Here is a 461373-nt window from a genome sequence, read left to right on the forward strand (position 1 = left end):
ATATGGACGTGACGATCAACACAGGTAGCTACGACGGCACTTGCCGCCCGTTCCGCGTCAAGATGCGCAATCTGGGCAATGTCTGGAACCAGGTGACTCTCACCGTCTACGATCTCGACTGATCAGGATACTGCGGCAGGGGGCGATGATTGCGCCCCCTCGCCTGCCTACCGAGGGCCGCGCATCACTGCCGTAGACGCTCAGCGGTATCCTGCATGACTGCAGCGGCCTCCCGATAGGAATCAGCAGTGTTTGCCGAAGGCCCTTCACTATCAGTTTCAGCATTCATAGCGGCAGCTGTTTCGCGGAACCTCTCGTTCAGCGCATCCGCCAGTTTTTCTTGGGCCACCGTATAGGCTGCAAGATCGTCAGACGATATTGAGTTGGCGACAGCAGTGGTTTGGCTCGGCACAGCCCGGTCATCGGACCTGCCTCGCGCTTCCGAATCTTTGGCATCGTCGCCGACGGCACCGTTGACCGCAAAGCTGACAGGCCCCGCCCAAGTCCGGTCAATACCGATCGACACATTAAAGCGCCCGGCAACGCCCAATCCGGCAATGGCTACCACCCCGCATGCAGCACATGCAAGGACCGCAAACCTGCGCTTGACCAGGATCTTCCTGTCGACGCCGCTGTTCGCTTCTTCTGACATGGGGTAAAGGGTGACGTCTAAGGTTTAGGATCAGATTAATGGCCAGAGGCTAATGGCGTCAGCCTTTTTTGGTTCGACACCCCGCCTTTGAAACGGTAAATGCCCCCCATGACAGACCGTCCTTTGACGCCGTTGCTCGACACGGTGGAATCCCCGGCCGACCTGAGGCACTTGAAGCCTGAACAGCTCCGCCAACTTGCTGACGAACTCCGCGCCGAAACAATTTCGGCGGTGGGAACCACCGGGGGCCATCTCGGTTCCGGCCTTGGCGTGGTCGAATTGACCACCGCCATCCATTATGTGTTCGATACGCCGCGTGACCGGCTCGTGTGGGATGTCGGCCACCAGTGCTATCCGCACAAGATCCTGACCGGACGACGCGATCGCATTCGCACTTTACGCCAAGGGGGGGGGCTGTCTGGCTTCACCAAGCGCAGCGAAAGCGATTATGACCCGTTCGGCGCTGCGCATAGTTCAACGTCGATCAGCGCGGCTCTCGGATTCGCCATGGCAAACAAGCTCGCCGGCACGCCCGGAAAGGGCATCGCCGTCATCGGCGACGGCAGCATGTCGGCCGGAATGGCCTATGAGGCGATGAACAATGCGGCGCAGGCCGGCAACCGCCTTGTTGTAATCCTCAACGACAATGACATGTCGATCGCTCCGCCGGTCGGCGGTCTCAGCGCCTATCTCGCCAAACTCGTCTCATCGCGCCCCTTCCTTGGCCTGCGGGACCTTGCCAAGCGGATCTCGCGCAAGTTTCCTGAACCGATTCACAAGGGCCTCAAAAAGACCGACGAGTTCGCCCGCGGCATGGCGATGGGCGGCACCTTGTTTGAAGAATTGGGCTTCTATTATGTCGGGCCGATCGATGGCCACAATCTCGACCACCTGATCCCTGTCCTTGAAAATGTCCGTGACGCTGCAGAGGGTCCCTGCCTGATCCACGTGGTGACCAAGAAAGGTCATGGTTACGCACCGGCCGAAGCTTCAGCCGACAAATATCATGGCGTCCAGAAATTTGACGTCATCACCGGCGAACAGGTCAAGGCCCCACCCGGACCGCCCGCCTATCAAAATGTCTTTGGCGAAACCCTTGCCAAGATCGCCAACGATGATCCGCGCATTGTCGCAATCACCGCTGCCATGCCCAGCGGTACAGGCGTTGACAAATTTGCCAAGGCGCACCCGGATCGGGCCTTTGACGTCGGGATCGCCGAACAGCATGCCGTCACCTTTGCCGCTGGACTGGCAGCGCAGGGGATGCGTCCTTTCTGTGCCATTTATTCGACCTTCCTCCAGCGCGCTTATGACCAGGTTGTGCATGATGTGGCGATCCAGAACCTCCCGGTCCGCTTCGCAATTGACCGCGCCGGACTGGTGGGCGCCGACGGTGCCACCCATGCCGGCAGCTTCGACGTCACCTATCTCGCCAGCCTACCCAATTTTGTCGTCATGGCGGCGGCGGACGAGGCAGAACTGGTCCATATGACCTACACGGCGGCCCTGCACGACAGCGGCCCGATCGCTTTCCGTTATCCGCGCGGCGGCGGTGTCGGGATACCACTCCCCGAAGTCCCTCAGCGTCTTGAAATCGGCAAGGGCCGCATTGTCCGTGAAGGCAGCAAGGTCGCCATTCTCTCGCTCGGCACCCGTCTCGCCGAGGCGCTCAAGGCCGCAGACGTGCTTGATGCCAAGGGTCTGTCGACAACGGTCGCAGACCTGCGCTTTGCCAAGCCGCTCGACGAAGAACTGATCCGCAAGCTACTCGCAACGCATGAAGTGTGCGTGACCATCGAGGAGAATGCGATCGGCGGTCTTGGGGCACATGTTCTGACCATGGCCAGCGACGCCGGCCTGATTGATGCCGGACTCAAACTGCGCACCATGCGCCTGCCGGACATGTTCCAAGACCAGAACAGTCCCGACAAGCAATATGACGAGGCAGGCCTCAACGCCCCGCACATCGTCGAAACCGTGCTGAAGGCGCTGCGCTGGAATGATGCGGGAGTCGACGAGGCCGGGGTGGCGTGACCCTTACGGCGCTAGGCTATATGCTTGCCATCGCGGCGGCCGGCCTTGGCTGGTGGCGCTGGCGGAGGGAACTGAAAGAGCGACGGCTGGCGGCGCTGGACAGTGCTCGCCGAGGGTTGAGCCTGAATGAATTTGTTCGCCAACTGGCTGTCGACAATGTGGACGCAACGGTGGCTTCAGCCACATATCTGACCATCCGCCACCGCGCGAAGGTGGATGATCATCGCTTGCATCCCAATGACGCGCTGGACGCTTATTTCGACGACCGCGCCGATGTGACCGAGCTTGCTCGTGAGTTGATGCTGGTTTTTGACCGTGCCCAGGTTGCCATCGATCCGGCCGACGTCGCTGCTGGCTGGCGGACCGTGGGCGATGTGGCGCAGCATTTTTCGGGCGGGTCGCGCCCTTATCTGAGGACGGTGCAATGACTCCGACGGCCACAATATTGCTCCTCGGTTCGGGAGAACTGGGACGCGAATTTGTCATTTCGGCCAAGCGACTGGGGGCGCGGGTGATTGCGTGTGACAGCTATGCGGGCGCACCGGCGATGCAGGTGGCGGATGATTGCGACGTCTTTTCGATGCTTGATGGCGATGCACTGAGGGCGGCGATTGCGCGGCACAAGCCAGATCTGATCGTCCCGGAAATCGAGGCGATCCGCACCGAAGTGTTGGGTGAGGTAGAGGCACTGGGACAGGTGGTGGTACCCTCTGCCAGGGCGACCATGCTGACCATGAACCGGGATGCCATTCGCGATGTCGCGGCACAGGAATTGGGCGTCAGAACAAGCCGTTACACCTATGCCGAGAGCCTGGACAAGGCCCAGGCGGCGGGTGCTGACATCGGCTATCCCTGCGTCATCAAACCGGTCATGTCGTCATCCGGAAAAGGCCAAAGCGTTGTCAAAACTGCCGCCGGCATGGCGGCTGCCTGGGACTATGCCGTCAGCGCCATGCGCGGTGACAGGCGGCGGGTGATTGTCGAGGAATTCATCGCCTTTGACTATGAAATCACCCTGCTGACCATCCGCGCCCGTGATGGGGTGCATTTCTGTCCGCCGATCGGCCACCGGCAGGAGCGCGGCGACTATCAGGAAAGCTGGCAGCCGACGCCAATGCGCCCGGAACATATCGCCGCAGCGCAGGAGATGGCGCGCAAGGTGGTCGACAATCTCGGCGGCTATGGCCTGTTCGGCGTCGAATTTTTCGTCACCGCTGACGAAGTGATCTTTTCCGAACTCAGCCCCCGACCGCACGACACCGGCATGGTGACGCTGATCGGCCAGCAGCTGTCCGAATTTGACCTGCACGCCCGGGCCATCCTCGGCCTGCCGATCCCGCCGATTGCGCTGTCAGCGCCCGCCTCCGCCTCCGCCGTGGTATTGGCTGACCGGGATGCCGAGCATTTCACCATCACCGGTTTGGCCGAGGCGCTGGCGCTGGGTGACGATGTGAACCGGGTGGACGTCCGCGTGTTCGGCAAGCCGGTGACGCGGCCTTACAGGCGGATGGCGGTCGCGCTGGCGACGGCGGCTACGACCGATGAAGCCCGTGCGCTGGCGAAGCGCGCCGCGGATGCGGTGCGGATTGACTATCGGTAAAGCTTGGTCCCCTCTCCCGCTTGCGGGAGGAGACGCAAGGCTGTCAGCCGCCGGTGCGGTTGCCGGCAACCGCCTGGGCGAACTGTCCGGCCCCTGACGGAGCGGCAAGGATGTCGCGGGTCACCGTGCCCTTGTCGACGACATTGGTCTGCGGATCGCCCACCGATGAACGGATGCCGACTTCGGCGCGAGCCGCGCCAGCGCGCTGCAACAGGCTGGTTTCGGTCGGGCTCCGCGGGGCAGCGCCGCCGAACAGGGCGCGCAGCGTCTGTTCCGACGCACTGTCAGAGGTGGTGGCGGGCGTGCCCGGTGCCGGCGGGGTCAGCGCAAAGTCAGGCGGAATCACCAACGGTGCGGAACGCGTGACAGCATATTCGTCCGGCCGGTCGCGGCTCAACAGGCCCGTCGAGCCACAGGCCGACAGCAGCATGGCCGAAGCGGAAACGGCGAGGATGAGGCTCTTGCGCATAATCGTATCAAATCCCTTGCGGCCAGCGGCCAAACAGTCGGTTCGCCCTTAATCCGCCTTTTCGCGCACAAGCAGCGCGCGTGCAACCAAAAGCAGCACGCCGATGGTGATGCAGGCATCGGCCACGTTGAAAATCAGGAAGGGCCGGAAATCACCGAAGTGAAGATCAGCAAAATCAACAACATAGCCAACGCGGATCCGGTCGATGATGTTGCCGAGCGCGCCACCGAGCACCAGCGCCAGCGCCAGTACATCCGCCTTGGCCTTTTCCCGCATCATCCAGACGCCGACTCCGATGGCTACGAGCAGGGTGAAGCCCACCAGCATCCAGCGCTGCGCATCGCTGTCAGCAGAGAACATGCCAAAGCTGACGCCGCGATTTTCCATCCAGGTCAGGTTGAAAAAGGGCAGCAGTTCAATCTGGTAGCGTGCTTCCAGGCCCAGCGGCCAGGTGACGATCCACTTGGTCAGCTGGTCAAAGGCCAGCACCAGTGCGGCGATGATGATGCCAAAGCGGCGGTGCGGTGACGGGGTGGCAGGTGCGCTGGTCATGCGTCCCCCAATACCGTTTCACAGCGTCCGCACAAAGCGGCTTCTTCAGCCACGTCGGGCAGATGGCGCCAGCAGCGGCCACATTTGTGGTGGGTGCTGGGGGAGACCGAAACATCCGCCCCGGCATAGTCAACCGACGCGACAATGGCGATTTCAGTGAGTTCTTCTGCGCTTACGCCCGCCACTTCAGCCATGGTGACGGCAGCGGCGAGGCTCGAACCAACGACCTTGTCCCGACGCAGCGGTTCGATCGCTTCGGTGATCGCGGCACGGGCTTCGCGAGTGGCCGCCCATTTGACCGCCAGCGCACTGTCCAGCCACGCCGGATTGGCGGTCGGCCATTCGAGCAGGTGGACGCTGCCCGCATCCGGGTAACGCGTGCCCCACACTTCCTCCGCGGTGAACACGAGCACCGGCGCGGCATAGCGCACGAGCGCGTGGAACAGCGTGTCGAGCACGCTCCGGTACGCGCGGCGCTTCATCGTGCCGAGCGGTTCGGCGGGGCCGATGTCGCAATAGAGGCAATCCTTGCGGATATCGAAGAAGAAGGCGCTGAGATCATCCTGCGCAAATTCGGTCAGCGCGCGGACATAGGCGTTGAAGTCAAAGTCGTTGACCGCCGTCTTCAGCTGCGCGTCGAGCTCGGCAAGCCGGTGGAGGATGTACAGCTCCAGTTCGGGCATGTCGCCCTCACCCACACGCTCTTCCTCACCGAACCCGTCGAGCGCGCCCAACAGGTAGCGGAAGGTGTTGCGCAGCTTGCGATACTGGTCGGCGACCCCTTTCAGGATTTCATCGCCGATGCGGTGATCCTCGGTGAAATCGACACTGAGCGCCCACAGGCGGATGATGTCGGCACCGTTGGTTTCCATGACCTTGAGCGGATCGACGGTGTTGCCGACCGATTTGGACATTTTCATGCCCTTTTGATCCATGGTGAAGCCATGGGTCAGCACCGCGTCATAGGGCGCGCGGCCCCGCGTGCCACAGCTTTGCAGCAGCGACGACTGGAACCAGCCGCGATGCTGGTCGCTGCCTTCGAGATAGAGGTCGGCCGGCCAGCTCAGTTCGGGCCAGCGGCCGCTTTCGAGCGTGAAGACATGGGTGCAGCCGGAATCGAACCAGACGTCGAGGATGTCGAACACCTGCTCATAGTCTTCGGCGCGGTAGTCACTGCCGAGATACTCCTGCGCCCGTGCGGCTTCCCAGGCGTCAACGCCTTCAGCCTTGACCGCGGCAACGATGCGGGCGTTGACCGCCGGGTCATTGAGATACTGACCGGTCTTGCGATTGACGAACAGGGTGATCGGCACGCCCCATGCGCGTTGGCGGCTCAGCACCCAGTCCGGCCGCCCCTCGACCATCGAGCCGATGCGGTTGCGGCCCTTGTCAGGGACAAAGCGCGTGTCGGCAATGGCCGCCATGGCCGCTTCGCGCAGCGTCGGGGAGGCACAACGCCCTTCATCCGCGGGATCAATCGCCCCGCCCTCATTCTCCCAACCCTTTTCAGCCGGGGTCTTGGCGGGGAGGTGGGTCAGCGCGCGATCCATCGGCACGAACCATTGCGGCGTGCAGCGATAGATGACCTTGGCCTTGGAGCGCCAGCTATGCGGGTAGCTGTGCTTGTAGTCGGCGCTGGCGGCGAGCAGCGCGCCGGCTTCGCGCAGAGCGGTGCAGATCGGGCCGTCAGGTGCATTGAACTTGGGGTTGATGACGCTGCCTTCGCCGCCGAGCCAGGCCCAGTCGGCGCGATAGCGGCCATCGCCCTCAACCGCGAATTGCGGTTCGAGCCCATGCGCCTTGCACAGGTCAAAGTCATCCTCGCCATGGTCGGGCGCCATATGGACAAGGCCGGTGCCGCTGTCGGTGGTGACGAAATCACCCGGCAGGAAGGGACGGGGGCGGGCAAAAAAGCCGCCGAGATGGTGCATAGGGTGACGCGCGACAGTTCCGGCGAGAGCCTCGGTCGAAATCAGCATTTCTTCCTTGAGCTCTAGACCGGAGCGGGCTGAAAATGCCGACACAAGAGCCCTAGAAAGCAAATATCGCCGTCCGTCGTTCGCAGTGCTGACACAATAACTTGCTTCAAAATGCTCTGCGTCGATTTTGGGATTAAATGCCAAAGCCTGATTGACCGGGATCGTCCAGGGGGTCGTCGTCCAGATCACCGCATGGGCGCCGACCAGTTCGGGGATCGGGCTTTCGACTATCTCGAACGCCACATCGATCTGCGTCGAGGTGATGTCCTCATACTCAACCTCAGCCTCGGCCAGCGCGGTCTTTTCGACCGGGGACCACATCACCGGCTTGGCGCCGCGATAGAGCTGGCCGCTCTCGGCGAACTTCAGCAGCTCGGCAACGATGGTGCCCTCGGCTTCAGGGTCCATCGTCAGATAGGGCTTGTCCCAATTGCCGAGCACGCCCAGCCGCTTGACCTGCTCACGCTGCACATCGACCCAATGCTGGGCGTAGGCGCGGCATTCGGCCCGGAACTCCTTGACCGGCACCTCATCCTTGTTGAGCTTTTTCTTGCGATACTGTTCCTCAACCTTCCACTCGATCGGCAGGCCGTGGCAATCCCAGCCGGGGACATAGGGCGCGTCCTTGCCCAGCAGCGTCTGGGTGCGGCACACCATGTCCTTGAGGATATGGTTGAGCGCATGGCCGATGTGCATGTCGCCATTGGCGTAGGGCGGGCCATCATGAAGAATGAACTTTTCGCGCCCTGCCCGGGCTTCGCGAAGGCGGGCATAAAGGTCCGCCGCCTGCCATTTGGCAAGGATGGCGGGTTCCTTTTGCGGCAGGCCGGCCTTCATCGGAAAGTCGGTCTTGGGCAGGAAGACAGTGTCTTTGAGGTCGCGCGTATCAGTCATGACGCGGCCTTAGGCGAGCGGTAGTGAAAATGGAACAATTGTGTGTGGGGGGCAGGCTCAGCCCAGCACCACCCGCGCTGCTTCGCAATCGGCCTGCATCTGCGCCATCAGCGCGTCCATGCTGTCGAACCTCGCTTCACCGCGCAAAAATGCGTGAAAGGCGACGCTGATCGTCTGGCCGTAGAGATCCTCGGCAAAATCAAAGAAATGCGGTTCGAGCAATTCCTTGGGCGGATCGAATGTCGGGCGGATGCCGATGTTCGCCGCGCCTTTCAGCATGCGGCCATCGGACAGCGTGCCGGTCACCGCATAGATGCCATAGCGCGGGCGCAGATAGCTGCCCATGTCGATGTTCGCGGTGGGAAAGCCGAGCGTGCGGCCAACCTTGTCGCCATGCTGCACCACCCCCTCGATGGCGAAGGGCCGGGTGAGCAGGCGTGTGGCGGTGGGGCAATCCCCGGCTTTCAGCGCCTCACGAATGCGGCTTGAGGAAACGGTTTCGCCAGCTTCGGCCACCGGAACGATACGCGTGTATGTAAAGCCCTGTGCAGCGCCAGCGGCGGCAAGCACATCGCCATTGCCGCTGCGGCCCTTGCCGAAGACGAAATCCTCTCCGGTCACCACGCCGCTGATGCCGAGCTGGGCGAGCAGCAGATCGCCGATGAACTGGTCGGCGGTCATGCCGGCCAGAGCCGGGCCGAATTCGAGCACCAGCATCGCGTCGGCGCCAGCTTCGCCAAACAGGCGCTGCCGCTGGTCGAGCGTCGTCAGGCGGAATGGCGGGGCGTCAGGGCGGAAATGGCGGACGGGGTGGGGATCAAAGGTGGCGACAATCGCCGGGCAGCCACGCGCACGGGCCTGCTCCACCGCTGCGCCGACCACGGCCTGATGGCCCAGATGAAACCCATCAAAATTGCCGAGCGCTATGACCGCGCCGCGCAGGGAGTCGGGAATGGGCTGACTGGAGTGAAGACGCTGCATCGTCGGGGCTGTTAGTCCGCCCTCAACGCGCGGGCAAGGTCTGTCCCAGCACACGCAGCACATTGTCGCCCATCGCCTTGGCAATCTCCTCATCGGTAAAGCCCTGGTCGATCAGCGCCTGGGTGATGAGCGCCATGCGGCTGACATCATAGCCCGCCGTCACCGCGCCGTCGAAATCCGTGCCAAGACCGACATGATCGATGCCGACAAGATCGCGGATGTGGCGCATGGCGCGGGCGGTGTCCGCCGGCTCGGTGCCGCAGACCGCCGCATCCCACACGCCGACGCCGATAACGCCGCCGGTGCGGGCAACGCCGCGGATTTCCTCATCAGACAGGTTGCGGTTTTCGCGGCAGGTGGCCTGGACGCCGCCATGGCTGGAGACGACCGGGCGGGTCGCCATCGCCAGCACTTCGGCGACACAGGCGTGGCTGCAATGGGCGATGTCAATCACCATGCCGCGCCGTTCCATCTCCCGCACGACACGGCGACCGAGCGGGGTCAGCCCACCCTTGCGCTCGCCGTGCATCGAGCCGGCGATCTGGTTGTCAAAGAAATGGGTGAGCCCCGCCATGCGCACACCGGCGCGGTAGAGGCGGTCGAGATTGGCGAAATCGCCTTCGAGATTGTGCAACCCCTCGACCGAGAAGAGCGCGCCGGTGGTCCGTTGCCCCCGTGCGCGGGCAGCGACAAGCCGGGCCACATCGGCGCGGGTGCGGATGGCGATGATGTCGCCATTGCTCGCCGCCACCGCTGCATCCAGCTTTTGCCCGTGAAACAGGGTGCGCTCCAGCGGTGAGAACCAGGTGCGGACCGGCTGCTGCTGCGCCATGACGAGCAGCCACAGCTGGTCATTGTCGGGGTTTGACTGATAGTTTTGTCCTCGCGGTGTCTGGCTGACCGAAGAGAAAACCTGCAGCGCGACATTGCCGGCCTGAAGGCGCAGCAGGTCGATATGACCGCGCGTGCTCGCCTCGAGCATATCGCGTTGCCACAGCAAGGTGTCACCATGCAGGTCAGCGATGGTAAGGCTGCGGTGCAACGCCTCGGCGCGGGGGGAGACGGTGGCCTTGGTGCCGACCACCTTGTTCATGCTGTTTTCGGCGATGCCGGGACCAAGGATCAGGAAGGCCGCAAGCGCGATGGCGACCAGCGCTCCTGTCCATGCTGCGATCCTTTTCATTCCGGCCCTCCCCTGCCCAGATTGATGGCTATTGCCTGCCCCGTTTCAGCGTGACGAAATCAAACGCCGGCCGCCCATCCACCGCCGGGTGAGCGATGCGGGCAACCTCTTCCCAGTCAGCCGGATCAGGGGCGTCGACAAAGGTGTCGCCATCCGGTTCGGCATGGACTTCAGTCAGTTCGATACGGTCGGCCAGCGGCAGAAACTGCGCCCAGATTTCCGCGCCGCCGATCACGCAGACGTGAGGCGCGTTGGCCAGCGCCAGTGCCTGCTCAACACTGGTGGCGGGCTCCGCCCCTTCGGCTGACCAGTCGGCATCGCGGGTCAGGACGATATGGCGCCGTCCCTCCAAAAGGCCGGGAAGCGAATCAAACGTCTTGCGACCCATCACCATCGGTCGGCCCATGGTAATTTGCTTGAAGTGCCGCAAATCATCCGGCAACCGCCAGGGCAAGCGCCCATCCCGGCCGATCACGCCATTGTCCGCGCGGGCAAGGACAAGGATGATCTCGGGATGGTTCATGCCGCCCCCGAGCCTTGGCTGACCCATGTGGCGTGGCCCATCTTTCGCCCTGCCCGGCCATGCCCCTTGCCATAAAGGTGCAGGCGACAGGTCTTGTCAGACAGGAAATGCTGCCACCGGTCGACATCAGCACCGATGATATTGTGCATTTCGACACTGGCGCCAGTCAGAGTGGTAGCGCCCAGCGGCAGGCCGCATATCGCGCGGATATGATTTTCGAACTGGCTGGTGACCGCCCCTTCGATGGTCCAGTGGCCGCTGTTGTGGACGCGCGGCGCCATTTCGTTGAACAGCGGGCCGTCGGCCGTGGCAAAAAATTCACAGGCCAAGACCCCGACATAATCCAGCGCATCGGCGATGCGCAGGGCATGACCCACCGCTGCCTCGGCATGACGGGCGATCTCCGGCCGGGCCGGCACAAGGCTGCGCGACAGGATTCCGTCGGCGTGGATATTCTCCGGGCAGTTCCAGAAAACCGTCTCGCCATGGGTTGAACGCGCCAGAATGACCGAAAACTCGCCGTCGAACCTGACCATGCGTTCGAGCACGGCACGACCATGGCCGATGCTTTCCCACGCCGCCATGCCCAGCGTCGGGTCGGTGATCCGCGCCTGACCCTTGCCGTCATAGCCTTCGGTCGCGGTCTTGAGGATGGCGGGCGAACCGATGCTGGCGAGGGCGGCATTGAGGTCCGCCTCGCTGCGGACTTCGGCGAAATCGGCGACCGGCACGCCGAGATCGCGGGCAAAGCTTTTTTCGGCCACCCGGTCCTGCGCCACCGACAGCGCCTTGGCCGACGGGAAGCAGGCCCGATGCGGCTGCAAAAAGCGCACAGCATCCACCGGGACATTCTCAAACTCATAGGTGATGACCGAACAGCCATTGGCAAATCCTGCCAGAGCCATTTCGTCGTCATAGGCGGCTATGGTGCTGGCGCTTGCCACCTCATGCGCCACGCCGTCAGCCTCTGGAGCAAATATGTGGGTGCGATAGCCGATTTGCGCAGCAGCGACAGCCAGCATCCGGCCCAACTGGCCGCCACCCATGATGCCGACAACCGAACCCGGCGGCAAAGGCCCCTTGCTGTCAGGCATCAACCTTCCGCTCCCTCAGGCCGTTCGGTCACTGCTGCGGTGCGGATTGCCCGCCAGCCGTCGAGCCGTGCCGCCAGCGCAGCATCCTGATTGGCAAGGATCGCTGCCGCCATCAGGCCGGCGTTGGTCGCCCCTGCCTTGCCAATCGCCAGCGTGCCGACCGGGATGCCCGCCGGCATCTGGACAATCGACAGCAGCGAATCCATGCCGGAAAGGGCAGCGGACTGCACTGGCACGCCCAAAACTGGCAGGCGGGTCATCGAAGCGATCATCCCTGGCAAATGCGCCGCGCCACCGGCCCCGGCGATAATCACGCTGAAACCCGCGTCGACCGCGCCATGGGCAAAATCATAGAGCCGCTGTGGTGTTCGGTGCGCCGAAACGATGCGCACGTCGGTGCCAACCTCCAGCTCCGCCAGAACATCCACAGCATGGCGCATAGTGTCCCAATCGGTCTGGCTGCCCATCACAATGGCGACTGGCCGGCTACTCATGCAAAATGCGCCCCTGATTGACGGCCCCACTAATGAACCGCTGTCCGGTCGATAGCCGGATGCACGGCGATGGGCAATGATTGGCTCAAATCCCATCGTCATGACCGCTTTATCCACGGAATTTTAAGGTCCTGAGGGCTAAAAGTCCGGCTCATTCCATGGGGATCAGCCCAGTTCATGCGTCATGACATTCCGGCAAATGGCGAGCCATTGACATCGACCGCCCTGGGCGACGCGGATGAACAGGTGCTGCGCGCGGAAATTGCCCGTTTGCAAAGGGAAAACAGGGCATTGACCATCGCGTTGGCCGAAATGGAGCGGGTGGCGGAACGCGATATGCTGACCCCGCTGTTCAACCGGCGCTATTTCCTGTCAGCCCTGCACCAGCGCATTGCCCGAACCGAACGCTTTGGCGACCGCATTGCCTTGGTGTACGTGGATGTCGACAATCTCAAGCAGATCAACGACACGCACGGTCACGGCGCCGGGGACTTTGCCCTGATCGAAATTGCCGCACGGCTGGCCGCCGCCATGCGCCCCTGCGACGTGCTGGCCCGGATCGGTGGAGACGAATTCGGCATATTGCTGGATCATGTGAGCCAAATTGAAGCGGCCGGAAAAATGCGCCGCCTCAAAGCTATAATCGAAGATGAGCCCTGCCATTACGAAGGGCAGGCCATGCAGCTGGGGGCTGCCTTTGGTCTGGCCATGATCACTCCCGGCCAATCGGCCGAGGATCTGGTCGGCCGTGCTGACGCGGCCATGTATCGCAACAAGCGTGGCTGAAACCGGGCGCCCTGCATGATCAGGCCAGCGGAGCTGCCCGATTGTACCGGACGGCCCCGCCAACCTGACCGGATGATCAGCGCTGGATGGTCACGGTTACAGCGCGACGATTCTGAGCCCAGCTGGATTCGTCTGATCCCAACGCAATCGGCCGTTCCTTGCCATAGGACACCACCATGATCCGCGACGGATCAACACCCAGTGAAGCGAGATAGTTGCGGGCAGCATTGGCCCGACGCTCACCCAGAGCGAGGTTGTAATCGCGCGTGCCGCGTTCGTCGGCATGGCCTTCGATGGTCACGCGGACCGAGGGATATTGCGCCAGCCAGCGCGCCTGGCTGGCCAGCACGGCCTGATCAGCGGCATCGATGTTGAACCGGTCCGTATCAAAATAGACGGTATTGCTCTCGATCGAGCGGACAAAGTCAGCCTCGCTGCCCGGGATGATGGCGTTGCCGACATTGCTGTCGGCGTTGCCGCTATTGTAGGTCGCCCCATCCGGTGCGTCGGGCAACACTTCCGGAGCACGGTTGCTGGTGCATCCCGCTACTGCGACGGCCATGGTGGCGGAGAGCGCCAGATACTTCATAGTCCGCATGTTCATTCTCCTTCTGGTCATTGTCTCGGTCAGTGCAGGTGCCACAGCTCACCTTGATGCTGATGGTGGCATTGAAACAGACTTACGGCAACACAGGCCCCCAGGCCGGGTCTGAACCGTCAACCGGCGTCGGCACGCGACGAAGATTCACTCCGGTCAGATCAACCTGGAAAATCTGGCTGGTACCGCTGCGCCCTTGGGTCGTACGGAAAAACTGGATGACGCGGCCATTGGGTGCCCATGTCGGCGCCTCATCCTGCCAACTGTCGGTCAACAAGCGTTCGCCGCCGCCCGATGGCGACATGATGCCGATGCGGAAATTCCCGGATATGCGGGTAAAGGCGATCAGGTCACCGCGCGGGCTCCATTCGGGCGTCGCATACCGTCCGCCGCCAAAGCTTATGCGCCGCTGGTCCGACCCGTCAGCATTCATCACATAGATTTGCTGGGCACCCGACCGGTCGCTTTCAAAAACGATGCGAGTACCATCTGGCGAATAGCTTCCGCCCACGTCAATGCCGGGGCTATCGGTCAAACGGCGCGGTGTGCCCCCCTCGGCCGGGATGCGGTAAATGTCGGTATTGCCGGCAACCGCCATCGAAAACAGCAGGAAGCGTCCGTCAGGCGACCAGCGGGGGGCAAAGGTGGCATTGGGACTTTCAAACACTGTCCGCTGCTGTCCGCTGGCCACGTCATAGACCTGCACGCGCACCCGGTTGCCCAAATAGGATACATAGGCGATGCGGTTGTAATCCGGAGAAAAACGCGGGGTCAGCGCGATCGCTTGGCCGTTGGTGATGAAACGGTGGTTGGCACCATCCGAATCCATGATCGCCAACCGCTTGACGCGGGCATCCTTGGGACCGGTCTCGGCTATATAGGCAATGCGGCTGTCAAAGAAGGGCGCTTCACCCGACAGGCGCGAATAAATGGCGTCGGCACAACGGTGCGCCGCCCGGCGCCAATCGCGCGGCTGGACAACAAAGCCATTGCGCGCCAGCTCACTGCCGAGGGCCATGTCATAGAGGTAACAGCCAACCGTCAGGTTTCCCGCAGCGTCGGCCCGGACAAAACCATGCACCAGATTGTCAGCACCTGTGCCGCGCCAGCTGGCAAATTGCGGCGCAGTCACTTCGCTCATCGCAATGGCCCGCAGTCCACCGGGGCCGCGCGGCGCGTAGAGGCCGGACCGTTCAAGGTCAGCGGCAATGACTTCGGCAATCTGCTGGCCCAGAGCGGCGGTGCTTCCCGCGGCGGTGTTGACGCTTTCAGGTGTGGCCAGCGCCGTGATGACGACGGATGTGCGTTCCTGCACGAGATCACCGGTCACCGTTTCTCGCGGCGGCGCTTGCGGAGCGGCGGTCACCGGTGCGGCGGGTGCTCCGGCCGGTGGCGCTGCCGCCGGCTGGGCCTGCGCTGTCCCGCTGGCCGCGATCAGCGCCAATATCGCCATGGTCCTGAACCGCATCATCGCAATCACCTCTTTTCAAATTCCAGCGTATATTCCTGCCAATAGCTATAATGTTCGCGTGGCAGGTTGAAGGGGGCGGCGACTTCGATCGCGCGCCGGGCGCATTCCTCGAACCGGGGGACTTGCAACCGGTTGCTGTCATTGACGCCGTTCGTCGACAGGCGGACGATCCGGTCCAATCCGCCCGATTCCGTCAGGCGGAACACGATGGTGGTCCGCAACTGGTCAACGTCCAGACCGGACACCCTGCAACTGTTCCATGGCGCGCGCACCTCGCCATTGATGCTGACCCGAATGTCGGCGCGAACCTGTGCAGCGCTTGCAGTCGCTGGAGCGGCTGTGCCTCTGGCATTGCGGTCCGCGTCACGGGCCAGACCGGCCATCACACCATCCAGCGCACCTGTCGGTCGTGGATCATTGGCCGGGCGCGTGGCCCTGCCCTGGCCCTGTGCCGTGGTCGGTCGCGGTTGGGGCCGCGTGTTGCTGGCACTTTGAGTGGGCCGCTGCTCCGGGGTCTGTCGTGGCCGGTCAGGTGCCGGCTGCGCGCGCTCCGGTCGCGGCCGGTCGGCACGATCTGGCGTTGGCCTTGGCCGTTCGCGCACCGGCTCAGGGCGGGGACGCTGGCGCTCGACACGCGGGGTAGGCTCGGCGCGCGGCGGCGTCACAACCTTGGGCGGGTCAGGCCGTCGAACCGGGACAGGATCGGCAACCGGAGGCGGTGTGTCGATGGTCCGGCTGTCAGGCTCACCCAGTCGCGCTGCCGGTGCCTCGCTCGCCGGCGCGGGCGATGTGCTGACCGGCGCGGTTTCGGCTATGATTTCCACCTGCATCGGCGGATTGGCGAAGCGCGGGTCCTTCCAATGCAGAAAACTGAACGACAGAAGGATGAACAGGGCGAGGTGCGCGACGATGGCCACGCCCAGTCCCCATGCCTCTGCCCTGTTGATCACCATAGTTATGGCCTAGTTTTCATTAGCTGAACCGGTGGTGACCAAGGACACACGGTTAAGACCGGCGGCATTGAGTTCGCCCATCACCCGCATGACAAAGCCATAATCAACCGAGCGGTCGCCGCGCACCATGATGGCCTGTGGATTGCGGGCATCCTGCACCGCGGCAATCGCCGTCAGCTTAGCGGGCAACTCGGCCATGGTCACCGGTTTGTCATCGATGAACAATTCATCGGCGCTTCGGATGCTGATCTGGACCGGCGGCTTTTGCGGCTGGTCGAGCGGCTTCGCATTGGTTTCGGGCAAATCAAGCGGCACACCGCTGGTCAGCAGCGGCGCTGTCACCATGAAGATAATCAACAGAACCAGCATCACATCGACAAAGGGTGTGACGTTAATTTCCGACATGGGCGTGCCACGACTGCGCCCCCGCATACCGCGCCCGCGCTTGCCAGGCGAGTTGAGACCCATGGCCATTACATCTGCTCCCGCTTGCGGGAGGGGAAAGGACAAAGACTGTCCCGCTTGCGGGAGGGGATGGCCGGAAACCTCACGCGTCACGCTCCAGTTCGCGGCTCAGCATGGCGTGGAACCCGTCGGAAAAGCGAAGCAGGCGGGATTCGATCTTGCCGAGCATATAGGTGAAGCGGTTGTAGGCGATGACCGCCGGGATGGCGGCGAACAGGCCGATAGCGGTGGCGAACAGTGCTTCGGCAATACCCGGCGCCACCACGGCCAAGCTGGAATTGCCCGCGCTGGCGATGCCGGAAAAGCTGCGCATGATGCCCCAGACTGTGCCAAAAAGGCCGACAAAGGGGGCAACCGAACCGATGGTCGCCAGCGTGTTGAGCCTCTCCCCCAGCCGATCCATTTCCATGCCGATAGCGCTGTCGAGCGCTGCGGCAATCCGTTCGCGCACACCGGCCCGGTCAACCACTGGCCGCGCGGTCGAGCGCCGCCATTCACCAAGGCCAGCATTGAGGATACGGGCGCTGGGACTGTCAGTGCGCGCGGCATCGGCGCTGAACCGGTCGACATCGCTGGCACGCCAGAAATCGCGTTCAAATGCTTCGGCATCCTTGCGGATGCGCGACAGGCGCCGGCCGTTGCCGATGATGATCATCCAGGTCCAGATGCTGGCCAACAACAGCCCGATCATCACTGATTTGACGATAAAGTCCGCCTGAAGAAATAGCGCCAGCGGCGACATGCTGGCTGGATCAAGCGAAATGCTCGGAAAATTCATAGGGTCTCGTCCATTCCGGGTCGGCTGGCATTCATGATGGCACGGAAACGCTCTGCCCAGCCTTCTGGCTGGCGGCGCGCGCGCCCTTCGGGTGAAACAAATGCGGCGGTGACCTGACCCTCGGTCAGCACATCGTCACCACGCCTTATACTCTGGCCAATCTGAACACTGGCCCCTCGTACCGCAATCATATGGCTTTCAACCAGCAATTCATCGTCGAGCCGGGCCGGCAGGCGATATTTGATGGCAAGGTCGGTAACCGCCCAAGCCCCCTCGCCCGCCTCGTTCGCGCTGCGCTGGTCAATCTCCGCCAGACGCAGCATGTCCGAACGGGCCCTTTCCATGTAGCGCAGGTAATTGGCGTGATAGACGACACCCGACAGGTCGGTGTCCTCAAAATAGATGCGCACCGGGAAAAGGTGCAAAGGCCCGTGAAACAGGCCGGATGGTGCAGGCGGTATGCGTGGGGCGGAGGTCACCGCACCTGCATAGACGAGCCCGGAGTCGCGCGCAAAGGTTGGTTGGCGGAAAATGGAGACGAGTTGAGGCTGTTGCGCGACCGAACCGACCGACGGCCTATTCGAACAGTCCGTCCTGCGTGCCCGCCGGTGGGGTCAGGCCCAGATGCTTCCAGGCAAGGCCGTTGAGGCAGCGCCCCCGCGCCGTCCGGGCCACCAACCCCAGCTGGATGAGGTAGGGCTCAATCACCTCCTCGATCGTGTCGCGCGGTTCGGAGAGGCCGGCAGCCAGCGTTTCGACACCGACCGGCCCGCCGCGATAAATGTCGGCGATCATGCTCAGGTAACGCCGGTCCATCGCATCAAGGCCGAGACTGTCGACCTCAAGCCGGTTGAGCGCGCTGTCCGCCGCCCCGGCGTCAACCACATCATGACCCGCCGCATGGGCAAAATCGCGGACCCGGCGCAGCAAACGCCCGGCGATGCGCGGCGTCCCGCGTGAGCGCCGCGCGACTTCACGCGCACCATCAGGCGCCAACGGCAGGCCGAGCAGACCAGCCGCCCGCGTCACCACCTGCTCCAGCTCCTCGACGGTATAGAAATTGAGCCGCACCGGAATGCCGAACCGGTCGCGCAGCGGTGTCGTCAACAGCCCTTGCCGCGTCGTCGCGCCGACCAGCGTAAAGCGCGGCAGGTCGATCCGGATCGAACGGGCCGACGGCCCCTCGCCGATCATGATGTCGAGTGCCCGGTCCTCCATCGCCGGATAGAGCACTTCCTCGACCGCTGGTGCGAGCCGGTGGATTTCGTCGATGAAGAGGACGTCGCCATCCTCCAGATTGGTCAGCAGCGCGGCGAGATCGCCCGATTTGGCGATCACCGGGCCCGATGTGGCGCGGAACCCCACACCCATCTCCCGCGCCATAATCTGTGCCAGCGTCGTCTTGCCAAGACCGGGCGGGCCAAAGAACAACACATGGTCGAGCGCCTCACCCCGCGCTTTGGCCGCGGCAATGAACACGCGCAAATTCTCCCGCGCTGCCGCCTGCCCGACAAATTCGTCAAGCGTCTTGGGCCGCAGCGCGGCATCGGCGTCCTCTGGGGTGCGTTGCGCGGTCAGAAGGGGGTTTTCGGTCACTTCGCGGCCTTCCTAAGCGCCAGCCGCACGAGCGCGTCAAGGCTGGCACCCGGCCCCAATTCGGCGTCTGCCGCACCCACCGCCGCGCTCGCCTCCGCCGGTTTGAAGCCAAGGCTCGACAGCGCTGCCAGAGCGTCAGCGAGAATGCCGCCCGCCGGCTCGTTGAGATTGACCCCGCCGATGCCCAGCGCGCCGGTCGCCACGCTACCCGCCTTGTCTTTCAGCTCATTGCAGATCCGTTGGGCCAGCTTCGGCCCGACGCCATTGGCACGGGCGATGCTGGCGGAGTCCGCCGAGGCAATGGCCCGCTGTATCTCTGCCGGATCGAGCGCCGAGAGGATCGCCAGCGCCACCTTGCCGCCGACACCCTGCACGCTGGTGAGCAGGCGGAACCAGTCGCGCTCCTCCGCCGAGGCAAAGCCGATCAGCCGCAGGAAATCCTCCCCAACCAGCATTTCGGTATGCACCGTGACATGGTCGCCGACGATGCCGATAGCCGAGAGGGTCCGGGCCGACGCCTCGACCAGATAGCCGACGCCATTGACGTCGATCACGGCGTGCCCCGCGCCCCAGCTGTCGAGCTTTCCGGTAAGTTTCGCAATCATGCCGCCAGATGTAGCGACGGCGGAATGAAAAGGGAACAACTATCCGTGGTGGGCGTGGGTGATCGCGACGGCGAGCGCGTCTCCCGCGTCAGGCCCCGCAAGCTTCAACCCCGGCAGCAGCGTTCGCAGCATCGCCTGCACCTGTTCCTTTGACGCGCGACCAGTGCCAACCGTGCTCTTTTTGACCAGCGTCGCCGCATATTCGGTGATCGGCACGCCGGCAGCCGCCGCCGCGACAAGCGCCGCCCCACGCGCCTGCCCCAGCTTCAGGGTCGATTGCGCATTCTTATTGACGAACACTTCCTCGATGGCGACCGCGCCGGGCTTGATCGTGTCGATCACCCGGCGCAGGCCATCGGCAATGATCAGCAGGCGGGCTGCCAGCGGAGCAGCCGGGTCGGTATCGATCTGGCCATTGTCGATGTGGCTGAGCCGGTTGCCTTCACGAACGATGGCACCCCAGCCCGTGCTGCCCAGCCCCGGATCAAGGCCGAGGATGACGATCGGCGCCCGGCGCGCCAGCATGGCCGCCTCGCGCTCCGCGCGGGAAAGCTGTCCCTTGCCGAACAGCCCCAGCAAGCTCATCCCAGCTTTTCCATAATCGCGTCGGGGATTTCATAATTGCCCCAGACGGTCTGCACATCATCATCATCGTCGAGCGTGTCGATCAGCTTGAACAATGTTTGTGCGGTCGATTCATCGCCCACCTCGCTTTTCAGCGTCGGACGCCAGGCCAGCTTGACGCCATCAGCCTCACCCAGCTTGGCTTCGAGCGCCTTGGCCACCGGGTGGAGATTGTCGACGCTGGTCCAGATGTCGTGACCGTCCTCGGTCGACTCGACATCGTCCGCGCCGGCATCCAGTGCCGCCTCGAACACCGTGTCGGCATCACCCGCCGTGGCTGGATAGCTGATCAGGCCCAGCCGGTCGAAACCATGGCTGACGCTGCCCGATGTGCCGAGGTTGCCGCCATTCTTTGCAAAGGCGGTACGGACGTTGGTTGCGGTGCGGTTGCGGTTGTCGGTCAGCGCCTCGACGATCAAAGAAACGCCACCGGGGCCATAACCCTCATAGCGGATTTCCTCATAATTATCGCCTTCGCCGCCGGCCGCCTTGTCAATGGCGCGCTGGATATTGTCCTTGGGCATCGACTGAGCCTTGGCCGCGTTGACCGCGGCGCGCAGACGGGCGTTGGCGTCCGGATCAGGCAGGCCCATCTTGGCCGCAACGGTGATTTCGCGGCTCAGCTTGGAAAACAGCGCGCTGCGCTTTTTGTCCTGCGCACCCTTGCGGTGCATGATGTTCTTGAATTTGGAATGGCCTGCCATGGGTCGACTTCACATCATCGCTGTCAAAGGGATTGAGGCCGCGCCCTAGCCGAGCACGGCCCCATCGGGCAAGTTTTGTTGCGCTCCGCGCCGCTGGTCAGACGAGGCCGATCGCCGTCTTGTAGGTGTCGATCAGCATTTCCATTTCCTGACGCTCGTTCGGCGCCATCTTCCTCAACTTGAGCACCTGGCGCATGATCTTGGCGTCATAACCCTGCGCCTTGGCTTCGGCGAACGTATCCCGGATGTCATCCGCAATGCCCTTCTTTTCCTCTTCCAGGCGCTCAATGCGCTCGAAGAACAAGCGCAGCTGGTTGTCGGTGGCCTGGACGTCCTGGTCCTGTTCGGGGGCGGTGGTCGCCATGAGTGACTATCCTTGATGAAACAGTGAAGTGAATCGCGAAGCGGCGCCCTTAGCCTGTTGGGGCCATGATCGCCAAGCACAGAAGGGACCGCTGACCGGTGCAAGGAATAGCTATGCCATGACGCACAGCGGCTTGCCATGATTCGCTGTCTGCGCCATGCGCTGGTTACGCACGAAACCAGATAAGTGAGCATCGCCTTGGCGAACAAGATTGTTGCACCGCGAGACCGCAAGGTCCGCATTCTCGCCACCCTTGGCCCCGCCAGCAGCGGTGTGGAGATGATCCGCGCGCTGATGATCGCCGGTGCCGACGCCTTCCGCCTCAACATGAGCCATGGCGACCATGCCGTCCACGCCGCAAACATAGCCGCCATCCGTGGTCTCGAGAAAGAGCTGGGACGGCCAACGACCATCCTTGCCGACTTGCAGGGGCCAAAACTGCGTGTAGGCCAATTCGCCAACCCGCCAGTGATGCTGGAAAAGGGCCAGACCTTCATCCTCGACAGCAATCCGGAGCCGGGCGATTCCACCCGCGTCCACCTGCCTCACCCGGAAATTCTGGCAGGCATGGAACGCGGCGCGCGGCTCCTGATAGATGATGGCAAGCTCGTGCTGCGGGCCATAGCCTGCCACACCGGCCATGTCGTTACCGTGGTCGAGGTCGGAGGCGCGATTTCGGACCGCAAGGGCGTCAACCTGCCGGACGTCGTCATTCCGCTCGCCGCGCTGACCGACAAGGACCGGCGAGACCTCGCTTTTGCCCTCGACCATCATGTCGACTGGATTGCGCTGTCCTTTGTCCAGCGGCCGGAGGATGTCGCGGAAGCCCGCACCCTGATCAAGGGAAGGGCTGGCGTGCTGGCCAAGCTGGAAAAGCCACAGGCGCTGGCCCGGCTGGAGGAAGTGCTGGAAATCGCGGACGCCTGCATGGTGGCCCGCGGTGATCTGGGTGTCGAGTTGCCGCCCGAGGCCGTGCCGCCTGCACAAAAGCGCATCGTTGCCACTGCCCGCGCCATGGGCAAGCCGGTGATTGTCGCAACCCAGATGCTCGAATCGATGATCACCTCACCCTCACCCACTCGCGCCGAGGTGTCCGATGTGGCGACCGCCGTCTATGACGGTGCCGATGCCGTGATGCTTTCAGCCGAAACCGCCGCTGGTGCCTGGCCGGTCGAGGCGGTCGAAATCATGGACCGTATTGCCCAGTCGGTCGAAAGCGATCCCACCTATCATGCCCGCGTCCAATTCACCGAGACAAAGGCCGACGCGACGACCGCCGACGCACTGGCGGAAGCCGCCGGTGATGTGACCCGAACAGTGGGTGCGGATGCGATTATCTGCTTTACCGGAACAGGTTCGACTGCCCGGCGAGTCTCTCGCGAGCGGCCGACCGTTCCCATTCTCGTGCTGACGCCAAAGCTGGACGCAGCCCGCCGAATGGGCCTGTTGTGGGGCTCCCATGCCGTGCATACCCGCGACATCGGCAGCTTTGAAGAGATGATCGCGAAGGGCAAACGCATGGCGCTGCGCCATGGCATGGGCAAGGCGGGATCAAAGCTGTTGATGATGGCCGGCGTCCCTTTTGGCACCCCTGGATCAACCAATGTGCTGCATGTCGCCACACTGACTGGCGAGGAGCTAAAGGGGTATAGGGGTTCATCGGACAGTTGATGCCATGATCGCCATTCCGCCCCACGCCTTCACCCTCCCGTTTACCGCACGGCGAGAGCACATTGACGAGCTGGGCCATGTCAACAATGCGGTTTGGGTGCAATGGATCCAGACGGCAGCAACCAGCCATTGGGAGGCCCGGGCGAGCGAAACGGACAAGGACAGCTTGATCTGGGTCGTGGTGCGGCATGAAATTGACTACCACCGTCCCCTGCTCGAGGCGCAGACTGCCACGGCCCACACATGGGTGGCAGACAGTGCCAAGGGCGCGAAGTTCGACCGCAATGTCGCCTTTGTTGACGCGGACGGCAACCGGCTGGTGACCGCGCTGACCACCTGGGCCCTGATTGACAAGGCGAACGGGCGGCCGATGCGGGTGCCGGCCGATCTGGTTGCCCGCTTCAACGGGTAGGGACGGCTGCCTCGGCCTCGACCAGACAATCAATCACCGCATCGATGCTTTCCTGCGCATAGGCAAAGCCCATATGGCCACAGGCCAGTTCGACCGCGCGGTCGCTCTCATGCGGCTGACCATGGGCACAGGCGGGTGCGACAACCCCGTCCCGCGCTGACCACAAGGCAAAGGTCGGCACCTGCGGTCGCGGTTTGTCGCTGAAGGTTATCGGCGGATTGTCGACCGAATGGCCAGCGATGATGCGGTAGAGCCGCCAGGCATGGTTGGCACGCCGCGATCCGGAAAAGGGCGATCCCATCGTCACCACGCTGGCTACGGTATCGGGATGGTGCTTGGCATATTCCCGAGCCATCACGCCGCCCAGGCTCCAGCCGACCAGATGCACAGCCCTGCCTTCGCGCTCGGCGATGTCGCTCACCCGGGCATGGATACGCTCCAGCGTGTCCGCCTTTGCCCCGGTGTTCGCGCCCATGCCCCAACCCCGCGCCCGGAAACCGGCGGCCCTGAGATTGCGCCGCATCTGCGCCATCGACAGGTCACCGGCGCAAAATCCGGGGAGCGTCATCACTGGCGCATTGCCGCCGACCAACTCGCGCTCCATCACGCTTGGCCGTGTCCTTGCGCGCAGCCAGTCAGACAGGACACGGCCCTCGGCCAGCAACAGACGCAGGGGAGGTGGTCGGTCAGTCATTGCGGATATATGGGTCAAGCCGACCGGCTGGACAAGCCAACCGCTAGAGCTGGTGCCCTGTCCGGTCGCGCTTGGTGGCGAGGTAGCGTTCGTTGTGGACATTGGTCGGCAGGGCCAGCGGCAGGCGCTCGATCACCCGCACCCCCTCCTTCTCCAGCCGCGCCACCTTTTCGGGATTGTTGGTCATCAACCGCACCGCATCAACGCCGAGCAGGCTCAGCATCCGCGCTGCGATGCCGAAATCACGGGCTTCAACCGGAAAGCCGAGCCGCGTGTTGGCGTCGACCGTATCAAACCCCTGATCCTGCAACTGATAGGCGCGCAACTTGTTGATCAGGCCAATGCCCCGCCCTTCCTGCCTGAGGTAGAGAAGGATGCCCCATGGAGCGCCAGCAATGTCGTGCAGCGCGGCGTGCAGTTGCGGGCCGCAATCGCATTTGAGGCTGCCCAGCACATCGCCGGTCAGGCATTCGCTGTGAAGCCGCACCACTGGCGGGCTGCTGTCACGCTGGCCGAGAATCAGCGCGACATGTTCGCGCGGGTCCTCGCGGCTGCGATAGGCGACCAATTCGCCGCTCTCGCTTGCTTCCACGGGCAGGCGGGCGCGCGCCGCGATCGTCAGTCGTAAAGGGTCGGCATAGTCGGCAATCGCCGTCACACTCGTTTCCGCCTCAACCGGCGCAGCGTTGTCATCACTGACAAACCAGGCCGGCAACACACCGGCATGGCGCGCCAATACTATTGCAGCGGCGGCGGCATCCTCAACACCCAGAGGATCGGTGCGGAACGGTCCCTTCATCGGGTTGGCGAGGTCCAGCGCGGGATCGGCAATCGCCATGCCTCGGGCTGCGGTCCGGTCGCTGCCCAGCGCAATGCGCACAGGGCCGGGCGAGGCCGCCGCCAGTTGGTTGGTCAGTTTGAGCGTCGCCGCCCGCTCCCCGGAAATCAGCAGAGCATCAGGCGAAAACCCCGCCAGCACCGCATCGGTCGCGCTTTCCACCGGCAACAGCCGCAGCGCGCCCGCCGCGCCCGCCACGCGCACCGGCCAGCCACGCCGCAGCGCGTCAATCGCCCGCGCCGCACTGCGCGTATCATGGGCGCCGTCACCGCTCAAAAATGAAACTCCGTCACCAGCGGGATGTGGTCCGAGGGCTTGCCCCAGTCGCGGCACTGTTCATGTACCCGGTGCCCCTTGGCAGCCGGGGCCACATCGGGGGTGGCCCACATATGGTCCAGCCGCCTTCCCCTGTCGGACTTGCGCCAATCCTGCGCGCGGTAGCTCCACCAGGTGTACAGCCGCTCCGGCGCCTTGATGAAGGTCCGGCCCAAATCGGTCCAGTTGGCTGCCGCCTGCAACCGGCCCAGCGTTTCCACCTCGATCGGCGTATGGCTGACAACATCGAGCAGCGCCTTGTGGCTCCACACGTCGCATTCCAGCGGGGCGATGTTGAAGTCACCGACGAGGATGGTGGGATGCTCCAGCGTACCCGACCAGTCGATCATGCGACCGAGGAAGTCGAGCTTTTGCCCGAACTTGGGGTTCTTGTCCCGGTCGGGTATATCGCCGCCCGCCGGGATATAGACATTTTCGAGCCGCACCCCGTTGGGCAGGGCGACGCCCAGATGCCGCGCCTCGCCATTGGCCTGCCAGTCAAAGCGGTTGTCACGGGCCATCGGCACCTTGCTGACGATGGCGACGCCATGGTGCATCTTTTGCCCGTTGACGATGATATGGTCATAGCCCCGGCTGGCGAAGAGTTCGTGCGGGAACAGTTCGTCAACCACCTTGGTCTCTTGCAGGCACAGGATGTCGGGCGCTTCCTCATCGAGGAACTGACCGACAATATCGGCACGGGCACGGACGCTGTTGATGTTCCAGGAGGCAATGCGCAGGGGCGAGGTCATTGGCGTCGCTTAACCACGCAAACCTCCCAACGCAAACCAAAGTCTTTGCGCGATACCCGGCCGCTTCGGCTTGCCGACGGGAAAGGCTACCCGCTGATGGCGAAAAAAAGGCCACAAAAAACCCCCGCTCCAGGGGCGGCGGAGCGGGGGTTCAAAATGTCGCTCGTCACGCATTTTGACGCGAGGCAGCGAGCACTGGCCTGATCAACAGGGGGGAACATCAAGCCAAGCTGTCAGTGCCGCCTCATTCGCCCTGATACTGTCCAAATCTGTCGCGCAGATGAACGAAGCTGAACGAATCGGCCACCTGTGCGACGAACCGTTGCGGCCAAGCGATCATGCGACCAGGCGCAACAAACGGCACGGATACTGGCAATTTCCAGCCGAATCGCCCGCCCGCCGTGGACCCGGTCCATCAGCGACCCCGCGTGGTCTGCCTCGGGTCACGCCATCGGAACATATTGTCGGCCACAGGGACATTGTACCGCTGGTTGCTGAGGCGGATCGACGTCCGCTGGTTCTGCGCGTCGAGGGCCACCCAGCCATAAAGCTTGAGCCCCGCCGGACTGGCGGCGTCGCGGATGAACACCATGGTGATCATGCCATATTCGGGCCGCGACGGGTCGCGAACCTCGACGCTGATGGTGTTGCGGTCGCCCGTATCGATCAACCGGCCATAACGGACCAGATTGGCCTCCGGGTCTATCAGCACAGACAGCGGCGAATTGCGGATCGGCCAACGTTGCACCTGCCGCACTTCATAATCGATCAGCGTCAGCGACCGGCCATCGGCGACAATCAGCAGCGGATTGCCCGGCGCATATTGGAAACGGATGCGGCCCGGCTGGCGCAAGGTCAGGCGTCCGTTCTGCACCTGCCCCGACCGGTCCGACTGGCTGAAATCAGCCACCAGACTGGTCATCGCACTCAAATGCTGTTGCACCCGCAACAGGTCCCCGGTCAGGGCTGGCGTGGCCCGCGGTGCCGTGCGCGTCTGGGCGGCGAGCGGCTGTGCCAGCGGCAAGGTGGCAAAGGCGCCCAAACCCAGCGCGCCGGTAAGCAACAATGCGACAGTCTTGGTCAGTCGGGACATCGGATCAATCGGCTTTCATCTGAAACAGGGGGCGGACATTGCACCGCCGGATGCCGGTCTGCGCCATGCGGCTTGAATGCGCGCTGAACCCGGCTGGCTGGTCGCTCGGTCAATCATCCTCGCCGCCGCGCCGCCTCGGTTTGCCGCTGCGATCGACCAGAACATCGCGGCGACCCAGATGGTTGGCGGAACTGATAATGCCGTCAGCTTCCATCCGGTCTATATGTCGTGCCGCTGTATTGTAGCCGATACGCAAGGCACGCTGGACGCTGGAGATGGAAGCACGCTGGCTGTCGATCACCACCTGACAGGCCTGGGCATATTGGCGGTCCTCGGCACTGTCGCTGATCGACTCACCTTCATAGATATAGTCGCCGCCTTCCGCCGGTTCCTCGGTCACCGCCTCGACATAGGTGGGTTGGCCCTGTGCGCGCCAATGGTCGGCGACCATCCGCACCTCGTCATCGGAAACGAAGGGTCCGTGGATGCGGATCGGTTGCTTGCCGCCTGCCATGTACAGCATGTCGCCCTTGCCGAGCAGTTGCTCTGCCCCCTGCTCGCCCAAAATGGTCCGGCTGTCGATCTTGCTGGTGACGTGAAAGGAAATGCGCGTCGGCAGATTGGCCTTGATCACACCTGTGATGACATCGACCGACGGCCGCTGTGTCGCGAGGATCAGGTGAATGCCCGCAGCACGCGCCTTTTGCGCGATGCGCTGGATCAGCACCTCGACTTCCTTGCCAGCCGTGATCATCAGGTCGGCCAGTTCGTCGACCACCACGACAATCTGCGGCATCGGCTCGAAGTCGAGATTTTCCTCCTCATAGATCGGCCGCCCGGTTTCGGGGTCAAAGCCGGTTTGCACCTGCCGCCGCAGCGACTTGCCCGCCGCTTTGGCAGCGCGAACCTTTTCATTGAAGCTGGCGAGGTTGCGCACCGACAGATTGGCCATCATGCGATAGCGGTCTTCCATCTGCTCCACCGCCCATTTCAGTGCACGGATCGCCTTGGCTGGTTCGGTGACCACCGGCGCGAGCAGATGCGGTATCCCGTCATAGACGCTGAGTTCCAGCATCTTGGGATCGATCAGGATCATCCGGCACTGGTCGGGGGTCAACCGATAGAGCAGCGACAGGATCATGCCATTGAGACCGACCGACTTGCCCGAACCTGTCGTGCCCGCAATCAGCAGGTGCGGCATAGGCGCCAGATCAGCGATCACCGGATCGCCAAAGATGTTCTTGCCCAGCACGATGGGCAATTGCCCCTGTTGCGACTGGAATGCGTCGCTGGCGATCAGCTGGTGCAACACCACCGGTTCGGTCTTGGCATTCGGCAATTCGATGCCGATCACCGTGCGGCCAGGGATGGGGGCGATGCGCGCAGAAAGGGCGGACATGTTCCGGGCAATGTCATCGGCCAGATTGCTGACCCGGCTGGCCTTGGTGCCCGGTGCGGGTTCCAGTTCATACATGGTGACGACTGGTCCCTGGCGCACTGCCTTGACCGATCCCTTGACCTGGAAGTCCTCCAGCACCGATTCCAGCAACCGGGCGTTGCGTTCCAGCGCACCCTTGTCGATCGCGGTGCCACTGCGTTCAGGCGCCGGGCTCAAAAGGTCGAGCGGCGGCAGCGAACTGTCCGCGAACATGTCGGCCTGTTGCGGGGAAATGCGCCGGGTACCAGCGACCGGTGCCGGAGCCGCATCGACAATTTCCGGCGCCGGGCGATTATCGGGCACGACCGGGCGACGCGGGCCGCCAGCGGTTGTCGCGGTTTGCGGGCGAAAGACGTCGTCTTCCTCGTCAAATGTGTCGGGCTCGACTCCCCCACCCTTTGCCGATTGCAACCGTTCTGCGCCGCGGCGCAGCAACAGCCCGGTCAGCGCCGCCAGCGGCCCCGCCAGCGACAGGCTGCGCAGCCACAGCGACAATCCGCCCAAACCCAGTATCAGGAATAGCGACCAGCGCACCAGCCGGGCGACAGACTCTGTGCTGTTTGCAAGCAGGGAGTCGAGCGGTTGCTCAACCAGCAGGCCGATCAGGCCGCCCATTCCAGCCGTCAGGTCCCGGCCTGGCGTATTTTCATAAGCTGCCAAAGCAATTGCCACCAACAGCATGCCGATCAGGCCGACACTCAGCCGGCGTGGCTTTTCATGATGGTCAACCCCGGCAATCAGCCGCCAGCCCAGGCGCGCCACCATTGGCACCAGCATCCAAGCCGCCCACCCGGCCGTCAGCAACAACAGGCTAGCCATCCATGCACCGGGACGGCCGATCCAGTTGGCAGCAGGTCCGCCCGCTGCGGTGGTCAGGCTGGGGTCGCTCGAACTGTAACTGGCCAGCGCCAACAACATGATCAGCGCCATCAGGCACAGCGCGCCGCCAATGATCACATGGCTCGACCGCACCAATGTGGAGCGAAAGAATCCGTCCCATTCATGGGCCGGCCGGGTCGGGCTGCGGGTTGCCATTCAAAGCTGCCTTGTCACTGTCCGGAACTGTCGGCGACCTCGTGCCGCCCATTCCCTGCACTATGCCCGCGCGCTGGACTCGCCGTCAAGCAATGGCGTGTTTCGCATTGGCAGCAGACGACCCGACGCGTAGAGGAGGCGGCATAACAGGAGTCGTCCGATGCCGGTTGAACCCGCTCTCCCTTTGACCCAGTCCGCGCCACGCCACGCTCACGCCGACGTGCTGATTTCAGGCGGCGGCCTTGTGGGCCACAGCCTTGCCCTCGCCCTGGCGGCACATGGCCTGACCAGCATTGTCGTTGATCCGGCAGACCCGGCCAAAACCCTGGCCGCCGAATTTGATGGTCGCGCGTCGGCTATTGCCAGCGGGGCATGGAAAATGATGGAGGCTATCGGCCTCGCTCCCCGGCTTGAGGGACATGGCTGTCCGATTGAGCGCATCTGGGTTTCCGACGGGCTCAAGCCCGGTGAGCTGGATTTCGCTGTTCCCGAAGGCGACGGTTTTCTTGGCATCATGTTCGAAAACCGACGGATGCGGACGGCGTTGGCCGAAGCAGCGTCGGACCATGCGCTGATAGACAATCGCGCCCCTGTCACCACCGCCAGCATCAACCGGGACGACCATGGGGCCACCCTGACGCTGACCGACGGCAGCATTCTGACCGCACCCTTGCTCGCGGTGTGTGAAGGCCGCCGCTCCTCGACACGCGATGCGGAACGGATGATGATGGCGCAATGGTCCTATCATCATGGCGCCATGGTCGGCGCCATTGCCCATGAACACAGCCATGAGAACGTCGCCTACGAGATCTTCTATCCGGAGGGACCCTTTGCACTGCTGCCGCTCAACGACCTGCCGGATGGCCGTCATCGCTGCGCTTTTGTCTGGAGCGTCGGGGAAAAGGAGGCGCCCGCTTTCATGAAGCTTGGTCCGCGCGGGTACAAGGCGGAGATGATGAAGCGCATGGGCGGCATATTGGGCGACATAGAGGAAATCGCGCCCCGCAGCGTCTATCCGCTTGGTTTCCAGCATAGCGCAAAGATGGTGGCCCAGCGCATGGCCTTGGTCGGGGACAGCGCGCATGGCATTCACCCCATCGCCGGCCAGGGCTTCAACCTGGGCCTGCGCGACGTTGCCACCCTCGCCGAAGTGCTGGTCGATGCGGCCCGGTTGGGCCTTGATCTCGGCGATGCTCAGGTGCTCGAACGCTATGAACGCTGGCGCAGCCTCGACAATCTGGCGGTTGCAGCGGCTACCGATGGCCTGACACGCCTGTTCGGCATTCCGGGCAAGGCCGCCAGTGCCGTCCGCCGCTTCGGCCTCGCCGGGGTCCAGCGCAGCAATCTCGCCAAACAATTCTTCATGGCCGAAGCGCGCGGGGAGACCGGCGACCTGCCCAAATTGCTCGCCGGCATGACCGTTTGACCAAAACCTGCCGGCCCATGCCGGTAAATGCTGAAAATCATTTTGGAACAATGATTTATTCGATATTTCCGGGACCATTGCACAGCCTTGCAAAGCCCGCTTATCCGCTCTAGCTGGCCCTCTACCCGGCGCGAGGCACTTGCTCGCGGCGCAGCGCAATACCCATGATGAGCAGCGCCGGCCAAGTCAGATAGGTCAGCACCTCCATATTCTCTCCGAAACTATAGAGAGCATAAACCAGGATCATCGACAGGCCGACCCGGCCAATGTCGCGCGTTACCGCCACGCGAAAGGTCACGAACAAAGTGACAGCCATGGGTATGGCAAAGGCCAACAAGCCGGCCAGTCCCTTGACGAAAAGCAGGCCATACCAGCTGTGGTGGCTGCCGATCGGCATATATTCGACCAGATGCGGTCCGCGTTCGACAACCCCATGGCCGAACCAATAGGCTTCATTCTCCCACCGTTCGATGGCAATCCGGCCCAAAGTCTCTCGCACCCGCGTTGAATCCGCACGGGCCCCGGCGAAATCCGCCTGAACCTGATTGGCAAGGTCAATCAGCGCAGGGGCGAACCACGCAGCCAGCAATATCGCTGGTGCGGCGACGAACCACACCCAGGCCTTTGACAATTTGGAAACAGCCCAAGACATCGGCCATACCAGCAACAACGCGACCAAGGCCAATCGCGACTGTGACAACAGCCCGACAAGCAGTCCGGCAGAGACGCCCCAAGCCTTCCACCTGGGGTCCTTTTCCTCAAGCGCGCACAACAGATATATAACAGCCATCATCCCGGCTGCGGGCGACCATGGGGCAAAAAACTGCCAGCGCGGCGTCCCGACACCCGGTTCAAGGGTATAGAGTATCACGGCGAAATATTCGTCGCCCGATCCCCCAACCACCTTCAGCGGCGAAACCCAAAGTTTGGAAGGCAAACCGGCAAAGGGGGCGACAAGAAAGATCGGCAGGATCAAGATCGTCTGTTTGCCCAACCGACAGATAGCCCGGTAAATCACTTCAGCCCGTATGCACAGGCACGCGCCTGCCAGCGGATACAACGCAATCAGCGCCCAGCCTTTGGCCCAGCCAACACTGGATTTGATGGTCGGCCCGGTGCCAAGAGAGAAATTTCGGTGCCCGATCCACAAGATGATCAGCATCGCCACCATACCGATCAGCCATACCAGGATCGGCCAGCTGATCGGCACCGGCCGTTCCCGGACAGGCAGAACATCTCCGAAGAAATAGGCCCGGGCCACCAGCGCAGCCAAGATCCAGCCGAGAACCGGGCCAAGAATGTATAGCCCCCCGACAAGATACAGCCACCAGGTCGACGTGATCGCAAAGACGATCAGGCGTTCGGGAAGAATTTCCGGATCAGCGGCTGACGCAGCCATGTCAGAAGGAATCCCATGATGATGAGGATGGTGGCCGCTGTGGCTCCAGCGATCGCAATCACCGTGGACGGGCTGGATGGGCCGCGCGGTAGCGATGGTTCTTCCAGCGTCTGGACCAGCGGATAGGACGCGAACGGATCCTGCTTGTTGGTGTCGACGCGCGCCAGCGCCGAGGAAAACACGGCTTCGGCGATTCGATGGTCGCGGGTCAAGTCAGCCAGCTCGGCTGCTTGGGTAACCAGCAAACCTGCCCTGCCCTGTTGCTGGGCAAGGTCTCCCCGAATTTCCCGAAGGGCCGCCGAAGTCCCTGCCCGCCGAATGTCTGCGGCAATCATGCCTTCGATGAGCGATGATCGTCCGTCCGAGACCGAAAGGTCCACCATGCGCAGCAATTGCTCGTCGCCAAGCCCCGTCAGCTCACGGCCTCGGCGGGCTAGCGCGGTGCGAAGCGTGTCGCGCTCGGCTTGCACCTGCGCCAGGTCGCCATGCCCCTCGCCCAGCGTAGCGGACTTCTGCTCCGCATCGGCGTCCAAAGCGGCATAGCGTTCCACCAGCCGTTGGAACATCGGGTCTGAACGCAACCGCAATGTGTTGTTACCCAGCGCAGTCCCGGCATTCAAAGCCGAGGAAAATCTAGAACTCTCGGCACTTTGTTGCCGCAAGGTCGTTCGCACTTCCCGTTCGCGATCGCGCAGGGAGTCTATCGCTGAGATGCGATTGTTGAACTGCTCCACAGACACCATGCCATGCTGCGCCTGAAAGGCGAGCAATGCCCGTTCGGTCTCCCGCACCTTGGCTTCCAGTTCCTGCAAATGCCGCGTATCGGCCTGTTCGCGCTTGGCGGCTTCATCCGCGCGAAGCCTGTCCAACTGCGTGAGAAAGGCTTGGCGCAGCGCGGTTGCTCGGCGTTGCGCCTGTTGGGGAGAGGCTCCAGCAATATCGATCTGGATCAGGTTGGTCTGATCGGTCAGCTCGACCTTTGGCCCAGGAAAAGCGTCCTCATTTTCCTTGAGTATCCGAGCGCTTTGACGAAGCGTGATGTCTGCCATCAGCAACCGCTTGTAATTCTCGGTCGGGCTTAGTGTCGTCGAGGAAAAGGCAGAAGCTGCCGAAGACTGGGCTTGGCCAATGCTCTCGACGTTCAACGTGCTGCCGGCGCCCGACCCAGGCAGGATCAGCGTAAAATGGCTGGTGTAACTTCGCGGAGCGAGCACAAGATAGGCCCCTGTAGCGGTCCACACCGCGATCAGCGCCGGTGCCATGGCAACTACATAGCGCTTGTAACGGCCCGGAGAAGGCAGACCATCGCGAATGTACGTCCAGATGCGCAGCAGCCGCCGAGGCTTGGCGATCACTTCATGCCTCATGGCTCTCAGTCCTTTACGCTGTTGAAAAGGACATACGGCGTGACAGAGGCGCTAACGGTGCTGATAACCTCACGCAGGTTCATTGCCATGCTGTCATAGCAGACGATGGAATCGCCAGGCATCAGATACGGGTCGTAGGCATCCCTGTCCGACCCGCGAACCAATCGTTCGACCGACCGGGAAATCACCACTGACTGACCGGTAACCGGATTGCGCGAGATCAGGACTGCCGAACGCCCCGCGTTCATCGCTGACCCGCCAACACAGTTTGCCGAGACCAGTCCCTGCAAAAACCGGGTTCCATATGGCAGGCTGGTCGATTCCGAGCCGATGGCGGAAGCACCATTACCCTGAGCCGGCCCCGAAAGATTGGACATGAATACACGGATCCCGGGAATGGTGATTGAAGAAGGCCGCACAAGTTCCGGCTGAAGGCATCCGACACTGCCGACGATGATCCTGTCGCCGGTCGCAAGAGCAACATCACTGACAGTGGTGCCATCAAGCGCACCGCGCATGTCCACACGCGCCCATTGACCGCCACGGATCAGCACAACGTCACTGATCGAAGCGTCCGGTCTGACACCGCCCGCTGCGCGCAATGCCGTGGAGAGCGTCCGGTTGACATTCAGATCACCCGAGGCAGGGTTGGCCACCATCATGGATCTGGTGTCGGCCTGCCGTTCCCCAACACGGGCAATGCCACTGCCAAAGACAGCGCCGGTTACAGGAATAGGCAATCCAGCTTGTTCGACATGCTGCAGACGAATATTGCCAGTCACCGCCCTGACAATGCCACGGTTCAGCAGCTCAGCCCGCAAGTCCCGCTCCAAAGCATCAACGGTCTTCCCGGCAGCCCTGACACGAATGCCTCCTGCCAACTCCATCATGCCGTTGCCCGAAACAATGTAACTGCCAGTGTATCGGGCAGTGTCGCCGGCGATAGTCAGTTGCAGCCTGTCCCCCTCCGCAACACTGTTCACCGCATTTGTCAGCGAATGCACTGGCACTTCCTGCAAACCGGCAACCTCCGCCGGAACGGGAGCGACCTGGCATTGAGGTGTCTCTGGCCTAAAACGCGCCTGCTGTTCCCGAGCATAGAGGCTACCCGGTGCATTGCGGGGTGTCTCCATCGTTGCACAGCCCGAGAGGAGCATAGCTGGTATCAGTATTGCCACCAACGCGGCTTTCGGCATGAATGCGGTCATCATCGGTCCTCTGGCAACAGCAATGACTGTCGCGTTCCGGCATCAGGTCAGCAATCGCCGTGCCAGATGCGGACAAATGCCGGGACAACGTTGTTTTTTCGCAAAATGCACCACCATTCCGGACCGTCCGTTTGCGTTTTGCAAAGGAATTGAATGGCAGAATGCAAACGCTCAGCGTTGCAATTCGCAAATGGGGCATGACCGAAGTGGCCTGAAAGGGCGTTTTCGCATTTTGGCATGACGATTGCGTGGAGGGTTGAGACAGGGAGTCGAGCCAGATCCGATCTCCAGAGTCATGTCGGGCGATGGCCACTAAGAGGTAACAGGAATGAAGGGTATCATATTTGCCGAGCTGGTCCGCTTCATGGAAGAGACCCAATCGGCAGCTTTTGCAGACTCTGTCATTCGCGCTGCGGACATCCCCTCCGACGGGGCATACGGTGCGGCGAACAACTATCCCTCGAGTGAGGCGCTCAAACTGGTCGCCACTGCCTCGGAACACTCCGGCGTTCCCCAAGACGAACTATGTGTCTTATTTGGCCACTATCTCTTTCGTCGCTTCACTCTTCTCTATTCCTATCTCATTGAGGCCTATGAGACAGCCGAAGACTTGCTGATGCACATTGGCTCGCACATCCATGCCGACGTCTGCGTGCTGTATCCTGATGCCCGTCCGCCACAAGTGAGCCTGGTCAAGCTTTCAGACCAGACAATCGTGACCTATAGTTCCTATCGCCCGATGGCGATGATCGCACTCGGTTTGGTTCAGCAGTGCATGGTGCACTTCGGTGATCCCAGACAGGTGACGTGCGAAGTCACCAATAAAGGTCGTCAGGCAACCTTCGTGCTGGTGGAACCCGACCAGGAGGCAGCAGCGTGACCCACGGCACTATTCTGGTTGTCGAGGATATAGCCTCTCTTGCCATGGCCTACGCAGCGCAGCTTGAGAGCGCCGGCTATGCTTGTGTGATAGCCGATTCAGGCGCAGCCGCAATCGCCGAACTGGACCGTCATGGCGACCGGATCAAAGGCATATTGCTCGACCTGCAACTCCCCGACACCGACGGCCTGGAATTGTTGCAGACCAATGGCGGCATTACATCGCGATGGCCGGTTGTCGTTGCAACAGCCGACGGTTCGATCAACCGCGCAATTGAAGCCATGCGTCTGGGTGCCTTTGATTTTCTGGTAAAGCCACTCGCTCCACAACGGCTGATAACTATCATGCGCAGCGCTGTGCAGCCGTTGGAGGCGCTCGCAACCCCTGCCCGAACACCGGTTCGCGCCGCTACCACCAACGGATTCATGGGCTTTGTCGGGATGTCGCCGCCAATGCTCGGCGTTTATCGCCAGATCGAAAATGTGGCACGAAGTCGCGCCACCGTCTTCATCACGGGCGAAAGCGGCACCGGCAAGGAAGTGTGCGCCGAGGCCATCCACAAGGCGAGCCCCCGGGGCGGAAAACCGTTCATTGCCATCAATTGCGGCGCCATCCCCGAAGACTTGCTGGAATCCGAATTGTTTGGCCATCTGAAAGGCAGTTTCACCGGCGCTGTCAGTGACCGGATCGGCGCCGTCCAAGCGGCTCAGGGCGGAACCCTGTTCCTCGACGAGATTTGCGAAATGGAGTTGAGATTGCAGGTCAAGCTGCTCCGTTTCCTGCAAACCGGGACCGTGCAAAGGGTCGGCTCCAACCGGACGGAGGATGTCGACGTGCGCATCATATGCGCCACCAACCGCGACCCGGAAGCGGAAGTCGCTGCGGGCCGGTTCCGCGAAGATCTGTATTACCGGCTCGCTGTTGTGCCGATCGAACTGCCGCCACTGCGTGCAAGGGGACATGACATTGAACTGATTGCCAACACCTTCCTGCAACGCTTTGGCAAGGAAGAGGGCAAGAATTTCGACCGAATTACGCCGGAGTTCGCTCGGGGCCTCGCCAGTCACAAATGGCCGGGAAATGTCCGTGAACTGCAGAATCTGATCAGGCGGGCAGCCGTCATGTTTGAGGGCCCCGCTTTGCCCGAGGAAGCGCTGCCACGTATGGCGAGGCTGCCCCGTGAAAGCGCCGCCTTGTCGGCGGAGCCGGTTACCGGCCAAAGCCCCGCCTGCAAGGACCCAGCCGCTCCGGTTGCACCTTTGGCGACGGATGATTTGGCCGGGTTGCTGCGCGGTATGACCCTTGATGACATCGAGCGATTGGTCGTTGAAACAGCGATCACAGACGCTGGAGGCAGCCTGCCGGCGGCGGCCCGCGCGCTGGGTGTCAGCCCGTCGACGCTGTACCGCAAGCGCGAACGTTGGATCGAACAAGGGCTCGCCAGCTGACCGATACCCTCCCATCCTCCGCAGCTTGCCTGTCGCCCGGTCACGGCCCAAGAGATAAGCAGAAACAGATGTGACGAGGAGAATGGGATGCGGGCGCTGGTCGTCTCCGAACTGGCTGCCGATTATGGCGGCACATGGGTGCAGGACATCCCTACCCCCAGGCCCGGCCTGGGCGAGGCTCTCGTCAGGGTAAGGGCCGCAGCGGTCAATTTCCCCGACCTGCTGATGACCCGGGGCGAATATCAGCTCAAGCCGCCGCTTCCCTTTGTTGCGGGTATGGAGTTTTCCGGGGAAGTTGCCGAAGTCGGCGAAGGATGCGACCGGTCGCTGATCGGCGAGGCGGTGCTGGGCGCCAACCGCATCGGCGCCATGGCAGAGTTTGCCCTGGTGCCCGCAGCCACCCTCAGGCCCAAGCCCGAACGCCTGAGCTGGGCGGAAGCCGCCGGATATCGAGCCGCCTATCTGACCGCATGGGTCAGTCTAGTGCGACGGGCGCAGGTGCAACCGGGCGAATGGGTGCTGGTGCACGGATCGGCGGGCGGGGTAGGCTTGGCCACCGTTGACCTTGCCAACCAGCTGGGCGCGCGGGTTATCGCGGCGGGCAGTTCGCCCGAAAAGCTGGCGAAAGTGCAGCAACTCTATGCTCCCGATGCAATTGTTGATGTGCGGCAGGGCTTTCGCGAACAGGTCAAGGCCATCACCGGCGGGGCGGGGGCAGATGTGATTTTTGACCCCGTGGGAGGGGATATTTTTGACGAGAGCACCCGCTGTATCGCCTTTGACGGGCGGTTGCTGGTCATCGGATTCACCAGCGGGCGGATTCCTTCGGTCAATGCCAACATCCCGCTGATCAAGGGCTTTTCGGTCATGGGCGTCAGGGCCGGGGAATATGGGCGGCAATTCCCCGAAAAGGGCGCGGAAAATCTGGCCATGGTCGATGCCATGGCGGCGGACGGGCGCATCCGGCCGCATGTCTCCGCCGCGCTGCCGCTGGACCAGTGGCGCGAGGGCTTTGACCTGCTGGCCAACCGTCAGGTGGTCGGCAAGGCGGTGCTGATCCCCTGAGGGGCCCGCACCGCCCGGCAAAATAGCGTCAGCCCGACAAGCCTTTGGATGTATCCATGCGGCTGGCGTCACCCAATTGCGAGCCACCGTCGACATCGAGGATGGTGCCGGTGACATAGCGGGCGGATTCGCTTGACAGGAACACTGCGGCCTCTGCGATTTCGTCAATTTCTCCCCAGCGTTTCAAGGGAATGCGCTCAAAATGCTTGGCCCGGTCCGCCCCCTCGGGCGAGAGGCGAGCCATGCCCTCGGTCCCGGCGATCGGGCCAGGGGAAATGCCATTGACCCGCACATTGGGCCCCCATTCCATCGCCAGAACACGGACAAGCTGGTTGATGCCGGCCTTGGCCGCACAGGCATGGGCCTGCATCGCCATCGGATTGACTGCCTGTCCGGCGGTGATGGCGATCAGTGAGGCATTGTCGTTGAGCAGGTCATGACATCCGCGGAAAACATTGAAGGTGCCGTTGAGGTCGATATCGACCACGGTGCGAAAGGCGTTGGCCGACATGCCGAGCGCGGGCGCGAGAAAATTGCCGGCGGCGCCGGATACGACCACGTCCATTTTGCCAAAAGTCTCGACAATATGTTCCATCGACGCGCGGATCGCGCCGTAATCCCGCACGTCCGAGGACAGGCCAATGGCGCCATGACCGATCTCGGCAGCGGCATTGGCGGCCTTTTCAGGATTGCGGCCAACGACGGCGACCTTGGCACCCAGCTCGGCGAAACGCTTGGCGATGCCGAGATTGATCCCGCTGGTGCCGCCCGCGACAAACACCACCTTGCCGTCGAACAGGCCGTCCCTGAATGCACTCATCAATCTTCTCCCTGTAGCTCGTTCGGGCAGAGGGCTGTCACCGCAAAGCGGGAAAAGCAAGCTGACAGTTGCTGCGGGGCAAGCGACGAGTCGCACGGTCGCACAACAAGCCCCTGCGCGGCGGGAGACAAAAGGCCAGTCAGCATGGAAAAACGGTTGACACTGGTTGACACTCCAGAGGGGGGATTCAACGGCCGCCTGCGGGTTTCAGGGCGGTTTTTCGAGTGTGGTGTAAACTTAATACAGCAATACAATGAAGGCTGCTTTGTTGCCTTGGCCGTGTCGCCGGTCGTCGCCCCGGACCTGATCCGGGGCAGCCATCGTGTGGACGCAGCGTTGGTGTGTTGACGGCAGCGGGCCCGGATCAGGTCCGGGCCGACGGCTGCTGGAGGGCTGGATACCCCCAACCAGTCATTGCGAGGAGCGGAGCGACGCGGCAATCTAGACTGGGCGTCCACCGTCCTGGATTGCTTCGCCCGGCCAGAGGCCAGACTCGCAATGACGGGGGAGTATGAGCCGTCGTCTCCCCTCGCCCGCTTCAGGGGGAGAGGGAGGGAGGGTCTCACACTTGAGCCCGTGTAGGAAAGCTGAATTTGATCCATCTTTTCCCGATGGCCGGCAATGGCGCAATTGAGACCGAAAGGTCTCCAACAACGCCCCCGAAAGCTGATGATTGAAGAGTTGCCGAGATCCATGTTTCCCATGGGAACGGACATGGAAGACGCGGCCCACCGCTGCTCCACCAAGCTGATCACAGAATATACTGATCCCCTGCCGCCCTGATGGTGATGTCGCCGATGCTGACGCCGAGCGGCTGGTTGATCGCGTAGAGTATGGCGTCGGCGATATGCTCTGGCGCGAGGGCGGCGTAGGTGATGTTGGCGGGGTCGAGCTTTTCGGGCGGGTAGGCGCCCTGTGGCAGCTTTTCGGCGAGTTCGGCGAATTCGGGCATGTTTTGCGCCATGATGCCGACGATGGCGGCGGGGTTGATGACGCCGCTGCCGAGGTTGGTGCCGGGGACGCCGGTCGGCTTGATGATCGTCACCTTGATCTTGCCGCGCGTGTCGACGCGGAAGCTTTCGGAGAAATAGTTCACCGCCGCCTTGGTCGCGCCATAGACTGCCGAGCCGAGGACGGGGTGGTTGCCGTAGATGGACGAGAGGTTGATGACATGGCCGTGGCCCTGCGCGATCATCTGGTCATGCACGGCGACGCAGCCGTTGACCACGCCCTTGAAATTGATGTCGATGCACTGGTGCCATTTGTCGAGGGCGATGGCGTGATCAGCCATCAGTGCGAGCGGCATGGTGCCGGCATTGTTGACCATCACATCAATCGCACCATAGGCGGCGACCGCTGCGGCGGCGAGGGCGCGCATCCGGTCGATCTGTGTGACGTCGACGGCGATGGCCTGGGCGGTGCCTCCACTCGCACGGATGGCGGCGGCGACGGCTTCGGCGGCGTCGAGGTTGATGTCGCCCAGCGTGACCTTGGCGCCCGCCGCCGCGGCTTTCTCAGCGACCAACTTGCCAAAGCCGCTGCCCGCACCGGTGATGATGATGCTCTTGCCATAGATATGATCGGTCATGCGCGCTCTCCCCTGTTTGGCGGGAGTGGAGCGGAAGGGCCGGGATTTTGCAACTGGCGGGAATGGGGGTGGCAGCCAGGACCAATGGAGGCGGCTTGAGTTCCTCCGCCACTGTCCCGATAGGGGAAGAGCGACAGAGGATGGAAGGCAACGAGAGAATGCGTGGCGCACCTGCACAGGGCTGGCCCATGGGTCCGGACGGTCCGGTCATTCCTCCGGAAACCTTGTTACTGGCCTATGCCAATGGCCTGTTCCCGATGGCCGACAGCGCGACCGACGAGGAGATTTACTGGGTCGAGCCGCGCATCCGGGCGATCTTGCCGCTGGATGGTTTTCACCTGTCCCGCTCGCTGGCCAAGACAGTAAGGCGCGACCGGTTCCGGGTGACCCGCGACACCGCCTTTGAGCGGGTGATGGCGCTGTGCGCCGAAGCGGCGGAAGGGCGCGAGGACACGTGGATCAACCCGCTGATCAAGCGCAGCTATGCCGGCCTGTTCCGCATCGGCCACGCCCACAGCATCGAGTGCTGGGAGGGCGAGGCGCTGGTCGGTGGTCTCTATGGTGTGTCGCTGGGCCGCGCCTTTTTCGGGGAATCCATGTTCTCCCGCCGGACCGACGCATCAAAGGTGGCGCTGGCACATCTGGTGGCGCGGCTCAGGGTGGGCGGGTTTGACCTGCTCGATTGCCAGTTCATGACCAGCCACCTCGCAAGTCTCGGCGCGGTGGAGATTCCGCAAGCCGACTATCTTGACCTGCTTTACCGGTCGGCAGCGGGGGCGGTCTCCGCCGGAGCACTCTCGTCAGCCGGTGAGTCGGCAGCGGGCTCTGGCGCGGCGGCAGGAACATCGGCAGCGGGCGACTGGGCCTCGCTCGATGGCCTGGGCGCGGCCGGACGATCCGACGGAGCTGGCTCGTCCCGAATCTCCACCTCGCCCGGCCAACTCATCGTGCAGCTTCTGACGAAAACGTCATAGATCGGGTGCTGGACGATATTGCGGTCGGGCCGTTCCTTGAACAGCCAGCCGGAAAAGACGCGGCGCCATTCATCCTGGCCATAATCAAGCACGATCAGCTGGACGAAGGCACCGGTTTCCGGCGGGGATTCCCACTGGGCCGTCCGTTCGCAGGCGCGCAGGCGAATAACGGCGCGGCCTACGCGGATGCTTTCGCCGGGCTTGAGCGTGATGTCACGAACCAGCCCGTTGCGCTTGTTGAGGAGACCGAGGACGGCGACCCGTTCGGCCATGGGCGTGACGCCGGCGAGCGGATCTGACCCGTCAGCGGCAACACGCTGTTTCGGCAGCGGGCGGGCGTCAGCCGGCGGCGGGGGCGGTTCGTCCGCCTGGCGGTTGCAGGCAGCGAGCGTCAGACACAAGAGGGCTGTGGCCGATGCAGCGGCGAGCCGTAAGCCCAATTGCGGGACGCGGCGCCTGATCACGCGGCGTCGGGCGTCCAAGCCTGATAATCGCCCGAAGCGGGCGCACGCTTGCCGCCGCGCTCCAGCGAGCCGGCCGGACGATAGGCGGCCACGGTACCGGTAAGATTGGGCGTCGGCTCTGCCTGCCAGTCCCGCACCGGGGGCAGCGAGTCAGGCAGGTCTTCATGCGTGTGGTGCAACCAGCCATGCCATTCCGGCGGAACCCGGCTGGCATCGTTTGAGCCCTGGTATATCACCCAGCGGCGCGAGCCGTCGCGCGACGCGAAATAGCGGTTGCCGAGCGAATCCTCGCCGACCTTTGTGCCCTTGCGCGCGCTAAAGAGCAAAGTGCCAATGGTGGCACCGTCCCACCAGGTGAAGATTTTCGACAAGATACCCATGGCGAGCCGCTTACCCCCGAGCGCGCGCCGGGGCAAGGCGCAACCGCAGCATTGATGGAACCGGCGTCACGGCTTTTCCCAACGGACAATGGCGCTTTCATCCAGGCCGAGGCGGGCAGCCGACCCACCGGCCAGTTCGAGCACCGCAGCGACTTCACCGCCGCTCACAATCGGTTCCAGCGATTCGGGCGGAGTGTTTTCCGCAATACGGTCAATGCTGCCGTCGGCGCGGATGAACAGCAGATCGAGCGGGATCAACGTATCCTTCATCCAGAAGGAGGCGGCTTTGGGCGGATCAAAGGGGAAAATCATGCCCCTGTCCGGCGCGAGCGAGGTGCGCATCATCAGGCCGCGCTGCTGTTCAGCCGTTGTCGCCGCCACCTCAACCGTGAAGCGATGGGTCTGGCTGCCTTGCTGGATCGTCAATGGAACGAGACGCAGGCCGGATTCGGCCACCGGACCATCCGCACCCGCTCCGGAACAGCCACCAAGGCCGAGCGCGGCACCGGCCAGGAGCAAGGCGAAAAAGCGGGAAGCTGAAGTCATGCGTGGCGGTCCTGTACCCGGCCGGAAACGGTCACCACCGTCATAGGCCAGAGTGGCAGGCGAAGTGAAGGGGGCGCTCACCCCTCGTCGAGCAGCGACACATCTGCTCCTGGTGCCATATCGAGGACGCGGCGGGAGAGACGGTGATCATGACCGGCACGCAGGAAAGCAGCCAGCATCTTTTGCCTTTTGGCGGGGTCCTGCTCAATCTCGGACGCATAGGGACCCCATCGGCGGCGTTCAGCGAGGCGCAGGGCGGCCATGATTCGGTTGGCGTCGACCAGTTCATCGGCAGCGATCCGATCAGGTTCCGCGATACCAGCCTGGTAAATGGCGGCATCCACCCGCCGCTTTCCATACCCCCGTCGGGTCAGTGAACGCGCCTTGATCTCGGCAAAGGCGGCGTCGTTGACATAGCCGTAGCCGACCATGCTGGTGACCAGGCGTTCGACATCGGGCGGCCCCTCCCCTTCCCAGCCGCGCTCGGCAAGCTTGCGAGTGAGGTAGCGAGTCAGCTTGGCGCGGCTGGTGGCAAAACGGCTGACATAAGCCAGCGCCAGTTCGCTGAGCGATTCAGCCGTCAAAGGGCGGGCTTTGCGTTCGGTCCGCGACATCGCCCCACTAATGCCACAGTCAGGCCGGAATTTGAACGCCACTGGCGCGCAAGGCAGGCTCACGCTATTGAGGCCTCGATCAGGCCAAAGCCAGGGAACGCAGCGCGTGGATCCGACCAGCCCCAACAAGGCAAGGGCGGCAGTCTGCGACAGAAGATTCGAAGGAGCGCACGGGTGGCCAATCCGTCCGACGAGATGACAATCAACACGCCGGCAACGACGGAGTTGCAACCAACAGCAACCGATGACGCGCTGCCACGCCGTTTTGCTGACTTTACCACCATGGGCGAGGCGCTGGATTATGCGGCACAGGGAGAGCGCGGCCTGAACTTCCACGATCCCCGCGGCAAGCTGGCTCGTCCCTATCCCTATCGCGAGATGCGCGAGGACGCGCTCGCCATGGCCTATCGCCTGATCGCCCATGGCATCAAGCCCGGCGACCGGATCGCGCTGGTGGCGGAAACGAGCCCGGAGTTCGCCGCACTATTTTTTGGCACCATCTATGCCGGGGCCTGGCCCGTCCCCTTGCCTTTGCCGACCAGCTTTGGCGGACGCGGCGCTTATGTCGACCAATTAGCAGTGCAGCTCTCCAGCTGCGCGCCGAACATCCTTTTCTACCCGCCGGAAATTGCCGAGATGGGCGCCGACGCCGCTTCGGCCCAATCGGTCGAAGGCATTGCCTGGGATGACTTCATCGCCCGCCCGGCGACACCGGTCGCCCTGCCAAAGGCGAAAAGCGATGACATTGCCTATTTGCAGTATAGCAGTGGATCTACCCGCTTTCCGCACGGTGTGGCCGTGACCCACCATGCGCTGTTGAACAATCTGGCAGCGCATTCGCACGGCATGCATGTGCAGCCGGGTGATCGCTGTGTTTCTTGGCTGCCCTGGTATCATGACATGGGCCTTGTCGGCTGCCTCCTCTCGCCGGTCGCCAACCAGGTGTCTGCCGACTATCTCAAGACAGAGGATTTCGCCCGTCGCCCGCTGGCCTGGCTGGACCTGATCAGTCGCAACAAGGGGACCACCCTCTCCTATTCGCCGACCTTTGGCTATGAAATCTGCGCGCGCCGCGTGTCCAGCCAGACCCATGCGTCCGAACGGTTCGATCTGTCACGCTGGCGCGTGGCGGGCAATGGCGCGGACATGATTCGCCCCGATGTGATGCAGCGTTTTGTCGACACCTTCAGTGAAGCCGGTTTCAGCGCCAAGGCGTTCCTGCCGAGCTACGGCCTTGCCGAAGCGACGCTGGCGGTTTCGATAATGCCGCCGGGTGAGGGCATCGTTGTCGAACTGGTCGAAGAAACCGAATTGTCGGGTGGCGACAGTCAGGGTGATCGGCCACAGCGGTTCCGCGCCATTGTCAATTGCGGCAAGGCCGCCCGCGACATGACCATCGAAATCCGCGACGAAGACGGCAATATCCTGCCCGATCGGCAAATCGGCAAGGTTTGGTGCACGGGTCCCAGCCTGATGGTCGGCTATTTCCGCGATGAAGAGGCTACCAAGGCATGTATGGCCGATGGCTGGCTCGACACGGGCGACATGGGATATCTGTCCGACGGCTATATTTACATCGTCGGTCGCGCCAAGGACATGATCATCATCAATGGCAAGAACCATTGGCCGCAAGACATTGAATGGGCGGTGGAACAACTGCCGGGTTTCAAGTCGGGAGACATTGCCGCCTTTGCGATAACCACAAGTGGTGGCGAAGAAACCCCTGCCGTTCTGGTCCAGTGCCGCACCAGCGACACCAGCGAGCGGCAGCGTTTGCACAATGAAATCCGCGAACGGGTGCGATCGATCACAGGGATGAACTGCATTGTCGAACTGGTCCCGCCACGGACATTGCCGCGCACCAGTTCAGGCAAGCTCAGCCGATCCAAGGCGCGCAGCCTGTATCTTTCAGGTGAAATCCAGCCCTATGAGCTGGCGGCCTGACGAGGGAACCGCCACCAACCCTGTTTCGATGCCGCCAAGGACAGATGGACAATGTGGCGGAATGCGCCGGAAATTTTTGGCAGGGGCCATCCGATAATAACCAAACAATAACCGGATGACCGCTAAGGCTCGTCGCATGACCGGGCCGCAAAGCGACATTCACGACAGTGCAACAGTACCGTTGAAAACGGTGTTGCTGGGCGGCGATCTGCCCGGATTGGAAATGTCGGCCCTTCGCGCCCAGCAGATTGATGCGGTGCGCGGGCGTACCATCATCCAACTGCTTTCGATATTGGTTGGGGGCGTCGCGATTGGCTTGGACAATCTCAACCGCCAGCCCTTGTGGATGGTCGGAGGCTATGTAGCCGCTGTTGCTCTGGTTTGCGGATTGCGCTTCTTCATGCGTGAATCCCGTCGCAATGCCTGGATCTATGGCGCCCAAGGCGGGACCAAGCGGGAAATAGCTCTGGGTCTGGTGACTGCGCTGGTTTTGACCGCCCCATTGCTCTTCTTTGCTTGGAGTGGCGACCGCGATGCCACAGAGAATGCGTGGATCATCCTCGCCGGCATGATGGCAGTCTATGGCTTTGCGACATTGGAAGTGCCCATCCTGTATGCAGCAGTGATGCCGGCAGTAGGTGTCATTTCAGCTCTTGCGCTGACACTTGTTGGCAACCCCACGGGGGCAATAGCCGTCCTTGCCTTTACCTTCATTGGCCTCGGTGCCATCATCAAACATGGTCATGATTTCATCCGTTACGAGCTTGTCGGCCGACGAGCCGAGGAACAGACCGAAACGGTCAGCCTTTTGCTGCGCGAATTTGAGGACGCAGGTTCCGACTGGCTTTGGCAGGTCGATGCCAATCGCCGGATAACCAAGGCTTCGCCGCGCTTTGCCCATGCAGTCGGTCGTGACCCGAGCGAGCTGGAAGGTCTCAGCATTCTCCAGTTGCTCGCAGGCGAGCACTGGAGCACCGGCAAATTTCCGCCGGCACTGCATGATCTGGCCAATCGCCTGAACCGCAAGGAGAGCTTTGCCAGTCTGCTGGTGCCGGTGGCGCTCGACGAGCGCACCCGCTGGTGGGAACTGTCGGCATCTCCGAGCTATGATTCATCGGGCGTGTTCATTGGCTTCCGCGGGGTCGGTTCAGACGTCACCGAACAGCGCGCCTCGGCAGATCGCATCGCCCATCTGGCCCGCTTTGACGCTTTGACCGGTTTGCCCAACCGCCTGTATCTGAACGAAACGCTCGCTGGCGCCCTGGAACAGGCTGCGGCATGGCGCCGGCGTTGCGCTTTCATCATGATCGACCTCGACCGCTTCAAGGCGGTGAATGATACGCTGGGCCATCCTATTGGTGACAGGCTGCTGGCTCAGGTGGCAGCGCGGATGAAACAATTCGGCACCGAATCGGTCATTGCCGGCCGACTGGGCGGTGACGAATTTGGTGTGGTCCTGCGCGAGATTGACGGCGTCGATACGGTAGAACGCCTTGGTCAACGCATCATCGACGTAGTGTCGCGCCCATATGAAATCGACCAGCATACACTCTATGTGGGGGCCAGCCTGGGTTATGCGGTGGGGCCGCGTGATGGAGCCACCGTCGAAGCTCTGACGCGCAATGCTGACTTGGCCCTGTACCGGTCCAAGGATCAGGGCGGCGGCGTGATCAACAGTTACGAGCCGACACTCCATGACCAGGCCCGTGAACGCCGCGAAATCGAAATCGAACTGCGTTCTGCCTTGGGCCGCGACGAATTCATGGTGCATTATCAACCGGTGGTCCATTCGGACGGACGGGTTGACGGGTTCGAGGCACTGTTGCGCTGGAACAGCAAGAAGCTGGGCCCTGTCTCGCCGGTGAAATTCATCCCGGTCGCGGAAGATACGCGTTTGATTGGGCCCATTGGCGAATGGGTTTTACAGACAGCCTGCCACGAGGCGGCGCGTTGGCCATCAAATACCAAGGTTGCAGTCAATGTATCCGCCGAGCAGCTTAGCTCTCCGGGATTTGTCGCCAGCGTGATGAAAGCCCTGGCCCACAGCGGCATTGCGCCAAACCGGCTGGAACTGGAAGTTACCGAAAGTGTGTTCCTGCGCGAAGTTTCCGGCGCAATGGCAACACTAGATCAGGTGCGGGCGCTGGGCGTGAAGCTGGTGCTCGACGATTTTGGCACTGGATATTCATCGCTGGGTTACCTGCGAATGGGCCAGTTTTCGACGATCAAGGTCGACCGCAGTTTCGTTCAGGGTGCCCTCAAGGGCGCGCGGGAATCCATCGCCATCGTCCGCGCGGTGGTTGCGTTGGCAGACAGCCTGGAAATGTCGACGACTGCAGAAGGCGTCGAAAATCAGGAAGAGGCAGATGCCATCGTCGCCTTGGGCTGCAAGAAATTGCAGGGCTATCACTTCGGGCGGCCCATGTCAGCCGAAGATGCCTTTGCCATCTTTGATGGCGGCGCACGACGCATTGCCGTTGGCGGCTGATCAACGGGAGAGCGGTCGGACAGCACCGCGATTCGCGGCTGTTCACTGAGGCTCTCACGGTTCATCGACGCCAAGGCTCGGCTCATCCTGAGGCTGCAAATAGCAGCAGTGGACTTCACTCAACTCAACCCCTGACTCCCACCGTCTGCCGAATGTGTCGGCAACGAAACTTGTCGCGACCGATCCGTTCAGGCACGCATCCTGCCACCAAGCTTCTCTATTTCTGACCGGGGGGGTCGCGCACAATGATGGCTCAGATTCGCATCGCAATCGCGGCGCTTGTCCTTGCTGCAACGCTGATCACTAGCGCCCCGGCGGTTGCCTCTGCCTATCTGCAATGTGCGCCTTTTGCCCGTATGGAATCGGGCATCCAGCTTTTCGGTAACGCCCGCGACTGGTGGGGTCAGGCCGCTGGCCGTTATGAGCGCGGCAATGCTCCGCGTGTCGGTGCCGTGATGGCCTTTGCCCCTACCCGCGCTATGCCGATTGGCCATGTCGCTGTGGTCAGCCAGATCGTCTCTGACCGGGAACTGCGGATCGCCCACGCCAATTGGTCGCCGATCAACGGTCGTCGTGGTCAGATCGAGCGGAATGTCCGGGTCGTTGATGTTTCGGCCAACAATGACTGGTCGCAGGTCCGCGTCTGGTACGCGCCGATTGGTGATTTGGGGTTGCGTGCCAATCCGGTCACCGGGTTCATCTATCCGGGTGCGGGCACCCAGGACAGCTTTGGCGGCGACACCAGCATTGCCGCGATCACGCCTGACAGCGATGGCACTCTGGCCCGGATCGTTGCCAGCGTCGGCAACTGATCTGCCTCTGACTCGCTAAGGGCAATCATGTCAGGTGAATAAAAAACCCGCCGGCCTGAAATGGGCAGCGGGTTTTTTGTTGACCGGCGTCATGGGCGAAGCGGATCAGTCCTTGGCAGATGCCGTCTCTTCACTTGCTTCAGGCGCCGGATCGCCATCGGAGGCGGCAGCGCCGGGTTCGCCGACATCTTCGAACCAGGCTTCAAGCGGGCCGGTCATCTTGATGGTCATTGGCTGACCGAAACGGTCGCGCGACTTGCCGGCAGCAACGCGGATCCATCCTTCCGACAGGCAATATTCCTCGACGTCATGACGGATCTTGCCCTTGAACCGGATGCCGATACCACGATTGAGCAGTTCTCCACCAAAATGCGGGCTGCGCGGATTGACCGAAAGCCGGTCGGGAGGTGTGTCGCTCATTGGGTGTCTCCTTGTTGCGGCAAGCCCTTGCCCGGGGCGCCGGCAAAATCAAGCATCGAAATGGCCGGTCCGGCCAACACGATCAGGCGAACACCTCTCCCAGCCCCCGCCCCTTGGGATCAGGGCCATATTGATTGGGGCCCGGGGTGCCGTCGATACACATCAAGACGATCCGGGCCACCCAGCCCAGACCAATGAACAAATCACCCAGCACGAACGCGAAAAAAAGCCAGCCAGTCAAATTCTGATCATGCAGGCGCCGCACCACCACCGCAATGTTGGGGATGAAACTGACCACCACCCATATCGCCAAAAGGGCCAATCCCACCCAGAGACCCGCAGACGGGGTGGCTCCCGGAACATCATTGATCCATGCACTCCACGGCATGGCGACAAGGATCAATGCTGCACAGATGATCCAGACAATCCAGTTGAGCAGATAGAACATCCAATATTCCTGCCGCCGGGAACGACCGGAGAAATCGGCATAACGTTTGAACGGCAGGAGCATCCATTGGAAGGTAGAGAGGTTGGCCGGTCGCGCCTGCTGATCGGCGGCACCATAGGGTTGACCATAGGCGATATTGGCTGTGGCTGGAGCAACCGGCGAGGGTGCCGTGGATGCCGCCGACTGCTGTCCAAATGCCCCCGCCTTTGGCAATGCCTTGCCGCAGGATGGGCAAAAGGTGTCGGACGAGGCCGTCGGCGAGCCACATTGGCTGCAATAGGTTGCCATTCAGATGCTCCCCCGAAATCCCTGTTCGCGACCAAGTTTAGCCGCATTGCATAGTGTGACAATCCTGATGAACCGGATGAACCGTGCAACGCGGTTCATCCGGTCACAGCTCCCTAGGGAGCAGGCCTCTCCGCCGGGCGCCAATCCCGGACGAATCGGTCAAGCAGTCGCACCGAATAAGCGGTGGAGCCGCCGGGACGAGTATCAGACGCCCCTGCCCAAGCGACATTCGCAATGTCGAGATGCGCCCAAGGCGTCTCGCGGCGAATGAACTCGCCAATAAAGTGCGCACCTGCGCCGGCACCCGGAGACCCATCCCCTCCGCCGTTGCGGATATCCGCATAGTTGGAACTGGTATCGCCCGCATAGCTGGCGTGCAGCGGCAGGCGCCACAATGGTTCGCCTACGGCCATGCCGGCGGCAAGCAACTGATCAGCAAGCGCATCCTGTCGGCTGAACAGACCGGCGAAATCATCACCCAGAGCGGTACGGATGGCGCCGGTCAGCGTAGCGACATCGACGATGGCGGATGGTCGCATGGTCGCATCGGCATAGGATACGGCATCAGCCAGGACCAGACGCCCCTCAGCATCAGTGCTGTCAATCTCGATGGTCATGCCATTATAGGCAGTGAGCACATCACCGGGACGGATCGAGCGACCATCCGGCATGTTTTCGGCCAATGCGGCGATCGCGATGACATCAACCGGCGCACGGCTGCCCGCGAGGCTCAGAACGGCGCCAACGACACTGGCTGCACCAGACATGTCCATGCGCATGTTGCCCATGCCGGAAGATGGTTTGATCGAAATACCGCCGGTATCAAAGGTGATCCCCTTGCCGGCCAGCACAAGGGGGCCACCTTCAGGAGCACCCTGCCCACGATAGCGGACAATCATCATGCGTGGCGGGCGTTCCGAACCGCGGCCGACGCCGAGGATGGCGCCCATGCCCAGCCGCTCCATGGCTGGCACGTCGAGAACCTCGATCGAGACGCCCGGAAGCCCTTCGAACGCGGCACGCGCGCGCGCAACGAAGCTTTCGGGGTAAACGGCATTGGCGGGTTCATTGGAGATGGTGCGGGTCCAAGCCATCGCGCGGACCAACGCCTGCCCGCGTGCCTGCCAAAGCCCATTGGCGGCCGCAGGATCATCAGCGACGATGCTAATTGGTCCGGCGCCGGATTCTGAACGGTTGCGGGTCTGGAACAGGTCGGAGCGATACTGGCCAAGGCCAAAACCGATGGCCATTTCTCCAACAAGGTCGGCCGCCATGCCCGGAACGGCCAAGGTAATCGGACCATTTTCCGACTGAAGTGCACGGGCGATCACAATGCCAAGCTGTTGCGCGTCGGCCGCCGTTGGCTCGGCGGAGCGGCCGACCAACAATATCTGTTCCCAAGCGCCGATGCCGCGCAGCGACAGGCGGCCATTCGCCGGGAAGGTGAAGCGTGCGGCGCTGACGGCGCGGGTAACCGCGGCGCGATCCGCGTCAGCAAGGCCGGGCGCGGTGGCTATGCCGGCAGCATCAGCCAGCGGCAATACAAGCGTTCCCGCCGGTGCCGACGGTACTGAAGCGACAAAACCGAGATCGCGCTGAACCTGATCGTGCGCAACGGTGCGATTGACCTGTTGCGCGGCGACGGGCGCCGCCGTGACAACAAGCGCCGACGACGCGAGTGCGATGGCGAGATGTGAGCAAAGGCGGTGACGGATCATGGATACCCCTAAACAACAAGAACCAGCAGAGCCCCCACCCTGCGGCACTTGTTGCCAAGGCATCGCTGATGGTCAAGCCACCATCTGCGGCTGTCAGGCTTCGACCTTGCGCTTGTGGCGCTTGCGCTCATGCGGATCGAGGTGGATCTTGCGGATGCGGATGCTCTTTGGCGTCACTTCTACCATCTCGTCATCGTCGATATAGGCAATCGCCTGTTCGAGCGTGGCGCGGCGTGGCGGCGTCAGACGGATGGCGTCATCCTTCCCCGAGGCGCGAAAATTGGTCAGCTGCTTCGACTTGAGCGGATTGACCTCAAGGTCGTCGGGCTTGGCATTCTCACCGATGACCATGCCTTCATAGAGCGGCTCGCCGGGCTGAACGAACAGGATGCCCCGCTCTTCAAGCGCGTTGAGCGCATAGGCGACAGCTTCGCCGGTGCCCATCGAGATCAGCACGCCATTCTGCCGCCCTTCGATCGGACCCTTATAGGGGCCGTACTTTTCGAACAGGCGGTTCATGATGCCGGTGCCGCGCGTGTCCGAGAGGAATTCGCCATGGTAACCGATCAGGCCGCGTGACGGAGCGGAGAAGCTGATGCGCGTCTTGCCGCCGCCCGAGGGACGCATATCGGTCATCTCGGCCTTGCGCAGGTTCATCTTTTCGATGACCGTTCCCGAGAATTCATCATCAACGTCGATGACGACGGTTTCATAAGGCTCTGTGCGGCCGCCATTTTCATCCTGGTTGAACAGGACGCGCGGGCGGCTGATGCCGAGCTCAAAGCCTTCGCGACGCATCGTTTCGATGAGGACGCCAAGCTGAAGCTCACCACGACCGGCGACCTCGAAGCTATCCTTGTCGGCACTTTCGGTGACGCGGATGGCGACATTGGTTTCCGCTTCGCGCATCAGGCGGTCACGGATCATGCGGCTGGTCACCTTGTCGCCTTCGCGGCCGGCGAAGGGCGAGTCATTGACGGCAAAGCGCATAGCAAGCGTCGGCGGATCGATCGGCTGGGCGGCAATAGCTTCGGTCACGCCGGGTTCAGCGATAGTGTTGGCCACAGTAGCCGTTGTCAGGCCGGCGAGACAGATGATGTCACCCGCCTTGGCTTCTTCAACCGGTACGCGATCAAGTCCGTTGAACGAGAAGAGTTTCGAGGCGCGACCCTGTTCGATGACCTTGCCGTCCATGTCGAGCGCGGTGATCGGCTGGTTTATTTTGACCCGGCCCGAGGCAACGCGACCGGTGAGGATGCGACCAAGGAAATTGTCGCGGTCAAGCAGCGTGACCAGCATCGAGAAGGGGGCTTCCACCTCGACATTGGGTTCGGGGACGTGGCGGACGATGGTTTCGAACAGCGGCGTTAGATTCCCGTCGCGCGCCTCAATATCCTCTGACGCGTAGCCATTGCGGCCCGACGCGTAGAGGATCGGAAAATCGAGCTGTTCGTCATTGGCGCCGAGGTTGAGGAAGAGTTCGAAACATTCGTCGAGCACTTCGGCGGCGCGGGCGTCGCTGCGGTCGATCTTGTTGACGACGACGATGGGGCGCAGGCCCAGCGCCAGGGCCTTGCCGGTAACGAACTTGGTCTGCGGCATTGGCCCTTCGGCAGCGTCGACCAGCAGGATGACGCCATCGACCATCGACAGGATGCGTTCGACTTCGCCACCGAAGTCGGCGTGGCCCGGCGTGTCGACGATGTTGATGCGCGTGCCCTGCCATTCGACCGAGGTACATTTGGCGAGGATGGTGATCCCGCGTTCCTTTTCGAGGTCGTTCGAGTCCATTGCCCGTTCTTCGACGCGCTGATTGTCGCGGAAGGTGCCGGACTGGCGGAAAAGCTGGTCAACGAGGGTCGTCTTGCCATGATCGACGTGCGCGATGATGGCGATGTTGCGCAGGGACATGCGGGGCCGTTTCAATTGTTCGGGAATAAGGAAGCCGCGCCCCTAGCGGCTTTTGTGCATCGCGGCAAGGACAGGGTTGCGGGCGCGGATAGAAGGCCAGCCAGAGTGGGTAAAAGGGGGTATGCAACTGCCCCCTTGGCGCGGGCGTTATGCTGTATTATACAAACAAAACACCTAGGCATTGAATGGGAGCAAACCCGCCCCATCTGTGCTAACACAAGGTGCTTTGAACAGGATGGTGACCAGCCAATGAGTGTCGAACCCGCCCAGACCCCCTCTGCAACCGCGACCGCGACCGATTTTGCCGAACCGGCAATCACGCTGGAGCCGCCCAAGCCAGTGCCGAGTGTTGCGCCGGAAAAGGCGGCAGGCCTGGTCAGCATATCGGATGAACAGCGCAGCAAACTGGAGGAGAAGGTCGACGGCTACATCGACGAGTTGCTCGCTGCCGACGCCAACAGCCCCGAGTTCGGCAAGAAGATCGACGAGATCACCAACATGGGCCGGGCCGAGATTGCCGCGGCTGCATCCCAAGCGAACCGCTTTCTAGACCGCCCTGCCCGCGCGCTGAACCGTGACACGACGGTCGGCGCCGATCTGGTGGCGTTGCGCCAGCAGGTCGAAGACCTTGACCCTTCCCGCCAGGGGATGCTGAGCCAGAAAAAACTGTTCGGCCTGATCCCCTATGGCGGGTCAATCCGCACCTATTTCGACAAATATGAGAGCGCACAAGGCCATATATCGGCGATCCTGAGCCGTATGGCCAATGGCAAGACCGAGCTGCTGAAGGACAATGGCGACATTGACATCGAGCGGCAGAATCTGTGGGCAGCGATGGGCCGGCTCGAACAGATGGTGCATATCGCCAAGACGCTCGACGAACGGCTGGAAGCCAAAGCCAATGAAATCGAGGCCACCGACCCGGACAAGGCCAAGGCCATCCGCGAGAGCGCGCTCTTCTATGTGCGGCAGAGATCACAGGACATTCTCACCCAGCTCGCGGTCAGTGTTCAGGGCTATCTGGCGCTTGATCTGGTCAAGAAGAACAATGTCGAGCTGATAAAGGGCGTCGATCGGGCCAGCACGACGACGGTGGGCGCGCTGCGCACGGCAGTGACCGTAGCCCAGGCGATGGCCAATCAGCGACTGGTGCTGGACCAGATCAGCGCGCTCAACACAACGACCGCCAAGATCATCGATGCCACTGGCCAGATGTTGAAGGACAATACGGCACGGATCCATGAACAGGCCGCACAGTCGACCATCCCGATGGAAACGTTGCAGCGCGCGTTCCAGAATATCTATGACACGATGGATGCGGTCGACACGTTCAAGCTGAAGGCGCTCGACAGCATGAAGGTGACCATCACCACCCTGACCGCCGAGGTCGAGAAATCGCGCGGCTATATCGCCCGTGCCGAGGGCCAGGCCCAGGCGCAGGCGCAACTGACCGGCAAGGGCAGTCCGCTGGCCGCACTGGACGACTGACACGCCGAACGCTGAACCAAGGAGCGCCATCCCCCCATGGCAAGCGAAGTAGACATCACGCTGGAAAAGGCCAATGCCACTCTCGACAGGGTGCGGGCCAGCCAGATGCGGCATGGCAATGGCTACGCCAGACGCCATGTCCGCCGGATGCAGCGCTTTGCGCTGATGCTGGTCGCTGGCATATTCGCCCTGTTCATCGGTGCGGGTGTGTTCAGTGCGATCGTGGCGCCGCTCGGCTTTTATGGAGTTATGCTGGTAGCATTGGGCGCGCTGGCCGTGGTGGTTCTGGCGGGCCTGTTCAGCCGCGACACACCGCTGAGGCCAGAGGCCATGGCGCAGGCGCCGTTGCCTGAACTGGCCGACCGGGCCAACCGATGGCTGGAGCAGCAACGTCCCGCCTTGCCCGCCCCGGCCAAAAGCCTGGCCGATTCATTGGGCGAGCGCATTGCCGCACTGCAACCAACGATAGAGCGGCTGGGGGAAAATACACCGGAAGCGGCCGAAGTGCGACGGCTGGTTTCGCAGGAGCTTCCCGAACTGATCTCGAGTTACCAGCGCGTGCCCAAGGCAATGCGAACGATCAACCGCAATGGGCGGGTGGCAGAAATCGAACTGGTTGAGGGCATGCGTCTGCTCGACCGCGAGATTGACAGCATCGGCCGCACATTGGCCGAGACCGATATAGACAGGCTGGCCAGCCACAAACGCTATCTCGAATTGCGCTATGACAGCGGGCAGTCCGGGGAACGGGACGGCTGACACGCCGGCGACAAGGGCAGCTATGCCTCTCCGTGGCAGGCTTCGCACAGGGCGTTGATAATGCGCTGCATCTTGCGATCGGTCAGGCTGTAGAAGCGGGTCTGCGCCTCCCCCCGGCAGCTGACGATACCCTGTTCGCGAAAGCGCGCGAGATGTTGTGAGACAGCCGATTGCGAGAGGCCGGACAGATCGGTGAGTTCCCCCACCGACACTTCGCGTTCATCCATCTGGCACAGCATCAGCAGCCGCTCGGGATGCGCCAACAGCTTGAGATAATCAGCCATTTCGCGCGAATCGCGCTTGAGAACAGAAAGGTCGGTCGGCTTGTTCATGGAATGAGCTTACTTTCGCGGCCATCGTCCCGCAGGACGATATAGATTGCCGGGATAACCAGCACGGTGAGGATTGTCGAGGAGGCAAGTCCGAATAGCAGCGAGATAGCGAGCCCCTGGAAGATCGGATCTGTAAGGATTGTTGCGGCTCCGATCATCGCAGCGGCGGCAGTCAGCACAATGGGCTTGAAGCGGATCATGCCGGCTTCGAGCAATGTATCCCGCAGCGGTTTGTCGGCGGCCTTGGCATGATTGATGAAATCGACAAGCAGGATTGAATTCCGCACGATGATACCGGCCAGAGCGATGAAACCGATCATCGAGGTCGCGGTGAATGGCGCGCCAAACAGCATGTGCCCGGCAACAATGCCGACCAGCGTGAGCGGGATCGGCGTCAATATGACCAGCGGTATGGTGAAATTGCGGAACTGACCGACAACGAGCACATAAATGGCCAGCAGGGCAACTATGAAGGCGGCCCCCATATCGCGGAATGTGACCCAAGTGATTTCCCATTCGCCATCCCACAACAGGGTCGGCACCTGTTCATCCGAGGGCTGCCCGTTGAAGCGGACGACCGGCTTTGCCATTCCCTGCCCGGCCCAGTCGAATGACTCTATCGCATCATTGACGGCAAATATCCCGTAGACGGGGGCTTCATAATCCCCGGCCAATTCTGCCGTGACCATGTCGGCGGCACGGCCATTGCGGCGGAACAGGACAGGGGAGCCCTGCTCCGTCGTAGCGGTTACCACCTCTCCCAACTGAACCAGCCGTCCGCCCGGTCCCATGCTGGCAACCGGTGTTGCCGCCAGATCGGCGCTCCACGTCCGCTGGGACTGATCAAGTGCAATGCGGATCGGCAGCGGATCACGTCCATCGCCGCGGGGAGCATAGCCAATGGTCTGACCGCCCAACAGGACCCCGATACTGTCAAACAACTGCCTTTCGGACAGGCCATAGGCATCCATGCGCGGTCTGTCCGGCACCAGCCGCAAGCGCGGGCGGCTGACGCCGAAGCTGTTGTCGACATCAACGATATAGGGCACCGACCGGAACAGTTTCTCGACCTGTTCCGCCGTTCGGCGACGCGTGGTTTCATCCGGACCATAGATTTCAGCCAACATGGTTGCGAGCACCGGTGGCCCCGGTGGCGTTTCGACCACCTTGATCGAGCCCCCCGGCGGCATCGGCACCGACCGGGCCAGCCGCTGGCGCAGGTCGAGGGCGATGGCGTGGCTTGACCGGTCGCGTTCATCCTTGGGCGCGAGAGTGATCATCAGATCGCCCATCTCAGGCCGGTTGCGAAGGAAGTAATGGCGGACCAGCCCGTTGAAGTTGAACGGAGCGGCCGTCCCGACATACACCTCCATCGCGCGGGCTTCGGGCAGTTGCCTGGCAACGGCTGCGGCGGCTTCCAGAGTGCGGCCGGTGGTTTCGAGTGCGGTGCCTTCGGGCATGTCGAGCACCAGTTGCACTTCCGACTTATTGTCGAATGGCAACAGTTTGACCGTCACGGCCTTGAAATAGAACATGGAGCAGGCGACCAGGGTGGCGACGCCGACGGCGATCAGGAAATTGCGCGCCGATTTACGGTCCCGGATGATGCGGTATGCCACCCGGCCATAGAGCGCCCCGAGCTTGCCGCCATTCGCGTCTTCCCCATGCGCCGACAGCACAGTGCGGGCAAAGCGGATCATCAGCCAGGGTGCGATTATGACCGCGACGAAAAAGGAAAAGAGCATCGCCGCCGAAGCATTGATCGGAATGGGCGCCATATACGGTCCCATCAGGCCGGATACGAACAGCATCGGCAACAGCGCGGCGACAACGGTCAATGTGGCAATGATGGTCGGGTTACCGACTTCGGCAACGGCATCGACCGCGGCGTCGATGCGACTGCGCTGGCCATTGACCGTATCCGGCATAGCCCAGTGCCGGGCGATATTCTCAATCATGACGATGGCGTCATCGACAAGGATGCCAATGGAAAAGATCAGGGCGAACAGGCTGACCCTGTTGATGGTGAAGCCCATGATGTTCGATGCGAACATGGTCAGCAGGATCGTCGTCGGAATGACGATGGCGGTCACACCAGCTTCCCGCCAGCCAATGGCAAAGCCGATCAATATGACGATCGACACGGTCGCCAGGGCGAGGTGGAAGATCAGTTCATTGGCTTTTTCATTGGCGGATTCGCCGTAATTGCGGGTGACGCTGACAGTCACGCCGCGCGGGATGAGTGCGCCTTTGAGCTGCTCGACACGCTCAACCACCGCTTCGGATACATTGACCGCATTGGCGCCGGGGCGCTTGGCTATGGCGATGCTGACGGCCGGTGCGTGATCCCAGCGGCCATTTGCGTCAAGAGCCCAACGCCACGCGCGCGACTGATCATCGGCTGGACCCTGTTCGATCGTGGCGACATCCCGCAGGTAAACAGGCTGGCCGCTGGTACTGGGGACCGTGACGGCGCCAAGGTCGGCAGCGCCACGCACAGTCTGGCCGGCGACAACCGATGTCGCCGTTCCGCCTTCGCGAATGGTGCCGAGCGGGAAGCTGCGGTTGGCCTGACCGGCGGCCTCGATCAAGGCACCGAGAGATACGCCGTGCAGGCTGAGTCGGGCCGTGTCGGGGATGATACGCAATTGTTCCTGTTGCCCACCGACCAGAAAGGTCAGCCCGACATCCTCAACCTTGGCGACTTCGGTCCGCAGGCGGGTGGCAAGCGCATGCAATGTCTGTTCATTCCACTGCCCCGGCGCACCGGCATCGGGCGTCAGGGTCAGGACGACAATCGGCACATCGCTGATGCCGCGCACGGTCAGCTGTGGCGGGGCGATTCCGACCGGCAGTTTGTCCATATTGGCCGACAGGCGTTCGTTGATGCGGATGGCGGCATCTTCGGGATCTGACCCGACGAGGAAACGGGCGGTGACCATGACGCCATCATCTTCCGCCTGGGTATAGACATGCTCCACGCCGTCGACGCTCTTGACGATGGTTTCCAGCGGTTTGCCGACCAGTTCGACAGCGTCCGCAGCCGACAGGCCGGGCACGCCAACCATCAGGTCAACCATCGGTACGCTGATCTGTGGCTCTTCCTCACGCGGGATGGTCATGATGGCCAGCAATCCGACAAGGATCGCGGCGAGCAGCATCAACGGGGTGAGTGGCGACTGGATGGTCGCGCGGGTCAGCCTACCGGAAATACCCAGCTTGGCGCCGCTGTTGGCCGGTGCGCTTTCGTTCATGACGCGGTCCGGACGGGACGGGTCGCCGCCAGCCTGTCTCCAGCCTTTACCCCCGCCAAAATTTCGACCTGATCCGCGCTGTCCCCCGGGGCGATCTGAACCGGGACTGAGGCGAGGCTGCGGTCGCGGCCGATGATCGAGACATAATCGATGCCATAGCGCGTTTCGATGAAGCGGCGCGGCACGATGATTGCGGTCCGCTCGCCAGTGGCCACCCTCGCGGTGACACGGCGACCGACCATGGTGCTGCCAAGGCCGGGCATTTCGACATCCGCCGTCATCTGCCCGCCGGTTACGGCCGGATAGACACGGCTAACGGTGGAGCGGGGGGCCGGACTGCCTGCGACAGCAAGACCGGACGCGACGACGGGCGTGCCCACGCGGACCCGGCCCATCAAGGTTTCCGGGAGTTCAAGCCGCAGCACCATGGCGCCCGATGTGATCGTCGCCACCGATGTGCCCGGCCCAACGGCCGAACCCGGCGGGATGGGGGCCATCAACACACGGCCACTGGACGGCGCGATAATCGCGCCCTGCCCGGCAAGCGCATTGACCGCTGATTGCTGCGCCCGCGCCGCCGCCACGCCGGCCCTGGCGGCACGGGCGACGGCTTCGGCCTGATCAAGCCGCGCCTGCGCATAGACGCCGTTGTCACGCAGGAAACGGATGCGGGCCAGTTCAGCCTCTGCCTGGGCGACCTGTGCCTGCGCGGCCGCGGCCTGTGCGCCATAGGCCGCCCCTTCGTAGCCGAGCCGGCTGTCGACCACCCGGCCGATCACCTGCCCGCGCTGGACCATATCCCCCTCTCTCACCGAGAGAGATTGGAGGATGCCGGGTATCCGCGCCCGCGCGTCAGCCATGTCGACACTGGTGACGAGCGCACCGACATCGGTCCAGTCCACTACCGTGCGGGGCTGAACCACAAACTGTTCGGCATTGGCGGGAAGCCGGGCCTCGCTGACCGGAGCCGCATCATCCGAACAGGCGGACAGAGCCAGCGGGAGGGTCAGCAACAGGCCGGACAGAATGAGGGAGCGCGGTGCCGGCATCGGATCAACCCCTGACAATCGGCAGACCGGCGGAGCACCATGCCCCCATGCCACCGGCCAGATGGGTCGACACATCCGGCCGCGCATGCACCGCCTTGTCGAGTGCCATCGCCGACCGGCGCCCGGCAGCGCAGGTCAGAATGACCATCTTGCTCGCGGGCCGGGGCAAATGTGTTGGCTGAAAGGTGGACAGGGGCATCGACACCGCACCGGCAATGTGGCCAGCGGCAAATTCATCCGCTTCGCGCACGTCAACCAGCACAGCCTTGCCTGCCTGCAACAGCGCATTGAGCTCGCCCGGCCCCACCTCTGCGTGGCTGGATTTGCGGAACAGGTTGAACATCGGTCGGACCTTCCTAGGAACGATATGTGAGACACATCTAAATCAACTATTGCTAATATGCCAATGATCTAATATTAAGTCAATGCCATTCGTTCTCCGGGATGCCGCTTCGGGTCGCAAACGAAGCGGAGCCGCTCCGGCACCAAAAGCCGCCATCAGCGTTGTTTTGGTGCCGGGGCGCAGGGGCACGGGCGGGTCGGTTCGACTCGCCAGATTGTGAGGGAGCAGGAACAGTGACAAAGCCGAAAATCATCGTGCTGGGCGCCGGGCTGGGCGGAACGATTGCCGCATATGAAATCCGTGACGCGGTCAAGGATCGTGCCGAGGTCATGGTTGTCTGCGACCAGGAAGATTATTGGTTTGTCCCATCAAACCCATGGGTTGCGGTGCGCTGGCGCGAGCCGGACGCCATCCGCGTCCATTTGCCCCCGGTAATGAAGAAAAAGGGCATCGGCTTTACCGCTGTCGGAGCCAAGCGGGTCCATCCGGCCGACAACCGCATTGAGTTGAATGATGGCACAAGCATCGCCTATGACTGGCTGGTCATCGCCACCGGACCCCATCTGGCCTTTGATGAAATCCCGGGCTTTGGACCGGAAGCCAACACGGTATCGGTCTGTTCAACCCATCATGCCGCCCAAGCCGCCGAAGCATTTGACCGATTTTGTCAAAATCCCGGTCCGATCGTCGTCGGCGCCGCGCAGGGCGCATCCTGTTACGGACCGGCCTATGAATTTGCCCTGATCCTCGACACGGAGCTGAAGCGCCGCAAGATCCGCGACAGGGTGCCAATGACCTTTGTCACCGCCGAACCCTATATCGGGCACCTTGGCCTCGACGGGGTGGGCGACACCAAGACCCTGCTCGAAAGCGAATTGCGCAACCGCCACATCAAATGGATCACCAATGCCCGCGTGAGCAGTTTCGAGCCGGGTCTGGCCCATGTCGAGGAAATTGCCGATGACGGCAGCGTTAAAGCCAGACATGATCTGCCCTTTGGCTATTCCATGTTGCTGCCGGCGTTTCGCGGTGTCGACGCGGTGGCCGGCATAGACGGACTGACCAACCCGCGCGGATTCATTCTCGCCGACAAGCACCAGCGCAATCCGACCTTTACCAACGTCTATTCCCTGGGGGTCTGTGTCGCCATTCCTCCGGTGGGTCCGACCCCGGTACCTGTCGGTGTTCCCAAGACCGGTTTCATGATCGAATCGATGGTCACCGCCATTGCCCACAATCTGGCCCTGGAAGTGGCTGGCCAACCGCCCGTGCATGAAGCGACCTGGAACGCCGTTTGTCTGGCAGATTTTGGCGACGGCGGCGTGGCCTTTGTTGCCCAGCCGCAAATTCCGCCGCGCAATGTCAATTGGTCGTCGAGCGGCAAATGGGTGCATCTGGCCAAGATCGGCTTTGAAAAATATTTCCTCCGCAAGGTGCGCAAGGGGGAGAGCGAACCCTTTTACGAAAAGCTGGCCATGCATGCGCTCGGCATCCGCAAACTGCGTTTCTGATCCATTATCAAAGGAGTGACACCCATGACACTAGATCGTGCCGTGCTGATGTTCGCCGGCTGCGTGGTCTTGTTGAGCATCCTGCTGTCGGTCACCGTGCATCCGTATTGGATCGGACTGGCGATATTCGCCGGACTCAACATGATTCAGGCATCCTTCACCGGATTTTGCCCCGCCGCGATGCTCTTCAAGCGGATGGGAATCCGCGAAGGCGTTGCGTTCAAGTGAAACGCCTGTCCACCCTGCTTGCCGCACCGGTGCTGAGCCTGGCGGCACCGGTGGCCGCGCAGGACCTGCCAACCGCGCTGGCTGATGCCTATGCGCGATCGCCAGCGATGGATGCCGCGCGGGCGGATGCCGAGGCCGCGGAAGCCCGTGTGGCACAGGCGCGATCGTCAGCCCTGCCCAGCGCCAGAGTCGATGCGATGATCGGCGCGGGACGGATCGACCCCGGTGGTTTTTTTGGTCTGACGGCCGACGATGTAACGCCCCGGATTGCCCAGGTTACGGTCGAATATCCGCTGTTTACCGGAGGACGGACCACCGCGGCGGTCGCCCAGGCCCGCAGCGGCGCCGATGCGGCGCGTGCCGGTCTGGACGGGACACGACGGCAACTAACGGTTGCGGTAGTTGCCGCCTATGCCGATGTGCTGACGGCCAGACAGTTGGTCGACAGCTATACCAGAATGGAAGGGGCCGTCGCCGAGATTGTGCGCGGGGCCCGGCTTCGCTTTCGTGTCGGTGACGCCGCCAGTACCGAACTGGCGCAAGCCGAAGCGCGGCTGGCGGAAGCCAGAGCCGGCCTGATCGCCGCTCAGGGACGCAAGGCCAGTGCCGAAGCACAGCTGAACCGGTTGGTCGGCCATGAGGTCAGCGCCCTTGCCCCGTTGGGTGAGTTGCCTGCGGTTCCGGAAAGTCTGGTGGAGGCGATGGATAGCGCCCGTGCGCACAACGCCATGCGGGCCCAGGCGCAAAGCGGCATTGGCGCAGCCCGCGCCGGCGTACGGGGCGCCGAGGCCGCATCACGACCCAGCATCGGCACCTTTGTCGAGGCCGGCCATGTACGTGACCAGTTTTTCCCCAATTATCGGGCCGACAGTATCACGATAGGCGCCCGCGCCCGCTGGACCTTTCTGGATCCCGGCGCATCCGCGAGGGTGCGTGAAGCGCGCGCGTCGTTGGCAGCCAGTGAAGCCCGCGCCCGAATGGCAGACGATGCCATCGAACAGGCGGTCATCGAGGCATGGCACGCGCTCGCCTCTGCCCGCGGCATGGTGGCTGCGAGTCGTGACGGGGTGACCGCGGCCAATGAAGCGTTGCGTGCTACCAGTCTAGAGGTCCGGGTCGGCATCAAGCCCCAGCTCGCCCAACTGGATGCCGAACGAGAGGCCATCGCCGCCGCAGCACGTCTGGCCGAGGCCGAAGGGCAGCTGCATGTGGCCGCAAGGCAGTTGCGCGCGCTGACAGGATTGGAATGAGCCAGGCGCGACAAGCCTATGGACATTCACGGACCGATCATTATATTAGCGTTATCTGATATTGATAGGTGTCTCACATGACTGACCCGATCCTATTGCGAGCCATTGCCCAGATTGCCGAAGCCCGATCAACGGGCCGGGTACCCGTTGTGCGGAGCTTTTTTGACGAAGCGACCTTTACCGCCAGCCATGTCGTCCATGATCCGGTGAGCAAAAAGGCCGCGATCATCGACAGCGTGCTGGATTTTGACCAGGCATCCGGGCGGACGAGCCATGCGTCAGCCGATGCCATCATCGCCCATGTGCGTGAGGCCGGCCTGGATGTCGAATGGCAGATCGAAACCCATGCCCATGCCGATCATCTTTCCGCTGCACCCTATCTGATCGAGGTTTTGGGCGGCAAGCTGGTGATCGGCCGGGACATTACCACCGTTCAAACCGTGTTCGGCGGCATATTCAACGAGGATGCCCGCTTTGCGCGGGATGGTTCCCAATTTGACCAGCTGGTCGCTGATGGTGATCGGTTCACGCTCGGCAACATTGCCATCACCGTTCTGCACACACCCGGCCATACCCCAGCCTGCATGAGCTGGCTGATCGGCGACGCGCTGTTTGTCGGCGACACATTGTTCATGCCTGATTATGGCACCGCGCGCGCCGACTTTCCCGGTGGCGATGCGCGCACATTATTCCGTTCCATCCGCCGGCTGCTGGCCCTGCCCCCGGAAACGCGCCTGTTCCTGTGCCATGATTACAAGGCGCCGGGTCGCGACACATTCGCGTGGGAAAGCAGCATCGGCGCCCAGCGTGAACAGAATATCCATGTCCATGACACGGTCGAAGAGGATGCTTTTGTCGCCATGCGCGAAGCCCGTGATGCGACATTGGGCATGCCTCGGCTGATCCTGCCATCCATCCAGGTCAACATGCGCGGTGGCCATTTTCCCGAACCGGAAGCCAATGGCACGCGCTATCTGAAGCTGCCGCTCGACATCCTTTGAACCCCGAAAGGCAGCAGCATGGATATCAGCCAGATAGAGATGGTGCCGCTGATGCTGGGTGCGCTTAGCGGCATGATGGTAGGCTTCACCCTCGGGCTGGTAGGCGGCGGAGGATCGATCCTGGCCGTACCTCTGCTCGTCTATCTCGTAGGTGTGCCGCAGCCCCACATCGCCATTGGAACTGCGGCATTGGCGGTCGCCGCCAATGCTGCCATCGGGCTGGCCAACCATGCGCGGGCTGGCAATGTCCGCTGGCCCTGTGGTTTGACCTTTGCCGCAGCCGGCATCCTGGGCGCCTTTGGCGGGTCTATGGCGGGCAAGGCGATGAACGGTCATGCGCTGTTGCTGTTGTTCGCCCTGTTGATGCTGGTCATCGCAACGCTGATGCTGCGCAAGCGCGGTAATGCGGGTGATCCGACAGTCCACATCAGCCGCGAGAATGCGCCAAGGCTGGTTGCCTATGGCGCCGGCAGCGGGGCGCTGAGCGGATTTTTCGGTATCGGTGGCGGGTTCCTGATCGTTCCCGGCCTGATCGCCGCAACCGGCATGCCGATGATCAATGCGGTTGGCACATCGCTGGTGGCGGTCACGGCATTCGGCCTGACCACCGCCATCAGCTATGCGGCGTCAGGTCTGGTGGACTGGCCATTGGCGATCATCTTCATCATCGGTGGTGCCGCCGGCAGTGGCATGGGCATCGCAGCGGCACGCCGGCTGTCGGCGACCACTGGACGGCTGAACACCGTCTTTGCCCTGATGGTCATCGGCATAGCGCTGTTCATGCTGTGGACGTCGGCGCGGGCGTTGCTGTGACCGGTCAATCCAGCGACAGCCGCTGATCACCCGCCAATGCCAGCATCGCAGGCCTGTGGCTGACCAGGACAAGCCCGGTCGCCGTGTCCGCCAGCCAGCGTTCAAGCTGGGTCACCAGCATGGCTTCAGTCGCGGCATCAAGGCCTTCGCTGGGTTCATCAAGCAACAGCCATGGCCTCCCGGCCAGCAAGGCACGAGCAAGGCCCAGCCTTTTGCGTTCTCCCCCTGACAAGCGGGCCCCATCTTCCCCCAGCCATGTGTCGAGCCCGTCGGGCAGCCTTTGCACAAGTTGGTCCAGACAGGCGGTGGCAAGTGCGGCTTCCATCTCTGTCCGATCGATACCGCTCCGCGCGAGCGCCAGATTGTCAGCAAGTGTGCCGGCAAGCATTGGCGCGTCCTGTGCCGCATAGGCGAAGGCCATCCGCCGCTGTGCGGGGGGCAGCAGCGACAGGGGGATGTCACCGATGCTGACGTCTATCATGCCAGCAGCTTCCAGTCCGACGAGGGAGCGGAGCAACCGGGTTTTGCCTGCCCCTGACCGGCCCGTGATTGCCAGCCGCCCCCCCTGCGGCACAAGCACTGACCGGGCGCCTTGCCGGAATGCAAGGCCGGCTGAGTCCGGTACGACCGGGCCCGTGCCAGCAATTGCGCATGTGGTCAGCCGATCGAGGCGGGCCTGGGCTGCGGCGGTGCGCAGCCGCCCAACATCGAGCCTGACCAGTGTGCCCATCGCCTCCATCGCCGCGATCTGAGCCAAAAGGCCAAGCGCCAGCAGCGGCAAGGGTGCCGAGGCCAGAACGGCCATGAGCGCCACCGACACGGCAGACAGCGCGGCATGGATGACCATAAGCCAGCCTTCGGCCCTGGCTTCCGCGCGCCGGGCGGCATCGAGCGCGGTAGCGGCGTCGCTCACAGCGACATCAACCTGACCCACCAACCCATAGACGTGCATGTCGATTGTGCCGGCCATCAATTCGTCAACCGTCCGCCGAAAATCAGCCCGGGCATCGGCCACGGCGCGCGCGTGTGCCGGCAGCCATCGCGATGCCAGATGCCGCCCGATCAAGAAACTCGCTGCCAGAGACAGAAGGGAAAGACAGGCGGCAAGCGGTCCAGCAAGCGCCGCCATAGCGACCGCCACGGAGACAATCGCAAAGGCCGACGGTAAAATGGCCTTGCGCAAAATGGCTGTATCCAGCGCATCCACATCTCCGGTCAGGCCGGCCAGCAAATCCCCGCTGTCGCTGCGAAGCAAAAGCGCGGGCGGCGCGGCCAGCCAGCTGGCAAACAGGCCCGACCTGATGTCCGCAAGGCTGCGCACCACAGCCTGATGGCTGACATAACGTTCCCCATAACGCGCCAGCGTGCGGATGATCGCCAGCGCTCGGATCGCCGCACTGGGCAACAGATAGTTGAACGACGCGACCGCCGCGACACCCCCAAGACCGGCCAGAGCGGCACCGGTGAGGAACCAGCCTGAAATCGCAAGCAAAAGGATGGCGCTGGCGCTGGCCGCCATCGCCATGATCGCGGCCCGGCGGATCGTCCAGCGATGACGCCTTGCGGCCTGTTCGACCAGACCAGTCACGGAAGCACCAGTTGCGAACGGCAGCGCGCCTTCAATGCCGGATCATGGGTTGCGGCGATGATCATGCGGGTGCGGGCATGGTGGTGGATCTCGTCAAGCACGGCGGCAGCAGCATTGGCATCCAAATCCGCCGTAGGCTCATCAAGCAACAAAAGGGGCCGATCGCTGAGCAGCGCCCTGGCAAGGCCGATGCGACGCCGTTCGCCTCCAGAAAGGCCGCTGCCGCGGGCATCGATCAGCATGTCGAGGCCGCCGCGCCGGGCGAGCAGGGGCGACAGGCCCAAACGTTCAAGCAGGCCGTTGACCCGATCATCCAGGTCCCTGCCGGGCCCGACCAGCAATGTGTCGCGCAAGCTGCCGGGAAGCAGCAATGTCCGTTGCCCGGCCCAGCCACAGGAAAGAGCAGCATCAGCGCAGGGCATGCCGTCCACGTTGATCGCACCCTGCGCGACTGGCGCCATGCCGACCAGCGCCGCGAGCAATGAGGATTTGCCTGAGCCGGACGGGCCGGTGATGAGATGCAGGCCCGTCCCGTCAAACCGGTGACTAACCGGACCGATCCCGGTTCCGTCCGCATAGACGACCCGCAGCCTGTCAAGTTCCACCCAGCCCGGCAAGAAACCGCTGTCAGCCACGACAGGGGCAGCCATCGCAGCGGCCGCGGTCCGTTCACGGTCGATATGATCCAGCGCGGCTTCCCCCTGCTGCTTGTCATGATAGGCGATGGCCAGCCGTCGCATCGACAGATAGACCTCTGGCGCCAGCGCCAGGGCAAACATGGCCTCCGTCAGGGTCAGCGTCTCAGGCGCGGCAAAGGGCAGCAGACCGAGCAGCGAGAAACCGCAATATACTGCCACCAGAGCCACCGCCAGCGCGGCGAAGAATTCAAGCACGGCACTGGACAGAAAGGCAAGCCGCAGGACCTGCAAGGTCCGTTCAGCCACTTCGCTGGCCGCGGCGTGCAGGTGGCGAACCAAACGGTCGTCCCGGGCATAAGCATAAATCAGCGGCAGATTGCGGACCCTGTCGCCAAAAAGGCTACCCATCCGTTCAAGGGCCAGTTGCTGCCTCCGGGTTTCCTCCGCTGCGGCCATACCCGCCAACGCCATCCCCACCGCAAAGGGGAGCAGCGTCGCCAGCATGATGGCCGCCGCAACCCAGCTGGCAAAGGCGACAGCCGCAATAACGATGAACGGCGCGACGGCCGCTACCGCGCGCAGCGGACGATAGGATGCCATGTACCCATCCAATGATTCGACGGCATCCAGCAGGATATAGCCGTCTTCACCCCGCAATCCGCCGCGACGCGGTGCCGAGGCGACAAGAAGTGGAAGGAGACGCGAACGCAGTCCGTGCTTGATGCGTGCGGCACCTTTGAGACCAGACTGAACGGCCTGCATCACAAGGGCGCCACGGCCGATGGCCGCCATGACCATCATTGCCAGCGGGACAAGGCCGGCCGGCCCGTCCTGCCAACCGCCGATAAGAAGGGCGAGGCCGCAGGCGAAAATGACGGCAGCCATAGCGTCGAGCAACCAGTACAAAACTGCAACGTGGATTGCTTGATTTGAAAGACGAGGAGGCGCCTTCATACTTGACTAAATCCTAATATATTGTCATGCGATTAATCTCTATCCGGCATCGGCGCAATGCTCTGTTGACCATTTGCGTCCTGCCCTCCGGTCTGGGGAGTCCGAGCCATGGATATGGCTGTTGTCGAACTGTCGCGCCTGCAATTTGCGTTGACGGCCATGTACCACTTCCTTTTTGTCCCGCTGACGCTCGGCCTTTCCTTCATGCTGGTGATCATGGAGAGCATCTATGTCATCACCGACCGTGAAATATGGCGGACGATCACGCGTTTCTGGGCAAAACTGTTCGGCATCAATTTTGTGCTGGGGGTCGCGACCGGCCTTACCATGGAATTCCAGTTCGGCACCAACTGGGCCTATTATTCGCATTATGTTGGCGACATTTTCGGAGCGCCCCTGGCAATCGAGGGCCTCATGGCCTTTTTTCTTGAAGCCACATTTGTCGGGTTGATGTTCTTTGGCTGGGACAAATTGTCAAAGCGCGCCCACCTGCTCGTCACCTTCATGGTTGCGCTGGGTTCAAACCTGTCAGCGCTGTGGATTCTGATCGCCAATGGCTGGATGCAAAACCCGGTCGGCGCCACATTCAATACCGACACGATGCGCATGGAAGTCACCGACTTTTACGCCGTCCTGTTCAATCCTGTGGCCCAGGCGAAATTCGTGCACACGGTCAGCGCGGGTTATGTGACAGCGTCGGTTTTTGTTCTGGGTGTTTCAGCCTGGTATCTGTTGCGCGGTCGCTTTACCGCGTTGGCCAAACGATCGATGACGGTGGCCGCTGCGTTCGGCCTGGCATCGTCCCTGTCGGTCGTCGTGCTGGGTGACGAATCCGGTTACGCCCTGACGGATCATCAGAAGATGAAACTGGCCGCGATTGAGGCAATGTGGGAGACCGAACCTGCCCCCGCCGGACTGACCCTGTTCGGCATCCCGTCAATGAAGGACCGGGAAACCAGCTATGAAGTAAAGCTGCCCTATGCTCTGGGCCTCATCTCGACCCGCAGTCTGTCGGGCGAGGTGACGGGTATCCATGAACTGGTGCTGCACGCCGAGGAACGCATTCGGCGCGGTATCATAGCCTATGACGCGTTGGAACGGCTCAAGGTGGATCACAATGACCTGACCGCCCGTGCCACCTTCGAACAGCATCGGGCCGATTTGGGCCACGCCCTGCTGCTCAAGCGGCAGGTTGCCGACCCCCGCACCGCAACAGACCAGCAGATACTGACAGCCGCATGGGACAATGTGCCCAACGTCCCGGTGACATTCTGGCTGTTCCGCTTCATGGCTGGCCTCGGCTTTTTCTTCATCGGATTTTTTGCGCTGGCCTTTGTCTTTGCAACCCAGCGGCGATTCAATGTCCGCTGGTTCCTGCGGACCGCCGTGCTGATCATTCCCCTGCCCTGGATTGCGGCGGAAATGGGCTGGGTGCTGGCCGAATATGGCCGGCAACCTTGGGCGATTGAAGGCGTGTTGCCGACCTTCCTCGGCACGTCCAGCCTTACCGTTGGTCAATTGTGGACAACGATCATCGGTTTCACACTGCTCTATGGCGGACTGGCCATCATCGAAATCCGGCTGATGCTGGCCAGCATCCGCAAGGGCCCTGAAATTCCGTCGACCGGATCAGGCGCGGGCACCCCTTCACCTTCTGGCAGCGGCTATGCGCCGATCCCGGCTGAATAAGGAGCACCATGATGGAACTCCCGCTCGACTATGAAACCCTGCGCCTCATCTGGTGGTTGCTGCTCGGTGTCCTGCTGATCGGCTTTGCCCTGACTGACGGTTATGATCTGGGTGTGGCGACGGTCATGCCTTTCATCGGCCGCACCGACGAGGAACGGCGGATGCTGATCAACAGTATCGCGCCGCACTGGGAAGGACATCAGGTCTGGTTCATCCTGGGTGGCGGGGCGATATTTGCCGCTTGGCCGTTCGTCTATGCCATCAGTTTTTCAGGCTTCTATCTCGCCATGTTCCTGGTGCTGGCAGCATTGATCCTGCGCCCGGTGGCTTTCAAATATCGTTCCAAGCATGATGAGGCAGGCTGGCGAAGCCGGTGGGACTGGGCCCTGTTCATCGGCGGCATGGTGCCCGCGCTGGTCTTCGGCGTCGCTGTCGGCAACGTGTTGCAGGGCGCGCCGTTCCGCCTCGATAGTGATCTGCGTTCCTATTATGAAGGCGGTCTGATCGGTCTGTTCACGCCCTTTGCCTTGCTGACCGGCGCACTGTCGGTGGCGATGCTCGTCCTGCATGGCGCGGGCTGGCTGTCGCTGCGGATCGAGCGGGGCGCGGTGCTGGATCGCGCGCGGCGTTGGGCAATGATCTCCGCCGTTACTGCCATCCTGTTGTTCGCCATGGGCGGGCTGATGGTTGCATTTGGTACCATGGGCTTTCGCAGCGAAGGCCTGATCGACACTGGCGGCCCGTCCAACCCGCTGCGCAGCATGAGCGTTGCCGCGCCGGGTGCATGGCTGGACAATTATGGTCGCTATCCGTGGATGCTTCTGGCACCGGCGCTGGGCTTCATCGGCCCGGTGCTCGCCATCATCGCGCTCAAGTCGCGCAACGAGAAGCTGTTGTTCACCGGCTCTTCGCTGGCGGTGATCGGGATGATTGCAACGGTTGGCCTGTCGATGTTCCCGTTCATCCTGCCAAGTTCGATCGACTCGCGATCAAGCCTGACGGTTTGGAACGCTTCGTCAAGCCACCTGACGCTGTTCATCATGCTGGTCGTCACCGCCGTGCTGCTGCCGCTCGTGCTGGCCTATACCGCCTGGGCGATGAAGGTGATGTTCGGGCGGATCACTTTGGCCGATGTTCGCAGCAATCCAGACTTTTACTGATCCGGAGATTCAGCCATGTGGTATTTCACCTGGGTACTCGGCCTTGGCCTCGCGGTCGCCTTCGGCATCCTCAATGGCGTATGGCACGAATTTCATTCGCCGGCCGATGATGACATCTCGCAATAAGATCTGCATTGGGCCCACCCTGTCGCCTCAGGCGCGGGCTGACACCAGCCAGACCTTTGCGCCCAGCTGGACACCGCCCTCTGGACTATGATGCCGGGCAAACAACTCCTCCAGATCGGCGCGGGCAGCGGCGTGCACGTCAGTTCCCGCCTGTTCCAGCGCCCGGCCGATAGCCAGTGACGCCAGGGCGAAATCGGCGGCTTCGGCAACGCTCAGCCCCTTGCCTCCAATCGCCTGCAGTCCCTCCCATGGGGTGATTTCGATCCCGGCAAAGCCGCCGCCGGTCAAAACCTCCCCAAGATAGTCGACATCCTCGAACGCAAAGGGTCCCGGTGTGCGGGGAACCGCCGGCGGAATGTCGATATGGCGGCGGGCCACACCCATCATTGCCATCATCCAGGCATTGTCCCGCGGCGGTCCCCAGACCGCCAGATCAACGCGGCCGCCGGGCACCAACTGGGCCCGCAGGTTAGCGAAGGCCTGATGAGGTTCGGCAAAGAACATCGAACCAAAGCGGGAAAAAAGGCGACCAAAAGGTGCATCGGTCAATGTTGCTGTTGCCGCGTCGGCGCAGACAAAGCGCGCATTAGCCAGTCCGGCGGCATCGGCACGCTCGCGCGCATGGTTGATCAGGTCCGGCGAGATGTCGAGCCCGAGAGCGACGCCATCGTTGGCAACAGCACGGGCGATCGCCAGCGTGGTCGCCCCGCCGCCACAGCCAAGGTCGATCACCCGCTCACCCGGACGATAGGCGGCCTGGGCGAGCAATGCCTCACCCACAGGTGCAATCATCGCCTCGAACCGTTGCACATTGGCAAGCCAGCGCCGCCCCATTTCGCCTGACCAATCCTCCGCCGCCAGATGTTCGGCCTTGTTGGTCTGGTCTTCCGTCATCGGGGCATCCTTTCCGGTCACCGGGCAAGCGCGCGGCAGTCGCCCGACCCTGATGTCCCTTGCCCGACCTGTCAACGCCACACCAGGTGTTCGGAGCGCATGTGCCAGCGCCCGCCCTTCAGCGCCCCGATTGACCCGTGGGCGGCTATCGCCTTGCTTCAGAAGCGGAGCCGCACGCCCACCGTGCTGTCCCGCGGCGTGCCAGGTTGCAGGAACAAGGTGGCAAAGCTGTTCGCGTACCAAGTCTCGTTGAACAGATTGTTGATCGTCACAAAGGCCTCGACATTCTCTGAAACCGTCCATTCGGCAAAGACGCGCACCAGCGTGTGCGATGGCAGGAAAAAGGTGGTTGCCGTTTCACCCAGGCGGCGGCCACTGTGCTGGACACCCGCGCCAAAACGCAGGGATGTGCCGCCTGCTTCCACCGTCTTGGCAATCTGGGCAGCCAACGTATGCCGGGGAATGTTGAGCAGCGGGTCGCCTGTCCTGATTTGCAGCCCGAAATTGGGATCAAGCACATTGGCCCGCGATTCCGCATCCATGTAGGCATAGGAAAGGATGACGTCGACATTGCCCGGCAACTGGCCTGTCAGGTCAAATTCCAGCCCCTGGCTGCGGGCAGCGCCGATAGTGGTGGAAAAACCGGGATTGATGGGATCAGCCGCCAGGACATTGCGCTTGTTCATCGAAAACAGCGCGACCGTGCCCTGAATGGCATCGTCCAGCAGGCCGAATTTCGCCCCCAGTTCATAGGAACGGCTAGTTTCGGGATCAAACAGATTGCCGGCCGCGTCAGCCGCGAGATTGGGCCGGAAGCCTTCACCATAGGCCGCATAGAGGGAGAGGTGCGGCGTCGCAGTGAAAACGATGCCAAATTGCGGGCTGAACCGTTGATAGTCGCGTTCATCAGCATCGGCATTCAGCCGGTTGAGCGAACGCAGATTGTAGCTGTCGTAGCGGCCGCCAAAGCGAACCGCAAAACGATCGCTGAGGGTAATCTGATCCTGAAGGTAGAAACCCACTGCGCGCTGTTCATCGAGCCGATCGGTCAGGGGGCCGGGCGTCGGCAGGGGGAAACGACCGTAAACCGGGTTCAACAGATCGAGGACGTAGCCGGCCTGTGCCGTCGGATTGCCGCTGACTGCGGGCGGACGAAAGCGCCTGAAAACCTGATCATTCTGGTAATCGTCAAAATCAATGCCTAGCAGGACGCGGTGCCGCATGCCGCCCAGCTCGACGTCACCCGCAAGTTCTCCGCGCAGCACCAGATGTTCAGCATCATAATCCCGCGACCGGCGTTGGCGGGACAGCGACCTGCCATCCTGATACAAGCGCTGGCGGGACCGCACCAATTCCGGATCAGACGAAAAGCCTTCGAGACTGGTCTCACGATAGCTGCCACCGATCAGCAGGCTCCATGCGCCGGAAAGGCGGTGCTCAAGTTGCAACTGGTGTCCCACCACATCAGCGACGTGGCGACCATCCCCCGGCTCGCCAAGGAAAAGCCTGCGTGAGACAAAGTCGAACTGGCCATCGGGCGCGATTGTGCCGCGATCAAAGGGCGCGCGGGTTTGCGTCCATTCCAGATCGTAGCGCGCGGTCGTGTCCGGCCCCAGACGCACTGTCACCGACGGCAGGAAACCGCGCCGGTCACTGTCCGGGCGGTTGCGGAAACTGCCCGCTTCCTCGGCATAGCCTATCAGACGAACGGCCACCGATTCACCCAGTGGCAGGTTGGCGTCGAGATCTCCACGGTAGCGGTCAAAGCTGCCGATCTGCAAGGTTGCCGCACCGAACAGGCGCCCCAGCTCCGCCTGTTTGGTGACCAAATTGACGGTCCCGCCGGGTTCGCCGCGGCCGTACAATGCCGCTGTGGGCCCCCGCAGCACTTCTATCCGTTCAATCCCTGCGGTGTCACGTACCCCGCCAAAACCGCGCCCGCCGTTGAACCCGTTGACCAGATAGTTGCTGGGAAAATTTTCGTCCCCGGCAAAACCGCGCACTGCAAAAGCATCAAAGAAACCGCCCAGATTATTCTGGCGCGACACCGAAGCCACCAGATCGAGCGCCTCCGGAAGGCGCAAGGCACCGGCATCTTCGATCGCTGCGGAGTCAATCTCCCCGATGGATTGCGGTGCTTCACGCGGAGCAAACTCACCTCGATACGCTTGCCGCACGCCGGTAACCACCAGCTCGGAAGATGCATCACCGGCGCTTGGCCGATCGGACGCCCCCTCCTCTGCAATGGCGGGCGCCGCCAGCAAAGCGGCAGCCAGGGCGATAAGCGAAGTGCGCATTGTGTTGAGATCCTCTGGAGTGGGTCGATCGGCCTGACGGCACCTCGGGAATGATATATTGTTACGCAACTAGATCGGCAGCAGCCTTGGGTCAATAGGATATGATATACCATTGACAGCATCGGTCCAAATATCGGAAACAAACGTAATGACATCAGCCCGCCCTGCCCCACCCAGCATCCTCAGCATGGCGTCCGCGTCGATTGACCGCGGCGACAGGACAATTGTGCACGCTCTGTCGCTGGAGGTCGCCGCAGGTGAGATTTTCGCGCTTTTGGGCGGCAATGGCGCGGGCAAATCAACAACATTGGCGGGCATCATGGGCTTCCTTTCGCCCAGCAGCGGCACGATCACGATTGACGGGATCAATCCGGCGGTTGAACCTGAAAAGGCCCGTCGGAAAATCGCCTATCTCCCGGAAAATGTGGCGCTGTACGAACATTTGAGCGCGGTCGAGAATATCGCTTACTTCATGGCTCTGGCAGGAGCGGAACCGCCCCGCGAGGAGATTGGCGCGGCCCTGCAGGAAGCGGGGCTGGCGACCGACGCGCATGATCGGCGGGTCGCTGCCTTTTCCAAGGGAATGCGCCAGAAGGTGGCGATTGCCCTGGCGCTGTTACGCGAGACCCCCTTGCTGTTGCTTGATGAACCGACCAGCGGCCTCGACCCGCGCGCCACCGCCGACTTCACCGCACTGCTGGAGCAGATGCGCGGCAAGGGCCGGGCGATATTGATGGTCACCCATGACCTGCTGGGTGCTGCGGATTGTGCCGACCGGATCGGCTTTCTTGATGCAGGGCGACTGGTTGAAATCGTTACCGTCGCCGATGGCGTCGATGTGATGGCTTTGCACCGCCGCTATGGCGAGAGCCAAGCCGCATGAGCCCCGTAGCGCGCGTTTGCGCCAATGATCTGACCGGCATGGCGCGCAACCGGGTGGCGATCATTGCAATCGGCCTGACCATCCTGTTGTCGATTGCCGCCGCCCTGACCAGCGTCGCCCATCGCGATGCGAACGCCGAGATGCGCGCACGTTTTCAGACAGAGGCGGATGCACGGTTTGATGGCCAGCCTGAGCGCCATCCCCACCGGGTTGTGCATTATGGCCATTTCGTCTTTCGCGTCCCGCCAGCACTGGCAGCCTTTGATCCGGGGGTCGACGCCTTTACCGGCAACAGCATCTATCTGGAGGGCCATCGCCAGAACAGCGCCAATTTTGGCGATGTTCGCCAATCATCCCTGCTGGCGCGTTTCGGAACGCTGACTCCGGCCTTTGTGCTCCAAATCCTCGCGCCTCTGGTGCTCATCTTCATCGGCTTTGGCATCGTCGTGCGCGAGCGGGAAGCAGGCACATTGCGCCAGTCACTGGCCCAGGGATTGCGGGCACACCAGTTGGTTGCAGGCAAGCTGCTGGCCCTGCTCGCGGCATCGGCACTGCTTGGCGCACCGGGGGCATTGGCACTGGCGTGGCTGGTCGCGACCGAATCCGCACCGCTTTGGCCGGCGTTGGCGCTGGCCCTCGCTTATGCGCTCTATCTGTTGATCTGGGCCGTGCTTATTCTGACCGTTTCGGCGCGCGCCACTACCAGCCGGGGCGCCTTGTTGCTGTTGCTGTCGATATGGGCTGCGTTCGTTGTCCTGATCCCCCGAGTAGCCCCCGACTTGGCAGCGGCTGCGCACGCAGCGCCGACGCGTCTGGAAACCGACATCGCCATACAAAGGGATCTGCGACAGATGGGTGACAGCCATGATCCCGACGATCCCCATTTCGCCGCGTTCAAGCAATCGGTGCTCGACCGCTATGGCGTGGACCGGGTCGAGGATCTGCCGGTCAATTATCGCGGGCTGCTGGCGCTGGAAGGTGAACGAATGAGTTCACTGCTGTTCGAACGCTATGCCCGCCAGTTGTCAGCGACACAACGCCAGCAGAGCAAATTTGCCCTGATGGCGGCCGCGTTCAGCCCGACCATAGCGATACGTGATTTTTCAATGCGGGCCGCGGGCACCGACCTGGAAGCACATCGCCGGTTTCTCGATCAGGCCGAAGCCTATCGCTATGCCATCGTCCAGCAACTCAACCGCTTGCAAGCCGAAGCGCTGACCTTTCACGATGACAGCAACCGCAACAGCGACCCCGATGCCGCGCGGCGCGTGCGCATTGACACAAGCAATTGGCAAGCGCTGCCTGATTTCCAATATCAGGCCGCGGACCCCAAGGCACAATTACAGTCCGCCATGCCGGCCGGTTTCTGGCTAATGTTCTGGTTGCTGGCCAGCGGCCTGTTGCTTTGGTTGACCAGCCGGATGCTGAGGCGGGTGACGATATGACGCTGTGGCAGCATGAATGGCGCCTGTTGACGCGCCAGAGGCTGGCGGTGGTCAGCATCATCCTGCTGGCCGTGCTGAGCGCCGCAGCGGTTTTTGCCGGCCTCGCCGAAGTTCAGCGACAGCAGCATGTGATCGAGCGCATCCAGCCGCAGCAGCGGGCCGATGAAGCCGCCATTGCGCGCTGGGTCTCGGTCGACGGTGATCCCGGAAACGCGGCCTATTATACCGCTCATGCGACCTGGGATTCCCCGACGGCCATGGCCTTTGCCGCCCTGGGGCAGCGAGATGTCGCGCCCTATGTATTGCGGGTTCGCGCGCTGGGTCTGGAAGGCCAGTTGCAAGAGAGTGAGAGTTACAATGCGGAACTGGCCCTGCCTGGCCGTTTCGACTGGGCCTTTGTCCTGACCTATCTGCTTCCCATCTTTTTGATCGGCCTGTTGCATGACAGCAAATCCAGCGAACGGGAAGCTGGCCGGGCACAGATGCTGGCGCTGATGGCCCGATCGCCGATCTTGCTGTGGGGTCGGCGCATCGCGTTGCGGGCCGGGCTGTCTTGGCTGGCGCTGACCTTGCCACTGGCTATCGGTGCGACATTGGCCGGGGCGTCAGTGGCACAGGCCCTGCCTTTTGCGCTGACCGGCCTCGCCTATACACTAATCTGGACCCTGCTGATCCTGTTGATCACCAGGGCGGCCAGAGCCTCGGTCGCCAATGCGGCAATTCTCTCCGCCCTATGGCTGCTCGTCACGCTCATCCTTCCGACGCTGGCCCTTTTGGCAATCAACGACCGCCACCCTGTCCGGCAAGGCGTGGAATTGACCCTCGCCCAGCGCGAAAAGGTTCATGCCGGCTGGGACCGGCCAAAGGATGAAACCATGGCCAGCTTTGTCAGCCTTTACCCGGAATGGGCAGATCTGGCTAAGGTCGAAGGCGGCTTTCACTGGAAATGGTATTATGCCTTTCAGCATCTGGGGGATCAGGCGGTTGCGCCCCAGGCCTCAGCCTATCGTCAGGCATTGTTGGCCCGCGATGCCGAGACCCGTGCACTGGGCTGGGTCTTGCCGGCAGTGGGCGTTCAATATCGCCTGCATCGCTTTGCCGAAACCGACCTAAGCGCCCAGCTCGCCTATCAGGACCGGATCAGGCGGTTTCATGAGCAATTGAGGCGTTTCTATTATCCCTATATCTTCAACGAACGCCCGTTCCGCGAAGCCGATTTTTCCCGCGCGCCGCGATGGCCGACAGTTTCAGGGGAATAGGCCGCAGCGCAAACCACGCTGACTCATGCCGCCGACGGCCGCCAATGAACTGTGCACAGGCGCGCATCGCTTAAGGACACGCTTTGCCGAATTGACGGTGAACTCAGTTCCAAACCGACCCCTCAGGGGACGGCGTTCAGGAATGTAAAGAGGAAATGGTGCCCAGAAGAGGACTCGAACCTCCACGCCCTTGCGAGCGCCAGCACCTGAAGCTGGTGCGTCTACCAATTCCGCCATCTGGGCACGGGGTAGGCCGCGGCGGATAGCGGCGGGGTGGGCGGCTTGTCAACAGCGGTCGGTGCGAATATTCGGCTTTTTGCGGTCTGTCGAGCATTTCTGCGGATTTGCCGGGGCTGGAATGAGGGTTGATCGGACCAGCCGCGCAGAGCACGGCGCAACAATGGATGAAATTGCCGCGAATCCGCTGCGTCTCCCCTCTTGCGCGGGAGCCACCGTCGGGGCAATGCGGGCTCATGGGATGGCGCGGGTCCGCTGCCTCCTCCCAAATTTTCTGTGACCTGTTTCGTGGAGACATCATGGCTGTCGCACCCCATGCCCTCGCCGGCAAGCTGATCACCCTGTTTGGCGGCGGCGGATTTCTTGGCAAGCATATGGCCCAGGCGCTGATGGCGGCGGGTGCACGCGTCCGTATCGCCCAACGCCACCCCTCACGCGCCCATGCCATCAAGGCGCTCGGCAATCTGGGGCAGGTGCAACTTGTGGCCGTCGACGCGACCCGGCCTGACCTTGTCGCCAAGGCGATGATCGGCAGCGATGCCGTGATCAACCTGATAGGCATATTGAAGGGCGATTTCGAAACCGCCCATGTCACCACTGCCCGCAATATCGCGAATGCCGCGGCCACCATCGGCGCCCGGATGATCCAGGTGTCGGCAATTGGCGCCGATAGCGATAGTCCATCTGCCTATGGCCGCAGCAAGGCGGCAGCGGAAGCGGCAGTGCGGGCCGCGCTACCCGGCGCAATCATCCTTCGCCCATCGATCGTGTTTGGCCGTGAGGACCAGTTCATCAACCGCTTTGCCGGGATGATCCGTGCCGCATCGGTCCTGCCGCTGTCGCCGGTTCCCGTGGTTTCGGGCGACACCAGATTCCAGCCCGTCTTTGTTGGCGATGTTGCCGATGCAGCAGTGGCGGCGCTGGCTGATCCCGCCGCCGCAGGACGGACCTTTGAACTGGGCGGACCGCAGCAGATCAGCATGCGCGACCTGCTCGACTGGATCGGCCGGACGAGTGGTCACGAGCCGCTGTTGCTCGACATGCCCGGCTTTGCCGCCAGCGCCCTCGCGACGCTGACCGGCTGGTTGCCGGGAGCGCCGATCACCCGCGATCAACTCGCCATGCTGGCCAAAGACAATGTTGTGGCAGAAGGGACGGATGGGCTAGCGGCTTTGGGCATACCGGCAACCCCGCTGGATGCCGTGGCGCGTGAGTGGCTGGACATTTATCGCCCGCATGGCCGCTTTACCAAGACCAGCCCCGCCTGACGGCCACCGCCGCCCCCCTCCCCTGACCAAGGATTGAACGGCCCATGTCCAGCGACATCATCACAGCCATATTGCTGGGCATCATTGAAGGGCTCACGGAATTCCTGCCCGTATCATCGACAGGGCATCTTATCCTTGCCGGGGAGTTGCTAGGATTTACCGGCGAAGGCTCGGTCACGTTCAAGATCGCTATCCAGCTGGGCGCGATCCTCGCAGTGCTGGTGGTCTATTGGCGGCGATTCTGGAACGTCGGAACGGGCTTGTTGCGCCGCGACGCTGAAGCCATAGCCTTCACCCGCAACATCATGATCGGTTTCTTTCCGGCGATGATCATCGGTGCTGTCGCCTATGACGCGATCCGCGCGGTGCTGCAAACGCCAGAGATTGTGGCGATTGCGCTGGTAGTAGGTGGTGTGCTGATCCTGCTGCTTGAACGATTGGTCAGAACGGTGACGGTCAACAGCGTCGAGAGCATGCCGTTGCGCACCGCCATCGTCATCGGTTGCGTGCAGTGCATCGCGATGATTCCCGGGGTCAGCCGCTCTGGAGCCACCATCCTTGGCGCGCTGGCGATGGGCGTGGAACGCAAGACAGCTGCTGAGTTCAGCTTTTTCCTTGCGGTGCCGACAATGGCCGGAGCCACCGTCTATTCGCTCTATCGCGACCGGGCGCTGTTATCGGCTGATGATATGGAGATGATTGCCATAGGTTTTGGCGTCGCCTTTCTCGTGGCACTGGCTGTGGTGAAGGCTTTTGTGGCGATTGTCGCCCGGCACGGTTTTGCACCTTTTGCTTGGTATCGTATTGTGGTCGGGTCCGCCGCACTGGTTTGGCTGATCATGCGTTAATTCGCAATAGGGACTAAATGGACCAAATTGGGCGTTCTGATTCGACTGATCAGCCGTAAAACGTTCCTTATATTGCCATAAATGCCGTGTCTCTGCTGACAAGTGGCTGTCAATCTGCCAGACGTTGAGGGTCGGCACAATGCCTGGCGAAGATCCTCTGGTGGCGCACGATGGCAGGTCAGGACATGCAACAGTTCGCCGCGACGGACCAGCTCTATCCGGCCAAACGTGATGCTGCATCGAGGGCGCGGGACTTTCAGGAAATCGCCGCGCGCTATACAACCGTCGAGGCTGAGGCGCAGTCAGCGCGATGCGCCCAATGCGGCGTGCCCTATTGCACCGTCCATTGCCCGCTGGGCAACCATATCCCCGACTGGCTGAGACTGGCGGCGGAAGGGCGGCTGCAGGAAGCCTATGCGCTGTCCAATGCGACATCGACCATGCCGGAAATCTGTGGTCGCATCTGCCCGCAGGACCGCTTGTGCGAGGGCAATTGCGTGGCGGAATTTTCCGGTCATGGCGCGGTGACGATTGGATCGGTGGAAAAGTTCATCACCGACACCGCATGGGACAATGGCTGGGTCGAGCCGCTTGTCCCCGGCAAGCCGACGGGGCGCAGCATAGGCATTATCGGCGCCGGCCCCGCGGGACTGACGGCGGCGGAATATCTCCGCGTCACCGGGCATGAGGTGACGGTGTATGACCGGCATGACCGGATCGGCGGGCTGCTGGTCTATGGCATCCCCGGGTTCAAGCTGGAGAAGGACATTGTCGCACGGCGGGTGCAGCGTCTGGTGGTCGGGGGCATTACCTTTGTGCCGGGGTTCGAGGTCGGACGAGACGCGTCACTTGCCGAATTACGGCAGCGTCACGATGCGCTGCTGATTGCAACGGGGGTGTATCGCGCACGGCGTCTGGATGTGCCCGGCACAGGGCTGAACGGCGTGGTCGAAGCGCTGGACTATCTCATCGCGTCGAACCGGACAGGATTGGGCGACGATGTGCCCGAATTTGCCGATGGCACGCTCAATGCCGCAGGCAAGCATGTCGTTGTGGTTGGTGGCGGCGACACGGCGATGGATTGCGTTCGCACGGCGATACGGCAGGGCGCCGCATCAGTGCGGTGCCTCTATCGCCGGGACCGAGCCAATATGCCGGGCAGCCAACGCGAGGTCGGCCATGCCGAGGAGGAGGGCGTGCGGTTTGACTGGCTGTCGGCGCCCGAAGCATTTGAAGGGCATGGCAGGATCGAGCGGGTGGCGGTGCGCGGCATGCGGCTGGGCGCGCCCGACGCGAGCGGACGGCGCAGCCCTGAGCCTGACCCCGAGAGAGGCGAGAGCATAACAGCTGATCTGGTGATCAAGGCGCTGGGCTTTGACGCCGAAGACCTGCCCACCCTGTTCGGCGAGCCGGGGCTGGCGGTGACCCGATGGGGCACGATCAGGGTCGATGCGGCGATGATGACGACCGTCCCCGGCGTGTTTGGCGCGGGCGATATTGTGCGCGGCGCAAGCCTGGTGGTGTGGGGCATCAAGGACGGGCGCGATGTGGCGGAACGGATCAACAGCTGGCTGGCGGGCCACCGCTGATGGGGAGAAGTGCGATGAGGACTGTGATGTTGATGCTGGGCGCCAGCGCCACGCTGGCAATGGCGACACCACTGCAGGCGCAAGAAGGGACAGCGACGGCAGATGTTTCCGCAGGTGAGGCGGAAACGAATTACGCAGGCCCTGATCCCGAACGGCTGGCCGCAGCGGGGCGTTTGATTGATCGAATCTGGCCCGTCGGCACCTATCGCCGGATCATGGAATCAACCATGTCAGTCGGCGCGGAAGCCGCCGAAGCCAGCATTGAAACCATGACATGGGCGACATCGGAAAATGGCAAGCTAGCCCGCCGCGCACAACATGAGGCGCGCACAGGCAGACCGTTGCGCCGTGCCCCCGACGAAGAGCAGGCCATCGCATCAGTAGCGGAAGGCATGGCGAACATCACCGCCACCCTGTTGACCGCGATTGATCAGGCAGAGCCGGCCGTGCGGGCAGCTCTGACGCGGATTTACGCTCGCCGGTACAACCTGAACGAACTGAACGAGCTCGATGCCTTTTTCGCAACGCCGACTGGCCGCCGTTATGCGGAGGATTCGATCACGCTGATGAACGATCCGGAGATGGTCGCCGCCACGACATCCATGGTGGAAGGAACGCTGGCTGATGTTTTGCCCGGGCAGGCGGAGGCTGCGAGTGAAGCCGCAGCGGCGGCAACCAATCACGCTGCGAGCAAATTCTAGCATTGCGTGGGCCGGAATATCCGACATGGTCATGACCCAATACCCCACCCCCGAACATGCCCGACTGGCGCGGGAAGGCATGTATCGCCCTGACTTTGAGGGCGATGCCTGTGGCGTCGGGCTGGTGGCGGCGACAGATGGGCAGCCGTCGCGGCGGGTGGTCCAGGCGGCGATCGACGCGCTGAAGGCGGTGTGGCACCGCGGCGCGGTCGATGCCGATGGCAAGACAGGCGATGGCGCGGGCATCCATGTCGACCTGCCGGTGCGCTTCTTTGACGATCATATCGCCAATTCGGGGCATAAGGTGCGGCCCAACCGACTGGCGGTCGGCATGATATTCCTGCCGCGTACCGACCTTGGCGCACAGGAAAGCTGTCGCACCATCGTCGAAAGCGCGATCATCGAGGCGGGTTACACCATCTATGGCTGGCGGCGAGTGCCTGTCGATGTGACGGTGATCGGCGAAAAGGCGCAGCGGACCCGGCCGGAGATTGAGCAGATCATGATCGCCGGACCTATGCCGGACGAGCAAAGCGCCGAAGAGTTTGAAAAGACGCTCTATCTCGTGCGTCGTCGCATCGAAAAGGCGGTGGTGGCGGCGCAGATCGCTGATTTCTACATCTGCTCGCTGTCGTGCCGGTCGATCATCTACAAGGGGCTGTTCCTCGCGGCCAGCCTGTCGACCTTTTACCCCGACCTCAATGACGAGGCGTTCGAAAGCCGGGTGGCGATTTTCCACCAGCGCTATTCAACCAATACCTTCCCGCAATGGTGGCTGGCGCAACCGTTCCGCTGCCTCGCCCACAATGGCGAGATCAACACGATCCGCGGCAACAAGAACTGGATGAAAAGCCACGAGATCAAGATGGCCAGCCTCGCCTTTGGCGAGCAGTCGGAAGAGATCAAGCCGGTCATTCCGGCCGGGGCGTCAGACACGGCTGCGCTTGACGCAGTGTTCGAGACGATTGTCCGTTCTGGCCGCGACGCGCCGACCGCCAAGCTGATGCTGGTGCCCGAGGCATGGGGCGGCGACCCGGAAATCTCCCCGGACCATTCGGCGATGTACCAATATTTCGCCAGCGTCATGGAGCCCTGGGACGGCCCGGCGGCACTGGCGATGACCGATGGCCGCTGGGTGGTGGCCGGCCTCGACCGCAATGCGCTGCGCCCGCTGCGCTATGCATTGACCGAGGACGGTTTGCTGGTCGTCGGGTCGGAGAGCGGCATGGTGGTGCTCACCGAATCCGACATTGCCAGCAAGGGCCGGCTGGGTCCGGGGCAGATGCTTGCGGTCGATCTGGCAGAAGGGCAGTTCTACTCCGATGCGGCGATCAAGGACAGGATTGCGGCGGAGCAGCCCTATGCCGAGTTGGTCGCCGGATTCCGCTCGATGGCCGACCTGCCCGACCCCGATAATGGGACGACCGCCCTGCCCTCTGGCGAGCGGCTGACCCGCCTGCAGATCGCGGCGGGCCAGACGATGGAGGATATGGAGCTGATCCTCGCGCCGATGATGGAATCGGCGAAGGAAGCCATCGGTTCAATGGGAGACGACACGCCACTGGCCGTTATTTCCGACAAGCCGCGACTGGTGCATCAATTCTTCCGCCAGAATTTCAGCCAGGTCACCAACCCGCCGATCGATTCTCTGCGCGAGCGGCATGTGATGTCGCTCAAGACGCGCTTTTCGAACCTTGCCAACATCCTCGACACTACCGGACAGAACAGCAGCGTGCTGGTGATCGACAGCCCTGTGCTGTCCTCAACTGACTGGGCCCGGCTGAAAGCCGGGTTTGGCGCGGCGGTGGCCGAAATCGACTGCACCTTTGCCCATGGCAGCGGCGCCAATGGTCTTCGCGAGGCGATCGCCCGGGTCCGCGCCGATGCCGAAGCGGCAGTGCGGGCCGGGCGGTCCGAACTGTTCCTGACCGACGAGGCCATCAGCGAGACACGCATCGGCGTGCCGATGGTGCTGGCGGCCGCTGCGGTGCACACCCACCTCGTCCGCAAGGGGTTGCGCAGCTATGCCTCGATCAATGTGCGTTCGGCTGAATGCCTCGATACCCATGGTTATGCCGTGCTGGTCGGGGTCGGCGCGACAACGGTCAATGCCTGGCTGGCCGAAGCGGCGATCCTTGACCGGCAGTCGCGCGGGCTTTCCGGGGGTCTGACCGCAGAGCAATGCGTCGCCAATTATCGCAAGGCGATTGACGACGGCCTGCTCAAGATCATGGCCAAGATGGGCATTGCGGTTATCTCCAGCTATCGCGGCGGCTATAATTTCGAGGCGGTTGGCCTGTCCCGCGCACTGGTCAACGAATTGTTCCCCGGCATGCCGGCGAAGATTTCCGGCGAAGGCTATACCTCGCTCTATGTGAATGCGGCTGAGCGGCATGAGCAGGCCTTTGCCCCGGCCGTTGCACGGATGGAGATTGGCGGCTTCTATCGCTTCCGCAGCGGCGGCGAGACCCACGCCTGGTCGGCGCAACTGATGCATCTGCTCCAGACAGCGGTGGCGACCGACAGCTATTCGACCTACCTCGCTTTCTCGCGCGGTGTGCGGGAGCTGCCGCCGGTCTATCTGCGCGATCTGCTCGAATTCACCGACGCTCAGGCGCCAATCCCGGTCGACGAGGTTGAGGCCATCACCGAAATCCGCAAGCGGTTCATCACGCCCGGCATGAGCCTTGGCGCCCTGTCGCCAGAGGCGCACGAGACGCTGGCCATTGCCATGAACCGCATCGGCGCCAAGGCCGTGTCCGGCGAAGGCGGCGAGGACAGCCGCCGGTTCAAACCCTATGACAATGGCGACAATGCCAACAGCGTGATCAAACAGATCGCCTCCGGTCGCTTTGGCGTGACGGCCGAATATCTCGGCGCCTGCGACGAGATCGAGATCAAGGTGGCCCAGGGCGCCAAGCCCGGTGAAGGCGGGCAGTTGCCGGGGTTCAAGGTGACCGACATGATCGCCAGACTCCGGCACTCGACGCCCGGCGTGACACTGATCTCCCCGCCGCCGCACCATGACATTTACTCGATCGAGGATCTGGCGCAGCTTATCTATGACCTGAAGCAGATCAATCCGCGCGCCCGGGTCTGTGTGAAACTGGTCAGCTCCGCCGGGATCGGCACAGTGGCCGCTGGCGTTGCCAAGGCGCATGCCGACGCCATTTTGGTGTCTGGCCATGTCGGCGGCACGGGCGCCAGCCCGCAAACCAGCATCAAATATGCCGGAACGCCATGGGAAATGGGCCTGACCGAGGTCAATCAGGTACTGACGCTCAATGGCTTGAGACATCGGGTCAAGCTGCGCACCGATGGCGGACTCAAGACCGGGCGCGATGTGGTCATCGCCGCCATCCTCGGCGCGGAGGAATATGGCATCGGCACGCTGAGCCTGGTTGCCATGGGCTGCATCATGGTGCGGCAGTGCCACAGCAATACCTGCCCGGTCGGCGTCTGCACCCAGGATGAGAAACTGCGAGCCAAGTTCAGCGGCAGTCCGGAAAAGGTCATCAACCTGATGAGCTTCATCGCCGAGGAAGTGCGCGAGATATTGGCGAAACTCGGCTTCCGCAGTCTTGATGAGATCATCGGGCGGACCGAATTGCTGCGACAGGTCAGTCGCGGGGCGGAGCATCTCGACGACCTCGACCTCAACCCGATCCTCGCCAAGGTCGATGCGCCGGAGAGCGGGCGGCGGTTCAATATCCCGACCCACCGCAACGAGGTACCCGACAGCCTCGACGCCCAGATACTGGCCGATGCGCAGCCGGTGTTCGAGCGTGGCGAGAAGATGCAGCTGACCTATACGGTGCGCAACACCCACCGCGCCGTCGGCACGCGCCTGTCGGCGGAAGTGACGCAGCGTTTCGGCATGGCGACCCTGGCGCCTGATCATGTGCAGATACGCCTGCGCGGCTCGGCGGGGCAGTCGCTGGGTGCTTTCCTTTGCCAGGGGGTCACGCTGGAAGTGTTTGGCGATGCCAATGATTATGTTGGCAAGGGGCTTTCCGGCGGCCGGATCATTGTCCGGCCGACTGTCTCCTCGCGCCTGTTCAGCCGGGACAACAGCATCATCGGCAACACTGTGCTCTATGGTGCGACAGCGGGGCAGTTGTTTGCTGCCGGGCAGGCGGGCGAACGCTTTGCCGTGCGCAACAGTGGCGCTGATGTCGTCATCGAAGGCTGCGGGGCCAATGGCTGCGAATATATGACCGGCGGTACGGCCGTCATCCTGGGCCTGACAGGTCCGAACTTTGGTGCGGGGATGACCGGGGGCATGGCCTTTGTCCTCGACATCGACGGACGGTTCGAGCGGCGCGCCAACCCGGAGAGCATCTTCTGGCAACGCCTCGCTTCAACCCATTGGGAGCGACAGGTCCTGGGCTTGATTGAAGCGCATGTGAAGGCAACTGAAAGCGGTTGGGCCAAGGAAGTGCTGGCCGATTGGGACCGGTGGCGACAGCGGATGTGGCAAGTGTGTCCAAGGGAGATGATTGGCCGACTGCCCCATCCCCTCGCCGACGGGGAAAAGCAGCCCGTCGCGGCCGAGTGAGTGGCCATCAGCCGTTCAGCCTGTGGAAAGCGTTCCCCGCCTAGAGAGCCGTCATTGGCGGCATGACCGCCCCTTTGCCCTTTGTACAGGAGCACAGGCTGATGGTGCGTATGCTTGCCTTTGCCGCCCTCGCCAGCGTGGCCGCAGTTTCCCCGTCTTCTGCACAGGACCGCACCCTGCCGAGCAGCGAAGCGTTGGAGCGGATGGCGACCGAATGGGACAATCCGGAACGGATCCACGCCGTCGGTGATGCCATGGAGGCTTTGACCCGGGCGTTGATGGCGATGCCGATTGGCCCGTTGGCTGAAGCAGCAGCGCGAATCGACCCGGATTCGGATCTGGCCGATGTGCCGGCGGACGCGACATTAGGAGACCTGACCGGGCATGATGACGACATGCCGTCGCGGCTCGGTGAAGATGCTCGCCATGCCGGCAGGGCCATGGCCAGCATGACAAATGAAATGGCACGGATGCTGCCCATGTTCGAGGCAATGGCCCGCGATATGGCGGCACAGTGGCAAGACCGGATGGAACGGGCACGCGAAGAGCGCTGATCCGCTGGGCAGCGCGAACTGGGCCGCCCATCGTCACATATTTGTCACCAAAGGCAAGGCTGCGCCATTGGCGATGCGGGTGGCCTGCGCTAATGCCGGGGCATGTGGCAACTCTATCAATTCCCGCTCTGCCCCTTTTCGCGCAAGGTTCGCCTGCTGATGGGCGAAAAGGGCATTGCCTATGACCTGGTCAACGAACATCCGTGGGAACATCGACCGGGCTTTCGGGACATCAACCCGGCCGGCCGGACGCCGGCGATGCTCAACAGCGAGCGTGACCTGACGCTTTCGGATTCGGTCGCCATCTGCGAATATTTCGAGGAGACCGAGCCCGCCAAACCACTGTTTGCCGGCAGTGCGACGGTTCGCGCCGAAATCCGCAGGTTGGTCGCCTGGTTCGACAGCAAATTCTATGCCGAAGTCGGCGCACCGCTGCTCCAGGAAAAGATGATCAAGCGGCTGTTCTACCGGCAGACGCCCGACGCGACGATGCTGCGCCACGCGATGCGGGCAGCCAACGAGCATATGGAGATGATCGGCTCACTGCTCGACCATCACCGGTGGCTGACCGGTACCACCATCACCATGGCCGACCTGGCCGCTGCGGCTCATATTTCCGTGGCGGATTATCTGGGCGGCATCGACTGGGCGGGGCATGACGGGGTGCACGACTGGTATGCAGCAATGAAGAGCCGCCCGAGCTTCCGCCCCCTGCTTGATGAACGGATGGGACCGCTGCTGCCACCGCCTCATTATGGCGATGTCAACTTCTGAGATCGGGCAGGCAGGACAACCGGCTCAGGCGCGGATCAGGGTCACCAGATAGTTGAGCGCGGTTGACCCGCCGGCCTTGAAACCACGGGTCGCAAGGTCGACGCTCAGGCCGGTGATGTCCACGACGCGCAAGCCACAGTCTTCCGCAAGAGCGGTCAATTCCTCGGGCGTCAGAAAACGCGACCAGTCGTGCGTCCCCTTTGGTACCGCGCCCAATGCCTCAGCACCCTCAACCAGCAAAAGCTTGCTGGCGGCGGTGCGATTGGGGGTCGACAGGATCAACAGCCCGCCGTCAGCCATCCGCGCGACGAGGGCGGCGAGAAAGGTGCGCGGATCGGCAACATGCTCGATTACCTCCATCGAGGTGACAAGATCAAAAAGGCCAATCGGTTCGGCAAAGGCCGTGTCCGCTATGTCTCCATGGCGATAGTCAATGACGAGCCGTTGACCGGCAGCGTGGGCAGCAGCAACGGCGACATTCTCTGCGGCTGCGTCAACGCCGGTGACCGCTGCGCCCAGTCGCGCCAGCGGTTCGGCGAGCAGGCCGGCCCCGCAGCCGACATCCAGTGCGCGCTTGCCCGAAAGTGGACGCAAGCTGGCACCATCAGTCGACCAATGCTTGTCAATGGCTGAGCGCACATAACCGAGCCTGGCCGGGTTCAATCGATGCAGCATCGCCGATGAACCGTTCGGGTCCCACCAGTCAGCGGCCAGTTGGCCGAAATGGGCGGCTTCGTCCGGGCGGATGGTGGCGGTCGTGCTCATTGTGGCTGATTCCATGGCATAGCTATGCGCGGAGAAATAGCACCACCCCTCTCCCCTTGCCATAGCGCCCCCCCTTGCCTAACAGGCCGCAGCGCGGAAAACCGCGAAAAGTTTCAGGGGAAACCGGACCGCATGGCACGGATCGTAATGAAATTCGGCGGCACATCGATGGCGGGCACAGAGCGTATCCGCCGCGTCGCTCGCATCGTCCAGGGGCAACAGGCCGCGGGGCATGAAGTGGCCGTCGTCGTCTCCGCCATGGCAGGCGAAACCGACCGGCTGGTCAATTTTTGCCGCGAGGCTGATCCGCTGCATGATCCGGCGGAATATGATGTCGTCGTTGCCGCCGGCGAGCAGGTGACGTCCGGCCTGCTCGCCATGCATTTGCAGGCGCTGGGCAGCAAAGCGCGCAGCTGGCTGGGCTGGCAGCTGCCGGTCCGCACGGACGATGCCCATGCCAAGGCGCGAATCGATTCGATCGACAGCGACGCGCTGATCGCCTCGATGCAGGCTGGCGAAATTGCCGTGATCCCGGGATTTCAGGGGCTGACCGAGGATAATCGCGTCACCACCTTGGGTCGCGGCGGTTCGGACACGAGCGCGGTTGCGGTCGCTGCTGCAATCGGGGCTGATCGTTGTGACATCTACACCGATGTCGACGGTGTCTATACGACCGACCCGCGCATCGTTTCGAAGGCGCAAAAGCTCAAGGCCGTCACCTATGAGGAAATGCTGGAGCTGGCTTCGGTTGGTTCCAAGGTATTGCAAACGCGATCGGTCAGCCTGGCCATGAAAGAAAATGTCCGGGTGCAGGTGTTGTCATCCTTCATTGACGACGATGCGCCGGCAGCCGACACCATCCCCGGCACGATGATTGTTTCCGACGAGGAACTTGAAGGACTTGATATGGAACGCCAGCTGATCACCGGCATTGCCGCCGACAAGAATGAAGCGAAGGTGACGCTGACCCGCATCGCCGACCGGCCGGGTGCAGTGGCGACCATTTTTGGTCCGCTCGCCGATGCCAACATCAACGTTGACATGATCATCCAGAATATCGCCAAGGACAAGGGTGAGACCGACGTCACCTTTACCGTCCCCGCCGCCGATTTGGCGCGCACGCAGGCCCTGCTGGAGGAACGCAAGGAGCAGATCGGCTATTACCGGCTGATCTGTGACAGTAAGGTTGCCAAGATTTCCGTGGTCGGCGTCGGCATGAAAAGCCACGCCGGGGTGGCCGCGACCATGTTCAAGGCACTGGCCGACCGGGGCATCAACATCCAGGCGATTTCGACCAGCGAGATCAAGGTCAGCGTACTGATCGAGGATGACTATACGGAACTCGCTGTCCGCGTACTGCACAGCGCTTATGGGCTGGACGCGAAAGACGCGGCGTGACCGAGATTAGGGGGGATGACATGATGGCTTATCCGCACCTGTCCGCCGCAATGGCGCGCGGTACCGAATTGCTGGGCAGCGACCTTGCCATTCTCGGCGGGGCGATGAGCTGGGTTTCCGAACGCAATCTCGTCTCGGCTATCAGCAACGCCGGGGGATTTGGCGTGATTGCGGCAGGTGCGATGCCGGTCGATCTGCTCGACGCGGAAATTGCGGCGACCAAAGCGATGACCGCCAGGCCGTTTGGCGTCAACCTGATCACCATGCACCCCGACTTGTTTGAACTGATTGCTGTGTGCGGCAAGCATGGCGTTAGCCATGTCGTGCTGGCGGGCGGCCTTCCGCCCAAGGGCAGCATCGAAGCAATCAAGGATATAGGCGCCAAGGTCATCTGTTTCGCGCCAACGCTGGCCATGGGCAAGAAGCTGGTCCGTTCGGGCGTTGATGCTTTGGTGATCGAAGGGATGGAGGCTGGCGGCCACATTGGCCCGGTATCGACCAGTGTGCTGGCGCAGGAAATATTGCCGCACCTCGCCGCCGACGTGCCGATTTTCGTCGCTGGCGGGATTGGCCGGGGCGAAGCGATCGCCGCATGGCTGGACATGGGCGCTGCAGGCGTCCAGCTCGGCACCCGTTTTGTCTGTGCGACCGAGTGCATTGCCCACCCCGCCTTCAAGAAGGCCTTTCTCCGCGCGTCTGCTCGCGATGCCGTGGCCAGCGTGCAGATTGACCCGCGTCTGCCCGTTATCCCGGTACGCGCGCTCAAAAATGCCGGGACAGAAGCCTTTACCGCCAAGCAGCGAGAAGTGGCACAGATGCTCGACGACGGTCAGTTGGACATGGCCGAGGCACAGATTGAGATCGAGAAGTTCTGGGCCGGGGCGCTGCGACGGGCGGTGATTGACGGTGATGTGGACAATGGATCGGTCATGGCTGGCCAATCAGTCGGCATGGTGTCTAGGGAAGAGCCAGTCGCAGACATCATCGCTGAACTGGCGAGCGAGGCGGAGGCAGCTCTCGCCGGCTGATCAGCTTGCTCTGAAGGCCATGTCCCCTTCGGCAATATTGACCAGAGCAATCCATGCGGCGCAAAGCGCGTGCGCTTTGACGTCATGACGTGCAAACGCGTTGCAAGCGCCAAACCAAATTGGCATGGAAGCGCCCGGACCATGAACGGCAAAGTCCTGACCGGACAGGAATGATGATGGGGAGTGATCGAATGCGTGGGCTTGGCTTCAAACGGACGACAGGCGTTGCGTTGTTGCTGGCACTAGCAGCCTGTGCTGCACCGCCGCCGCCCCCACCGCCGCCGCCGCCGCCTGCACCTGCGCCGGCGCCTGCCCCCGCTCCGATGCCGATGCCCGTGCCGCCGAACAGCGCGGCTCCCAATCTGATCATCCCGATCACCGATGTGAACGGCAGACGGATGACACCCAATGTCGATCTCAGCCCCGAACAGGCGCTGTGGCAATTCCGCATCGCGCTCAATGTTGCCGCTCTCAACTGTCGCGGCCCGGACGAAGCGATACTGGTGGCAAATTACTCGCGATTCCTGACCACCAATCGGACGGCCATCAGTCGGGCCGAACGGTGGGTTATCGCTGACTTGGGTCGTCGCAATGGGACCAATGGCATTGCCCTTCGGGACAGCCTTTCTACACGACTGTACAATTATTTCGCTCAGCCGCCGGTCCTGCGCAGTTTTTGCGAGCGGGCCTTTGCCATTGCCGGGCTGGCCGCCAATGAACCCACAGCGGGAATCCTGCCCTTTGCCCAGACTCAGCTGGCAGCGGTTGATCAGCCATTTGTTGATTTCTATGCCGCTTATGACCGCTATCGGGCCGATTATGCCATCTGGCGGTCGATGAATCCGCAAACGCCCTCAACGATTGCACCGGCCGCCGTCGCTCCGTCTGCGGTTGCCCCCATGCCGTCAACCAGTGTGGCGCCTGGCGGCAGTTGAGTCCCCGACGGCGCGCGCCGGACCGCCAGCCAGGATCGATAAGCCGTGTGGCGGTCCCGCAGATGTTCTGCTAGCGTCGAGGGAACATGACAGCCCCCCTGCCTCCTTCCTCAGCCGCACAGGCCGCAAGAGAAATACTGCGCCGCCTGCACGATGTGATTGCCGCTGACACGGGAGCACAAGCGAAGCTCAACCGCACCGTTCAACTGATCGGTGAGGCGCTGGATAGTGAGGTGTGCTCCATCTATCTGCTTAGGCAGGGGGTCCTTGAACTTTATGCTACCCGCGGCCTCAACCAGTCGGCCGTGCACGTCACCAAATTGGCAATGGGCGAAGGTCTCGTCGGCACCATCGCCGCCCATATCGAAACGCTGAATCTGGCCGAAGCGGCAGCGCATCCTGACTATGCCTACAAGCCGGAAACCGGCGAAGAGCAGTTTCGCAGCTTTGCGGGAGTGCCGATCATCCGGCGCGAACGGGCGGTAGGCGTGCTCTGCGTTCAGCATGCAGCGTCGCGCGGATATGAAGAGATTGAGATTGAGGCACTCCAGACTGTCGCTCTGGTGCTTTCCGAACTGATCGCCAACGCCAATCTGATCGACGAGCATAGCAGCAGTGGCACCGCCACCGATGTGTCCGCACAGAGCCTGACTGGCCTGAAACTGGTGGATGGCATGGCCAAGGGCGTGGCGGTATTCCACCAGCCGCGCGTGGTCATCGAACATACGGTGGCCGACGACATCGAGGTCGAGCGGGCTCGTGTCTATTCCGCCTTCACCAAGATGCGCGAACAGATTGACCGCATGGCCAGCCAGGCCGAGTTCGGTGGCGGCGGTGAGCATGACGAGGTGCTCGAAACCTACAAGATGTTCGCATATGACGAAGGCTGGTCTCGGCGGATCAACGAAGCCATTGACAGCGGCCTGACTGCCGAAGCAGCGATCGAGCGGGTGCAGCAACGCACGCGGATGCGCATGCGGCAGATTGACGATCCTCTGCTGCGTGACCGGATGCATGACCTTGAGGATCTGTCGAACCGGCTGATCCGCATCGTCTCCGGCCAGATGGGCACGGCCGCCCAGATGGGCCTGCGCCAAGATTCAATCCTGATTGCCCGCAATCTCGGTCCGGCCGAACTGCTGGAATATGACCGTCGGCGGCTCAAGGGCGTGATCCTTGAGGAAGGATCGCTGACTGCGCATGTCATTATTGTTGCGCGGGCGATGGGTATTCCTGTGCTTGGCCGGGTGCGCGATATTCGGCAACTCGCCAGCGAGGGCGACGCACTGTTGCTCGATGTCGGGCGCGGGCTGGTCCACATCCGTCCGAACGCAGCGACACAGGAAGCGTTCACCACCCAACTCACCCTGACCCAAAAGCGGCGCGAACGCTTTGCCAGCCTGCGCGACATGGATGCAGTGACCAAGGACGGCGTGCGCATCGAGTTGATGATCAATGCCGGCCTGAGGGAAGATGTGCAGGCGCTCGACCTCACCGGGGCCGATGGCATCGGTCTGTTCCGCACCGAATTCCAGTTCCTGGTGTCGGCGACCATGCCGCAGCGCGAACGGCAGCAGCGCCTCTATCGCGACGTATTGGACGCCGCTGGCAACCGGCCGGTGGTCTTTCGTACCGTCGATATCGGTGGCGACAAATCATTGCCTTACATGCGCGCGCATGCCGAGCAAGAGGAAAATCCGGCGATGGGCTGGCGCGCCTTGCGCCTGGCACTCGACCGTGACGGCCTGATGAAGGCTCAGGCTCGGGCCCTGCTCGAAGCTGCCGCTGGACGCACCCTCAACGTCATGTTCCCGCTGGTCGCGGAGCCCTGGGAATATGAGGCCGCACGAAACATTTTCGTGCAACAGCGCAAATGGCTGGCCGACCGGGGGAAAAAGCTGCCCAACGCCATTCGCTACGGCGTCATGCTGGAGGTGCCGGCTCTCGCCGAGATGCTGGACATATTGTTGCCACATCTGGATTTCCTGTCGATTGGTACCAATGACCTGACGCAATTCCTGTTTGCCGCCGATCGAGCTGATCCCCGGCTCGCCGAACGCTATGACTGGCTCTCGCCAGCGGTGCTGCGGTTCCTGTCGCGGATCATCGCCCAGTGCGACGGCACGAAGGTGTCGGTTGGTGTTTGTGGTGAAATGGGCGGACGACCACTTGAGGCCATGGCGCTGATTGGCATGGGATTGCGCCGCCTTTCGATCACCCCCGCAGGCGTGGGACCAGTCAAGGCGATGATCCGCAGCATCGACACGCGGGATCTGACCCCGGTGGTAGCTGACCTGATCAGGATGGGCGCACAGGACGCGCGCGGCCAATTGACCGGTTGGGGCGAGGCCAATGGCGTTGATCTGGGCATTTGACCGGTCGAAATGCCAGTCTCGAACGGTTTTCAGTCACGTCCAGTGACGCTATGACGTCGAACAAGACACTGGGTTATAACCGGGGATATGGGGTCCATGAATAACCAAGACGAGGTCGCGCAGGCTATGAATTCCGAGCAGGAAGATGTTGGCACCAGACTGAGGGCTGCGCGAGAGGCATCCGGCAAATCGCTGGCTGACATTTCCGCAAGCACCAGGGTGCCATCGCGCCTGCTCGATGCTCTCGAACGCAATGCGGTGGATGAACTGCCACGTGGTCCCTATGCCATCGGATTTGCGAGGACATTTGCCCGCGCCGTCGGCCTGGATGAAGCCGAAGTCGCCGATGCTGTTCGGGCCCAGCAACAGCAAAACAGCGTTGGTTTGGTGGCCGCCACGGACACCTATGAACCAGCCGATTCCAGCCGCATACCGCCGTCTCGTCTCGCCTGGGCGGCAGGCGGTATCGCTGTGCTGCTCGCGGCAGGCTATATTGGCTGGCGCAGCATGGTCATGACGCCGGACATGCCCACCGGCAACGGTGGCGAACAGGCGACAAACGCAACCGTGACAGAATCGGCCACTCGGCCCGAGCAGCCTGCCAACGCGGCACCGGCGGCCTTTGCCGACACCGAAATCGTCCGCATCGTCGCTAGCGGGCCGGTCTGGTTCAGCCTTGAGAATGCCGAAGGACGCAGCCAGTTTGACCTGACCCTGGACGCTGGCGAATTTTACACTGTCAAACCGGAACAGCGCAGCCTGTTCCTTCGGACCGGGCGGCCCCAATCACTGAGGATCCGGGTCGGCGAACGCACACTGCCGCAACTGGCCGCTGATGACGAGATCGTCAGCGAGGTTGGACTGGATGGTGCATCACTGGCACGCATTGCCGCTTCCCCGCCGGTCGCAGCGAGCAGCGGGATGCAGCCGCCCGCGACTCCGCAGCCGACTGCGGCGGCACGACAACCGTAAAGCGACAAGACATGTTGGCCCGGCCAAGGTGACTATATGTGTGATCGGATGGAAGACATGGGGGACCAAAAGATGATGAAACGCCTTGTGCTGCTGGCCAGCGCGGCCGCCATGGTCGCCATACCGATGCAACCTGCCGTCGCACAGGATGGCACAACCTCGCCCGATATTTCCCGACGGGTTGAACGGATCGAGCGTGAATTGCGGGCGGTCCAGCGTCGCGTTTTCCCCGGCGCACAGGACGGTCTGTTCCAGCCTGAAGTGCAGCCTGCCGATAGCGCGGCTGCGCCAACCGGGATCAATGGCGCCACTCCGGTTGCTGAACTGACGGCTCGGGTTGATGCCATTGAAGGGCAATTGGCCAGATTGACCGAACAGGTCGAACAAACCGGTTTTCGCCAACGCGAAATGGAAGCAGCCATTGCCCGCCTTCGGACCGAATTGTCTGGCAGGATCGACCGGGTCGAAGCGGGCGCTGCTGGCGGTACGGCCGGCACAAGCAACAATGCGACAGTGGCAGCAGTCGTTGCCCCGACCCCATCCGTAGGCGCCACCAATTCAGTGGCTGCACCGACCCCAACCGCTCCACGCCCCGCTACACCGCCTGCCTCCACCCCAGCGCGACCTGCGGCGGCACCTGCTGCGAACCCCGCGGCAACGCGCTCGACCAACAGTGCGACGACAACCGCCACCGCGGCAGCCAATACCGCTGAACGGCGTGCACGCGTCGCCGCGATAGAAGTACCGTCGACCGGCAACGCAGCCGAAGACGCCTATATCTATGGCTATCGGCTTTGGGAGGCACGCCTTTACCCGGAAGCGCAGGCACAGTTGCAAAAGGTAGTTGACGATCATGGCACGCACAGGCGGGCCAGCTATGCCGGCAATCTCCTGGGCCGGGCGTTCCTTGACAATAATCAGCCAACACAGGCCGTCCGCGCCTTTTACGACAATTATCGGACGCGCCCGCGTGGCGAACGGGCGCCCGACAGTGTCTATTTCATGGGCATGGCGCTGATTCAGCTCAATCGGCGCAGCGATGCCTGCCAGACCTTCAACGAATTCAACCGCGTGTACGGATCGACGGCTTCGGCTGATCTGCGCGCCCGGGTTGCAACCGCACGAGGCACGGCTGGCTGCGACAGCTGATCTGGAGAAAGGCGCCGCTCGCCTGCAGCAGGCAGTGGCTGCACTGGCCGGCCAAGAAGCCGCGGATAGCGGCCGCTTTGGTATTGCCGTGTCCGGCGGAGCAGACAGCCTGGCCCTGTTGTTGCTGAGCCAGGCTGCATTTCCGGGCCGGGTAGCCGCTGCCACCGTTGATCATCGTCTCAGGCAAGCCAGCGCTGCCGAAGCCCGTTTTGTCTCGCACCTTTGCCGCGAGCGGTCCATTCCCCATGCAACGCTGGAACCATCAATGCCGATCACCGGCAATCTTCAGTCTGCAGCACGATCGGCGCGCTACGCATTGCTCGACCTCTGGCGGACAGAGCAGAAGCTCGATTGGGTCATGACCGCGCATCATGGCGATGACCAGCTCGAAACCCTGGTCATGCGGGTCAACCGGTCGAGCGGGGTAGGCGGCATGGCCGGCATCCGCGGACGACAGGACCATCTGCTGCGACCGCTGCTGAACTGGCGGCGGGCTGATCTGGAGGCACTACTCAAGGAGCAGGCCATCACCCCTGTTGACGACCCGTCCAACCGTGATGCGCGCTTTGACCGGGCCAGAATCAGGCCACTGGTGCAATCCTGTACCCTGATTGATCCCGTCGCAGCCAATGCCATGGCCAACAATATGGCGGCAGCAGACAGGGCGCTCGACTGGGCGACAGACCAACTGGCCAGACAACGCCTTGAGCGGCATGGCAACCAGTGGCTGCTGGATAGCAGCGACATCCCGGAAGAGCTTTTGCGCCGGCTTTTGTTGCGGGCACTGCGACAGGCCGCTGGCCAAAATTTCGCGCCCCGGGGTCGGCAAATCACCGCCACTATTCAGGCTTTGGCAAGAGGTGAGCAGGCAATGCTGGGAACGTTGCTGATCAAGGCCGACAGGCACAATGGCGATCTGTGGCTGATCCAGCCAGCACCGCCTGTACGCCAGCAGTCAGTTGAGTGATCGAAGACGCATCGGGCCTTGTTGCCAGTGCCCTGCCATCCTATCTTGCAGGCAGAAGTTTAGCGGAGTGACATAAAGTGGGTGACGACAAGCAACCGCCGCAGGGCAACCCGTGGATGAAGAGCCTGCTGATCTGGTCAGCCATCATCCTCGCCATGCTGCTTGTCGCCCAGGTCATCGGCGGCGGTTCGGCCACAGGCAAGTCCATGGCCTATTCGGAGTTCAAGAGCGCGGTTGCAGAAGGCAAGGTCAAGAGTGTCCAGATCAGCGACACCGCGATTTCAGGGACGCTGAACAATGGCGAGCCTTTCTCCACCAACCCGATCCGCGACCCCGAACTGACCAAGCTGCTCACCGAAAAGAATGTCGAATTTGATGGGCGCCCGATCGATCAGGGGAATTTGTGGATTGTTCTGCTGATGAACATCCTGCCCTTCCTGCTGCTGATCGGTCTCGGCTTTTTCATCTTTCGTCAGGTGCAAAAGAACAATGGCGGCGGAGCCATGGGTTTCGGCAAGTCCAAGGCCAAGCTGCTGACGGAGCGTCAGGGCCGCGTGACCTTTGACGATGTCGCCGGCATCGAGGAAGCGCGCGAGGAACTGCAGGAAATCGTCGAGTTCCTCAAGGACCCGACCAAGTTCAGCCGTTTGGGCGGTGCCATTCCCAAGGGCGCACTGCTGGTCGGTTCACCGGGCACTGGCAAAACCCTGCTCGCCCGTGCCATCGCAGGTGAGGCGGGCGTGCCCTTCTTTACCATCTCCGGCTCGGATTTTGTTGAAATGTTCGTCGGCGTCGGCGCCAGCCGCGTCCGCGACATGTTTGAACAGGCGAAAAAGAGCGCGCCCTGCATCGTCTTCATCGACGAAATCGACGCTGTCGGTCGCCATCGCGGAGCAGGCCTCGGCAACGGGAATGACGAGCGCGAACAAACGCTCAACCAGCTGCTGGTCGAAATGGATGGCTTTGAGGCCAACGAAGGCATCATCATCATCGCCGCGACCAACCGCCCCGATGTGCTTGATCCCGCGTTGCTCCGCCCGGGCCGTTTCGACCGCCAGGTCGTTGTTCCCCGTCCGGACATCGAAGGCCGCATCAAGATCCTTGGCGTGCACACACGCAACAAGCCGCTGGCACCCGACGTGGACCTGCGCGTTATCGCGCGCGGCACCCCGGGCTTCTCGGGCGCCGACCTCGCCAACCTGACCAACGAGGCGGCGCTGCTCGCGGCCCGTCGCGGCAAGCGATTGGTGGCGATGAAGGAGTTTGAGGATGCCAAGGACAAGGTGATGATGGGCACCGAGCGCCGCTCAATGGTCATGACCGAGGACGAAAAGCGCATGACCGCTTATCATGAGGCTGGCCATGCCGTTGTCGCTATCCATGAAGCCGCGTCCGATCCGATCCACAAGGCAACCATCATCCCGCGCGGTCGCGCATTGGGAATGGTCATGCGCCTGCCGGAACGCGACAGCTACAGCTATCACCGCGACAAGATGCACGCCAACCTCGCTGTGTCCATGGGCGGCCGCGTCGCCGAGGAACTGATCTTCGGCTATGACAAAGTCTCTTCTGGCGCCAGCGGCGACATCCAATATGCCACCCATCTCGCCCGCGACATGGTGACCCAGTGGGGCATGTCCGACGAACTCGGCCCACTGCAATATGAGGAGCCGCAGGGTGAAACCTTCCTGGGCTATTCGCAGTCGCAACGCGTTCACATGTCCGACGAAACGGCCAAAAAGATCGACAAGGAAATACGCCGTATCGTCGATGGCGGCTATGACCGGGCCAAGCATGTGCTGAGCCAGCATATCGACCAGCTGCACGCCGTCGCAGGCGCCTTGCTGGAATTCGAGACATTGTCCGGTGAAGAAGTGAAGCGGATTGCGGCGGGTGAAGGCATTGACCGGGACGCCGATGGCATTCCGACCGATGTTCGTCCGGTTGACGGCCATGCCGGTTCGGTGCCCAAGGTCCGCCGCCGCTCCAAGCCCTTTGGCGATGCCCACCCGCAAGGTGCCTGACGGCGTCGTGCGGGGCGGGGGCTGCACTTGACCATTTACTGCGATGAATCAGGCGGTGTGGGGGCCGGCGTCATCGTGGTGGCGGCCATATCTCTGCCTGGAACAATGGCGGATGAACTGCTGACACGCATCCGCGACGTGATCGGGCTGAGGGGCGAGCTGAAAGGCAGTCGCATCACCATGGCCGAACGCGCCTTTGTCATCGAATTGCTGGCCCGGACCGGTGCGCGCACTATCGTGGTTCAGGCGCTCACTCGCGACCTCGCCGCTGCTGCCGCTTCCGGCAAGCCACCGAGTGATCTTGCCATCTACGCCCATCTTTTGGAGCATGTCGTCGATGCATGGTTGCCGGAAACAGGCGGGTGCGTCGAACTGGTGATAGACGATGGTCGCTACGATGCCCGATTGAACAGCATGGTGCGCGATGATGTGCAGCGGGCACTCGGGCAATGGGGCAAGGCCAGCCTGGCCGACAGCCGCCGATCAGCGGGTGTGCAATTCGCCGATGTGCTAGCCAACAGCTTTTTTCAGATGGCCACAGGTTCGGACCGCGCGCCACGGCTTGAAACACTGATGGCGCCGTTTCTGGAAAACGGCGCCATCCGGCATCTCACGATCAAAGCAATCAACTGATCCGGCGTCAGCCGTCATAATCGCCCATGCCGGCAGTGGGCCGCGGCGGCGCGGCGGCGGTAAGCCGCAGCGCCTCGGCAGAACGCATGATCGAGCCGATTTCGTCAGGCGTCTCATCTTCGTCAACCTGAACCTTCTGGTTGCCGCCGATCAACGCCGCTTCGATATCTGCCGGACGGATGGTCTCATCAGCAATTTCGCGCAGGGCAACAACCGGATTCTTGTCGCGGTCACGATCGACGGTCAGTTCCGCGCCACCCGAAATTTCCCGCGCGCGCTGGGCAGCGAGCAGGACAAGGTCAAAACGGTTGGGAATCTTGTCAACGCAATCTTCGACGGTGACGCGCGCCATGCGGACGGCTCCTTGAAACTGATGAAAACCGACAATGCGGGAAAGCCGGGCACATAAGGCGGATGATCCCCTGAGTCAATGAAAAGGCTTGGCGACGGCCATGCCGCTTGGCCAGTTGGCGACAAGCGCCTATCGATCCATCTGATGACCGACCACCCCAAGGACCCCAGCCAGACCACGGATCGCCCGGCATCGGACCTGCTGCGGGATGGGTTCGACACATTGGTGGATGGTCATCCGATCAGCGTCATCCCGGACGGCCCGGCCAGACTGATCAGGCTGCTGTCCATGATTGCGGCGGCACAGTCCACTATCCGCATGATCTTTTACATTTTCGACGCCGATGACAGCGGCAAGGCGGTGCGCGATGCAATGACGGCAGCGGCCCGGCGTGGTGTCAGCATCGACATGCTGCTGGACAGCTTTGGTTCAGCACGACTCAGTGACGATTTCTTTGAAGATCTGCGTTCAGCAGGCGGACGTGTCCGCTGGTTCGGCACGCGCTGGACTCCGCGCTATCTGATCCGCAACCACCAGAAATTGGTGATCATTGACGGTTCCAGCGTGATGACCGGGGGGTTCAACATTGCCGACAGCTATTTTGCTCCGGCGGGCGACCCGAATGGTTGGCAGGACCTCGGCTTGGTGATTTCCGGGCCGCAGGTCCCGGCCATCACCAAATGGTTTGATTCCCTGTCCCAATGGATGGATCGGGATCGACCGCGTTTCGCCGCGCTGCGCCGACTGGTCAGGACAGGTGTGCCCGGCGAGGGCAAGCTGCGCTGGTTGGTGGGCGGGCCAACGCCTCTGCCCTCCCCCTGGACAAGCGAACTGCGCCGCCTGCTGGCTTCCGCCCGCTTGCTGACTATGAGCATGGCCTATTTCTCTCCCAATGCAGGCATGTTGCGACGGCTGGCGCGCATAGTCCGCCGGGGCGGCCGCGCCGAACTGATGCTTGCCGCGCACAGCGACAATGCCGCCACTGTCGGTGCAGCGCGGCTGTCCTACCGCTATCTGCTCAAACGGGGCGTGCGCATTCACGAATTTGAACGCAATCGCCTGCACAACAAATTGCTTGTGATTGACGATGTCGTGCTGATCGGATCCGCAAATCTCGATATGCGCAGCCTGTTCGTCAACATGGAGCTGATGCTTCGGGTGGAGGATTCTGCTTTCGCCGACCGCTGCCGTGCCCTGATCGAGGCCCAGACCCACCATGGCAGCCTCATTACCTATCAGGCCCATCGTCGCCGCGAGGGCTGGCTCAACTGGTTGCGCTGGTCCCTCGCCTGGCTGATCGTCGGAGTGATCGACTATAGTGTGACCCGCCGCCTGAACTTTGGTCTGGACGAAGACCCGAGCCTGGACAGCGGCGAGGAGGATCAGGCCTGATCCTCTGAGTCACTCCCCGTACGCGTCGCCCAGAACAGGTAACAGGGCGGTGCATTCCACCATTCAAAGCCATCATCGATCTGGCCGAAATGGGGTTCGAGGAAATCACGCGCACGTTTGCGGAACTGATAGACAAGGAAGGTGCCACCTGGCCGCAGAGCCCGGTGCGTTGCCGCGGCAATGGCAGGGCCCACCCCCGGAGGGAGAGTGGAAAAGGGCAGGCCGGACAGTATCTGATCGGCATGGTCAAACCCATGCGCCCGGATGATGGCTTCGACATCCGCGGCGGAGCCGAGCACCGGATGGAAGCGGCTGTCGGCAATATCGCGCTTGAGATAGTCGATGAAATCGGGGTTGGTATCGATGGCGATCAGCGCGGCGTCGCCCCTCAGCCGTTCGAGCACCGGCCGGCAGAAGGTGCCGACTCCCGGGCCATATTCAACGAACAGGTCAACCTTGTCCCAATCCACCTTCGAGAGCATGTGGTTGATCAGCGTGTCGGACGAGGGGATGATCGACCCCACCATCACCGGATGTTTCACAAAGCCTTTCAGGAACATGCCCCAAGGCCCAAGTGTATGGACAATGCGGTCGACGAGACGGGCCGGTCGGCGTGTTTCGGCCTTGGAGGGAGACATCAGCAAGCCTTGATTGTTGGGTCAGACCATCGTTTGCAGAATCCGTCCAGCGGCGCAACCGAAGTTGTCACCCGCCTTGGTCAAAACAACCGGCGCCTGACGACTCTCAAAGCCCTGTCAATTGACTAAGCTTTTGCCTTCACGGCTTTTTCTTCGTTACGAACCGCAAGCAAATACATCACTGGCGTAATCACCCGGCTCAGCACGGTAGAGCTGACCAGACCACCGATGATAACCCAAGCCAAAGGCGCGTAGAGTGAAGAGCCCGAAAGGGCCAATGGCAGCAAGCCGCCAACCGCTGTAACGGATGTCAGCAGGACAGGCAGAAAACGCAATTGCCCTGCCCGTTCAATCGCTTCACGCAACCCCATGCCACGGGATCGCAACTGGGTGGTGAAATCGACCAGCAGAATCGAATTTTTGATCTCGATGCCAATCAGGGCGATGAAGCCGATGATCGCAAAGAAGCTGAGCGAATAGCCGGTCAGCAAGAGAGCAACCAGGCCGCCAAATGTCCCTAAGGGGATGACCCCGGCCACGACAATGGTTTCCTTGAAACGGCCGAACTCAAGCACCAGCACCGCAAAGATGCCAAGCAGCGCGACAAGGATCACCGGACCCAGGCCGGCATTGTTGCGCGCCGCGGCCTCGGCCTCGCCGCCCAGCGAGTAGCGATACCCCGCAGGCATGCTGAGCGCCTCGATCCGTTGCACAACCGCTTCGGTCGCCCGGGACGGCAGGACACCGGGCTCTGTAAAGGCGGTCAGCGTGACGGTACGTTGCAACTTGTAGCGCGTGATCTGGGGCGGCACGCTGATCAATTGCGGAGAGGCAATTTGTGCCAGTGGCACCGCGCCGCCTTGCAACGTAGGCACATAAACACGTTCAAGGGCCGAAACAGGCTGGTTGGTGGTCATCGGCAGACGCACGGTCACCGGCCAGCTGTCGCCTTCATTGTCACGCAGCTGGCTGGCCTGCTCACCCGATATGGCCAGCCTCAGCGACCGCCGCGCCTCGCCCGGCGCCACGCCCAACAGGCTGGCCTTGGCATCATCAATACCCAGATTGAGGTCCATGCGGTCAAAGGCGACAGGGTTTTCAATGTCCCGCAGGCCCTCGACCTTGTGCATTTCCCCTTCAATCTCGCGCGCCAGACGCTGCAAAGTCGCAAAATCCGGGCCCGACAAACGAATGGCGACACTGGCCTCAAGCGGGGGGCCGTTCTGGAATTCGGCGATGGTCACCCGCGCATCCGCCAGCGTGGCAAAGCGTTCACGCAGACGGGCAATCATCTGTGGGCTGGACCGCGGGTCCCATTCGTCCAACGTGACAAACACGTCGCCATAGCGCGCGCGCTCCTCCCGCGGGAGAATGTTGTAATAGATTTGCGGATTGCCACGGCCAACATTCTCCATGATGTTGATGGCCTGTTCTTCCTGGCGGATGATGGCGGCGACCTGTCGCACCGCGGCATCAGTCTGGGCGATACTGCTGCCTTCGGGTGTCTCTACCCGCGCAAGGAAATAAGGCGTGTCCGCCTTGGGGAAAAGGCTGAAACCCACCACCGGGACAATGGCAAAAGCCCCAAAGCACAGGATCATCGCACCCCAAAACCAGCGGCGCGGCGCATCCAGGGCGCGGTGCAGGATCGGGGCATAAAACCGCTCTATCCCGTTGGTCAGCGCCTGCAACAAGCGGTTGCCGCCATGCTTTTCCGGTTTGAGCAGGCGCGAAGCGGCGAAAGGAATAACCGTCAGCGAAACGATCAGTGAACTGGCAACCGTGACCAGCACCGCCATCGGCAGGCTGCGGGTAAAATCACCGCCTGCTTCGGGCAAGAATGCCAGTGGCAGAAAGGCGAACAGCAACACACCGGTCGAGCCCAGCACCGCCGCCATGATTTCCTGGGTGCCGCTGATCGCCGCAGTGGCAGGTGGCTCCCCGTCACGGATATGCCGCTCGATATTCTCCGTCACGACGATGCTGTCATCGACAAGCAACCCCAGAGAGAGGATGAAGCCGGAAATGCTGATCTGGTTGAGCGTGAAACCGAACAGGCCGAGCAGGGTGATACCCATAGCCAGCGACAGCGGGATCGAAACCATGACGATGATCGATGGCCTGAAACCGAGTGGCAGGATGGTGATCAACACAAGCGCCAGCGCGATCACAAAGTCCCGGGCCAGCAATGCCAGTTTGCGGGAAATGTCATTGCTTTGATCAAAAGCCACTTCCAGCTTCATGTCTGGCGGCAATTCGGCCCTATAATCGTCCACCGCGGCCACCAGTGCCCGTTTCAGCGTTCCCGCATCGACATTGTCCTTTTGCCGGACCATGACCCACAGGGCGCGTTGGCCGTTGTAACGCGCGATGTGCAACTGCTCGGATTCGGACCAGGAGACGGTTGCCACATCACCCACAGTCAGCAAGCGGCCATCGCCAGCCCGGACCGGTACAGCGCGTATCGCGTCCAGCGATCGGAAGGCACCACCTGCGTCGATGTTGAGGCGACGCCCGCCGGCCTGCACCGCGCCAGCAGGTAGTTCTATGCCACCCGCACGAATGGCAGCCGCCACCGCAGAGGCAGGGATCCGGGCCTGAGCCAACCGTTCAGCATCAATGGCGACCCGCACTTCAGGCCGGGCGGCGCCTTCAATGACTGACTGGCGAACGCCCGGGACCGTATTGAACTGGTCGCGCATGTCCTCAGCATATTTGACCATGCGCCGCCAACTTGCGCCGTCGCTGACAAGTGCCAGCTGCAATACCGCCGCTTCGGTAGTGCGGGGGCGGCGATAGGCAATGCGGGTTATGCCTTGCGGCAAACGGTCCCGAATGCCGGACACCTCTCGCACCACCCGGTCAAGTGTCGCCTCGGGATCAGTGCCATGTTCAAATTCAATGCTGAGGACCGCCGCGCCGTCACTGGAGGTTGAACGTATCTCGCGGACATGGTCCAACCCCTGCAGCACATCCTCAATCGGCTTTGCGACCGTCTCTTCCATCGCCAGCGCATCCGCACCGGGCAGGATGACGGTCACGACGTTGACCGCGATCGGGAAATGCGGATCAACCGATCGCGGGATCGACAGGAAGGAGGAGATGCCGAGCATCACCACCATCAACACGGCCACCAGCGTGATTTGCCACCGCTTAACGGCGAGCGAGACGATGCTGCCCACGCCCGGTTATCGCGCAGTCGCGGCAACGGGCGCGGCAGGCGCACTGTTGCCAGTCCGGACAACACGCACTGCTTGCCCGTCGCTCAGTCGGTCAATGCCCGTCACTGCGACCATTTCCCCGGGCTCCAGCCCTCCGGTCAGGCGAATGCTGTTGTCTGTGGTTTCGGCCAACGTCACCCGTCTCAGCGTTACCCTGTTGCGCGCACTGTCGACAACATAGACAAAGGCCTCCCCCGCCCGGGCAGCGAAAACCGCTTGCGGCGGGACGGACAAATTGCGTTCACCAGCCGTGTCGGCGATGATCCGGGCGGTGCCAATCTGGCCGGACCGCAGGCGCTCATCGGCTGGCAAGGCCACTTCGACAAGGAAAGTGCCGGTGGCAGCATCCGCGCGACCGGCGATTTCCAGAACACGCCCGGTCAGGCGTTCATCACCCAATGCGCCAATGCTGACTTCCGCCGGCTGGCCGACGCGCAGCCGAACCGCCTGCCGGTCGGGCACCGCCAGTCGCAGCACATGGCCGCTCGACGCATCGCCGAGGATCAGGACCGGCGTGCCAGCGGCGACAACCTGCCCGGGCTCGGCCAGCCGGGCAATGATGATACCGCTGCCCGGTGCCACGATACGGCTGTTACTGAGTTGAAACTGGGCGGATCGAACATTGGCTTCTGCAACCCGCACGGCGGCTTCGGCGCTGTCGACGCGCGGACGGGCAACCCAGCCCTTTTCGAACAATTCGCTAGACCGGGCATATTCGCGCGCAGCACGCGCACGTTCGGCCTCTGCCGAAGCCAGCGTTGCTGCGGTTGTTGTGGGGTCGAGCGCCGCCAGCAATTGCCCTGACCGGACCGTATCGCCCTCATTGGCCGACAGCAGTGTTATCCGCCCTGCACTGGTGAAGCCCAACGGACTTTCCCGGCGCAATGCAACTGTGCCGGCGGCATCAATCCGCTCAGGTTGGGACTGGGCGCCCACTTCAGCGACCCTCACATCAATCGGCGGCGGGGCGGCCACTGGTGCCCCGTCACTGTCACCACAAGCAGCAAGGCATAATGCCAAAGGGACAGCGGCCCAGGCCAAAGGCTTACCGCTGAAGCGCATGCGAATCCCCTTGCTCAACACACAATGTTTACACTGTTACCTCTGGCCCATTAGCAAAGGCCAGTTGCGCTGTGAAACTGATAATTGAGCTAGAGTTGTTTTTTCCTTTCAGGCCATGACCTTGGTGAGGGCAAGACGCCACGCGGCCAGTCGGACATCTCGCGCTGCGTCAGCCATGGCGGGAGCAAATCCGTCTGTTTCCGGCCGCATGCATGCTGACGCCTCGGCCAGCGAGGGGTAAAGTCCGACACCGACGGCCGCGCACATCGCCGCACCCAAGGCGGTGGTTTCGACATCTGTCGGCCGTTCCACCGGCAGCTTGAGCACATCGGCAAGATCCTGAGCCATCCAGTTGTTGGCGCTCATGCCCCCGTCAATCCTCAGCCGGTCCCAACCGGCCCCATCGGCAGCGAAAGCCTGCATCAGATCGTGGCACTGGTGCGCCATCGATTCGAGTGCAGCGCGGACGATATGCGCCTTGCCCGCGCCCAGCGTCAGGCCGCTAATGCTGCCGCGTGCGTCGGGGCGCCAATGCGGAGCTCCAAGCCCGGTCAGGGCCGGAACCAGCGTGACACCGCCATTGTCGGCCACCGATCGGGCCAGTTGCTCACTTTCAGCAGAACTTTGGAGCAGTCCGAGCCCGTCGCGCAACCACTGGATCAGGCTGCCGGCCACAAACACCGATCCTTCCAGCGCAAAATGCCGCTCACCACCCGATTGATGCAGGATGGTCCCGAGGAGACGATTGGAAGAGGCCGGAACATTCTGCCCCATATTCGTGAGGATGAAGGCGCCAGTGCCGAACGTCGCCTTGGTCTCACCCGGGGACAGGCATCCCTGGCCAATGGTTGCCGACTGCTGGTCGCCGACCAGACCACAAATCGGGATAGCCGCTCCGAACAGGTCAGGATGCGTATAACCAAATTGGCCGTGCGTATCCGTGACCTCGGGCAAGGCTGAGAGCGGCACGCCGATCAGGTCTGCTAGGCCGGCATCCCAGCCGTTGCCGACCAGCGGGAACAGCAAGGTGCGGCTGGCATTGCTGGCGTCGGAGATATGCAGGCCACCCCCCTGCCCCTCACCGCCGCTGGTCAGATTCCACACCAGCCAACTCTCGATAGTGCCCAGCGCCAGATTGTCGCCCAAAGCCCTGGCCTCTGGCACATTGTCGAGCAGCCAGCGCATCTTGGTGCCCGAAAAATAGGGGTCGAGCAGGAGGCCGGTGCGCCGCTGCACCTCGGTCTCATGCCCCGCGCCACGCAACGTCTCGCAAAAGTCGGCGGTCCGCCGGTCCTGCCAGACGATGGCACGGTGGATGGGCTGGCCGGTGCGCCTGTCCCACGCCACCACGGTTTCACGCTGGTTGGTGATGCCAATGGCGGCAATGCGATCCGCACCGCCTGCGCGTTCGATCACCGCACGGGCACAGGCGAGCGTGCGCTGCCATATCTGTACCGCATCATGCTCGACCCGCCCTGGCTCGGGATAATGCTGGTCAAGCTCACGCCCCTTGGTGGCGATGACCGTGCCATCCGGCGCGTAAAGGATTGCCCGGGTCGATGTGGTCCCTTCGTCGAGCACCACAATGTAGCGATCGGTCATCTGTCCTCTCCCGGTTTGCGGCCTGCCGTTCAGGTCAGTGCCTTGAGCCTCGCGGCGATATGGCTTTCGAGCGCAGCAAACCCAGCACTGTCAAGCTTGAGCCCCAGCTTCGTTCGCCGCCACAGCACATCCTCGGCACTGCGCGCCCATTCATGGTCGATCAGCCAATCGACTTCCGCCCCGGTCAGGCCAGCACCGAAATGCGGGCCAAGCGCGTTGAGGCTGCTGGCATCGCCCAGCCAACGCCGGGCGAGTGTACCATAGGCGCGAGCAATGCGGTCTGCACTGGCTGCTTCAAGGAACGGATAATCGCGGGCCAGACCCGCGATCTGATCGGCAAGGCCAGTGACGGCAAAATCCCCGCCGGGCAGCGCCGCCGTCGCCGTCCAGTCCCGGCCGGCCAGTGCCGCCACGTGCGGAGCCAGCAGATCAACTGCATCTTTTGCGAGATGGCGATAGGTGGTGATCTTGCCGCCAAACACCGAAAGCATGACGGGTGTGCCATCATGCCCGCCATCCACCTCGAACGTATACCCCCGCGTTGCGGCTTCGGGCTTGCCCGAACCGTCATCGACCAGCGGTCGGACACCTGAGTAGGTCCAGACAACGTCGGCGCGGGTCAGCTGGGTCCGGAAATAGCCGTTGGTCCCGTCGAGCAGATAGGCGATCTCCTCTTCGCTCGCTTGCGGTAGCACGCTGGCGTCGGGGTGGTCGCGGTCGGTCGTGCCGATCAGCGTATAATCACGCTCATAGGGAATGGCGAAGAAGATGCGGCCATCGGGCAACTGGAAGAAATAGGCGTAAGGGTGGTCGAACAGCTTGGGCACGACGATGTGCGAACCACGCACCAGCCGCAGCGCGTGGTTGGATTCCACCCGCCCGCGGTCAAACAATTGCAGCACCGATGGGCCGGCGGCGTTGACGATCGCCCGCGCACTGAAATCGCCCGCGCTGGTCGAAATCTGCCAAAGCCCGTCCTGCTGGCGCATCGCCAAGACCTCGGTCCGGGTCAGAACCGCGGCGCCCCTGTCTGCCGCGTCGCGGGCATTGAGCACGACCAGCCGCGCATCATCGACCCAGCCGTCCGAATATTCAAAGCCGGTGGCAAACCCCTCTTGCAGCGGCGCGCCGGCCGGATGCCGGCTGAGGTCCACCGTGCGTGTCGTCGGCAGCAGCTTGCGACCGCCAATATGATCATAGAGGAACAGGCCGAGGCGCAGCAGCCAGCGTGGCCGCAAGCCCTTGCGATAGGGCAGGACGAAACGCAGCGGATGGATGATGTGCGGCGCGATCGCCCACAGCCGCTCACGCTCGGTCAGCGCCTCACGCACCAGACCGAACTCATAATGCTCCAGATAGCGCAGCCCGCCATGGATCAGCTTGGTAGAGTTGGACGAGGTCCCTTGCGCGAGATCGCCGCGTTCGAGGAGCAATACCTTGGCCCCACGCCCCTGCGCATCGCGGGCAATCCCGGCACCGTTGATCCCGCCGCCAATGACGCAAATGTCAAAGACTTCACTCAACGGACTGCTCCCTGTCGCAACAATTTGGGCACCAAGGTGACGGCCGCCAGCAGGGGGTGCCGCCGTTGCCAGTCAGTAATCACAATCTGCGTACCGGCATGGCGGTTGATCTTCCAGGCGAGATAATCAATCCCTCCGGAAAAGGTGAAGGCCGCCTTTGCGAGGCGGGCGACGGTCAAAAGCTTGCCTTCGATACGGCGGCGCGGCCATTGGCCACCCTTTGAGTTTCTCGGGATGGCAGCGATGGCTGGCTCACTGAAACGTTCATATCGATCAGGCTGGGCATCGACCACCGAGGCGGCGCGACCTCCCCGTTCGGCGCGCAGTTCCACTGAATAGGTCAGCGAAAAGGCCCGACGCCACCAATCGAGCACGGTTTCCCCTTGAACCGCTTCGGCTGCCGCCAACAGGGTAGGCGCAGCGCGTGCTACGGCGGCTATCGCACGATCTGCGGCCGCCGCATCGCTGCTCCAGACAAGGCGCGATGGCTGCGCAAAGCGCGCCCACACCGAAACGTTGCGGGCTTCAGGCCCATTGAGGCGAAACCAGTCCTCCTCACTCAGCACAGCATATTTCGCCGCCATACCCTTGTAGGCAAAGGGAAAGACATTGGGCGGGATCAGCCGGTTGGCCCAGGCTAGCCAGCGCCTGGGATAGGCCGTGCGATAGTCGTCAACGATCAGGTAGAAATCGAGCATCAGCCCGTCGAGTTGTTGCTCCCTGAGGCACGAGCCATAGAAAAGCACGGAGCGGGCACCCGGATGCTGCGCGGCAATCGCCGCCGCCATTTCCGCCACGATCGGCTGGACCGGTTCGGTCAGTTCAGCGCGGACGAGCGCCAGCAAACGGGATTCGGGGGGCGAAACAACCATCGACTTTCTATGCCTCAGGCGGCCAGCTTGAGGAAGGGGACGGGATTGGTCGATCGCAAGGTTATCGGGTGACCGGTGGTCGCCTCGAAGATCTCGCCATCGAGGATGACGCTCGACCGCTCACCCTCGATGCAGATGGTGTCGCCCTGTTCGAAATGCAGGCCGTTGACCTTGTCCTTGCCGAGCACACCAAACAGCGCCACCCGCGCCATGCGAACCAGCGCGCCCAGATCATTGTTGACCGCCAGCAGTTTCATCCGCCCCGGCCCGGCGCCGTCACCCGTGCGCGCATTGAACAACAATTTGTCGAGCGTGGTCACAATCAGCACGGCAAAGCGGCCACGGATCGCATCATGGCGGCGGACCGTTACCGTGACCGGGCTGGATCGTTGCGGAACAAGGCGGCGCAGGCCCGGCACCAGCGACGCGAACGTGGCAATCGCCGCGACAAAATGGGCAAGGCCATTGGGGAGACCGAGCGGATAAAGGCTGTGCCGGCAGTAGAGGATGGTATCAGCGAGGCCGGCACCTCCAAGGAACATGCCCAGCACAGGCTTGTCGCTGCTGCCGTTCGACAGCGAAATAAGCTCCCGTTCGACGATATGCCCCGAAAATTGACCATGGGCGGCAAGTCCGACAACATGGTCCAGAGCTTCAAGCGGGTCGCCGGTGGCACCCAGATCGAGCGCGATCAAATTGGTCTTGCCATTGGGCAGCACCGCCACCGGCGGCACCTCGCCTTCCGGAAAATGCTTGCCATTATAGAGCTCAGTCAACGCTGCCTGCACCGTACCGTCGCCACCATTGACGGCGATGACACGGGGCTTCACCAGCGCAATCGATGCCAGTGCAGCACCAATCTGGTCGACATGCTCCACCTCATAATGGAAAATGTCGGGCCGGCTGGCACAATAGGCGCGGATGCGGGGCAACTGGGCGCGATTGCCCGTCGAACGGGGATTCGACAAGAGGGCAACCGATACCATCTCAGCTCCTGTTGACCGGCTCGAAGCGCGTTCCGTTGACATAATTGAGCACGACATTGACCCGCACCGGGGCATTATCGACGTTGAACGAGATGCGATTGAGGTTCGGCTTCCGACGGAAAACCATGTCGAGCACGCTGACATTGGGGTTGCCGGAAAAGCCGCCGCCATCCGACCGGTCGGAATCACCATTGCCATTTACATCATGGCGGACCGAGACGAGATAGCGCCCGGCTGAAGTCACCGGTACACAGATCGGCATGTCGCCAGCGCGGCTGACGGGCAAATCAACCCGGACCAGCCATTGTCGCCGCTCCAGATAAGTCCGCTGATTGGAAGCATAAAGCTGTACCCGGATGGTACCGGTGCGCGCCCGGAATCCTGATACATTGACGATGACTGACGCCTCGCCATTCTCGCAACGCGCGGCATGAGGGCCGATGGCAGTCGCCGACGCTGGCACGACCAAAGCCGCGGAAAGCGCCGCGACGAGGGCTAGGCTGGCAACAGACTTCATCTTCATGGTCTCTCCGTGTTGACGGCGTCCGCCTTCCGCCGGTTGGCGGGCAAGCGCACGAGGGACCCCCTTGTTATCCCCTCCCCTATCGCGGGACTTTGCGGCCAAATGGGGGCGATGCCGCGGTGGCTTGGTGGCGACCTCCAAAAAGTAGAGTCCGGGCCGGCCTTTGCATCGGCCCTTTCTCCGCGCCGCGCTTTGGGCTAGGCGATCTGCTCGGAGATATTGACCCTGTTGCGCTTCTTTTCCTGGACAGCGACTGATCGCTACATCGCCCGGCTGATCGCCGTGCCGCTTGCCGGCACAATGGTTCTGTCGGCGATGCTGCTCGTGCTCGAAAAGATGTTGCGCCTGTTCGACTTCGTGACCACCGAAGGCGGACCGGTCAGCGTGGTTTTCCGGATGCTGGCAAACCTCATTCCGGAATATCTTTCGCTCGGCATCCCGATTGGCCTGACTCTCGGCATCCTGCTGGCCTTTCGCAAGCTGGCAACATCGTCCGAGCTGGATGTGCTCAAGGCAGTCGGTCTTGGCTATGGGCAGCTGCTCAAGGCACCTTATGCCTATGCCATCGCCTTGGCAGCCCTCAATCTTGCCATTGTCGGCTTCATCCAGCCCTATGCCCGTTATGCCTATGAAGGGCTCCAGTTCGAATTGCGATCAGGCGCGCTTGGCGCCTCGATCAAGGTCGGCGAATTCACATCGCTGGGTCAACGCCTGACGTTGCGGATTGAATCGAGCAGTGACGAAGGGCGCCGATTGGGCGGCATCTTTGCCCATGCCGTCGCACCCAATGGCCAGACAATTTCGGCCAGCGCGCGCGAAGGCCGCTTTCTCGCGACCGGCGATCCCGACACCATTGTTCTCAGGCTCACTGACGGGATGCTGGTGCATGATGCGCCGGGCTTTCCGGCACCGCGTGTCCTCACCTTTTCCTCACATGATTTGCCGATTGATCTGCCCAAGATTGAGGCGTTCCGGCGCCGCGGCGGTGCAGACCGTGAACTGACCATCCCCGAACTGGCGCAGGTCGGCTCGAGTGAGGCGACCCCCCTTGCCACCAGGCTCGAAACCAGGGCCAATTTTCATTTCCGCCTTGTTGAAGTGGCGGCGATGCTGGTTCTGCCACTGCTCGCCATCGCCCTGGCTGTGCCGCCTAAACGCTCGACATCGGCGCTCGGCGTGATGCTGTCGATTGTCATTCTGGTGACCCAGCACAAGCTCAACCAATATGCTGAAAGCTATGGCGCATTGGGCGGCATTGATCCCATTATTGCCCTGTGGGTGCCCTTTTTCCTGTTCACCGGGATGACATTGTGGATGTTCCACACCTTGGCCTATGTTCCCGGCGGCCAACCAATCGGGGCACTCGAACGCAGCTTTGCCAAACTCGCCGCCTTCGTGAGCCGGCTGTGGAAACGACGGCCGGGAAGCGGTGAACCATCATGAAACTGACCGGATTTTTTCCTTCGCGAACACTCGGTTGGTATGTCGCACGTCTGTTTTTGGTGCGCAGCTTCGTCATCCTTGCCATGCTGGTCGTTGTGCTACAGACGCTCGATCTGTTGGGTGAAAGCGGCAAGATATTGGCAATTCCCGGCAATACCGACGCCGATGTCTGGCGCTATGCCGGATTGCGCCTGCCCCAGATCATTGCCCGTTTTCTGCCCTTTTCGGTGCTGCTTGGCACACTCGTGACTCTCGTCACACTTAACCAGAACAGCGAGATCATCTCGATGAAGGCTGGTGGCATGTCGGCGCACCAGATTCTCGCTCCCCTGATCGTCGCCAGCCTGTTTGTCGCGGGGATCAGTTTCATCTTCAACGAGCGGGTCGTCACCCGCTCAAATGCGGTGCTCAGCGCCTGGCAAAAGGTCGAATATGCCCGTGTCCCGCCTGATCGTGGGACGCGGGCCAACGTCTGGGTCCGGCTCGACGGCGATTTGATTCACGCCGGGATGGTGAGCGGTCGCGGAGCAGCGACAGTTCTGCGTGATGTCGAGATTTTCCGCCGACAGGACAATGGCCTGGTTGGCATCATCCGGGCACCCCGCGCCACCTGGGTGAGCGATGGAAGCACCGGAAGCTGGCGGCTGGAGCAAGCCCGGCAATTTGATGTCGCCAACGGTCAGCTACGCGAAGCCGGCACTGTCATGGCCGCGCAGGGGGTGACACCGGACCGCTTCACCCTCGCCAATGTCAAAGGCGACGATCTCGACTTCGCGTCACTGCGCGGTGCCATTGCCGAACTGCAAGAGGCTGGCAAACCCACCGGCCCTCTGGAAGCGGCCTTGTGGCACAAGATCAGCGGGCCGCTCTCTGCCGTGCTGATGCCCCTGCTCGGCGCGGTCGCCGGCTTTGGCCTGGCCCGTTCCGGTCAGTTGTTCGTTCGTGCCGTCATCGGCATGGCGCTCGGCTTCCTGTTTTTCGTTGCTGACAATTTCGGCCTCGCCATGGGCAATCTCGGCGCCTACCCGCCACTGCTCGCGGCATGGGGCCCGTTCCTGCTCTTCCTGATGATCGGCGAAATGGTGTTGGTCAGGAGCGAGGAATAGGACAGTTCAACGACCCTGTTTGAGCGTGCTGGCGAACAGCTGAGCCAACAGGCCCGGCAGTCCGGCGTAGCTTGCCTTGTGATAGCTGCTCTCGGCTCCAAGCGCCTTGCTCAACCGCCGGTGCGCTTCACCCAGCGAATGATAGGGCAGCCCCGGCAACAGATGGTGCAAGGCATGATAACGCAGGCCAACCGGCGCCCACAGCGCCGGCAAAATCCCCGGCTCCGGCACATTGACGCTGTCGAGATACTGCTGCGTCACACTCATCTCTTCGCCACCATTTTCCCACAAATGGGCAACAAGCGTCCTGATCTGGTTAAGCACCACCGATCCGGAAACAATCGCCAGCATGATGGCAAAATCGCGCAGCGGCAGCGTGCCCGTTGCCACCATCGCGATGAGCGTTATCGCCCACACGCTGGCCGCCACTTCGGTGATCAGCCACTTCCGCCGTGCTTCGCCTTCGGGCATCTTGCGGCGCCAGGCAGGATTGATGACCAGCCCTGAATAACGCTCGACCAAAAGACGACGCAACGGCGGGATAAACAGGGATAGCGGTCCCAACAAACCGTAGCGCAACAGCAAAGCCAAGGGACCGAGCACCGCCACCAGCGTGAACAGCGGCAACGTCCATGGCTTCATCAGGGCCAGCGGCAGATATTCGGGGTCCTCGATGGTGCCATAGCGTTTGCGCATGTGGTGGATGTTGTGGATGCCTTCATACATGAACGATGGCATCAACAGCGGCACGCCGACGACAATATGCCAAGCAGTCCAGAAACCCGGCACGGCTGACAGCCGCATATGCGTGATTTCGTGGATGAACAGGCCCGCCCGGTAGAGGGCGAGAACCGAAATGATCGCAGCGGCAATCATCAGCGGAACCGACGATGTCATTACCGCTACAGCCATCGCGCCATAGCCGACTGTCGCAGATCCAAGCATGTCTGGCCAATAGATGGAGGCTCTGGGCGTATTGAGATCTCGCGTCAGCTCGGCGGCGGCGCGGATCATCGCCATATCCTCGCCGCGGGCGGCAGAGGCTGCTCCCGGAACAGACGCCTGTGCAGGCACCTCGGCGGACGGGGCAATGGAACGGGCAAAGGCAGGCGACTGGTTCATCGTGGGTCCTTGTCGAAACTCCCCCGGACGAAATCAACCATTTATGGCTGTTTGTCGGGGATCGCTAAGCCCGGTTCATGGCAGCATCAAGGCAAGCGATGGGCACTCCAGCGGCGACTTGCCGCACGGCTACCCTTGCTCTAGGCCTTCGCTGCATTCACCTTTTGCCGACTGCGTCGGCGGCATAGCATGGGACAGAGATGGGATGGCAGCGTCGGAAATCCAGATCGTCAAGGTCTCCAGCAAGACCGATCGCCGCGAATTTGTTGAGCTGACTTATCGCCTGAACCGAGGCAATCCCAACTGGGTTCCGCCATTGAAGATGGAGGTTTACGGCCTCCTCGACTCAAAGAAAAACCCCTGGTTCGGCCATGGCCAGGCACAGCTTTTCCTCGCCCGGAGGGACGAACGCACAGTCGGCCGGATTTGCGCCCACATTGATTTCCTGGCCCATGAACAACCTGTTGAACAGGGGTTCGGTCCAGGCACCGGCTTCTGGGGCCTGTTCGAGGCAGAGGATGACACGGTCGCCGCTGCCCTTCTCGATACCGCCGAACAGTGGCTCCGTGCCGAAGGCATGAACAAGATGATCGGACCGGTCAGCCTGTCGATGTGGGATGAACCCGGGCTGCTGGTTGGCGGATTCGACAATCCGCCGACGATCATGATGGGCTATAATATCGATGCCTATCAGGACTGGGTCGAAGCGCACGGCCATGCAGGCGTACAGGACCTGTACACCTATGGCATCAGCATCGACGACGGCCTGCCCGAACTTGCCAATCGCATTGTCGCCATGGGCGAAAAGGCCGGCAAGATCACCATCCGCAAGGCTGACAAGAGCCGCTTTGATGAGGAAGCCAAGCTGCTGCTCGGAATTCTCAACAATGCGTGGAGCGACAATTGGGGGTTCGTGCCGCTGACCGACGCTGAAATTGCCTATGCGGGCAAAAAGCTGAAGGATGTCGTCTATGAGGATCTTGTCCGCTTCGCGATGATCGATGGGGAAACGGTGGCCTTCATGATGACCCTGCCCGACCTCAACGAAAAGCTGCGCGATTTTGACGGCTCACTGTTTCCGTTCAACTGGGCCCGGCTGTTGTGGTGGATGCGAGCGCCCAAGGTCAGGACGATGCGCGTGCCGCTGATGGGCGTTGTCAAACATCTGCAGGGCAGCCGCACCGCCAGCCAGCTCGCTCTGATGCTTGTCGAATATATCCGCCGCGACGCGGTCGGCAATTTCGGCGCCACCCATGGCGATTTCGGCTGGGTCCTCGCCAGCAACCGCGGCATGACCAGCGTCGGCGAAGCGGTTGGCGGGACGATCGACAAGACCTATCGCATCTACCAGAAGATGATCTGACACCCCGCTCGTCAGGGAACGATCGTCAGGAAAAGGAAGACCGCGAACAGGATAAGATGTGTCACACCTTGCAGAACGGTGGTCTTTCCTGTGGCCAGCGAAAGCGAGGAAACCAGCAGCGTCAGCACCAGCAGCACGATCGACTTGGCGGAAAGGCCAAGGGCGACGGGCAAGGCAAAGATGATCGAAATTGCCGCCACAGCCGGGATGGTCAGGCCAATGGTCGCCATGGCCGAGCCGAGCGCCAGATTGAGGCTCGTCTGCAAGCGATTGGCCCGTGCGGCCCGCACGGCGGCGATGCTTTCGGGCGCCAGCACAACCGCAGCAATGACCACGCCGACAATGGCATGGGGCCACCGGGCCGCAGCGACAGCGGCCTCTATTTCCGGGGCAATACCCTTGGCCAGCACCACCACGCTGATCAAAGCCAGCACCAGCATCGCCAATGACGCGGCGGCCCGACGGCCCGACGGTGTTGGCGCATGGGCATCGGCATCATCCAATGCGTCGCCCTCCGGCAGGAAATAGTCACGGTGGCGCACCGTCTGGACAAGCACAAAAGTGCCATAGAGCAACAGCGAGACCACGCCGACAAAGGCCAGCTGGGCCGAGGAATAGACGGGTCCTGGCTCGCTGGTGGTATAGTTTGGCAATACCAGCGCCAGCACGGTCAGGGCGCTGAGGGCCGCCAGTGTGGCGCTGACTCCCGATTGCTGGAAGCTCTGCTCGCGGTGGCTCAGTCCGCCAAACAGCAGGCAAAGGCCCAGCAGCCCGTTGAGAATGATCATCACCGCAGCAAACACTGTGTCGCGAGCCAACGCCGACGCCCCACCATCAGGTGCACTCAGCATCAGCGAAAGAATAAGGCCCACTTCGATGACCGTGACAGCCACCGCCAGAATCAGTGTGCCAAAGGGCTCACCGACGCGGTGGGCGATCAATTCGGCGTGATGCACCGCCGCCGCCACGGCACCGGCCAGTACCAGTGCCGCCAAAAGGGTTGGTGGCGTCCAGACGAACAAAAGGATGGCAAGCAGCGATCCGGCAACAGGAAAAATGTTCGCCCAGTGCCGCGTGAGTTTGCCCATTTACCGCAAATGGGTTGAACGGCCTCATTTTCAACCATGGTCATTGCAACCCCGGCAGACAGCCAGTGACGGCAAATGCCGGTGACAAGTCCTACCGGGCCCGTTGACTTGTTCCCCTTGGCTGGTTTCAACTGCTCAAAATGCCATATCGAAGCGTTGACAACGGGGACCGATCAAATGACTGCTTTTGTGCTGGGCGCTGCTACAATTGTGGGCGCGATTGCCACTTTCTTCCTGTTTTTTCAGGTCGACGAAATGGGCTGGCCACCCTTCTTCGCCTGCCTGATCGCCACTGCCATCAGCAGCGCCCTCTACAAGATTCTCGAAAAGATCGAGAGTATCGAGCGGATGGTCATCGACATCTACAACAGACGCTGAGCGGCGGTTCCAGATCAGGCCGATACTAGTCGCGGTGATCATGCAACCTTATCCAGGTGGCTGCATGGTCACTCGCCTTTTCCCGGCCGCGATGATCCTTGTCGACACCGGCGTCGGTCAGCCGGTCCGCCAGAGCGGGGCTCAGCAACAAATGGTCGATGCGGAAACCCGCATCGCGCTGCCAAGCCCCTGCTTGATAGTCCCAATAGGTCCACACGCCACCCGCCGGGTAACGGCGGCGCAGGGCGTCTGTCCAGCCATCTCCCAGCAGGCGTCGATAGGCAGCCCGGCTTTCGGGCTGCATCAACGCGTCATCGGCCATCGCTGTTGGCTTGTATATATCGTCATCATTGGGGATGACATTGAAATCGCCAGCAATTAGCGCCGGGACTTCTTCAGCCAGCAACGCTTGCGCCCGCTTGCGCAGCCGCTCCATCCACGCCAGTTTGTAATCGAACTTCGGACCCGGCTGCGGATTGCCGTTGGGCAGATAAATGCCCGCCACCCGGATGCCGAACACATCAGCCTCTATATAGCGGCTCTGCACATCCTCGGGATCGCCCTCCAACCCGCGCTGCACCTCAACCGGCGCGGCCCCGCGCGCCAAAATGGCGACACCGTTGAAGCCCTTTTGCCCATGCCAGACACCGCCATAGCCGGCCGCCTCGACATCCTTGATCGGCAACGTCTCGTCTGAACTTTTCAGTTCCTGCAGGCACACGACATCGGGCTGTGTTTCGGTCAGCCATTCGATCAGGCGCGGCAATCGCGCCTTGATACCATTCACATTGTAGGTGGCGATTTTCATGCCGGCCGTTGTAGCGGCTTTGCGTCAGCGTGCCAGTGGCAGTCGCTGTGATTTAGATCGAAAAACTCGAACCACAGCCACAACCGGCTGTTGCATTGGGGTTGGTGACCTGAAAGCTGGAACCGCCGAGCGAGTCGACGAAATCCACCTGGCTGCCCTTGAGCAGGTCGAGGCTCACCATGTCGATAACCAGGTCCGCGCCATCTGTGCTGGTCACGACATCATCGCTGTCAACCGTTTCGGCCAAGCCGAACTTGTAGGAAAAGCCAGAGCAGCCGCCGCCTTCAACTGACAGCCGCAATCGGGCCGGCTTGCCCAGCTTGTCGCCAATCGCACGGACGCGCGCGGCGGCCGCAGCGGTCAACAGGACAATGTCTTCGCGGTTCAAAGTCTCGGTCATGGCTGCAAGATAGGTGCAACGGCGTGAACCGACAAGCATGTCGCGCAAATGCAAACGCCCCGGCTTTCGACCGGGGCGCAGAGAATGATAAAATCCTGAACGATTACTCGCGCGGACCGCCCAAGGCCGTGGCGCCATGGCCAGCAGCGGCGACGATCACACTATCTTCCTCGATGAAGCGCAGCGGGTTCTGCGGCGCACCGGCAATACGCACTTCATAATGGAGGTGCGAGCCGGTCGACCGGCCGGTGGAACCCATGTAACCGATGATGTCACCCCGGCGCACCTTCTGGCCAGACGTCACGGCAATCGCGGACAGGTGGCCGTAGCGGGTCTGAAGCGAATAACCATGCTCGATCTCGACATAGTTGCCATAGCCGCCCAGACGCTGGGCGCGACCGACAGTGCCGTCGGCGGTGGCATAGATCGGCGTACCAACCGGACCGGGAATATCGATGCCGTTGTGGCGGGCGCGGCGACCACTGAAAGGATCGTTGCGTGTGCCAAACGACGACGTCAGAGTCATCGAATCGACCGGACGGCGCGACGGAATTGAAATCGGCTGAGACGCGGTGCCTTCCATTTCACGGATGGCGGTGAACAGCGACCGGAACTGGCTGTCGCCAGTTTGCTGACCCTGCAACCGCTGGGCTAGGCCCGGGGTCACGCGGGCAAAGGCCGCTGCGGCAGCATCGGCGGCGTCCACGGCGGCCTGAGCTTCAACTGTGTCGACAATGGTTTCGGGCGAGTCGAGATCGACCGGCACTTCATCGTTCGATGCCAAGGCCGGAGCCGATAGGGAAAGGCCGATAGCGGCGATGGCACAAGCGACCATGCGTCGGAAATTCAAGCCAGTCTGGACAGTCATGCGACCCCGAAATGTTGCCCGGCACATGCTGGTCCTGTCGCCAACCTGAAACCGAAAGTGTCTTCCCGAAGGGTCGGTTTTTTCCGATCCCCGCTTGGGGAACCTTCCTGATGTTCAAAGATTAATCACGCAACTGTCGCATAATAGTTGTGCGTCAAACCGGCAGCAGAGCGCGCCGAGTCGTTGAATGGCGGCTTCAGCGCGCCTCGAAAGCCCGCATTTATCAGTTTTTTCCAATGCTGCGCCGAATCGTGACCGGCCCGTTCGCAGCCATATTCGAACCACCGCGTGCCAGCCGCAACATGGCGAATCTCATCATGATAGATGCGGGTCAGCACCCGCGCCGTCGCCGCATCGCCCTGACTGGCGAATCGTTCGATTGTCGCGGGCGTCACATCCAGCCCGCGCGCCTCGAGCACCATCGGCACCACCGCCAACCGCGCAAGGGCATCACCCGCCGTCGCCTCGGCTGATTGCCACAATCCGTCATGCGCCGGCAGGTCTCCATAGGCATGGCCCAGCGCCCGCAACCGCCGGTCGAGCAGGGCGAAATGCATCGCCTCGTCGGCCGCCACGCCGAGCCAGTCATCAACGAATTGGCGCGGGAATTCCCCACCGAACCGGCCAGCCATGTCGAGTGCCAGTGCAATCGCCACATATTCGATATGCGCCAGCGCATGGATCATCGCGATGCGTGACCGCAGCGACCCCACCTTGCCCCGCTTTGGCATGGCATTGGGCGGCAACAATTCGGGCCGCACAGGTCGCTCTGGCGCATTGGGCAATGCACCATCAAAGCGCCAAGCCACGCGCCCCTTGCGCCAGTCCCGCACCAGCGCCCGGGTCGCCATGACATGCGCCTGCGGTTCGCCGATCAGCAGCACCGCGCGAATGCGGCTCCTCACATCTTCCATCTCGCTCATGACAGGAACAGGACCGCCGCCTTGTAAAGGTAAAGCACGCCGATAGCCGTCACCACCCAGGCTGTCACCCGCTTGAAATTGACGTCGCTGATCCGGTCGAGGATCTTGCCGCCGCACCATGTCCCCAGCGCCGACAGCGGAATGGCGATCGCGAACAGCCACAACGGTGGCAAAGCCCCGGACCCTGCCGCCCCGATCAATGGCAGCCCATACACCACTATCTTCGCCAGATGCGCAAACACCTGCGTCGCCGCCTTGGTCGCAACAATCTGGTGGCGGCTGAGATCTGTGCGGACAAAGAATATGTCGAGTAACGGCCCGGCCACGCCTGCACTGAGATTGAGCGCGGTTACCATGAATCCCGACGCCCGCGCCTGCCACGGTCGCGCCGCGTCAAGCTGCAGCCGCTCCTTGGGCAGCCACACCAGCATCGGCACCAGCCCGAGCAACAGGAACAGCCAGGGCTTCGACGGCACCCACGCGATCAGCGCCACAACCCCGGCCGCTACCGCCGACGCCAGCGCATAATTACCGACAATCGGCCAGCTGACATGCCGCCGGTGAAGCATGGCCCGCCAGCCATTGGCAGCGAATTGCAGGATGCCGTGCGTCACAAAGGCCGCCGACACCGGCAGCACCAGCGCCAGCGCGCCCATCAGCACCAGCCCACCGGCCATGCCGAGCACGCCGGAAAGCAATGCCGTGAAAAAGGCGGTAACGAGCAGAAAGGCCGCTATCGCGCTATTCATGCTCGCCCCACCCAAGCGTCACTTCATATCGCTCTGGCCGCCGCCAGCACCTCGTCGGCGTGCCCCTTGACCTTCACCTTGCGCCATTGCCGGACCAGCGTCCCGTCGCCATTGAACAGGAAGGTGCAGCGTTCGATGCCCATATAGGTCTTGCCGTACATCGACTTTTCAACCCAGGCGCCGAAATCCTCGGTCACATGGCCGTGCTCGTCGGACCCCAGCAGCAGGTTGAGGCTGTACTTGTCGGCAAATTTCGCGAGCTTCTTGGGGCTGTCCTTGCTGACGCCGATCACCCGCACGCCAATCGCGTCAAAGTCGCTGGCCAGCGCAGAGAAGTCCTTGGCCTCATTGGTGCAACCAGGCGTGTCTGCCTTGGGATAGAAATAGAGGACCAGCGCGCGGCCTTCGAGCCCGGCCAGATTGACCGTGCTGCCATCGCTCATCATCAGTGTCGCCGCCGGCATGCGGTCGCCTTCATTCAGCATTGTCGCCTGCTCCTTCATCGTCGCGAATCGAATCCCACCACCCGCCGACCGTCTGCCGCGCTTCGTCATAGGCAGCAAGCAGGGCAGGCCAGTCGCCGGAGCTGCCTTCACGTTCGCCAAGAACAAAGCCGCAGACGTGGGCAATCCGCGCCTGGGTTTCCTTATCCTCGGCCAAGGTGCCATCGGGTGCCATCAGCCGCAGGCTGACCAGCATCCGGCCCATCAGGTCCATCGCCGGCCGCACCTCTTTCGGACAAAGGCCCGCATCGGTCAGCTTCTGAACCGCGACGTTGAGCCGCGGGTCAAAGCCGGTGCAGTGGTCAAGCTGTGTCGCATGGATGGCAAACTCGCAATCGACCAGACCGCCGGGGATAAGCTTTACGTCAAGTGGCCCCTTGGGCGGCTTGTGCCGGGCCATGTCGCGACGCATCTTGGAGATGTCGGCAATCAACCGCCCGTGCTCCCGTGGCGTCGTCAGCACCTCGTCAATAATCCGCTGCAGGGCAGCCTGTGCCTCGGGTGAGCCATAGACCGGGCGGGCACGGGTCAGTGCCATATGCTCCCATGTCCAGGCATCTTCGCGCTGATAACGTTCAAAGGCGTCAATCGCGGCAACCAGCGGGCCCTGATTGCCCTGCGGCCGCAATCGGACATCCACTTCATACAATCGTCCGGCCGCCGTCGGCACCGACAGGGCCGCAACGACCCTCTGTCCCAGTCGGTTGAAATAGGTGGATGCATTGAGCGGTCGCCGGCCATCCGATTCCGCCATCTGATTGCCGGTGAACAACAGGATGAGGTCAAGATCGGACGCATGGGTGAGCGCGCGTCCGCCATAGCGGCCCAGGGCCAGGATCAACAATTCACTGCCAGGCACCTGGCCATGCTGCCGTTCAAACTCGGCGACTGTCGCTGCGGTCAACCTGTCGACGGCAGCATCCGCAATGTCCGCGTAGCCGCGCGACACGGTCAGCGGGTCACAGGTTCCTTCGACCAGTTGCACGCCCAGGGCAAAGCGGTGTTCGCCCACCACCCGGCGCACATGATCGAGCGTCTGTTCATAATCATCGGCCGGTGCCGCCGCCATCCGGGATGCCAGCACCGTCCGCGACGCGGCCTCGTTGAACACGCTGGCGTCGATCAGGCCCTCGATCAGTTCGGCCCGGTTGGCGAGGTCGTTGGCAAGCGCGGGCGCCAGGGTCAGCACGGCGACAAGCGTCGCCAACAACTGGGGCCGCGCTGCCAGCAGGTTGAAGAAATTGATCGCACTCGGCAATCCGGCCACCAATCCGTCAAATCGGGAGAGCGCCTCGTCGGGACGGCTTGCCTTCCCGAGCGCGGCGATCAGCGCTGGCAGGGCGTCTTCCAACGCCTCGCGTGCCGCCGCACTGCGCAACACGCGCAATCCGCCGCCACGCCATTCCTCGATGCGCCGGGAAACAGCCTCCCCATCCGCAAAACCCGCCGTCCGCGCCCTCTCGGCAGACAGCATGCTGTCGCTCGGCCACCGGTCCTTGTCGGTTGCCACACCAAAACCGACCAGCGTGTCAAATTGCGCACCGACATCATCGACGCAGGGGCGCAACAGCGTCAACAAGGCGTCACCATCCGGCAAACCGTGCAACCCGGCGACATTGGCCAGCCCCTCAGCGGTGGCAGGCAGTTCATGGGTTTGCTGGTCCGCGACCATCTGCAACCGATGCTCGATCGCCCGCAGGGTTTCGAGATGACGGCTCAGCATCGCCGCAACCTGCCGCTCGACATGACCGGCATCGGCCAGGGCAGCCAGCGCCTCACGCGTGTCGGTCAACCGCAGGGCGGGGTTGCGCCCGCCATGGATCAGTTGCTGGACCTGCGCGAAAAACTCGACCTCACGGATGCCGCCCCGCCCGCGCTTCAGGTCGAAACCGGGACCGAATGTCTGTCCATCGGCATAATGGCCGCGAATGCGGTTGGTGATGTCGGCAATGCGACGCAACTGGCCAAAGTCCATGCTTCGCCGCCAGATGAACGGCTGGATAGCCTGCAGGAAATAGCCGCCCAATGCGCGATCACCTGCGCTCGCGCGGGACCGGATGAAGGCGGCCTGCTCCCATGCCAAAGCCTGCGATTCATAATAGGAAATGCAGGCCTCGACCGGCAGGATGATCGGTGTGACCTCCGGCGAAGGCCGCAGCCGCAGGTCAACACGCAGGACATGCCCGTCACCGGTGCGCGCCGACAATATTTCCATCCAGCGGCGGGCCATCCTTACCGCCGCCTCGCCCGGTTCGTCGCGCGCACGGCGTGGCAATGTTGCGGGGTCGAACAACAAGATGGGGTCAATGTCCGACGAATAGTTGAGTTCACGACTGCCCAGCTTGCCCAACGCCACAACAGCAAATCCACCAACCGCTTCGCCCGGTGCCCGTTCGGCAAAGGCTGCGGCAAGGGCCGCATCACAGGCTTCATCGGCAAAGTCCGACAGGGCATGCACGGTCTGGGTCAGGTCATGCTCACCCGCGAGGTCAGCCAGCGCCAATACCAGCGCCAGGTCAGCGCGGCGGTACCGGAGCATGGCCATCATCGCGGCGCCATCGCAAGTGCCGACATCCTCGATCCGCCTGCATCGAGCAAGTGCGGCTGGTGTTCCGGCGTCAACAAAGCATGTGGCCAGATCAGCTTGTTGTTTAGCCAGCATCGACAGGAACGGGGCGTGGGCCAGGACGCGGTCCAGCGCGTCGGCGCGGGCGGCACGGCCATTATCAGCCGGCGGGCGGACAATCGGGTCAACCATGTCGTGGCAACTGGCCTTTTGCCGGTCAGCTGGCAAGCAAAATGGCGCATGCCCGGCGGCCTGCTGCGGGGCCCGGGTCATTCCCCGGAAATCTGGTCAACCTGTTGCAACAACTCGCGCATGGTTTCACTTCCACCAAGATCATCAGCGCTGCGGCGCATCAGGGTCCCTTCATTGATGATCTTGTCCAGCGCACTGCGTGCCCGGGCAACCCGGCTTTTGATCGTCCCGACCGCAACCCCGCAAATGGCGGCCGCCTCCTCATAGGCAAAGCCGCCAGCGCCGATCAGGATCAGCGCTTCGCGTTGCGCTGGCGGCAGCATCTGCATGGCCCTGTGCAAATCCGCCAGTTCAACCTGCTTGTCCTGCTCGGCGGGAGCGGCCAACACCCGCTCTGCCGCAATATCGTCCCATTCCCCACGAAAGCGATTGCGCCGCATCTGCGACAAAAAGACGTTACGCAGGATGATGAACGTCCAGGCACGCATGTTGGTACCTGCCTGGAAGCGCTGCCGGGCACTCCACGCCTTGAGCAATGTTTCCTGAACCAGGTCATCGGCCAGATCGCGTGACCCCGACAAGGATCGGCCAAAGGCGCGCAGGTGCGGGATAACCGCGGCCAGTTCGCTACGAAACGCCTCATCGCTGAGTGGTTGCATGGGTGAGTCGACTGATGAGCCTGCCGTTGCGTCAGCGATGGTTGCGCCGACATCGTCTGCCGGAGCGGCTTCGCAGCCCGCCGCAACATGCTTCGATGGCAACAATCAACATCCCCTCTTGCGGCCCTGTCTGGATCGCCCCGTCGAGACGGGGTGAACCTCCGACCATCGGATAAAAAGCACCAAGCGGGGAGAGGTTCCACAGGCGGGATGAACTGGGCCGGTCATAGCGGTTGAGCCCTTTGGGCAACCGCCGTCCGCGCGCAGGACGGTTCAAGCCGCCGGAACGGTTGCCCTGTCAAAAAACAGTGCCTGGGCGATAGCTGCCTTCAGCGTATGTTCCTGAAATGGCTTGGTGATCAGGAATGTCGGCTCGGTTCGCTGGCCAGTCAACAGCCGTTCTGGAAAGGCAGTGATAAAGATTACCGGCACTTCCATGTCGGCCAATATGTCCGCAACCGCATCGATGCCCGAGCTGTCATCAGCCAGTTGAATGTCCGCCAGCACCAGACCCGGCCTTTTGCTTTGCGCCAAGGCAACCGCCTCGTTGCGGGTCACGGCTATGCCGGCCACGTCATGGCCCATGTCGCGGGTGATGGACTCGATATCCATCGCGATGATTGGTTCATCCTCGATAATCAGCACGCGCGAACGGGTCTGCCGGTCAATCTCGACCAGTGCATCGGCCAACAGTTGGTCGACCTCGCGCACATCAACATCGATCAGACTGGCGATGTCGGCATTGGAAAATCCCTCAAGCGCACTGAGAAGCAGGGCCTGACGCGACAGCGGCGTCACGGCCGCCAAACGGGCACGGGCCACTTCGGCCGCATCGCTCAACTCCGCACCATAAGCGTCACCGGCTGGTTCACGATCGTGTGACGCAGACCAGATCTGCTGGAATATCCGATACAACCCCATGCGGACATCACCGGCGGGGAAACTGTCGGGCGTTTCTATGATCAACTGGAGCGTCGCACGCACATAGGCATCGCCGCTCGCCTGCGATCCCGTAAGCGCGCGCGCATAGCGCCGCAACAAGGACAGATGGGGGGCGAGCTTCTGGCCTAGGGACATCACATGCTTCCTGCTGTCTGATGGTTGTCTGCGGCCGTGCGGCGCACAGCTGCCCGGCCACGACAACATGGCTAAGACCATGCCTCACGACAAGCGCTTCGACACCGAAGGCTTGCAAATTCTCCCTAAATTCCTCTATTTTTCCACTATTGCTGAAAACAGGGAACAATCCTCAACAACGCTCGTTTAGTGCCTCCAGTGGGAATATGGCGACCGGCCCGCAGCCCGGTTTCCTTCCTGCCGGCACAGCGTTGGCGACCAGTGGGCCGGGGCGATTGACGTCCTGATGGACCGGCTGTCCCGGACGGATTGCCAGGATCAGTTTGCCCGCACATGACAACATGTTAGGGAAGGTACAGAAGCGGCGGCAAAGGATTGCGGAATTTGTCGAACTCGTCCGGGTCACATAGAGTGCCGCCCACAATCGGGACGGAGTCGCAGGTCGTTTCCACTGTCGGATCGGACGAAGTGGTGAAGCAATCATCCCGCCCCGGAACGACCCCGGCACGGGTTGTGGCGACTGTCCGGCACAAGGGCGGTGCCGCCTCCGGCAACGGCCCGACCATCGATCATATCGGCACCTCTCTGCGTCGCGCTTATGAATCGACGCTTGAGGAAGATGTGCCGGAATCGATCCTGGACCTGTTGCGCCAGCTGGATTGACCGGCGTCCATCAGCCTTGGCGGTAATAATCAGCGCGGAACTGACTGGCAAAGGCGGTAAACCGCCCCTCACTGATCGCACTGCGCATCGCCGCCATCAACGCCTGATAGAAATGCAGATTGTGCTGGGTCATCAACATCGCGCCCAGCATTTCGCCGGCCTTGACCAGATGGTGCAGATAGGCCCGACTTGCCGCTGGCGACTCTTCGCTGCCAGCACACACCGGACAGGTGCAGCGCGGATCGAGCGGGGCGAGATCTTCGGCGAACTTGGCATTGCGGATATTGATCGGTCCGCTCCAGGTGAAGGCCTGTCCGTTGCGGCCCGAACGGGTCGGCAGCACACAATCGAACATGTCGACCCCCCGCTCAACCGCTCCGACCAGATCATCGGGTTTGCCCACGCCCATCAGATAGCGCGGCTTGTCCGCAGGCAGCTGGCCCGGCGCATAGTCGAGGACGCCAAACATCGCTTCCTGCCCCTCACCCACCGCCAGACCGCCGATGGCATAACCGTCAAAACCGATGTCGATCAGCGCCTCGGCTGACTCACGCCGCAATGTCTCATCCAGGCTGCCCTGCTGGATGCCGAACAGCGCCGACCGCTCAGCATGCTCGCCGCCAGCATCAAATCCGTCACGGGAGCGTTTGGCCCAGCGCATGGATCGCCGCATCGACGCCAGCGCCCGTTCGGCATCGACGCCATTGGGAGGGCATTCGTCAAATGCCATGACAATGTCTGACCCCAGCAGTCGCTGAATCTCCATCGACCGCTCCGGCGTCAACATGTGCCGGGATCCATCTATATGGGACGCAAAGCGCACGCCGTCCTCGCTTTGCTTGGTCAGCGCGGAAAGGCTCATCACCTGATAGCCACCGCTGTCGGTCAGGATTGGCCGGTTCCATCCCATGAAGCGATGCAATCCGCCCAACCGCGCCACCCGCTCTGCCGACGGTCGCAGCATCAGGTGATAGGTATTGCCCAGGATGATGTCCGCACCGGTCGCCCGCACCTCTGCCGGGCGCATGGCTTTGACCGTCGCCGCTGTTCCCACCGGCATGAACGCCGGCGTTCGGATATCTCCGCGCAGCATTGAAATCGTACCGGTCCGGGCGCGGCCGTCGGTGGCATGGACAGAAAAGGCAAAACGCTGGGGCATGGCCGGCGCAAATAGGCGTCGGGAATGCGCAAGTCGAGCGCCGTTTAGCCCGGCTCACCAGATCCGGTCGGCTGCATGGAGGATGCGGAATCCTCTTCCGTCACTGCGGCGCCAGGCCAATTCTGGGCTTTCAGCCAATGCCAGCCGGTCCGGCCGGTTTCGAGCGGCCAGTTGAAATGGATACGGTCCATTGCGCCATGCCAGGCATCAGCCGCATCAATTATTCGGCCACTATAGGCGTTGACAGGGAGCGACCTCGCCCATTTGTCCACCGCAAAGCTGTTGAGCAGCACCAACAGGACCGACGTCAGCACCAGCACTTGCGCCATCCAGCCGAGGCCGGGCTGCTCACCCGTTTCCGGTAGAGGCAGATCAGCAGGCGACTCACCCCAGGGCAGGTCATCAACATGGGCATCGGTGGCAGGCGCCTTGATCGCCGCCTTGGCTGACACCGGTTCGACACCAGCCTGTGCGATGGCTGTTCGCTCTGCAGTCTCCGCCAGCGGGGCTGTCAAAGCAGTTGTCACGGGTGCCGGCACAGCGGGGGAAACGGGCGATCCGGCAACAGGCTTTTTGGCACGCGCCTGGCGCACTGCCGGGGAGGGTTTGCGCACGGCCTTCGGCGATTTGACAACAGCCTCGGATTTCACCTTTTCTTTTGTCTTTACAGTATTTTGTTTTGTTTTCTTGGGCGGCGTCGATAGCTGGGACTCAGGGGCATTTTCCCGCTCTACCTGGCCCTCTGCCTGCCGCCTCTTCCGCGTCCGCTGAATCCTCTCTCCACCGGCCGCGCCACCGCCAAGCCGTCCTTTCGTCCCTCCGGAAGCCGCCTTCGCCATCCCCTCAACCCCGCTCAGAACTGATAATAGATAAACGGTGCCACCCCGTCAGGCCGCATCGCTTCAAGCAACACCAGTGCCGCCACACAAATGATGGCCGCCCGCCAAGCCGGCACGGCCCGCAGCCACACCGCCGCCCGCTGCACACCATCACGCGGGAAAAAGTGGAAGGACAAGCCAATGAGCATCAAAAGCACCATCAACGGCGTCGCTGTCACCGCACCTCCGCGCAAGGCCGCCATGCCTTCCAGATACGCCATGGCATCGCCAAATTCGGCAGAGCGGAAGAATATCCAGGCCAGTGTGACGACATGAAAAGTGAAGAAGATGCTCAGCCAATGTGGCGCCTTGGGCCAACCATCCCTGCGCACGCTCCACCACACGCGCTCTGCCACCAGCACACCACCATGGATCGCGCCCCAGATCACAAAGTTCCAACTTGCACCATGCCAGAGGCCACCGAGCAACATGGTCATCGACAGGGCAAAGTAGAGCCGCGCTGTTCCATGCCGCGAGCCACCCAGGCTGATGTACAGATAATCCCGCAGCCATTGCGAAAGGCTGATGTGCCAACGCCTCCAAAAGTCCTGAAGCGTAGCGGCACGATAAGGCTGATTGAAGTTCCATGGGAAGCGATAACCCAGCAAGGCTGCCAGCCCGACCGCCATGTCTGAATAGGCCGAAAAGTCGCAATAGATCTGGACCGCATAGCCGTAGGCGCCAAGCAACAGGTCAAGACTGCCATGGGCTGATGGATCAAAGAACACCGGATCGACAAAATTGGTTGCCAATTCGGAAGCGATCACTGTCTTCTTGAACAACCCCCAAAGGATTAGGGTGAGGCCAGCGGCAGCCATCGACACAGTCAGTTTTGGAATGGCGCGGAACTGGGGAACGAGATGGCTGGCGCGAACAATCGGGCCTGCGACCAGATGCGGAAAAAAGCTCATCAGGAGGGTGATGTCGAGCAACGAGGCACGCTCGGTTTTGTCCCGATAAATATCGATCTGATAGCTCATGCCCTGAAAGGTGAAGAAAGATACGCCTACTGGCAAAATCACTTGCATGATCGGCACATCGCGCTCCCAGCCGGCGCTGTGGAGCAGAGCAATCAGCTGTTCCAGAAAGAAGCCATAATATTTGAAAAAGCCGAGAATGGTCAGGTTGGCTACCACGCCCGTGACCAACCAGAACCTCGCTGCACCTGGCCAGCCCTCACCATTCCTGGCACGTTGCTTGGCGGCCAAGATCAACTCGGCGACTGCCCAGTTGAGCAGGCCAGATGCGATGAGCAGTGCGACAAAGCGCCAATCCCACGCGCCGTAGAATATCCAGGAGCCAACCAGAAGGAGGATTTTCCGCCATTCATTGTCGCGACACAGCCAGATAAGGGCAAATGTCACCACAAAGAAGATGTGGAATGTCAGTGTCGGAAACAGCATCCTCTATCGCCCCCCGGCCCCTGTAATATGCTATTGTGGCGGCGAAACTGGCAAGACGGAACGAACTGCGGACCCAAAATCGTCGGCCAACAGTCCGCCAAGTCGTGTGCCACCCGACCGATTGAAGTGAATGGCGTCACGAACAACAAAGCCCTCTGACCGCCACTGATACATAGCGCATTCGCTGCCCATCGCGCGCGCCCAGTCCCAGAAAGCCAAGCCAAGTTCTGCGGCGATTCCCCGCTGAATATCCCGCACAGCGGCGATGTGGCCCGGCACCATCAGCCCGGTTTCGCACCCAATGGGTGTTGAGCCACCCGCTGTGGCAATGCTGGCATTGCGGGTCAAAGCGTTGGGAGGGCCAAGCAGCATGATAGGTATGGAATCACCCGCCAAGCGGCGGATCCGGCGCACCTGACTGCGCAAACCCTCAGCATAGGCATCCAGATCGAGGTCGGCCGCAAAACCTTCATTGGTACCAAAGGCAATGACAATAAGGTCCGGCCGATAGGCCGTCAGCTCGGCACGCAACAAGGCATCATCAGTCCTGGCAAAATGCTTGAGCTGGGCACCCGGCACACCAAGGTTGGAGAGGCTGACACCTCCCGCCGCACGAAATGTCGCCATGGAGGTTACCGTGACAGGTCGCTCATCCCGGGTCGTGACCTCGACATGGCCCACCGCGAACTGGGACTGGAACTCCCGGCAAAGCGGTGCAGATTGAGGTGCCGCAAAATTCACGTCCTGCGTTGTACCGGCAAAGTTGACAGCTAACGTCCCCGCATCAGGCCCCGCCATGCCGCATATGATGAAGCGGTCGAACAAGAATTCGAGCCCTTCAGCTGTCAAAGACAGATGCTCTCCAGCAGCCCGCGCGGTTTTGGAATAACCCGAAATGCCCACCACCGGGCCGTCGGGTTGCCAGACACGACCGAAAATGCCGTTCACCGACCAACCGGGACTCCACAAAGCGTTGATGCCCCATGTGAGGTAACCAGGAAATGGTCTTCCGCCCGGCACCACTCCTCGTCCGGCGCTGCCATAGCTGGCGTTGAGGCGTGTCCGCCAACCATCAGCGATCATGTCGCCCGCAGTATGACTGTCGCCAATTTGCAGAATGTGCACAGGCCGGGAGTTTGACTGTGCCAACAGTTCGGCCACCGGACGCAGTGCAGCACCATTGCAGAGCGCCTGTCCGCAATCTGCAGCGGCGGCCGGTGTTGGAACGGCGGCAGCTGCGGCCAATAAAAGGGAGGGCAGCAGGGGCATCTGGGTCTCGATCAGTGATTGAGATGCCGCATCAACGCGACGGTGTTGTGGATGGCGTGGTTCTCGGCGCAAGGTCCCTGATGCTATCTGTCAAATCGCTGATCAACAACCGGTAGCCAGTCATACTCATGTGAATCCCATCGTCCGCCCGTGCCTTTATGGGTTCACGTCCATCGGACCGGGGCAGATATTCAGTATAGGCTCCCTGTCCATCGACTGACTTTGGAAGCGTGTCGATGAACGGGATATTGAGGTCGCACATGAGGTCAGCATAAAAGCCATTCATCTGCTGAACCTGTGCATCGAATTTGGCCTCTCGCATGCGCGGCAGCCCCACCCAGACAACCGATGCACCGCCCTGGCGAAGTTCAGCTATATAGTCCCGCACCTTGGTGCCGATGTGCTGACGCCAATCGTCGCCCATATAGGCCATCAGTTTGCCGTCTTCGTAGATGTCCTGCGTGTCATTCGCGCCAAAGGACACCACGGCAAGGTCAACGGGCTGGCCAGCGAGCTTTTCCCTTGCATCCTCGAGCAGGTTGATCGACCGGTAGCGCGTGAAACCTGTGGCCTGTTTGGCGAAGCGATGAACGGTGAACAGTTTTTGTGGCCGCAGTTCATTGTAGAGACCGGCCCACAGTCCATCACCAAAACTGTCACCGAACACGCCGATGTGGATTTCCCGGTCTTCGCGGATCGCGGCGATCAATCGCGGCGAAAGACCCATTTGCGTCGGGCAGGTGCGGACGGCGGTGGCCGGTGCGGCATTTGCTGCAGCAACGGGTAGAGCATCAGGCAGAGTGGCTTCACTGTTGTTCGAGGCAAAGGCCTGTCCGATGGAGGCGCCTACGGCGATGCCGATGAACAGAACCGCTGTCCGGTCTAGCAATTTGCCGATTCCCACACTTTCCCCCAACATATTCAGGTCGATGATTCGACCAGCCACAGCAGTGGATGGGCGATACGATAAGGTGAATCCACTGTCCATGTGACGCAAGCAGGAAATTGCCGGTTTCCAGTTACCCAGGCTCCATCAACTCGTTGATTTTCAGGCCTTAAAATCTGTGATCCCAGCGACATTCATGCTGCATTTGCGAAACAACCCGTCCCGTGACAGCCACCGTTCGTCCCAGATGGTTTGATTTTTGCCGCACTGCACCGTAACAGCCGCCCAACACTTCACGATCGGGTTGGCTCCGCCAAGAAAAATGCGGCCCCCGACACAATCGCAGGACGAACTCTCCCCGAATTTGTGAGAGACGCGGCGATACGGAGAATTCCATGTCTTCCAAAATCGGTGTTCATTGGCAGGCCCTGCCGGCTGTCGCCGTCGCCACCGCCTTTCTGTTTGCCGTGTCTGACAAGGGCTACAGCGCGGAAACTGATAGCAATGCCATGGTGGTCGCTGCGGCGCCGGTGACGCTGCCAACTGGCAACGAAGCGCCAATGGCGTCAACCATCGCGCCCGACGCTGTCGAAACCGTGCCTGCTCGCGGTGATGATACCCCCATTGCCCCGGGTGGCGTTGTTTTTGAAGAAACACTGGCCGAAGCACCGGCTGCCAATCGCTTGTCATTGTCTGATGAGGACATGACCTGTCTCGCCAAGATCATCCACCATGAATCGGCCAACCAGCCTGAGGCCGGCCAGCTTGCTGTGGCGCATGTGGTGCTCAACAGGCTCGCCAGCCCGCGCTTCCCGAAGACGGTTTGCGCCATTGCCCTGCAACCGAGGCAGTTCTTCAATGTCCACGCCTATGACCCGAGTGGCGACCGCCGCTGGACCAATTCGCAGCGCATCGCGCGGATGGCTGTCGAAGGGCACGGTGACGACCATGCGCCGGGAGCCCTCTTCTTCCATACCGCCGGGCACAACTCGGCCTTTTTCCGTTCACGCCCGCGGGTTGTCCAGATCGCCGGCCACGTTTTCTATCGCTGATCTGCAATACTGACAGCAAAGGCACGCCCTGCCACGATCACCGGTTGCATTAGCCCGGTCTCGGTCCGATCATCCTGCCTGACGTGTCGCACTTGCGGCCAGATCAGGGGGATTTCAGATGGTAACTCGGCACATGGCCCGTCGCATGGCGTTGGCGTCAACCGCGCTCGGCATGCTGATGGGCGCAGGAATGGCGACAGCGCAGGTCAGCGATCCGCGCGCCGGGGAAAGCGAATTCCGATCCATCTATCGCGAGTTGGTGGAGACCAACACCACCTTGTCGGCAGGCAATTGCACACTCGCGTCGGAGCGGATGGCAGCACGGCTGCGGGCAGCTGGCTTTCCCGAATCGGCACTGCACATCGTTGTCGAACCCAATCATCCCCGCGAGGGCAATCTGGTTGCCGAACTGACCGGCAGCAATCCGTCGCTAAGGCCAATGCTGTTGCTGGCGCATATCGATGTTGTTGAAGCCAACCGTGCCGACTGGGAACGTGATCCGTTTGTCCTCACCGAAGAAAATGGCATGTTTTACGCCCGCGGCGCAGCGGACGACAAGGCTCAGGCCGCCATCTGGGTCGATATGCTCGCCCGCTTCCGGCGCGAAGGCTATGTCCCTGCACGCACCATCCGCATGGCGCTGACCTGTGGCGAAGAGACGTCTGGCGCGTTCAACGGGGCGGAGTATCTGGTTAACCAGCGACGCGAACTGATCGATGCTGAATTCGCGCTCAACGAAGGGGCCAATGGCTTGCTGGATGCCGAAGGCCGCCATGTCATGTTGAACATCCAGGCCGGCGAAAAATTTCCGCAGAATTACCGGCTTGAAGTGACCAACCCCGGTGGACACAGCAGCCGCCCGGTCAAGGACAATGCCATAACCCGGCTGTCGCAGGCCCTGATCCGGGTTGGCGCTCACGATTTCGCTTATGAAACCACCGATGCGACCCGCGGCTATTTTGCCGCCATGGCGAATTTGACACCGGCACCCATCGGCCCGGCCATGGCACGTTTCGCCGCCAATCCGGCCGACACCGCCGCCGCCGACATGATCGCCGCGGCCAACCCGTCATGGAACGGCGTCATGCGGACCACTTGCGTCGCAACCATGATTGAAGGGGGACATGCGACCAATGCCTTGCCCCAGCGTGTCCGGGCCAACGTCAATTGCCGCATATTCCCCGGCACCACTGTCGAACAGATCAGGCAGGCGCTGATCGCGGTCGTCAATGACCCTCAAGTGACCGTTACTACGCTGGAAACCCGCAGCCCGACCAGTCCGCCGCCACCATTGACCGAAGCCATCATGGGCCCCGCCCGGCGTGCGGCTGAGACCGTCTTTCCCGGCGTGCCGCTGGTTCCCCTGATGGCCGCAGGCGGCACTGATGGTGCCTTTCTGAACCCGGCAGGCATTCCCACCTATGGTTTTTCAGGCATTTTTGGCAGCGCGGACGGCAATGGTGCCCATGGCTTGAACGAACGCATCGGCGTCCGTGCCCTGATGGACGGCCGGGCCATGCTGACCATCCTGGTGCGGGACATGTCCTCCCACTGAACCTTGCTTGCCTATGGCCACGCCAGCCGGCAGGACAGCAATCGGGTGGCTGGCGAAATGGGGACCGGCCATGCACGGGGGCCAGATGATCGAGCGGCGATCCTTTCTTTCGCTCATGCTTGCAGCATCGCTGATGCCGACGACTGCCTGTCGGGCATCCGGCAGTCAGCGGGTCATCATCATCGGGGCCGGCATGGCGGGGCTGGCCGCAGCCGTTGACCTGAAGGTCGCCGGGCATCAGGTCGTGGTTCTGGAGGCAAGGAACCGGACCGGCGGGCGCATCCATAGCAGCCATCAATGGTCCGGCCTTCCGATGGACATGGGCGCCTCTTGGATCCACCGCATTGACGGCAATCCGCTGACCGATCTGGCGCGGGCCGCCGGTGCGGATTTCGTGACCACCAGCTATGACAGCAGCCTGCTCCACATTGATCCGGCTCTGGCGCGGCTGGGCGTCCGCGACAGCGATGAACGAATGGCCGAGGCGCTGGTCAACCGGGCATTGGCATGGGCAGCGGCGCAAGACCGGGATGTGCCGTTGCAGGCCGCAATTGATGCGGTGGCCCCACCCCAAAGCCTGAGTCCCGCACGGCAGGCCCAGATCAACTTTCACCTTGCCGGCACCTATGAACAGGAATTTGCGGCCGGAACCGGGCAACTGTCCACCCGGTCACTCGACGACGGAGAGGAGTTTGAGGGAGAGGATGCGCTGTTTCCCGGCGGCTATGGGCAGATCATCGACCATTTGGCACGCGGCATCGACGTCCGGCTCAATCATGTTGTGAGTGGAGTGACCGTGCGCGGGAATGGTGTGAGCGTGACACTGGCGGACGGACGCCGCATCGATGCCGATCATGTGCTGGTTACCGTACCGCTCGGCGTGCTGAAAGCCGGCGACATCACCTTTGACCCGCCCCTGCCGGCGGACAAGCGCGGCGCGATTGATCGGCTGGGCATGGGCCTGCTCAACAAGCATTGGCTGCGCTTTGACCAACCCTATTGGGACCCCACGGTGGACTGGCACGGATTCCTGTCAGATCGGAAAGGCGAATGGTCCGAATGGGTCAGTCTGACCAAGGCCGGTGGCGCCCCGGTTTTGCTGGTTTTCAGCGCGGCGGACCATGCCGAGCGGGTGGAACGGATGGCCGACGGCGCGATCGTCAACTCCATCATGGCGGCAGCGCGCACCATGTTTGGCCGCAGCCTGCCCGATCCGCAGGCCGTGCAGATCAGCCGCTGGCGGGCAGACCGCCTTGCCCGGGGGTCCTATTCCTATCATGCCGTCGGAAGCGGGCCGGAAGAGCGCCGCCTGCTGGCGCGCAGCGAGGCGGGACGGCTGCATTTTGCCGGAGAAGCACAGAATGACCTTTACCCCAGCACGGTGCATGGCGCGCTGCTGAGTGGCCGTCGGGTCGCGGCAATGATCAACGGGGAGGAAGCAGACCATGGCTGAGGCGGACCAGGCAGGGACAGAGAAGGCGCGCGACATAGGGCCGATGCGGCAACCGATGGTGACATCACTGGGCATAATCCTGGGTTTCATCCTCAACTTCCTGGCCAATTGGGCGACCGAGGATGAGGCGGGCGAAACGGTGATGACCGCCGCCGATCATGCGGTGGCGCTGACCCTGCTCGCTGCAATCGGCATCATGTGCCTGGTCCTGTTCCGCTTGCTTGACATGGGGCCACCGGAAGAGCGCGATAACGCCCGTTATGCGGTGACATTCAAGCTCTATTGCACCGGGATAGTGTTGGCCTTTGTTGGCGTTGGTGCGGCGCTGTTCCTCTAGCCGTTCAGGGCAGGAGCAGGGAGGAATCCCCATAGCTGTAAAAGCGATACTCCCGCGCAATGGCATGGGCATAGGCGCGCTGCATGACATCGAGGCCCATGATCGCGCTGACCAGCATGAACAGGGTCGATTTGGGCAGGTGAAAGTTTGTCATCAGCCCGTCGATGAAGCGGAAGCGATAACCGGGGGTAATGAAAATGTCGGTATCCCCGGCAAAGGGCGCCAGACGGCCATCGTCTCCTGCTGCGCTTTCGAGCAGGCGCAGCACCGTCGTGCCGACCGCAATGATCCGCCCGCCCGCTCCCTTGATGGCGTTGAGACGGTCAGCCGTTTCCGCGGTGATCTGACCCCATTCGCTGTGCATGACATGATCTTCGGTGTCGTCCGCCTTCATCGGCAGGAAGGTGCCTGCACCGACATGGAGGGTCAGCGTTTCGGAGGCGATGCCTGCTGACACGCACGCGTCGAGCAGCGCGGGCGTAAAATGCAATGAGGCGGTCGGCGCGGCCACCGCGCCATCCCTTTGCGCGAACATCGTCTGATAATCTTCGCGGTCGCGTTCATCAACAGCCCGCTTGCCGGCAATATAGGGTGGCAAAGGCATCTGCCCTGCCCGGTCGAGCAACACTTCGACAGGTTCCTCGCCGACAAAGGCGAGTGTCATACTGCCATCAGCGTGGCGTTCCTCTGCTACGGCCAGCACGTTCGATCCGAAATCCACCGTGTCGCCGATGCGCAGCCTTTTGGCATTGCGAATAAAGGCCTGCCAGCGGCGGAGATCGAGCCGCTTGTGCAACGTCGCGCCGATGCGGGCATCGCCGCGCTTCCCCTCCAACTGGGCGGGAATGACGCGGGTGTCGTTGAACACCAGACAATCGCCCGGACGCAGGATCTCCGGCAGATCGCGAACGCTGCGATCAGTCAGGGTGCCGGTTTCGCGCCCTTCAACCAGCAGCATGCGCGCGCTGTCGCGGGGCTCGACCGGACGCAACGCGATGCGCTCCGGCGGGAGGGTGAAGTCGAACAGGTCAACACGCATGGCGGCGCTTTACCGTAACCGCCAAGTGGCACAAGCCCGTCTGTCAGATGCCTGGTGGCGGCGGGGGACTATTGTCGGCCACAATCGAAGCCTGCACAATGCGACTGGGATTGGCTGGCGGTTCACCGACTTCCATCCGGTCAACAAATTCCATGCCGGAGACGACCCGCCCGAACACTGTATAATTGCGGTCCAGCGACAGGCGCGGGAGCAGCATGATAAAGAACTGGCTGTTGGCGCTGTTGGGGGACTCGGCGCGGGCCATCGATACGGCGCCGCGGACGTGCGGCAGATCATTGAATTCAGAATTGAGGTCGGGCAGCGTGCTACCACCCGAACCATTGCCGCGCGGATCCCCGCCCTGCGCCATGAAGCCTTCGATCACCCGGTGGAAGGTGAGACCATTGTAGAAACCCTGGCGGGCCAGCGTCTTGATGCGCTCGACATGGGCCGGAGCAGCGTCAGGACGCAGTTGGATGACCACCCGGCCACCGGTCGACAGGTCAAGCGCCAGCTGCCATTCGGGGTTGCCCTGAATGCCTTCGGGCGCAAGCGCGGCCAGCGGAGCGCGGGGGGCAGGCGTGGCAGCCGCATCCTGAGCAGCAGCTGGACTGGCCAGCATCAAAGCCGGGGCAAGGCCGCTCAAAATGGCGGTGAACAGGGCGGAACGACGCGAAATCTTCATGCTTTGAAAGGTCCTTCGGGGGGAACAGCCAGTCCCCGGCTGATGGCCGTGACGGGATTAACCGTTCATGACCCCTTGCGTCCAATGCTTTCGACCCGGGCCGCAACTTCCGACGCGACGGTGGGCGTGACGAATTTGTCGATCGGCCCACCATAGAGAGCGATTTCCTTAACCAGCCGGCTGGCGATTGGCTGCAACGCAACATCAGCCATCAGGAAAACCGTTTCCACGCGATGGTTGAGCTGGCGATTCATGCCGGTGAGCTGATATTCATATTCAAAGTCGGTCACACCGCGAATACCGCGGATGACGACACCTGCCCCTTGCGCTTCGGCAAAATCCATCAGCAGGGAATTGAAGCCGACAACACGGACGTGGGAGAGGCCAATGGCGGCCACCTCACGCTCGACCATGGCGATGCGCTCTTCATCATTGAACATCGGCGATTTGGCGATGTTGGTGGTGACACCAATAATCAGCTCGTCGACCAGCTTCGCGCCGCGCGCGATAATGTCCGTGTGGCCCAGCGTGATGGGATCAAAAGTCCCCGGATAAACGCCAATCCTCTTGCTCACCGATCCCTCTCCACCACATAGCGGGCAATGGCGCGAAGCAGGTCACCCTCGCTGCCAAAACCCGACAGTTGCGCCACGGCCTGGTCGACCAGTGCATGCGCCTGTTCTCGCGCCCGGGCAACGCCCATCAGCGACACAAAGGTCTCCTTGCCGGCATCGGCATCCTTGCCCACCGCTTTGCCGGCGACAGCAGCATCGCCCTCGACATCGATAAGGTCGTCGGCGATCTGGAAGGCGAGACCGATGTCACGGGCATAACCTCGCAAGGCGGCGCGTCCTTCATGCGGGATACGGCCGAGGATCGCGCCGGCTTCGAGGCACCAACCAATCAGCGCCCCGGTCTTGAGCTGCTGAAGACGGGTGACGGTAGCAAGATCAAAGCCCTGTCCGTCAGCGGCAAGGTCCATCATCTGTCCCCCCGCCATGCCGGCCGGGCCCGATGCCCTGGACAATTCCGCGATCAATTCCAAACGGACGAACGGGTCGCTGTGCGTAGCCTCGTCGGCCAGAATATCAAATGCAAGCGCGTGCAACGAATCCCCGGCGAGGATCGCTGTCGCTTCGTCAAACGCCTTGTGCACCGTGGGCTTGCCGCGGCGCAGATCATCATCGTCCATCGCCGGCAGGTCATCGTGAATCAGTGAATACACATGAATAGCTTCTACCGCCGCGCCGGCACGCAGGGCGCATTCGCTGTCAACAGCAAACAGGTTGGCGCTGGCGCGCACGAGCAGAGGGCGCAACCGCTTGCCCCCGCCAATCGCGGCATGGCGCATCGCCTCATAGAGGCGCGCGCGCGGATCAGCGGGAACCGCCAGCAGCGCATCGAAATAGCGGTCGATATCGGCCGCGGTATCGGCCAGCGCCTGTTCGAGGAGCGGAGAGGCAGAGCGCGCCAAGTTCGTCTCAGTCGGCGTCAAATGGCGATATGCCGGTGGGCTGTCCATCAGTGCCTATCCGGATTCGTTCGATGCGCGCCTCCGCATCACGCAGGCGGGCATCACAATGCGCCTTGAGCGCTGTGGCGCGCTCGTACAGCGCAATGGCATTGTCGAGCGGAACCTGACCGGCTTCGAGCTGGCGGACAATGGCGGCCAGTTGCTCCAAGGCATCCTCAAAGCTCAACCCGGCAAGATTTTGGGACATCGGATCAGTCATGGCGGGCACTTGTGGCTGCGCGCGGTGCACGGGTCAAGCATGTCAGGAGAGGCCAAGACGGAAAATACCGACAGCTTGCCCTGCGCCCCCAAGCCGCTAAGCTGCCCGACTGGCACGGAACAAGGAAATGGTCTTCATGCAATATGCCATCGCGACGCTCGTCACTGCCCTTGCCTTTGGTGCGCTCGATGCGGTTTGGCTCAACACCATGTTCACCCGCCTCTACAAGCCCGAGATCGGGGAGTTGCTGGGCGATTTGCGCTGGGCACCGGCGCTGATCTTCTATGGGCTCTACATCGTCGGCATCCAGATTTTCGCCATCGCTCCTGCACTGGCAAGTGGCAAATGGACCACCGCCCTCCTCTATGGCGCGTTGTTCGGGTTCTTCTGCTACGCCACCTATGACCTGACCAACCATGCGACGATGAAGGTGTGGAGCATCAAGGTCACCGTCATCGACATCATCTGGGGCAGCTTTGCCACCGGCACGGCAGCGGCCATTGCTGCGGCAGCAACGCTGGCCGCGCTGCCAGCCCGGACCTGAACCGGCAAAGGGGGGAAGTATCCATGTTCATCGGCCACTGGGCCCCGGCTCTGGTAGCGGCAGCGCATCCCAAGGCGCCAGGGCTGGGCACATTGTTCATCGCCGGACAGCTGGTCGACTGGGGGTTCTTCAGCCTGATGCTGCTGGGCGTCGAAGACATGCGCGTTTCGCCCGGCATATCGGTGATGAACCCGATGGATCTATATCATATGCCCTGGACGCACAGTCTGGTCGGCAGCGTCGTCTGGGCGGCAGGCTTTGCGTTCGTCCTCTGGCTATGGCGGCAGGACAGGATAGCTGCGATGATGGGCGGCGCAGTCGTTCTGAGTCATTGGTTCCTTGACCTCATCGTCCATGTGCCGGATCTGACATTGTGGGGTAGCCCGCCAAAGCTTGGTTTGGGCCTGTGGAATCATCCGGACATCGCCATGCCTCTGGAATTGGGCATCACACTGGCGGCCCTGCTTTACTACAGCTGGAAAACCCGGGCGATTGGCGTGATTGGTCGCATCGGCCCGGCCTTGCTGGGCCTGTTGCTGCTGAGCGTACAGATGATCAATTGGTTCGGAGAAGAGGCCACCGAGGTGTCCGCGGCCATTCCGCTGACTGCATTGGCTGCCTACGGCGTTGTGACTTTGGTGGCTTGGGCTATCGACCAGCAGCGGAGACGAACCGCCGCCTGAACGCTTCAATTCATGAACGCGATGAGCACCAAATCAAGCAGATACCAGATGCCGAGAAGGACAATCAGCCCGATGCCCAAAAGGGGTATCCAGGCCAGCGCCGTGACAGCGCCAATCAGCAGGCTGGTTTGCAGCATGCCGCTGCCAATACGGCCCATATAATAGCGGTGTGCGCCGAGCATTCCGAAAAAGAACCACAGGATGTACGCCACCCAGATCGATTTTTCGTCGTCCCGTTCGGCCTTGATGTGCCCGAACGCGAACAAATCCCCATGATACACCGGCGCGGCCATAGCTCCGCTCCCTGACTGGTCCACATTGCTGATCCTTTTGCCTCAGCCACGCTAAGATCGCGTTAATCGCCTCCACCGAGTGGTGTGCCTATCGGGGACTAGGCGGAATCGCCTGTTGCCGCTAAGGCGCGGCGCATGACTCAGATCACACCCCAGATCGTAGCCGACCACGGCCTGTCCCCGGAAGAATATGAGCGGGTTCTCCATGCGCTCGGCCGGGAACCCAACCTCGTCGAACTCGGTATTTTTTCGGTCATGTGGTCAGAGCATTGCAGCTACAAGTCGAGCCGCATCCACCTGAAAAAGCTGCCGACCGAGGCGCCCTGGGTCATCTGCGGCCCTGGTGAGAACGCAGGCGTCATCGACATTGGTGACGGTCAGGCGGCGATCTTCAAGATGGAGTCGCACAACCACCCCTCCTACATAGAGCCCTATCAGGGCGCGGCGACTGGCGTTGGTGGCATCTTGCGCGACGTCTTCACCATGGGTGCGCGGCCCGTCGCCAACATGAATGCCCTTCGTTTCGGGGACCCCGAGCATCCCAAGATGCGTCACCTGATTTCGGGCGTCGTCCATGGCATTGGCGGCTATGGCAATTGCGTCGGCGTACCGACCGTCGGCGGCGAGGTGAACTTCCACCCCGCCTATAATGGCAACATCCTCGTCAACGCGATGACGGTGGGCGTCGCAGATACCGACAAGATTTTCTACAGCGCCGCCTCGGGCGTCGGCAATCCGATCGTCTATGTCGGCTCCAAGACCGGCCGCGACGGCATCCACGGCGCGACCATGGCCTCCGCCGATTTCGAGGAAGGCGATGACGACAAGCGCCCGACGGTGCAGGTGGGTGACCCCTTCACCGAAAAGCTGCTGATCGAGGCGTGTCTTGAACTGATGGCGTCGGACGCCATCGTCGCCATTCAGGACATGGGCGCCGCCGGCCTCACCTCGTCGAGCGTCGAAATGGCCTCCAAGGGCGGCGTCGGCATCCACCTCAAGATGGATGACGTGCCGCAGCGCGAAACCGGCATGACCGCCTATGAAATGATGCTGTCGGAAAGCCAGGAGCGGATGCTCATGGTGCTGAAGCCCGGCCGCGAAGCCTTTGCCGAAGCCATTTTCAAGAAGTGGGAACTCGACTTCGCCGTCATCGGCCATGTCACTGATACCGGCCGCATGGTGCTGGAGCATCATGGCGAGATCGTCTGCGACATCCCGCTCGCGCCGCTGGCTGACGATGCGCCGCTCTATGACCGGCCCTATGTCAGCCGCGAAGAGTATAGGGTGTGGGCGGGCGTCAAGCCGCTCGGCGACATTCCCGAAAGCACTGACATTGCCGCCGATCTGCTCAAGCTGATGGCGTCGCCCGACATCGCCAGCCGTCGCTGGATCTGGGAGCAATATGACCATAAGGTCGGCGGTGACACCATCCAGCCGCCGGGCGGCGACGCGGCGCTGGTCCGCGTTCATGGCACCAACAAGGCACTGGCGATCACCACCGATTGCAACCCGCGCTATTGCTATGCCGACCCCTATGAGGGCGGCAAGCAGGCGGTGGCCGAATGCTACCGGAACATCAGCGCGGTCGGCGCAACGCCGCTCGCCATCACCAACTGCCTCAATTTCGCCAACCCGCAGCGCCCCGAAATCATGGCGCAGATCGTCGGCTGCCTCGAAGGCATGAGCGACGCCTGCCGCGCGCTCGACTTCCCGATCGTCTCGGGCAATGTCAGCCTCTATAATGAGAGCAAGGCGACCGGCGGTGGCTCAGCGATTCTGCCGACCCCGGCGATTGGTGCCGTGGGGTTGATGCAGGACTGGACCAAGGCGGTGGGCGTTGGATTCAAGGCTGAGGGGGAGAGCATCCTCATCATCGGCTACACCGCTGGGCATGTGGGGCAGTCAACTTGGCTGCGGATCATCCATGACCGGCAAGATGGCGACGCGCCGCCGGTTGATCTCGCGGTCGAGCGTCGCGCATGCGAATTGGTCCGCGCATTGATCGGCGAAGGCTTGATCACAGCGGCTCACGATTGCTCGGATGGCGGCGCAGCAGTCGCTCTCGCTGAAATGGCTCTCGCCAGTGACATGGGTGCAACCATTTCCGTGGTACCTCAAATCGCCAATCCCGCAGCGATACTGTTCGGCGAGGATCAGGGCCGCTTCATCGTCACGACTGCTAATCCTGAACTGGTGCGTGCTCGCGCCAATGAAGCCAATTTGTTCGTCGCTGATCTGGGTGTCACAGGTGGCGAGACCTTGGCATTCGACATGATCGAACGCGGCGGCCTGCATCCCATCCCCCTCGCCGACCTGCGCGCCGCGCATGAGGGCTTTTTCCCCAAGCTGATGGGCGAAGACGCCGCTTTGGCATAAGGTCCTTGGCCGCCCTGAACGTGTTTCAGGGTCCAAGGAAACTGTGTGCCAACTCTGGATGCTGAAACAGGTTCAGCATGACGAGCGTCGGAGGCGGCGTTGCAATGCCGAGGCGTGCTTACGCCGCGGCGGGCGCAGCGAGGAAGTTGTAGGGGTCGATGCCGCGGCTGGTATAGGCGCGATGGCACGCGTGATATTGCGCCGGATCACCAATGCCGAGACGCTGACGGGCGGCGCTGAGCGGTTCCTTGAGCAGATCAAGGATCGACTGGTGGTGGATTTTCAGCGCAGCGCGGCCATTCAGACGCCCTTCCTTGAGCGCGGCAAAGATCGGCGCGTCGGCCTTGACCGAACGCTTCAACTCAAGTCCACCGGCATAAGCGATGAAGATGTTGCCGAGGTTGCGGTTCTGGCCCCAGGTGAAGGCCAGCACGCACTGCTCGCCCAAAGCATCGCGACCATAGCCGGTCAGCACATGCAGCATGTCATGCGTGTCGCGCAGGCGGTTTGCATACCATTGCAGCTGGTCGTCAAACACCGGCCGGCCCATCTTGGCGCTCTCGGCGACCAGCCCTGCGGCACTGAGTCCTTCCTGTTCCATGAAGTCGCAGTAAGCGTGCGCCACGCTGCCCAGCGGAGTGCGGCGCAACGTTTCATGATCGTCGAGCACGTCGGGCAGGTAGAATTCCTCGCGCATCAGGCGCTGGCCCTGCTCGCTTTCGCAGAAGGCCTGCGCTTCGGGCAGGAAGCTTTTGCGCGGCAGCGATTCAAAAATGTGGAACACCTGTTCGGTGTCTTCCTTGTCCTTGATCAGCTCACGGAAGTGACCCAGCGCCTTGAACGGACGGAATTTCAAAGGTTTGCGCGAAGGGTCGGCAAAAATGGCGGGGACGGCGGGGGGAGTCGTCACGATGGTCACTCTCTCTGTTGCAACAATGACCCGAATCAGGGGCATCCAGATCGATGAGCCTAGACATAGATTAGTTAACATCCATGTCAATAGCGATGGTCGCGATTTCGCTTGCGATTCACTCGCAATAGCATAGTCTGGGGACATGATCATCTGTAGCTGCAATGCGATTCGCGAAGAAGAGATCAGGGGAATGGCCCGCTGTGGCCACGCCTGTCCGGTCGCCGCCTATGCAGCCTTGGGATGCAATCCGCAGTGCGGTTGCTGCCTCGATTATGCGCAGGAGATCATCGACGAGGAGCATGAGGCGCTGAACCCGGTCGCCCGCGCTGCCTGACGAACCATGGCTACCGCTGACCCATTGTCAGCGGTTGGTCTCATTGTGCTTGCACGCTGTTTCTGGCGGGCTAGAATCGTGCTCCCAACATAGGAGTGTCTGGTCATGAAGGGCGACGCGCGCGTCATTGAATTGCTCAACGAATGCCTTCGCAACGAGCTGACGGCGATCAACCAATATTGGCTGCACTATCGGCTGCTCGACAATTGGGGCGTCACCCGGCTGGCGGACTATGAGCGGCACGAATCCATCGACGAGATGAAGCATGCCGACCAGTTGGCCGAGCGTATCCTGTTCCTTGAAGGGCTGCCCAATTTCCAGGCGCTTGGCCGTCTGAGGATTGGCGAATCGGTCGAGGAAATCCTCAAGGCCGACCTGGCCATCGAGATGGAGGCTTTGGAACAGCTCAAGGGTGCCATTGCCCATTGCGAGGCGGTGCGCGATTTTCCCAGCCGTGACCTGTTCGCCAGCATCCTCCGCAGCGAGGAAGAGCATGTCGACCATATCGAACAGCAGCTCGAAATGATCGCGCGGATGGGGATCGAAAATTACATTCAGCTGCAATCGCGACCGATCAGCGAGTGACCTGTCGAGCGGCGCTGCCGGTCAGCGTCGCTCGAATGCTGTAAGGCCGGGGCCCAGCACATTGCGGCCAATAGCGAGCCGTTCGCCGGACCAGTCAGCGACGAACACCGTCTCACGCTCAACGCCCGGCGCGAGCCGTGCGGTATTGCCGCTGATCACGAGGCCCGCCGAGGAATGATCCTGCGCTTCTGGCGCAACGGCGATGAAGGCGGAATAATTCTGCTTGTTCTCACCCTGGATGAACAGGTTGTCGGCGATGGTCCCGGAGGAACCGGCCGACAGATCAATCATGTAATTGGATTCATTACCCAGCGTGTCGTCGAACGTGTTGTCGCGAATGTCGGCCATTGGCGCGCGGGTCTTTATGTAATGACCGCCCGTGCCGCGCTCAAAGCGGGAGCGCGTTACTGTTAGCGAGCGATAGCCGCCGATATAGATGCTGTGCGAAGGGCCGCCGTCATTGCGGCCAAGCCGCGAAAAGGTGGAGCGGTCAATTGTGACATCGGCACCTTCATCGGGCGCGGTCAATATGCCCTGGTCGCTGTTGCGGAAATAGCTGTTGGTGATGGAGAGATTGCTGCGTTCCAGCCGGATGCCAGCACCGTTGCGGTCAGCGACCCGCATGTTCTGGAAAACGATGCCATCAACACTGGCACCTTCGCCACGCAGAACAAGGGCAGCCTTGCCTTCGCATTCCACGCCATCGAACACCGCCTGCCCCGGCTGGGTCGAGCGGAAATGCACCACACCCTGCGTCTGAACAGCGCATTGCCGATAGCTGCCCGGCGCGAGCAGGATGGTGCCCTCCCCATCGCCGATTGCATCCACTGCGTCCTGCACCGAGGAGAAAGTCTCCCGCAGTTCGGGAACGGTGATACCCGGCGCTTCATCCTGTGCCAGCACGGGGATGGCGGCGATGGACAGGGCCACCGCAGTCGCCGGGGCGAGTGTGAAAAGAAGGCGCTTCATGCCACGCTCCCTACCAGAATCTCGCTACCGGAGAATTAACGCGGACCCCCCCGCCTGAGACAGCCTCAATCAAGGTTGGGCCGCAACCAGCGCCGGGCCGTCCCGACATCAACGCCGCGCCGGGCTGCATAGTCCTCAAGCTGCTCTTCACCGACGCGTGCAACGCCGAAATACTCGCTTTGCGGGTGACCGAAGTAAAAGCCCGAGACGGCGGCGGTTGGCAGCATGGCGAAATTCTCTGTCAGGCTGAGGCCCGCACTGTTCCCCGCATCGAGCAGGTCAAACAGGATGGGCTTGAGGCTGTGTTCCGGACAGGCGGGATAGCCCGGTGCCGGGCGAATGCCGCGATATTGCTCACGGATCAGCGCCTCATTGGTCAATTGCTCACCCGGCGCATAGCCCCACAGGGTCGTGCGCACATGTTGATGCAGACGCTCGGCAAAAGCTTCGGCAAAACGGTCGGCCAGCGCCTTGGCGAGGATGTCCGAATAGTCATCCTTGTCGGCGCGGAAACGCTCAAGGTGCGGTTCCAGCCCGTGTATGCCAACAGCAAAACCACCGATCCAGTCACCGTCATGATCGATGAAATCGGCAAGGCACATGTTCGCCCTGCCCTCGCGCTTGGTGATCTGTTGCCGCAGGAAAGGCAGGCGGACATGGTGGAAATCACCATCAAGCCCGAAATGATCGCCAGGGAGCGAGGCGGTGATGCCATGGGTCCGCGCGGTCCATTCCTCTCCGGCAAAGGCCGGCATCTGGTCAGGATGCAGCGGCACGTGGACGATCACGTCATCGCCATCGCGGCGGCACGGCCACAGGCCGACGACACCGCGCGCGGTGAACCATTTCTCGTCAATGATACGCTTGAGCATCGCCTGCGCGTCAGCCCACAGCGCGGTCGCGCTCTCGCCCACCACCTCGTCGGTGAGGATCGCCGGGAAATTGCCTGCCAGTTCCCATGCGCGAAAGAAAGGCGTCCAGTCGATGGCCTCAGCCAGGTCGGCCAGATCCCAATCGTCGAACACATGCAGCCCCGGATGTTCAGGCGGCGGCGGCTTGTCGCTCATGTCGGCGACAAAGGCATTGGCCCGCGCATCGGCTAGGCTGAGCAATGCACTCTGTCCCTTGCCCTCGCGCACATCACGAACATGTTGATACTCCGCAGCGATCGCCCCGACATAATCCTCGACGCCGGTATCGCTGACGAGCGCCGTCGCCACTCCGACCGCGCGACTGGCGTCCAGAACGTGGATAACCGGACCGTCATAGGCCGGATCGATCCGCAGAGCGGTATGCACCTTTGACGTGGTCGCGCCGCCGATCAGCAGCGGAATGCTCATGCCCGCGCGCTGCATTTCCTCAGCGACCGTCACCATCTCGTCGAGGCTGGGGGTGATCAAACCCGACAGGCCGATGATGTCGGCATCATGCTCTTGCGCTGCCTTGATGATGTCTTGCCAGGGCACCATCACGCCCAGGTCGATGACCTCATAGCCATTGCACTGCAACACCACGCCGACGATGTTCTTGCCGATGTCATGCACATCGCCCTTGACCGTAGCCATGATGATCCGGCCCTTTGCGCGGGCACCCTCTTCCTTCTCCGCCTCGATGAAGGGGATCAGGTGGGCGACTGCCTTTTTCATGACGCGGGCCGATTTCACCACCTGCGGCAGGAACATCTTGCCTGAGCCGAACAGGTCACCGACGACATTCATGCCGTCCATCAGCGGGCCTTCGATCACCTCGATCGGACGGCCGCCACGCTCCTTGACCGCTAGGCGGGCTTCCTCGGTATCGTCCACCACATAGGCGTCGATGCCCTTGACCAGTGCATGTTCGAGCCGCTTGGTCACCTCCCAGCCGCGCCATTCCTCGGCCTGCTTTTCGGCGACCGCATCCTTACCCTTGAAGCTTTCGGCCAAGGCGATCAGCCGGTCGGTCGCGCCCTCGTCGCGGTTGAGGATGACATCCTCGCAGGCGGTGCGCAGCGCTGGGTCAATCTGGTCGTAAATGTCGAGCTGCCCCGCATTGACGATCGCCATGTCCATCCCCGCCGGAATGGCATGATAGAGGAAGACGGAGTGCATCGCCCGGCGCACCGGTTCATTGCCGCGAAAGCTGAATGACAGGTTGGAGAGGCCGCCCGAGACGTGGACATGCGGGCATCGCGCCTTGATCTCTCGCGTCGCCTCGATGAAATCTACACCGTAATTGTTATGCTCCTCGATGCCCGTCGCCACGGCGAAGACATTCGGGTCAAAGATGATGTCCTCGGGCGGGAAACCGATGCCGGTCAGCAGCTCATAGGCGCGGCAGCAGATTTCGACCTTGCGGTCCTTGGTATCGGCCTGCCCCTTTTCATCGAACGCCATGACAACGACGGCGGCGCCATAGGCCATGCACAGACGTGCATGATGAAGGAAGGCATCCTCCCCTTCCTTCATGCTGATGGAATTGACGATCGGCTTGCCGGGGACGCACTTCAGCCCCGCCTCGATCACGTCCCACTTGGAGCTGTCGATCATCACCGGCACCCGGGCGATGTCGGGTTCGGCAGCGATCAGCTTCAAAAAGGTCGTCATGGCCTGGTGCGCGTCGAGCAGCCCTTCGTCCATGTTGACGTCAATCACCTGCGCGCCATTTTCGACCTGCTGCCGGGCGACCTCGACCGCCTTGGCATAATCGCCGGCCATGATCAGCTTCTTGAACGCGGCGCTGCCAGTGACGTTGGTGCGTTCACCGACGTTGACGAAAGAGGTGGAGGATTGGGCCGTTGCATTCATTGTTCGTCATCCCCGCGAAGGCGGGGATCCATCTCCCCGCGCCGCGTCAAATTCAAAGGGCAAGAGATGGATTCCCGCCTTCGCGGGAATGACAATCTCAACTCATCAAAATCAGGCCGCCATGGTGAAAGGTTCGAGTCCCGCCAGACGCGTGCGCACCTCAGGCGTCGGGATCGCGCGGCCCGGCAGGCCTGCCACTGCCCGCGCCATCGCGGCGATATGCGCCGGGGTGGAGCCGCAACAGCCGCCGAGCACATTGACCTGCCCGGCATCGGCCCATTCCTTGACCAGCGCCGCCGTTTCCTCGGGCAGTTCATCATAGGCGCCCAGTTCGTTGGGCAGACCGGCGTTGGGATAAACCATGATCAGCGTGTCGCACAGGCCCGCCAGCGTGCGGACATGAGGGCGCAATTGCTGCGCGCCGAACGAGCAATTGAGACCGATCGTCACCGGCTTGGCATGGCGGACGGCGTGCCAGAACGCCTCAACCGTATGGCCTGACAGGTTGCGGCCCGACAGGTCGGTCAGCGTCATCGACAGCATGATCGGCACCTCGCGGCCAATCTCGGCCTCCAGTTGCTTGACCGCCATGATGCCGGCCTTGGCATTGAGCGTGTCGAACACCGTCTCGATCAGTATGAAATCGGCTCCGCCCTCGACCAGCGCCGCCGCCTGTTCCTTGTAGACGTCGACCAGATGGTCCCACTCGATCTCGCGATAGCCCGGATCATTGACGTCGGGGGACAGCGAAAGCGTCTTGTTGGTCGGGCCGATGGCACCGGCGACGAAGCGCGGGCGGCCATCCTTTGCCTGATATTCATCCGCCAAGCGCCGGGCGAGCTTGGCGCTCTCGACATTGATCTCCCGCACAAGATGCTCGGCACCATAATCGGCCTGGCTGATGCGGTTGGCCGAGAAGGTGTTGGTCTCGGCGATGTCCGCCCCGGCTTCCAAATAGGCGCGGTGGATCGCCTCGGGCACGTGCGGCGCGGTCAGTGCGAGAATGTCATTGTTGCCTTTCTGATCCTTGGCGAGACCGAGCGTGCCGGCATAGTCCGCCTCGGTCAGCTTCCAGTTCTGGATCTCTGTCCCGAATGCGCCGTCGGTGATCAGGATGCGCTCACGCGCGGCAGCAAAAAAAGTCTCTCGGGCGCTCATGCTGCAATGTCCTCAGGCTTGGCCACCGTCGGCCGCAGGCCCAGCATGTGGCAAATGGCATAGGCGAGTTCCGCCCGGTTCAATGTGTAGAAGTGGAAATTGCGCACGCCGCCGGCATAAAGGCGTCGACACAGTTCGGCGGCCACCGTCGCTGCGACCAATTGGCGAGCGGCAGGCAGGTCGTCGAGCCCGTCGAACAGGCGGGCGAGCCATGCCGGCACATCGGTTCCGCACATCACAGACATGCGCTGAATCGCCGCAAAATTGCTGACCGGCATGATCCCAGGCACGATCTCTGCATCTATTCCCGCCGCCGCTGCCGCGTCACGGAAACGGAAGAAGGTGTCGGGTTCATGAAAGAATTGCGTGATTGCGCGGCTCGCCCCTGCGTCGAGTTTGCGCTTGAGATTGTCGAGGTCGGACTGGGGGCTCAGCGCTTCGGGATGGGTTTCAGGATAGGCTGCAGCGGAAATCTCGAACGGCGCAATCTGCCTGAGACCGCCGATAAGGTCAGCCGCGGAGGCATAGCCTTCAGGATGCGGCTGGAATTTAGATCCTGCCGTCGGCGGGTCGCCGCGCAGCGCGACGATGTGACGCACGCCAGCATCCCAATAGGCCTGAGCCACTTCGGCAATCTCGGCCCTCGACGCGTCGACACAGGTCAGGTGCGCTGCTGCCGGAATTCCGGTTTCGCTCGCAATGCGCGCGACCGTCGCATGGGTGCGCTCGCGCGTCGTGCCACCGGCACCATAAGTGACCGAGACAAAGCGCGGTCCCAGCGGGCTCAGCGTCTTGATCGACTCCCACAGCGTCTCGTTCATCTTTTCCGTTTTGGGCGGGAAAAATTCAAAGCTGACGCCAATATCGCCAGACAAGTCGGCAAACATGGGAGAGGCCGCCGCTCGACGGGCTTCGGACGGGGAATTGGCGGTCGTCATGCCGCTACCTTTCTGTTCTGTTTGTCCAGCGGGTCGCGGACCTGATCGCTGCGACGGCGTCCCAGCCAAAGCTTGACCGTCAGTTCACCACCAGAGAGGGCCTCAGTGGTTTCAAGAATAAGACCTGAGGCGGCAAACCACCCGCGAATTTGGCCATCGGAAAAGCCGAGACGGACATGGGCAGCATCCCGCCTCAACTCCTCGCGGTCATGCGGCGCGAAATCGGCGATCAACAAATGGCCGCTGCCGCGCAGGACCCGCGCCGCTTCGGCAATCGCCAGATCGGGCATCGAAGCATAGTGCAGCACCTGATGCATGATGATCGAATCCACACTGGCATCGGCGAGCGGCAACGCCATGAAATCACCCTGCACCAGCTCCACCGGCAAACTTTGCGCGGCCAGATTGGTCCGAGCGATGCGCAACATTTCCGGGCTGCGATCAATCGCGGTCACCTTGCTGGCTGCGGGGCCCAATATCCCTGCCATGCGTCCGGTGCCTGTCCCGACATCCACCATGTGCCCCAGACGACGATTCCGCATCAGCGTGAGAATGGCGCGCTCCACCTCCTCCTCGGCCACATGCAATGAACGGATGGCATCCCATTCATTGGCATGGGCAGCAAAATAGCGCGCGGCAGCCGCCTCCCTTTCTGCCTGCACTGCGGCGAGCCGGTTCCTGTCCTGCTCGGCGATGCGCCGTTCGGCCGGTGCCAGTGGAAGCTGCCCTGCGAAACTCAGCAGGGCGGCAACCTGCGGATTGCGCGCCAGCCGCACAAAGACCCAACTGCCCTCGCGACAGCGCTCGACCAATCCAGCCTCTTCCAGGATCCTCACATGGCGGGATACGCGCGGCTGGCTCTGATCGAGCAGCTGCGCAATTTCTCCCACAGCCAGTTCGTAATGGCGTAACAGCGCAATGATTCGAAGCCTTGATGCGTCGCTGAGCGCGGCAAACAGGCCAAGCACCGAGTGCACAGGCGAATCCATGCCCTTCGATGGGGCGGGCCTGGACCCTGAACGGGATGACGCATTGCTCATTGGCAAAGATATAAACTTTTCTTTATATCCCGTCAATCGCTGGGCAGGCTTTGAAATCCACCGAAAATCCGCCTGTTTTGGTCAGTTCAGCCACAGCAGAGCGGTTTTCTCTACAAAATTGCTACGGATTATGTGCGAAAGGCATTGCGCCCGGCCAATCGACCTTTTAGATCATGTGGCGTTGGCCGGGAAGCGGCGCGTTCAGCGTGCGCTCTGACCAGCCAAGGATTTGCTCTTAGAGGGGTGTTCCCACATGAAGAAGATTGCTCTGTCGCTCGTTCTGGTTTCTGGCCTGGCCCTGGCTGCTTGCTCGAAGCCGGCTGAAGAAGCTGCTCCGGAAGCTGCTACCGAAGAAATGGCTCCGGCTGCTGACGCTGCTGCCACCGACGCTGCTGCTCCGGCCGCTGACGCCGCTGCCACCGACGCCGCTGCCGCTCCGGCCGCTGACGCCGCTGCTGCTCCGGCTGCTGACGCCGCTGCCGCTCCGGCCGAAGAAGCCAAGTAAGCTTCTTTCGCGTCAAGCGATTTAGGCAAGGTCGTCACCCGCGAGGGTGGCGGCCTTTCCTTTTGGCTGAAGCAGGAGCATGATCCCACCGCATGATGCCACCATATCGCTTTTTGCTAGCCGGCGCCCTGGTACTGGCACTTTCAGCCTGCGGCCGGGCTGACGAGGATCCGGCATCCGGAGGCCTGACGGTGGGCGAGTCGGAACGACTGGAAGAGGCCGCCGAGCGACTCGACCAGCGAGAACCATCCCCGGCTCGTGATGATTCGGTGGCATTCGAGCGCGAAATTCGTCACCGTCTCGAAACAGAGAATGCTGCAATCTCCGAACGATGAAGGCTACAGCAACCCTGTTCCTTCACCAGGTCTTGCGTCCTACACAGTCGATGCTAAGTATCCCGACCGAAGTAGCATTGGGCTCGGCACTTTTGCTCTGCCTGTACTACTCCAAGTTCCTTTCGGGAGAATAACCATGAAGTCGACTCTGACCCTGACTGTCGCTGCTGCTGCCCTGGCTCTTTCGGCCTGCTCGGAACAGGCACAGGATGCTGCCGAAGCCACGACCGAAGCTGTTGCTGAAGACACCGCTGCTGCTGCTGACGCCGCCGTTGATTCGGCTGCCGGCGCTGCTGACGCCACTGCCGCTGCCGCCACTGACGCTGCTGCCACCGCTGGCGACGCCGCCGCTGCCGCTGGCACCGAAGTGAAGAACGCTGCCGGTGACGCCGTTACCGCCGCTGGTGAAGCCGCCACCAAGGCTGGCGAAGAAATGAAGAAGTAAGCCAATTGCTTCTTTCCCGGCTTCGCGCCGGAGAAAAGGGGGGCGTGCCGCGAGGTGCGCTCCCCTTTTTCATTGCCAGCAAGGCGCCATTGCCCGCTGGCATCGGCCGGTTTGATGGCATAGGAACGGTAGGGTCCGGTGCAGACAGGGGAAATGGGGTCTCCTGGCGCCAGGGTCAAAAGCGAGAGTCAGAAACTCGCCGACAGGCTGAACGCTACGCAGGAGGAAGGAGTACCCCATGTCAGACAAACTCCGCACCATCGTGTTCCCCCTGTTCGACGGGATAACCCAACTCGATTTCACTGGCCCGGCCCAGTTCCTCAGCCGCATGCCGGGTGCCCGGATTATAACCGCCGCCCGTGACCTCCGGCCCATCGTCACTGACAGCGGCTTTGCCATAGTGCCCGGCACCAGCTTTGCCGATTGCCCACCCGCCGACATCATCTGCGTCCCCGGTGGTCATGGCGTCGCCGATGCGCTGGGTTGTAGCGAAACCATCGACTTCATCGCCAGCCAGACGGGGCAGGCGCAATGGCTTACAAGCGTGTGCACCGGTGCCTTTCTCCTTGGCGCCGCAGGTTGCCTGAAGGGCCGTCGGGCCACCACCCACTGGGGCTATACCCATTTGCTGCCAATGGTTGGCGCGGTCGCCACCGAAGGAAGGGTGGTGGAGGATGGCCCGGTCATCACGGCCGGCGGCGTAACCGCCGGCATTGATTTTGCGCTTACCCTGACAACCCGCCTGCATGGACAGGCCGTTGCGGAATCAATCCAGCTGGCGCTCGAATATGATCCGGCCCCGCCATTGCGCAGCGGTCACCCTTCGCGCGCGCCCGAACCGGTGCTTTCGGTCTTGAAGGCTCTTGTCTATGACGCCGCAGCCGATCGTATGCGCGCAGCCATCGCCGCCGGGGTGCAGGTCTAGCCCCGGAATTTGGGGCCACCAGCTCACCCGCCAACCCGCGGCATGGTGCGATGCAAGGCCCAGGCCGCCGCAACCCCGGCCAAAGCCCCGAAGATATGGCCTTCAAAGGATATACCGGCGCCGGCTGGAAGAAGGCCCCAAGCCAGACCGCCGTACAGCAGGACAACGGCCACCGCGATAAGCACATTGCCATAGCTGCGGTGGAACCATGCTCGAACGATGGTCAGGCTCCACAGTCCAAAGATCCAGCCGCTCGCGCCGATATGCACGCCGTCGCGGCCAAACAGCCAAAGCAGCAGCCCTGACAGGATGATGATGATCAGCGAGGCACGAATGAAATAGGCGACACCTTCGAGAAGGCAAAGGCCAGTGAGTGCGGCCAGCATGACGAGATTGTTGCCGAGATGACCCAGTCCGCCATGGATCCATGGCGTGGTCGCAATGGCATAAAGACTGGCCGGGTCACGCGGCCGTATGCCCAGCGACGACAGCCCACCACCCGAGAACATGTTGAGCAGGTGCACCAGCACCATGACACCACACAAACCGGCGAGCACCTTCAGCCGTGGACGCAGGTCTCGGCTGCTCCTTCCAGCCATCACAGTTTTGCCTCCCAAAAGGACCGTCACCCTTCCCTTGTTCCATTGACAGGAGGGTAAGCCAACAAAAAAGGCCGGAGGTTTCCCCCCGGCCTTGTCTGTGGTTGAGCACTTGGCCGAACGGCGGACCTTAGAAGTCCATGCCGCCCATGCCACCCATGCCGCCGCCGCCCATCGGCATTGCCGGCTTGTCTTCCGGCATTTCAGCGATGGCTGCTTCGGTGGTGATCAGCAGGCCTGCGACCGAGGCAGCGTCCTGCAGCGCGGTGCGGACAACCTTGGTCGGGTCGATGACGCCGGCAGCCACGAGGTTCTCGTAAGTGTCAGTGGCAGCGTTGAAGCCCTGCGTTTCGTCATTTTCGCGCAACAGGTTGCCAGCAACAACCGCGCCGTCATGGCCGGCGTTCTGGGCAATCTGCTTGACCGGAGCGGTGATCGCCTTGCGGACGATGTCGATACCGCGGGTCTGGTCTTCGTTGATGCCCTTCAGGCCTTCGAGAGCCTTGGTGGCATAGAGGAGAGCGGTACCGCCGCCAGGGACGATGCCTTCCTCAACCGCAGCGCGGGTAGCATGGAGGGCGTCATCGACGCGGTCCTTGCGCTCCTTCACTTCGACTTCGGTCGCACCGCCAACCTTGATCACGGCCACGCCGCCAGCCAGCTTGGCAAGGCGTTCTTGCAGCTTTTCGCGGTCATAGTCGCTGGTCGTGGTTTCGATCTGGGCGCGGATCTGCTCGACACGGCCCTTGATCGCGTCGCCATCACCAGCGCCATCGACGATGGTGGTGTTGTCCTTGTCGATCGACACGCGCTTGGCTTGGCCGAGCATGTTCAGCGTCACCGACTCGAGCTTGATGCCGAGGTCTTCGCTGATCATTTCACCGGCGGTCAGGATGGCGATATCCTGCAGCATGGCCTTGCGGCGGTCACCAAAGCCCGGAGCCTTGACGGCAGCGACCTTGAGGCCGCCGCGCAGACGGTTGACGACCAGGGTCGCCAGCGCTTCACCTTCAATGTCTTCGGCGATGATCAGGAGCGGACGGCCCGACTGCACCACAGCTTCGAGGATCGGCAGCATCGACTGCAGGTTCGACAGCTTCTTTTCGTGGATCAGGATGTACGGGTTTTCGAGTTCGACCGTCATCTTTTCCGGGTTGGTGACGAAATAGGGGCTCAGGTAGCCGCGGTCGAACTGCATGCCTTCGACGACATCGAGTTCGAAATCGAGGCCCTTGGCTTCCTCGACGGTGATCACGCCTTCCTTGCCGACCTTTTCCATCGCTTCGGCGATCTTTTCGCCGACGACCGTGTCACCATTGGCCGAGATGATGCCGACCTGGGCGATTTCCGACGAACCGGCAACCGGCTTCGAACGACCCTTGAGGTCTTCAACAACCTTGCCGACGGCGAGGTCGATGCCGCGCTTCAGATCCATCGGGTTCATGCCGGCGGCAACCGACTTCATGCCTTCGCGGACAATCGCCTGAGCGAGGACAGTGGCGGTGGTGGTGCCGTCACCGGCGGCGTCATTGGCCTTGCTGGCAACTTCGCGCAGCATCTGCGCGCCCATGTTTTCGAACTTGTCCTTGAGTTCGATTTCCTTGGCGACGCTGACACCGTCCTTGGTGATGCGGGGAGCGCCGAAGCTCTTGTCGATCACGACATTGCGGCCCTTGGGGCCGAGCGTGACCTTGACGGCGTCGGCGAGGATGTCGACGCCCTTGAGGATGCGTTCACGCGCGTCGCGGCTGAATTTGACGTCCTTGGCTGCCATGGTGGCTACCCTTTCCTATCTGGTGGTTGAGAGGCGACGGGATGCCCCGCCGCAAATTCCTGGATCAGTGAATTCCGGAGATGGCTTCAGCCAACGATACCGAGAATGTCGCTTTCCTTCATGATCAGCAGGTCTTCGCCGTTCAGCTTGACCTCGGTGCCCGACCACTTGCCGAACAGGATACGGTCGCCGGCCTTGACGTCGAGCGGAGTGACCTTGCCGTCTTCGGCCTTGTTGCCCGAACCAACGGCAACCACTTCACCCTCTTGCGGCTTTTCCTTGGCGCTGTCGGGGATGATGATGCCGCCAGCCGTCTTTTCTTCGGCTTCGACACGGCGAACGAGCACGCGATCGTGCAACGGACGGAAGCTCATGATTTTCCCTTTCCTTGTCGGAACAGAAGGGCCGGCGCCATCCGCGCCCGGCTCCCCCATTCACTGGACCTGAACATGATTAGCACTCACTGAGTGCGAGTGCCAACAGCGCTCCATTTGGCGACGCGCGCCGCAACGTCAAGGGGTGGACTCGACAAAAATCAGCAGTTGCGGCTCAGGCAGGCAACAGACCCAGCCGGGCGCGCATCGACCAACGGCTGAGTAACATGGCCGAAACCGCCACCAGCCCTGCCGCGAGGCCAATCCACACTCCGAGACCCTCCAAAGGCGTGAAAAAGCCAAGCCATATCGCACAACCATAGCCAACGACCCAATATCCGCTGACCGCCATGATCATCGGCGTGCGCGTATCCTGCAAACCGCGCAGCGCGCCCGCGCCCACAGCCTGAGCACCGTCGAACAGCTGAAAGGCGGCGGCGACAGCCAGATATTGCACTGCAAGCACGACCAACAGCGCATTGGCAGGGTCACTCGTATCGACATAGATGGACACCAGGGCCCGGGGGAACAGCCAGATGGCACATGCCGTCATCGCCATGAAACCGATACCGACGAACAGGGCGGTCCGCCCTGCCCGTGCAATGGCCATGTGATCGCGCGCGCCATAGGCCAAGCCAACCCTGATGGTGGCGGCCTGCGCAACGCCAAACGGGACCTGAAAGGCGATGGCCGCTATCTGCAGCGCCACCGTGTGAGCGGCCAGCTGCACCTCACCAATGCGGCCCATCAGAAAGGCGGCACCGCTGAACAGGCCCGCTTCAGCAAGGATGGTCAAGCCGATGGGACCGCCAATCCGGAACAGTTCGGAAAGGCGAGTGCGTTCAATCCGCCACCAGCGGCCAAACAGGTGAAAGCGGCGGAACCGCCTGTCGGTCTGAATGACGGCAACATAGGCAGCCACCATGACGAGATTGGTTATGATGCTGGCCACTGCCGACCCGGCCAGACCCATGGTCGGAAAGCCAGCGTTGCCGAATACAAGCAACCAGTTGCCGAGTGCATTGACCAACAGGGCGATCAGCGTGATGACCATGGCAATGGTCGCCCTGCCCATCGCAGATACAAATATCCGCAACAATGAAGCGATAAGCCCGGGAATGATGCACCACATCAACAGGTGCACAAAGCCTCCCGCCTCGGCCGCCAGCCGGGGTGGCTGGCCCGTCGCCAGCATGAACGGCTCTGCAAACAAGCACAGCAGCATCGCAGCAGCCCCCGCGATGAAAGCGAGCCAGAAACCCATGCGCATCGTTCGCCGCACTTCCCGCACCGCGTGACGGCGCTGGCCAAGTTCCGCCGCCATAACCGGCGCTGCAGCTCCGACCAGGCCACTGAGGCTCCACGTCAGCAAGCTCACGATCGACACGCCAAGCGAAGCTGCCGCCAAGGGCCCCGCACCCAAACGCGCGACAAAGATGACATCGACCGCATAGACCGCCATCTGCAACAGGTTTGCCGCAGCAAGCGGCCCGGCTAGGCGCAGTAAGGCGGGCAGCTCGCGCATGGTCCCATGGGCTGGGACGGGCCGGGATGGCATCGGGGACAGGCTGGAATCGGACATCGAAAGGCGGACGTTAGCGGCGATCCTGCGGAAAGCCAGCGCCAAGGCGATCCGCGCCGGCAAAATGCAAAGCCGCGCCCCCGCGCCTTTGCATTTTGCGGCTGCCAGCTATCGCAGACTGCAATTTCCTGAACCACAGCCCAAAGCTGCACCGCTGTTTTTGGCGATTTCCCCGGATTGGCCCGCTTCTTGCTGACCTGCTCTGCATGTTGAGCCCGACCCATCCCCTGGCGCGCCAGAGCCGCGCCCCGCACCGCCGCCTTGCCGATCATATCGGCAGCCGAGACAACCGTATTGACCAGCTACGACTGTATGCGGCTTTGGCGGTGGTGCTTGGGCACAGCTGGCATATTGCGCTCGGCCGTGATGCCCGCCCCCCTTTGCAGGACTGGACCATTTTCGGTTTCCACAGCCTGGCCGTCCATGTCTTCTTCTTCCTCTCCGGCCTGCTGGTCACAGAGAGCGCCCGTCGCCACATCAGCAAGCCTGTCAGCTATGTGCGAAAGCGCGCGCTGCGCATCCTGCCCGCGCTGATCGTCAACGCGATTGCGGTTCCACTCATCCTCGTCGCAGTGGGGGCATGGACAGGCGTTGGCCTGGCTGAGATGCTGCGTTACGCGCTTCGGCTCATCACCATGATGTCAGTGCAATATGAGCATCCCGGCGCCTTTGCTGGACTGCCATTTGATGCGGCGATCAACGGGTCAGTGTGGTCGCTGCGCCATGAGGTGATCGTCTATGCCCTGCTCATCGTCGCCAGCCTAGCCGGCGCGCTGGCGCATGGCTGGAAACGCTGGGCGTTCCTGGGCTTCCTGCTCGCCTATGTGCTCATTGGCCACGCCATCGCTCCCTTTGCCAAGGGCGGTGCACTCTATCTGCTCGCCGAGGGGCGGCATGTGATGTTCTCCTTCCTGCTTGGCGTGGCAGCGCACCAGTTCGCTGACAGGGTGCCGCTCAACCCGGTCGTCGCCCTGCCTGGCATTGCCCTGCTCTCAACCTCGATCCTGCTCGAAAACCGGATGCTGGCGGAATGCGGTGTAATCTGGCTGACCTGCGCCGCCACACTGCTGATCGCCTTTCCCCGCGGCAAGGCCATGCAACTCCCACATGATGTCAGCTATGGTGTTTACATCTGGTCATGGCCAATCCAGCAATTGACGGTGTTTTTCGCGCTCAACTGGTTCGGCGTCACGCTCTCGCCGATGGGCCTTTTCACCCTGTGCCTCGGCCCGCTGTTGCTGATTTCTCTCGCCTCATGGCTTTGGGTGGAGCGCCCGGCGCTGCGCTGGGCCCAGCGGCAGTGACAGGCGGTTTACACCGCCACTGCCCTGCCCTAATAACACAGCATGACTGAAACCAGCCCAGCCACAGCCGCCGCAACAGCCAGTGCCCCCCGCCCGATCCGCCGCTACACGACCGGAGAAGTGCTGCGCGGTATCTGGAGGATGCTGGTCGGCATCAAGGACATGCTGGCGCTGATCTTCCTGCTCCTGTTTTTCTTTGTCCTGTTCGGCATCCTGTCGGGCAAGCCCAATCCCGCCACCGCCTTTGACGAGGGCGCACTGCTGCTGCGCCTCGACGGCACTGTCAGTGAACAGCCGATTCCCGAGGATCCTTTCGCCGCGCTCAATGGCGGCGCGCCGATCAGGGAATATCGCCGGGCGGACATTGTCCATGCCCTCGAAACCGCGGCCACCGATGACCGGGTCAAGCTGGTCGTGCTGGATCTCGACCGGTTCATGGGCGGCGGTCAGGTGGCGCTGGGCGACATCGCCGATGCAATCGGCAAGGTGCGCGCGGCCAACAAACCAGTTCTGGCTTATGCCACCGCCTATAGCGACGACGCCTATCTCCTCGCCTCGCGCGCCAGCGAAATCTGGACCGAAACATCTGGCGGTGTGATGATCGCAGGGCCTGGCGGATCGCGCCTCTATTACAAGGGCCTGATTGACCGGCTGGGGGTCAAGGCGAACATCTATCGGGTCGGCACCTTCAAGAGCGCGGTCGAACCCTTCCTGCGCCCGGACCAGTCGCCCGAAGCGGAACAGGCCAGCCTCGCCTATGCCTCGGTGCTGTGGGAACAATGGCAGGAGCGGGTAAAGCGCGCACGGCCCAACGCCGCGCTCGATTCCTATATCGCTGATCCCGCCGCTGCCATGCGCGCCAATGGCAATGATATGGCCAAGGCGTCAAAGGCCGCCGGCCTGGTTGACCGCATTGGCACTCGGCTTGCCTTTGACCGGCGCGTCGCCGCACTCGCGGGCGCCAGTGATGATGACCGCCCGTGGAAGTACGACCGCATCAAGCTGGATGACTGGGTGGCGGCCAATCCGCCCGAGGAATCGGGCGAACGCATCGCCATTGTGCCCGTCGTCGGCACCATCGTCGATGGCCGCGCCGAGCCGGGCACGGCTGGTGGCGAAACCATCGCCCAGCACATTCTTGATGCCGTTGCCGACAGCAGCGTCAAGGCCATCGTCCTGCGCGTGGATTCTCCCGGCGGATCGGTCCTTGCCTCGGAACGCATCCGCTCCGCCCTGCTCGAAGCCAAGGCAAAGCGCCTGCCCATCGTCGTCTCGATGGCCAACGTCGCCGCGTCGGGCGGCTATTGGGTCGCCACCCCTGCCGACATGATTTTGGCAGAGCCGGACACAATCACCGGTTCGATCGGCGTCTTCGCCGTGCTGCCGACATTCCGGCAGGCGCTGGGCAATGTCGGTGTCACCACCGACGGCATTGCCACCACACCACTTTCGGGCCAGCCGGACATATTGGGCGGCACATCCCCAGCCTTTGACGCGCTGGCACAGGCCGGAGTGGAGGATATCTACGCCCGCTTCACCGGACTCGTCGCCACGTCCCGCAAACTTCCCATTGAGCGGGTGCGCGAACTGGCCGAGGGCCGCGTCTGGGCCGGTGCCACCGCGCGCCAGCTCGGATTGGTCGACAAATTCGGCGGACTTGATGAAGCGATTGCCGAAGCGGCAAAACTGGCCAAGCTCGATCCCGCCAATGTCTTTGGCGACTATTATGAGGAAGAACCCGACGGCTTCGCCCAATTCCTCGCGGGCATGGGCGGTCCTGACGAGGATGAGGGTGACAGCGCCGCACCCTCGGGCTGGTTCGGTCAGGTCGCCTGGCTGCGCGAAGCGCGCATGGCACAGGTCATTGGTGATGTCCGCCGCCTGATGGGCAGCAACGGTGTTCAGGCGGATTGTCTTGAGTGCGGAGACATGATGGCGCCGCGTGCCGCCACTGCGCAAGACAGGGCGATGATCTGGCGCCTGCTGGGGCTCTGAACAGGCACTGCGTGTCTGTTGGCGTCGACCTTTGGTTCAGCGCCGATAGGCCGGCAGGGCCAGCCCCTTGTGGATAGCCAGCGCCCTGAGGATGAATCCGGCCAGGGTCGCGATCAGCGCAGCAGGTTGCCACATCATGCCAAAGGCAAGCAGCGCGGCAAACAGCCCGGCACTGAGCGCGGCAGCCGTCACATAAAGTTCGGGGCGGATGATAATTGACGGGCGGCCCGCCAGCACATCGCGCAATATGCCACCGACGCAGGCCGTGATGACACCCATAAGCGCGGCCGGCAGCGGCCCGATGCCATAGGACAGGGCCTTGGCAGTACCGAATACGGCATAGGCGGCGAGCCCGATGGCATCAGCCCAGTCGAGCGCTCGATAATCGCCACGGGGGCCGGCCCACCAGCGTTCAGGCGTGAACCAGACCAAAAAAGCCATGGCAAGACAGGTCAGCGGAACCCAGTCCGCATGCACCCAGAACACCGGCGCACCGATCATCAGATCGCGCATCGTGCCGCCCCCCACCCCGGTGACCAGGGCAAAAAAGCTGAACGTCACCAGCGTCTGTCGCTGCCGTGCCGCTGCCAGCGCGCCGGACAGGGCGAATACGGCAGTGCCGACCATGTCGAGCAAGGGCAAAGCCTCAATGGCGACACTTGCCGCCTGCGACAGGGCGGTCATGGTTTCGGCCGGCAAGGGAGGAACTGAACTCATGCCGCCGTTTAGCGGCTCATCCGGCCTTGCAACAGGGGGGAGTGCGCGCCCATATGCGCTGTGTGAAGCAACTCAACGAAACCATGCTCGGCATTGCCGTCGCGCTTGCCGCCCTGGCGGGTTTGGTCGATGCCATTGCCTTCCTCTCGCTCGGCGGATTTTTTGCCAGTTTCATGTCGGGCAACAGCACCCGGCTTGCCATCGGTGCCGCCGGCAACTGGCAGGAAGCGGGCATTGCCGCTTCGCTGATCCTTGCCTTCCTTGGCGGCGTGATCGGCGGGACATTGCTCGGCCGTCGCATGGGCGCACGTCGGAAAGCGGTGACGCTGGGTGCTGTCGCAGCCCTGATCGCCCTTGCCGCGCTCATCGCCCATCCCGGAGACCTCTTCCCCGCCTTGCTCCTCGCCATGGCGATGGGCGCGGTCAATACGCTGTTCGAACGCGATGGCGAGGTAGCGGTTGGCCTGACCTACATGACCGGTACGCTGGTCAGACTGGGTCAGACCCTCGCCCGCTGGATCGACCGGGACCCAGACACCGCCATTGATGATTGGATGCGGCATCTGATGCTATGGGCCGGTTTCCTTGGTGGAGGCCTGACCGGTGTTGGCCTTTATTGGCGGATTGACCTGCACGCGTTGTGGCTGGCCGTCGTCACCGCTGCCGCCCTTGGCTGGTGGCTCTGGCCCCGTGCAAAGGGCCCGGTCAGGCCTGAGCCGGACGCGTTACCCAAAGTGGATGACGCCAGCAGCGATTGACCGGCCAAGTCACGCCCAGCCAAGTGCAGCCTTGCCCTCAGCCACCATCCGCGCCGGCATGTGCGGGAACATCGCCCGGGTGGTGAAATGGCCTTGCGCCACCCCATCTCGGAAATAGCACCAGTCAACAATCGCGGCAGGATCAATCTCGACCCGCTGCCCTTCGGCATAGGCCCTGTCGACCGGGCGATTACCGAGAATGCCGCTGATCCGCTCACCATTGCGCTCGATATCGAGCGCCCAGATCAGTTCACCATCCGGTTCACCGGGCTTCAGATTGACCTTCAGACCAAACTCGCTGTCGTCAGGATGGCGTGCATCAAAGGCGCTCCAGAACTGCGGCAGGCTGGCTCGCGCCTCCGCCTTGGCTGCCTGCAAGGCAGGGTCATCCTTGGGGAAAACAATGCCTGCCACGGGTTGCAATGAACGCCAGATCAGAACGGCAAGGACAAGGCCAATGACGACCAACAGAAATGTAGTCAGCGACATGACACAGATGATCCATGATTGAACAGGTCGATCATCCTGCCATGAAAATCCTTGCAGATGCTTACCGGTCACATCAGCCTTTGGTTCCGGCACCCCGAACACGAGCCTTGCGACGCCAAAACAACAAAACCACTCCCATCAATGATCCCGCAAAAGCGAGCGCGGCAAAGCCGATCAGCAACGGATGATGCGTATCCTCGCGTGTCTGCAAATCCATGATGTGCAGGCCCCACATCAGGTCGAACCAGCGCCACTGACCTGTCCGGACAGCCAGCACTTCCCCGGTCAGCGCATCGACATAGACATGCACACCATCGGCATAGCGGACTTGCCATGACGAACGGTCCCTGCGCAGTTCCAGCGGCGCATCAACGGCGGCAAAGGCACTCGCGCCGACCACAGCAGAAGGCTCGGCCAAGGCGGCATCCGCAATCCGCCGCGCCAACGCCGCGTCAATGCGGGGCAACATCCGCCCGCTTGCCACGCTGGCAGCCCGCGCATCGCCACCGGCAAAGCGAACGATCCATACCGGGCCATCGACCCGCTGGACCAGTTCAATCCGTTCGACCGGTCTGGCTTCGGTGGCAGGCAACACCGGCGCGGTGATGGCTGGCAATCGCGCAGGCTCCGACCGCAAATCCGTCCCGCGCACCTCTTCAATCGGCCGCGCGACCATCCACAGACCCGAAAATGTCCACAACAGCAAAGGCACGCCGATCAACCAGCCGAGCCAGATGTGCCAGCGGGCGAGGCGACGCATGGTGATCATCCGGCCAACACCTCTGCTAATCGGCCGGATAGAGTCGGCGCGTATGCATGACATTGATTATTTCGATCATCTGACTCACCGACCCGATAGACGAGGATGTAGTTGGGATGGAACACCGCTTCACGTGTGCCTTCAACCCGGCCCGCTCGGTAGGCGTGGGGAAAATGCGGCAAATTGCGTGAGCAGTCTAAGGCCTGTGCTTCGAGCCTGTCCGCCGCGCCTTCATCAAATTGCGAAATATAATCAACGATTTCGTCCAGCGCCTGCGCCGCATTTTCACGCCATACGACGGGCAGCACGACGACGTTTCTCACGACCTGCTGCCAATCGGGCCACCACCTCCTCATGCGGAATCAATGGACGAGTGTCGGCAAGCGAGGCCTCAACCTTGGCACGAAACCATGCGTCGTAGGCGGCGGCCTCTTCCTTGGTCTCGAACTCCGAGACGATGGGCGAGAGCTTGGTCATCGCCTGATCATGACTCCGAACGTCAGCTATTGCAAGGTGACCGGTCCGAAACGATGCATATGGCTCAGGCACGAAGTGTCGCTTCGACTGCCGGCACCTCCATCCACGCCAGCGCCAACGCCCAGCCAAGCACCGCGCTCGCACCATAGCCAAGCAACGGCACCGGATAATGGCCGATCAGGCTGGCGAGCAGCAGACCAAACCACAGGCCCACCAAGGTGACGGCGGGCAATCGCATCGCCGGCTCGATAAACCCTCGCCACAGCAGCGCCGCAGGCAATATCAGCGCGCCCATCAGCGCCAGCGGCCCGGTCCAGGCTGTCCATTGCCAGCTGTCGGTCAGCACATGCTCAACCATCGCCACCGGTTGCAGTGAGTCGTTGGACCAGGAAGCGGGAAACGCCAACAAGGCCCCCAGTACCAGCATCAGATCGCGTTGGTCGCGCCGCACAACAAGGATTGCCGCCACAGCCATCGCCAAAGCAACAGCCATGCCAAAGTCCGGCTGGCGACCAATGATCATGCCGCACGCCACTAACGATACGCTGGAGGCCCGATTGTCGCCGCGAGCATCGACCGTCAACAGCGCGGGCAGAAGCAACAGGCCGATGTGTAACTGCACCGGCCCAAGCCTCAGCCAGCGATGGACTCCGTCCGTCCCCTCATCAAGAAAGCGCGTCGCCAGCAACGCCAGCGGCACCGCGAACAACAACGCCGTCGATAAACGCGGCAGCCAGCGGCGCACCAGCGGCAAAAACAGCGCCATCGCCAGCACGCCCGCGCCAGCCTGCACCGCCAGCCAGCCACCCGGCGCACCACCGCCCACGAGCAGAGCCAGCCCGACCAACAGCGTCAGGGCAAAGGCCCCGGTGACGAGCGACGCGCCAGAGAGGCGCGCCGTGCCGATCAGACGTGGATCGCCTTGCCGCGCACTGCCATTGCCGCTTCCTTGAGCGCTTCGGCATGGGTCGGGTGAGCATGGCAGGTATAGGCGATGTCTTCCGACGTAGCGCCAAATTCCATCGCCACACAGGCTTCGGCGATCATCGATCCGGCGACCGTCGCGATGATCCACACACCCAGAACCCGGTCGGTCTCGGCATCGCTGATCACCTTGACCAGGCCGTCGGTCTGGCGGTTGGTCTTGGCGCGGCTGTTGGCCATCATCGGGAATTTGCCGACCTTGATCGCGCCCCTGGCCGCTGCCGCTTCCTCGGTCAGGCCGACCCCGGCAATCTCGGGGAAGGTATAGACGACGCTCGGGATGACATCATGGTTCACGATGCCGGTGTGGCCGGCAATGTTTTCCGCGCAGGCAACGCCCTCATCCTCGGCCTTGTGCGCCAGCATCGGGCCGGGGATGACATCGCCGATCGCCCAGATGCCGGGAACCGCGGTGCGGAAATCATGATCGGTCTCGATCTGCCCGCGCGCGTTGACGCTGAGCCCGGCCTTGTCGAGGCCGAGGCCATCGGTGTTCGGCTTGCGCCCGATGGCGACAAGCACAACGTCGGCTTCGAGCGTTTCCGCCGCACCGCCCGCTGCCGGCTCGACCGTGACCACCGCGCCCTTGCCCTTGGTCGCGACGCCGGTCACCTTGGTGCCGGTCTTGATGGTGAAGCCCTGCTTCTTGAAGATGCGAGCCGCTTCCTTGCGGATGTCAGCATCCATGCCGGGCAGGATCTGGTCAAGATATTCGACCACCGTCACCTCGGCCCCCAGACGCCGCCAGACGCTGCCCAGTTCCAGCCCGATGACGCCGCCGCCGATGACGACCATCTTGCCCGGCACCTTTGACAGGGTCAGCGCGCCGGTGGAGTCAATCACCACGCCCTTGTCATTATCCACCTCAACCCCCGGCAGCGGCGTAACGCTCGATCCCGTGGCGATGATGATATTCTTCGCGCGATAGCTCTTGCCTGCCACCTCGACCGTATCGGCACTGGTGAAGCTGGCAAAACCCTTGATCCACTCGACCTTGTTCTTCTTGAACAGGAAGGCGATGCCGCCGGTCAGCTCGTCAACCGCCTTCTGCTTCTCGGCGATCATCGCCGGCACATCGACGCTCGGCTTGCCAAAGCTCATGCCGAACTTGGCGAGATGCCCGCCCGCGACTTCCTCATACAGCTCGGACGCGTGCAGCAACGCCTTCGACGGGATGCAGCCGACATTGAGGCACGTGCCACCCAAAGTCTCGCGCGACTCAACGCACGCGGTCTTCAACCCCAGCTGCGCCGCACGGATCGCCGCGACATAGCCACCGGGGCCAGCGCCAATGACGAGAAGGTCGAAATCATAGTCAGCCATCAGCCTGTCCTCACAAATCAACCAGCAACCGGCCCGGATCCTCGATCGCCTCTTTCACCGTCTTGAGGAAGGTCACCGCCTCGCGCCCGTCGATCAGGCGGTGGTCATAGGAGAGCGCGAGATACATCATCGGACGGATGACAATCTGCCCGTTCCGTACCACCGGCCGGTCCTCGATGCGGTGCAGGCCGAGCACGGCACTCTGCGGCGGGTTGATGATCGGGGTGGACATCAGGCCGCCGAACACGCCGCCATTGGAGATGGTGAAGGTGCCGCCCTTCATGTCTTCCATCGTCAACGTGCCGTCCTTGGCCCGCTTGCCGAGGTCGGCAATCGCCTTTTCAATCTCGGCAAAGCCCATGCTATCGGCATTGCGCACCACCGGCACGACCAGGCCATTGGGAGCCGACACCGCGACCGAAACGTCGAGATAATTGTGATAGACGATCTCGTCACCGTCGATACGCGCATTGACCGCCGGAATATCCCGCGCCGCCAGTGCCACCGCCTTGGTGAAAAAGCTCATGAAGCCGAGGCGCACGCCATGCTTTTTCTCGAACAGGTCGCGATAGCGCTCACGCATCGCCATCACTTCGCCCATGTCGACGTCGTTGAACGTCGTCAGCATGGCGGCAGTGTCCTGCGCTTCCTTGAGGCGCTTGGCGATGGTCTGGCGCAGGCGGGTCATCTTGACGCGCTCTTCGTGACGGCCCGGGGCCGCCGGAGTGGCAGCCACAGGCGCGGCGACAGGGGCCGCCGGTGCCTCACCCGCCTTCTTCGCGGCTTCGAGCACATCTTCCTTGGTCAGGCGGCCGTCCTTGCCGGTGCCGACGACCTTGGCCGGGTCGATGCCATGCTCCAGCACCGCGCGGCGAACAGCCGGTGACAGGGTGGTGCTTTCCACCGAGGGCGCCGCAGCGACAGGCGCAGCGGCCGCCGGAGCTGCCGCAGGTGCAGCCTTGGCGCCCGACCCCGCATCGTCGATCACCGCGATCACTGCGCCAACCGCGACAGTATCACCTTCCTTGACCAGTTGCTGGCCCATCACGCCCGCCACCGGGCTCGGCACTTCGACCGCGACCTTGTCGGTTTCGAGAGAGGCAATCGGCTCGTCGAGCGCCACGGCCTCGCCGGGTTGCTTGAGCCACTGGCCAACGGTCGCTTCGCTGACCGATTCACCCAGCGTGGGGACTTTGACTTCGCTCGCCATGGACTTAACCCTTTTGCTTGGTGCGGCGGATTTCGGCACGGACCGAAAGGCCCAGCGCGTCGGCGACCAGCGCCGCCTGTTCGGTCTGGTGACGGGACATCAGGCCCGTCGCCGGGGATGCTGCTGCGGCCCGGCCGGCATAGCGCGCGCGCATGCCTGCCTTGCCTGCGGCCTTGAGGCTTTCCTCGATGAATGGCTCGACAAAGAACCAGGCGCCATTGTTGCGCGGTTCTTCCTGCGCCCAGACAACCTCCTTGAGGTTGGGCATCCGCTTCAGGCGCACCGCGAGGGCATCGCCGGGGAAGGGATAGAGCTGTTCGATCCGGATCACCGTCGTGTCACCCAGTTCGGCGGCGTCGCGCGCCTCCATCAGGTCATAGCCGACCTTGCCCGAACAGAGCACGACACGCGTCACCGCCTCGTCGGCTGGCGGGGTGCGGTCGGACATGATGCGGCGGAAATGGCTTTCACCGATGAAGTCCGAGCGTTGGGACACCGCCAGCTTGTGCCTGAGCAACGACTTGGGCGTCATGATGACCAGTGGCTTGCGGAACGGCCGCAGCATCTGGCGGCGCAGCACGTGGAAATAGTTGGACGGGGTGGAGATGTTGCACACCTGGATATTGTCGCCGGCGCACAATTGCAGGAAGCGCTCAAGCCGCGCCGAGCTATGCTCCGGTCCCTGCCCTTCATAGCCGTGCGGCAACAGCATGACGAGGCCATTGGCGCGCAGCCATTTGGCTTCGCCAGCCGCGACAAACTGGTCGATCATGATCTGCGCACCATTGGCGAAATCGCCGAACTGCGCTTCCCACAGCACCAATGCCTTGGGATCGGCCATGGCATAGCCATATTCGAATCCCAGCACGCCATATTCGGACAAGGGGCTGTCGAGCACCTCGAACCGGCCATGCGGCACAGTTGTCAGCGGGACATATTTGTCCTCGGTCTTTTGGTCGACCCAGACGGCGTGACGCTGGCTGAAGGTGCCGCGTCCCGAATCCTGGCCAGACAAGCGGACCTGATAGCCCTCGGACAACAGGGTGCCAAAGGCCAGTGCTTCGGACGTGGCCCAGTCGAACACCTCATTGTCACCCTTGTCGGCGAACATGGCGGCGCGGCCGTCAATGACCCGCTTCAGCGTCTTGTGCACTTCCAGCCCCTCGGGGATGGTGGTCAGTGTGCGACCGATGCTGTCGAACAGCTTGTCCGACACGCCAGTGGCAATATTGCGGCGCGCGGTTTCGGGATCGGCCGGCATGTGCAGGCCCGACCAGCGACCGGCGAACCAGTCGGCGCGGTTGGCCTTGTAGCTCTTGGCCGCGTCAAACTCGGCCTCAAGCCGCTCGACGAAAGTGGCGCGCATGCCTGCGGCATCGGCCTCGCCGATCACGCCCTCGGCGACCAGCCGCGCGGCATAGAGCTGCGACACCGGCGGATGCTTGCGGATGCGCTCATACATCAGTGGCTGGGTAAAGCTCGGCTCATCGCCCTCATTGTGCCCGAACCGGCGATAGCACCACATGTCGATGACGACGTCGCGCTTGAAGGTCTGGCGGAATTCGATCGCCAGCTTGCAGGCAAAGGTCACCGCTTCGGGATCATCACCATTCACATGGATGATCGGCGCCTGCACGCCCTTGGCCACATCCGAGGGATAGGGCGAGCCGCGCGAAAATTGCGGGCTGGTGGTGAAACCGATCTGGTTGTTGACGATGAAATGGACGCAACCGCCAGTGTTATAGCCGCGAATGCCAGAGAAACCGAGGCATTCCCAGACAATGCCCTGCCCGGCAAAGGCGGCGTCACCGTGGATCAGCACCGGCAGCACCTGCTTGTGATTTTCACGGCCCAGATCGTCGCGCCACACCTGTTGGGCGCGGACCTTGCCGAGCACGACCGGGTTCACCGCCTCAAGGTGCGATGGGTTGGGGACGAGGCTCATATGCACCGAAATGCCGTCAAACTCGCGGTCGGTGCTGGTGCCGAGGTGATATTTGACGTCGCCCGATCCGCCGACATCCTCGGGGTTGGCGGTGCCACCCTGGAATTCGTGGAAGATGACGCGATAGGGCTTGGCCATCACGTTGGCGAGCACGTTGAGGCGGCCACGATGGGCCATGCCATAGACGATTTCGCGGACGCCCATCTGGCCGCCATATTTGATCACGGCTTCCAGCGCCGGGATCATCGATTCCCCACCGTCGAGACCGAAACGCTTGGTGCCGACATATTTGCGGGCGAGGAATTTTTCATATTCCTCCCCTTCGATCACCTTGTTGAGGATCGCCTTCTTGCCGTTGGGCGTGAAGTCGATGCTCTTGTCGGCGCCTTCGAACCGCTCCTGGAGGAAGCGGCGTTCCTCGACATCGGCGATGTGCATATATTCGAGGCCGACCTTGCCGCAATAATTGGCGCGCAGGATCGCCACCAACTCGCGGATGGTCGCCTTTTCCAGGCCCAGCGTGCCGCCAAGATAGACCGGCTTGTCGAGGTCGGCACCGGTGAAACCATGATATTCCGGCGTCAGGTCAGCCGGCAGGTCGCGCGACTGGATCCCCAGCGGATCAAGGTCAGCCGCCAAATGGCCGCGCACGCGATAGGTGCGGACCAGCAGCATGGCGCGGATCGACGCATTGGTAGCCGCGATCAGTTCCGCCTCGGACAGGGGCGCACCCGCCTTCGCCGCCGCCGCCTTGACCGCCACCTGCATCTGCGTCGGGTCCATCCCCGCCGTCAGCGCATCCGTGTCGTTCAGCGGCCAGTTGGCACGCTGCCAGCTGGGACCGGTTTCGATTTCAAAGCTGCCGTCAAAATCCATGTCATTCATCCCTCCCCTCTCCCCTTGTGGGAGAGGGTTGCGCAGACTTGGCAGCGTGCTGCCTATGTCGAAGCTGGGTGAGGGGAATGCGGCCCATTGGGCCGCGCGAGCTCATGGCTCGCATACCCCTCATCCAACTGCGCCTAGCCGACACGTCGGCAAGGCTTCGTATCCTTCTCCCACAAGGGGAGAAGGGTCACCTCACCCCTTCAGCACTTCCAGCAACGTCGAACCCAGTTCCGACGGGCTGGCCGCCACGCGGATACCGGCAGCTTCCATTGCCGCAATCTTGTCTTCGGCGCCGCCCTGGCCGCCCGAGACGATTGCACCGGCATGACCCATGCGGCGGCCCGGGGGGGCCGTGCGACCGGCAATGAAGCCGGCCATCGGCTTCTTGCGGCCCTTCTTGGCTTCGTCGATCAGGAATTGCGCCGCTTCTTCTTCGGCCGAGCCGCCGATTTCGCCGATCATGATGATCGATTCGGTGGCGTCGTCGGCGAGGAAAAGTTCCAGCACGTCGATGAAGTTGGTGCCGTTGACCGGGTCACCACCGATGCCGACGGCGGTCGTCTGGCCCAGGCCGGCGTTGGTCGTCTGGAACACCGCTTCATAGGTCAGCGTGCCGGAGCGCGACACGACGCCGACGCTGCCCTTGGAGAAGATGCTGCCGGGCATGATGCCGATCTTGCATTCGCCGGGGGTCAGCACGCCAGGGCAGTTCGGGCCGATCAGGCGCGACTTGCTGCCCTGCAACTTGGCCTTGACCTTGACCATGTCGAGCACCGGAATGCCTTCGGTGATGCAAACGATCAGCGGGATTTCGGCTTCGATGGCCTCGATGATCGCGGCACCGGCAAAGGGCGGCGGCACATAAATGCAACTGGCATCGGCACCGGTCGCGTCACGCGCCTCTGCGACGGTGTTGAACAGCGGCAAGCCGATGTGCGTCTGACCGCCCTTGCCCGGCGTCACGCCAGCGACCATCTGCGTGCCATAGGCCAGCGCCTGTTCGGTGTGGAAGGTGCCGGTGGCACCAGTCATCCCCTGGGTGATGACCTTGGTGTTCTTGTTGACCAGAATCGACATTGGATAGCCCTTACAAATTCAGCCCCCCGGCAAAAGGCGGGGGCCCTTCTCCCAACCTGTCCATCAAGCCGCGGCCTCAGCGGAGAGCGCAGGTGATGGGCCCCTGCCTGCGCAGGGGCGCGCACAATCAGCCGAGGCTCGGCTCGATGGCCTTGCAGGCAACCAGCAGTTCCTTGACCGCGTCGACCGAGACCTGGAAATTGGCCTTGGCTTCATCGTCGAGGGCGATTTCGATGACCTCTTCGGCGCCATTGGCTCCGATCACCACCGGCACGCCGACATACAGGCCGTCGAGGCCATATTTGCCGTCAACATGGACCGCGCAGGGCAGGATGCGCTTCTGGTCGCCCAGATAGGCTTCAGCCATCGCGATGGCGCTGGTGGCCGGCGCATAATAGGCCGAGCCGGTCTTGAGCAGGCCGACGATTTCGCCGCCGCCGGAACGGGTGCGAGCGACGATCGCGTCAATCGCTTCCTTCGACGACTTGCCCATCTTGACGAGGTCATCGACCGGGATGCCCGAAACGGTGGTGTAGTTGGTCACCGGGACCATCGTGTCGCCATGGCCACCGAGGACAAAGGCGTTCACATCCTTGACGGACACGCCGAATTCCCAGGCGAGGAAGGTGGCAAAGCGGGCCGAGTCGAGCACGCCAGCCATGCCGACCACCTTGTTGGCGGGGAGGCCCGAGAATTCGCGCAGTGCCCAGACCATGGCGTCGAGCGGGTTGGTGATGCAGATGACGAACGCGTCCGGAGCGTGGGTCTTGATGCCTTCGCCGACCGACTTCATCACGCCAAGGTTGATGCCGAGCAGGTCGTCGCGGCTCATGCCGGGCTTGCGCGGCACGCCAGCGGTGACGATCACCACATCGGCGCCGGCGATATCGGCATAATCATTGGTGCCCTTGATGTTGGCGTCAAAGCCTTCGACCGGACCGCACTGGGCGAGGTCGAGCGCCTTGCCCTGCGGCATGCCCTCGGCAATGTCGAACAGGACGATGTCGCCCAGCTCCTTCTTGGCGGCGAGGTGGGCGAGCGTGCCGCCAATCATCCCTGCGCCGATGAGGGCAATCTTCTTGCGGGCCATCCTTGCGTCTCCTGTCGTCCGGCCGCAGTAGCGTCACGCACAGGCTGGTCCGGCCGCAGGCCAGCTCCGCACGAGGCTCGCCATAGACCACCGGGACAGGAATGCAACCAACAAAAGGTTAAAAATAGAGCCATTAATGCAACTTATTCGCAATTGCAATAACGCTTCCGCCATCACTCTCCCCTTGCGCCGGGTAGAAGGGTCGGGAAGGGCAATTGGTGGCTCTATCTCGCCCTCTACCTACGCCGCCCCATGCCCCTGTTCGAGCCAGTCATCCGACAACATCTCATTGAGCCGCGACGCCGTCCGCTCAAATTCAAACGCCCCATCACCCGCCACATAAAGCGCATCCGGCACCGCATCCGCCGCAGCCAGCAACTTCACCCGATATTCGTAGAGCGCGTCAATCAGCGTGACGAACCGCGCCGCCTCGTTGCGGTTTTCGGGGCGCAGCTGCGGTACGCCGACGAGGATGACGGTGTGATAGCTTTGCGCCACCGTCAGATAATCCGCCGCGCCCCGCGCCTCCCCGCACAGCTTTTTGAAGCTGAACACCGCGACGCCCTTGAGCGACTTGGGCACATGCAAGGTCCGCCCGCCGCCAACGTCAACATCCGCCGACGGCACATGCGAGCGGTCCTCAACAGCGAAGTCGGTCAGCCGGAAAAAGGCATCAGACAGCGCCTTAGTCGCCGCCGGGCCATTGGGTACATGCCAACGCTCGACGCCCGCCAGCCGGTCGCGACGATAATCATTCGGCCCATTGAGCGGCAGCACATCAAGCCGTGCCTCGATCAGCGCTATGAACGGCAAGAAATGCTCGCGGTTGAGCCCGTCCTTGTAGAGATCGACCGGAGGCCGGTTGCTTGTCGCCACCAGCGTCACCCCATTCTCGATCAACGCGGTGAACAGCCGCGACATGATCATCGCGTCGGCGCTGTTGTTGACCACCATCTCGTCAAAGGCGAGCAGCCGCTGTTCCTTGGCCATCGTTTTGGCAACCGCAATCACCGGGTCACCCTGCTCGGTCGCCCGTGCCGCCCTGAGCCGCGCATGGACATCCGCCATGAAGGCATGAAAGTGTGCCCGGCGCTTTTCAGGGATGGCGAGATGTTCGTGGAACAGGTCCATCAGCATTGTCTTGCCGCGCCCGACACCACCCCACATGTAAACGCCGCGCGGCTGCTCCGGTTTGCCCTTGCCGAACAGGCGGGAGAGCAGACTGGCACCGCCCTGCCCCGCTTCGAGCTCCTGTTGCAACCGGTCGAGCCGCACGGCCGCCGCCCGCTGGTCAGGGTCAGGCTTCAGTTCGCCCGTCGCGACAAGCGCATCATAGGCCGCCAGCGTCCCGCTCATCAGCCCCTGGGCAGCGACGGCTTGCGGACCGTGCCGGTGAAGCTGGCGACGAGGTGGCTGTCGTCCGGGCCCTGCACGACCAAGCCGCGCAGGAAGATGAGACGGCCGGTTTCACGAACGATTTCCACCAAGGCATCAAGCGGTTCATCAACCCGGCCAGCTCCGATGAACTGGGTCTGGAGATCAAGCGTCACCGAAAAGCCAGCACCCAATGCGCCGTATTGGCCGGGAATGGCGAAGAGCGATATGTCGATCAGGCCCAGAGTCACCGCGCCATGGACGTTGTGGCCGAGATTACTGTGCTTGCGCGTCGGATGCATGCGCAAACGGCCACGCCGCATGCCCGGAGTCTGCTCGCGCTCCTTGCGGACCATCAGCGGCTCAAGAAAGGCGTTGAATCGCTCCTTGTCCTTTAGGTTCCAGCTGACCCAGCCGTCCGCCAGCTGTTCGGCGGTAAAGTTGTCGGACTCGCGGAGCGGCGGTTGAGCCGTCCCGATCACACCGACCGCTCGACCAGCATCTTCTTGGTTTCGGCAATAGCCCGGGCCGGGGACAGGCCCTTGGGGCAGGCGTTGGCGCAGTTCATGATGGTGTGGCAGCGATAGAGACGGAACGGGTCTTCCAGCTCATCGAGCCGCTCACCGGTATATTCGTCGCGACTGTCGGCCAGCCAGCGATAGGCCTGGAGCAGGATCGCCGGCCCAAGAAACTTGTCGCTGTTCCACCAATAACTGGGGCAGCTGGTCGAGCAACAAGCGCACAAAATGCACTCATACAGCCCATCGAGCTTGGCGCGGTCCTCAGGTGACTGGAGACGTTCCTTGCCCGACGGGGTAGGCGTCTTGGTCTGCAGCCAGGGCGAGATCGAGTTATACTGGGCGTAAAAATGCGTGAAATCAGGGACAAGGTCCTTGATCACTTCCATGTGTGGCAGCGGCGTTATGGTGATGTCCTTGCCACCGCAATCCTCAATCGCGGTCGTGCAGGCCAGGCCATTCTTGCCATTTATGTTCATGGCGCAGGAACCGCAGATGCCCTCACGGCATGAGCGACGGAAGGTCAGCGTCGAATCCTGCTCGCTCTTCATCTTGATGAGCGCATCAAGCACCATCGGACCGCAGGCTTCAGTGTCAATCTCAAAGGTATCGAAACGAGGATTCTCACCCGAGTCCGGATTATAGCGATAGACGCGGAAATTACGCGCTTTTCCGCCTGTGGCCGCCTTGTAAGCCTGGCCCTTGCCGGTGATCTTGCTGTTCTGCGGAAGCGAAAATTCAGCCATTGTCTGTCCCTAAACCTCATGAGCCCGGACGGCGGAGAGAAGAGTCGAATGTGCCCTAACGCCGGTTGACGTGAACGGCAAGCAGGAGGGGCGGGAAAACTGCCGCAAATGAGAGGCCTGCCATCCCCAACGATTGGCGGACCGAAACAATAGTGAGCATCTCCGGCCAGCGGCACAACATAGAGTGTGAGTCAGCATGGCTAATAGCATGTGACATTGATTGACACGGGTTGTCACACCAGCAAGGCGCAAACACCTCGATTTGCGGGCCGGAGAGGTGCGCAAATGGGAAATGATGCAAAGTAGCGCATCCACCACCGCTTGCGCATTGTGCCGCAGGGTGACAGTGGCCAGCACAGCGCGGCTTGTCGCGCCAAGTTTCAGCTTGGGAGCCGTGGCGCGATTGGCTCAAGGACCGTGTCATACAGGAAAGAGACTTTGCCCGATCAAAAAGGACGGGCTACCGGCTGGTCCTCCGGCGGCCCGTCCCTCCCGTGCTGGCTCGTGGCGATCAAGCGGTCGAGAGACCGGGCGAACGCCTGATCAGAGCCGAGCTGCCCGCGCGGGGAACCAGAAGGCGGAATAATTTGATCCACTGGGCAACGCGTTCCTGCCCGCATCCATGGGTCGCCTTGCGCCCTTCCTGACCCATCTGTTCAAGCGGCAGATGATGCAGAGCGGCAATGGCATCTGCCAGGGATTCAGGGGTGGAACAGTCAGCCACGACACCACCCCGACCAACCTGTTCAGGCAACCCGCCGACAGGTGAGACGAGGATGGCCCGACCGGCCTCGCGCGCCTCGTTCGCCACCTGGCCATAGGCTTCGTAACGCGACGGCACCGCAAAGACATGAATTCCAGCAAGGAATGCAGCGACATCATCAACCCGGCCTGTGAAGCGAATATTGCGAGCCATGCCGGCTAGCTCAACCAATTTGTCCTGTTCAGGGCCAAAGCCACCCAGGACAAGATCAACTGGCGCATCTTCGCCCAGCAGCCGAACGGCCTTGATCAACGTGTCGAAGTTCTTGCACTCATGGAAACGGCCATAGGCACCGATGATCAGGCGACCATCGTCCGGGCGCTTCATGTCCGGCACACGGTCAAGGCCCTTCTTCCCGGAATAGGGATAAATGATGGTCAACCTGTCGCCTTGGACCGCGCCAATGCGGCTCATCCATTCGCCGACACCATGCGACACGGCAACGACATGATCGACGATGGAGAAGGCCATCTTGAGCATGAAACGGAAGCGGGCCTTGTGCGGAACATGCAGATTTTCCCATTCGGCCGAATAGCTGTGTTCGACGTGCAGCAGGCTGGCGTGCGGATTACGCGCCTTGAGCGACAGAAGAAACAGGATCCGGCGCCAGTTTGGAGGAAAATGCGTGACAATGATGTCTGCATCGACCCTTGGTGCGATGACAGCGTCAGACTTGATTGCCACCGTCCGGGATTCGGCAACATCGGTAAAGCCGGGGTCGTTGTAGACATCCAGTCCCTTGGTGACACCACCCAGGGCAAAATCGTCGAGCAGATGGACTATTTGCAGCCGGGTCATGCCACAGCCCTCCCGCCTGTCCAGCGTGAGGCCAATCGACTGAAGCGGTCAGCGTCCACCAGCCTGGCTACCAAAGCGGCACCAAGGGTAACCAAGGTCTTGCGTGGTTCTTCCACGAGCGGCCGGACACTGGCCTTCAAAGCCTGGGCGACCAAAGACAGGGCGAAGCTGCCGTCACCCAGTTGGACGGAACGTCGGGCCAGATAGCGCAATTGATAGGCCCTAGCGCGATCACCATGCCGGCCGACAAATTCAGGAGCATAGGATGCTGTTTTGGCAATCATTCGTTCCCAGCTTTCAAACTGGCGAGCGATGTTGGCGGAAAGACCCCCGGCGACTATACGATATTCGGTCAGTTCCGGAGCAATACCGTCAAAGCATGCTTGCGCTTGCACAGCGAGCCGGACCCACAATTCGATGTCTTCCGACTGACGAAAGCTTTCGTCAAACCAGCAGGTGCGATCGGGTTCGTCAGGATGGACGAAGGCGATCAGGTCCAGAGCACTGCGCCGGATCACCGCAGCCGAACCATTGCCGACCGGATTACGACACAAGATCAGCTGGGGCGTAATGTCGTGGAGGCGCGGTGTCTGCGTCTGACGCAGGGCATTACCGGCGCCATCGATGAAGCGGGAGGCACTGTAGCTGACATCCACATTGGGTGCCGCATCGAGGTGAATGACATGAAGTGCCAGCTTTTCGGGCAACCAGCGGTCATCCGAATCAAGCAAAGCGATATAGTCGCCGCGAGCATGGGCGATTCCGGTATTGCGGGCACCGGCAAGACCGCGATTACGCTGGGCAATGATGCGTATCCGCGGATCGCAATATTCGGCAGCAATATCGATGCTGCGGTCGCTGCCGCCATCATCGATCACGAGCAACTCCCAATCATGGAATGTTTGGGCCAAAACCGAGTCGATGGCTTCAGCAACATAACGTTCGACATTGTAAACCGGCATCACAATGCTGACACGCGGCGCGGCGGGTTGATTGATTGGCATGGGTGGTCTCCTGGCTTTCGATGGTTGGTGGCGTCAGGCAAAGACGCGGATACGCGCAGCTCGCGGAATGAAAGGCGCGACGAGCGCGGAAATCAGGGTGGCCCAGCCTCGCTTTGCGTCTGTCAGAAATGCACGCGCATCAAGCCGCAGCCCGCGCACGGCATAGTGCAGAGCGGTCGCCGCCGAGGCACCGGAACGAAGCGCGCGACGGGCCAGATAGCGGCAATAGATAGCTTCTGCTGCCTGAACGCCCGAAGGGTCGGCATAGTCGGTCGCGAGATCGCGCCACCCGGCATACATCCGTTCAAGATTGACAGACAGTCCATCATGGCTGAGCCGATAGGAAACCAGCACTTCGTCAATGCCCCTGATTGCGAGGCCAAGGAATGCCGCGCGGGCAAGCCATTCCTGATCCTCAGCAAAAGACATGCCGGCACGAAAGCCACCGACGCGTTCAAAGGCAGCACGGCGGACAACCAGATTGGACATGGTACAGACCGGGTTTTCCCCGAGGAGATCCGTCACCTTAAGTGGGGTGTTGACGATGGTTGACGTTGTGCGGGCGTCAAGGGCATTGCGGGCCTCTGGCTCAATGAAAGCAATGCGGGCATAGCTGGCAGCGCAGTTGTGATCTGCCCTGTGCAAGGCGCGATGCAGCTTCAGCTTTTCCGGGTGCCACAAATCATCCGCATCGCAAAAGGCAATGAGCTGACCATGGCTGAGCTCGACACCTTTGTTGCGGGTGGCGGCAACACCACAATTTGCGTGGGCAATAACCCGGATACGATCATCAACCGCAGCGAGCCGAAGCATTATTGCCAGGCTCTGATCCGTTGAACCGTCATCAATCAGCAGCAGTTCGAAGTCCCGTTCGGACTGCGAGAGGATTGATCGCACCGTCGCGGACAATGTGGCTGAAGCATTGTGGACCGGCATGACGACGGAAATGTGGGGATAAGGGAAGAGGCGGTTCATGCGTGGGCTTCCTTGAAATGCGCCACGCGGCCAGAAACCAGCGCCGGCGCCAAAATGTAGAAGGCAAAAGGAACGACGGTCAGTGCAAAGCCGGCCGTCCAGATGAGAGCAGCTTGTTCAAGCTGACCGCTGTGGACGCCAATAGCGAGGCCGCCGAGCGTCGTTGCCGTAATCGCCAGGCCAGCCCATACGTCGGCCCCGGCCCGTCCTTCGGCACGAAGCCATGCGGTCGTGACGGTCGCCAACAACATCGGTACGCCGGCGAGACAGAGGATGGAAATCAGCGGCGCGGCGTGGGCCCAATGGGCGCCAAAGATCAGCGGTACATACCAGGGCGCCAACAACGCCTGGGCTGCAATCACAGGCAGGAAAATGAGTGAGCCGAGCAAGATCGCGGTGCGCAAGCGCTGCGACCTTGCCCGGCCCGACGGCACGGCACAGAGGCCAGGGAACATTACCGTGCCGAAAGCAGTGATGAGTGAGGAAACAATGCCGATGCCGGCATTGAAGGCGAAGAACCAGGTCCCCAAGGCAGTGATGCCCAGGGTGGCCGACACGATGATCTTGTCCAGCTGTCCCCGCGCGGCGGTGAGCATTTCGGTGGCGAGCACGGAAATGCCGAAGCCCAGCAGGTCACGCGCCGGAACCCGGCCTGCCTCTGGCACCGGGCGCCAGGGACGGGCACGGCGGGTCAGCAACAGCCAGATTGGCGCTGTCAGCAGCTTTGGCATGACAACAGACCAGGGGCTCTGCCACACAAGCAGCAGGGCGGCGGTCAGCAAATGGTCTGCGATCGTCTGGGTGGCGGTGGTCCGGGCAGTGGTCCCGGCACGTCCCTCGCGCATCAGCAAATAGCATTGGACAAGCCCACCTGGCATCAGAAGATAAACCCCACTGAGCACGGCGAGCATCGCGCCAGCCAACGGCTGCGAAAAGACGATGGCCAAAAACAGTGCAGCGGCCAGCTGAAGTCCGGCAACCACGCAGCACCAGATCCAGAATATCCGGTGGGCGGTATTGCAGGTCGCGTCGAGCCGGGCTGCGTCGGCTGCAATGATCTTTTGCCCTACGCCGATGTTGGCGAGCACGCGCATCAGTTCAAAGGCAGTGAGGGTGAGCGCGGCCACGCCGACAATGTCGGGCGCGAGCTGGCGGGCAATGACCACGACGGTGGCCAAACGCACCAAGCGAACGGCAATTTCCGCCGAGCCATAGGCAGCGAGCCCGGACAGCAGGGCAAATGGCGCGTCGCCTATTTTTTTGCGCAGATAAGCCTGCATGGTGGTCCCCCGGTCAAATCGTTCGGAGACGACCTATTCAAGCAGCGTGCCAATCTTGAATATATTAATCGTTTTAATGACTTAGCCTGATCTCAGCGGGACCATCGCGCCACTTTTCGCAAATTGCACAGCAACTGGTTTCGCCAAATGCAAAATTTGCGCCTTGCATATGGGCAAAACGCGAATTCGATGAGCCGATACGACTTGTGATGCAGGAAAAGCCCCAGAAATGCTGATTTGGCACGGAGGATGCTGAGGGAACGGCAATTGAAACCCTGCAACCGGAGCAATCCCATGTCTGTGCCCATGCCCTTCCTCAAAGCGCAGGTCCTCCAATCCGATGCCATCGACAGTGCCGGATCGAGTGCGACTGCCAATCGTCTCCGCTTTGACCGCGGCCGATTCTTCACCGTGCCGAGTGACGCGCTTGATGCCCGCGAACCAACGCGTCTTTTTGGCTTGCCATTGGTCAATGCTGACCCGGAAGAGGCCGCCCATGCCCTAGTCGAGCGCGCCGCCGCGGGTTCACGCTGCACCATTGCCTTCATCAACGCCCATTGCATCAACATATTGGCCACAGATCCTGCCTATGGCCGGGCATTGAGCCAAGCCGACGCACTGCTGCCCGACGGTTCAGGTCTCAACATCGCGGCGCGGATGGCAGGCAAGAAGATTGACCATAATCTGAACGGGACCGATCTATTCCCGATGCTTTGCCGCGAAGCCGCGGCCCAGGAACAAGGCCTCTTCCTGCTCGGCGGCCAGCCTGGCGTCGCTACTGCGGCAAGTGCAACGATGCGACAGATAGTGCCGGGGCTGGACATTTGTGGCACGCAGCACGGATTTTTCAGTGCGGACGATGATGCAAAGATCATCGAACGCATCAATGCTTCAGGCGCCAGCATCCTGTTGGTGGGGCTGGGCGTCCCGCATCAGGAACAGTGGATCGCGCGACACAGGGCACAGATCAATGCTCCGGTCGTTTTGGGCGTCGGCGGCCTGTTTGACTATTATTCCTACCGCATACCCCGCGCGCCCCAGTGGATGCGCGCCATCGGCCAGGAATGGATATGGCGGCTGATGCAGGAACCGCGCCGCATGGCGGGACGATATCTGATCGGCAATCCCCTGTTCATTGGTCGGGCGATCGCCCATGCGTGGGAAGCGCGCGGTCATGCAGAACGTTACGCCGCTGCATCGAAGCGGTCACTTGATTTGGCGATTGCCTTGTGCGCATGCGTGCTATTGGGCCCATTGTTTGCCGCTCTTTGTCTGCTCATCACCCTGGATGATCGTGGGCCTGTCTTTTTCCGGCAGACGCGCATCGGTGCCAACGGCAAGCCGTTCAAGATGTGGAAGTTCCGGTCAATGGCAGTGGATGCAGAAAGGCGCCGGGCAGAGCTGTTGGCGAAAAGTGAGCGCGACGGCGTCTGCTTCAAGATGAAGCGCGATCCCCGCATCACACGCGTTGGCGGCTGGCTGCGCCGGTTGTCACTGGACGAGCTACCCCAATTGTTCAATGTCCTGCGGGGCGAGATGTCGATAGTCGGTCCGCGGCCCGCTTTACCCCAGGAAGTGCTGAGTTATGACGAGCGGGCACGCAGGCGTCTGCAAGGAGCGCCGGGCCTGACGTGTTCCTGGCAGGTTTCGGGTCGCGCTGAAATCCCCTTTGATCAACAGGTCGAGATGGACATTGCCTATCTCGAAAGACGATCGCTTGTCGGTGACATTGCCCTCATCGCCAAGACGGTCCCTGCCGTCGTCTCGGGGCGCGGGGCCTATTGATCCTATTGGGGGGCGTCAGGCAGTGCGCCGATCAGGCTGGCTCGCCACATCCCGGATCTGGGAAATGGTGGCATCAAGCAGGGCCTTGATACCGGCTGCACTGCCTGACATTTTTTCAGCTGACAGATCGGAAAAGTGACTGGCCGATTCCCATAACGCGTTAGCACCAAAGGCTGCGCAAATCCCCTTGAGCGTATGCCGGGCCCGCGCGATTGCCTGCTCGTCACCCTGCGACAGCGCATCGAACAGTGCACCAGTCCAATGCTCCAAATCCGATACCACCGTTTCTTCCAATCGTCGGCGACCACTCAATGGCAGAGCAAGAAAATGTCCCCGTAACTGGTCCAGATCGACCAACGGCGGTTGAGTGAACGTCGGAACCGGAACAGGAGCAACCTTGCTGCGTGTTCTGGCCTGCTGGCGGAGTTGACGGATACGATCGAGCGCATCGTGCAAACGTTCAAGCTGGATAGGCTTGGTGAGCACGTCATTCATTCCGGCCGCACGCATTGCCGCCAGTTCTTCTTGGGCCGCAAATGCGGTGACGCCCAATATCGGCAATGTGGCAAAGTCCCCACCCATCGAGCGGATGGCCCGTGTTGCCTCAAGACCATCAAGTGTCGGCATCGACACATCCATCAACACGGCATCAAAGCCTATGCCCTGTTTGAGGAGGTTTAAGGCTTCCAATCCGTCATTGGCCATTTGGCTGGTGCAGCCGAGCTTTTCCAGCATAGCGGCGATGACAATCTGATTGGTGGCAACGTCTTCCGCCACCAGCAGATGCGGAGGACGACCATCAATCCGCACGGCTTCAAGTGCGATTGAGCTGGCAGGATCCTTCGCTTCTTTAGGTGCCTGCGCTGGTGCGAATGGCAGGATGACCCAAAATGTGCTGCCAACGTCAACGAAGCTTTCGACGCCGATGCGACCTTTCATCGCATGAACGATGCGACTGCATATCGACAATCCAAGACCATTGCCCTGCGCATCGGCATCCATCGGACTGTGCACACGACGCATATCGCGGAAAAGAGTCTGTTGCCGCTTAGGCTCGATACCCCGTCCCGTATCGATGACCGCCATGTGGAGGCGGGGACCATCCTTACCGGAAGCCAGATCCACTGTGATCTCGATACTGCCTCTCACGGTGAACTTGATTGCATTGCTGATCAAATTATCCAGCAACTGGCGCAAACGTTTCGGGTCGATCGAGATATAATCAGGCAAATCACTGGCCAAGGCCATGACCAGTGACAATCCCTTGCGACGGGCAAGCGGGCGCCAACTATCGACAATCGTGGTGAAAAAGGCCGGCAAGGCCACGAGCTGGTCTTCCAGATCCACTGACCATCCATCGGCCCGTGCCACCTCGATGATGTCGGCGAGCAGAAACAACATCTGATCTCCGCTGGAGCGCGCCAGAGCGAGAAGATTGCGCTGGTCCGGGGACAAATCGGTTGTCGAGAGCAGTTCCAGCATCGCAAGGATCGCGTTCATTGGCGTCCGGATGTCGTGGCTCATCATTGCCAGAAAACGCGACTTCGCCCGGTCAGCCTTGATCGCCAGGTCACGGGACTCTTCAAGTCTGGCTCCGACAGCTTCGAGTTCAGCTATACGTTCGGCGAGCAATTCGCCGCGGTGACGCAGTTCATTCTGGGCAGCCACATAGTCAGTAATGTCCGTGTAGCTCTTGATGATGCCGCCATTGTCCCGGGCAATGATGCGAACTTCGATCGACCGACCGTCCTGGAGCGTTTCAACATAGTCGCCCGGGGCACAAAGCATGGTCGCAAGGGCGATCGGGAATTTGCCTTGGTCTTCGCCGGACAACCTTTGAAAGGTGTGCGCCGTAGGCCAGGCAATGGCGCTGAACTCATCCCGGTCCATGCCCGAGAAGAGGAAGTGATCGGGCAAGGAGTAAAGTTCGGTGAACCGTCGATTCCAGATGACGAGCCGCAAGTTTTCGTCAAACACGGTGATGCCTTGCGGAACTGTTTCGAGAACCGCACGCAGAAAATCCGAATCGCGTTGCTGGGCAGCGGTAGCAGCTTGCAACTGTTTGGACAGTCGTTCCAGCTTGCGCAACTGGCGCAACCGAAGGGCGTCGGTGACGCGCTGGCGCCTTTCAAGCGCACGCTGATCGGTGATATCCTGAACAGCGCCATGGAAATGACCCTGCGCATGGGTGTCTGGCCGGATATGCCAGCGAAGCCAGCGGGTCATGCCATATTGGTCAAGAATGCGGATATCGCGGCGGCTGACGCCATTGATCAGGCCTGACAGGAAGTGCCGGGTTTCGGCTCTTTCGACCGGATGAACCATGGCACCAATCTGGCCGATATCAGTGACCATCGCCTTGAGGCCGAGTATCGGGGCGAGATTGCGTGAACCCAAGATTGTCCCGTCGGCCTGGACCCGGAATGTTGCGACATTGGCAACGTCCTGGGCGTTGAGCAGAACATGCGCGTCACCCTCGAGCCGCTGCAGCAATTCATCCTCGCGGCGTTCGAGCTCGCGGCTGGCGGCTGCGAGGGCGCGGCCGCGCAGTTCGAGCATGGCTTCGGCCGCGGCGCGAGCGCGCTCGCTGCGCTCTAGCCGACGTTCGGCGAGCGCGAGGGCGGAGGCATATTGCTCCAAAGTCTTTGGAATAGCGTTCCTGGTCACTGTGCCGGCGTAGCGGGGAAATCTGAATATTCGATTGTGATTGGCGCCGAATGGGGGCGTTCGGTTCGGGCAAGCAGAGGGCGAGATAGAGCGACCAAACGGGGTAGCCGGACCCCTCTCTCAGTTGCCCGATTGATCACTTTCAAAAGTCGGTTATGGTCCACCCCGCAAAAGGAGACGGCCACGACATGACGAGTCCTGGCCGGTCCCAAACAGGAGAGAGTCATGGCCAGCCTGGCTGAAGAGCGACCCGCCGCCGACCTGGAAGCCTTTCGTTTGGAAGTGCGCGACTGGATCGAGGCAAACTTCCCGAAATCCCTGAAAGGCGTGGATATGTCGCTTTCCGCGCTGGAGGGACCGTCCGAAAAGACGCCCGACCGCGAGGCCTGGCGGATCGCCGTTGGCGAGAAGGGATGGGGCACACCAACCTGGCCGCGGCAATATGGTGGCGGTGGCCTGACGGGTGCCGAAGCGAAGATCATCCAGCAGGAATTCACCCGCGCCGGCGCATCCAATCCCATCGGCGGTATGGGCGTGATGATGTTTGGTCCGACGCTGCTGGAGTATGGCAGCGAAGAACAGAAAATGGAGCATATTCCGGCGATCTGCAAAGCCGAGGTGCGCTGGTGCCAGGGCTATTCGGAGCCCAACGCCGGATCCGACCTCGCCAACCTCCAGACCTTTGCCGAGGATTGCGGTGACCATTATCTGGTCAACGGACAGAAAACATGGACATCGGGTGGCCAATGGGCCGATAAATGCTTTGCGCTGGTCCGCACCGACAAGAGCGACAAGCACAACGGCATCAGCTTCCTGTTGATCGACATGACCTCTCCGGGCGTGGAGGTGCGGCCGATCAAGATGATTTCCGGTGTCTCCCCCTTTTGTGAGACTTTTTTCACCAATGTGAAGGTGCCGAAGAAGAACCTCGTCGGCGTCGAGGGGCAAGGCTGGACGATCGGCAAGCGCCTGTTGCAGCATGAACGGACCAACATCGGGTCCGGCGCGCGCAACATGGTGTCGATCTCCGCCCTCGCGAAGAAGCAGATCGGTGTCGATGAGCAGGGACGGATCGCCGACCCGGAGTTGCGCGCACGGATCGCCCGTCTCGAAATGGACGGCATGGCCTTTTTCCAGACGGCGATGCGAGTGCAAGCCGAAGGCGGCGTGTCGGTGGCATCATCGATCCTCAAGACCAGCGGCACCAAGCTGGCGCAGGAACGGGCCGAGCTGATCATCGAGATCATGGGCATGCAGGGCCTTGGCTGGGAAGGCGAAGGCTTTTCCGAAAAGGAACTGGAAGCGGTGCGTGGCTGGCTGTTCGGCAAGGCGACGACCATCTTTGGCGGATCGACAGAAATCCAGACCAATATCGTCGCCAAGCGCATCCTCGGGATGCTCGACCATCAGTGATGCGGGGTTTCACAGGACAGGCAAACCGACGCAAATAGAGAAAAACGGCCCTTCGACAGGCTCAGGACGAACCGGGTTTGGTCAAGGGTGGCGGAGAGTTTCACATGGCAAAACTGAGTGAAGAGCAAGTGATGCTGCGCGACATGGCGCAGACGTGGACCCGCAATGAATCGCCCTATGGCGCCTGGCGCAAGGTGCGCGATGCCGACACGGCGGCGGGATTTGACGCGGGCGTCTATCGCCAGATGGCCGAGATGGGCTGGACCGGAATTGTCGTGCCCGAAGCGCATGGCGGAACCGATTTTGGCTGGATGAGCCTGGGTCTGGTTGTGCAGGAAATCAGCCGCACGCTGACGGCGAGCCCGCTGGTGCCATCATCGCTGGCAGCGGCGGCGATCAGCATGGGCGGCAGCGACGCGCAAAAGGCGAAATGGCTGCCCGGCATTGCCGACGGGTCGGTGGTCGGCACGCTGGCGGTCGATGAAGGGCCGCGCCATGGCGGAGCGATTGCCACCAGTGTCAACGGCGGCAAGCTCTCTGGGACCAAAGCCTTTGTCGCCGAGGGTGACAGCGCCCATCTGTTCATCGTCGCGGTGCAGGATGGCGTATACATCGTCGATGGCAGCGATGCCGGGGTCATCCGGTCGCGCCGGCACATGGTCGATTTCCGCAGCCATGCCATGGTCAATTTCGACGGGGCGGCGGCGGAAAAGCTGGAGCATGGCGGCGATGACCTGATCGACCATCTGATCGCCCGAGCGCGGATCATGACCGCGTGCGAAATGTTCGGCATGGCGAGCGAGGCGTTTGACGTAACGCTGGCCTATCTGAAGCAGCGGGTGCAGTTCAATCAGGTGCTGGCGACATTCCAGGCGCTGCAACACCGCATGGCGGGCCTGTTCAGCGACATCGAGATCACAAGGTCAGCGATCGAGAGCGCGCTGGTCGCGCTCGATTCCGGGGCTGATGCCCGCTTGTCGGGGGTTATGGCCAAGACGCGGGCCAATGACACGCTGCATGTGATGAGCCGCGAGGCGATCCAGCTGCATGGCGGCATCGGCATGACCGATGAATATGACATCGGTTTCGTGCTGAAGCGTGCCCGGCCGCTGGAAGCGGCCTGGGGCAACAGCGCCTATCTGCGCGACCAATTTGCCCGGATGAACGGTTATTGAGCCATTGAGGCAAAGGCGAAAAAGGGCGGTGGCAAGAAACTATTGCCGCCGCCCTGCTTGCGGCTGAACGCGGAGGGGACCAAGGCACTGCGCAATGGCTGAGGGCGATCAACAGGGGATGGCGGAACGCGAGGCGGCATTTGCCGCCGAGATGGAGCGCAACCTCAAGCGCAACATTATCGCCAATTTCCTGCACGGCATGCTGGGCATGACCGGGTTTCGGATTGTCTATGCGCCAACCCTGATCCCAGCCTGGTTGCAGATGATTTCAGGCAGCCCGCTGATTGTCGGGCTGGGCCAATCGCTGTTGCAGGTCGGCCTGTTTGCCTCCCCCCTGTCGAGCGCGGCGCTGATCGAGCATCGCAAGCGCATCATGCCCATGGCGATGCGGTTCGGTTCCCTGATGCGGTTGCAGGTACTGGGACTGGCGCTGGCGGGGTATTTCCTTGGCGGCTGGCTGCTGGTGACGCTGACCCTGTTGATGCTGTTGCTGCTCGGCGTGTTCAATGGGATGCAACGCGTCGCTTTCCAGATGTTGTTGTCCAAAGTCATCCCGATGGACCGACGCGGCCGGTTGCAGGCGTGGCGCAACGTCACCGGCGGTATCATTGCCGCTATTTTGTCGTGGGTCGCTGGTGAATGGCTGATTGACGGCAATGTCTGGGGCAATGGTTATGCCACGACATTCCTGATGGCCTTTGTTCTCACGAGTCTGGGGCTGGTGGCGCTGCAATGGGGTGTACGCGAGCCGGATTCTGTCTCTGTGCGGCCACAACTATCGCTGCGTGAGCGGATGCGCGACGTACCGGCGCTGATTGGCGACATCAATTACCGCTGGTTCCTGATCGCCCAGGCCATGGCGATGGCCGGGCGGATTGCCGCGCCGTTTTACATATTGATTGCCGCCGACCACATGCCACTCGACGGGACCACCATCGGCCTGCTGAGTCTCGCCTTTCTGGGCGCTGACACATTGTCCAACCTGTTGTGGGGCTATTCGGGAGACAGGGCAGGTTATCGTGCCACCTTTATCGCATCGATGGTCTTTACACTGGCCGGGCTGACCCTGTTGGTGCTTTGGCCCACTCCCGCCGCGACCATTGCCGCCTTTTTCGCCTTTGGTATCGGCAGTTCAGGCTATCAGATGAGCGCCCAGACGATGGTGCTGGAATTCGGTTCCCGCGAGGACCTGCCCATGCGGATTGCCCTGTCGACCACGGTTGAGGGTGGGGTTTCAGCCATCGCCCCGCTGATTGGTGGTGCCCTTCTCTATTGGGCCGGGGTTGGACCATTGGTGATCGCCGCATCCGTGCTGAACGTGGCAGCGTTGCTGGCGTTGCTGTTCAAGGTTGAAGAACCGCGCAGCCATGTGCCGCCTGTCTATGAAGATTGACACCGACGCTGGCGTTCAATCATCGAAAAGGCCGTTGGCAAGCGTGGAGGCATAGGCACCGATGGCGATGGCCGGCTCCATGCCGGCAGCCCAGCCGCGCAGTTCATAAGCCGAATTGATCGTACACATCAGCATCTGGCTGGCGATCATCGGGTCAACCGCACGGATCGACCCTTCGGTAATGCCATCGGCGATCATGCCGGCAAATCCGCGGGCGATCCTGTTGCTGCTGTCGATCACCCCGCCGCGGAATTCAGACGGCAAAGCCTGAAGCGCGGTGGTGCGCAGCAAGGGCCCACGTTCGGAAAACTGGACATCAAGCAAGGTGGCAAAGGCGATAAGTAGGCGTTGCTGCCAATCCTGCCCTGCCCTTTCGGCCTGGCGCTGGGCACGGGTGACGGTGGCGAAGCTGCGGCGGAAACAGGCGAGGACCAGATCATCCTTGGCCTGGAGATGATGATAGAAGCTGCCCTTTGTCACATTGAGTTCGGAGGCGATGCGTTCGACAGAGGCACCGCGATAGCCGCGCTCGTTGATCAGCCGAGTCGCGGCCTGGAGGAATTTCTGTTGCGCCTGGCCAGCATCGTCATCGAGCGCGATGTCGAGGGGGACCGCAGCACCGTTGGCCACGCCATCAGGAATGAAGCCATGATCGAACATCTGCATCATTCGGTCGAGGATGCGGGGAAAGTCATGGCGGCTGTAATCGCCCAGCCAGGCCGGGAGCCAATAGACATTTTCGAGGAGGACATGGACACGGGCGACCAGCCGCGCCTTGTTGGCGGCATCCCCATCCGGCCCGAAGAAGCCCCGCACGCGACGCATGATCACGCGGTAACGGTCCGACAGGGTGACACGGACCGGATCATCCATGGTACGGATATCGGAGAGAACGGTAATCGGTCGCGCTTCACCGGCCCTGACCTTTGCCAACAGATCGATATTGAGTTCGAGATAGCGGCGAACACGTGACCGCGGGTCAGGCGCCCGGGCGGCTTCCTCCACCATCTCCTCTATCCGTTCGAGGGCGCGATGGTAGCAGGCGACGGCGAGATCATCGCGCCGCTTGAAATAGTAAGTGACGCTGGCGGTGTTGAGGCCGACCGCCTCAGCGACGGCCGCGAGGGTCATCCCCGCCGTGCCCTTTTCGTTGATCAGCGCCGAGGCAGCGTCGAGCACCAGCTGCTTTTTTTCCTGAAAGCGGCGGGTTTCGCGGGCCGCACCGGAGGCATCAGAAGTGGCGAGCCTGACCATCAGGCGAACAGCGCCTTCAATTCGCGCTTGAGGATTTTGCCCTGGGCATTGCGCGGCAGGGTCTCATCGCAGAAGATGATCCGTACCGGTACCTTGAAGGCAGCGAGGCGAGCGCGGACCCAGTCGCGCAATTCCTCCTCGGTCGCGGTGGTGCCCGGTGCGAGGTGGACGACAGCGGCGGGCTCCTCTCCCAAGGTGCGGTGGGGAATGCCGACAAGCGCAGCGTCCATCACTGCAGGATGATCGTAGAGGACATTTTCGACCTCGGTCGAATAGATATTCTCCCCGCCGCGGATGATGATGTCCTTGGCGCGATCGAGAATGAAGAGGAAGCCTTCCTCATCGATTTTGGCGAGGTCCCCGGTGCGGACCCAGCCATCGACAAAGGTTTCGGCGGTGGCTTCGGGCTTGTTCCAATAGCCGGCGACGATCATCGGCCCGCGTGCCCAGAGTTCGCCAATGCTGCCGCGCGGAAGGACGGTGACGCCATCCTCGGCGCGGATTTCGAGATCGGCGACCGCAACCGCTGGGCCGGCACTGGTCGGGCGGTTGAGATAATCCTCGCCCGAATGGGTGGTGACGGTGGCTGAAGTCTCGGTCATCCCCCAGCCATTGCCGGGCTGTGCGCCGAATGTGTCGCGGATCTGCCGCACCAGTTCAGGCGCGGAGGGCGCGCCGCCGTAGCCAATGGTTTCGAGGCTGGAGAGATCATATTTCTCGCGGTCGGGATGTTCGAGCAATTGCCAGGCGATGGTCGGGACGCCGCCGGTGGCGTTGACCCGCTCCCGCTCGATCAACTGCATCGCCTTTACCACATCCCATTTGTGCATGAGGATGATGCGATGACCGGCGAACAGCACGCCCATCAGCGTCGCGCTGCACGCGGTGGCGTGGAACAGCGGGATGACGGTGAGCATCGTCTTGCGTTGCGGCGCGGGCAGTGCCTCTCCCTTGCGCAGGACGGCGCGGGCAGCCGCATAGGCGCTCGACAGGATGTTGGTGAGGAGGTTGCGGTGGGTGCCGAGCGCGCCCTTGGGTCGGCCGGTGGTGCCGCTGGTGTAGAGGATGGTCGCCGGATCATCAGGCGCGATGTCGGCTGGCGGCAGGTCGGTATCGGGCAGGCTGGCCCAATCGGCGGTGGTGCCGATGATGGCTTCGAGCGGGCGGGCACCAAAGCCGGGCTCGCCGGGGTGGCGGGCGACGAGGATGTGGGCGAGCGCCGGGGCCTCGGTGAGGTGCGGGCCAATGAGGTCGAGCCGTTCGGGATCGCAGATGAGCAGCTTTGCTCCCGAATCGCTGAGGCCATAGGCAAGCTCGTCGCCGGTCCACCAGGCGTTGAGCGGCACGGCAATCGCGCCGAGCACGGTGGCGGCGAAAAAGGCGACCGGCCATTCGGGGAGGTTGCGCATGGCGATGGCGACCCGGTCCCCCTTGGTCACGCCGAGCAGCGTCAGTTCGCCGGCAAGCGCGGCCACTGCCCGGAACCAGGATTCGAAACTGATGCGCTCGCCCTCATATTGGAGGAATTCGAGGTCGCCGTGGGTGCGGGCGTGGCGTGCGAGATGGGCAAGCGACGGTAGCGCATTCTTCCATACGCGGGTGGGGATGCCGCGGATGGTGGCGACATCCATCTCGAACGGGGCACCAGGCGCACAGAGCAGGCGTTCCACTTCGCTGACCGACATGGCGGGCCAGCCGGGGGGCGGGCCGTTCTCGGCAGCGGGGGCGAGCACAGTCTCTTGCGTCATCATCATCTCCCGAACGGTGCCGACCTGTGTCGGGCGGTCACCGATTCTGTCCGGCAGGACAGGCAGGTCGAGAGGCTAGCGCGATTAACCTCGCTGATGCGAGAAAATTCTTAATCGCAGTATGGTGATTGCGAAGCAGGCGGTTATGCGGCAGTGCAGCATTCCCTCCCAACCGCAAGGACAAGCCGCGATGACCACCGACGAACAGCCCGCCGAAACCATCGAAGGCCGCGTCGAGCAGTTGCTGCGGCTGCTCGATCTGACGCCCAAGGGCGAGCTGCTGTTCACCGGTTCACGCCAGCCGGGCGGTCAGGGCCGGGTGTTCGGCGGACAGGTGATCGCGCAGGGGCTGATGGCGGCGATGAAGGATGTCGAGCCGTCACGCCATCTCCATTCGCTGCACTGCTATTTCATGCGCGCGGGCGATGAGTCGCAGGAAATCGACTATCAGGTGCGGCAGGATTTTGACGGTGGCAGTTTCTCGACCCGGCGGATCATCGCGCTGCAATCCGAGCGGCCGATCCTGACGATGACCGCATCGTTCCACAAGCTGGAGGAAGGGTTCCACCATCAGGAGCCGATGCCCAATGTCCCCGGCCCCGACGTGCTGATGACCGAACAGGAGCGGATCGCGCAGGAGACCGACCCGCAAAGCGCGGCGCTGCTCAACCGGTTCCAGGCAATGCGACCGATCGAGGTGCGGCCGATCGAGCGGCGGTCGATCGCGCGGCCCGAACCGCAGCAGCCCTTTGCCCATTGCTGGATGCGGCTGGGCGCGCCGATTGGCGATGACCTGAACCTGCACCGCGCCATCCTCGCCTATGCGTCGGACATGATGCTGCTCGGCACCTGCGCGCTGCCACACGGGGTCAATTGGCAAGTGCCGGGGTTCATGAACGCCAGCCTCGACCACGCTGTGTGGTTCCACGACGATTTCCGCGTCGATGACTGGCTGCTCTATGCGATGGACAGCCCCTGGGCGGGAAGAGCGCGCGGGTTCAACCGCGGGCGTTTCTATACACGTGACGGCAGGCTGGTGGCGAGTGTCGCGCAGGAAGGGCTGATCCGGTACAGAAAGCCGGCGTGAGAGGCGCATAGCGGCACCCACCCCAACCCCTCCCTTGGAAGGGAGGGGCCTTGAAGCCGGAGCTTAGCCTGAAATGGTGCTGCCGCCGTCGACGACGATGGTCTGGCCGTTGATGTAGGCCCCGGCGCGGCTGCCGAGGAGCAGGGCGGCGCCGGCGAGGTCTTCGGAGATACCCATGCGGCGCATCGGGTGCTGCGTGTTGAAGCGCTCCTCCGCCGCCGGATTGTCCCACAGCGCCTTGGCGAAATCGGTGCGGATCAGGCCGGGGGCGATGCAGTTGGTGCGGATGTTGTGGCGGCCATATTCGACCGCATAGTTGCGGGCGATCTGCATGTCGGCGGCCTTGGAAATGCAATAGGCGCCGATGGTTTCCGAACCCTTCAGGCCGCCAATCGAGCTGACGATGATGATCGCGCCGTCCTTTTTCTCGATCATGTCCGGCAGGACAAGCTGCGCCAGCCAGTGGTTCGACAGGATGTTGTTGTCGAGGATCTTGCGGAACTGTTCGTCCGAGATGCCGCCGGCCGGGCCGTAATAGGGGTTGGACGCGGCATTGGCGACGAGGATGTCGATAGGACCAAAGGCATCACGCGCCCTAGCCACCATGTCCTCAAGCGCCGCCTTGGACGAGATGCTGGCAGGGATAGCCACCGCCTTGCCCTGCCCGCGCGCGTTGATTTCGGCGGCGACGGCCTCGCAGGCTTCCGCCGTGCGGCTGGAGATGACGACATTGGCACCGTGCAGCGCATAATGTTCGGCAATCGCCTTGCCGATGCCACGGGTCGAGCCGGTGATGATCGCGGTCTTGCCGCTGAGGTCAAAGAGGGATTGCATGGGGGTCTCCTGTTAGGCTGGACGGGAGGGACGGCGGCGGTTGCGTTGTGGCGCATCAGCGGGCCTGCCCCTCCACCATCCTGCGGATGGTCCCCCTCCCCTGAAGGGGAGGATGGGCTCAGGCCGAGGGGTTGACGAGATATTTGGTGCCGGTGGCCTTGGCCTGATAGGCCTTGGCAATCTCCGGATTGAGCATGTCCCTGAGGCTGATGTCGGCAGTGTAGTGGCTGGCGAAGATGCCATTGCGTTCGTCGATGACACGCTGGCGCATGCCGGCGACTTCGCCCGGCATCTTCATCAGCTGCGGGGTCAACAGCCAGCCGCCAATGCCCCATTGCAGGCCAAAGCTGCGGTTGAATTCGGTCGGGCCGGTGTCGAGCGAGCCGTAGATATAGACCTGTTTGTGGACGGTCGAACCATAGACCGAGAAGCCTGCGCCGGTGCGGGCGGCGGCGGCCTCCATCGCGGTGAGGATCTGCCCGGCAAGCTTGCCACCGCCGATGGCGTCAAAGGCGAGCGTCGCGCCCGTGGCGACGAGCGCGTCAACGAGACGGTCGAAGAAATCGGGGGTCGAGCTGTCGATGACATGGTCCGCACCCAGCCCCTTGAGGATGGCGACCTGTTCCGCCGAGCGGACTATGTTGACCAGCTGCACCCCTTCGGCCTGGCACAGGCGGACGAGCATCTGGCCGAGGTTCGAGGCAGCAGCGGTGTGGACGAGCGCGCTATAGCCTTCACGGCGCATGGTGGCGATCATCGACAGGGCGGTGAGCGGATTGACCGTCAGCGACGCACCTTCACGGGCGGTCGCGCCTTCGGGCAGGACCATCGCGTCGGAGACTTTCACCACACGGTATTTGCGGTACATCGCCCCGCCAAAGGTGGCGACGACGCGGCCGACCAGCGCCTGCGCCGCCGCCGAGGCGCCAGCGGCGACAACGGTGCCCGCGCCTTCGTTGCCGACCGGCATCGGCTGATCGAGCCGGGCGGTGACCATGCGCGCCATGTGCGGGAAAATGTCCATCACCAGCGTCGGGTTGGCGGCGCTGCTGTCAACGCGGGCGGTGCTGACATCGCCGGGGCCGAACAGCAAGCCGAGGTCCGACGGGTTGATCGGCGTCGCTTCGACGCGGAGCAGCAGTTCGTCATCGGCGAGCGGGGCAAGTACCTGCGGCTCGAGCGTCACCTTCATGGTGCCGTCGCCGGTAGCGGTCGAAAACAGGGCCAGGCCATCGGTGGGCAGGTCGCTCATGTGTTTCTCCTCAAGAGTCTTTGATGATGGTTTCTGGCGCGCAGACTAGGCGCTGTGCGGGGCTGGCCCAAGCGCTTTTTGTAAAAGGGGTATGGTTGGACGGCTTGCCGTTGCGGCATCCGACGATGGCAGGAGCATCGATCAATGCTTGACTCGTTCCGGCGGCATGGCATTTTAGAACAAAGTAAGAACATTGAACGGAATCGCCATGAGCGAGTCGGCGCACGCCCTCTCCCGCTTGCGGCGGCAACTTGCCGCCATCGAGCGACAGCAGCAAACGGCAACGGCGGACCCGGAGCGGGTGCCGACCGGTCATGCCGCGATCGACGCCGCGCTGGACGGCGGGATGATGCGCGCGCGGTTGCACGAGCTGTTTGCCGCCGAGGCCGAGGATGCAGCGGCGGTGGCAGGCTTTGCCGCGATGCTGGCGCGGCAGGCGGGTGGGCCGCTGGTGTGGTTGCGGCAGGATGAGGCGCAGCGGCGCGGCGGCGGGCTGTACGGGCCGGGACTGGCCGAGATCGGCCTTGATCCGGCGGTGCTGACCATCGCCCTGCTGCCCGATGCGCTAGCCATCCTGAAGGCGGCGGCGGAGGTGGTGCGATGCCCGGCGGTGGGTGTGGCGGTGATCGAGCTGTGGCAAGGGGCCCCTGCCCTCGACCTGACCGCGAGCCGGCGGTTGGCAATGGCGGCCGAGCAATCAGGCGTCACCGCGCTGATGCTGAGGGTGGCGGCCGAACTGGTGCCATCGGCGGCCTGGACACGCTGGCAGGTGACATCGGCACCATCGGCCCCTCTGGAGGCCAATGCCCCCGGTCATCCGGCGCTCGACCTGACAATCATGCGACAGCGTGGCCGCCCGGCGGGCGGGCGCTGGTTAGTGGAGTGGAACCGTGAGCAAGGCTGTTTCATCGAACCGGGTAGTCGCAACCGGCGCGACGAAGAGCCCGTCACCCGCCGAATCGGCAGCGCCATCGCCGCCGTTTATGGCGGCAAATCCGGCGCGGCCGCCCAAGGGAGGCACGCGGGCGCAGCGGCGCTTTCTCGCCCTGACCTTTCCCTTTCTGTCGACCGATCGGCTGCATAGCGAGCGACGGGCGGCGGGGCGCGAGCCATGGCCGGTACCGATCGCCTGTGTCGAAAAGCATCGCGGTGCGGTGATATTGACTGCTGTCGATGAAGCGGCGGCGGCACAAGGCCTGGCCCCCGGCCTGTCGCTGGCCGATGCGCGGGCACGCGTGCCCGATCTGGAAACGATCGAGGCCGATCCGCTGGCCGATGCGCGCTGGCTGGAGGCGTTGGCTGACATGGCCGACCGCTATACGCCGCTGGTCGCGCTCGACCCGCTAGACGGGCTGACGCTCGATATCACCGGTGCGGCGCATCTGTTCGGTGGTGAGAGGGCGATGGCGGCAGATGCCGAGGAACGGATCGGCGCTATGGGCCTGTCGCTGCGCCATGCCTTTGCCGGCACGCCCGAGGCGGCGCAGGCGCTGGCACGGTTCCAGACGGTGCCCGCGCCCGACGAGGAGGCGGCGATCCGCCGCCTGCCGATTGCCGCGCTGCGGCTGGAGGAAGAGGCGGTGACCGGATTGCGCCGGGCCGGGCTGCGCACGATTGGCGACCTTGCCGGACGGCCCACCGCGCCGCTCTCCGCCCGCTTTGGCGAGGAAGCGAGCGAGGCGCTGGCACGCATGTTGGGGCGCAGCGACAGCCGCCTGTCACCGCGCCGGGTGCCGCCGGCGCTGGCCTTTGCCCGGCGTTTTGCCGAGCCACTGGCACGGACCGAAGAGGCGGTAGCGGTGATCGGGGAACTGGTGCGCGAGGCGGCGCAGAGGCTCGAGGCGCGCGGCAAGGGCGGGCGGCGCTTTGCCGTACGGCTGTTCCGCAGCGATGGCGCGGTGCGCGATCTGGCGGTCGAGACGAGCCTGCCGGTGCGCGATGCCGAGGTGGTGATGCGCCTGTTCGCCGAACGGATCGACGCGCTGGCCGACCCGATTGACCCCGGCTTCGGTTTTGACCTGATCCGGCTGGCAGTGCCGCGGCTCGATGATGTCGCGCCGACGCAGCTGGTGCTCGAAGGCGGCAGCGCAAGCAACGCGGGCAAGGATGAGGCGGCGCTGGTGGCGCTGGGCGACCGGCTGGCGACCCGGCATGGCGAGGGGCGGGTACGGCGGCTGATTGAGCAGGACCGGCATATCCCAGAGCAGGGCGTGCTGGCACTGCCGCTGGTTTCCGCGCCGCCGCCGGCGCCATGGCAGGGGGAGCGTGAGGAGGGCGAGCCGCCGACCCGGCCGATCCATCTGTTCGACCCGCCGCAACCGATCCAGGTGATGGCCGAAGTGCCCGATGGCCCGCCGCAGCGGTTCCGCTGGCAGCGGCGGCTGCATGATGTCACCCGCTATGAGGGGCCGGAGCGGATTGCCGCCGAATGGTGGAACCGCGACACGCCGGGGCTGACCCGCGATTATTACCGCGTCGAGGATGCGCGCGGGCGGCGGCTGTGGGTGTTCCGCCATGGCCTGTATGGCGACGAGGTGCGCGATCCCGGCTGGTATGTGCATGGCGTATTTGTGTGAGAAGCGGCCATGACCGCCTTTGCCGAGCTGGTCGCGGCGACAGCCTTTTCCTTTTTGCGCGGGGCGTCGCATCCGGGGGACATGGTCGGCCGGGCGCTGGAGCTGGGCATGAGCGGCATCGGCATTGCCGACCGCAACACGGTGGCGGGGGTGGTGCGGGCGCATGTCACGCTGCGTCGTGCGCGCGAGGATGCGGCGGAGGAAGGCATCACCCTGCCCGACTTTCGCCTGGTGGTCGGGGCGAGGCTGGTGTTTGCCGATGGCACGCCCGACATCATCGCCTATCCGGCGACGCGGCACGGCTGGGGGCGGCTGACGCGCCTGCTGACGCTGGGCAACCGGCGGGCGGAGAAAGGCGACTGCATCCTCAGGCTTGATGACCTGATGGAACTGGCCGACGAGATGCTGTTCATCCTGATGGCGGGGCCACGGCAGGAAGCCTTTGTCGCGCGGATGGGCGCGGCCTTTCCCGGCGCGGTGTGGCTGGCGGCGGTGATGCCGCGCGGCGGCAGCGATCATCGGCGGTTGGCGCGGCAATGCGCGCTGGCGGCGCGGACCGGCGTGCCCTTGGTCGCCACCAATGACGCGCTCTATGCCACAGCGGCGCAAAGGCCGCTGCATGATGTCATGACCTGCATCGCCGAAAAGGTGACAATTGCCAGCGCCGGGCGACGATTGCTGGCCAATGCCGAGCGGCACCTGAAGCCGCCGGCGGAAATGGCGCGTCTGTTCCGCACCTGCCCCGAGGCGCTGGCAGCAACCGGGGACATCCTTGCGCGGATCAGCTTCACGCTCGACGACCTGAAATACCAATATCCCGACGAGCCGGTGCCGGGCGGGTGGGAGGCGCAGGACTGGCTCGAGCATCTGACAATGGAGGCCGCGGGGGCGCGCTATCCCGGCGGGATACCGACGAAATTGCAGGGGCTGCTGGCCGAGGAGTTCCGCATCATCCGGGCGCGGCGCTATGCCCCCTATTTCCTGACGGTGCATGACATCGTCCGGTTTGCCCGCAGCCAGGAGCCGCCGATCCTGTGCCAGGGCAGGGGATCGGCGGCCAATTCGGCAGTGTGCTTTTTGCTGGGCATCACATCGGTCGACCCGATGGAATTTGACCTGCTCTTCTCCCGCTTTGTTTCCGAGGAGCGCAACGAGCCGCCCGACATTGACGTCGATTTCGAGCATGAGCGGCGCGAGGAGGTGATGCAGTATATCTATCGCCGCTATGGCCGCCACCGTGCCGCCATCGCCGCGACGGTGATCCATTACCGGCCGCGCAGCGCGGTGCGCGAGGTTGGCAAGGCGCTCGGCTTTTCGGACGATGTGACGGCCAAGCTGAGCGGCACGACCTGGGGCAGCTATTCGATCAGCATGAAGGAGGAGCGGCTGGTCGAGGCAGGCTTTGACCCCGGTAATCCGGCGATGCTGCGCCTGAAGGCGATGGTCGATGCCATCCTGCAATTCCCCCGGCATCTGTCACAGCATGTCGGCGGCTATGTACTGACGCAGGACCGGCTCGACGAGACGGTGCCGATCCACAATGCGGCGATGGAGGACCGGACCTTCATCGAATGGGACAAGGATGACATTGACGCGCTCGGCCTGATGAAGGTCGATATCCTCGCGCTCGGCATGCTGACCTGTGTGCGCAAGGGTTTTGAGCTGATGCGGCGACATGGGCTGGGCGACCATGGGCTGGAGACGATCCCGTGGGAGGACCCGGCGGTCTATGACATGCTGTGCGCCGCCGACAGCATCGGCGTGTTCCAGGTCGAGAGCCGGGCGCAGATCAACATGCTGCCACGGATGCGGCCGCGCTGTTTCTATGACCTGGCGATCCAGGTGGCGATTGTCCGTCCCGGGCCGATCGAGGGGGAGATGGTCCACCCCTATCTCAGGCGGAGGCAGGGCAAGGAAAAGCCTGAATATCCCTCACCCCGCCCGCCCTGGCCGGCGAACGAGCTGGAGGGGGTGCTGGGCAAGACGCTGGGCGTGCCGCTGTTCCAGGAACAGGCGATGAAGCTCGCCATCGTCGCGGCGGAGTTTTCCGACGCCGATGCCAACCGGCTGCGGCGGGCGATGGCGACGTTCCGCAATGTCGGGACGATCAACCAGTTCCGCACCAAGATGGTCGAGGGGATGGTAAGGCGCGGCTATGAGCGCGACTTTGCCGAGCGCTGCTATCGCCAGATCGAGGGGTTCGGCAGCTATGGCTTTCCCGAAAGCCACGCGATCAGTTTTGCCCGGCTGGTCTATGTCTCCTCCTGGCTGAAATGCCATTACCCTGCGGTGTTCGCCTGTGCCCTGCTCAACGCGCAGCCGATGGGATTTTACGCGCCGGCGCAGATCGTCCGCGACGCGCAGGAGCATGGTGTCGAGGTGCGGCCGCTCGACGTCAATGCGAGCGGCTGGGACAATGGGCTGGAGGGGGACCCCCTCGCCCTTAGGATCGGCTTTCGGCAGATGGACGGGTTCCGGCGCGACTGGGCCGAACGGATCGTCGCGGCGCGGGCAGCGGGGGGGCGCTTTGCCGACATGGAAGATGTCGCACGGCGGGCCGAACTGCCACAGGCGGCACTGAAGCGGCTGGCCGATGCCGATGCCTTTGGCTCATTGGGGCTCGACCGGCGCGAGGCGCTGTGGTCAGCGCGGCGCACGCCCGATGGCGAATTGCCGTTGTTCGTCGCGGCGGCAGCACGCGAACTGGCAGCGGAACCTGACATGGCGCTACCCGAAATGGCGGCGGCGGAGCAGGTCGCAGTCGATTACCAGACGCTGCGCCTGTCACTGAAAGGGCATCCGATGGCCCATCTGCGCCCCCTGCTGGTGCCCGACCGGGTGCTGACCTGCGCCGGGGTGAGCGCGGCGCGCAATGGGCGGATCGTCCGGACGGCGGGTGTGGTGCTGGTCCGCCAGCGACCGGGCAAGGGCAATGCGATTTTCATCAGCATCGAGGATGAGACAGGGGTGACCAACATCGTGCTGTGGGCGCGCCTGTTCGAGCGGTACCGGCGCGAGGTGATGGCGGCGCGGCTGATGCTGGTCGAGGGCGAGGTGCAGCGCAGCCCCGAGGGCATCGTCCACCTGATGGCGCGGTATGTCGAGGACCGCTCGCCCCTGCTCGCGCGGCTGACCGACGGCGGAACGCCGGTCACCCTGTCGCGCGCCGATGAATTCCTCCACCCGCAGCACCAGCGCGGCGCGGCCAAAAGCGCCAGCCACCCGCGCAATGTCCGCATCCTGCCGAAATCGCGCGATTTCCATTGAGCCGCAAGGGCCGGGGCAAGGACAGGCAAAAACGCCGTGCAAAACTGCACAGCAGGGGACTTGCTACGGCTGTCCATCTTGCTACGGCAATGGGCCATGACAATGACTGAACAATGGATATTGACCTTTACCTGTCGTGACCAGGTGGGGATTGTCGCGGCAGTGACCGGTGCGCTGGCCGACGCCGATGGCTTCATCATCGACAGCCAGCAATATGCCGATCTGGAGTCCGGCCGCTTTTTCATGCGGGTCGTGTTCCAGCAAGGAGGGGAGGGCTTTCCCGACGATGAGGTCTCGCTACGCCACCTGATCGCCGCCGTTGCAGATAAATTCGACCTCGACTGGACGCTGAACAATGCGGCGCGACGGCCACGCGTGCTGATCGCGGTGTCCAACACCTCGCATTGCCTCAACGACCTGTTGCACCGCTGGTCGATCGGCAGTCTGCCGGTCGAACCGGTCGGGGTGGTTTCCAACCACGAAACATTGCGCAGCCTGACCGAATGGCATGGCTTGCCCTATCATCACCTGCCAGTGGACAAAGCTGACAAGGCTGCCCAAGAGCAAGCCCTGCTCGACCTGTTCCGAGAGAGCCAAGCAGAGCTGCTGGTGCTGGCGCGATATATGCAGATATTGTCAGCCCCGACCGTCGAGGCGCTGGCAGGTCGCTGCATCAACATTCATCACAGTTTCCTGCCCAGCTTCAAGGGAGCCAAGCCGTATCACCAAGCGCATGCGCGGGGTGTCAAACTGATTGGCGCAACCGCCCATTTCGTCACCACCGACCTCGACGAAGGGCCAATCATCGAGCAGCAATCCGACCGTGTTGACCACCGAGACACGGTCGACCACCTGATTGCCAAGGGACGCGATATAGAGGCGCAGGTTCTGGCCCGTGCGGTCAGCTGGATCGCCGAGCACCGCGTTCTGCTCAACGGCCATCGCACCGTCGTTTTCCGCTAACCCCATGGATCAAAGTCTATGACCGACCAGTTTGCCCTGACCGAGGACCAGGTTGCCATTCAGGACATGGCCCGCAAATTCACCGCCGATGCCATCACACCCTTTGCAGCGGAGTGGGATGAAACGGGCCATTTCCCCAAGGATGTGATCAAGTCCGCAGCTGAACTCGGTTTTGCAGCGATTTACGTCTCTGAGGAGAGCGGCGGCATCGGCCTCGGCCGGCTGGAAGCGGCGCTGATCATGGAGGCGATGGCCTATGGCTGCCCGGCCACCAGTGCCTTCATCTCGATCCACAATATGGCAGCGTGGATGATCGACACGTTCGCCAGCACCGAATTGAAGGCGCGCTATCTCCCCGATCTGGTCGGCATGGAGAAGATGGCGAGCTATTGCCTGACCGAACCCGGCTCGGGCTCCGACGCGGCGGCGCTCAAGACCACGGCCCGGCTGGAAGGCGACCATTATGTGGTCAACGGCACCAAGCAGTTCATCTCCGGCGCCGGGGTCAATGACATTTACGTCACCATGGTCCGCACCGGCGGTGATGGTGCCAAGGGCATCAGCTGCCTCGTCATCGACAAGGATATGCCCGGCGTCAGTTTCGGCGCCAAGGAGCGCAAGCTCGGCTGGAACGCGTCGCCTACCGCGCAGGTGATGTTCGACAATGTGAAGGTGCCGGTCGCCAACCGCGTCGGGGCGGAAGGCGACGGTTTCCGCTTTGCCATGGCGGGGCTCGACGGCGGGCGGCTCAACATTGGCGCCTGTTCGCTCGGTGGCGCACAGCGCTGCCTCGACGAGGCGGTCAAATATACCAAGGAACGGCAGCAGTTCGGCCAGCCGATTGCCGATTTCCAGAACACCCAGTTCATGCTTGCCGACATGGTCACCGACCTCGAGGCGGCGCGAGCCCTGCTGTACATGGCGGCAGCAAAGGTTACGGCGGGGGCACCGGACAAGAGCCGCTTTTCGGCCATGGCCAAGCGGCTGGCGACCGACAATGGCAGCAAGGTGGTCAATGACGCGCTGCAACTGTTCGGCGGCTATGGCTATCTGAAAGACTATCCGATTGAGCGATTCTGGCGCGATTTGCGAGTCCATTCGATCCTGGAGGGGACCAATCAGGTGATGCGGATGATCGTAGGACGGGACCTGTTGCGGCAATGACGGACGAAATTTTGACACGCCGGGACGGTGTTGCCGGCATCATCAGCCTCAACCGGCCCAAGGCGATCCATGCGCTGACCCTCGACATGGTCCATGCGATGGTGCCGGCGTTGCAGGCATGGGCCCAAGATGCGGCGGTGAAGGTCGTGATGATCGACCATGCCGAAGGGCGCGGTTTCTGTTCGGGTGGCGACATCGCCTTCCTCCGCAATTCGGCTCTGAACGATGGCGGGGTGTCGGGACGCCAGTTCTTCCAAGACGAATATCAGCTCAACCATCTGATCTTCACCTATGCCAAGCCGGTGGTCGCCTTCATGGACGGCATCACCATGGGCGGCGGCGTCGGCATTTCGCAGCCCGCGCGCTTCCGCGTGGCGACCGAGAACACGCGCTTTGCCATGCCCGAAACAGGCATCGGCCTGTTCCCCGATGTCGGCGGGGGCTGGTACCTCTCCCGCCTGAAGGGGCGACTGGGGCAATATCTGGCGCTGACCGGGGCGCGGCTTGATGGGGCGGAATGCCTGTGGGCCGGCCTCGCCACCCATTATCTCAGCGCCGAGAGCCTGCCCGAAGCCAAGGCGCGGATCGCGGCGGGCGGGGATGCGGAGACGGTGCTCGATGCCCTGTCGGTGACGCCGCCCGAAGCCAGGATCGCCGCCCATGCGGATGCGATTGCGCGGATGTTCAATTCGGACCGCTATGAGGACATCCTCGGCGCGCTGGCCAATGGCAATGCGGAGTGGAATCAGGCAACGCTGGCCACTCTGGCGACCAAGAGCCCGCAAACGTGCAAGGTGGCGCTGCGGCAATTGGCCGACAGCCTGACCTGCGCCGATTTCGCGGCGAACATGGTGATGGAGTATCGCATCGCCAGCCGCGTCCTGACCCGGCCCGACTTTGCCGAGGGCGTGCGGGCGGTGATCGTCGACAAGGACAATGCGCCTGCTTGGAACCCGCCGACGCCGGAAACGGTGAGCGACGAACTGATCGACAGTATTTTTGCGGCTCTGCCCGCCGAAGAGGAATGGAAACCGCTATGACCTATGAGACCATCCTTGTTGAACAGCGCGGCGCGGTGACGCTGATCCGGCTCAACCGGCCCGAGGCGCTCAACGCGCTCAATAGCCAGGTGCTGACCGATTTGATCGATGCCTTTGCCGCCTTTGATGCCGACGACAGCCAGCGGTGTGCGGTGCTGACCGGCAGCGAAAAGGCCTTTGCCGCAGGCGCGGACATCAAGGAGATGTCGTCGCAGAGCTTTGCCGACATGTATGGCAGCAACTTCTTCGCTGGCTATGACCGGGTGACCGCGACCCGCAAGCCGTGGATTGCCGCCGTGTCGGGCTTTGCGCTGGGCGGCGGCTGTGAGCTTGCGATGATGGCGGATTTCATCATCGCCGGCGACAATGCCAAGTTCGGCCAGCCCGAAATCAAGCTGGCGGTGACGCCGGGCATGGGCGGATCGCAGCGGCTGACGCGGGCGATCGGCAAGGCCAAGGCGATGGAAATGTGCCTGACCGGACGGATGATGGGCGCGACCGAAGCCGAAGCGGCCGGGCTGGTGGCGAGGGTCGTGCCGGTGGCGGAACTGGTCGACGAAGCGGTGAAAAGCGCCGAGATCATTGCCGGCATGGCGCCGCTGGCGGCCATCGCCTGCAAGGAAATGGTCAATGCGGCGTTCGAGACGACATTGCAGCAGGGCGTGGTGTTCGAACGGCGGCTGTTCCACGGACTGTTCGGCAGCGAGGATCAGAAGGAAGGGATGGCGGCGTTTATCGAGAAGCGGCCGGGCAACTGGTCGGGCAAGTAGAGGGCGAGATAGAGCGGCTTTTCGCGCCCCCTCACCCTCCTAGCCAATAAGAAAGGGCAGCCTATCCATTTGATAGGCTGCCCTTTTCTTGTTCATAACCGGCAATGACCGCTCAGGCAGCCTCTTTCTGCCGTTCCTGCATTTCGCGGTTGAGCATCTCGGCGAGCTTGAATGCCAGTTCAATGCTCTGAGCCGCGTTGAGACGCGGGTCGCAATGGGTGTGGTAGCGGTCAGCCAGATCGAGCTGGGTAACATCAACCGCGCCGCCGGTGCATTCGGTGACATTCTGGCCGGTCATCTCGATGTGGATGCCGCCGGCATGGGTGCCCATGGCGCGGTGGACGGCAAAGAAGCCCTCGACCTCGCTGAGGATCCGCTCGAACGGGCGGGTCTTGTAGCCATTGTCGGTCTTTATGACATTGCCGTGCATCGGGTCACAGGACCAGATGACCGGATGCCCCTCACGCTTGACCGCGGCAACCAGCGGGGCGAGCCCGGCCTCGACCTTGTCATGGCCATAGCGGCTGATGAGGGTCATCCGGCCGGCCTCCCGCGCGGGATTGAGCGTGTCGAGCAGGCGCAGCAAGGCGTCGGGCTGCATCGACGGGCCGACCTTCATGCCGATCGGGTTGCCGACGCCACGCAGATATTCGACATGCGCCGAGCCTTCAAAACGGGTGCGGTCACCGATCCACAGCATGTGGGCGCTGGTGTCGTACCAATCGCCGGTCAGGCTGTCCTGCCGGGTCAGCGCCTGCTCATAGGGGAGCAGCAGCGCTTCGTGACTGGTGTAGAAGCTGGCGGTCTTGAGCTGGGGCACGCTGTCGGCATCGATGCCGCAAGCGGCCATGAAGTCGAGCGCCTCGCCGATGCGGTTGGCGATGCCGCGATATTGTTCGGCCCAGGGGCTGCGGCCCATGAAATCATGGGTCCAGGCGTTGACCTGGTGCAGGTTGGCATAGCCGCCCTGCGCAAAGGCGCGCAGCAGGTTCAGCGTCGCCGCCGACTGCGAATAGGCGCGGACCATGCGGCGTGGATCGGGCACGCGGCCTTCGGCGGTGAAGGCGATGTCATTGATGATGTCGCCGCGATAGCTGGGCAGTTCGACACCATCGATGCTTTCCATGTCCGCCGAGCGCGGCTTGGCGAACTGGCCCGCCATGCGGCCGACCTTTACCACCGGCAATTTGGAGGCAAAGGTGAGGACGACGGCCATCTGCAGGATGACGCGGAAGGTGTCGCGGATATTGTTCGGATGAAATTCGGCAAAGCTTTCGGCGCAGTCGCCGCCCTGGAGCAGGAAGGCGCGACCGCTGACCACACGGGCCAGATCGGCCTTCAGATTGCGCGCCTCACCGGCAAACACCAGCGGCGGATAATTTGACAGTTCGCTTTCGACCTCAGCCAATGCCGTCGCATCCGGCCAATGCGGCATCTGCCTCGCTTCGGCCTGTTTCCAGCTGTCGGGCGTCCAATTTGCCGCCACGGTTCGTCCTTCCTTCGATCACACTATAAGCACAAGACTGTTGAACCAGCGCCCATGCGCGCAAAATCGGGCTTTGCCTAGTCTGTTTTGCTTGCGCCCGGAAAGACAAATGCATTTTGTCAAGGGACTTGTTTCCGGTGAAACAAATCCCACCTGTGAAAGCGTCCGGATTCAAGCTGCCGGGGTGGGGCACAATTTTGCGACACTTGTCGTTCATCCGGACCTGACATAGCTGGTTGAGACCCATGAGGGCCGCCACCGTGTCAGAATCATCGAACCAGGCGATCAGAGGAAAACAGGTGCCTTTCTCCCCCTCCCCCCGGGCCATGCTGCTTGCAGCGGCGGCCATAACCCTTTCCTTTCCTCCTGCAGTGGCAGTGGCGGCTGAAGATGAAGCCGCAACAGTCGCTGCCGAAGAGACGCAGGAAGCGACCTTTCCCGGTGGCGACACAGGGCCGTCTGCTGATGATGAGGTGGCGGGCGGCGACATCATTGTCACGGCCAGCCGGTCCGCCGCCAGCGTGATTTCGGACATTCCCGCCGACCAGATCCTCGATGAGCAGGCGGTCGCCAGCTATGGCGCCTCCAGCGCCGCTGATCTGGTCGCCGCCCTGTCCGTCCAGACCCGGTCCGGCCGCGGGCGCGGCAGCGGCCCGCCGGTGGTACTGGTCGACGGACGGCGCGTGTCAGGATTCGGCGAAATCCGCAACCTGCCGCCCGAAGCCATCGCCCGGGTCGAAATCTTCCCCGAGGAAGTCGCGCTGGATTATGGCTATGCCGCTGACCAGCGGGTGATCAATTTCATCCTGAAGGACAATTTCTTTGCCATCACCACTGAGGTGGAGGCGGGCGGCGCGACGGATGGCGGGCGCTGGAACCAGGAGGTCGAGGCATCGATATTGAGGCTGCGCGGCAAGTCGCGGCTGAATATCACCGCCGAATATGAGCGATTGACGCCGCTGACCGAAGCCGAGCGGGACATCATCCAGTCACAACCGGCGATCCCGCTGGCGCTGACCGGGGTGATCACGGCGCCGGGCGGCGGAGAGATTGACCCTGCCCTGTCAGCCGCGGCCGGCCGGGCAACAACCATTGCCGGAGTGCCCGCAGGCGGCGGCAGCCTGTCCGCCTTTGCCACCGCGCCGGTGCCGGTCAGTACCGATCAGGCTGCTGTCCGCACGCTTTTGCCTGGTGGCGACACGATCAGTATCGACGCAACGCTGGCCCGGCCGTTGGCCGAACGGGTCAATGGGTCTGCCAACATCCGGTTCGAGCGGGAAACCCGGGACAGCTTGTTGGGCCTGTCCGGCGGCAGCATCACGGTTCCGGGTGCCAATCCGTTCAACCCGATGACCAATGATGTGTTGTTGACCCGCGCCTATGCCCCCGACGGTCCCTTGACCGGCAGCAGCCGCAACGACAGCTATCATGCCGGGGTGAGCAGCGACGGGCGGCTGGGCCGCTGGCGCTGGACGCTGACCGGCAATTATGACCGGGTGGAGACCGAAGCGACAAGCGACCGCGGCGTTGACCTGAACGCGTTGCAGATTGCGGTGAACGCCGGTGCCAATGCCTTTGTCGCCGATCCCGCCGCTTTGGTGACCCTGCTCGCGCCGGACCGGACACAATCGACATCAAGCACCGGCGATGCCGACCTGGTCCTTTCCGGCACCTTGTTCGACCTGCCCGCCGGGCGGGTCCGGACGACATTGCAGGCCGGATGGCGTGGCATCAGTTTTGACAGCCTGTCCGACCGGGCGGGCGTGACGACGCTGACCGACCTGAGCCGCACCGCATGGACCGGCAGCGCCAACATCGACGTGCCGATTGCCAGCCGGTCCGATGATGTATTGGCGGCGCTGGGCGACCTGTCGGTCAATGGCCGTTATGCGTTAAGGGACGTATCCGATTTCCGCACGCTGACCAGCTGGACAGTGGGCGGCACCTGGTCGCCGATCGAGCGGGTCGACCTGATCGCCAGCTGGATCGGCGAGGAAAACGCCCCGAGCGTGAGCCAGCTGGGCGCCCCCTTGCTGGTCACACCATTGCGCGCTGTCTATGACTATAGCCGGGGCGAAACCGTTTTGGCCGATGTCATCACCGGCGGCAATCGAGGGCTGCTCGCGGAGACCCGGCGCGACATGAAGCTGACCGCCAACTGGCGGCCGATTGCCGAAACCGACCTGTTGCTGACCGCGACCTATGGCCGGACGCGCAGCCGCAACACGACATCGGAGCTGCCTGCGCTTACGCCCGAAATTGAGGCCGCTTTCCCCGGAAGGGTGACGCGCGACGCCAGTGGGCGCATCATCAGCGTTGACCAGCGGCCCGTCAATTTCGCCGCGACACGCGGTGAGCAATTGCGCTGGGGCATCAGCTTTTCGCGCAGCTTTGGCCAGCCAGCCGGTGGCCCCGGCGGCGGGCGCGGACCCGGCATGGGCGCGGGCGGACCGCCTCCCGGCGCCGGGGGCCCTCCCCCCGGAGCGGGTAGCCCTGGCGGAGCCGGCGGCCCACAGGCCGGCGCGCCCGGTGGCGGCAGGCCCGGCGGCGGACCGCGCATGGGCGGTGGCGGAATGCGCGGGATGTTCGGCGGCCCCGGCAGCATGGGCGGGCGCTGGTCGCTCGCGGCATTCCACACTGTGCGTTTCCAGGACGAGATTGTCATTCGCCCCGGTGTGCCGGTGCTCGACCTGCTCGACGGTTCGGCAACCGGTGCGAACGGCGGTAGCCCGCGCCATCAGATCGAATTTGACGGCGGCTGGTTCTATCGCGGCTTTGGCGTGCGCGGCAACGGCACCTGGCAATCGGGCACCACGGTCGAAGGCGGTCCGGCGGTGGGCGGTGGCACGGCATCCGACCTGCGCTTTTCAGGCCTGTTCACCGTCAACCTGCGCGCCTTTGTCAACTTTGACCAGCAGACATCATTGGTCGAGGCGGTGCCTTTCCTGAAGGGATCGCGCATCCGCCTGTCAGTCGACAATCTGTTCAACGATCGGTTGAACGTGCGTGACGAGGCGGGGCTGGTTCCGCTGCGGTATCAGCCGGGCCTGATCGACCCGCTCGGTCGACGGGTGGAACTCAGCTTCCGCAAGCAGTTCTGAAAACGGAAAAGGCCGGGCAGTGACGCCCGGCCTTCTTTGTTTGAACCTGCGCTCGGCGGGCAAAGCGCGCCGTTCGCCGATCAGCCAGCAGCCGGGGCCGCCGCTGCACCCGGATCCGGCAGGACGCGGGGGCCGACGTCATCGCTGTCGACATATTTGAGGCTGTCACGGCGCGTGTTGAATTCTTCCGCCGTCGAAGGGGCGAGATTGGGGCGGCCGACCATGATGCCCATGCGGATGGTGCAGCGGACATAATAGGTTTCACCCGGCTCGACTTCGAGCGTCAGCTCGTCGCGCGCCTCACTGCGCGCGTTAAAGCTGTGTGTGCCCGGCGTCAGGTTGAGGATGAAATATTTGCCAGCGCCCAGCGCGCTGATCCGTTCCGTGCCCTGATTGACACCGCACCCCATCGCGCCACCGACCATGGTGCCGGGTCGCCAGAAAATCACCTGACCCATGTCAGCCGGAGCGGTAGGCAGGGTGGTGGGGACCGCCGTGCCATCACCAGCATACGCCGGAGCCGCAACGGCAAGACTGGCTGCAACCGCCGCCATGGCCAATCGCGGCGCTTGGAAAAACTTCATGGGTCATTCTCCTGTTGATGTGGCAGGCGCGGGTGCGTCAACCACGGGTAAAATTTGGGTGGCTGGCGCCGTTACTGGCAGTTCGGGCACAATGGGTTCCACCAGACGGGCCGTAGCCAGCGAACCTGCGGGCACATTGGCGCTGCGGCCGGTGACAAAGGCGCCAACGACACCAACGGCCACGGTTGCGACGAGCGAGGAGGTGGCACCATCCCGCCCGGCAACACCGAGATGGAAGGCGCGCAAGGCAATACGGCGATCACCCCATTGCAGATAGCGGGCAGCAAGGATGAGTTCACCAGCACCCCCGCCCCAGCCACGGTGGCGGGCATGGACCACCTGCCCCTCGCCGCGAATGCCAGCGGGGACAACGTCCCGGTCGCCCAGCATGATTGGCTCAGCCAGTTCGATGGGAAAAAACTGACCCTGCGTCGCGGTTGAAGAACTCACCGAATCGATGATGCGGATGACAATGGGAGTGCCAGCGGGAATCGCAGCGGGAACAGGCGGCGCGGCCTCGCCTGCTCCTTCGGTGCCGCCAGATTGGATCGGCTGCACCGCAGCCTGACCCGAAGCCGATTGAATAATCGCAGTATTTTCAGATGATTGGGCAACTGACGGGGATGGTTCCAAGGCAGATAGAACCAAGGCGGACAACGCCAACCCAACCATCTGTGAATGCATCCCCATCGGGGACAGCTTTAGGCCACAACAATGCGCGGTCAAGCGCGCATGGATCAGGCAAAATTAAGGCGACCCGAAGCCTCACCTCTCCAGATCGAACAGCCCCGCAAGCTGATCAATGATCGCACCGCCCAGTTGTTCGGCATCCATGATCGTCACCGCCTTGCTGTACCAGCGGGTGACGTCGTGGCCGATGCCGATGGCGATCAGTTCGACCGGGCTCTTGTTTTCGATCCAGTGGATCACCTGCCTGAGGTGCTGGTCGAGATAGCCGCCGCTGTTGACGCTCAATGTTGAGTCATCGACCGGCGAGCCGTCGGAGATGACCATCAGGATACGGCGGTCCTCGGGGCGGGCGAGCAGACGGTTGTGCGCCCAGATCAGCGCTTCGCCGTCGATATTCTCCTTGAGCAGCCCTTCGCGCATCATCAGGCCGAGCGAGTTGCGGGCGCGGCGCCAGGGTTCGTCGGCCTGTTTGTAGAGGATGTGGCGGATGTCGTTGAGGCGGCCGGGGTTGGCCGGGCGGCCGGCGGCGAGCCATTCCTCGCGGCTTTGCCCGCCCTTCCACGTCTTGGTGGTGAAACCCAAAATCTCGGTCTTGACCCCGACACGTTCGAGCGTGCGGGCGAGGATGTCGGCACTGATCGCTGCGATACTGATCGGCCGGCCGCGCATCGAACCTGAATTGTCGATCAAAAGGGTGACGACCGTGTCGCGGAATTCGGTGTCCCGTTCGACCTTGTAAGAGAGCGAGAGGGTCGGGTTGGTGACAATCCGCGCGAGGCGGGCGGCGTCGAGGATGCCATCCTCCTGATCGAAATCCCAGGCGCGGTTCTGTTGCGCCATCAGGCGGCGCTGCAACCGGTTGGCGAGGCGGGTGACGGCCGATTGCAGCGGCAGCAGCTGTTGATCGAGGAAGCCCCGCAGGCGGGCGAGTTCCTCCGCATCACACAGCTCGGTGGCAGCGATGGTTTCGTCAAATTTTTCGGTAAAAGCCGAATAGTTGAAGTTGGGGATTTCCGCATTGGGGCGGTTCGGCCGGACGGGCATCGGGGCGTCGTCACCCATGTCACCCATCTCGCCCTCGTCGTCGCCGTCCATACCTTCGACGTCGACCTCACCTTCCTGTTGCTCGCCGGCTTCGCCTTCCTGACGCTCCATGCGGGCCTCGGCCTGGGAGGCGCCGGAGGATTGTTCCTCCTCACCCTGCTGGTTTTCGTCAGGCTGTTCCTGCTGATCCTCGCCGTCCTCGTCAGCCTCGCTTGGTTCGGGCGGGCTGTCAGGGGACAGGAGGTCGAGATGTTCGAGCATCCGCGTCGCCTGTTCGGCAAAGGCGCGCTGGTCATCGACGAGGGCGGCCAGCGCCTCAAAGTCCGACGCAGCCTTGGCCTCTATCCCGTCACTCACCATGGCGAGGCCAACCGCCGCGCCTTCTGGCACAACCAGCCCGGCGAGATGGTGCCGGGCGAGCAGCTCAACCGCCGTCGACAATGGCACGTCGGCAGCATTGGTGGCGCGGCTGATCGGATCGGTGGCGAGGCGGGCTTCGGCCTCGGCGGTCAGGTTGGCGCGCAGCCCCTCCATCCGGCGGGCACCCAATGCGGCGATGCGCGCCTGTTCGACCGCATCAAACACCGCGGCGGCGACAGCATCAGCCGGGCGATGGCGGGCATGAATCGCGACGTTGTGATGCTTGAGGCGCAGCGCCATGGCATCAGCCTGACCACGGGCAATGGCGACCTGGGCAGCCGGCAGACCACGCGGCGGCGTGGAAACCTTGAAGGTGTGGCCGACGACATGCGGCGCGTCGGCGGTCCATGCGACGTCCAGTTCCGTTTCCCCGGTCAGCGCGCGAGCGGTGCCGGACAGGACGGATTTGAAGTCATCGAGCGGAGTCTGGGTGGCCATCCCCCTGCCATAGGGGGGCTTGGCCAAGCGGTGAAGCCCCCAATCGCATCAGTGGGGAACGGGACCCAGGCTGAGCGTCGCGGCCTGATCACTGGCATGACGGATCAGCCTTGGGCGGGTGGCCGTGCTATATTGCCATCGCCCCAGTTTGAAAAAGACATGATGACCCAGCGTCATCGCCCCCATGCGCCGGTGCGAAAGGATGGAGGGAATGTTGTAATCGGCAATGCGGCTGTAGCTATGGGTCAGTCCGCGCTCCACCATCCATGCGGCGGTTCCGGCCCACAAAGCGGCAAAGGCCCGGCTCAGGCGGAAACGCGGGACAATCCACAGGCCGGTGTCCCAACAGCAGCCTTCCGGCACGGCAAAGCGGACATTGACGTCATCCTCGACCATCCCTCCAGGGGCCAGCCAGGTGACTCCGACCAGAGCGCCCCCTTTGTTGAAGGCGCCAAGACAGGTCATGCCCTGGGCAAAGCGATCGGCCTGGAGGCGGGCAGGCGCGTCAATGACATGCTGTGCCAGCTCGTCCGGTTCGACAGGGCGCACAACATAACCGGCCGGCATGGCCGGCATCGCGTCACGCGGCGTCGCGACAATGGCATAGCGATAATAGACCAGCAGGCCCGAGCGGACAGCCATCCTGCCCACGGCATAAGAGGCAACCCCGGCAAGTCCGAGCAGCTGGATGGTATGGAGGACAGAAGCCATCGGGGGGAATGGCGCTATGCGTCGTCAGGCTGACAGGCTACGGCCAAAGCCATGGCTGTCGATATTGGCAAAGGCGTCCGGCAAGGCCAGCGATGTGTCCATGTCGTTGCGTGCGCGGCCCCTTAGCGCCGCCATTGCCTGGACAATCGCCTGGCACAGGGCATCCTGCTGGTTGCTGGCGGCAAGATCCACCGAAAGGGCGTTGCACCATTCGACAAATGCCTGCGCATCCTCCACAGCCAGCGGTTCGGCATAGGCCATCGAGCCGGCAATCTGGCGCCAAGCACCGGATTCCGCCTCAAAATTGGCAATTCCGCGCAGATCAACAGTTGACTGGATAGCAGTGGCCACTTCACCGATCCCGCCGGCAATCCAGGGGAAACCCGTGGCCTTGCTGGTGCGCAGCAACGGCATTCCATCGGCAAACAGCCAGTTCCATTCATCGGGAGCGCGGCCAATGCCGGGCATCTCAATCTCTGGCAGCTCATCGCTGACCGGCTGCATGGCGACCGGAGCCGTCAGGTCCGCCGCTTCGGGAGCCTGCAACGAATTGTGCTCAGCGCCATCGATGTCAAAGGCAGGATTTGCCCAAATGTCGACCGTGCGCTGAGCATCAGACCCGCGCGGTGCCGCCGCATCATGGTCGGTCACCGCCCAGTCCGGCACCGGCAGCGTTTCATCCTGACGCGATTCCGCCGGTTCAATATGCCAGCCATGCGCTTCGTCGGCAGCGGCTGCTTCGGCCGGATCAAAGTGGGTAAACACGGGGTCCCGGTCCAAAGTGGGCGCTGACGGTTCACCCATATCGGCCAGTGAAGCAAATCCGCTGTCGCTTTCGCCGTCCAAATCCTCGTCCCATTCCGCATCAGGCGCATCAAAGGTGAGCGGCGTCAGGCGGAAGTCATGCTGTCCGAGATCATCGGCGATGGATTGGTAAGCTGGCAATTCAGAGAGGGGAGCAGGGGCCATGCTGTAGGCCGGCGGCATGTCCTGAAGCGATTCACCATCACCACGCGGTTCCGCCATATAGCCATGGAGCGCGGGATCAATCTCGGCCTCGACCGCCTGCCATTCCCGCTCAATGGCTTCACGGTCCGACGCCGCGGCATCATCGGCGCCATCAAGACCTAGGCCGTCAAACGCCTGGATCGAGGCAACAGGATCGGCGGGGGCAGGCATATCAATATCAGACGAGGGCCAATCAACCGGTTGTGCATCGCCGGCATCGAAGGGCGCCAGGTCAGCATTGTTGCGAGCGAAGGCGCTGTCATAATGCTCAGACGGGACAAAATCGTCCGGCTGCTGTTCGTCCGCCATGTCCATCCGGGCGGCATCATAGCCGTCCATGTGGGCATCTGTGCTGGCGGCCTCCATATCAGCGGCAGCCTCCGCAGCCTCAAGATCTTCGGCGACTGCACGCTTGACCCGGGCGAGCCGATTCTGGCTTTGGCTGGTCTCTGCGGCGCCCGATGCAGCATCTTCGGCCTGTTCGGCTTTCATCTGCTTCTTTTCTTCGCGGCGCACCGACAAGCCGGCCATCAGCTTTGGCAAAGAGAGGCCAAGCACCACCAAAAGGACCAGCGCGGGAACTATGGCGAGGCCCCACGTCAACAGGTCCGATGTCCCGCGACAGGTTCCGCCGATGTCACAACCCGAAAGGATCATATATCCTGCCCGGGCGCTGAGCGCACCGGCAACCAGCAGGTTAAGGGCTATGATGGCAACAGTCTTGTTCATGCGCGCAAATCCGCATCTTGATGCTCGATGCAGCAAGACTAGGCGGAAATAGTGAAAATTTAGGTAACTACGCTTGAACCGCTGATTTGCTCAGCCTCGCATCCTCATCGCGACTTGCCAGTCACACTTTCCGGCAAGTCCTTGCCGAACACGCGCTGATAATATTCGGCAACCAGCATCCGCTCCGCTTCGTCACATTTGTTGAGGAACGAAAGGCGGAAAGCAAAGCCGACATCCTTGAAGATGGTCGTATTCTGGGCCCAGCTGATTACGGTGCGCGGGCTCATCACGGTGGAAATGTCGCCGTTAATGAAACCATGACGGGTCAGTTCGGCCACCTTCACCATATTTTCGACCATCGCCTTGCCCTGAGGATCGTCATACTCGCCCGACTTGGCAAGGACGATACGCGATTCAACTTCGGCCGGCAGATAGTTGAGCGTAACGACGATGTTCCAGCGGTCCATCTGGCCCTGGTTGATCTGTTGCGTGCCATGATAAAGACCCGTCGTGTCGCCAAGACCAACCGTGTTGGCAGTGGCGAACAGGCGGAACCAGGGGTTCGCGCGTATCACGCGATTCTGGTCCAGCAGGGTCAACTTGCCGTCCGTTTCAAGGACGCGCTGGATAACGAACATCACGTCCGGGCGGCCCGCATCATATTCGTCAAAGACGAGGGCGGTCGGCGTTTGCAGCGCCCAGGGAAGCAGACCTTCCTTGAACTCGGTGACCTGCACCCCGTCCCTCAGCACAATGGCGTCGCGACCGACCAGATCGATGCGGCTGACATGGCTGTCCAGGTTGATACGGATGCACGGCCAGTTGAGGCGGGCGGCGACCTGTTCGATGTGGGTTGATTTGCCAGTGCCATGGTAACCCTGCACCATCACGCGCCGATTATGGGCAAAGCCGGCGAGGATGGCGAGCGTGGTGTCGGCATCGAACACATAGGCCGGGTCAAGATCCGGAACCCGTTCATCACGCTGGGAAAAGGCCGGAACCTGCATATCGATGTCGATGCCAAAGGTTTCGCGCACATCCACCGTCTTGTCAGGTGCGGCGAGCACCGTCGAATTGCGGCTGTCAGGCTGGATGGTGGGAAGGTCGGTCATCGAACTGGTCGGCCCTTTACGTTCACGTGAAGTGGCGCGATGCGCGACCGGGCGGCGAATTGCAAGGGGAGATACGCGCTAAACCTTTGCCTTGAGATGGCCATAGGCAGCGATGACGGCCTGCAAGGCCTTTTCATAGCGACGATCCCCACCATTGCGGTCAGGGTGATAACGCCGGACAAGGTTGGAATAGGCCTGCCGCACGGTTTTGAGGTCTGCGCCCGGAGACAGGCCCAACGCGTCATAGGCCTCACGGTCTTCACGACTAATTCCCGCGGCGGCATCCCGCGCCTGTTCGCGGACCTTGCGGAAGCGCGCGCCCAACGCGTCCATCGGATCACGAAAATCCGACCATTTGGGCGGAGCGTCGGCGCCGGTGGCGCTGAAGGCGCGGGTTTCCCGTTCCCAGCCGCCATAGGGGCCCTGTGCCTCAACGATTTCCTCCGGCGTCATGCCAGCGAAGAAATTGTAGCCGGCATTGAATTCCCGCACATGGTCAAGACACATCCAGCGATAGCTGCCCGGCCCGTCAAAGCCCGGGCGCCGCTCACCCGGCGCGCGAAACTCTCCATGCTGGTCGCAGCCCGGCACGGCGCAGGGCCGCTGACCAGGGATGCGGCCATGGAATCGGGGGGAGGGATTGGGGCGGTCGGGCAAAACACTTCTCAAAAAGGCGCAGGTGCCCGGTTTCATTCTGGCGGACGCAGGCTAGATAAGAAAAAAGCCCGGCGCAGCAAGCCGGAACCAACAGGAGTGTGGTCAGTGGGTCCGGTTGAGAGCGAAATGAACCAGCGGCTGGCCGTCGCCTTTCCTGATGCGCGGTTTTCCATCAGCAATGACAGCGCGATGCACAGCGGCCACATGGGTGACAATGGCACCGGCGAATCGCATTTCAGCCTGACCATCGAAAGTCCCGCCTTTGCAGGACTCAACCGGGTGGCACGGCAGCGGCTGGTCAATCATGCACTGGCGGAGTTGCTGAAGGAGCGCGTGCACGCGCTCACCATCCGCGCGACAGCGCCGGGGGAGTGATGCAGCGGCGCAACCGGTTGGCAGCCCGGATCATGGTATTGGACCATGAGGACAGGCTGTTGCTGTTCCACTTCACGCCAGGCGACCGCAAATCCTATTGGGCAACCGCCGGGGGCGAGCTGGATCCGGGTGAGGATTATCCGACAGCGGCCCGGCGCGAACTGTTGGAGGAAACCGGCTTTGTCGCGCCAGTTTACGGTCCTTTTGCCCATCGCGAGACGGATTTCCTGACCTTTGCAGGCGAACCGGTCCACGCGGTCGAGCAATATTTTGTGGCGCGGGTGGCGGGTGGACCGATCAATGATGACGGCCATACCGACGGGGAACGCAGCTATATGGTCAGCCATCGCTGGTGGGGGATGGATGAATGGCTGGCCGCCGGGGAGCGTGTCTATCCGCCCGATATTGTCGAACTGTGGCGAGAGGCCATGGAACTGGTCCCCTCCAGCGATACCAGCCTGTCCTGAAACGAGGGATATTGATGACTGCCGCCTTTCCGCTGAACCGCATTGCCCTTTCCACCGGGGTTTCCCTCGATGTGGTGGATGAAGGGCCGCGCGATGGCGAAGTGCTGATTTTCCTGCATGGTTTTCCGGAATCGCACCGGACATGGCGACACCAGATCGCCCACCTCTCAGGCCGCTATCGCTGCATCGCGCCCGACCAGCGCGGCTATGCCCGGTCGGACAAGCCGGCCGACCTGTCCGAATATAAGGTGCCGAAACTGACCGCCGATGTTCTGGCACTGGCCAATGCGCTGGGCGTCGGGGAGTTCACGCTGGTCGGCCACGACTGGGGCGGTGCCATCGCCTGGGCGACCGCGCTGAGGCATCAGGCGAGCCTGCCGGGCGGGCGCATCCGCCGCCTGATCCAGTGCAATGCCGCCCACCCCTATGTCTATCAACACAGTTTGGTGTTCGACGCGGGGCAGCGGGCGGCAACGCAATATATCCGCGAATTCCGCGAGCGGGACATTGAGGGCGAGGTGGCGGCAAAGGGCGTCGAATGGTTCTTTGACGACCGCTTTGCCAAACTGTCGGCACGGGGCATGACGGCGGAAGACCGGCTGGCCTATATTGACGAGTGGAGCCAGCCCGGCGCGCTGACCGGCATGCTCAACTGGTACCGGGCATCACCCTTGCAGGTGCCGGCGCCCGATGCGCCGGCGGAGACGACGCCATTCCTCGACGCGCCTTTCCCGCGCCTCACCATCCCGGCCCTGATCGTCTGGGGTCTGGAAGATGAGGCGCTGCTGCCGTGCCAGCTCGAAGGGCTGGAGCGGCATATCGATGATGTGACGGTGGAGCGGATCGAGGGGGCTGGCCATTTCGTGCCGTGGGAGGCCCCCGACGCGGTGAATGCCGCCATGGACCGCTGGCTCGTGGCGCATCCGCTCGACCATTGAACCGCTGAGCAAGCGGGTCTGTGTGGCTCATCCGAGCCACTCGACCTGCGCACCATGGGGATGACAGCGGGCGAGCAGTTGGTGACGGCCATCGCCGGGCCAAGTGGTGAGGCGAACTTCTGCCTGCGCGATCTGATCGTGAAACTCCATGCTCAGCCAAGCGAACGGGCGTTCCGGTGTCGCGCGCGCAGCCGCGGCGATGATGGCTTGATGCACCCGGTCACGACCCTCATCAGGGAAATATTGCAGGGCGACGCTATGATAGAGGATGCGGGTGACACCGGCCGCTTGTGGCTTAGCCAGCCGCTGTTCGATCCACTCGGCCCCGTCGCCCCGGTCCACCGGCGGCGGGAAGTGCTGGGCGATCGAGATGGCGCCTTCGGCACGGGCGACGCGATCATGCTGATCAGGCCAGATATAGGCGAGCATCCGTTCGGCAGTCGCCGGATCGGTCATGTCGAGCGGGTTGAGGTCAACGCCGGCACGGGAAACAACGTCGACCGCTGCCGACACAGGCGGCGGACCCGACCAATGCGGCGTGAGCTGAACGGAAGAGGCCGGATCGCCGGACCGCGCTGCACCAAGATCATAACCAAAGCGGTCCATATTGAGGTTAAGGCCACCGCTGGCGCCCAGTTCGAGCAACTCCACCTGCGGCCCGAAGCGGGCAGCGACGGCCATTACGCCGGGCCAGAGGACGGCGGACCGGCCGACCTCATTGGTTTGCGGGGCATTGTCGAGCCAGGGCAGCAGCCAGTCGTCATGGTCGGAGAGGATGCGGCGCAACAGGGCTGTGCAATCCCCCTGTCTTTCGCGGTAGAAGGCGGTGAGCTGGGCATCGCCGCCCATGCGCGCCAGCGCGTTGAGCCCTCCGGCGATGCGCAGCTTGAGCGCATCGACCATCGGATCACCGGGCCAATCGAGAATGCGCGCTCCGGTCCGGGTCGAGCGGTCAAGCATGTCCGCCAGAGTGCCGACCACTTGCGCGGTCAGGGGCGAGCCGGTGGCAACGCAATGCCTAGCCTGCATGCGAAAGGCCGCCCGGATCGCCTCGTCCCGCGCCGGGGAGGCGGGCTTTTCGCTTGATGTGATCGACTCACTCATCTTGCATTGCCCCCTTCACCGCCGTAACTGCGCGGCAGCATGACAGACTCCCTCATCTTTGCCATCCCCAAGGGACGGATCCTCGACGAAGCCCTGCCGATATTGCGGGCCGGTGGAGTGCATCCGGCGGCGGATTTCTTTGACGCAAAGAGCCGGGCGCTGACCTTTGCCAGCGAGAATCCGGACCTGTCGATCATCCGGGTGCGCGCCTTTGATGTTGCCACTTTCGTGGCCCATGGCGCGGCGCAGATCGGCATTGTCGGGTCGGACGTGATCGACGAGTTCAATTTTTCCGAACTCTATGCCCCGGTGGACCTGGGCATCGGCAAGTGCCGCCTGTCCTTGGCCATGCCCAAGGACGCGCCGCCAATTGACCTGAGCGCCAGCCACATTCGCGTCGCCACCAAATATCCGACGATCACCCGCCAATGGTTCGCCAGCCGTGGCATCCAGGCTGAATGCATCAAGCTGAATGGCGCGATGGAAATTGCGCCGCTGCTCAATCTGGCGCCATGCATTGTCGATCTGGTGTCGACCGGGCGGACGTTGGTGGAAAATGGCCTGGAAGAGCGCGAGGTGATTTGCGACGTGTCAGCGAGGCTGATCGTCAACCGCGCCGCATTCAAGCTGAACCCTGCAATTCCGGCGATGGTCGAGGCGTTCCGGGAAGCGGTGGCAGTCCCGGCATGAGCTTGCGGCTCGACACAGGCGACGCCGGCTTTGCCAAGGCTTTCGATGCGCTGGTTGATGACCGGCGGGAAAGTGACGCCGGTGTGTCGCGCGACGTGGCAGCGATCATTGCCGATGTCCGCGCGCGCGGCGATTTGGCGCTGGCCGAACTGACCGCGAAGTTTGACCGGTTTGATCTGGATGCCCAAGGCTGGTCGATTGGCCTTCAAGAGTGTGCGGCCGCCTATGCGGCGCTGGAGCCCGGATTGCGCGAGGCACTGGATCTGGCGGCGGCGCGCATCCGCGCCTTTCACGCCAGCCAGAAACCCGAGGACAAGGACAGCATCGACGCGACCGGGGCACGACTGGGCAGCCGTTGGAGCGCGGTCGAGGCAGCGGGTGTCTATGTTCCCGGTGGCCGCGCAGCCTATCCCTCCTCCGTGCTGATGAACGCCATTCCGGCCAAGGTCGCTGGCGTCGATCGGTTGGTGATGGTTACACCGACGCCCGGCGGCTCGGTCAATCCGCTGGTGCTGGCCGCAGCGCATATTGCCGGGGTTGATGAAATCTGGCGGGTCGGCGGAGCACAGGCGGTCGCGGCGCTCGCCTATGGCACCGGCCGCATCCAGCCGGTCGATGTCATCACCGGGCCAGGCAATGCCTGGGTGGCAGAGGCCAAGCGGCAGCTTTATGGCGTCGTCGGCATCGACATGGTAGCCGGGCCAAGCGAGATTGTCGTTGTCGCCGATGCACAGAATGACCCGGCGCTGATCGCCGCCGACCTGCTCAGCCAGGCCGAGCATGACCCGACGAGCCAGTCGATCCTGTTCACCGATGACACCGGCTTTGCCGATGCGGTGGCAGCGGCGGTGGAGGCGCATCTGCCGACCCTGGCGACCCAGGCGACCGCGCGTGAGAGCTGGGCCACATATGGCGCCATCATCACCGTGCGCGATCTTGACGAGGCGATGCCGCTGGTCAACCGGCTGGCGGCCGAGCATCTCGAACTGGCGGTCGATGATCCCGATGCCCTGTTCGCCAAGGTGCGCCACGCCGGATCGGTTTTCCTTGGCCGGATGACCCCCGAAGCCATTGGTGACTATGTCGCCGGGCCGAACCATGTGCTGCCGACCGGACGGCGGGCGCGCTTTGCCTCTGGCCTGTCGGTGCTCGATTTCATGAAACGGACCAGTTTTTTGCAGCTCAACGAAGGGGCGCTGGATGCCATTGGCCCCGCCGCCGTGGCGCTGGCCGGGGCCGAAGGGCTGCCTGCCCATGCGCTGAGCGTCGCGTTGCGGCTGGACCGCTGAACCCGCGCAACCTTGCCCCTGCCCGCCTGCGCCGCTAGGGGGCGCGCATGACACAGACTCCTCCCCGCAAGGCCGCGCGCTCGACCGCGCGCTCCGCTGCCCGTCTCGGCGCGGTCCAGGCATTGTACCAGCACGACATGGAAGCGACCCCGGTCGCCCAGCTTATCCATGAATTTCATCAACACCGGCTTGGCACCACGATCGACGACGAGGAATTTCCCGACGCCGAATATGCCGATGCCGAGGTCGATTTCTTTGACGATCTGGTACGTGGCACCATCGCCCGCCTCAATGATGTCGACGAGGCAATCGCCGCCAAGCTGAGCAGCGGCTGGAGTCTGGCCCGGCTCGACAAGGCAATGAAGGCGGTGCTGCGCGTCGGTGCCTATGAACTGATCGCCCGCCCAGACGTGCCGGCCGCGGCCGCGATCAGCGAATATGTCGATGTCGCCAAGGCATTTCACACGCCCAAGGAAGCGGGCTTCGTCAACGGCCTGCTTGATGCGGTGGCGAAAGCAGCGGGACGGTAACGTCCACCTAGTGGCCCCCTCCCTCCCGCTCGGCTAAAGCTGGTGCGTGACATCACGCGAATCCGCCCTGATCGACGCCTTGCGCATGATCGCAACGCATCCTGCTGCCCGCGGGCTGGCCGATGATGCCGCCGTTCTGCCGGTCGAGGCCGGTGGGCTGGTCCTGACCCACGACATGCTGGTTGAGGGCGTCCATTTCCTGCCCGATGACCCGGCGGACAGTGTCGCCTGGAAACTGGTGGCGGTGAACATGTCCGACCTTGCCGCAAAGGGAGCGATGCCGCTGGGGGTGCTGACCGGGCATGGTTTGGGTCGCGATCGGGACTGGGATAGTTTGTTCGTCGAGGGACTGGCCGATGCGTTGCGGATATTCAACGTGCCCTTGCTTGGCGGGGACACGGTGGCAATGCCAGCCGGAGCGCCCGTGACGCTGGGACTAACGGCGATTGGCCGGGCGCCGGAATGCGGCGCGCCGTCGCGCAGCGGCGCGAAGGCAGGCGATGACCTGTGGGTCAGCGGACCTTTGGGCGATGCCGGGGCGGGTCTGGCGATCCGGCAGGGGCGCATGGACGGCGGCTTGGCATCATTGGTGACAGCCTATCAACGGCCGCAACCCAATCTGCCACTCGGACAAGCCCTGGCGTCGCTGGTCAGTGCGATGGCGGATGTGTCCGACGGGCTGTTGATCGACGCGCGGCGCATTGCCGAGGCCAGCGGATGTGGCGTGGCGGTGCAGATGGACGCTGTGCCCCTGTCTGACGCGCTGATGATGGTGCGGCCCGACAGTTGGGAAACGCGGATCGAGGCGACGACAGCGGGCGATGATTATGTGTTGCTGTTCACGGCAGCGCCGGACCGGCGTCAAGCGATTGAAGCCGCCTCATCACGCCATGGCGGGAATGCGCGACGCATTGGCTGTTGCACCGCTGATAGGGGCTTTGCCCTAAGCTGGCGGGGCGGGGCGGTGCCATTACCGGCCCGACTGGGCTTTGAACATGGCTGAAAAATAGATCAAACGGCTGAATTAAAGCTATTTTATCGACTTGGTTAACGACCAGTCCTTTTGCTTGCCCTTTCGATTTTCTCCCCTTAGCCTCTCCGACCGATGCATCCACGCGGGGAGGGAAGAATTGCGGGTTGAATGCGCCACTTAAGGCAGGGGCAAACTCGCGATTTCCCGGCAAGAGAGCATTTCAAACGGGAGGATATTGGGTCCCATGCTATCAATCAGTCTGATAGCCATAGCCTTTGGCCTGTTGGCCGTTGTCTATGGCGTGATTACCAGCCAACAGGTGCTTCGCGCCTCGGCCGGCAATGAAAAAATGCAAGAAATCGCCGCCGCCATCCAGGAAGGCGCGCAAGCCTATCTTGGCCGGCAATATCGCACCATCGCCATCGTCGGCGTCGTGGTTGCCGTCATCGTCGGCGTCACCTTGGGCCTGACCTCCGCGGTCGGCTTCATCATCGGCGCGGTGCTTTCAGGCGTCGCCGGTTATGTCGGCATGAACATTTCGGTGCGCGCCAACGTCCGCACCGCAGCCGCCGCGCAAACGGGCCTGCAATCAGGCCTGACCATGGCGTTCCGTGCAGGTGCGATCACCGGCATGCTCGTCGCCGGTCTGGCGCTGCTCGCGATTGCCGGATTCTTCTGGTACCTCACCGAAATCGCCGGCAACCAGCCGAACGACCGCATTGTCGTTGACGGTCTGGTGGCGCTTGCGTTCGGTGCGTCGCTCATCTCCATCTTTGCCCGTCTGGGTGGTGGCATCTTCACCAAGGCTGCCGACGTCGGCGCCGACTTGGTCGGCAAGGTCGAGGCCGGCATCCCCGAAGACGATCCCCGCAACCCGGCTGTTATCGCCGACAATGTCGGTGACAATGTCGGCGACTGCGCCGGCATGGCAGCCGACCTGTTCGAAACCTATGTCGTCACCGTTGGCGCGACCATGGTGCTGATCGCACTGCTGGTCGGTGCGTCGGCAGGCGGCCTGTTGATGAACCTGATGGCTTTGCCGCTGCTGATCGGCGGCGTCTGCATCCTCACCTCGATCATCGGCACCTATGCCGTGCGTCTGGGTGGCGGCACCAACATCATGGGTGCGATGTACAAGGGCTTTCTGGTCACCGCCATCCTGTCGATCCCGGCCATCTGGTGGGCGACCGGCTATGCGCTGGGTGACATGAATGCCACCATCGGGGCCGATCTTGACGGCAGCGGCGGCTTCACGGGCATGGCCCTGTTCTGGTGCATGATGATCGGTCTGGTCATCACCGGTGTGATTGTCTGGATCACCGAATATTATACCGGCACAAACTTCCGTCCGGTCCGCTCGATCGCCAAGGCTTCGGAAACCGGCCATGGCACGAACGTGATCCAGGGTCTTGCCATCAGCCTTGAGGCAACGGCGCTGCCGACAATCGTGATCGTCATCGGCATCATCGTCACCTACCAGCTGGCGGGCCTGATCGGCATTGCCTTTGCGGCAACATCGATGCTCGCCTTGGCAGGGATGGTCGTCGCGCTCGACGCCTATGGCCCGGTCACCGACAATGCCGGCGGCATTGCCGAAATGGCGGGTCTGGACGACAGTGTCCGTGAAAAGACCGACGCGCTCGACGCGGTGGGCAACACGACCAAGGCCGTGACCAAGGGCTATGCCATCGGTTCGGCAGGTCTGGCAGCTTTGGTGCTGTTTGCGGCCTACACAACCGACCTGAGGCTGTTCTTCCCCGATCTGGAAGTCAACTTCAGCCTTGAAAACCCCTATGTCATCGTCGGCCTGCTGCTTGGCGCCCTGCTCCCGTACCTGTTCGGTGCGATGGGCATGACCGCTGTCGGCCGCGCGGCCGGTGAAGTGGTCAAGGACGTTCGCGACCAGTTCGCCAACGACAAGGGCATCATGGCCGGCACGTCCAAGCCGAACTATGCCCGCACCGTTGACCTGGTGACCAAGGCGGCGATCAAGGAAATGATCATCCCGTCGCTGTTGCCGGTGCTGGCACCGATTGCCGTTTATTTCGTGATCAGCTGGGTTGCCGGCCAGGCTGAAGGCTTTGCCGCCCTCGGCGCGCTGTTGCTCGGCGTGATTGTCAGCGGCCTGTTCGTCGCCCTCTCGATGACATCGGGCGGCGGCGCATGGGACAATGCCAAGAAATATATCGAAGACGGCAATCATGGCGGCAAGGGCAGTGAAGCCCACAAGGCTGCTGTGACCGGCGATACGGTCGGGGATCCTTACAAGGATACCGCTGGCCCGGCGGTCAACCCGATGATCAAGATCACCAACATTGTCGCCATCCTGCTGCTCGCGGCGATGGCTCATATGGCGATGTGACCTTGGGTCACTGAGCATCCGGCTTGCCGGAAACAGGCCCCCGCCGGAGCGATCCGGCGGGGGCTTTGCTTTGGTCCATCACGACCGTTTCCCCGATCCCGGCGCCTTGCTGCCAAAATGGCAGCAAAGAACGCTTTGTTCATGCCTCCCTGTTATGCGGCGGGTCATGAAGCATGAGGCAATCAGCATGACCGGCGGCATCGCTGCCGATGGACAGGGGGCAAGGCATGGACTGTCTGCCAAGCTGAGCAGCCGAACAAAGGAAGGCAGCCCTGACCACGCGCAGGCTGTCGAATGGCTCAGCCATACCTCTTTGTCCGCCGCGCAATGGAGCGAGTGGCAGGCCCTGGCGGGGCGGGCCGCAGAGGCCAATGTCTTTGCCGAACCCTGGATGGTGCGGGCCGGCCTGACCCATTGCAATGAGGGCGCAGACGCGACAGTCGCATTCGTCCGTGACGCAGGTGGCACATTGATCGGCGTCGCCCCCATGCAGATGGGCAAAGCCTTTGGCCGGGTGCCCGTGCGCGTGGCGCTGGGCTGGACCCATCCCAACAGCTTTCTGAGCAGCATGTTGGTCGCACAGGATCAGGCCACCGCCTTTTGGTCGCGCCTGCTGTCATCGCTTGCCAATGGCCCCTGTGCCGCCCCCCTGCTCTGCTGTGACGGCTTGCCCGAAGACGGACCATTATATCAGGGGCTGGCAGAAGCCTGTCACCGGATGGATCTGCCTCTTTCGGTTGAGGCATCGATAAAGCGGGCGATGCTGGCCACGCGCATGGACCCCGAAGCCTATTGGGACGAGTCGGTTCGCGCCAAGAAGCGCAAGGAATTGCGCCGCCAATGGGCGCGACTGAACGAACTGGGCCAAGTCACCACCGATCAATTGACAGCCGCCGACGGCCAACCGGTCGAGCATTGGATCGACGAGTTTCTGACCCTGGAAGCAGGCGGCTGGAAAGGCGCCAATGAATCGGCCCTGCTGAGCCATGCCGACACGGCCGCCTTCTTTCGCGCGACCATGGCCGCAGCCCATGCGGCCGGGCAGCTGGAAATGACGGCGCTGCGGCTGGACGGGCGCGCGATCGCGGTGCTCATCACCCTGTTGAGCGGCCAGGCCGGCTTTTCGTTCAAGACCGCCTTTGACGAGGATTATGCGCGCTTCTCCCCCGGCGTTTTGTTGCAGCGCGAAAGCCTGTCCATCCTCAACCAGCGGCAGCTGGACTGGATCGACAGCTGTGCCGCGCAGGACCATCCGATGATTGACAGCCTGTGGCGCGAACGGCGGTCGATTGTTTCGGTGGCGCTGCCTCTGCCCGGCCATGGCAACCGGCTGACCTTTACCCTCGCACAGGGCGCGAAACGGCTTTGGCATATCGCCAAGCGGTTCAACCCGCCCGCCTTGAAAAAGCCTACCCCCCGATCTGACCCTCAGCCCGGACCAGCCCCCGCCGGATCAGTAAAGGATGAAGACAAATGACTGCACCACTGTCCCCGACGGAATTTGCCATGGACCGTCCGGTCGCCCATTTTGATGACGATGCCCGCACAGCCTTTGCCGCGGCCTACCCCAACCAGGTGACAACATTCTCGCACGGTCTGGGTGAACACCCGCTGCTGACGCTGGAAGCCCTCGCCACATTGGGAGAGGCGCTGCCGGACAGCAGCGTCGAATATAACCGGTCCGACCTGCCTGTCGGCACCCTGCCCGACGAAGCGCCGAAGAATGGGCTCACGATCGGCGACACCATCCGCACAATCGCCGCGAACCAGAGCTGGTGCGTGCTCAAGAATATCGAGCAAATGCCGGCCTATGACGCGTTGCTGCGCGATTTGCTCGGCGAATTGCGCGAGGTGGTGCAGCCGCGCACCGGCGAAATGCTGACGCTACAGGGGTTCGTCTTTGTTTCCAGCCCCAATTCGGTGACGCCCTATCATTTCGATCCCGAACACAACATCCTGCTGCAATTGCAAGGCAGCAAGACCATGCATGCCTTCCCGGCGGGTGACCTGCGTTTTGCCTCGCAGGAGCAGCATGAGCGCTATCATACGGGCAGCCATCGCGGATTGCCATGGGACGAAAGCTTTGCCGGTCAGGAATATGTGGCTGACCTGCCGCCCGGCCGGGCGGTGCTTATGCCGGTGATGGCACCGCATTTCGTGCGCGTCGGCCCGAACCCGTCGATTTCCCTGTCAATCACTTGGCGATCGGAATGGAGCTATCGGGAATCCGAAGCCCATGCGTTCAATTCGCTGTTGCGCAGGATCGGCCTGTCTCCCGCCATGCCGCCGCGCTGGCCGGACAGTTCAGCAGCCAAGGCCTATGCCTGGCGTGCAGCGCGCAAGGCGGGCCTGGTGCGCTGAGGCCGCCAGCCGCATTTGCCTTTCCATTGCTCTGTTTTGGCGCTATGCGCCCCGCTGATTGATGCCAGCGGCCAGACGGAGAGCGTTCGGCCGCGCAACCAAGACGAGGCCGAATGGCGAAGGAAGAACTTCTCGAAATGCGTGGGCAGGTGGTCGAACTGCTGCCCAATGCCATGTTCCGCGTAAAGCTCGAAAATGGCCATGAAATCCTGGGCCACACCGCCGGCAAGATGCGCAAGAACCGCATCCGTGTGCTGGTGGGGGACGAAGTGCAGGTCGAACTGACGCCCTATGACCTGACCAAGGGTCGCATCACCTATCGCTTCAAGTGAGGGCTGGCGGCCCCGCCATGGCTGCGCCGCTTTTGGTCCTTGCTTCCACCTCCCCGCGCCGCCGCGACCTGCTGGCGCAACTGGGAGTGACGCCGCATCGCATTGCGGCCCCCGACATTGACGAGACGCCGCGCAAGGGCGAGGCCCCCCGCGCTTATGCGTTGCGCATGGCGAGCGAGAAGGCAGAGGCCGTGCCGCTGGCGACCGGCGAGATCGCGCTGGCAGGGGACACGGTGGTGGCCGCCGGTCGTCGCATTCTGCCGCGCGCCGCTGACACTGCCGAGGTCGCACACTGCCTGAAATTGCTGGCCGGACGCAGGCACCGCGTGCTCAGCGCCATCGCGCTCAAGGACGACACAGGCCATATCCGCACGCGCCTGTCCGAAAGCATCGTTGCCTTTGCCCCGCTCGATGCCGCCACCATCACCACCTATGCCACCACTGGCGACGGTATCGGCAAGGCGGGCGGCTATGCCATCCAGGGGCCGGCGGGCGCCTTTGTCCGCTGGATGAGCGGCAGCTATTCGGGCATCGTCGGCCTGCCCCTGTTTGAAACCCGGGCCCTGCTCCTGTCCGCCGGGGTGGAGCTTGGCTGAGTGGCTCTATGAGGATGGCATCGGCGAACGCCGGGCCGCTCTGGTCGAGGATGGGCGCATCGTCGAATTGCATGTCGAACGCGACAGCGATGGGGTGCAGCCGGGCGAGCGGCTTCATGCCCGCCTCAATCCGCGCGAGGGCAGCGGCGCATGGCGCAGTGTCACCCTGCCCTCGGGCGAAGAGGCGATGCTGCGGAGCTTGCCGCCAGGCCTGAGCGATGGGGCAACCCTGCTGGTCGAAGTGACACGCAGCGCCGTGGCGGAGGCGGACATTGTCAAACGCGCGATGGCGCGGCCTGCCGAAGCGGGAGCCCGGCCCATGCCGGCGCCTTCCCTGCTTGACCGGATCAGCGCCAGCGGCACTCCCGTTTGCCTGGTCGCGCCGCATCAGCCCGATGCGCTCGAACAAGCGGGATGGAGCGAGTGGATCGAGGCAGCAACAAGCGGCCACATCGCCTTTTCCGGCGGATTGCTGCGCATGACCCTGACCCCGGCGATGACGGTGTTCGATGTCGATGGGGAGCTGCCGCCCAGCGACCTTGCGCGGGTTGGCATAACCGCGATGGCGCGCGCCATCCGGGCACTGGGTATTGGCGGATCCATTGTCATCGACCTGCCGACACTGGCTGACAAGGGCCAGCGGGTGGCGGTGGCCGAGGCGTTTGACGCGGCCATGCCGCCGCCATTCGAGCGCACCGCGGTCAATGGCTATGGCTTGCTGCAAGTCATCAGGCCGCGCACCGGACCAAGCATGGCCGAGCGCTGGCAGTTTCAGCCGGTGGAAAGCGCCGCCCTCACCCTGTTGCGTGCAGCCGCGCGGCAAGGAGCTGCACGGCCCGGTCAGCCACTGACGCTGGCGGCGCATCCGGCGGTGGTGCGCTGGCTGGAAGCGCGCAGCGATCTGGCCGAGCGGCTGGCGCGGGAGAGCGGAGCGACTGTGCACTTGCGCGCTGAGGCGGATCGCGCCATCGCTGCCGCCCATGTCTGCTGACTCGCCATCCACGGTTTCCTCCCGCCCCTGCCCGCTGTGCGGCAAGCCGGCAAACCATGATTTCCGTCCCTTCTGCTCGCGCGGATGCCGCGACCGTGACCTCCACAACTGGTTTGACGAGGATTATCGCATTCCCGTGACGCCCGGCGCCGATGAAGGCGACGACGCGCCGGGCGGCTTTGGCGAAGCCCGCGACGACGGCTAGGCTAGGCGCAACCAAAAGAGAATCCCGCCGGCGGCATTTTGGGGCTGGACAGGCCCGCCAAGCCCCCACTATAGGCGCTGCTCCAACGTCAAGGCGCGCGGCGCCGGACGCATGGGCCCGGGTAGCTCAGGGGTAGAGCAGCGGATTGAAAATCCGCGTGTCGGTGGTTCAAATCCGCCCCCGGGCACCACTTTTCCAAAAGAATAGGCCTTCAGGCTCGGTGAGATGAATGGGCGGGCCGGCAGGAGTTTCGCTGGCTGGCGTGGGCGGGGGCGCTTTGCTTGTCCGCGCTTCAACCGGCCTTCAAACGCTCATACAGCACACGCGTTTCCAAAAGATTGGCAATGCGCAGGGTTACTTCGACCACGTCAAATGGTTTGATGACGAAATCCCGCGCTCCAAGTGACAAGGCCCGTCGCCGCGCCTGCAATGTGGTATCGGCGGTAAGGACCAGTATCGGGCGGAATTCATCGGGCCGGGCGTGACGGGCAAAGGCTTCGAGCAATTGGAAGCCGTCAACCGTCGGCATCATCAAGTCGAGCAGCACAATGTCAGGGGATAGCGAGATATAGGTTTCGAGTGCTGCCGCAGGGTCGGTAAGGCAATGGACGTCACTATACCCTTCCCGTTCGAGCAGGCTGGCAAGCAACAGGACATTGGCCTCCTCATCATCAATAGCGAGGATCCGGCGCGACAATATGTCCTTTGGCTCGATCGGGCGATAGGTCATCCGGGCTCATTCTCCGTGGCAACAGGAACCTCGCGGCCATTGCGAAGTGGCAGCAACTCTTGCGGCAGTTCGAACCAGAACAGCGCACCCTGCACCTGCGAATCAAATCCGATCTGTCCGCCCATCGATTCAATCAGTTGTTTTGACAGAGCGAGACCGAGGCCGGTTCCCTCCACTTTGGTCCGGTTCTGCTGGCCCAGCCGGTCAAATGGCGTGAACAGGCGCGAGACATCCGCCGGTTCGACCCCCGGGCCATCATCCTCGACTTCGACCCGGATATGCGGCCCGTTCTGCCGGCAAGCGAGGCGAACCATGGCACCCGTCCGATTATATTTGGCCGAATTGGCCACGAGATTGAGGATGACCTGCACCACTCGCCTGCGATCACCCATCACGAACAATGGCGCCGACGGGTCCTTCAATTCAAAGCGCAAGCCCGAAGCGGCGACAATGGGTGCTGCAAGGGCATAAACTTCATCAAGCAGGTCGCGCAGGTCAATGCGCTCGATCACCAGTTCGGTTCCTCCTGCCTCTATACTCGAAATATCGAGCAGGTCGTTGATCAGCGACAGCAGGTGCCGACCAGCCTTCATGATCTGAGCAATGGCCGAACGATGCCGTTCGGTGAACTGCTCCTGATCGAGTTCGAGCAATTGCCCGAAGCCCAGGATCGCACTCATCGGCGTGCGCAACTCATGGCTGGTGCGTGAGAGAAATTCGCTCTTGGCCCGGCTGGCATTGATCGCTTCCTCGCGCGCCAGCCGCAGCGCCTCTTCGGTGCGGCGGCGATCGGTGATGTCCCGTGTAACCTTCGCAAAGCCCCGCAATTCCCCGCGCTCGTCATGCAGGGCGGTAATGACCACATTGGCCCAGAAACGCGAACCATCCTGCCGCACACGCCAGCCCTCATCCTCGGCCGTGCCATCCTGACGCGCGCGGTCAAGCATTGCTGCAGGAAGATAGTCGCTGGTTTCGGCAGGGTAGAAACGGCTGAAATGCTCACCCATGATTTCATGAGCCTGCCACCCTTTGATCCTCTCGGCACCCAGGTTCCAGCTGGTGACCCGGCCTTCAGGATCAAGAGCGAAAATGCCGTAGTCGCTGACCCCTTCGATGACGAGACGGAAACGCTCCTCGCTGTCGCGCAACTCCTGCTCACGCCCGCGCAACAGGGTGCTGGCCCGGGCCAATCGCTGGGCAAGGCGACCCAATTCGTCCGCATCCTCAGGAAATTGCGCCAACGCCTCGCCACGGGCCAATCGTTCAGCATTGCCTTCGAGCAGGCGGACACGGCGGACAATGCCAGTCGAAAAGAGATAGACCGCAGCGAGACTGCCGAGCAGGCCGACGCCGGCGCTGATTGCGGTGAGTATCAGGTAACCGCGCCGTGCTTCTTCGACACGGGTGCGCCGCTGATCCAGGACGATCGCTTCGCGGCGCTGGATATTCTCAATCTCCTCCCGCATCGCATCGAGCACGATCTTGTTGGCAATCAGGGCCGGTTCGATCGGTGTCGATGCATTGCCGGTGCGGCCGACCTGATCCGACAACGCCAGCAGGTTCCGCAGCCCTTCGCGCTTGCGCGTCGTGAGGGCGCTGACCCGTTCAAAGCCGCGCCGCACTTCCTGATCGCGGATTGCGCGGTCGAGCCGCTGCATGACCTGCGGCAACTCGGCTTCAGCCTTGCGATAGGGCTCGAGAAAGCGCTCTTCGCGCGTCAACAGATAGCCCCGCACACCTGCAGCAGCCTCTGCCAGCAGGGCATGGACCTGGTGAGTGTCTCGCTGGATGGCAAAGGCACGGCGGACATCGTCCTCGGCGCGGGATTCTACATTGCTGGCAACATAGAGAAGGATCAGCGCGCCAAGCAGGATGGTTAGCGGCAAGGCGACCACGACCAGCCCTTTTAACGCCAGCGGCTGATTGGCCCAGTAACGCATTACGGCAGGCACAGGGTGGCTCATTCAAAACCCCTCCCGCATGGCACGACGACTGGTGGCGAGCACGGCCGCCTGGGTGCGGTCCGAAACGCTGAGCTTGGAGATGATCCGCTCGACATGCGCCTTGACCGTTGCCGGGCTGATGCCGAGCACACGGGCGATTTCCTTGTTGGTCTTACCCTCGCTGACGAGATCCAGCACTTCAAGTTCGCGCTCGGTCAGGCTGTCTATATGGCTCGGCGACGGTGTGACCCGGCCACCGGCCTGCATCACGCTGGCCATCAGCGGCAACGGAATGGCCGTCTGCCCAGCCATGACCTGACTGACCGAATTGCGCAGCTCATCAATCCCGGTGTCCTTGAGCACATAGCCCGCCGCACCGGCGGCCAGCGCTTCGCGGACATAGCCAGGCATATCGTGCAATGTCAGCATCAGCACCTTGGTCGGCAGGCCCAGCGCGGAAATGCGGCGGGTGGCCTCCAACCCGTCAATCCCCGACCCGAGGCGGACATCCATCAGCACGACATCGGGAACCAGAGCACTTGCCTGTTCGACCGCTTCCTCACCCGTGGCAACTTCACCAACAATCGTCAGTCCGGCGGCTGTCAGGACGGCCTTCAACCCTTCGCGGGCAAGCGGATGGTCGTCAACGATCAGGATGCGGGTCGCAGTCGTCATGCGCCTTCAACCAAGGTGGCAAGCACTTCCACACCGCCGTCGCTTTGCGGCTGCCAGACCAATTGCCCGCCAATGGCGGTCATGCGTTCGCGCATCACCTCTATGCCTATATGTATTCCAATGTGCCGCCCGGCATCATCAGTCACCGGCATGACCGCCGCGCCGTTGCCAAAATCGCGGATCCGCAGGCGGCGGATTCCGCTCGCGGGATTGAAATGCAAGGACACTTCAACGCGACATGGCCCGCCGGCATGTTTACGAATGTTAGACATTGCTTCCTGTGCCACGCGATACAGGGCAGTTTCCACCGTGGGGGGCCAATCGCTCTGACCCGCGTCAATATCCTCGACGACCACAAAGCCTTCAGCCCGCAGCTGGGCAGCAAGGGCAAGGATCGCCGGACCAATACCGAGATCGTCCAGAATGGTCGGGCGCAGACCCGCAATCAGTTCGCGCAATTCCTGGACCAGATCCCGCGCGATGCTCGCCAAAGGCGCGCCCGACCCGGCCGGTCCCCCATGCCCTCCTGCCTCCAGCAAGCGAAACAGCGCGGTGGCGCGCTGAGCAACGCCGTCGTGCAATTCGCGGGAGACACGGCGACGCTCATCCTCTTGTGCCGAGAAAAGGCGACCGACCACAAATTCAAGACGCCGTTCCCTTTCCTGCAAGGCGTCAAGCAGGCGGCTGCGTTCGGCCTCGCGATCCATCCGGTCAATCGCGGCGCCCAGAAGGTGGAGATGAATGCGGACGGCATCACGATCTTCGGCGTCGGCAATATCGTCCAGATCGGCAAAGCCAGGGATGACCAGAACAGCGACCGGACGTTCAGCCTCCCCCGGCGCGTGGATCGCGAGCCCCTGCGCCGCGGGATCACGGACAATGGAACCGCCGGGAAAACCGATGAAATGTGCCAAACGGCGGACACAGGCCTCCAATCGTTCGCTCATCATTGCGGCTTCGGCGCCGGCAAGGTCGCGCCCAGCTTCAGACAACAGCCGCAACCGTGCCGCCCTCGCCTCAGCGGCGCGATACAAATTGCGCAGCTCGGCCACCGTCTCAATCTGTGTCGGCAACAGGGGAGAAGTCTGGGTCATTGCAGGCCCTCTTTAGATCGATACTGGCCGAGCGCATAGGCCATCCGGCCTAGGCCGGAGAGCGCGCCGTCTGGCCGATGGGCCGTGCCGTAGCGCCGCCTACATCGTCAGCAAGCGCCACATTGGCTCTTCGGACGGACCGCCCGACCTGTTGCGGACCAGAATGATTTCACAATGAAAGGGACATCCATGCGCAAGCTCATCCTAAAGACCGCGGCTGCCGCGCTTTTCCTGCCGGCGGCGACCATCGCTGCACCGGCCCTGGCCAACCAACATGCGGCAACCTCTTCCGAAGCCCCTGCCCGTGTCGCCACATATGCGCCGATCACCGTGGCTGAAGTCGAGGCGGCCCAGCGCGCCTGGGGCGATGCCCTGGTTGCAATTTCGACCACCTATGATCGCGATGGCCATGCGGCTGCTACCCGCCTCGCCGGCCAGGTGATTGATTCCGCCTATGGCTACGCCATGGGCCCCGTGCTGTTCAAACCAACACTTGCGGCAGCCCCAAACACCTTTCGCACCACCCGTGAAGGCGCCCTTGCCTATTTCGTTGGTGGCAACAGCGCCTTTCCCGACACTGGCTTCGCCCTGAAGCACTGGCGCAGCTATCAGATGACCAATGCGGCCATCTTGATCAGCGGCAACACGGCCATCTCGATGGGCAATGTCATGCTGACCGACGCCAGCGGCAATGTAACCACAGTCGACAAGACGTGGGGCTATGTCCGTGACGGCGAGGGCCGCCTGCGCATCGTGCTGCACCACAGCTCGCTGCCGTTTGTGGCCAACTGAGGCTTTGGCCTGACCAACCCTATCGGGTCGCACCCAAATTGAAGCCGGTCCGGTTTCTGCTTCGCGCAGGGACCGGACCAAACCTCCCCAATCACATAAGGTCCCCCCGCCATGTTCAAACATTTGCTCCCTTCGCTGTTAATCGGCGCTGCCGCTGCCGGCTTTGCAGCGCCCGCTCATGCGGGCAACAGCGACGGATCGTTCCAGGTCAAGGTTCTTGGCACCGCGGTCCTCCCGGACGGTGGCATCACCTCAGTCGTGACCAACACTGTCGGTGCTCCGGCCACGTCGCAATCGCGTGCCACCGATTCAATCGTGCCGACCATTGCGGCGGAAATGTTCCTGACGCCGAACCTGTCTGTAGAGACCATCTGTTGCATCACGCCGCATGATGTGCGTGGCGAAGGCCCGCTCAACGGTGCTCGTCTGGTTGACAATGCGATCATCCTGCCCGCGACCGTCACGCTCAAATATCACGCAGAGCTGGGTGGTGGGTTCAAGCCCTATGTCGGCGCAGGCGCCACGCACTTCTTCATCTTTGGCGAAGATGTCGGTACCAGTGCCGCAGCTCTTGGCGCAACCAGCGTGAACCTTTCCAATGAGTGGGGCCTCGTGGTTCAGGCGGGTGTTGATCTGCCACTCAACGACAATGGACTGGGCTTCACATTGGACGCCAAGCGCTATTTCGTGGACACCACGGCCAGCTTCCGTGCGGGCAACACCGTTGCCCTGCGGACCGAGCATTCGCTGGACCCGTGGGTGATCAGCGCCGGGCTCAGCTACCGCTTCTGATCGGAGACAGCAGATGTTGCGCATCCTTCTCGGCAGCAGCCCCCTCGCGGCGTTGAGCCTGCTCGCGACGCCGGCCCTGGCCAATGAGGAGGATGCCAACATCTGGCTTGCCCAGACCTCGACGATCAATCTTGGCGGGGACACAACTCTGTGGCTCGAAGCGCAGGAGCGTTTCACCAACGACGCATCGCGCCTTGGGCAACTGCTTATCCGTCCTGCCATTGGCTACAAGCTTGATGGGACCACGACTGTCTCGATCGGCTATGCTTATGTTCATACCGATCCATTGGCCGGCGCATCAAGCGACGAACATCGCCTGTTCCAGCAACTTTCCACACGCCTTGTTGGCAACGGACGCAATGTCACCCTGACGTCCCGTACCCGTCTGGAACAGCGCACCTTTGAAAATCAGGACGGCATCGGTTGGCGCCTGCGCCAACAGCTTCGCGTCTCGGCGCCCCTGATGGGTGACGCGCGGTTTGCGCTGTGGACCGAACCGTTCATCGGGTTCAACCAGACCAGCTTTCAGCGCGACGGCATTGGCCTGTGGCGCAATTTTGCCGGGATCACGGTTCCGGTAAGCCGCCAGCTATCGCTGGAACCGGGCTATCTGAACCAGCAGGTCCGCCGCGTCGGTCGCGACCGTACCGACCATGTCGCCAGCCTGACCCTGTCCACCAACTTTTGACATCCCGGCCTGAAGGGTCGCCTTGTCTGCCGATCGCGGCGAGGCCAATCCTTGGGAAGTGAGGCCGGGCCAGCTTCAACCGCGGCTGTCTTGACCACCGCAGGTGCCGCATGCGGGATCAGCCGGGGCCAGAGCACGGTGCCAACCCTTTGGCTTCACCTGCGGGCGCGTTTGCATTGTCGGTGAATGGATCGATGGCCGGATAACAGAACACCCCGTCCCGGCCTGTGCCGGAGACGGGGTGCCTGTCAGATTCACGGCCGGTGAGGGCCGCTGTACCTTACTTCAGGTCGAAGCGGTCTGCGTTCATCACCTTGGTCCAGGCTTTGACGAAGTCGGCAACGAACTTTTCTTCATTGCCATTTTCGGCATAGACTTCGGCGACAGCGCGCAATTCCGAATTGGAACCGAACACCAGATCGGCCCGGGTTGCACGCCAGCTTTCGCTGCCGGTGCTGCGGTTGGTGGCAACAAATTCTTCGTCTTCGCTACCCTCGACCGCGGTCCAGGCGTTGCTCATGTCGAGCAGGTTGACAAAGAAGTCATTGGTCAACTGGCCAGCCCGGTTGGTGAAGCTGCCATGGCTACGCTGACCATGGTTGGCGCCGAGCACTCGCAGACCACCGATCAGGACGGTCATTTCCGGAGATGACAGGCCGAGGAGCGCTGCCCGATCGAGCATCATTTCCTCAGTCTTCACGCGCAGCTTCTTGGGCAGATAGTTGCGAAAGGCGTCAGCCTGCGGTTCGAGAACGGCAAAGCTTTCGGCATCCGTCTGTTCTGCGGTGGCATCGCCACGACCGCCGGTGAACGGCACGGCCACGTTGAAGCCGGCTGCCTTGATCGCCTGTTCCAGACCAACGACACCGCCAAGGACGATGGTATCGGCCATGGAGAAGTTGGTGCCAGCGCGCAGTTCCTCGAACTTGGCGAGGACCTTGGCCAGTTCGGCCGGCTCGTTGACGTCCCAGTCCTTTTGCGGAGCCAGACGGATGCGCGCACCATTGGCGCCACCACGATGGTCCGACTTGCGATAGGTGCTGGCCGATGCCCAAGCGGTCTTGACCAGCTGGCTGACCGTCAGGCCGCTGCCGGCGATCTTGGCCTTCATCGCCGCCACATCGGCGTCGCTCGGCATCGTGCCGGCCGGGATAGGGTCCTGCCAGATCAGGTCTTCGGCAGGCACTTCCGGGCCGAGGTAACGCACCTTGGGGCCCATGTCGCGGTGGCAGAGCTTGAACCATGCGCGCGCAAAGGCGTCCTTGAACGCTTCATGATCGTTACGGAACTTTTCCGAGATAACGCGGAATTCCGGATCCATCTTGAGCGCCATGTCGGCGGTGGTCATCATGGTCGGAACCTTGATGTTCGGATCCCACGCAGCTGGTGCCATGTCTTCCGGCTTCTGGTTGATCGGCTGCCACTGCTGGGCACCGGCCGGCGACTTCACCAGTTCATAGTCATAGTCGAGCAGCAGGCGGAAATAGTTGCCCGACCATTCGGTTGGCGTGTTCACCCAGGCGCCTTCGATGCCGCTGGTGACAGTGTGCTCACCGATGCCACCATGGGCAGCGCTGCTCTTCCAGCCAAAGCCCTGGTCGGCAATGTCGCCGCCCGCCGGGGCAGGACCGAGCAGCGAGGGATCGCCGTTGCCGTGCGCCTTGCCAAAGGTGTGGCCGCCGGCAGTCAGTGCGACGGTTTCCTCATGGTTCATGGCCATGCGCTCGAACGTCGCCTTCATGTCGCGCGCGGACAGAAGCGGATCGGGGTTGCCGCCGGGACCTTCGGGATTGACATAAATCAGACCCATCTGGATTGCGGCCAGCGGACCGTCGAGATGAGCGAGGCCTGCCTCAGGGTCGATACGGGTCTGAACGCCTTCGTTGACCCACTTATCTTCATGACCCCAGTAAATGTCCTTCTCAGGCTCGAACACGTCGGCACGACCACCGCCAAAGCCGAACACCGGACCGCCCATCGATTCGATGGCGACGTTGCCGGCAAGGATGAACAGGTCAGCCCAGGAAATATTCTTTCCGTACTTCTGCTTGATCGGCCACAGCAAACGACGGGCCTTGTCGAGGTTGCCGTTGTCCGGCCAGGAATCGAGCGGGGCAAAACGCTGTTGTCCGCTGTTGGCGCCGCCGCGACCATCGCCGGTGCGATAGGTGCCGGCCGCGTGCCAGGCCATGCGGATGAAGAAGGGGCCATAGTGCCCATAGTCAGCCGGCCACCAGGGCTGGCTGATGGTCATCAGCGCAGTCAGATCAGCCTTCAGCGCCTGGTAGTCGAGGGCCTTGAAAGCCTCAGCATAATCGAAATTGGGGTCCATCGGGTCGGCGCCACCATTGGGCGACAGGATGTCGACGGCCAGAGCATCAGGCCACCAATCGCGATTCTGCCGGCCGAGCAGGCCACGAACGCCGCCATCCTGCTGGTGGAACGGGCAACCCCCGCCCCCGGTTGATCCGGTGTTGCTATCCATGATCGATCTCCTGTTAAGCCCGATTCGCCGGGCGACTGACCGCGCCATGGACCATCTTTATAATCGAGGGAAACGATTAAATTTGGACACAGTATCGTGTTTTTTCGATCAATGGCGGTTCGGCTACTCTCAAGCTGTGCCGCTGCCACCAGTGAGTGTTGACACTCCCCCCTGCCACACTGGTAGCACTTCCTCGCCCAGTCATGCTGGCTGACATAGGCGAAGCAACGGGCGCGGGTGAGGGAGAGAGACTGTGACCGATTTTCCGACCAAGGCGGCGGATGTAGAGGCGGGCTGGCTGGAACAGAAGCTCCGGCAAGGCGGCGTGATCGGTGACGGCCAACTGACCGGCCTTTCCTTTGTTCCGATAGGCACAGGGCAAGTGGGGGACACGGCCCGTTTCAGCCTGACGTGGGACAACGAAGGCGCAGGTCCTGCGACCTTGGCGGCCAAATTCCCCTCCGCCGATGCGACAAGCCGATCCACCGCCGGGATGTTCGGCCTGTATCGTAAGGAAGTATGTTTCTACCGCGAACTGGCCCCAGAGATCGGCGTTAGGACACCGCGCGTCTATGGCACCGAATTGTCTGACGATGGCTGCGACTTTGTCCTTTTGTTTGAAGATTTGGGACCGGCGCGGGGTGGCAACCAGCTGGCCGGATGCTCGGTGGAGGAAGCGAGGCTGGGACTGCGCCAGGCCGCTGCCCTTCATGCGCCGACCTGGAATGCCGACTGGCTCGACACAGCGCCTTGGATCCAGCCAGCCGAGGGCCTGCAGCAGCAGATGATGACGCTCTATCCCCAGGCTCAGGCGATTTTCCGCGAGCGTTATGCCGACACACTCGAACCCGAACTGATGGCCATCTGTGAGCAGCTGAATGATCTCGCTAGCCTATGGTTCAGCCGGATTCCGGCGCAACGCAGCGTCACCCATGGCGATTTCCGGCTCGACAATATGCTGTTCGACGTGGTCGACGGCCGCGACCCGATTGCTGTCGTTGACTGGCAGACGACAGGGGTCGGCTGTCCGATGACCGACATCGGCTATTTCATGGGGTGCGGCATTGGCAGCGCGGTGCGCCGCCCGCACGAAACCGAATTGCTGGACCTGTATTGCGAAGAAATGTCACGCCTAGGCGTGCCCATGACACGCGACATCATCTGGGAACGCTATCTGGTGGGCGCTTTGCACGGCGTCTCGACAGCGGTGTTCAGCGCGGCCTTTGTCGTGCGGACCGAACGCGGCGACGCCAATTTCCTGTCCATGGCGCGCAACAGCTGTGAACTGTGCCTGGACCATGGCAGCATCGACGCGCTGAAACGTCTGGGTTAGTCCCCGCCTGTCGGCACTGCGGGCAATCCCCGCGCCAGCCGCCATGCGACAAAGCCCAGCATCGCCGTCCCCAGCAGCAATGCCCCCCACAGGGCGAGTTTGCGGGGTGCCAGCGGTCCATCACCATCGGGCGGGGCAAGGGTGAGGCGCGGAGGCTCCTGTCCGCCTGCCTCAGCGCGGGCGACGGGCAAGGCTGTCAGCGCGGTTGACGCATCGGGCAAAAGCACGTCGCGTTCGAGATAGGCAGGTTCAGCCCCGGCCAGTCCCACGGCCAGCTGGTAAGGCGGTGTCCCGGAAAGATCGGCAATCACTGTCACCGGACGGTAGCGAAGCGAAAGGCGCGGGGACGAAGACCAGCCGGCGGTCCGCCGATCAGCCTCCACCCTGAACTGACGCATCTCCGGTGAAATGCCGTTGAGCAATTGCCCTGCACTCCCGGAACGCAATGTGGCGGCGGACAGCAAGGTCCACCCCTGTTCGGCGCTGGTCCGACCCAGCAGGCGCACGGGGATCGTTCCGTCGCTCGCCGCTTGGCGCAATCGAATGGCATCGACCGGCGCGGATGCAGGCAAGTCAAATCGCAGCAAGTGCGGACCGGCAAGAACCGGTCCATCTGCCTCCACCTCTATCACCGCAGTGTGCTCGGCGACGGCCGTTTCCACCCGGGCACCGCGCACCTCGACCTGTTCACCTGCCGGCCAACGCACCATGACATAGCGATTGGCCAAATCCACGCCGTCAAGCGCCAGTCGACCGTCGCCCAATACCACATCGCTGCCTTGCGGGCGGAACAGGGTGGTTTCAGCCAATGGCTGCCAGTCGCGCAGGTTCAGGCTGGTGTGGACTGTCAGTGTGACCGGACGGGCGGCGGCCATGACTGTATCGAGACGCAATGCCTGAACGGGTTCGACCACTGCGCGCGTGTCCACCAGAACCGCAGAAGATACCGCGGCAGAAGGGGAGGCTGCGGCCAAGTCGCCCGCCACAGTAACCACCTGTTTGCCCGTACCATTTTCGATGCGGACGGTGACGTCCTGCCGCCCCGATGCGGCCCATGATCCCGCCACGGGATAGATTGGCACATCGCGCCAGCGCCGCCCGGCACGTGCCATATCCTCAGCAAGCGCCAGTGCCATGCGCCGCCCGCGTGAATCGAACAGGCGAACATCGCCCAGATCATCGCGCCGGATAGCCGCCAGGGCCTGGGCTGGAAGATCAAGGCGCTGGATCGTTCCACCCTCCGCTGCTGTGACCGCCAGACGCAGGGCATAGGCATCGGGCTTCGCAGGATCGACCGGTGGCGCGTCCTTGCATCCGGCCAGCAGCGTCAGCACCGCCGCCCATGCGCATTGCCAGACCTTCATGGCTTCGCCTCCTGATCGCGCACGCCTTCATCCGCACGCGGCGGCAGCGGGACGAAATAGCCGATCACCAGCATCAACAGGCCAACACCGATGAAGGTGACAATCCGTTCCCACCCTTGCGCATTGGACATGTCGACCAGCAACAGTTTGACCACCACCACGCCAAGCAGACCGGCTCCGGCCAGCCAGCTGTATCGCAGCGCCCGTCGATGGGCGATCAGCATCAATCCGAGGGCCAGTACCGACCAGAGGATGGCGAAGCCCAATTGCACCAGCGCATCGTTCCACAGACCATCCGCTGACCAGACGGCGCCGAGCCAATGGTGAGCGGTCCGCAACCAGACCCCGTTGATGGCGATGAAGGCCAACAGCCCGATCGCGATCAGTCCCGCCTTGTCCAGTGATGCGGGCATATCCTGTGGCTGGGCAGACAAGGCCATCCGACGCCACAGGAGCAGCGCGCCAATCGCCAGAGCGACCGAAAGATCAACCGGATTGACCAGCGGCAAATAGGGCAAGGGATCAACCACACCCTGTGCAAAGACAGCCGCGGTCAAAGCCCCTGCATAGGTCAACAGGGCTATGGGCAGGGTGGCCACCTGCCAATAGGCTCGGGCTGACGGATCGAGCGGCCAGCCGAGACCTGTGGACGTTGTCCGGGACGCAGCACGTCCCGCCCAGCCGACCAGCGCCAACAGCACCACAATCGTGCTGAACAGGAACGTCACGCCCGCCCAGCTGCTGTTCCACAGGGCCAGCCGGTCAATCGCCATGTCGAGACTGTCCGCCAGCATTGCCACCGCCAGCCATACCCCGGCAGCATGGATGCCAAAGTTCCATTTGGCCCTGGGATGGGCTGGCTGTCCGGTCAAGGCCCGGTCACTTTGCCAGAGCAACCAGATATGCCCGCCGATACCGAGCAGCCATGCAACAAGGTCAGGCCAATGGAGAATGTGCATGCCGAGCGCACGCGCCGCCACCATGGTGAGGACAAGCAGAGGCAGGCTGCCCATCGCCGGCCATGTCGCCACCGCCCAGTCACGGCGCCGTCCGGACCAGTCGGCCAAGGCCATAAGGCCAATCTGCGAAACCATCGCCAGCAGCCATTGCTGATCATTGGCAAAGAGTGGGGTTGGCACATCACCGGCGATCTCTGCCGGCATCCTGCGCATGATTTCGAGCAGCAGCGCCAGCGAGGCAAACCCATAGCCGGCGAGGAATATGCCATGCCTGAGCCCCCATTCGACCGCCGTATAGACCTTTGCCCACGCCGACCCGCTGTGCGCCAGAGGCGTCCGCATCCACCATGCCGTCAGTATCATGGGCACCGCGACCATCATGGCGCCCATGAAAGCGGTATTGGCAAATGGCCAGGACGAAACATTGGCTTCGGCTGTCGCGAGGAACAGCAAGCCGGCAACGACTTGCAGCAACAGGCCAAAGGCACGCGGCATCCAACGTGCTTGCCGTGCCCCCACCCAGAAAGCGCCCAGCCCCTCAATCGCCCAGGCGGCCGATGTCCATTGCGCATCGAGCGCCAGCGGAATGGCCAGTGTCGCAAAGCAGACACCGATAGCCAGCAGGCATTCATTGACTAGCCGCATTGATGCCCGCCCCTGACGCATCGTTACCGCAGCAATGGCAAGATACAGGGCGCCAAATCCAAGCGCGGCAAAAGCGCTGCCATAGGGGCGGTCATGCACCAGCCCGACTTGCAGGCCAAAGCCGACCAGGGCTGGTCCGAACAGCATGGTCGCATCCGCCACCTGTCCCAGCCGACCGGGCGTATTGTGGGCATAGAGGACGGCGGCGGAAAGGAAGATGGCGATATTCACCAACAGGAAGATCTGGCAGACAAGATAGTCGTCGGACGCATAGCTGGTTGCCGCCCACAGCATGGCCAGACCAAATGTGGCGAAAAAGCCCAGCAAATTCAGTTCACGCCAGGACCTCCGCCATGCGATGACCAGCAAACCGGCATTGAGGACAGTCATGTAGGTGAACAGGCCGATCGGCGTTTCCGCTTCGCCGCCCAGTAAAACCGGCACGGCATAACCGCCAAGCAAGGCAATGAACGCCATCGCCCGCGCATTTTGCAACAACGCAAGCGCACAGCCCAATGCGGCGAAAAGCACCATCAATCCAAAAGAAAGGAGCGGCGGCATCAAACCATAAATGCGCGCTGCGGCAAATATGGTGAGGTAAAGCACCGCGACGCCCGCGCCTTGCAGCGCCAATCCGAAGTCCGGTCGCGCCAATCTTTTTTGGAAACCGAAGCCAAGCAGGGCCGCGCCAGCCAGCGCAACCAGTGCGAGCCGCGCCTCAATCGGGAACCAACCGGCGCTCGCGGCATAGCTGGCAAGGAAACTGAGCCCGACAAACAACAAGACCAAGCCGACGCGAACAATGGTGTTGCCGCCAAATAGCCAAGCCTTGGCGCCGGCCACCATCCGCATGATCCATTGTTCGGCAAGCGATGGTTCCTGTGGCGACATGTCTTGGCTGACGGCGGCCGGACGTGGCGCTGCCGCCGCAGCGGCGACAGGACGCGATACAACCTCGGGACGGGGCGGCGACCGGTTCGGCTGGGCAACTGGTGGCTCATCCTGCCGCAAAGTTCTGGTCGATTGCGCCTCCGTCACCGGTCCAGACGCATTGTTGCCGGACCATGGGCCTTTGGCCGACCCCATCTCGTCCTGCCATGCGGCCCGTGCCTTCACCAGTTGATCGCGCACCTCCGCCCGCACGGCAGCGCGCAGCCAAAGGCCCATCAGGGCCCCGATGATGCCGCCAATGACAAATCCATAGGTTTCAAAATCGGCGACAAACCAGCCGATCAGTGCGGCTGCAACAGAGGCAAACAGTATCATTGAGCGTTCCCCACTGGCAGCGTCTGGCCCGACTGACTGTTCACAGATTGACAGAATCCCTGAAAAAGGGAAGCGGGACCATCCGCCCGACACCGGACTTGCCGAAGCGACCGGTCGCTGCTAACCGCTGCGCCCCGCCCATCGACAGGACCAAACCACCATGCCTGCGAGCATGTCCGCCCAGCGTGCTGTCGGCATTGACTTTGGCACGACCAATTCAGTTATAGCTGTCCCCGGCGGTGAGCACGGCAGCGAGTTGGTGACATTTGCCTCCCCGGACGGTGAGGCCGCGATTTTCCGATCTGCACTGTGTTTCTGGGAAGAGGATGCACGGTCTGGCGGGCTGGGCCACGCCGCAGGGCCATGGGCGGTTGCCGAATATCTGGATTTTCCGCTTGGTTGCCGGTTCGTCCAGTCGTTCAAATCGGTTGCGGCCAATCCCGCATTTGAACAGGCCAGCCTGTTCGACCGGCGGCTGCGTTTTGAAGAGGTGGGCCAGATTTTCCTGCGCCACCTGTTGGCGCACGCGGGCGGACAATTGGCCGATCTGCCTGATCGCATCATCGTTGGCCGACCGGTCCGCTATGTAGGGGCCCGGCCCGACCCGGCCCTCGCCCGCCAACGCTATAACGCAATGTTCGCGCTGCTCGGACGCCCGGTGCAGTATGTCTATGAACCGATTGGCGCGGCTTATGGCTTTGCCGCACGGCTGGGCCAACCAACCACGCTGCTGGTTGCCGATTTCGGCGGCGGAACCAGCGACTTTTCGATCATGCGCGTCGAAGCGCCTGGCACGCCGCGTCGATGCACCGCGCTGAGTTCGGCCGGGATAGGCATCGCTGGAGACAGGTTCGATTATCGAATCATGGACAATCTGGTTCTGCCAATGCTGGGCAAGGGAGGCAGCTATCGTTCGTTTGACAAGATACTGGAAATTCCGGGCGGCCATTTCAGTGATTTTGGCGATTGGTCACGCCTTGCGTTGATGCGCAACCGCAAAACGATGGAAGCACTCACCCGTCTGCAGCGCAGTGCCCTGGATCCCGATGCCATTGGCCGGATGATCGCCGTTATCGAGCATGAACAGGGTTATCCGCTGTATGAAGCGGTTGGTGCATTGAAACGCAGCCTGTCCATGGCAGACCATGCCGCCTTTCACTTTGATGGACCTGATCTGCGGATTGATGCCGAGGTGCGCCGGTCAGAGTTCGAACAATGGATCGCCCCAGATCTGGCGCAGATCGCTGCCACCGTCGACATGGTGCTGGCCAGGGCAGGATTGCAGGCTGAGCAGATCGATCACGTCTTTCTGACCGGTGGATCATCCTTGATCCCCGCCGTGCGCCAACTGTTTGAACAACGATTTGGCTCCAGCCAGATTGAAAGTGGCAATGAACTGACGTCGATCGCACATGGGCTTGCGTTGATCGGTCAGGACGCTGATGTCGAGGAATGGATTGCCCCTGAGGAAGATATGGCATGAGCGTGGCCTTTCGCCGCGAAGGCGATGACGAGCATCTGGAGCCAGCTTTTGAGCTGCCCATTCCGCCAGGACCCAACCGGGTAACCGCGGCTGGCCTTGCCGCCATCCACGCCAAGGTCACCGAACTGGAAGGCCGGTTGGCGACATCAAGTGACGAAGCGGCCATCAAGGCGCTGCGACGTGACCTGCGCTATTGGCACACACGACTTTCAACGGCTGAACAGATGCCCCTGCCCGGTGGGGACAAGGTCGAATTCGGTTGCACCGTTCACTTCTGCCTCAACGGGGCAGAGCGCAGCATCACCATCGTCGGCGATGATGAAGCCGACCCAAAAGTCGGAAAACTCTCCTTTTCGGCGCCGCTGGCCCGCGCGATGATGGAGGCATGCACCGGTGACAGCGTCGATTTTGCTGGCCGCACCGATGCCATCCGCATTGTCTCGATCAGCGTCGCGGATCCAGCAAAGGCCGACTGACAACGGCCGGTCAATGCGGTGCCGACCGCCGACGGTTCAGGCAATGTGCAACGGTTGTTCGATCATTTCACCGCGAATGTCGCGGCCCGGCACATCCGATCCCGGCACATGCCGGATTCCCACTGGGTAAAGGGTCAAACCATCGGCATCAATTTTCATGCGCAGCATGTTCTTGAAATGGCGAATCCGCGTTGCCGAAAATGCCTCGTTCCAGTGACGGCCGGTCATGGTGAGGCTGCCAAACAAATAAAGACCGAACCAGCTGGCCGAGGCAAGGCCAGCGCCCATCGCCACCAACAGGCCGGATGTGACGGCATTCCAGGTCCCGGTATCATCCGCCTGATCAGACAGTGGCGCCATTTGCCGGCTTTGCGATGGTTCGGGATTGGCGACCCTTTCCGACATATCTGGTTTGCCCGTGACGGCCACAGTCGATGACTGGGCGACACTGGCCTGCCTGCCCGCGACCCATTGTCCATAAGCGGGCAACGCCGCAGCCGCGATCGCCATGAACAGGGCGATGTGGCCTATCGCATGGATGGAGCCGGCAATGGTTCGCCGCAGCCGACTGTCCTGCCAATCGGCGAAGTAGATGTAGACCCCCCATGTCATCAGCAACAGGACAACCACGACCGGCGTGTGGACCATCATGTCGATGATGCCGGCAAGGGCAGCGCCATAGTCGCCATCGAGCTTCTGGAAACGGGCAAGCATTTCCCCGGCCTTGTGATTGGCAACCCGCGCCTCCATCGCCCACAGCAACAGGCCATAGAAACAGGCATAGAGCAGGACAAACTTCGGATTATAAGCGGCAAAGCCGAGGGTTTTCAGCGACTGGACAAAACTGTCACGACGAGAGGGATAGACCGCCTCGGTTCCCTCCTCTCCGGCAGAGCGTGCCAGTTCGAAATGGCGCGGATAGGTTTTGCGTCCGGCCAGTTCCGACTGATTGGGCGGCGGTGATTCCCATGCAAAGGCAATATGCTGCCGCAACTGGTGGGTGGGGTGCAAAAATGCACCGCCGCCGCCCGCCGTCACATAATGGACATCGTTCTCCATATGGCGCGCATAATGGTGTGCATCCCCGGTCAGCACCAGTTTGAGCTGGTGCCCGCTCGGCTGACCATTGCGGCCCAATGTGTCAGCCGCGAGGCGAGAGAGAAAGGCAAAGCTGTTGAATGCAGGCCGCGGATCCGCCGGATCGACATATGTCCAGGACGGTTGACCGACGCACAGGATCAGCTTTGATCCGGGATCCATCCACTGTTGTGCGACATAGCGGAAGAAATCGACCTGTGGCTGGTCGATGAAACCTTCAAGCTGGCTGTCTGTGCCCCACATCCACCAACCATGCGGAAGTTTCAGGGCGAAATAGCTGCGCACCTGGCGGGTCTGACGCCGGGCAATGATCTTGCCGGTTCTGACCATGCTGGCCAGGTGCGGCGAGGCATAGGTTCGCCGGGCAAACAAATGGCTGAACGCTATCAATCCGTCATACCAGTCATGATTGCCCGGTATGGCGTACAGATCGCCAAGATCAGCACGATCGGCCTCCAAACCGAGCGCGCGGGGTACGTCCTCACAGGCTGATTCCCACGGCGCAACTAGTCGCTCATGATAGGCCTGGTGCGATGCGGTCGGATAGACCTGATCCCCGCCCATCACCAGCAGCTGCCCACGCGGCAAAGCACCGTCCCAGCCATCAGGCCGGATGCACTCGCCACTGGCCAGTTGGGCCACAGCCCGGGTCGATGCCCATCCATCCCCCGTATCTGCCAGAAAATCGAACCAGAATTCTCCAGCTTCATTGTAATGATCAGAATAATCATGCGTCGGATCAAATGGATGATTGGCGACAGGATTGACCGCAGCCACCAGTTCCCGTCGATCGGCAAAAGCACCAAAGACTGATGATACCACTACCCTGACAGCGATACGCGCCAGAGGTATCGGGTCGTACCAATGGCTCATCCCATGTTTTACTGATGTCATCGCGCCGCCCCCTCAGCTTGATAATCGTTCCCGCAAGACAAGACTGGCAGAGCACATCCTATTTCTCAATGGGCATGCGCCAAGTTGAACAGTCTTTGTAGTTCAGGCACTTGTCTCACTCTCCAGTTGCGTGAATCCTGTCGAGCGATCATGACGGTGTCGTAAAAGTCCGCTTGTGCGGAGAGTGCAGGAGCCAAGAGTCGCCATGCCAAGCAATCCCGGTCTTACCCAGGGCATTCGTCGCGCTGTTCAGGTGAGAGGGGACGGCATCGCGATCATCGATGGGAATGTGCGGATCAGCTGGACCGGATTTGCCGACCGCGTCGCCCGCCTAGCCGCCGCTTTCCGCGCGAAAGGGCTTACCACAGGCGGCAGGGTGGTCTTGCTGGCCCTCAACAGCCACCACAGCATCACCTGTTTCTTTGCCGCGATGCATGCCGGCGGCATCATCGTGCCATTGAACCATCGCCTGTCGCTTGACGAGTTGACCGCCCAGACCGCTGATTGTGCCCCTGACCTGATCGTCCTCGGCCCGGATTTTGCTGATCTTGCCGTGCCGCTCGCAACGGTTGCCCATTCGGTCAAGGCCGTGCTGATGACCGGCCGCGCCAGCGCCGAGGACCGGGGCGAACTGCTCGACGACCTTATCGCCGCCCACGAACCCATCGCCGACGCCTGTCGCGGCGCCGATGATGTCGCCTGCCTGTTCTACACCAGCGGCACGACCAATGCCGCCAAAGGTGTGATGCTCAGCCACACCAACATCCTCGCCAATACCGCCAATGTCGTTGCCCCGCTCGGCCTCGATGAGAGCGCCGTCCATCTTCACCACGGCCCGCTGTTCCATGTCGCGGCGGGTGTCCGCCTTTTCTCGGTGACGCATGTGGCCGGCACCCATGTCTTCCTCCCGCGCTTTGTGGCGGGCGAACTGATCCGGGAGATTGACCGGACCGGCGTCACCCACGCGACCTTCGTTCCCACCATGCTGCGCTCGATGCTCGACGATCCGGCGATGGCCAGTGCCGACCTCTCCTCGCTCAGGACCATTTCCTATGGTTCGGCCGCCATGCCCGAACCGCTGCTGCGTGAGGTGATGACCCGCCTGCCCGCCGTCCGCTTCATGCAAAGCTATGGCATGACCGAACTCTCCCCAGTCGCCACCATCCTCGGCTGGGAGGATCATCTGCCTGACCGCTGGGACAGCGGTGTCCTGCGCTCTGCGGGCAAGGCGGCGATGTTCTGCGATGTCCGGGTTGTCGGCACGGACGGTGAGCCGGTGCCCAATGGCACGCCGGGCGAAGTGCTGGTCTGCGGCCCCAATGTCATGCTCGGCTATTGGAACCGGCTCGACCTCTCGGTCGAAGCGATGCGTGATGGCTGGATGCGCACCGGCGACATCGGCGTGCTGCGTGACGACGGCTATCTGTTCATCGTCGATCGGCTCAAGGACATGATCATCACCGGCGGCGAAAATGTCTATTCGCAAGAGGTGGAAAACGCCATCGCCGCCCACCCCGCTGTCGCCCAGGTAGCCATCTTTGGCCGACCGCACGATCATTGGGGCGAAGCGGTCCACGCCACCGTCACCCTCAAACCCGGCACCAGCGCCAGCGCCGAAGAGATCATCGCCTTCACCCGCGACCGCCTCGCCCACTATAAATGCCCCCGTACCCTCGACATCCGCAACGAACCCATGCCGCTCAGCGGGGCGAACAAGATATTGAAGTCGAAGTTGAAAGAGGAACTGCTGGCGCGGGAACGGGTGGAGGGCTGAACCTTACCCGCCGCGCCGGATGCGATAGGCCAATTGCGCGCTGGCGATCGGCTTGTCGGGGCTGTCCTGCCAGGCAATCGCGCTGATGTTGGCGAGGTTGCGGCCCAGCCGTTCGACCTGCGCCACCGCGCGGCAATCCCGCTCCACCGCGCCGCGCATGAAGCTCGTCGTGACATTGATCGGCTTGAACCGGGCGGTCGGGTCCTCAAGGGCCAGCCGGTCCCGCAGCAGCACCAGTCCCGCCAACTCAAGCAGGCCGGTGATCGCCCCGCCGTGGAAAAATCCGGGGCGGCCCATCACCTTCTTGCTCCACGGCATGATGAGGACGGCGCGTCCGTCCATCTCCCCGTCGATCGCCACGTCGAGCCCGCGGGCATAGGGCGGCATGGCGGTGTGCGGGATGCCACTGTCTTGCGCGCCGCTCATTTGAAATAGCCTTCGGTGCAGATGAAGGTGCCCGCGACATGCGCCACCGGATCGGCCGCGTCGCCATTATGGGCGATGCCCCGGACAAAGGAGACGGTAGAGGTCAGATGATAGCATTCGCCCCGGCCAAACACCCGCGCGCCCGGCGGCGAGGGGCGGAGATAGTCGATGCGCATGTCCATCGTCGCGTGCGGGCGGAATTTCCCCACCCGCGTCCACACCGCCTGACTGGTCGCATTGTCCATCAGGCTGAAGATGGCGGCGGAGGCCAGCGCGCCGCTCTCCTCATCAACCACCAGATCCTCGCGCCAGTCCATCGCCATTTCGACCCAGTCGTCGCCATGGCCGTGATACTGAAAGCGCAAGTGGCGGCTGTGACCCTGTGCCGCCATGAAATCGCGCAGCAGCGAGGGATCGAATTTCTCAAGCAACGAGGGAAGGCCAAATGGCGGCTGGGAAGCATCGGTCATGCCACCAGCCGAGAGCAGCAAGCGCGCCCGCATGTCAAGCTTTCAGCCGCGCCGGCCGAACCAGATGATGTGGCGCGGGCCCTTGCCATTGGACCGGGCGCGCACCTCCACTTCCTCGACCGCATAGCCACTCTCGGCAAAGCGCCGGGCAAAGGCCTTGTCAGGCGCGGCGGACCAGACCGCCAGCGTGCCGCCGGGCCGCAACGCCATGCGCGCCCTTGCAAGACCCGCATGCGAATAGAGCGCGTCATTGCCCTGCCGCGACAGGCCATCGGGGCCATTGTCGACATCGAGCAGGATCGCGTCGAACGTGCCCGGCGAAGCGGCGATCAGTGCGCCGACATCGCCAATGTGGATGGTCGTGCGAGGGTCATCAATGCCGCCGGCGGTCAGCCCGGCCATCGGCCCCTTGGCCCAATCGATGATCTCGGGCACGATTTCCGCCACCGTCACCCGCGCATCCCGGCCCAGCACAGCAAGGCAGGCGCGCAAGGTGAAACCCATGCCATAACCGCCGACCAGCACATGCGGCTGCTTGCGCCCGGCAATGCGCTGGCATCCCATATGGGCAAGAGCCTCTTCGGAGCCGCTCATCCGGCTGCTCATCAACTCGTTGCGATCGAGCATGATGATATGGTCCTGTCCGCGCCGGACCAGCCGCAACTGTTCGCCGCCGGGGACTAGCGCGGTCGCCAATGTTTCGCGCGGGATCATGCCGCCTTGCCGCCTGCGCGCTGGCCATGACCCTGCCGTTGCCCGGCGTGAAATTCGGCGCGCTGCAATAGCATCTCCAGATCCTCCATAGCGATGTCATAGGCTTCACCCATGTCCTTGAGCGCCAGATCGATGTCATCGCGGTGCAGCAGCGGGTCAGCCATCACCGGCACGCCCGGCATCGGCACCGCCCGGTGCGGATAGCTGTGACCGCTCAGCCGATGGAACAGCCAGCCGGCCAAAACCAGCGTCGCCACATTGATCAGAACGATAGTGAAGGGAAAGGCAAAGCCCGCCGCCGTCACCGCCGGACCACCAATCACGCCAAGCAGCGCCATCGCCCCACCCGGCGGATGCAGGCAGCGGGCGAGCGACATGGCAAGGATGGCCAGTGCAACAGCCAACGCTCCCGCCAGCTCCGGATAGGGCACAACATGCACCACCATCATCCCCACCAGCGCCGATAGCACGCTGCCGCAGATCACCGAACGTGGCTGGGCCATCGGACTCGACGGCACGGCGAACACCAGCACCGCCGATGCGCCCAGCGGGGCGAGGATCGCAGGCAGCGGCAGCTTGAGGCCCAGTCCGCTGTCAAGCAGCGGCACCGCCAGCCAGCCGGCCAACTCGATCAGCAGTATGCCAAACAGTGCCCCCAGCACCGCCAGCATCCGGTCGCGCCATGCCGCGCCTGCAATTCCGCCGATCATCCCGCCTCCCCGCCAGCTCAAGCCGGGCCTATGCATGCTTTTGCCCGGCAGTGCAGCAAAGATGAACTATCGACTTGAACAGGTAGAGGATTCGCCTTTGTCAGCGGGCGGCTCTTTCGGCGATTCGCGCCCTTACCCGCTGTTCCAATATGGTCAGCGGCATCGCCCCTTCCTTGAGGATCTCATGGAATTGCTTGATGTCAAACGCATCACCAGCTGCCCGCTCAGCTTCGGCCCGCAGTCTGGTCCACGCCATATGGCCGACCTTGTAGCTACAGGCTTGCCCGATCTGGGTGCAGTAACGTTCCACTTCCCGTTGCGAGCGCGGACGGGCGAAGCCGGTGGTCTCGACCAGATAATCGGTCGCTCTCTGCCTGTCCCAGCGCCGCGTGTGTATGCCGGTATCCACCACCAGCCGCGCCGCGCGGAACAGGAAACTTTGCAGATAGCCAGCCCGTTCAAGCTCGCTGCCATAGGCGCCAAGCTCATCAGCCACCTGTTCGGCATAAAGCGCCCAGCCTTCGGAATAGGCTGAAAATCCACCAACCTTGCGAAGCGTCGGAATGTCGCGTGATTCCTGGGCAAGACTGATCTGCAAATGGTGCCCGGGTGACCCTTCATGAAATGTCAGGGCTGGCAGAGAATATTTCGGCCAGTCACCCGTATCCTTGAGGTTGATGAAATAGATGGCCGGGCGCGAACCATCGAGAGCGGCCCGATTGTAATAGCCATTCGATGCGCCATCCTGAATCTCGGGCGGCACCCGACGGATTTCCAGCGGCTGTGTCGGCAGCGTGGCAAAGGCTCGCGGCAACAGGGCGTTCATCGCCTGTACTCCGGCGTTGAGGCTCTCAATCAACGCGGCCCGGCCCGCGTCATCATTGGCGTACAACTGGTCAGGCCGGACATTGAGTTCGGCCAACCTTGCCCCGACGCTGCCGTTGGCCAGCCCCTGCGCCTTGAGGATCACATCCAGCTCGGCGCTTATCTCAGCCACCTGCTCAAGCCCTATGGCGTGCACCTCGTCGGGTGACATGGTGGTGGTCGTCGCCTGTTCGAGGGCCAACGCATAGATTTCGTCACCGCGGTCGAGCCGCCATGCACCGTCGCCCTCCCGCGTCGTCGGCTTCAATTCGGCGATGGTCGCCATCTGCCGGTCAAGCGCCGGATAGACTGCACTCTCAAGGATGCGCGTCGCCCGCGTCGCCCAGTCGCCTGCGATATTCGCCGCAGCAGCGCGACCGGCCAGCGAGCCGGTCATCCCGCTCTCAGCGGCCGGCTGGCCACGCAGGGCGCGCATTTGCCCGAGGGTCAGATCAAGCGACCAAGCCGGCGCCAACAGGCCGCGCCCGGCTTCCTCACGCTGCCGCTCGCTCTCCTGATCGAGGATGGTCGCAAATTGCTCCAGGCGCGAGAGATAGGCCTCGGCATCCTCGCTGCTGCGCACCGTATGGGCGGTGTTGAGAAAGTCAGGCACAGAAAAATAGGCGCCGCCCTGCTGGAAGATGCGATAGGGCCGCATCACCCCGTCCATACCGAGCCGGGATTGCGGCGCCGTCTGTGTATCCAGCTGATACTTCACCACATCGAGGTTGAGCTGGCCCGAAGGGGACAGGCTGGCACGGTCAATCGCAGAGAGGGCATTGCGCGCGGCGTTGAGGCGGGCGAACTCGGCTTGCCGCCGCTCGGGCGTGCGCGGGCTGAGTCGGGATTTGAGGGCGGCATTGGGCCCACGATCAAGGCCAAGTGAGGAAGCAAGCTCTGGCGACGACGCCACTGCCTCGGCAAAAATGCGTTCATAGAGCATGTTGGCAACACCATCAGCGTCGCCCCCGCCAGCCGCCTGAGCCAACACATCGGCGGGCGTCAGGGCCATGGCGACAGCGGCAGCGCTGCCGCTGGCAAGAAAATGTCTTCGGTTGAGTGACAAGGTCATGGGAACAGGCTCCAGGGGACTGGCCTGTCATTACACAGGCCACACAATAATGCCGACAAGGCTAGCAATGTTGCAGCAGCGCGAAAGGGGGCACCGTCCCTTTGGCTGCATCAGCCGATCAAGCGGGTGGTTTTGGTCCAATTTTTGCCGCCAACCATTTGACACCTTCAGCGACGGACGCGAAATAGACAGCGCCCAATAGGGTTGCGATGATCATGTTGATCCAATCAACGCGGGTCAGGATGAGCGGCGCAGCGGCCACGGTCAGGAACAGCATGGCCGAGGCGTTGATGACAAGCGGCACAAAATTGCACGTCTGCACATAGAGCGACACAATCACTGCCAGCAGTGCGACGACCAATCCCGCCGAACCATAATTTGTCGGCAGCGCGTACAACAGCCAAGCCAGGCCGATACCATACAAGGCACCAAGCGTGGCCGACGGCAGCCGCTTGACATCCAGCTTTTCATTGTTGGCCCAGAACCAAAGCAACAGGAAACCGGCGAACACTGCTTCCCCCTTTGGGTCAAACGACATGTTGCCGATGATGATCCAGCCAACAATCAACCCCACTACAATCAACGTGACGACGATGCCCGCCACCGGCCCCGGCGGTGCTTCAGCGGCGGCTTGCGGCTCCGTTTTTTGTTCACTCATACTGGCTCCCCCCCTATCGTTCCGACGATTTCGGACCCTCATGTTGCACTTTTGCTGCACCTTTTGCTGCGCAGCAATTGCAACTCGTGGCAGGCACGGTTTCGGGGGTCGAGGCAAACGGACGCGACAGCGGCGGCTCGCGCTGGTAAAGATGCGCCAACAGCTCCGGAGACGAACCAGACCATGCTCAAGAACCTGCGCGGACAACCTACCTCGCATGACATTGCCGAAATGGTCGGCGTATCGCAGCCGACGGTGTCCAAAGCACTGCGTGGCTGTCGCACGATCAATGAAGATACCCGCCGCCGTGTCATGGAGGCGGCCAAAGCGCTCAACTATACGGTCAACCGCAACGCGGCCCGCTTGCGCTCAAAGCGGACGAATACCATCGCCCTCGTCGTCATTTGCCGGCCGGAGGATGCCAGGTCGGACATCAACCCATTTTATCTTTCCTTGCTGGGCTGTGTCGCCACCGCCGCATCTGACGCTGGCTATGATCTGCTGGTCTCCTTTCAGGACGAGACACAGGATTTCTATGGCCAGTATGAGGATGGCAAGCAGGCCGATGGCCTGTTGGTAATCGGCAGCGCAGAAAACAAGCGCGGCTGGGACTATTTTGGCAAACTCCACGAACAGGGCAAGGCGGTCATCTGCTGGGGTGCACCGGGCGACGATCTGCTGTGCGTGACCGGTGACAACCGGCATGGCGGTGCGATGGCGACCCAGCACATGATCGACCATGGCCGGACTGCCATCGCCTTTGTCGGTCCGACCGACAGTTCCCAACGCCAGTTCGGCGACCGGCACGCGGGCTATATGGAGGCGATGCGTGCCGCCGGCCTTGGACCCCTGCCAGCCCAATATGTCGCCGCTGTGACGAGGGAGGAGCAGGGGTATTTGACAACCGCGGCAATGCTCGACAGCGGACTGGCCTTTGACGGTATTTTTGCGGCATGCGACCTGATCGGGATTGGCGCGCTGCGCTGTCTCAATGATCGCGGGGTCAAGGTGCCTGCTGATGTTTCCCTGGTCGGCTTTGACGGGATCAAGGCGACGAAGCATTGCACGCCGGCCATGACCACGATTGAACAGGATTTCCGCAAGGCAGGCCAGTTGCTGGTGCAACGCCTGTTGGCGGTCATTGACGGAGAATCCTTCACCGATGAGCCTGTGCCGTGCCGTATGACGGTACGGCAGAGCAGTATCCCGCCAATTCCGCGACAGTGAAGGACAAATTCCTGCCGCAAATGCTTGCAGTCGCGAGCGGTCGCGGGCAATGCTGGGCTCATGACGGGCACGGAAACCATCGATCCCTCCACACCACGAGACCCGGCAGCCATTTGCTGGCCGCAAATGCCTGCTCTGGTTGAAGAGATCCGTGAGGCAGGTGCCCGGATCGGCCTGCCCTATATTGCCGTGCAAAGCGATTTGGGTGACCCCCACCCAATGTCCGACCAAGAAGGTCGGCCCTATGCCGAAACTAGCTTTGAATGGCTGAATCCCGACGATCATTATTGGAAAGACCGCAAGCTGGCGCTGCATGCACCGTTGCTGACCGCGTCCCGCCTCATTTCAGAGCCTTTCTATTTCTCCAGGGGCAAATTGGTAACCTGGCGGGAGACCACGTTGCTCGACTCGATCGACAAGGCCATGCTGGCGGACAGTGCCGGTCCCGGCGACTCGATCATAGCCCCGGTGCATTTGCCGCGCGGGCTGGTTGGCGCGGTCTTCTGGTGCTCGCGTGAGCCTGTGGCGATTGCGGAGATTTTCGCGCGTGAGGCCGCCTATCTCCACACCTTGGCGCTGCGCTTTGTCGCGACGCATATCGAGGCCCGCCGCCGCCCTCGCCAGAATAGCGGCCTTCAATCGCTTACCCGGCGTGAGGTGCAGTGCCTGCGCTGGGCCGCCGCCGGCAAGACCGATGGCGAGATCGGTATCATCCTGTCGCTGTCAGTCTCAACGGTCCGGTTCCATCTGCGCAATGCGGCGGGTAAACTGGGCGCTACCGGCCGGGCACAGGCGATCCAGATTGCCGCTGGCCTGGGCTATGTCGGCGCACGCCTCGCCTGAGCGGGACTGACTGACTGACAGCTTCGCCAGTTGGCAGCGGCACGATCGCTGGTGATGATCGGCATCATGACAGTCGAGACCCAGCACAGCGCCGCCGAACTTGCCGCCTTCCGCGAGGAGGTGCGCAGCTTCTTTGAAGAGAATCTCGCCGAGGACTTCCGCCGCGCCGGGGAACGGGCGACCAGTGTCTTTTACGACCCCGCCATTTCGCTGCCCTGGCAGCGTATCCTGCATGGCCGCGGCTGGGCTGCGCCTGATTGGCCGACCGAATATGGCGGCCCCGGCTGGAGCGATGAGCAGCGCTATATCTTTGCCGAGGAATATGGCCGTGCGCGTGCGCCCAGTCTTGCGCCACAGGGCCTCAAGATGGTCGCCCCGGTGCTGATGCATTATGGCACGCCGGAGCAGAAGGCCCATTACCTGCCGCGCATCCTGTCGGGCGAGGATTATTGGTGCCAGGGCTATTCCGAGCCCGGCGCCGGGTCCGACCTCGCCTCGCTCAAGCTGCGCGCTGACAGCGATGGCGATGACTATATCCTCAACGGGTCCAAGATCTGGACCACCCATGCGCAGTTCGCCAACCGCATGTTTTTGCTGGTCCGCACATCGTCGGAGGGCAAGCCGCAACAGGGCATCACCTTCCTGTTGATGGACATGGCCACGCCGGGGGTGACGGTAAAGCCGATCATCACGCTGGCGGGCGAGCATGAGCTCAACCAGGTGTTTTTCGACGATGTCCGCGTGCCCAAGGCCAACCGCCTTGGCGAGGAGAATGACGGCTGGACCGTCGCCAAGCACCTCCTCACCTTTGAACGCGGCGGGGCCTATACGCCGGGACTCAAGCCGCTGTTGAACCGGCTGTTGGCGACCGACAATGAAGACCCGCTGATCCGCGCCCGAATGCAGCGGGAAGCGGTGACGCTGGAGGCCCTGCAAGCGATTGAAATGAAGTCGATGCGCGGTGTGGGCGGCACCCCTGCCCTCTATGCCTCGCTGCTGAAAATCCAGGGTACCGAGTCGGCGCAGCGCATCGATGTGCTCGGCTGCGAGGTCACCGGCAGCGCGGGCTGGGCCCATGCCGACGGCCAGACGCCCGACCTGCAAGCGGTGGCCGTGCCGCGCTACCTCAACGACCGGGCGGGGACGATTTATGCCGGGTCCAACGAGATCCAGCGCGACCTGCTCGCCCGCATGGTCATAGGCTAAACCCGACCTGTCAGGCGGCCGCCGTCGCCGCGTGCCGGGCGAGCTGGGCGCTGAGCGGGCCGAGCGCCGCGCCAATCGCCAGCCCCCGCTTGTAGAGACCGCCGAGCGACAATTCCTCTGTCAGGCCCATCGCGCCATGGATTTGCACGGCCTGTTCGCCAACAAAGCGGATCGCTTCCCCCACCTCGACACAGGCAGCCGCGACCTTGTGGCCGCGCCGGGCGGGCGCATCACCCTCGGCCAGCACCGCGACTTCGGTCAGCGCGACGGCCTTCATCATCGCCATCTGCATGTCGGCCATGCGGTGCCGCAACACCTGAAAGCTGCTGATCGCCAAGCCGAACTGCTTGCGCTGGCCCATATAATCGACCGTCGTCGCCATCATCCGCGCCATCAGGCCACAGGCTTCGGCGGCGAGACCGGTGAGCCAGGCATCGCCGATCTGATCGGCCAGCGCCGCAGCGTCTGCGCCGGTTGCCAGCACGGCATCGCTGGCGACCTGCGCCGCCACCGCGACATCGGCGGCGCCGCTGCCATCGTGCATTATCCGCACGCGCCGTTCGACCCCGGCGGCATCGGCCGGGACAAGCGCGATGGCGTCATCGGCGAGCAGCATCAGCCAATCGGCCGCATCGGCCCCGGCGACAACATCCGCCCGCCCGGAGAAGGTCCAACCGGCGCCTTGCGCCTCAGCCGACAGGCCGGTGACCAGCGCCACCCGCTGTGTGCCCGCGACCAGTGCATCGAGCGCGGCGTGGCCCGGCGCGACATCGGCGAGCAGCCCGCTCGCCAGACTGTGGGCCAGCCAGGCGCCGCCGAGAAATGACGGGCCGAGCGCCGCCATGACCAGCGCGCGTTCGACACCGCCGCCACCGACACCGCCCGCAGCCTCGGCCACGCCAATGCCCATCAGCCCCAGATCAGCGGCGAGGCCGTCCCAGTCAGCCCGGTCCCGATCCGCCAGATAGCGGGCGAGCCCGTCATCGAGCATCACCTGCCCTTCATCCAGCGGCAGATCAAAAACGCGCATGGCCCTCTCCCTTGTTGGCAGCAGTGATGCTGCACAGGGGCGCGCGACGGAAGCTGGCGAGTGTGGCAGGCGGGGTGCGGGTAATGCACTAGCGGGCTGCACCCACCTGTTCCGGCAGCATATCAATACCCGTCATGGCGAGGCTCATCCTCTGGTGATCCCACGGCACAGGCGTTGCGGGGCATGGTTCGCCGTGATAGGCGAGGCGGATGTCATTGCTGGCAAAACCGTTCCTGGCATCCTCTCGCGCCATGATAAAACCCGCGCTGGCCGCCATATTCTGGTACACGCCAAACGCACGGCCAGGTTGCACAATGGCGGGCACAATGGCGCAATAGGCTTCGTGCAATTGCGCAATGGTAACAGACCTATCGAACCCAAGGGAGAGGGGGAGCGGGCCTGCGGGACGGCCAGCTTGGTTGCCGTTGAAGAAAAGCGGATTAGCGCCCGCAACATAACCGGCCATAAATGCGCTCATATCACTGTCCATCTCTATTCCACCCCCGCCATTGGTGAAGCCAATTTGGTTGGCGATGTCGCGCTGCATGGGCACCGCCACAGCGCGAGGATGCTGCAGCAAGGTGGTTGCGACATCTCGATAAAGCGCATCAATCGCTGGGATGGTGGCGGTGGAGCGTTGTTCGGGTGGCACGTCCAGCGGGCGGCTGATGGTGACGTTTTGATTTGCCACCGCAGGTGGCATAAACCACGAGTTGTTCAAATTTTCGTGGAGAATCTCGCGCCGTGCGGTTTCTCTCAGCAGCACATGCAAAAACTGCTCACGCGTCATGGCCGTGGGTTTAATACTATCCACCAGATCATAAAATTCATTGGAATAAGTGAGCAGCGTCGAGACAATCACAATATCCCAATCTCTAGGCAGGCGTCGAAAATCTTCTGCAGTCAAATCTCGGTAGGATCTTCCAATGATAGGGTTATCTGGTGTTGCAGGGTCAAAAATCTGGCGGTAAAGTCCTACATTGCGCTGGGCCGATGCATATTGTTCTGCTTCCGACCCAGGTTGCCGCCTTTCCGTTGTCTGAGCACTCACGACTGACGAGGCACCCAATGCGCTAGCCAAAATAGCAACTGGCAATGCCAATGCGGCAGCAGTCAAAACAAGATTTGAACGCCTCAATTGGAATTCCCCCATTCCAGCGCCATAAAACGCTCAATAGGTAAGGCTATGCCACAGCACTGTCCAGAGTGGGCAGTCTTGTACCATTCATTCATGCCGACAGGATGTTCGATAAAAGCCAAAACTGTTGCAGAAACAGCTCCGTTTCTGTGGAGTAATTCAAAATTTCTTGAATAAATGCAGTGACATATTCGATATCGCATTCTGCGCAACTCTGCCCTGTAGCCAAAGGACAGCCCGGCCTTTGCCGCTCCGGACCCCGGTTTTCGCCGGGGGACGGCGGCTATGGAGCAGCGTTACCCTCGGTGCGTCCTCCCCATACTGCCGCATCCGCCAATGGCATTCGCATGCCAAACAGGGCATCATGCTGTCCAAGACTCGCATGGTGACGGCGGCGTTTTGATCGCAGCGCCATGGCGGCAGCACGGCAGGAGAGAGCCATGGCGGACTTTGACCTTATCATCAGCGGCGGCACCATTGTCGATGGCAGCGGCGGTGAGCCCTATCGCGGCGATGTCGCGGTGAAGGATGGGCGGATTGCGGCGGTTGGCACCCTGCCCGCTGGCGCGACGGCGAAAGAGACGATCGACGCCAGCGGGTTGATCGTGACGCCGGGCTTTGTTGATGTGCACACCCATTTCGATGGTCAGGTGACGTGGGACAACCGCCTCGTCCCCTCATCGGGTCATGGCGTGACGACGGTGGTGATGGGCAATTGCGGTGTTGGCTTTGCGCCGTGCCGGCCGCACCAGCGCGACATGCTGGTCAAGCTGATGGAGGGGGTCGAGGATATTCCCGAAGTGGTGATGGTCGATGGCCTGCCGTGGAACTGGGAGACCTTCCCCGACTATCTTGACGCGCTCGAACAGCGGCAACTCGACATTGATGTGGCGGCGCAAATCCCCCACTCGGCGCTGCGCATCTATGTGATGGGCGAACGCGCCGCGCGGCAGGAAGCGCCGACCGCCGAGGATCTGGCGCAGATGCGGGCGCTGGTGGCGGAGGGTATCCGCGCCGGCGGCTTTGGCGTCACCACGTCGCGCAACGTCATGCACCGCACCCGCGCCGGAGACATTGCGCCGAGCCTCTATTCCGATGTTGATGAGCTGTGCACGCTGGCCGAGGGGCTGAATGATGCCGGCGGCGGCGTCTTCCAGATCATCCCCGCGCCGATGGAGGATGCCGTCGAGGAATTCGAACTGTTGCGCACCGTCGCGAAGCGCGGCCAGCGGCCCTTGTCCTTCACCCTGCTCGACGTGCCGGGGCAAAAGGGGCCGGGCTGGCGTCCCGTGCTGGACAGACTGAGCGAAGCCAATGCCGAAGGGCTGACGATCACCGGTCAGGTGGCGCCGCGCCCGGTCGGCATGTTCTTTGGTCTCGACCTCAGCCTCCATCATTTCAGCAGCCACCCCAGCTACAAGACGATTGCCCATCTGCCGCTCGCAGAGCGCGTGGAGCGGATGCGCGATCCGGCGTTCCGCGCGCAATTGCTGAGCGAGCAGCCCGAGGACAGCAACCCGACGACGCTGCAACTGATCGGCGCGTTCCGGGCGACCTGCCCCTGGGATGACACGCCCAATTATGAGCCATCACGCGACGACCGGGTCGAGGCGCGGGCGGCGGCAGCTGGCCTGTCGCTCGACGACTATGCCTATGACGCGCTGCTGGCGAAAGACGGCAAGGCGATGTTCTACCTCCCCGCCGCCAATTACAGCGAGGGCAATCTCGACGCGGTGCGGACGATGCTGGGCCACCCCAACACGCTGATGGCGCTGGCCGATGGCGGGGCGCATTATGGCCTGATCTGCGACGCCAGCTTCCCCACCTATTATCTGCAACGCTGGGTGCGTGATGCGCGCGAGGAGCAGCGTATCCCCTTGCCCACCGCGATTGCCGAGATGACGAGCAAGGCGGCGGCGCTGGTCGGGCTGGCGGATCGCGGACGGTTGGCGGTGGGGCTGAAGGCCGACATCAATGTCATCGACCTGGAATCGCTCAGGCTCGATGTGCCGACCATCGCCTATGACCTGCCGGCCGGGGGCAAGCGGATGCAGCAGCCGGCGCAGGGCTATGTCGCCACCATCGTGTCAGGCATCGTCACCTATCGCCATGGCGAGCACAGCGGCGCCCTGCCCGGCCGACTGGTACGGCGGCAGGATGCGGTGGCGGCCTGACCGGACATGTCAGGCCGGCGGGTGGTCGGCTCAGTCGGGGTGGAGCACCATCTTGAGCGCCCCGGCCTCCCGGCTGTCAAACAGGCGATAGGCTTCCTCCCCCGCGCTCAATGGCAGACGGTGGCTGATATAGCGTTCGGGCCGCAGCCGCCCGGACTGCACCAACGGGAACAGTGCGGGCAGCTCTTCGGGCACTGAACATGTGCCGATACGGAAGGTGAGGCCGGCGGCAAAGGCGCGTTCGAGCGGGAAGCCAAAGCGGCGCGATTGCTGGACGCCGATGACCGACACCGTGCCGCGTGAGCGCACCAGCCGCAGCGCAAAATCGACCGTCGCGTCGCTGCCGACCACTTCGACGACGCAGTCGAGCTTGAAACCCTTTGTATCCTGCTTGATCCGTTCCAGCGCCTCGTCAGGGTGGAGGGTAATTGCGCCCGACTGTTCGGCCATCGCCCGCCGTTCGGCAATCGGGTCTATCGCATAGACGACATGCGCGCCCATGACAAAGGCGCTGTCGACCGCCATCAGGCCAATCGGGCCAAGGCCGATCACCGCGACGCTGCTGCCCGGTTTGATGTCGGCATTGCGCGCGCCATACCAGGCGGTGGCGAGCGCGTCGGTCATCATCAGCGCCTGATCCTCGCTGACGCCATCGGGAATGCGCACCGCATTCATGTCCGCCGCCGGGACACGGAATGCCTCGGCCTGCACGCCTTGCAGATTGGCGGAGAGGCCATAGCAGCCGCCGCCCCGGTTCTCGCAGGTGTTGACCACGCCCGACAGGCAGGAGCGGCAGGCACCACAGCCGACCGCGGCGGGCATCATCACCTTGTCGCCAACCCTGACCCGGCTGACGCCCCGGCCGACCTCGACGACTTCGCCGACCGCCTCGTGGCCGACGCAAAAGCCGACATCCTCGGAAAAGCCGTGACCATGATAGATGTGGAGATCGGACCCGCAAATCGAGCAGCCGGTCATCTTCACCAGCGCGTCACGCTCCGACAGCAGGGTGGGATCGTCCATCGCCTCATGTCTTATGTCGCGCGCGCCATAGTAACGCAGGGCCTTCATGCCGTCCCCTCCAACCGATAGAAACGCGCCGCCGTGCCAGCGAACAGCGCCGCCTTTTCGTCCGCCGATGCGCCCGCCGCGATGCGTTTGAATGCGTTCCACAGCGTCGGATAATCACAGGCCCAGCCGTCAACCGGGAAATTGCTTTCGAACATGCAGCGACCCACGCCAAACAGTTCGATGCAGCTTTCGATATAGGGCGCCCATGCCGTCGCCAGCGTCTCGGATGAAGGGCGGACATCGGGGCCCATGCCGTCAAAGCCGGGGAAAGGCATGCCGAGACCGCCGAGCTTCACATGCACATTGGCCAGTTCGGCGAGTGCGGCCATGCTTGCGCGCCAGGTGGTGAAACGCTCCTCGCGCTGTCCGGCGTAGCGGTCGAGGCCGACCGGCGTCCCGACATGGTCGATGACCATCGCTACATCGGGGAAGGCCTTTGCCAGCGCTCTGACTTCGGGCAGCTGTGGTTCGAGCACCCACAGGTCGAGCGAGAGGTTGCGGCTGGCGAAATGGCGGAGCGCGGCATGAACGGCAGGCGATGCGCACAGACCGGCGACACTGTGCGCCAACGGCCCCAGCACCGCCGGATCATCATCATGCGCCATCATGTGACGGATGCCGCGAAAGCGTCCGCCGCCTGCTGCGATATGCGCGTCGAGAACATCCGCCACCGCATCACCCAGGCCGAGATCAGCATGGCCGACAATGCCGGCGCAGGCGCGGGTGACGCCATAGATGCCGCTCGCCGCCATCGCCGCGACACCGTTGACGAACTCGGTCTCCCCGACCGGCTTCATCGCCTCCGGTCCCTCAGCCCGGTAGAAGGCGCCGCACTGGACATAGACGGTGCCGACCACATTGTGCCCGGCCCCGGCGTCCGCCAGCAGCTCGTCGAGCAGATAGCGCGGCGACTGGCGCAGGATCGCCTCGAACGGATGCGTCTGCGGCGGCAGATGCGGAATGCGGGACCGCCAGTCCCACAGATGATGGTGCGGATCGATGATCGGCAGATCGGGGTCAATGATGGCTTCGGGCATGGTGGGCTCCCCCTGTCTCCCTCTCCCGCTGGCGAGAAAGGGAGACGCGTGACTTACCGCTCGTTCATCGCGGCATATTCCTTGATCTTCTGCTTGCCGAGCTGGCTCATATGCACCTCGTCGGGGCCGTCGGCGATGCGGACAAAGCGGTTGAGCGTGAAGAAGCGGGCGATCGGCGTGTCGTCGGACACGCCCATACCGCCATGCACCTGGATCGCCCGGTCACAGACAGTCTGTGCCATTTGCGGTGCCACCACCTTGATCGCGGCGATCAGATCCTTGGCCACCTTGTTGCCATAGCGGTCCATCGCGTCAGCCGCCTTGAGGGTCAGCAGGCGCGACATTTCGATCTCGCAAAAGCTCTTGGCAACATCCTGCCGGATGCTCGACTGGTCGGCCAGCTTCTTGCCAAAGGCGACGCGGCTGTCGGCCCGCCGCGCCATGATCTCCAGCGCGCGCTGCGCCTGACCGATCGAGCGCATGCAGTGGTGGATGCGGCCCGGCCCGAGGCGGCCCTGTGCAATCTCGAAGCCGCGCCCTTCACCGAGGATGAGATTTTCCTTTGGGACCCGCACATTGTCGAACCTCAGTTCACATTCACCGCCGGGCGAATTGTGGCTGCCGAACACGGTGAGGTGGCGGACGATGGTAATGCCCGGCGTGTCGGGCTCGACCAGTATCTGCGAATGCTGGGCATGGCGGGGCGCATCAAAGTCGGTCTTGCCCATCACGATCCAGATAGTACAGCGCGGGTGCATAGCGTTCGAAATCCACCATTTGCGCCCGTTGAGCACATAATGGTCGCCATCGGGCGTGATCGACAGTTCGAGGTTGGTGGCATCCGACGAGGCGACCTGCGGTTCGGTCATCACATAGGCCGAGCGGATCGAGCCATCGAGCAGCGGCTTGAGCCATTTCTCCTGCTGTTCGGGCGATCCGAACTTGGCGAGCACCTCCATATTGCCAGTGTCGGGCGCCGAACAGTTGAACACCTGGCTCGACCAGGGCACACGGCCCATCAGTTCCGCTAGCGGCGCATATTCAAGGTTGGTGAGTCCGGGCGAAAATTCCCCATATTCATGCGGAAGGAACAGGTTCCAAAGGCCCAGCGCCCTGGCTTTTTCCTTGAGCGGCTCCATGCCGGGCCATTCCTGCCACTGGTTGGCGGGGTCGGTGACAAAGTCATGATAGGCCTGCTCATTGGGATAGACATGTTCGTCCATGAAGGCGCCGATCTGCGCCAGCAGGCCCTTCACCTTGTCGCTATGCTCGAAATCCATTGCTCTCTCCGTACTGAAAATTTTCCGCGTTTCGCCTCATAGCGACAGCCCACCGTCCACCACGAGCGTATGCCCGGTGACATAGGCGGCAAGCGGCGAGGCGAGGAACAGCGCCGCGCCCGCCATGTCGCCGGGCGTGCCCATTCGGCCCTGCGGGATGGACGCCAATGCCCCGGCACGCCTTTCCGGATGCTCGGTTGTCACCTTGGTCAGCTTGGTATCGACCAGCCCAGGCGCGAGGCCATTGACGCGTATGCCGTCTCGTGCCCAGGCTTGGCCCAGCGTTTTGGTGAGGCTGATCGCCCCTGCCTTTGAAGCGGCATAGGCCGGATTGCCAATGTTGGCCTTCAGCCCCGCAATCGAGCTGACGATGATGAGGCTGCCGCGCGCCGACGCCAGTGCGCCGTGAAACTTGCGACCCGCATGCATCAGGCTGTCGAGGTTCACCGCCATCACCTTGTCCCAACCGGGCCGTTCAAACTCACCGCGGCGATAGACCACCGTCCCCTGACACAGGATCAGCACGTCGAGCGCGCCTCCGAACGGAACGGGCGCGGCGTCGATCGCGTCGGGGTCACCCACATCAACACAATCATAGCCAAGGCCGGCCATGTCAGAGCCTTCGGCCGGGTCATACTCCTCAACCCGTGCCCGCGTGCCCCAGACATGCACGGCCGCACCGCGCTCGCGGAAAGCATGGGCTACGCCATTGCCAATGCCGCTCGATCCGCCAACCACCAACACCTTCTTGCCCGTGAAATCGGTATCGTCACGCATCGCCAGCCGTTCCCGTTCTGTTGAGTCTCTCGCCTTATCCAAATGGATAATCGAATTGACCGTCGGGCTTGTCAATGCCATTCCTGCGTCATGGTTCTGCTTGCTGCCCCTGCCGACTCCGGTCAGACGCGGTCCGCCGCTGCCGAAGCGATGAAGGCCGTCGCGCTGCGACTGTTCGCGCAATCGGGCATCAATGCGGTCACGGTACGCCAGATTGCCGAAGCGGCCGGACAGAAAAACCATGCCGCCGTCACCTATCATTTTGGCAGCAAGGAAGCGCTGATCCGCGAGCTGATTGTCGATGGCGCGGCACGGATCGACGCCGCTCGCAACGCCTGGCTTGATGCCGCAGAAGCAGCCGGTGGCCCGCGCAGTATCGAAGAGGTGATGAACGGCCTTGTCCGCACCTCGCTGGACCATGACCCGCCGACTGGAAGGGAATGGTACAACCGCTTTTTGGCTGGGGTCCAGCTGGTCAATCGCGCCCTGTTCGAGGATGCGGTGCGCGGGCGCTGGAATCGCGGTTACCAGCGTTGCCTCGACCATTGTCGTCGCCTGCTCCCCGGCATCCCGCCACGCACGATGAACCAGCGCCTGCTGTTTATGGGCGCCGCGATAGGCGCCATCCTCGCCGCCCGCGAAACCGAGTTGGCCGACCAGAGCCGCCATCACCCGATGTGGAGCGCGGACGCCACACTCGACCAGATTGCCCTGACCCTCGCGGCCATGATTGACCAACCGGAATGCAAAGCAACCGCATGAAACGGGCGCTTGTGTTGCCCAGCCGACGCTGATACAGGCCCGGCCATCGCCGCTTTAGCTCAGTTGGTAGAGCATCGCATTCGTAATGCGGGGGTCACAGGTTCGAGTCCTGTAAGCGGCACCATCCCCCATCGAAACCCTCTCACTCAGCGACCCTTTGTTGCACTGGTCCGCGGGACTCGCGGCGCGAGTGGCAAAATGGGGTGACACGTCCCTTTGTCACGGACCGGGCCCTGCGCAACCCCGGACCGACGACAAGACTGGGCCCACCGGCATTCACTATCGCCATGCCAGAAGGTCCGGTTTTGCGCACCAATCCGCTGGTCATCCGGGCGACATAGTCGGAACACACGCCGTTTTACCCTCATATGCGTATTTCCAATTGACCTTTGCTACGCATTTATGCATTCTAGCCTTAATCAGCGCGATAAGCTGCCAACCTTCAGGGGGGAGTTCCTATGCAACGAATCAATCGCTCACATTCCGTCGTCACCTTGCTGTTGGGTTCGAGCCTCATGGCGCTCGCGGCCCCGGCCGCGGCGCAGGAAGCCGATGCCGCCAATGACAGCGGCCTGGAAGACATTGTCGTCACCGCGCAAAAGCGCGAACAGAATCTCCAGGATGTGCCGCTCGCGATCAGCGCTATCAGCGCCGACAAGGTCGATCGACTGGGCGTCAACGATGCCCGCGACCTCAGCGGCCTCGCTCCCAACGTCACCATTACCCAAGGCACGACCAGCGGCGCCGCCGCTGTCATCTCCATCCGCGGCATTCCGACGCCCGCGTCGGAAACCTTTGGCCTCGACACGTCGAACGGCCTGTACATCGACGGCGTCTACATCGGCCGTTCGGGTGCCAGTGGCCTCGATGTCATGGACATCGAGCGTGTTGAAGTCCTGCGTGGTCCGCAGGGTACGTTGTTCGGCCGCAACACGACCGGCGGCGCCATCGCCTTCATCAGCCGCGCCCCGTCGAGCGATTTCCGCCTGCGTGGCCAGGTCGGCTATGGCAATTTCGGCGCTTGGAACGCCCGCGTCACGCTCGACCCGGGTGAGTTCGCCGGCATTTCGACAAGCTTCTCCTTCTCGCATCGCCAGCGCAACGGCATCGTCGACAATATCAACCAACCGTCCGACAGCCGCGATCCCGGCGCCCGCAACACCGATTCCTTCCGCATCGCCGCCCGTGCGCCAATCGGCAGTTCGGGCAGCATCCAGTATATCTTCGACTGGACGCTTCTGGAATCCTCACCGAATGCGTTCCAGCTCACCAATGTTGCCAACGGCACTGTTCGTCCGCCGGCGGTGGTTGACGGACAGTCGCTCGTCGTCACCCAGCAGGCGCCGGTCCAGCAATATCTGGCAGGTGTTGCCTTCGCCAATCCGGCCTGCGCCGCCCTTGCCGCCCCGACCCGCGTTTATCGCGAAACGGTCTGCAACGACATCCTCGGCTTCTCGTCTGACAAGACCTGGGGCCACAACCTCCAGATCGAAAATGACTTCGATGCCTTTTCCGTCAAGCTGACGACCGGGTATCGCCATTGGCGCAATGAAAGCAATTCGGACCTGGACGGCATTGGCCGCTTCACTGGCCCGGCCTTCAGCCAGGCGTCGCTGTTCAACGGCATGCCGGCCAGCCTGCTCCAGTTCATCCCGACTATCCCGGCCGCTGCCCGTCCGCTCATCGCGGCCGCGCCGGTGCCGACCGTGTCGCAAAACCTGTTTGATACCAACAACCAGCGTCGCCACCGCCAGTTCAGCCAGGAAATCGAATTTTCCGGTGACACCGACAATCTCGACTGGGTCGTCGGCGGGTTCTACTTCTGGGAGAAGGGTTCCGAGGTCAATCCGCAGAACAGCGGCTTCGTTCTCGACACCAACAATATCTTCCTCGGCAACTTCGGTCCGCTTGGCCCGTCGTTCGTCGCCGCCAACCCGGCGCGCTATCGCCTGGTGCAGACGCTTGCCACACTGCGCTATTCAGCCGAAGCGGAATCGACCGCTCTCTACAGCCAGGTCACCTTCTATCCGGGTGGTCGTGACAGCGGCCTGCGCTTGACGGCCGGTGGCCGTTACAGCTGGGACAGCAAGAGCATGGTCCGCACCCAGAACGGTGCGACAGCGCTTGTCACACCGGAAACGGGTTCGGCTGACTTCAGCAAGTTCACCTGGAACCTGATGCTGGGCTATGACATCGCGGACGGCATCACCAGCTACGCACGTGTTGCCACCGGCTATCGTTCGGGTGGCTTCAATGCCCAGGACCCGGTCATCACCGGCACGGCAATCATTCCCAACTTTGACGAGGAAAGCGTCATTTCCTACGAAGTTGGCCTGAAAACCGAACTGTTTGACCGTCGTCTGCGGCTTAATGTCGCAGGCTATTACAACGAATATACCGATCTCGCGGTCAACATCCCGCTGACCAACGCACCGGCCGGCACCTTCGCCAGCCGTGTCGGTAACGCCGGCAAGGTGACCTACACCGGCTTTGAAGTCGAAGCGCAGGCTGTCCTGTCGCCCAACTTCTCGATCGACGGCACGCTTGGTTATGTCGATATCGAATATAAGGAGTTCCTTGCCGGTCAGTCGACGACTGCCGGGGCTCCGCCGGTCAACATCGCGTCGGTGATCACGCCGGGCTACACCTCGCCGTTCACCGCCAATGTCGCGCTGAATGCCAACGTCCCGCTCAACTGGGGCGATGCCCGCCTGACGGCCCGCATCGGCTACACTTATGAAGACGGCAAATACAGCTTCTCCAACACCATCTCGACACCGTTCAATGAGCTGCTGAAGGGCGATAACCGGAATCTGATTGACGCCCAGATCACCATTGATCGCATCCCGCTGTCGGGTGGCGCGGAAGGCGAAGTCCGCCTGTGGGGCAAGAACTTGACCAACTCGCATGACTTTGTCCGCGGCATCGACTTTGGTCAGCTCGGCTATGCCGGCGGCTATTATGCTGATCCGCGGACCTATGGCATTACGCTCGGTATCACCTTCTGAGTCTGATCAATCGCTAACATCAACAGGGGCGGCTTGCAGGACTTGCAAGCCGCCCCTTCCTTTTGCACCGCGCCGCAGGTGGCCGCACGAACAGCGAGGCGGACACCCGCCCGTCCCATCAGGAACCGGCCGCTGCTCGCCTTTTCGGGCCAGACTGGAAAATGAGCCCCGGAAAGGGCAGCAGGCTCAGCCTGCGAGACGCTCCGCCGCCTCGGCGCCGCCGCGAATGGCGCCCTCGATATAGGTCACACCGGTACAGTCGCCGACCGTCTCGACCCGGAAGCCATCGGCCTTGAGGCTATCGGCCAATTCCGTGTCACCCACCGCGCCCATCGCCACGATGACATGATCCGCAGCAGCAGTTGCCGCCTCGCCTGCGCGGTTGGTCCAGCTGACCACCTTGTCGCTGATCGCGATGTCGCTCACCCCCGCATGCATCGGCACGCCATGCTCTTTCAGTTCGGCGAGGATGCGCATCCGGCGCACGAGCAGCAGCCCCTTGCCGAGGCCCGGCCCCGGCTCGATCACCGTCACATGGCGGCCGCGCTCGTGGAGGAATTCCGCCAGCTCGATGCCGACCAGTTCGCCGCCGATGATGACGATATTCTGACCCAGCGGCATCCACGCCCTGGTCGCGGCGCGCACCAGATCGAGGTTGGCGGTCGCGCCCGTCGCCGCGCCTACCTTGGTCGCCAACCGAGTGAATAACCCCGTCTTGCGCTTCAATTCGTCAGAGCTTTCGCCCAGCATCAGCCGGCGCATGTCATCACCGCTCAGGACATGGGGCAGATCGCCGCCGTTCAGTTCCGGCATGTCCCGCCGTGCGCCCGTCGCCACCACCACCGCATCGACGTTCAGCGAGCGCAGCAGATCAGGCGTTGCCTCGGTATCGAGGCGCACCGTCACACCCGCACGCCCGGTCCGGTCAATCAGCCAGTCGAGCAGGCGCTCATTGGCGGGATAGGCAAGGCTGGCAAAGCGCAGAGTGCCGCCCAGCCGCCGCCCTTTCTCGATCAGCGTCACCTGATTGCCCGCTTCGGCCAGCCGACAGGCCGCCTCCATGCCACCCGGCCCGCCACCGATCACGGCATAGCGTTTGCCCCCGGCCAGCGCCTTGCCCTCGCACTCAAACCCCGTCGCCGGGTTGACCGCGCAGCGCAGCGGTTCGCGGACATAAGCGGTGCTGACGCAAGTGTAGCAATAGATGCAGGGGCGAACCTCGTCCGCCTTGCCCGACGCCAGCTTGGCGGGCAGCGCCGGGTCGGCGAGCAATTTGCGCCCCATGGCGAGGAAGTCATATTGGCCTGCCGCAATGTGCCGGTCGGCGGCTTCCGCCTCGACCCGGCCAGAGGCAATGACCGGCAACGTCACCGCCGCCTTTACCGCTGCCGCCGCCGGAATATTCGCCTCGGGGTCGTGCGGGATGTTCGACGCCGAATGCAGCTTGCCCTGCCCGACATCATGATAGGCCGTCACTGTTATCGCCTGAACACCGGCAGCCTCGACCATCTTCGCCGCGGCGATGCAGTCCTCAAGGCTGATGCCGCCCTCCTTGCCTTCTTCGCGTGAGTCGAGCTTGCACCAGACCGGGAAGTCCGGACCGACCTCGGCGCGCACAGCGGCAATCACCTCCAACAGGATGCGCAGCCGGTTCTCCAGCGACCCGCCATAACGGTCGGTCCGCGTGTTGGTCTTCGGCGAGATGAAGGAGGACAACAGGTATCCATGCCCGCTGTGGATCTCGATCGCGTCAAAGCCCGCACGCTTGGCCCGGCCCGCTGCCGCGCCGAACTGTCCGACGACCAGCGCGATGTCGCTTTCGTCGAGCACCTTGAGCTTGGGCATCTTGCGCCCGGCCATCCCGGCCAATTCCTCGGGCAGGAAATAGCTGGCAAAGTCCCCTTGCATCGGCTGCGGGTAGCAAGGCACCCACAACTCCTCGTCAAAAGCGTCCGACGAATAGCCCGCAACGAGGCCGCCATGATGCAGTTGCGCGGCAATCTTGGCGCCATGCGCATGCACCCGCTGGGTCAACGCCGTCAGGCCGGGCAAGAAGCGGTCGTCCGAAATTGCTGTCTGGTTGGGCTGCACAGCCCCCGTCGGCCAGGCCACGCCCGACACGCCAGAGATGATCAGCCCGGCACCGCCCTTGGCCTGTTCCTCATGATAGGCGATCAGCCGCTCGCCAACATGCCCGTCCGCCTCCGACAGGCTGACGCCCATCGCGGTGACGAGGATGCGGTTGCGAATGTCGAGCGATCCTATCCGGCCCGCCGACAACAAATGGTCAAACCGGGCCGCCATCAGCACCCACTCCCCGCGTGGACATGGCCGGGACCTGCCTGTGACATGCGCTTCTCTCCGCTTTTCGCTATGCCGGGCACCATGGGCAAGCGCATCTTGGCGGTCAACATGAATCGTCACACTTTAGCCGGCTATTGTTCGCATGACGACGGTTGCAACCCGTTGTTATCGCAATATGCGTTATATTATATCGCTATATTTACGCATATGTCGGTCGAAATTTGACTCCGGTCAATGTTGTGCCGGCTCGGGCGGGTGAGAAGGGCGCATCCCAAAAGCCGGAGAGAGATGATGACCGCCACCACCGCCAATGACGCTCGCACACCTCCTGTCGCCGTCTGGCAGATCCTTGAGAAACTGCGCGGACAGGAATTGGTCGACTGGCGCGTTGCCCCGCTTGATGACCGCCCCTCGATTGCCGAACGTGGGCTCGACATCGGCTTCCCCTTTGGCTGGTATGCCATTGAGCTGGCTGATTTCGTTGCCGTCGGCGAGGCCAAACCGCTACGCTATTTCGACAAAGATCTCGCCATCTGGCGCGGCGAGGATGGCCAGGTCCGCATCATGGACGCCTGGTGCAAGCATCTCGGCGCGCACATGGGCCATGGCGGCAAGGTGCATGGCAATCTGCTCGAATGCCCGTTCCACGCCTGGCGCTATGACGGCGAGGAAGGTGTGGTCAGGGACATCCCCTATGCGAAGTCGATCCCGCCGCAGGTGAAGCGCAAATGCATGCGCACATGGGCAGTGACAGAGGCCAATGGCTGGATCTGGACATGGTATCACCCCGACCCCGCCGTCGGCCCGATGTGGGATGTCGTCGTCCATGACGAGGTCGGCAATCCCGACTGGACGCCGTATGAAATGCACGAATGGCTGGTCTATGGCAGCATCCAGAACATGGCCGAAAATGGCGTCGACGTTGCCCATTTCAAATATATCCACGGCACCGCCAATGTCCCCGAGGCCGAATTGCGCTGGGGCGATTGGGGCCGCGGAGCCGATGTGAAGGCCCAGATGGGCACGCCCAACGGCATGGTCGATGGCCTTATCAGCTATGACACCATGGGCCCGGGGCAAAGCTGGACGCGCTTTTCCGGCATCTCGGAAACCCTCCTCGTCGCCAGCCTGACGCCGGTTTCGGAGGATGTGCTGCGCGTCCGCTATTGCTTCACCCAGCCACGTGCCCAGGCCGAAGGACCCGGTGCCGGCCTCGCCAAGGCGCTGATCCGCGACATTTGCAAACAGCTCGATCAGGACAAGGTGATCTGGGACCGGATGCGCTTTGAACGCAATCCGATCATCTGCGAAGGCGATGGTCCCATCCCCCAGTTCCGCCGCTGGTACAGCCGCTATTATGCCGACAGCGCCAGCGACGGCGAACAGCCGAAACTGACGGCGGTGGGGTAACTCATCCCCTTGGCGACCCGGCATGCGTCGGGCGCCGAGGCGGCAAAAAGCAAAAGTGGATCAGGCAGCATCCATCGCCGGATAGTCGGTGTAGCCCTTTTCCTCACCGGTATAGACATGGGCAAAGTCCACCCGCGCCAGCGGCGCTCCTGCCGCGATGCGCTCTACCAGGTCGGGGTTGGCGATGAATGCGCGGCCAAAACTGACCGCCTCGGCTTTCCCCGCGTCGATCAGCGCGGCACCGCTCTCAGCCTTGAGGTTGTTGTTGGCGATGATCGGCCCCGACCAGTTGGCGCGCAGCATGGCGAGCGTATCGAGATCGGCCAGGCCCATGTCCACGACATGGCAATAGGCGAGGCCGATCCCGTCCGCCGCCTTCACAAAGGGGCCAAAGGTCGCCTCCGGTTCGGCCGGGTCCATGCCATTATAGGGATTGCCGGGGGAGATACGGAAACCCACCCGCTCGCCGCCTATCGCTTCGGCCAGTGCGCGCAGCACCGCGACGGGGAAGCGGATGCGGTTTTGCGCGCTGCCGCCCCATTCATCCTCCCGCGCATTGCTCGCCGGGTTGAGGAACTGATTGATCAGGTAACCGCTGGCGCAGTGCAGCTCGACCCCGTCCATGCCCGCCGCAATGGCGTTGCGGGCGGCGGTGGCATAGTCCTCGATCAGCGCAGGGATGTCGCTCGCGCCAATCGCCTCGGGCTGCGCGGTGTCCACCGGAACACCATCGGGGCCCGGCACCGGCGTCGGACAGGCAATAGCAGAGGGGGCGATCACCCGCGCCTCAAATCCGCGATTGGCGGCCACCACCACCCGGCCGCAGTGCATCAGCTGCATGACGATTTTTCCGCCACATGCGTGCACCGCGTCGCTCACCTGCCGCCAGCCGGCAATCTGTTCGGGGCTGTGAATGCCCGGCGTGCGCCAGTAGCCCTTGCCCTCGGGCGACGGCTGCACGCCTTCGCTGATGATCAGCCCGGCGCTCGCCCGCTGACGGTAATATTCGACCATCAGCGGCGTCGGCACATCGCCGGGCCCGGCGCGGTCGCGCGTCATCGGCGCCATGATGATGCGGTTTGACAAGGCCAGCCCGCCAAGGGACACAGGAGAGAAAAGGCTGGCCGTCATTCGAGTTTCCTTTTTCGGAACGCCGGTTGACCGGCATTTGCGTTATCTTCTATGGTATTTTTTACGCAATTCAAGGAGAGGTGGCGATGAAATACGACTTTGACGGCAAGGTGGCGCTGGTAACCGGCGCAGGTGGCGGAATCGGCCGCGCCACGGCCCTTGCCTTTGCCGCCTCGGGCGCCTCAGTGGTCGTCTCGGACGTCAACGCCGCCGGCTGTGAGGAAACCGTCGCACTGATTGCCGCCGCCGGTGGCCGGGCTAGTGCCCATCCCTGCAATGTTGCCGACAGCGCCGCCGTCACCGCGCTGGTGCAGGCGGCGGTTGCCGACTTTGGCCGGCTCGATTTCGCCCACAACAATGCTGGCATCAACAATATGGGCAAGGATGAGTATCAGGACGATGTCTGGGATCTCAGCCTGTCGGTCAACCTCAGCGGGGTTATGTATTGCATGCGCGCCGAGGCTGAGGTGATGATCGCCCAGGGCAAGGGCGCCATCGTCAACACCTCTTCGATCAACGGCCTCGTCGGCAATGGCGCACAGCCCGGCTACACCGCGACCAAACATGGCGTGATCGGTCTGACCCGCCACGGCGCGCTGCGCTGGGCCAAGGCAGGCGTGCGGGTCAATGCGGTATGTCCCGGTGTTATCGAAACGCCGATGACAGCGCCGCTTGCCGCCAACCCGGAGATGCGCAAGCTGCTCGACAGCATGACGCCGATGGGCCGCATGGGACAGGCCGAGGAAATTGCGGCTGCCGTGCTGTGGCTCTGTTCGGATCAGGCGAGCTTTGTCACCGGCCATCCGCTGGTCGTCGACGGCGGCGCCACCGCGACCTGAGGCGGGCTGGACCCAAGGCAAAAGGAAGGGCGCAGCGGCGATCGCCGTTGCGCCCTTCTGGCCTGCCGGATTGACGCCCCGGAGAGATGGGGGCGGGACCGGATCAGGCAATCAAGCGGCGGAATCCCAAGGCGATTCCTTTGTCCCGCGGGTCACATAGCTGCCATTGACTCGAGTCTGATAGCTCGCTGCCTCGGACCGGGGGTTATAGAATTGCCGGTACCAGATACGGACCTTGTCGAACGGCCCGTCGCCGCGCACCATCATCGGGTTGATGCACGGCCGCTTGTTCGACCAGATCTCAAAGTCCTGGGCAAAAGCATCAACACCTGCGTCTTCATAGGCGCGCGCGGTGGCAATATCGGTCTCGTCAGGAGTGGCGTTGGCCACCTTGACGAACAGGCCATACCACACCTTGACCACGCCATCGTCGATCGGCGTGTGCGCGATCAGCATGTGGGAGGGATTTTCACCAACCATCACCGACTGGAGAATGCCCGGACCGGTGTACCAGGTATCGTTGGTCATCACCGCGCCGCCTTCAGCAGCAAGCGTCTTGTGCCCGGCGGCCAACACCTGGCGGCAGACATGGTTGTCGAACTCATTGTGGAAATGGACCATGTCGATCGAACCATGGACCGGTTCGAGGTGCGCCTTGTCGCACATATTGTCGACCACTTCTTGCGGATGGCAGGCCAACTCGCCGAGCATACGGATGTTCCAGTTCACCCAGTGCGGCGTGTCCCACTGTTCAAACGGAGGAAGGTCATAATCGGCTTCCTGCCCTTCGGGGTCATACCAGATCCACAGGCAGCCCGCACGCTCGGTCACCGGCCAAGACTTGATCGCCGCCGCCTTGGGCGGCGCCACTGGCGAATAGGGGATCTGGTTGCAACGGCCATCCGGCCCGAAGCGCCAGCCATGATAGGGGCAACGAATATTGTCGCCCTCAACATGGGTGCCATCCTTTATGACATAGGATGTCGTATTGTTGGCGAGATGGGTGCCCATGTGCGGGCAATAGGCTTCCATCAGGAACACCCGGCCGCTGTCACCGCGATACAGCACCATGTCTTCGCCGAAATAACGGACGCCCACGGGCGTGCGCGTCGCGTCGGCGGACTGGCCGATCATGAACCAGCCGCGCGGATAGGTGAATTCGCCTAGCCCATAGTCTGCTGTCGTCGCCATTGACTCTCCCCTTCATTGGTCGAGTCAAGGACTAGCAATAGCGTAGGCTTAACGCAAGATGTTTGCGAAATACGGCATCCAAATCCATATTTCAGATGATGTTGCGTAACCAAGCAAAAATCAAGCTACGCAATCAATCGTCTTCAACGAGGTCCGTCTCGGTAATCCGCACGACTCTGGCATTATATTTGATCGTCTTGACCGCGATCGAGGTTTCGACGTGATGCACGCCGGGGATCGCCAATATCTGTTCGGACGCAATCTCCAGCAACCCGTCAAGACTGCTGAACAGGCAAAAGGCCAGGATATTGAACCGTCCCATGATGACCATCACGGCATTGACGGTCGGCAGTTCCCCGATCTGGCGAGCTATTTCGCGGACATTGTCAACATCGGCCTGAACACCGATGAAGGCCAGGCGCGAGTCATCGGCAAGCCCGAAGTCTGTGATCGCGGTAAAGGAAATCAGGCGATCCTGCTGAAGCCGCTTGATGCGACCGCGGACTGTACCTTCGGTTACCCCCAGGTCCACAGCAATCTTGCGATTGGATACGCGGGCGTCACGTGCCAATATCTCGATCAACTGACGGTCGAGGTCATCCAGTACCGGTGCGCTCATGCGATCCCCCTGGAGTCAATCGGCGCCACGTCAAATTGATATTTCACCACATCGACGACTATGCCGGGGGTCATGGATCGGACACCCTTCACCTTGGAAAATTTGTCGAGGATCAGGTCGGGCAGTTCGCTGAAATCGCGCAATACCACCAACAGGTCGATGTCATAACGGCCGGTCACCAGATGGGCGGCAAAACATTCCGGAAATTCGGCCAGTTCCGCCGCGACCTTTGATGCGGGCCGACCGTCAACCTCGATCGCGAGTTCCATCAGCACATTGTATCCGTGCGCCGAGAAGTCGGAGACAGCAACAACACGAAGCTTGTCGGCATCTTCCATACGCCGGATACGGGTCGAGACGGTCGCTGCCGTAAGGCCCAACTGATTGGCAATCTGCTGGTTGGTCGCCCTCCCATTTTTGCGCAACTCGGCCACGATGGCGCGGTCAATCTCGTCAACGGTAAAATCGTCACTCATGCTGGCGTCTTGCCCCTCATTGCCCTTTTACCAGACTTTGAAGCCGCTACAGGCAGCCTCAACGCGGCAGGACTCGCCTCGCCTTGGTCGAAATAACCGCAGACGGTCAAGCCATGCCCGCCAGATCGGGACGGAACAGAATTCGCATATCGCGCTTGATTAGGCAATTCATCTGGCCTTTGCGCACCCAAGCGCATGCTAAAGCCAAAAAATCATGCGATTTTCTTCATTCATCCGCCAGAGCCAGACGGTCCCTTTCAATCCGCCTCGAAGCCAGCAAGGCCAACCAGCCGCCCAGAAAGCCGACCGGCATGATGCAGGACAAGCCAATGCGCAGGGCATCACCGCCATTGCCGAGCTGGGAGCTTATTTCCCCGGCTAGCCAAGGCCCAAGGAAAAATCCAAGGAGAGTGGTAACAGCGAGGAACAGGGCGGTCGCGCTTGCCCTGAACTGAACCGGCAAGAGATACTGCAGCATCGCCATAAATCCGACCGACCAGCCGCCGCCCAGCAAACCGGCAGGGACAGCGAACAGCAAGGCGATGCGGAAACTGTCCGACCAAGTGGCGAACAGGATCATGGTCGTGGCACATGCCAAGGCGATACCGGACAAGCGCAAAGGCCACACCTTGTCACGCTGCGACAATCGATCCGCGAGGAAACCGAAACACAGCATGCCCGCCATGCCGGACAAGCCAAAGCTGATCGCGAAGGCGGATTTGGCCTGTACGGGATCCATCGCATAAACACGCGAGAACAGTTCGGGGCCCCAGAAACCGAATGCAACGCCGGACAAGGTGCCCATGCCCATGGATCCCATCATCAACAGATAGGCCGGTGTCGCCTTCAACCGTTGGACAATGGTCATGAAGGGTATCTGCACGACAGCCGAAGGCCCGGAGGTCGCGCGCTGGGGTTCGCGGATCAGCATGACGACGAGCAGTCCGAGCAATATGCCTGGCGCACCCATTATCCAAAAGGCCGCATGCCAGCCAAAGGCGGCACCCAAAGCAGGGCCGCCGGCTTGACCCGCAATTTGGCCGAAATAGGTTGCAAGGCCCAGAATGGCGTAGGCCATGCCCCGCCGTTCAGGGCGGAAATAATCGGCCAGCAAGGAATAGGCTGGCGCGGCAAAGGCGGCTTCCCCGATGCCGACACCAACACGAGCCAGCGCGAGTGTGACCGGCCCGGTCGCAAAACCGGTCGCCAAAGTGCAAGCGCTCCACATGACGCAGCCTGCGGCGATGATCTTTACGCGCGATGACTTGTCGGCCAGCCGGGCGATCGGCACCCCCGCAACCACATAGAGAACAACAAAGGCGGGACCGATCAAAAGGCCCATATAGCCATCATCGACATTGAACTCTGCCTTGATGTCGCCAATCAGGCCCGTGATCAGATAGCGGTCGGCAAAGTTGAAGATGGACACGACCAACAGGGTGAACAGAACCACCCACGGATTGCTGAGGCGCTGCGCCGGTTGGGCATCAGTCACGTTTGATCGTCCCGCCATTGACGTGCCAGACCTGCCCATTGACCCATTCGCCATCGTCGGAGGCGAGGAAAGTCACAGCCGCTGCGATATCTTCTGACTTGCCGAGGCGGGTATGCGGAATGGCCTTGAGACCCTGCTCGCGATACTCATCGGTCAAGTGCATTTGCGCGGCCTCTGTCAGGACAAGTCCCGGACAGATAACATTCGACCTGATGCCCTTCTTGCCCCATTTTTGGGCCACATGGCGCGCCAGCGCATGGACCGCATTCTTGGTCATCGGATAGGCAACCTGCCAGGGATTGCCGGCAGCGGCGGCGCCCGAAGAGGTGTAGATCATCGCCCCACCGCCATTCTCCAGCATGGCGGGCAGCGCCGCCTGCGTCGCCAGGAAATGGCTCTTGGTGTTGATGGCAAAGCTGCGGTCGAGCACCTCTTCCGGGCAATTGAGCGCGTCTATGTCACCCTCGGTGCCACCCGCCAGATTGCTGTGATAAATGTCGAGCTTGCCATAGGTATCCAGCGCCAGCTTGACGATCGCGGCTTGGGATGCAGCCTTCGTCCCATCAAGCGCAAACGCAATCGCCTTGCCGCCCTTGGCGACAATGTCAGCCGCAACCTCCTGCGCCTGTTCGATGAGCAAGTCGCCAACGACGACATGGGCACCTTCTTCCGCCAACCGCCGAGCCGTGGCGGCGCCGATACCCCGGGCTCCACCCGCCACAATTGCCACTTTGCCTTTCAAGCCGCGCATCATTCTCTCCAAACCCTGCCCGTGTCCGGACATTCATCCTCAATCAAATTCCGGTGGCTGCCGATCCGCCCAGGGCGCTGCCCGTTCCAGTTGCGCCGCCAGCGCAAACAGCGTTGCTTCGTCGCCGTAGCGACCGGTGAACATGCTGCCGATCGGCAGACCCTGTGCAGACATGGCCAGCGGCACCGACATAGACGGTTGCCCTGACCAGTTGGCCATTTGCGTAAAGGGAGTGAACATGCCTGTCCGCCGGCCCCATTCGGCAAAATCACAATCCGGCGTCAGGTTGATCCGCCCCAGTTCAAGAGGCGGCGAAGCGAGTGTTGGCGAGAGAATCAGATCGAACCTCTCCATGAACTGCGCCACTGTCACCGCCGCCGCCTGAAACACATTATTTGCCCGGGCCATATCCATCGCGCTGAAACGCCTACCATATTCGGCGAAAGCCAGGGTCATCGGCTCCAGAACATCGGGACCGGGCGTTATGCCCAATGAAGCCGCCCGATCATCAATGTCAGCGGCAATCCCCGGAGCCATGATGGCGAAACTGGCCTGCCCCAGCGCAGCGGCATCCAGCACAGGAGCAGCGTCCTCGACATGGTGACCCAGACTCTCGCACAACCGCGCTGTCTCGCGCGCGGCCTCGATGCACTGCGGGTCGACCGGGCTGCCAGCAGGCGGCGTCAGCATCAGGGCGATGCGCAACGGGCGCGGATCGCTCTGTGTCGCCGCAAGGAATCCTTCAGCCGGTGCTGGTGCACCATAGCGCGACCCCGGTTCGACCCCATGGGTCGCATCCATTATCGCCGCCGAATCCCGAACCGACCGGGTAACGGCGTGGTGGGAAGACATACCGCCCCAGCCCTCAGTGCGCAGCGGGCCCATCGGTATCCGCCCGCGGCTTGGTTTGAGGCCGAACAGACCGCAGCAGGACGCCGGCAGCCGGATTGATCCGCCACCGTCAGTCGCATGGGCCGCTGGCAACACGCCAGCTGCCACTGCAGCCGCCGCGCCGCCCGAAGAACCACCAGCAATATGGGCAGGATTCCAAGGATTGCGCGTGTCGCCGTTGAGCTTGTTCTCGGTCGTACCTGTCAGGCCGAACTCGGGCGTCGTTGTCTTCCCAAAGATGACAAAGCCAGCCCGCTCGTATCGCTGGACAAGTTCAGACGTCACGCTGGCCCGGTTGCCGCGATAGAAACGGCTCCCACCTTCACTCAATTCACCGGCAATATGCGTGTTCAGATCCTTGAGCAGCCAGGGCACCCCGGTGAATGGCCCGTCTGGCAGCCCACGGGCCACCGCCGCGCGTGCGCGCTCGTCCAGCCGCTGCGCCATGAAGTTGAAGCGCGGGTTGAGCCGTTCGGTCCGCGCAATCGCCATGTCGAGCAACTCGCCCGCCGACACCTCGCGCCGCCGGACAAGGTCCGCCAGACCCATCGCATCGTGCGTCGACAACAGCACTTCATCTCCGGTCTGGCTCATTGCCCTTGCTCCTCCGGCAACAGTCGCGGCAAAGGCCGCAGTGGCGCCCATGAGCACCTGGCGCCTGCTCGCCACCACCTCAACCAGCGGCCCGTTGCGATGCAGGAGCCCCGTCACCCGCCGCGTAAAAGCGCGAGTAAAATTTCCGGAAATGCGGGATCGGTCCATCCCCATCACAGATGATCGGGTTGGGCTCGTACCGCATCCGGTCCCAGACCACCTTGTCCTGATCGAGCTGCTTGTTGACGTCCTTGATGATCGCACGGGCCAGCCCGGCCATTGGCCCCTCGGCCTGCTCGCGCGGTTGGGTGTAGCAATAGACGACCTGCAACTCGTCCAGCTCGACCGGGATGATGCAGGCGACCAGCAATGTCTCGCAAATGCCGGTGAAGCGGACCCAGGCCTGCCCAGGTCCCATTGAGTTGCTGGTGATGGCACCGTCAACCATCCCCTTGGGCGTGCCCATCTTGGCCCGGACGGTACCGCAACGGTCCCATTCGCCCCATGTCAGCTCGGACGTTGGCAATTCGGCGGTGCCATGGATATATTTGAAATGGGCGAAATCGACGCCATTCTCCGCCATATTCTGGAGCGATCCGAACACTTTCCATTCGACGATGTCATAGGGTGTCCATTCCGGGTCACTGGCCTCGGGCAGATGGACCACCTCATACATGGGCGCCGCATCCTCAGGGTGATACCAAACCCACAGCCACTGATTGGCTTCGCGGATATGCCAGGTGCGGGTGCACTTGCGCTTCACCTGCGGCGGGATGGCCTTGGCATAGGGAATCTCCTTCACCACGCCTTCCTCGCCATCGTAACGCCAGGCATGGAACGGGCATTCAATCAGATTGCCCGCCACCTTGCCGCCATGACCGAGGTGCGCGCCCAGATGCTTGCAATAGGCATCGATCATCCGCACCTGACCGTCCTCGCCGCGCCACACTGCCAGATCACGGGCGAAATAACGCGCCGGCTTCACTTCACCGACCGCAAGATCCTTGGCGAGCATGAACGGATACCAGCCGAAGGGAAAACCAATATCGAGGTTGCGCTGCGCCGGGTCAGGGCGATTGGCAATGTCCGCCACGCGCCAGGCCTCGCGCTCTTCCTTCGTCATCTTTTCGAGCACCTGCCACACCGCAACTGGGGCAGTGCGGGCGTCGGTTGCAGCGTCAGTCATGTCATTCTCCCCGGCAGATCCGGCTAAGTGTCTTAACGATGGTCAGAGCTTGAAGACGCGCGCCGCATTGTCGCGCAGGAACTTCGGCCAAACCTCGTCCTTCAGCGGTACATTCTCCATGTCGGACATTATCCGCTCGAGGCTGAGGCCCATGGGGAAATAGCCGGCATAGATGATCTTTTCGGCGCCCCGGGTGTTTGCATAGTCGATGATGGCCTTGGGGTAATGCTTGGGCGCAAAGGCGCTTGTCGAATAATAGAGGTTTGGCCACTTCAGCATCAGCTTGACCGCCAGCGCCTCCCACGGCTCGGCACCGTGCCGCATGACGATCTTCAGATCGGGGAAGAACCAGCATACCTCATCAAGATGTTCGACCTTCTGCGTTTCCATCGGAATGCGCGGGCCGGGAATGCCGACGTTGAGCAGGATCGGAATGTCCAGTTCGACCGCACAGGCATAGAGCGGGAACATATATTTGTGGTTGATTGCCACCTGCGGCAGCGTGCCGGCGGGAAAAACACTGATCGCCGACAGACCGACTTCGGCATGGATACGCTTGATCCGGCGCACCTCTTCCATGCCCTTGTTGGGATCGCATGGCAGTTCAAAGGCAAAGCGGTCCGGATACATCGCCTTCGCCCGTCGCGACGTATCGTTCTCGTTCCAGCCGATCAGCGCCTTGGCGATGCCATGCTTGTCCATCTGCTCGACGGTCCATTGCACATAGTCGTCTGCATGGCCTGTCTGCGGCACGTCCTTGAACATATACTGAGCCGGCATCGAAAATTGCTGGAGAGTCTGCTCATCCTTGATCAGCGGACGAAAGGCAGTGAACCAGTCCGAACGGTCTTCCGCCTCAGGAATGCCGAGCATGCAGTCGATGATGCCAATGTCTTTGGGCATGCCCATGGTCACGCGTCTCCGTAAATATCGACCCAGCGCGCACGCATGGCCACCTTGTTCAATTTGTCGAGATGATTGCGCGGCATGGGTTCGCTGACAAAGCCGATCTTGCCCGGCGCCTTGTAACGGGCCAGCCGCTCGGCCACCCAGTCCATGGCCGCGGCCTCGGTGATGTCTGCGCCATCACCGCACCGCACCACCGCAACGAGCAGCTCACCCAACCGCTCGTCAGGCACGCCAAAGGCAACGCATTCGGCTACGCCCGGCATCTGGGCCAGCACCCGCTCCACTTCAGCGCAATAAATATTCTCGCCGCCGGAAATGACCATGTCCTTCTTGCGATCGACAATGAAGACATAGCCTTCTTCGTCGATCCGCCCGATGTCGCCGGTGCGCAACCAACCCTCGCCAGACAGGCAGGCGGCGGTATCCTCGGGCCGGTTCCAGTAACCGCCCATCACTTGCGCACCCCGCACGACAATTTCGCCAGCTTCACCCACCGGCAGCGCCGATCCGTCCGGCCCTTCGATGCGGACATCAACCATCGGCAGCAATCGCCCGGCGGATTCGGGCTTGCGCACGAATTCCTCACCCACCGCTTGGGCGATCGACCCGGAACATTCAGTCATGCCATAACCGGTGCCGAACATGGCGTGGGGACATGCCGCCCTGATCGCGTCAAGCAGTTGCACCGGCAGTGCCTGTCCGCCGCTGCCGATGTTTCGCAGCGAGCTCAGATCGGCATCAGCCAGCCTTGCCTTGTTCAGCACGTCCCAAAGCATTGTCGGCACGCCCGAAAACATCGTGACTCGTTCTGCCTCAATCAGGCGCAGGGCGGCGTCGGCATCCCATCGGCGCATGATCACAACCTTGGACCCTGCGAGCAAGGGGGACAGGAAAGCCGATCCCAGTCCAGAAATATGGAACAAGGGATAGACCAGCAACACCGCCTGCTGCGGGCTGTTCTGCAACAATGTCTCGACCGACAGATTCATCTGCCGGGCAACATTGTGCAGCACCTGCATGCCGGACAACTGCACCGCCATCAGCCCGGTGATCAGGTTGCGATGGGATAACACCGCCCCCTTGACCCGACCGGTAGTGCCTGACGTGAAAAGGATCGTGCACGGATCGTTGGGACCCGCCAGCGAGAGACTGGTGCCAGCGGCGCCTTCCGTCCGTCGGGCGATGTCCGCCTCGTCGAACGGATGGGTCAGGTCGAGCATTCGCCCGGTATAGCCACCTTCGCGCAGCAACGCGGCCCGCTGGCTGTCCGCCAGCACCAGCGCCGGCGTCACTTCCTCGATCATGCCGACCAGTTCGCTCGGCGCGCCCCGGCTGTTGAACAAGGCAGCTACCCCACCAGCCTTGATCACTGCCAGAAAAGCCACAATCCATTCGGCGCGATTGCGCATGCAAATCGCGACCCGGTCGCCCTTGGCAATGCCCAGCATCGGCACCAGTTGATCGCGCCAGGCAAAGACCTGTGCAAAGGTCAGGCGCCGCTGAGAGCCGTCGTCATTGTCCTCGACGATGAAAATCTTGTCACCGTGGCGCCGCGCGCTTTCGATCATCATGTTGATGTCAGGCGGCGCGGAGAGGAACTGGCGCAGACCATCCCGCTCCCCGATTTCGAACGGTGCTCCGGGGCCTGTCAGGGCAGCGAAGACAGGGTCAATCTCGTTCATGCGGCTTCAGCCACAACCGATTTGGCCCACCGGTAATCCTGCTTGCCTGCCGCCGATCGTTTCACGTCGTCCACCCACACCAGAGCCTTGGGCAGCTTGTACCCGGCCAAACGTTCGGAGAGGAACGCACGCACATCTTCATAGTCGGGCCTGTCAGCGCCAGACCGTAGTGACACCACCCCCACCACCCGCTCACCCCAACGGGGATCAGGCTGCCCCGCAACAACGGCATCCTGAATGGCTGGGTGTGCACGCAGTGCTTCCTCCACTTCCTCAGGAAATATCTTCTCGCCACCGCTGTTGATGCAGGTCGATCCGCGCCCGAACACCGTGATCATGCCATCATCGTCCAGCCGTCCGGCATCGCCGCTGACGGACCAAAGCCGGGCATCAATGGTACGGAACACCTCTGCCGACTTCACCGGATCGTTGAAATAGCCGACCGGTGTGTGGCCCGACCGGGCGATGAAGCCAGTCTCGCCAGGCTTGGCCAACCGGTCCTCGATTACCACCTGCTGGTTCTCATTAGCCGGCAGGCGCATCATGCCGTCGCCCGGCGCGCCATCAGCCTGCCCTGACACGCCGGTTTCCGAAGACCCCATCCCATCGGTGATCCCGCAACTGTCCGGCAGAAAGCGTCGCAGGTCATCCTTCACATGTTGTGAGAACACCGCGCCGCCCGAGCCGAAATTGAACATGTGCGCCAGTGACCAGCGCTCCGGATTGGCCAGCAGGGCATCGCGCAGCGGGATGGCCATGGCGTCACCCACGATCTGGACAATATTGACGCCGAGCCGCTCGATCTTGTCCCACAGTGCCACCGGGTCAAAGCTGCGACCTTCATCAACAACAATGGTCAGCCCGTTGAGCATTCCCGACCACACGGACCACAGCGCCGCCGCGTGCATCAGCGGAGCGACAGGGAACAGCTTCAGCGGATATCCCTTGCTGGCCCGGTCATGGATGTCGGCCGGCTCAACCAGGGGGCCCACAGGATTGAAATAGCCGCCACCGCCGGCACAGGCGAAGACAAAGGCCTTGTGCGGCCACATCACGCCCTTGGGCATGCCTGTCGTGCCGCCGGTATAGGTCAGGATGATGTCATCTTCCCCGCGCGGCCACGGCCCGCTCGGTGCAAAGGACAGAAGTTCGGCATAGGTGACAGACCCTTCGGTCGACACGCCTGACCCGTCTTCGACCGCCACCGCCAGCTTGAGCCCCGGCAGTTCAGGCCGCAGTTCACGGACGATGTCCCCATATTCGGCGCCATGGATCACCGCTGCTGACTGCGCATTATCGAACAGATAGCGCAGTTCATCCGGACGGTAACGGTAGTTGATGTTGAACGGGACTGCGCCGAGCTTCACTATCGCGATGAAGGCTTCGACATGTTCGGCCCGGTTCATCAGATACAGCCCGACCGTATCGCCCCGAACCAAACCATGCGCCGCCAGCCCGGCGGCCAGCCGGTTGGCACGGTCATTCAGTTCGGCATAGGTCAGACTGAGCGAGTCAGAGATCAGCGCCACACGATCCGGCACCGTCGCCGCAACAGCCTCGAACAGGTCGGCCAGATGGAACTGCTTCACCATCTCAATAAACCGCCGCCGGGTTCTTCGGACGCGGACTGCCGAGCATGTCGCGATAGGAGGGCCGGTCATTGCCCCTGTCAGAGATGCCGAGCTCCTTGGCAATCTCGGCTGCGATCAGCGTCTGGCCCGACAGTTCATCGCGATTGACCGCCTTGTCGACCGCATCAACGACATGCGCGGTGAATTCCGGATTCTCCGCTGTCTCGATGAAGCCTTCATATTGCTCGGGGTTGGTTTCCTTGGCGATCAGCGAACGTTCGGTGATCAGCGGACCCATCCAGATCGATACGGCGATGACGCCCGTCCCCCGCAGATCATGCTCCATGTCATGGGCAAATTTGTCGATGCCCGCCTTTTGCGCACCATAGGCAGGGCCGTGCATGTAACATGAGCCGCCGAAAGATGAGCCAAAGGCAATTACACCGCTGCCCTGCGGCACCATGATCCGCGCCGCGTGCCAGCTCGCGACATAGGCCGAGCGCAACCCGACATCGAGGATCTTCGCGGCATCGAGCTCCTTCTCCCAAAAGGGCTTTTTCTCGATCAGTTGCGAATGGATATAGGTCGCATTGTTGAAACAGACATCGAGCCGGCCCTGTTCGGCCATGATCCGCTCAAACAGCGCCGCGACCTGCGCATCGTCGGCATGGTCGCACATCACCGGGATGCCTTTGCCACCACGCTCGGTGACTTCCTGAGCCGTTTCCGCCACCGTGCCAGGGAGGACCGAACCGTCCCATCCCTTGGCTGATCCAGGCTGGACGGTGCGCCCGGTAACGTAAACGGTATAGCCCAGCTCGCCAAAGCCGCGGGCAATACCACGCCCCGCGCCCCGGCTGGCGCCAGTCACCAGCGCGATCTTCCTGTCAGCCATACTCTCCCCCACGATTCGTCGCGTGCTTTGGTTATCGGACGTCATAAGGCATGTTTTGCGGATTTCAAATCACATTATGTTACGCATGTGAAGGCCAATCAGCAAAATCGCTTTTCATTCGCGAAGCCTTATCACCTGACAAACTCATATTGGCTGGTCGGCATGACCGTGATTGTGCCCGGCGTGATGAAATGCTCGCAGCTTGCCATCATCCGGGCAAGGTTCGCCTTGAATTTCGCCACATCGCCAGCCGCGTCAAAGAAGGTCAGCGGGTCGGTCAACGCTGCCTCGGGGAAGCATTCCTCGACGATGGCTGCACAGTCAGGGGCATCGTCGCGCAACGGCGCCACCACCCGGTTCTGCACATATTCAAAGGTCGACTGCGTCTCGATCGCCACCGCCGTGTGCCGTCCTTGCCAGGCCTCCAGCCAATCCGCCTCGGACTGGCCGGTCGGCCGCACCAGCAGGGCGATCTGCGCCCAGCCGGCGGTACGCTCGCCTGGCTGCGGTGGACAGGCTGTGTTGGGCAGTGGCACCTGCTCCTCCACCTGCCAGCCATGCCAGCGCGCCGCATGATGGTCGAACAGCGCGCCGAAACCTGAGCCGTCTCCCGCTCCCCACATCTGGACGATCGCGTCGGGATAGCTGCCATCGGGCGATTGCCGCAGCCCCGCGCCCGCCGCCACCGCCGCGTCTGGCAGATTGATCCGCACCCTCGCCGCGCCCGCGTCCAGCAACGCTGGCGCGAGACGCTGACGCAACCCGGCCTGCCATGCAGCCTGATCGACAGCCGGATCAGCGGTCATGATCGCGATCAGTTTTTCCATGCTCGCGCCGTTCAGTCGAAATTGGCCTGCCCGCCGTCGAGCGGGATGGTTGCGCCGGTGAGATAGGCCATGTCGTCACTGCACAGCGCCGCCACCGCCCGGCCAATGTCCTCCTCCAGCCGGCCGATCCGGCCCAGCGGAATGGTTCGGAAGAAAGCTTCCGCCTCCTCCGGATTTTTCGACACCCACCATTTCAGTCCTGGGGATTCCGCATGCGGTGCGACGCTCAGCACGCGGATTCCGTCGCGACCCCACTCTGCCGCTGCCGCGCGGGTCAGCGAACGGATGCCCTGCTTCACCGCAGCATAGGTGCCATAGCCGGTCATGTCCCACCGCACCCCCACCGAAGAGGCAAGGTTGATGATCGTCCCGCCGCCGCGCGCAACCATGAGCGGCTGCACCAGCTTCATCAGCCGAAAGGTCGCCAACGGCCCCGATTCAAACCCGCCGACAAAGGCTTCATCACTGATGTCCATCAGCTTGCCCTGTGGCACCTCCTGCGCATTGTTGACGAGGATGTCGATGCCGCCAAAGCGATCCTGTGTCGCCGCGACCATCGCTGCCAGGCTGCCAGCATCGCGCACATTGCCTTCAACCGGCAACGCCTCTCCGCCTCTTTCACTGATCAACGCACAGGTCGATTCGAGCTTCGCCAATGTGCGGCCACTGACCGCCACTTTCGCGCCGGCGGCGGCAAGCGCCAGTGCGATGCCCTGGCCCACCCCTTGTCCTGCGCCGGTGACAAGCGCGACTTTTCCTGAAAGATTGGCCATGTGAGCAATGCATCCTCTAGATTCGTAATTTTTTGGCAATTGATTTACGCAGGAAGTTGACAGATAGCAGGGCTACACGTCAATTGCGTTTTGACTCACGGGTATCAGAACAGCATCCAGCAGCCGCAAACGGGAGTCGGGAGAGAGAATGGCACAGGATTTCAGCGGTCAGGTCGCAATTGTCACCGGCGGCAGCGACGGCATCGGTCTCGCCACCGCCATCCTGCTGGCCCAACGCGGCGCCCATGTGGTCATCTGCGGCCGTCGCGCCGAACTGCTCGAAAAGGCGCATGCCCAAGCCGAAGCCGTTGGCACCAGCCTTGAAGCGGTTCAACTCGATGTGACCGATTTCGATGCCTTCACGGCTCTCATCGAGCGCGTCGCCGCTGAACATGGCCGGCTCGACATGTTGGTCAACAATGCCATGTCGGTCCACTATGCCCCGCTCACCAAGCTGTCGCTTGATCATTGGCGCAAGGATTTCGCCGTGAACGCCGATGCCGTATTCATCGGCACGCGCACCGCGATGAAGATCATGATGAAGGCCGGTCGCGGCAGCATCGTAAACATCTCCTCGACCACCGGCATCCGGGCCGCGCCCTATATGGCGAGCTATTCGGCTTCCAAGGCCGCTCTCACCCACTTCACCGCCTGCGCCGCCATGGAGGCGGGCCCCGCTAATGTCCGCGTCAACGCCATCGTTCCCGGACAGGTGATGACCGCCGCGACCGAGGATTGGGCAACCAAGGCCCCTGAGACTGCCGCCAAAACCTCCCAGGCCATCCCGATGCAGCGTGGTGGCCGCCCCGAGGAACTGGCCGAGGCGATAATCTTCCTGCTCTCGGATGCCGCCAGCTACATCACCGGCGTTGCCCTGCCCGTCGATGGCGGCAAGGCTGCACAACTCTATCTCCCCAGCTAAGCGACCGGCAAAGGAACAGCGGACATGGCACAGCATTGGGATCGCGAAGTCGATACGCTGGTCGTCGGATCGGGCGCGGGCGGCCTGCTTGCCGCACTTGTGGCCACGCATGGCGGAGCCGACACGCTGATTGTCGAAAAGACTGCGAAATGGGGCGGCACCTCCGCCACCTCGGGCGGCGGCATCTGGATCCCGAAGAGTGATCAGGCCGCCGCAGCTGGCTTTGACGACAATCTCGACGACGCCTTCCGCTATGTCCGCAAACTCTCCGCCGACAATGTGCCCGATGCCAATATCCGCGCCTTTGTTGACAATGCTGCGCCGATGCTGCGCTGGATGGGCGACCATACCAGCCTCGACTATCAGGCCTTTCCCTATCCCGATTATCATGCCGAGGAACCCGGCGGTTCGCCGCAGGGGTACCGCACCCACATGCCGCTGCCGATTGACGGCAAGGCGCTGGGGGATGATGTCCGCACGCTGCGTTTCGCCTCCCCGGCCGCCAGCCTGTTCGGCTATCTCAACTGGCACTTTGACGAAACCTACATCATGCTGTTCCGGCCCAAGCGCTGGTGGCTGCATCTTGCCAAGAGCCTCGCCCGATACTGGTTCGACTGGCCGTTCCGTTTCACCTCGCGCAAGGACCGCCGCCTGACACTTGGCAACGCCCTCGTCGGCGGCCTGCGCCTTGCGCTCAATCAGCGTGGCGTGCCGCTCTGGCTCGAAACCGCCCTCGAAGAATTGGTCACCGAAGACGGCAAGGTCACCGGCGCCATCGTCAACCAGCGCGGCACCCGCATGGCGATCCGGGCGCGCAAGGGCGTCGTCCTTGCCGCCGGTGGCTTTGACAAGAATCAGGCGATGCGCGAAACCAACGCCCCGCTCTACCCGCGTGCCCAGCTGTCGGGCGGGATCGAGGGCAACACGGGCGACAGCATCCGCATCGGCGAAGGCATTGGTGCGGCCACGCTCAACCTGCAATCCACCTGGGCAGCACCCGTTTTCTATGTGCCCGGCGAGCCCGGTGGCCGCCTGTGCACCATCGAGCGCGCCCTGCCCGGCTGCATCATGGTCGCCGGCGACGGCAAGCGTTACCTCAACGAGGCTGCGTCCTACCACATTGTCGGCCAGCAAATGGCCCGCCGGCACGCCGACCATGGCGATGCCGCCCCGAGCTGGTTCGTCTTTGACCATCGCTATCGCCACAAATATCCGGTCGGCCCGCTCTATCCGCTGGTGCCTGACTGGGCGCAGGACGGCATGGTCAAATCGATCCTCAAGCGCGGCGACACTATTGCCGGGCTGGCACAGTCCATGGGCGTCGATCCGGCCGCGCTTGAGGCAACCATCGCCCGCTTCAACAGCTTTGCGGTGAAGGGCGAAGACCCCGATTTCCACCGGGGCGAAGCGGCCTATGACAAAATGTATGGCGATCCTTCGGTGACCCCCAACCCGTCGCTCGGGCCGATCGACAAGGGACCCTTTTACGCCATGCCCATCTATCCCGGCGATATCGGCACCAATGGCGGCCTGCTCACCGACGCCCGTGCCCGCGTGATGAACACCGAAGGCCAGCCGATCCCCGGCCTCTACGCCATCGGCAACAATGCCGCCTCATCGATGGGCGAAAGCTATCCGGGTGCCGGCGTCACCATCGGCCCCGCCCTGACCTTCGGCTATATCGCAGCGCGCGACATGACCGGCATGAACGCCTGACAGTATGGAAGGCAGCCAGGCCGATTGATGACCCGGCTGGTCAGGTGCCCGGCTTGTCGTCAATCCGGGCAAGGGTCATGGCGAAGCCACAGCGCTCGCTCGAATTGAGGGTGAATTCCTGATAGCGGGAAAAGCGGCCACCAAGGTGTTGGTCAATCTCTTCCTGAGCATAGTCGAGCGCATTGACGCACCCAAAGCCGAGCGATGAGGCGCGCGCAAGGGCAACATCAGCGTCATCCACGCCGAAGAAAACATTCATGACGCCCTCGCCCCGCTGGGCAAGAAATGGCGAAACCGCGCTGTCCTTTTCACGCCCCGGCATCGGCGCACATAATTCAATCCCGGCATCCCAAGCGATGGACACGTTGATCCCAAAGGGAGCACCCGTCCAATCGGCATCGACGAATGTCGCGCCAAGCATATCGCTGTAAAGCTGCTTGGCCTTGTCCATGTCGTGGACCGCAATCATCACGCGGTTGACGCCCCTCAATCCCATCTCTGTCCCCCCTACAGGTCAGACCCCCCGTTGCAGGCCACGCCTCAGTCGGCCCGCACCTTGACCTTGGGGGCTGCCGCCCCGCGCCGCATGGTTTCAAGGAACTTCTCAAGCGGTGCCGGCTCTGCCACCGGCCCGCCATGGTCGCCCTCGCGCGCCCAATATTCGGCATAGCTCGGGAACAGCTTGTGGAAATTGCCCTCTGCGGGCTCGGTGCCCGGCCAGCGCATTTTCCTGTCCCCGACCGGGGGCTTGTTGAGGTCGGTCGCATACCAATAGAGCGGCAGGCGCCGGGCAAAATACCAGCGCGGACCATCCGGCCCGGCGGCGCGGACATAATCATCGACATACATCATCTGCATGATGACCCACTCGTCCTGCCCGCCCGCGACCGGCGTCTCATGCTCATTCTTGGAATAGACGACGCCATGCGCATGATCGGCATCGTCAAATTCGATGACATGCCCGCCGATATGATGCGACGTGCCGGTAAAGGGCGAGCGCAGCGTCCGGTCCATCCAGGCGCGGAACGCCAGCCGCCCCGATGCATCCTTGCCGACCCTGACGTCTTCGGGGAACAGATTGGCCATCGCGTCCATGTCGCGCATGTCGAGGCACAGGGCATATTTGGCAGGCAGCTGCCGGATCTGGTCGAGCGACTCCAGCCGGTCTATTCGGGCCAACAGGGCAGCATCGGTCATCGTGTCACTCCGGTCTTCGCGTAAATCCGACTTTTCGTGATTACGCTAAGGATATTCCGATTGAATGACAATCGTCATATGCGTAACTTCAACGGCATATTCATTACGCATAGTACAGCCAGCGTGATACGAGATACGCGAGCGGCGGGGGAGAGGCGGATGACGATCGAGGAACGGCTGCAAAGGCTCGAGGATGACCGCGCAATCCGCGATCTCAAGGCGCGCTATCTGCGTGCCTGTGATGCCAAGGATCCCGACGGCATTGCCGCAACCATGATCCCCGATGCGCTCATCGCCTATGAAGGCTTTCCGGAATTTCGCGATCGGGACGCCTTCATTGCCATTTATCGCCAGTTCGGCTGTGCGCCCGGCATTTTTGACATCCATCATGGCGGCAATGGCGTGATCAGCTTCGAAAGTGCCGATCGCGCCACCGGCCAATGGTCGCTGCTGTTCCACAACATCGCCCTCGCGGACCGCACCATTACCCAGTTCGGCGTGGAGTATCAGGATGTCTATGTCCGCCACAGCGATGGCTGGTTGATCGCGGAAACACGCTCGACCCGCAAAAGCTGCCTGATCCATCGTGTCGATGGCAACGGACACCCGCTCGTCGTCACCATGGGCGATGCCCCTGCGCAATTCGGAGAACTAGCATGAACCAGCAACGCTTTGCCGGAAAGTCTGTACTGGTAACCGGCGCGGCTTCCGGCATTGGCCGGGCAACCGCCCTGCTCTTTGCCAGAGAAGGCGCACGGCTGACCATCGGCGACATTAACGCCGACGGACTGGCCGAAACCGTTGCACTGATCGGCGATCGTGGCGCGTGGCCGGTCAGGGCAGTGCATCATGATGCCGAAGATCATGACTCGTCACGCGCGCTGGTCGCGGCCGCTGCTGCCGATGGCCTCGATATTCTGTGCAACGTCGCCGGCATGCTCAAATGGGGCCCAACCGAAAGCTACACGGTAGAGGATTTTGAACGGCTGCTGCGGATCAACACGACCAGCGTCTTTGTCCTCTGCCAGGCCGCCCTTCCGCATCTCGTTGCCAGCAAGGGCAATATCGTCTGCGTCGCCTCCACCGCCGGCTTATCGGGCATCCCTTATTCCGTGGCCTATGCTGCCTCGAAACATGCGGTTGTCGGCATGATCAAATCACTCGCGCTCGAATATGCCGCACGCGGCGTGCGGGTGAACGGCGTCGCGCCGGGTCAGGTCGCCACGCCAATGACCAGGGCCGCCCCGCCACAGGGAGACATCGACTGGCAACTCGTAATGCGCAATGTGCCCAAGCTCGCTGACGGCATTTGCGACCCTGAAGACATTGCCGAGGCTCTGGCATTCCTGGCCTCTGACGCCTCACGCAAGACGACGGGCGCGATACTCGCGGTCGATGGCGGGCAACTCGCGGGCTAGGATGCCGTGCCTATGTGCGGGCGCGGGGACGGGTTCAGCCGGCCGCCGCCTTGCGCCCCGCCTGTCGTCCGAAGAAGGTGCAATCGGCGAGACTCAGGCCTGACGAATATCCATGGCCCCAAGCCGGCAGACCGCTGGTGCATCGTCCGGCCGCGAACAGGCCGGGTATCGCCGCCCCGGTCCGATCGAGCACCTCGCCATCGGTCGATGTTCTCAGGCCACCAAGGGTGAAAAAGCTGAAATAACTGGAGAAAAAGTTCATCTCCAGCGCGACAAAGGGCCCCTGGTCGAGCGGTGTCAGGATCGGTGGCCGCTTGTCAAACAGCGGATCGCGCCCCTCCCTGGCATGGCGATTATACACTTCCATGGTGGCACTCAGGGTACCGTTTGGCAGCTCTAGCTCGCCCTCTACTTCCTCCCAGCTGTCACCCGTCGCGGCAATACTCATCCGAGCAAAGTCCATCGGCTGGACGAAATGCGCATTGTCGAGCAACAGATAAACCTTGCCGTCTGGCTGATCGACCGAGCAACGGCTCACCCGCCCATGATAGCAATCCTCATTGATGAACCGCTGACCCTTGGTGTTGACAAAAACGCCATAGGCGTGGCTTTCCGGCATGGTCCACGGGCAGGTGGTGAAAAACTGGTCCATATGGACAGCGTCGCCGCCAGCGCCGACACCCATCTCAATCCCTGCACCATCGTCCTTGTCGCCAATCGGGTCGTTGAGCTTGAAGGTCTCAGGACAATATTTGCGTCGCATCGCCTCGTTGAAAGCAAAGCCGCCCGTCGCCAGCACGACGCCCTTTGCCGTTCGGACATAGCGCGGCTGATTATCGATCCGCACAATCACGCCAACAATGTGGTCGCCATCCCCGATCAGCGCCAGAGCCCTCGCATCAGTCACGATCTCGACCCCATTGGCCCGCGCGCTCGCCTCGAGCACATCGACCAATGGCCGCCCGCCGCCCCAGCCCTTATGCTGGATGACATGACCACGCGGCGCCGGCTTGGCCAGCTCACAAAATGGCGCCGCCGCCTCGCTGCCAGACCAGATCAGCGTGGAATCGTCGGTCGGTTCAATATGCTTGCCCGGCAGATAATTGCCTCGATAGGGCACACCTCGTGCCTTGAGCCAGGCAAAATGGTTGAGCGCTTCGCGACCGTAAAGGTCGCACTTGGCCTCATCGACGCACGGACCGCCAGCGGCCTTCAGATAAGCGGTAAAGTCTTCGGTGCTGTCTGCAAAACCTGCTGCGCGCTGTACATCTGTTCCACCGTTGCCGCCTATGTAAATCTCACCGCCAGAAAGCCCCGATGCGCCACCACTGCCGGAATTGCGCTCGAATATGATAACCCGAGCGCCATGCCCTGCTGCCTCGATGGCTGCACAAGCACCGGTGGCGCCAAATCCGATAACCGCCACGTCGGTTTCATAGTCCCACTGCGGCACCTCTGCGGCTGGAAATGGGCGATGAAGCGAAATCTGTGCCATCAGCCGCGGGCCTTGAGCATGTCGAGCGCGACATCGACAATCATGTCCTCCTGTCCGCCCACCATCTTGCGGCGGCCCAGTTCGAGCAAAATCTCACGCGTGTCGATGCCATAGGTTTCACTCGCCTTCTCGGCATGGCGCAGGAAACTCGAGTACACGCCCGCATAGCCGAGGCTCAGCGTCTCGCGATCCACCCGCACCGGCCGGTCCTGCAGTGGCCGGACCAGTTCTTCGGCGGCGTTCATCAACAGGCTAACATCGCAACCATGGTTCCACCCCTTGCGATCGACCGCAGCGACAAACACTTCCAGCGGGGCGTTGCCCGCTCCTGCACCCATGCCAGTAAGGCTGGCGTCGATCCGCACGGCCCCGCATTGCGCAGCGACAATCGAATTGGCGACGCCGAGCGACAGATTGTGGTGAGCGTGCATGCCGCGTTGCGTCTCCGGTTTGAGTACACGTTCATAGGCTTCAAACCGCGCCCGCACCCCGTCCATGTCGAGCGCGCCACCGCTGTCAGTGACATAGACGCAATGCGCGCCATAATTTTCCATCAGCAGCGCCTGTTGTGCCAATTCCTTGGGCTCGATCATATGGCTCATCATCAGGAAGCCTGAGACATCCATGCCCAGATCCCGTGCTATACCGATATGCTGTTTCGAGACGTCGGCTTCGGTGCAGTGGGTCGCAACCCGGACCGACCGCACGCCAATCTCATAGGCGCGGCGCAGTTCGTCGACCGTGCCGACACCCGGCAGGATGAGGGTGGTCAGCACGCATTTGTCGAGCACATCGGCTACAGCTTCCAGCCACTCCCAATCGGTGTGGGCCCCAAAGCCATAGTTGAAGCTCGCTCCCGACAAACCATCGCCATGGGCGACTTCAATGGCGTCGACACCCGATGCTTCGATGGCGGCAGCAATGGCCCGCACATGCTCGATGCCGTACATGTGCCGCACGGCATGCATGCCATCGCGTAGAGTCACGTCCTGGATATAGAGCTTGTCACCCGCTTCCACGTCGAACCGGCTCATCGCGCCATCCTCCGCTCCGCCAAAAGCTCGCCTGTGGCCTTGGCCGCCGCCGTCATGATGTCAAGATTGCCCGAGTAGCTGGGCAGATAGTCGCCCGCGCCTTCGACCTCGAGCATGATCATCGATTTCAGACCGGTGAATTCGCCCATGCCCGGGATCTTCAGCTTGCTGTTGTCGCCATAGCGTTCGAACTGAACTTCCTGCTTGAGGCGGTAACCGGGCACATATTTCTGAACCTGTTCCACCATTTCCTCAACCGAACGGCGAATTGCCTCTTCACTGCCGCCTTCTGAAAGTGTGAAGACCGTGTCGCGCATGATCATCGGCGGTTCGGCTGGGTTGAGAATGATGATCGCCTTGCCATGCGTCGCCCCGCCGACCACCTCAATTGCACGTGCGGTGGTGCGCGTGAATTCGTCGATATTGGCCCGGGTGCCGGGTCCGGCCGAACGCGACGCAACCGATGCCACAATCTCTGCATAGTGGAGCTTATCGCTCACCCGCGCCACGGCGGCGACCATCGGAATGGTCGCCTGACCGCCGCATGTCACCATGTTGACATTGGGCTGATCGAGGTGCGCCTCCATATTGACTGGCGGCACGGTGAACGGCCCGATCGCCGCCGGAGTCAGGTCAACCACCTGTATGCCATCGGCCCGCAGGGCTTCGTCGTGCAGCTTGTGAGCATAGGCGCTGGTGGCATCAAAGGCGATGCCGATTTCGGGATAGCATGGCAGCCGCTTGAGCCCCTCAATCCCTTCATGCGTCGTAGCGATACCGTGCGAGCGGGCCATCGCCAGCCCTTCGGAATCAGGGTCGATTCCGACCACAGCCACAAGCTCCATATTCTGCGGATATTTGATCATCTTGATCATCAGATCGGTGCCAATGTTGCCCGATCCAATGATAGCGGCCTTTACACGTGCCATGGATTTTCCCTTAAACGAACGTTGCGGTGCACGCGCCAATGGGGTCGGCGCCGGCGCTCAGCGTCAAGGCGAACACATCGCCCTTTGCCGCATTGGCCAGCGGAACCAGCGAACCCGACAGGATGATATCGCCTGCATCGAGCGTAACCCCATAGGCGCCCAATGTGTTCGCAAGCCAGGCAACCGCCTGGGCTGGATCGCCCTGGACCGCCGCTCCGTAGCCTTCCGACAAGGGCGCGCCATTCTTTGTCACCCGCACATGCAGGTCTGGCAGGCTGACCGTGCGCGGATCGATCCGCTCAGGACCGAGAACAAAGACACCGCAGGAAGCATTGTCGGCAACGGTGTCGACTATGCCGATCTGCCAATCATCAATCCGCGAATCTACAATCTCGAAACAGGGGGCAATCGCTTCAGTGGCAGCGATGACGTCGGCACCGGTTATGCCCGGCCCTGTCAAGCTTTCACGCAGGATAAAGGCAATTTCAGCTTCGGCCCGCGGCTGGATCAGCTTGTGGGCATCAATGTCGACATGCCCCGCGACATGCATTCGGTCTGTCAGGAAGCCAAAGTCCGGCTGATGGACGCCAAGCATGTCCTGTACTGCCTTGCTGGTGACACCAATCTTCTTGCCGACCACGCGTTCACCCTCAGCCTTGCGCCTTGAAAGTGCCTCGAGCGAGATCGCATAGGCATGGTCGATGGTCAGTTCGGGATAGCGGGCGCTTAACGGTGGCAAGGTTCGCCGTTCCCGCAACGCGACATGCAATTCAGCAGCCAGAGACCTGATCAACCGGCCACTCACAAATAGGCTCCGTCCTGATAGATCAGCGGCGAGACCTCATCCGAAACTGTAGCTTCCAAGACACGGGCGATAACGATCGAATGCGTGCCATAGGCCAGCATCGCGTCAATCACACAGCACAGGCTCGCCTGCGCACCAACTAGAAGTGGCAGGCCGTTGGTTCCATACCGCCAATCACCATGGATGAATCGCTCGGCCTGCGGCACACCACCGCCAAAGGCGGCCGACACCGACTGCTGGCTGCGCGACAACAGGTTCACAGACAAAGGTGCCGTCGGGACCAGTAGTTGATGCAAATTGGTCGAGCGGTTGATGCATAGCAGGACCGCTGGCGGATCAACCGTGAGCGATGTCACTGATGTCGCTGCTATGCCAACCGGACCTTCTTCGCCCTTGGCCACAACGATGGCCACCGAAGCTGCTAGTCGCCGCATCGCCGCCCGAAACCGTAGCGGCAGATCCTCCGGCACCAAGGGGTAGCCTTCAGTCACGCAGAAAATCGAGAGCATGGGCGTTAAATTCGGCAGCGCGCTCAACCTGCACCCAATGCCCTGTCCGGGTAAATGTCATGCAGCGAGCATCCGCGCAGCGATCCAGGAAGTGGCGGGCGCCGCTCTCGGGGCAGAATTCATCGTTCAGGCCCCACATCACAAAGATCGGCACGTCAATCTCGCCCAGGCGCGGTGCCAGATTGGGCGTGCGCATGCGCACAAGCACATCCTTGGGCTGGGTCCTTGCGACAGCGAAGCGCTCCTCGACCAGCTTGTCGGCAATGCGCGGCGAAAAATCGGGGTGGACCAGATTGCCGATCAGCCGTCTCTGCTCCTCAATGCTGAAGTCGGGACCGCCAAAGTTGGAAACCATCTTGGTGATGCCCGGCATCTTGAAATAGTCGGCCTGTTCCTCGATGCAGCCCGGCGCCATCAGGACCAGCTTGCGCGCGAACCCGGGATGGTCGAGCGTCATTTGCAGCGCAACGCCGCCGCCGAGCGAATTGCCGATCAGCACAGCGTCGCTGACCCCATGTGCGACCAACGCCTGATGGAGCGAGTCGGTGAACAGCTGGAGAGTATAGTCGATGCCTTCAGGCTTGGACGAGGCGCCATAGCCAATCAGATCAGGCAGAATGACCCTATAGCCGGCATCAACGAAAGCGGGCCAATTGTCGCGAAAGTTGGACGCCCCAGATGCGCCAGGACCACTGCCGTGGATAAACACCACCGCCGGTCCTTCTCCGGCCGATTTGATGTGAATATTGTATCCACCTGAAACCGCGTGGGTTGCCTCTTGCACGTCGCTCATCGCTCCTCCCCTTAGCTCATACGAACGGGTTGAGCGGATCAGCGCCTAGCATGACCGAGACAGCCTCGCTGGTCCGGTTATTCGGATCATTGGCAACATGCGCCCGACCCGCGTGCAGGTCGAGCCAGGGCTGGAGGATTTCGCTCGTCATATAGATGGCACGGCCACCAAGCTGCTTGACGATGTCATCGACGAGATCGGCGAGACGACGCACAACCGTGCTCGACTGATAGGCAAAGAAGGTACGCTTATCCATCGGGATGGGCTCGCCGCGCTCGGCATAGCCCAGCAGTTCGTCCATCGTCAGCCGCAACGCTGTTTCCATCTCCGACTTCTCGGCAATGGCTGCCATGATCGCGGCGTGCAGCATCGGGTCGGCCTTGGAGGCCTTGCCGGTATTGGTCGACACACGATCCTGCATGATGGCGAGGCCGGCATTGATCGCCGCCTGTGCCCCGCCAAAGGCGGCGGTCGACACCGACCGGACAAACACCTGCGCCCACGGCAGGCGATAGAGCGGACCGTCGTTCACCTCCTGACCCGGATTAGTACAGAGGAAACCATCGCTCGACTTGTGAGTGCGATAGTCCGGAACAAATACATCGTCGACGATGATGTCATGGCTGCCGGTGCCCTGCAGACCAAAGGTGTGCCAAGCATTTTCGTCAATTTCGTAATCGCAGCGCGGCAGAAGGAACGTCCGCATCTCCATCGGCGTACCATCATCCTTCGGCGGGCAGAACGCGCCTAGCAACACCCAGCCGCAGTGAGTCGAGCCCGTGGAAAAGCCCCAATGGCCCGAGAGACGGAAACCACCATCTACATGTGTCACCTTGCCAACCGGCTGATACGTAGAGGACACGAGCATCGACGGATCCTCGCCCCACACTTCTGCCTGCGCCTCATCATGGAACAGCGCCATTTCATAGGGGTGGCATCCAACAACGCCATACATCCAACCGGTCGACATACAGCCCTCTGCCAAGGCCTTCTGTACCTCGAAAAAGACGTTCGGGTGCATTTCATAGCCGCCATAGCGCCTGGGCTGCAGGATGCGGAAGAAACCGGCCTCCTGCATTTCAGCGATGGTTTCGACCGGCACATTCCGATCGCGAACGCACTGGCGCGAGCGCGATTTGAGAGCGGGAATCATTGCCTTGGCGCGAGCCACGAGTTGCTCTGCCGTCGGGATAACCGTGCCTGCTTCGAACCGTGTCACGACGCTTGCCATGCCTGTCTCTCCTGATCGCCTCGACTCAAAAAGCTCGATAGCGGTTGTTCGTAATATTTTTTATCTTTTGATACGCAAATCGTCAATTGAAAACCCCTTTCGGTTTCGATAATGCATTTTTTAAGCAAGTTTGATGGCGCGATTCAAAAAGCGCAGAGGATCGAAAGGGGTCAGTTGGCGCAGGCACCAGACACTATGGCGACGGGCATCGACCTGTCGGCCCAAGTGGCAATTGTCACTGGCGGTACGCGCGGCCTTGGCCGTGACGTTGCCGCGGCACTGGCACGGGCTGGCTGCAGGGTGACCGTCTGCGGGCGCAACCGCCCTGACTCGCTCCCGGCTGGCGTCGAATTCGTCGCTGCCGACGTCCGCAATGCTGATCAGGCAAAGGCACTGGTTGATGGTGTCGTCGCGGCCCACAGTCGCATCGACATAATCGTCAACAATGCCGGGGGATCACCAGCCACAGATGCTGCCGCTGCCAGCCCGCGCTTTGTCGATGCCATATTGAAGCTCAATCTGGTGGCGCCGCTCTACATGGCTCAGGCCGCCTTTCCTCACATGCAGGCGGCAGGCGGCGGGTCGATCGTCAATATCGCCAGCGTATCGGGCATCCGCCCCTCGCCGGGCACCGCAATCTATGGCGCCGCCAAGGCTGGCTTGCTCAACCTCACGCAAAGTCTTGCTGCTGAGTGGGGCTTGTACGGTGTTCGCGTCAACGCAATCATCGCCGGCCTGATGGCAACCGAAAATGCCGAGGCCACCTATGGCGACGAGGCGGCGCAAGCCCGTGTGGGTGCGTCGATGCCACTCGGCAGAATGGGCAGTGGCAATGACCTTGCGGGGGCTGTTCTTTGGCTCTGCTCACCCTTGGCCTCATGGGTGAGCGGCGCGCGCATAAATGTCGATGGCGGCGGTGAGCGGCCATATTTTCTGGATCTGATTAAGGGGGCGGGGGCCTGATGGGCGTTAAGGCATTAGGGTATGTGGTCGTCGAGACCGCTCAGCCCGACCGGTGGGACGAATTCCTCACCCAGGTTGCGGGCGTGATGCGCACGGCCGACGCCAGCGATGGAGCAGCGCTCTATCGCATTGATGAGCGTCCCTTCCGCTTCCGGATCGAGCGTGGCGCCGATGAACGGCTGGTGGCCGCAGCCTATGAAGTGGGCAGCGCCGATGACCTTGCCAGCTTCGCAACGAAGATTGCTGCGGCTGGCCAGTTGGTGGTCCACGGCGAAGCGGACGCCGCAACGGCACGGGGTGTCACTGCCTTCTTCCGGACCACTGATCCCGCCGGCAACGGGCTTGAATTCTATCACGGCGACAGCCGGACCGACGATCCCTTTGTCTCACCAGTTGGTGTTCCTGGCTTCGTGACAGGTCATCTGGGGATGGGCCATGCAGTATTTGCTGCTCCAAACTTCGCCGAAACCCATGCCTTTTATAGGGAAGTAATCGGCCTTCACGACACCGACCTTCCGGCCTTTCACCTGATGGGGCCCGATCAGCCGCCAATGCACTTTGCATTCATGCATGCGGACAATGGCCGGCACCACAGTTTGGCGCTGGGCGAAGGCCCCCGTCCTCCGTCGGGCTGTGTTCACCTGATGCTTGAGATGCCAAACCTTGTCGAAGTCGGAAAGGCGCATGACCGGATGAAGGCGCTGGGCTTTGATGAAAGCGCCTCGCTGGGTCAGCATTACAATGACCAAACGGTGGGCTTTTATACCCAGACACCGTCAGGTTTTGACCTGGAAATTGGCTGCGACAGTCTGGTTATTGACCCATCCAGCTGGCAAGTGACCAAACACACTGGGATCAGCATTTGGGGCCATGAATGGGCTTGGCAAAAAGCCATGAAGGCTCAAGCTGAGCGGGCAGAGGCAGCAGAATGAGCCAGCTTGAGAAGGCGCAACCGCTGGACAAGCGGATGACGGCCAGCGAGATGATCGGGCAATTGCGCGATGGCATGACCATCGGCATCGGCGGCTGGGGGCCACGGCGCAAGCCCATGGCTCTGGTTCGCGAAATACTTCGGTCAGACCTCAAAGATCTGACTATCGTATCATATGGTGGTGCCGACGTCGGCATGCTGTGCGCGGCGGGCAAGGTGAAAAAGCTTGTCTTCGCTTTTGTCAGCCTCGACGCCATCCCGCTCGAACCCTGGTTCCGCAAAGCACGCGAAGCCGGACAGATTGAGGTGCTCGAGCTGGATGAGGGCATGTTCCAGTGGGGGCTAAAAGCCGCCGCCTTTGGCTTGCCCTTCCTCCCAACCCGCGTCGGCCTCGGCACCGATCTTGCGGAACTGGGCGGTCTCAAGGCTGTGCAGTCGCCCTACGCCGACGGCGAAGTGCTGATTGCGATGCCGGCGCTGAAGCTTGATGTTGCGCTGCTTCACGTCAACCGCAGCGACTGGCGCGGGAATGTCCAGCTGCTTGGTCCTGACACCTATTATGACGAATGGTTCGCCAAGGCCGCCGACCGCTGCTTCGTATCTTGCGAGCAATTGGTGGACCGAATGGAGGACCACCACCCCGACGACGCGCGCGCCAATGTCTTTGAGCGCTGCTTTGTTAGCGGTGTAGCGGAAATTCCCTGTGGCGCACATCCCAGTTCGATGCCTCCAGCCTATGGCTGGGACATGAAAGCGCTCAAGGCCTACGCCGATGCGGCGCGTGATCCCGGCGACTGGTCCGCCGTTGCTGACCGTTTCGTTGGCGGGGACGAAGCCAGCTATCTTGAATCCTTTGGCGGAAAGGAGGCGGTAGCGGCTCTCCCGCTGCCGATTTTCTGATGAGCAGCCTTACCCTTGCCGAGCTGTGCATCTTTGCTTGCTCGGAAGCTTTCCGCACCGATCGTGAACAGATCGCCACCGGCATCGGTCCAATTCCCCGCCTCGGGGCCGGTCTTGCCAAGCTGACCCATTCGCCGGGTCTGATGATGACCGACGGAGAAGCTTATCTGGTCGAACAGCCTGTACCGATCGGTCCACGCGGTTATGATGATCGAAAGACCGCCGGCTACCTTCCCTTTTCGCGCTTTTTCGACAGCGCGGTGTGGACCGGCAATCGCCGTCACGCGATGGTGACGCCGACGCAGATCGACCGCTTCGGGCAAACCAACCTGTCGCAGCTGGGCGGCACCCACAAGCAGCCCAAGACACAGATGCTGGGTGTGCGCGGCTTTCCCGGCAACTCCATCTACCACGCCAATTCGATGTTCATCCCGGCGCATTCGCCGCGTGTGTTCGTCGCGGGCGAAGTCGATATGGTGTCGAGCGCGGGCTACAATCCGGCCAAGCGTATCCCAGGCGGCAACTATTCGGGCATCGATCTGAAGCGCATCATCACCAACTTGTGCGTGATGGATTTCGGCGGACCTGATCATGCGGTCCGCGTCATTTCGCTGCACCCCGGCGTCAGCTTTGCAGAAGTGCAGGAGCAGACGGGTTTCGAACTGATCGATGAAGTAGAAGGCGAAACAGAGGCACCCTGCGAGGATGCTCTGGCCATCATTGCCAGTCTCGACCCGCACAATATCCGGGCGAGCGTGATCAAGGACAATCCACCTGCGAGGAGGGGATGAGAGGATGAGCGATCTGGTTGAGCCAAAGAAGGTCGATATTGTTTACGAAACCGACGAGCCGGTCCTTTATGAGGTTGTCGACGGCGTGGCGTGGGTGACGATGAACCGTCCGACCTTCAACAATGCGCAGAACGGGCAGATGACCTATGCGCTTGACGATGCTTTCGTTCGCGCGACCAACGACGATGCGGTCAAATGCATTGTTCTCGCCGGCAATGGCAAGCATTTCTCTGCCGGGCACGACATTGGCACACCGGGCCGCGACCTGCATTTCGAATTCGAAAAGCGGCTCATGCTGCCGCCGCATACCAACAAGCCGGCCGCCGAACTGCTCTACACGCGCGAGCAGGAGCAATATCTTGGCCTGTGCCGCCGCTGGCGCGACATTCCCAAGCCGACCATCGCCATGGTACAAGGCGCCTGCATCGCCGGCGGCCTGATGCTGGCATGGGTGTGCGACCTGATCGTCGCGTCCGACGACGCCTTTTTCCAGGATCCGGTCAACCCGCTGATGGGCATTCCGGGCGTCGAATATTTCGCCCACGCCTATGAACTGCCGCCGCGTGTCGCGAAGGAATTCCTGCTGCTCGGAGAGCGCATGCCGGCAAAGCGCGCTTATGATTTCGGCATGGTCAACAAGGTCGTCCCGCGCGAGGAGTTGCGTGCCGCGACCGAAGCCTGGGCCAAGAAGCTGGCCGGACAAGGTCGCCTCGGCAACTGGCTGACCAAGCAGGCGGTCAACCATGTCGAGGAACTGCGCGGCAAGCGCAGCGCGATGGACACGGTGTTTCACATGCACCACTTCGCCCACGCCCAGAATGACCTTGTCACCGGTGATTCCATCGGTGGCGTCAGTGGCAAATCAGCTGCTTCGGCCAACAAGCGGGACGGCGGCGCAGCCTGATGACCGACGCGCTTGCCACGGCGTTGACCCGGCGACTGGGTTGCCGTTTGCCGGTAATCCAGACCGCCATGGGCTGGATCGCGAAACCGGAGCTTGTCGCCGCAGCGAGCAGTGCAGGGGCGTTCGGCTTCCTTGCCGCCGCCGTCATGACACCCGCCGAAGCGCGCGAAGAAATTGCCCGGCTGCGCGACCTCACGCCGCATAATTTCGGCGTGAATTTTCACAGCTTTCAGCCCGCCGCCGCTGATATTGTCGAGATCATCCTCGCCAACAAGGACCGCGTCAGTGCTGTCAGTTTTGGTCGCGGGCCGGACGCGAAGATGATCGGCCGCTTTCGCGATGCCGGCATCCTCTGCATCCCGACCGTCGGCGCCGTGAAACATGCCGAAAAGATGGTCCAGCTCGGCTGTGAAATGGTGACGGTGCAGGGCGGCGAAGGCGGCGGCCATACCGGCGCAGTTCCCACCACTATTCTCCTGCCCCAAGTGCTCGACGCGGTCGATGTGCCGGTGGTTGCTGCCGGCGGCTTTGGTGACGGACGTGGCCTCGTAGCAGCCCTTGCCTATGGCGCGGTCGGCATTGCCATGGGCACGCGATTCATGATGACCGCCGAAAGCCCCGTCCCCCCTTCCCCCAAGGCCGCCTACGTCAAGGCCGGGACCAGCGACATCACCGTTTCCACCAAGGTTGACGGCATACCCCAGCGGATGATCCTCAACCCGCTGCTCCGCCGGATCGAAGCATCGGGCAAACTGGCCATGTGGCTGCGCGCCATCGAAGCCGGCATGGAAATGAAGCGGCAGACCGGCATGGGCTGGGGTCAGATAATCGGCACCGCTCGTGCCATGACGAGCCATGGCGAAATGCCCATCGCCCAAGCGATGATGGCCGCCGCCGCACCCATGATGATCCAGCGCGCGGTCGTCTCCGGTGACGCAGAAAACGGCCTGATGGCCACCGGCGTAGTTGCCGGACGCCTTACCGACTTGCCGCGCTGCGCCGAACTTCTCGCTCAAATCGAAACCGACGCCCGCGCCCGGCTTGCCGCGCTGGCAGGACAGGATTGCAACTGATGCCGATCAGCTGGACAATTACCGACCGCATTGGCGAAATCGTCTTTGACGTTCCGCCGGTCAATGCGTTCAACAGCGAAACCTGGATGTCGCTGCCCGACATCATCACCGATCTGGCGCGCAACCCTGAGGTCAATTGCATCCTGATCCGCGCTGAGGGCCGTGGCTTTTGCGGGGGCGTCGACATCAAGGAGATGCAGGCCCACCCCGAGCGCATCACCATCCTCAATCGCGGCAACTATCTGACCTTCAAGGCTATCCGCGATGCGGAAATACCGGTCGTTGTTGCCGTCCACAAATTCGTCATCGGCGGCGGCATCGGCATTTGCGGTGCATCGGATACGATCATCGCCGCCGACGATGCCTATTTCTCGCTACCCGAGGTTGACCGCGGTGCGATGGGTGGTGCCAGTCATCTTTCGCGCATGTTGCCGCTGCACAAGGTCCGCGCCGCCTTCTTCACCGGCGGCAATATCCCGGTAGCCGAAGCCTATCGGCTCGGCGCGGTCGAAAAGGTCGTTCCCGCCGACCATCTGGTCGAGGAAGCCCGCGCCTTTTGCGCCATCATCGCCAGCAAGAGCCGCAAAGCATTGGTCATCGCCAAGGAAGCGCTCAACGGCCTCGAGCCTCGCGACGTTGATCGCGGCTATCGCTGGGAACAGGGCTTCACTCTCGAAATGTACATGCATGAGGACAGCCAGAAGAGCCGTGACGCTTTTGTGGAAACCGGCAAGGCGGCTGAATTCTGATGCATCTGGAGTATACGCATGAACAGCATGCCTTCCGGGCGGAAGTCCGTGCATGGATGGAAACGCATGTTCCAAAGGAACCTCTGGTCACTCTCGAATGCCGGGAAGGCTTCGACCAGCATGTCGTGTGGGAACGCACGCTCGCCAGTGGCAATTGGGGCATGGTCACATGGCCCGAAGCCTATGGTGGGCGCGGCCTTGATCTCATCCAGTGGTTGATCTTCGAGGAAGAATATTTCCGCGCCGGTGGCCCCAATCGCGCCAACCAGAACGGCATCTTCCTGCTCGGGCCGACCATCATGGAATTCGGCACAGAGGAGCAAAAGGCCCGCTTCCTGCCCCCGATGGCGCGCGGCGAAGTCATCTGGGCGCAAGCCTGGTCGGAGCCCGGCGCGGGCAGTGACATGGCAGCGATCCAGTCAAAGGCCGTGCGCGATGGCGACTATTATGTCATCAGCGGACAAAAGACCTGGTCGAGCCGCGCAGCCTTCGCCGACTGGGGCTTTGGCATTTTCCGTACCGATCCGGATAGCAGCCGTCACAAGGGGCTGACCTTTATACTGTTCGATCTCAACACCCCTGGCATCACCCGTCGACCGATCCGCCAACTCCATGGCGACACCGGCTTTGCCGAGCTCTTTTTCGACGAAGTCCGCGTGCCGGTGGAGAATTGCCTCGCCGGTGAAGGTCAAGGGTGGAATGTTGCCATGGCGACGGCCGGATTTGAACGCGGACTGATGCTGCGATCACCCGGCCGCTTTCAGGCCACCGCCAGGCGGCTTGTGGACCTCTATCGTGCCAACGGCGACAAGGCCTCGCCATCGGCCCGCGAAGCAGTGGTGCAGGCGTGGGGACAAGCCCAAGCCTATGCCTACAACACCTATGCCGTCGCGGCGAAGATCATGGCCGGCGGCAAGATCGGTGCCGAGGCCAGCCTCAACAAGATTTTCTGGTCGGAACTCGACCGGGCCATGCACCGCACCGCCATGCAGCTGCTCGGGGCGGCGGCTGAACTGAAACGCTTTGACGATGGCCGCATCAACCAGTGGCTCGAAGGCTATATCTTCTCGCTGTCCGGTCCGATCTATGCCGGATCGAACGAGGTTCAGCGCAACATCACTGCCGAACGTCTGCTCGGCCTTCCGCGCGTGGGAGCAGGCTGATGGATTTCCGCTTCACCGATGACCAGCTGACGCTGGCCGAGACCGTCCGCGATTATTTCGCCGGTACCCACGGGCCCGATGTCCTGCGCCACCTCGATGCCGGAGTGAACCGCGATCCTGCCATTTGGCAGGGGCTGGTTGATATGGGTCTGACTGGCTTGCTGGTACCCGAAGAGCATGGTGGGCTTGGTGTAGGCTTGGTCGAAGCGGCGCTGATTGCCGCCGAATGCGGTCGTGCCTGCCTCGCCGAACCGCTGGTCGAAACCTCCTTCATCGCCGTGCCATGGCTGATTGCCCAAGGTCGCATGGGCGACCTTCAAGCCATCGCTGACGGCTCGCAGCGCCACGTCCCTGCCCACTCCATCAATGGTTGGGTCAGCGATGGTGACGGCACCCCGCTTGCCAGTGTCGATCCGTTGCGCAACCTGTCATGCGACGAAAAGCCGCTGTCAGACGATCCGCACCTGCTCAATCTCGGCGCCCTGATGAGCGCGGCGCAGCTGGTCGGCCTCGCCGACGCCATGCTGCAACAGGCGGTAGACTATGCCAAGGTCCGCACCCAGTTCGGTCAACCGGTCGGCGCATTCCAGGGCCTCAAGCACCAGCTTGCCTCCTGTTCGGTCGCCATCGAATTTGCCAAGCCTGTTGTTTGGCGCGCGGCTCAGGCCATGCAGGATGGCATCGACAGCGCACCCGTCCACGTCAGTCACGCCAAGCTCGCCGCTACCGACGCCGCCATCCAGACAGCCGAGACCGCAATCCAGGTGCATGGCGCGATGGGCTATACCTATGAGGTTGACCTGCACTTCTGGATGAAGCGCAGCTGGGCGCTCGCCGGGTCCTGGGGCGACCGCGCGTTTCACTATCACCGCATCGACGCGGCCGTGCTGGGCGGAACGCTCGCCATCGGCCCCGAACACACATTCGCCTGAGGGGAGCCACCATGGCCGAAGCCTATATCATCGACGCCGTCCGTACCCCCATTGGCCGCAAGAAGGGCAGTCTCGCCGGCATTCACCCGGCTGACCTTGGCGCCCACCCGATCAAGGCGCTGGTGGAACGTACCGGCATCGACGCCAATGCCGTCGACGATGTCGTTTGGGGATGCTGCGACACGATCGGCCCGCAAGCGGGCGACATTGGCCGCACTGTCTGGCTGGTCGCGGGTCTGCCACAGCATGTCCCGGGTACGACCATCGACCGGCAATGCGGCTCCTCGCAGCAAGCCGTCCACTTCGCCGCGCAGGGCGTCCTTTCGGGCACGCAGGATCTTGTCGTCGCCGGTGGCTCACAGGCGATGAACGCCATTCCCATTTCGGCAGCGATGCTGGCGGCCGAGCCCTATGGCTTTTCCAACCCGTTCAACACCTCACCCGGCTGGGTCGCGCGTTATGGCGACGGCATCCTCAACCAGATCAACTCTGCCGAGATGATCGCCCAGAAATGGGGTCTGACCCGCGAGGAGATGGAAGCCTTTGCCGTCGCCTCGCACCAGCGGGCGCAAGCGGCAGTAGACAATGGCTGGTTCGCCAATGAAATCGCGCCGATGGACGAACTGGCGGCGGACGAGACCATCCGCCCGCAAACCTCGATGGAGGGCCTCGCCGGTCTTCGCACCGTGCAGGAAGGCGGCATCATCACCGCCGGCATTTCGAGCCAGAATTGTGACGGCGCCGCGGCCATTCTCATTGCCTCGGAACAGGCGGTCAAGGACCATGGCCTGAAACCCCGCGCCCGCATCCACCACATTTCGGTTCGCGCCGATGACCCCGTCTGGATGCTCACCGCGCCGATGCCCGCGACCGAATATGCCCTCAAAAAAGCCGGCATGACGGTCAACGACATCGACCTGTTCGAATGCAACGAAGCCTTTGCCTCGGTGCCGATGGCATGGATGAAGGAGCTCGGCATTCCGCACGACAAGGTCAATGTCTGCGGCGGCGCCATTGCGCTTGGTCACCCACTCGGCGCGACCGGTGCGCGACTGATGACGACGATGCTCAATGCCCTTGAACGCACGGGCGGGCGCTATGGCCTGCAAACGATGTGCGAAGGCGGCGGGCAGGCCAATGTGACGATCATCGAGCGGCTGTGATGGCGTCCAACCCTGCCCCCGACCCTGCGATTGCCATTCCGAATCTGCTCTACCGCTACGCCATGCTGTTCGACGACGGCGATCTGGCCGGTGCGGCGGCGCTGTTCGACCATGGCCATGTCGTGGCGGGCGGGCATCGCATCGCCGGGGCGGACAATATCGTCGCCATGTGGCAGGGCTGGGTCCAACTGCACGATGGCAAGCCGCGCACCCGCCATATCACCACCAATCCGATCATCGATCTGGCAGACGACGGGCTCAGCGCCCGCTGCCAATCACAATGGACAGTCATTCAGGCCGCTCCGGCCTTCCCGCTGCAACTTGTCGCCAGCGGGCGCTACGATGACCGCTTCGCCGTGATCGACGGCGCCTGGCAGTTCACCGAACGGCACTATGTCGGCACCGACCTCGTCGGCGACACCAGTGCCCATCTCATCAGAATATTGGTCGAGGGATAATCGCCACCATGGGAATTTGCGATAATCGCACCGTCATCATCACCGGCGCCGCGCGCGGGCTGGGCCGCGCCTATGCGCTCGCCTTTGCCGCCGAGGGCGCCAATGTGGTGGTCAACGACATTGGCACCTCGCTCAACGGCGAAGGCCGCGACACCAGCGCGGCCGATGACGTCGTGGCGGAGATCAAGGCGGCGGGCGGCCACGCCATCGCCAACTATGAAGACATTACCGACTGGGACGCAGCCAAGCGCATAGTCGATGCCGCCGTCGCGGCCTTCGGCGACCTGCATGTTGTCGTCAACAATGCCGGCATCGTCCGCGACCGCATGTTTGTTTCCGCGACGCTCGAGGAATGGGACGCGACGATGCACGTCCATCTGCGCGGCCATTTCTGCCTGTCGCGCCACGCCGTCGATTATTGGCGGGCGAAGCAGAAGGCCGGGACCAACCCCGACGCCCGCATCATCAACACGTCCTCGGGCGCGGGCCTGCAAGGCTCTATCGCCCAGGCCGCCTATTCGACGGCTAAGGGCGGCATTGCCTCGCTGACTTTGGTGCAGGCGGCGGAGCTTGGCCGTTATGGCATTACCGCCAATGCCCTCGCGCCCTCGGCCCGCACCCGCATGACCGAACAGGCCTTCGCCGACAAGATGGCGACCGAAGGCCAGGCCTTTGACGTGATGGACCCGGCGAACATCGCCCCCACCGTGGTCTGGCTCGGCTCCGAGCAATCGGCGCATGTCACCGGCTGCGTCTTCGAGCTCGAAGGCGGCAAGATCATGCTTGAGGACGGCTGGCGCGAAGGACCTGTGGTCGACAAGGGCGCGCAATGGAATCCGGCAGATGTCGGCGCAGCAGTCGATGGACTGCTCGCCGCCCGTGTCGCGCCGCGCAAGGTGTGGGGGACCGCATAATGGAATTTGTCCTTACCGAAGAGCAGCAGATGATCGGCGAGACGGCCAAGGCCTTCTTCGTCGAAAATGCGACCAGCGAGCGCACGCGCAATGCGATGGCGGCGGATGGTATCGACCGCGATCTGTGGACGTCCTTCTGCACCGAGCTTGGCCTGGCTGGTATCGGCATCCCGGAGGAACGCGGCGGCATCGGCCTTGGCCTTGTCGAACTGGCCATTGTTGCAGAGGCAGCCGGATCGACCGTCGCTGCCTTGCCCATGCTGGGCAGCATCGTCCTCTCGGCGCGTGCGATTGCCATGGGTGGCTCGGCTGCCCAGCGTGACGCCCATCTCACCACCCTGCTCTCCGGAGAGCAGATCGCGGCTTACGTCCATGACGCGGCACTGACCGCCCACGGCAATGCGCTGACCGGCAGTGCAGGCTTCGTTGCGCATGGCGCGGCGGCCGATCTGCTCATCGTCACCAGCAACAGCGGTGCATGGATTGTCAGCGCCGATGCCCCCGGCGTCACGGTCACCGTCCAAACCACAATGGACCAGACCCGGCCCTATGCGCGTGTCACGCTCAGTGGCGCGGTCGGCGAACCTCTGGAGGATGCCACCACAGCCATCGCAGCCGCGCATCAGGCTGGCTACGTCGCGATCGCCGCCGAGGCGCTGGGCGTTGCCCAGACCGCACTCGACCGCACTGTCGCCTATGCAAAGGAACGCGTGCAGTTCGGTCGCGCCATCGGATCCTTCCAGGCCTACAAGCACCGGCTTGCCGACATGGTGGTCGACATCGAACAGGCCCGCTCGGCAGTCTATTGGGCGGCCTGCGCCGTCGATGAAGGCTCCGACGAGGCCGCTCTTGCCGTTCACGCCGCCAAGAGCTTTGCCGCCGACACTGCCTTCCGCTGTGCCGGGGACATGATCCAGCTGCATGGTGGCATCGGTTTCACCTGGGAACATGACGCCCACCTTTATTTCAAGCGCGCCCGCGCGCTCCAGTCGATGATGGGCAGCGGCAACTGGCACCGCGAACAGATCGCCAAGATGATGCTGGGAGAAGCAGCATGAAGCTCGGGTTTTCACCGGCTGAGGAAGAGTTCCGCGCCGAATGTGCCGACTGGCTCAACGGCCAGATGGCCGGCGAGTTCAAGGACATCAAGGGCATCACCACGCTGACCGCCAAGGCTGAACGCCGCAAGGAGTGGGAACAGCAGCTCGCCGCCCACCGCTGGTCCTGCATCGGCTGGCCCGAGGAATGGGGCGGCCGCAATGCCACGCTCGCACAACAGGTCATCTTTGCCGAGGAATATGCCCGCGCCGGCGTTCCTGGCCGGGTCAACCACATCGGCATCGAACTGGCCGGCCCCACCCTGCTGGCGTTCGGCAGCGAAGAGCAAAAGCAGCGTTTCCTTCCCGGCATCGCCGCGGGTCAGACCATTTTCTGTCAAGGCTTCTCCGAACCCGGCGCCGGGTCCGACCTCGCCAGCGTCCGCACCAAGGGGCGGCTCGAAAATGGCGAGTGGGTGGTCAACGGCCAGAAAATCTGGACCAGCCTCGCCCATATCTCCGACTGGATATTTGTCGTCACCCGCACCGAGGAAGGGTCAAAGGGTCCCAAGGGCCTGACCTTCCTGATGATGGAAATCGACCAGCCCGGCATTGAAATCCGCGGCATCAAGCAGATCAATGGCGATGCCGAATTCAACGAAACCTTCTTCACGGATGCCCGCTGCCCGGCGGACAGCCTGATTGGCGCGGTAGGTGATGGCTGGAAGATCGCCATGGGCCTGCTCGCCTTTGAACGTGGCGTCTCGACTCTCGGTCAGCAGATGGGCTTCCGCAACGAGCTCGACGAGATCATCGCCGCGGCCAAGGCCAATGGAGCAGCGAATGACCCGCTGATCCGACAGCGCCTTGCCAAGGCCGAAACCGGCCTCAAGCTGATGCGCTACGGCGCGCTGCGCATGCTGTCGCAAACTGACCACAGCAAGATCGACGGCGCTGCCCTCACCTACAAAATCCAGTGGGCCAGCTGGCGCCGCAGCCTCGGCGAACTGGCCATGGACGTGCTCGGACAGGCCGGCGAAGTGCATGATGGCAGCGACTATGAGTGGGACACGCTGCCCAACCTGTTCCTCTATTCGCGTGCCGACACCATCTATGGCGGGACCAACCAGATCCAGCGCAACCTGATTGCCGAACGCGGCCTCGGCATGCCGCGTGAGCCGCGCGGAGATGTGGCATGACCCTGGTCCCGACCTATCCCGAACCCCGCGGCTTGCTCAAGGGCAAGACCGTCGTCGTGACTGCCGCTGCCGGCACCGGCATCGGCTTCTCGGTCGCCAAGCGCGCCGCCGAAGAGGGCGCCAGCATCCTTATCAGCGACTTCCATGAGCGCCGCCTCGGTGAAGCGGCGGACCGCATCGCTGCTGAAGTCGGCTGCGCCCGACCGGCCACCTTTGTCTGCGATGTCACCAACCAGGACCATGTCGACGCGCTCCACGCCGCCGCCATTGCCGCGCTTGGCCATGTCGATGTGCTGATCAACAATGCCGGGCTCGGCGGTGAAGTCGATGTCGTCGACATGACCGACGATCAATGGTCGCGCGTCCTCGACGTTACGCTCAACAGCGTGTTCCGCATGAGCCGCGCCTTCCTGCCCGCCATGTACGCCCGCAAGACCGGCGTCATCGTCAACAATGCTTCAGTGCTCGGCTGGCGCGCACAAAAGGGGCAGGCGCATTATGCCGCAGCCAAGGCCGGCGTCATGGCCTTCACCCGCTGTTCCGCTGTCGAAGCCGCAGAACATGGCGTGCGCATCAACGCCGTTGCCCCATCGATCGCCATGCACGCCTTCCTCGCCAAGGTGACCACCGACGACCTGCTCGCCGAACTCTCCGCCCGAGAAGCCTTTGGCCGTCCGGCGGAAGTGTGGGAGGTCGCCAATGTCATGCTCTTCCTCGCCTCGGACCTCTCCTCCTACATGACCGGAGAGATTGTCTCGGTCAGCAGCCAGCGGGCCTGAGCCATGACCAAGGTTTTTGACAGCCCGCGCGACCTGATCGGTCAGGAAGGGACACGCTTCGGCCCGACCGAATGGCTCATTATCGACCAAGTCCGGGTCAACGGCTTTGCCGATGTAACTGGTGATCATCAGTGGATTCATGTCGACACCGAACGCGCCAAGACCGGGCCCTTCGGCACGACCATCGCCCATGGCTATCTGACCATGAGCCTAGTCAACCATTTCCTGCCCGAACTGGTCGAGGTGTGCGGCTTCTCCCACGCCGTCAACGTCGGCGCAGACCGGTTGCGCTTCCTCTCACCCGTGCCCGTTGGCAGCCGCATCCGCGCGACCGGCGAAGTCGTGAGTGTCGAGGAGGTCAAGGGCGGCATCCAGTCGGTCGTTCGCGTCGTCATCGAGATAGAGGGCAGCGACCGCCCAGCGCTCAGCGTCGATACCATCAGCCGCTATTTCCCGGAGTAAGCCCATGTCGACGCCAGAACAGATGATTGCCGCCGTTCACGCCTATGTTGCCGCTTTTGACGCTGGCGATCCGGAACTGGCCGTCGCCATCTTTGCCGACAATGCCGTGGTTGAAGACCCGATCGGCAGTGAACCCCGCGTCGGCACTGACGCGATCCGGCAATTTTACACCGAGTCCATGGCGACCGGTGCCAAGTTGCACCTCAGCGGTCCGATCCGCGTTGCCGCCGCTCACGCAGCCTTTGCCATGCAGGTACGGCTCCACTGGGACGGCACCGACATGGTGATCGACGTCATCGACACCTTCGCCTTCAACGATGAAGGCAAGGTCACGGAGATGAAGGCCTATTTCGGTCCGACCAACATGAGCGGCGGATAAGTCCATCATGGCAGCCGCGCTTCCCCCCACCATTCCCCATGCGGCACGGCTCGCCGCCGAGCGATGGGGCGATGCACCTGCGCTGATCGAGCGGGAGGAGACCTGGAGCTTCAACCAGCTGTGGGCGCAATGTCGCCGGGCAACCGCGGCCCTGCTGGCCCATGGTATAGGCACCGGTGATCGTATCGCCATCTGGGCACCCAACAGCCGCGAATGGATCGTCGCCGCCGTTGGCGCGATGAGCTGTGGCGCGGCCATCGTGCCAATGAACACCCGCATGAAGGGGCGGGAAGCAGGCGACATCCTCGACCGCACGCAGGCCCGACTGCTGTTCACCGTCAGCGATTTTCTTGGCACCGACTATCCGGCCCTGCTCGCCGAAGAACAGCTTCCCGCCATCGAAGCCACCATCCTGATGGACCGCGACTGGGACAGCTTCCTTGCTGGCGGTGACAGCGTTGATCCAGCTCGTATCGACACCTCGATCGATGCGGTGACGGCCGATCATGTCTCTGACATCATCTTCACCAGCGGCACAACCGGCCGTCCCAAGGGGGTGCTGATGACCTATGGCCGTGTCATTCCGCAATGTGGCGTGTGGATTGGCAACACTGGACTGTCAGCGGGCGAACGCTACCTCATCGTCAACCCCTTCTTCCACAGCTTTGGCCTCAAGGTCGGCTGGGTCGCGTGCCTCATTGCCGGTGCGGTGATCGTACCCATGGCGCAATTCGAGGTGCGCGAAGCGGCGCGGATGATCGAACAGCATCAGATCGCCTTCCTCCCCGGTCCGCCGACCATCTTCCAAATGCTGCTCGCCGAAAAGGCCGAGCGGCCCTTTGACCACAGCAGCCTGCGTGGCGGCACGACCGGCGCGGCGACCGTCCCGCCGGTCCTGGTGGAACGAATCCGCGATGAACTCGGCATCCGCGACATCATCACCGCCTATGGCATGACCGAGTGCGTCAACATCACCTCCTGCCGTCCCGGTGATGCCGTTGATACCATCGCCCGCACCTGTGGCGCGGCGATCCCCGGCAATGAGGTGATCATCGCCGACGAACAGGGGAATGAGGTACCGCGCGGCGAGACCGGCGAAATCCTCGTGCGCGGACAGGGCGTCATGCTAGGCTATCTCGACGACCCGGCTGCCACCGCCGAAGCCATCGACGCCGACGGCTGGCTGCACACCGGCGACGTCGGGACGATGGACGAAGCCGGCTATGTCCGCATCACTGATCGCAAGAAGGACATGTTCATTTCCGGTGGCTTCAATTGCTACCCAGCCGAGATTGAAAAGCTGCTGAGTGAGCATCCGGCGATCTCGATGGTCGCCGTCGTCGGCGTCGCCGACGATCGTATGGGGGAGGTCGGCAAGGCGTTCGTTGTGCTTCGCCCGGGCATGCAGGCTGACGCCGCTGCCTTGCACGACTGGTCACGCGCCAACATGGCCAATTACAAGGTGCCGCGTCACTGGCAATTTGTTGATGACCTGCCCCGCAACGCTGCCGGCAAGGTGGCAAAGCTGGAACTGCGCTGACTGTCGACAGTCCCGATCAGGCGAAATGGAGACGGCGATATTTGCCGCGGAAGTAGAGTAGCGGATCGCGCTGCGGCTCGAACATCGCCTTCATGACCTTGCCGACCAGGATGATGTGATCTCCACCCTCGTAAAGCGCGTGGCGCCCGCACTCGAAACTGGCGAGAGAACCCGTCAGCACCGGGGTGCCGAATTCGCCGACCTGCCAGGGTGTGCTGGCAAACCTGTCCTCACCGCGACCGGCAAAGCGGTTCGACGTCGGTTGCTGGCCGATCTGAAGCACATTGACCGCAAAGCGTTCCGCCGATTCCAGCACAGGACGCGACCCGGCATTATTGGCAATACACACCAGCAGCAAAGGGGGATCAAGTGACACGGAGGTAAAGCTGTTGGCGGTCAGGCCGACCGGGTTTCCATCGCCATCCATTGCGGTGACGATTGTCACGCCCGTCGCAAAACAGCCGAGCGCATCGCGAAACGTTCGCGCATCCGACCCCTCGCGATATTCAGGCGGCGTAAGGGGACAGCGCCGCTCGAGAAAGTCGAGCAGCACCGCATTGAATGTCTCCAGCCGTTCGCTGGCGCTGCTGTGCACCGCCCCTTCGACCTCGACCAGCTCGACGCCGGGAATGGCAGCCAACATGTCGTCGGCCGACGGCCCTTCGACCAAACCACTCTTGGTTCCCTTGAGTGAAAGGACCGGCAAGCTCAGCCGCGGAGCCGCAGCCATCAGCCGCTGCTGAATGGCAGACGACCCAAGCTGATCGAGCAAGGCCGCATCCCATCGAGGCTCCCGCGCGGAGTCGGCCACGCGGCGCAGGCTGGCACCGACCTCGGCAGCGCGTTCGCCATCAGGGCCTGGCGGGGTATCGACCAAAACCAGCCCGGCGGCCAAATGGGCACCCTCCTCACCAAGGGCAAGCATGGCCAACCAGCCACCGAGTGTCGCCGCAACGATGACCGGTCGGGCATCCAGCGACGCCAGAACGGCTTTCAGATCTTCGACAAACTGGTCGAGAAGGTAGCCTGAAGCTGGCCACTCGCTCTGCCCATGGCCGCGCATGTCAAAACTGATGACACGACGCCCGGCGAGTTCGAGAGCGCAGGCGACATCATCCCAATCCTGGCGGGTCTGACCGGCGCCATGAACAATAAGCACAGGAGGTGCATCATCGGGCCCGCGCATGTCGGCTTCCAACCGCACGCCGCCATATCCCTTGAGATTGAAACTCTTCATCGCAATCGGCTTTCCTGGGTGAGGATGGTGTCAGTCTGACTATCGCACAAGCTTTTGCCGTCCCATAGACTGTGACGCCCCATCATCAACCGGGAAAAGGCCGCCTTGTTGAAGCGGAACGCGCAGCAGCCGAGCAGTTTGGCCTGTAAGCCAATACGAAAAGGGCGCCCCGATCTGTGTCGAAGCGCCCTTTTGCGGGGGGATTTTTGGTGCTGATCAGCGCTGTGCAATATCCGTAGGTGCGGTCGTACGAACCTCGCTTGCACCCAGAATACGCAATGCCGAGCGATAGGCGCGGGCTGCGGCGCCCTCCGCACGCGCTTCACACAGCTGGTTGCCGGACTGCAGGAAACGCTGGGCGCGCTGGATCTGGTCCGCATCAGTGGCGGTGGAGACTGCGGCCTGAACCTGGGCCGGCAGGGCAGTGCAGCGATAATCGCCATTGCCCTGCGCGGCAGCCGGAGTGGACACAAGGACGAGCGGCGCCAGCGTGAAGGCGGCGGCGATCATGGCCAAGGAGAGAGGAAAGCTTTTCATGGCGGGAGAGCCCTTTCTGTTAGTCTGATTGCTTATGCTTTGGTTTGGTGGGCGCCGACCCGGGGATCGGCGAATTTTCGTTTTCTTGTGCAACTTAAATAGCTGCACTCGACTGTTCCGATAATCCACGATAATGTTGATGTGTCATGAAGCCAGGCTTTACAATCAATCGCAGCCAATTGGATGGCATCGACGCATTCCTGCGTGTTGCGCATCGGCGCAGCTTCACGGCCGCGGCCCGCGATCTTGGTGTATCGCCCTCGGCGATCAGCCAGACAATCCGGCAGCTTGAAGAGCGCGTTGGGGTGCCCTTGCTGATGCGGACCACCCGCAGCGTTGGCCTGACGCAAGCCGGCGAGTTGTTCCTCGAACAGGCGCTGCCAGGAATGGAAACCCTGCAATCCGCCTTTGAAGCAGCGCGCAATCTTGGCGAACGGCCAGCCGGATTACTGCGGATAAACCTGCCCCGGGCAGTGATGCCCCATCTTATCGAACCCGCCCTTGCAGGCTTCACCGCAGCCTATCCGGACATAGAGTTGGAGCTGTTTGCCGAGGATAATCTCATCGACCTGGCTGAAGCAGGCTTTGACGCGGGCATCCGCCCCGGCGAAATGTTGCAGGCCGATATGGTGGCTGTACGACTCACCGAACCATTCCGCCTCGTTGTTGTCGGCACGCCTGACTATTTCTCCCGCCATGGCCATCCGCAGCTGCCATCAGAGCTCAATCGGCACCGATGTGTCCGTCTGCGGGGAGCCAGCGGCGCCTTGGCCAATTGGGACTTTGTCGATGGCAACCGCACCATCGACGTCGCGGTCAAAGGCCCTGTCATCGTGAATGACTATGCGGTCCAGATTACCATTGCCCGTACCGGAGTGGCCCTTGCCCATGTTGCCGAGCCCAATGTGATCGGCCTCATTGAAGAAGGTGTTCTCGAAACAACGCTCGATGAGTATGCGATCCGGACCGATGGCCTGTTTCTGTACTATCCGAGCCGCGCACAGGTCATGCCCAAGCTGCGGGCCTTCATTGATTTTGTTCGCGCCGGCCTTCCCCCACGATCAGGACGATCATTGATTACCCGCGCGGACGGCAGTCAATGACCGGGAACCAAACCCTCTGTTCAGACGTCGGGCTTGCGATAGCCACACTTCATCGACTCCAAGTGTAATTCTCTTGTGGTGTGGTTGAGAATGCCGTCTTCCGTGTCGGCCATCACTATGGGGGGCGCCGAATGCCGGAATTGATGCAGGGACTGACATTTGCTGACCTGCTGCCGTTCATCCTGGTCGGATTTGCTGCCCAATTGATAGACGGTGCCTTGGGCATGGCCTTTGGCGTCATCACGTCCACGCTGCTGGTCGGTGTGCTCGGCGTGCCGCCAAAGCTTGCGTCAGCCAAAGTGCATGTGGTCGAGATTTTCACCACGGGCGTTTCGGGTCTCAATCACCTGTTCCACGGCAATATCGACGGGAAAATTTTTTTCCGGCTGGTGATCCCCGGTGTGATTGGTGGTGTACTAGGCGCCTATGTGCTCAGCAATGTCGACGCGGAAGCCGCCAGACCCTTTGTCCTTGCCTATCTTGCGGCCGTTGGCCTTTGGCTTCTCTGGCGCGGCCTGGACCATCAACCGCAGATCAAGGACCCCAAGATCATCGCGCCGCTCGGGCTAGTAGGAGGCTTTCTGGATGCTGCTGGCGGCGGTGGCTGGGGGCCGATCGTTACATCGAACCTGCTGTTACAGGGTGCGGAACCGCGCAAGGTTATCGGCTCGGTCAATGCGGCCGAGTTCTTCCTCACCTCTGCCATATCGGCAACCTTCATATGGCATCTGGGATTGGAACAATTTGGCGTGGCGGTGGTCGGCCTGCTGATCGGCGGCGTTATCGCAGCACCTTTTGGCGCTTGGGCCGCCAAGCATTTCCCTGCCAAGACCTTGCTCTTGATGGTTGGCGTGGTTCTGACGCTAACCAGCGCCTACGGCATTTACAGAGCGCTGGCCTGATCAGTCCTTACGCCGACTGTTCGTCAATTTTTTCGACCCAGGCCGGATAAAAGGCGGGTTCACGCGATGACCAGCCAGCAGCGGTTGCCGCATGTTCCCCAATGGATTGGAGCAAAGCCTTTCGCTTGTCGGGATGAAGATGCGGCAAGGCGGCGGCAGCGCAGAATGCCGAGGGAAGCCATGGCCTGACGGCTGCACCAAGCAGGCGTTCGTAAAGGAAGCGATAGGCGGAAAATCCCGGCAGGCGGTCCTGGCCCAGATCAAAAGCCGACAGGGAAATCATTCCGCCAAGAAAGGGGCCAACCCGGTCCATCGCGCCGTCATCCGGTATCGAATCCCGCAGATCGGGCAATCGGGCATAGACTTTCTGCTGAACGCGGATGGCCGCTTCTTCGCCGCCGTCCCTTGACCAGCGACCGATGGCATCGTCCCGTTCCAGGCCTACATCGAGCGAGCGGCGGATATATCGCTGGGTGCGCGATGGAAAGGTTGCGAACTCGCGCATCTCAGCCAAGGCTATGTCCCCTGGCGTGCGCTGGTAACGAATGGTCATGGTCATGCCCCTCTGACGAATTGGCCGCTTCATTCCCTTCCCGCCTCCGGGTTTCGCATGGAATATCTTGCCAGGCAATTAACCATGTTGGCCTTGTCGAATTTGTTGCAGGTGCAATCCGGCATTTGCCCTGCAACATGACCCGCGCTAAGCAGCGGGGCATGAGCAGTCAGAACCACCCTGTCATTTCGTCCACCGGACTGTGGACCCCGCCGGAAAGCATCTCCAACGCCGAACTGGTGGAAAGCTTTAATGCCTATGTCGCGGCCCATAATGCGGAACATGCCGCTGACATTGCCGCAGAAAAGGTAAAGGCGCTGGAACCCAGCTCCGTTGAGTTCATTGAAAAGGCCAGCGGTATCAAGGCCCGTCACGTGATGGACAAGGACGGGGTGCTTGATCCTGCCATCATGCGCCCGCGCGATCTTGAACGGCCCAATGATCAACTCGCCATATTGGCTGAAATCGGCGTCAAGGCCTGTCAGGATGCGCTTGCCCGAGCCGGGCGCGATGTCAGGGATGTGGATGCCGTGCTCTGCGCCTGTTCCAACCTGCAACGCGCCTATCCGGCCGTTGCCGTGGAAATACAGGATGCGCTCGGCATTGACGGGTTCGGCTTTGACATGAACGTCGCCTGTTCCTCAGCGACCTTTGGGATACAAACGGCTGCTGACTTCATTCGCGCCGGCAATGCCAAGAGCGTCCTCGTGGTCAGCCCGGAAATCACTTCGGGCCACCTTAACTGGCGCGACCGGGACAGCCATTTCATCTTTGGTGACGTAGCCACCGCCGTACTCGTCGAAAGCGCCGACATCGCGCCTGCAAACCATTGGGACATCATCGGCACCAAGCTCAAGACAGTCTTCTCGAACAATATCCGCAACAATTTCGGCTTCCTCAACCGTACCGATCCGGCGCACCGCGACGATGCCGACAAATTGTTCATCCAGGAGGGCCGCAAGGTCTTCAAGGAAGTTGTCCCAATGGTGGCGGCGATGATCAACGAGGAAATGAGCAAGCATGGTCTAGCCGGCGAGGACATGCGCCGCATCTGGTTGCATCAAGCCAATGCCAACATGAACCGTCTTATAGCCCAGCGGGTTTTCGGCCATGAAGCAAGTGAGGATGAGAGCCCGACCGTGCTCGACACCTACGCCAACACGTCCAGTGCCGGGTCAATCATTGCTTTTCACAAGAACAGCGATGATTTGAACGCGGGCGACAATGGCCTGATCTGTTCGTTTGGCGCCGGCTATTCCGCCGGGTGCGTGTTCGTTCGCAAAGTGGCATAATCGTCACCGAGGCCATCCGCACCCACTGAGCTGATAGCCAATCCAGAGGATAGCTTCGCGCATGCAAACAATGGCCTGGGTTTCGCTGTCCGCCTATTTCGCGCTGATGATTGGGATAGGCATCTATGCCTGGCGCAAGTCGAATGCGACGGCAGAAGGGTATATGCTGGGCGGTCGGGACCTGGGGCCCGGCGTGACAGCTCTTTCGGCCGGTGCCAGCGACATGTCCGGCTGGTTGTTGATGGGCCTGCCCGGAGCAGTGTTCCTGTCGGGCCTATCCGGCGCCTGGATCGGCATTGGTCTGACGATCGGGGCCTACATCAATTATCTGATCGTGGCGCCGCGTCTGCGCACCTTCACAGAACTCGCCAATGACGCCATCACCATCCCCGATTTCCTCGAGGAACGCTTTGCTGACGCATCGCGCGCGCTTCGCGTAATCGCGGCTTTGGTAATCATCGTCTTTTTCACGCTCTACTGCAGCGCCGGCATGGTGGCGGGTGGCAAATTCGCCGTCGCCGCGCTCGGCATGGACTATCTCGCGGGAGTGGCATTGGCCGCCGGTGTCGTCGTCATCTACGTCCTGTTCGGCGGGTTCCTTGCCGTCAGCCTGACCGATTTTGTCCAGGGCTGCATCATGTTCGCCGGATTGATCATGGTGCCAGTGGTCGTGCTGATGCAGATAGGGGGTATTGACGGCGCCTCTGCCGCCCTCGCCGCTGCGGAAGCCAGCCAGCAACTTGGACCAGGAACGCTGACCAGCTTGTTCGCGGGCACAACGGTACTGGGCATCATCAGCACAGCCGCCTGGGGACTCGGCTATTTTGGCCAGCCCCATATCATCGTCCGCTTCATGGCGATCCGCCGGGTCGCGGACATGCCGATCGCTCGCCGCATCAATATTGGCTGGATGGTCATCAGCCTCGCCGGAGCTATCGCCACCGGTCTGCTGGGCGCGGCATGGGTGGCGCAGGGGGGCGAAGCACCCACCGATCCCGAGACGATCTTCATCCTGTTCGCGCGCACCCTGTTCCATCCGCTGGTGACCGGCTTCCTCCTTGCCGCCATCCTCGCCGCGATAATGTCGACAATTTCGGCGCAATTGCTGGTCACCGCTTCCAGTCTTGCCGAAGATATCTGGCGCGGCGTCATCCAGCGCGATGCCTCGGAACAATCGGTGGTCGCCATCGGTCGCGCCGCCGTGCTGATTGTTGCCGCCGTGTCCGGACTGCTGGCACTCAACCCTGACTCTTCGATTCTCAGCCTCGTTTCCAATGCCTGGGCCGGCTTTGGCGCAGCGTTCGGCCCGCTGATCATAGCGAGCCTGTGGTGGCGAGGCACGACGCGCTGGGGCGCCCTCGCCGGCATGGTTACAGGCGCGGCCGTGGTGATAGGCTGGATCGCGCTGGGCTGGTCAGAAGCCATGTACGAGATTGTCCCCGGCTTCATTGCCTCGGGCGTCGCCATCTGGCTGGTCAGCAAGCTCAGCACCGCACCGCCGGCCGACCGCATCGCCCTGTTTGATCAGGCTGCCAGGGCCGCGCTCGCCAAATAGGCCTGTCGCTGCTCGACAAGGCCCGACGCCGACCATAGTATCGGTTGCAGAATCGAACCCATCCGACACGGAGAGACGCCATGGCCACCGCCCTCAAGATCCCGAACATGTCCGAAGCCGAATGGAACGCCCGGCTTGAGCTGGCCGCGACCTATCGCGTGTTCGACCATATGGGCTGGTCGGAGATGATCTATAACCACATCTCGCTGAAGGTGCCGGACGAGGAAGGCGCCTTCCTCATCAACCCCTATGGCCTGCACTTCTCAGAGGTGAAGGCTTCGAACCTCGTCAAGATCGACATTGACGGCAACAAACTCGACGACAACCCCTATCCGGTCAACAAGGCTGGCTTCACCCAGCACGCCTATTTCCATGCGAAGCTGCCCTGGGCCCACGCCATTGCCCACACGCACACCACCGCGACCATGGCCGTCGCCAGCCTTGAGGGCGGGCTCCAGCCGATCAATTTCTACGCCTGCAACTTCATCGGCAACATCGCCTATCACGATTTCGAAGGCGTGACGGTGCGTGAGGAAGAGGGACCACGCCTGCTCGAATCGCTCGGCGACAAGCGTATCCTGATGCTCAAGAACCATGGCCCGGTGATCATGGGCAAGACGTTGGGTCAGATCTTCCTGACCCACTGGAGCCTGCAGCGCGCCTGCGAAATCCAGCTCGCCACCCTGTCGATGGGCAAGCCGGTCGTCGTGCCGCAGCATGTCATCGATGTGCACCAGCGTGATCTCAACCAGGTCGAACTGCCCGGCGGCCCCGGCGCCCCCGACCTCGCCGCGATGATCCGCAAGATCGACAAGATCGATTCGAGTTGGCGGGAGTAAGCGGCGAGCGGCTACGGCACACCCATGACCGCCTTCACCGTCAATGATCGCCCCGTGCGCTATCGCATGGACCCGCAGACGCCGCTGCTGTTCGCCCTGCGCGAGGCATCGAACCTCACCGGCACCAAATATGGCTGCGGCACAGGGGATTGCGGTGCCTGCACCGTCGATATCGACGGGGAGGCGATCCGCAGCTGCCAGATCAGCATCGCCGATTGCGAAGGGCGTTTCGTCACCACCATCGAGGCGCTGTCACAGGACCGCAGCCACCCGGTGCAACAGGCTTGGGCCGCCGAACAGGTCACGCAATGCGGCTTTTGCGAACCCGGCATGATCATGGCGATTGCCGTGCTGCTCAAGAAAACACCCGATCCGACCAATGAGGAAATAGAGGCGGCGGTCACGAATATCTGCCGCTGCGGCGTCTACCCCCGCGTCAAACCCGCCATCCGCCGCGCCGTCCGCATCGCCCGCGGCGAAGAGCGTGTCGCCGCTGCCCCGCCGCCCGGCATCCGTCCCCGCGACGCCGCCCGCGTGGTCCCTGCGCTAACGCCGAAGCCTTAAGCCCTTTCCCGGAGCCCCCGCATGACCGTCACCGCTGATTACACCCCGCCCAAGGTCTGGACCTGGAATCAGGACGCCACGCACCGCTTTGCCGCGATCAACCGGCCGATTGCCGGGCCGACCAGCGACAAGGAGCTGCCGGTCGGCAAACATCCCTTCCAGCTCTATTCGCTTGGCACGCCCAATGGCGTGAAGGTGACGGTGCTGTTCGAGGAACTGCTCGCCGCCGGGTACAGCGAAGCCGAATATGACGCCTGGCTGATCAACATCATGGCCGGCGACCAGTTCGGCTCGGGCTTTGTCGACATCAATCCCAACAGCAAGATCCCCGCCCTGCTCGACCGCAGCGGGCCAGAGCCGATCCGCGTCTTTGAAAGCGGCTCGATCCTCGTCCACCTCGCCGAGAAATTCGGCGCCTTTCTGCCCGCCTCCGGCCCGGCACGGACCGAAGTGTTCAACTGGCTGTTCTGGCAAATGGGCGCGACGCCGATCCTCGGCGGCGGCTTTGGCCATTTCTACGCCTATGCGCCGGTAAAGCTCGAATATCCGATCGATCGCTACGCCATGGAGGTGAAGCGTCAGCTCTCGGTTCTCGACCGCCGTCTGGCGGAGAGCGAATTCGTCGCCGGGCCGGACTATACCATCGCCGACATGGCGATCTGGCCCTGGTATGGCGCACTGGTGAAAGGCCTCGTCTATGACGCGGGCGAATTCCTCTCGGTCCACGAATATACCCACGTCCTGCGCTGGACCGACCAGCTCTCCGAGCGCCCCGCCGTCAAGCGCGGCCGCATGGTCAATCGTGTGATGGGCGAACCCTCAAGCCAGCTCCACGAGCGCCACGACGCCAGCGATTTCGACACGAAAACCCAGGACAAGATCGGGGGTTAGGATGGTCCTCCGCTCCGGGGGAGGATTGATCAGATCAACCCCGCCAGCGGACTGCTCGGGTCCGCGTATTTTCGCGTCGCCATCCGTCCGGCGAGATAGGCATCGCGTCCCGCCTGCACCGCCAGCTTCATTGCGCGGGCCATGCGGATCGGGTCCTTGGCTTCGGCGATGGCGGTATTCATCAGCACGCCGTCACAGCCCAGTTCCATCGCCACCGCCGCATCGCTCGCCGTGCCGACGCCCGCGTCGACCAGAACCGGCACCTTGGCGCCCTCAACGATCAGTCGCACTGTCACCCGGTTCTGGATACCCAGCCCTGAGCCAATCGGCGCGCCCAGAGGCATGATCGCCACCGCACCCGCGTCTTCCAGCTGCTTGGCGGCGATGGGATCATCGACGCAATAGACCATCGGCAGGAAGCCTTCCTTGGCCAGCACCTCGGTCGCCTTCAGCGTTTCGCGCATGTCGGGGTACAGCGTCTTGGCCTCGCCCAGCACCTCAAGCTTGACGAGGTCCCAGCCACCGGCCTCGCGCGCCAGGCGCAGCGTGCGGATCGCGCTGTCGGCATCAAAACAGCCGGCGGTGTTGGGCAGATAGGTATATTTTTTCGGGTCGATGAAGTCTGTCAGCATCGGCGCGGTCGGGTCCGAGACATTCACCCGCCGCACCGCCACCGTGATGATCTCGGCCCCCGACGCCTCAAGCGCCGCCGCATTCTGGGCGAAATCCTTGTACTTGCCGGTCCCGACAATCAGCCGGGAGGTGAAAGTGCGGCCAGCCACGGTCCAGGTATCGCCACCACTCACCACATCACCTCCACCAACAAAATGCACAATCTCAAGTTCGTCGCCCTCAGCCAGCATGACTTCTGCCAGCGTTGAGCGCGGGACGATCACCCTGTTGCGCTCGACCGCGACCTTTTCAGGCTTCAGGCCAATGTCGGCAACCAGCCCAGCGATGCTCAGCCCGGCCGCCACCCGGCGCGGTTCGCCGTTGAGGGTGATGCTGATCTCGCTCATGCCACGTCCCGTTTTGCCCTTTTGATCTCGCCGCCATATAGGGACGCTAACAGCCGCCGCAAACGGAACTTGCCCGCATGGCCAACCTGCCCGTCATCTTTGTGCTCAATGGGCCCAATCTCAACCTGCTCGGCACCCGCGAACCGCATATCTATGGGCACCAGACGCTGGCCGACATAGAGGCGATGCTCAAGGCGCAGGCGGCAACGCTCGGCCTTGCCATCGACATGCGCCAATCGAACCATGAGGGGACTTTGGTCGACTGGATGCACGAGGCGCATTTTGCCGGTGCCAAGGCGATCCTGATCAACGCAGGCGCCTATACCCACACCTCCATTGCCCTCCATGATGCGGCCAAATCGATCAGCGTGCCGGTGTTCGAAGTCCATCTTTCCGACCCGAAAAGCCGCGAAACTTTCCGCCACATCAGCTATATAGGCATGGCAGCCAAAGCCTGTTTCGCTGGCCATGGTGCCGATTCCTATCGGCTTGCGCTGGACGCGGCGGCCAAGCTCTGACAATAGCGGACCATTCTGATGACACGCCAATGGCACGAACCGGCGGCGACAACTCGGGGACGAATTTTCTCATGGCCGATGACAAGACTGGCGGAATGAAGATCGATGCCAAGCTGGTGCGCGAGCTCGCACAGCTGATCGCCGACACCGACCTCACCGAAATCGAGGTCGAGGACGGCGACCGCAAGATCCGCGTCGCGCGGCAGATCACCGCCGCGCAGGTCACCTATGCCGCGGCACCCGCGCCCGTCGCAGCCGCTGCCGCACCGGCCGCTGCTCCCACCGCAGAGGCCGCGCCTGCCGCTCCGGCCGCCGACGATGCCAACGCCGTGAAGTCACCGATGGTCGGCACCTGCTACCTCGCCCCCGAACCGGGCGCCCCCAATTTCAAGTCGATTGGCGACACGGTCAAGGAAGGCGACACCATCCTGATCATCGAGGCGATGAAGGTGATGAACGCCATCACCGCGCCGCGTGGTGGCAAGCTGGTCAAGGTGCTGGTCGAGAACAGTCAGCCGGTCGAGTTCGACCAGCCGCTGTTCGTCATTGCGTGACGGCTGACGCATGACCATCGAAAAACTCCTCATCGCCAACCGCGGCGAAATTGCTCTCCGCATCCACCGCGCCGCACATGAAATGGGCATCCGCACGGTCGCGGTCCACTCGACCGCTGATGCCGACGCAATGCATGTCCGCTTGGCTGACGAAGCGATCTGCATCGGTCCGCCGTCGGCCAAGGACAGCTATCTCAACATCCCGGCGATAATCTCCGCCGCAGAGGTCAGCCATGCTGACGCCATCCATCCTGGCTATGGCTTCCTGTCGGAGAACGCCCGCTTTGCTGAGATCATCGAGGCGCACGGCCTGATCTTTGTCGGGCCCAAGCCCGAGCACATCCGCACCATGGGCGACAAGGTCGAAGCCAAGCGCACTGCCGGCGCGCTCGGCCTGCCACTGGTGCCGGGCAGCGATGGCGCGGTTTCGGACATTGAGGAAGCGAAGAAGATTGCCGCCAATGTTGGCTATCCGGTGATCATCAAGGCCGCGTCGGGCGGCGGCGGTCGCGGCATGAAAGTTTGCAACAGCGCAGATGACCTCGAAACGCTGATGCAGCAGGCGGGGACCGAGGCCAAGGCCGCGTTCGGCGATGCCACCGTTTATATCGAAAAATATCTCGGCAACCCGCGCCACATCGAATTTCAGGTGTTTGGTGATGGCAAGGGCAATGCCATCCATCTGGGTGAGCGCGACTGCTCGTTGCAGCGCCGCCACCAAAAGGTGCTTGAGGAAGCCCCCTCGCCTATCATTTCAGCGGAAGAGCGTGCCCGCATGGGCAAGATCTGCGCCGACGCCATGGCCGGCATGGGCTATCGCGGCGCCGGCACCATCGAATTCCTTTGGGAAAATGGCGAATTCTACTTCATCGAGATGAACACCCGCATCCAGGTCGAACATCCGGTGACCGAGATGATCACCGGCTTTGACCTGGTCCGCGAACAGATCCGCATTGCCGACGGCCACCCGCTGTCGGTCAAGCAGAGCGATCTCGAATTCCGTGGCCACTCAATCGAATGCCGGCTGAATGCGGAGGACCCCAGCACATTCGCGCCCTCACCCGGTCTGGTGAAAGCCTATCACCCGGCTGGCGGAATGCATGTCCGCGTCGATAGCGGTCTCTATGCCGGGTACCGCGTGCCGCCCTATTATGATTCGATGGTCGCAAAGCTGATCGTCTATGGCCGCACCCGGCAAAGCTGCATGATGCGGATGCGCCGCGCGCTGGAAGAAATGGTGATCGACGGGATCAAGACCAACATTCCGTTGCATCAGGCCCTGCTGCGCGAAGCCGATGTGATCGACGGCAATTACACGATCAAATGGCTTGAGGAATGGCTTGAGAAACAGGCTGACGGGGGCTGATCGCCTCAAGCCTGAGCTAGGGCATCAGGCCACTGATGACTGCGGCCTGTTGTCGCGCCAGCGTCGACACACGTACTTGTTGGGCCAAAAGCTCCTCCGATCCGGCTTGCGTCACCACCAAACGGTCCAGTTCGGCAAGGGCCAGCGTTGTCGGCGCGCGAGCTGCGACGACACGGCTCAATGCCTGGTGTGCCAGCGCCCATTGCTCACTGCCGATTGCCGCGCCGCGTCCTGCAGATATTGTCTGCTCATACTCGCTTAAGGCGGCGCGAAAGGCTGCCTCACCGCGATCGGCATCGGCCACCAGTGCGCGAATCGCCTCAACAAGTGTCGCGCTCGCCGGGCCAGGCATTTCCGGTGCAGCAGGCGTCACCGGCACGACCGCAGCACTTCTCTCAATTGGCCGCCGCTGTAATGAAGGATAATCACCGGCCGGGGCGGCGGCACAGCCTCCCACCGTAAAAAGCACAGGCAGGGCAGCGAAAAACGGGGACTTGCGCATCATGTCGACCGCTGTATGGCGCATCAACGGGCGGCACAAGTCGGCAGGCTGCATATAGCGGTCGAAAGACGCAAATCTGCCCGTTCCACCATTGACAGGAACGGCCTCCGACGTTAGGTGGCCGGTCTTTCCCGCATGGCGGTGCTTTGGCGGGGCGTAATGCCCTGACTCGTCGCCGTGCAGTTCAGATTGAAGGTTGAAGAGCCATGTTCGCTATCGTGCGCACCGGCGGCAAACAGTATCGCGTTGCCGCTGGAGACAAGATCACCGTTGAGAAGCTGGCTGGCGCGGTCGGCGACAAGGTAGAGCTTGGTGACGTGCTCCTCGCCGGTGACGGCGGCGAACTGAAGTCGACCGAAGGCCTGACGGTCTCGGCCGAAATCGTTGCCCAGGGCAAGGGCGAGAAGGTGATCGTCTTCAAGAAGAAGCGTCGCCACAATTATCGCCGTCGCAACGGCCACCGCCAGTTGCTGACGCTGATCAAGATCGTTTCGATCGGTGCCGCCGAGAAAAAGGCTGCTCCGAAAAAGGCAGCCGCCAAGAAGGACGCCGAGGCGTAATCGCCCGCTCTTTCGCTCAACTGATTTCCAAGGAGATTTTCCATGGCACACAAGAAAGCAGGCGGCTCGTCACGCAACGGCCGCGACTCAGCCGGCAAGCGCCTCGGCGTCAAGAAGTTCGGCGGTCAGGAAGTGATCGGCGGCAACATTCTCGTCCGTCAGCGCGGCACGAAATTCTACCCCGGCACCAATGTTGGCATCGGCAAGGATCACACCCTGTTCGCCGTAGCTGACGGCCGCGTACGTTTCCACGATGGCAAGCTTGGCCGCAAATATGTGTCGGTCGACGTGGCCATGGCGGAAGCCGCCGAATAATCGGACGCCCAAGGTTCAGGGGTCGTCCGCCAAGTGGATGACCCCCGTAAACATCAGGCAACCGGACTCCAGCGGTCCACCGCCTGAAGCAAAGGGAGGCGGGTCATCCCCCGGCTCCCTTTTTCGATTCCGGGACAGGCACATCGCCGCCGTCCTGTCTCGCAAAAGCGCCGGATCATCGTCTCCCTTTGTCAAAAGACGCGGAATTGTCACCCTTTGCGGGCAGTGGCGCGTTGGAACAGAGAAGGAGAAATGCCCGTGTTCGCCCGTACCGAACGCCTGTTGCTGAGGCCCGGATTCCCCGAGGATGCCGCCGCTGTGGCCGCCGCCATCGGTGAGGAAGCGATCGTGCGCAATCTGGTGATGGCACCCTGGCCCTACAGCGAGCGCGACGCCGCTGACTGGCTGGCGATGGAACAGCACCCGCTTCTCCCGAGCTTTGTCATGGTCAAGCGGACCGGCGGCACGCCGCGCGTCATCGGCGCGATCGGCATCCACATGGTCGAGCATGACGACGGCTCGCGCGGGCCGGAGATCGGCTATTGGATCGCCCGCCCCTATTGGGGTCTGGGTTTTGCCACCGAGGCGGGACGCGCCGTGCTCGACATCGCGCGGACCAATGGCCTGCCGCCGCTCACCGCCGGCCATTTCATCGACAACCCCGCCTCGGGCACGGTGCTGCGCAAGCTCGGCTTCCGCCCGACCGGACGGATCGTGCCACGCTACAGCCGCGCACGTGGCACCCATGTCCCATGCGCCCTGTTCGAGCAGGGCGAGGAGGACGCCATGGCAGACGTGCGAACCGGCAAAAGGCCCTGGGATGAAGACCAGCGCGAAACCATCCGCCTGATGGCGGCCTGACCTGCTCCGAAATGCAGACCCGCGCTCCGCTCAAGCCGGAGTGCGGGTTCCTCCTCCCGGAGGCCGCGCATAGATATTGACCGGATCGCCCAGCGCGTCACTCGACCCGATCAGGCCAAAGCCAAGCTTGGTCGCCACCACTTCGGATGCGCCATTGCCGGGGTTGATGATGCAGCGCACCTCGGGGCCATCAAGCGCCGTGTCGGCCCAGCCGAGCGCCGCCGCCATGATCTCGCTCGCCGCGCCCTTGCCCCACCAGTCAGGCGTGATCGCCCAGCCGGATTCGGGATAGCCGACCAGTTCGTCGATTCCCCGGTCGAACCAACTGAGGCCACCGCAGCCGACATAGGCATCGCTGTCGCGCTCGGTGAACACCCAATAGCCATAGCCCATGAAGTGCCACAGGCCGGGCATGGCGAGATATTTGCCCCAGCTTGTCGCCCGGTCGCGCGGCGCGCCGCCGATAAAACGTGTCGTGCGCTCATCGGCCCACATAGCCGCATAGGGCTCAAAGTCGGCGAGCGTTGGTGACCTCAGGCGAAAGCGGGCGGTCTCTATCGTAGGTATCATCGTCATACCGCCAATCTAGCGGCACGGCCATTCCCGGCAATCCCCGCTGCTTACTCAGCCGCCATCGGCATGCGCGCGGCAGCATAATCGCTGTCATGCAGGTTGATGAGTTCGCGGTCGTCATGCTCCCACGGATGGAAGGACGGACGGAACCAGCTCAGCCACGGTCCGGCGAGCTTGCGCATGATGCCGGGATTGCCGAGCATGAACCACCAGATGCGCGCCGTGACCCGCCATCCGGTCAGGCCATCCTGCTTGAGCAGGGCCTTCATACCCTTGATCCGCTTGGGCCAGAATTTGCTGGTGACGAGCAGCATCATCACCGCCTTGGCCCGCCAGCGCTTCCATGCCGACCAGTCGCGGGTCGCATGCAACCAAGTGTCATAGGCGACGCCCTTATGCTCGATCTCCTCGATCGCATGCCAGCGCCACAGGTCGCCCCACTCCTGGTCGGCCCCTTCCAGCATCACCGGATTTTTGAGGAAATCGGCCGCCATGATCGCGGTATAATGTTCCAGCACGATCGTCGCGAGCAGGTTGACCATCGGCGGCCGACTGTTGATCAGTTCCATCACCTGATCAACATCGGCATTCAGTTCGCTCAGGTCATAGCCGGCTTCCTCGACCTTGCGGTTGAAGGCGACATGCTCGCGCGTGTGCATCACTTCCTGTATGGTGAAGGCGCGGATTTCCTGCGCCAATTTCTCCGGCACGCCCTCGCGGTGGGCCTTGACTGCCTCGATGAACATCGCCTCGCCCTTGGGAAAGGTTACCGACAGGGCATTGTAGAAGGCCGTGGCAATGGGATCACCGTTCATCCACCAGCGTCGCTGCTTTGACTCCCGGCCAAAGCGCCTGTCGCGGGGCGTGATGCTGAGGTCTGCCGGTGTCGGCGTCCGAGTGAAAGCGTTTGCGGAGACGGTTGCACTAGCGTCAGGAGAAAGGGAAAGACTGGACATTTGGCGCTCCGGCGTCAATCAGGATGCAGATTAATTGGGATGAACTGACATATATGTCAATAGCACGACGCCGCCTGTCTCATGAAGCCTCGCGCCAGATGGCGCTGGAGGCCGCAGCAGAACTGTTGGTCGAGGCCGGCCCCCAAGCCGTTACCCTCAAGGCAGTCGCCGGTCGCATCGGGCGAACGCATGCCAATCTTCTCCATCATTTCGGCAGCGCCGCAGACTTGCAGCGGGCGCTCGCCACCCATCTGACGCAACAAGTGTGTGACGCCATCGCCGCCAAGTTGGCCGAATCGCCGCCTGGCGAGCGCAATGTGAGGGAAATTGTCGATCTGGCGTTCGATGCATTCGGTGAAGGTGGCGCAGGGGCCTTGGCATCGTGGATGATCATGACCGGCAATGACAATGCACTCGATCCGATTATCGAGAGCATCCACAATCTCATCGACAATATGGCGCCCGACGCCCACGAAAAGCAGATCCTCCACGAAGATACGCTTGGCCTGGTCTTGATGGCGCTGGGGGACGCATTGATGGGCGAACCGCTTTCCGCCGCCTTGGAATTGCCGCGCAACCGCGCGCGGGATCTGGCTACCAGCCTGATTGAAGGACGCATCGCCAATTATTGGCGCGAACATGGGGTGATGGCTGACTGACAGGTGGCAACTGGCCGGATGACCAGGCCAGACTCGCCATAGTCCCTGAATCCGCCTATGGGCCGGCAATGCATTTTCTGGATCAAGCAAAAATATTCATCCGTTCGGGTATGGGCGGCGTGGGCGCCGTGTCGTTCCGGCGCGAAAAATATGTCGAATATGGCGGGCCCGATGGCGGCAATGGCGGCAAGGGCGGCGACATCATCTTTGAAGCCGTTCCCGGCCTCAACACGCTGATCGACTTTCGCTACACCCAGCATTTCCGCGCCCAGCGCGGCCATGGCGGCGCGGGACAGGACCGCACCGGCGCCGGCGGCGATGATCTCGTCATCAAGGTACCGGTCGGCACCCAGGTGCTCGCCGATGATGAGGAGCGTACCCTGTTGCTCGACCTGACCGAGGTCGGTCAGCGCGTTGTCTTCCTGCGCGGCGGTGATGGCGGTCGCGGCAACGCCAGCTACAAGACCAGCACCAACCGCGCCCCGCGCCAGCATGGCACCGGCTGGCCGGGCGAGGAAATGTATGTCTGGCTGCGGCTCAAGCTGCTCGCCGACGCCGGCCTCGTCGGCCTGCCCAACGCCGGCAAGTCGACCTTCATCAACGCCGTCACCAATGCGCAGGCCAAGGTCGGTGCTTACGCCTTCACCACCACCCGCCCCCAGCTTGGCGTCGTGCGGCACAAGGGCAATGAATTTGTCATCGCCGACATCCCCGGCCTGATCGAGGGCGCAGCCGAAGGCGCGGGCATCGGTGACCGCTTCCTCGGCCATATCGAGCGCTGCCGTGTCCTCCTTCATCTCGTCGACGCCAATGACGAGGATGTCGCGACAAGCTATCGCATCGTCCGCGACGAGCTCGAAGCCTATGGCGGCGGCCTCACCGACAAGCCGGTGATCGTCGCGCTCAACAAGATTGACACGCTCGACGACGAGCTCATCGCCGCCCTCTCCGCCGAATTGGAAGAGGAATGCGGCCAGGAAGTGATTCCCATCAGCGGCGCCAGCGGCACCGGCATCGACTGGGTGCTCGACCAGCTGCTCGAAGCCATCGGCCCGACCAAGGGCAAGGTCAGCGACGACGATGAGGGCGAAGACGCGATCGAATGGTCGCCGGTGTAAAGTAATGAAGCTGAATTTTCGCTCCACAACCTCCGGCGCGTGGGTAGCCGATGTGGGCGAGATTCAGTGCTTCAATTATCATCCTGAAGGCCCAGACCAAACCGCTCTAGCATTGGCGGACGACCTTACGGACGGGATGGACACCAGTTTAAGGCGCGCTCGCGACTATCTTGATCTGTTCGTGGATCGCGGCAAGGCGTGCGGTGATCCACAGGAAGACTGGCAGCTCATCGAGATGGAACTGGGCACACAACATGCCAACGGCCGACCCTTCGTGCGGCTCTGTTTCGATCTTCATGGTGATGACGGCGGATACTGGTCGGTTTATTTTCGGCAGGCTCAGAACGAGATACGCCCATATCAGTTCGACAGAACACAAGGCTGACGCCCAACGCGCTAGTCAGCAAGGCAAACCCTTCCCCTGCCCGCTCCCCCGCGCTAAGCGCGTCGCATCATGTCCACCCTCTTTCCGCCTGCTGTCTGTCCGCGCCTGATCGTCAAGATCGGCTCGGCGCTGCTTGTCGATCCCGATGGCAGCGTGCGGCGCGAGTGGCTGGCGGGCATCGCCGCCGACATTGCCGCGCGCGCGCGCGAGGGGCAGCAGGTGGCGGTCGTCTCCTCGGGTGCGATTGCGCTCGGCGCCCGTCGCCTCGGCCTTGCCAAGGGGGGACGCGCCAGCCTTGAGGACGCACAGGCTGCCGCCGCGACAGGGCAAATCGCGCTCAGCCAGGTGTGGGCCGAAGTGCTCGGCGCAGAAGGCCTCACCGCCGCGCAGATGCTCGTCACGCTTGATGATCTTGAGCATCGCCGCCGCTACCTCAACGCCAGCGCCACGCTCGACCGGCTGCTGACGCTGGGTGTCGTGCCGATCATCAACGAGAATGACAGCGTCGCCACCGAGGAAATCCGCTTCGGCGACAATGACCGGCTCGCCGCCCGCGTCGCCCAGGCCGCAGGCGCGGCAGGCGTGCTGCTCCTCTCCGACATAGACGGCCTCTATGACCGCAACCCGGCTGACCCCGCCGCAGTCCACATCCCCCGTGTCGAACGGATAGACGGAAGCATTGAGGGCATGGCCGATGCTGGCTCGGCGTCGGGCATGGGGTCGGGCGGCATGGTTTCGAAAATCAGCGCGGCGCGCATCGCGAACAGCGCGGGGGCTGATCTCTCCATCGCCTCGGGCCGGATCGCCCGCCCGCTCTCGACCCCTGCCCGCCACACTTTGTTCGTGGCGGAAAAGGCCGCGACCGCACGCAAGGCCTGGCTTGCCGGTGGCCTCACTGCGGCCGGCCGCCTCATCATCGACTCGGGCGCGGTGGAAGCGCTCAAGGGCGGCGCCAGCCTGCTCGCCGCCGGGGTGCGCGGAGTCGAAGGGAGCTTTGATCGCGGCGACATGCTCGACATCGTCGGCCCCGACGGCCGGGTGATCGCCCGCGGCCTCGCCGAGTATCCGCATGGCGACGCCATCGCCATCGCCGGTCTCGCCCGCGATGGACAGGAAGCCGTGCTCGGATACACCCCGCGCAACACCATGGTCCACCGCGACCATATGGCGCTGCTGTGAGTCATATCGCCATTACCGGCGGCACCGGTTTCGTCGGCAGCCATGTCCTCGAACAAGCTGCCGCAGCCGGGCATCCGGTCCGCGCTCTCGCCCGCCGCATCGGCACCGGCGGCCTGTTCGATGAACAACCGGGTCGTGAATGGCAGCTCGGCACGCTGCATGACGAGGCGGCGCTGGCCAAACTCTGCGACGGTGCCGACGCCGTCATCCACATCGCCGGCGCGGTCAATGTGCCGAGCAAGGCGCTGTTCGACCTGCACAACAACATCGGCACCGCCAATGTGGTGAAGGCGGCGCGCCACGCGGGTGTCCGCCGCTTTATTCATGTCAGCAGCCTGTCGGCGCGGGAGCCGGGTCTCTCCACCTATGGCTGGTCGAAGGCGGAGGGGGAAGCCCGCGCCGCCGACGCACCCTTGCCCATCATCGTCCGCCCGCCGGGCGTCTATGGCCCGCGCGATACGGACGTGCTCGAAATGTTTCGCATGGCGGCCAAGGGCTTCATGCTGCTCCCCCCGCCCGGCCGCGCCTCGTGGATCCACGCCGCCGATCTCGCCCGCTTGCTGCTCGCGCTGGTTGACGATGGGCCAAGCGGCACCATCCTCGAGCCCGATGATGGCCAGCCGATGAGCCACATCGACACCGCGCGGTTGATCGGCCAGGCGGTCGGCCGCCCCCATCTGCGTACACTCTCGGCGCCGCGCTGGCTGCTCAAGGTGGCGGCCAGAGGCGACCGGCTGGTCCGCCGCGACGCCGCCAAGCTGACCCCCGATCGCGCCCGCTACATGGCGCATCCTGACTGGACCAGCGATCCCGCGAAACGCCCTGACCCGACCCTATGGAGGCCGTATATCGGCCCCGAACAGGGCTTTGCCGACACGGCACGCTGGTATTGCGAGCACGGTTGGCTGTAATGCGCCACGGCAACGCACTTGTGCGGCCCGATTATCGCCGTAAATGACATCTAGGGCCACCGTAGCAAAGCCATCAGGGGCGACCGCCCGAGGGGAAACACCATGTCCGACCGCACTGCCACCGCTCAGGCGATTCACGCGCAGATCGAGCCGTTCAACAAAAAGGGCATCGACGTCACTGACGCGACGACCTTTGCTGGCGACCTTGAGTGGGACAGCCTCACCGTGATGGATTTCGTTGCAGCGATCGAAGATGAGTTCGACATCATCATCACCATGAACATGCAGGCCGAAATCGAGACTGTTGGCCAGTTGATCGACGCCGTCGACAAGCTCAAGGGCTGAGGCCGCAGCATGACCGACCTGTTCAGCAAGTTCGACCCGATCATCGAACAGCGCCGTGCCCTGCTTGAAACCGGGGTGACCGATCCGTTCAGCCTGGTGATGGAGGAGGTGAAATCCCCTACCGTCGCCGTCTGCAATGGGCGTGAAACAATCCTGCTTGGTACCTACAACTATATGGGGATGACCTTCGACGATGATGTCATCGCCGCAGGCAAGCAGGCATTTGACGAGTTCGGTGCCGGCACCACTGGCAGCCGCGTGCTCAACGGCACCTTCCGCGATCACCGCGCCGTGGAAGAAGCCCTGAAGGAATTCTATGGCATGGAGCATGCCATGGTCTTCTCAACCGGTTACCAGGCCAACCTCGGCATCATCTCGACCATGGCCGGCAAGGGTGACTACATCATCCTCGACATCGATAGCCATGCCAGTATCTGGGACGGATGCGCGATGGGCAATGCCGAAGTCGTGCCCTTCAAGCATAATGACGTTGAAGCGCTGGAAAAGCGTTTGAAGCGGCTGCCCGCCGACGCGGGCAAGCTCGTCGTGCTCGAAGGCGTCTATTCGATGCTCGGCGACATCGCCCCGCTGAAGGAAATGATCGCCGTCTCAAAGGCCGCCGGCGCCATGGTCCTTGTCGACGAGGCGCACTCGATGGGCTTCATTGGCGAGCATGGCCGGGGCGTTGCGGAGGCACAGGGTGTGCTCGATCAGGTCGATTTCGTCATCGGCACCTTCTCCAAATCGGTCGGCACCGTGGGCGGCTTCTGCGTCTCCAACCATCCGAAATTCGAGGTTTTGCGCCTCGTCTGCCGCCCCTATGTCTTCACCGCCGCGCTGCCACCCAGCGTCATGGCATCGAGCGTCACCAGCATCCGAAAGCTCATGCACGGATCGAACAAGCGCGCCCATCTGTGGGAAAACAGCCGCCGCCTCCACGGCGGCCTGCGCGCGCTCGGCTTTCAGCTCGGCACGGAGGAACCGCAAAGCGCGATCATCGCCGTCATCATGCCCGATCTGGAAAAGGGTGCCATGATGTGGGAGGCGCTTCTGGAAAATGGCCTTTACGTCAACCTCGCCCGTCCACCGGCCACCCCGGCCGGCATGACACTCCTGCGCTGCTCGCTCTGCGCCGAACACAGCGCCGAACAGGTAGAGGACATTCTTGCCCGCTTCGAACGTGCCGGCAAGGCGGTGGGAATTATTTGACGGACAGACCACCTATGCCGCCCCTCGGGCCGCGTCATAGCTGGATCCGAACCACCGCCGACCGATCCATAGAGCAACATTGACCAACAGGATCAATGCCGGCACCTCGATCAACGGGCCGATCACCGCCGCAAAAGCCACGGGGGATGCGAGGCCAAAGGCGGCAATCGCCACGGCAATCGCCAATTCGAAATTGTTCGACGCAGCCGTGAATGAGATCGCCGTCGCCCGAGGATAGTCGACCCCGGCCAGCTTTGCCCAGCTGAACGCCATGACAAACATCAGCGCAAAAAACAGTGCCAGCGGAATGCCCACACGTACGGCATCCATCGGCAGCGCCAAAATCTCGCCGCCCTTGAGGCTGAACATGGCGACAATGGTGAACAGCAGTGCAACCAGCGTGATCGGGCTGATCGCCGGGATGAACCGTTGCGCATACCATTCCTCCCCCCGACGCGCGATCAAGGACCGCCGCACTAGGAAGCCGGCAACAAAGGGCACGCCCAAATAGGTCAGCACCGCCTGCGCGATGGTCCAGAAACTGACGTTGACAACATGCCCTTCGAGGCCAAACAATGGAGGCATTACTGTCAGAAAGAACCAGGCATAGGGCACGTAGAACAGGATCTGGAAGACCGAGTTGAACGCCACCAGGCCGGCGACATATTGGGAGCTGCCATGCGCAAGCTGGTTCCAGACCAGAACCATGGCAATGCACGGTGCGATGCCGATCAGGATCAGGCCGGTCATATAGTCGGGGTAATCCCGCAGGAACAACGCCGCGAGCGCAAACATCAGCATCGGTCCGATGATCCAGCACTGGATGAAGGACATCGCCAGTACCCGCCAGTCACGGAAAACCTGGCCCAACTCCTCATACTTCACCTTGGCCAAGGGCGGGAACATCATCAGGATCAGGCCGATGGCGATGGGTATGCTGGTATCACCCACCGACATGGCATCCAGTGCACGGGGCACCGCCTCGAACACCGAACCAAGCGCAATGCCCAGCGCCATCGCCGCGAAAATCCACAGCGTCAGGAACCGGTCGAGAAAGGACAGGCGGGCGGGTGCGGCGGCAGCGGTCATGATCGGGCCTTTGCAGAAGCGCCGTCAAAACGGCCAATGGTGCGCAGTTCGGACAACAGGGTTTCAGCGGGCAATGTCTCGACCGGCAACGCCAGCATCGCGTCAATCCGCGCCTTCATCTGGTCAAAGGCCGCTTCAAACGCCGCGCGCTGCCCTTCGCCCTCGATCGCGGCCGGATCCTCAATTCCCCAATGCGCCTGCACCGGATGGCCCGGCAACACCGGGCAGACTTCGCCCGCCGCATTGTCGCAGACCGTGATCACAACGTCGATCGGTTCGGCTCCTGACCCGCTGAATTCGTTCCAGCTCTTGGATCGCCAACCATCCGTCGCATAGCCCCGTGCTGCCAGCACAGTCAGCGCCATCGGGTGCGGCTGTCCCTTGGGAAAGCTCCCCGCACTGCAAGATGAAAAGCGGCCCGCGCCATCCTGAGCCAATATGGCCTCAGCTAGGATCGACCGGGCTGAATTGCCCGTACACAGAAAAAGGACTTTCAGCATCACCCCGGCCTTCAACAACAACCGTTGGACTTGGTCACCGAAGCGACAACCGGGGCGGCCACTGCTGGCACACAGCAAGCATCAGCGGCAGCGGTGCTCGACGACAGGGCCGCAAAGTCGGGACCGTTGCCATAATTCACCGACTCGCCATTGGTCAGAAAAGCCTCCCAGACCACACCATCGGGGTCTGCGATCCAGCTCTTTTCCGAGCGGGCATAGCAACAGGTGGTGACGCCTTCCTCCAGCACCGGCCCACCGGCGCTTTGCAATCGGCCATATACATCGGCCAGTTCGCCCTCACTCTCGACCTGGATGCCCAGATGCTCGACGCCTTTCACCGCGCCGCATTTCTGCGAAATGGCAAAGTTGACCCGGGGGTCCTCCAGCATCCACTTTGCATAGTCTGCCTTGACCACGCTCGGCCCGACACCAAACAGTCCGGAATAAAAGGCAATGGATTGGTCAAGATCGGCGACGCCGACATGGACATGGAAACGCTTCATGCGACATTCCTTTCATCGCACACGGATACTGGAGAACAAGTGGTGGCGGGAGTACAGGCCATCCCCCTGCAGCAGTTTTCGGTGAGGTAGGCCATCAGTTCGCCCATTGCGGCATAGTCTGCCGAATAGATGAGTGATCGCCCCTGCCGCCGCTGTGTCACCAGCCCCGCATGGCTTAGCTGAGCGAGATGAAAGCTCATCGAGGAGGCCGCCACGCCGACACCATCGGCCAGCGACCCGGCCGCCATGCCATCAGGTCCGGCCTGCACGAGCAGCCGGAATGCGGCCAGCCGATGCTCCTGCGCCAAGGCAGCCAATGCCCGAATAACCTCGCCCGCTACTCTTGTCATTTGGTCGCCGCCTATAATTTCAATGATTCTTGAAATATTGAATGGATGAGGGCGGGTCAAGGGTATTGGTGAGCAGGGGAACGCTTGCGACCACTGCATTGCCGGTTTAGCCTGTGGCCGTGCCGGATTTCATCGGACCTTGAATTTGCGGGCTGCGCGGCAAGGAGAGGATATGGGAACCAACACCACAAGCGGTCTGCCTCGACTCGCTATTGCCCAGGACCTCGGCTGGGCGGACATCAGGATGGCCCTCGCCAGGGGCTGGCGGGATTTTGCCGCTCATCCTTTGTTCGGTCTCTTTTTTGGCGGAATCTATGTCCTGGGTGGCCTCCTCCTCCTGTATGGCTTGTCCAATGTCGGACGCGGATGGTGGCTTATCCCGATCATCGCGGGATTCCCGCTGTTCGCGCCCTTCTCCGCCGTTGGCCTCTATGAGGTAAGCCGACGGCGCGAGCTGGGTGAACCGATGCATTGGCGTGCCGTGCTGGGCGCCCTCAAGGGACGGGGAGATGAGCAGCTCGTCCTCATGGGCGGCATAATCTTTGTCGCCTTCAGTTTCTGGATGATCATCGCCCATGGCATCTTCGCCATATTCGTCGGCGAAAGCGGGATCGGCTTTGACGGATCTGGCTTGGCCCTCTCATGGGACATGATTGCCATGTTGCTCGTTGGCGGAGCGGTCGGCGGGCTGTTCGCACTTGGGCTGTTCGCCATCACGGTCGTCAGTCTGCCGATGCTTGTGGACAGAGACGTCGATTTCATCAGCGCGATGATTGCCAGCATGAGCGTGTTCGGCAGCAACAAACCGGTGATGATCGGTTGGGCCTTGTTCATTGCAACCACGCTCTGTCTGGCCATGGCGCCGCTCTTTTTTGGCCTCTTTGTCATCCTGCCCGTGCTGGGTCATGCAACCTGGCATCTTTACCGGCGTGCTGTCGCCGATTTGCCGGGGTGACCGGTTGGAGGGTCAGAATCCGCGCCTGCTCTGCCCCCCTTTCCAATAGGCGGCCCCGCCGCTATGCGCCCAGGCCATGACGAGCGCGCCCGACCCCACAACCATCAACCGACTCTATGGCCGCTCGAAAGGCAAGCCTCTGCGTGCCTTCCAACAGCATCTCGTTGATACGCTGCTCCCCGAGATCGCGGTGCCGCTCGATGGCGAAGTGTCGGCCCGCACCCTGTTCGGCGATGCACCGGGCAACGAACGGACGATGCATTTCGAGATCGGTTTCGGTGGAGGCGAACATATGGCCTTTAGGGCAGACATGTTGCCTGACCATGGCTTCATCGGTTGCGAACCGTTCGTCAACGGCGTGGCCCAGGCGCTCACCCATGTCCATGGCAATGCCGAAAAGCCTGGCGTTCCGAATGTCCGGATCCATCATGGCGATGCGTTGGACGTGCTTCGCCGCATCCCGGATGGCAGCCTGACCTTTGTCTATTTGCTGCACCCCGACCCTTGGCCGAAAGCGCGCCATGCCAAACGGCGCATGATGAATGATGGGCCGGTCGATCTCATCGCTGCCAAGCTCAAGCGAGGTGGCGAATTCCGCTTTGGTACCGACCATCCCGTTTATGTCGCCCATGCAATGATGATCATGCGCCGCCACCGCCACCAGTTCGACTGGCTCGCCAATGACGCATCAGACATGCTCAATCGGCCCGGCGGATGGCCTGAAACCCGCTATGAAGCCAAGGCCCGCCGTCTCGGTCACGAAGTCTGGTATTTCCGCTATCGTCGCCGCGCCGAGTGACGGCAGCAGACAGACCGCGTCAAAGATTCGCGATCAACCTATCACCTTGTTCGCCCTGAACCGGGCAATTGCCTCGTCGTCAAAACCGATCTCGCGCATGATCTCGTCAGTATGCTGGCCGATGTCAGGCGCCGCCTGCTTGAAGCGCACCGGCATATCGCCAAAACACCAGAAGGCACCAGGCTGTTCGACAATGCCATAGGTTGGGCTTTCCAGTGCCGAAACCAGATTGAGATCGCGATGCAGAGGATTGTCAAAGAAGCGGTTGAGCGCATCCTCGAACATGACATGGTCGCACGGCACTCCGGCCTGTTCCAGCGCCGCAACCAGATCAGCCGCACTCCAGCCGAGCGCGGCAGCAGCAATCTCTGCCTCTGTATCGCCCAGCAGGTGCCGCACAGCTGATCGCTGCGATTCCTTGTGGGCGGCAATCGCGATCCAGCGGCCCTCCGCGCACTCATAGATCCGGTGCCATGGCCCGAATCCGGTCTGGGCGTTGTCGAGATGATAGGTCTTGGCCAAGGAACCGTCGGCAAGGATCAAGGTTTCACCCTGCGTCAGCGCGGCAATCCCGAGTAGCGACGTCTGTGTCGTATAGCCCCGCTGGCCCGACCGTTTCGCATAAAGTGCCGCCATCATCTCAACGAGACAGCTTTGGGCCGAACTTACATCCATCGTGCCGGGCCGGTTGAACATCGGCTTATTGCCTTCACCGGCATTTTCGAACTCCCAACCGGCGATGGCGTTGAAGATCGAGTCGTAGCCCGGCCAGTTGCCGCGTTCCCCACGCTGGCCGTAGGCGCTGACATAGTTGAAGGCGATGTCGGGATTGTGGCTGCGGATGCCCTCCTCGGACAGGCCGAGCTTTGACGCGCCCTTGAACCGCATATTGTGATGCACCGCTTCGGCCCATTTCAATAGCCGGTCGAGGATTTCTTGCGCCTCAGGCTTGGTCAGATCGACAGCAATCGAGCGTTTTGAGCGCGATGCCGCCTGATAATAACGGTGCATGAAGCGGATACGGTCACCGGTCAGAGGTTCCAGCTTGATGACATCCGCACCCATGTCGCCCATCATTGACGGACCCATCGGGCCCGCGAGGAACATGCCGCAGTCGAGCACACGGACACCGGCCAGCATTTCGACCGGCTGACCATTGCTGCCAACCAGAGCAGGCGGTCGTGTCCAGTCGCGGTCGCCGCCCTCGCCAAGGCGGGGAGCCGGACGGGGTTCGGGCAAGGGCGCGTCGCTGTGAAACGGCACATTGGGCTGCACCGTCCGGCCGAGCAGCGGATCGTCAATATCGACGACATAGCCATTGGCCCGCACTTCCGGATGGGTAAGCATGCCGCCGAGCGGATATGCCGGTTCGACAGCGATGTCTGCGTCGCGGAAGTCGGCCAGCCAGTGCTCCAGCGGGCGGCGTTTGAACGCCTCTATCTTGCCCTCTTCCGTCTCAATATCGACACCTTCGGCTATCACCTCCCACATGGTCGGCATGGAGGCGTAATCAAACTGCCGGGCAGGATCCATGATCTGCAACCAGTCACCATCCTGACATTGGAAGAGTTGCTGGCTGATCGGCCTCGGCCCGAGGGGGTAGGGCTGATTGTTTGGCATCGGCCCTTTGGAATTGCGCGCCCAGATCAGCGGCAGCACCGACATGTACCCTTGGTAAATGGACGTGTGGGCCGGGCCACCCTCTCCTGATTGCAATCGGGCGACAAGCCGAGCGAGTATGCCCGCCGCCGCGAGATGCGCCGCTGCCCAGCTGCCGGCACGGTAGCGCCAGACAATCGGTCCGGACCGATAGCCGTCATTTTCATACAGGGCACCAAAGCGCGCCGCGACCAGCAATTCGTCATCCGACCGCTCAACATCGGGATGGTTGGCAGGGGAGCCGGTGATCGCACTGACGACCAGACGCGGATGGCGCTCGGCCAGCGCCGCATCGTCAAGCCCGAGCGCCGCCGCCCGGCGCGGGGTGAACTGGTGCAGCAGCACGTCCGCTCCTTCGAGCCGTGCTCCGAGCGCCTGCCGCCCTTCATCCGTGTCGAGATCAAGTTCCTGACTGCGCTTGCCGCGGTTCCAGTTGGCAAAGGTCGCCAGCCCGCGTGACCGATCACCACCGGGCCGCTCGACCTTCAACACATCGGCGCCCAGCGCCGCCAGCATCAGGCCAGCGACCTGAACGGCATGGCCTTCACCGATTTCGACAATGCGCAGTTGCTGGAGCATGGGGGCTGTTCAGGCCTTTCTGAAGTTGGGCAGCACCCAGCCATCCTTGATGTCGGTCCAGTCAACGGCCACCTTCATGCCGATGTGAACATCCTCGGCATCGCAGCCGGAGACGTTGGCGTTAAGCCGCGCACCGGGAGCACCGTCCAGATCGACGACGACAGGGACGTAGACATAGTCCTCGCCGTTCTTGGGATTCTTGGTGCAGATGGCAAAGCTGAACACCGTCGCGGTGCCGGGAAGGGTCGGCCACTGCTTGGCTGTCGACTGGCATTCCGGGCAATAGGGTGACGGCGGCATGCGGAAATGGCCGCAATCGGCGCATTGGCATGCGGTCAGGCGATGCTCCTTGGCAGCCAGCCAAAAAGGTTCGGTGTCAGGATTGGTAGTGATGGCAATCTGCTCACCCGGCAGGGCGCGGGCAGGACCATAGGTCAAAGTCGTCGTCATGGTTCAGGCCTTCCTCAGCACGAGACCGGAAACGGGAAGCGAAGCCGGTCCGCCAGTTGCGAGAGCAAATTCGGCATCCTTAACCTGATTGATCGCCGTACCGCGCACCTGCTCCACCGCCTCGACGACGTGCGTCATACCGATGATATAGGCTTCGTTGAGGTTGCCACCATGGGTGTTGACCGGAACACCGCCGTTGACGCCGCATCCGGTCGCCGGATCATAACGCAGCTTGCCGGCGAGGGCATAATCATTGGCCTCGCCCTTTTCGCAGAAGCCGTAATCCTCAAGCTGCATCAGCACCATCGCACTGAAGTGATCGTAGATCAGCGCAACGTCCATGTCCTTGGCGCTGAGGCCGGTCTGTTCCCACAGCCGGTCAGCGACATATTTGTGACCCGATGAAGCAAAGTGTGGATCGGGCATGCCCATCCAGGCAAATGCCCTGCCCCACTCGCGCTGACCGCCATGGGTGCAACCATGAATCAGCGCGGGAGCATGGCGGCAATCCTTGGCGCGCTCTGTGGTGGTGGTGATGATCGCCACCGCACCGTCGGTTTCAAGGCAGAAATCAAGGCGGCACAACGGATCGGCCAGCATCGGCTGACCCCAATATTGTTCATCGGTCAGCGGATCCTTACGAACAGCTTTCGGACGATTGTGGGTGTTGGCGCGGGTCGCCTGCACCACTTCCTTGAAGGCTTCGCGCGTCGTTCCATAAAGATGCATGTGGCGACGCGCGAGCACGCTCATCAGATGACCCGGCCCGACCAGTCCCGATGGTTGGAGAAAGCTGTTCTCTGGACTGGGCGCCGCAGCACCGAATACCACGCCAAGGCGATGCTGGGGCAGTTGCTGGAGAGCCATGATGGTGACGACATATTTGCAGTCTTCATTCATCAGCCCCGCCACGGCGAGACCAGGAGCGCCGGCGACTCCGCCGCCGCCACTGGTCAGAGTTGCCGAAAAACCGATATGCGGAATACCCAACGTTTCCATCAGGCTGGCCGTATCGAACTTGTCGAGATAGCCGGCACCGGCGGTCGAGTAATAAGCGAAGCCGTCGATGTCCTTCACCGAAATGCCGGCATCAGCGCAGGCATTGAGGATGGCCTCGCCGGCCATGTCGTTGATCGTCCGTGGCCAGCTTTTTCCCCGGACATAATAGTCCGTGGCACCGACACCGACGATGGCGCACTTATCCTGATTCACCCAGGCCATCGCTCACTCCCACCAGTTATCTAACCAAGTTATGTAAGAGGTAGCTATTTGCCTGTCCAGCGGGATTATGCGTCTGGCGCTCCGTGGTGGGGAGACGCCTTGGCTGCGCGTTCAATCCATCGGTTGATCATCACCCCGCGCCGCCGCACCATCAGCCGGGCAATGTCAGGGTCCCTGGCCAGGATGGCATCACAGATGGCGTGCTGGGTCCGCCGCGCCTCGGCACGATCGGCCTCATGGGCGAAGAAACCCAGGTCCTGCTCCTCCAGCCCGAAGGCGAAGCTGATTTCGGTAATCAGCTGGATGGCTGGGTTACCGCTCATCTCAGCGATCAGCCGTCCGAGCTCCGTCTCAGCAGCGACTATGTCGAGCCGCGAGTCGTTATTATCGATCCGCCCGGCGAACTGACGCATCCGCTCGCGTTGTGGTTCGCTGCCGTTGATTGCGGCGAGACCGCAGGCCTCCTCAGAAATGGGCCGGGTTACCTGAACGATATCGGACAGAGATGCCCCATTTAGCCTGAGATAACGCGCAAGCGAACGAATGGCATCAGCTGCATTGGGGCGCTCGGCGTAGAAGCCGCCACGCAATCCTCGGCGGACACTAATCAACCGATCACTCTCAACAATCTTGGCCGCCTGCCTCAGGGTCGGTCGGCTGACCCCGAGCCGCGCGAGCAGATCGTCCTCAGCGCCGAGATAGGACCCCTCCTGTTCAGCAAGACTGAGCGCCGAGAGCGCCCGCGCCGTTCGGGCGACCAACGTATCCCCATTGCGTGACTCATCAAAACCGCCAGCCATTGCAGCGCTCTCCCGATGCCGCCTTGTCCGGTCGGCCGCCAACTGAGAAGCTCCTTACCCCCTTGCCGCGCACCACACAATTAGATACCTATTAGACGAGGTCCGCCAGAGTCGGACTGAACTCGAGGAGATTTGTCGTGAAGCCCTTCATCTTCAGTGCCGACAGCCACATCATGGAGCCGCCAACCATCTTTCTTGATGGCCTGCCAGCCTCGCTCAAGCGTCACGCCATCCATTCGCGCAAGGACGGTGACTTCCTGATCACCGGCACCGAGGACAAGATCATCTATCGCCTCCGGGTCGGACAGCATCGCGAAAAGGAACTGGGCGACAACCAGCGGCGCGGCATTCGCGAAATAGCCGGCCGTCTGGACGATATGGAGATTGAAGGCATTGACGCCGAAATCTGCTTCCCCAGCCTGGGCCTGTGGCTTTACGCGCTCGACAATGCCGAGGCGGAGGCCGCGTCGGCACGCCTCTACAATGACTGGAACAACGAGTTTTTGGGCGGCCACCCCAACCGCTTTGTCCGCTGTGGCATGTTGCCAGTCCTCGACTTCTCACACACGATGGACGAACTGCGTTATCTCGCGTCAAAGGGATATACGGCGGCCATGCTGCCGGCGGTTACGCCACCGAACATGCCGAAATATAATGACGGAAAATGGGATCCGGTGTTCAATCTCGCCGGTGAACTCGGCATCGTCTTTGTCATGCACACCGGCACCGGCCTTGAATCGGTGGTGCAGGAGCGCGGAGCGGGTGCGGCGATCATCAACTATACGCTGCAGATGAATGATGCGGTGCGATCAGCAATGTATCTCGTCGCGGGTGGCGTGCTCGACCGCAATCCCAAGGCGCGGGTGGCATTTATCGAATCGGGCGCAAGCTGGCTGGTGGCGCTTGCCGAGCGGCTCGACGAAGTATCGGTGGCACATGCCAATTTCGTCTTCCCCAAGCTGAGCCGTTCACCAAGCCAGATCATCGATGATCAGGTCTGGGCAAGCTTCCAGCATGATCGTGGTTGCATTGCGGCGGCCGCTGCGGGGCTTCCGGGCGCGCGCAATGTGATGTGGGGGTCGGACTATCCGCACGCTGAAGGGACATTCCCGATTTCACGGCGGATCGTCGACGAACTGTTTGCCGGCATGGATGTCAGCGATGCGGTCCGGCGCGATGTGCTGGGGCTGAATGCGGCGCGGCTGTTCCGGATTGATCCGGTGGTTTCGACCTCTCCGACAGCGATCGCTGCCTGATTTCCCCTCTCAGCTTTGGCAGCGGCCTTTGCCCGTGGTTTCCATTGGGAACCGCGGGCATTCTTTGTCTTGGCAGAGGGCGAGATAGAGCGACTATTTGACCCCGGTCAATTTAAACAGATACCTGTTTTGGCACAGTCCTCCCGTAACGGGCCGAATCGGCCGGGAGAGGAGTTTGCCATGCGTCCCTTTGTCTTCAGCTGTGATGCCCATATTGCCGAGCCGGCCGACCTGTTCAGCAGCCGCATGCCCGAACATCTGCGCCAGTTCGTCATCCATGGCGAGGCCGATGGCGACATCCGCATCACCAAGATCGGTGAGCAGGTGATCCTGAAAATCCAGACCAATTTCCACCAGCACAAGACCGGCGCGGGTGACGCCGCATTCAACGAGCAATCGGCCCCGTCGGTCGACACCAAGCGCCGCGGAGCACGCGACCTTGATCTGCGGCTGGCCGACATGGACCGCGACGGCGTTGATGCCGAACTGGTCTTCCCCTCGCTCGGCCTGATGCTGCCGCGGATCAATGATCGCGAGGGCCAGCGGGAAGCCTGCAAGATATGGAACGACTGGGCGTGGGATTATACCGCCCCGGTGCGCGACCGGCTGATCCCCGCCGCAATGATCCCCTGCATCGATTTTGACGATGCACTGGCCGAGTGCAAGCGCACGGCGGACAAGGGCTTTGCCGCCTTTTGCCTGTGGGAAGGCCTCAACAATTACAATGACCCGCGCTGGGACCCGATCTTTGCCTTTGCCGGAAAAATGGGCATCCCGCTGGTGTTCCACACCGGCGTCGGTGACATCAACATCCGCGCTCTCAAGGGACCGGGTGGCGCCCTGTTCAACTATACGCGGCAGATGAACGATGCCGTCGATATCATCACCCAGCTGGTTGCGGGCGGCGTGCTCGATCGCAATCCAAAGGCGCATATCCTGTTCGCCGAGCATAGCGCCGGCTGGCTGTGGGGCCTCGCCGAGCGGATGGACGAGGTATATCAGGGCCATGCCCCGGCAATCAATCCGAAGCTGTCCCGGCTGCCCAGCCAGATCGTCCGCGATCAGGTGCACTGCGCGTTGCAGAATGACACAGGTTCCCTTGCGACACGGCGCGGGGTCGGCATCAGCGCACTGCTGTTCGCCACCGATTACCCCCATGCCGAAGGGACCTTCCCCTTCTCGCAAAATGTCATCGACCGGATGATTGCCGAACATCCCGACGCCACTCGCGAAGAGATTGCTGCGGTTCTGGGCGGCAATGCCGCACGCCTGTTCAGCCGGGCCAATCTGCAAGGCAAGGTCGACCAGAGGCTGCGCGAACTGGAGGCCGCCTGAAGCAGAACGGGGTGGCCTCAATGGTCACCCTGCCCGCTCCGCGCATCGCTACCCGCCGGACTCGGCGTCAGGATGAATGATCGCAGTGCGAGATGCCATGAAGGCCGCAAAACCGCCGATCAGAAGGCATAGCGACAATATGGCCAGCGCCGGCCGCAGTGACATGTCGCCATAATCAGCGGCAAACCATTGGCTCAGAAAGCCGGCGAGCGTGCCGCCGATGCCGGTTCCTGCCAGACCAATGACCATGTTGATCGTCGCTGACAGCATGGCGCGCATGGCCATGGGGACCTGCGCAAAGGCAAGGACAATCAGTGGCCCGAGATGCAGCGTCATCATGAATTTGACGACCATGAAGCAGACGAGCGCCATCCAGGGACTGTCACCAAGGGCAAAAATCAGCGCAAATGGAAAGGCAGTCAACAAGCCAGCGGCAGCAAGGATGCCGTTGAACTGGGGCCTCGCCTTGCCATAGCGGTCACCCAACCAGCCCGCGAGCAGGTTGCCGATGACAAGGCCCGCCGCCATCGCTCCACCGAGCCACCAACCCGTCTCGCTCTTGTCCATGCCATGCACGCGCTGGAAAAAGGAGGCGCCCCAGATGATCAGGGCAAAGCCGGTAATGGGGACAAAGGTCAGCACCACGGCAACCCAGCGCAATGACACCGAACCGAACATGGTGCGCAGCACGTCCTTCATGCTGATGCTGAGCCGGCTGTTGCGTTCCTCGACCGTCATGCCGCGCCGGGGCTCGGCGACAAACAGCCAGACGACAACACCCAGCACTATGCCGGGCAAGCCAACAATCAGGAACACTTCCCGCCAGCTGAACATCGTCGACAGCCAACCGGCGAGCGCAAGACCACCCGAGAGACCAACCCCGCTGGCGGCCAGCATGGCGCTGATCACCAGGGTGCGGCGTTCGGGCGGAAAGACTTCGACGAGGAGCGAATTGGCGGCTGGACCCGCCCCGGCTTCCCCGGCAGCAAGGCCGATACGGGCCAGCATCATTGTCCAGAAGCCATGGGCCGCGCCGCAAAGGGCGGTAGCGGCGCTCCACACCATCACACTAAGCGCGACAACCATGCCGCGATCCCCACGGTCGGCATAGCGCGCCACCGGAAAGGCGGCGAGCGCATAGAAAAGCGCGAAGGAAAGGCCTGTGAGCAGACCGAGTTGCCCATCCCCCAGACCCAGTTCGACCTTTATGTCGTCCTGGAAAAGCGTGAAAATCTGGCGGTCGACATAGCTCAGCACCGCGACCAGCATCAGCAGGGCCAATGTGAACCAGCGGCGCAGCGGCGAGACAGGGGTGACGGCCATCAGTGAAGTTTCCTTGCAAGCATTGGCACATCGGCAAGTGCCCGCAGCACGTCGTTGAGGTGTGTACAGCCAAGTGGTCCCGGCAATGTTTCCAGCACCGATTCCCGCAGCGCGGCCGCTGGCGTACCAATCAGCCGGTCAACATTGCGCGACGCGCCCGGGCATTCACGATAGGGCAGGATGAGGGGCGCTGCGGTCAGCGCGATGATTGTCCCGTCGCCCGCGACCGTCATGCGCACAGCATATTCGTGAATCGCGGTGCGGCTGCCCAGCGGATTGGGTCCGCTGTCCTGAAAGCCCGCCTCCGCTTCTATGCCAGCATCACTCAGCCAGACGTCGATGCGGCGCGCGCGGCGCTGGGCATGGCCTTGCTGGTCAGGCATGTCGTGCCAGCCCAGCCGGTCATCGGGGTTGATCAATGGCCCGACAATGGTCGAGCTCTGGTTGACATGATCGGGTCGCCCGCCCTCGCCCAGCGCCGACGAACCGGTGGCAAAGCCCGAGCAGATGTCGGTCATCACGCCGCCCTTGCCCGCTGTCGAGCGCTGACCGCTTTCGGCCGTGCGGCGCACCCAGTCATCGGTCCATTGCGACCAGATCCACCCGGCAACAAGGCTTGCCCCGGCGAAATCGTCGAGCAATTGGTAGAGGCAGCTGCCGCGCACATCGCCCAGCCGTGCCGAAAGAGCCAGCCGGCTGGCACCACCCGCCCGCACGCCGACCATCTGTTGCAAGCGGGGATGGTCGGGCGTGGTTTCGATCGCCAATATTTCCCTGATTGGCGAGGCGAGTATGTGGAACGTCGCCTCATCGAGGATGGTCGGCGACCCGCCATGCGCTGGCGTCAGCAGGTCGCGGGCCATGCCGCGCATGTCCTTGTTGGACGCGACACCATCCTGCCAGGTCGTGTCGATGGAGGTGGTGCGCCTGACCGATCCCGGCCGGCGCGCCGGCGCCACCCCCGCCGACTGGCGAGCCCAGGGATATTGCGCCGGTGCCTGTGTCATGGCCCGCTTCCTCAGCGCGGCGGCATGCGGATGGCACCGTCGAGGCGAATATTCTGGCCATTGAAATAGGTGTTGCGGTTGAGTTCGAGGATCAGCGAGCCGAACTCCTCGGGCTTGCCGAGCCGCTTGGGGAAGGGAACCGAGGCGTTGAGACCATCCCAGATAGCCGGTGCCTTGTCCTTGACCGCGAGCATCGGCGGGGTGGCAAAGATGCCCGGCATGATCGAATTGCAGCGGATGCCGAGATCCATCAGGTCGCGCGCCAACGGCAGGACGAGACCGTTCACCCCGGCCTTGCATGAGCCATAGGCGATCTGGCCAATCTGCGCGTCCTGCGCCGCAACCGACGCGGTCAGCGTGATGCAGCCGCGTTCGCCATCCTCCAGCGGATCGAGGCTCGCCATGCCGAGCGCCGAGAGCGACGCCATGCGGTAGGAGGCAACTAGAATGCCCTGAGCCGAAAAGGCATAATCCTCAGTCGAAAAGCGCTTCCAGCCGCCATTTTCCTTGTCCTTGGAAATGGTGCGCCCGCCCTTGGACACTTGTGCGCAATGGACGAGGATGCGTTCCTGTCCGTTGGCGGCGCGGGCGGCGGCAAAACCTTCTTCGACGCTCGCCTCATCCATGATGTTGACCTTGTGGAAGCTGCCGCCGGTGTCCGAGGCAACCTTGTTCCCCCAATCCTCATTGAGGTCGAAGATGGCGACCTTTACACCCGCCGAAGCGAGCGCATAGGCAGAGGCCCGGCCAAGACCAGAAGCGCCACCAGTGATGACGGCCGAAATGCTGTTGTCGAATTTCATCTGTCTGTTTCCTTGTCAGATCATTGGAGGGATTCGATATTGCCGCCATCGACCACCAGCACCTGTCCGGTGATGTAGCCAGCGAGGTCGGAGCAGAGAAAAGCTGCGGCAGCCGCCATGTCCTGTGGCGTACCCATGCGCCGGACGGGCCATTCGGCGACGCGTTCGGCGACATGCTCCTCATAGCCCTGCCCCTTGGCCGCAGCGATTTTGGTGAAGACCTCGCGGAACTGTTCGGTGGCGATGGCGCCGGTGCCGAGCGTGTTGACGGTAATGCCAAAGGGACCAAGCTCTGCCGAGAGCGTTTTGGACAGGGCCAGAGCCCCGACCCGGTAGGTGTTCTGCGCGGCGCGCGGCAGCTTGCGGTGCGGCTGCTTCACCGAATTTGTGCCGATGGTGAGAACGCGGCCCCAATGCTGCTCACGCATATGGGGTATGACGGCCTGCACCGCCCAGCGGAAGGCCATGACATTGTTGGTGTGGGCGGCGGCAAAGACGTCATCATCCACGTCGAGAAAGGCGCCCTTTGGCCCGGAATCGACGTTGAAGATCAGGATGTCGGGCGGACCAAAGGCGGCGGTGGCTGCTGCAACCGCATGGGCAATGCCATCCTTGGTCGTGCAATCGGCAGCGACGCCAGCGGCCTGACCGCCCTTGGTAGCGATAGCCCTGACAGCATCCTCAACCGGTCCGGCAGTACGCGCGGCGAGCACCACCCGGCAGCCTTCAGCGGCCAATTGTTCGGCGCAGCCGAGGCCAATGCCCTTTGACCCACCGAACACCAATGCCACCTTGCCGCTGATGCCGAGATCCATTGTTCAATGCTCCCGCTGGGCCTTGAGCCGGTCCTGCAACAGGCTGCTCCGGCCACTGCTGGCGGCGATGGTCGAGCCGCCATCCATCCTGAGGCTGGTGCCGGTGATGTAGCTGGCTTGCGGCGAGGCGAGGAAAAGGCAGGCGAAAGCGATGTCCTCCGGCGTGCCTGCGCGGCCGACCGGAACTGTCGCGCCATAGGCGGCAAGGCCTTCATCGCCGAGGACGGCCCGTGCCCGGTCGCTGGCAACCAGCCCGGGGTTGATCGCGTTGACGGTGATGTTTTCCGCAACAACATCCGCCGCCGCCCCGCGGACAAAGGCGTCAAGCGCGGCCTTGGCCATGCCATAGGCGGTCATGCCGGGAACAACGGTGGCGGTGCCATTGACCGAGCCGATGGCGATGAAGCGGCCACCTTGCGGCGAGGTGGCAAGGTGCGGCCGAGCGGCATCGAGCAGCCACCAGGCCGCCTTGGCGGTGCTGGCAATCCCTGCCTCCATGGCGTCATCGGAGACATGGCCAAGGCCCCCGTGGGGAATGTCGGCAGCGGCGTGGACGATGATGTCGATGCCGCCAAAGCGGGCGGCGGTGGCGTCGATCAGCGCGCGGCACTGCTCATGATGCTTGACGTCGATGCCAAATATCTCGGCAGTGCCGCCAGCGGCGCTGATCTCGGCCTTGGTCTCTTCGGCGAAGGACAGGGTGCGGGCGGCGAGCATGACATTCGCCCCCGCTGCGGCGAAAGCTAGCGCAATGCCGCGACCGACACCCCGCCCTCCACCGGTGACGATGACGGTGCGGCCGGAAAAATCGCCGCTCATGCTGACTGCTCCGCGAACAGGGCCTGCAAGCCCGGGGTTGATGGCTTCATCGACGGGGTGCGGGGGAAGTCCTTGACGAAACGGACGTGGACCGGGACGGCATAGGCAATCAGCCGCTCCCTGAGGAACGACGAGAGTGCGTCAGGGTCTGGCGCGGTCGCGCCTTCGCGCAGGATGATGGCGGCCGCAGGGACTTGGCCCAGCCGAGCGTCAGGCACGCCGACAACGGCGGCCTCGCGGATGTCGGGGTGATCATGCAGCGCCTTGACGACATCATCGGGGTGCACCTTGAAGCCACCGCGGATGATGGCGTTGTCCGCCCGGCCCATGATCCACAGATAGCGGTCCTCATCGAGAATGGCGCGATCGGTGGTGCGCAGCCACTGCATGTCGTTGGACAGTTGCGCGCCCTTGATTTCGAGCAGCCCTTCCTGCCCCGGCGGGAGGATGGCACCGCTTTCGGGATCAACCACCCGCGCCTCGACGTCGGCGTGGACGCGGCCGACCGCGCCGCGCTTTTCAGTCCAACGGGCACGGAAATCATCGATGGACCAGCCGGCGATGGCCCCGGCGAATTCGGTCGCGCCATAGTTGCCGCAGATTGGGATGCCATATTTTTCGTAAAAGGCATCGACCAGATCGGGCGGCAGCGGCGCGGTGCCACTGATCAGCGAGGAAAGGCTGGAGAGGTCTTCCGCCGCGACATCGGCTTCGAGCAGCATGCGCACGGCGGAGGGGACGGCGGGCGCGACCTTGGGCCGGTGGCGGCGGACGGTGTCGATCCAGCTGTCGACGCTGAATTTCTCGAGCAGAGCGATTTTCCGGCCGGCGGCGAGTGCGGCGATGCAGCCATAGATGCCGCCGATGTGGGTCAGCGGATTGACCACCATGGTGACGCCCGATCGCAACTGCGGGGCATCACCAAATTCGCGGCCCCGCTCGTAACGGGTGAAGCCGGCGAAACTGGCGTCAAAGGCGACACGGGTCAGCGGCACGCGCTTGGGCGTGCCGGTGGTACCGCTGGTCAGCATTTCGATGGCGACGCCGGGCGAGAGCTTTACCGGGACATTTGGCGCGGGAGCTTCGCGGCCGGGGAGCAGGCGGACGGGACCGAGCAGCGGGTCTATTTCAATGGCGGCACTGCCGGCGCGGGCGAGGCTGTCAGCAAGGCCCGGTCGGGCCATGTCCGATGCATCGGCGATAATCACCGGCAGGCTCAGCCCCTCGATATCGGCGAACAGGCGTTCGTCTGGGAGGATGGGGTTCAATGTGACAAGGCAGCGGTCGGTCGAGAGGACAGCAATGATCGCCGCGACATGGCCGGGGCGGTTGCGCAGCATGACGCCGACGCGGGCATCCTGCGGCAGACCCATGCCGTCGAGCGCGCTTTCAATAGCGGTGACGGCAGCGGCGATCTGTCCCCAGCTATACTCCTGCCCGGCGAAATCGATCTGGGTTCGCGCCGGGTCGATGGCCATTATCGCCCGCAGCTTTTCGGTCATCAGCGCCATCAGATTGACAGCCCTCCGCTCGCTTCGATGATCTGGCCGGTGACCCAGCCGGCTTCGGGGCGGAGCAGCATCATCACTGCTCCAGCAATGTCCTCGGGTTCACCCAAGCGGCGCATGGGTGTGTGCTTGGCCGTCGCCTCGTCCCAGCCGTCCTTTGCCCGGAGGGCATTGATGAAATCGGTCTTGACCGCACCGGGGGCGATGCAGTTGCAGGTGATCTGCCGCTTGGCGACGGCGAGCGCGGTGGAAAAGGTCAGGCTCTGGATGGCGCGCTTGGTCATCGCATAGCCGGCAGCGAAAGGTTGCCCAACCTTGCCCGACATGGAGCCGATGTTGACGATGCGGCCATGGTCGCGCAGCCGGGGCAACCCTGCCTGCGTGACAAAGTGCGGGCCCTTCACATTGATCGCAAATTGCTTGTCGAAATGCGCCTCATTCTCATTGGCGAGGCTGGCGTCGGCACCATCGCTGCCATAGCCCGCGTTGTTGATGAGGATGTCGAGATTGGGACTACCGCCAAACACCACGTCACAGTCGGAGAACATGCGGTTGATGCCGGCAAGAGTGGACACATCAGCCTGCACGGCAAAAGCTTGGCCGCCCGCGGAAGTGATGGAAGCCACAACATCCTGAGCTGCCGCAGCATGGCCATTGTAATTCACCGCGACATGCGCACCCTCGGCAGCAATGGTACGCGCGATGGCGGCGCCAATGCCGCGCGACGCACCGGTGACCAGTGCGGTCTTGCCCTTCAACGCACCCATCGACTCTCTCCCTGCCCCAACCCTGCCAACATAGTTGACCTAGTGCAATAGGTTGTGCGACCATAAATGGCAGGGAGTGAGTAACATGAGTGAGCTGATACTGGTCGAGCGGCAAGGTCCGCTATGCATCATCACGCTGAACCGTCCGGATCGGCACAATGCGTTCAATGATGAAATGTCGGAAGTCTTTCAGCCGATTCTGGCCGGCGCGCTGGAGGATGACAGCGCGGCGATCCTGCTGCGCGCCATTGGCAAGAGTTTCTGTTCGGGGCGCGACACCAGTGTCCTTGGCCACCGGGCGCGTGACGAGAGCGATTTCCACTTTGTCCGCCGCGCGCAACAGACGCGGCTGGCGATGCAGGATGCGACCAAGCCAATCATTGCCGCGATCAAGGGCGGCTGCATCGGCGGTGGTTGCGAACTGGCGCTGGCGGCCGATATCCGCATTGCCGACACGACGCTGAAAATGGCGCTGCCCGAAATCAACTATGGCCTGCTCCCAGATACCGGCGGCACACAGATGCTGACCGCGCTGATCGGGCCGAGCCGCACCAAATATCTGGTGATGTCGGGCGGGCGGATTGATGCTGCCACCGCTCTGGCCTGGGGCGCGGTGGATTTTGTCGTCGAACCCGAACAGCTTGATGCCGAGGCTCTGCGCATCGCGACGGAGATAGCCTCCAAGCCGCCGATCAACCTCGCCATGGCCAAGCATATAATTGATCTGATGCATGGTCCGACCATCCGCACCGGCACCCGCGCGGAACTGCTGGCCCAGACAGCGCTGTTCAAGACCGAGGATTATGCCGAAGCCCGTGCCGCACACCGCGAGGGCCGCACGCCGGTGTACAAGGGGAAGTAGGATGGGATTGCCGCTACCGCCGCCGCTTGGCGCATCCGCCCTGCCCCCCGGCACCTATGACGGACAGGTCGTCGCCGTGACCGGCGGAGGCACCGGCCTTGGCAAGGGTATGGCACTCGAATTCGCCCGGCTCGGAGCGAAAATCGCCGTACTGAGCCGCAAGCCCGACCATCTGGCTGCCGGGGTGGCGGCGATGGAGGCGGTGGGCGCTGAGGCGATTGCGGTCGCCTGTGACGTGCGCGATCCTGAGGCGATTGCCCGCGCCTTTGACGAGATTGAGGCGAAACTCGGCCCAGTGGATGTGCTGATCAACAATGCCGCCGGCAATTTCCCTGCCCCTGCCGAGGAAATGACGCCCAACGGCTTTCGCACTGTTGTCGATATCGTGCTCAACGGCACCTATAATTGCAGCCGCGAATTCGCCATCCGCCGTCTCACCGCAGGTCTCCCCGGCGCGATCCTCAACATTGGCGCGACCTATAGCTGGACCGGCGGACCGGGCACTTCCCATTCCGCTGCGGCCAAGGCCGGCGTGACCAATCTGACGCAGAGCCTCGCCGTCGAATGGGCGCCCGATGGCATCCGCGTCAACTGCATCGCGCCGGGCCGCTTCCCGCACGACGACCTGCCAGCACATATGACCCGTCACCGCGAAGGCGAGCGGGGCGACACCACCATCCCCGGCCAGCGCGTCGGCGAAGTGCGCGAGCTGGGCTGGGCAGCGACCTTCCTCTGCTCCCCCTACGCCAGCTATATCAGCGGGCATACGCTGGTGGTCGATGCCGCCAACTGGCTGCGCCGATCGCTGGTCATGCCCGAATTTGTTCCCATCCGGGAACAGTTCGGAAAGCGGGCCCGTGAAAGCGGAACGGCGCAGGCGGCGATTGCCAAGACGCGGGGTGACAACTGACGATGGAGATCGGCTTTTCGAGCGAGGAGCGCCAGTTCCGCGAGCAATGCCGCGACTGGCTGCATGCCAACGTCCCTGCCGAAAGGCGGCCGATGGACGCCATTGACGCCATCGACTTTGACAAGGCATGGCAACGCACCCTGTTCGACGCCGGCTGGGCCGGGATCAATTGGCCAGTCGACTATGGCGGCCGGGGCCTGTCGATCGTTCAACAGGTCATCTGGTTGGAGGAATATGCCCGCGCCCATGCGCCGTGGATCGGGGCCAATTTCGTCGGGGTCAATCATGGCGGTCCGACGCTGATTGCCAATGCGACCGACGAGCAGAAGGCCTATCACCTGCCCCGCATCCTCAAGGGCGAGGCGATTTGGTGCCAGGGCTTTTCGGAGCCTGGTGCCGGGTCCGATCTGGCCGGAATCAGGACCACAGGGCGCGTCGAAGGCGACGAGTTGGTGGTCAATGGTTCCAAGATCTGGACCAGCTTTGCCCATGTTGCTGACTGGCAGGAACTGGTGATCCGCACCGAACCGGGGTCATCGCGGCACAAGGGGCTGAGCTGGGTGATCTGTGACATGCACAGCCCCGGCATCACCATCCGTCCGATCCGCAAGATCAGCGGACAGACCGAATTTGCGCAGGTATTTTACGACGATGTCCGCATCCCGCTGGCTAACGTCGTCGGCGGGCTGGGCAATGGCTGGCGCGTGTCGATGTCGACGCTGGGCTTTGAACGCGGCACCGGTTTCATCGCCGATCAGGTGAAGAACGCCATTGAGGTGGAAGAATTGATCGGGAGGGCGCGGGCCAACGGCATGATCCGCGATGACCGCATTGCCGACGATCTGGCGCAGATGCGCGCGGAAGTCGCGGCTCTCAGGGCGATGACCTATCGCAACATCTCCGAAGTGATCCGTACCGGACAGCCGGGCCCCGAGTCATCGGTCATCCGCCTGTTCACCTCCGAACTCGGCCAGCGGATCGAGCGCATGGCCGTGACCCTGATGGGTGAGGCGATGATCGATTTTGCCTATGGCGATGATGATGCAGTCGCCGACTATCTGAGGGGGTTTGCCGCGACCATTGCTGGCGGCACGGCGCAGATCCAGCGCGACATCATCGGTGAGCGCTTGCTCGGCCTGCCCAAATCGCGGTGAGGAGGCGAGGATGGACCTGACACCCAGCGCCGAACAAGAGGCCTTTCTGACCGCCACGTCTGACTGGTGCCGCGACGCGATGCCGATCGAGGCTGCGCGAGCGCGGCCGGCCAACCTTTGGCAGCAACTGGAAGCGATGGGGCTGACCGGCATCAGCGCGCCCGAGGCTCAGGGTGGTATGGGCCTGGAATTCGGCACCGAAGCACTGGTTTTCGCGGAGCTGGGTCGGCATCTGGCGCCGATAGCACTGATATCCACGGCGGTGGTGCGCCACTCGACCGATCATGCCGCAAAGGCCGGACTGACCCTCGCAGGTGCTGGAGCCGTCCGGCTGCTTGATGCGAGGGACGCTGGAATTGCTCTGGGCGTTCGCGACGGGCGGGTGGCGACGTTCGACGTGCCCGCTGGGCTAACATGGGGCGTGGCGATAGACCAGACCGTGCCCTTGGCCCGCGTCGCTCCCTCGCCGGACGGCTCTGACATTTCCGCCCCACGCGCCGCCCTGCACCTGCAATTGCTCGCCGCTGCCTTTGCCCTTGGCGCTGCCGATCTCGCCCGCGACATGGCAGCAGACTATGCCAAGGTGCGTGAGCAGTTTGACCGGCCGATTGGCTGGTTCCAGGCGATCAAGCATATCTGCGCTGACATGGCTGTGCGCTGCGCGGTGGCGCGGTCGCAGCTTTATTACGCGGCCTGTGCGCTTGATGCGGGGACCGGCGATGCGGCCTTTCATGTCGCGGCGGCCAAGCGGCTGGCTGACAGAGCGGCGCTCGACAATGGCCGGGCCAATATCCAGGTGCATGGCGGCATCGGCATGACCGACGAAGCCTATGCCCATCTGCCGCTGAAGCGCGCCCACTTGCTTGGCTTCATCGCGCCAGTATCATCGTCCGATCTGTTGACCCCCGAACTGGAGCCCGCCTGATGACCGCCACCGCCGCATGGGCTGCCACCGCCGCCGACGCACCGATCGCCCCTCTGACCATCGAACGCCGGGCGCTGCGGCCGGAGGATGTCGATATTGCCATCACCCATTGCGGGGTTTGCCATTCCGATTTGCACACGGCGCGCAATGACTGGGGCCGGACGACCTATCCTATCGTGCCGGGCCATGAGATCGTCGGCATCGTCCGCGCTGTCGGCAGCGCCGTCGGCAGGGTCAGGGTCGGCGACCGGGTCGCGGTCGGCTGCATGGTCGACAGCTGCCTCGCCTGCGATGCGTGCGAAGACCATCAGGAGCAATATTGCCACAAGGGCATGACCGGCACCTACAACAGCAAGGACCGGCAGGATGGTTCGCCCACTTATGGCGGCTATTCAAGCGGCATTGTCGTGCGGCAGGAATTTGTCCTGACCGTGCCTGACGCGCTCGACATGGCGCGGGCGGCACCGCTGCTGTGCGCCGGGATCACAAGCTACTCGCCGCTCAAGAACTGGAACGTCGGGCCGGGCAGCCGGGTCGGTGTCATTGGCCTGGGTGGACTGGGACACATGGGCGTCAAGCTGGCCAAGGGGCTGGGTGCGGAGGTGACGATGATCACCACCTCGCCCGCCAAGGGGGCCGACGCCAAGGCCTTGGGCGCCGACCATGTGCTGATCTCGACCGACCGCGATGCGATGAAAGGGGCGGCGCGCAGTTTCGATTTCCTGCTCGACACCATCCCGGTGCCGCATGAGCTGCCGCCCTATCTGGCGCTGCTCGACCGGCAGGGGACACTGTGCCTCGTTGGCGCAATCGACATGCTGCCCAGCTTCCACTCCGGCCTGTTGCTCGGCGGGCAAAAGGCGGTGGCGGGTTCGGGCATCGGCGGCATTGCGGAAACACAGGAGATGCTCGATTTCTGTGCCGAGAAGGGGATTTTGCCCGACGTCGAGGTGATCCGCATGGACGAGATCAACCATGCCTATGAGCGGATGGAAAAGGCCGACGTCAAATATCGCTTTGTCATCGACATGGCAACGATTGGCGGCTGAACCGGCGGTTGGCGCTCCGACTCAGCCCGTGTCGTCCACCAGCGACTGGAACTGGGCGGCAAGCCATGCCCGGGTGGCGGAGGCAACCTCTCCCTTCAACACGTCGAGCGGGTAGAGCAAGCGGTAGGTGAAAAAGCCGGAGGCGAGCATCACCATGCGCGCCGCCCGCTCCTCCGCATCATCCCGGTCAAACCAGCGGACCAGCGGTTCCATGACCAGCGACCGCAACAGTCGGTCGGCAATCTCCCGCGAGACCGGATCGGCAGTGGCGAGGACGAGGATCGGCAGCGGGTTGATGCGGTCACCGGGATCGGTGGTGAAGGTACGCATCACCGCCTCGCCATAGCCGTGGCGGGGAACCTCGGTCAGCAGGCGCGTGTCGAGCAGGTCGGCGAGCGCCTCCTCAAACAGCCTTTCCTTTGAGCCGAAATAGCGGCTGACGAGCGACGGATTGACCTCTGCCGCGCCGGTAATCTCGCGCACGCCGACAGCGGCATAGCCACGCTGGGCAAAGGCCCGCTGCGCCGCGCGCAAAATCGCCTCGCGCGTGCGTTCCGCGTCTCTTGGCCTGACGGCTGCATCCATGCGACTCCCCCTCTCCGATTGCCGCTTGACAGTCAAGTAAACGCCTGTTTACATCTTTGCAAGGCTGGGAAAAGCTGGAGAGAGATGATGAGCGATTTGGCCGTTGCCGAGCGTGACCGCGCGCCGGTGTATGAGTTCGATTATTTCCGCGACCCCGGCATCCTCGAAGACATTCACAAGGGCTATTGGGCGCTCAAGGAAAAGGCGCCGCCGCTGTTCTGGACGCCATGCAATGGCGGCCATTGGGTCACGACCAAGGCCGATGTCATCACCAAGGTGCTGCGTCACCCGGAGATATTCTCCAGCAAATTCCTGTCGATCCCGCCCAATCCGGCGCAGCCCAAGATGATCCCCGAGTCGCTCGATCCGCCAGAGCACCGGCCCTATCGCCAGATGCTGCGCCCCTTTTTCGAGGGGAAGGCGATCGCCCCGCTTGAGCCGCGCATCACCGAATGGACCACCGAGCTGATCGACCGCGTCGCCGACAAGGGCGAATGCGACTTTGTCGAGGCGGTGGCCTCCCGCCTGCCGGTCAATGTCTTCATGGAAATCTTTGGTTTTCCGATGGAGCGCTTTGTCGAGTTCCGCAGCATCTCGAACCGCTATTTCGACCACGCGACCGATGAGCAGACGCGAATGCAACTGACCGGCGCGATCATCACCATGCTGTCCGACCTGATTCAGGCACGTATGGCCGAGCCCAGGGAAGACCTGATCTCGACCCTCATCTCCGTACCCTTTGAAGGGCGCAAGCTGACCTTTGAGGAACTGATGTCGATCGGTTTCCTCATGTTCCTCGCCGGGCTCGACACGGTGACCAACGCGATGAGCTGGGGCATGCGCCACCTCGCCCATGACCCGGCGCTGAGGCAGCGGATCATCGACGATCCTGCCTGCATTCCCAATGCCGTGGAAGAATTGCTGCGCCGCTACGCCTTTGTCTCGACGCCGCGCTATCTGGTGCAGGACACGGTTATAGACGGCATCGAGATTAAGGCCGGGGAGTCGATTCTCGCGCCGCTGATGATGGTCGGCTGGGACGAGAAGCTGACCGACAATCCCGACAAGGTCGATGTCGACCGGGCGCATTTCCGCCACGCCGCCTTTGGTTCAGGGGTGCATACATGCCTTGGGCTACATCTGGCCCGGATGGAGTTGGCGATCTTTTATCGCCTGTGGTTCGAGAAGATCGGCCATTTCGAGGAAGACAGGAGCAAGCCGAGCCCGCGGATGCGCGGCGGATCGGTCATGGCGTGCGAGACGCTACATCTCAAATGGGGATGATGGTCCCGAAACAGAGCACATAACAAAGAGATTTGGAGAGGAGCCGTCATGGCAGACACTATCCCGACCGTACACCTGCACCTTGGCCACGACCAGCGCACCACCGGCAGCGGCGGCACCCGTGACCATATCCACCCGGTCACCGGCGAAGTGCTGGCGCGCATCCCGCTCGCCGGCCCCGCCGAGGTAGAGGAGGCTGTCGCCAAGGCTGCAGCAGCGCAAGAGGCTTGGCGCAACTTCTCACCCGAAGCCCGGCGCGACATGTTGTTCCGCCTCGCCGATCTGGTCGAGTCCAAAACCACCGAGTTCGCCCGTATGGCTGCCCTCGATGGCGGCACCCCGCTGATCCAGGGTGAACGCGGTGTCGGCCTCGCCGTGGCATGGACGCGTTACTATGCCGGCTGGTGCGACAAGCTGACCGGTGACCTGATGTCGACGTTCCAGACGCGCGGCGAATTCTCCTACAATGTGCCCGAACCCATCGGCATTGTCGGCATCATCAATACCTGGAACGGCCCTCTGATCGGCCTCGGCATGAAGGTGGCTCCGGCGCTGGCAGCCGGCAATTGCGTGATCTGCAAGCCCGCGGAGATCACGCCCTTTGCCCCTGAACTGTTCGCCCAGTGCGCAAAAGAGGCTGGCATCCCGGACGGTGTGCTGACCATCCTGCCCGGCACCGGCGAAGCAGGCGAGGCCATCGTCCGCCACCCCAAGGTGCGCAAGATCAGCTTCACCGGCGGGCCGATCACGGCGCGCAAAATCCTCGCGGCGGCGGCCGAGCAGATCAAGCCGAGCGTCATGGAACTGGGCGGCAAGTCAGCCAGCCTGATGTTCCCCGATTGCGACGTGCAGAAGGCCTGCGAGCGGGCGATCTTCTGGACCATCGGCATCCTGTCTGGCCAAGGCTGCGCCCTGCCCACCCGTCTGCTGGTGCATGAGGCCATCTATGACGAGGTGCTGGAACGACTCACCGCCCTCGCTGCCCACTTCAAGGTCGGCGACCCGATGACGCCGGGCGTCATGGTCGGCCCGCTGATCAACAGCGCAGCGGTCGACCGCGTCATGGGCATGTTCGACCGGGTGCGCGACGAAAAAACCGGCCGCTTCATCGTCGGCGGCAACCGCTGCGGCGGCGAACTGGCAAACGGCAATTTCATCGAACCGACGATCATCGCCGACGTCGATCCCGACAGTGAGATCGCCCAAGTCGAAATCTTTGGCCCGGCGCTGGTCGTGATGAAGTTCAAGGATGAGGATGAGGCCGTCGCCATCGCCAACAACAGTGAATATGGCCTCGCCGCCTATATCCAGTCAAACGACATGGCGCTGATCCACCGGGTTGCCGAGCGGCTCAACGCGGGCGGCGTCTATGTCAATGGCGCGACCCAGATCAACGCGCACACGCCCTTTGGCGGGGTCGGCATCTCCGGCTTTGGCAAGGAAGGCGGCAAGGCAGGGCTCGATGAGTTCCTGCACTACAAGACCGTCACCATCACCGCCGAGCATGGCATTTTCAGCTGAACCGGAAGGGGCAAGTTCATGGCGTTCACTAACGACAAATTCCGCCTCGACGGCAAGGTTGCCATTGTCACTGGCGCCGGCGGACGCGGCAACAGCATTGGCCGTGCGTACGCCTTTGGCCTCGCCAACGCCGGCGCAGCCGTCGTCGTCGCTGACCTCAATGCCGAGGGCGCGGCGCGGGTGGCAGAAGAAATCAGCGCGGCGGGGGGCAAGGCGCTCGCGGTACAGGTTGATATCACCGACCGGGATTCCGTGGCGTCCATGGCAGAGGCCGCAGCCAAGGCCTTTGGCGGCATCGACATCCTCGTCAACAATGCCGCGCTGATGGTGGAAGTGGTTGCCACTCCCGCGATGCAGAGCAGCATGGAAAACCTCGACCGCATCCTCAAGGTCAACCTGCACGGCGCGCTGAACTGTGCGCAGGCGGTGGTACCGTTCATGAGCAAGCGCGGCGGCGGGCGGATCGTCAATGCCCTGTCGGCTGGAGCCTTCCCGGCCCAGTCGCTCTATGGCGTATCAAAGATCGCCTTGCTCGGATTGACCACCACACTGGCGACGGAACTCGGCAGCCAGAACATCACCGTCAACGCCATCGCCCCCGGCATGACCAAGAGCGACGCAGGCCTGTCGCTGACCCCCGACGACAGCCCACTGGTCAAGGCGCTGGCCGGACGCACACCCATTCACCTGCGCGGCGAGCCCGACGAACTTGTCGGCCCGCTGATCATGCTGGTATCCGAGGCTGGCAGCTGGATGACTGGCCAGTCGATCAACGTCGACGGCGGCTGGGTGATGCGCAACTGAGTGGAAGCGATGCCGCCTGCTCTCAGGCGGCGTTGTTCCGCAGCAGATGCTTGAGGATCTTGCCCGTCGCATTGCGGGGCAAGGCGTCGACCAACGTCAACTTTTCGGGCGTCTTTTGCCGGGCAATCCCGGCTGCGGCGAAATGCGCGCGGATGGCGTCAAGGGTCAACGTCTGGCCGGGGCGGGCAACAATAACCGCGTGGACGACTTCGCCCATCCGCTCATGCTTGGCGGCGACCACCGCGACTTCGGCGACTTGCGGCAAATCGAGCAGCAGCTCTTCGACCTCTTTGGACGAGATATTTTCGCCGCCGCGAATGATGATGTCCTTCTTGCGGTCAGTGATCAGCAGATATCCTTCGGCATCGAGCCGACCGATGTCGCCAGTGCGATACCATCCGCCGGGGAGGAAGGCAGCCGCGTTCAACGCCTCGTCATAATAGCCGACGAACAGTTCCGGCCCCCGCGTGGCGATTTCGCCCTCTTCGCCCGGCGGCACGTCACGCCCGTCATCATCGACAAAGCGCAATTCACTGCCAGCCATCACCCGGCCCTCAGTATGCAGCTGCTTGTCGAGAGGATCGTCGACGGTACCGCTAGTGACTGTGGGATGCTCGCTTGAGCCATAGCAATGATAGACGGCGATGCCGCGCGCGAGACTGCGCTCCACCAATGTCGACGGTACAGGCGCGGCGCCGACCAGATAGTTGATCAGCGATCCGACATCGCGACCGTCCCGTTCAGCCGCCTCGATGATACCAGAGAGGTGAAAGGGCGTCCCCGATGAAGAGGTGACGCGATGCTCCTCGATCAGACGGGCAGCGGCAGTCGCGTCCCATTGGTCCATCGCGACAATCGGCACGCCATGAACAAGAAAGCGCAGCATCGACAGGGCACCGGCGACATGGCCGGGAGGCCAGGGCGACAAGACCACCTCATTCTGCACATGGCCGCGCGCCGCCTGTTGCACCGCCAGTTCGGCGAGCAGGCTGCGGTGGCTGTGCTTGACGCCCTTGGGGTCAGCGGTCGTGCCCGACGTATACACCAGCATCGCCAGATCATCAGGCGCGGCGGGCACAGCGGGGAGGACTGGACCATCCGCCTCGAGACGGTCAAAGGCCTCGCCCAGACAGACATGTCGGTCGAGCGCGGGCAGGTCGCCGCAATCCGCCACAACCGCCGCATAATCGACGCCGCGCCACTGTTCGGGTGTAAACAGCCAGCGCGCACCGCTTTGCCGCAGGATGAAGCCCAGTTCCTTGGCACCATAGATGGTGACGACTGGGAGGATCACAGCGCCGGCATGGGCACAGGCCACCGCGCAGACAAGCCATTCGCGCCAGTTGGGCAGCATGACCGCGATGCGGTCGCCCGGCGCGATCCCCGCCTCAATCATCCGGCTGCCGAGCCGTTGCCCGGCGGCATGAATGTCAGCGAGCTGCGTCTGCGATGGCCTCACCTCGCTGTAGACGGTAAAGTGGCTGTCTGGCGTCTGGCTGGTGGCCGCCGCAAAGGCCGCTGAAAAAGTCTGCAATGTCATTGTGAATCGGTCAGCGCAGCGAGTCAACGATACGCTCGCCCTCGTCCTGATCGGTCCATGTCTTGTTGGCATTGTTGAGGTGCAGGCGCCAATGCGCAACCGCCCCTTCAATATCGCCGGCATCAATCAAGCCGATCAGCTTTTCATAGGATTTGAAGCCGACCTGGATACTCTTGAAACGCGCCTCATTGGAGCGGACATGACGGCGCTGATAGTCATTCTGGTGGGTACGGGCGAGGTTGAGCAACATCCCGTTCATGAAACTCAGCGTTTTGTTGCCGGTCGCTTCGACCAGCACCTGGTGAAAATAGGCCACGCTGTCGATGAACTCATCATACTGGCCATTGGCGGCCATGACGCTGAGTTCCTGGAGCACCTTGCGCAGTTTCGCCATACCCGGCGTCTGGCCTTTGGCCGTCGCCAGCCAGCGAACAACGGTCGGTTCGATTGCCAGTCGTGCCTGATAAAGGTCGGCGATCGTCGTTCCCTGTGCTTCAAGCACATAACCGGCATAGCGCGAGACCAGCTCGGTGGACGGCTTGTGCACCTTGGCCCCGGTTCGCGAACCACGCACGACGCTTATCAGGCTTTCGGCTTCAAGGATGCGAAAGGCTTCGCGCAAGGTCGGGCGTGAAATGCCGAGAGATTCCATCAACTGGCCCTCGGGCGGAAGGAAGTCCCCCTCCGCCAGCTCGCCGCGAATGATCTGCGCTCGTATCTGATCGGCCACCAATTCTGATGTTTTCGGCACACGAATGCGTGCATTTGACTGGTCTTGACGGTTGCTTTCGATCACCGATACGGTCATGGGACGTCATCTCATTGCCACAGGCCGGACGGGCCTTTGATAACAAGGTATACCATTTATACTAGGTTTTACACCTGCAATCGTCTATGCGGTGGTTTGCACCCCTTGTGTGCCTCAGACACCAAAGCTGAGCCCTTCATTGAGCGTCCAGCGCCCATCCTGCCCACGCACCCAGCCCGAAGAGGCCCATGTCCCGCCATCGACCGGCAAAACCACGCCAGTGACATAGCTCGACATGCCCGACGCAAGGAACAGCGCGGCATCACCACATTCGCTGTCAAACCCTTCGCGCCCCAGCGGGATCAATCGGTTCATGGCATCCTTTGCTTGCGATGAAGGCATTTTCCAGGTCGCAGGATCGACCGGTCCGGTCCGGTTGCCATGATTGCCAGGTGTAACCGTGTGGTCGGGCGCGATCGCATTGACCCGGATGCGGTGCTCGCTCAATTCCAGCGCCATTGAGCGGGTAAAGGCGATCATCCCTGCCTTGCACGCGCCATAGACGGCGAAATTGGGCGCGGCGCGTGATCCCTCGATGCTGGTAACGTTGATGATCGACCCGCCCCGCCCTTCGCGGATCATGATCGGTGCGGTGGCGGATGTCGCGGTCAGCATCGAAACGAGGTTGATGTCGATATGCCGACGCCAGCTGCGCTCGCTCTGTTCAAGAAAAGGCCGCGCCGAAACGCCGCCTGCATTGTTGACGAGGATGTCGATGCGGCCAAATCGGCGATCCGTTTCGGCGACGGCCGCACGCAGGGCATCGCTGTCCATCACGTCGCACGGCAGGGGCAGCGCCTGCCGTCCCATGGCCCGGATGGTGCCGACGGCCTCGTCGCATCGTTCGGGGATGATATCGACAATCGCGACATTGGCCCCGGCCTGCGCGAGGCTCAGCGCAATCGCCCGGCCGATGCCGCCGCCAGCGCCAGTCACCAGCGCGACCTGACCGTCAAGACTGAGCCGGCTCATGCCTCACCTTTCCTGAAGACCCGACAATATTCGATGCGGTGACCGTCGGGGTCGAGCAAATAGAAAAACTCGGCGTCCCTGCCCTGGCGCACACCATCGGCATCGATGGGAAAACCGGGCATGGGATGGTCGTCAAACTGTGCACCACGCGCCGCAAGGCTGGCCCGCAGCGGACCAAGCGCCGTGCGCACCATCAGCGCAATGCCGACACGCTGCTCACCCGACCCGGTGCTGCCCGGCAGCAGCCAAAGCTTGACCCCGCCGATGCGGAAACAGGCCATTGCCGTGGCGCGACCATCCACCGACCGGTCCTCGCCACGGTAGATCGGCGGGGCGCCAAACATTTCCTCATACCAGCGCACCGACGCCTCAAGATCGGCCACCCGCAGGTTGATGTCGAGCTTGGCCTCCGGTGCCTCAGTCATCCGTGTCGACACCCATGATCGCGCCGGTGACATAGGCGGCATAGTCGCTGACCAGATAGGCGGCGAGGCGGCCGACGACAGCATCCTGCCTGTGCGTAAGGATGGAATTGACGCGAATACCGTCCCTTGCCCATTCAACCCCCAGGGTCTTGGTCAGATTGACGAGCGCCCCGGCGGCAGCTGCCTGATCGGTTCCCAGTGCCTGTTCGGGCGCTCCGACAAACAGGACGGCGCCCGTCGCCTGCCGCTCGCGACACGCCGCGGCAAAGGCCTGAGCGGCGAAAAATCGCTCATCCAACCCTTGGGCCAGCACCCTGCGCCACTCCTCATGCGACTGTTGGTGGGCAGGGACATGCGGGGGCGGGGCGGCGACATGGACGATGATGTCGCAATCGCCATCGGCGACGAGGACGGCGCCTGCTGCCCGCAATTCTGTTTCAATCGCCCTATGCGTGCCGATGAGGCGGGCCGTCTTGCCCGCAAGCCAGCCGCTCATTGCCACCCCCAGGGGCCATTGGCGCGTTCGCGCGGCGGGACATAATCGGGCATCATCAGCGACCGGCGCAGCGACTCCCCGCCATCTTGCAGGATGATCTGCCCGGTGATGCCGTCGAAGATCGATGAGCAGAGCATCGCGGACAACCAGCCAAATTCATGGATGCTGCCGGTCCGACCGGCCGGGATCATGTTCTGCAAGGGAGCAATGGCTTCGGGGCTGTCGCCGCTTGTGGTGGTCGGATGCGGGAAGAAACCGGCGGCGACCGCATTGACGCGGATGCCGTGCGGCGCCCAGTCGCGGGCCATGGCCTTGGTCATGGTCGCTTGCGCCGTCTTGGCGGCGGCACTGTGCGCGTCACCGGGAAAGCCGGTCCAGATATATTGGGCGCTGTTGTTGATGATCGCCCCGCCCTCACCGCGCGCGATCCGGCGGCGGGCAAATTCGGTCGAGCAGAGGAAGGTGCCATCAATGGCAATGCGGGTCACGGCATACCACGCGTTGGCTGAAATGGCTTCAGCAACAATCGGGAAATTGGCCCCGGCATTATTGGCGAGAAGGCTGACCGGGCCAAACCGCTGTTCAACAGCGTCAAAGGCATCGGTAACCTGATCGGCATGGCGGACATCACAGCTGAGGCCGAGAGTTTCCACACCATGCTCGGCGGCAAGGCGCGCCGCCGCCGGTTCCGCCTTATCGAGTGATCGGCCCACAACGGCCACCGTCGCACCGCCCTGCGCAAAGGCGCGGGCCATCGCGAACCCCATGCCGGTGCCACCACCTGTCACCAGCACCACCTGCCCCGCGAACAGGTCCCGGCCATAGGGCGGACAGTCGATTGGCGGTGGTTGGACAAGCCTGTGATGCGCGGGAACCGGCATATCATTCTCCCTTTTTCCCAAGGTTGCGCATCGCGGGAGATTATGTCAACACATAGATAACTAGGTAATACAGGAGAGAGTGGATGCAGTTGGCGGAGCTGCTGGCGCGGGAGGCAATCCGCGACCTTCTCACGCGCTATACCTACAATGGCGACAGGGGACGGATTGACGCGCTGGCGGCCTGCTTTGCCGACAATGGCGTGCTCGAATTTCCGGGCAACAGCGGCACCGGCCCGACCGGCGTCAAGGCGGCGCTGACGAGTGGCGAGCGCAATCCGACAATCAGCTTTGTCCGCCACCATGTCACCCCGCCAATCATCGAACTGGCCGCTGATGGAGAGAGCGCAACGGCGCGCAGCTATTTCGCTGTGACCAGCGACAATGGCCCGGACCACAGCGGCACCTATGACGATTGGCTGACGCTTACCAAGCAGGGCTGGCGCTTCGCCCTGCGGCGGGTGCGGATCGACTGGCAGGCCGAGACCAGCCTGTTCCGAAGGATGAAGAGCCGTAACGAGGAAGGTGCATGACCGATGATCTCGCCACACTCGCCGACATTTCCCGGCTGACCCGTTGGCTTGACGAGCATGTTCCGGCGCTGGGGCATGGACCGCTCTCGATCGAAAAAATCCACGGTGGCACCAGCAATGTCATCCTGTCGCTCAACCGCGGTGGAGAGACGATGGTACTGCGCCGTCCCCCGGCCGTCCCGCCGCCGGGCAGCGAAAAGTCGGTGCTGCGTGAGGCGCGCGTGCTCGCCGCTCTGAACGGCACCGACGTGCCGCACCCGCATTGCTTTGGCAGTTGCGCCGACCCGGACGTGATTGGCGCGCCCTTCTACGTGATGGAGCGCGTGCATGGCTGGGCCGCCGAGCTGCGCGACGGGCGGATTTACAACCGCGCACCATTCGACAAGCCCCCTCTCGCGGCCGGCATCGCCTATGCCATGGTCGACGGACTCATCGCGCTCGCCAAGGTCGATTATCAGGCAGTGGGCCTGTCGGACTTTGGCCGGGCGGACAATTATCTCGAACGGCAGGTCGATCGCTGGGAAGGCCAGATCAAAAGCTACAAGCAGCTGTACGATCATGAATGGCGCGACCTGCCCGGCTATGCGCTGACCCGTGACTGGTTGCGGGCCAACATACCGGATGATTTCACGCCCGGCGTCATTCATGGCGATGTCGGCACGCCCAATGCGCTGTTCGCCTTTGACGAACCGGCCCGGTTGACCGCGCTGATTGATTGGGAATTGTCGACCATCGGCGACCCGCTGATCGATCTTGCCTGGTTCACCAACAAGCTGCGGGACGAAGCACATCCCGACCGCATCGACCCCGACGCGCTTTACCCCATTGCCGATTATCCGACCCGGCAGGAATTGGCACGCCATTATGCCGCCGGAACGGGCCGCGACCTCAGCAACTTTGATTATTATGCGGTGTTGGCGCTGTTCAAGGGCGGCTGCATCCTTGAGTATAAAGTGGCGCAGGCCGGCAAGGGCATCTTGTCCGCTGAGACCGGCCGCTTCTTTGACCGCCTCGTCCGAGGCAATTTCGCCCGCGCCGAAGAGATCATCCGCAGCCTCGGCTGAATGGACCCGCGCACCAATGGAGAGAGACAATGTGGGATTTCAGCACCGACCCGGAGTTTCAGGCCAAACTCGACTGGATAGCGACGTTTGTCCGCGAGGAATGCGAGCCGCTCGACCTGCTCTTCCCGGGCCATGGTGATCCTTATGACGTCCACAACGCCCAATCGAGGGCGATTATCGCACCGTTGCAGGAGCAGGTGAAGGCGCAGGGACTATGGGCCTGTCACCTAGGCCCCGAACTGGGCGGTCCCGGCTATGGCCAGATGAAGCTGGCACTGATGAATGAAATTCTTGGGCGTTCCTATTGGGCACCGACGGTGTTCGGCACCGCTGCACCCGATACCGGCAATGCCGAAATCCTCGCCATGTTCGGGACCGAGGAGCAAAAGGCGCGCTATCTCCAGCCACTGATGGATGGGACCATCGTCTCGACCTTTTCGATGACCGAACCGCAAGCGGGTGCCGACCCCAAGGAATTTGTCTGCCGGGCGTACCGCGACGGCGACGAATGGGTGATCGACGGGCAAAAATGGTTCTCGTCCAACGCCCGCTATGCATCCTTCCTGATCGTCATGGCGGTGACCGATCCGGATGCGCCGCCGCACAGTCGCATGTCGATGCTGATCGTCCCGACCGAAACAGCCGGCGTGAAATTCATCCGCAACGTCGGCCTGATGGAGGAGCCACTGGGCGAAGGCATTCACGGCTATATGCATTATGACAAGGTCCGTGTGCCACTGGACGCGATGCTCGGCGGGCCGGGTGAGGGCTTCAAGGTGGCGCAGGCGCGGCTCGGCGGGGGGCGCGTCCATCACGCCATGCGCACCGTCGGCAAATGCCAGCGGATGATCGACATGATGCTCGAACGCGCCGTGTCACGCCGCGCGCAGGGCCGGCTGCTCGCCGACCACCAGTTCGTCCAGGGTGACATCGCCGATTCCATCATCGAGCTTGAGCAATTCCGCCTGTTGGTGATGAAGACCGCCTGGGTGATCGACACCCAGCCACATGGCGCGGCCCGAACGCTGATCGCCATGTGCAAGGTGCAGATGGCAGAGGTTTATCACAAGATCGCCCGCCGCGCTGTCCACCTCCATGGCTCGCTCGGTGTTACCAATGAAATGCCGCTGGCCTATTATCTGATGGGCGCGGAAAGCCTGGCGCTCGCCGATGGCCCGACCGAGGTGCACAAGGTGCAGGTGGCCAAGGCCTTCCTGAAAAATGCGAAGCCGCACGAAGGCCTCTTTCCCAGCGAGCATATCCCGACCAGACTGGCCGCCGCCAAACAGAAATATGCGGGAGTGCTCGACCAATGACATTGGATCCCCTGTTCGACTTCACCGGCAAGGTGGTGCTGGTCACCGGCGGATCGCGCGGGCTGGGCTATCAGATGGTCCGTGCCTTTGCCGAACGCGGCGCCGACATCATCATCGCCAGCCGCAAGCTCGACAAGTGCGAGGAGGTGGCGGCCGAAGTGCGGGCCATGGGCCGACGTGCGCTCGCCTTTGCCGCGCATGTCGGGCGCTGGGCTGAATGCGATGCGCTGATCGAGGCGGCCTATGCCGAATTCGGCCGGGTCGATGTCCTCATCAACAATGCCGGCATGTCACCGCCCTGCCCCAGTCACGAGATGCCCGAGAGCCTGTTCGACTCGGTGATGAACCTCAATTTCAAGGGGCCGTTCCGCCTCGCCAGCCAGATCGGCCACCGCATGGCCCAAGCCGACGGAGGCTGCATCATCAACATCAGCTCAACCGGCGCGTTGATGGCCCTGCCCGCCGTCGTGCCTTATGGCGCGGCAAAGGCGGCGCTCAACGCCATGACCGTCTCGCTCAGCCGCGAATATGGTCCAAAGGTGCGGGTCAACACCATCTCGGCCGGCCCTTTCCTCACCGACATTGCCGAGGCGTGGGACCCTGCCAAGCGCGAGAGGCAACCCGTAGCCCTGGGGCGCCCAGGCAATCCGCGCGAAATTGTCACCGCCGCACTGATGATGGCAAGTCCGGCGTCCAGCTATACAACCGGCGCGCTGCTCCGCGTCGATGGCGGCCAGCGATAGGAGGCGATGATGGGCGATCTGGTTCTGCGCGATGACAGGGACGGCATTGCCACCCTGACACTCAACCGCCCCGACAAGCGCAACGCGCTGAATGTGACCCTGTGGGGGGAATTGGACGCGCATATCGCCGCCATCCGCGCGGCGGGCGATGCCATCGGCGTTGTCGTGCTCAAGGCCAATGGCCCCACATTCTGCGCCGGCAATGATCTGTCCGAACGCGGCGCACGCACGCCCGAGCGCCATTACCAGGCCAATGTCATCACTCGCCTTGCCACCCTGCCGCAGCCGGTGATCGCCGCCGTGCAGGGCGGTTGCTATACCGGCGGGTTGGAGCTGGTACTGGCCGCCGACATCATCGTCGCCGCACGCTCGGCCCTGTTCGCCGACACGCACGGCAAGTTCGCCCTCGTTCCCGCCTGGGGCATGAGCCAACGCTTGCCGCGACGGGTGGGTGAATGGAAAGCCCGAGAGATGAGCTTTACCGGCCTGCCGGTCAGCGGCGAGGAAGCAGCACGCATCGGCCTCGCCAACCATGTCGTCGACGATGAGGCGCTGAATGCGAAAGTGGCCGAACTTGCTACGGCCATCGCCGGACAGAGCCGTCACAGCGTCTTTGCCTACAAGAAACTCTACAGCGAACAGGCCGACCTGCCGCTCAGTGCGGGCTTGGCTCATGAAGTGTTCGCCAGCGCCGGTGTCGGTCCCGACTTTGCCGAGCGGGTAGCGGGCAAGTTCGGCAAATAGAGGCAGGAGTGTCCGCTCAATCGAGCGGCGCATTCTCCCTCATGGTCGACCATTGCCGCCCGTCGTGGCCAAAGATGATCCGCGTGCCTTGCCTCCGCAAGTTGGCGAGCCGCTCCATTGTCGCCATGCCCAGCTCGGCATCGACCACGGCGGTTTGCAGCACCATCAGGTCGAGGTTGCGTTCGGTGTAGCAGCAGTCCCCGGCGAGCAGCACATCGCCGCCGGGCAGCTTGACGATGACGCTCTGGTGGCCATCGGTGTGGCCATAGGTCGGCACGATCCTCACACTGCCGTCGCCGAACAGGTCATGCTCACCGTCGATGGCGAGGATCGGGTGGCCGGTGTCGAAATCGGCCGAGTCATAGAGCATCGGCTCCTCGCTGTTGCGCGCCGCCGCCAGTTCGCGCGACTGGAGGATCACCGTGGCATTGGGGATCGTCGCGTTGCCGCCGCAATGGTCGATATGGCAGTGCGAATTGATGATCCAGTTGATGCTGGCGGGGTCCACATCAATCGCGCGCAGCCGGGCTGCTATCTCCATGCCTTCAAACCATTCGAGGCCGAACTTGTTGGCCGGCAGCGCATCGGCACGATCGCGGCGATAGCGCACACCCATGCCGGTATCGAACAGGGCGCGCCCCTTGGGATGGTCGATCAGGAAACTCGGCACCGGACCGCGGATATAGTCCCCGGTCTCACCCGCGATGAAATAGCCCGGACGGCACTGGAACCAACCGGTGTTGAAGGCAAAAACCCGCAATTCCTGCTCCATGCTTCCCAATATCCCTCGACTTGTCTTATATGACCTAGTTATATATCTTTCATCCGATTCCGCCGCAACAAGGAACCGCGATGCTCGACTGGTCCAGATTGCGCCTGCCGGTGATGCAGGCCCCGATGATCATTGCCGCCAGTCTCGACCTTGTCATGGCGTCGTGCAAGGCCGGAGTCATTGGTGCATTCCCGGTCGGCAATGCGCGTCCACCCGATACGCTGGAAAACTGGCTGGCTCGGCTGGCAGACGAAGAGGCACAGACGCTCGAAGAGGGCGGCACCTTCGCACCCTGGTGCGTCAACCTGTTGGCGGCGCGGCAGATCGAGCGGGACCTCAAGCGCGAGCGGCTAGACCTGTGCCGTCGCTACAAGGCACCGCTGATCCTCACCAATCTGGGCGACCCACGCGAGGAGGTGGAAGCCGCGCATGAATGGGGCGGGCTGGTGTTCCATGATGTGACGACGATGCGATTTGCCGAAAAGGCGATTGAGGCCGGCGTCGATGGCCTGATGCTGGTCTGTGGCGGCGCGGGCGGCCATGCCGGCACGCTCAATCCCTTCGCTTTCCTGCCGCAGGTGCGCCGCATCTTTGACGGCCCGATCATGCTCGCCGGTGGCATCGCCGACGGCCATGGAATCGCGGCGGCGCTGGCCCTCGGCGCTGATCTGGTGGCGATGGGCACGCGCTTCATCGCCACAAGGGAAGCGGGCGCCAGCCCCGAGCACAAGCAATGTCTGGTTGATGCCGCAGCCGAGGATGTGCTGTTCACTGATGCCATCGCCGGCATGCCGGCCAGCTTCATCCGCCAATCGATCATCGCCAACGGCCTCGACCCGGATGCCCTACCGGCCCCCCTGGCTTTCCACCGGCCCAACCTGCCCGAAGGCGTGCGGGCATGGAAAACAGTTTTCAGCGGCGGCCATTCGGTCGGGCTGGTTGACGACGTCACCAGCGTCGCAGACCTTGTCGACCGGCTCGAATCTGAACTATCCGAAGCTGCTGCACCCCGCGACTGGCGGGCAAGTTTGCGCGGGAGACTATGATGCCATTGGCAGTGATGACCGACCAACTCGGGCCGCCCGAGAATTACAGCCTGCGCGAGCATGACCCCGGTGCGCCGGGCGCGGGTGAGGTGCGCATGCGCATCCGCGCCGCCGGCATTTCCTATGTCGATGTGCTGACGGCTGCCGGCAATTATCAGGTCAAGCCACCAGTGCCCTTCATCCCCGGCAGCGAATGCGCCGGGGTGGTCGAGGCGGTGGGGGACGGCGTCACCGGCTTTGCACCGGATGACGAGGTTGTTGCCAGCGGCTGGGGCGGCTTGTTTGCCGAGGTGGCCGTGCTGCCAGCCAAAATGCTCCAGCCCAAGCCTGCCGGCCTTGATTTTGCCGAGGCAGCAGTCTTCCCGGTCAGCTATGCCACGGCATGGCATGCGCTGGTCGATCGGGGCCAGCTCAAGGCGGGCGAGACGCTCCTCGTCCTCGGTGCCGGCGGCGCCACCGGCTTTGCCGCCGTGCAGGTTGGCAAGCATCTGGGTGCGCGGGTCATCGTTCTGGCTTCGAGCGACGAGAAGCGCGCGCTGGCACTGGCAGGCGGCGCTGGCGCTGCCATTGACGGCCGCGCCGAGGATTGGCGCGATCAGGTGAAGGCAGCCAATGGCGGCAAGGGCGTTGACGTCGTGTTCGATCCGGTGGGTGGCGCGATGACCGAAGCGGCGTTCCGCTCGCTCGGCTGGAATGGGCGGCACCTCATCATAGGCTTCCCGGCCGGCATGACCGCACTGCGCACCAATCTGGCGCTGATCAAGGGCGCCAGCCTGATCGGTGTCGACATCCGTCAGTTCGGTATTTTCGAAGCCACCAAGGCCGACGCCAACCGCAAGACCATCTTTGCGCTGGCCGGGTCAGACGGGCTGAGGCCCGCCATTGCCCATCGCTACCTGCTGGCCGAGTGGAAGGCGGCGATGGAGGCGGCGGCCAGCGGGGAGAGCGCCGGCCGCATTGTCCTCATCATGGAGTGAGGCGGGGGCTCAGCCCACAGCCTTCAGCGCGTCGAGCACACGGATGAAATGGTCGCCGCGCCACACATCCTGGTCCTCGCCCCAGCCGATGCCGCCATCAATATCCCAGCGCATCAGCTGGTTGACGCCATAGCCCGCCTCACTCATCGACGAGACGACAAAGCCTTCCGATGTCATCGTCCGGCCATGCTCGTCGACCAGTTCGACCTGCATATGGGTTGACCAGCCAGTGGTCGGGCTGCGGAACACTCGCATCCGCGAACCTTCGGCCAGCGAACCGAAATTGCCGTCGCGGCGGATCCACCCCGCATTCATCGGCGACCAGCCGTCAGCATCGCCATCCTGCACCCGGGCAAAACCGAGGAAGCCGGTGCCGTCCTTGCGGTGACCAAAGATATACTGGATGCGCCCGCGACCGCGCTCGCGCTCTATCTCGCGCCAGCGCGCGCCACCGGGATGCTTCACACGGTCCATGTCGCTGGCATAGACTTTCGGGCTCGCCGCATAGGGCCCGCCGCGCGGTCCCCAGGTACGGTCCCGCACGCCGATGCCGTCAATCCGGATGCGCTCCCCGCGCAAGGTCATCCAGCCCTCGACATGGCCGAGCTGGTCGAAATGCGGCGTCTGCATGAAGGGCGGTTTGCCCGGCGGAAAGCGGTGCGGCCGGTGCAGGCCGGTATGGGTGAAATCGAGCGCGAAGCCCCGCGACGGGTCTTCATAGAGCAGGTGATATTTCATCCCCGGCTCGATCATCTTGAGGCTGTAGCCCGGCCCCGCCTTGTCGCCGGGGAATGTGATGTCAGTGAGGTCGGGCGCATCAGGCATCGGTGCTTCCTCGACCTTGCGGAAATAGGCCATGCGCGCCGGGTCATAGCCCTCGTCATCCCAGGCAAAGATACGCCAGGTGACGGTCCTGCGATTGGGATAATAGGGCGCGTGGATCCAGCAGCCGATCTTGCGTTCGGGGATATTGAACGACCACCAGTTGGTTTCCGTTTCATAGGGGTCGTCCGACAGCTGGTGATAGCGATCGTCCTCGGGCTTGAATTCCAGATCGTCCGTCATGTGCGTGCCTCCAGTTCGTCGAGAGCCGCGCGAAACAGCGCGGCGATGCGGCCAACATCAGGGACTTTCTCCGCATCGGCGATGACGCCCATGTCGAGATTGTCGCCGCTGCGCCGCGAGGTGATATTCAGGAATCGGCCCGAACCGATGATCGGGACCGGGTAATTGTGCAGCTGCGCAAACCCCGCATAACTGCGCGGCTCGGCAGGCCCCGGCACATTCGACAGGGTGAGATTGCCGGGAATCAGGCGTTTGCCGCCGACCATCCGATCAGCAAAAGCGGCGCGGCGATCGCGCGCGCCAAAGGGCTTTTCCGCGGCATCGAGCAAGGCTTCATCATGCGGGGAGCGGCGCATTTCCGCCGCCATTGATGCCTGAATAGCGCGCAGGCGCTCGATGGGATCGGCAAGGTTGGTGGCCAGATGCGGATGCAGGGCAACAATGCGATTACCAAAATCGCCATGCTCCGGACGGCGGTATGACCGCGCCGAATTGACGACGAGCGGCGCATCCGGGAGTTCGCCCCGGTCGCTCAGATAGGTGCGCAGCGCACTGCTCGCCAGCGTCAGGAAAATGTCGTTGACCGTCGCATCAAGCCGTTTGCCTACCGCTTTGACCCGCGCGACGGGCAGGCTGATGGTCGCGTATCGACGCTGGTTGGAGGTTGGACCAGACAGGGCAAACTCCGGGGTAGGGGTGCGCTCGCCGTTCAAAGGCTCAAGTGCGGCCAGCGCTGCCTTGCGATGCACGGATTGCTGCGCGCGCAGATCGGCCTCTGTCTCAAATCGTGCCTTGGCCTTTTCGAGCCACTGTTGGGGATCCGGCAAAACTGCATCAGCGCGACGCGGGCTTGCCGGAGGGGTGGCATCGCTGAGCAATCCCAGCACCGTCTGAAATCCGATCCCGTCGGCAACGCTGTGGTGCATTTTGAGATACAGGGCACTGCCCCCGCCCGCCAGACGTTCAAAGACATGCGCCGCGAAGGGCGGACCCGACAGATCAAGCCGCTGCATGTTGATATGGGCGACCGCTTCATAAAGCTCTGCCTCTTCCCATGCGCCGTTATGTCGCACAACGCTGACAAGGGTTTGGAGGTCGGCGCTGGCGATATCGGCCCATACATCGCTGTCATAGCCGTCAGGAGCCTGCAAAAGCCGCACGAGCAAAGGCGTTACCGGCAGCCGTTCGGCAAATTGGCGGCGAATGGCGTCGGCAAAGCCATGCTGCCGCTGTGTCGGGACATCGAGCAAAATCAGCGCGCCAACATGCATCGGCGAGGCATCCGTCTCCGCGAGGATCATGAAATGGTCATCGGGCCGCAAGCGACGGACACCGGGAGCCAGCAACGGAGAAGGAAGAGCGCTCATCACCTACCAGCCGCCCAGCACCGCCGCACGGGCACGATGCAAGGTCGGGTTGCCGAGCCACGCCGCATCGAACAGTGCCCGGCGGAACCAGTAGTTGAGACCATAGTCCCAGGTGTAGCCAATGCCGCCATGCGCGGCGATGGCGGCACGGGTGGTTCGGACATAGACATCGCAAAGGTGCGCCTTGACCATGGCGGCGGCGCGCGGTGCGTCGGGCAGGCCGGCGTCATGGGCATAGGCGGCATACCAGACCATCGCCCGCGCCGGTTCGACATCGAGCGCCATGTGCGCCAGCTGGTGCTTGAGCCCCTGAAAGCGCCCGATCGGCTGGCCGAACTGTTCGCGCTGCTTGGCATAATCGACGCTCATGTCGGTGCATCTTTGTGCCCCGCCCAGCGCATCGGCGGCGATCAGCACCAGCGCGGCGTCGTGCAGCTTTTCGACCATCTGATCACCCGCCGGGAACAGCTCGATAGCCATGCCACCGGAGAGGTCCACGCGTGACACAGGCCGCGTCCTGTCCGTCGCGCTGACAGTTTCAATGCTCACACCTTCCGCGCCGACCAGCGACAGCGGCCCATCGCGCTCACCGGTGAGGAACCAGTCAGCCCCGCGCGCGCAGGGAACAAGGGCGCCGCCGCCCAGTGCCAGCGTCGCGACAATACTGCCATCGACCAGCCCTTCGAGCAGCGCCGCGGCCTGCGGATGGGCAGAGCGCGCCACAGCGGCCACTGCCAGCAATTGCCCGATCAGCGGCCCCGGTGCCGCCGCCTCTCCGACGACTTCACAGACCAGCGCCGCGTCGAGCAGCCCCATGCCGCTGTCGGGCAGCAGGATGCCGCCCAGCCCCAGCGCCATCAGCGCCTGCCAGCTGTCTGCATCGACATCCGCCTCGCCCTCGGCAAAGGCGTGCATCCGGTCGAGCGTCCACAGGTCGGCGAGCGTCCCGCGCACCGCATCCTGAATTGCGACCTGTTCGGGTGAGAGGTGAAAGCGCATCACTTCTCTCCTGACATGGCAAGGTCGCGCGGGAGGCCAAGCCCCCGCTCGGCGATGATGTTGCGCTGTATGTTCGAGGCACCGCCGGCAATCGAGTTGCCCAGACTGCCCATGATCTGGTCGAGCCACTTTTCCGGCCCCCTTGGCCCGCGCGGCCCGCGTCCCCCGGCGCCCGCCGGCTCGACAAAGCCATGCTCACCGATCAGGTCCTGCGCCAGCAGCGCCATCTCATGCCCCACCTCGGTCAGCGCCAGCTTCATCATCAGGCTGACCGGTCCCGGATCATCACCGGCAGCGGCACAGGAAAAGAGGCGGAAGCTGGTGTAGCGGTGGGCCATGACAAAGCCCTCGATCTTCGTCAGCCGGTCGCGCACCAGCGGATCGCCGAGCCTGCCCATGTCGCGGGCGAGTTCGACCAGCTTGTCAAATTGCTTGCCCAGACCATCGGCGCTGCCGATGCTGGCGCGTTCATGCTTTAGCGTCGTGCGGCTGACATACCAGCCTTGCCCCCGCTCCCCCACCTGCCAGCTGACCGGAGTTTCGGCATTGTCGAAGAAGAATTCGCAGAATGTATGTGCGCCTTGCTCCCCGGTCATCTGGCGGATCGGGCGGCGGGTGATACCGGGCTGGTCAAGGTCGATCAGCAGATAGGTGATGCCGTCATGTTTCGGCGCATCGGGTTCGGTGCGCACGAGCATGAACATGTGCGTCGATTGCATCCCCTGCGACGTCCATATCTTCTGCCCGTTGATGATCCATTTGCGGCCGTCGGCAGACAGCTCACCCTTGGTCCGCACGCTGGCGAGGTCGGAGCCGGAGCCCGGCTCCGAATAACCCTGCCCCCAGATATAGTCGCCCTCAATGGTCTTGCGGATGAACAGTTCGCGTTGCTCTTCCGTCCCCTTTTCCAGCAGGGTCGGCACGGTCATGTTGACGCCATTGCCGCCGACTTCCATCGGCGCGCGCGCGCGGTTGAATTCCTCGCGGATCACCTGAGCCTTGATCACATCGACTGGCTGCTCCGACCCGCCATAGCGTTTCGGCACGCCGCGATAGAGATAGCCCGCATCAATCGCGGCACGGCGAAAGTCGCGAACGAACGCCTTGAGGTCGTCGCCGCGGCGCTCACCCGGCTGCCACACAGTCTTCAGAAAGGTGCGCACCTCTCCGCGAAAGGCCTCCGCCTCGGCACCATAGCTCAGGTCCATGCGTCTCTCATCCCGTCCTTGTGACAGGCTGAGTCTATGCCCGACTTATATAACCACGTCAAACAGGTTGCGGCTATTTGGGAATGACGGTGCCGTCCCAATAGCGGTCGCGGATCAGCCGTTTGTAGAGCTTGCCGGTGTCCAGTCGTGGCAAGGCCGGATCGAAATCAAAGGAGCGCGGGCATTTGACCGGTGAGAGATGCTCGCGGCAATAGGCCTTGAGCTCTTCGGCCAGCGCGGGTCCCGCTTCCTCCCAGCGCGCCGGCTGGACGACCGCCTTCACTTCCTCGCCCATCTCGGCATTGGGAACGCCGATCACCGCGACATCCGCCACCTTGGGATGATTGATCAGGACATTCTCGATTTCCTGGGGATAGATGTTGACCCCACCCGAGATGATCATGAAGCTCTTGCGGTCGGTGAGGAACAGATAGCCGTCCTCATCAACATAGCCGATATCACCCAGCATAGACCAATCGGGATGCTGCGGGTGGCGGCTCTCACGTGTCTTCTCAGGATCGTTCAGATATTCGAACGGCCAGCCGCCCTCGAAATAGATGATCCCAGGTTCACCGGGTGGCAGTTCGCGCCCGTCCTCGTCGCAAATATGGAGAATACCCCAGGTGGCCTTTCCAACTGACCCCGGCTTTTGCAGCCATTCCTCCGAAGAAATGCCGGTCGAACCATTGCCCTCACTGCCGGCATAATATTCAAAGATGATCGGCCCGAACCAGTCGATCATCTTGCGCTTGATCTCGACTGGACAAGGTGCGGCCGCGTGGATCACCAGTTGCAATGATGACAGGTCATGCCCCAGCCGCTCCTCGTCGGGCAGTTTGAGCATCCGCACGAACATGGTCGGCACCATCTGCGTGGCGGTGATGCGATAGCGTTCGATCGCCTTGAGCGCGCCTACGGGATCAAATTTGCGCATGACGACGACTGTCGAACCCAGTCGGTGACAGGTCGTCGAATAAGCCATTGGCGCCGTGTGATAGAGCGGCGCGGGCGACAGATAGATAGTATGCTGATCAAAGGCATAGGCATCGCGCAGCCGGTCGTGCAGATTGTTCGGCGCGGTCGGGTCCTCACCGGTCAGCGGCAGCTTTACCCCCTTGGGACGGCCAGTGGTGCCCGACGAATATACCATGTGAAATCCCGCCGATTCGTCATCAATACGTCCAGAGGGCATGGTGGCCCGGGCGGCATTCCACTCTTCAAGTGTCAGGCAGGTGGCAAAGCCATCGGCGCGGACGAGGTCGAACAAGGCAGACACAGCAGCGATATCGACATCGCCGATCAGCAGCTTCGCACCGCTGTTGCCGACGATATACTGCGCTTCCTCGGCGGTCAGCGCGGTCGCCATCGGCGTGATGTAGAGGCCAGCGCGTTGCGCGGCCCAATAGATTTCGAAAAATTCGGGCCGGTTGGTGATCCACATTGCGACGGTGTCACCACCGTTGAGCCTATGCTGCCGGAGCAGGTGCGCGCCCTGATCGGCACGCCTCTCCATTTCGCCATAGGTGAGAGTCTCGCCGCTTTCCGCGATGATGATGGCGGGCTGATCCGGCCGCGCGGCGGCGTGAATCCGGGGATGGGTCATGCGGTAAACTCCCTCACAATCACCATCCCCTGGATGGTGCGACTTAGAGTGCCCGCAGCTCGGCTGTCGTCAAGCTGGTGGTTGCGCGAGTGCCATTGATGGTCAGGGTCGACACAGGGATGCGGATGAAGGCTCCACGATAGATAACCGACACAGCGACCGCTTCACCCGCTTCGTTGGTGACGACGCGAACGATCCGGCCGACGCGGCCGCCTTCACTGGTGACGATCGACATGCCTTCACGCAGGGCCGGTGCGGCGGAGGTGGCAGCCGTCTGGGCAGCTACCGGCGCGGCAACGACAGTGGCAGCAGCGAGGGCGAGGGCAAGGGTGGGGAGACGCATCAGATTATCCTTTTCAGAGTTATTTGTTCGACGGCTGAAAGCAGGCCAATTTGCGATTCGCAAGCCAAAACCATCAAAACAGATAACTTTTTATGGGGTCGTCACGAGCCTTCCCTTGCCGCCCTCTCCGCTTTCCAGATTTGCGCGGTTGCCTGGGTCGACAGCGTCATGTTGAGCGCCTCGGCATCGAGCGCCGCCTCAAACGCCCAATCCTCGGCATTGTTGAGATTGGCCTTCATGTAGCGATAGCCCATTCGCGGTCCGTCGGCGAGGCGGCGGGCAGCCTTCATCGTCTCTTCGGCCAGCACGGCATCATCGAAAAGGCGGGTATAGAGCCCCTTGGCATAGGCCTGCTCCGCCGTCAGCTTCTCGCCCAGAAGGAACAATTCCCGAGCCACGCCGGTGCCGACAATCTTGGTCCAGAACCAGGTTGAGCCGAAGTCGCCGCCCGCGCCGATCCGGTCAAAGGCGGTGAGAAAGCTCGCGCTGGTTCCGGCAAAGCGCAAGTCGCAGGCCCCGGCAATGCCGATCCCTGCCCCGGCCACCGGGCCATTGACCATGGCAATGGTCGGCTTGGGCATTTCATGCAGCAGCCGCGCCGTCTCCATGAAACCGCGCAACCGGGCAAAGCCCTGCTCGGTCCGGCTGCCGCTGCCGCGGTTGGCCGCAACCACCGCCTTGTCGGCGCCACCCTCTTTCAGGTCACCGCCGGCGCAAAATCCGCGCCCTGCTCCGGTGACGATGACACAACCGACCGAGGCATCCCGCGCGGCATCGGCGCAGGCATCGGCCAGCGGTGCCATGATCGATGCGGTCAGCGCGTTGAGCCGATCCGGGCGGTTGAGTGTGATGGTGCGGACGCCATCGTCATCCGCCACCAACACCTCGCTTGTCGGCGTATCGCTGTCGCTCACTTGCCCCCCAATTCCCAATGGCGCGCCATCATCTGGGCCGCCTTCTGCGCCAGCTCGCGTGGCACTTCGCGATACATCGGCAAGGGGTTCTCCTTGCTCGGCAGCGCGATGGTGGCGGTGGCGCGCACCGATTCCTCGCCGCGCTGGTTGACGAATTTGACCGCGACATCGACCACGGTCTGACCGTCCTCGACACGCTTGGCAAGCACCTGCCCGGTCACTGTCTGAACGTCGCCCATATAGTTGAATTTGCGGATTTCGTCATGGACGTGGAGGATCACCGCATCATCACCGCACCAGTCGCTGAGATATTGGTAGAGGAAATTCTCGCGCATTACCCCATAGTCATAGGCCATCGGGTTGCCGATCGCCTGCGCCCATTTCGGGTCCCAGTGCAGCCGTTGCGCGACATCGGGGATGCCCTGCTCATTCTTCACATAGAATGCCGGGATGCGTTGGCGGTTCTTGTGCGCCAGCCGGTTGGCGGTCGGAGCATAGGGCACAAAGCCATAGCCGCCGGCGTGGAAACAGATGACGTCTGTGACGGTCAGCGGACCCTTGGCCTGCGTGCCCAGCGAGTCACCCACCTCAACATCCTCCGCCCAACGTTTGGCCGCGCCCTGCACCTTTTCGGCCGCATAAATTGCCTCAATCTCGGCAAATTCCTCTTCGGTATAGGTCGCTGGCGGGATTGAGAGATTTTTGCCCTTCTTGGCCGCGGTCTTGCGTTCGGTCAGGACGCGGAGGATGCGATAGACAGCGACCACCTCGCCGCGCTGGTTGACCTTGACGTCGCGGCGGACGGCGATGACCGACTTGCCGGCAAATTCCGACTTCTTGACCTCGCAGGTCTCGTCACCGGCAAAGCTGTAGATGGTGTCGCCGGGTCGCACCGGCCGATAGAAATCCCAGGTCGAACCGGAGACGAAGACGTGGATACCCTTGAACAGGCTCTTGCGCAGCGCCTTGATCTCATCGGGCACCGGATCGCCGAGCATCGGCTTGTTGAGGATGCCGGTCATCATGCCGGGAGCGATGATCCCGCCCCAACGCGTTCGTCGCGCATAGTCCGGATCGCAATAGAGCGGATTGTCGTCACCACAACCGTGCGCGAAGTTGCGGATATTATCCTCGGTCGCGGTCTGGAAATATTCACGGGTCTTGGACGCCTGTTCGAATCCGAGCAGCTTTCGCTGCCGATCGATATCATGGTCAGTGATCTCATAATCGACGGCTTTCTGCCATTCGTCGCTCTGCAAAATGTCCTTCTGGGCCTCAGCCATCATCTCGCTCCCGTCAAATTCCAACTTGTCTTAGTTGTATAACTAGGTAATATACGGAAGAAACGGACGCAAGGGGTGAATGTGACAGGACAAGTCAACCGGATCAGCGATGCACTGAAAGTGCGCGCCATCCACCAGTCCGATCAGGTGGCCCATGACGACACGCGCCGGGTGCTGACCTTTGCCGAGTGGGACCGCGAAGCCGATGAGATTGCTGGCGGCCTCGCTGCAGCCGGTCTCCAGCCCGGCGACCGCGTCTTTCTGCCGATCAGCAACAACCGCGCGGTCGAACATGCTATCGCCGTCTTTGCCGTCTTTCGCGCCGGCGGCATTGCTTGTCCGGTCAATACCCGGCTGTCGCCGCGCGAAGTCGAGGACTATGCCGCGCCGACCACGCCGCGCTTTGCCCTCACCGACGCACCCGACCTGATTGCGCATCTGCCGCTCGCTGGCAGCTGGCATGTGGACGCCATGCCCCGCGACATCGCCGCCCTGCCCGACCAGTCGACGCTTGATCCCGCAGCCGACGCCGAAATCCTCGGCACATCAGGCACCACCGGCAAAATCAAGGGCGTGGTCGTCAGCCATCCTGATCTGATGAAGGGCGTCACCGGCACCAATCAGGACAAGAGCCGCTCGACGCTCCACGCCCTGCCCTTCACGGGCTCCGGCGGCAATCTTGGCGTGTTGATGCTCCCCGCGCGCGGGGGTGCCACGACCTACACCCAGCCCAAGTTCGATCCCAAGGGCTTCCTTGAACTGGTCAAGGCCAAGAAGCCGGACCTGGTCTATCTGGTCCCCTCAATGCTGCGCCTCGTGCTCGATCATCCTGATGCCGCAGACTATGATTTCGACGGTGTCCGTTTCCTGATGACGGGCACCGCGCCGCTACCGCATGACAGCGTCGTGCGCACCCTTGCCCTCTGGCCACACCTTCGCATGCGCAACAGCTATGGCATGAGCGAAGGCGGCATCGGCATCATGACCACCACCCGCGAACAGGTGCTCAAACCCGGCTGTGTCGGCAAGCTACCGCCGCACATGGCGCTGTGGGATGAGGACGGCAATGTCATCACCGACAAGCATGTCGTCGGCGAAATCTGCGGCTACCAAAAGCATAGTCGCCGCTACTGGAACGATCCCGAAGCCACCGCCGCCTCCTTCCGCGAGGGTTGGACGCGCAGCGGCGACCTTGGCTACATCGACGATGACGGTGACCTGATCCTCGCCGGCCGCTCAAAGGAACTGATCATCCGCGGCGGCTACAACATCACGCCGATGGAGATCGAAACCGTCCTCCACCAGCATCCGGCGGTGCAGGAAGCCGCCGTCGTTGGTGTCGATCATGATGTGCTCGGTGAAGACATTGGCGCTGCCGTCTCACTGCGTCCCGGCGCCAGCGTCACGCCGGCGGAAATCACCGCCTATGCGCGCGAACATCTCGCCGACAACAAGGTGCCGCGCACCGTCCTGGTCCTGCCCGAACTGCCGCACAATCCCAATGGCAAGATCCTCAAGAAGGAACTCAAGCCCCTGCTCGATGCGAAAGCGAGGGAAATACGGGCAGCAAGGGTGGCTTGACCAGTCACGCCTCAGCGCAACTGGTCGAACGGCACATCCTTGTCGGCGCGTATGTCGCCCGGCATGCCCAGCACCCGCTCGGCAATCTGGTTGCGCAGCACCTCGTCAGCGCCGCCGGCAATACGCATCACCGTTGACCAGATATAGTCATGCTGCAAATCGCGCGTCGCCGCATCAGCCGCCGCCGCGGCGATCGCCGCCGGGCCGCGCAGTTCCATGGCAAGGCCGCTCGTCTTTTGCAGGCGCCGGGCATAGGCCAGCTTGACCATTCCGGCCATGGCACCGGGGTTCTCGCCACGCGACACCATTGTCCTGAGCCGCGCCTGGAACCAGCGCTCAGCGCGCTCTTCGGCATACGCCTCTGCCAGCGCCAGCCGCACATGACCCTGATCGAGCGCCGTCCCGCCGCGACCGTCCGGTGTCGCCTGCGCATAGTCCATCAACTCGCCGATCCGGCTGCCATGGCTCGCTGTACCCAGCCGTTCGCCCATCAGCACGGTCATGCAACAGGCCCAGCCTTCACCCACCGCGCCAATGCGGTTGGCATCGGGAATGCGGACATCGGTGAAAAAGGTTTCGTTGAAATCGCTGGCACCCGAAATCTGGCGGATGGGTCGCACTTCTATACCCGGTGTCTTCATATCGACGACAAAGAAGGTCAGCCCCTTGTGCTTGGGCACGCTGCCATCGGTGCGTGCGACGAGAATGCCCCAGTCGGTCAGATGCGCCCAGCTTGACCAGACCTTCTGCCCGTTGATGATCCAGTCGCCGCTGCCATCATCGGCCCGAACCGCCTTGGTCCGCAAATTGGCAAGGTCCGATCCGGCAGAAGGCTCCGAAAACAGTTGGCACCAGGTCAGGTCACCCTTGAGGGTCGCCTCGATAAAGCGCGCCCGTTGCTCACCATTGCCATGCTTGCCGATAACAGGAATCGCCATGCCGATGCCGATGGTGGTAAACGGTCCGTGTGGCAGATTGTAGCGCGCCTCTTCCTCCGCCCAGATCACCGCATCGATGATCGATCCGCCGCGGCCACCCAGCGCCGTGGGCAGCACAATCCCGGCATAGCCGCCGTCATAGACCGTCCGCTGCCAGACGCGCTCACGCTCGGCCTGTTCGGTATCGGGCAGGCGCACCCCTTCTGGCAGGACATGCGCTGGCGCATGAGCCGCCAGCCAGGCGCGCGCTTCGGCGCGGAAGGCAGCTTCGGACGGTGAATCGTTGAAGTCCATCAGACTGTCTCCCCCTGCGCGGACTGGGCGATATTGCTGTCAGGCACATGGGCGATCAGCCGGTCGGCCCAATGCGCCCGGTTGCCGATGTTGACCGCCAGCATCCGCTCGCGCCGGTAATAGAAATGGCAATTGGCATCGAAAGTATAGCCAATGCCACCATGCACCTGCAGATTCTCGCGCGCGGCCATCTCAAAGGCGGTAATCGCACTCAGCCTTGCCGCCGCCGCCGCGATTGGCAGGTCATCGGCCGACTCATCGACTGCCCATCCGCCGAAATAGGCGTTGGACTTGGCCAGTTCGATACCCACCGCGACATCGGCCAGCTTGTGCTTGATCGCCTGATAGGAAGCCAGCGGACGGCCAAACATCGGCCGGTCCTTTACATAGGTGAGGCCCATGGCGAGGCACGCCTCCGATCCGCCCACCGCCTCGAATGCCGCCTGCACGGCTGCGCGGTCGAGCAAGGTCGCCACCTTGCCGTGTCCCGGCATCACATCAGCTACCGCATCCGCAAAATCAATCCGGTAATGGGCTCGCAACTGGTCAAAACTGTCCAGCCTGGTCCGCGTTACGCCCGGCTGATTGAGCTCGACGATCGCCAACGCATCACCGCTGGCAACCACCGCGATATGGGCAATACCGGCATCTGCCACCGGAAATTTCGTACCGCTTATGCGTCCGCCAATGCACTGTACTGCCGCGCCGACGAGCGGCCCCGGCCCCTCGCTTGCCGCGAAGCAGCCGATCACCACACCGCTGGCCAGTCCGGGCAGCCAGCGCGCCTTTTGTTCGTCACTTCCGGCCAGCGAAATCGCCTCCGCTGCCAGCACGATCGACGAGAAAAAGGGCACCGCTGCATTGGCCCGGCCCAGTTCTTCGCTGATGACGCCAAGGTCGAGCGCGGTCAGGCCCAGGCCGCCATGCGCTTCGCCTATCGCTGCGCCGAGGAAACCCATCTCGGCCAGTTCGCGCCACAGTGCCTCGTCCCACTCAGCGCCATCATCGATCAATCGACGCAAATGGTCATAGGGCGTGCGTTCGCCGAGCAGGCCGCGCGCCTGTTCAGCCAGCATCTTTTGTTCATCCGAAAGATCGAAGTTCATCGCGCTTAACTCGCTTGGGCACTGTCGCCGTCAAACGGCGGGAAATAACAGGTGGCAAAGGCGCCCATGCCTTCGGCCATCAGAAACGTGTCGCGCATCATCCGCTCATGGCATTGCTGCAACGCCAGCTTGCGACCGATGCGGCCTTGGGCAACGGCCATGGCCAGCGCGTGGCGCGCGGTGGCTGCATCCTCAAAATCACGGACCAGCAGCTTGCCGATGCTTTCCCGTTCCATCCGGTCAAAGGCTGCGCCATAGCGTTCGCGCCGCTGCCAATATTTGACCAGCCGGGCCAGCGACTTGGCCTTGGCCCCAGCCTGCTGGTCGGCAACGCGCGGGACGATGTGATGGCGCAGGTCAGACAGCGCCGCCTCGAAACCCTTGTCGACCCAGGTCGCCGCCACCTCTGGCAGGCGCACGTCGATCAATGTCTGACCGGTCAACTCCGCGAGCGATTGCACGATCACCCGCATGTGCGCTGTATGGAACACTAGCCCCATGCCCATCAGCGCCACTTCGGCCCCGCCGCCGACCGCATGGATGCCGGCATGGCCAGGGGTGATGAAGCTCATCTGGAAGAACAGGCGATAGAATTTGAGCCGGTTGGTGTCGATCACCCGTCCGGAAGCCCGCTCATAGGCAGCGATGAACGCGCGCATCGGAACAAAGGGCTGGAACAGTGAACGCACCCAGATCTGCGCCAGATCCTCATGCGGGTCGCCATAATGGGTCAATTCCCAGTCGATCATCGCCCCGACGCGATTGTCGCTGTGCAGGAAATTGCCGGGCCCTGCATCACCATGCAACAGCACCGACGGCCCATCCTCGGCCGGCACATTCGCTTCCAGCCAGTCGAGGGCGAGGATCAGGATCGGATCGGGCGTTGCCGCCATGTGCAGCTTGCGCCATTCCGCAATCTTGGCCCGCACCCGCTGTGCCGGAGTCACTGCCGGATCGTCAAATCCTTCCAGTACCAGTGCCGCCGGGTCAATCGCATGAAGCTTGGCCAACTGGTCGGCCAGATCGGCAGCCAGCGCACCCTTGTCATCAGCAACATCAAAGCGGTCGGCTCCCGGCACCATGCCGCTCAGTATCGCCAAATGTGCTGGTTCATGCGCGACATAGGCCGGCACCTTGACCCCGCTCGATCCGGCATCGCCAGACAGCGCGCGCAAGACCGAAACCTCGCGCCGATAATGCGGCATCCGCTTGGGGTCGCTGGTACGCGTGTCATAGGACAGGTAACAGTCCATGCTCCGGCCATCAGCCCAGGCCAGTGATACTTCGGCACCCAGCCGCGACGCACCGCCGCCGCCGCGCAACTTCACATGGCTGATCGACGCACCTGTCTGCGATTCGATGCTGGCAGCCAGATCCGCCGGGATCAGGGAATTGCTTGCCAAGGACATACTCTCCTGCCCAATTTGTGATGGACGATTGCCATTACCCCTGTCCCACTTATATAACCACGTCAACTATCAACACGCAGCAGGGCTGTCAGCATGCAGTATGAAACCATCCTCGTCGACATTGCCGATCATGTCGCGACCATCACCATCAACCGCCCCGAAGCGATGAACAGCTTCAACCGGCAAATGCTCGATGAGTTCGAACATTTGTGGAAATCGCTGGCCGACAATGATGACGTGCACTGCTGCGTCCTGCGTGCCGCCCCCGGCAAGGCCTGGTGCACGGGTGTGGACGTCAAGGGCGGTGGCACGGGCAAGCCGGTCGTCGATCTCGACAATATCTGGCACTGCGAGGACCCCGGCAAATATCTCGCGCCCAAATCGATGAACTGCTGGAAACCGGTGATTGCCGCGATCCATGGCATGGCGGCCGGTGGTGCTTTCTACTGGCTCAACGAATCGGACATTCTCATCTGTTCGGAGGATGCCACCTTCTTCGATCCCCATGTCACCTATGGCATGACCAGCGCGCTCGAACCCATCGGCATGACTTATCACATGCCCTTGCACGATGTGCTGCGCATGGTCCTGCTCGGCAATGACGAACGTATCGGCGCAGAGACGGCTCTACGCATTGGTCTCGTCAGCGAAGTCGTGCCGCTCGACCGGCTGTGGGACCGCGCGCATGAACTCGCCCTGCAAGTGGCCGCCAAGCCACCTGCGGCCACCGCCGGGTCGGTCAAGGCGATCTGGCAAAGCCTCGACCTACCGCGCTCGGTAGCGATGATGCAGAGCCTCAAATATTGCCAGATCGGCAATCCCGTCGGCGTACCACAGGTCAACCGGGCGGCATTGATGGCGGACAAGGCGAAAAAATTCACCGTCCGCTGATCGCTCAGACCGGCTCACCCAGCATCTGGGCCAGCATGTGCGCCGCCGCCCGGCGCATATGGTCATAGGTGATGCCGAAGTGCGGTTGCGCCTCGCGTGAGGGGCCGACCGACGACAGTCGCTCGAGCATCGCGAGGATGACCCCTGCTGTCGATGCCGGATGCAGGCTGGCGTTAATCCTGCCAGCCGCCTGACCCGCCTTCACCCGGTCACTGATGGCGCGCAGCATGGGCAGCGACGCCCGCCCCCGCGCGTCGAGAAAGCGCTGGTCGCCTTCCTCAGCCGCCATGTTGCGCACCCGGAAGATCGTCCGGTGCCGGTTCCACAGGTCGGTGTAGAGGGTGACGAAGGCCAGCGCATCCTCGTCACCCTTGGTCCAGGGTGCCTCGATCAACCGGACCAGTTCATCATTGCTGTGCGGCGCGCGTTCGAGCGCGCCGAGCACCACCGCCTGCACACTGTCGAAATAGACGTAGAATGTCGCGGGAGACGTCTCCGCCACCCTGGCGATCTCGGCCACCGTCAGGTCACGCATCCCCCGGGTTTCGAGCAGCTCCACGGTGATTTCGATCAACCGCTGGCGGGTCCGTTCACCCTTGGCACCGATCTTCTGGCCAATCTGGTTGAGGCGCGGTTGCTTGGTTCTGGTAGGCATGGCGCCATCGTCTAGCGGAACATTCCCCTGATCGACAAGCAGTGCCCCGGTCATGCCGGCAGGAACACCGGAATATGCACATCCTCGCGCGGCTCAAATCCAACCTTGACGGCCATGCCAATCTGGATGGCGTCGAGCGCCACATCGCGCAGTTGCGCGGTGATCCTTACGCCCGGCTGATCATCAAGCGAAACAATCGCCAGTGCATAGGGCACCTCAAGTCCCGGCATCCACGGCTGATGGTTGATCGTCCAGCTCTCGATCGTGCCACAGCCACTGGCCGGTTGCGCCTCTACCGCCTCGGACAGGCAGGCGGGACAGACCAGTTGCGGCGGATGGATACGCCAGTCGCAATCGCCACAACGTGCGATCATCAACTGCCCATCGGCACCGCCGGTCCAGAACGCACGATTCTCCGGCGTCAGCTCTGGCAACAGTCCGGCCATATATTTTTCCCCCGTCCAGAAACTGGCTTTGCAAAAACTGACGATGCGTTAATAATTGCCCAAAGCGCGATGAAGCGCAAGCCAAAAGGCCAGAGGAGAGAGCATGATAGAGGCGGCAATCACCGGGATCGGCATGTCTACCATCGGCCGCAATACCGGTCGACCGGCCATGCTCCACCTTGTCCAAGCCGCGCGCGAAGCTATCGCGGACGCAGGACTGACGGCTGCCGACATTGACGGCATCACCACCTATCCGGGCAAGGCCAACAATTCCCCCGGCATGTCTCCGCTTGGCTGCACCGAAGTGCGCGAGGCGCTCGGCCTGCAGACACGCTGGCACAGCAGCAGCGCCGAGGGACCAGCGCAGATGTCCCCGGTGATGATCGCCGCCATGGCGGTCACCACAGGCATGGCCCGGCATGTCCTGTGTTTCCGCGCTCTCACCGAATCCTCGTCGCAAAGTGCCGGTCGCCGCGCCAGCGTGCCCAGCGGCAATGGCGGGCGGATCGATGGCTGGTTCCAGTGGCTTCTGCCGATGGGCGCCTTTTCCGCCTCCAACTGGGCGGCGATGTTCGCCCGCCGCCATATGCATGAATTCGGCCTGACGCGGGAGATGCTCGGCGCGCAATGCGTCCTGCAACGCGCCAACGCGCAAAAGAACCCGCGCGCCCTGTTCAACGGCACGCCGCTGTCGATCGACGATTATCTCGGTGCGCGGATGATCTCTGACCCGCTCGGCCTCTATGATTGCGACATACCCATCGATGGCGCCTGCGTCGTCATCGTTTCGGCGAAGGACGCCGCCGCTGACACGCGCAAGACCCCAATCCGCATCGCGGGGATGAGCGCGGCGCTGAACGACCGCGACAGCTGGGACCAGCGCGCTGACCTCACCGCCATGGCCTCGCATGATTGTGCCGCCGACTTGTGGGCGCACAGCGATTTCAAGCCCGCCGACGTCGATGTCGCCGGTCTCTACGACGGTTTTTCGATCTTCGTGCCGATGTGGCTCGAAGCGTTCGGTTTCTGCGGACGTGGCGAGGCAGGGTCGCTGATCGCGTCCGGCGGCACCGCGCTCGACGGGGTTATCCCGACCAACACCGGCGGCGGACAGCTTTCGGCGGGGCGCCTCCACGGCTTCGGCCATCTCCACGAGGTCTGCACCCAAATCTGGGGCGAAGCGGGTGAGCGTCAGGTTGCCGGTGCCCGTACCGGCGTCGTCGGCATGGGCGGAGGCCCGCTCGGCGGGGCGATGCTGCTCCATCGTGAAGGGCCCCTCTCATGACTGCCACTGCTACCACGCCCGACACATCCACCACTCTCCCCCGCGGCCTCTGGCCGTTCATCATCGCGCTGTGGATCGCCGAGATCACGGGCAGTTTCGAGAGCGCGATGATCATTGCCGCGATGAAGCACCTCATCCGTGACTTTGGTGATCCCGCCCTCGTCGGCTGGCTGGTGACCGCCTATCTCATCATCGGTGCCGCCGTCGCCGCGATTGTCGGGCGGCTGGGCGACATATTCGGCCGCCGCCGGCTGATGATCATCGTTCTCGTCGCCACCGGCATCGGCTCGCTGATCAGCGCCTTTTCCACCGATTTCACCTGGCTGCTTATCGGCCGCATCATCCAGGGATTGAGCGGCGCCATCCTGCCGCTGTGTGTTGGGCTGACGCGTGAACATGTGCCACCCGCCAAGGTCCCCATGGTCATCGGTCTGATGATCTCTGGCGCTTCAGTCGGCACCGCCACCGGACTCGTGCTCGGCGGGCTGATCGTCGATCATTACAGCTGGCATGGCGTGTTCATCGCCAGCGCCATCTTCTGCGCTATTACCATCGTCGCCTGCCTCGCCTTTGTCCCGCGCTCGACGCCGCTGCCCGATAGCCGCCGCGTCGACTGGATCAACGGAATCGCCTTTGCCCCCGGCATCATGGCGCTGCTCTATTATGTCAGCACCGCGCCCAAGACCGGCTGGACGACACCGCACAACCTTGCTGCCGCCGGCATCGGCATCACCTTCCTCGCTTGGTGGCTGCACCGCTCGCTCAACAGCAGCAACCCGCTTCTCGATGTCCGGCTGTTGGCCAAGCGGGAGGTTGCGGTGACCAACCTCGCCTCGGCCATCATCGCGATGAGCGCGCTGCAACTCGTCCTGCTCTTCTCGCTGATGCTCCAGGCGCCGACCTGGACGCTTGTCGGCCTCGGCGCGACCGCGACCGTCGCCGGCCTTGCCAAAATCCCTTCAAACATCCTCGCCACCGGGGCCGGCCCCTTCAGCGGCTGGTTGATGACCCGGTACGGTGGCCGCTTTTCGATGGTCTCTGGCGGCATCATCTGCACCGTCGGCTGGACCCTGGCATGGTTCGATCATGGCAGCATTACTGCAGTCGTCATCGCGCTGTGCGTCATTTCCTTTGGCGCGACGATCCTGTTCGCCGTCGCGCCCACCATCGTCACCGCCGCGGCGCCGGTGGAGCGCAGCTCCGAAGTCTCCGGTATGCTCGGCGTGGTGCGCGGCCTTTCGCTCGGCATCGGCGCGCAGTTCGTCACCACCCTGCTCGCCACCGATCAGGTGACGCGCGGTAGCGAGAGCTACCCCTCGCCCGCCGCCTTCCAGCTCGCCATCGGTGCGATCATTGCCTGCTGCATCGTTGCGACGCTGATCGCCCTCGCCCTGCCAGGCAAGGACAAGGCGGCTTCGCATGGCTGAAGGCCCACCGCCCCGCCCTCTCCCGGCGCTGACGGCAGACAACACCCCCTTCTGGACCGGGGGAGAACGCGGCGAACTTCTCATCCAGCAGTGCGGTAGCTGCGCCTATTTCATCCACCCGCCCACCGGATTCTGCCCGCAGTGTGAGAGCCGCGACACTGCCTATGTCCCTGTCTCAGGACGCGGCTTTGTCGAAACCTTCACCATCAACCACAGGCAATGGATGCCCGGCCTGCCCGACCGCTATGTCCTCGCGCTCGTCCGGCTGGCCGAACAGGCCGATGTGCGCCTCGTCACCAACATCATCGATTGCGATCCCGACGCCGTCCGTATCGACATGCCCGTCTCCGTTCGCTTTGAGCAGGCAGAGGATTTGTGGATCCCGCTCTTCGCCCCGGCAGAGGGCACGCCATGACCGCCTATCCCGAAAAGCAGACCGCCATCACCGGCATCGGCCAGTCGAAGATCTCGCGCGGCGCGGACAAATCGGCGCTCGGCCTGACCATCGACGCCACACTCCAAGCCATAGAGAATGCCGGCCTCAAACGCTCTGACATCGATGGCATGGCCTGCTGGCCCGGCGGCACGGGAGAGGCCAACGGATTTGCCCCCGTCAGCATCCCCGTTTTGCAGGACGCACTGCGGCTCAAACTCAACTGGTATAGCAACGCATCGGAAACATCAGGGCAGTTTGGCGCGCTGTTCAACGCCATCGGTGCCATTGCCGCCGGCCTTGCCCGCCACGTCATTGTCTATCGCACCATGTATGAGGCGACAGCCCGCAAGACGAGCTTTGCCAATGCGCTCAGCAAGCCGGGTGAGCGCGTCTATGGCATCTTCAACTGGTATGCTCCCTACCATGTCTATGCCGCCGCCCTGCAACAGGCGCTGTTCTTCAACCGCTATGTCCACGACAGCGGCATCCGCCCCGAACACGTGGCGCAGATAGCCATCAACGGCCGCCGCAATGCCGCGCTCAATCCCGCCGCTGTCTATCGAACGCCGATCACGCTCGATGACTATATGGCCTCCCCCGTCATCGCCACGCCACTGCGCCTGTTCGATTGCGACGTGCCGATTGATGGTGCGACCGCCATCATCCTCTCACACCGCGACGCGGCGCGCGACTTGCCCAACCCGCTGACCTGGATCGAGGCGGTCGGCAGCTCGATGCACTATCGCAACAACTGGGTTCAGCTCGATGCCCTCGCCACACAGGCCCAGCCCAAGGTGGCAGAGATGATGTGGAACCGCACTGACCTGACGATCAAGGACGTCGATGTCGCCGAACTCTATGACGGGTTCAGTTATCACACGATCAATTGGCTCGAAAATCTGGGTGTATGTGGCCGGTTCGAGGCCAAGGATTTCATCGACGGCGGGCACCGCATCGCGCTTGATGGGGAGTTTCCGATCAACACCAATGGCGGCGCGCTCTCGGCGGGGCGGATGCATGCCTATGGTCAGGTGCATGAAGCCTGCACCCAGCTCTGGGGCCTTGGCGGCGACCGTCAGGTCGGGGGACGCAGGGGCCGCGACGGACCAAAGGTCGCGGTGCTGACCACTGCCGGCGGCCCGCTCGCCGGCAGCTTCCTCCTCGCTCGGGAATGACCCGCGTCAGATCTGCAACGTCACCCCGCCACTGACGCGGATGGTCTCTCCGGTGACAAAGGACGAGCGGTCCGACGCCAGCCACAGCATCGTCTCGACAATGTCGCGCTCCTCCCCCGGCCGGGGGATGATCTGCATGGCGGTGACATGCTCGATCACCGGCTGCGCCAATTCGGCCCGGATCGTGTCGGTCAGGATCAGGCCCGGCGCGATCGCATTGACCCTGATGCCATCCCCGGCAAATTCATGGGCAAAGGACATGGTCAGCCCACGCACCGCCAGCTTGGTCACGCCATAGGCCTTTTGCGCGCCATAAGCGGCCATTGACGCTATGTTGATGACCGCCGCCCCCTGCCGCCCGGCCATATGCGGCCGCGCCGCCAGACAGCAATGGATCACACCCCACACATTGACGTCAAACATCCGCCTCGTCCGCGCGATGCCCAGCGTGCCGATAAACTCATTGGCCTCCGCCGAATGGATGCCGGCATTGTTGATCAACAGGTCAATGCCGCCATGTTCGGCAGCAATGCGGTCCATCAGCGCCGCCATGCCAGCCTCATCGGCAACATCACCGTTCAGCCCCACCGCCCGTCCGCCCATGCCCGCAGCGGCGGCAGCCGCAACCTTGCCATCAAGATCGATCAGGACAACCGTCGCGCCCCGTGCTGCCAAGGCCTCGCCAAAGGCCTTGCCCAATCCGCGCCCGCCGCCGGTGATGACCGCGACCTTGCCGGCGAATTCGCCCTCAGCCGACATCCCACACCAGCGGCAGGTTGCGGATGGAGAGCAGGCCCGGCGTCATCGTCGTGTCGGTGCCCGGCTTGATCCGGAACGAGGGGATACGGTCGAACCACATGTCGAGCAGCACGCGCAGTTCGCGTCGCGCCAGATGCGAACCGAGGCACAGGTGCGGCCCGCCAGACAGGGTGAAGTGGCGGTTGGCCTTGCGATCCGGGTCGAATGCGTGGGGACAGGCGAATTGCGCCTCGTCGAAATTGCCAGAGCTGTTGTACACCGTCACCCAGTCGCCAGCCTTGATGTCGACGCCATGCCAGGTGAAATCGCGCTTCACCTTGCGGCCCGAATTGACCAGCGGCTGCACCCGCAAAAATTCCTCGACCGCCGTCGGGATCACCGCCTTGTCGGTGCGGATGCGTTCCTGCAACGCCGGGTCCATGCCGAGACGCCGGAACATCTGGCTGACCGTCGACGCGACCGTGTCCAGCCCGCCAAGCCACAGGAACCAGGTCATGCCGATCTGCTCGTCAGGGGTCAGCGGCACGCCGTCAATCGCCCCATTGGCGATATAGCTGCCCAGCGTCTCGTCAGGATTGGCCTGCTTTTCGGCAATGAAGCCACGCAGATAGGCGAGGATACCCCGCACCGCTTCGGCCTTGGCGGCTATGTCCGGATTGTGCAGGATCGCCCATTCCCATTCGAGGAACTGGTCAAACATGCTGAACGGAAAACCCATCAGGTCGAGGAAGACCTTGACCGGGAATACCCTGCCGAAATCATAAGCGACATCCACCTCGCCCTTGCCGGCGAATTCGTCGATCATCGGCCCGATGACCTCGCGGATGCGCGGTTCCATGTCTTGCATGGCGACAGGCGTGAACCAGGGGTTGAGGAACTTCCTGTATTTGCCGTGATCAGGCGCATCGATGCCCAGCGGGATCGACGGAAACGTCTCCCCTGCCAGTGCCTGGAACTGCGCCACGCCTTCGGTCGAGAACAGGTCAATATCCTCATAGACGCGGCGGATATCCTCATACCGCGTCACCACCCAGGCGCCATGCTGGTTGCCGCTGGTCGGCCAGGGATAATAATGGATGCGCGGGAAGGCCGGGTCACGCAGCACATCGGCCGGACGATAGGGTTCGGCCAGATCATTCGGTACCACGCCACTGGCAAAGCGCGTGTCGAGCACCAGTTCGGGCGGCACATGCGCCGGCACCGGCGGCGCGTCGGCGGGGGCACGGGATACGGGGCAGGTCGCCATGATGGTCATCCTCTCTGGGGGTCGGGGGCGTGGTGGCCGGACATCAGAAATCCGTTCCACCATCAATGTTGATGAGGGCGCCGGTCATGTACCTGGCGCGTGAAGACAACAGGAAAGCGATCAGCTCGCCAACGTCCTGTGGTTCACCGATCCGGTCCAGTGCGGCTTTCATGCCCCACTGGTCGCGCATCACCTGCCACAGGGCGGCATTGTCATCGCCGGCACCGGCACTCGCCGCAGCCTTCCGCGCACCATCCAGTGCCTCGGTCGCAATCGCGCCCGGCGCGATGCAATTGGCGCGGATGCCATCGGCTCCATGGCTTTTGGCGATCGATTTGGTCAGCGTGACAATCGCCGATTTCATCGCCGCATAATGGGTCAGGACCGGTTTGGGACTGCGGATGGAATAGGCAGACAGGGTAACAATTGATCCCTCGCCCTGCGCGATCATGGTCGGCAACACCGCCCGGATCGCCCGCACCGTCGTCATCAGCTGCGTCTCGAAACTCTCCGCCCAATCCTCATCGGTCAGCGTCAATACATCGCCCCGGCTGTGGATCGGGCCGGCGGTCACCGCCAACCCGTCAATCCGCCCCAGCCGCTCGATGCAGCGGCCGATTGCCGCGGCCAGTCCACCGGCATCGCTGCCATCGCCCAGCGCGCCATCCGACAGCGCGGCGGCCACCGCCCCGGCACGGTCAGGGTCGCGACCGATGATCGCAACCCTGTCACCGTCGCAAAGCAGCTGGCGGGCAGCGGCGGCGCCCATGCCAGCCGTCCCGCCAACAATGATGTGGCATCGCGTCCGGGGGGCTGGACCGCTCATTGCCGGGCCTATTATCAGGCGGCAGCGAACATGCGTTCAATGTCGCCCGATGTGATGGGGCGACGGGCCTTGCCGATCGCGTCCATGCTGTCGGTCTTGAGGCCGCCCAGATTGTGACGCGGCGACACATCGACATCCTTGCCCAGCTCGCGCAGGTGGCCGACCGTGCAATTCTCCCGACCGCCATTCAGCGCAAAGGCATCAAAGCTGTATTCGCGCATGACGTTGAGGTGGGTGATCTTGTCGATCACGTTCCGGTCGAGGCCATTGACCGAAGCCCAGAGATATTCGGGCACATTCGGCCACACCGTGTCGCTGTGCGGATAGTCGCACTCATAGGCGACCATGTCGGTGTTCATATAGTCGAGATTCTTCACCCCGAACTGGTCGTCGATGAAACAGCTGATGATGTGCCTTTTGAACACATCTGACGGGCGGTTGCCCGGACCGATATCGGCAAATGTCCACTCATTATGGTGCTCGTAAGTGAAATCTGCCCGCTCAAGGAAATAGGGCACCCAGCCGATACCGCCCTCGGACAACGCCATGCGCAACTCCGGATAACGCTGCCAGAAGGACGCGAAAGTCCAGTCGGCAGCCGAGTTGGCGATGCTGATCGGCATGGCGGTGATCCACGCCGAAATCGGGCTTTCAGGCGACGGGTGCATCGCCCGCGCGCCGGTGCCGATGTGACAGTTGATCACCATCTTGTAATCGACGCAGGCCTTCCAGAACGGCTCCCAATATTCATTGTGGATGCTCGGCAGGCCAATGTTCGACGGATTGTCGGAGAAGCTGACGGCATGGACGCCAAGGTCGCTCATCCGCTTCATTTCCGCCAGCGTGGCGTCCATGTCCCAACTCGGCACCAGGCACATGGGGATGAAGCGCCCTGGCGCGCTGGCGCACCATTCCTGCACATGCCAGTCGTTCCATGCCTGCACGGCGCGCAGTGCCTCCGCTGGGCTGTCCTTGGCAGCAGCGACAAACACCCCGCCGGCAAAGCTCGGCATGGTCGGAAAGTTGAGGCTGGCCAGAACGCCGTTGGCGTTCATGTCGTCAACCCGCGCCTTGGGCTCGTAACAGCCTTCGCGCAGCTGGCTGAACTGGGTCGGCTCCATGCCATATTCGCTGCGCGGACGTCCGACCACGGCATTGAGGCCGATGGTCGGGTAACGCTTGCCGTTCCACTGCCACACATCCTTGCCGTCAGCAGAAACGATGCGCGGTGCCTCATCCTTCTTGTCGGCCGGATAATGGTTGATGAAGGCATCGGCAGGCTCGACCGCATGGTCGTCCACGCTGATGATGATCAGGTCGTTCATGCTCATTGTATCGGTCATCGTCTCTCTCCCGGATGGAGATGGGGGGAATGGGTCCTACGCCCGGCGGATCATGCCGCCATCGACGCACAGCGTCTGGCCGGTGATAAAGGCGGCATCGTCGGACAGCAGGAACAGCACGGCATTGGCCTGTTCATCGGTCGTGCCGATGCGGCCCAGCGGCATTTGCGCCACAATGCCCTCGATGATCTTGGGATCGACCTGGCGCATCGCCTCGGTCAGCGTTGGCCCCGGCGCAACGCCGTTGACGCGGATGCCCTTGGGCCCCAGCTCCGCCGCCAGCGCGGTGGTCAGCCCGTTGGTGCCCAGCTTGGAAATGCCATAATAAGCGCCGACGCTGCCGCTCAAATAGGCCGCCGTCGAGCTCTGGTTGATGATCGCACCGCCGCCGCGCTCGATCATCGACGGCACGCACGCCCGGCTGACGAACAGCGCGCCATGCAGGTTCACCGCCATGAAGCGCATATAATAGTCGATATCCACCGACATCAGCGGCTCATAACGCATGCCGTTGAAGATGGCGGCATTGTTGATGAGGAAGTCGATCCCGCCAAAGGCGTCACACGCCGCCTTGGCCATGGCCTCGCACGATGCCGGGTCGGAGACGTCGACCTTGACGAACAGCGCCTTGCCGCCCTCGCCATTGATCGCATCGGCAACGGCCTGTCCCTGCGCCGCGTTGATCTCGGCAACGACCACCGCCGCACCCTCGGCCGCCAGCCGCCGCGCATAGGTTTCGCCGATACCCTGACCTGCTCCGGTGACAACCGCCACCTTGCCCGCAAAGCGCATCTGATTCTCTCCCATTATCGTTGGTCCGGAGTTCATCCGAAAATTGGCGATTCGTCAACTATTATCGGCAAGGCCAGCAAATCCGCCCGTCAATCAGCGTCATGACCACCCGATCCGCATCGAAATCCGCCAGCAAATCCGCCATGTCACCGTCGATCAGGATAAGGTCAGCCGCCGCACCAACCACCACTTCCCGCCGGGCAAAGGGCGCCCCGGCCTCCGCCAGCCACAGCCCCAGCGCCGCCTCGGGCGACAGCGCCTCGCCCCCGCCCAGCACCACCCCTGCCGCCGTCCGCCGCGACACCGCCGCGCGCATCCCTGCCCAGGGGTCAATCGGCCCATAGGGGCCATCCGAACCGCCGATCATCGGCACCCCCGCCGCCGCCAGTCGCGCCAGCGGCAACAGGTCGCCCTGATCGCCCGGGTCAACTTGAGCCAGCCAGCGGTCGCCGCGCGAAACAACAAATCCCGGCTGCACGCTCACTGTCAGTCCCAGCCTGCGCAATTCCACCACAGCCCCTTGCGGCACGACATTGCCATGCTCGATGCGGTCACCGCTGACCGTCCCCGCCGCCTCAAATCCCGCGAGCGCCAGCGCCAGTTCGGTCGCCGTCGCGCAATGCACAGCTACCGCCCGCCCGCTCACATGCGCCGCCGCCATCCGCGCCGCCAGCGCATCCGGGTCAGGCGGATCGCGCTCATCGACGAGGATCTTGAGCGGCCCGCGCCGATAGCCCGTTCCCTCGGGCATATCCTCCCGCCCCATCAGCAGCAGCCTCTGCAGCAACACCCTGTCCGCCAGCGCCGCCTCGAACAGCGCCGCCTCACCCGGCCCGTTGCCCGCGCCGGTGTCAGTAACCCCCGTCACGCCCAGCCGCGTCATGTCCCGCGACAGCGCGCCCAGATCAGGCCCCGCCCCCTTGGGCAGCCGCGTCCTCAGCCAGTCATCGCAGCGCCAGAAGCGCCCGGTCAGCGCGCCCGCCGCATCGCGCTCCGCACCCTCGGGCCATCCCCCCGCATCATCGATCAACGCCAGCGCCGCACTGTTGAGCACCCACAGCGCGCCCGTCCGGTCAAGCATCCGCACCGGCCGGTCCGCCACCCAGCCATCCAGCATCGCCGCATCGGGCAGGCCCGCTGCCCGTTCGTCATAGTCAATCACCCTCAGCCAGCCGCCCGGTAGCAGCTTCGCCGCCGTCCCACGCAACCGAGCCGCCACCGCCGCCCCGTCACTCACGCCCTTGAGCGACAGCGATTGCCGCGCCGCGGCCGTCGCCAGCAAATGGATATGATGGTCATGCAGCCCCGGCAGCAGCATGTGCCCGCCGCCATCCACCTCTGGCCCGCTGACCGCCAGCCGCTCGCCGATGGCACAGATCAGCCCGCCGCTGATCGCCACATCGACCTCGGCTCCGCCGAACGGCCGCACCCGCCGCAGGACCAGATCGACCCGACCACTCATGCCACCAGCTCCGCGACATGTGCCGCACAGCGCGCCAGCGCCGCATCGACCAGCCCCGCCTCGCCCGCCTCCAGCATCGCCAACGCCGTCCGCGCCGCCAACACACCAGTCAGCGGATCGGCCAACGCATCGCCCAGAAAGTCCGGCCCGTCGCTGACCAGCCCTCCGGCAACCGCCGCATCATCGCCAAAGCCGACCCTGTCCGACGCCCAGCCATGCCCCGTGACCGCCACCCAGATCAACGCCGGGTTCGCCGCAAAGACCTCATCCGGCCTCAACCCCAGCCCCGCCAGCCCCCTCGCCCGGGCGCTTGTCACCAGCACATCAGCCCCGGCAACCAGTTCGGCCAATGCCGCCCGCCCGTCCTCGCGGGTTAGATCAAGCGCCAGACGCCGTTTGCCGCCATTGATCCGCGCATCGAGCAACGGTGAGGTCTGCGGCGTCGGGTCGGGCCGGGACAGCGACTCCACCCGCACCACTTCCGCACCCCACTCGCCCAGCAATCCGGCGCACAATGGCCCGGCCCACAGCGCCGACATATCGACCACCCGCAAGCTCGAACCTTCGCGCGCCACGCCGCCCCGCCGATGCAGCACCGCCACCGCCTCACCGCCAGCCGCAACCTCACCCAGCCGCGCCACCGGCAGGCCCATCCATGTCGCCCGCTCGATCAACATGGCACAGTCCCGCCGGGGCATCAGCCGCTCGACCGCCGCCCAGGGCGCCTCACCGGCATCGCCCTCCAACCAGGCCGCAACACCTGCCCGGTCCTCCTCCCGCGCCAGCGTCACCGCCATCCAGCCGTCCGCCGCCTTCACCATCCGGCTGTTGCCATTGACCGACCAGCCCGGTCGCCGCTCACCGACGCTGATGTCCCGCTGCAACAGCGGCCAGTCCTGCGCGCCAAATGGCGCCGCCCATTCTGCCGCCAGCGCGGCGATCCGCTGCAGCCGCCCCGCATCCCTCACGGCACAATCTCGTCAACCAGCCCCCAGTCGAGCGCCTGCCGGGCCCGAACCCGCTGACCGGTCAGCATCATCCACGCCGCCCGGTGCCGACCGATCGCCCGCGCCACCGTCACTGTGCCGCCCGCGCCGGGGATCAGCCCCATCGTCACTTCGGGCAGCTGGAACCAGGCATTGCCGCTTGCCGTCCGCCGCGCCGCCCCGGCAAAGGCTTCGAGGCCCGAACCGATCGCGCCCCCGTGAAAATGCACCGCCGCCCGTTCGCCCAGCGCCAGTATCAGCCGCGCCGCACTGCGCCGGCTGCGCACGATATGCGCCATCGCCAGATCAGCCGCGCTGCCAAATTCGCCGAGATCGCCACCGGTTGAAAAACAGTCGCCCTCCGCCCGCATCAGCACAGCGGGCGTGCTCGGGTCATCAAGCGCATTGGCCAGCGCCTCGAACAGCGCATCACGCATCGCCGCCGTCATCGCATTGCGCGTCGCGGGGGAAGCGAGCGTCACGGTCAAGCAATCGCCTTCGCGTTCCAGCTTGAGTTCGCCCCCGGCAAGGGCAGCGACATCGCCGCGCTTCGCCAGCCAGCGGCGAAACTCGCCGCCCGCCAGCAAGGTCGAATAAGCGAGCGATTCCAGCGTCAGCGCATCGTCCGCCGCCACCCCCTCACCCATGCGCAGCACCCGCGTCAGCGTCGTTGCCGCTACCGGACAGGCCCGCACCGCCGCCTCCAGCCGCGCCATTTCGCGATCCAGAGCATCGGCCTTCACCGAAACCCACGGCCCAGGCGCACGCTCCGCCGCCGTCAGCAAGACATCAAATTGTCCAGGATCCACCGGCGGCAGCGCACCCGCCCGGTCAACGCCAATCCGCACCGCATCAACCGGCCCCTCGGGCCAGTCCGGCGCAACGGCATCCCCCACCAGCACCGGCACATCGCCCAGCGCCGACCATTGCTCGGCAGAGAGAAAATCAAACTGGGTCATGCTCAAGCTCGCGCACTCCCCTCACCCCGAACATTGCCGTGCCCCGGACCCGATCCGGGGCCCATGGTCAGACCTCGCCGCTGGCACCATGCCAGCCGACAAAGCTCACCCCGCCGCCAGTTCCGCCCGCAATTGCCGGCGCAGCAATTTGCCGGTCTCATTATAGGGCAAGGCATCGCGGAAATGCCAATGCTGCGGTACCTTGGTCGACCGAAGCGCCACCTTGACGAAATCGGCCAGCGCCGCCGCATCGGGGGCTTCCCCGCGTGGCACGATGATCGCGGCAATCGCCTCGCCCCATTGGTCGTCGGGGACACCGATCACCGCGACATCCGCCACCGCCTTATGCTGCCGCAGCCGGTCCTCAATCTCGCCGGGGGAGATATTCTCGCCGCCGCGCACGATGACATCGTCGATCCGGCCATCGACGAAAAGATAGCCTTCATCGTCCATCCAGCCGGCATCATTGGTCGGGAACCAGCCATCGGCGGTCAGCGCCGATTTGCCCTGATATTCCCCCGACACCTGTTCGCCGCGGACGAAAATCTCGCCCTGTTCGCCCGGCCCCAGCACCCGGCCGGTCTCGTCGCGGATCTCGAGTTCCACCGTCGGCAAGGGCTTGCCAACCGAGGCAATGCGCCGCCGCACGGCGGAATCGTCGGAGGCAAAGGCGGCGCGGTGCGCCTCGGCATCGAGCAGGGCGATGGTCGAACTGGTCTCGGTCAGGCCATAGGCGTTCACAAAGCCGACATGCGGCAGCATCGCCAGCGCCCGCGCGATCACCGGCTCGGGCATCCGCCCGCCGCCATAGGACAGCGCCTTGAGCGACGGCAGCGTCCCGCCATCCGCTGCCAGCACGTCGAGAATGCGGTCGAGCATCGTCGGCACGACCATCGCGTGCGTCACACCCTCGTCACGCACCATCGCTACCCATTCCTCGGGCGTGAAGCTCGGCAGATAGACGATGCGCCGCCCGGCATAGCAACTGCTCAGCACGGCAGAAATGGCGGCGATATGATAGGGCGGCACGCTGACCAGCGCGCACTCATCCTCTTCGGCGCCGAGCAGTTCGACCGTGCCCATGACATAGCTGGTCAGATTGGCGTGGCGCATGATTGCCGCCTTGGGCTCGCCCGTCGTGCCGCTGGTGAACAGCATGGCGGCAATGTCATTGCCCTCGTCACAGGCGCACGCTTCGCCGTCCTCACGCTTGGCGATTATCGCGTCGATCCGGCTGCGCGGCACGATCCGCACGTCCTCGGGCGACCCCACCCGGGCGATCATGTCATCATCGATCACCGCCACTGATGGCGCGGTGCGCGTCACCAGCTTCGCTAGATCGGCATCGGGCAGGCGGTAATTGATCGGGACAAAGCTCTTGTCAGCCAGTGCCGAGGCAAACAGCAACAGGGCAAAGGCATCGCCGTTGACGCCGACAAAGGCGAGGTTGCTCGCCCCGCCATCCGACAGCGCGGAGGCAATCGCCGCCGCGCACTGCCGGTATCCGGCAAAGTCTAGGCCATCCGCACGGCGCCCGAGCGCGGGCCGGTCACCGGCGCAATCGGCAACCAGATCAAGCAGCAATCCCGTTCGCATGGTCTCAGTCCGACGCCGGCAACGGCTTGGCGTCCTTGATCGTCAACAGGCGCCCGTCAAAGCTCAGCGCGCCCTTGCCGGGCTTGCTGCCCAGCACTTCGATGCCGCTCTCGGCATCGACATAGCGCTTGCCCATCAACAGGCCGCCGTCATGCCCTTCGACGATGCCCTGGCCGCCGCCTTCGCCGCCATGGGCGAGCACCGGATGTCCGCCACAGGCCAGCGTGCCTGCAACCGACGGTGGCCGCACGACTACCATTTCCCCGTCGCAAACCGCACTTTTCCAGCGCGAACCGGGCTTCAGTTCCATCACGCAATCGCTCCCTTGGTCTTCAATGCTTCAATCCGGTCCCATTCAAGACCCAGTTCCATCAGGAACAATTCGGTATGTTCGGACGCCTCGGGCGCCCGCGTGTTGGTGACACCCTGGTGATTGAACTGCACCGGGTTGGCGACCAGCCGGATCGGTGGCCCGCCATCGGCCGATTCCACTTCGAATATCAGGTCATTGGCCAGCACCTGCTCGTCATTGGCGGCATCGGCGGGCGATTGATAGGCGGCCCATTGCCCGCGCATGGTTTTCAGATGCTCGACCCAATAGGCAAAGGGCTTGGCCGCCATCGCCTGCTTGACCAGTGCATAGGCCGCCGGCGCATTGGCCATCAGCGCCTCGATCGTCGCAAAGCGTTCGTCGCTGATGCACTCATCCAGACCGAGATGGGTGAAGGTATCGGCGATCAGCGGCGCGGGAGAGAGAACCGTCAGGTTGATGAAGCCGCCGTCCGATGTCTTGAAAACGCCCATGAAGGGGTTGGTGCTGACCGCATCCTGCCCCGGCAGGGGATTGCTGAACGGGTTGACGCCCAGCTCCATGCAGACATCTATGCTGCACGCCGTTGCCCACACGCCCGAGGACAACAGCGACACATCGACCTCCAGCGCCTCACCGGTGCGCTCGCGGTGGAACAGCGCGGCAGAAATGCCGCCGGCGATGTTCATGCCGCCAATCGTGTCGCCATAGGCCGGGCCCGGCTGCAACAGCGGACCATCCAGTTCCTTGGGCGTGACGAGGATCGATGATCCGCCACGCGCCCAATAGGCGGTGGAATCAAACCCGCCCTTGTCACGCTCCGGCCCCTTGTCGCCAAATGCCGACCCCCGGACATAGATGATGTTCGGATTGGCGGCGCGGATATGCTCCAGGTCGATCTTCAGCTTTTGCCGCTGGCTGGGCAGGTAATTGGTCAGGAACACGTCGGCCGTCGCGGCAATCTCATAGAGCAGCTGGCGGCCTTCCTCGGTCGAAATGTCGATGCCGACGCTGCGCTTGCCGCGATTGGGGTGCTGCATCAGGCTGCTGCGCTGCGGATTGACCGCCAGCCGCTGCAATTCCTTGATGCCGCGCTGCGCATCGCCGCGCACCGGATGCTCGATCTTGATGACATCGGCGCCCCAGTCGCTCAGCACGCCGCCCGCTGCCGGCACAAAGGTGAATTGCGCGACTTCCAGCACGCGCACCCCTGTCATCACCTTGGTCATCGCTCTCTCCTCAGGCCTCTCTAACGGGCATGATTCGACTTATAACTGACGGACCGTCAATTTCAAGAGAGAGCGGATAGTGGCTCTACCTCGCCCTCTACCTGCGCTCAGCCACCATGAAATCCGATGGTTTTGACATAGGTGAACTCGTTGAGCCCCTCCTCGCCATATTCGCGCCCATAGCCCGACCGCTTGATGCCGCCGAACGGCGCATGGCTGCTCATCCGTCCCGATCCGCCATTGATCGACACACCACCGGTCCGGATCTGCAACGCCATCTCATAAGCGCGCCCGACATCGGCGGAGAATATCCCGCCCGAGAGGCCGAATTCGCTGTCATTGGCCAGCGCAATCGCCTCCTCGTCACTGTCATAGCCAATCACGGCACAGATCGGCCCGAACACCTCTTCCTGCGCCAGCCGGCTCGCATTGCTGACATTGTCGAACAGCGTCGGCTCATAATAATAGCCGCGTTCGAGCCCCGCCGGCCGCTTGCCGCCGGTCACCAGCGTCGCCCCTTCGGACAGGGCAATATCGACATAGCTTTCGGTCCGCGTCCGCGCGACCTCGCGGATCAGCGGGCCAAACGTCACCGAAGGATCAGCCGGGTTGCCGATCTTCAGATGCCCGATCATGCCCTTCAGCATCTCGACATAGTCCGCCCGCACGCTGTTGTGGACCAGATGACGGGTCAGCAGCGCACAGCCCTGCCCCGCATGGGTACAATAGGACGCGCCGGTCATCGCCGCCTGCATCAGATTGGCGTCCGGCCGGACGATCAGCGCCGACTTGCCGCCCAGTTCCATCAGACACCGTTTCAGCGTCGGCGCCGCCTGCGCCTGGATCATCGCGCCGACCTTGTCCGACCCGGTAAAGCTGATCAGGTCGACCCGCTTGTCGGTTGTCAGCAACGTCGCCGCCTCGATCCCCCCGGTCACGACATTGAGCACGCCCTTGGGCAACCCCACCTCCTCAGCGATCTGCCCGAGCAGCAGCGCCTCGAACGGAGTGTAGGGAGACGGTTTGAGCACCACGGTACAGCCGACCGCCAGTGCCGGAATGACCTTGCCAACGTTGAGAAAGAACGGAAAATTATAGGGCGTGATCGCCGCGACAACGCCCATCGGCTCGCGCGAGATAACGCCAGCACCCAACGTGATCGTTCCTTGCGCATTGGGCGTGGTTTCAACTGGCAGCGGCGTCACCGCAGGGCGTGAGGCAATCGCCACCATGTGCCGCGCATGCTGCATCGGGATGCCATATTGCAAATAGTCGGCGAGCATCCGCGTCGCGCCCGCCTCTGCGACGATCAGGTCAACAATCTCGGCCTTGCGCCGGTCAATCGCGTCCAGAAACTCGGTCAGCTTGGCCTGCCGCGCCGCGACCGGCATTCGCGGCCAGGGACCTCTGTCAAACGCCATGCGCGCGGCAGCAATCGCCGCGTCCATCTCTTCTATACCGCCGACCGGCGCTTCGGCGATCAGGCTTTCGTCAGCCGGGTTGATCACCGCCTCACGCTCGGCTGGCGTCACCCACTCGCCGTCGATGTAGAGGGATTTGATCGCAGCAATACTCATGGGGGGAGGCTCCAAATTGAAGAGTTCTGGGGTTCAACCCGCAGCCGCAGCGGCGCGGACCTCGATCATGTCGATATTGATGTCCGCTGGCAGCGACAGGATGCTGATCAACGCATCTGCCATCGACTGGGGACTGGCAGCCTTGCCGGTAAAGGCGGCATGGCCGGTGCGGGTGATGGTCTGGTAAAAGGCCTGGGTCACATCAGGGTCCCAGTCCTTGCCGCCTGTACCGCCCTCGACCGATCCCGAGCGCAACACCGTCACCCGGATGCCATCTTCACGCAACTCGTCGCGCATTGCCGCGCTCAATGTCTCAAGACCCGCCTTGGTCGCGGCATAAAGGCTCAAGAATGGAAAGGGCATACGCACCGATTCACTGGAGATCGAGACGATCTGCCCCTTGCTGGCACGCAGATGCGGTATGACCGCCCGCATGCACCAAGCTGGACCCGCCAGATTGATCGCCAGATGATCTTTGACCTGCTCATCGCGCCCATCCTCCAACAGAAAGGGATGAAAGATGGCGGCATTGTTGACGAGGAAATCAAGGCCACCCAGTGTCTCGGCCGCCTCTGCCACTGCTCGATTGACGCTGTGGGGATCGGCAACATCGCAGGAGATGGGCAAGGCTGCATCGCCAAATTCTTCTGCCATGCTGTCAAGTTCGGCGGATGGGCGGGCAAGACAAGCGACGCGGGCGCCCCGCCCGACCAGGGAAGCAACAAAGTGCCTGCCCATGCCGCGCGAAGCGCCCGTGACAATGCCCTTCCTGCCGTGAAGCAGGACCGGCATCAGAACTTGATCGTAGCGGTCACACCATAGGTGGCCGGCTCGTTCGGAGTCCCCTGGATGTAGCCCAGCGGCAGCACGGCCAGCGCCGAAACATAGCTGCGGTCATTGGCAATGTTGCGGCCCCAGACGGCGACTTCATAGGTATCGCCGATCTCAAGCGTTGCACGCGCACCGAGGAGCCCCTGCGCCGGCGCCGTGGTGGCAGCGATGATCGCATTGTTCTCGGGGTTCGGGACCCAGTTATACTCGCTCAGATTCTGGGCCGAACGCCAGCTGTAGTCGGCATGCAGGCGCAGGCGCGAATTCGAGCCGACGTCGCGGACATAATCGGCCGCAAGCGAGAATTGCTGACGCGAAATGCCGCCGAAGCGCTCGAACGAACGGTCACCCGACAAGTCCGAATAACGGATATATTCCGGATCGGTAAGCGCGCCCGTGGCGGTGATGGTGAAGCCATCGGCAATCACGGCCTGCAACTCGACTTCACCGCCACGGACCCGCACCTTGCCGGCGTTGCCCAAGATAGTCGCGGTGCCCGGGACAGTCGCTGGCGGGATCGGTGCCGTGGCAATCAGGGTAGACCGCTGAATGTCGGTCACATCCGTCTGATAGACTGCCACGTTGAGGCGCAGGCGGCGGTCGAACAATTCGCTCTTGAGGCCCAGTTCATAGCTGGTGGCGAATTCCGGCAGGAAGGGCAGGAACGCCGCCGTGTTCGGTGCGCGGAGATTCTGGCCACCGGCACGGAAACCGCGCGACACCTTGGCATAGGTCATCACATCGTCGTTGATGCGATAGTCGAAGCCAGCCGTCCACGACCAACCGGAGAATTCATCGCTCCGGCTGAAGGCGCACTGGGTAGGTCCAACCACTTCACCACCGGCATTGAATGGAGCCACCGGAATGACCGAGCAGATAGTCTGGCCAGTAGTGCGCAGATAGTTGTTGTTGCGCGTCTCCAGACCCTTGTCATCCACTGAATAGCGCAGGCCACCTGTGAAGGACAGCGCATCGGTGATGCGCCAGCTCGCCTGGCCATAGGCACCGACACTGTCAGTGTTGATCAGGCCATAGAAGTGCGAGGTTGCCGGGTTGAGCGCCGGAACCGTGATCGAAATCGACTGGTCATAGCCTTCTTCGTTGAAGATGAAGCCGCCGAAGGCAAAATCGACCGAGTCATTGAGCGCCGAACCCGTCCATTGCAATTCCGCCGACTTCTGCTTCAGGCTCTGCTGGCCTTCGGTGAAGTGGATCGGAAAGGACGAGCCGTCGAGGTCGAAGCCGGAATAGGATTCGACCTTGCGAATACCGGTGATCAGCTTGAACTGGCCAAGGTCGGTATCCAGCGTCGCATTGAACCCAAAGGTATTGGTGCGCGCAAACACATAGCCATTCTCATTGTTGAGAGCCAGTGACGGATCAGCCGCCAGGCGGGCAATCTCTGCATTGAGCAGCGTGGTGCCGGTCGCGGCGGCGGTGGGGAAACCCGCACCATTGATCAAGCCGACAAACAGCGCGCCGGTGTTGGCGGTGTTATAGGTGGCATTGGCCGCCGTATAGGCGCTGGTGACCATGCGCAGCTGGCGCGAATGGGTCTCGTCCATTTCGAACCGCTCGGCCGAGAATTGGAAGCGCAGATTGTCGGTCGGCGCCAGGTCAAACTTGGCACGGAAATTCCAGCGGTCACGATTGTCGAGCCGGGTGCCAGCCGGCGATCCCGGTGCCTGCAATTCGCGGACCACGGTGTTACCGGTCAGCGCGGTTCCGGTCGTCGATGCATTTCGCGTGTAACCGTCACGGGTGAAGCGCTGCACCGCGACGCGCAACCCGGCCACGCCCGGCGCAATCGGCATGTTGAGGACACCGGTGACGTTCGTCTCGTTGTAACGGCCATAGCTGACTGACAGCCGGCCGCTGAATTCATCAAGATCAGGATTGTTGGTATTGATCAACAGCGCGCCACCCGTCGTGTTACGACCGAACAGCGTGCCCTGCGGACCTTTGAGCACCTGAACATTTTGCGCATCCAGAACGTCCGAGTTCAAACCATAGGCGCGTGCCCAATAGACGCCGTCGACATAGGTGCCGACCGAGGGGTCAAGCGTTGCGAGAATGTCGGTCTGCACCTGACCGCGCAGTGTGATGGTGATTGCCGACGGCGTTGAGGAACCCGGGCGGATGCTCATGCCCGGGGTGAAGTTGGCAAGGTTCTCGACCCGCTGCAGATTCTGGTTTTCCAGCGACTCCGCCGTAAAGACCGTAACGGCAACCGGCACGTCCTGCAGATTTTCCTCAACCTTGCGCGCGGTGACGATGATGTCGCCCAGGCCGCTTTCGTCCTCGGCCGCCTGCGGCGCCTCCTGTGCGTGCAAGGCTGACACCGGCGCCATCAGGGCCATCAGCGAAACACAACTGACCAGAGTCTTGTATACCATCGTCTCTCTCCCTCCCCAGGTTGCCGAGAATCGGCCGGCCCGAACCGGCCCTGTAGTTGCACCTAGTTATATATGTAGTCGCCGATTTTGCTGGTGTAGTCAACCAAGTTATACAACAGGCCCCAAACACCCCAAAGCCGCTCGCATCGGCATGGAGGCGCCGGACCGGAACCGGACATTTTCTCCATAATTTCCAGATATTTACCAAGACTCCTCCGCCCATATCCGGGATCAGCCTGAGCCTGCAGCCATGATATGCTCGGTGCCCTGCATCCTTTCCGGCCGATCTTGCCAAAGCGCGGATGCCGCAACGTCAACTTCATCCTGCTGCTGCGGCGCTTGCAGCTTCGGCACATTCGGCCCTACTGGGTACAGTCCTATCCAGCAGGCGCGCATGACCACCTTCTTCACTCGACCTTCCCGACCCTCCCTCGCCGTCAACCACATTCCCGGCAATGGCCCGGCACTGGTCTTTTTTCCCGGTTATGCCAGCGACATGAGCGGTTCCAAGGCGCAGGCCCTGCGGGACCATGCCATCGCCAGCGGCCGCCCCTGCCTTTTGTTCGACTATGCGGGCTGCGGCCAATCCGCTGGCGAATTTGCTGCGGAAACACTGACCAGCTGGCGCGATGATGCACTCGATGTCATCGCCGAATATGCACCGGACCGCTCGCTGATCCTTGTCGGTTCGTCGATGGGCGGCTGGCTGATGCTACTGGTTGCGCTTGCCCTCACCCACAGCGATCCGGGCCGTATTGCCGCCATGCTGGGCATCGCTGCCGCGCCTGATTTCACCGACTGGGGCTATAGCGACGAACAAAAGGCCACTCTCGCCCGCGACGGCCTGTTGTTCGAAGACAATCCCTATGGCCCCGAACCCACACTGACCACGCACGCCCTGTGGCTTTCGGGAGAGGCCAACCGCCTGTTGGGCGCTACGATTCCACTCAGCTGTCCGGTCCGCCTACTCCACGGCCAGGCCGATGCCGATGTGCCCTTCACCATCAGCCTCCGCCTCGCCGAGCAGCTTCGTTCAGCCGAGGTTGTGACGACATTGGTCAAGGACGGCGACCACCGCTTGTCGCGGCCACAGGACATAGCGCTGTTGCTGGCGACAGTCGGCTCCCTGTACGCCAGCCTCGAAGGCCAAAGCCAATGATGTTACCGGTCCTGCTGCTCCTCGCGCAGTCCAGCAATGCCCCCGCACCCGCGCCGGTTGAAGCGCCGCCGCCAGTGACGACCCCGTCACTCGCAGCCCCGCGCACTCTGGGTTCGATCGACCAGCACCGGTTTGACAGCTGCCACGACACTGCGACCGAAGATCCCGCCCGCGGTATCATCGACGCCAATGAATGGCTGATCCAGGGCGGCGGCTTTCTCGCCCGCCAATGCCTTGGTTTCGCCTTTGCCAAGAACGGCAATTATGCCGCTGCCGCATCCACCTTTGCCCAGGCGGCACATGACGCGGAGACCGCCCGCGATTGGCGCGTCGCCAACCTGTGGGCCCAGGCGGGCAATGCCGCGCTGGCTTCAGGGGATGCCGCTACTGCACGCCAGCATCTTGATGCCGCGCTGGTGCAGGGACAACTCACCGGCTTGCAACTTGGAGAAGCCTATCTCGACCGGGCCCGAGCCGCGCTGGTGCTTGAAGATTGGGCCAGCGCCCGCGCCGATCTCGATGCTGCCGCACGCGACGCCAGTCAGGACCCGCTGGTCTGGCTGCTTTCCGCAACACTCGCCAGGCGTCAGGGAGACCTCGTCCGGGCACAAGCCGACATACAGCAAGCTGTCGCCATCGCCCCGCGCGACGCAGCAATCGCTCTCGAAGCGGGCAACATAGCCGCCGCCGACCAGCGGCTTGATGCCGCACGGGCCAGCTGGCAAAGCGCGGTTACGCTTGGTGGCGACAGCGCGATTGCCCGCACCGCGCAGGACCGGCTTGCGGAGCTCGCCGCTTTCGAAGCCCAGGACGCAGCAGCCAGCCCTCTCCGGAACTGACACGTTTTGCCGCCTCATCCGCAAACCGGACCGGATGAGACGACTTCCGACGATCTGCGGCCTGTCATTCACAGGCAATGCCGCAACCGCTCTTCAACCTCCGCCTGGTCAAGGCCGAACTGGCTGCACATCAGCATCCTGACCGCCCCGGCAAAGCGGGCAGCCGCATCCTGTTCAGCAACATAGCCGGCAATCTCAAGCCCGACGAGGCCATGAAGATGCGCCCAGACAGCATAAGCGACATCATCCATCGCCATTGCACCCATGGACCTGCCTGCCGCACATGCCGTGACGGCATCCACCAGCGCGGCAAATGCCGGATAGGCGTCAGCTACCGGCACGTTCAGCGTGGCAAAGCGGCTGTTACGATCAGCCGGGACAAAGCGTCGCTGGCCGCCGAACATCAAACGATACATGCCAACATTATTGATCGCAAAGCGGCGGTAGGCGACCATCTGGCCGATCAGCCATAGCCCCGGATCCTCTCGGTTCTCCGCCGACAGTGCATGGGCGTGCAGGCGCACAAAGCCCTCGGCATAGAGCGCCTGCATCACGCCGGGCCGCCCCCCGAACAGCGTATAGATGCCCATGGTTGACACGCCGCATTCGCGCGCCAGTTCCCGGATGGAAAGACCGTCCGGGCCATGCTGCTCCAGCAAGTGCTCGGCCGCTGAAAGCAATCGTGTCCGCATCGCCTCGTCGAGCGGTGCGGTACCCCGTGTGCCTGCCCGTGCCTTGCCTTCCGCCTGTGTCGCGCCGCGCTGTGCCATCGCCCCGCTCTAGGGGCTTGCCTTTGTCAACGCCAGTGATATATCACCATTATAACACTGTTATTTCAAATCTGCCGGCTGGCGGAAAGCGGCTGTAATCCCGCTGTTCGCCTTGGCCTTGCGAAGGAGGCATTCATGGAAAGCGATTTGGCCATCCGGCGATCTGACCGCTCCATTCAGCCGATCATCGTCCGGCAGGGCGCTTTTGACTTTCCCGACGACATCGCAGCGCACTGGATTCCCTCGGAGCCGGAATTTGCCCAGATGATCAACGGCGCGTCGTTTGTCATGCCGCATCTCGAGCCCTTTCTGGTGGCCACATTGGCAGAAGCTGGTCGCGCCATCACGGATCCTGATATCCGCCGCGAAGCCCGGGATTTCTGCATGCAGGAAACCCAGCATTACCGAACCCACCGCCGGTTCAACGACAGCCTGCTGGCAAAGGGCTATGGTGGCCTCATCGCTGTCGAACAGGCAATGGCGGCTTCCTACGCCCAGCTCGCCCGCCGACCGTTGGCGACACGGCTCGCCTATGCCGCTGGCTTTGAGGCAATGACGCTGGGCGTGACCAACTGGATGGTGAGCAACCGTCTCCGATTGTTCAGCGGCGCCGATTCCCGTGTCGCGTCGTTCATCCTTTGGCACCTAGTCGAGGAGACCGAGCACAAGCTGGTGGCCCATGACGTCTATTGTGCGGTCACGCCCGGCTATTGGCGGCGGGCCTGGGGTGTGTTCCATGGATCATTGGATGTGATCCGCTGGACGCGGCGCTCCTATGTCGCTTTGCTCCTTCAGGATGGCCGCTGGCAAACGCTGCGGGGCCGGCTGCGCATATGGTCATGGGCGGCGCGCTTTCTGGCCGGCTCATTACCCGCCGTGTTGCGGGCGCTTGTGCCGGGCCACGATCCGCGCTCGATCAGGCATCCGGCATGGGTCGATCAATGGATTGCCGGACATGCGCGTCATCAGGCGAATGATGCCGTTGGAAAAGGCGGGGCAATGCCACTGCTCGATACCGGTTCGGCAACGATGCCGGTACCATTTTGAAAAGGGAAAGCGGGGGAATAGCCATGCCGACAACCGATTATCGCGCCATTCAGACCATGCTTGTCCGACAGGGGGGCCTGGTCTTGTTGCTGGGCTTTGTTGCCGGCTTTGGCTTTCTCTTCTTCCTCATCGGCGCCATCGAATTATGGCCGATTCCCGGCAAGATCGACTATCAACTGCCCGGTACGGTCAAGGCGTGGCGCATGTCGCACCTCGAAGGGGTGATGAATGGCCTGATGCTCTGGCTATTGGCTGCGGTGCTGCCGACCTTTGCCTTGCCCTTCGCGACCGCGCGACGCATCGCGCACATGCTGGTGGTCACCGCATGGACATTCCCCATCGCCTCATTATTCGATGCGTTCTTCCAGAACAGTCGCGGGCTGCGCTTTGGTGGTCCGGTAACCAACCTGATCCCCTTTTTCCTTTTTTATATTGGCATCATACTGCTCGTCTGGGCGGTGATAGAAATCATCATCAAGGTCGGTCGGGGCACGACCCCGACCGACTGATCCCGTCACACTGATGCAGCGGCCATCGACCCGCCCTGTCTTAGCGCGCGCCGGGATTGCGACGATAATTCAGGCTGGGCGGATTATCGCCCAGCAGCGACCGGTAAACGAAATCCGCACCGCGACGACGTTCCAGTTCGGCACGCGCCTCGGCCACCGCTTCGGGGCTCTGGAACAGGTCGGCAGCGGTCAGGGCCAGCACCTTGGCGGCCACATTGGCGCCAATCACACCAATGGTTGAACCGCTGGCCGCCACCGCCTGCCAGCTGTGCGCTGCTGTGCCCGGTGCCCATGTCGCCACGCCAAATCCGGCGGTCGGCGTCGTATAGCTGACATCGCCGACATCAGTGGAACCATAGTTGATCGCACCGCTTGAATAGGGCTGAATATCTGTCGTCGGGATTGTGGCACCGGCACCAAAGGTCGGGGTGATCTGGTCGATGAACCGCCGTTCGGTTTCTCCCCACACCGGCGGCCCGACCCTGCGCAAATTGGCATCGACCATCCGCCCCAGCGTGTCATTGGGCAACAGGTCGAATGTGCCGCCGACCTGGGCAAAGCTCATCGTCGTGCCGGTACCCATGGCCGCACCGCGCGCGGCAGCCTGCACCCGCTCCATGATGTCGACCACCACCCGCTGATTGGGATGGCGCACATAATAATAAACCTCGGCGCTGGCGGGCACGACATTGGGGGCATTGCCGCCCTCGGTAATCACATAATGGATGCGCGCATCCTGCGGGACATGCTCTCGCATCATGTTGACCATGTAATTCAGCGCCTCGACCCCATCGAGCGCCGACCTGCCGCGTTCCGGCGCACCGGCCGCATGGGCTGACACACCCACAAAACGGAACTTGCCGCTGACATTGGCCAGTGCGGTGTTCTGTGCGGCGCTGTTCTGGTCATCCGGATGCCAGTGCAGCATCGCTGAAACATCGGCGGTCAGGCCGGCCCGCACCATGAATACCTTGCCCGAACCACCCTCTTCCGCGGGGGCGCCAAACAGCCGGATTTCTCCGCTGACATTGTTGGCCTGCATCCAGTTGCGCGTCGCAATGGCGGCGGTCACCGATGCGGCACCGAACAGATTGTGGCCACACCCATGGCCGGCATGGCCATCAGGCTCAACGGCCTGCGCCGGCTGCGCCTGCTGGCTGAGCCCGGGGAGCGCATCGAACTCGGCCATAATGCCAATTACCGGCCCGCCCTCACCCCGCCTGTAGCGGGCAACAAAGGCGGTCGGCATACCGGCGACACCGGCTTCGATGGTAAAACCCGCGGCCCGCAGACGCGCCTGCAACAGGGCGGAACTGCGCTCCTCCTGGAAGCCTACTTCGGCATAGTCCCAGATGGCGAGGGCGGTGCGCGACAATTCGGCATTCTGCCGGTCAACATCGGCCAATATCTGGCTGCGTTGCGCATCATCGACCGGCCCGGCCCAAACCGGCGCGGTGAACATAAGGGCAATGACGGCGGTAGCGGTCGTGGCGACAGTGCGCAGCTTCATCGGTTCGGGTTCCAATCTGGCGTAGTTCAACAAAGGCAATACACAGTGGCGCGCAATTGCCTTGTTGAAAAGCCCCGGATTCGGCGCATGCAGCACATTCTGCATGCCGTCGGGCATGCACGCCCCCAGTTCGTATCCATAATGTTGATTTCATTGCATAAAAAACGGTCTTTGCATCAAGTTTGGAACCCCCTTATGGTCCGCAAACCCGCTCTAACTGGCCATACACATGACCCATTATCTGCACAGCATGATCCGCGTCACCGACCCCGAATCCACGGTGAAATTCTTCAACCTCATCGGCCTCGAAGAAGTCCGCCGCTTTGACAGCGAAAAGGGCCGCTTCACGCTGATTTTCCTCGCCGCCCCGGGCCAGGCCGGCGTCGCAGAGGTTGAACTCACCTATAACTGGCCCCCTCAAGATGGCAGTGCGGCCGAAACATATACCGGCGGCCGCAATTTCGGCCACTTGGCCTATCGGGTCGATAATATATACGACACTTGCCAGCGCCTGATGAACGCCGGCGTCACCATCAACCGCCCCCCGCGCGACGGCCACATGGCTTTCGTTCGCTCCCCCGACGGCATCTCGGTCGAACTGCTGCAGGACGGTTATCTGGACCCTTGCGAACCCTGGGCTTCGATGCCCAACGTCGGCGAATGGTAACGCCATGCCAATCATAGTCGCTCGAGTGCCCGTCCTCTCGGACAATTATGTCTGGCTGGCTCATGATGACGCGAGCAAAGAAACCGCTGCCATCGATCCCGCCGTTTCGGATCCTGTGTTAGCTGCCGCCGCAGAACGCGGCTGGACGATAACTCAGATATGGAACACCCACTGGCATCCTGACCACACAGGTGGAAATGCTGCAATCAAGTCTGCGACACAGTGCACCATAGTCGGCCCGGCAGCAGAAGCAGAGCGAATCCCGACGCTCGACCGCCTTGTGGATGAAGGCGACCGCGTTCAACTCGGCTCAATCAACTTCGATGTTTATGCCGTCCCCGCACACACTGCTGGACATATTGCATATTACAGCCTCGATTCGGCCACCTTGTTCATCGGAGATACGCTTTTCGCCATGGGCTGCGGACGCCTCTTCGAAGGCACGGCCGATCAGATGTTCCGGAACATGCAACGATTGTCACAACTGCCACCGTTCACAAATGTCTACTGCGCACATGAGTATACGCTGTCAAATGCGCGCTGGGCAGTTACCGCAGAACCGGGCAACGAAGCCCTGCTTGATCGATTTGCTAGAGTTTCCGCGATGCGAGATCACGGTGAACCGACCGTCCCGACAACCATCGCGGATGAGCTTGCCACCAATCCATTTCTTCGCGCCCGTGATGCTAAACATCTGGCGGAGCTTCGGGCCTCGAAGGACGCTTTCTAGCTTGGCATTGGCATGGTATAAAGGTGCCATGTCGAACGATGGGCGGATCAACCGATGCTCAAACAGACCAAGCCATTGGAGGTTTCCATGCTTCGCCCATTTGCAATGCGTGCTTTAGTGATTTCATCGGCTGCACTTCTGGGAGCTTGCGCCCCCATAGCCCGAACTAACGCGGAGGCCCTGACGCCAGACCAACTGGCCCTTCTTGACCGGAACCTGTCAGGCAAAGTCGCAGGAGAGCCGGTGTCTTGCATCAACAATCTGAGTGCTGACCAGACCATTCGCGTGAGCGACAATATATTGCTTTATAGGGTCTCGGGGCGTCTCGTTTACAAAAATGAGCTGCGAGGAGGTTGTCCTGGCCTTGCTCGGGACAATGATGTCATCGTTAGCGAAGTCCGGGGTTCGGGCCCATGTCGCGGTGACATCATTCATTTGGTTGACCGCACCACCGGCATTCGAGGTCCGAGTTGTGTGTTGGGCGATTTCACGCCTTATCGTGCACCGCCAGGTTAACATTGAGCATGGGAGAGGCTGTAAGGCACTCTGAAAACCCGATCACGCTCGATACATCGATGCGATACGCTCCGAATATACTTTGTTCAGGACATGACGCCGTATTTTGAGGCTGGGTGTCATTTGCTCGTTCTCAATTGCGAATGGTTCGTCAGCAAATTCGAACTTACGGACCTTTTCGATCACGGAGAGCTGTTGATTTACCCGATCAACTGCCGCCCTGATCGCTGTGCGGAATGCATCATGCTGCTGAAGCAATGCCATGTCGGTGGGCAATCCGGCAGACTTCGCCCATTCCAAAGCCCACTCAGGATCGGGCACAATGATGGCAACCAGATGCGGTCTTTTGTCACCATGAACCATGGCCTGTTGGATTTCGGGCTGCAATGTCAACATTCCTTCCACCCTTTGGGGTGAAACATTATCGCCCTTGTCGTTGACGATGATGTCCTTCTTGCGATCGGTTATGACGATGCGACCCTTCTCATCAATATGGCCGATGTCACCAGTCAGCAACCAGCCGTCAACCAGCACACGCGCTGTCTCCGCTTCATTCCGCCAATAGCCGTGCATCACCAATTCACCACGGACACAAATCTCGCCATCAGGAGCAATGCGCACTTCCGTATTTTTCAGTGGCGGACCCACCGTGTCCATTTTGAGCCCTACTCTTGGGCGGTTGCAACTAATCACTGGCCCGGCCTCTGTTTGTCCGTAGCCCTGCAAAAGGGTCATGCCGAGGGATTGGAAAAACACGCCAATTTCGGGGTTCAGTGGCGCACCGCCTGCAACCATTGCCTTCATTCGGCCGCCAAAGCGCTGGGCAATCTTGGGTCTAAACAGCCGATCAACCACGATGTTCATGGGGCGATCCAGCAGCGAGAGACCTTGTTGATACTCTTTGGCACCGAGCTTAAGCGCCTGACTCAGCAAGAAGTTTGCCGCTTTGCCCTGCTTCTCAACTGCCTTGAGCATGCGCGCGCGGATCACCTCAAACAGGCGGGGCACCACGACCATAATCGTCGGTCGCACTTCCTCAATGTTGGAAACCAGCTTTTCCAGCCCCTCAGCATAAAAAATCTGTGCCCCAACGCCTATCGGCAGATACTGACCTCCGGTATGCTCATAAGCATGGCTCAACGGCAAAAAGGAGAGGAAAACTTCATCTCCCAAGCCAAAATCCTGATCAAGGATTTCCGCCGCGCCTTCGACATTATGCAAAATGGCGCCATGGTGCTGCTGGACACCTCGCGGAGCGCCACCTGTACCGGAAGTGTAGATGAGGCAGGCCAGGTCGCCACGCCGAACGGTACGCGCACGCTCAACAGCTTCTGCAACTTTGCCTTCGCCGTCCCGAACCAGATCGGACCAGTCGATCAAACGGACATCGCCCTGTTGCGCTGTCCGCAATTCTTCCATGACCACGACAAATTCGACATTCGCCCGCAGAGCCGCTGGCATTACAGACCGCGCTAGCTTAGCCGTTGAGACGATGACAGCTCGCGCGCCGCTATTATCGAGAATATGTTGATGGTCGCGCTCCGTATTCGTTGTGTATGTTGGCACGGTAACGCAACCCGCAGCCATGATGCCAATGTCGGCGATCAACCACTCCGGCCGATTTTCGGAAACCAATACCACACGGTCGCCGTCGTTAAGGCCTAGTTTGATTAGAGAGTCTGACAGAGCGGCAACTTGTCCCGCAACTTCCCGCCAACTCAGCGTAACCCATTCCCTACCCACTTTGCGTCCCAGAAAGGGAGCGTCACCACCTTCATTTGCGCGCGTAAAAAAGAGCGACACAAGGTTGGGGAAACCGTCGATTTGCTTTGGCTTGCTGATGTCTCTCTCTAATCTTGACCTGGGATTTTGTGCCAATAGTCCGGTAATTCCGGATCAGCGTGTCGTTGAGGGGGCAATCGATGTGCTAGTCAAATCACCTGCCGCCGCTTCGACCACTACTGCACCGAGGCTGCGGGGGTCCGCAGCTCCAACCCATCCACTGCCTTCTGCATTCCATTGAAGTGCATTGACCTTTGAATTGAGGACGGTGGTCAGAACGGGTCGTCCAAAGCGAGCAAGTTGCGGCCCCAAGCGGCTTCCCAATCCGGTATTCTCGATGATGTCACCATCGCCCGCCATGTAGAGATTGGGCAAAGCTATCGCCTGATCTACAGGCAAGCCAAAATCGAGCACACCAATCAGGGTCTTGGCAACATGCATGATTATCCTGGGACCACCAGCGGAACCCAGTGCCAACACGACACGCCCGTCTGCATCGTAAACAATGGTTGGCGCCATGGACGAACGTGGTCGTTTGCCCGGTTCTACGCGGTTGGCAACCGGGGCGCCGTCCCGTTCAGGTTCCATGCTAAAATCGGTCAGCTCATTGTTAAGGACCATTCCGCGTGCGATAAGCTGGCTGCCAAAAATGCCTTCAACTGTCGACGTCATGCTGGCAACATTACCGACGCGGTCAACCGAGACAAAATGGCTGGTGGATGACACCTCGCCACCCGCCGCCCGGGTCCGGCGGACGGCCCCTGGTGGCACACCCGGCGCATAATTGTTAGCGGCGGAAAATGGAGATATCAAACGGGCGCGCTGCGCGAGATAGGTTTCATCAATCAAACCCGCCGTCGGAACCTCAACGAAGTCGGGGTCACCCACATAGGCATCCCGATCTGCATAAGCCAAATGCATGGCCTCAGACAGAAGGTGCCAACTCATCGGATTTTCCGGCCCCATGGCCCTCAGGTCAAAACCTTCAAGCATTCCCAAGATGGCGAACACCGTCGTGCCGCCTGAAGATGGCGGGCCCATGCCGCAAATGCGGTAAACCCGATATTGAAAGCACAGCGGATCTCGAGCAGTGGCACGATAGGCCGCCAAGTCAGACATGGTCATATCACCGGGATTAGCGGCAGCTGTCGTGGTAGCTGCCACGATGGCGCGGGCCGTCTCGCCAGTGTAAAAGGCATCGGGACCGCGCGAGGCAACATCTCGCAACAGAGCGGCCATTTGCGGGTTGCGGATGCGATCACCGCGACGAGCAGGACGGCCATTGAGCGAAAACTGGGTACGGGTTTCGGGGAAGCTGTCCCAATGCGGGTTGCTTTGTTCGATGGCTGTCGCGAGCCAGCGATTCACCTCGAAGCCCTCGTCGGCGAGGCGAATGGCGGGCGCAAAGAGTTGCGCCCAACTGACCCGGCCATAACGGCGATGCACCTCGGCGGCGAGCCGGATGTTCCCCGGAACACCAACCGAACGCCCGCCGGGAACCGCAGCGCGCATTGGCATCGGGTTGCCGTCAGCGCCAATGAAACGATCGGGGCGCGCGGCGGCGGGAGCGCGTTCGCGACCGTCGATCGTTATCGTTTGGCCGGACGCTGCGTCATGGTAGACGAAAAAGCCGCCACCGCCGATACCGGAGGATTGCGGTTCGACGACGCTGAGCGCGATCATCGTGGCCATGGCGGCGTCGGCGGCAGTGCCGCCTTGCGCGAGCATCTCGCGACCGGCTTCACTGGCGCGAATATCAGCAGAGGAGACGAGACCGCCCGCTTCAACCTGCGCGCGCTGTTCGGTGCCGGGGTCGGCGGTGATCCGCTGGATGACGTCCTGAGCCGCCAGCGGCGTGGCGGTCAGCAGGGCGGTGGCGGCTAGCAGCAGGAATTTTGCAGTCATGCGCCGGAAACTAGCTGCTTGGCTTTCAGGGTCAATGGCCGGCGGCAGATAGAGGGCAAGCTAGAGCGACCAACGGCCCTCTACCCACCCTCTATAAACCAGACAAACTATTGATTTATAATGCTTACGAAGGTTGCGGCACCATCGCCTGCAGAGCATCGAACATGCCCGGTGCTTCAGGATCCCAACTGTGGCGCGGACCGATGGTTATGCCGCCATCAACAACCATGTGAGTGCCCGTGATAAAGCCTGCTTCAGGGCTGGCGAGGAACATGACCATCGCCGCGATGTCAGCGGGCTGGCCACCCCGCGCGACAGGTTGTGCCTGATCAGCCATGGAGAAGACGACCTGCTTGGCAGCCTCCACATGCTCTTCCGGAATTTCGAGCGCGCTGGTGAAGATGTTGGTCTTGATGAAGCCGGGACAGATCGCATTGACCCGAATGCCGTATTTGGCGAGGTCCGCGGCCGCCATCTTGGACAGGTGCAAGACGCCGACCTTGGCCACGGCATAAGCAGTCGGCGAATAGCCAGTGCCGAGCGCGGCAATGCTGGCTGTGTTGACGAAGGACGCGCCGGGCCGCCCCTTCATGTGCGGCACGGCATAGCGGATGCCCATCGCCACCGAACGCAGCAACAAGTCCATCGTCCCGTCCCAGCCCTCTGCGTCAATCTCGTCAATCGGTTCGCGCGCGCCGGCGGCGCCAGCATTGTTGAAAACAACATCAATCCCGCCAGTGTCGGCCGCCGCACGGTCCATCAGCGCCTTGATCTGTGCAACGTCGGTGACGTCACAAGGAACAAAGCGGACATCACCGTTGGTTTCGGCGACGAGCGATTCCCCGCCCGCAACATCCCGGTCAGCGGCATAAACAATGGCACCTTCCGCCGCGAATTTGAGCACGGTTTCCCGGCCAATGCCCGAAGCCGCACCCGTGATGACGACCGTTTTCCCTGCGAATCTCACACGCTCTCTCCCCTATATTCTAGTGTGATTACACTAGAGTCGAGAGGGGCCGTGTCAACGGGCTGGCACAGCAAGTCGCTTCATGGCTGCCGAAAGTAGCGCAGCATGGTGAGATACATGGCAGAGACCAGAAAGAAGAGGCCGGCACCGATCAGCAGTGGAACATGATAGTCGCCATAATGATCATAGAGGCGGCCAAAAGCGATAATGCCGATGGCGGTGCCGGTCATGGTGCCGGTCATGGTCAGGCCATATACTGTCGAAAAGCTGGCGGTAGGGAACATGCGCCCGATGAAATAGGCAACCACGTCGGATTCCGAGCCCTGAACCAGTCCGACCGCAATAATGCCTGGAATGAGGGCGATGACCGGTGCCGCGTCGAGAAAGGAAAGAATGCCAAAACCAGCCGCAAAGGCCACGATCGAGGCAATGTGCGGCGGGCTGTACCGATCAAAGGCCCATCCGACGAGCAACCGTCCGGCAAGCACCGAAGCCGTGAACAGGCTGAACAACAGGCCGCCCTGGACCAACGTAAGCCCGCGCCCTTCTAGCAGCGGCGCCAACTGGGTGAGGATGCCGGCAGAGGGCATGTTGAACAGTGCCATGGTCCCGACAAGCAACCAGAAACGCGGCTGGACGAGGATCGACAGCAACGGCACGACCGGGCGTTCCGCGGGTGAAAGGCCCGCTGTGGCGGCATCCTGTGGTTCATCCGGGTTAAGGCGCAATCCGCGCCAGACGACTGGCAATCCAATACACAAGGCCAGCAGGGCGAGAGCGACATAGGCTGCGCGGAACCCATGGGTGTCAATCAGCCAGGCAATGGGTGTGTTGAAAATCAGCACACTGATGGAAATGCCCGACGACATCAGGCCAAGCGCCATGCCGCGATGGGTGACAAACCAGCTGGCAATGGCACGGGCATAGACGATGCCGGCCGTGCCCGGTGCCGCGAGCCCGAAAATGACCATCAACGGGATGATCTGTGCCATGGAACCATCCGACGCGGCGAGACCAAGATAGGCCATGGTGACAATCAGGATCGAACTGATGGCCACAAGCCGGATACCATAGCGATCGGCGATGCGACCCATGAAGGGCGCACTGAATGCCCCGGCGAGGGCGAGGGCGCCTATTGTCATCACCTGACCGCGCGACCAGCCATATTCGGCCTCTAGCGCGGTGATGAACAGGCTGGCGACATATTGGTAGACGACGGCACCCGTGCCGACCCCGACCATCGAGGTCAGGACAATGGGCCAGCCCCGACGCCATTCGGAGCCGCCGGCTGGTGACGACTGGTTCAGAGCGCTGTCAGCCGTCATGATCGCACATCGGCGTCGATGATGTCGGCCAGCCGGGTGACCCCTTCCCTGTCGCACAGGGCCAGAAGATCCCTTGCAATGCGGGCGGCCAGCCATGGCCCATGGTAAACCAGCGCACTGTAGAGCTGGACGAGAGTGGCACCTGCGCGCATCCGCGCCCAGACATGATCGGCGGTGCTGATACCGCCTGCGGCTATCAGCGGCAGTTGCCCGCCTGTGGCCGCGCGAAAATCCCTGAGCCGGGCTAAGGCGAGGTCGGCAAGCGGAGCGCCCGACAGGCCACCGGTTTCACCCGCATGGCAGCTGTTCAGCGGAGGACGGCTGATCGTGGTATTGCCAATGATGATCGCATCCAGTCCATGATCGATGGCGCTGCGCACGACACCGCCAATCTGTTCGCCCTCCAGATCCGGCGCAACCTTGAGGAAAACAGGCGGACGAAAGCCCTGTTCCGCGCGTTCGCTCCGCGCTGCGGCAACAGCAGCCAGCAGCGCATCGAGGGCACCTTCATCCTGAAGGGCGCGCAATCCCGGCGTATTCGGACTGGAAATATTGACTGTCATCCAGTCTGCCAGATGCGCCAGGGTCCGGATGCCCGTGGCATAATCGGCAATGCGGTCAGGCGCATCCTTGTTGGCGCCGATGTTGATGCCGATCGGGCCATGACCCTGGTTTGCACGGAGCCGTTCGAGACGGGCAACGGCGGCAAGCTGTCCGCCATTGTTGAAACCCATGCGATTGATGACCGCCTGGTCCTCTGTCAGGCGAAACAGACGGGGCCGCGGGTTGCCAGCCTGGGGCAGCGGGGTCAGCGTGCCCACTTCTGCACCGGCGAAGCCGAAGCGCGGCATGGCGTGGACCGCCTTGGCATCCTTGTCGAATCCGGCTGCGAGACCAACGGGATGCGCAAAAGAAAGGCCCGCACATTCGACAGCCAGACGTTGATCAGCGTCTATGGCCCTTGCGGAAGGCAAAAGACCCAGGGCGGCAATGGTCCAGCGATGGGCCCGTTCCGGGTCCAAGTGGCGAAGAAGTCCCATATACAACGATTGCAAAACAGGTTTCCTTCTTATTTCAACAGCTTTGACTGTGCCCTGATTTACTGATTTTGCCAAACGACCCTGATCGGATGTCGATTCTGTCCAATACATCAACCTCTCGACACGCCAATCAAGCCCTGCGACCCGAAGGGCTCTGCGTCCTTGGACATAGAGACCTTGACCTACTAAAGGCCAGCCCACATTCGTGCGGGCTGGCCCTTTTTTTGGTTTCCGGCCGAGCATCGCACTGTTGGTGCAACAAACTGCACCAGGGCGGTTGCAAGACCGCCATGGTCACGACATAATCACTGTGAAAACAAAATTTTGCTGTCGGCTTGGGCTTCTGAAGGAGCAGCTGACCGGGAGTTAAGGTCAAGCACAGGGGTTGTCGGGCATGTCGTCGCCCATTGCCATGCGTTACAGTCCTCCGCCTGAGGCGGCGGGAGACAAGATTTCCGCGCTCTATGAACTGCATTTGAGCAGCGAACGGCTCGATGAAGTGGAGCGCGCCGACCGGCCCCAGCTTCGCGTGCTGGTGCAGGGACAGGGTCGTTATCATTTCGCCAACGGACATGAGGATGACGGTGCCGCCCTCACCCTGCTGGGCCCCACCAGCGGGCCGGTGCGGGTTACCGGTCAGGGACCAATGCTGGTCTGTGGTGCCGGGCTGTTGCCGCCAGCCTGGATCGCCATGGCGGGCGCACAGGCCGAAAATCTGACCGACCGGGCGATTGATGCCGTAGCCTTGCTGGGGCAGCCGGCGGCCGACCTGTTGCAGGCGATGGCCTCTGCCACGAGCACCGAGGAGAGATTCGCCCTGATCAGCGACTTCATCGGACAGATGAGCGCCCATGGCGACAGCGGAGCCAGCGAATTCACCGCCATCGTCGATGCCTGGCTGGCCGGCAGCCCGGACCCGGCAATCGACCGGCTGATCGAACAAACCGGACTGGGCATCCGTCAGATCGAGCGGTTGACCAAAAGATATTATGGTCTGCCGCCCAAGACATTGGCCCGGCGATACCGGGCGATCCGCGCTGCATCAGCCCTTGCGCGGGGCGAGGATATTGACGCGCTGGGCCTGGGCGATTCCTTTTATGACCAGTCCCACCTGATCCGTGAGGTGAAGCGTTTTGCCGGTCTGACGCCGCAACAGATGCGCAAGGGCAAGTCCACCTTGCAGACCGAAGTGTCGGAAGGACTGAAATCGCTTGAGGGACAGGTGCCGCCGCTTATTTCAGACGCCTGAGCGCGGCGGGCAGCCTTTCCCAGATCATGTCGCTGTCCGCGCGTGACAATAGTTGACCAATCCGGTATTATTTGACAAAGGCCGCGATGCGAGTCCGTGCCGACCATCTGCGCGCACCATTTCAAGAGAGCTGCCGGCCATGCGCCTGTCCAACCTAGCCGACTATGCCGTTGTCCTGATGAGTGCGGCCGCCCGCCATTGTGGGGAACCGCGGATCAGTGCGGCGACCCTTTCTGCGGAAACCGGGGTGCCGATGACGACAGTCCACAAGCTTGTGCACTTACTGGTCAAGGCCGGCCTGTTGCGATCCGTACGTGGCGCGGGAGGCGGCGTAAAATTGTCGCGCCCAGCGGCTGCGATCAGTGTTGCCGACATCATCGAAGCCGTCGAAGGGCCGATTGCGATGACCGCCTGCGTCGAAAGCGGACGCCATGACTGTGTGCTCGAAGGCAGTTGTTCGGTGCAACCGCACTGGTCAGCCGTCAATGGCGCGGTCAGAGGCGCATTGTCGGGCGTGACCCTGGCCAGCCTGACCGGAGCGCCGGCATGAGTGAGGCAGTGATCAAGGATCAGGCAGCGCATGACGCGGCGGCCAAGGTCGCCGACTATGAACATGGCTGGTCGGCCGACATCGAGACCGAACTGGCGCCCAAGGGCCTTAATGAGGATACGGTCCGCTATATTTCGGCCAAGAAGAATGAGCCGGAATGGCTGCTCGAATGGCGGCTGAAGGCCTTTGCCCTGTGGCAGACGATGGAGGCCCCCGACTGGGCCAAGCTCAACGTGCCGCCGATCGACTATCAGGACGCGTACTATTATGCCGCGCCCAAGGCCAAGCCGAAGCTGAACAGCCTCGACGAGGTCGATCCCGAGATTTTGCGGGTCTATGAAAAGCTCGGCATTCCGCTCGAGGAGCAGAAGATGCTCGCCGGCGTCGAGGGCGCGCGCAAGGTTGCGGTCGACGCCGTGTTCGACAGCGTCTCGGTCGCTACCACATTCCGCGAGGAGCTGGAGAAGGCGGGGGTCATCTTCCGCTCGATCAGCGAGGCGGTGCGCGAATATCCCGATCTGGTGAAGCGCTGGCTCGGCAAGGTCGTGCCGATGCACGACAATTATTTCGCGACATTGAACTGCGCGGTCTTTTCCGACGGGACGTTTGTCTACATCCCCGAGGGCGTGCGCTGCCCGATGGAGCTTTCCACCTATTTCCGCATCAATGCCGAGAACACCGGGCAGTTTGAGCGGACGCTGATCGTCGCAGACAAGGGGAGCTATGTCTCCTATCTCGAAGGCTGCACCGCGCCGATGCGCGACGAGAACCAGCTGCACGCCGCGGTGGTTGAACTGGTCGCGCTCGACGATGCCGAGATCAAATATTCGACCGTGCAGAACTGGTACCCCGGCGATGCCGAGGGGCGCGGCGGCATCTACAATTTCGTCACCAAGCGGGCGCTGTGCCAGGGCAAGCGCTCGAAGGTGAGCTGGACCCAGGTCGAAACCGGCAGCGCGGTGACGTGGAAATATCCGTCGTGCGTGCTCAACGGCGATGACTCGGTGGGCGAATTCTACTCGGTGGCGGTGACCAACAATCACCAACAGGCCGACACCGGCACCAAGATGATCCACAATGGCAAGCGGACCAAGAGCACGATTGTCTCCAAGGGAATCAGCGCGGGCAAATCGAACGGCACCTATCGCGGTCTGGTGCGCGTCGGCGCGAATGCCGAAGGAGTGCGCAACTTCACCCAGTGCGACAGCCTGTTGCTCGGCGACCAGTGCGGCGCGCACACCGTGCCTTATATCGAGGTGAAGAACCCGAGCGCGCAGATCGAGCACGAAGCGACGACGAGCAAGATCAGCGACGACCAGCTGTTCTATGCGATGCAGCGCGGCCTGGGGCAGGAAGAGGCGGTCGCGCTGATCGTCAACGGCTTTGCCAAGGAAGTGCTGCAGCAACTGCCGATGGAATTTGCGGTGGAAGCGCAGAAGCTGTTGGGTATCAGCCTTGAAGGGAGTGTGGGGTGATGCGCATTCATGTCCTTGCGGCGACCATGGTGGGCGCCTTGCTGCTTGTCGGTTGCGGCGACATGTCGGTTGACGAAGTCAAGGGCGCGGCAGCGGAAGCCGGCGAGTTGCTCGATCCCGCCAGCCTTGCCGACAAGCTGCCGCCCGAGGCGCGCGCTGTTGTCACCTCCTATGAACACGACCTGCGGACGGCGGCTTCGGCGCATGTTGCCGAATTCGGGCAGCTGCCGACGAGCTTTGCCGACATTGCATCGGTCGCCGGGGCGCGGCAGGCAGCGGTCGATTTCCTTGCCGATGGGCTGGCCGAACAGGTGCCCTTTGCCAGCCGGACCACGGTGGAGCAGGCGGCGAACGGCATAGTCACCGCCGCTGAACGGCGCATTCTTGACCAGATGAGAACAGAAAATGCTGCAAATCAATAATCTCCATGCCACTGTCGCTGACAAGCCGATCCTCAAGGGGCTGTCGCTCAGCATCAATGCGGGTGAGATCCATGCGATCATGGGGCCGAATGGCGCGGGCAAATCGACGCTGACTTATACGCTCGGCGGGCGGCCGGGCTATGAGGTGACCGACGGTGAGGTGACGTTGGACGGGCAGGACCTGCTCGCGCTCGACCCGCATGAGCGCGCGGCGGCGGGGCTGTTCCTTGGTTTCCAGTACCCGGTCGAAATCCCCGGCGTGTCGAACGTGCAGTTCCTGCGCGAGGCATTGAATGCCCAGCGCAAGCTGCGCGGCGAGGCGCCGCTGTCGGGCGGCGAATTCCTCAAGGTCGCGCGGGCGCAGGCCGATGCGATGGGCATGGACATGGACATGCTCAAGCGGCCAGTGAACGTCGGTTTTTCCGGCGGCGAGAAGAAGCGCAACGAGATGGTGCAGATGGGTATCCTCGACCCCAAGCTCGCCATCCTCGACGAGACGGACTCGGGCCTCGACATCGACGCACTGCGCGTGGTGGGCGACGGTATCAACCGCATCATGCGCAAGCCCGACAAGGCGGTGCTGCTGATCACCCACTATCAGCGGCTGCTCGACTATGTGAAGCCCGATTTCGTCCATGTGCTGGCCGGTGGCCGCATCGTCCGCAGCGGCGGGCCGGAACTCGCGCTGGCGCTCGAAGAGCATGGCTATGCGGAGATTGCCGCGTGAGCCTGTGGGCCATCCTCACTCTCACCCTGATTCCCGGACAGGAGGCAACCAGCCTGCCGGTGCTCGCCGAAGCAGTTGAACGCTGCGACCGTGAGATGACCACCCCCGCCTTTCGCGGCGAGGAGGAACGGCGGTCACGGGTGATGGTCAGCATCTATGCCGAGCAACAGGCGATTGCCGAGGCGCGTGTGGCGCTGATGGCGCGCCGGTCGGCGCTGCGTATCGCGCCCGTTGCCAGCGATAGCGAGACGGCAATCAGCAGCGAAGCCAGCACCCTGGCCGACCGGCAGGCAACTCTGGACGACAGCCGCCAGCTCGAACGGCTGCGGCAGGAGGCCATGGACCAGTTGCGCCGCCATTATCTGGCCCAATGCAATGAGCGCGGACGTCGGCCGCGGGGTTCGGAGACCAGCGAATGACCGCGCTTCCCACGCGCAAGGACGAAGCCTGGCGCTATGCCGATCTGGCGGCGGTTGAACGGTTGTGGCCGCTGCCGGCGGCGGAACAGGTCAGCATTGCGGCGGTGGAAAGCCTGAGCCGGACGATCATCGTGACGACCGATGGCGTAACGCAGTTGTCGCTGACGCTCGAAGCGGGCGCGGTGGCGCGGCTTGACGTGCTCAACATGGCACCGGGCTATGGCCGGATCGAACTCGACGTGACGCTGCACGAAGGCGCCGACTTCACGTTGGGCGGTGCCCAGATCGGCGCGGGCGACGCCACGCTCGAAATCATTACTACCGTCACCCATGCCGAACCCGGCGCGACGTCGCGGCAGCTGGTGCGCAGCGTGCTCGGTGGCCATTCCACCGGGACCTATCTCGGCAAGGTCGCCGTGGCGCGCGGTGCGCAGCAGACCGACAGCGAACAGTCGGTCAAGGCGATGCTGCTCGACCGCACGGCAACCGCCAATGCCAAGCCCGAACTCGAAATCTATGCCGACGATGTCAAGTGCGCGCATGGCTGCGCCATCGGCGAGTTGGACGCGATGGGCCTGTTTTACCTGCAATCGCGCGGCCTGACCCCTGCCGATGCCAAGCGGTTGATGCTGCATGCCTTTGTTGCCGAGGTGTTTGACGGTGCGTCAGAGGAAGAGCGGCTGGTGGAAGCGGCGCTCGCCAGACTGGGGGCGGTGTTGTGAGCGGGGCCGAAACTATCCTCCCCAGAACGGGGAGGGGGACCAGCGAAGCTGGTGGAGGGGGCTATCAAGCTAGCGCAGCGCATGACACCAGCCCCCCTCCGTCAGCGCTACGCGCTGCCACCTCCCCGCAAGCGGGGAGGATCAGGGAACAATTCCCCGGCCTCCTGCTCGCCGACGGCGGACCCTGGCATTATCTCGATACTGGCGCGACGGCGCAAAAGCCGCTGTCGGTGATTGATGCGACCGTCCGGGCGATGGGCGCGGACTATGCGACGGTGCATCGCGGCGTCTATGCGCGCTCCGCCGACATGACGCTGGCGTTCGAGGCGGCGCGGGCGCGCGTGGCGGGCTTTATCCATGCCGCTGATGCCAATGAATGCGTGTTCGTGCGCGGCGCGACCGAGGCGATCAATCTGGTCGCCAACACATGGGGACAGGCAAACATCGGCGCGGGCGACCGCATCCTGCTCTCCCGCCTTGAGCATCACAGCAATATCGTGCCCTGGCAGTTGCTGGCAGAGCGGGTCGGCGCGCACATCGACGTCTGTCCGCTGACCAATGATGGCCGCATCGACTTGGATGCCGCCGCCGCGATCCTGACCCCGGCGCACAAGCTGGTGGCACTGGCCCATGTGTCGAACGTGCTCGGAAGCGTGCTGGATGTGCCGCGTGCCACCGCATTGGCGCATGGGGTCGGGGCGAAGTTGCTGATCGACGGTTGTCAGGCGGTGCCGCGCCAGCCGGTCGATGTGCAGGCGCTGGGTTGCGACTTTTACGTCTTTTCGAGCCACAAGCTTTATGGCCCGACCGGCATTGGCGTGTTGTGGGGCAAGGGCGAGCTGCTCGCCGCCATGCCGCCCTGGCAGGGTGGTGGGGCGATGATCGACCGGGTGACGTTCGAACGAACGACCTATGCCCCCGCGCCGCAGCGGTTCGAGGCGGGGACGCCAGCGATCATCGAGGCGATCGGGCTCGCCGCCGCGATTGATTTTGTTGAAGGGATCGGCATCGACGCCATCGCCGCGCATGAGGGCGGGCTGGTCCGCGCCTGCCGCGATGCCCTGTCGGGCATCAACAGCGTTCGGTTGCTGGGACCGGAAGACAGTGCGGGCATCGTCAGTTTTGTCGTCGAGGGGGTGCATCCGCACGACGTCGGCACCATATTGGACGAAAGCGGCGTGGCAGTGCGCGCTGGGCACCATTGTGCCCAGCCGCTGATGGACCATCTGGGCGTTCCCGCGACGGTGCGGGCGAGTTTCGGTCTGTACAACGACATGAGTGATGTGGACGCGCTGGTGAAGGGGATCCAGCGGGTGAGGAGCATATTCGGATGAACGAGGAGCGCAGGATCGTGGCCGAGGAAGTGGAGTCAGTTGCCCCGCCGCCGCGCGCCCGGGTCGATATGGCGGCGCTGGACAGCGGCAAGGATGCCGCCGTTGAAACGGCGGGTGAGAAGCTGGAGCGCAAGCGTGACTATCTTGCCGGTTTCCTCGCCGAAAAGCCGGCCGAGGTGCCTGCCCATGCACCGGGCGGTGATTTGCAGGCGGCGGTGATTGACGCGCTGAAGGAAATTTACGACCCGGAAATTCCGGTCAATATCTATGATCTGGGCCTGATTTATGGTGTCGAGGTGGGCGAGGACGCCCATGTCTCTGTCACCATGACGCTGACCACACCGCATTGTCCGGTGGCGGAATCGATGCCGGGCGAGGTGGAATTGCGCGTAGGATCGGTTCCCGGTGTCGGGCTGGTCGACGTCAATCTTGTATGGGATCCGCCGTGGAGTCCGGCCAACATGACCGACGAGGCCCGGCTGGAACTGGGGATGCTGTGACATGACCACCGAAACCAAGACCCGCGCGCGACCCGCCGCGATCATCCTGACGCCGAGCGCGGAGGCGCGCATTGCGCATCTGATGGCATCGGCGCCCGAAGGGACGATTGGCGTCAAGCTCTCCACCCCACGCCGTGGCTGTTCGGGCCTTGCCTATTCGGTCGATTATGTCAGCGAAGCCAACAGTTTTGACGAGCGGATCGAGACGCCCGGCGGCACCTTTTTCGTTGATGGCGCGTCGGTGCTCTACCTGATCGGCAGCACCATGGACTGGGTCGAGGATGATTTCACCGCCGGGTTCGTTTTCAACAACCCCAATGCCAAGGGGTCATGCGGCTGCGGCGAGAGTTTTACCGTCTGAGCGACTTCCTGCGGACAGGATCAGCCGGTAACCGGTTGCCCGGTTTCCTCAACGATGAAGGCAATCAGTGCCTTTTCATAGTCATCGGCATCGGGTGACCTCATGAGCTTGTCGAGCAGCCAGTCGCTCTCGGCCTCATCGAGCCGGGCGGCATCAGCCATCTCACCAAAATGATCGGGACTACCCATCTTGCCCTGCCGGACAGCGCTGAGGCTTTCCCCGATGTTGCCTTGCGCCATTTTGCCGAAAATGCCCAACACCCCGGCACCCTTGGCGTTCATGAAGGCTTCGAGTTCGGCGGCGCGGTCTGCCGACAGTGGATCATGCGCGCTGGCAAGGAGGAAGTTGGCGACCCCCTGAACGAACAGGGTCTTCCATTCGGGGGCATTGGCACGGTTCAGCATGGCATCTTTCAGGCGGAACAGCATCGCTGCTTCGGCCTCGCTCACCGCAGCCGGACGGTCGCCCCCGGCGGCAAAGATCATGCGGCGAAGCAGTCCGGCCTCGACCGCGTTGATACCGTCCTCGCTCAATGCACCGCGACGGGTCGGCCCGCTGCCGGTGAGGACGGTGGATTCGATTTGGCGCAGGGCGAAATCCTTGAGGCTGGTCGGCACATCGACCGCCTTTTCGAGCAGGCGGACAAGAAGTTCGAGTTCGGCCATGCTGTCAACCTGTCCGTCACGGCTGATCCGGGCGACCAGCGTGTCGGCCATTGCCTGGCTGATGTATCCACGCGGGCTGCCGCTGCACAGGGCATATTCCGTCAGCGCCTCGACGAAGAAGTCTGTCCATTCAGGCGAGGGCTCGCGGATCGCGTCATTGGCGAGAAACAGGGCTTCGGCCTCATCGGGCTCAATCGTCCCGTTTGACCAGCCTTCGCGGCGCAAGGCGAGTATTTCCTCGGCGGCAATCGCCCCGTCCGCTGTCACGCGGGCTGCCAATGCGTCGAAATGCATGCTCATGTCGGCAATATCCCTGACCAATCTGGGCAGAGGTATCGCACCATTTGCTTAAATCGGCGTTACGATGACAGACTTAGAGCCGCTCGAACCGGACGTTGAGACCATCCTTAGGCTGCGGGATCGGCCACATCTGCCATGCGGGCTCATAGCCGGGCGCGATGGTGACGCGGTTGGTGGTCAGCACATGGTGAAGGAACAGCTTGGCCTGCATATAGGCAAAGTGCAGGCCAAGGCACATGTGCGCGCCGCCGCCGAAGGGGACCCAGGCATATTTGTGCCGGTCGCGCACCGCCTCTGGCGTGAAGCGCATCGGGTCGAACTTTTCCGGCTCGGGCCAATATTCGGGCATGAAATGGGTGTAGGCGGGGTTGATGCCGACGCCGGTGCCGGCGGGAATGCGATACCCCTTGAACTCGAAATCCCTGAGCGCGCGACGCGGCAGGGCGGGGACCGGCGGGATCATCCGCAAGCTTTCCTTGAACGCCATTTCGGTGAGCGGCAGGTCACCCAGCCGATCATAGGTGAGGCCCTGTCCGGCCGGAGAGACAGCGATCATCTCCTCGCGCAGCCGGTCCTGCCATTCGGGGTTCTTCGCCAGCAGCCAGATCATCGAGGTGACCGACGAGGTGATGGTGTCATGCGCCGCCATCATCAGGAAATTCATGTGATCAACGATGGCGTCGACCGGCATATAGTCGCCATTCTCGTCCTTGGCCTGACAGAATTGGGTGAAGACATCCTGCCCGTCACTCTCCCGCCGGACGGGCACCATCGGCGTGAAATAGTCGACGAGGAATTTGCGGCCCGCCACGCCGCGCCCCATGGCCGTGAAGGGGAGCGGGCGGCGGACGACGCCGACGCTCGCCTGCACCATGTCGACGAACGCCTTGTTGATGCGGTCCGCATCCGGGCCCCAGGGGATGCCGAGAAAGCTGGTCGCCGCGAGGTCGAGCGTCAGCTTCTTTATCGCAGGATAAAAGGCGAAGTCGCGGCCAGACCATTCGGGAATGCGGCTGGCGATACCTTCGTTGAGGGCGACGGCATAATGTTTCATCGGCTCGGGCTTGAACGCCACCGACAGGGTGCGGCGGTCGGCGCGATGCTTTTCAAAATCCATCAGCATCAGGCCGCGCGGGAAGAGGAGATTGAGGACCGGGCCCCAGCCCTGTTCGGACGAGAAAATCTTGTCGCGATCGAACAGCACCAGCTCGTTCGCTTCCGGCCCGACCATGATGACGCCGCGCCCGCCAAAGCTCTTGTTGCGGAAGACAGGGCCATAGGTTTCGACCATGCGGTTGGTGAAAGCGATGGGATCCGCCAGCTGTTTCAGCGTGTTGCCGACCAATGGCCAACCATCCTCACCAGGAACATGATCGAGCAGTTCGGGCGGATTGCGCGGCAACCAGTGGGGGTTGCCGGCGTGGGTGGCGGCGGAAGCCATGCGCATCTCCTCTGGTCGTGGTCGTCTTTGTGCGGCCACTCATTGACATGAGAGTTAGTTACGCACGCGATGGTTGCAACCATCTGGCCAGCGGCCGCGAAAATTCTTTGCTGCCGGGGGTTGCTTTGGAAAGGGCGATGATTCACCTTTACCCCTGTGCCGCGACGCAACAAGGAGTGCGCACATGTCAGTCTTTCAACTAGCGAAAGGAGGTGATCCGATGTCTCATGGTTCAGCAGCGAGGTCGGTCAGGTTCCTACGGAGCGTGCGCGTCTAACCCCGCGCCAGAGCGTTCCGGCGGGGAAACCCTCCGATCGCTGACCATGCGGAAGGGTCGTCGGGATTGCCCCGGCGGCCCTTCTTCTTTGCCTGAGTGACGGGCGGGAGCGCAAAGGAGCCTACCCCTTGCGCGCATCCTCCACCATGTCCTCTGCGAGGTCTAGTCCCGCCTTGCCGCCTGCGACAGTATGTGCGGGGGCCCGCGGATGGTCGCCGCTGTCAGGCTCCTCAACCTCGAGCATGCCTTCCCATTTGGTGATGACGCTGGTGGCGACCGAATTGCCCACGACGTTGGTCGCGGTGCGGCCCATGTCGAGGAACTGGTCGATGCCGAGGATCAGCGCGACGCCCTCCACCGGCAGGCCGAACATGGCGAGCGTGCCGGTGATGACGACGAGGCTGGCGCGCGGCACGGCAGCCACCCCCTTGGAACTGATCATCAGGGTGAGCAGGATGGCGATCTGCTGCCAGATGTCGAGCTCGATACCATAGGCCTGGGCGATGAAGATGGTCGCGAAGCTCATGTACATCATCGAGCCGTCGAGGTTGAAGCTGTACCCCAGCGGCAACATGAAGCCCGAGATGCGGCGGGGAACGCCGAAACGGTCAAGCTGTTCGAACAGCTTGGGCAACGCCGCCTCGCTGCTGGCGGTGGAAAAGGCGATCATCAGCGGTTCGCGGATGTAGCGGATCAGCGTGAAGATGCGCCCCTGCAGGAAGAGCGCGCCGACGCCGAGCAGGATGATCCACAGGATCAGCAGCGAGAGATAGAATTCGGTAAGCAGCTCAACATAAGTGCCGAGGATGCCGAGGCCATTTTTTGCCACCACACCGGCCAGCGCGCCGAACACCGCAAAGGGAGCGAAGCGCATCACATAGGCGGTGATTTGCAACATCATTTCCGCGAGCGCATCGGCACCGCGGACCAGCACCGCACCCTTCTCCCCGATGGCCGACAGGGCAACCCCGGCGAACAGCGAGAAGACAAGGATCTGGAGGATATTGTTGGTCGCCAGCGCCTCAAAAGCGTTTTTCGGGAAGATGTGCAGCAGGAAATCGAAGACGTTGAGCTTGGCGACCTCCCCGACCGAAGCGCTCGAGGCGGCGGCGAGATCCACGCCAACACCAGGTTCAAAAACGTTAACCATGACAAGGCCGAGACCGATCGAGATCAGGCTGGCGATAATGAACCATGTGATGGCGCGAAAACCGATGCGGCCCAACGCCGCGCTGTCGCCCATATGGGCAATGCCGGCGACGATGGTCGAGAGGATGAGAGGCGCGACAAGCATCTTGATCAGGCTGAGGAAAATGCCGGACAGGAGGCCAAAGGTGCCGAGCCAATTTTCCATCGCGGTACTGCCCGCGGGCACCAACACATTAACGGCATAGCCCGCCACGACGCCGAGCAGCATCCCGGCGAGAATGTACCAAGTGAGTTTCCTGTCCATGCCGTGCGTTTCCCCGGAAATTTATCTGTTTCGCGCCTGCCCGACGCAATCCCTTGCAAGATTGTGACGACTTAGCCGCAGAATGGCAATGCCGCGCGCTGGAGGTACGGCATAACCCAGCGTGATGGTCTGTAACGCCCCATCGTCAACCACAACGGCATAGATTGACGGATGCTGTCGCAGGGCCGAAACTGGTCGGAATTGTTCGAACAGGTAGGCAGAGGCCGCAATCAACCGGGCATGACAGGCGTCTATGGTCATGCGAGGATCAGCCGCATTGCCCCCGGTGCAGCAGTTTCTGGTCGGCCAGCACCAGCGCCATCATCGCCTCCACCACCGGGACGCCGCGGATACCGACGCACGGGTCGTGCCGGCCCTTGGTCCGCAATTCGGTCGCCTCGCCTTCGCGGGTCACGGTGGGCATGGGCGTCAATATGCTGCTGGTCGGTTTGAAGGCGACGCGCACGACCACCGGTTGGCCGGTCGAGATGCCGCCGGCAATGCCACCGGCGTGATTGGCGAGAAATTCAGGCCCCTCCCCCTCGCCACCGGGGCGCATCGGGTCGGCATTGCCTTCGCCCGTCAGCGAGGCAGCGGCAAAGCCATCACCGATTTCGACACCCTTGACCGCGTTGATCCCCATCATCGCATGGGCAAGTTCGGCATCAAGCTTTGCATAGAGCGGCGCGCCCCAGCCAGCGGGCACGCCGGTCGCGACACATTCCACCACCGCGCCCAAGGAGGACCCGGCGAGGCGCGCTTCATCGACCAGCTTTTCCCAGCGCGCCGCAGCGGCGGCATCAGGGCAAAAGAAAGGGTTTCTGCCAATTTCCGCAGCGTCGAAATGGGCCATGTCGATGGCATCGCCGCCAATGGCGCTGACCCATGCGAGGATGGTGACTTCAGGGATGACCAACCGCGCTACCGCGCCCGCTGCCACCCGGCTAGCGGTTTCGCGGGCGCTTGAGCGGCCACCGCCGCGATAATCGCGAAAGCCATATTTGGCGTCATAGGCATAGTCGGCATGGCCGGGCCGATAGGCCTGGGCGACCTCCGAATAATCTTTTGACCGTTGATCGACATTGTCGATCATCAGGCTGATCGGTGTGCCGGTGGTCTTACCCTCGAACACGCCCGAGAGGATGCGAACCTGATCGGGCTCCTGCCGCTGGGTGGTGAATTTGCTCTGTCCCGGACGGCGGGCGTCAAGGAAGGGCTGAATATCCGCCTCGTTCAGCGCCAGCCCCGGGGGGCAGCCGTCAACCACCGCGCCAATCGCGGGTCCGTGGCTTTCCCCCCAAGTGGTGAAGCGGAAGAGGTGACCGAAACTATTGTAGCTCATGACCGGAAGCGATGGCGGCAAAGCGCCATCGATGCAAGTCCGGCCTGTCCGGGTCAGCCCGCAGGCCGCATTTCGACGATTGCCGGGAAGCCGGCGTCCTGCACGATGCCGGCATTGTCCACCTGTTCGGCGGTGCCAAGCCGCACCTCATAGGTCTTGCCCACAATATCGGCAGGCAGGGCCTGTTCTTCAAACCATGGATTACAGGCCTGCGCAGTGCACATCACTTCCTGAGCGGCTCCGCCGGCGGCGGGCTCAATCTGTACATAGCAATTGTCGCCACAGGTCAGACCCGTGAGCTTTACCGCGCTCCAGCTGTCGCCGGCTGGCTGGAGTTTTTCGTTACCGGCCTGCGACAGGTCGGGGCCACTGGCCTCTTCGCTCGATCCGGCATCACAGCCTGCGAGCATCATGGCGCCCGCGAGTACCGGCATGATCATCAATCCACGCATAATCGCCCCTTTTCCTGTTTGCCCTCCACTCAGACGAGTGAGATGTCCGGTGCATCTTCCTGCTTCATGCCAACCGTATGGTAACCGGCATCGACATGGTGCGTTTCACCCGTGACACCAGCGGACAGATCAGACAGCAGATACAGAGCCGATCCGCCGACATCATCGATGGTGACATTGCGCCGCAGCGGCGAATTGAGTTCATTCCATTTCAGGATGATGCGGAAATCGCCAATGCCCGATGCCGCCAATGTCTTGATCGGCCCGGCAGATATGGCGTTGACGCGGATACCGGCGGGGCCAAAGTCATTAGCCAGATATTTGACGCTGGTTTCCAGCGCCGACTTGGCGACACCCATGACATTATAATGCGGCACAACCTTTTCGGCCCCATAATAGGACAGGGTGAGCATGGCACCGCCTCCCTTGCCGGTTTCCGGGTCAAAGGGCGTCATCATCGCGGCAGCTCGCTTGGCAACAGCGGTGAAGCTGAACACGGAAATGTTCATCGTCATCAGGAAATCATCGAGCGCGACGTCGCTGTACTTGCCGCGCAGCGCCTCCTTGTTGGTGTAGCCGATGGCATGGACAATGAAATCGATCGTCGGCCAGCGCCCGGCGAGCCGGGCAAATGCATCATCCAGCGCGGTTTCGGTGGACACATCACAATCGATCAGGAAATCGCAACCCAGTTGATCGGCCAGCGGTTTAACCCGCTTTTCCATCACCTCTCCCTGATAGCTGATCGCCAGCTCGGCGCCCTGTGCATGAAGGGCCTTGGCGATGCCCCAAGCCAGCGACTTGTCGTTGGCGAGGCCCATGATGAGGCCACGCTTGCCTGCCATCAATCCGCTCATACTGCACTCTTCCTTTGGTCTCGATCGTCCATCCGGCCGATCCGGTTCTGCTGCTCTTCCGGCGTTTCGGCGAGAGCGGCGTTCAATTCTGCCCCGATAACCACCCCAAGGCCGATGAGGTAGAAGAAAAACAACACAATCATCACGCCGGCAAGACTGCCATAGGTGAGGTCATAGCTGATCAGGCTGGCGAGCAGGGGCGGCAACGATACGGTGACCGCCATCCACCACAGGGTGGTGAACAATGCACCCGGCCATTTGGGAAAAGCCCGCCCGCGATATTGTTGAGGCGTCAGGGAGAGAAACAGGAGATACAGGGAAACGAACAGCCCGAAAGTCGAAACACCACGGGTAATCGCCACTTCGCCAAGGCCGGCGACATCCGCGGGCAGTACGCGTTGCATGAACTGTTCCACCGCAAGGGCGACGACCTGCAAACTGAATGACAGCAGGAGCAGCAACACTGCGGCGATGATCAGGCCGATCGAATAAAGGCGATAGTGCCAGAAGCTTTTCCGGGCGCGTGTTCCATAAGCGCGCCGCAGAATATCGCGGATCGTCTCTATCAGGCTGCCCACCGTCCACAGGCCGATCAGTGCGCCAAGCCACAGAAGGGGACCGGTACGCGCGGCCAGAACTTCGCGCACCGGTCCTTCCAGCGTGGCAGCGACCCCAGGTGGCATGACGGAAAGGATGACGCTGAGCGCGTGCAAGCCCTCATCCGTGCGGCCAAATGCACTCATCAGTGCGGTGGCGGTGATGAAGAAGGGAAAAAGGGCGATCAACGCCAGATAGGCAAGATTGCCGGCATGGATGAATCCATCGAAATAGGTACCGACCAACACCCGGCGGGCGACGTAAAATGGCCGGCTGCCCGGTGCGACGGCAGCATAGGAACGGCGCAACAGTCCAAGTCGGCCCTGGGCGGTGGCCGTACGCCGGGCCCGTTCCCGGCGAGCTTCGGGCGAATGGGGGGACCGGCCCTCTGCAACATATTCGCCGGCAACCTCTTCCTCCACCGCACGGGCAATTCTTTCAGCCCTGGGCAGCGATGTCCCGTCATCGCCCTGGATCGCCGTCACATCAGGCCGATCATCACCGCCCATCCGGGTCAAACACCCAAGGCGGCCCGGATATTGCGCCCGTCATCCCAGCTTTCGACAAAGGCAGCGAGAGCGGCATCGTCAGCTGGGACATCAACCAGCAGGCTGACCAACTGGTCACCCCGGGTGCCATCCTTGCGGGAAAAGCCCTTGCCCTTGAGCCGCAATACCTTGCCCGATGTCGAGCCCGGCGGGATGCCGAGCATGACGGGGCCATCGACCGTCGGCACCTTGACCTTTGCACCTTTGACCGCCTCAGCCAGCGAAACGGGGAGGTCGAGCCGGACATCGGCACCGTCGCGTCGGAAAAAAGCATGCGGCTTGATCTCGATGGTAACGATGGCATCGCCGCTGCCGCCAGGGCCCGGCTCACCGCGACCAGGCAGGCGCATCTGCGTTCCCGTTTCGACACCCTTGGGCAGTTTGAGATCGATCGTTTTGCCATCACCCAAAGTGATGCGTTGCGGAGCGAGCGTGGCAGCATCAGCAAAGCCGACCGAGAGACGATAATTGATGTTGGCACCACGCGGCGGCGGCGCCCGACGGGAGCGCCCGCCAAACAATTCCTCAAAGATACTGGAGGGATCACCCTCTGGCGCGAAGCCGCCGCGCTGTTGACCCCATGGCCCGCTCCCGCGAAAACCCTGCGCACCAAAGCCGCCAGCACCGAAACCGGCGCCAGCCCCTGCAAAGGGATTGGCGGGATTGCCATCCGCGTCAATTTCACCCCGGTCAAAGCGGGCGCGTTTTTCCGCATCGCCCAAAATGTCATAGGCCTGCGTCACTTCGGAAAAGCGAGCGGCCGCCTTTGGATTATCCTTGTTGGCATCAGGATGCAGTTCCTTTGCCAGCTTGCGATAAGCCTTCTTGATATCCGCCTCGCTCGCGGAGCGCGGCACGCCAAGCAGGGTGTAAGGGTCAACAGCCATTGCACATAGCTAGGCGTGCTCCGGCGCGGCGGCAAGGCTTGGCATCAGGGACAGGCTATTGTTTTTCCGTAACGGCAAGCAAGGTGACGGTGTTCCAACCCTTCCATCGCCCCTCGACCGCCGCCCTGCCGCACGCTAGGGAACGCCATATGAACGACAATCCCATCACCTTGTTCGGTCAATGGCTGGAAGAAGCCAAGGCGAGCGAACCCAATGATCCCGAAGCGATGGCCGTGGCGACGATCGATGCCGATGGGCAGCCATCGGTGCGGATGGTCCTGCTGAAGGATTATGATGCCAGTGGCTTTGTCTTTTACACCAACCAGCAGAGCCGCAAGGGTGAGGCGCTGACGGCAAATCCGCGCGCGGCCTTGCTGTTCCACTGGAAGAGCCTGCGACGGCAGGTCCGCATCGAGGGGGCGGTTTCGACCGTCAGTGATGAGGAGGCCGACGCCTATTTCGCCAGCCGATCCCGGGATTCACAACTCGGTGCCTGGGCATCCGACCAATCACGGCCTCTGCCTTCCCGTGCGCATTTCATGAAGCGTGTTGCCGAGGCTGGCATCAAGTTTGGCGTCAGCGCGGTGACGCGGCCTCCCCATTGGTCAGGCTATCGTGTCAGCCCGGAGCGCATCGAATTGTGGCAGGACAGACCTTTCCGCCTGCATGAACGCCGCCTTTTCACGCCCGATGGTGTGGGTGGGTGGACCGAAGGATTGCTGTACCCGTGAGCGGTGAGCCGCTTTCCGCTGCGGACCGCGGCAGCCTGACGACCAAGGCAGCCATCGCAAGCCTGTGCGTAGCCGCCCTGCTGGTCGGCATGAAGGCGTGGGCGGCCTGGACCACAGGCTCGACCGCAATGCTTGGCTCGCTCGCAGACACCGCGCTCGATCTCCTCGCCTCGGTCATCACGCTGATCGGGGTCCGCGTAGCCTCCCGTCCCGCCGACGACGACCATCGCTTTGGTCATGGCAAGGCCGAAGCCGTGGTCGCGCTTTTCCAGGTAGTGATCATCAGCGTATCGGCACTGGGCATCGGCTGGCGTGCGATCGAGCGATTGCGCAGCGGTGCTGTGACAACCGAAGCCGAATCCGGCATTGCCGTATCGGCGATCGCGATCCTCGCCACACTGGCGCTGATCACTTACCAGCGGATGGTGGTGCGGCGCACCGGTTCGGTGGCGATCAAGGCTGACAGCCTGCACTATTCGTCAGATCTGGCCCTCAACAGTGCAGTGATTGTCGCACTGCTGCTGGAAAGCAAGGCCGGCCTGCACGGCGCCGACCCCCTGTTCGGCGTGTTGATCGCCGGATGGCTGCTTTATGGCGCCGGGACAACGGCCAGCCATGTCCTCGAGCAGTTGATGGACAAGGAATGGCCAGCGGAGCGTAAGAAGCAATTCATCGAAGTGGTTATGCGTATCCCCGAGGCAGCTGGCATCCATGATCTGCGCACCCGGACCAGCGGCGCCCATGAATTTGCGCAGTTTCATCTGTGGATGGATGGCAAGCTGACGCTGACCGAGGTTCATGCGGTCATGGACCGGGTCGAAGCGGAACTGGCCAAAGAGTTTCCCGGAGTCGAGATCCTGATCCACCCTGACCCAGAGGGGCATAAGGACGAGTTGGGCTATACGCCTTCGGAATCAGTCACCTGACGCGATCTACAAGGCCGTAGTCAGGCGTCGCAGCGCTTCGCGGACAGCCGGCAATTGTTCGTCATCTGTTGAAATACCGAGTCGCACGATGGTGAGGCTGTCGCCTGGCGATACAATGATGAACTGCCCCTGATGGCCAAGGCAGGCGAACAAGTCTGCGGGTCCCTGCCCTGGCCAGAGCGCGACATCGCCATTGGGCTGGGCATGATTGAGCCAGATATGACCACCATAGCCCCGGTTGGCCGGTGACGGGGTCAACATGAAATCGATCCAGCGTTCCGACACGAGGCGCACACCATCAGCGGTCTGCCCCCTGCGACGAAGGAATTCGCCGAATCGGGCGTAATCGCGCGCGGTCGCATGCATGATCGAGCCGCCGATCATCGTCCCGTTCGCATCGAATTCCGGTGTCAGGCTGCGCATGCCGAGCGGGCCGGCCAACCTGCCGTCAATGAAGTTGAGCACGGCCTGCTGCCGAACCTCAGGCACCTTGCTGTCCGTCAGAGCGCGAGCGATAATGTCCGAAAGGATGACACTGGTCGCAGTCGAATAGTTGAACTGTTCCCCGGGGGCGGCGATGGGCGGCTTGGCCTCGGCAAATCCGGCCATATCCTGTGCGCCATCGCCGAACAGCATGGCAACCGTATCCGCCTCCCAAGCCTGTTCGGCGACTTCCACATGTTCGAGGCCCGATGCCATATTCAGCAATTGCCGCAGGGTAATCGTCCCGCGGGGATCGCCGGGACGCTGCCACGCAGGCACCGGTGCCGGATCATCGAGCACCAGGCGCCCGTCCGAGACGAGAATGCCGATCAGGACCGCGGTAATCGACTTAGCCATAGACCAACTGACAAGCTTGCTGTCGGGGCCATAGCCCGGTCCATAGGCTTCATAGACCGGCACGCCATTGCGCAATACCAGCAGGGCGCGTGTCTCGCCCATCGTCCCGCGATCGTCAAACAATTCGTCAATCACCAATCGGGCCGGTTGACCAAGCTGACCGGGGACGATCACCTGCCGCTGCCCATCGCCTGCCTCAACCTTCGCGGCCGGCGCAGGGTCAGCACCGTCACTGCATCCCGCCAACAGGGGCGGCACCATCCCGCACAGCATCAGTGCGGCAGTGAGACTTGCGAAGCGGGACGTTTTGAGGTTCATGACACATATGACTAGCCCAGCCAGCCCGTCCAACTCAATGCCCCCGCCGTCCCGAGGCCCGATAGCCCGGTGGAAGCTGGTGACGGCCGGTCTCGCGCTGGTGTTGCTTGGCTATGCCATCTGGCAATGGCCGACCTGGAACGCGCTGGCGGAAACGGGTGCGGCCTATGGCGCCCGCATGGGCTGTTCTTGCGCCTTTGTGCAGGGCCGCGAGGCGGGGCTGTGCGAGGATGATTTCGAACCCGGCATGGAACTGGTCAGCCTGAGCATCGATGAGGAAGAAAAGACCGCGACAGCCAGCGTGCCCCTTCTCGCCAGCCGCACCGCCACATACGCTGGCGCGACAGGATGCCTGCTCGACACCGACTAACCCTGGAAAGCGCTGGCCGTTTCCTCGATCCAGCCGCCAGCCACCACACGATCGTCCGCATAGAGCACTGCGGCCTGGCCGGGGCTGACGCCATATTCAGGAGTGTCGAAAACAAGCCTGTCACCGTCGAGGCGGGCAGGGGCAGGCTTCGCCATGGAGCGAACCTTGGCCGTCAGCGGGCCGAGGGCGCCCCATTCCTCCGCCGTGGCAAGGCGGTTGATGCCGGAAAGGCGGGCGCTGCTGACAGCGAGGGCGGCACGGGGGCCGACGATGACTTCATTCTTTGCCGCGTCGATCCGCACGACATAAAGCGGCTCGGCCATGCCGCCGATTTCGAGGCCACGCCTCTGACCGACGGTATAATGGATGATGCCGCGATGGCGGCCGAGCTCGCGTCCTTCGAGATCGACAATCGCCCCTTCGTGCACCGCACCAGGGCGCACCTTGGTAACGATGCCTGCATAATCACCATCGGGGACGAAGCAGATGTCTTGGCTGTCGGGTTTTGCCGCGACACCGAGACCGAGGCTGGAGGCGATGGCGCGCACGTCGGCCTTAGGCATACCGCCGAGCGGAAAACGGAGGAATTCGAGCTGAGCGCGAGTAGTGGCGAACAGGAAATAGCTTTGGTCCCGGGCCGGATCGATGGCACGATGCATCTCTGCCCCCTGCGCACCCTCGACACGACGGACATAATGGCCAGTGGCGAGACAATCGGCACCAAGATCGCGAGCAATGGCAAACAGGTCGGTGAATTTCGGTCCCATGTTGCAGCGAACGCAGGGGATAGGGGTTCGCCCGGCGAGATATTCGTCGGCGAACTGTTCTACTACCGATTGGCGGAAAGCGCTTTCATGGTCGATGACATGGTGGGCAAAACCGAGCCGGTCGGCAACGGCGGCGGCATCGCGAATGTCCTGCCCGGCGCAACAGGCCCCCTTGCGGCCGACCGCTTCGCCATGATCGTAAAGGCGCAGCGTCACGCCGATCACTTCCGCGCCACTTTTTAGTGCCAAAGCGGCAGTAACACTGCTGTCCACACCACCTGACATGGCGACAACAATGCGCCGAGCCGACAGGGGCTCGGGCAGCTGAAAATTGCCTGAAATGGCGGAAGTCAGGGATTCTGCGAAAGTCATGGTCCCGGTCCCATAGCCGCTGCCGACCCGGCTGGCAAAGAGTCCCGAAACGAAACGGCTTCTGCAACCGCTAACAATGAATGAATCCAGATTTTACCGGGCTTTAGCGAAGTGAGCCTTAGGGCGATGTCCATGGAAATCACCGTTCAACCCCATGGTCAGGATGCCGGCGTTCGCTCGGTCAACCAGGTCGGCTTTGATATGCTCAGAAGCGTTTTTGCCGCACGGCAAGCCAGCACCGCAACGGTGCGGGCTCTGTCTTCGGTTCAGGCTTCGGACACACAAGCCAGCCTGTCTTCGGATAGCGAAAGCCCGTCAAGCCTGGCCTTGCTTACCGGTCGCCGGCCGGCAGGCGGCGGACCGTTGGGCGGTGCCTTTGCCGATCATTCCGGCAAAGGCCATCCGGTTGCCATTCAAGGTGATTTGAATGGGTAACCGGCCCATTAACCAACGCGTTTCAGCCTATCTTCAGGCCGGCTGTCTATATCAGGACAGGATTCAGGGACCAATGATCCTTCCCGTTTCCCATCAGAGGTTCGCATGAAAGAAAATCAGACCATCCGTCCTGATCGAGTGATTGGTCCGCTGGGCGAACCGCTTACGCTGGATTCGCTTCCGCCGCCGCACACCACACGCTGGGTTGTGCGCCGCAAGGCCGAAGTTGTGGCAGCCGTCAGCGGTGGCCTGCTGAGTGTCGACGAAGCCTGTCAGCGCTACAGCCTGACGCTCGAGGAATTCGCCGGATGGCAACGCGCCATTGACCGTGCCGGCATGCCCGGTCTGCGCGTAACACGCATCCGCCAGTATCGCGACCTTTACGAGCGCCAACAGCGCTTTTGAAAGTTGCCAAACAGTTTCGGCCCAGGCCGGAATCGACAGACTTGCCGCCGTCCGATCCTGATCCTTCACGGGAACAGGAACGGGCGGCGGTCTTATTTTCAGCACTGTTGCAGCGTCCTTGCGCGTGGCCGTACCCGATAAGGCAAAGATTCCAGATGATTGCGTGATTCACCTTGTCGATCAGCAGCAATGATGGTCCAGTCGCCGCTTTCCGCGGGCGCTTCAATCTGCGCCCAGTTAAAGGAGCGGATGACATGGGTGGATTCATTGTTGCGGTGATCGTCGGTGGCCTGATTGGCTGGATCGCCAGCAAAATTATGCGGACTGACGCCGAACAGGGCATTTTCCTCAACATCGTCGTGGGTTGTATCGGATCGATGATCGGCAAGTTCATTGCGGGCCAGGTCTTTGGCCTGGCAGGAACTGGCCTGCGGGACGGCCTGGACATACCCTCACTGGCTGTGGCGCTGGCCGGAGCGATAGTGCTGCTCGGCATCGTCAACCTGATTCGCAAGGGCAAGGTGCGCTAGCAGGCCAGAACGGGCCTGCGACAAATGGAGTCGGGTGGCCTTGCCATCATTCAGCGGCCCCATGCAGCCGCATGTCCTGCTTGGATTGACAGGTTGAAAGTGGCATAGGCGACTCCACCTAAGCGCCAAGAGCCGCCGCTTGCTTCCGGTGACTTATTGTTATAATACAGCCAAACTCTCCCCCTGACAGGCTTCGTGCCTGTTCGCAAAGGCAACAGGACAACGCCGCCATGAATTTCGAGACCCGGTCGATTGATGTGCCGAATGAGGCCGGAGGCCAAGGTCTGTGGGCGGGCAATGGCGACAGTCAGCGCAATCGCAAGCGGATCATCGCCGCAGTGGTTATTGCATTGGCAGCGCTGGCAGTGGGCTGGGCCATATGGGGCGGAAGCTCTCCCGAAACGGCGACCGGTACCGAAGCGAAAGCCAGTGCCGTTCCGACAGTCACGGTCATCGTACCTGGGCGCAGCGCCGTTGAACGGGTGATCACTGCCAATGGCACCCTGGCTGCCCGCCGCGAAATGCCGGTGGGCGTCGCCGGTGAAGGCGGGCAGGTCGTCAGGGTATTGGTCGAACCGGGCCAGTGGGTCGGCGCCGGTCAGGTGCTGGCAACAATCGATCGTTCAGTGCAGATCCAGCAGATAGAGCAACTGGCCGCGCAGATCCGGGTGGCAGAGGCGGATGCCCGCTTGGCCCAGGCCGAGCTTGACCGAGCACAGGCCCTGATCAGCCGAGGGTTCATTTCCAACTCTGACCTTGACCGCCGGACTGCCTCACGCGACGCAGCTGTAGCCCGCGTCAGGGTGACCAGCGCCCAGTTGGCGGAGGCACGTGCACGCACCGGGCGGCTGGACATTCGCGCGCCCGCCGCCGGTCTGGTCCTGACCCGCGGCGTCGAACCGGGACAAATTGTCAGCCCGGGCAGCGGCGTGCTGTTCCGAATTGCCCGTGGTGGCGAAATGGAATTGCTTGCCCGGATCGGCGAGGCAGAGTTGACGGCGCTCTCAACCGGGGTCACTGCGAGAGTTACCCCGGTCGGGTCAGACAGCAGCTTCACCGGTCAAATCTGGCAAATTTCGCCTGTGATCGACCCGCAATCGCGCCAGGGAACAGCGCGCATTGCGCTCGCTTACTCCCCGGCGCTCCGTCCCGGCGGTTTTGCCGAGGCCAGCATCGTCGCAGGGCAGGCGCAAGCCCCCCAATTGCCCGAATCTTCGGTGCTGACCGATGATCAGGGCCAATATGTCTATGTGGTGGGCAACGACAATAAGGTCCGCCGGCGCGTGGTCACCGTCGGCCCGATCAGCCAGTCGGGCGTGCCAGTGCTGAGCGGCCTTTCCGGACAGGAGCGAGTGGTTTTGAGCGCCGGCGCATTCCTGAGCGATGGTGACGAGATCAAGCCGGTGGTGCGGCGCCCGGCCGCGACAGCCGCCCCTGCCCCGTCAGCGGCGCGTTGACCAGCTGAGAGGAAAGGGGAATCCCCATGGATTTCAGCAAGATTTCAGCCTGGTGCATTCGCAATCCGGTGCCCCCGCTGGTGCTGTTTGTCGCGCTACTGTTTGCCGGCGTGCTCTCGTTCAACCGGATGAGCGTCAACGATTCTCCCGATGTTGATTTTCCTGCGGCGCAGATCGTCATTGCGCAGCCAGGCGCAGCCCCGAGCGAGATGGAGACGCAGGTCACCATCCTGGTAGAGGCGGCCGTGCGTGGGGTGAATGGTATTGAGGAAATCAACTCCTCGGTGCGCGAAGGCTCTTCCTCCACTTTTGTCCAATTCGCGATTGGCACGCCCATTGACCGCGCGGTCAATGACATACGTGACGCCATATCGAACATCCGCGGCGACCTACCCGAGGGGATCCTCGAACCCCAGGTGGCGCGTGTTGATGTCACCGGCGGCGCGCTGGCATATTATTCAGCCGAAGCCACCG

General features: G+C 62.5%; 440 protein-coding genes, 3 tRNA genes and 1 pseudogene (2 of these 444 cut by a window edge). 203 read left to right on the plus strand and 241 right to left on the minus strand.

Annotation, left to right across the window (positions count from 1 at the left end; genetic code table 11):
- Positions 1 to 122: the 3' portion of a hypothetical protein gene (locus GV829_RS00470; protein WP_169943325.1), read on the plus strand. Its footprint begins 601 nt before the window's first position; 122 of the gene's 723 nt are visible here — the last part of the coding sequence; its start codon lies beyond the left edge, outside the window; the stop codon is at positions 120 to 122.
- A gap of 62 nt (positions 123 to 184) precedes the next feature.
- Here the strand turns inward: GV829_RS00470 and GV829_RS00475 are convergent, their stop codons facing one another.
- On the minus strand, positions 185 to 550 hold the full coding sequence (locus GV829_RS00475; protein ID WP_169943326.1) for a hypothetical protein: 366 nt from the start codon (positions 548 to 550) through the stop codon (positions 185 to 187).
- A 210-nt stretch (positions 551 to 760) separates the two neighbouring features.
- Here GV829_RS00475 and dxs point away from each other — a divergent pair, with 210 nt between their 5' ends.
- The 3 genes from dxs to purT are packed head-to-tail and all read left to right on the plus strand — an operon-like array spanning position 761 to position 4286.
- Positions 761 to 2686 (plus strand): 1-deoxy-D-xylulose-5-phosphate synthase, encoded by a 1926-nt coding sequence (dxs, locus tag GV829_RS00480; protein WP_169943327.1) that lies wholly within the window; start codon positions 761 to 763, stop codon positions 2684 to 2686.
- Entirely contained in the window at positions 2683 to 3114 is a 432-nt protein-coding gene (locus GV829_RS00485; protein WP_169943328.1) for a hypothetical protein, read from the plus strand. Before dxs ends, GV829_RS00485 begins: the two co-directional genes overlap by 4 nt.
- Entirely contained in the window at positions 3111 to 4286 is a 1176-nt protein-coding gene (gene purT, locus GV829_RS00490; protein ID WP_169943329.1) for a formate-dependent phosphoribosylglycinamide formyltransferase, read from the plus strand. The genes GV829_RS00485 and purT overlap by 4 nt, the downstream gene beginning before the upstream one ends.
- Positions 4287 to 4329: 43 nt before the next feature.
- Here the strand turns inward: purT and GV829_RS00495 are convergent, their stop codons facing one another.
- Genes GV829_RS00495 through purE form a run of 8 tightly spaced genes read right to left on the minus strand, consistent with a single transcriptional unit; the run spans position 4330 to position 12455 of the window.
- Positions 4330 to 4755 carry a DUF3035 domain-containing protein gene (locus GV829_RS00495; RefSeq protein WP_169943330.1) on the minus strand — a complete coding sequence of 142 codons (426 nt, stop codon included), beginning with the start codon at positions 4753 to 4755 and terminating at the stop codon, positions 4330 to 4332.
- Positions 4756 to 4803: 48 nt separating this feature from the next.
- Positions 4804 to 5307, minus strand: coding sequence for a signal peptidase II (lspA, locus tag GV829_RS00500; RefSeq protein ID WP_169943331.1), 504 nt, complete (start codon positions 5305 to 5307; stop codon positions 4804 to 4806).
- Positions 5304 to 8180, minus strand: a complete 2877-nt coding sequence (gene ileS, locus GV829_RS00505) for an isoleucine--tRNA ligase (RefSeq protein WP_169943332.1) — start codon at positions 8178 to 8180, stop codon at positions 5304 to 5306. Before ileS ends, lspA begins: the two co-directional genes overlap by 4 nt.
- Before the next feature lie 57 nt (positions 8181 to 8237).
- Positions 8238 to 9161, minus strand: a complete 924-nt coding sequence (locus GV829_RS00510; protein WP_169943333.1) for a bifunctional riboflavin kinase/FAD synthetase — start codon at positions 9159 to 9161, stop codon at positions 8238 to 8240.
- Positions 9162 to 9183: 22 nt separating this feature from the next.
- Entirely contained in the window at positions 9184 to 10344 is a 1161-nt protein-coding gene (locus GV829_RS00515) for a dipeptidase (protein WP_169943334.1), read from the minus strand.
- 28 nt (positions 10345 to 10372) lie between these two features.
- Entirely contained in the window at positions 10373 to 10867 is a 495-nt protein-coding gene (locus GV829_RS00520) for a dihydrofolate reductase (RefSeq protein ID WP_169943335.1), read from the minus strand.
- A complete protein-coding gene (locus GV829_RS00525; RefSeq protein WP_169943336.1) occupies positions 10864 to 11961 on the minus strand; it encodes a 5-(carboxyamino)imidazole ribonucleotide synthase in 1098 nt (365 codons plus the stop codon). Before GV829_RS00525 ends, GV829_RS00520 begins: the two co-directional genes overlap by 4 nt.
- Positions 11961 to 12455 (minus strand): 5-(carboxyamino)imidazole ribonucleotide mutase, encoded by a 495-nt coding sequence (gene purE / locus GV829_RS00530; RefSeq protein WP_169943337.1) that lies wholly within the window; start codon positions 12453 to 12455, stop codon positions 11961 to 11963. The genes GV829_RS00525 and purE overlap by 1 nt, the downstream gene beginning before the upstream one ends.
- A gap of 177 nt (positions 12456 to 12632) precedes the next feature.
- Between purE and GV829_RS00535 the strand changes: the two genes are divergently transcribed.
- Complete coding sequence (locus tag GV829_RS00535) at positions 12633 to 13241, plus strand: GGDEF domain-containing protein (protein ID WP_169943338.1); 609 nt, start codon at positions 12633 to 12635, stop codon at positions 13239 to 13241.
- 76 nt (positions 13242 to 13317) lie between these two features.
- Here GV829_RS00535 and pal read toward each other — a convergent pair whose 3' ends face one another.
- The 11 genes from pal to GV829_RS00590 form a co-directional block, all read right to left on the minus strand.
- The gene (pal, locus tag GV829_RS00540; RefSeq protein WP_169943339.1) at positions 13318 to 13839 is read right to left on the minus strand and encodes a peptidoglycan-associated lipoprotein Pal; all 522 of its coding nucleotides are present in this window, start codon (positions 13837 to 13839) and stop codon (positions 13318 to 13320) included.
- An 82-nt stretch (positions 13840 to 13921) separates the two neighbouring features.
- The gene (tolB, locus tag GV829_RS00545) at positions 13922 to 15307 is read right to left on the minus strand and encodes a Tol-Pal system beta propeller repeat protein TolB (protein WP_169947750.1); all 1386 of its coding nucleotides are present in this window, start codon (positions 15305 to 15307) and stop codon (positions 13922 to 13924) included.
- A gap of 8 nt (positions 15308 to 15315) precedes the next feature.
- A complete protein-coding gene (locus tag GV829_RS00550) occupies positions 15316 to 16263 on the minus strand; it encodes a hypothetical protein (protein WP_169943340.1) in 948 nt (315 codons plus the stop codon).
- 9 nt (positions 16264 to 16272) lie between these two features.
- A complete protein-coding gene (gene tolR, locus GV829_RS00555; protein ID WP_169947752.1) occupies positions 16273 to 16731 on the minus strand; it encodes a protein TolR in 459 nt (152 codons plus the stop codon).
- A 79-nt stretch (positions 16732 to 16810) separates the two neighbouring features.
- Entirely contained in the window at positions 16811 to 17506 is a 696-nt protein-coding gene (tolQ, locus tag GV829_RS00560) for a protein TolQ (RefSeq protein ID WP_169943341.1), read from the minus strand.
- Entirely contained in the window at positions 17503 to 17985 is a 483-nt protein-coding gene (locus tag GV829_RS00565; protein ID WP_425505427.1) for a YbgC/FadM family acyl-CoA thioesterase, read from the minus strand. The genes tolQ and GV829_RS00565 overlap by 4 nt, the downstream gene beginning before the upstream one ends.
- A gap of 97 nt (positions 17986 to 18082) precedes the next feature.
- Positions 18083 to 19102: a Holliday junction branch migration DNA helicase RuvB gene (gene ruvB / locus GV829_RS00570; RefSeq protein WP_169943343.1), complete on the minus strand. Its 1020-nt coding sequence runs from the start codon at positions 19100 to 19102 to the stop codon at positions 18083 to 18085.
- The gene (gene ruvA / locus GV829_RS00575) at positions 19099 to 19707 is read right to left on the minus strand and encodes a Holliday junction branch migration protein RuvA (protein ID WP_169943344.1); all 609 of its coding nucleotides are present in this window, start codon (positions 19705 to 19707) and stop codon (positions 19099 to 19101) included. Before ruvA ends, ruvB begins: the two co-directional genes overlap by 4 nt.
- Positions 19708 to 19746: 39 nt before the next feature.
- Positions 19747 to 20211: a crossover junction endodeoxyribonuclease RuvC gene (gene ruvC, locus GV829_RS00580; protein WP_169947754.1), complete on the minus strand. Its 465-nt coding sequence runs from the start codon at positions 20209 to 20211 to the stop codon at positions 19747 to 19749.
- Between the two features lie 77 nt (positions 20212 to 20288).
- On the minus strand, positions 20289 to 21035 hold the full coding sequence (locus GV829_RS00585) for a YebC/PmpR family DNA-binding transcriptional regulator (RefSeq protein WP_169943345.1): 747 nt from the start codon (positions 21033 to 21035) through the stop codon (positions 20289 to 20291).
- A 97-nt stretch (positions 21036 to 21132) separates the two neighbouring features.
- Positions 21133 to 21399 (minus strand): DUF2312 domain-containing protein, encoded by a 267-nt coding sequence (locus tag GV829_RS00590; RefSeq protein WP_169943346.1) that lies wholly within the window; start codon positions 21397 to 21399, stop codon positions 21133 to 21135.
- Positions 21400 to 21591: 192 nt separating this feature from the next.
- On the opposite strand from GV829_RS00590, the gene pyk reads away from it, so the two are divergent.
- Positions 21592 to 23070, plus strand: a complete 1479-nt coding sequence (gene pyk / locus GV829_RS00595) for a pyruvate kinase (protein WP_246203130.1) — start codon at positions 21592 to 21594, stop codon at positions 23068 to 23070.
- 4 nt (positions 23071 to 23074) lie between these two features.
- A complete protein-coding gene (locus tag GV829_RS00600) occupies positions 23075 to 23482 on the plus strand; it encodes an acyl-CoA thioesterase (RefSeq protein WP_169943347.1) in 408 nt (135 codons plus the stop codon).
- Here GV829_RS00600 and GV829_RS00605 read toward each other — a convergent pair.
- From GV829_RS00605 to GV829_RS00625, 5 genes are all read right to left on the minus strand, one after another.
- Positions 23472 to 24176 (minus strand): esterase/lipase family protein, encoded by a 705-nt coding sequence (locus tag GV829_RS00605; RefSeq protein ID WP_169943348.1) that lies wholly within the window; start codon positions 24174 to 24176, stop codon positions 23472 to 23474. The two genes, GV829_RS00600 and GV829_RS00605, sit on opposite strands and share 11 nt — an antisense overlap.
- Positions 24177 to 24219: 43 nt before the next feature.
- Positions 24220 to 25290: a GTP cyclohydrolase II gene (gene ribA / locus GV829_RS00610; RefSeq protein ID WP_246202921.1), complete on the minus strand. Its 1071-nt coding sequence runs from the start codon at positions 25288 to 25290 to the stop codon at positions 24220 to 24222.
- Positions 25287 to 26081 (minus strand): exodeoxyribonuclease III, encoded by a 795-nt coding sequence (locus GV829_RS00615; protein WP_169943349.1) that lies wholly within the window; start codon positions 26079 to 26081, stop codon positions 25287 to 25289. The genes ribA and GV829_RS00615 overlap by 4 nt, the downstream gene beginning before the upstream one ends.
- A gap of 415 nt (positions 26082 to 26496) precedes the next feature.
- A complete protein-coding gene (locus GV829_RS00620; protein WP_169943350.1) occupies positions 26497 to 27174 on the minus strand; it encodes a LolA family protein in 678 nt (225 codons plus the stop codon).
- Positions 27175 to 27283: 109 nt separating this feature from the next.
- The gene (locus tag GV829_RS00625) at positions 27284 to 29647 is read right to left on the minus strand and encodes a DNA translocase FtsK (RefSeq protein ID WP_169943351.1); all 2364 of its coding nucleotides are present in this window, start codon (positions 29645 to 29647) and stop codon (positions 27284 to 27286) included.
- A gap of 160 nt (positions 29648 to 29807) precedes the next feature.
- Between GV829_RS00625 and GV829_RS00630 the strand changes: the two genes are divergently transcribed.
- Positions 29808 to 31073 (plus strand): FAD-dependent monooxygenase, encoded by a 1266-nt coding sequence (locus GV829_RS00630; RefSeq protein ID WP_169943352.1) that lies wholly within the window; start codon positions 29808 to 29810, stop codon positions 31071 to 31073.
- A 121-nt stretch (positions 31074 to 31194) separates the two neighbouring features.
- Here GV829_RS00630 and GV829_RS00635 read toward each other — a convergent pair whose 3' ends face one another.
- The 3 genes from GV829_RS00635 to GV829_RS00645 are packed head-to-tail and all read right to left on the minus strand — an operon-like array spanning position 31195 to position 35035.
- Complete coding sequence (locus tag GV829_RS00635; RefSeq protein WP_169943353.1) at positions 31195 to 32472, minus strand: O-antigen ligase domain-containing protein; 1278 nt, start codon at positions 32470 to 32472, stop codon at positions 31195 to 31197.
- On the minus strand, positions 32427 to 33839 hold the full coding sequence (locus tag GV829_RS00640) for a GumC family protein (RefSeq protein WP_169943354.1): 1413 nt from the start codon (positions 33837 to 33839) through the stop codon (positions 32427 to 32429). Before GV829_RS00640 ends, GV829_RS00635 begins: the two co-directional genes overlap by 46 nt.
- A gap of 5 nt (positions 33840 to 33844) precedes the next feature.
- Positions 33845 to 35035, minus strand: a complete 1191-nt coding sequence (locus tag GV829_RS00645) for a polysaccharide biosynthesis/export family protein (RefSeq protein ID WP_169943355.1) — start codon at positions 35033 to 35035, stop codon at positions 33845 to 33847.
- Between GV829_RS00645 and GV829_RS00650 the strand changes: the two genes are divergently transcribed.
- The 4 genes from GV829_RS00650 (at position 35034) to GV829_RS00665 (ending at position 38440) form a co-directional block, all read left to right on the plus strand.
- On the plus strand, positions 35034 to 35288 hold the full coding sequence (locus tag GV829_RS00650; RefSeq protein WP_169943356.1) for a hypothetical protein: 255 nt from the start codon (positions 35034 to 35036) through the stop codon (positions 35286 to 35288). The genes GV829_RS00645 and GV829_RS00650 overlap by 2 nt on opposite strands.
- A gap of 87 nt (positions 35289 to 35375) precedes the next feature.
- The gene (locus tag GV829_RS00655) at positions 35376 to 35927 is read left to right on the plus strand and encodes a heme NO-binding domain-containing protein (protein WP_169943357.1); all 552 of its coding nucleotides are present in this window, start codon (positions 35376 to 35378) and stop codon (positions 35925 to 35927) included.
- On the plus strand, positions 35924 to 37375 hold the full coding sequence (locus tag GV829_RS00660) for a sigma-54-dependent transcriptional regulator (RefSeq protein ID WP_169943358.1): 1452 nt from the start codon (positions 35924 to 35926) through the stop codon (positions 37373 to 37375). Before GV829_RS00655 ends, GV829_RS00660 begins: the two co-directional genes overlap by 4 nt.
- 87 nt (positions 37376 to 37462) lie before the next feature.
- The gene (locus GV829_RS00665; protein ID WP_169943359.1) at positions 37463 to 38440 is read left to right on the plus strand and encodes an NADPH:quinone oxidoreductase family protein; all 978 of its coding nucleotides are present in this window, start codon (positions 37463 to 37465) and stop codon (positions 38438 to 38440) included.
- Between the two features lie 28 nt (positions 38441 to 38468).
- Here the strand turns inward: GV829_RS00665 and GV829_RS00670 are convergent, their stop codons facing one another.
- Positions 38469 to 39260 (minus strand): SDR family oxidoreductase, encoded by a 792-nt coding sequence (locus GV829_RS00670; RefSeq protein ID WP_169943360.1) that lies wholly within the window; start codon positions 39258 to 39260, stop codon positions 38469 to 38471.
- A gap of 751 nt (positions 39261 to 40011) precedes the next feature.
- Positions 40012 to 40848, minus strand: coding sequence for an SDR family oxidoreductase (locus GV829_RS00675; protein ID WP_169943361.1), 837 nt, complete (start codon positions 40846 to 40848; stop codon positions 40012 to 40014).
- Positions 40849 to 41006: 158 nt separating this feature from the next.
- Between GV829_RS00675 and aat the strand changes: the two genes are divergently transcribed.
- Complete coding sequence (gene aat, locus GV829_RS00680; RefSeq protein WP_425505428.1) at positions 41007 to 41822, plus strand: leucyl/phenylalanyl-tRNA--protein transferase; 816 nt, start codon at positions 41007 to 41009, stop codon at positions 41820 to 41822.
- A gap of 35 nt (positions 41823 to 41857) precedes the next feature.
- Here the strand turns inward: aat and GV829_RS00685 are convergent.
- From GV829_RS00685 to GV829_RS00700, 4 genes and pseudogenes are all read right to left on the minus strand, one after another.
- A pseudogene (locus GV829_RS00685) lies at positions 41858 to 42094 on the minus strand (DUF2155 domain-containing protein); the annotation flags it as partial.
- 188 nt (positions 42095 to 42282) lie between these two features.
- Positions 42283 to 42666 (minus strand): NADH:ubiquinone oxidoreductase subunit NDUFA12, encoded by a 384-nt coding sequence (locus GV829_RS00690; RefSeq protein ID WP_169943362.1) that lies wholly within the window; start codon positions 42664 to 42666, stop codon positions 42283 to 42285.
- A gap of 66 nt (positions 42667 to 42732) precedes the next feature.
- Complete coding sequence (locus GV829_RS00695) at positions 42733 to 43212, minus strand: DUF192 domain-containing protein (protein WP_169943363.1); 480 nt, start codon at positions 43210 to 43212, stop codon at positions 42733 to 42735.
- Positions 43213 to 43289: 77 nt separating this feature from the next.
- Positions 43290 to 43826 carry a regulatory protein RecX gene (locus GV829_RS00700; protein WP_169943364.1) on the minus strand — a complete coding sequence of 179 codons (537 nt, stop codon included), beginning with the start codon at positions 43824 to 43826 and terminating at the stop codon, positions 43290 to 43292.
- Positions 43827 to 44021: 195 nt separating this feature from the next.
- Between GV829_RS00700 and GV829_RS00705 the strand changes: the two genes are divergently transcribed.
- The 3 genes from GV829_RS00705 to GV829_RS00715 all read left to right on the plus strand — a co-directional run bounded on the left by GV829_RS00705 (position 44022) and on the right by GV829_RS00715 (position 49070).
- Positions 44022 to 45770 carry a fatty acyl-AMP ligase gene (locus GV829_RS00705; protein ID WP_169947762.1) on the plus strand — a complete coding sequence of 583 codons (1749 nt, stop codon included), beginning with the start codon at positions 44022 to 44024 and terminating at the stop codon, positions 45768 to 45770.
- Positions 45771 to 45906: 136 nt separating this feature from the next.
- Positions 45907 to 48258, plus strand: a complete 2352-nt coding sequence (locus tag GV829_RS00710) for a putative bifunctional diguanylate cyclase/phosphodiesterase (protein ID WP_246202922.1) — start codon at positions 45907 to 45909, stop codon at positions 48256 to 48258.
- A 245-nt stretch (positions 48259 to 48503) separates the two neighbouring features.
- Positions 48504 to 49070: a CHAP domain-containing protein gene (locus tag GV829_RS00715; protein WP_169943365.1), complete on the plus strand. Its 567-nt coding sequence runs from the start codon at positions 48504 to 48506 to the stop codon at positions 49068 to 49070.
- A 105-nt stretch (positions 49071 to 49175) separates the two neighbouring features.
- On the opposite strand, the gene GV829_RS00720 is transcribed toward GV829_RS00715, so the two are convergent.
- From GV829_RS00720 to typA, 4 genes are all read right to left on the minus strand, one after another.
- The gene (locus GV829_RS00720) at positions 49176 to 49490 is read right to left on the minus strand and encodes a DUF3297 family protein (RefSeq protein WP_169943366.1); all 315 of its coding nucleotides are present in this window, start codon (positions 49488 to 49490) and stop codon (positions 49176 to 49178) included.
- A gap of 82 nt (positions 49491 to 49572) precedes the next feature.
- The gene (locus tag GV829_RS00725) at positions 49573 to 50226 is read right to left on the minus strand and encodes a DUF805 domain-containing protein (RefSeq protein WP_169943367.1); all 654 of its coding nucleotides are present in this window, start codon (positions 50224 to 50226) and stop codon (positions 49573 to 49575) included.
- Between the two features lie 113 nt (positions 50227 to 50339).
- Positions 50340 to 51944: a leucyl aminopeptidase family protein gene (locus tag GV829_RS00730; RefSeq protein WP_169943368.1), complete on the minus strand. Its 1605-nt coding sequence runs from the start codon at positions 51942 to 51944 to the stop codon at positions 50340 to 50342.
- A gap of 93 nt (positions 51945 to 52037) precedes the next feature.
- The gene (typA, locus tag GV829_RS00735) at positions 52038 to 53855 is read right to left on the minus strand and encodes a translational GTPase TypA (RefSeq protein WP_169943369.1); all 1818 of its coding nucleotides are present in this window, start codon (positions 53853 to 53855) and stop codon (positions 52038 to 52040) included.
- Between the two features lie 249 nt (positions 53856 to 54104).
- On the opposite strand from typA, the gene GV829_RS00740 reads away from it, so the two are divergent.
- Entirely contained in the window at positions 54105 to 55343 is a 1239-nt protein-coding gene (locus tag GV829_RS00740; protein WP_169943370.1) for a toxic anion resistance protein, read from the plus strand.
- Positions 55344 to 55379: 36 nt separating this feature from the next.
- Positions 55380 to 56102, plus strand: a complete 723-nt coding sequence (locus GV829_RS00745) for an HAD family hydrolase (RefSeq protein WP_169943371.1) — start codon at positions 55380 to 55382, stop codon at positions 56100 to 56102.
- 20 nt (positions 56103 to 56122) lie between these two features.
- Here the strand turns inward: GV829_RS00745 and GV829_RS00750 are convergent, their stop codons facing one another.
- From GV829_RS00750 to GV829_RS00765, 4 genes are read right to left on the minus strand one after another with little or no spacing between them, the layout of a single operon-like run.
- Complete coding sequence (locus tag GV829_RS00750) at positions 56123 to 56434, minus strand: ArsR/SmtB family transcription factor (RefSeq protein WP_169943372.1); 312 nt, start codon at positions 56432 to 56434, stop codon at positions 56123 to 56125.
- Entirely contained in the window at positions 56431 to 59688 is a 3258-nt protein-coding gene (locus tag GV829_RS00755) for an efflux RND transporter permease subunit (protein WP_169943373.1), read from the minus strand. Before GV829_RS00755 ends, GV829_RS00750 begins: the two co-directional genes overlap by 4 nt.
- The gene (locus GV829_RS00760; RefSeq protein WP_169943374.1) at positions 59685 to 60737 is read right to left on the minus strand and encodes an efflux RND transporter periplasmic adaptor subunit; all 1053 of its coding nucleotides are present in this window, start codon (positions 60735 to 60737) and stop codon (positions 59685 to 59687) included. Before GV829_RS00760 ends, GV829_RS00755 begins: the two co-directional genes overlap by 4 nt.
- Before the next feature lie 4 nt (positions 60738 to 60741).
- Entirely contained in the window at positions 60742 to 61080 is a 339-nt protein-coding gene (locus GV829_RS00765) for a rhodanese-like domain-containing protein (protein WP_169943375.1), read from the minus strand.
- Positions 61081 to 61313: 233 nt separating this feature from the next.
- On the opposite strand from GV829_RS00765, the gene GV829_RS00770 reads away from it, so the two are divergent.
- From GV829_RS00770 to GV829_RS00790, 5 genes are all read left to right on the plus strand, one after another.
- On the plus strand, positions 61314 to 62591 hold the full coding sequence (locus GV829_RS00770; RefSeq protein ID WP_169943376.1) for an NAD(P)/FAD-dependent oxidoreductase: 1278 nt from the start codon (positions 61314 to 61316) through the stop codon (positions 62589 to 62591).
- A gap of 24 nt (positions 62592 to 62615) precedes the next feature.
- A complete protein-coding gene (locus tag GV829_RS00775; RefSeq protein WP_169943377.1) occupies positions 62616 to 62819 on the plus strand; it encodes a YgaP family membrane protein in 204 nt (67 codons plus the stop codon).
- On the plus strand, positions 62816 to 64069 hold the full coding sequence (locus GV829_RS00780; RefSeq protein WP_246202923.1) for a TolC family protein: 1254 nt from the start codon (positions 62816 to 62818) through the stop codon (positions 64067 to 64069). Before GV829_RS00775 ends, GV829_RS00780 begins: the two co-directional genes overlap by 4 nt.
- A gap of 77 nt (positions 64070 to 64146) precedes the next feature.
- Positions 64147 to 65070, plus strand: coding sequence for an MBL fold metallo-hydrolase (locus tag GV829_RS00785; protein WP_169943378.1), 924 nt, complete (start codon positions 64147 to 64149; stop codon positions 65068 to 65070).
- Positions 65071 to 65088: 18 nt separating this feature from the next.
- Complete coding sequence (locus tag GV829_RS00790; protein ID WP_246202925.1) at positions 65089 to 65883, plus strand: sulfite exporter TauE/SafE family protein; 795 nt, start codon at positions 65089 to 65091, stop codon at positions 65881 to 65883.
- 4 nt (positions 65884 to 65887) lie between these two features.
- Here the strand turns inward: GV829_RS00790 and GV829_RS00795 are convergent, their stop codons facing one another.
- Together GV829_RS00795 and GV829_RS00800 are read right to left on the minus strand one after the other, a co-directional pair.
- Positions 65888 to 67471, minus strand: coding sequence for an amino acid ABC transporter ATP-binding/permease protein (locus tag GV829_RS00795; RefSeq protein ID WP_169943379.1), 1584 nt, complete (start codon positions 67469 to 67471; stop codon positions 65888 to 65890).
- Complete coding sequence (locus tag GV829_RS00800) at positions 67468 to 68994, minus strand: ATP-binding cassette domain-containing protein (RefSeq protein ID WP_169943380.1); 1527 nt, start codon at positions 68992 to 68994, stop codon at positions 67468 to 67470. The genes GV829_RS00795 and GV829_RS00800 overlap by 4 nt, the downstream gene beginning before the upstream one ends.
- A gap of 177 nt (positions 68995 to 69171) precedes the next feature.
- Between GV829_RS00800 and GV829_RS00805 the strand changes: the two genes are divergently transcribed.
- Genes GV829_RS00805 through cydX form a run of 3 tightly spaced genes read left to right on the plus strand, consistent with a single transcriptional unit; the run spans position 69172 to position 72038 of the window.
- Positions 69172 to 70752, plus strand: a complete 1581-nt coding sequence (locus GV829_RS00805) for a cytochrome ubiquinol oxidase subunit I (RefSeq protein ID WP_169943381.1) — start codon at positions 69172 to 69174, stop codon at positions 70750 to 70752.
- 11 nt (positions 70753 to 70763) lie between these two features.
- On the plus strand, positions 70764 to 71912 hold the full coding sequence (gene cydB / locus GV829_RS00810; protein ID WP_169947771.1) for a cytochrome d ubiquinol oxidase subunit II: 1149 nt from the start codon (positions 70764 to 70766) through the stop codon (positions 71910 to 71912).
- 15 nt (positions 71913 to 71927) lie between these two features.
- Positions 71928 to 72038, plus strand: a complete 111-nt coding sequence (cydX, locus tag GV829_RS00815; RefSeq protein WP_169943382.1) for a cytochrome bd-I oxidase subunit CydX — start codon at positions 71928 to 71930, stop codon at positions 72036 to 72038.
- Between the two features lie 27 nt (positions 72039 to 72065).
- Here cydX and GV829_RS00820 read toward each other — a convergent pair whose 3' ends face one another.
- The gene (locus tag GV829_RS00820; protein WP_169943383.1) at positions 72066 to 72932 is read right to left on the minus strand and encodes a class I SAM-dependent methyltransferase; all 867 of its coding nucleotides are present in this window, start codon (positions 72930 to 72932) and stop codon (positions 72066 to 72068) included.
- A 158-nt stretch (positions 72933 to 73090) separates the two neighbouring features.
- Complete coding sequence (locus GV829_RS00825; protein ID WP_169943384.1) at positions 73091 to 75229, minus strand: TonB-dependent siderophore receptor; 2139 nt, start codon at positions 75227 to 75229, stop codon at positions 73091 to 73093.
- A gap of 148 nt (positions 75230 to 75377) precedes the next feature.
- On the opposite strand from GV829_RS00825, the gene GV829_RS00830 reads away from it, so the two are divergent.
- From GV829_RS00830 to GV829_RS00840, 3 genes are read left to right on the plus strand one after another with little or no spacing between them, the layout of a single operon-like run.
- Positions 75378 to 76112, plus strand: coding sequence for an ABC transporter ATP-binding protein (locus GV829_RS00830; RefSeq protein WP_169943385.1), 735 nt, complete (start codon positions 75378 to 75380; stop codon positions 76110 to 76112).
- Positions 76109 to 77557: a DUF3526 domain-containing protein gene (locus GV829_RS00835; protein WP_169943386.1), complete on the plus strand. Its 1449-nt coding sequence runs from the start codon at positions 76109 to 76111 to the stop codon at positions 77555 to 77557. The genes GV829_RS00830 and GV829_RS00835 overlap by 4 nt, the downstream gene beginning before the upstream one ends.
- Entirely contained in the window at positions 77518 to 78816 is a 1299-nt protein-coding gene (locus tag GV829_RS00840; RefSeq protein ID WP_343042842.1) for a DUF3526 domain-containing protein, read from the plus strand. Before GV829_RS00835 ends, GV829_RS00840 begins: the two co-directional genes overlap by 40 nt.
- 156 nt (positions 78817 to 78972) lie before the next feature.
- Here the strand turns inward: GV829_RS00840 and GV829_RS00845 are convergent.
- Positions 78973 to 79059 (minus strand) — tRNA-Leu (locus GV829_RS00845).
- Between the two features lie 293 nt (positions 79060 to 79352).
- On the opposite strand from GV829_RS00845, the gene GV829_RS00850 reads away from it, so the two are divergent.
- The 7 genes from GV829_RS00850 to GV829_RS00880 all read left to right on the plus strand — a co-directional run bounded on the left by GV829_RS00850 (position 79353) and on the right by GV829_RS00880 (position 89345).
- The gene (locus tag GV829_RS00850) at positions 79353 to 80321 is read left to right on the plus strand and encodes an NAD-dependent epimerase/dehydratase family protein (protein WP_169943387.1); all 969 of its coding nucleotides are present in this window, start codon (positions 79353 to 79355) and stop codon (positions 80319 to 80321) included.
- 44 nt (positions 80322 to 80365) lie between these two features.
- A complete protein-coding gene (locus GV829_RS00855; RefSeq protein WP_169943388.1) occupies positions 80366 to 81169 on the plus strand; it encodes an undecaprenyl-diphosphate phosphatase in 804 nt (267 codons plus the stop codon).
- A gap of 170 nt (positions 81170 to 81339) precedes the next feature.
- On the plus strand, positions 81340 to 82758 hold the full coding sequence (locus tag GV829_RS00860; RefSeq protein WP_169943389.1) for an NAD(P)-dependent oxidoreductase: 1419 nt from the start codon (positions 81340 to 81342) through the stop codon (positions 82756 to 82758).
- Positions 82759 to 82772: 14 nt separating this feature from the next.
- On the plus strand, positions 82773 to 83459 hold the full coding sequence (locus GV829_RS00865) for a DUF2059 domain-containing protein (protein ID WP_169943390.1): 687 nt from the start codon (positions 82773 to 82775) through the stop codon (positions 83457 to 83459).
- Positions 83460 to 83490: 31 nt separating this feature from the next.
- The gene (gene gltB, locus GV829_RS00870) at positions 83491 to 88017 is read left to right on the plus strand and encodes a glutamate synthase large subunit (RefSeq protein ID WP_169943391.1); all 4527 of its coding nucleotides are present in this window, start codon (positions 83491 to 83493) and stop codon (positions 88015 to 88017) included.
- 101 nt (positions 88018 to 88118) lie between these two features.
- Positions 88119 to 88571 carry a hypothetical protein gene (locus GV829_RS00875; RefSeq protein ID WP_169943392.1) on the plus strand — a complete coding sequence of 151 codons (453 nt, stop codon included), beginning with the start codon at positions 88119 to 88121 and terminating at the stop codon, positions 88569 to 88571.
- Between the two features lie 102 nt (positions 88572 to 88673).
- Positions 88674 to 89345, plus strand: a complete 672-nt coding sequence (locus GV829_RS00880) for a glutathione S-transferase family protein (RefSeq protein ID WP_169943393.1) — start codon at positions 88674 to 88676, stop codon at positions 89343 to 89345.
- 24 nt (positions 89346 to 89369) lie between these two features.
- Here the strand turns inward: GV829_RS00880 and ubiG are convergent, their stop codons facing one another.
- On the minus strand, positions 89370 to 90110 hold the full coding sequence (gene ubiG, locus GV829_RS00885; protein ID WP_246202926.1) for a bifunctional 2-polyprenyl-6-hydroxyphenol methylase/3-demethylubiquinol 3-O-methyltransferase UbiG: 741 nt from the start codon (positions 90108 to 90110) through the stop codon (positions 89370 to 89372).
- A 132-nt stretch (positions 90111 to 90242) separates the two neighbouring features.
- On the opposite strand from ubiG, the gene GV829_RS00890 reads away from it, so the two are divergent.
- From GV829_RS00890 to GV829_RS00930, 9 genes are all read left to right on the plus strand, one after another.
- On the plus strand, positions 90243 to 91508 hold the full coding sequence (locus GV829_RS00890; RefSeq protein WP_169943395.1) for an aspartate kinase: 1266 nt from the start codon (positions 90243 to 90245) through the stop codon (positions 91506 to 91508).
- A 20-nt stretch (positions 91509 to 91528) separates the two neighbouring features.
- The gene (locus tag GV829_RS00895; RefSeq protein WP_425505429.1) at positions 91529 to 92536 is read left to right on the plus strand and encodes an NAD(P)H-dependent flavin oxidoreductase; all 1008 of its coding nucleotides are present in this window, start codon (positions 91529 to 91531) and stop codon (positions 92534 to 92536) included.
- Between the two features lie 323 nt (positions 92537 to 92859).
- On the plus strand, positions 92860 to 93471 hold the full coding sequence (locus GV829_RS14245) for a hypothetical protein (RefSeq protein WP_212612137.1): 612 nt from the start codon (positions 92860 to 92862) through the stop codon (positions 93469 to 93471).
- 86 nt (positions 93472 to 93557) lie between these two features.
- Complete coding sequence (ptsP, locus tag GV829_RS00905) at positions 93558 to 95846, plus strand: phosphoenolpyruvate--protein phosphotransferase (RefSeq protein ID WP_169943396.1); 2289 nt, start codon at positions 93558 to 93560, stop codon at positions 95844 to 95846.
- 96 nt (positions 95847 to 95942) lie between these two features.
- Positions 95943 to 96818, plus strand: coding sequence for a helix-turn-helix domain-containing protein (locus GV829_RS00910; protein WP_169943397.1), 876 nt, complete (start codon positions 95943 to 95945; stop codon positions 96816 to 96818).
- Between the two features lie 72 nt (positions 96819 to 96890).
- Positions 96891 to 97967 carry a tetratricopeptide repeat protein gene (locus tag GV829_RS00915; RefSeq protein WP_169943398.1) on the plus strand — a complete coding sequence of 359 codons (1077 nt, stop codon included), beginning with the start codon at positions 96891 to 96893 and terminating at the stop codon, positions 97965 to 97967.
- A gap of 34 nt (positions 97968 to 98001) precedes the next feature.
- On the plus strand, positions 98002 to 98934 hold the full coding sequence (gene tilS / locus GV829_RS00920) for a tRNA lysidine(34) synthetase TilS (protein ID WP_246202929.1): 933 nt from the start codon (positions 98002 to 98004) through the stop codon (positions 98932 to 98934).
- Positions 98935 to 99011: 77 nt separating this feature from the next.
- Positions 99012 to 100958, plus strand: a complete 1947-nt coding sequence (ftsH, locus tag GV829_RS00925; protein WP_484592837.1) for an ATP-dependent zinc metalloprotease FtsH — start codon at positions 99012 to 99014, stop codon at positions 100956 to 100958.
- 27 nt (positions 100959 to 100985) lie between these two features.
- Complete coding sequence (locus GV829_RS00930) at positions 100986 to 101591, plus strand: DUF3800 domain-containing protein (RefSeq protein ID WP_169943400.1); 606 nt, start codon at positions 100986 to 100988, stop codon at positions 101589 to 101591.
- A gap of 7 nt (positions 101592 to 101598) precedes the next feature.
- Here GV829_RS00930 and rpoZ read toward each other — a convergent pair whose 3' ends face one another.
- A complete protein-coding gene (rpoZ, locus tag GV829_RS00935) occupies positions 101599 to 101943 on the minus strand; it encodes a DNA-directed RNA polymerase subunit omega (protein WP_169943401.1) in 345 nt (114 codons plus the stop codon).
- 144 nt (positions 101944 to 102087) lie between these two features.
- Here rpoZ and GV829_RS00940 point away from each other — a divergent pair, with 144 nt between their 5' ends.
- Entirely contained in the window at positions 102088 to 103335 is a 1248-nt protein-coding gene (locus tag GV829_RS00940) for a phospholipase D-like domain-containing protein (RefSeq protein WP_169943402.1), read from the plus strand.
- On the opposite strand, the gene GV829_RS00945 is transcribed toward GV829_RS00940, so the two are convergent.
- The 8 genes from GV829_RS00945 to GV829_RS00980 form a co-directional block, all read right to left on the minus strand.
- Positions 103326 to 103973, minus strand: a complete 648-nt coding sequence (locus tag GV829_RS00945; RefSeq protein WP_169943403.1) for a class I SAM-dependent methyltransferase — start codon at positions 103971 to 103973, stop codon at positions 103326 to 103328. The two genes, GV829_RS00940 and GV829_RS00945, sit on opposite strands and share 10 nt — an antisense overlap.
- Before the next feature lie 125 nt (positions 103974 to 104098).
- Positions 104099 to 107155: an efflux RND transporter permease subunit gene (locus GV829_RS00950; protein ID WP_169943404.1), complete on the minus strand. Its 3057-nt coding sequence runs from the start codon at positions 107153 to 107155 to the stop codon at positions 104099 to 104101.
- Between the two features lie 6 nt (positions 107156 to 107161).
- The gene (locus GV829_RS00955; RefSeq protein ID WP_169943405.1) at positions 107162 to 108256 is read right to left on the minus strand and encodes an efflux RND transporter periplasmic adaptor subunit; all 1095 of its coding nucleotides are present in this window, start codon (positions 108254 to 108256) and stop codon (positions 107162 to 107164) included.
- Positions 108257 to 108364: 108 nt separating this feature from the next.
- Positions 108365 to 109858 (minus strand): glycerol kinase, encoded by a 1494-nt coding sequence (locus tag GV829_RS00960; protein WP_169943406.1) that lies wholly within the window; start codon positions 109856 to 109858, stop codon positions 108365 to 108367.
- A gap of 29 nt (positions 109859 to 109887) precedes the next feature.
- On the minus strand, positions 109888 to 111381 hold the full coding sequence (glpD, locus tag GV829_RS00965; RefSeq protein WP_169943407.1) for a glycerol-3-phosphate dehydrogenase: 1494 nt from the start codon (positions 111379 to 111381) through the stop codon (positions 109888 to 109890).
- A complete protein-coding gene (locus GV829_RS00970; protein WP_169943408.1) occupies positions 111378 to 112253 on the minus strand; it encodes a hypothetical protein in 876 nt (291 codons plus the stop codon). Before GV829_RS00970 ends, glpD begins: the two co-directional genes overlap by 4 nt.
- 14 nt (positions 112254 to 112267) lie before the next feature.
- Positions 112268 to 113239 (minus strand): diacylglycerol/lipid kinase family protein, encoded by a 972-nt coding sequence (locus GV829_RS00975; RefSeq protein WP_169943409.1) that lies wholly within the window; start codon positions 113237 to 113239, stop codon positions 112268 to 112270.
- Between the two features lies 1 nt (position 113240).
- A complete protein-coding gene (locus tag GV829_RS00980; RefSeq protein WP_246202930.1) occupies positions 113241 to 113762 on the minus strand; it encodes a DUF2141 domain-containing protein in 522 nt (173 codons plus the stop codon).
- Between the two features lie 228 nt (positions 113763 to 113990).
- Between GV829_RS00980 and GV829_RS00985 the strand changes: the two genes are divergently transcribed.
- Together GV829_RS00985 and lptG are read left to right on the plus strand one after the other, a co-directional pair.
- Complete coding sequence (locus GV829_RS00985) at positions 113991 to 115205, plus strand: LptF/LptG family permease (protein ID WP_281356156.1); 1215 nt, start codon at positions 113991 to 113993, stop codon at positions 115203 to 115205.
- Entirely contained in the window at positions 115202 to 116311 is a 1110-nt protein-coding gene (gene lptG, locus GV829_RS00990) for an LPS export ABC transporter permease LptG (RefSeq protein ID WP_169943410.1), read from the plus strand. Before GV829_RS00985 ends, lptG begins: the two co-directional genes overlap by 4 nt.
- Positions 116312 to 116317: 6 nt before the next feature.
- Here lptG and GV829_RS00995 read toward each other — a convergent pair whose 3' ends face one another.
- Complete coding sequence (locus GV829_RS00995; RefSeq protein WP_169943411.1) at positions 116318 to 117433, minus strand: fatty acid desaturase family protein; 1116 nt, start codon at positions 117431 to 117433, stop codon at positions 116318 to 116320.
- Between the two features lie 205 nt (positions 117434 to 117638).
- On the opposite strand from GV829_RS00995, the gene GV829_RS01000 reads away from it, so the two are divergent.
- Entirely contained in the window at positions 117639 to 118796 is a 1158-nt protein-coding gene (locus GV829_RS01000; protein ID WP_169943412.1) for an N-acetyltransferase, read from the plus strand.
- An 11-nt stretch (positions 118797 to 118807) separates the two neighbouring features.
- Here the strand turns inward: GV829_RS01000 and GV829_RS01005 are convergent, their stop codons facing one another.
- On the minus strand, positions 118808 to 119884 hold the full coding sequence (locus tag GV829_RS01005) for a calcium:cation antiporter (protein WP_169943413.1): 1077 nt from the start codon (positions 119882 to 119884) through the stop codon (positions 118808 to 118810).
- A 177-nt stretch (positions 119885 to 120061) separates the two neighbouring features.
- Here GV829_RS01005 and GV829_RS01010 point away from each other — a divergent pair, with 177 nt between their 5' ends.
- A complete protein-coding gene (locus tag GV829_RS01010; RefSeq protein ID WP_169943414.1) occupies positions 120062 to 120262 on the plus strand; it encodes a hypothetical protein in 201 nt (66 codons plus the stop codon).
- A 25-nt stretch (positions 120263 to 120287) separates the two neighbouring features.
- Here GV829_RS01010 and xth read toward each other — a convergent pair whose 3' ends face one another.
- The 9 genes from xth to GV829_RS01055 all read right to left on the minus strand — a co-directional run bounded on the left by xth (position 120288) and on the right by GV829_RS01055 (position 129007).
- Positions 120288 to 121070, minus strand: a complete 783-nt coding sequence (xth, locus tag GV829_RS01015; protein WP_169943415.1) for an exodeoxyribonuclease III — start codon at positions 121068 to 121070, stop codon at positions 120288 to 120290.
- A gap of 52 nt (positions 121071 to 121122) precedes the next feature.
- A complete protein-coding gene (locus GV829_RS01020; protein ID WP_169943416.1) occupies positions 121123 to 121470 on the minus strand; it encodes a HesB/IscA family protein in 348 nt (115 codons plus the stop codon).
- 103 nt (positions 121471 to 121573) lie between these two features.
- Positions 121574 to 122338 carry a M23 family metallopeptidase gene (locus GV829_RS01025; RefSeq protein WP_246202932.1) on the minus strand — a complete coding sequence of 255 codons (765 nt, stop codon included), beginning with the start codon at positions 122336 to 122338 and terminating at the stop codon, positions 121574 to 121576.
- A gap of 125 nt (positions 122339 to 122463) precedes the next feature.
- On the minus strand, positions 122464 to 123261 hold the full coding sequence (locus tag GV829_RS01030) for a ferritin-like domain-containing protein (RefSeq protein ID WP_169943417.1): 798 nt from the start codon (positions 123259 to 123261) through the stop codon (positions 122464 to 122466).
- Entirely contained in the window at positions 123258 to 124010 is a 753-nt protein-coding gene (locus GV829_RS01035) for a sulfite exporter TauE/SafE family protein (RefSeq protein WP_169943418.1), read from the minus strand. The genes GV829_RS01030 and GV829_RS01035 overlap by 4 nt, the downstream gene beginning before the upstream one ends.
- 23 nt (positions 124011 to 124033) lie before the next feature.
- Complete coding sequence (gene bcp / locus GV829_RS01040) at positions 124034 to 124495, minus strand: thioredoxin-dependent thiol peroxidase (RefSeq protein WP_169943419.1); 462 nt, start codon at positions 124493 to 124495, stop codon at positions 124034 to 124036.
- Positions 124485 to 127271 (minus strand): bifunctional [glutamine synthetase] adenylyltransferase/[glutamine synthetase]-adenylyl-L-tyrosine phosphorylase, encoded by a 2787-nt coding sequence (locus GV829_RS01045; protein WP_169943420.1) that lies wholly within the window; start codon positions 127269 to 127271, stop codon positions 124485 to 124487. The genes bcp and GV829_RS01045 overlap by 11 nt, the downstream gene beginning before the upstream one ends.
- Before the next feature lie 77 nt (positions 127272 to 127348).
- Positions 127349 to 127930 carry a sigma-70 family RNA polymerase sigma factor gene (locus GV829_RS01050; protein ID WP_169947785.1) on the minus strand — a complete coding sequence of 194 codons (582 nt, stop codon included), beginning with the start codon at positions 127928 to 127930 and terminating at the stop codon, positions 127349 to 127351.
- Positions 127931 to 128203: 273 nt separating this feature from the next.
- Complete coding sequence (locus tag GV829_RS01055; protein ID WP_169943421.1) at positions 128204 to 129007, minus strand: response regulator; 804 nt, start codon at positions 129005 to 129007, stop codon at positions 128204 to 128206.
- Between the two features lie 411 nt (positions 129008 to 129418).
- Between GV829_RS01055 and GV829_RS01060 the strand changes: the two genes are divergently transcribed.
- Complete coding sequence (locus tag GV829_RS01060) at positions 129419 to 129670, plus strand: NepR family anti-sigma factor (protein WP_246202934.1); 252 nt, start codon at positions 129419 to 129421, stop codon at positions 129668 to 129670.
- Positions 129671 to 129680: 10 nt separating this feature from the next.
- Here the strand turns inward: GV829_RS01060 and tgt are convergent, their stop codons facing one another.
- The 5 genes from tgt to GV829_RS01085 form a co-directional block, all read right to left on the minus strand.
- The gene (gene tgt / locus GV829_RS01065; RefSeq protein ID WP_169943422.1) at positions 129681 to 130829 is read right to left on the minus strand and encodes a tRNA guanosine(34) transglycosylase Tgt; all 1149 of its coding nucleotides are present in this window, start codon (positions 130827 to 130829) and stop codon (positions 129681 to 129683) included.
- A gap of 44 nt (positions 130830 to 130873) precedes the next feature.
- On the minus strand, positions 130874 to 131356 hold the full coding sequence (locus tag GV829_RS01070; protein WP_169943423.1) for a hypothetical protein: 483 nt from the start codon (positions 131354 to 131356) through the stop codon (positions 130874 to 130876).
- A 326-nt stretch (positions 131357 to 131682) separates the two neighbouring features.
- The gene (locus GV829_RS01075; RefSeq protein ID WP_169943424.1) at positions 131683 to 133110 is read right to left on the minus strand and encodes an MBOAT family O-acyltransferase; all 1428 of its coding nucleotides are present in this window, start codon (positions 133108 to 133110) and stop codon (positions 131683 to 131685) included.
- A 30-nt stretch (positions 133111 to 133140) separates the two neighbouring features.
- Positions 133141 to 134379, minus strand: coding sequence for a GDSL-type esterase/lipase family protein (locus GV829_RS01080; RefSeq protein WP_169943425.1), 1239 nt, complete (start codon positions 134377 to 134379; stop codon positions 133141 to 133143).
- Between the two features lie 31 nt (positions 134380 to 134410).
- Positions 134411 to 135325 carry an SGNH/GDSL hydrolase family protein gene (locus GV829_RS01085; protein ID WP_169943426.1) on the minus strand — a complete coding sequence of 305 codons (915 nt, stop codon included), beginning with the start codon at positions 135323 to 135325 and terminating at the stop codon, positions 134411 to 134413.
- Positions 135326 to 135660: 335 nt separating this feature from the next.
- Between GV829_RS01085 and GV829_RS01090 the strand changes: the two genes are divergently transcribed.
- The 4 genes from GV829_RS01090 (at position 135661) to GV829_RS01105 (ending at position 139662) form a co-directional block, all read left to right on the plus strand.
- Complete coding sequence (locus GV829_RS01090) at positions 135661 to 136317, plus strand: cell wall hydrolase (protein ID WP_169943427.1); 657 nt, start codon at positions 135661 to 135663, stop codon at positions 136315 to 136317.
- A 118-nt stretch (positions 136318 to 136435) separates the two neighbouring features.
- On the plus strand, positions 136436 to 137872 hold the full coding sequence (locus tag GV829_RS01095) for a M20/M25/M40 family metallo-hydrolase (RefSeq protein WP_212612138.1): 1437 nt from the start codon (positions 136436 to 136438) through the stop codon (positions 137870 to 137872).
- 70 nt (positions 137873 to 137942) lie between these two features.
- Positions 137943 to 139325, plus strand: coding sequence for a flavin monoamine oxidase family protein (locus tag GV829_RS01100; protein WP_212612139.1), 1383 nt, complete (start codon positions 137943 to 137945; stop codon positions 139323 to 139325).
- A complete protein-coding gene (locus GV829_RS01105; protein ID WP_212612140.1) occupies positions 139318 to 139662 on the plus strand; it encodes a hypothetical protein in 345 nt (114 codons plus the stop codon). The genes GV829_RS01100 and GV829_RS01105 overlap by 8 nt, the downstream gene beginning before the upstream one ends.
- Before the next feature lie 4 nt (positions 139663 to 139666).
- Here the strand turns inward: GV829_RS01105 and queA are convergent, their stop codons facing one another.
- From queA to GV829_RS01130, 5 genes are all read right to left on the minus strand, one after another.
- The gene (gene queA, locus GV829_RS01110) at positions 139667 to 140701 is read right to left on the minus strand and encodes a tRNA preQ1(34) S-adenosylmethionine ribosyltransferase-isomerase QueA (RefSeq protein ID WP_169943428.1); all 1035 of its coding nucleotides are present in this window, start codon (positions 140699 to 140701) and stop codon (positions 139667 to 139669) included.
- Positions 140702 to 140744: 43 nt separating this feature from the next.
- On the minus strand, positions 140745 to 141386 hold the full coding sequence (locus GV829_RS01115) for a peptidylprolyl isomerase (protein WP_169943429.1): 642 nt from the start codon (positions 141384 to 141386) through the stop codon (positions 140745 to 140747).
- Positions 141387 to 141451: 65 nt separating this feature from the next.
- A complete protein-coding gene (coaD, locus tag GV829_RS01120) occupies positions 141452 to 141961 on the minus strand; it encodes a pantetheine-phosphate adenylyltransferase (RefSeq protein ID WP_169943430.1) in 510 nt (169 codons plus the stop codon).
- Positions 141958 to 142860, minus strand: a complete 903-nt coding sequence (locus GV829_RS01125; RefSeq protein ID WP_246202936.1) for a polyprenyl synthetase family protein — start codon at positions 142858 to 142860, stop codon at positions 141958 to 141960. The genes coaD and GV829_RS01125 overlap by 4 nt, the downstream gene beginning before the upstream one ends.
- 7 nt (positions 142861 to 142867) lie before the next feature.
- Complete coding sequence (locus GV829_RS01130) at positions 142868 to 143119, minus strand: exodeoxyribonuclease VII small subunit (RefSeq protein WP_169943432.1); 252 nt, start codon at positions 143117 to 143119, stop codon at positions 142868 to 142870.
- A 136-nt stretch (positions 143120 to 143255) separates the two neighbouring features.
- On the opposite strand from GV829_RS01130, the gene GV829_RS01135 reads away from it, so the two are divergent.
- Both GV829_RS01135 and GV829_RS01140 read left to right on the plus strand, forming a co-directional pair.
- A complete protein-coding gene (locus tag GV829_RS01135; RefSeq protein ID WP_169943433.1) occupies positions 143256 to 143663 on the plus strand; it encodes a DUF2177 family protein in 408 nt (135 codons plus the stop codon).
- A gap of 23 nt (positions 143664 to 143686) precedes the next feature.
- Positions 143687 to 144346 (plus strand): hypothetical protein, encoded by a 660-nt coding sequence (locus GV829_RS01140; protein ID WP_169943434.1) that lies wholly within the window; start codon positions 143687 to 143689, stop codon positions 144344 to 144346.
- 5 nt (positions 144347 to 144351) lie between these two features.
- Here the strand turns inward: GV829_RS01140 and GV829_RS01145 are convergent, their stop codons facing one another.
- Positions 144352 to 144639 carry a TM2 domain-containing protein gene (locus GV829_RS01145; RefSeq protein WP_169943435.1) on the minus strand — a complete coding sequence of 96 codons (288 nt, stop codon included), beginning with the start codon at positions 144637 to 144639 and terminating at the stop codon, positions 144352 to 144354.
- Between the two features lie 135 nt (positions 144640 to 144774).
- Between GV829_RS01145 and purL the strand changes: the two genes are divergently transcribed.
- A complete protein-coding gene (gene purL, locus GV829_RS01150) occupies positions 144775 to 147015 on the plus strand; it encodes a phosphoribosylformylglycinamidine synthase subunit PurL (RefSeq protein WP_169943436.1) in 2241 nt (746 codons plus the stop codon).
- 118 nt (positions 147016 to 147133) lie between these two features.
- Here the strand turns inward: purL and GV829_RS01155 are convergent, their stop codons facing one another.
- Complete coding sequence (locus GV829_RS01155) at positions 147134 to 147925, minus strand: ubiquinone biosynthesis protein COQ4 (protein ID WP_246202938.1); 792 nt, start codon at positions 147923 to 147925, stop codon at positions 147134 to 147136.
- 145 nt (positions 147926 to 148070) lie between these two features.
- Between GV829_RS01155 and GV829_RS01160 the strand changes: the two genes are divergently transcribed.
- A complete protein-coding gene (locus GV829_RS01160; RefSeq protein ID WP_169943438.1) occupies positions 148071 to 148262 on the plus strand; it encodes a (2Fe-2S)-binding protein in 192 nt (63 codons plus the stop codon).
- A 105-nt stretch (positions 148263 to 148367) separates the two neighbouring features.
- Entirely contained in the window at positions 148368 to 148847 is a 480-nt protein-coding gene (gene bfr / locus GV829_RS01165) for a bacterioferritin (protein WP_169943439.1), read from the plus strand.
- Positions 148848 to 148868: 21 nt separating this feature from the next.
- On the opposite strand, the gene GV829_RS01170 is transcribed toward bfr, so the two are convergent.
- The 5 genes from GV829_RS01170 to GV829_RS01190 all read right to left on the minus strand — a co-directional run bounded on the left by GV829_RS01170 (position 148869) and on the right by GV829_RS01190 (position 155675).
- Positions 148869 to 149816, minus strand: coding sequence for a right-handed parallel beta-helix repeat-containing protein (locus tag GV829_RS01170; RefSeq protein WP_169943440.1), 948 nt, complete (start codon positions 149814 to 149816; stop codon positions 148869 to 148871).
- 65 nt (positions 149817 to 149881) lie between these two features.
- Positions 149882 to 152602, minus strand: coding sequence for a methionine synthase (gene metH, locus GV829_RS01175; RefSeq protein WP_169943441.1), 2721 nt, complete (start codon positions 152600 to 152602; stop codon positions 149882 to 149884).
- A gap of 111 nt (positions 152603 to 152713) precedes the next feature.
- Positions 152714 to 153760, minus strand: a complete 1047-nt coding sequence (locus GV829_RS01180; RefSeq protein ID WP_169943442.1) for a homocysteine S-methyltransferase family protein — start codon at positions 153758 to 153760, stop codon at positions 152714 to 152716.
- Positions 153757 to 154698 carry a methylenetetrahydrofolate reductase gene (gene metF, locus GV829_RS01185; protein ID WP_169943443.1) on the minus strand — a complete coding sequence of 314 codons (942 nt, stop codon included), beginning with the start codon at positions 154696 to 154698 and terminating at the stop codon, positions 153757 to 153759. The genes GV829_RS01180 and metF overlap by 4 nt, the downstream gene beginning before the upstream one ends.
- Entirely contained in the window at positions 154695 to 155675 is a 981-nt protein-coding gene (locus GV829_RS01190) for an ArsR/SmtB family transcription factor (protein ID WP_169947795.1), read from the minus strand. Before GV829_RS01190 ends, metF begins: the two co-directional genes overlap by 4 nt.
- 316 nt (positions 155676 to 155991) lie before the next feature.
- Here GV829_RS01190 and GV829_RS01195 point away from each other — a divergent pair, with 316 nt between their 5' ends.
- From GV829_RS01195 to GV829_RS01210, 4 genes are all read left to right on the plus strand, one after another.
- Positions 155992 to 156243, plus strand: a complete 252-nt coding sequence (locus tag GV829_RS01195; RefSeq protein WP_169943444.1) for a hypothetical protein — start codon at positions 155992 to 155994, stop codon at positions 156241 to 156243.
- 92 nt (positions 156244 to 156335) lie between these two features.
- Positions 156336 to 156578, plus strand: a complete 243-nt coding sequence (locus GV829_RS01200; RefSeq protein WP_169943248.1) for a hypothetical protein — start codon at positions 156336 to 156338, stop codon at positions 156576 to 156578.
- Between the two features lie 136 nt (positions 156579 to 156714).
- Positions 156715 to 157023, plus strand: a complete 309-nt coding sequence (locus GV829_RS01205; RefSeq protein ID WP_169943445.1) for a hypothetical protein — start codon at positions 156715 to 156717, stop codon at positions 157021 to 157023.
- Positions 157024 to 157261: 238 nt separating this feature from the next.
- On the plus strand, positions 157262 to 157948 hold the full coding sequence (locus GV829_RS01210) for a DJ-1/PfpI family protein (RefSeq protein WP_169943446.1): 687 nt from the start codon (positions 157262 to 157264) through the stop codon (positions 157946 to 157948).
- A gap of 23 nt (positions 157949 to 157971) precedes the next feature.
- Here GV829_RS01210 and GV829_RS01215 read toward each other — a convergent pair whose 3' ends face one another.
- The 4 genes from GV829_RS01215 to GV829_RS01230 form a co-directional block, all read right to left on the minus strand.
- Positions 157972 to 158547, minus strand: coding sequence for a rhomboid family intramembrane serine protease (locus tag GV829_RS01215; RefSeq protein WP_169943447.1), 576 nt, complete (start codon positions 158545 to 158547; stop codon positions 157972 to 157974).
- Positions 158548 to 158677: 130 nt separating this feature from the next.
- A complete protein-coding gene (gene groL / locus GV829_RS01220; protein ID WP_169943448.1) occupies positions 158678 to 160321 on the minus strand; it encodes a chaperonin GroEL in 1644 nt (547 codons plus the stop codon).
- 86 nt (positions 160322 to 160407) lie between these two features.
- The gene (gene groES, locus GV829_RS01225; protein WP_169943449.1) at positions 160408 to 160695 is read right to left on the minus strand and encodes a co-chaperone GroES; all 288 of its coding nucleotides are present in this window, start codon (positions 160693 to 160695) and stop codon (positions 160408 to 160410) included.
- Between the two features lie 175 nt (positions 160696 to 160870).
- Positions 160871 to 162220 carry an MATE family efflux transporter gene (locus tag GV829_RS01230; protein ID WP_246202939.1) on the minus strand — a complete coding sequence of 450 codons (1350 nt, stop codon included), beginning with the start codon at positions 162218 to 162220 and terminating at the stop codon, positions 160871 to 160873.
- A 263-nt stretch (positions 162221 to 162483) separates the two neighbouring features.
- On the opposite strand from GV829_RS01230, the gene GV829_RS01235 reads away from it, so the two are divergent.
- Together GV829_RS01235 and sppA are read left to right on the plus strand one after the other, a co-directional pair.
- Positions 162484 to 163581 (plus strand): acyltransferase family protein, encoded by a 1098-nt coding sequence (locus GV829_RS01235; RefSeq protein ID WP_169943451.1) that lies wholly within the window; start codon positions 162484 to 162486, stop codon positions 163579 to 163581.
- A gap of 42 nt (positions 163582 to 163623) precedes the next feature.
- Entirely contained in the window at positions 163624 to 165576 is a 1953-nt protein-coding gene (sppA, locus tag GV829_RS01240; protein WP_169943452.1) for a signal peptide peptidase SppA, read from the plus strand.
- Between the two features lie 36 nt (positions 165577 to 165612).
- Here the strand turns inward: sppA and GV829_RS01245 are convergent, their stop codons facing one another.
- Positions 165613 to 166260 (minus strand): trimeric intracellular cation channel family protein, encoded by a 648-nt coding sequence (locus GV829_RS01245; RefSeq protein ID WP_169947797.1) that lies wholly within the window; start codon positions 166258 to 166260, stop codon positions 165613 to 165615.
- 95 nt (positions 166261 to 166355) lie between these two features.
- Here GV829_RS01245 and GV829_RS01250 point away from each other — a divergent pair, with 95 nt between their 5' ends.
- Positions 166356 to 167051 (plus strand): YoaK family protein, encoded by a 696-nt coding sequence (locus GV829_RS01250; RefSeq protein ID WP_246202942.1) that lies wholly within the window; start codon positions 166356 to 166358, stop codon positions 167049 to 167051.
- 9 nt (positions 167052 to 167060) lie between these two features.
- Here GV829_RS01250 and GV829_RS01255 read toward each other — a convergent pair whose 3' ends face one another.
- From GV829_RS01255 to GV829_RS01335, 17 genes are all read right to left on the minus strand, one after another.
- Positions 167061 to 167540 (minus strand): DUF2314 domain-containing protein, encoded by a 480-nt coding sequence (locus tag GV829_RS01255; RefSeq protein WP_169943453.1) that lies wholly within the window; start codon positions 167538 to 167540, stop codon positions 167061 to 167063.
- Positions 167541 to 167613: 73 nt separating this feature from the next.
- Positions 167614 to 168309, minus strand: a complete 696-nt coding sequence (locus tag GV829_RS01260) for a PepSY domain-containing protein (protein WP_246202944.1) — start codon at positions 168307 to 168309, stop codon at positions 167614 to 167616.
- A complete protein-coding gene (locus tag GV829_RS01265) occupies positions 168306 to 168623 on the minus strand; it encodes a type II toxin-antitoxin system RelE/ParE family toxin (RefSeq protein WP_246202945.1) in 318 nt (105 codons plus the stop codon). Before GV829_RS01265 ends, GV829_RS01260 begins: the two co-directional genes overlap by 4 nt.
- Positions 168586 to 168777, minus strand: coding sequence for a type II toxin-antitoxin system RelB family antitoxin (gene relB, locus GV829_RS01270; RefSeq protein ID WP_169943454.1), 192 nt, complete (start codon positions 168775 to 168777; stop codon positions 168586 to 168588). Before relB ends, GV829_RS01265 begins: the two co-directional genes overlap by 38 nt.
- A gap of 64 nt (positions 168778 to 168841) precedes the next feature.
- Positions 168842 to 169624, minus strand: a complete 783-nt coding sequence (locus tag GV829_RS01275; RefSeq protein WP_169943455.1) for a hypothetical protein — start codon at positions 169622 to 169624, stop codon at positions 168842 to 168844.
- 59 nt (positions 169625 to 169683) lie between these two features.
- Complete coding sequence (gene lpdA, locus GV829_RS01280; RefSeq protein WP_169943456.1) at positions 169684 to 171084, minus strand: dihydrolipoyl dehydrogenase; 1401 nt, start codon at positions 171082 to 171084, stop codon at positions 169684 to 169686.
- 10 nt (positions 171085 to 171094) lie between these two features.
- Positions 171095 to 172294 carry a 2-oxoglutarate dehydrogenase complex dihydrolipoyllysine-residue succinyltransferase gene (gene odhB / locus GV829_RS01285; RefSeq protein ID WP_169943457.1) on the minus strand — a complete coding sequence of 400 codons (1200 nt, stop codon included), beginning with the start codon at positions 172292 to 172294 and terminating at the stop codon, positions 171095 to 171097.
- A 4-nt stretch (positions 172295 to 172298) separates the two neighbouring features.
- On the minus strand, positions 172299 to 175124 hold the full coding sequence (locus GV829_RS01290; RefSeq protein ID WP_425505430.1) for a 2-oxoglutarate dehydrogenase E1 component: 2826 nt from the start codon (positions 175122 to 175124) through the stop codon (positions 172299 to 172301).
- Positions 175125 to 175316: 192 nt separating this feature from the next.
- Positions 175317 to 176201, minus strand: coding sequence for a succinate--CoA ligase subunit alpha (gene sucD / locus GV829_RS01295; RefSeq protein WP_169943458.1), 885 nt, complete (start codon positions 176199 to 176201; stop codon positions 175317 to 175319).
- A gap of 127 nt (positions 176202 to 176328) precedes the next feature.
- The gene (mdh, locus tag GV829_RS01300; protein ID WP_169943459.1) at positions 176329 to 177291 is read right to left on the minus strand and encodes a malate dehydrogenase; all 963 of its coding nucleotides are present in this window, start codon (positions 177289 to 177291) and stop codon (positions 176329 to 176331) included.
- Positions 177292 to 177531: 240 nt separating this feature from the next.
- Positions 177532 to 178647 (minus strand): cell division protein ZapE, encoded by a 1116-nt coding sequence (zapE, locus tag GV829_RS01305; protein WP_169943460.1) that lies wholly within the window; start codon positions 178645 to 178647, stop codon positions 177532 to 177534.
- Complete coding sequence (locus GV829_RS01310) at positions 178647 to 179144, minus strand: PaaI family thioesterase (protein ID WP_246203131.1); 498 nt, start codon at positions 179142 to 179144, stop codon at positions 178647 to 178649. The genes zapE and GV829_RS01310 overlap by 1 nt, the downstream gene beginning before the upstream one ends.
- Positions 179144 to 179929 (minus strand): succinate dehydrogenase iron-sulfur subunit, encoded by a 786-nt coding sequence (locus GV829_RS01315; RefSeq protein WP_169943461.1) that lies wholly within the window; start codon positions 179927 to 179929, stop codon positions 179144 to 179146. Before GV829_RS01315 ends, GV829_RS01310 begins: the two co-directional genes overlap by 1 nt.
- 511 nt (positions 179930 to 180440) lie before the next feature.
- Positions 180441 to 181490, minus strand: coding sequence for a glycosyltransferase family 4 protein (locus GV829_RS01320; protein WP_169943462.1), 1050 nt, complete (start codon positions 181488 to 181490; stop codon positions 180441 to 180443).
- Positions 181487 to 182494 carry a glycosyltransferase family 2 protein gene (locus GV829_RS01325; protein ID WP_169943463.1) on the minus strand — a complete coding sequence of 336 codons (1008 nt, stop codon included), beginning with the start codon at positions 182492 to 182494 and terminating at the stop codon, positions 181487 to 181489. The genes GV829_RS01320 and GV829_RS01325 overlap by 4 nt, the downstream gene beginning before the upstream one ends.
- 33 nt (positions 182495 to 182527) lie before the next feature.
- Entirely contained in the window at positions 182528 to 183469 is a 942-nt protein-coding gene (locus GV829_RS01330; RefSeq protein WP_169943464.1) for a glycosyltransferase family 2 protein, read from the minus strand.
- Complete coding sequence (locus tag GV829_RS01335; RefSeq protein ID WP_169943465.1) at positions 183466 to 184749, minus strand: oligosaccharide flippase family protein; 1284 nt, start codon at positions 184747 to 184749, stop codon at positions 183466 to 183468. Before GV829_RS01335 ends, GV829_RS01330 begins: the two co-directional genes overlap by 4 nt.
- A gap of 294 nt (positions 184750 to 185043) precedes the next feature.
- On the opposite strand from GV829_RS01335, the gene GV829_RS01340 reads away from it, so the two are divergent.
- Positions 185044 to 186534, plus strand: coding sequence for a WecB/TagA/CpsF family glycosyltransferase (locus tag GV829_RS01340; RefSeq protein WP_246202947.1), 1491 nt, complete (start codon positions 185044 to 185046; stop codon positions 186532 to 186534).
- A gap of 15 nt (positions 186535 to 186549) precedes the next feature.
- On the opposite strand, the gene GV829_RS01345 is transcribed toward GV829_RS01340, so the two are convergent.
- Positions 186550 to 189201 carry an ATP-binding protein gene (locus GV829_RS01345; RefSeq protein WP_169943466.1) on the minus strand — a complete coding sequence of 884 codons (2652 nt, stop codon included), beginning with the start codon at positions 189199 to 189201 and terminating at the stop codon, positions 186550 to 186552.
- Positions 189202 to 189426: 225 nt separating this feature from the next.
- Here GV829_RS01345 and GV829_RS01350 point away from each other — a divergent pair, with 225 nt between their 5' ends.
- The 3 genes from GV829_RS01350 (at position 189427) to GV829_RS01360 (ending at position 193182) form a co-directional block, all read left to right on the plus strand.
- Positions 189427 to 190614 (plus strand): acyl-CoA dehydrogenase family protein, encoded by a 1188-nt coding sequence (locus tag GV829_RS01350; RefSeq protein ID WP_169943467.1) that lies wholly within the window; start codon positions 189427 to 189429, stop codon positions 190612 to 190614.
- Between the two features lie 104 nt (positions 190615 to 190718).
- Positions 190719 to 191789 (plus strand): acyl-CoA dehydrogenase family protein, encoded by a 1071-nt coding sequence (locus GV829_RS01355; protein ID WP_169943468.1) that lies wholly within the window; start codon positions 190719 to 190721, stop codon positions 191787 to 191789.
- A 94-nt stretch (positions 191790 to 191883) separates the two neighbouring features.
- The gene (locus GV829_RS01360; protein WP_169943469.1) at positions 191884 to 193182 is read left to right on the plus strand and encodes an MFS transporter; all 1299 of its coding nucleotides are present in this window, start codon (positions 191884 to 191886) and stop codon (positions 193180 to 193182) included.
- A gap of 15 nt (positions 193183 to 193197) precedes the next feature.
- On the opposite strand, the gene GV829_RS01365 is transcribed toward GV829_RS01360, so the two are convergent.
- Both GV829_RS01365 and GV829_RS01370 read right to left on the minus strand, forming a co-directional pair.
- Positions 193198 to 194436, minus strand: coding sequence for a TetR/AcrR family transcriptional regulator (locus GV829_RS01365; RefSeq protein WP_169943470.1), 1239 nt, complete (start codon positions 194434 to 194436; stop codon positions 193198 to 193200).
- The gene (locus tag GV829_RS01370) at positions 194436 to 196190 is read right to left on the minus strand and encodes a class I adenylate-forming enzyme family protein (RefSeq protein WP_169943471.1); all 1755 of its coding nucleotides are present in this window, start codon (positions 196188 to 196190) and stop codon (positions 194436 to 194438) included. The genes GV829_RS01365 and GV829_RS01370 overlap by 1 nt, the downstream gene beginning before the upstream one ends.
- Positions 196191 to 196374: 184 nt before the next feature.
- Here GV829_RS01370 and GV829_RS01375 point away from each other — a divergent pair, with 184 nt between their 5' ends.
- Positions 196375 to 197271: an acyl-CoA thioesterase gene (locus tag GV829_RS01375; protein ID WP_169943472.1), complete on the plus strand. Its 897-nt coding sequence runs from the start codon at positions 196375 to 196377 to the stop codon at positions 197269 to 197271.
- A 63-nt stretch (positions 197272 to 197334) separates the two neighbouring features.
- On the opposite strand, the gene GV829_RS01380 is transcribed toward GV829_RS01375, so the two are convergent.
- Complete coding sequence (locus GV829_RS01380) at positions 197335 to 198105, minus strand: SDR family NAD(P)-dependent oxidoreductase (RefSeq protein WP_169943473.1); 771 nt, start codon at positions 198103 to 198105, stop codon at positions 197335 to 197337.
- A gap of 118 nt (positions 198106 to 198223) precedes the next feature.
- Entirely contained in the window at positions 198224 to 199357 is a 1134-nt protein-coding gene (locus tag GV829_RS01385) for a zinc-binding dehydrogenase (protein WP_169943474.1), read from the minus strand.
- 208 nt (positions 199358 to 199565) lie between these two features.
- On the opposite strand from GV829_RS01385, the gene GV829_RS01390 reads away from it, so the two are divergent.
- The 7 genes from GV829_RS01390 (at position 199566) to GV829_RS01420 (ending at position 209137) form a co-directional block, all read left to right on the plus strand.
- On the plus strand, positions 199566 to 200441 hold the full coding sequence (locus tag GV829_RS01390) for an ImuA family protein (protein WP_169943475.1): 876 nt from the start codon (positions 199566 to 199568) through the stop codon (positions 200439 to 200441).
- On the plus strand, positions 200341 to 201933 hold the full coding sequence (locus GV829_RS01395) for a Y-family DNA polymerase (protein WP_169943476.1): 1593 nt from the start codon (positions 200341 to 200343) through the stop codon (positions 201931 to 201933). The genes GV829_RS01390 and GV829_RS01395 overlap by 101 nt, the downstream gene beginning before the upstream one ends.
- 9 nt (positions 201934 to 201942) lie before the next feature.
- Positions 201943 to 205200: an error-prone DNA polymerase gene (locus GV829_RS01400; protein WP_169943477.1), complete on the plus strand. Its 3258-nt coding sequence runs from the start codon at positions 201943 to 201945 to the stop codon at positions 205198 to 205200.
- A gap of 96 nt (positions 205201 to 205296) precedes the next feature.
- Positions 205297 to 206163: a formyltetrahydrofolate deformylase gene (purU, locus tag GV829_RS01405; protein WP_425505431.1), complete on the plus strand. Its 867-nt coding sequence runs from the start codon at positions 205297 to 205299 to the stop codon at positions 206161 to 206163.
- 18 nt (positions 206164 to 206181) lie between these two features.
- The gene (locus GV829_RS01410; protein WP_169943478.1) at positions 206182 to 207327 is read left to right on the plus strand and encodes an acyl-CoA dehydrogenase family protein; all 1146 of its coding nucleotides are present in this window, start codon (positions 206182 to 206184) and stop codon (positions 207325 to 207327) included.
- A complete protein-coding gene (locus tag GV829_RS01415) occupies positions 207324 to 208367 on the plus strand; it encodes an enoyl-CoA hydratase/isomerase family protein (RefSeq protein ID WP_169943479.1) in 1044 nt (347 codons plus the stop codon). The genes GV829_RS01410 and GV829_RS01415 overlap by 4 nt, the downstream gene beginning before the upstream one ends.
- Positions 208364 to 209137 (plus strand): enoyl-CoA hydratase-related protein, encoded by a 774-nt coding sequence (locus GV829_RS01420; RefSeq protein ID WP_169943480.1) that lies wholly within the window; start codon positions 208364 to 208366, stop codon positions 209135 to 209137. The genes GV829_RS01415 and GV829_RS01420 overlap by 4 nt, the downstream gene beginning before the upstream one ends.
- Positions 209138 to 209249: 112 nt before the next feature.
- Here GV829_RS01420 and GV829_RS01425 read toward each other — a convergent pair whose 3' ends face one another.
- Together GV829_RS01425 and GV829_RS01430 are read right to left on the minus strand one after the other, a co-directional pair.
- Entirely contained in the window at positions 209250 to 210623 is a 1374-nt protein-coding gene (locus tag GV829_RS01425; protein ID WP_169943481.1) for a class II 3-deoxy-7-phosphoheptulonate synthase, read from the minus strand.
- Positions 210538 to 210972 (minus strand): hypothetical protein, encoded by a 435-nt coding sequence (locus GV829_RS01430; protein WP_169943482.1) that lies wholly within the window; start codon positions 210970 to 210972, stop codon positions 210538 to 210540. Before GV829_RS01430 ends, GV829_RS01425 begins: the two co-directional genes overlap by 86 nt.
- 22 nt (positions 210973 to 210994) lie before the next feature.
- On the opposite strand from GV829_RS01430, the gene GV829_RS01435 reads away from it, so the two are divergent.
- Complete coding sequence (locus GV829_RS01435) at positions 210995 to 213724, plus strand: TonB-dependent receptor (protein WP_169943483.1); 2730 nt, start codon at positions 210995 to 210997, stop codon at positions 213722 to 213724.
- Between the two features lie 80 nt (positions 213725 to 213804).
- Here GV829_RS01435 and GV829_RS01440 read toward each other — a convergent pair whose 3' ends face one another.
- From GV829_RS01440 to GV829_RS01470, 7 genes are all read right to left on the minus strand, one after another.
- Positions 213805 to 214308, minus strand: coding sequence for a DUF2846 domain-containing protein (locus GV829_RS01440; protein ID WP_169943484.1), 504 nt, complete (start codon positions 214306 to 214308; stop codon positions 213805 to 213807).
- Positions 214309 to 214311: 3 nt separating this feature from the next.
- The gene (locus GV829_RS01445) at positions 214312 to 214866 is read right to left on the minus strand and encodes a hypothetical protein (RefSeq protein ID WP_169943485.1); all 555 of its coding nucleotides are present in this window, start codon (positions 214864 to 214866) and stop codon (positions 214312 to 214314) included.
- Positions 214867 to 215073: 207 nt separating this feature from the next.
- Positions 215074 to 216900, minus strand: a complete 1827-nt coding sequence (gene cobT, locus GV829_RS01450) for a cobaltochelatase subunit CobT (protein ID WP_169943486.1) — start codon at positions 216898 to 216900, stop codon at positions 215074 to 215076.
- Positions 216901 to 216948: 48 nt separating this feature from the next.
- On the minus strand, positions 216949 to 217611 hold the full coding sequence (locus GV829_RS01455; protein ID WP_169943487.1) for a hypothetical protein: 663 nt from the start codon (positions 217609 to 217611) through the stop codon (positions 216949 to 216951).
- 24 nt (positions 217612 to 217635) lie between these two features.
- Complete coding sequence (locus GV829_RS01460; protein WP_169943488.1) at positions 217636 to 219348, minus strand: hypothetical protein; 1713 nt, start codon at positions 219346 to 219348, stop codon at positions 217636 to 217638.
- Between the two features lie 104 nt (positions 219349 to 219452).
- The gene (cobS, locus tag GV829_RS01465) at positions 219453 to 220460 is read right to left on the minus strand and encodes a cobaltochelatase subunit CobS (RefSeq protein ID WP_169943489.1); all 1008 of its coding nucleotides are present in this window, start codon (positions 220458 to 220460) and stop codon (positions 219453 to 219455) included.
- 78 nt (positions 220461 to 220538) lie between these two features.
- Positions 220539 to 221051: a J domain-containing protein gene (locus tag GV829_RS01470; protein WP_246202948.1), complete on the minus strand. Its 513-nt coding sequence runs from the start codon at positions 221049 to 221051 to the stop codon at positions 220539 to 220541.
- A gap of 192 nt (positions 221052 to 221243) precedes the next feature.
- On the opposite strand from GV829_RS01470, the gene GV829_RS01475 reads away from it, so the two are divergent.
- Genes GV829_RS01475 through GV829_RS01485 form a run of 3 tightly spaced genes read left to right on the plus strand, consistent with a single transcriptional unit; the run spans position 221244 to position 222897 of the window.
- Entirely contained in the window at positions 221244 to 221492 is a 249-nt protein-coding gene (locus tag GV829_RS01475; RefSeq protein ID WP_169947814.1) for a BolA family protein, read from the plus strand.
- The gene (locus GV829_RS01480) at positions 221492 to 221959 is read left to right on the plus strand and encodes an NUDIX hydrolase (protein ID WP_169943491.1); all 468 of its coding nucleotides are present in this window, start codon (positions 221492 to 221494) and stop codon (positions 221957 to 221959) included. The genes GV829_RS01475 and GV829_RS01480 overlap by 1 nt, the downstream gene beginning before the upstream one ends.
- A 14-nt stretch (positions 221960 to 221973) precedes the next feature.
- Positions 221974 to 222897, plus strand: a complete 924-nt coding sequence (locus GV829_RS01485; RefSeq protein WP_169943492.1) for an alpha/beta fold hydrolase — start codon at positions 221974 to 221976, stop codon at positions 222895 to 222897.
- A 27-nt stretch (positions 222898 to 222924) separates the two neighbouring features.
- On the opposite strand, the gene GV829_RS01490 is transcribed toward GV829_RS01485, so the two are convergent.
- Positions 222925 to 224001 (minus strand): DUF2332 domain-containing protein, encoded by a 1077-nt coding sequence (locus GV829_RS01490; RefSeq protein WP_169943493.1) that lies wholly within the window; start codon positions 223999 to 224001, stop codon positions 222925 to 222927.
- Positions 224002 to 224040: 39 nt separating this feature from the next.
- Between GV829_RS01490 and hisG the strand changes: the two genes are divergently transcribed.
- From hisG to GV829_RS01550, 12 genes are all read left to right on the plus strand, one after another.
- Positions 224041 to 224691 (plus strand): ATP phosphoribosyltransferase, encoded by a 651-nt coding sequence (hisG, locus tag GV829_RS01495; protein WP_169943494.1) that lies wholly within the window; start codon positions 224041 to 224043, stop codon positions 224689 to 224691.
- Positions 224688 to 225980, plus strand: coding sequence for a histidinol dehydrogenase (gene hisD, locus GV829_RS01500; protein ID WP_169943495.1), 1293 nt, complete (start codon positions 224688 to 224690; stop codon positions 225978 to 225980). Before hisG ends, hisD begins: the two co-directional genes overlap by 4 nt.
- 47 nt (positions 225981 to 226027) lie before the next feature.
- Complete coding sequence (nusB, locus tag GV829_RS01505; protein ID WP_169943496.1) at positions 226028 to 226510, plus strand: transcription antitermination factor NusB; 483 nt, start codon at positions 226028 to 226030, stop codon at positions 226508 to 226510.
- Between the two features lie 46 nt (positions 226511 to 226556).
- A complete protein-coding gene (gene thiL / locus GV829_RS01510) occupies positions 226557 to 227513 on the plus strand; it encodes a thiamine-phosphate kinase (protein WP_169943497.1) in 957 nt (318 codons plus the stop codon).
- 214 nt (positions 227514 to 227727) lie between these two features.
- Positions 227728 to 229845 carry a sodium-translocating pyrophosphatase gene (locus GV829_RS01515; protein WP_169943498.1) on the plus strand — a complete coding sequence of 706 codons (2118 nt, stop codon included), beginning with the start codon at positions 227728 to 227730 and terminating at the stop codon, positions 229843 to 229845.
- Positions 229846 to 230011: 166 nt separating this feature from the next.
- Entirely contained in the window at positions 230012 to 231322 is a 1311-nt protein-coding gene (locus tag GV829_RS01520) for a GNAT family N-acetyltransferase (RefSeq protein ID WP_169943499.1), read from the plus strand.
- On the plus strand, positions 231319 to 232206 hold the full coding sequence (locus tag GV829_RS01525; protein WP_246202950.1) for a lysine-specific demethylase: 888 nt from the start codon (positions 231319 to 231321) through the stop codon (positions 232204 to 232206). The genes GV829_RS01520 and GV829_RS01525 overlap by 4 nt, the downstream gene beginning before the upstream one ends.
- Before the next feature lie 113 nt (positions 232207 to 232319).
- Positions 232320 to 232538 (plus strand): translation initiation factor IF-1, encoded by a 219-nt coding sequence (gene infA / locus GV829_RS01530; protein WP_169943500.1) that lies wholly within the window; start codon positions 232320 to 232322, stop codon positions 232536 to 232538.
- Between the two features lie 17 nt (positions 232539 to 232555).
- Positions 232556 to 233134 carry a Maf family protein gene (locus GV829_RS01535; protein WP_169943501.1) on the plus strand — a complete coding sequence of 193 codons (579 nt, stop codon included), beginning with the start codon at positions 232556 to 232558 and terminating at the stop codon, positions 233132 to 233134.
- Positions 233127 to 234125, plus strand: a complete 999-nt coding sequence (locus tag GV829_RS01540) for an Rne/Rng family ribonuclease (RefSeq protein ID WP_169943502.1) — start codon at positions 233127 to 233129, stop codon at positions 234123 to 234125. Before GV829_RS01535 ends, GV829_RS01540 begins: the two co-directional genes overlap by 8 nt.
- A complete protein-coding gene (locus GV829_RS01545) occupies positions 234115 to 234330 on the plus strand; it encodes a DNA gyrase inhibitor YacG (protein WP_169943503.1) in 216 nt (71 codons plus the stop codon). Before GV829_RS01540 ends, GV829_RS01545 begins: the two co-directional genes overlap by 11 nt.
- Before the next feature lie 115 nt (positions 234331 to 234445).
- A tRNA-Phe gene (locus GV829_RS01550) sits at positions 234446 to 234520 on the plus strand.
- Positions 234521 to 234622: 102 nt separating this feature from the next.
- On the opposite strand, the gene GV829_RS01555 is transcribed toward GV829_RS01550, so the two are convergent.
- From GV829_RS01555 to GV829_RS01570, 4 genes are read right to left on the minus strand one after another with little or no spacing between them, the layout of a single operon-like run.
- The gene (locus tag GV829_RS01555) at positions 234623 to 235060 is read right to left on the minus strand and encodes a response regulator (RefSeq protein WP_169943504.1); all 438 of its coding nucleotides are present in this window, start codon (positions 235058 to 235060) and stop codon (positions 234623 to 234625) included.
- On the minus strand, positions 235057 to 237024 hold the full coding sequence (locus tag GV829_RS01560) for an ATP-binding protein (RefSeq protein WP_169943505.1): 1968 nt from the start codon (positions 237022 to 237024) through the stop codon (positions 235057 to 235059). Before GV829_RS01560 ends, GV829_RS01555 begins: the two co-directional genes overlap by 4 nt.
- Positions 237025 to 237678 carry a response regulator gene (locus tag GV829_RS01565; RefSeq protein WP_169943506.1) on the minus strand — a complete coding sequence of 218 codons (654 nt, stop codon included), beginning with the start codon at positions 237676 to 237678 and terminating at the stop codon, positions 237025 to 237027.
- Positions 237675 to 238772 carry a sensor histidine kinase gene (locus GV829_RS01570; RefSeq protein ID WP_169943507.1) on the minus strand — a complete coding sequence of 366 codons (1098 nt, stop codon included), beginning with the start codon at positions 238770 to 238772 and terminating at the stop codon, positions 237675 to 237677. Before GV829_RS01570 ends, GV829_RS01565 begins: the two co-directional genes overlap by 4 nt.
- A 189-nt stretch (positions 238773 to 238961) precedes the next feature.
- On the opposite strand from GV829_RS01570, the gene GV829_RS01575 reads away from it, so the two are divergent.
- The 3 genes from GV829_RS01575 to GV829_RS01585 all read left to right on the plus strand — a co-directional run bounded on the left by GV829_RS01575 (position 238962) and on the right by GV829_RS01585 (position 241044).
- Positions 238962 to 239564, plus strand: a complete 603-nt coding sequence (locus GV829_RS01575; RefSeq protein WP_169943508.1) for a phosphoribosyl-AMP cyclohydrolase — start codon at positions 238962 to 238964, stop codon at positions 239562 to 239564.
- A 111-nt stretch (positions 239565 to 239675) separates the two neighbouring features.
- Entirely contained in the window at positions 239676 to 240356 is a 681-nt protein-coding gene (locus GV829_RS01580) for an OmpW/AlkL family protein (RefSeq protein ID WP_169943509.1), read from the plus strand.
- Positions 240357 to 240369: 13 nt separating this feature from the next.
- Entirely contained in the window at positions 240370 to 241044 is a 675-nt protein-coding gene (locus GV829_RS01585) for a DUF2490 domain-containing protein (RefSeq protein WP_169943510.1), read from the plus strand.
- A gap of 280 nt (positions 241045 to 241324) precedes the next feature.
- Here the strand turns inward: GV829_RS01585 and katG are convergent, their stop codons facing one another.
- The gene (gene katG / locus GV829_RS01590) at positions 241325 to 243529 is read right to left on the minus strand and encodes a catalase/peroxidase HPI (RefSeq protein WP_169943511.1); all 2205 of its coding nucleotides are present in this window, start codon (positions 243527 to 243529) and stop codon (positions 241325 to 241327) included.
- A 253-nt stretch (positions 243530 to 243782) separates the two neighbouring features.
- Here katG and GV829_RS01595 point away from each other — a divergent pair, with 253 nt between their 5' ends.
- On the plus strand, positions 243783 to 244862 hold the full coding sequence (locus GV829_RS01595) for a phosphotransferase family protein (protein WP_169943512.1): 1080 nt from the start codon (positions 243783 to 243785) through the stop codon (positions 244860 to 244862).
- On the opposite strand, the gene GV829_RS01600 is transcribed toward GV829_RS01595, so the two are convergent.
- Both GV829_RS01600 and GV829_RS01605 read right to left on the minus strand, forming a co-directional pair.
- Complete coding sequence (locus GV829_RS01600; RefSeq protein WP_169943513.1) at positions 244859 to 246226, minus strand: DUF3999 family protein; 1368 nt, start codon at positions 246224 to 246226, stop codon at positions 244859 to 244861. The two genes, GV829_RS01595 and GV829_RS01600, sit on opposite strands and share 4 nt — an antisense overlap.
- Positions 246223 to 249096 carry a DUF2339 domain-containing protein gene (locus GV829_RS01605; protein WP_169943514.1) on the minus strand — a complete coding sequence of 958 codons (2874 nt, stop codon included), beginning with the start codon at positions 249094 to 249096 and terminating at the stop codon, positions 246223 to 246225. The genes GV829_RS01600 and GV829_RS01605 overlap by 4 nt, the downstream gene beginning before the upstream one ends.
- 172 nt (positions 249097 to 249268) lie before the next feature.
- Here GV829_RS01605 and GV829_RS01610 point away from each other — a divergent pair, with 172 nt between their 5' ends.
- Both GV829_RS01610 and GV829_RS01615 read left to right on the plus strand, forming a co-directional pair.
- Positions 249269 to 250579 (plus strand): Hsp70 family protein, encoded by a 1311-nt coding sequence (locus GV829_RS01610; RefSeq protein WP_246202952.1) that lies wholly within the window; start codon positions 249269 to 249271, stop codon positions 250577 to 250579.
- Complete coding sequence (locus tag GV829_RS01615) at positions 250576 to 251055, plus strand: GreA/GreB family elongation factor (protein ID WP_169943516.1); 480 nt, start codon at positions 250576 to 250578, stop codon at positions 251053 to 251055. Before GV829_RS01610 ends, GV829_RS01615 begins: the two co-directional genes overlap by 4 nt.
- Before the next feature lie 36 nt (positions 251056 to 251091).
- Here GV829_RS01615 and GV829_RS01620 read toward each other — a convergent pair whose 3' ends face one another.
- Positions 251092 to 253047 carry a metallophosphoesterase gene (locus GV829_RS01620; protein WP_169943517.1) on the minus strand — a complete coding sequence of 652 codons (1956 nt, stop codon included), beginning with the start codon at positions 253045 to 253047 and terminating at the stop codon, positions 251092 to 251094.
- Between the two features lie 205 nt (positions 253048 to 253252).
- Here GV829_RS01620 and GV829_RS01625 point away from each other — a divergent pair, with 205 nt between their 5' ends.
- The gene (locus tag GV829_RS01625) at positions 253253 to 254821 is read left to right on the plus strand and encodes an AMP-binding protein (protein ID WP_169943518.1); all 1569 of its coding nucleotides are present in this window, start codon (positions 253253 to 253255) and stop codon (positions 254819 to 254821) included.
- Positions 254822 to 254824: 3 nt separating this feature from the next.
- Here GV829_RS01625 and GV829_RS01630 read toward each other — a convergent pair whose 3' ends face one another.
- The 6 genes from GV829_RS01630 to GV829_RS01655 form a co-directional block, all read right to left on the minus strand.
- Positions 254825 to 255247 (minus strand): PaaI family thioesterase, encoded by a 423-nt coding sequence (locus GV829_RS01630; RefSeq protein WP_246202953.1) that lies wholly within the window; start codon positions 255245 to 255247, stop codon positions 254825 to 254827.
- Entirely contained in the window at positions 255244 to 255717 is a 474-nt protein-coding gene (locus GV829_RS01635) for a PaaI family thioesterase (RefSeq protein WP_343042846.1), read from the minus strand. The genes GV829_RS01630 and GV829_RS01635 overlap by 4 nt, the downstream gene beginning before the upstream one ends.
- A gap of 42 nt (positions 255718 to 255759) precedes the next feature.
- Positions 255760 to 256431 (minus strand): spermidine synthase, encoded by a 672-nt coding sequence (locus GV829_RS01640; protein ID WP_169943519.1) that lies wholly within the window; start codon positions 256429 to 256431, stop codon positions 255760 to 255762.
- On the minus strand, positions 256428 to 257141 hold the full coding sequence (locus GV829_RS01645; protein ID WP_169943520.1) for an HPP family protein: 714 nt from the start codon (positions 257139 to 257141) through the stop codon (positions 256428 to 256430). Before GV829_RS01645 ends, GV829_RS01640 begins: the two co-directional genes overlap by 4 nt.
- A 100-nt stretch (positions 257142 to 257241) precedes the next feature.
- Entirely contained in the window at positions 257242 to 259077 is a 1836-nt protein-coding gene (locus GV829_RS01650) for a DUF885 domain-containing protein (protein WP_169943521.1), read from the minus strand.
- A 118-nt stretch (positions 259078 to 259195) separates the two neighbouring features.
- A complete protein-coding gene (locus GV829_RS01655; RefSeq protein ID WP_169943522.1) occupies positions 259196 to 259735 on the minus strand; it encodes a hypothetical protein in 540 nt (179 codons plus the stop codon).
- 183 nt (positions 259736 to 259918) lie between these two features.
- On the opposite strand from GV829_RS01655, the gene GV829_RS01660 reads away from it, so the two are divergent.
- From GV829_RS01660 to GV829_RS01670, 3 genes are all read left to right on the plus strand, one after another.
- On the plus strand, positions 259919 to 260962 hold the full coding sequence (locus GV829_RS01660) for a substrate-binding domain-containing protein (protein WP_246202954.1): 1044 nt from the start codon (positions 259919 to 259921) through the stop codon (positions 260960 to 260962).
- A gap of 60 nt (positions 260963 to 261022) precedes the next feature.
- Entirely contained in the window at positions 261023 to 261805 is a 783-nt protein-coding gene (locus GV829_RS14345) for a helix-turn-helix transcriptional regulator (protein WP_169943523.1), read from the plus strand.
- Between the two features lie 66 nt (positions 261806 to 261871).
- Positions 261872 to 263011: an acyl-CoA dehydrogenase family protein gene (locus GV829_RS01670; protein ID WP_169943524.1), complete on the plus strand. Its 1140-nt coding sequence runs from the start codon at positions 261872 to 261874 to the stop codon at positions 263009 to 263011.
- Between the two features lie 10 nt (positions 263012 to 263021).
- On the opposite strand, the gene GV829_RS01675 is transcribed toward GV829_RS01670, so the two are convergent.
- Complete coding sequence (locus GV829_RS01675; protein WP_169943525.1) at positions 263022 to 264041, minus strand: acyl-CoA dehydrogenase family protein; 1020 nt, start codon at positions 264039 to 264041, stop codon at positions 263022 to 263024.
- An 88-nt stretch (positions 264042 to 264129) separates the two neighbouring features.
- Positions 264130 to 265194, minus strand: coding sequence for a hypothetical protein (locus tag GV829_RS01680; RefSeq protein WP_169943526.1), 1065 nt, complete (start codon positions 265192 to 265194; stop codon positions 264130 to 264132).
- Positions 265195 to 265619: 425 nt separating this feature from the next.
- On the opposite strand from GV829_RS01680, the gene GV829_RS01685 reads away from it, so the two are divergent.
- Positions 265620 to 267353: an N-acyl-D-amino-acid deacylase family protein gene (locus GV829_RS01685; RefSeq protein WP_169943527.1), complete on the plus strand. Its 1734-nt coding sequence runs from the start codon at positions 265620 to 265622 to the stop codon at positions 267351 to 267353.
- Positions 267354 to 267383: 30 nt separating this feature from the next.
- On the opposite strand, the gene GV829_RS01690 is transcribed toward GV829_RS01685, so the two are convergent.
- Genes GV829_RS01690 through GV829_RS01705 form a run of 4 tightly spaced genes read right to left on the minus strand, consistent with a single transcriptional unit; the run spans position 267384 to position 271518 of the window.
- Positions 267384 to 268424: an alcohol dehydrogenase family protein gene (locus GV829_RS01690; protein ID WP_169943528.1), complete on the minus strand. Its 1041-nt coding sequence runs from the start codon at positions 268422 to 268424 to the stop codon at positions 267384 to 267386.
- Positions 268421 to 269461, minus strand: coding sequence for an amidohydrolase family protein (locus GV829_RS01695; protein ID WP_169943529.1), 1041 nt, complete (start codon positions 269459 to 269461; stop codon positions 268421 to 268423). The genes GV829_RS01690 and GV829_RS01695 overlap by 4 nt, the downstream gene beginning before the upstream one ends.
- Before the next feature lie 53 nt (positions 269462 to 269514).
- Positions 269515 to 270741, minus strand: a complete 1227-nt coding sequence (locus tag GV829_RS01700; RefSeq protein ID WP_169943530.1) for an acyl-CoA dehydrogenase family protein — start codon at positions 270739 to 270741, stop codon at positions 269515 to 269517.
- Positions 270742 to 270777: 36 nt separating this feature from the next.
- Positions 270778 to 271518, minus strand: a complete 741-nt coding sequence (locus GV829_RS01705) for an SDR family NAD(P)-dependent oxidoreductase (protein ID WP_169943531.1) — start codon at positions 271516 to 271518, stop codon at positions 270778 to 270780.
- A gap of 90 nt (positions 271519 to 271608) precedes the next feature.
- Between GV829_RS01705 and GV829_RS01710 the strand changes: the two genes are divergently transcribed.
- From GV829_RS01710 to GV829_RS01720, 3 genes are all read left to right on the plus strand, one after another.
- Complete coding sequence (locus GV829_RS01710; RefSeq protein WP_169943532.1) at positions 271609 to 272280, plus strand: TetR/AcrR family transcriptional regulator; 672 nt, start codon at positions 271609 to 271611, stop codon at positions 272278 to 272280.
- 48 nt (positions 272281 to 272328) lie between these two features.
- Positions 272329 to 272404, plus strand: a tRNA-Thr gene (locus GV829_RS01715).
- A gap of 391 nt (positions 272405 to 272795) precedes the next feature.
- The gene (locus tag GV829_RS01720; RefSeq protein WP_246202956.1) at positions 272796 to 275288 is read left to right on the plus strand and encodes a TonB-dependent receptor; all 2493 of its coding nucleotides are present in this window, start codon (positions 272796 to 272798) and stop codon (positions 275286 to 275288) included.
- A 186-nt stretch (positions 275289 to 275474) separates the two neighbouring features.
- Here the strand turns inward: GV829_RS01720 and GV829_RS01725 are convergent, their stop codons facing one another.
- Positions 275475 to 277592 (minus strand): oxidoreductase, encoded by a 2118-nt coding sequence (locus tag GV829_RS01725; RefSeq protein WP_169943534.1) that lies wholly within the window; start codon positions 277590 to 277592, stop codon positions 275475 to 275477.
- 288 nt (positions 277593 to 277880) lie between these two features.
- Here GV829_RS01725 and GV829_RS01730 point away from each other — a divergent pair, with 288 nt between their 5' ends.
- A complete protein-coding gene (locus tag GV829_RS01730; protein ID WP_246202958.1) occupies positions 277881 to 279002 on the plus strand; it encodes an aromatic ring-hydroxylating oxygenase subunit alpha in 1122 nt (373 codons plus the stop codon).
- A 60-nt stretch (positions 279003 to 279062) separates the two neighbouring features.
- Here the strand turns inward: GV829_RS01730 and GV829_RS01735 are convergent, their stop codons facing one another.
- Positions 279063 to 280133: an alkene reductase gene (locus GV829_RS01735; protein WP_169943535.1), complete on the minus strand. Its 1071-nt coding sequence runs from the start codon at positions 280131 to 280133 to the stop codon at positions 279063 to 279065.
- A gap of 86 nt (positions 280134 to 280219) precedes the next feature.
- On the opposite strand from GV829_RS01735, the gene GV829_RS01740 reads away from it, so the two are divergent.
- Positions 280220 to 280972: an SDR family NAD(P)-dependent oxidoreductase gene (locus GV829_RS01740; protein WP_169943536.1), complete on the plus strand. Its 753-nt coding sequence runs from the start codon at positions 280220 to 280222 to the stop codon at positions 280970 to 280972.
- 111 nt (positions 280973 to 281083) lie between these two features.
- Here the strand turns inward: GV829_RS01740 and GV829_RS01745 are convergent, their stop codons facing one another.
- The 13 genes from GV829_RS01745 to GV829_RS01805 form a co-directional block, all read right to left on the minus strand.
- Entirely contained in the window at positions 281084 to 282163 is a 1080-nt protein-coding gene (locus GV829_RS01745; protein ID WP_169943537.1) for an aromatic ring-hydroxylating dioxygenase subunit alpha, read from the minus strand.
- A 133-nt stretch (positions 282164 to 282296) separates the two neighbouring features.
- Positions 282297 to 282782, minus strand: coding sequence for an Lrp/AsnC family transcriptional regulator (locus GV829_RS01750; RefSeq protein WP_169943538.1), 486 nt, complete (start codon positions 282780 to 282782; stop codon positions 282297 to 282299).
- The gene (locus GV829_RS01755; protein WP_169943539.1) at positions 282779 to 283258 is read right to left on the minus strand and encodes an Lrp/AsnC family transcriptional regulator; all 480 of its coding nucleotides are present in this window, start codon (positions 283256 to 283258) and stop codon (positions 282779 to 282781) included. Before GV829_RS01755 ends, GV829_RS01750 begins: the two co-directional genes overlap by 4 nt.
- Positions 283259 to 283484: 226 nt before the next feature.
- On the minus strand, positions 283485 to 284753 hold the full coding sequence (locus tag GV829_RS01760; protein WP_246202959.1) for a spinster family MFS transporter: 1269 nt from the start codon (positions 284751 to 284753) through the stop codon (positions 283485 to 283487).
- Positions 284746 to 285483 carry an SDR family NAD(P)-dependent oxidoreductase gene (locus GV829_RS01765; RefSeq protein ID WP_246202960.1) on the minus strand — a complete coding sequence of 246 codons (738 nt, stop codon included), beginning with the start codon at positions 285481 to 285483 and terminating at the stop codon, positions 284746 to 284748. The genes GV829_RS01760 and GV829_RS01765 overlap by 8 nt, the downstream gene beginning before the upstream one ends.
- 60 nt (positions 285484 to 285543) lie before the next feature.
- The gene (locus GV829_RS01770) at positions 285544 to 287106 is read right to left on the minus strand and encodes an amidase (protein WP_246202962.1); all 1563 of its coding nucleotides are present in this window, start codon (positions 287104 to 287106) and stop codon (positions 285544 to 285546) included.
- Entirely contained in the window at positions 287069 to 288175 is a 1107-nt protein-coding gene (locus GV829_RS01775; protein ID WP_169943541.1) for a Rieske 2Fe-2S domain-containing protein, read from the minus strand. The genes GV829_RS01770 and GV829_RS01775 overlap by 38 nt, the downstream gene beginning before the upstream one ends.
- Before the next feature lie 42 nt (positions 288176 to 288217).
- Positions 288218 to 289084, minus strand: a complete 867-nt coding sequence (locus GV829_RS01780) for an amidohydrolase family protein (protein ID WP_169943542.1) — start codon at positions 289082 to 289084, stop codon at positions 288218 to 288220.
- Positions 289085 to 289086: 2 nt separating this feature from the next.
- Positions 289087 to 290766 (minus strand): class I adenylate-forming enzyme family protein, encoded by a 1680-nt coding sequence (locus GV829_RS01785; protein ID WP_169943543.1) that lies wholly within the window; start codon positions 290764 to 290766, stop codon positions 289087 to 289089.
- Positions 290763 to 292358, minus strand: a complete 1596-nt coding sequence (locus GV829_RS01790) for an AMP-binding protein (RefSeq protein WP_169943544.1) — start codon at positions 292356 to 292358, stop codon at positions 290763 to 290765. Before GV829_RS01790 ends, GV829_RS01785 begins: the two co-directional genes overlap by 4 nt.
- A gap of 1 nt (position 292359) precedes the next feature.
- Positions 292360 to 293232 carry an SDR family NAD(P)-dependent oxidoreductase gene (locus GV829_RS01795; RefSeq protein WP_169943545.1) on the minus strand — a complete coding sequence of 291 codons (873 nt, stop codon included), beginning with the start codon at positions 293230 to 293232 and terminating at the stop codon, positions 292360 to 292362.
- Positions 293233 to 293363: 131 nt separating this feature from the next.
- The gene (locus tag GV829_RS01800; RefSeq protein ID WP_169943546.1) at positions 293364 to 294059 is read right to left on the minus strand and encodes an EthD domain-containing protein; all 696 of its coding nucleotides are present in this window, start codon (positions 294057 to 294059) and stop codon (positions 293364 to 293366) included.
- Between the two features lie 11 nt (positions 294060 to 294070).
- Entirely contained in the window at positions 294071 to 294832 is a 762-nt protein-coding gene (locus GV829_RS01805; RefSeq protein ID WP_169943547.1) for an SDR family NAD(P)-dependent oxidoreductase, read from the minus strand.
- A gap of 148 nt (positions 294833 to 294980) precedes the next feature.
- Here GV829_RS01805 and GV829_RS01810 point away from each other — a divergent pair, with 148 nt between their 5' ends.
- Both GV829_RS01810 and GV829_RS01815 read left to right on the plus strand, forming a co-directional pair.
- A complete protein-coding gene (locus GV829_RS01810) occupies positions 294981 to 295754 on the plus strand; it encodes an SDR family NAD(P)-dependent oxidoreductase (RefSeq protein ID WP_169943548.1) in 774 nt (257 codons plus the stop codon).
- A gap of 24 nt (positions 295755 to 295778) precedes the next feature.
- A complete protein-coding gene (locus GV829_RS01815; protein ID WP_169943549.1) occupies positions 295779 to 297470 on the plus strand; it encodes an FAD-binding protein in 1692 nt (563 codons plus the stop codon).
- 40 nt (positions 297471 to 297510) lie between these two features.
- Here the strand turns inward: GV829_RS01815 and GV829_RS01820 are convergent, their stop codons facing one another.
- A complete protein-coding gene (locus GV829_RS01820; RefSeq protein WP_169943550.1) occupies positions 297511 to 297966 on the minus strand; it encodes a VOC family protein in 456 nt (151 codons plus the stop codon).
- 44 nt (positions 297967 to 298010) lie between these two features.
- The gene (locus tag GV829_RS01825) at positions 298011 to 298667 is read right to left on the minus strand and encodes a nuclear transport factor 2 family protein (RefSeq protein WP_169943551.1); all 657 of its coding nucleotides are present in this window, start codon (positions 298665 to 298667) and stop codon (positions 298011 to 298013) included.
- A 159-nt stretch (positions 298668 to 298826) separates the two neighbouring features.
- Here GV829_RS01825 and GV829_RS01830 point away from each other — a divergent pair, with 159 nt between their 5' ends.
- Positions 298827 to 299327 (plus strand): nuclear transport factor 2 family protein, encoded by a 501-nt coding sequence (locus tag GV829_RS01830; RefSeq protein WP_169943552.1) that lies wholly within the window; start codon positions 298827 to 298829, stop codon positions 299325 to 299327.
- Positions 299324 to 300085 (plus strand): SDR family NAD(P)-dependent oxidoreductase, encoded by a 762-nt coding sequence (locus tag GV829_RS01835; RefSeq protein ID WP_169943553.1) that lies wholly within the window; start codon positions 299324 to 299326, stop codon positions 300083 to 300085. The genes GV829_RS01830 and GV829_RS01835 overlap by 4 nt, the downstream gene beginning before the upstream one ends.
- A gap of 34 nt (positions 300086 to 300119) precedes the next feature.
- Here the strand turns inward: GV829_RS01835 and GV829_RS01840 are convergent, their stop codons facing one another.
- From GV829_RS01840 to GV829_RS01870, 7 genes are read right to left on the minus strand one after another with little or no spacing between them, the layout of a single operon-like run.
- Positions 300120 to 301580, minus strand: coding sequence for an FAD-dependent oxidoreductase (locus GV829_RS01840; protein ID WP_169943554.1), 1461 nt, complete (start codon positions 301578 to 301580; stop codon positions 300120 to 300122).
- Positions 301580 to 302614, minus strand: a complete 1035-nt coding sequence (gene dmpG / locus GV829_RS01845) for a 4-hydroxy-2-oxovalerate aldolase (protein ID WP_169943555.1) — start codon at positions 302612 to 302614, stop codon at positions 301580 to 301582. Before dmpG ends, GV829_RS01840 begins: the two co-directional genes overlap by 1 nt.
- The gene (locus GV829_RS01850; protein ID WP_169943556.1) at positions 302611 to 303543 is read right to left on the minus strand and encodes an acetaldehyde dehydrogenase (acetylating); all 933 of its coding nucleotides are present in this window, start codon (positions 303541 to 303543) and stop codon (positions 302611 to 302613) included. The genes dmpG and GV829_RS01850 overlap by 4 nt, the downstream gene beginning before the upstream one ends.
- Positions 303544 to 303553: 10 nt before the next feature.
- Complete coding sequence (locus tag GV829_RS01855) at positions 303554 to 304348, minus strand: fumarylacetoacetate hydrolase family protein (RefSeq protein ID WP_169943557.1); 795 nt, start codon at positions 304346 to 304348, stop codon at positions 303554 to 303556.
- Positions 304345 to 304839, minus strand: a complete 495-nt coding sequence (locus tag GV829_RS01860) for a flavin reductase family protein (RefSeq protein WP_169943558.1) — start codon at positions 304837 to 304839, stop codon at positions 304345 to 304347. Before GV829_RS01860 ends, GV829_RS01855 begins: the two co-directional genes overlap by 4 nt.
- Positions 304832 to 305650 carry an alpha/beta fold hydrolase gene (locus tag GV829_RS01865; RefSeq protein WP_169943559.1) on the minus strand — a complete coding sequence of 273 codons (819 nt, stop codon included), beginning with the start codon at positions 305648 to 305650 and terminating at the stop codon, positions 304832 to 304834. Before GV829_RS01865 ends, GV829_RS01860 begins: the two co-directional genes overlap by 8 nt.
- Positions 305651 to 305666: 16 nt before the next feature.
- Positions 305667 to 306881, minus strand: a complete 1215-nt coding sequence (locus GV829_RS01870) for an acyl-CoA dehydrogenase family protein (protein ID WP_169943560.1) — start codon at positions 306879 to 306881, stop codon at positions 305667 to 305669.
- 195 nt (positions 306882 to 307076) lie between these two features.
- Between GV829_RS01870 and GV829_RS01875 the strand changes: the two genes are divergently transcribed.
- Genes GV829_RS01875 through GV829_RS01960 form a run of 18 tightly spaced genes read left to right on the plus strand, consistent with a single transcriptional unit; the run spans position 307077 to position 323218 of the window.
- Positions 307077 to 307844, plus strand: a complete 768-nt coding sequence (locus GV829_RS01875) for an SDR family oxidoreductase (RefSeq protein ID WP_169943561.1) — start codon at positions 307077 to 307079, stop codon at positions 307842 to 307844.
- Complete coding sequence (locus GV829_RS01880) at positions 307844 to 308776, plus strand: VOC family protein (RefSeq protein WP_169943562.1); 933 nt, start codon at positions 307844 to 307846, stop codon at positions 308774 to 308776. Before GV829_RS01875 ends, GV829_RS01880 begins: the two co-directional genes overlap by 1 nt.
- On the plus strand, positions 308773 to 309675 hold the full coding sequence (locus GV829_RS01885) for a CoA transferase subunit A (protein ID WP_212612141.1): 903 nt from the start codon (positions 308773 to 308775) through the stop codon (positions 309673 to 309675). Before GV829_RS01880 ends, GV829_RS01885 begins: the two co-directional genes overlap by 4 nt.
- Complete coding sequence (locus tag GV829_RS01890) at positions 309675 to 310466, plus strand: CoA-transferase subunit beta (RefSeq protein WP_169943563.1); 792 nt, start codon at positions 309675 to 309677, stop codon at positions 310464 to 310466. The genes GV829_RS01885 and GV829_RS01890 overlap by 1 nt, the downstream gene beginning before the upstream one ends.
- Positions 310467 to 310470: 4 nt before the next feature.
- Positions 310471 to 311370 carry an enoyl-CoA hydratase gene (locus GV829_RS01895; RefSeq protein ID WP_169943564.1) on the plus strand — a complete coding sequence of 300 codons (900 nt, stop codon included), beginning with the start codon at positions 310471 to 310473 and terminating at the stop codon, positions 311368 to 311370.
- Positions 311370 to 312443 (plus strand): NAD(P)H-dependent flavin oxidoreductase, encoded by a 1074-nt coding sequence (locus GV829_RS01900; RefSeq protein ID WP_169943565.1) that lies wholly within the window; start codon positions 311370 to 311372, stop codon positions 312441 to 312443. The genes GV829_RS01895 and GV829_RS01900 overlap by 1 nt, the downstream gene beginning before the upstream one ends.
- On the plus strand, positions 312443 to 313192 hold the full coding sequence (locus tag GV829_RS01905) for an enoyl-CoA hydratase family protein (RefSeq protein ID WP_169943566.1): 750 nt from the start codon (positions 312443 to 312445) through the stop codon (positions 313190 to 313192). Before GV829_RS01900 ends, GV829_RS01905 begins: the two co-directional genes overlap by 1 nt.
- Complete coding sequence (locus GV829_RS01910; RefSeq protein WP_169943567.1) at positions 313192 to 314355, plus strand: acyl-CoA dehydrogenase family protein; 1164 nt, start codon at positions 313192 to 313194, stop codon at positions 314353 to 314355. Before GV829_RS01905 ends, GV829_RS01910 begins: the two co-directional genes overlap by 1 nt.
- Positions 314355 to 315287 carry an acyl-CoA dehydrogenase family protein gene (locus GV829_RS01915; RefSeq protein ID WP_169943568.1) on the plus strand — a complete coding sequence of 311 codons (933 nt, stop codon included), beginning with the start codon at positions 314355 to 314357 and terminating at the stop codon, positions 315285 to 315287. Before GV829_RS01910 ends, GV829_RS01915 begins: the two co-directional genes overlap by 1 nt.
- An 11-nt stretch (positions 315288 to 315298) precedes the next feature.
- Positions 315299 to 316450 (plus strand): acetyl-CoA C-acetyltransferase, encoded by a 1152-nt coding sequence (locus GV829_RS01920; protein ID WP_169943569.1) that lies wholly within the window; start codon positions 315299 to 315301, stop codon positions 316448 to 316450.
- Positions 316450 to 316908, plus strand: coding sequence for a nuclear transport factor 2 family protein (locus GV829_RS01925; protein ID WP_169943570.1), 459 nt, complete (start codon positions 316450 to 316452; stop codon positions 316906 to 316908). The genes GV829_RS01920 and GV829_RS01925 overlap by 1 nt, the downstream gene beginning before the upstream one ends.
- 8 nt (positions 316909 to 316916) lie before the next feature.
- Positions 316917 to 317822 (plus strand): SDR family oxidoreductase, encoded by a 906-nt coding sequence (locus tag GV829_RS01930; RefSeq protein ID WP_169943571.1) that lies wholly within the window; start codon positions 316917 to 316919, stop codon positions 317820 to 317822.
- Complete coding sequence (locus GV829_RS01935; protein WP_169943572.1) at positions 317822 to 318880, plus strand: acyl-CoA dehydrogenase family protein; 1059 nt, start codon at positions 317822 to 317824, stop codon at positions 318878 to 318880. Before GV829_RS01930 ends, GV829_RS01935 begins: the two co-directional genes overlap by 1 nt.
- Positions 318877 to 320058, plus strand: coding sequence for an acyl-CoA dehydrogenase family protein (locus tag GV829_RS01940; RefSeq protein ID WP_169943573.1), 1182 nt, complete (start codon positions 318877 to 318879; stop codon positions 320056 to 320058). The genes GV829_RS01935 and GV829_RS01940 overlap by 4 nt, the downstream gene beginning before the upstream one ends.
- Positions 320055 to 320837 (plus strand): SDR family oxidoreductase, encoded by a 783-nt coding sequence (locus tag GV829_RS01945; protein ID WP_169943574.1) that lies wholly within the window; start codon positions 320055 to 320057, stop codon positions 320835 to 320837. The genes GV829_RS01940 and GV829_RS01945 overlap by 4 nt, the downstream gene beginning before the upstream one ends.
- A 3-nt stretch (positions 320838 to 320840) precedes the next feature.
- Positions 320841 to 321299, plus strand: coding sequence for a MaoC family dehydratase (locus tag GV829_RS01950; protein ID WP_169943575.1), 459 nt, complete (start codon positions 320841 to 320843; stop codon positions 321297 to 321299).
- A gap of 4 nt (positions 321300 to 321303) precedes the next feature.
- Positions 321304 to 321678: a nuclear transport factor 2 family protein gene (locus tag GV829_RS01955; protein WP_169943576.1), complete on the plus strand. Its 375-nt coding sequence runs from the start codon at positions 321304 to 321306 to the stop codon at positions 321676 to 321678.
- 7 nt (positions 321679 to 321685) lie between these two features.
- Positions 321686 to 323218, plus strand: a complete 1533-nt coding sequence (locus tag GV829_RS01960; RefSeq protein WP_169943577.1) for a FadD3 family acyl-CoA ligase — start codon at positions 321686 to 321688, stop codon at positions 323216 to 323218.
- Between the two features lie 16 nt (positions 323219 to 323234).
- Here GV829_RS01960 and GV829_RS01965 read toward each other — a convergent pair whose 3' ends face one another.
- On the minus strand, positions 323235 to 324455 hold the full coding sequence (locus GV829_RS01965) for an alpha/beta fold hydrolase (RefSeq protein WP_169943578.1): 1221 nt from the start codon (positions 324453 to 324455) through the stop codon (positions 323235 to 323237).
- Positions 324456 to 324671: 216 nt separating this feature from the next.
- Entirely contained in the window at positions 324672 to 324992 is a 321-nt protein-coding gene (locus tag GV829_RS01970; protein WP_169943579.1) for a hypothetical protein, read from the minus strand.
- A gap of 146 nt (positions 324993 to 325138) precedes the next feature.
- Here GV829_RS01970 and GV829_RS01975 point away from each other — a divergent pair, with 146 nt between their 5' ends.
- Both GV829_RS01975 and GV829_RS01980 read left to right on the plus strand, forming a co-directional pair.
- Complete coding sequence (locus tag GV829_RS01975) at positions 325139 to 326095, plus strand: LysR substrate-binding domain-containing protein (protein ID WP_169943580.1); 957 nt, start codon at positions 325139 to 325141, stop codon at positions 326093 to 326095.
- 131 nt (positions 326096 to 326226) lie between these two features.
- Complete coding sequence (locus GV829_RS01980) at positions 326227 to 326997, plus strand: sulfite exporter TauE/SafE family protein (protein WP_169943581.1); 771 nt, start codon at positions 326227 to 326229, stop codon at positions 326995 to 326997.
- A 7-nt stretch (positions 326998 to 327004) separates the two neighbouring features.
- Here GV829_RS01980 and GV829_RS01985 read toward each other — a convergent pair whose 3' ends face one another.
- Positions 327005 to 327550: a hypothetical protein gene (locus GV829_RS01985; protein WP_169947836.1), complete on the minus strand. Its 546-nt coding sequence runs from the start codon at positions 327548 to 327550 to the stop codon at positions 327005 to 327007.
- 161 nt (positions 327551 to 327711) lie between these two features.
- On the opposite strand from GV829_RS01985, the gene GV829_RS01990 reads away from it, so the two are divergent.
- The 5 genes from GV829_RS01990 (at position 327712) to yghU (ending at position 332691) form a co-directional block, all read left to right on the plus strand.
- On the plus strand, positions 327712 to 328842 hold the full coding sequence (locus GV829_RS01990; RefSeq protein ID WP_169943582.1) for a beta-ketoacyl-ACP synthase III: 1131 nt from the start codon (positions 327712 to 327714) through the stop codon (positions 328840 to 328842).
- A gap of 70 nt (positions 328843 to 328912) precedes the next feature.
- Positions 328913 to 330397 (plus strand): sodium/proline symporter PutP, encoded by a 1485-nt coding sequence (putP, locus tag GV829_RS01995; protein WP_343042847.1) that lies wholly within the window; start codon positions 328913 to 328915, stop codon positions 330395 to 330397.
- Positions 330398 to 330477: 80 nt separating this feature from the next.
- The gene (locus GV829_RS02000; protein WP_169943584.1) at positions 330478 to 331236 is read left to right on the plus strand and encodes a class II aldolase/adducin family protein; all 759 of its coding nucleotides are present in this window, start codon (positions 330478 to 330480) and stop codon (positions 331234 to 331236) included.
- A gap of 24 nt (positions 331237 to 331260) precedes the next feature.
- Positions 331261 to 331800, plus strand: coding sequence for a (2Fe-2S)-binding protein (locus tag GV829_RS02005; protein ID WP_169943585.1), 540 nt, complete (start codon positions 331261 to 331263; stop codon positions 331798 to 331800).
- Positions 331801 to 331821: 21 nt separating this feature from the next.
- Entirely contained in the window at positions 331822 to 332691 is an 870-nt protein-coding gene (yghU, locus tag GV829_RS02010; RefSeq protein WP_169943586.1) for a glutathione-dependent disulfide-bond oxidoreductase, read from the plus strand.
- A gap of 29 nt (positions 332692 to 332720) precedes the next feature.
- Here the strand turns inward: yghU and thiS are convergent, their stop codons facing one another.
- Positions 332721 to 333710: a sulfur carrier protein ThiS gene (gene thiS, locus GV829_RS02015; protein ID WP_169943587.1), complete on the minus strand. Its 990-nt coding sequence runs from the start codon at positions 333708 to 333710 to the stop codon at positions 332721 to 332723.
- Between the two features lie 77 nt (positions 333711 to 333787).
- Between thiS and GV829_RS02020 the strand changes: the two genes are divergently transcribed.
- From GV829_RS02020 to accC, 3 genes are all read left to right on the plus strand, one after another.
- Positions 333788 to 334228, plus strand: a complete 441-nt coding sequence (locus tag GV829_RS02020) for a type II 3-dehydroquinate dehydratase (RefSeq protein WP_169943588.1) — start codon at positions 333788 to 333790, stop codon at positions 334226 to 334228.
- Between the two features lie 95 nt (positions 334229 to 334323).
- Entirely contained in the window at positions 334324 to 334782 is a 459-nt protein-coding gene (accB, locus tag GV829_RS02025; RefSeq protein WP_246202964.1) for an acetyl-CoA carboxylase biotin carboxyl carrier protein, read from the plus strand.
- A gap of 10 nt (positions 334783 to 334792) precedes the next feature.
- The gene (gene accC, locus GV829_RS02030; RefSeq protein WP_169943590.1) at positions 334793 to 336148 is read left to right on the plus strand and encodes an acetyl-CoA carboxylase biotin carboxylase subunit; all 1356 of its coding nucleotides are present in this window, start codon (positions 334793 to 334795) and stop codon (positions 336146 to 336148) included.
- Between the two features lie 16 nt (positions 336149 to 336164).
- Here accC and GV829_RS02035 read toward each other — a convergent pair whose 3' ends face one another.
- Positions 336165 to 336653: a hypothetical protein gene (locus GV829_RS02035; RefSeq protein ID WP_169943591.1), complete on the minus strand. Its 489-nt coding sequence runs from the start codon at positions 336651 to 336653 to the stop codon at positions 336165 to 336167.
- A 203-nt stretch (positions 336654 to 336856) separates the two neighbouring features.
- Here GV829_RS02035 and rplU point away from each other — a divergent pair, with 203 nt between their 5' ends.
- From rplU to GV829_RS02050, 3 genes are all read left to right on the plus strand, one after another.
- The gene (rplU, locus tag GV829_RS02040) at positions 336857 to 337210 is read left to right on the plus strand and encodes a 50S ribosomal protein L21 (protein ID WP_169943592.1); all 354 of its coding nucleotides are present in this window, start codon (positions 336857 to 336859) and stop codon (positions 337208 to 337210) included.
- Positions 337211 to 337252: 42 nt separating this feature from the next.
- Positions 337253 to 337525, plus strand: a complete 273-nt coding sequence (gene rpmA, locus GV829_RS02045; protein ID WP_169943593.1) for a 50S ribosomal protein L27 — start codon at positions 337253 to 337255, stop codon at positions 337523 to 337525.
- A 258-nt stretch (positions 337526 to 337783) separates the two neighbouring features.
- Positions 337784 to 338386, plus strand: coding sequence for a GNAT family N-acetyltransferase (locus GV829_RS02050; RefSeq protein WP_169943594.1), 603 nt, complete (start codon positions 337784 to 337786; stop codon positions 338384 to 338386).
- A 30-nt stretch (positions 338387 to 338416) separates the two neighbouring features.
- Here the strand turns inward: GV829_RS02050 and GV829_RS02055 are convergent, their stop codons facing one another.
- Positions 338417 to 338962 (minus strand): GNAT family N-acetyltransferase, encoded by a 546-nt coding sequence (locus GV829_RS02055; protein WP_169943595.1) that lies wholly within the window; start codon positions 338960 to 338962, stop codon positions 338417 to 338419.
- A gap of 44 nt (positions 338963 to 339006) precedes the next feature.
- Positions 339007 to 339915 carry a metal-dependent hydrolase gene (locus GV829_RS02060; RefSeq protein WP_169943596.1) on the minus strand — a complete coding sequence of 303 codons (909 nt, stop codon included), beginning with the start codon at positions 339913 to 339915 and terminating at the stop codon, positions 339007 to 339009.
- Between the two features lie 53 nt (positions 339916 to 339968).
- On the opposite strand from GV829_RS02060, the gene GV829_RS02065 reads away from it, so the two are divergent.
- From GV829_RS02065 to spt, 7 genes are all read left to right on the plus strand, one after another.
- Positions 339969 to 340574: a TetR/AcrR family transcriptional regulator gene (locus GV829_RS02065; protein WP_169943597.1), complete on the plus strand. Its 606-nt coding sequence runs from the start codon at positions 339969 to 339971 to the stop codon at positions 340572 to 340574.
- 68 nt (positions 340575 to 340642) lie between these two features.
- Positions 340643 to 341692, plus strand: coding sequence for a GTPase ObgE (gene obgE / locus GV829_RS02070; protein WP_169943598.1), 1050 nt, complete (start codon positions 340643 to 340645; stop codon positions 341690 to 341692).
- 4 nt (positions 341693 to 341696) lie between these two features.
- Complete coding sequence (locus GV829_RS02075) at positions 341697 to 342077, plus strand: hypothetical protein (RefSeq protein ID WP_169943599.1); 381 nt, start codon at positions 341697 to 341699, stop codon at positions 342075 to 342077.
- A gap of 69 nt (positions 342078 to 342146) precedes the next feature.
- Positions 342147 to 343256: a glutamate 5-kinase gene (gene proB / locus GV829_RS02080; RefSeq protein WP_169943600.1), complete on the plus strand. Its 1110-nt coding sequence runs from the start codon at positions 342147 to 342149 to the stop codon at positions 343254 to 343256.
- On the plus strand, positions 343253 to 344167 hold the full coding sequence (locus GV829_RS02085; protein WP_169943601.1) for an NAD-dependent epimerase/dehydratase family protein: 915 nt from the start codon (positions 343253 to 343255) through the stop codon (positions 344165 to 344167). Before proB ends, GV829_RS02085 begins: the two co-directional genes overlap by 4 nt.
- A gap of 102 nt (positions 344168 to 344269) precedes the next feature.
- Complete coding sequence (locus GV829_RS02090) at positions 344270 to 344512, plus strand: acyl carrier protein (RefSeq protein ID WP_169943602.1); 243 nt, start codon at positions 344270 to 344272, stop codon at positions 344510 to 344512.
- Positions 344513 to 344521: 9 nt separating this feature from the next.
- Positions 344522 to 345721 carry a serine palmitoyltransferase gene (spt, locus tag GV829_RS02095; RefSeq protein ID WP_169943603.1) on the plus strand — a complete coding sequence of 400 codons (1200 nt, stop codon included), beginning with the start codon at positions 344522 to 344524 and terminating at the stop codon, positions 345719 to 345721.
- A 12-nt stretch (positions 345722 to 345733) separates the two neighbouring features.
- On the opposite strand, the gene arsB is transcribed toward spt, so the two are convergent.
- From arsB to GV829_RS02115, 4 genes are read right to left on the minus strand one after another with little or no spacing between them, the layout of a single operon-like run.
- The gene (gene arsB / locus GV829_RS02100) at positions 345734 to 346810 is read right to left on the minus strand and encodes an ACR3 family arsenite efflux transporter (protein WP_169943604.1); all 1077 of its coding nucleotides are present in this window, start codon (positions 346808 to 346810) and stop codon (positions 345734 to 345736) included.
- Complete coding sequence (locus GV829_RS02105) at positions 346807 to 347310, minus strand: arsenate reductase ArsC (RefSeq protein ID WP_169943605.1); 504 nt, start codon at positions 347308 to 347310, stop codon at positions 346807 to 346809. Before GV829_RS02105 ends, arsB begins: the two co-directional genes overlap by 4 nt.
- A gap of 11 nt (positions 347311 to 347321) precedes the next feature.
- Complete coding sequence (locus GV829_RS02110) at positions 347322 to 347813, minus strand: ArsI/CadI family heavy metal resistance metalloenzyme (RefSeq protein ID WP_169943606.1); 492 nt, start codon at positions 347811 to 347813, stop codon at positions 347322 to 347324.
- Complete coding sequence (locus tag GV829_RS02115) at positions 347810 to 348163, minus strand: ArsR/SmtB family transcription factor (protein ID WP_169943607.1); 354 nt, start codon at positions 348161 to 348163, stop codon at positions 347810 to 347812. The genes GV829_RS02110 and GV829_RS02115 overlap by 4 nt, the downstream gene beginning before the upstream one ends.
- Before the next feature lie 172 nt (positions 348164 to 348335).
- On the opposite strand from GV829_RS02115, the gene GV829_RS02120 reads away from it, so the two are divergent.
- Positions 348336 to 349118, plus strand: a complete 783-nt coding sequence (locus GV829_RS02120) for a DUF2189 domain-containing protein (protein WP_169943608.1) — start codon at positions 348336 to 348338, stop codon at positions 349116 to 349118.
- A 76-nt stretch (positions 349119 to 349194) separates the two neighbouring features.
- Positions 349195 to 349917 (plus strand): tRNA (guanine(46)-N(7))-methyltransferase TrmB, encoded by a 723-nt coding sequence (gene trmB, locus GV829_RS02125; protein WP_169943609.1) that lies wholly within the window; start codon positions 349195 to 349197, stop codon positions 349915 to 349917.
- 33 nt (positions 349918 to 349950) lie between these two features.
- Here trmB and GV829_RS02130 read toward each other — a convergent pair whose 3' ends face one another.
- The 4 genes from GV829_RS02130 to GV829_RS02145 form a co-directional block, all read right to left on the minus strand.
- Positions 349951 to 352155, minus strand: coding sequence for a CoA transferase (locus GV829_RS02130; protein WP_169943610.1), 2205 nt, complete (start codon positions 352153 to 352155; stop codon positions 349951 to 349953).
- A 9-nt stretch (positions 352156 to 352164) separates the two neighbouring features.
- The gene (locus tag GV829_RS02135) at positions 352165 to 352605 is read right to left on the minus strand and encodes a Zn-ribbon domain-containing OB-fold protein (protein ID WP_169943611.1); all 441 of its coding nucleotides are present in this window, start codon (positions 352603 to 352605) and stop codon (positions 352165 to 352167) included.
- A gap of 3 nt (positions 352606 to 352608) precedes the next feature.
- Complete coding sequence (locus GV829_RS02140) at positions 352609 to 353826, minus strand: thiolase C-terminal domain-containing protein (RefSeq protein ID WP_169943612.1); 1218 nt, start codon at positions 353824 to 353826, stop codon at positions 352609 to 352611.
- 65 nt (positions 353827 to 353891) lie between these two features.
- On the minus strand, positions 353892 to 354626 hold the full coding sequence (locus GV829_RS02145) for a FadR/GntR family transcriptional regulator (protein ID WP_169943613.1): 735 nt from the start codon (positions 354624 to 354626) through the stop codon (positions 353892 to 353894).
- A gap of 137 nt (positions 354627 to 354763) precedes the next feature.
- Between GV829_RS02145 and GV829_RS02150 the strand changes: the two genes are divergently transcribed.
- Positions 354764 to 355882: an amidohydrolase family protein gene (locus GV829_RS02150; RefSeq protein WP_169943614.1), complete on the plus strand. Its 1119-nt coding sequence runs from the start codon at positions 354764 to 354766 to the stop codon at positions 355880 to 355882.
- A 180-nt stretch (positions 355883 to 356062) separates the two neighbouring features.
- Positions 356063 to 357217: an amidohydrolase family protein gene (locus GV829_RS02155; RefSeq protein ID WP_169943615.1), complete on the plus strand. Its 1155-nt coding sequence runs from the start codon at positions 356063 to 356065 to the stop codon at positions 357215 to 357217.
- Between the two features lie 48 nt (positions 357218 to 357265).
- Here the strand turns inward: GV829_RS02155 and GV829_RS02160 are convergent, their stop codons facing one another.
- Genes GV829_RS02160 through GV829_RS02190 form a run of 7 tightly spaced genes read right to left on the minus strand, consistent with a single transcriptional unit; the run spans position 357266 to position 364259 of the window.
- Positions 357266 to 358540 carry an MFS transporter gene (locus GV829_RS02160; RefSeq protein WP_169943616.1) on the minus strand — a complete coding sequence of 425 codons (1275 nt, stop codon included), beginning with the start codon at positions 358538 to 358540 and terminating at the stop codon, positions 357266 to 357268.
- The gene (locus GV829_RS02165; RefSeq protein ID WP_169943617.1) at positions 358540 to 359547 is read right to left on the minus strand and encodes a DUF2889 domain-containing protein; all 1008 of its coding nucleotides are present in this window, start codon (positions 359545 to 359547) and stop codon (positions 358540 to 358542) included. Before GV829_RS02165 ends, GV829_RS02160 begins: the two co-directional genes overlap by 1 nt.
- Positions 359548 to 359558: 11 nt before the next feature.
- Positions 359559 to 360350 (minus strand): SDR family oxidoreductase, encoded by a 792-nt coding sequence (locus GV829_RS02170; RefSeq protein ID WP_169943618.1) that lies wholly within the window; start codon positions 360348 to 360350, stop codon positions 359559 to 359561.
- 20 nt (positions 360351 to 360370) lie between these two features.
- Positions 360371 to 361165: an SDR family oxidoreductase gene (locus GV829_RS02175; RefSeq protein ID WP_169943619.1), complete on the minus strand. Its 795-nt coding sequence runs from the start codon at positions 361163 to 361165 to the stop codon at positions 360371 to 360373.
- Positions 361166 to 361168: 3 nt separating this feature from the next.
- The gene (locus GV829_RS02180; protein ID WP_169943620.1) at positions 361169 to 361984 is read right to left on the minus strand and encodes an SDR family NAD(P)-dependent oxidoreductase; all 816 of its coding nucleotides are present in this window, start codon (positions 361982 to 361984) and stop codon (positions 361169 to 361171) included.
- A complete protein-coding gene (locus GV829_RS02185) occupies positions 361981 to 363495 on the minus strand; it encodes a class I adenylate-forming enzyme family protein (protein ID WP_169943621.1) in 1515 nt (504 codons plus the stop codon). Before GV829_RS02185 ends, GV829_RS02180 begins: the two co-directional genes overlap by 4 nt.
- Positions 363495 to 364259: an SDR family NAD(P)-dependent oxidoreductase gene (locus GV829_RS02190; protein WP_169943622.1), complete on the minus strand. Its 765-nt coding sequence runs from the start codon at positions 364257 to 364259 to the stop codon at positions 363495 to 363497. Before GV829_RS02190 ends, GV829_RS02185 begins: the two co-directional genes overlap by 1 nt.
- Before the next feature lie 85 nt (positions 364260 to 364344).
- Here GV829_RS02190 and GV829_RS02195 point away from each other — a divergent pair, with 85 nt between their 5' ends.
- Genes GV829_RS02195 through GV829_RS02215 form a run of 5 tightly spaced genes read left to right on the plus strand, consistent with a single transcriptional unit; the run spans position 364345 to position 369159 of the window.
- Positions 364345 to 365121: an enoyl-CoA hydratase/isomerase family protein gene (locus GV829_RS02195; RefSeq protein ID WP_169943623.1), complete on the plus strand. Its 777-nt coding sequence runs from the start codon at positions 364345 to 364347 to the stop codon at positions 365119 to 365121.
- A 1-nt stretch (position 365122) separates the two neighbouring features.
- On the plus strand, positions 365123 to 366031 hold the full coding sequence (locus GV829_RS02200) for an SDR family oxidoreductase (RefSeq protein WP_169943624.1): 909 nt from the start codon (positions 365123 to 365125) through the stop codon (positions 366029 to 366031).
- A 2-nt stretch (positions 366032 to 366033) separates the two neighbouring features.
- On the plus strand, positions 366034 to 367185 hold the full coding sequence (locus tag GV829_RS02205; protein ID WP_169943625.1) for an acyl-CoA dehydrogenase family protein: 1152 nt from the start codon (positions 366034 to 366036) through the stop codon (positions 367183 to 367185).
- Between the two features lie 10 nt (positions 367186 to 367195).
- Entirely contained in the window at positions 367196 to 368110 is a 915-nt protein-coding gene (locus GV829_RS02210; protein WP_169943626.1) for an acyl-CoA dehydrogenase family protein, read from the plus strand.
- Positions 368110 to 369159 (plus strand): NAD(P)-dependent alcohol dehydrogenase, encoded by a 1050-nt coding sequence (locus GV829_RS02215; RefSeq protein WP_169943627.1) that lies wholly within the window; start codon positions 368110 to 368112, stop codon positions 369157 to 369159. The genes GV829_RS02210 and GV829_RS02215 overlap by 1 nt, the downstream gene beginning before the upstream one ends.
- A 21-nt stretch (positions 369160 to 369180) precedes the next feature.
- Here GV829_RS02215 and GV829_RS02220 read toward each other — a convergent pair whose 3' ends face one another.
- Entirely contained in the window at positions 369181 to 369744 is a 564-nt protein-coding gene (locus GV829_RS02220) for a TetR/AcrR family transcriptional regulator (protein ID WP_169943628.1), read from the minus strand.
- Between the two features lie 84 nt (positions 369745 to 369828).
- On the opposite strand from GV829_RS02220, the gene GV829_RS02225 reads away from it, so the two are divergent.
- The 3 genes from GV829_RS02225 to GV829_RS02235 are packed head-to-tail and all read left to right on the plus strand — an operon-like array spanning position 369829 to position 373353.
- Positions 369829 to 371028 carry a cytochrome P450 gene (locus tag GV829_RS02225; RefSeq protein ID WP_169943629.1) on the plus strand — a complete coding sequence of 400 codons (1200 nt, stop codon included), beginning with the start codon at positions 369829 to 369831 and terminating at the stop codon, positions 371026 to 371028.
- A 48-nt stretch (positions 371029 to 371076) separates the two neighbouring features.
- Positions 371077 to 372549: an aldehyde dehydrogenase family protein gene (locus GV829_RS02230; protein WP_169943630.1), complete on the plus strand. Its 1473-nt coding sequence runs from the start codon at positions 371077 to 371079 to the stop codon at positions 372547 to 372549.
- 18 nt (positions 372550 to 372567) lie between these two features.
- The gene (locus GV829_RS02235; protein ID WP_169943631.1) at positions 372568 to 373353 is read left to right on the plus strand and encodes an SDR family oxidoreductase; all 786 of its coding nucleotides are present in this window, start codon (positions 372568 to 372570) and stop codon (positions 373351 to 373353) included.
- Positions 373354 to 373375: 22 nt separating this feature from the next.
- Here the strand turns inward: GV829_RS02235 and GV829_RS02240 are convergent, their stop codons facing one another.
- From GV829_RS02240 to GV829_RS02265, 6 genes are all read right to left on the minus strand, one after another.
- A complete protein-coding gene (locus GV829_RS02240) occupies positions 373376 to 374893 on the minus strand; it encodes an AMP-binding protein (protein ID WP_169943632.1) in 1518 nt (505 codons plus the stop codon).
- Between the two features lie 10 nt (positions 374894 to 374903).
- Positions 374904 to 375701, minus strand: a complete 798-nt coding sequence (locus tag GV829_RS02245) for a FadR/GntR family transcriptional regulator (protein ID WP_169943633.1) — start codon at positions 375699 to 375701, stop codon at positions 374904 to 374906.
- A 114-nt stretch (positions 375702 to 375815) separates the two neighbouring features.
- Positions 375816 to 376673, minus strand: coding sequence for an SDR family NAD(P)-dependent oxidoreductase (locus GV829_RS02250; RefSeq protein ID WP_169943634.1), 858 nt, complete (start codon positions 376671 to 376673; stop codon positions 375816 to 375818).
- On the minus strand, positions 376670 to 377098 hold the full coding sequence (locus GV829_RS02255; RefSeq protein WP_169943635.1) for a VOC family protein: 429 nt from the start codon (positions 377096 to 377098) through the stop codon (positions 376670 to 376672). Before GV829_RS02255 ends, GV829_RS02250 begins: the two co-directional genes overlap by 4 nt.
- Complete coding sequence (locus GV829_RS02260) at positions 377091 to 377594, minus strand: SDR family oxidoreductase (RefSeq protein ID WP_169943636.1); 504 nt, start codon at positions 377592 to 377594, stop codon at positions 377091 to 377093. Before GV829_RS02260 ends, GV829_RS02255 begins: the two co-directional genes overlap by 8 nt.
- Positions 377591 to 378475 (minus strand): SDR family oxidoreductase, encoded by an 885-nt coding sequence (locus GV829_RS02265; RefSeq protein WP_169943637.1) that lies wholly within the window; start codon positions 378473 to 378475, stop codon positions 377591 to 377593. The genes GV829_RS02260 and GV829_RS02265 overlap by 4 nt, the downstream gene beginning before the upstream one ends.
- 83 nt (positions 378476 to 378558) lie before the next feature.
- Between GV829_RS02265 and GV829_RS02270 the strand changes: the two genes are divergently transcribed.
- The 5 genes from GV829_RS02270 to GV829_RS02290 are packed head-to-tail and all read left to right on the plus strand — an operon-like array spanning position 378559 to position 382872.
- Positions 378559 to 379005 (plus strand): nuclear transport factor 2 family protein, encoded by a 447-nt coding sequence (locus GV829_RS02270; RefSeq protein WP_169943638.1) that lies wholly within the window; start codon positions 378559 to 378561, stop codon positions 379003 to 379005.
- Positions 379002 to 380069, plus strand: a complete 1068-nt coding sequence (locus GV829_RS02275) for a phosphotransferase family protein (RefSeq protein ID WP_169943639.1) — start codon at positions 379002 to 379004, stop codon at positions 380067 to 380069. The genes GV829_RS02270 and GV829_RS02275 overlap by 4 nt, the downstream gene beginning before the upstream one ends.
- Positions 380070 to 380098: 29 nt before the next feature.
- Entirely contained in the window at positions 380099 to 381385 is a 1287-nt protein-coding gene (locus GV829_RS02280) for an acyl-CoA dehydrogenase family protein (protein ID WP_169943640.1), read from the plus strand.
- Positions 381382 to 382128, plus strand: coding sequence for an SDR family NAD(P)-dependent oxidoreductase (locus tag GV829_RS02285; protein WP_169943641.1), 747 nt, complete (start codon positions 381382 to 381384; stop codon positions 382126 to 382128). The genes GV829_RS02280 and GV829_RS02285 overlap by 4 nt, the downstream gene beginning before the upstream one ends.
- A 6-nt stretch (positions 382129 to 382134) precedes the next feature.
- Positions 382135 to 382872 (plus strand): enoyl-CoA hydratase/isomerase family protein, encoded by a 738-nt coding sequence (locus tag GV829_RS02290; protein ID WP_246202968.1) that lies wholly within the window; start codon positions 382135 to 382137, stop codon positions 382870 to 382872.
- 16 nt (positions 382873 to 382888) lie between these two features.
- On the opposite strand, the gene GV829_RS02295 is transcribed toward GV829_RS02290, so the two are convergent.
- Positions 382889 to 383644, minus strand: a complete 756-nt coding sequence (locus tag GV829_RS02295; RefSeq protein ID WP_169943642.1) for an N-acyl homoserine lactonase family protein — start codon at positions 383642 to 383644, stop codon at positions 382889 to 382891.
- 80 nt (positions 383645 to 383724) lie between these two features.
- Here GV829_RS02295 and GV829_RS02300 point away from each other — a divergent pair, with 80 nt between their 5' ends.
- Together GV829_RS02300 and GV829_RS02305 are read left to right on the plus strand one after the other, a co-directional pair.
- A complete protein-coding gene (locus GV829_RS02300) occupies positions 383725 to 384690 on the plus strand; it encodes an NAD(P)H-dependent flavin oxidoreductase (RefSeq protein WP_169943643.1) in 966 nt (321 codons plus the stop codon).
- Between the two features lie 14 nt (positions 384691 to 384704).
- Entirely contained in the window at positions 384705 to 385667 is a 963-nt protein-coding gene (locus tag GV829_RS02305) for an NADPH:quinone oxidoreductase family protein (protein ID WP_246202970.1), read from the plus strand.
- A gap of 9 nt (positions 385668 to 385676) precedes the next feature.
- Here the strand turns inward: GV829_RS02305 and GV829_RS02310 are convergent, their stop codons facing one another.
- The 8 genes from GV829_RS02310 to GV829_RS02345 all read right to left on the minus strand — a co-directional run bounded on the left by GV829_RS02310 (position 385677) and on the right by GV829_RS02345 (position 394452).
- The gene (locus tag GV829_RS02310) at positions 385677 to 386732 is read right to left on the minus strand and encodes a DUF7065 domain-containing protein (RefSeq protein WP_169943644.1); all 1056 of its coding nucleotides are present in this window, start codon (positions 386730 to 386732) and stop codon (positions 385677 to 385679) included.
- Positions 386729 to 388099, minus strand: a complete 1371-nt coding sequence (locus GV829_RS02315) for a wax ester/triacylglycerol synthase domain-containing protein (RefSeq protein ID WP_169943645.1) — start codon at positions 388097 to 388099, stop codon at positions 386729 to 386731. The genes GV829_RS02310 and GV829_RS02315 overlap by 4 nt, the downstream gene beginning before the upstream one ends.
- A 3-nt stretch (positions 388100 to 388102) precedes the next feature.
- Positions 388103 to 389098, minus strand: coding sequence for an acyl-CoA dehydrogenase family protein (locus GV829_RS02320; protein WP_169943646.1), 996 nt, complete (start codon positions 389096 to 389098; stop codon positions 388103 to 388105).
- Positions 389098 to 390306, minus strand: coding sequence for an acyl-CoA dehydrogenase family protein (locus tag GV829_RS02325; protein ID WP_169943647.1), 1209 nt, complete (start codon positions 390304 to 390306; stop codon positions 389098 to 389100). The genes GV829_RS02320 and GV829_RS02325 overlap by 1 nt, the downstream gene beginning before the upstream one ends.
- 73 nt (positions 390307 to 390379) lie before the next feature.
- Positions 390380 to 391909 carry an acyl-CoA synthetase gene (locus tag GV829_RS02330; RefSeq protein WP_169943648.1) on the minus strand — a complete coding sequence of 510 codons (1530 nt, stop codon included), beginning with the start codon at positions 391907 to 391909 and terminating at the stop codon, positions 390380 to 390382.
- 43 nt (positions 391910 to 391952) lie between these two features.
- On the minus strand, positions 391953 to 392252 hold the full coding sequence (locus tag GV829_RS02335; protein ID WP_169943649.1) for a hypothetical protein: 300 nt from the start codon (positions 392250 to 392252) through the stop codon (positions 391953 to 391955).
- A gap of 101 nt (positions 392253 to 392353) precedes the next feature.
- Complete coding sequence (locus GV829_RS02340; protein ID WP_212612142.1) at positions 392354 to 393166, minus strand: enoyl-CoA hydratase-related protein; 813 nt, start codon at positions 393164 to 393166, stop codon at positions 392354 to 392356.
- Positions 393163 to 394452: an FAS1-like dehydratase domain-containing protein gene (locus tag GV829_RS02345; protein WP_212612143.1), complete on the minus strand. Its 1290-nt coding sequence runs from the start codon at positions 394450 to 394452 to the stop codon at positions 393163 to 393165. The genes GV829_RS02340 and GV829_RS02345 overlap by 4 nt, the downstream gene beginning before the upstream one ends.
- 78 nt (positions 394453 to 394530) lie before the next feature.
- On the opposite strand from GV829_RS02345, the gene GV829_RS02350 reads away from it, so the two are divergent.
- On the plus strand, positions 394531 to 396030 hold the full coding sequence (locus GV829_RS02350) for a class I adenylate-forming enzyme family protein (protein ID WP_169943650.1): 1500 nt from the start codon (positions 394531 to 394533) through the stop codon (positions 396028 to 396030).
- A gap of 11 nt (positions 396031 to 396041) precedes the next feature.
- Here GV829_RS02350 and GV829_RS02355 read toward each other — a convergent pair whose 3' ends face one another.
- The 3 genes from GV829_RS02355 to GV829_RS02365 are packed head-to-tail and all read right to left on the minus strand — an operon-like array spanning position 396042 to position 399771.
- Complete coding sequence (locus GV829_RS02355; protein WP_169943651.1) at positions 396042 to 397262, minus strand: acyl-CoA dehydrogenase family protein; 1221 nt, start codon at positions 397260 to 397262, stop codon at positions 396042 to 396044.
- On the minus strand, positions 397262 to 398368 hold the full coding sequence (locus GV829_RS02360; protein ID WP_169943652.1) for an acyl-CoA dehydrogenase family protein: 1107 nt from the start codon (positions 398366 to 398368) through the stop codon (positions 397262 to 397264). Before GV829_RS02360 ends, GV829_RS02355 begins: the two co-directional genes overlap by 1 nt.
- Positions 398369 to 398373: 5 nt before the next feature.
- Positions 398374 to 399771: a phosphotransferase family protein gene (locus tag GV829_RS02365; RefSeq protein ID WP_169943653.1), complete on the minus strand. Its 1398-nt coding sequence runs from the start codon at positions 399769 to 399771 to the stop codon at positions 398374 to 398376.
- Positions 399772 to 399870: 99 nt separating this feature from the next.
- Here GV829_RS02365 and GV829_RS02370 point away from each other — a divergent pair, with 99 nt between their 5' ends.
- Positions 399871 to 400668 carry an enoyl-CoA hydratase/isomerase family protein gene (locus GV829_RS02370; protein WP_169943654.1) on the plus strand — a complete coding sequence of 266 codons (798 nt, stop codon included), beginning with the start codon at positions 399871 to 399873 and terminating at the stop codon, positions 400666 to 400668.
- Positions 400669 to 400672: 4 nt separating this feature from the next.
- Here the strand turns inward: GV829_RS02370 and GV829_RS02375 are convergent, their stop codons facing one another.
- Together GV829_RS02375 and GV829_RS02380 are read right to left on the minus strand one after the other, a co-directional pair.
- Positions 400673 to 401323: a TetR/AcrR family transcriptional regulator gene (locus GV829_RS02375; protein WP_169943655.1), complete on the minus strand. Its 651-nt coding sequence runs from the start codon at positions 401321 to 401323 to the stop codon at positions 400673 to 400675.
- A 50-nt stretch (positions 401324 to 401373) separates the two neighbouring features.
- Entirely contained in the window at positions 401374 to 401769 is a 396-nt protein-coding gene (locus tag GV829_RS02380; protein WP_169943656.1) for a Zn-ribbon domain-containing OB-fold protein, read from the minus strand.
- Between the two features lie 103 nt (positions 401770 to 401872).
- Between GV829_RS02380 and GV829_RS02385 the strand changes: the two genes are divergently transcribed.
- The 4 genes from GV829_RS02385 to GV829_RS02400 are packed head-to-tail and all read left to right on the plus strand — an operon-like array spanning position 401873 to position 406092.
- A complete protein-coding gene (locus GV829_RS02385) occupies positions 401873 to 403054 on the plus strand; it encodes a thiolase C-terminal domain-containing protein (RefSeq protein WP_169943657.1) in 1182 nt (393 codons plus the stop codon).
- Complete coding sequence (locus tag GV829_RS02390; RefSeq protein ID WP_169943658.1) at positions 403051 to 404481, plus strand: MFS transporter; 1431 nt, start codon at positions 403051 to 403053, stop codon at positions 404479 to 404481. The genes GV829_RS02385 and GV829_RS02390 overlap by 4 nt, the downstream gene beginning before the upstream one ends.
- Entirely contained in the window at positions 404474 to 404896 is a 423-nt protein-coding gene (locus GV829_RS02395) for a Zn-ribbon domain-containing OB-fold protein (protein WP_169943659.1), read from the plus strand. The genes GV829_RS02390 and GV829_RS02395 overlap by 8 nt, the downstream gene beginning before the upstream one ends.
- On the plus strand, positions 404893 to 406092 hold the full coding sequence (locus GV829_RS02400) for a thiolase family protein (RefSeq protein WP_169943660.1): 1200 nt from the start codon (positions 404893 to 404895) through the stop codon (positions 406090 to 406092). The genes GV829_RS02395 and GV829_RS02400 overlap by 4 nt, the downstream gene beginning before the upstream one ends.
- A gap of 6 nt (positions 406093 to 406098) precedes the next feature.
- Here GV829_RS02400 and GV829_RS02405 read toward each other — a convergent pair whose 3' ends face one another.
- The 14 genes from GV829_RS02405 to GV829_RS02470 form a co-directional block, all read right to left on the minus strand.
- Entirely contained in the window at positions 406099 to 406851 is a 753-nt protein-coding gene (locus tag GV829_RS02405) for an SDR family NAD(P)-dependent oxidoreductase (protein WP_169943661.1), read from the minus strand.
- Entirely contained in the window at positions 406841 to 408097 is a 1257-nt protein-coding gene (locus GV829_RS02410; protein ID WP_246202972.1) for a cytochrome P450, read from the minus strand. Before GV829_RS02410 ends, GV829_RS02405 begins: the two co-directional genes overlap by 11 nt.
- Positions 408098 to 408140: 43 nt before the next feature.
- Positions 408141 to 408923 (minus strand): SDR family NAD(P)-dependent oxidoreductase, encoded by a 783-nt coding sequence (locus GV829_RS02415; protein WP_169943663.1) that lies wholly within the window; start codon positions 408921 to 408923, stop codon positions 408141 to 408143.
- A 14-nt stretch (positions 408924 to 408937) separates the two neighbouring features.
- On the minus strand, positions 408938 to 410266 hold the full coding sequence (locus tag GV829_RS02420; protein WP_246202974.1) for an amidohydrolase family protein: 1329 nt from the start codon (positions 410264 to 410266) through the stop codon (positions 408938 to 408940).
- A gap of 36 nt (positions 410267 to 410302) precedes the next feature.
- Complete coding sequence (locus GV829_RS02425) at positions 410303 to 411094, minus strand: SDR family oxidoreductase (RefSeq protein ID WP_212612144.1); 792 nt, start codon at positions 411092 to 411094, stop codon at positions 410303 to 410305.
- Between the two features lie 25 nt (positions 411095 to 411119).
- Positions 411120 to 412520 carry an amidohydrolase family protein gene (locus GV829_RS02430; protein ID WP_169943664.1) on the minus strand — a complete coding sequence of 467 codons (1401 nt, stop codon included), beginning with the start codon at positions 412518 to 412520 and terminating at the stop codon, positions 411120 to 411122.
- Positions 412517 to 413488 (minus strand): CoA transferase, encoded by a 972-nt coding sequence (locus GV829_RS02435; RefSeq protein WP_169943665.1) that lies wholly within the window; start codon positions 413486 to 413488, stop codon positions 412517 to 412519. Before GV829_RS02435 ends, GV829_RS02430 begins: the two co-directional genes overlap by 4 nt.
- On the minus strand, positions 413485 to 414465 hold the full coding sequence (locus GV829_RS02440) for an enoyl-CoA hydratase/isomerase family protein (RefSeq protein ID WP_246203133.1): 981 nt from the start codon (positions 414463 to 414465) through the stop codon (positions 413485 to 413487). The genes GV829_RS02435 and GV829_RS02440 overlap by 4 nt, the downstream gene beginning before the upstream one ends.
- Before the next feature lie 105 nt (positions 414466 to 414570).
- Entirely contained in the window at positions 414571 to 416061 is a 1491-nt protein-coding gene (locus GV829_RS02445) for a class I adenylate-forming enzyme family protein (RefSeq protein ID WP_169943667.1), read from the minus strand.
- 4 nt (positions 416062 to 416065) lie between these two features.
- The gene (locus GV829_RS02450) at positions 416066 to 416371 is read right to left on the minus strand and encodes a hypothetical protein (protein ID WP_246203134.1); all 306 of its coding nucleotides are present in this window, start codon (positions 416369 to 416371) and stop codon (positions 416066 to 416068) included.
- Entirely contained in the window at positions 416371 to 417600 is a 1230-nt protein-coding gene (locus tag GV829_RS02455) for a CaiB/BaiF CoA transferase family protein (RefSeq protein WP_169943668.1), read from the minus strand. The genes GV829_RS02450 and GV829_RS02455 overlap by 1 nt, the downstream gene beginning before the upstream one ends.
- A gap of 107 nt (positions 417601 to 417707) precedes the next feature.
- A complete protein-coding gene (locus tag GV829_RS02460; protein ID WP_169943669.1) occupies positions 417708 to 419177 on the minus strand; it encodes an aldehyde dehydrogenase family protein in 1470 nt (489 codons plus the stop codon).
- A gap of 33 nt (positions 419178 to 419210) precedes the next feature.
- Positions 419211 to 419969, minus strand: a complete 759-nt coding sequence (locus GV829_RS02465) for an SDR family oxidoreductase (protein ID WP_281356166.1) — start codon at positions 419967 to 419969, stop codon at positions 419211 to 419213.
- Complete coding sequence (locus GV829_RS02470) at positions 419969 to 422404, minus strand: TonB-dependent receptor (protein WP_169943671.1); 2436 nt, start codon at positions 422402 to 422404, stop codon at positions 419969 to 419971. Before GV829_RS02470 ends, GV829_RS02465 begins: the two co-directional genes overlap by 1 nt.
- 394 nt (positions 422405 to 422798) lie before the next feature.
- Here GV829_RS02470 and GV829_RS02475 point away from each other — a divergent pair, with 394 nt between their 5' ends.
- Positions 422799 to 423563: an alpha/beta fold hydrolase gene (locus GV829_RS02475; RefSeq protein ID WP_169943672.1), complete on the plus strand. Its 765-nt coding sequence runs from the start codon at positions 422799 to 422801 to the stop codon at positions 423561 to 423563.
- The gene (locus GV829_RS02480; protein ID WP_212612145.1) at positions 423560 to 424402 is read left to right on the plus strand and encodes a tetratricopeptide repeat protein; all 843 of its coding nucleotides are present in this window, start codon (positions 423560 to 423562) and stop codon (positions 424400 to 424402) included. The genes GV829_RS02475 and GV829_RS02480 overlap by 4 nt, the downstream gene beginning before the upstream one ends.
- A gap of 68 nt (positions 424403 to 424470) precedes the next feature.
- On the opposite strand, the gene GV829_RS02485 is transcribed toward GV829_RS02480, so the two are convergent.
- On the minus strand, positions 424471 to 425172 hold the full coding sequence (locus GV829_RS02485) for a TetR/AcrR family transcriptional regulator (protein WP_169943673.1): 702 nt from the start codon (positions 425170 to 425172) through the stop codon (positions 424471 to 424473).
- 135 nt (positions 425173 to 425307) lie between these two features.
- On the opposite strand from GV829_RS02485, the gene GV829_RS02490 reads away from it, so the two are divergent.
- The gene (locus tag GV829_RS02490) at positions 425308 to 426219 is read left to right on the plus strand and encodes a metal-dependent hydrolase (RefSeq protein ID WP_169943674.1); all 912 of its coding nucleotides are present in this window, start codon (positions 425308 to 425310) and stop codon (positions 426217 to 426219) included.
- A 23-nt stretch (positions 426220 to 426242) separates the two neighbouring features.
- The gene (locus GV829_RS02495) at positions 426243 to 426728 is read left to right on the plus strand and encodes a styrene oxide isomerase (protein ID WP_169943675.1); all 486 of its coding nucleotides are present in this window, start codon (positions 426243 to 426245) and stop codon (positions 426726 to 426728) included.
- 40 nt (positions 426729 to 426768) lie between these two features.
- Here the strand turns inward: GV829_RS02495 and GV829_RS02500 are convergent, their stop codons facing one another.
- Entirely contained in the window at positions 426769 to 428232 is a 1464-nt protein-coding gene (locus GV829_RS02500; protein WP_425505457.1) for an amidohydrolase, read from the minus strand.
- A gap of 235 nt (positions 428233 to 428467) precedes the next feature.
- Between GV829_RS02500 and GV829_RS02505 the strand changes: the two genes are divergently transcribed.
- The 3 genes from GV829_RS02505 (at position 428468) to GV829_RS14430 (ending at position 430151) form a co-directional block, all read left to right on the plus strand.
- Positions 428468 to 428905 (plus strand): VOC family protein, encoded by a 438-nt coding sequence (locus GV829_RS02505; RefSeq protein ID WP_169943677.1) that lies wholly within the window; start codon positions 428468 to 428470, stop codon positions 428903 to 428905.
- Positions 428906 to 428909: 4 nt separating this feature from the next.
- On the plus strand, positions 428910 to 429635 hold the full coding sequence (gene gloB, locus GV829_RS02510) for a hydroxyacylglutathione hydrolase (RefSeq protein WP_169943678.1): 726 nt from the start codon (positions 428910 to 428912) through the stop codon (positions 429633 to 429635).
- Between the two features lie 105 nt (positions 429636 to 429740).
- Positions 429741 to 430151: a DUF6491 family protein gene (locus tag GV829_RS14430; RefSeq protein ID WP_343042876.1), complete on the plus strand. Its 411-nt coding sequence runs from the start codon at positions 429741 to 429743 to the stop codon at positions 430149 to 430151.
- A 42-nt stretch (positions 430152 to 430193) separates the two neighbouring features.
- Here the strand turns inward: GV829_RS14430 and GV829_RS02515 are convergent, their stop codons facing one another.
- The 5 genes from GV829_RS02515 to GV829_RS02535 all read right to left on the minus strand — a co-directional run bounded on the left by GV829_RS02515 (position 430194) and on the right by GV829_RS02535 (position 437185).
- Entirely contained in the window at positions 430194 to 431993 is a 1800-nt protein-coding gene (locus tag GV829_RS02515; protein WP_169947853.1) for an AMP-dependent synthetase/ligase, read from the minus strand.
- A gap of 54 nt (positions 431994 to 432047) precedes the next feature.
- Positions 432048 to 433838, minus strand: a complete 1791-nt coding sequence (gene ggt, locus GV829_RS02520; protein WP_169943679.1) for a gamma-glutamyltransferase — start codon at positions 433836 to 433838, stop codon at positions 432048 to 432050.
- A gap of 124 nt (positions 433839 to 433962) precedes the next feature.
- Complete coding sequence (locus GV829_RS02525) at positions 433963 to 434805, minus strand: SDR family NAD(P)-dependent oxidoreductase (protein WP_169943680.1); 843 nt, start codon at positions 434803 to 434805, stop codon at positions 433963 to 433965.
- Between the two features lie 80 nt (positions 434806 to 434885).
- Positions 434886 to 436130, minus strand: coding sequence for an MFS transporter (locus GV829_RS02530; protein ID WP_169943681.1), 1245 nt, complete (start codon positions 436128 to 436130; stop codon positions 434886 to 434888).
- Positions 436127 to 437185, minus strand: coding sequence for a quinone-dependent dihydroorotate dehydrogenase (locus GV829_RS02535; protein WP_425505432.1), 1059 nt, complete (start codon positions 437183 to 437185; stop codon positions 436127 to 436129). Before GV829_RS02535 ends, GV829_RS02530 begins: the two co-directional genes overlap by 4 nt.
- Positions 437186 to 437564: 379 nt before the next feature.
- Here GV829_RS02535 and GV829_RS02540 point away from each other — a divergent pair, with 379 nt between their 5' ends.
- The 10 genes from GV829_RS02540 (at position 437565) to GV829_RS02585 (ending at position 444929) form a co-directional block, all read left to right on the plus strand.
- Positions 437565 to 438419, plus strand: coding sequence for a helix-turn-helix domain-containing protein (locus tag GV829_RS02540; protein ID WP_169943683.1), 855 nt, complete (start codon positions 437565 to 437567; stop codon positions 438417 to 438419).
- Positions 438420 to 438558: 139 nt separating this feature from the next.
- Complete coding sequence (locus GV829_RS02545; protein ID WP_169943684.1) at positions 438559 to 438969, plus strand: SUF system Fe-S cluster assembly regulator; 411 nt, start codon at positions 438559 to 438561, stop codon at positions 438967 to 438969.
- Positions 438966 to 440444 carry a Fe-S cluster assembly protein SufB gene (gene sufB / locus GV829_RS02550; protein ID WP_169943685.1) on the plus strand — a complete coding sequence of 493 codons (1479 nt, stop codon included), beginning with the start codon at positions 438966 to 438968 and terminating at the stop codon, positions 440442 to 440444. Before GV829_RS02545 ends, sufB begins: the two co-directional genes overlap by 4 nt.
- Positions 440444 to 440866 carry a hypothetical protein gene (locus GV829_RS02555; RefSeq protein WP_169943686.1) on the plus strand — a complete coding sequence of 141 codons (423 nt, stop codon included), beginning with the start codon at positions 440444 to 440446 and terminating at the stop codon, positions 440864 to 440866. Before sufB ends, GV829_RS02555 begins: the two co-directional genes overlap by 1 nt.
- Positions 440850 to 441593 carry a Fe-S cluster assembly ATPase SufC gene (gene sufC, locus GV829_RS02560; RefSeq protein WP_169943687.1) on the plus strand — a complete coding sequence of 248 codons (744 nt, stop codon included), beginning with the start codon at positions 440850 to 440852 and terminating at the stop codon, positions 441591 to 441593. Before GV829_RS02555 ends, sufC begins: the two co-directional genes overlap by 17 nt.
- A complete protein-coding gene (locus GV829_RS02565) occupies positions 441590 to 442012 on the plus strand; it encodes a hypothetical protein (RefSeq protein WP_169943688.1) in 423 nt (140 codons plus the stop codon). The genes sufC and GV829_RS02565 overlap by 4 nt, the downstream gene beginning before the upstream one ends.
- Positions 442009 to 442734, plus strand: a complete 726-nt coding sequence (locus GV829_RS02570; RefSeq protein WP_169943689.1) for a SufD family Fe-S cluster assembly protein — start codon at positions 442009 to 442011, stop codon at positions 442732 to 442734. Before GV829_RS02565 ends, GV829_RS02570 begins: the two co-directional genes overlap by 4 nt.
- Positions 442735 to 442874: 140 nt before the next feature.
- Complete coding sequence (locus GV829_RS02575) at positions 442875 to 444068, plus strand: cysteine desulfurase (RefSeq protein ID WP_169947855.1); 1194 nt, start codon at positions 442875 to 442877, stop codon at positions 444066 to 444068.
- Entirely contained in the window at positions 444065 to 444568 is a 504-nt protein-coding gene (locus GV829_RS02580; RefSeq protein ID WP_169943690.1) for an SUF system Fe-S cluster assembly protein, read from the plus strand. Before GV829_RS02575 ends, GV829_RS02580 begins: the two co-directional genes overlap by 4 nt.
- A 1-nt stretch (position 444569) precedes the next feature.
- The gene (locus tag GV829_RS02585) at positions 444570 to 444929 is read left to right on the plus strand and encodes a HesB/IscA family protein (RefSeq protein WP_169943691.1); all 360 of its coding nucleotides are present in this window, start codon (positions 444570 to 444572) and stop codon (positions 444927 to 444929) included.
- A gap of 20 nt (positions 444930 to 444949) precedes the next feature.
- On the opposite strand, the gene GV829_RS02590 is transcribed toward GV829_RS02585, so the two are convergent.
- The 9 genes from GV829_RS02590 to GV829_RS02630 form a co-directional block, all read right to left on the minus strand.
- On the minus strand, positions 444950 to 445894 hold the full coding sequence (locus tag GV829_RS02590; RefSeq protein WP_169943692.1) for a hypothetical protein: 945 nt from the start codon (positions 445892 to 445894) through the stop codon (positions 444950 to 444952).
- A gap of 73 nt (positions 445895 to 445967) precedes the next feature.
- Complete coding sequence (locus GV829_RS02595; RefSeq protein WP_169943693.1) at positions 445968 to 447335, minus strand: cytochrome P450; 1368 nt, start codon at positions 447333 to 447335, stop codon at positions 445968 to 445970.
- 398 nt (positions 447336 to 447733) lie between these two features.
- Positions 447734 to 449065, minus strand: coding sequence for a dicarboxylate/amino acid:cation symporter (locus GV829_RS02600; protein ID WP_169943694.1), 1332 nt, complete (start codon positions 449063 to 449065; stop codon positions 447734 to 447736).
- Between the two features lie 21 nt (positions 449066 to 449086).
- Positions 449087 to 449326: a hypothetical protein gene (locus GV829_RS02605; RefSeq protein ID WP_169943695.1), complete on the minus strand. Its 240-nt coding sequence runs from the start codon at positions 449324 to 449326 to the stop codon at positions 449087 to 449089.
- 7 nt (positions 449327 to 449333) lie between these two features.
- Complete coding sequence (aroC, locus tag GV829_RS02610) at positions 449334 to 450407, minus strand: chorismate synthase (protein ID WP_169943696.1); 1074 nt, start codon at positions 450405 to 450407, stop codon at positions 449334 to 449336.
- Between the two features lie 53 nt (positions 450408 to 450460).
- On the minus strand, positions 450461 to 450859 hold the full coding sequence (locus GV829_RS02615) for a hypothetical protein (RefSeq protein ID WP_169943697.1): 399 nt from the start codon (positions 450857 to 450859) through the stop codon (positions 450461 to 450463).
- Positions 450860 to 450888: 29 nt separating this feature from the next.
- The gene (locus GV829_RS02620) at positions 450889 to 451716 is read right to left on the minus strand and encodes an SDR family oxidoreductase (protein WP_169943698.1); all 828 of its coding nucleotides are present in this window, start codon (positions 451714 to 451716) and stop codon (positions 450889 to 450891) included.
- Positions 451713 to 452822: a YihY/virulence factor BrkB family protein gene (locus GV829_RS02625; protein ID WP_169943699.1), complete on the minus strand. Its 1110-nt coding sequence runs from the start codon at positions 452820 to 452822 to the stop codon at positions 451713 to 451715. The genes GV829_RS02620 and GV829_RS02625 overlap by 4 nt, the downstream gene beginning before the upstream one ends.
- Positions 452823 to 452827: 5 nt before the next feature.
- The gene (locus GV829_RS02630) at positions 452828 to 453748 is read right to left on the minus strand and encodes a DnaJ C-terminal domain-containing protein (RefSeq protein ID WP_169943700.1); all 921 of its coding nucleotides are present in this window, start codon (positions 453746 to 453748) and stop codon (positions 452828 to 452830) included.
- Positions 453749 to 453897: 149 nt separating this feature from the next.
- Between GV829_RS02630 and pdxH the strand changes: the two genes are divergently transcribed.
- Together pdxH and GV829_RS02640 are read left to right on the plus strand one after the other, a co-directional pair.
- On the plus strand, positions 453898 to 454479 hold the full coding sequence (gene pdxH, locus GV829_RS02635; RefSeq protein WP_169943701.1) for a pyridoxamine 5'-phosphate oxidase: 582 nt from the start codon (positions 453898 to 453900) through the stop codon (positions 454477 to 454479).
- Positions 454476 to 455405 (plus strand): cation diffusion facilitator family transporter, encoded by a 930-nt coding sequence (locus GV829_RS02640; RefSeq protein WP_246202976.1) that lies wholly within the window; start codon positions 454476 to 454478, stop codon positions 455403 to 455405. The genes pdxH and GV829_RS02640 overlap by 4 nt, the downstream gene beginning before the upstream one ends.
- A 6-nt stretch (positions 455406 to 455411) precedes the next feature.
- Here the strand turns inward: GV829_RS02640 and GV829_RS02645 are convergent, their stop codons facing one another.
- Positions 455412 to 456563, minus strand: a complete 1152-nt coding sequence (locus GV829_RS02645) for a serine hydrolase domain-containing protein (protein ID WP_246202977.1) — start codon at positions 456561 to 456563, stop codon at positions 455412 to 455414.
- 7 nt (positions 456564 to 456570) lie between these two features.
- On the opposite strand from GV829_RS02645, the gene GV829_RS02650 reads away from it, so the two are divergent.
- Positions 456571 to 456933: a hypothetical protein gene (locus GV829_RS02650; protein ID WP_169943702.1), complete on the plus strand. Its 363-nt coding sequence runs from the start codon at positions 456571 to 456573 to the stop codon at positions 456931 to 456933.
- On the opposite strand, the gene mnmA is transcribed toward GV829_RS02650, so the two are convergent.
- Entirely contained in the window at positions 456930 to 458072 is a 1143-nt protein-coding gene (gene mnmA / locus GV829_RS02655) for a tRNA 2-thiouridine(34) synthase MnmA (protein ID WP_169943703.1), read from the minus strand. The genes GV829_RS02650 and mnmA overlap by 4 nt on opposite strands.
- A gap of 132 nt (positions 458073 to 458204) precedes the next feature.
- Here mnmA and GV829_RS02660 point away from each other — a divergent pair, with 132 nt between their 5' ends.
- The 5 genes from GV829_RS02660 to GV829_RS02680 all read left to right on the plus strand — a co-directional run.
- Entirely contained in the window at positions 458205 to 458507 is a 303-nt protein-coding gene (locus GV829_RS02660) for a hypothetical protein (RefSeq protein ID WP_169943704.1), read from the plus strand.
- 105 nt (positions 458508 to 458612) lie between these two features.
- Positions 458613 to 458912, plus strand: coding sequence for a CtrA inhibitor SciP (gene sciP / locus GV829_RS02665; RefSeq protein ID WP_169943705.1), 300 nt, complete (start codon positions 458613 to 458615; stop codon positions 458910 to 458912).
- Between the two features lie 254 nt (positions 458913 to 459166).
- A complete protein-coding gene (locus GV829_RS02670) occupies positions 459167 to 459442 on the plus strand; it encodes a GlsB/YeaQ/YmgE family stress response membrane protein (protein WP_169943706.1) in 276 nt (91 codons plus the stop codon).
- 230 nt (positions 459443 to 459672) lie between these two features.
- A complete protein-coding gene (locus GV829_RS02675; protein WP_169943707.1) occupies positions 459673 to 460899 on the plus strand; it encodes an efflux RND transporter periplasmic adaptor subunit in 1227 nt (408 codons plus the stop codon).
- A gap of 26 nt (positions 460900 to 460925) precedes the next feature.
- A protein-coding gene (locus GV829_RS02680; protein ID WP_169943708.1) for an efflux RND transporter permease subunit crosses the window boundary here: on the plus strand, positions 460926 to 461373 show its 5' end (the start). The gene runs 2666 nt beyond the window's last position; 448 of the gene's 3114 nt are visible here — the first part of the coding sequence; it begins with the start codon at positions 460926 to 460928; its stop codon lies beyond the right edge, outside the window.

The sequence above is a fragment of the Sphingomonas lacunae genome, from assembly GCF_012979535.1.
Lineage (GTDB): Bacteria > Pseudomonadota > Alphaproteobacteria > Sphingomonadales > Sphingomonadaceae > Sphingopyxis > Sphingopyxis lacunae.

Coding starts and splice junctions, on each gene's coding strand:
- GV829_RS02455 (WP_169943668.1), bottom strand. CDS start 417,600: ATGACCAAGGTGATGACAGGGGTGCGCGTGCTGGAAGTCGCGCAATTC.
- trmB (WP_169943609.1), top strand. CDS start 349,195: ATGACGAGCGCGCCCGACCCCACAACCATCAACCGACTCTATGGCCGC.
- GV829_RS02195 (WP_169943623.1), top strand. CDS start 364,345: ATGAGTGAGCTGATACTGGTCGAGCGGCAAGGTCCGCTATGCATCATC.
- GV829_RS01255 (WP_169943453.1), bottom strand. CDS start 167,540: ATGTCGCTGACTACATTTCTGTTGGTCGTCATTGGCCTTGTCCTTGCC.
- GV829_RS01080 (WP_169943425.1), bottom strand. CDS start 134,379: ATGCCCCTGCTGCCCTCCCTTTTATTGGCCGCAGCTGCCGCCGTTCCA.
- GV829_RS00880 (WP_169943393.1), top strand. CDS start 88,674: ATGTGGCAACTCTATCAATTCCCGCTCTGCCCCTTTTCGCGCAAGGTT.
- GV829_RS01010 (WP_169943414.1), top strand. CDS start 120,062: ATGACTGCTTTTGTGCTGGGCGCTGCTACAATTGTGGGCGCGATTGCC.
- GV829_RS01420 (WP_169943480.1), top strand. CDS start 208,364: ATGACCTATGAGACCATCCTTGTTGAACAGCGCGGCGCGGTGACGCTG.
- GV829_RS01320 (WP_169943462.1), bottom strand. CDS start 181,490: ATGACCCGGCTGCAAATAGTCCATCTGCTCGACGATTTTGCCCTGGGT.
- GV829_RS02630 (WP_169943700.1), bottom strand. CDS start 453,748: ATGGCTGTTGACCCTTACACCCTGCTTGGCGTGCCGCGCTCCGCGAGC.
- GV829_RS02395 (WP_169943659.1), top strand. CDS start 404,474: ATGGCTGAAGGCCCACCGCCCCGCCCTCTCCCGGCGCTGACGGCAGAC.
- GV829_RS01335 (WP_169943465.1), bottom strand. CDS start 184,749: ATGCAGGCTTATCTGCGCAAAAAAATAGGCGACGCGCCATTTGCCCTG.
- GV829_RS01440 (WP_169943484.1), bottom strand. CDS start 214,308: ATGAAGTTTTTCCAAGCGCCGCGATTGGCCATGGCGGCGGTTGCAGCC.
- GV829_RS00520 (WP_169943335.1), bottom strand. CDS start 10,867: ATGAACCATCCCGAGATCATCCTTGTCCTTGCCCGCGCGGACAATGGC.
- rpoZ (WP_169943401.1), bottom strand. CDS start 101,943: ATGGCGCGCGTCACCGTCGAAGATTGCGTTGACAAGATTCCCAACCGT.
- GV829_RS00945 (WP_169943403.1), bottom strand. CDS start 103,973: ATGTCTCCCTCCAAGGCCGAAACACGCCGACCGGCCCGTCTCGTCGAC.
- lspA (WP_169943331.1), bottom strand. CDS start 5,307: ATGACCAGCGCACCTGCCACCCCGTCACCGCACCGCCGCTTTGGCATC.
- GV829_RS01375 (WP_169943472.1), top strand. CDS start 196,375: ATGACCACCGACGAACAGCCCGCCGAAACCATCGAAGGCCGCGTCGAG.
- GV829_RS00995 (WP_169943411.1), bottom strand. CDS start 117,433: ATGAACCAGTCGCCTGCCTTTGCCCGTTCCATTGCCCCGTCCGCCGAG.
- GV829_RS14345 (WP_169943523.1), top strand. CDS start 261,023: ATGACGGGCACGGAAACCATCGATCCCTCCACACCACGAGACCCGGCA.
- GV829_RS00640 (WP_169943354.1), bottom strand. CDS start 33,839: ATGAGGCATGAAGTGATCGCCAAGCCTCGGCGGCTGCTGCGCATCTGG.
- GV829_RS01020 (WP_169943416.1), bottom strand. CDS start 121,470: ATGACCGAGACTTTGAACCGCGAAGACATTGTCCTGTTGACCGCTGCG.
- GV829_RS01130 (WP_169943432.1), bottom strand. CDS start 143,119: ATGACTGATCCGATGTCCCAAAATCTTGCCGGGTTGAGCTTTGAGGAT.
- GV829_RS02105 (WP_169943605.1), bottom strand. CDS start 347,310: ATGCTGAAAGTCCTTTTTCTGTGTACGGGCAATTCAGCCCGGTCGATC.
- GV829_RS01325 (WP_169943463.1), bottom strand. CDS start 182,494: ATGCCAATCAATCAACCCGCCGCGCCGCGTGTCAGCATTGTGATGCCG.
- GV829_RS01260 (WP_246202944.1), bottom strand. CDS start 168,309: ATGATCACCATGCGTCGCCTCGCCCGCTGGCACATCTGGCTCGGCTGG.
- nusB (WP_169943496.1), top strand. CDS start 226,028: ATGACACAGACTCCTCCCCGCAAGGCCGCGCGCTCGACCGCGCGCTCC.
- GV829_RS02495 (WP_169943675.1), top strand. CDS start 426,243: ATGCCGACAACCGATTATCGCGCCATTCAGACCATGCTTGTCCGACAG.
- GV829_RS01885 (WP_212612141.1), top strand. CDS start 308,773: ATGAGCCAGCTTGAGAAGGCGCAACCGCTGGACAAGCGGATGACGGCC.
- GV829_RS00940 (WP_169943402.1), top strand. CDS start 102,088: ATGACCGACCACCCCAAGGACCCCAGCCAGACCACGGATCGCCCGGCA.
- lptG (WP_169943410.1), top strand. CDS start 115,202: ATGAAACTGACCGGATTTTTTCCTTCGCGAACACTCGGTTGGTATGTC.
- GV829_RS02180 (WP_169943620.1), bottom strand. CDS start 361,984: ATGAGCGGCGATTTTTCCGGCCGCACCGTCATCGTCACCGGTGGAGGG.
- GV829_RS00585 (WP_169943345.1), bottom strand. CDS start 21,035: ATGGCAGGCCATTCCAAATTCAAGAACATCATGCACCGCAAGGGTGCG.
- GV829_RS01365 (WP_169943470.1), bottom strand. CDS start 194,436: ATGGTCAGGCTCGCCACTTCTGATGCCTCCGGTGCGGCCCGCGAAACC.
- GV829_RS01315 (WP_169943461.1), bottom strand. CDS start 179,929: ATGGCTGAATTTTCGCTTCCGCAGAACAGCAAGATCACCGGCAAGGGC.
- GV829_RS02425 (WP_212612144.1), bottom strand. CDS start 411,094: ATGAACTCCGGACCAACGATAATGGGAGAGAATCAGATGCGCTTTGCG.
- GV829_RS02485 (WP_169943673.1), bottom strand. CDS start 425,172: ATGGCACAGCGCGGCGCGACACAGGCGGAAGGCAAGGCACGGGCAGGC.
- GV829_RS01565 (WP_169943506.1), bottom strand. CDS start 237,678: ATGACGACTGCGACCCGCATCCTGATCGTTGACGACCATCCGCTTGCC.
- GV829_RS01685 (WP_169943527.1), top strand. CDS start 265,620: ATGGCGGACTTTGACCTTATCATCAGCGGCGGCACCATTGTCGATGGC.
- GV829_RS02005 (WP_169943585.1), top strand. CDS start 331,261: ATGACCGCCTTCACCGTCAATGATCGCCCCGTGCGCTATCGCATGGAC.
- GV829_RS02090 (WP_169943602.1), top strand. CDS start 344,270: ATGTCCGACCGCACTGCCACCGCTCAGGCGATTCACGCGCAGATCGAG.
- GV829_RS00495 (WP_169943330.1), bottom strand. CDS start 4,755: ATGCGCAAGAGCCTCATCCTCGCCGTTTCCGCTTCGGCCATGCTGCTG.
- GV829_RS02590 (WP_169943692.1), bottom strand. CDS start 445,894: ATGAGCATGCATTTCGACGCATTGGCAGCCCGCGTGACAGCGGACGGG.
- purL (WP_169943436.1), top strand. CDS start 144,775: ATGACTCAGATCACACCCCAGATCGTAGCCGACCACGGCCTGTCCCCG.
- GV829_RS01610 (WP_246202952.1), top strand. CDS start 249,269: ATGTCCGCCCAGCGTGCTGTCGGCATTGACTTTGGCACGACCAATTCA.
- GV829_RS00645 (WP_169943355.1), bottom strand. CDS start 35,035: ATGCCGAAAGCCGCGTTGGTGGCAATACTGATACCAGCTATGCTCCTC.
- GV829_RS00675 (WP_169943361.1), bottom strand. CDS start 40,848: ATGACCGATCATATCTATGGCAAGAGCATCATCATCACCGGTGCGGGC.
- GV829_RS00875 (WP_169943392.1), top strand. CDS start 88,119: ATGGTGCGTATGCTTGCCTTTGCCGCCCTCGCCAGCGTGGCCGCAGTT.
- obgE (WP_169943598.1), top strand. CDS start 340,643: ATGCATTTTCTGGATCAAGCAAAAATATTCATCCGTTCGGGTATGGGC.
- GV829_RS00690 (WP_169943362.1), bottom strand. CDS start 42,666: ATGGGTATCTTGTCGAAAATCTTCACCTGGTGGGACGGTGCCACCATT.
- GV829_RS01135 (WP_169943433.1), top strand. CDS start 143,256: ATGCAATATGCCATCGCGACGCTCGTCACTGCCCTTGCCTTTGGTGCG.
- GV829_RS02325 (WP_169943647.1), bottom strand. CDS start 390,306: ATGGACCTGAGCTATGGTGCCGAGGCGGAGGCCTTTCGCGGAGAGGTG.
- GV829_RS01695 (WP_169943529.1), bottom strand. CDS start 269,461: ATGCCCGAAGCCATCATTGACCCCGATCTGCCGATCATCGATCCGCAC.
- GV829_RS01730 (WP_246202958.1), top strand. CDS start 277,881: ATGATGACCGCCACCACCGCCAATGACGCTCGCACACCTCCTGTCGCC.
- GV829_RS01525 (WP_246202950.1), top strand. CDS start 231,319: ATGACTGCACCACTGTCCCCGACGGAATTTGCCATGGACCGTCCGGTC.
- GV829_RS02160 (WP_169943616.1), bottom strand. CDS start 358,540: ATGGCCGTCACCCCTGTCTCGCCGCTGCGCCGCTGGTTCACATTGGCC.
- GV829_RS01660 (WP_246202954.1), top strand. CDS start 259,919: ATGCTCAAGAACCTGCGCGGACAACCTACCTCGCATGACATTGCCGAA.
- GV829_RS02595 (WP_169943693.1), bottom strand. CDS start 447,335: ATGGCTTCCGCCGCCACCCACGCCGGCAACCCCCACTGGTTGCCGCGC.
- GV829_RS02215 (WP_169943627.1), top strand. CDS start 368,110: ATGACCGCCACCGCCGCATGGGCTGCCACCGCCGCCGACGCACCGATC.
- lpdA (WP_169943456.1), bottom strand. CDS start 171,084: ATGGCTGACTATGATTTCGACCTTCTCGTCATTGGCGCTGGCCCCGGT.
- GV829_RS00765 (WP_169943375.1), bottom strand. CDS start 61,080: ATGTTCAACCTGTTCCGCAAATCCAGCCACGCAGAGGTGGGGCCGGGC.
- GV829_RS00510 (WP_169943333.1), bottom strand. CDS start 9,161: ATGCAGCGTCTTCACTCCAGTCAGCCCATTCCCGACTCCCTGCGCGGC.
- GV829_RS02190 (WP_169943622.1), bottom strand. CDS start 364,259: ATGGGTGCGTTGAAGGGCAAGACCGCACTGGTCACCGGTGCGTCGCGC.
- GV829_RS01460 (WP_169943488.1), bottom strand. CDS start 219,348: ATGAACAAGACTGTTGCCATCATAGCCCTTAACCTGCTGGTTGCCGGT.
- GV829_RS00725 (WP_169943367.1), bottom strand. CDS start 50,226: ATGGCAACCTATTGCAGCCAATGTGGCTCGCCGACGGCCTCGTCCGAC.
- xth (WP_169943415.1), bottom strand. CDS start 121,070: ATGAAAATCGCCACCTACAATGTGAATGGTATCAAGGCGCGATTGCCG.
- GV829_RS02290 (WP_246202968.1), top strand. CDS start 382,135: ATGATGGGCGATCTGGTTCTGCGCGATGACAGGGACGGCATTGCCACC.
- GV829_RS01835 (WP_169943553.1), top strand. CDS start 299,324: ATGAACCAGCAACGCTTTGCCGGAAAGTCTGTACTGGTAACCGGCGCG.
- GV829_RS02555 (WP_169943686.1), top strand. CDS start 440,444: ATGCGCATTCATGTCCTTGCGGCGACCATGGTGGGCGCCTTGCTGCTT.
- GV829_RS00670 (WP_169943360.1), bottom strand. CDS start 39,260: ATGAGTGCATTCAGGGACGGCCTGTTCGACGGCAAGGTGGTGTTTGTC.
- GV829_RS02300 (WP_169943643.1), top strand. CDS start 383,725: ATGCTCGACTGGTCCAGATTGCGCCTGCCGGTGATGCAGGCCCCGATG.
- GV829_RS02135 (WP_169943611.1), bottom strand. CDS start 352,605: ATGACGACGACTTTGACCTATGGTCCTGCCCGCGCCCTGCCGGGTGAG.
- GV829_RS02065 (WP_169943597.1), top strand. CDS start 339,969: ATGTCAATAGCACGACGCCGCCTGTCTCATGAAGCCTCGCGCCAGATG.
- GV829_RS01480 (WP_169943491.1), top strand. CDS start 221,492: ATGCAGCGGCGCAACCGGTTGGCAGCCCGGATCATGGTATTGGACCAT.
- GV829_RS02020 (WP_169943588.1), top strand. CDS start 333,788: ATGGCCAACCTGCCCGTCATCTTTGTGCTCAATGGGCCCAATCTCAAC.
- GV829_RS02370 (WP_169943654.1), top strand. CDS start 399,871: ATGCAGTATGAAACCATCCTCGTCGACATTGCCGATCATGTCGCGACC.
- GV829_RS00975 (WP_169943409.1), bottom strand. CDS start 113,239: ATGGTATCGGTTGCCCTCTTGTCGAATCCCCGTTCGACGGGCAATCGC.
- GV829_RS02315 (WP_169943645.1), bottom strand. CDS start 388,099: ATGAGCGCTCTTCCTTCTCCGTTGCTGGCTCCCGGTGTCCGTCGCTTG.
- GV829_RS01805 (WP_169943547.1), bottom strand. CDS start 294,832: ATGGCCAATCTTTCAGGAAAAGTCGCGCTTGTCACCGGCGCAGGACAA.
- GV829_RS01625 (WP_169943518.1), top strand. CDS start 253,253: ATGCCAAGCAATCCCGGTCTTACCCAGGGCATTCGTCGCGCTGTTCAG.
- GV829_RS00705 (WP_169947762.1), top strand. CDS start 44,022: ATGACAATCAACACGCCGGCAACGACGGAGTTGCAACCAACAGCAACC.
- GV829_RS02170 (WP_169943618.1), bottom strand. CDS start 360,350: ATGAAATTCGACAACAGCATTTCGGCCGTCATCACTGGTGGCGCTTCT.
- cobT (WP_169943486.1), bottom strand. CDS start 216,900: ATGGCCACCCAGACTCCGCTCGATGACTTCAAATCCGTCCTGTCCGGC.
- GV829_RS01200 (WP_169943248.1), top strand. CDS start 156,336: ATGATGCCACCATATCGCTTTTTGCTAGCCGGCGCCCTGGTACTGGCA.
- GV829_RS02145 (WP_169943613.1), bottom strand. CDS start 354,626: ATGGCTGGCGGTTTTGATGAGTCACGCAATGGGGATACGTTGGTCGCC.
- GV829_RS01800 (WP_169943546.1), bottom strand. CDS start 294,059: ATGGAAAAACTGATCGCGATCATGACCGCTGATCCGGCTGTCGATCAG.
- GV829_RS01720 (WP_246202956.1), top strand. CDS start 272,796: ATGGCGCTCGCGGCCCCGGCCGCGGCGCAGGAAGCCGATGCCGCCAAT.
- GV829_RS00650 (WP_169943356.1), top strand. CDS start 35,034: ATGAATGCGGTCATCATCGGTCCTCTGGCAACAGCAATGACTGTCGCG.
- GV829_RS01820 (WP_169943550.1), bottom strand. CDS start 297,966: ATGGGATTGAGGGGCGTCAACCGCGTGATGATTGCGGTCCACGACATG.
- GV829_RS02225 (WP_169943629.1), top strand. CDS start 369,829: ATGATGAGCGATTTGGCCGTTGCCGAGCGTGACCGCGCGCCGGTGTAT.
- GV829_RS02295 (WP_169943642.1), bottom strand. CDS start 383,644: ATGGAGCAGGAATTGCGGGTTTTTGCCTTCAACACCGGTTGGTTCCAG.
- GV829_RS02600 (WP_169943694.1), bottom strand. CDS start 449,065: ATGGACAGGAAACTCACTTGGTACATTCTCGCCGGGATGCTGCTCGGC.
- GV829_RS02075 (WP_169943599.1), top strand. CDS start 341,697: ATGAAGCTGAATTTTCGCTCCACAACCTCCGGCGCGTGGGTAGCCGAT.
- GV829_RS01930 (WP_169943571.1), top strand. CDS start 316,917: ATGGGAATTTGCGATAATCGCACCGTCATCATCACCGGCGCCGCGCGC.
- GV829_RS01575 (WP_169943508.1), top strand. CDS start 238,962: ATGCGCAAGCTCATCCTAAAGACCGCGGCTGCCGCGCTTTTCCTGCCG.
- sciP (WP_169943705.1), top strand. CDS start 458,613: ATGAAAGAAAATCAGACCATCCGTCCTGATCGAGTGATTGGTCCGCTG.
- GV829_RS01350 (WP_169943467.1), top strand. CDS start 189,427: ATGGCCAGCCTGGCTGAAGAGCGACCCGCCGCCGACCTGGAAGCCTTT.
- GV829_RS00855 (WP_169943388.1), top strand. CDS start 80,366: ATGTCCAGCGACATCATCACAGCCATATTGCTGGGCATCATTGAAGGG.
- pdxH (WP_169943701.1), top strand. CDS start 453,898: ATGAACGACAATCCCATCACCTTGTTCGGTCAATGGCTGGAAGAAGCC.
- GV829_RS01370 (WP_169943471.1), bottom strand. CDS start 196,190: ATGATGATGACGCAAGAGACTGTGCTCGCCCCCGCTGCCGAGAACGGC.
- GV829_RS01705 (WP_169943531.1), bottom strand. CDS start 271,518: ATGCGTGACGATACCGATTTCACGGGCAAGAAGGTGTTGGTGGTTGGC.
- GV829_RS02240 (WP_169943632.1), bottom strand. CDS start 374,893: ATGACATTGCAGACTTTTTCAGCGGCCTTTGCGGCGGCCACCAGCCAG.
- GV829_RS01115 (WP_169943429.1), bottom strand. CDS start 141,386: ATGAAGATTTCGCGTCGTTCCGCCCTGTTCACCGCCATTTTGAGCGGC.
- tolQ (WP_169943341.1), bottom strand. CDS start 17,506: ATGAATTTTCCGAGCATTTCGCTTGATCCAGCCAGCATGTCGCCGCTG.
- GV829_RS01630 (WP_246202953.1), bottom strand. CDS start 255,247: ATGAGCGGCGCGCAAGACAGTGGCATCCCGCACACCGCCATGCCGCCC.
- yghU (WP_169943586.1), top strand. CDS start 331,822: ATGACCGTCACCGCTGATTACACCCCGCCCAAGGTCTGGACCTGGAAT.
- GV829_RS02270 (WP_169943638.1), top strand. CDS start 378,559: ATGCAGTTGGCGGAGCTGCTGGCGCGGGAGGCAATCCGCGACCTTCTC.
- GV829_RS00730 (WP_169943368.1), bottom strand. CDS start 51,944: ATGATCCGTCACCGCCTTTGCTCACATCTCGCCATCGCACTCGCGTCG.
- typA (WP_169943369.1), bottom strand. CDS start 53,855: ATGTCCCTGCGCAACATCGCCATCATCGCGCACGTCGATCATGGCAAG.
- GV829_RS00970 (WP_169943408.1), bottom strand. CDS start 112,253: ATGGTTGTTTCGCCCCCCGAATCCCGTTTGCTGGCGCTCGTCCGCGCT.
- GV829_RS01330 (WP_169943464.1), bottom strand. CDS start 183,469: ATGAACCGCCTCTTCCCTTATCCCCACATTTCCGTCGTCATGCCGGTC.
- GV829_RS02670 (WP_169943706.1), top strand. CDS start 459,167: ATGGGTGGATTCATTGTTGCGGTGATCGTCGGTGGCCTGATTGGCTGG.
- GV829_RS02470 (WP_169943671.1), bottom strand. CDS start 422,404: ATGGTATACAAGACTCTGGTCAGTTGTGTTTCGCTGATGGCCCTGATG.
- dxs (WP_169943327.1), top strand. CDS start 761: ATGACAGACCGTCCTTTGACGCCGTTGCTCGACACGGTGGAATCCCCG.
- GV829_RS01600 (WP_169943513.1), bottom strand. CDS start 246,226: ATGAAGGTCTGGCAATGCGCATGGGCGGCGGTGCTGACGCTGCTGGCC.
- GV829_RS02310 (WP_169943644.1), bottom strand. CDS start 386,732: ATGACGGACGATCTGGAATTCAAGCCCGAGGACGATCGCTATCACCAG.
- GV829_RS02620 (WP_169943698.1), bottom strand. CDS start 451,716: ATGAGCGGATTGATGGCAGGCAAGCGTGGCCTCATCATGGGCCTCGCC.
- GV829_RS01960 (WP_169943577.1), top strand. CDS start 321,686: ATGGCAGCCGCGCTTCCCCCCACCATTCCCCATGCGGCACGGCTCGCC.
- GV829_RS02410 (WP_246202972.1), bottom strand. CDS start 408,097: ATGGCGACCTGCCCCGTATCCCGTGCCCCCGCCGACGCGCCGCCGGTG.
- mdh (WP_169943459.1), bottom strand. CDS start 177,291: ATGGCCCGCAAGAAGATTGCCCTCATCGGCGCAGGGATGATTGGCGGC.
- GV829_RS01790 (WP_169943544.1), bottom strand. CDS start 292,358: ATGGTGAAGCAGTTCCATCTGGCCGACCTGTTCGAGGCTGTTGCGGCG.
- GV829_RS01950 (WP_169943575.1), top strand. CDS start 320,841: ATGACCAAGGTTTTTGACAGCCCGCGCGACCTGATCGGTCAGGAAGGG.
- GV829_RS00615 (WP_169943349.1), bottom strand. CDS start 26,081: ATGACCTCGCCCCTGCGCATTGCCTCCTGGAACATCAACAGCGTCCGT.
- GV829_RS02650 (WP_169943702.1), top strand. CDS start 456,571: ATGACTAGCCCAGCCAGCCCGTCCAACTCAATGCCCCCGCCGTCCCGA.
- GV829_RS01810 (WP_169943548.1), top strand. CDS start 294,981: ATGGCACAGGATTTCAGCGGTCAGGTCGCAATTGTCACCGGCGGCAGC.
- GV829_RS02200 (WP_169943624.1), top strand. CDS start 365,123: ATGGGATTGCCGCTACCGCCGCCGCTTGGCGCATCCGCCCTGCCCCCC.
- GV829_RS00960 (WP_169943406.1), bottom strand. CDS start 109,858: ATGACCGATCGCTACATTGTGGTGCTCGACGAAGGGACCACATCGACC.
- sufB (WP_169943685.1), top strand. CDS start 438,966: ATGAGTGAGGCAGTGATCAAGGATCAGGCAGCGCATGACGCGGCGGCC.
- relB (WP_169943454.1), bottom strand. CDS start 168,777: ATGACCAAGCTCTCGCCCATCGTCTCGGAGTTCGAGACCAAGGAAGAG.
- GV829_RS01140 (WP_169943434.1), top strand. CDS start 143,687: ATGTTCATCGGCCACTGGGCCCCGGCTCTGGTAGCGGCAGCGCATCCC.
- GV829_RS01005 (WP_169943413.1), bottom strand. CDS start 119,884: ATGGGCAAACTCACGCGGCACTGGGCGAACATTTTTCCTGTTGCCGGA.
- GV829_RS01430 (WP_169943482.1), bottom strand. CDS start 210,972: ATGGCCGCCGCTGCAAGCAGCATGGCCCGGGGGGAGGGGGAGAAAGGC.
- GV829_RS00790 (WP_246202925.1), top strand. CDS start 65,089: ATGGATATCAGCCAGATAGAGATGGTGCCGCTGATGCTGGGTGCGCTT.
- GV829_RS00850 (WP_169943387.1), top strand. CDS start 79,353: ATGGCTGTCGCACCCCATGCCCTCGCCGGCAAGCTGATCACCCTGTTT.
- GV829_RS02380 (WP_169943656.1), bottom strand. CDS start 401,769: ATGGCCGGACTGTTGCCAGAGCTGACGCCGGAGAATCGTGCGTTCTGG.
- GV829_RS02235 (WP_169943631.1), top strand. CDS start 372,568: ATGGCGTTCACTAACGACAAATTCCGCCTCGACGGCAAGGTTGCCATT.
- GV829_RS01940 (WP_169943573.1), top strand. CDS start 318,877: ATGAAGCTCGGGTTTTCACCGGCTGAGGAAGAGTTCCGCGCCGAATGT.
- GV829_RS02490 (WP_169943674.1), top strand. CDS start 425,308: ATGGAAAGCGATTTGGCCATCCGGCGATCTGACCGCTCCATTCAGCCG.
- GV829_RS02330 (WP_169943648.1), bottom strand. CDS start 391,909: ATGACCCATCCCCGGATTCACGCCGCCGCGCGGCCGGATCAGCCCGCC.
- GV829_RS01485 (WP_169943492.1), top strand. CDS start 221,974: ATGACTGCCGCCTTTCCGCTGAACCGCATTGCCCTTTCCACCGGGGTT.
- GV829_RS02110 (WP_169943606.1), bottom strand. CDS start 347,813: ATGAAGCGTTTCCATGTCCATGTCGGCGTCGCCGATCTTGACCAATCC.
- GV829_RS00515 (WP_169943334.1), bottom strand. CDS start 10,344: ATGAAAAGGATCGCAGCATGGACAGGAGCGCTGGTCGCCATCGCGCTT.
- GV829_RS00760 (WP_169943374.1), bottom strand. CDS start 60,737: ATGCCGGCACCGCGCTCCCTCATTCTGTCCGGCCTGTTGCTGACCCTC.
- GV829_RS00895 (WP_425505429.1), top strand. CDS start 91,529: ATGATGGCTTATCCGCACCTGTCCGCCGCAATGGCGCGCGGTACCGAA.
- GV829_RS00655 (WP_169943357.1), top strand. CDS start 35,376: ATGAAGGGTATCATATTTGCCGAGCTGGTCCGCTTCATGGAAGAGACC.
- GV829_RS01030 (WP_169943417.1), bottom strand. CDS start 123,261: ATGAGCGAGATGGAAGATGTGAGGAGCCGCATTCGCGCGGTGCTGCTG.
- GV829_RS01865 (WP_169943559.1), bottom strand. CDS start 305,650: ATGAGCGACGTGCAAGAGGCAACCCACGCGGTTTCAGGTGGATACAAT.
- hisG (WP_169943494.1), top strand. CDS start 224,041: ATGACAGACTCCCTCATCTTTGCCATCCCCAAGGGACGGATCCTCGAC.
- GV829_RS01890 (WP_169943563.1), top strand. CDS start 309,675: ATGAGCAGCCTTACCCTTGCCGAGCTGTGCATCTTTGCTTGCTCGGAA.
- gloB (WP_169943678.1), top strand. CDS start 428,910: ATGCCAATCATAGTCGCTCGAGTGCCCGTCCTCTCGGACAATTATGTC.
- ruvA (WP_169943344.1), bottom strand. CDS start 19,707: ATGATTGCGAAACTTACCGGAAAGCTCGACAGCTGGGGCGCGGGGCAC.
- GV829_RS02375 (WP_169943655.1), bottom strand. CDS start 401,323: ATGCCTACCAGAACCAAGCAACCGCGCCTCAACCAGATTGGCCAGAAG.
- GV829_RS02405 (WP_169943661.1), bottom strand. CDS start 406,851: ATGTCGGCTGAGGGCGAATTCGCCGGCAAGGTCGCGGTCATCACCGGC.
- GV829_RS01360 (WP_169943469.1), top strand. CDS start 191,884: ATGGCTGAGGGCGATCAACAGGGGATGGCGGAACGCGAGGCGGCATTT.
- spt (WP_169943603.1), top strand. CDS start 344,522: ATGACCGACCTGTTCAGCAAGTTCGACCCGATCATCGAACAGCGCCGT.
- GV829_RS01290 (WP_425505430.1), bottom strand. CDS start 175,124: ATGAATGACATGGATTTTGACGGCAGCTTTGAAATCGAAACCGGTCCC.
- GV829_RS02175 (WP_169943619.1), bottom strand. CDS start 361,165: ATGGATCTCGGCATCAGCGGCAAGGTGGCATTGGTGTTCGGTGGGTCA.
- GV829_RS01965 (WP_169943578.1), bottom strand. CDS start 324,455: ATGAAGAGTTTCAATCTCAAGGGATATGGCGGCGTGCGGTTGGAAGCC.
- GV829_RS02320 (WP_169943646.1), bottom strand. CDS start 389,098: ATGCGCTTTCACCTCTCACCCGAACAGGTCGCAATTCAGGATGCGGTG.
- GV829_RS00745 (WP_169943371.1), top strand. CDS start 55,380: ATGGCAAGCGAAGTAGACATCACGCTGGAAAAGGCCAATGCCACTCTC.
- gltB (WP_169943391.1), top strand. CDS start 83,491: ATGACCCAATACCCCACCCCCGAACATGCCCGACTGGCGCGGGAAGGC.
- GV829_RS01385 (WP_169943474.1), bottom strand. CDS start 199,357: ATGAGCGACCTGCCCACCGATGGCCTGGCCCTGTTTTCGACCGCTACC.
- GV829_RS01895 (WP_169943564.1), top strand. CDS start 310,471: ATGAGCGATCTGGTTGAGCCAAAGAAGGTCGATATTGTTTACGAAACC.
- GV829_RS00535 (WP_169943338.1), top strand. CDS start 12,633: ATGCGTCATGACATTCCGGCAAATGGCGAGCCATTGACATCGACCGCC.
- GV829_RS01390 (WP_169943475.1), top strand. CDS start 199,566: ATGAGCGAGTCGGCGCACGCCCTCTCCCGCTTGCGGCGGCAACTTGCC.
- GV829_RS02265 (WP_169943637.1), bottom strand. CDS start 378,475: ATGCCGGTTCCCGCGCATCACAGGCTTGTCCAACCACCGCCAATCGAC.
- GV829_RS01055 (WP_169943421.1), bottom strand. CDS start 129,007: ATGTCCCTAGGCCAGAAGCTCGCCCCCCATCTGTCCTTGTTGCGGCGC.
- GV829_RS01050 (WP_169947785.1), bottom strand. CDS start 127,930: ATGCAACCACTCAGCGATGAGGCGTTTCGTAGCGAACTGGCCGCGGTT.
- GV829_RS02155 (WP_169943615.1), top strand. CDS start 356,063: ATGCGTCCCTTTGTCTTCAGCTGTGATGCCCATATTGCCGAGCCGGCC.
- GV829_RS02280 (WP_169943640.1), top strand. CDS start 380,099: ATGTGGGATTTCAGCACCGACCCGGAGTTTCAGGCCAAACTCGACTGG.
- GV829_RS00830 (WP_169943385.1), top strand. CDS start 75,378: ATGACATCAGCCCGCCCTGCCCCACCCAGCATCCTCAGCATGGCGTCC.
- GV829_RS02645 (WP_246202977.1), bottom strand. CDS start 456,563: ATGAACCTCAAAACGTCCCGCTTCGCAAGTCTCACTGCCGCACTGATG.
- GV829_RS02355 (WP_169943651.1), bottom strand. CDS start 397,262: ATGGACTTCAACGATTCACCGTCCGAAGCTGCCTTCCGCGCCGAAGCG.
- GV829_RS01615 (WP_169943516.1), top strand. CDS start 250,576: ATGAGCGTGGCCTTTCGCCGCGAAGGCGATGACGAGCATCTGGAGCCA.
- GV829_RS00630 (WP_169943352.1), top strand. CDS start 29,808: ATGCCGGTTGAACCCGCTCTCCCTTTGACCCAGTCCGCGCCACGCCAC.
- arsB (WP_169943604.1), bottom strand. CDS start 346,810: ATGACCGCTGCCGCCGCACCCGCCCGCCTGTCCTTTCTCGACCGGTTC.
- GV829_RS01945 (WP_169943574.1), top strand. CDS start 320,055: ATGACCCTGGTCCCGACCTATCCCGAACCCCGCGGCTTGCTCAAGGGC.
- GV829_RS02430 (WP_169943664.1), bottom strand. CDS start 412,520: ATGAGTGGTCGGGTCGATCTGGTCCTGCGGCGGGTGCGGCCGTTCGGC.
- GV829_RS01415 (WP_169943479.1), top strand. CDS start 207,324: ATGACGGACGAAATTTTGACACGCCGGGACGGTGTTGCCGGCATCATC.
- GV829_RS00710 (WP_246202922.1), top strand. CDS start 45,907: ATGACCGGGCCGCAAAGCGACATTCACGACAGTGCAACAGTACCGTTG.
- GV829_RS01105 (WP_212612140.1), top strand. CDS start 139,318: ATGGCTGAGGCGGACCAGGCAGGGACAGAGAAGGCGCGCGACATAGGG.
- GV829_RS02480 (WP_212612145.1), top strand. CDS start 423,560: ATGATGTTACCGGTCCTGCTGCTCCTCGCGCAGTCCAGCAATGCCCCC.
- GV829_RS02445 (WP_169943667.1), bottom strand. CDS start 416,061: ATGCGAACGGGATTGCTGCTTGATCTGGTTGCCGATTGCGCCGGTGAC.
- GV829_RS01775 (WP_169943541.1), bottom strand. CDS start 288,175: ATGACTGACGCTGCAACCGACGCCCGCACTGCCCCAGTTGCGGTGTGG.
- zapE (WP_169943460.1), bottom strand. CDS start 178,647: ATGAGCGGGACGCTGGCGGCCTATGATGCGCTTGTCGCGACGGGCGAA.
- GV829_RS00835 (WP_169943386.1), top strand. CDS start 76,109: ATGAGCCCCGTAGCGCGCGTTTGCGCCAATGATCTGACCGGCATGGCG.
- GV829_RS01075 (WP_169943424.1), bottom strand. CDS start 133,110: ATGCTGTTTCCGACACTGACATTCCACATCTTCTTTGTGGTGACATTT.
- GV829_RS01975 (WP_169943580.1), top strand. CDS start 325,139: ATGAAGCCAGGCTTTACAATCAATCGCAGCCAATTGGATGGCATCGAC.
- accC (WP_169943590.1), top strand. CDS start 334,793: ATGACCATCGAAAAACTCCTCATCGCCAACCGCGGCGAAATTGCTCTC.
- GV829_RS01095 (WP_212612138.1), top strand. CDS start 136,436: ATGGTAACTCGGCACATGGCCCGTCGCATGGCGTTGGCGTCAACCGCG.
- GV829_RS01555 (WP_169943504.1), bottom strand. CDS start 235,060: ATGACCTATCGCCCGATCGAGCCAAAGGACATATTGTCGCGCCGGATC.
- mnmA (WP_169943703.1), bottom strand. CDS start 458,072: ATGACTTTCGCAGAATCCCTGACTTCCGCCATTTCAGGCAATTTTCAG.
- groL (WP_169943448.1), bottom strand. CDS start 160,321: ATGGCAGCCAAGGACGTCAAATTCAGCCGCGACGCGCGTGAACGCATC.
- GV829_RS01145 (WP_169943435.1), bottom strand. CDS start 144,639: ATGGCCGCGCCGGTGTATCATGGGGATTTGTTCGCGTTCGGGCACATC.
- GV829_RS01815 (WP_169943549.1), top strand. CDS start 295,779: ATGGCACAGCATTGGGATCGCGAAGTCGATACGCTGGTCGTCGGATCG.
- GV829_RS14245 (WP_212612137.1), top strand. CDS start 92,860: ATGCCGATGCCCGTGCCGCCGAACAGCGCGGCTCCCAATCTGATCATC.
- GV829_RS01535 (WP_169943501.1), top strand. CDS start 232,556: ATGGCTGCGCCGCTTTTGGTCCTTGCTTCCACCTCCCCGCGCCGCCGC.
- thiS (WP_169943587.1), bottom strand. CDS start 333,710: ATGAGCGAGATCAGCATCACCCTCAACGGCGAACCGCGCCGGGTGGCG.
- GV829_RS02585 (WP_169943691.1), top strand. CDS start 444,570: ATGACCACCGAAACCAAGACCCGCGCGCGACCCGCCGCGATCATCCTG.
- GV829_RS01395 (WP_169943476.1), top strand. CDS start 200,341: ATGGCGGCAAATCCGGCGCGGCCGCCCAAGGGAGGCACGCGGGCGCAG.
- GV829_RS01875 (WP_169943561.1), top strand. CDS start 307,077: ATGGCGACGGGCATCGACCTGTCGGCCCAAGTGGCAATTGTCACTGGC.
- GV829_RS02580 (WP_169943690.1), top strand. CDS start 444,065: ATGAACGAGGAGCGCAGGATCGTGGCCGAGGAAGTGGAGTCAGTTGCC.
- GV829_RS01985 (WP_169947836.1), bottom strand. CDS start 327,550: ATGACCATTCGTTACCAGCGCACGCCAGGGGACATAGCCTTGGCTGAG.
- GV829_RS02285 (WP_169943641.1), top strand. CDS start 381,382: ATGACATTGGATCCCCTGTTCGACTTCACCGGCAAGGTGGTGCTGGTC.
- GV829_RS01690 (WP_169943528.1), bottom strand. CDS start 268,424: ATGAAGGCCCTGCGTTACTATGGCGCGCGCGACATAAGACATGAGGCG.
- GV829_RS00805 (WP_169943381.1), top strand. CDS start 69,172: ATGGATATGGCTGTTGTCGAACTGTCGCGCCTGCAATTTGCGTTGACG.
- GV829_RS01170 (WP_169943440.1), bottom strand. CDS start 149,816: ATGAAGCGCCTTCTTTTCACACTCGCCCCGGCGACTGCGGTGGCCCTG.
- GV829_RS02440 (WP_246203133.1), bottom strand. CDS start 414,465: ATGACCCAGTTTGATTTTCTCTCTGCCGAGCAATGGTCGGCGCTGGGC.
- GV829_RS02420 (WP_246202974.1), bottom strand. CDS start 410,266: ATGACCGATACAATGAGCATGAACGACCTGATCATCATCAGCGTGGAC.
- GV829_RS00605 (WP_169943348.1), bottom strand. CDS start 24,176: ATGACTGACCGACCACCTCCCCTGCGTCTGTTGCTGGCCGAGGGCCGT.
- GV829_RS01640 (WP_169943519.1), bottom strand. CDS start 256,431: ATGATCCCGCGCGAAACATTGGCGACCGCGCTAGTCCCCGGCGGCGAA.
- sucD (WP_169943458.1), bottom strand. CDS start 176,201: ATGTCGATTCTGGTCAACAAGAACACCAAGGTCATCACCCAGGGGATG.
- GV829_RS01560 (WP_169943505.1), bottom strand. CDS start 237,024: ATGAGCCACCCTGTGCCTGCCGTAATGCGTTACTGGGCCAATCAGCCG.
- GV829_RS01655 (WP_169943522.1), bottom strand. CDS start 259,735: ATGAGTGAACAAAAAACGGAGCCGCAAGCCGCCGCTGAAGCACCGCCG.
- GV829_RS00825 (WP_169943384.1), bottom strand. CDS start 75,229: ATGCGCACTTCGCTTATCGCCCTGGCTGCCGCTTTGCTGGCGGCGCCC.
- GV829_RS00625 (WP_169943351.1), bottom strand. CDS start 29,647: ATGGCAACCCGCAGCCCGACCCGGCCGGCCCATGAATGGGACGGATTC.
- GV829_RS01755 (WP_169943539.1), bottom strand. CDS start 283,258: ATGAGTGACGATTTTACCGTTGACGAGATTGACCGCGCCATCGTGGCC.
- tgt (WP_169943422.1), bottom strand. CDS start 130,829: ATGCCCCAGCGTTTTGCCTTTTCTGTCCATGCCACCGACGGCCGCGCC.
- GV829_RS01215 (WP_169943447.1), bottom strand. CDS start 158,547: ATGGCTGGAAGGAGCAGCCGAGACCTGCGTCCACGGCTGAAGGTGCTC.
- GV829_RS01825 (WP_169943551.1), bottom strand. CDS start 298,667: ATGACCGATGCTGCCCTGTTGGCCCGAATAGACCGGCTGGAGTCGCTC.
- GV829_RS01490 (WP_169943493.1), bottom strand. CDS start 224,001: ATGAGTGAGTCGATCACATCAAGCGAAAAGCCCGCCTCCCCGGCGCGG.
- GV829_RS01160 (WP_169943438.1), top strand. CDS start 148,071: ATGATCATCTGTAGCTGCAATGCGATTCGCGAAGAAGAGATCAGGGGA.
- aroC (WP_169943696.1), bottom strand. CDS start 450,407: ATGAGCTACAATAGTTTCGGTCACCTCTTCCGCTTCACCACTTGGGGG.
- GV829_RS02035 (WP_169943591.1), bottom strand. CDS start 336,653: ATGATGCGCAAGTCCCCGTTTTTCGCTGCCCTGCCTGTGCTTTTTACG.
- GV829_RS01840 (WP_169943554.1), bottom strand. CDS start 301,580: ATGGCACAGATTTCGCTTCATCGCCCATTTCCAGCCGCAGAGGTGCCG.
- GV829_RS02390 (WP_169943658.1), top strand. CDS start 403,051: ATGACTGCCACTGCTACCACGCCCGACACATCCACCACTCTCCCCCGC.
- GV829_RS01205 (WP_169943445.1), top strand. CDS start 156,715: ATGAAGTCGACTCTGACCCTGACTGTCGCTGCTGCTGCCCTGGCTCTT.
- GV829_RS01400 (WP_169943477.1), top strand. CDS start 201,943: ATGACCGCCTTTGCCGAGCTGGTCGCGGCGACAGCCTTTTCCTTTTTG.
- GV829_RS02245 (WP_169943633.1), bottom strand. CDS start 375,701: ATGACCGTATCGGTGATCGAAAGCAACCGTCAAGACCAGTCAAATGCA.
- GV829_RS01830 (WP_169943552.1), top strand. CDS start 298,827: ATGACGATCGAGGAACGGCTGCAAAGGCTCGAGGATGACCGCGCAATC.
- GV829_RS01880 (WP_169943562.1), top strand. CDS start 307,844: ATGGGCGTTAAGGCATTAGGGTATGTGGTCGTCGAGACCGCTCAGCCC.
- GV829_RS01750 (WP_169943538.1), bottom strand. CDS start 282,782: ATGAGCGCACCGGTACTGGATGACCTCGACCGTCAGTTGATCGAGATA.
- GV829_RS00600 (WP_169943347.1), top strand. CDS start 23,075: ATGATCGCCATTCCGCCCCACGCCTTCACCCTCCCGTTTACCGCACGG.
- GV829_RS02055 (WP_169943595.1), bottom strand. CDS start 338,962: ATGACGATGATACCTACGATAGAGACCGCCCGCTTTCGCCTGAGGTCA.
- GV829_RS01850 (WP_169943556.1), bottom strand. CDS start 303,543: ATGGCACGTGTAAAGGCCGCTATCATTGGATCGGGCAACATTGGCACC.
- GV829_RS00715 (WP_169943365.1), top strand. CDS start 48,504: ATGATGGCTCAGATTCGCATCGCAATCGCGGCGCTTGTCCTTGCTGCA.
- queA (WP_169943428.1), bottom strand. CDS start 140,701: ATGCGTGTTGACCTGTTCGACTTCACCCTCCCGCCGGAGCGCATCGCG.
- accB (WP_246202964.1), top strand. CDS start 334,324: ATGAAGATCGATGCCAAGCTGGTGCGCGAGCTCGCACAGCTGATCGCC.
- bfr (WP_169943439.1), top strand. CDS start 148,368: ATGAAGGGCGACGCGCGCGTCATTGAATTGCTCAACGAATGCCTTCGC.
- katG (WP_169943511.1), bottom strand. CDS start 243,529: ATGGATAGCAACACCGGATCAACCGGGGGCGGGGGTTGCCCGTTCCAC.
- cydB (WP_169947771.1), top strand. CDS start 70,764: ATGGAACTCCCGCTCGACTATGAAACCCTGCGCCTCATCTGGTGGTTG.
- GV829_RS01245 (WP_169947797.1), bottom strand. CDS start 166,260: ATGACCGCCCTGTCGCAGGCGGCAAGTGTCGCCATTGAGGCTTTGCCC.
- ileS (WP_169943332.1), bottom strand. CDS start 8,180: ATGACTGATACGCGCGACCTCAAAGACACTGTCTTCCTGCCCAAGACC.
- GV829_RS00695 (WP_169943363.1), bottom strand. CDS start 43,212: ATGACTTCAGCTTCCCGCTTTTTCGCCTTGCTCCTGGCCGGTGCCGCG.
- ptsP (WP_169943396.1), top strand. CDS start 93,558: ATGACAGCCCCCCTGCCTCCTTCCTCAGCCGCACAGGCCGCAAGAGAA.
- pal (WP_169943339.1), bottom strand. CDS start 13,839: ATGCGGACTATGAAGTATCTGGCGCTCTCCGCCACCATGGCCGTCGCA.
- GV829_RS02260 (WP_169943636.1), bottom strand. CDS start 377,594: ATGAGCGGCTGGCTTGCGGGCAAGACGGCCCGCCTCATCGGCACGCAT.
- GV829_RS02465 (WP_281356166.1), bottom strand. CDS start 419,969: ATGCCGGTCCTGCTTCACGGCAGGAAGGGCATTGTCACGGGCGCTTCG.
- GV829_RS00635 (WP_169943353.1), bottom strand. CDS start 32,472: ATGGCTGCGTCAGCCGCTGATCCGGAAATTCTTCCCGAACGCCTGATC.
- sufC (WP_169943687.1), top strand. CDS start 440,850: ATGCTGCAAATCAATAATCTCCATGCCACTGTCGCTGACAAGCCGATC.
- GV829_RS00755 (WP_169943373.1), bottom strand. CDS start 59,688: ATGAACGAAAGCGCACCGGCCAACAGCGGCGCCAAGCTGGGTATTTCC.
- GV829_RS02250 (WP_169943634.1), bottom strand. CDS start 376,673: ATGAGCCGGCTCAGTCTTGACGGTCAGGTCGCGCTGGTGACTGGCGCT.
- cobS (WP_169943489.1), bottom strand. CDS start 220,460: ATGACCGACCTTCCCACCATCCAGCCTGACAGCCGCAATTCGACGGTG.
- GV829_RS01035 (WP_169943418.1), bottom strand. CDS start 124,010: ATGAATAGCGCGATAGCGGCCTTTCTGCTCGTTACCGCCTTTTTCACG.
- GV829_RS02305 (WP_246202970.1), top strand. CDS start 384,705: ATGACCGACCAACTCGGGCCGCCCGAGAATTACAGCCTGCGCGAGCAT.
- GV829_RS01735 (WP_169943535.1), bottom strand. CDS start 280,133: ATGACGGCCAGCCTTTTCTCTCCTGTGTCCCTTGGCGGGCTGGCCTTG.
- GV829_RS01740 (WP_169943536.1), top strand. CDS start 280,220: ATGAAATACGACTTTGACGGCAAGGTGGCGCTGGTAACCGGCGCAGGT.
- GV829_RS02360 (WP_169943652.1), bottom strand. CDS start 398,368: ATGAACTTCGATCTTTCGGATGAACAAAAGATGCTGGCTGAACAGGCG.
- GV829_RS01870 (WP_169943560.1), bottom strand. CDS start 306,881: ATGGCAAGCGTCGTGACACGGTTCGAAGCAGGCACGGTTATCCCGACG.
- GV829_RS01515 (WP_169943498.1), top strand. CDS start 227,728: ATGCTATCAATCAGTCTGATAGCCATAGCCTTTGGCCTGTTGGCCGTT.
- GV829_RS01635 (WP_343042846.1), bottom strand. CDS start 255,717: ATGACCGATGCTTCCCAGCCGCCATTTGGCCTTCCCTCGTTGCTTGAG.
- GV829_RS01455 (WP_169943487.1), bottom strand. CDS start 217,611: ATGGCTTCTGTCCTCCATACCATCCAGCTGCTCGGACTTGCCGGGGTT.
- ubiG (WP_246202926.1), bottom strand. CDS start 90,110: ATGAGCACGACCGCCACCATCCGCCCGGACGAAGCCGCCCATTTCGGC.
- GV829_RS00860 (WP_169943389.1), top strand. CDS start 81,340: ATGGCAGGTCAGGACATGCAACAGTTCGCCGCGACGGACCAGCTCTAT.
- GV829_RS01670 (WP_169943524.1), top strand. CDS start 261,872: ATGACAGTCGAGACCCAGCACAGCGCCGCCGAACTTGCCGCCTTCCGC.
- GV829_RS01710 (WP_169943532.1), top strand. CDS start 271,609: ATGGTTCTGCTTGCTGCCCCTGCCGACTCCGGTCAGACGCGGTCCGCC.
- GV829_RS01380 (WP_169943473.1), bottom strand. CDS start 198,105: ATGCAATCCCTCTTTGACCTCAGCGGCAAGACCGCGATCATCACCGGC.
- GV829_RS01045 (WP_169943420.1), bottom strand. CDS start 127,271: ATGGTTGACCCGATTGTCCGCCCGCCGGCTGATAATGGCCGTGCCGCC.
- GV829_RS02210 (WP_169943626.1), top strand. CDS start 367,196: ATGGACCTGACACCCAGCGCCGAACAAGAGGCCTTTCTGACCGCCACG.
- GV829_RS02540 (WP_169943683.1), top strand. CDS start 437,565: ATGTCGTCGCCCATTGCCATGCGTTACAGTCCTCCGCCTGAGGCGGCG.
- GV829_RS01230 (WP_246202939.1), bottom strand. CDS start 162,220: ATGCGCGAGCTGCCCGCCTTACTGCGCCTAGCCGGGCCGCTTGCTGCG.
- GV829_RS00955 (WP_169943405.1), bottom strand. CDS start 108,256: ATGCGCTTCAGCGGTAAGCCTTTGGCCTGGGCCGCTGTCCCTTTGGCA.
- GV829_RS00620 (WP_169943350.1), bottom strand. CDS start 27,174: ATGTCCCGACTGACCAAGACTGTCGCATTGTTGCTTACCGGCGCGCTG.
- GV829_RS00820 (WP_169943383.1), bottom strand. CDS start 72,932: ATGACGGAAGACCAGACCAACAAGGCCGAACATCTGGCGGCGGAGGAT.
- GV829_RS00910 (WP_169943397.1), top strand. CDS start 95,943: ATGAATAACCAAGACGAGGTCGCGCAGGCTATGAATTCCGAGCAGGAA.
- GV829_RS01920 (WP_169943569.1), top strand. CDS start 315,299: ATGGCCGAAGCCTATATCATCGACGCCGTCCGTACCCCCATTGGCCGC.
- GV829_RS01725 (WP_169943534.1), bottom strand. CDS start 277,592: ATGGCGGCCCGGTTTGACCATTTGTTGTCGGCGGGCCGGATAGGATCG.
- dmpG (WP_169943555.1), bottom strand. CDS start 302,614: ATGAGCCGGTTCGACGTGGAAGCGGGTGACAAGCTCTATATCCAGGAC.
- GV829_RS02185 (WP_169943621.1), bottom strand. CDS start 363,495: ATGGCGCTGATGACCGAAAAGCTGCGGGCGATAATGGCCATCGACCCG.
- GV829_RS01570 (WP_169943507.1), bottom strand. CDS start 238,772: ATGACCCAGACTTCTCCCCTGTTGCCGACACAGATTGAGACGGTGGCC.
- GV829_RS02660 (WP_169943704.1), top strand. CDS start 458,205: ATGGAAATCACCGTTCAACCCCATGGTCAGGATGCCGGCGTTCGCTCG.
- GV829_RS01520 (WP_169943499.1), top strand. CDS start 230,012: ATGAAGCATGAGGCAATCAGCATGACCGGCGGCATCGCTGCCGATGGA.
- GV829_RS01910 (WP_169943567.1), top strand. CDS start 313,192: ATGCATCTGGAGTATACGCATGAACAGCATGCCTTCCGGGCGGAAGTC.
- tolB (WP_169947750.1), bottom strand. CDS start 15,307: ATGCGGTTCAGGACCATGGCGATATTGGCGCTGATCGCGGCCAGCGGG.
- cydX (WP_169943382.1), top strand. CDS start 71,928: ATGTGGTATTTCACCTGGGTACTCGGCCTTGGCCTCGCGGTCGCCTTC.
- GV829_RS00740 (WP_169943370.1), top strand. CDS start 54,105: ATGAGTGTCGAACCCGCCCAGACCCCCTCTGCAACCGCGACCGCGACC.
- GV829_RS02385 (WP_169943657.1), top strand. CDS start 401,873: ATGATAGAGGCGGCAATCACCGGGATCGGCATGTCTACCATCGGCCGC.
- GV829_RS02255 (WP_169943635.1), bottom strand. CDS start 377,098: ATGACTGAGGCACCGGAGGCCAAGCTCGACATCAACCTGCGGGTGGCC.
- GV829_RS02000 (WP_169943584.1), top strand. CDS start 330,478: ATGGCCACCGCCCTCAAGATCCCGAACATGTCCGAAGCCGAATGGAAC.
- GV829_RS01090 (WP_169943427.1), top strand. CDS start 135,661: ATGTCTTCCAAAATCGGTGTTCATTGGCAGGCCCTGCCGGCTGTCGCC.
- GV829_RS01905 (WP_169943566.1), top strand. CDS start 312,443: ATGCCGATCAGCTGGACAATTACCGACCGCATTGGCGAAATCGTCTTT.
- GV829_RS02605 (WP_169943695.1), bottom strand. CDS start 449,326: ATGACCATAGACGCCTGTCATGCCCGGTTGATTGCGGCCTCTGCCTAC.
- GV829_RS01925 (WP_169943570.1), top strand. CDS start 316,450: ATGGCGTCCAACCCTGCCCCCGACCCTGCGATTGCCATTCCGAATCTG.
- tolR (WP_169947752.1), bottom strand. CDS start 16,731: ATGGGTCTCAACTCGCCTGGCAAGCGCGGGCGCGGTATGCGGGGGCGC.
- sppA (WP_169943452.1), top strand. CDS start 163,624: ATGACTGAAACCAGCCCAGCCACAGCCGCCGCAACAGCCAGTGCCCCC.
- purE (WP_169943337.1), bottom strand. CDS start 12,455: ATGAGTAGCCGGCCAGTCGCCATTGTGATGGGCAGCCAGACCGATTGG.
- metF (WP_169943443.1), bottom strand. CDS start 154,698: ATGACGACCGCCAATTCCCCGTCCGAAGCCCGTCGAGCGGCGGCCTCT.
- hisD (WP_169943495.1), top strand. CDS start 224,688: ATGAGCTTGCGGCTCGACACAGGCGACGCCGGCTTTGCCAAGGCTTTC.
- GV829_RS00550 (WP_169943340.1), bottom strand. CDS start 16,263: ATGGTGATCAACAGGGCAGAGGCATGGGGACTGGGCGTGGCCATCGTC.
- GV829_RS02675 (WP_169943707.1), top strand. CDS start 459,673: ATGAATTTCGAGACCCGGTCGATTGATGTGCCGAATGAGGCCGGAGGC.
- GV829_RS02415 (WP_169943663.1), bottom strand. CDS start 408,923: ATGAGCGGTCCAGCCCCCCGGACGCGATGCCACATCATTGTTGGCGGG.
- GV829_RS01675 (WP_169943525.1), bottom strand. CDS start 264,041: ATGCGCGTTTTTGATCTGCCGCTGGATGAAGGGCAGGTGATGCTCGAT.
- GV829_RS00865 (WP_169943390.1), top strand. CDS start 82,773: ATGAGGACTGTGATGTTGATGCTGGGCGCCAGCGCCACGCTGGCAATG.
- bcp (WP_169943419.1), bottom strand. CDS start 124,495: ATGCTGAATGAAGGCGACCGCATGCCGGCGGCGACACTGATGATGAGC.
- GV829_RS00665 (WP_169943359.1), top strand. CDS start 37,463: ATGCGGGCGCTGGTCGTCTCCGAACTGGCTGCCGATTATGGCGGCACA.
- GV829_RS00785 (WP_169943378.1), top strand. CDS start 64,147: ATGACTGACCCGATCCTATTGCGAGCCATTGCCCAGATTGCCGAAGCC.
- GV829_RS02625 (WP_169943699.1), bottom strand. CDS start 452,822: ATGGGCGGTGATGATCGGCCTGATGTGACGGCGATCCAGGGCGATGAC.
- putP (WP_343042847.1), top strand. CDS start 328,913: ATGGCCTGGGTTTCGCTGTCCGCCTATTTCGCGCTGATGATTGGGATA.
- GV829_RS02615 (WP_169943697.1), bottom strand. CDS start 450,859: ATGCGTGGATTGATGATCATGCCGGTACTCGCGGGCGCCATGATGCTC.
- proB (WP_169943600.1), top strand. CDS start 342,147: ATGTCCACCCTCTTTCCGCCTGCTGTCTGTCCGCGCCTGATCGTCAAG.
- odhB (WP_169943457.1), bottom strand. CDS start 172,294: ATGGCGAGCGAAGTCAAAGTCCCCACGCTGGGTGAATCGGTCAGCGAA.
- GV829_RS02205 (WP_169943625.1), top strand. CDS start 366,034: ATGGAGATCGGCTTTTCGAGCGAGGAGCGCCAGTTCCGCGAGCAATGC.
- GV829_RS02220 (WP_169943628.1), bottom strand. CDS start 369,744: ATGGATGCAGCCGTCAGGCCAAGAGACGCGGAACGCACGCGCGAGGCG.
- GV829_RS01355 (WP_169943468.1), top strand. CDS start 190,719: ATGGCAAAACTGAGTGAAGAGCAAGTGATGCTGCGCGACATGGCGCAG.
- ggt (WP_169943679.1), bottom strand. CDS start 433,838: ATGACTGCAAAATTCCTGCTGCTAGCCGCCACCGCCCTGCTGACCGCC.
- GV829_RS00590 (WP_169943346.1), bottom strand. CDS start 21,399: ATGGCGACCACCGCCCCCGAACAGGACCAGGACGTCCAGGCCACCGAC.
- GV829_RS01000 (WP_169943412.1), top strand. CDS start 117,639: ATGGCAGCGTCGGAAATCCAGATCGTCAAGGTCTCCAGCAAGACCGAT.
- GV829_RS01025 (WP_246202932.1), bottom strand. CDS start 122,338: ATGACTGTCCAGACTGGCTTGAATTTCCGACGCATGGTCGCTTGTGCC.
- GV829_RS02130 (WP_169943610.1), bottom strand. CDS start 352,155: ATGCTCCAGCAACTGCGCATTGTCGAAATCGGTGAAGGCCATGCCGTT.
- rpmA (WP_169943593.1), top strand. CDS start 337,253: ATGGCACACAAGAAAGCAGGCGGCTCGTCACGCAACGGCCGCGACTCA.
- GV829_RS01915 (WP_169943568.1), top strand. CDS start 314,355: ATGGATTTCCGCTTCACCGATGACCAGCTGACGCTGGCCGAGACCGTC.
- GV829_RS01545 (WP_169943503.1), top strand. CDS start 234,115: ATGTCTGCTGACTCGCCATCCACGGTTTCCTCCCGCCCCTGCCCGCTG.
- GV829_RS01580 (WP_169943509.1), top strand. CDS start 239,676: ATGTTCAAACATTTGCTCCCTTCGCTGTTAATCGGCGCTGCCGCTGCC.
- GV829_RS02165 (WP_169943617.1), bottom strand. CDS start 359,547: ATGACACAGGCACCGGCGCAATATCCCTGGGCTCGCCAGTCGGCGGGG.
- GV829_RS01990 (WP_169943582.1), top strand. CDS start 327,712: ATGAGCAGTCAGAACCACCCTGTCATTTCGTCCACCGGACTGTGGACC.
- GV829_RS02505 (WP_169943677.1), top strand. CDS start 428,468: ATGACCCATTATCTGCACAGCATGATCCGCGTCACCGACCCCGAATCC.
- GV829_RS00915 (WP_169943398.1), top strand. CDS start 96,891: ATGATGAAACGCCTTGTGCTGCTGGCCAGCGCGGCCGCCATGGTCGCC.
- metH (WP_169943441.1), bottom strand. CDS start 152,602: ATGAATGCAACGGCCCAATCCTCCACCTCTTTCGTCAACGTCGGTGAA.
- GV829_RS01680 (WP_169943526.1), bottom strand. CDS start 265,194: ATGGGGGAATTCCAATTGAGGCGTTCAAATCTTGTTTTGACTGCTGCC.
- GV829_RS01955 (WP_169943576.1), top strand. CDS start 321,304: ATGTCGACGCCAGAACAGATGATTGCCGCCGTTCACGCCTATGTTGCC.
- GV829_RS14430 (WP_343042876.1), top strand. CDS start 429,741: ATGCGTGCTTTAGTGATTTCATCGGCTGCACTTCTGGGAGCTTGCGCC.
- GV829_RS02460 (WP_169943669.1), bottom strand. CDS start 419,177: ATGAGTATTGCTGCGATCAAATCCCTCTACATCGACGGCGAGTGGGTG.
- GV829_RS02450 (WP_246203134.1), bottom strand. CDS start 416,371: ATGGAACTGAAGCCCGGTTCGCGCTGGAAAAGTGCGGTTTGCGACGGG.
- GV829_RS00800 (WP_169943380.1), bottom strand. CDS start 68,994: ATGGCTGCCGTCATTTTCGCCTGCGGCCTCGCCCTTCTTATCGGCGGT.
- GV829_RS01235 (WP_169943451.1), top strand. CDS start 162,484: ATGTTGAGCCCGACCCATCCCCTGGCGCGCCAGAGCCGCGCCCCGCAC.
- groES (WP_169943449.1), bottom strand. CDS start 160,695: ATGAGCTTCCGTCCGTTGCACGATCGCGTGCTCGTTCGCCGTGTCGAA.
- aat (WP_425505428.1), top strand. CDS start 41,007: ATGCGTGGCGCACCTGCACAGGGCTGGCCCATGGGTCCGGACGGTCCG.
- GV829_RS00700 (WP_169943364.1), bottom strand. CDS start 43,826: ATGTCGCGGACCGAACGCAAAGCCCGCCCTTTGACGGCTGAATCGCTC.
- GV829_RS01700 (WP_169943530.1), bottom strand. CDS start 270,741: ATGGATTTCGAGCATAGCGACAAGGTGAAGGGCCTGCTGGCGCAGATC.
- GV829_RS02400 (WP_169943660.1), top strand. CDS start 404,893: ATGACCGCCTATCCCGAAAAGCAGACCGCCATCACCGGCATCGGCCAG.
- GV829_RS02275 (WP_169943639.1), top strand. CDS start 379,002: ATGACCGATGATCTCGCCACACTCGCCGACATTTCCCGGCTGACCCGT.
- GV829_RS02230 (WP_169943630.1), top strand. CDS start 371,077: ATGGCAGACACTATCCCGACCGTACACCTGCACCTTGGCCACGACCAG.
- GV829_RS02530 (WP_169943681.1), bottom strand. CDS start 436,130: ATGACGGCTGACAGCGCTCTGAACCAGTCGTCACCAGCCGGCGGCTCC.
- GV829_RS01900 (WP_169943565.1), top strand. CDS start 311,370: ATGACCGACGCGCTTGCCACGGCGTTGACCCGGCGACTGGGTTGCCGT.
- GV829_RS01605 (WP_169943514.1), bottom strand. CDS start 249,096: ATGATACTGTTTGCCTCTGTTGCAGCCGCACTGATCGGCTGGTTTGTC.
- GV829_RS01645 (WP_169943520.1), bottom strand. CDS start 257,141: ATGATCGGCGGAATTGCAGGCGCGGCATGGCGCGACCGGATGCTGGCG.
- GV829_RS02570 (WP_169943689.1), top strand. CDS start 442,009: ATGACCGCGCTTCCCACGCGCAAGGACGAAGCCTGGCGCTATGCCGAT.
- GV829_RS01780 (WP_169943542.1), bottom strand. CDS start 289,084: ATGGGCATGCCCAAAGACATTGGCATCATCGACTGCATGCTCGGCATT.
- GV829_RS01745 (WP_169943537.1), bottom strand. CDS start 282,163: ATGGCGACGACAGCAGACTATGGGCTAGGCGAATTCACCTATCCGCGC.
- GV829_RS01210 (WP_169943446.1), top strand. CDS start 157,262: ATGTCAGACAAACTCCGCACCATCGTGTTCCCCCTGTTCGACGGGATA.
- GV829_RS02120 (WP_169943608.1), top strand. CDS start 348,336: ATGGGAACCAACACCACAAGCGGTCTGCCTCGACTCGCTATTGCCCAG.
- GV829_RS00750 (WP_169943372.1), bottom strand. CDS start 56,434: ATGAACAAGCCGACCGACCTTTCTGTTCTCAAGCGCGATTCGCGCGAA.
- infA (WP_169943500.1), top strand. CDS start 232,320: ATGGCGAAGGAAGAACTTCTCGAAATGCGTGGGCAGGTGGTCGAACTG.
- GV829_RS00720 (WP_169943366.1), bottom strand. CDS start 49,490: ATGAGCGACACACCTCCCGACCGGCTTTCGGTCAATCCGCGCAGCCCG.
- GV829_RS01935 (WP_169943572.1), top strand. CDS start 317,822: ATGGAATTTGTCCTTACCGAAGAGCAGCAGATGATCGGCGAGACGGCC.
- GV829_RS01620 (WP_169943517.1), bottom strand. CDS start 253,047: ATGACATCAGTAAAACATGGGATGAGCCATTGGTACGACCCGATACCT.
- GV829_RS02115 (WP_169943607.1), bottom strand. CDS start 348,163: ATGACAAGAGTAGCGGGCGAGGTTATTCGGGCATTGGCTGCCTTGGCG.
- GV829_RS02345 (WP_212612143.1), bottom strand. CDS start 394,452: ATGATGGCTGAGGCCCAGAAGGACATTTTGCAGAGCGACGAATGGCAG.
- GV829_RS01785 (WP_169943543.1), bottom strand. CDS start 290,766: ATGAACGAGATTGACCCTGTCTTCGCTGCCCTGACAGGCCCCGGAGCA.
- GV829_RS01195 (WP_169943444.1), top strand. CDS start 155,992: ATGAAGAAGATTGCTCTGTCGCTCGTTCTGGTTTCTGGCCTGGCCCTG.
- GV829_RS02545 (WP_169943684.1), top strand. CDS start 438,559: ATGCGCCTGTCCAACCTAGCCGACTATGCCGTTGTCCTGATGAGTGCG.
- GV829_RS00525 (WP_169943336.1), bottom strand. CDS start 11,961: ATGCCTGACAGCAAGGGGCCTTTGCCGCCGGGTTCGGTTGTCGGCATC.
- GV829_RS02475 (WP_169943672.1), top strand. CDS start 422,799: ATGACCACCTTCTTCACTCGACCTTCCCGACCCTCCCTCGCCGTCAAC.
- GV829_RS00980 (WP_246202930.1), bottom strand. CDS start 113,762: ATGAAGATGAAGTCTGTTGCCAGCCTAGCCCTCGTCGCGGCGCTTTCC.
- GV829_RS02140 (WP_169943612.1), bottom strand. CDS start 353,826: ATGGCCTGGGTGAATCAGGATAAGTGCGCCATCGTCGGTGTCGGTGCC.
- GV829_RS01180 (WP_169943442.1), bottom strand. CDS start 153,760: ATGAGCGCCCGAGAGACTTTTTTTGCTGCCGCGCGTGAGCGCATCCTG.
- GV829_RS01340 (WP_246202947.1), top strand. CDS start 185,044: ATGTCTGTGCCCATGCCCTTCCTCAAAGCGCAGGTCCTCCAATCCGAT.
- GV829_RS01970 (WP_169943579.1), bottom strand. CDS start 324,992: ATGAAAAGCTTTCCTCTCTCCTTGGCCATGATCGCCGCCGCCTTCACG.
- GV829_RS00890 (WP_169943395.1), top strand. CDS start 90,243: ATGGCACGGATCGTAATGAAATTCGGCGGCACATCGATGGCGGGCACA.
- GV829_RS01475 (WP_169947814.1), top strand. CDS start 221,244: ATGAACCAGCGGCTGGCCGTCGCCTTTCCTGATGCGCGGTTTTCCATC.
- GV829_RS02335 (WP_169943649.1), bottom strand. CDS start 392,252: ATGCGTCTCCCCACCCTTGCCCTCGCCCTCGCTGCTGCCACTGTCGTT.
- purU (WP_425505431.1), top strand. CDS start 205,297: ATGACAATGACTGAACAATGGATATTGACCTTTACCTGTCGTGACCAG.
- GV829_RS01100 (WP_212612139.1), top strand. CDS start 137,943: ATGCACGGGGGCCAGATGATCGAGCGGCGATCCTTTCTTTCGCTCATG.
- purT (WP_169943329.1), top strand. CDS start 3,111: ATGACTCCGACGGCCACAATATTGCTCCTCGGTTCGGGAGAACTGGGA.
- GV829_RS01585 (WP_169943510.1), top strand. CDS start 240,370: ATGTTGCGCATCCTTCTCGGCAGCAGCCCCCTCGCGGCGTTGAGCCTG.
- GV829_RS02060 (WP_169943596.1), bottom strand. CDS start 339,915: ATGTCCAGTCTTTCCCTTTCTCCTGACGCTAGTGCAACCGTCTCCGCA.
- GV829_RS01650 (WP_169943521.1), bottom strand. CDS start 259,077: ATGACCTTGTCACTCAACCGAAGACATTTTCTTGCCAGCGGCAGCGCT.
- GV829_RS01410 (WP_169943478.1), top strand. CDS start 206,182: ATGACCGACCAGTTTGCCCTGACCGAGGACCAGGTTGCCATTCAGGAC.
- GV829_RS00775 (WP_169943377.1), top strand. CDS start 62,616: ATGACACTAGATCGTGCCGTGCTGATGTTCGCCGGCTGCGTGGTCTTG.
- GV829_RS01980 (WP_169943581.1), top strand. CDS start 326,227: ATGCCGGAATTGATGCAGGGACTGACATTTGCTGACCTGCTGCCGTTC.
- rplU (WP_169943592.1), top strand. CDS start 336,857: ATGTTCGCTATCGTGCGCACCGGCGGCAAACAGTATCGCGTTGCCGCT.
- GV829_RS01795 (WP_169943545.1), bottom strand. CDS start 293,232: ATGGCTGACAGGAAGATCGCGCTGGTGACTGGCGCCAGCCGGGGCGCG.